Source organism: Clostridium sp. UBA7339 (assembly GCF_002470865.1).
GTDB classification, from domain to species: domain Bacteria; phylum Bacillota; class Clostridia; order Clostridiales; family Clostridiaceae; genus Clostridium_J; species Clostridium_J sulfidigenes.
Genome location: NZ_DKPI01000006.1, coordinates 840,692 through 1,302,064 on the forward strand (window position 1 = coordinate 840,692; position 461,373 = coordinate 1,302,064).

439 protein-coding genes, 1 tRNA gene, 1 other RNA gene, 1 pseudogene and 13 riboswitches (2 of these 455 only partly in view) are annotated in these 461,373 nt (G+C 30.0%); of the genes and pseudogenes, 82 read left to right on the forward strand and 360 right to left on the reverse strand.

Features of this window, described 5'->3' with window-relative positions:
• Positions 1-373: the beginning of a peroxide stress protein YaaA gene (gene yaaA, locus B2S02_RS07415; RefSeq protein ID WP_346847358.1), read on the reverse strand. The gene continues 401 nt to the left of window position 1, outside the view; the window shows 373 of its 774 coding nt (coding positions 1-373); the start codon lies at positions 371-373; the stop codon falls past the left edge of the window.
• Positions 374-438: 65 nt separating this feature from the next.
• Positions 439-1,092: a pentapeptide repeat-containing protein gene (locus B2S02_RS07420; protein WP_346877265.1), complete on the reverse strand. Its 654-nt coding sequence runs from the start codon at positions 1,090-1,092 to the stop codon at positions 439-441.
• A 356-nt stretch (positions 1,093-1,448) separates the two neighbouring features.
• Between B2S02_RS07420 and B2S02_RS07425 the strand changes: the two genes are divergently transcribed.
• Positions 1,449-2,357, forward strand: coding sequence for a patatin-like phospholipase family protein (locus tag B2S02_RS07425; RefSeq protein ID WP_346877264.1), 909 nt, complete (start codon positions 1,449-1,451; stop codon positions 2,355-2,357).
• Between the two features lie 108 nt (positions 2,358-2,465).
• Here B2S02_RS07425 and B2S02_RS07430 read toward each other — a convergent pair whose 3' ends face one another.
• From B2S02_RS07430 to yeiL, 4 genes are all read right to left on the reverse strand, one after another.
• The gene (locus tag B2S02_RS07430; protein ID WP_346877263.1) at positions 2,466-4,559 is read right to left on the reverse strand and encodes a GGDEF domain-containing protein; all 2,094 of its coding nucleotides are present in this window, start codon (positions 4,557-4,559) and stop codon (positions 2,466-2,468) included.
• Between the two features lie 43 nt (positions 4,560-4,602).
• Entirely contained in the window at positions 4,603-5,976 is a 1,374-nt protein-coding gene (locus B2S02_RS07435; protein ID WP_346847354.1) for an MATE family efflux transporter, read from the reverse strand.
• Between the two features lie 213 nt (positions 5,977-6,189).
• On the reverse strand, positions 6,190-7,164 hold the full coding sequence (gene rsgA, locus B2S02_RS07440) for a ribosome small subunit-dependent GTPase A (protein WP_346879486.1): 975 nt from the start codon (positions 7,162-7,164) through the stop codon (positions 6,190-6,192).
• A 496-nt stretch (positions 7,165-7,660) separates the two neighbouring features.
• Complete coding sequence (gene yeiL, locus B2S02_RS07445) at positions 7,661-8,341, reverse strand: transcriptional regulator YeiL (protein WP_346847352.1); 681 nt, start codon at positions 8,339-8,341, stop codon at positions 7,661-7,663.
• Between the two features lie 141 nt (positions 8,342-8,482).
• Here yeiL and B2S02_RS07450 point away from each other — a divergent pair, with 141 nt between their 5' ends.
• Both B2S02_RS07450 and B2S02_RS07455 read left to right on the forward strand, forming a co-directional pair.
• Positions 8,483-8,908 carry a DMT family transporter gene (locus B2S02_RS07450; protein WP_346847351.1) on the forward strand — a complete coding sequence of 142 codons (426 nt, stop codon included), beginning with the start codon at positions 8,483-8,485 and terminating at the stop codon, positions 8,906-8,908.
• 58 nt (positions 8,909-8,966) lie between these two features.
• Positions 8,967-9,434, forward strand: coding sequence for a DMT family transporter (locus tag B2S02_RS07455; protein ID WP_346847350.1), 468 nt, complete (start codon positions 8,967-8,969; stop codon positions 9,432-9,434).
• 107 nt (positions 9,435-9,541) lie between these two features.
• Here the strand turns inward: B2S02_RS07455 and B2S02_RS07460 are convergent, their stop codons facing one another.
• Complete coding sequence (locus B2S02_RS07460) at positions 9,542-10,156, reverse strand: DUF488 domain-containing protein (RefSeq protein ID WP_346847349.1); 615 nt, start codon at positions 10,154-10,156, stop codon at positions 9,542-9,544.
• Positions 10,157-10,303: 147 nt separating this feature from the next.
• Between B2S02_RS07460 and B2S02_RS07465 the strand changes: the two genes are divergently transcribed.
• Together B2S02_RS07465 and B2S02_RS07470 are read left to right on the forward strand one after the other, a co-directional pair.
• On the forward strand, positions 10,304-10,789 hold the full coding sequence (locus tag B2S02_RS07465) for a permease (RefSeq protein WP_346847348.1): 486 nt from the start codon (positions 10,304-10,306) through the stop codon (positions 10,787-10,789).
• A gap of 53 nt (positions 10,790-10,842) precedes the next feature.
• Entirely contained in the window at positions 10,843-11,325 is a 483-nt protein-coding gene (locus B2S02_RS07470; protein WP_414632302.1) for a permease, read from the forward strand.
• 125 nt (positions 11,326-11,450) lie between these two features.
• On the opposite strand, the gene B2S02_RS07475 is transcribed toward B2S02_RS07470, so the two are convergent.
• From B2S02_RS07475 to B2S02_RS07550, 16 genes are all read right to left on the reverse strand, one after another.
• Positions 11,451-12,581: a DUF5808 domain-containing protein gene (locus B2S02_RS07475; RefSeq protein WP_346877261.1), complete on the reverse strand. Its 1,131-nt coding sequence runs from the start codon at positions 12,579-12,581 to the stop codon at positions 11,451-11,453.
• A 1-nt stretch (position 12,582) separates the two neighbouring features.
• Positions 12,583-12,969, reverse strand: a complete 387-nt coding sequence (locus B2S02_RS07480; RefSeq protein WP_346920485.1) for a GntR family transcriptional regulator — start codon at positions 12,967-12,969, stop codon at positions 12,583-12,585.
• A 15-nt stretch (positions 12,970-12,984) separates the two neighbouring features.
• A complete protein-coding gene (locus tag B2S02_RS07485) occupies positions 12,985-14,631 on the reverse strand; it encodes an ABC transporter permease (protein WP_346847344.1) in 1,647 nt (548 codons plus the stop codon).
• Positions 14,624-15,337 (reverse strand): ABC transporter ATP-binding protein, encoded by a 714-nt coding sequence (locus B2S02_RS07490; protein WP_346847343.1) that lies wholly within the window; start codon positions 15,335-15,337, stop codon positions 14,624-14,626. The genes B2S02_RS07485 and B2S02_RS07490 overlap by 8 nt, the downstream gene beginning before the upstream one ends.
• Positions 15,338-15,882: 545 nt before the next feature.
• Complete coding sequence (locus tag B2S02_RS07495; protein WP_346847432.1) at positions 15,883-16,335, reverse strand: L,D-transpeptidase; 453 nt, start codon at positions 16,333-16,335, stop codon at positions 15,883-15,885.
• A 151-nt stretch (positions 16,336-16,486) separates the two neighbouring features.
• A complete protein-coding gene (locus B2S02_RS07500) occupies positions 16,487-17,683 on the reverse strand; it encodes an alanyl-tRNA editing protein (protein ID WP_346847342.1) in 1,197 nt (398 codons plus the stop codon).
• Positions 17,684-17,744: 61 nt separating this feature from the next.
• Complete coding sequence (locus B2S02_RS07505; RefSeq protein ID WP_346847341.1) at positions 17,745-18,722, reverse strand: D-2-hydroxyacid dehydrogenase; 978 nt, start codon at positions 18,720-18,722, stop codon at positions 17,745-17,747.
• Between the two features lie 38 nt (positions 18,723-18,760).
• On the reverse strand, positions 18,761-20,716 hold the full coding sequence (locus tag B2S02_RS07510) for a translation factor GTPase family protein (RefSeq protein WP_346847340.1): 1,956 nt from the start codon (positions 20,714-20,716) through the stop codon (positions 18,761-18,763).
• Between the two features lie 221 nt (positions 20,717-20,937).
• On the reverse strand, positions 20,938-21,576 hold the full coding sequence (locus B2S02_RS07515; RefSeq protein ID WP_346920486.1) for a GNAT family N-acetyltransferase: 639 nt from the start codon (positions 21,574-21,576) through the stop codon (positions 20,938-20,940).
• Positions 21,569-22,807 carry a cation:proton antiporter gene (locus B2S02_RS07520; RefSeq protein ID WP_346877255.1) on the reverse strand — a complete coding sequence of 413 codons (1,239 nt, stop codon included), beginning with the start codon at positions 22,805-22,807 and terminating at the stop codon, positions 21,569-21,571. The genes B2S02_RS07515 and B2S02_RS07520 overlap by 8 nt, the downstream gene beginning before the upstream one ends.
• 5 nt (positions 22,808-22,812) lie before the next feature.
• Positions 22,813-23,433: a TetR/AcrR family transcriptional regulator gene (locus B2S02_RS07525; RefSeq protein ID WP_346847337.1), complete on the reverse strand. Its 621-nt coding sequence runs from the start codon at positions 23,431-23,433 to the stop codon at positions 22,813-22,815.
• A gap of 199 nt (positions 23,434-23,632) precedes the next feature.
• On the reverse strand, positions 23,633-24,979 hold the full coding sequence (locus B2S02_RS07530) for a hypothetical protein (protein WP_346920487.1): 1,347 nt from the start codon (positions 24,977-24,979) through the stop codon (positions 23,633-23,635).
• A 522-nt stretch (positions 24,980-25,501) separates the two neighbouring features.
• Entirely contained in the window at positions 25,502-26,113 is a 612-nt protein-coding gene (locus B2S02_RS07535) for a class I SAM-dependent methyltransferase (protein ID WP_346847335.1), read from the reverse strand.
• Between the two features lie 36 nt (positions 26,114-26,149).
• Positions 26,150-26,338: a hypothetical protein gene (locus B2S02_RS07540; protein ID WP_035130112.1), complete on the reverse strand. Its 189-nt coding sequence runs from the start codon at positions 26,336-26,338 to the stop codon at positions 26,150-26,152.
• Between the two features lie 134 nt (positions 26,339-26,472).
• The gene (locus B2S02_RS07545; RefSeq protein WP_346847431.1) at positions 26,473-27,372 is read right to left on the reverse strand and encodes an SPL family radical SAM protein; all 900 of its coding nucleotides are present in this window, start codon (positions 27,370-27,372) and stop codon (positions 26,473-26,475) included.
• 78 nt (positions 27,373-27,450) lie between these two features.
• Positions 27,451-27,888 (reverse strand): DUF523 domain-containing protein, encoded by a 438-nt coding sequence (locus B2S02_RS07550; protein ID WP_346847334.1) that lies wholly within the window; start codon positions 27,886-27,888, stop codon positions 27,451-27,453.
• A gap of 231 nt (positions 27,889-28,119) precedes the next feature.
• Between B2S02_RS07550 and B2S02_RS07555 the strand changes: the two genes are divergently transcribed.
• Complete coding sequence (locus tag B2S02_RS07555) at positions 28,120-28,968, forward strand: patatin-like phospholipase family protein (protein ID WP_035130106.1); 849 nt, start codon at positions 28,120-28,122, stop codon at positions 28,966-28,968.
• Positions 28,969-29,171: 203 nt separating this feature from the next.
• Here the strand turns inward: B2S02_RS07555 and B2S02_RS07560 are convergent, their stop codons facing one another.
• The 3 genes from B2S02_RS07560 to B2S02_RS07570 all read right to left on the reverse strand — a co-directional run bounded on the left by B2S02_RS07560 (position 29,172) and on the right by B2S02_RS07570 (position 32,530).
• Positions 29,172-30,482: a sodium-dependent transporter gene (locus B2S02_RS07560; RefSeq protein WP_346920488.1), complete on the reverse strand. Its 1,311-nt coding sequence runs from the start codon at positions 30,480-30,482 to the stop codon at positions 29,172-29,174.
• Between the two features lie 402 nt (positions 30,483-30,884).
• Entirely contained in the window at positions 30,885-32,198 is a 1,314-nt protein-coding gene (locus B2S02_RS07565) for an FtsW/RodA/SpoVE family cell cycle protein (RefSeq protein WP_035133939.1), read from the reverse strand.
• Entirely contained in the window at positions 32,186-32,530 is a 345-nt protein-coding gene (locus B2S02_RS07570) for a PadR family transcriptional regulator (RefSeq protein ID WP_035133937.1), read from the reverse strand. The genes B2S02_RS07565 and B2S02_RS07570 overlap by 13 nt, the downstream gene beginning before the upstream one ends.
• Before the next feature lie 274 nt (positions 32,531-32,804).
• Here B2S02_RS07570 and B2S02_RS07575 point away from each other — a divergent pair, with 274 nt between their 5' ends.
• Positions 32,805-33,344 carry a 50S ribosomal protein L25 gene (locus tag B2S02_RS07575; protein WP_035133935.1) on the forward strand — a complete coding sequence of 180 codons (540 nt, stop codon included), beginning with the start codon at positions 32,805-32,807 and terminating at the stop codon, positions 33,342-33,344.
• A gap of 82 nt (positions 33,345-33,426) precedes the next feature.
• Here the strand turns inward: B2S02_RS07575 and B2S02_RS07580 are convergent, their stop codons facing one another.
• The 3 genes from B2S02_RS07580 to B2S02_RS07590 all read right to left on the reverse strand — a co-directional run bounded on the left by B2S02_RS07580 (position 33,427) and on the right by B2S02_RS07590 (position 36,333).
• Positions 33,427-34,314 (reverse strand): YitT family protein, encoded by an 888-nt coding sequence (locus B2S02_RS07580; protein ID WP_346877250.1) that lies wholly within the window; start codon positions 34,312-34,314, stop codon positions 33,427-33,429.
• 217 nt (positions 34,315-34,531) lie between these two features.
• Positions 34,532-34,721: riboswitch (cobalamin riboswitch) on the reverse strand.
• A 76-nt stretch (positions 34,722-34,797) separates the two neighbouring features.
• The gene (locus B2S02_RS07585; protein ID WP_346847330.1) at positions 34,798-35,970 is read right to left on the reverse strand and encodes a cation:proton antiporter; all 1,173 of its coding nucleotides are present in this window, start codon (positions 35,968-35,970) and stop codon (positions 34,798-34,800) included.
• Between the two features lie 18 nt (positions 35,971-35,988).
• Positions 35,989-36,333, reverse strand: coding sequence for a hypothetical protein (locus B2S02_RS07590; RefSeq protein WP_346847329.1), 345 nt, complete (start codon positions 36,331-36,333; stop codon positions 35,989-35,991).
• Positions 36,334-36,521: 188 nt separating this feature from the next.
• On the opposite strand from B2S02_RS07590, the gene B2S02_RS07595 reads away from it, so the two are divergent.
• The gene (locus B2S02_RS07595; RefSeq protein ID WP_346877249.1) at positions 36,522-37,034 is read left to right on the forward strand and encodes a superoxide dismutase family protein; all 513 of its coding nucleotides are present in this window, start codon (positions 36,522-36,524) and stop codon (positions 37,032-37,034) included.
• Between the two features lie 121 nt (positions 37,035-37,155).
• Here B2S02_RS07595 and B2S02_RS07600 read toward each other — a convergent pair whose 3' ends face one another.
• Together B2S02_RS07600 and B2S02_RS07605 are read right to left on the reverse strand one after the other, a co-directional pair.
• Positions 37,156-40,524: an AAA family ATPase gene (locus B2S02_RS07600; RefSeq protein WP_346878499.1), complete on the reverse strand. Its 3,369-nt coding sequence runs from the start codon at positions 40,522-40,524 to the stop codon at positions 37,156-37,158.
• Positions 40,525-40,581: 57 nt separating this feature from the next.
• Positions 40,582-41,253 (reverse strand): Crp/Fnr family transcriptional regulator, encoded by a 672-nt coding sequence (locus B2S02_RS07605; RefSeq protein ID WP_346866995.1) that lies wholly within the window; start codon positions 41,251-41,253, stop codon positions 40,582-40,584.
• 107 nt (positions 41,254-41,360) lie between these two features.
• Here B2S02_RS07605 and B2S02_RS07610 point away from each other — a divergent pair, with 107 nt between their 5' ends.
• Together B2S02_RS07610 and B2S02_RS07615 are read left to right on the forward strand one after the other, a co-directional pair.
• A complete protein-coding gene (locus tag B2S02_RS07610) occupies positions 41,361-41,573 on the forward strand; it encodes a DUF362 domain-containing protein (protein WP_346877247.1) in 213 nt (70 codons plus the stop codon).
• On the forward strand, positions 41,573-42,154 hold the full coding sequence (locus tag B2S02_RS07615) for a 4Fe-4S binding protein (RefSeq protein ID WP_346877246.1): 582 nt from the start codon (positions 41,573-41,575) through the stop codon (positions 42,152-42,154). The genes B2S02_RS07610 and B2S02_RS07615 overlap by 1 nt, the downstream gene beginning before the upstream one ends.
• A gap of 27 nt (positions 42,155-42,181) precedes the next feature.
• Here B2S02_RS07615 and hydG read toward each other — a convergent pair whose 3' ends face one another.
• Positions 42,182-43,600 carry a [FeFe] hydrogenase H-cluster radical SAM maturase HydG gene (hydG, locus tag B2S02_RS07620; RefSeq protein ID WP_346877245.1) on the reverse strand — a complete coding sequence of 473 codons (1,419 nt, stop codon included), beginning with the start codon at positions 43,598-43,600 and terminating at the stop codon, positions 42,182-42,184.
• 82 nt (positions 43,601-43,682) lie between these two features.
• Positions 43,683-43,928, reverse strand: coding sequence for a TM1266 family iron-only hydrogenase system putative regulator (locus tag B2S02_RS07625; RefSeq protein ID WP_150845249.1), 246 nt, complete (start codon positions 43,926-43,928; stop codon positions 43,683-43,685).
• 310 nt (positions 43,929-44,238) lie between these two features.
• Here B2S02_RS07625 and B2S02_RS07630 point away from each other — a divergent pair, with 310 nt between their 5' ends.
• Entirely contained in the window at positions 44,239-45,177 is a 939-nt protein-coding gene (locus B2S02_RS07630) for an AEC family transporter (RefSeq protein WP_346877244.1), read from the forward strand.
• Between the two features lie 169 nt (positions 45,178-45,346).
• Here the strand turns inward: B2S02_RS07630 and B2S02_RS18240 are convergent.
• The 4 genes and pseudogenes from B2S02_RS18240 to B2S02_RS07655 all read right to left on the reverse strand — a co-directional run bounded on the left by B2S02_RS18240 (position 45,347) and on the right by B2S02_RS07655 (position 49,104).
• A pseudogene (locus tag B2S02_RS18240) lies at positions 45,347-46,104 on the reverse strand (metalloregulator ArsR/SmtB family transcription factor).
• Between the two features lie 110 nt (positions 46,105-46,214).
• The gene (locus B2S02_RS07645) at positions 46,215-46,535 is read right to left on the reverse strand and encodes a rhodanese-like domain-containing protein (protein ID WP_346920489.1); all 321 of its coding nucleotides are present in this window, start codon (positions 46,533-46,535) and stop codon (positions 46,215-46,217) included.
• Positions 46,536-46,785: 250 nt separating this feature from the next.
• Positions 46,786-47,349 carry a GNAT family protein gene (locus B2S02_RS07650; protein ID WP_346920490.1) on the reverse strand — a complete coding sequence of 188 codons (564 nt, stop codon included), beginning with the start codon at positions 47,347-47,349 and terminating at the stop codon, positions 46,786-46,788.
• A gap of 249 nt (positions 47,350-47,598) precedes the next feature.
• Positions 47,599-49,104, reverse strand: coding sequence for a carboxypeptidase M32 (locus tag B2S02_RS07655; protein ID WP_346920491.1), 1,506 nt, complete (start codon positions 49,102-49,104; stop codon positions 47,599-47,601).
• Positions 49,105-49,785: 681 nt separating this feature from the next.
• On the opposite strand from B2S02_RS07655, the gene B2S02_RS07660 reads away from it, so the two are divergent.
• Complete coding sequence (locus B2S02_RS07660) at positions 49,786-50,355, forward strand: LemA family protein (RefSeq protein WP_346847318.1); 570 nt, start codon at positions 49,786-49,788, stop codon at positions 50,353-50,355.
• A 2-nt stretch (positions 50,356-50,357) separates the two neighbouring features.
• Positions 50,358-51,164 (forward strand): TPM domain-containing protein, encoded by an 807-nt coding sequence (locus B2S02_RS07665; protein WP_346878496.1) that lies wholly within the window; start codon positions 50,358-50,360, stop codon positions 51,162-51,164.
• 72 nt (positions 51,165-51,236) lie between these two features.
• On the opposite strand, the gene B2S02_RS07670 is transcribed toward B2S02_RS07665, so the two are convergent.
• From B2S02_RS07670 to B2S02_RS07735, 14 genes are all read right to left on the reverse strand, one after another.
• Positions 51,237-52,097 carry an undecaprenyl-diphosphate phosphatase gene (locus tag B2S02_RS07670; RefSeq protein WP_346877242.1) on the reverse strand — a complete coding sequence of 287 codons (861 nt, stop codon included), beginning with the start codon at positions 52,095-52,097 and terminating at the stop codon, positions 51,237-51,239.
• A gap of 184 nt (positions 52,098-52,281) precedes the next feature.
• Entirely contained in the window at positions 52,282-52,686 is a 405-nt protein-coding gene (locus B2S02_RS07675) for a PqqD family peptide modification chaperone (RefSeq protein WP_346847315.1), read from the reverse strand.
• Between the two features lie 165 nt (positions 52,687-52,851).
• Positions 52,852-54,783 carry an OPT family oligopeptide transporter gene (locus tag B2S02_RS07680; RefSeq protein WP_346847314.1) on the reverse strand — a complete coding sequence of 644 codons (1,932 nt, stop codon included), beginning with the start codon at positions 54,781-54,783 and terminating at the stop codon, positions 52,852-52,854.
• Positions 54,784-55,000: 217 nt separating this feature from the next.
• Positions 55,001-56,443, reverse strand: a complete 1,443-nt coding sequence (locus B2S02_RS07685; protein WP_346920492.1) for an aminoacyl-histidine dipeptidase — start codon at positions 56,441-56,443, stop codon at positions 55,001-55,003.
• A gap of 488 nt (positions 56,444-56,931) precedes the next feature.
• Positions 56,932-58,134: a sodium/glutamate symporter gene (gene gltS, locus B2S02_RS07690; RefSeq protein WP_346847312.1), complete on the reverse strand. Its 1,203-nt coding sequence runs from the start codon at positions 58,132-58,134 to the stop codon at positions 56,932-56,934.
• A gap of 59 nt (positions 58,135-58,193) precedes the next feature.
• On the reverse strand, positions 58,194-59,528 hold the full coding sequence (locus tag B2S02_RS07695) for a hypothetical protein (RefSeq protein ID WP_346878495.1): 1,335 nt from the start codon (positions 59,526-59,528) through the stop codon (positions 58,194-58,196).
• Positions 59,529-59,663: 135 nt separating this feature from the next.
• Positions 59,664-60,449, reverse strand: coding sequence for an EFR1 family ferrodoxin (locus B2S02_RS07700; RefSeq protein WP_346847310.1), 786 nt, complete (start codon positions 60,447-60,449; stop codon positions 59,664-59,666).
• A 170-nt stretch (positions 60,450-60,619) separates the two neighbouring features.
• On the reverse strand, positions 60,620-61,507 hold the full coding sequence (locus B2S02_RS07705; protein ID WP_346847309.1) for a tocopherol cyclase family protein: 888 nt from the start codon (positions 61,505-61,507) through the stop codon (positions 60,620-60,622).
• A complete protein-coding gene (locus tag B2S02_RS07710; protein WP_346878494.1) occupies positions 61,500-62,939 on the reverse strand; it encodes an FAD-dependent oxidoreductase in 1,440 nt (479 codons plus the stop codon). The genes B2S02_RS07705 and B2S02_RS07710 overlap by 8 nt, the downstream gene beginning before the upstream one ends.
• 111 nt (positions 62,940-63,050) lie before the next feature.
• Positions 63,051-63,764 carry a phosphatase gene (locus B2S02_RS07715; RefSeq protein WP_346877235.1) on the reverse strand — a complete coding sequence of 238 codons (714 nt, stop codon included), beginning with the start codon at positions 63,762-63,764 and terminating at the stop codon, positions 63,051-63,053.
• Positions 63,765-64,019: 255 nt separating this feature from the next.
• Positions 64,020-65,873: a 5'-nucleotidase C-terminal domain-containing protein gene (locus B2S02_RS07720; RefSeq protein ID WP_346847306.1), complete on the reverse strand. Its 1,854-nt coding sequence runs from the start codon at positions 65,871-65,873 to the stop codon at positions 64,020-64,022.
• Between the two features lie 394 nt (positions 65,874-66,267).
• The gene (locus B2S02_RS07725) at positions 66,268-68,055 is read right to left on the reverse strand and encodes an ABC transporter ATP-binding protein (RefSeq protein WP_346920493.1); all 1,788 of its coding nucleotides are present in this window, start codon (positions 68,053-68,055) and stop codon (positions 66,268-66,270) included.
• Complete coding sequence (locus tag B2S02_RS07730; protein WP_346878491.1) at positions 68,055-69,782, reverse strand: ABC transporter ATP-binding protein; 1,728 nt, start codon at positions 69,780-69,782, stop codon at positions 68,055-68,057. Before B2S02_RS07730 ends, B2S02_RS07725 begins: the two co-directional genes overlap by 1 nt.
• 261 nt (positions 69,783-70,043) lie before the next feature.
• Complete coding sequence (locus B2S02_RS07735) at positions 70,044-70,331, reverse strand: DUF503 domain-containing protein (protein ID WP_035131176.1); 288 nt, start codon at positions 70,329-70,331, stop codon at positions 70,044-70,046.
• Between the two features lie 315 nt (positions 70,332-70,646).
• On the opposite strand from B2S02_RS07735, the gene B2S02_RS07740 reads away from it, so the two are divergent.
• From B2S02_RS07740 to B2S02_RS07750, 3 genes are all read left to right on the forward strand, one after another.
• On the forward strand, positions 70,647-72,029 hold the full coding sequence (locus tag B2S02_RS07740; protein WP_346877231.1) for an MATE family efflux transporter: 1,383 nt from the start codon (positions 70,647-70,649) through the stop codon (positions 72,027-72,029).
• Positions 72,030-72,120: 91 nt separating this feature from the next.
• Positions 72,121-73,236 carry an SLC13 family permease gene (locus B2S02_RS07745; protein ID WP_346920494.1) on the forward strand — a complete coding sequence of 372 codons (1,116 nt, stop codon included), beginning with the start codon at positions 72,121-72,123 and terminating at the stop codon, positions 73,234-73,236.
• Between the two features lie 94 nt (positions 73,237-73,330).
• Positions 73,331-73,840, forward strand: a complete 510-nt coding sequence (locus tag B2S02_RS07750; RefSeq protein ID WP_346847301.1) for a ferritin — start codon at positions 73,331-73,333, stop codon at positions 73,838-73,840.
• A 148-nt stretch (positions 73,841-73,988) separates the two neighbouring features.
• Here B2S02_RS07750 and B2S02_RS07755 read toward each other — a convergent pair whose 3' ends face one another.
• The 12 genes from B2S02_RS07755 to B2S02_RS07810 form a co-directional block, all read right to left on the reverse strand.
• Positions 73,989-77,432 (reverse strand): pyruvate carboxylase, encoded by a 3,444-nt coding sequence (locus tag B2S02_RS07755; RefSeq protein ID WP_346878489.1) that lies wholly within the window; start codon positions 77,430-77,432, stop codon positions 73,989-73,991.
• Between the two features lie 502 nt (positions 77,433-77,934).
• Positions 77,935-78,348 carry a hemerythrin domain-containing protein gene (locus tag B2S02_RS07760; RefSeq protein WP_346847299.1) on the reverse strand — a complete coding sequence of 138 codons (414 nt, stop codon included), beginning with the start codon at positions 78,346-78,348 and terminating at the stop codon, positions 77,935-77,937.
• A gap of 185 nt (positions 78,349-78,533) precedes the next feature.
• Positions 78,534-80,279, reverse strand: coding sequence for a flavin monoamine oxidase family protein (locus tag B2S02_RS07765; RefSeq protein ID WP_414632889.1), 1,746 nt, complete (start codon positions 80,277-80,279; stop codon positions 78,534-78,536).
• An 85-nt stretch (positions 80,280-80,364) separates the two neighbouring features.
• Positions 80,365-81,771: a L,D-transpeptidase family protein gene (locus B2S02_RS07770; protein WP_346920495.1), complete on the reverse strand. Its 1,407-nt coding sequence runs from the start codon at positions 81,769-81,771 to the stop codon at positions 80,365-80,367.
• A gap of 188 nt (positions 81,772-81,959) precedes the next feature.
• The gene (locus tag B2S02_RS07775; RefSeq protein WP_346847297.1) at positions 81,960-82,706 is read right to left on the reverse strand and encodes a biosynthetic peptidoglycan transglycosylase; all 747 of its coding nucleotides are present in this window, start codon (positions 82,704-82,706) and stop codon (positions 81,960-81,962) included.
• Positions 82,707-83,043: 337 nt separating this feature from the next.
• Positions 83,044-84,303, reverse strand: a complete 1,260-nt coding sequence (locus B2S02_RS07780) for a GntP family permease (protein ID WP_346847296.1) — start codon at positions 84,301-84,303, stop codon at positions 83,044-83,046.
• A 24-nt stretch (positions 84,304-84,327) separates the two neighbouring features.
• Positions 84,328-85,470 carry a glycerate kinase gene (locus B2S02_RS07785; RefSeq protein ID WP_346920496.1) on the reverse strand — a complete coding sequence of 381 codons (1,143 nt, stop codon included), beginning with the start codon at positions 85,468-85,470 and terminating at the stop codon, positions 84,328-84,330.
• A 304-nt stretch (positions 85,471-85,774) separates the two neighbouring features.
• A complete protein-coding gene (locus tag B2S02_RS07790) occupies positions 85,775-86,860 on the reverse strand; it encodes a CdaR family transcriptional regulator (protein ID WP_346847294.1) in 1,086 nt (361 codons plus the stop codon).
• A 75-nt stretch (positions 86,861-86,935) separates the two neighbouring features.
• Positions 86,936-88,099, reverse strand: coding sequence for an SAM-dependent methyltransferase (locus B2S02_RS07795; protein ID WP_346920497.1), 1,164 nt, complete (start codon positions 88,097-88,099; stop codon positions 86,936-86,938).
• 255 nt (positions 88,100-88,354) lie between these two features.
• On the reverse strand, positions 88,355-89,896 hold the full coding sequence (locus B2S02_RS07800) for a glycine betaine uptake BCCT transporter (RefSeq protein WP_346920498.1): 1,542 nt from the start codon (positions 89,894-89,896) through the stop codon (positions 88,355-88,357).
• Between the two features lie 88 nt (positions 89,897-89,984).
• Positions 89,985-91,295 (reverse strand): betaine reductase selenoprotein B, encoded by a 1,311-nt coding sequence (grdH, locus tag B2S02_RS07805; RefSeq protein WP_346920499.1) that lies wholly within the window; start codon positions 91,293-91,295, stop codon positions 89,985-89,987.
• Between the two features lie 18 nt (positions 91,296-91,313).
• On the reverse strand, positions 91,314-92,639 hold the full coding sequence (locus tag B2S02_RS07810) for a glycine/sarcosine/betaine reductase component B subunit (RefSeq protein ID WP_346877229.1): 1,326 nt from the start codon (positions 92,637-92,639) through the stop codon (positions 91,314-91,316).
• 222 nt (positions 92,640-92,861) lie between these two features.
• On the opposite strand from B2S02_RS07810, the gene B2S02_RS07815 reads away from it, so the two are divergent.
• Positions 92,862-93,551, forward strand: a complete 690-nt coding sequence (locus tag B2S02_RS07815; RefSeq protein ID WP_346877228.1) for a TetR/AcrR family transcriptional regulator — start codon at positions 92,862-92,864, stop codon at positions 93,549-93,551.
• A 153-nt stretch (positions 93,552-93,704) separates the two neighbouring features.
• Here the strand turns inward: B2S02_RS07815 and B2S02_RS07820 are convergent, their stop codons facing one another.
• The 13 genes from B2S02_RS07820 to B2S02_RS07880 all read right to left on the reverse strand — a co-directional run bounded on the left by B2S02_RS07820 (position 93,705) and on the right by B2S02_RS07880 (position 108,742).
• A complete protein-coding gene (locus B2S02_RS07820) occupies positions 93,705-93,902 on the reverse strand; it encodes a cold-shock protein (protein ID WP_035131204.1) in 198 nt (65 codons plus the stop codon).
• A 180-nt stretch (positions 93,903-94,082) separates the two neighbouring features.
• Complete coding sequence (locus B2S02_RS07825; protein ID WP_346920500.1) at positions 94,083-97,019, reverse strand: insulinase family protein; 2,937 nt, start codon at positions 97,017-97,019, stop codon at positions 94,083-94,085.
• A 420-nt stretch (positions 97,020-97,439) separates the two neighbouring features.
• Entirely contained in the window at positions 97,440-97,868 is a 429-nt protein-coding gene (gene mscL / locus B2S02_RS07830; RefSeq protein WP_346847288.1) for a large conductance mechanosensitive channel protein MscL, read from the reverse strand.
• On the reverse strand, positions 97,852-98,097 hold the full coding sequence (locus B2S02_RS07835) for a hypothetical protein (protein ID WP_346847287.1): 246 nt from the start codon (positions 98,095-98,097) through the stop codon (positions 97,852-97,854). The genes mscL and B2S02_RS07835 overlap by 17 nt, the downstream gene beginning before the upstream one ends.
• Before the next feature lie 45 nt (positions 98,098-98,142).
• Entirely contained in the window at positions 98,143-99,906 is a 1,764-nt protein-coding gene (locus B2S02_RS07840) for a PAS domain-containing protein (RefSeq protein ID WP_346920501.1), read from the reverse strand.
• Positions 99,907-100,197: 291 nt separating this feature from the next.
• Positions 100,198-101,586, reverse strand: coding sequence for an MATE family efflux transporter (locus B2S02_RS07845; RefSeq protein WP_346920502.1), 1,389 nt, complete (start codon positions 101,584-101,586; stop codon positions 100,198-100,200).
• A gap of 475 nt (positions 101,587-102,061) precedes the next feature.
• Positions 102,062-102,568 (reverse strand): GNAT family N-acetyltransferase, encoded by a 507-nt coding sequence (locus B2S02_RS07850; protein WP_035131214.1) that lies wholly within the window; start codon positions 102,566-102,568, stop codon positions 102,062-102,064.
• Between the two features lie 247 nt (positions 102,569-102,815).
• Positions 102,816-103,667 carry a DMT family transporter gene (locus tag B2S02_RS07855; protein WP_346847283.1) on the reverse strand — a complete coding sequence of 284 codons (852 nt, stop codon included), beginning with the start codon at positions 103,665-103,667 and terminating at the stop codon, positions 102,816-102,818.
• The gene (locus B2S02_RS07860) at positions 103,654-104,973 is read right to left on the reverse strand and encodes an opine metallophore biosynthesis dehydrogenase (protein WP_346847282.1); all 1,320 of its coding nucleotides are present in this window, start codon (positions 104,971-104,973) and stop codon (positions 103,654-103,656) included. Before B2S02_RS07860 ends, B2S02_RS07855 begins: the two co-directional genes overlap by 14 nt.
• Positions 104,970-105,749, reverse strand: a complete 780-nt coding sequence (locus B2S02_RS07865; RefSeq protein ID WP_346847281.1) for a nicotianamine synthase family protein — start codon at positions 105,747-105,749, stop codon at positions 104,970-104,972. The genes B2S02_RS07860 and B2S02_RS07865 overlap by 4 nt, the downstream gene beginning before the upstream one ends.
• A 35-nt stretch (positions 105,750-105,784) precedes the next feature.
• Positions 105,785-106,543 (reverse strand): ABC transporter ATP-binding protein, encoded by a 759-nt coding sequence (locus B2S02_RS07870; protein ID WP_346847280.1) that lies wholly within the window; start codon positions 106,541-106,543, stop codon positions 105,785-105,787.
• Positions 106,543-107,604 (reverse strand): iron ABC transporter permease, encoded by a 1,062-nt coding sequence (locus B2S02_RS07875; protein WP_346847279.1) that lies wholly within the window; start codon positions 107,602-107,604, stop codon positions 106,543-106,545. The genes B2S02_RS07870 and B2S02_RS07875 overlap by 1 nt, the downstream gene beginning before the upstream one ends.
• A 4-nt stretch (positions 107,605-107,608) precedes the next feature.
• Positions 107,609-108,742 (reverse strand): ABC transporter substrate-binding protein, encoded by a 1,134-nt coding sequence (locus B2S02_RS07880; RefSeq protein WP_346847278.1) that lies wholly within the window; start codon positions 108,740-108,742, stop codon positions 107,609-107,611.
• 319 nt (positions 108,743-109,061) lie between these two features.
• Positions 109,062-109,247: riboswitch (cobalamin riboswitch) on the reverse strand.
• 467 nt (positions 109,248-109,714) lie between these two features.
• On the opposite strand from B2S02_RS07880, the gene B2S02_RS07885 reads away from it, so the two are divergent.
• Entirely contained in the window at positions 109,715-110,260 is a 546-nt protein-coding gene (locus B2S02_RS07885) for a GNAT family N-acetyltransferase (protein ID WP_346920503.1), read from the forward strand.
• Between the two features lie 219 nt (positions 110,261-110,479).
• Here B2S02_RS07885 and B2S02_RS07890 read toward each other — a convergent pair whose 3' ends face one another.
• Together B2S02_RS07890 and B2S02_RS07895 are read right to left on the reverse strand one after the other, a co-directional pair.
• A complete protein-coding gene (locus B2S02_RS07890; RefSeq protein ID WP_346878481.1) occupies positions 110,480-111,772 on the reverse strand; it encodes a HAMP domain-containing sensor histidine kinase in 1,293 nt (430 codons plus the stop codon).
• A complete protein-coding gene (locus B2S02_RS07895; RefSeq protein ID WP_346847275.1) occupies positions 111,769-112,443 on the reverse strand; it encodes a response regulator transcription factor in 675 nt (224 codons plus the stop codon). Before B2S02_RS07895 ends, B2S02_RS07890 begins: the two co-directional genes overlap by 4 nt.
• Positions 112,444-112,613: 170 nt before the next feature.
• Between B2S02_RS07895 and B2S02_RS07900 the strand changes: the two genes are divergently transcribed.
• Positions 112,614-115,004 carry an ABC transporter ATP-binding protein/permease gene (locus B2S02_RS07900; RefSeq protein ID WP_346920504.1) on the forward strand — a complete coding sequence of 797 codons (2,391 nt, stop codon included), beginning with the start codon at positions 112,614-112,616 and terminating at the stop codon, positions 115,002-115,004.
• Positions 115,005-115,255: 251 nt separating this feature from the next.
• Positions 115,256-115,822, forward strand: coding sequence for a DUF6143 family protein (locus B2S02_RS07905; RefSeq protein WP_346920505.1), 567 nt, complete (start codon positions 115,256-115,258; stop codon positions 115,820-115,822).
• An 87-nt stretch (positions 115,823-115,909) separates the two neighbouring features.
• Here B2S02_RS07905 and B2S02_RS07910 read toward each other — a convergent pair whose 3' ends face one another.
• From B2S02_RS07910 to B2S02_RS07925, 4 genes are read right to left on the reverse strand one after another with little or no spacing between them, the layout of a single operon-like run.
• Positions 115,910-117,301, reverse strand: coding sequence for a HAMP domain-containing sensor histidine kinase (locus B2S02_RS07910; protein WP_346920506.1), 1,392 nt, complete (start codon positions 117,299-117,301; stop codon positions 115,910-115,912).
• Positions 117,283-117,969 carry a response regulator transcription factor gene (locus tag B2S02_RS07915; RefSeq protein ID WP_346920507.1) on the reverse strand — a complete coding sequence of 229 codons (687 nt, stop codon included), beginning with the start codon at positions 117,967-117,969 and terminating at the stop codon, positions 117,283-117,285. Before B2S02_RS07915 ends, B2S02_RS07910 begins: the two co-directional genes overlap by 19 nt.
• Before the next feature lie 33 nt (positions 117,970-118,002).
• Positions 118,003-118,758, reverse strand: a complete 756-nt coding sequence (locus tag B2S02_RS07920) for an ABC transporter ATP-binding protein (protein WP_346893860.1) — start codon at positions 118,756-118,758, stop codon at positions 118,003-118,005.
• 11 nt (positions 118,759-118,769) lie between these two features.
• Positions 118,770-121,097: an ABC transporter permease gene (locus B2S02_RS07925; protein WP_346920508.1), complete on the reverse strand. Its 2,328-nt coding sequence runs from the start codon at positions 121,095-121,097 to the stop codon at positions 118,770-118,772.
• A 195-nt stretch (positions 121,098-121,292) separates the two neighbouring features.
• On the opposite strand from B2S02_RS07925, the gene B2S02_RS07930 reads away from it, so the two are divergent.
• Positions 121,293-121,763, forward strand: a complete 471-nt coding sequence (locus B2S02_RS07930; RefSeq protein WP_346847268.1) for a cupin domain-containing protein — start codon at positions 121,293-121,295, stop codon at positions 121,761-121,763.
• Positions 121,764-122,022: 259 nt separating this feature from the next.
• Here B2S02_RS07930 and B2S02_RS07935 read toward each other — a convergent pair whose 3' ends face one another.
• The 5 genes from B2S02_RS07935 to B2S02_RS07955 form a co-directional block, all read right to left on the reverse strand.
• Complete coding sequence (locus B2S02_RS07935) at positions 122,023-122,442, reverse strand: hypothetical protein (RefSeq protein WP_346920509.1); 420 nt, start codon at positions 122,440-122,442, stop codon at positions 122,023-122,025.
• 255 nt (positions 122,443-122,697) lie between these two features.
• The gene (locus B2S02_RS07940; RefSeq protein WP_346920510.1) at positions 122,698-123,942 is read right to left on the reverse strand and encodes a glutamate-5-semialdehyde dehydrogenase; all 1,245 of its coding nucleotides are present in this window, start codon (positions 123,940-123,942) and stop codon (positions 122,698-122,700) included.
• Between the two features lie 26 nt (positions 123,943-123,968).
• Positions 123,969-124,781 carry a glutamate 5-kinase gene (gene proB / locus B2S02_RS07945; RefSeq protein ID WP_346920511.1) on the reverse strand — a complete coding sequence of 271 codons (813 nt, stop codon included), beginning with the start codon at positions 124,779-124,781 and terminating at the stop codon, positions 123,969-123,971.
• A 256-nt stretch (positions 124,782-125,037) separates the two neighbouring features.
• Positions 125,038-125,937 (reverse strand): hypothetical protein, encoded by a 900-nt coding sequence (locus tag B2S02_RS07950; protein WP_346920512.1) that lies wholly within the window; start codon positions 125,935-125,937, stop codon positions 125,038-125,040.
• A 92-nt stretch (positions 125,938-126,029) separates the two neighbouring features.
• Positions 126,030-126,872 carry a helix-turn-helix domain-containing protein gene (locus B2S02_RS07955; RefSeq protein WP_346878473.1) on the reverse strand — a complete coding sequence of 281 codons (843 nt, stop codon included), beginning with the start codon at positions 126,870-126,872 and terminating at the stop codon, positions 126,030-126,032.
• Positions 126,873-127,203: 331 nt separating this feature from the next.
• On the opposite strand from B2S02_RS07955, the gene B2S02_RS07960 reads away from it, so the two are divergent.
• On the forward strand, positions 127,204-128,535 hold the full coding sequence (locus B2S02_RS07960) for a DUF4910 domain-containing protein (protein ID WP_346920513.1): 1,332 nt from the start codon (positions 127,204-127,206) through the stop codon (positions 128,533-128,535).
• Between the two features lie 167 nt (positions 128,536-128,702).
• On the opposite strand, the gene B2S02_RS07965 is transcribed toward B2S02_RS07960, so the two are convergent.
• From B2S02_RS07965 to B2S02_RS07975, 3 genes are all read right to left on the reverse strand, one after another.
• Entirely contained in the window at positions 128,703-129,566 is an 864-nt protein-coding gene (locus B2S02_RS07965) for a DegV family protein (RefSeq protein ID WP_346878471.1), read from the reverse strand.
• A gap of 223 nt (positions 129,567-129,789) precedes the next feature.
• Entirely contained in the window at positions 129,790-130,251 is a 462-nt protein-coding gene (locus B2S02_RS07970; protein ID WP_346920514.1) for an 8-oxo-dGTP diphosphatase, read from the reverse strand.
• A gap of 38 nt (positions 130,252-130,289) precedes the next feature.
• Positions 130,290-131,378, reverse strand: a complete 1,089-nt coding sequence (locus B2S02_RS07975) for a radical SAM protein (protein ID WP_346920515.1) — start codon at positions 131,376-131,378, stop codon at positions 130,290-130,292.
• Positions 131,379-131,664: 286 nt separating this feature from the next.
• On the opposite strand from B2S02_RS07975, the gene B2S02_RS07980 reads away from it, so the two are divergent.
• The gene (locus B2S02_RS07980; RefSeq protein WP_414632755.1) at positions 131,665-134,574 is read left to right on the forward strand and encodes a DUF3427 domain-containing protein; all 2,910 of its coding nucleotides are present in this window, start codon (positions 131,665-131,667) and stop codon (positions 134,572-134,574) included.
• Between the two features lie 46 nt (positions 134,575-134,620).
• On the opposite strand, the gene B2S02_RS07985 is transcribed toward B2S02_RS07980, so the two are convergent.
• The 14 genes from B2S02_RS07985 to B2S02_RS08050 form a co-directional block, all read right to left on the reverse strand.
• The gene (locus tag B2S02_RS07985; protein ID WP_346847257.1) at positions 134,621-135,004 is read right to left on the reverse strand and encodes a (deoxy)nucleoside triphosphate pyrophosphohydrolase; all 384 of its coding nucleotides are present in this window, start codon (positions 135,002-135,004) and stop codon (positions 134,621-134,623) included.
• 35 nt (positions 135,005-135,039) lie between these two features.
• Positions 135,040-136,089: a MerR family transcriptional regulator gene (locus B2S02_RS07990; RefSeq protein ID WP_346847256.1), complete on the reverse strand. Its 1,050-nt coding sequence runs from the start codon at positions 136,087-136,089 to the stop codon at positions 135,040-135,042.
• A gap of 113 nt (positions 136,090-136,202) precedes the next feature.
• On the reverse strand, positions 136,203-137,678 hold the full coding sequence (locus B2S02_RS07995; RefSeq protein ID WP_346920516.1) for a protein adenylyltransferase SelO: 1,476 nt from the start codon (positions 137,676-137,678) through the stop codon (positions 136,203-136,205).
• 255 nt (positions 137,679-137,933) lie between these two features.
• On the reverse strand, positions 137,934-138,365 hold the full coding sequence (locus tag B2S02_RS08000) for a fasciclin domain-containing protein (RefSeq protein WP_414632084.1): 432 nt from the start codon (positions 138,363-138,365) through the stop codon (positions 137,934-137,936).
• A 318-nt stretch (positions 138,366-138,683) separates the two neighbouring features.
• Positions 138,684-139,751: an ABC transporter permease gene (locus tag B2S02_RS08005; RefSeq protein ID WP_346920517.1), complete on the reverse strand. Its 1,068-nt coding sequence runs from the start codon at positions 139,749-139,751 to the stop codon at positions 138,684-138,686.
• Positions 139,742-140,836 carry an ABC transporter permease gene (locus B2S02_RS08010; protein ID WP_346920518.1) on the reverse strand — a complete coding sequence of 365 codons (1,095 nt, stop codon included), beginning with the start codon at positions 140,834-140,836 and terminating at the stop codon, positions 139,742-139,744. Before B2S02_RS08010 ends, B2S02_RS08005 begins: the two co-directional genes overlap by 10 nt.
• Positions 140,837-140,847: 11 nt before the next feature.
• Entirely contained in the window at positions 140,848-141,783 is a 936-nt protein-coding gene (locus B2S02_RS08015; RefSeq protein WP_346877208.1) for an ABC transporter ATP-binding protein, read from the reverse strand.
• Between the two features lie 85 nt (positions 141,784-141,868).
• Positions 141,869-142,507, reverse strand: coding sequence for a response regulator transcription factor (locus tag B2S02_RS08020; RefSeq protein WP_346847250.1), 639 nt, complete (start codon positions 142,505-142,507; stop codon positions 141,869-141,871).
• Between the two features lie 2 nt (positions 142,508-142,509).
• Positions 142,510-143,661 carry a sensor histidine kinase gene (locus B2S02_RS08025; RefSeq protein WP_346847249.1) on the reverse strand — a complete coding sequence of 384 codons (1,152 nt, stop codon included), beginning with the start codon at positions 143,659-143,661 and terminating at the stop codon, positions 142,510-142,512.
• Between the two features lie 129 nt (positions 143,662-143,790).
• Entirely contained in the window at positions 143,791-145,011 is a 1,221-nt protein-coding gene (locus B2S02_RS08030; RefSeq protein ID WP_346893848.1) for an MFS transporter, read from the reverse strand.
• 1 nt (position 145,012) lies between these two features.
• Positions 145,013-145,801 carry an ABC transporter ATP-binding protein gene (locus B2S02_RS08035; protein ID WP_346920519.1) on the reverse strand — a complete coding sequence of 263 codons (789 nt, stop codon included), beginning with the start codon at positions 145,799-145,801 and terminating at the stop codon, positions 145,013-145,015.
• Positions 145,802-146,809 carry an iron ABC transporter permease gene (locus B2S02_RS08040; protein ID WP_346847246.1) on the reverse strand — a complete coding sequence of 336 codons (1,008 nt, stop codon included), beginning with the start codon at positions 146,807-146,809 and terminating at the stop codon, positions 145,802-145,804. It abuts the gene before it with no gap.
• A gap of 1 nt (position 146,810) precedes the next feature.
• The gene (locus B2S02_RS08045) at positions 146,811-147,803 is read right to left on the reverse strand and encodes an iron ABC transporter permease (RefSeq protein WP_346878463.1); all 993 of its coding nucleotides are present in this window, start codon (positions 147,801-147,803) and stop codon (positions 146,811-146,813) included.
• Positions 147,790-148,734: an ABC transporter substrate-binding protein gene (locus B2S02_RS08050; RefSeq protein WP_346877204.1), complete on the reverse strand. Its 945-nt coding sequence runs from the start codon at positions 148,732-148,734 to the stop codon at positions 147,790-147,792. Before B2S02_RS08050 ends, B2S02_RS08045 begins: the two co-directional genes overlap by 14 nt.
• A gap of 174 nt (positions 148,735-148,908) precedes the next feature.
• Here B2S02_RS08050 and B2S02_RS08055 point away from each other — a divergent pair, with 174 nt between their 5' ends.
• Positions 148,909-149,907: an AraC family transcriptional regulator gene (locus B2S02_RS08055; RefSeq protein ID WP_346877203.1), complete on the forward strand. Its 999-nt coding sequence runs from the start codon at positions 148,909-148,911 to the stop codon at positions 149,905-149,907.
• A 271-nt stretch (positions 149,908-150,178) separates the two neighbouring features.
• Here B2S02_RS08055 and B2S02_RS08060 read toward each other — a convergent pair whose 3' ends face one another.
• The 4 genes from B2S02_RS08060 to B2S02_RS08075 all read right to left on the reverse strand — a co-directional run bounded on the left by B2S02_RS08060 (position 150,179) and on the right by B2S02_RS08075 (position 154,815).
• Positions 150,179-152,248 (reverse strand): ABC transporter permease, encoded by a 2,070-nt coding sequence (locus B2S02_RS08060; RefSeq protein WP_346920520.1) that lies wholly within the window; start codon positions 152,246-152,248, stop codon positions 150,179-150,181.
• Positions 152,235-153,002 (reverse strand): ABC transporter ATP-binding protein, encoded by a 768-nt coding sequence (locus B2S02_RS08065; RefSeq protein ID WP_346920521.1) that lies wholly within the window; start codon positions 153,000-153,002, stop codon positions 152,235-152,237. Before B2S02_RS08065 ends, B2S02_RS08060 begins: the two co-directional genes overlap by 14 nt.
• Positions 153,003-153,142: 140 nt before the next feature.
• A complete protein-coding gene (locus B2S02_RS08070; protein ID WP_346920522.1) occupies positions 153,143-154,159 on the reverse strand; it encodes a sensor histidine kinase in 1,017 nt (338 codons plus the stop codon).
• The gene (locus B2S02_RS08075; RefSeq protein WP_346920523.1) at positions 154,156-154,815 is read right to left on the reverse strand and encodes a response regulator transcription factor; all 660 of its coding nucleotides are present in this window, start codon (positions 154,813-154,815) and stop codon (positions 154,156-154,158) included. Before B2S02_RS08075 ends, B2S02_RS08070 begins: the two co-directional genes overlap by 4 nt.
• A gap of 209 nt (positions 154,816-155,024) precedes the next feature.
• On the opposite strand from B2S02_RS08075, the gene B2S02_RS08080 reads away from it, so the two are divergent.
• Complete coding sequence (locus B2S02_RS08080; RefSeq protein ID WP_346893844.1) at positions 155,025-155,405, forward strand: metal-dependent transcriptional regulator; 381 nt, start codon at positions 155,025-155,027, stop codon at positions 155,403-155,405.
• A gap of 55 nt (positions 155,406-155,460) precedes the next feature.
• On the opposite strand, the gene B2S02_RS08085 is transcribed toward B2S02_RS08080, so the two are convergent.
• The 6 genes from B2S02_RS08085 to B2S02_RS08110 all read right to left on the reverse strand — a co-directional run bounded on the left by B2S02_RS08085 (position 155,461) and on the right by B2S02_RS08110 (position 162,718).
• The gene (locus B2S02_RS08085; protein WP_346893842.1) at positions 155,461-157,185 is read right to left on the reverse strand and encodes an ABC transporter ATP-binding protein; all 1,725 of its coding nucleotides are present in this window, start codon (positions 157,183-157,185) and stop codon (positions 155,461-155,463) included.
• The gene (locus B2S02_RS08090) at positions 157,182-158,012 is read right to left on the reverse strand and encodes an ABC transporter ATP-binding protein (RefSeq protein ID WP_346847240.1); all 831 of its coding nucleotides are present in this window, start codon (positions 158,010-158,012) and stop codon (positions 157,182-157,184) included. Before B2S02_RS08090 ends, B2S02_RS08085 begins: the two co-directional genes overlap by 4 nt.
• A 10-nt stretch (positions 158,013-158,022) precedes the next feature.
• On the reverse strand, positions 158,023-159,036 hold the full coding sequence (locus tag B2S02_RS08095) for an iron ABC transporter permease (RefSeq protein ID WP_346847239.1): 1,014 nt from the start codon (positions 159,034-159,036) through the stop codon (positions 158,023-158,025).
• Entirely contained in the window at positions 159,033-160,061 is a 1,029-nt protein-coding gene (locus tag B2S02_RS08100) for an iron ABC transporter permease (RefSeq protein ID WP_346879450.1), read from the reverse strand. The genes B2S02_RS08095 and B2S02_RS08100 overlap by 4 nt, the downstream gene beginning before the upstream one ends.
• A gap of 25 nt (positions 160,062-160,086) precedes the next feature.
• Positions 160,087-161,016: an ABC transporter substrate-binding protein gene (locus tag B2S02_RS08105; protein WP_346893840.1), complete on the reverse strand. Its 930-nt coding sequence runs from the start codon at positions 161,014-161,016 to the stop codon at positions 160,087-160,089.
• A gap of 811 nt (positions 161,017-161,827) precedes the next feature.
• Positions 161,828-162,718 (reverse strand): ABC transporter substrate-binding protein, encoded by an 891-nt coding sequence (locus B2S02_RS08110; protein ID WP_346920524.1) that lies wholly within the window; start codon positions 162,716-162,718, stop codon positions 161,828-161,830.
• Positions 162,719-163,039: 321 nt separating this feature from the next.
• Between B2S02_RS08110 and B2S02_RS08115 the strand changes: the two genes are divergently transcribed.
• A complete protein-coding gene (locus B2S02_RS08115) occupies positions 163,040-164,008 on the forward strand; it encodes an AraC family transcriptional regulator (protein WP_346920525.1) in 969 nt (322 codons plus the stop codon).
• A 380-nt stretch (positions 164,009-164,388) separates the two neighbouring features.
• On the opposite strand, the gene B2S02_RS08120 is transcribed toward B2S02_RS08115, so the two are convergent.
• Positions 164,389-164,877: a cysteine hydrolase family protein gene (locus B2S02_RS08120; protein ID WP_346920526.1), complete on the reverse strand. Its 489-nt coding sequence runs from the start codon at positions 164,875-164,877 to the stop codon at positions 164,389-164,391.
• Between the two features lie 705 nt (positions 164,878-165,582).
• Between B2S02_RS08120 and B2S02_RS18245 the strand changes: the two genes are divergently transcribed.
• From B2S02_RS18245 to B2S02_RS08130, 3 genes are all read left to right on the forward strand, one after another.
• Positions 165,583-165,873: a LytTR family DNA-binding domain-containing protein gene (locus tag B2S02_RS18245; RefSeq protein WP_414632711.1), complete on the forward strand. Its 291-nt coding sequence runs from the start codon at positions 165,583-165,585 to the stop codon at positions 165,871-165,873.
• Between the two features lie 291 nt (positions 165,874-166,164).
• Positions 166,165-167,058 carry a hypothetical protein gene (locus B2S02_RS08125; RefSeq protein ID WP_346878460.1) on the forward strand — a complete coding sequence of 298 codons (894 nt, stop codon included), beginning with the start codon at positions 166,165-166,167 and terminating at the stop codon, positions 167,056-167,058.
• A gap of 232 nt (positions 167,059-167,290) precedes the next feature.
• Positions 167,291-167,584, forward strand: a complete 294-nt coding sequence (locus B2S02_RS08130) for a hypothetical protein (protein ID WP_346878459.1) — start codon at positions 167,291-167,293, stop codon at positions 167,582-167,584.
• A 129-nt stretch (positions 167,585-167,713) separates the two neighbouring features.
• On the opposite strand, the gene B2S02_RS08135 is transcribed toward B2S02_RS08130, so the two are convergent.
• The 3 genes from B2S02_RS08135 to B2S02_RS08145 form a co-directional block, all read right to left on the reverse strand.
• Positions 167,714-169,063: a B12-binding domain-containing radical SAM protein gene (locus B2S02_RS08135; protein WP_346920527.1), complete on the reverse strand. Its 1,350-nt coding sequence runs from the start codon at positions 169,061-169,063 to the stop codon at positions 167,714-167,716.
• 378 nt (positions 169,064-169,441) lie between these two features.
• A complete protein-coding gene (locus B2S02_RS08140; RefSeq protein ID WP_346920528.1) occupies positions 169,442-172,612 on the reverse strand; it encodes an FtsX-like permease family protein in 3,171 nt (1,056 codons plus the stop codon).
• A 10-nt stretch (positions 172,613-172,622) separates the two neighbouring features.
• A complete protein-coding gene (locus B2S02_RS08145) occupies positions 172,623-173,324 on the reverse strand; it encodes an ABC transporter ATP-binding protein (RefSeq protein WP_346870429.1) in 702 nt (233 codons plus the stop codon).
• Positions 173,325-173,543: 219 nt separating this feature from the next.
• Between B2S02_RS08145 and B2S02_RS08150 the strand changes: the two genes are divergently transcribed.
• The gene (locus B2S02_RS08150; protein ID WP_346878457.1) at positions 173,544-174,095 is read left to right on the forward strand and encodes a TetR/AcrR family transcriptional regulator; all 552 of its coding nucleotides are present in this window, start codon (positions 173,544-173,546) and stop codon (positions 174,093-174,095) included.
• Positions 174,096-174,158: 63 nt separating this feature from the next.
• On the opposite strand, the gene B2S02_RS08155 is transcribed toward B2S02_RS08150, so the two are convergent.
• The 9 genes from B2S02_RS08155 to B2S02_RS08195 form a co-directional block, all read right to left on the reverse strand.
• Complete coding sequence (locus tag B2S02_RS08155; RefSeq protein WP_035131288.1) at positions 174,159-174,452, reverse strand: cysteine-rich small domain-containing protein; 294 nt, start codon at positions 174,450-174,452, stop codon at positions 174,159-174,161.
• A gap of 89 nt (positions 174,453-174,541) precedes the next feature.
• Positions 174,542-175,717, reverse strand: a complete 1,176-nt coding sequence (locus B2S02_RS08160; RefSeq protein WP_346920529.1) for a macrolide family glycosyltransferase — start codon at positions 175,715-175,717, stop codon at positions 174,542-174,544.
• Positions 175,718-175,756: 39 nt separating this feature from the next.
• Entirely contained in the window at positions 175,757-176,197 is a 441-nt protein-coding gene (locus B2S02_RS08165) for a helix-turn-helix domain-containing protein (RefSeq protein WP_414632890.1), read from the reverse strand.
• A gap of 206 nt (positions 176,198-176,403) precedes the next feature.
• The gene (locus B2S02_RS08170) at positions 176,404-177,294 is read right to left on the reverse strand and encodes a YitT family protein (RefSeq protein WP_346878455.1); all 891 of its coding nucleotides are present in this window, start codon (positions 177,292-177,294) and stop codon (positions 176,404-176,406) included.
• A 386-nt stretch (positions 177,295-177,680) separates the two neighbouring features.
• Positions 177,681-180,038, reverse strand: coding sequence for an ABC transporter permease (locus tag B2S02_RS08175; protein WP_346878454.1), 2,358 nt, complete (start codon positions 180,036-180,038; stop codon positions 177,681-177,683).
• On the reverse strand, positions 180,038-180,796 hold the full coding sequence (locus B2S02_RS08180; protein ID WP_346878453.1) for an ABC transporter ATP-binding protein: 759 nt from the start codon (positions 180,794-180,796) through the stop codon (positions 180,038-180,040). The genes B2S02_RS08175 and B2S02_RS08180 overlap by 1 nt, the downstream gene beginning before the upstream one ends.
• A 125-nt stretch (positions 180,797-180,921) precedes the next feature.
• Positions 180,922-182,211, reverse strand: a complete 1,290-nt coding sequence (locus B2S02_RS08185; RefSeq protein WP_346920530.1) for a HAMP domain-containing sensor histidine kinase — start codon at positions 182,209-182,211, stop codon at positions 180,922-180,924.
• Positions 182,177-182,869: a response regulator transcription factor gene (locus B2S02_RS08190; protein WP_346878451.1), complete on the reverse strand. Its 693-nt coding sequence runs from the start codon at positions 182,867-182,869 to the stop codon at positions 182,177-182,179. Before B2S02_RS08190 ends, B2S02_RS08185 begins: the two co-directional genes overlap by 35 nt.
• Positions 182,870-183,180: 311 nt before the next feature.
• On the reverse strand, positions 183,181-183,726 hold the full coding sequence (locus B2S02_RS08195) for a hypothetical protein (RefSeq protein WP_346878450.1): 546 nt from the start codon (positions 183,724-183,726) through the stop codon (positions 183,181-183,183).
• Positions 183,727-184,021: 295 nt separating this feature from the next.
• Here B2S02_RS08195 and B2S02_RS08200 point away from each other — a divergent pair, with 295 nt between their 5' ends.
• The gene (locus B2S02_RS08200) at positions 184,022-184,432 is read left to right on the forward strand and encodes a hypothetical protein (RefSeq protein ID WP_346920531.1); all 411 of its coding nucleotides are present in this window, start codon (positions 184,022-184,024) and stop codon (positions 184,430-184,432) included.
• 80 nt (positions 184,433-184,512) lie between these two features.
• Here B2S02_RS08200 and B2S02_RS08205 read toward each other — a convergent pair whose 3' ends face one another.
• The 6 genes from B2S02_RS08205 to smpB form a co-directional block, all read right to left on the reverse strand.
• Positions 184,513-185,439 carry a radical SAM protein gene (locus B2S02_RS08205; RefSeq protein ID WP_346920532.1) on the reverse strand — a complete coding sequence of 309 codons (927 nt, stop codon included), beginning with the start codon at positions 185,437-185,439 and terminating at the stop codon, positions 184,513-184,515.
• The gene (locus tag B2S02_RS08210) at positions 185,426-185,767 is read right to left on the reverse strand and encodes a MazG nucleotide pyrophosphohydrolase domain-containing protein (protein WP_346920533.1); all 342 of its coding nucleotides are present in this window, start codon (positions 185,765-185,767) and stop codon (positions 185,426-185,428) included. Before B2S02_RS08210 ends, B2S02_RS08205 begins: the two co-directional genes overlap by 14 nt.
• A gap of 2 nt (positions 185,768-185,769) precedes the next feature.
• Positions 185,770-187,494, reverse strand: a complete 1,725-nt coding sequence (locus tag B2S02_RS08215) for a metallophosphoesterase (RefSeq protein ID WP_346920534.1) — start codon at positions 187,492-187,494, stop codon at positions 185,770-185,772.
• A gap of 380 nt (positions 187,495-187,874) precedes the next feature.
• Positions 187,875-188,209, reverse strand: a transfer-messenger RNA (tmRNA) gene (gene ssrA, locus B2S02_RS08220).
• Between the two features lie 237 nt (positions 188,210-188,446).
• Positions 188,447-189,058, reverse strand: a complete 612-nt coding sequence (locus B2S02_RS08225; protein WP_346920535.1) for a histidine phosphatase family protein — start codon at positions 189,056-189,058, stop codon at positions 188,447-188,449.
• 126 nt (positions 189,059-189,184) lie between these two features.
• Positions 189,185-189,652, reverse strand: coding sequence for an SsrA-binding protein SmpB (gene smpB, locus B2S02_RS08230; protein WP_346920536.1), 468 nt, complete (start codon positions 189,650-189,652; stop codon positions 189,185-189,187).
• A 342-nt stretch (positions 189,653-189,994) separates the two neighbouring features.
• On the opposite strand from smpB, the gene B2S02_RS08235 reads away from it, so the two are divergent.
• A complete protein-coding gene (locus tag B2S02_RS08235) occupies positions 189,995-190,219 on the forward strand; it encodes a hypothetical protein (protein ID WP_346920537.1) in 225 nt (74 codons plus the stop codon).
• 572 nt (positions 190,220-190,791) lie between these two features.
• On the opposite strand, the gene B2S02_RS08240 is transcribed toward B2S02_RS08235, so the two are convergent.
• The 43 genes from B2S02_RS08240 to B2S02_RS08450 all read right to left on the reverse strand — a co-directional run bounded on the left by B2S02_RS08240 (position 190,792) and on the right by B2S02_RS08450 (position 240,249).
• On the reverse strand, positions 190,792-191,958 hold the full coding sequence (locus B2S02_RS08240; protein ID WP_035131319.1) for an iron-containing alcohol dehydrogenase: 1,167 nt from the start codon (positions 191,956-191,958) through the stop codon (positions 190,792-190,794).
• A 316-nt stretch (positions 191,959-192,274) separates the two neighbouring features.
• Complete coding sequence (gene rnr / locus B2S02_RS08245; RefSeq protein WP_346920538.1) at positions 192,275-194,452, reverse strand: ribonuclease R; 2,178 nt, start codon at positions 194,450-194,452, stop codon at positions 192,275-192,277.
• A gap of 578 nt (positions 194,453-195,030) precedes the next feature.
• Positions 195,031-195,747, reverse strand: a complete 717-nt coding sequence (locus B2S02_RS08250) for a pseudouridine synthase (protein WP_346920539.1) — start codon at positions 195,745-195,747, stop codon at positions 195,031-195,033.
• 472 nt (positions 195,748-196,219) lie between these two features.
• Positions 196,220-197,062 (reverse strand): lytic transglycosylase domain-containing protein, encoded by an 843-nt coding sequence (locus B2S02_RS08255; protein ID WP_346920540.1) that lies wholly within the window; start codon positions 197,060-197,062, stop codon positions 196,220-196,222.
• Positions 197,063-197,129: 67 nt separating this feature from the next.
• The gene (locus tag B2S02_RS08260) at positions 197,130-199,136 is read right to left on the reverse strand and encodes a triple tyrosine motif-containing protein (RefSeq protein ID WP_346920541.1); all 2,007 of its coding nucleotides are present in this window, start codon (positions 199,134-199,136) and stop codon (positions 197,130-197,132) included.
• Positions 199,137-199,344: 208 nt separating this feature from the next.
• Entirely contained in the window at positions 199,345-199,791 is a 447-nt protein-coding gene (locus B2S02_RS08265) for a YaiI/YqxD family protein (RefSeq protein WP_346920542.1), read from the reverse strand.
• A gap of 2 nt (positions 199,792-199,793) precedes the next feature.
• Positions 199,794-201,149 carry a glucose-6-phosphate isomerase gene (locus B2S02_RS08270; RefSeq protein WP_346920543.1) on the reverse strand — a complete coding sequence of 452 codons (1,356 nt, stop codon included), beginning with the start codon at positions 201,147-201,149 and terminating at the stop codon, positions 199,794-199,796.
• Between the two features lie 190 nt (positions 201,150-201,339).
• On the reverse strand, positions 201,340-202,362 hold the full coding sequence (locus B2S02_RS08275; protein ID WP_346878438.1) for a calcium/sodium antiporter: 1,023 nt from the start codon (positions 202,360-202,362) through the stop codon (positions 201,340-201,342).
• A gap of 132 nt (positions 202,363-202,494) precedes the next feature.
• Positions 202,495-203,187, reverse strand: a complete 693-nt coding sequence (locus B2S02_RS08280; protein WP_346920544.1) for a hypothetical protein — start codon at positions 203,185-203,187, stop codon at positions 202,495-202,497.
• 254 nt (positions 203,188-203,441) lie between these two features.
• Positions 203,442-204,452, reverse strand: coding sequence for a hypothetical protein (locus B2S02_RS08285; protein WP_346877708.1), 1,011 nt, complete (start codon positions 204,450-204,452; stop codon positions 203,442-203,444).
• A 137-nt stretch (positions 204,453-204,589) separates the two neighbouring features.
• Positions 204,590-205,042, reverse strand: a complete 453-nt coding sequence (locus B2S02_RS08290; protein ID WP_150845363.1) for a DUF134 domain-containing protein — start codon at positions 205,040-205,042, stop codon at positions 204,590-204,592.
• Positions 205,012-205,242: a Fur family transcriptional regulator gene (locus B2S02_RS08295; protein WP_346873566.1), complete on the reverse strand. Its 231-nt coding sequence runs from the start codon at positions 205,240-205,242 to the stop codon at positions 205,012-205,014. The genes B2S02_RS08290 and B2S02_RS08295 overlap by 31 nt, the downstream gene beginning before the upstream one ends.
• Before the next feature lie 10 nt (positions 205,243-205,252).
• Complete coding sequence (locus B2S02_RS08300) at positions 205,253-205,609, reverse strand: NifB/NifX family molybdenum-iron cluster-binding protein (protein ID WP_150845361.1); 357 nt, start codon at positions 205,607-205,609, stop codon at positions 205,253-205,255.
• A 47-nt stretch (positions 205,610-205,656) separates the two neighbouring features.
• Entirely contained in the window at positions 205,657-206,508 is an 852-nt protein-coding gene (locus B2S02_RS08305; protein ID WP_346866819.1) for an ATP-binding protein, read from the reverse strand.
• Entirely contained in the window at positions 206,499-207,329 is an 831-nt protein-coding gene (locus B2S02_RS08310) for an ATP-binding protein (protein ID WP_346920545.1), read from the reverse strand. The genes B2S02_RS08305 and B2S02_RS08310 overlap by 10 nt, the downstream gene beginning before the upstream one ends.
• 18 nt (positions 207,330-207,347) lie before the next feature.
• Entirely contained in the window at positions 207,348-207,710 is a 363-nt protein-coding gene (locus tag B2S02_RS08315) for a NifB/NifX family molybdenum-iron cluster-binding protein (RefSeq protein ID WP_346847204.1), read from the reverse strand.
• A 258-nt stretch (positions 207,711-207,968) separates the two neighbouring features.
• Entirely contained in the window at positions 207,969-208,349 is a 381-nt protein-coding gene (locus tag B2S02_RS08320; protein WP_346920546.1) for a hypothetical protein, read from the reverse strand.
• 292 nt (positions 208,350-208,641) lie between these two features.
• Positions 208,642-210,171, reverse strand: a complete 1,530-nt coding sequence (gene guaA, locus B2S02_RS08325; protein ID WP_346877705.1) for a glutamine-hydrolyzing GMP synthase — start codon at positions 210,169-210,171, stop codon at positions 208,642-208,644.
• Positions 210,172-210,193: 22 nt separating this feature from the next.
• Complete coding sequence (gene guaB / locus B2S02_RS08330) at positions 210,194-211,648, reverse strand: IMP dehydrogenase (RefSeq protein ID WP_346847201.1); 1,455 nt, start codon at positions 211,646-211,648, stop codon at positions 210,194-210,196.
• Between the two features lie 246 nt (positions 211,649-211,894).
• Positions 211,895-211,993, reverse strand: a riboswitch (purine riboswitch).
• Between the two features lie 189 nt (positions 211,994-212,182).
• Positions 212,183-214,834 carry a VWA domain-containing protein gene (locus B2S02_RS08335; protein WP_346920547.1) on the reverse strand — a complete coding sequence of 884 codons (2,652 nt, stop codon included), beginning with the start codon at positions 214,832-214,834 and terminating at the stop codon, positions 212,183-212,185.
• A gap of 86 nt (positions 214,835-214,920) precedes the next feature.
• Positions 214,921-215,415 carry a prepilin-type N-terminal cleavage/methylation domain-containing protein gene (locus B2S02_RS08340; RefSeq protein WP_346920548.1) on the reverse strand — a complete coding sequence of 165 codons (495 nt, stop codon included), beginning with the start codon at positions 215,413-215,415 and terminating at the stop codon, positions 214,921-214,923.
• 19 nt (positions 215,416-215,434) lie between these two features.
• On the reverse strand, positions 215,435-217,459 hold the full coding sequence (locus B2S02_RS08345; protein ID WP_346890633.1) for a hypothetical protein: 2,025 nt from the start codon (positions 217,457-217,459) through the stop codon (positions 215,435-215,437).
• 56 nt (positions 217,460-217,515) lie between these two features.
• Positions 217,516-218,376 carry a type II secretion system protein gene (locus B2S02_RS08350; protein ID WP_346920549.1) on the reverse strand — a complete coding sequence of 287 codons (861 nt, stop codon included), beginning with the start codon at positions 218,374-218,376 and terminating at the stop codon, positions 217,516-217,518.
• Positions 218,363-219,610 carry a type 4a pilus biogenesis protein PilO gene (gene pilO / locus B2S02_RS08355; protein ID WP_346920550.1) on the reverse strand — a complete coding sequence of 416 codons (1,248 nt, stop codon included), beginning with the start codon at positions 219,608-219,610 and terminating at the stop codon, positions 218,363-218,365. The genes B2S02_RS08350 and pilO overlap by 14 nt, the downstream gene beginning before the upstream one ends.
• Entirely contained in the window at positions 219,597-220,172 is a 576-nt protein-coding gene (locus B2S02_RS08360) for a PilN domain-containing protein (RefSeq protein ID WP_346920551.1), read from the reverse strand. The genes pilO and B2S02_RS08360 overlap by 14 nt, the downstream gene beginning before the upstream one ends.
• Before the next feature lie 8 nt (positions 220,173-220,180).
• Positions 220,181-221,446, reverse strand: coding sequence for a pilus assembly protein PilM (pilM, locus tag B2S02_RS08365; RefSeq protein WP_346920552.1), 1,266 nt, complete (start codon positions 221,444-221,446; stop codon positions 220,181-220,183).
• Positions 221,447-222,041: 595 nt separating this feature from the next.
• Positions 222,042-222,473, reverse strand: a complete 432-nt coding sequence (locus tag B2S02_RS08370; protein WP_346878427.1) for a type II secretion system protein — start codon at positions 222,471-222,473, stop codon at positions 222,042-222,044.
• A gap of 328 nt (positions 222,474-222,801) precedes the next feature.
• Positions 222,802-224,007: a type II secretion system F family protein gene (locus B2S02_RS08375; RefSeq protein WP_346878426.1), complete on the reverse strand. Its 1,206-nt coding sequence runs from the start codon at positions 224,005-224,007 to the stop codon at positions 222,802-222,804.
• 18 nt (positions 224,008-224,025) lie between these two features.
• Positions 224,026-225,714 carry a GspE/PulE family protein gene (locus B2S02_RS08380; RefSeq protein ID WP_346893769.1) on the reverse strand — a complete coding sequence of 563 codons (1,689 nt, stop codon included), beginning with the start codon at positions 225,712-225,714 and terminating at the stop codon, positions 224,026-224,028.
• Positions 225,715-225,799: 85 nt separating this feature from the next.
• Positions 225,800-226,537, reverse strand: coding sequence for a prepilin peptidase (locus B2S02_RS08385; RefSeq protein WP_346847190.1), 738 nt, complete (start codon positions 226,535-226,537; stop codon positions 225,800-225,802).
• A gap of 97 nt (positions 226,538-226,634) precedes the next feature.
• Positions 226,635-226,719: riboswitch (cyclic di-GMP riboswitch) on the reverse strand.
• Between the two features lie 316 nt (positions 226,720-227,035).
• Complete coding sequence (groL, locus tag B2S02_RS08390) at positions 227,036-228,664, reverse strand: chaperonin GroEL (protein ID WP_346847189.1); 1,629 nt, start codon at positions 228,662-228,664, stop codon at positions 227,036-227,038.
• Positions 228,665-228,745: 81 nt separating this feature from the next.
• Positions 228,746-229,030 (reverse strand): co-chaperone GroES, encoded by a 285-nt coding sequence (gene groES / locus B2S02_RS08395; RefSeq protein WP_035130475.1) that lies wholly within the window; start codon positions 229,028-229,030, stop codon positions 228,746-228,748.
• Between the two features lie 194 nt (positions 229,031-229,224).
• Positions 229,225-229,941, reverse strand: a complete 717-nt coding sequence (locus B2S02_RS08400) for a TVP38/TMEM64 family protein (protein ID WP_346847188.1) — start codon at positions 229,939-229,941, stop codon at positions 229,225-229,227.
• A gap of 57 nt (positions 229,942-229,998) precedes the next feature.
• Entirely contained in the window at positions 229,999-230,880 is an 882-nt protein-coding gene (locus tag B2S02_RS08405; RefSeq protein WP_346847187.1) for a DNA-3-methyladenine glycosylase, read from the reverse strand.
• 94 nt (positions 230,881-230,974) lie between these two features.
• Positions 230,975-231,385: a C-GCAxxG-C-C family (seleno)protein gene (locus B2S02_RS08410; protein WP_346878424.1), complete on the reverse strand. Its 411-nt coding sequence runs from the start codon at positions 231,383-231,385 to the stop codon at positions 230,975-230,977.
• Positions 231,386-231,610: 225 nt separating this feature from the next.
• Positions 231,611-232,993: an NADPH-dependent glutamate synthase gene (gene gltA, locus B2S02_RS08415; protein ID WP_346847185.1), complete on the reverse strand. Its 1,383-nt coding sequence runs from the start codon at positions 232,991-232,993 to the stop codon at positions 231,611-231,613.
• Entirely contained in the window at positions 232,993-233,856 is an 864-nt protein-coding gene (locus tag B2S02_RS08420) for a sulfide/dihydroorotate dehydrogenase-like FAD/NAD-binding protein (RefSeq protein ID WP_035130488.1), read from the reverse strand. Before B2S02_RS08420 ends, gltA begins: the two co-directional genes overlap by 1 nt.
• Positions 233,857-234,455: 599 nt before the next feature.
• Positions 234,456-235,304: a 3-hydroxybutyryl-CoA dehydrogenase gene (locus B2S02_RS08425; RefSeq protein ID WP_346847184.1), complete on the reverse strand. Its 849-nt coding sequence runs from the start codon at positions 235,302-235,304 to the stop codon at positions 234,456-234,458.
• A gap of 263 nt (positions 235,305-235,567) precedes the next feature.
• On the reverse strand, positions 235,568-236,575 hold the full coding sequence (locus B2S02_RS08430; RefSeq protein WP_150845320.1) for an FAD-binding protein: 1,008 nt from the start codon (positions 236,573-236,575) through the stop codon (positions 235,568-235,570).
• Between the two features lie 24 nt (positions 236,576-236,599).
• A complete protein-coding gene (locus tag B2S02_RS08435; protein WP_035130493.1) occupies positions 236,600-237,385 on the reverse strand; it encodes an electron transfer flavoprotein subunit beta/FixA family protein in 786 nt (261 codons plus the stop codon).
• A gap of 13 nt (positions 237,386-237,398) precedes the next feature.
• Complete coding sequence (locus tag B2S02_RS08440; protein ID WP_346847183.1) at positions 237,399-238,538, reverse strand: acyl-CoA dehydrogenase; 1,140 nt, start codon at positions 238,536-238,538, stop codon at positions 237,399-237,401.
• A gap of 36 nt (positions 238,539-238,574) precedes the next feature.
• A complete protein-coding gene (locus B2S02_RS08445) occupies positions 238,575-239,354 on the reverse strand; it encodes a short-chain-enoyl-CoA hydratase (RefSeq protein ID WP_035130499.1) in 780 nt (259 codons plus the stop codon).
• A gap of 244 nt (positions 239,355-239,598) precedes the next feature.
• Positions 239,599-240,249: a redox-sensing transcriptional repressor Rex gene (locus B2S02_RS08450; protein ID WP_035130502.1), complete on the reverse strand. Its 651-nt coding sequence runs from the start codon at positions 240,247-240,249 to the stop codon at positions 239,599-239,601.
• Positions 240,250-240,697: 448 nt separating this feature from the next.
• On the opposite strand from B2S02_RS08450, the gene B2S02_RS08455 reads away from it, so the two are divergent.
• Positions 240,698-242,611, forward strand: a complete 1,914-nt coding sequence (locus tag B2S02_RS08455; protein ID WP_346920553.1) for an ABC-F family ATP-binding cassette domain-containing protein — start codon at positions 240,698-240,700, stop codon at positions 242,609-242,611.
• A 115-nt stretch (positions 242,612-242,726) separates the two neighbouring features.
• Here the strand turns inward: B2S02_RS08455 and pdxT are convergent, their stop codons facing one another.
• The 19 genes from pdxT to B2S02_RS08550 form a co-directional block, all read right to left on the reverse strand.
• Complete coding sequence (gene pdxT / locus B2S02_RS08460) at positions 242,727-243,347, reverse strand: pyridoxal 5'-phosphate synthase glutaminase subunit PdxT (protein ID WP_346847181.1); 621 nt, start codon at positions 243,345-243,347, stop codon at positions 242,727-242,729.
• On the reverse strand, positions 243,316-244,194 hold the full coding sequence (gene pdxS / locus B2S02_RS08465; RefSeq protein WP_346878422.1) for a pyridoxal 5'-phosphate synthase lyase subunit PdxS: 879 nt from the start codon (positions 244,192-244,194) through the stop codon (positions 243,316-243,318). The genes pdxT and pdxS overlap by 32 nt, the downstream gene beginning before the upstream one ends.
• A 597-nt stretch (positions 244,195-244,791) precedes the next feature.
• Positions 244,792-245,580: an OAM dimerization domain-containing protein gene (locus B2S02_RS08470; RefSeq protein ID WP_346847179.1), complete on the reverse strand. Its 789-nt coding sequence runs from the start codon at positions 245,578-245,580 to the stop codon at positions 244,792-244,794.
• Positions 245,580-247,136 (reverse strand): lysine 5,6-aminomutase subunit alpha, encoded by a 1,557-nt coding sequence (locus tag B2S02_RS08475; RefSeq protein WP_346920554.1) that lies wholly within the window; start codon positions 247,134-247,136, stop codon positions 245,580-245,582. The genes B2S02_RS08470 and B2S02_RS08475 overlap by 1 nt, the downstream gene beginning before the upstream one ends.
• A complete protein-coding gene (locus B2S02_RS08480; protein WP_035130514.1) occupies positions 247,126-248,604 on the reverse strand; it encodes a MutS-related protein in 1,479 nt (492 codons plus the stop codon). The genes B2S02_RS08475 and B2S02_RS08480 overlap by 11 nt, the downstream gene beginning before the upstream one ends.
• Before the next feature lies 1 nt (position 248,605).
• Entirely contained in the window at positions 248,606-249,631 is a 1,026-nt protein-coding gene (locus B2S02_RS08485) for a hypothetical protein (RefSeq protein WP_035130517.1), read from the reverse strand.
• Positions 249,632-249,653: 22 nt separating this feature from the next.
• Positions 249,654-250,904, reverse strand: coding sequence for a lysine 2,3-aminomutase (gene ablA, locus B2S02_RS08490; RefSeq protein ID WP_035130520.1), 1,251 nt, complete (start codon positions 250,902-250,904; stop codon positions 249,654-249,656).
• A gap of 71 nt (positions 250,905-250,975) precedes the next feature.
• Positions 250,976-252,013 (reverse strand): L-erythro-3,5-diaminohexanoate dehydrogenase, encoded by a 1,038-nt coding sequence (locus B2S02_RS08495; protein ID WP_035130522.1) that lies wholly within the window; start codon positions 252,011-252,013, stop codon positions 250,976-250,978.
• A 110-nt stretch (positions 252,014-252,123) separates the two neighbouring features.
• Positions 252,124-252,948 carry a 3-keto-5-aminohexanoate cleavage protein gene (locus B2S02_RS08500; protein WP_150845313.1) on the reverse strand — a complete coding sequence of 275 codons (825 nt, stop codon included), beginning with the start codon at positions 252,946-252,948 and terminating at the stop codon, positions 252,124-252,126.
• A 69-nt stretch (positions 252,949-253,017) separates the two neighbouring features.
• The gene (locus B2S02_RS08505) at positions 253,018-253,398 is read right to left on the reverse strand and encodes a hotdog domain-containing protein (RefSeq protein WP_035130526.1); all 381 of its coding nucleotides are present in this window, start codon (positions 253,396-253,398) and stop codon (positions 253,018-253,020) included.
• Positions 253,399-253,663: 265 nt separating this feature from the next.
• Positions 253,664-253,835: riboswitch (Lysine riboswitch) on the reverse strand.
• 155 nt (positions 253,836-253,990) lie between these two features.
• Complete coding sequence (locus B2S02_RS08510; protein ID WP_346920555.1) at positions 253,991-254,560, reverse strand: hypothetical protein; 570 nt, start codon at positions 254,558-254,560, stop codon at positions 253,991-253,993.
• Positions 254,553-255,572: a cell wall-binding repeat-containing protein gene (locus tag B2S02_RS08515; RefSeq protein WP_346847176.1), complete on the reverse strand. Its 1,020-nt coding sequence runs from the start codon at positions 255,570-255,572 to the stop codon at positions 254,553-254,555. The genes B2S02_RS08510 and B2S02_RS08515 overlap by 8 nt, the downstream gene beginning before the upstream one ends.
• 182 nt (positions 255,573-255,754) lie before the next feature.
• Positions 255,755-256,606 carry a formate/nitrite transporter family protein gene (locus tag B2S02_RS08520; protein ID WP_346920556.1) on the reverse strand — a complete coding sequence of 284 codons (852 nt, stop codon included), beginning with the start codon at positions 256,604-256,606 and terminating at the stop codon, positions 255,755-255,757.
• A 304-nt stretch (positions 256,607-256,910) separates the two neighbouring features.
• The gene (locus B2S02_RS08525; protein ID WP_346847174.1) at positions 256,911-257,915 is read right to left on the reverse strand and encodes a hypothetical protein; all 1,005 of its coding nucleotides are present in this window, start codon (positions 257,913-257,915) and stop codon (positions 256,911-256,913) included.
• A gap of 320 nt (positions 257,916-258,235) precedes the next feature.
• Positions 258,236-260,263 (reverse strand): urocanate hydratase, encoded by a 2,028-nt coding sequence (locus tag B2S02_RS08530; protein ID WP_346847173.1) that lies wholly within the window; start codon positions 260,261-260,263, stop codon positions 258,236-258,238.
• Positions 260,264-260,404: 141 nt separating this feature from the next.
• Positions 260,405-262,390 (reverse strand): aminopeptidase, encoded by a 1,986-nt coding sequence (locus tag B2S02_RS08535; RefSeq protein ID WP_346878418.1) that lies wholly within the window; start codon positions 262,388-262,390, stop codon positions 260,405-260,407.
• 150 nt (positions 262,391-262,540) lie between these two features.
• A complete protein-coding gene (locus tag B2S02_RS08540) occupies positions 262,541-262,864 on the reverse strand; it encodes a DUF2325 domain-containing protein (RefSeq protein ID WP_346847171.1) in 324 nt (107 codons plus the stop codon).
• 412 nt (positions 262,865-263,276) lie between these two features.
• Positions 263,277-264,014 (reverse strand): alpha/beta hydrolase, encoded by a 738-nt coding sequence (locus tag B2S02_RS08545; RefSeq protein ID WP_346877688.1) that lies wholly within the window; start codon positions 264,012-264,014, stop codon positions 263,277-263,279.
• Between the two features lie 5 nt (positions 264,015-264,019).
• Positions 264,020-264,823: an AraC family transcriptional regulator gene (locus tag B2S02_RS08550; protein WP_346920557.1), complete on the reverse strand. Its 804-nt coding sequence runs from the start codon at positions 264,821-264,823 to the stop codon at positions 264,020-264,022.
• Between the two features lie 180 nt (positions 264,824-265,003).
• Between B2S02_RS08550 and B2S02_RS08555 the strand changes: the two genes are divergently transcribed.
• The 3 genes from B2S02_RS08555 (at position 265,004) to B2S02_RS08565 (ending at position 267,999) form a co-directional block, all read left to right on the forward strand.
• Positions 265,004-266,098, forward strand: a complete 1,095-nt coding sequence (locus B2S02_RS08555; protein ID WP_414632294.1) for a FecCD family ABC transporter permease — start codon at positions 265,004-265,006, stop codon at positions 266,096-266,098.
• Positions 266,099-266,107: 9 nt separating this feature from the next.
• Positions 266,108-266,881, forward strand: a complete 774-nt coding sequence (locus B2S02_RS08560) for an ABC transporter ATP-binding protein (protein WP_346847429.1) — start codon at positions 266,108-266,110, stop codon at positions 266,879-266,881.
• Positions 266,882-266,955: 74 nt separating this feature from the next.
• Positions 266,956-267,999 (forward strand): ABC transporter substrate-binding protein, encoded by a 1,044-nt coding sequence (locus tag B2S02_RS08565; RefSeq protein ID WP_346877685.1) that lies wholly within the window; start codon positions 266,956-266,958, stop codon positions 267,997-267,999.
• Positions 268,000-268,117: 118 nt separating this feature from the next.
• Here B2S02_RS08565 and B2S02_RS08570 read toward each other — a convergent pair whose 3' ends face one another.
• The 17 genes from B2S02_RS08570 to B2S02_RS08650 all read right to left on the reverse strand — a co-directional run bounded on the left by B2S02_RS08570 (position 268,118) and on the right by B2S02_RS08650 (position 284,887).
• A complete protein-coding gene (locus B2S02_RS08570; protein ID WP_346878415.1) occupies positions 268,118-269,173 on the reverse strand; it encodes a spermidine/putrescine ABC transporter substrate-binding protein in 1,056 nt (351 codons plus the stop codon).
• A gap of 151 nt (positions 269,174-269,324) precedes the next feature.
• A complete protein-coding gene (locus B2S02_RS08575; RefSeq protein WP_346878414.1) occupies positions 269,325-269,858 on the reverse strand; it encodes an NUDIX hydrolase in 534 nt (177 codons plus the stop codon).
• A gap of 374 nt (positions 269,859-270,232) precedes the next feature.
• Complete coding sequence (locus B2S02_RS08580; RefSeq protein WP_346878413.1) at positions 270,233-271,042, reverse strand: MerR family transcriptional regulator; 810 nt, start codon at positions 271,040-271,042, stop codon at positions 270,233-270,235.
• Between the two features lie 76 nt (positions 271,043-271,118).
• Complete coding sequence (locus tag B2S02_RS08585) at positions 271,119-272,777, reverse strand: hypothetical protein (protein ID WP_346877681.1); 1,659 nt, start codon at positions 272,775-272,777, stop codon at positions 271,119-271,121.
• Positions 272,778-272,779: 2 nt separating this feature from the next.
• The gene (locus B2S02_RS08590) at positions 272,780-273,565 is read right to left on the reverse strand and encodes an ABC transporter ATP-binding protein (protein WP_346877680.1); all 786 of its coding nucleotides are present in this window, start codon (positions 273,563-273,565) and stop codon (positions 272,780-272,782) included.
• Between the two features lie 361 nt (positions 273,566-273,926).
• Positions 273,927-274,427, reverse strand: coding sequence for a helix-turn-helix transcriptional regulator (locus B2S02_RS08595; protein WP_312654316.1), 501 nt, complete (start codon positions 274,425-274,427; stop codon positions 273,927-273,929).
• A 481-nt stretch (positions 274,428-274,908) separates the two neighbouring features.
• Positions 274,909-276,882 (reverse strand): ABC transporter permease, encoded by a 1,974-nt coding sequence (locus B2S02_RS08600; RefSeq protein WP_346920558.1) that lies wholly within the window; start codon positions 276,880-276,882, stop codon positions 274,909-274,911.
• The gene (locus tag B2S02_RS08605) at positions 276,875-277,642 is read right to left on the reverse strand and encodes an ABC transporter ATP-binding protein (RefSeq protein WP_346920559.1); all 768 of its coding nucleotides are present in this window, start codon (positions 277,640-277,642) and stop codon (positions 276,875-276,877) included. Before B2S02_RS08605 ends, B2S02_RS08600 begins: the two co-directional genes overlap by 8 nt.
• Positions 277,643-277,856: 214 nt before the next feature.
• Positions 277,857-278,870, reverse strand: a complete 1,014-nt coding sequence (locus B2S02_RS08610) for a sensor histidine kinase (RefSeq protein WP_346920560.1) — start codon at positions 278,868-278,870, stop codon at positions 277,857-277,859.
• Position 278,871: 1 nt separating this feature from the next.
• Positions 278,872-279,543, reverse strand: coding sequence for a response regulator transcription factor (locus tag B2S02_RS08615; RefSeq protein ID WP_346920561.1), 672 nt, complete (start codon positions 279,541-279,543; stop codon positions 278,872-278,874).
• A gap of 33 nt (positions 279,544-279,576) precedes the next feature.
• Entirely contained in the window at positions 279,577-280,050 is a 474-nt protein-coding gene (locus B2S02_RS08620; RefSeq protein ID WP_346920562.1) for a methylated-DNA--[protein]-cysteine S-methyltransferase, read from the reverse strand.
• Between the two features lie 33 nt (positions 280,051-280,083).
• On the reverse strand, positions 280,084-280,680 hold the full coding sequence (locus B2S02_RS08625; RefSeq protein ID WP_346920563.1) for a bifunctional transcriptional activator/DNA repair enzyme AdaA: 597 nt from the start codon (positions 280,678-280,680) through the stop codon (positions 280,084-280,086).
• The gene (locus tag B2S02_RS08630; protein WP_346847146.1) at positions 280,674-280,802 is read right to left on the reverse strand and encodes a CGGC domain-containing protein; all 129 of its coding nucleotides are present in this window, start codon (positions 280,800-280,802) and stop codon (positions 280,674-280,676) included. Before B2S02_RS08630 ends, B2S02_RS08625 begins: the two co-directional genes overlap by 7 nt.
• Before the next feature lie 547 nt (positions 280,803-281,349).
• Complete coding sequence (locus tag B2S02_RS08635) at positions 281,350-282,069, reverse strand: MBL fold metallo-hydrolase (RefSeq protein WP_346877673.1); 720 nt, start codon at positions 282,067-282,069, stop codon at positions 281,350-281,352.
• A 129-nt stretch (positions 282,070-282,198) separates the two neighbouring features.
• Positions 282,199-282,477 (reverse strand): CD3324 family protein, encoded by a 279-nt coding sequence (locus B2S02_RS08640; RefSeq protein ID WP_346847144.1) that lies wholly within the window; start codon positions 282,475-282,477, stop codon positions 282,199-282,201.
• Positions 282,478-282,795: 318 nt separating this feature from the next.
• On the reverse strand, positions 282,796-283,836 hold the full coding sequence (tsaD, locus tag B2S02_RS08645) for a tRNA (adenosine(37)-N6)-threonylcarbamoyltransferase complex transferase subunit TsaD (RefSeq protein ID WP_346870760.1): 1,041 nt from the start codon (positions 283,834-283,836) through the stop codon (positions 282,796-282,798).
• A gap of 184 nt (positions 283,837-284,020) precedes the next feature.
• Positions 284,021-284,887 carry a LysR family transcriptional regulator gene (locus B2S02_RS08650; protein WP_346920564.1) on the reverse strand — a complete coding sequence of 289 codons (867 nt, stop codon included), beginning with the start codon at positions 284,885-284,887 and terminating at the stop codon, positions 284,021-284,023.
• A gap of 129 nt (positions 284,888-285,016) precedes the next feature.
• On the opposite strand from B2S02_RS08650, the gene B2S02_RS08655 reads away from it, so the two are divergent.
• The 3 genes from B2S02_RS08655 (at position 285,017) to B2S02_RS08665 (ending at position 286,951) form a co-directional block, all read left to right on the forward strand.
• Positions 285,017-285,580, forward strand: coding sequence for a chromate transporter (locus B2S02_RS08655; protein WP_346847141.1), 564 nt, complete (start codon positions 285,017-285,019; stop codon positions 285,578-285,580).
• Positions 285,581-285,591: 11 nt separating this feature from the next.
• Positions 285,592-286,158, forward strand: a complete 567-nt coding sequence (locus B2S02_RS08660; protein ID WP_346879399.1) for a chromate transporter — start codon at positions 285,592-285,594, stop codon at positions 286,156-286,158.
• Between the two features lie 124 nt (positions 286,159-286,282).
• Positions 286,283-286,951, forward strand: a complete 669-nt coding sequence (locus B2S02_RS08665) for a RusA family crossover junction endodeoxyribonuclease (protein WP_035130962.1) — start codon at positions 286,283-286,285, stop codon at positions 286,949-286,951.
• A 109-nt stretch (positions 286,952-287,060) separates the two neighbouring features.
• On the opposite strand, the gene B2S02_RS08670 is transcribed toward B2S02_RS08665, so the two are convergent.
• The 4 genes from B2S02_RS08670 to B2S02_RS08685 form a co-directional block, all read right to left on the reverse strand.
• Positions 287,061-287,984: a hypothetical protein gene (locus B2S02_RS08670; protein WP_346847139.1), complete on the reverse strand. Its 924-nt coding sequence runs from the start codon at positions 287,982-287,984 to the stop codon at positions 287,061-287,063.
• A 98-nt stretch (positions 287,985-288,082) separates the two neighbouring features.
• Positions 288,083-288,379 carry a hypothetical protein gene (locus tag B2S02_RS08675; protein WP_346920565.1) on the reverse strand — a complete coding sequence of 99 codons (297 nt, stop codon included), beginning with the start codon at positions 288,377-288,379 and terminating at the stop codon, positions 288,083-288,085.
• 2 nt (positions 288,380-288,381) lie between these two features.
• The gene (locus tag B2S02_RS08680; protein ID WP_346847137.1) at positions 288,382-288,681 is read right to left on the reverse strand and encodes a DUF2089 family protein; all 300 of its coding nucleotides are present in this window, start codon (positions 288,679-288,681) and stop codon (positions 288,382-288,384) included.
• A gap of 325 nt (positions 288,682-289,006) precedes the next feature.
• A complete protein-coding gene (locus tag B2S02_RS08685; protein ID WP_346847136.1) occupies positions 289,007-289,849 on the reverse strand; it encodes a class I SAM-dependent methyltransferase in 843 nt (280 codons plus the stop codon).
• Between the two features lie 281 nt (positions 289,850-290,130).
• Here B2S02_RS08685 and B2S02_RS08690 point away from each other — a divergent pair, with 281 nt between their 5' ends.
• On the forward strand, positions 290,131-290,400 hold the full coding sequence (locus B2S02_RS08690; RefSeq protein ID WP_035130968.1) for a hypothetical protein: 270 nt from the start codon (positions 290,131-290,133) through the stop codon (positions 290,398-290,400).
• A 152-nt stretch (positions 290,401-290,552) separates the two neighbouring features.
• On the opposite strand, the gene B2S02_RS08695 is transcribed toward B2S02_RS08690, so the two are convergent.
• A complete protein-coding gene (locus tag B2S02_RS08695; protein ID WP_346847135.1) occupies positions 290,553-290,768 on the reverse strand; it encodes a heavy metal-associated domain-containing protein in 216 nt (71 codons plus the stop codon).
• A 253-nt stretch (positions 290,769-291,021) separates the two neighbouring features.
• On the opposite strand from B2S02_RS08695, the gene B2S02_RS08700 reads away from it, so the two are divergent.
• From B2S02_RS08700 to B2S02_RS08720, 5 genes are all read left to right on the forward strand, one after another.
• The gene (locus tag B2S02_RS08700) at positions 291,022-292,044 is read left to right on the forward strand and encodes a branched-chain amino acid aminotransferase (RefSeq protein ID WP_346878407.1); all 1,023 of its coding nucleotides are present in this window, start codon (positions 291,022-291,024) and stop codon (positions 292,042-292,044) included.
• A 158-nt stretch (positions 292,045-292,202) separates the two neighbouring features.
• Positions 292,203-292,436, forward strand: coding sequence for a BhlA/UviB family holin-like peptide (locus B2S02_RS08705; protein ID WP_346877667.1), 234 nt, complete (start codon positions 292,203-292,205; stop codon positions 292,434-292,436).
• A 270-nt stretch (positions 292,437-292,706) separates the two neighbouring features.
• A complete protein-coding gene (locus B2S02_RS08710) occupies positions 292,707-293,849 on the forward strand; it encodes an ABC transporter substrate-binding protein (protein ID WP_346877666.1) in 1,143 nt (380 codons plus the stop codon).
• 67 nt (positions 293,850-293,916) lie between these two features.
• On the forward strand, positions 293,917-294,750 hold the full coding sequence (locus B2S02_RS08715) for an ABC transporter permease (RefSeq protein WP_346877665.1): 834 nt from the start codon (positions 293,917-293,919) through the stop codon (positions 294,748-294,750).
• A gap of 10 nt (positions 294,751-294,760) precedes the next feature.
• On the forward strand, positions 294,761-295,513 hold the full coding sequence (locus B2S02_RS08720; protein ID WP_346877664.1) for an ABC transporter ATP-binding protein: 753 nt from the start codon (positions 294,761-294,763) through the stop codon (positions 295,511-295,513).
• A 155-nt stretch (positions 295,514-295,668) separates the two neighbouring features.
• Here the strand turns inward: B2S02_RS08720 and B2S02_RS08725 are convergent, their stop codons facing one another.
• Positions 295,669-295,818: a DUF4351 domain-containing protein gene (locus B2S02_RS08725; protein WP_346920676.1), complete on the reverse strand. Its 150-nt coding sequence runs from the start codon at positions 295,816-295,818 to the stop codon at positions 295,669-295,671.
• 131 nt (positions 295,819-295,949) lie between these two features.
• Here B2S02_RS08725 and B2S02_RS08730 point away from each other — a divergent pair, with 131 nt between their 5' ends.
• Positions 295,950-296,219 carry a hypothetical protein gene (locus B2S02_RS08730; RefSeq protein ID WP_346920566.1) on the forward strand — a complete coding sequence of 90 codons (270 nt, stop codon included), beginning with the start codon at positions 295,950-295,952 and terminating at the stop codon, positions 296,217-296,219.
• A 167-nt stretch (positions 296,220-296,386) separates the two neighbouring features.
• Here the strand turns inward: B2S02_RS08730 and B2S02_RS08735 are convergent, their stop codons facing one another.
• Positions 296,387-297,001: a hypothetical protein gene (locus tag B2S02_RS08735; protein WP_346920567.1), complete on the reverse strand. Its 615-nt coding sequence runs from the start codon at positions 296,999-297,001 to the stop codon at positions 296,387-296,389.
• A gap of 228 nt (positions 297,002-297,229) precedes the next feature.
• Complete coding sequence (locus B2S02_RS08740; protein WP_346920568.1) at positions 297,230-298,864, reverse strand: hypothetical protein; 1,635 nt, start codon at positions 298,862-298,864, stop codon at positions 297,230-297,232.
• A gap of 423 nt (positions 298,865-299,287) precedes the next feature.
• Between B2S02_RS08740 and B2S02_RS08745 the strand changes: the two genes are divergently transcribed.
• Positions 299,288-300,586 (forward strand): IS110 family transposase, encoded by a 1,299-nt coding sequence (locus tag B2S02_RS08745; RefSeq protein ID WP_346920569.1) that lies wholly within the window; start codon positions 299,288-299,290, stop codon positions 300,584-300,586.
• 258 nt (positions 300,587-300,844) lie between these two features.
• A riboswitch (cyclic di-GMP riboswitch) is annotated at positions 300,845-300,931 on the reverse strand.
• A 208-nt stretch (positions 300,932-301,139) separates the two neighbouring features.
• Here B2S02_RS08745 and B2S02_RS08750 read toward each other — a convergent pair.
• The 12 genes from B2S02_RS08750 to B2S02_RS08805 all read right to left on the reverse strand — a co-directional run bounded on the left by B2S02_RS08750 (position 301,140) and on the right by B2S02_RS08805 (position 310,527).
• A complete protein-coding gene (locus B2S02_RS08750; protein ID WP_346920570.1) occupies positions 301,140-301,802 on the reverse strand; it encodes a LemA family protein in 663 nt (220 codons plus the stop codon).
• A 454-nt stretch (positions 301,803-302,256) separates the two neighbouring features.
• On the reverse strand, positions 302,257-303,165 hold the full coding sequence (locus tag B2S02_RS08755; protein ID WP_346920571.1) for a hypothetical protein: 909 nt from the start codon (positions 303,163-303,165) through the stop codon (positions 302,257-302,259).
• Positions 303,166-303,174: 9 nt separating this feature from the next.
• The gene (locus B2S02_RS08760; protein ID WP_346878103.1) at positions 303,175-303,702 is read right to left on the reverse strand and encodes a hypothetical protein; all 528 of its coding nucleotides are present in this window, start codon (positions 303,700-303,702) and stop codon (positions 303,175-303,177) included.
• Complete coding sequence (locus tag B2S02_RS08765; protein ID WP_346878102.1) at positions 303,702-304,367, reverse strand: ATP-binding cassette domain-containing protein; 666 nt, start codon at positions 304,365-304,367, stop codon at positions 303,702-303,704. Before B2S02_RS08765 ends, B2S02_RS08760 begins: the two co-directional genes overlap by 1 nt.
• 15 nt (positions 304,368-304,382) lie before the next feature.
• Positions 304,383-305,177 carry a hypothetical protein gene (locus tag B2S02_RS08770; protein ID WP_346878101.1) on the reverse strand — a complete coding sequence of 265 codons (795 nt, stop codon included), beginning with the start codon at positions 305,175-305,177 and terminating at the stop codon, positions 304,383-304,385.
• Positions 305,178-305,181: 4 nt separating this feature from the next.
• On the reverse strand, positions 305,182-305,979 hold the full coding sequence (locus tag B2S02_RS08775) for a hypothetical protein (RefSeq protein ID WP_346878100.1): 798 nt from the start codon (positions 305,977-305,979) through the stop codon (positions 305,182-305,184).
• A complete protein-coding gene (locus B2S02_RS08780; protein WP_346878099.1) occupies positions 305,966-306,751 on the reverse strand; it encodes a hypothetical protein in 786 nt (261 codons plus the stop codon). The genes B2S02_RS08775 and B2S02_RS08780 overlap by 14 nt, the downstream gene beginning before the upstream one ends.
• Positions 306,752-306,812: 61 nt before the next feature.
• The gene (locus B2S02_RS08785) at positions 306,813-307,262 is read right to left on the reverse strand and encodes a hypothetical protein (RefSeq protein WP_346878098.1); all 450 of its coding nucleotides are present in this window, start codon (positions 307,260-307,262) and stop codon (positions 306,813-306,815) included.
• A 266-nt stretch (positions 307,263-307,528) separates the two neighbouring features.
• Positions 307,529-308,857 carry a replicative DNA helicase gene (gene dnaB / locus B2S02_RS08790; RefSeq protein ID WP_346878097.1) on the reverse strand — a complete coding sequence of 443 codons (1,329 nt, stop codon included), beginning with the start codon at positions 308,855-308,857 and terminating at the stop codon, positions 307,529-307,531.
• A 1-nt stretch (position 308,858) separates the two neighbouring features.
• Positions 308,859-309,761: a conserved phage C-terminal domain-containing protein gene (locus B2S02_RS08795; protein ID WP_346920572.1), complete on the reverse strand. Its 903-nt coding sequence runs from the start codon at positions 309,759-309,761 to the stop codon at positions 308,859-308,861.
• A 157-nt stretch (positions 309,762-309,918) separates the two neighbouring features.
• The gene (locus tag B2S02_RS08800; protein ID WP_346920573.1) at positions 309,919-310,092 is read right to left on the reverse strand and encodes a hypothetical protein; all 174 of its coding nucleotides are present in this window, start codon (positions 310,090-310,092) and stop codon (positions 309,919-309,921) included.
• A 222-nt stretch (positions 310,093-310,314) separates the two neighbouring features.
• Positions 310,315-310,527 (reverse strand): hypothetical protein, encoded by a 213-nt coding sequence (locus B2S02_RS08805; protein ID WP_346920574.1) that lies wholly within the window; start codon positions 310,525-310,527, stop codon positions 310,315-310,317.
• Between the two features lie 307 nt (positions 310,528-310,834).
• Here B2S02_RS08805 and B2S02_RS08810 point away from each other — a divergent pair, with 307 nt between their 5' ends.
• From B2S02_RS08810 to B2S02_RS08820, 3 genes are all read left to right on the forward strand, one after another.
• Positions 310,835-311,260 carry a hypothetical protein gene (locus B2S02_RS08810; protein WP_346920575.1) on the forward strand — a complete coding sequence of 142 codons (426 nt, stop codon included), beginning with the start codon at positions 310,835-310,837 and terminating at the stop codon, positions 311,258-311,260.
• A gap of 80 nt (positions 311,261-311,340) precedes the next feature.
• A complete protein-coding gene (locus B2S02_RS08815) occupies positions 311,341-311,565 on the forward strand; it encodes a DUF1659 domain-containing protein (protein WP_346920576.1) in 225 nt (74 codons plus the stop codon).
• 58 nt (positions 311,566-311,623) lie between these two features.
• Positions 311,624-311,842 (forward strand): DUF2922 domain-containing protein, encoded by a 219-nt coding sequence (locus B2S02_RS08820; protein WP_343824640.1) that lies wholly within the window; start codon positions 311,624-311,626, stop codon positions 311,840-311,842.
• Between the two features lie 64 nt (positions 311,843-311,906).
• Here B2S02_RS08820 and B2S02_RS08825 read toward each other — a convergent pair whose 3' ends face one another.
• On the reverse strand, positions 311,907-312,845 hold the full coding sequence (locus B2S02_RS08825; protein ID WP_346920577.1) for a hypothetical protein: 939 nt from the start codon (positions 312,843-312,845) through the stop codon (positions 311,907-311,909).
• A 78-nt stretch (positions 312,846-312,923) separates the two neighbouring features.
• Positions 312,924-313,553: a hypothetical protein gene (locus B2S02_RS08830; protein WP_346920578.1), complete on the reverse strand. Its 630-nt coding sequence runs from the start codon at positions 313,551-313,553 to the stop codon at positions 312,924-312,926.
• 153 nt (positions 313,554-313,706) lie between these two features.
• On the opposite strand from B2S02_RS08830, the gene B2S02_RS08835 reads away from it, so the two are divergent.
• Positions 313,707-314,318, forward strand: coding sequence for a DUF4230 domain-containing protein (locus B2S02_RS08835; protein WP_346920579.1), 612 nt, complete (start codon positions 313,707-313,709; stop codon positions 314,316-314,318).
• Positions 314,319-314,440: 122 nt separating this feature from the next.
• Here the strand turns inward: B2S02_RS08835 and B2S02_RS08840 are convergent, their stop codons facing one another.
• From B2S02_RS08840 to B2S02_RS08850, 3 genes are all read right to left on the reverse strand, one after another.
• Positions 314,441-315,673, reverse strand: a complete 1,233-nt coding sequence (locus B2S02_RS08840) for a DUF2812 domain-containing protein (protein WP_346920580.1) — start codon at positions 315,671-315,673, stop codon at positions 314,441-314,443.
• The gene (locus B2S02_RS08845) at positions 315,670-315,999 is read right to left on the reverse strand and encodes a PadR family transcriptional regulator (protein ID WP_346877654.1); all 330 of its coding nucleotides are present in this window, start codon (positions 315,997-315,999) and stop codon (positions 315,670-315,672) included. The genes B2S02_RS08840 and B2S02_RS08845 overlap by 4 nt, the downstream gene beginning before the upstream one ends.
• A 184-nt stretch (positions 316,000-316,183) precedes the next feature.
• A complete protein-coding gene (locus B2S02_RS08850) occupies positions 316,184-317,239 on the reverse strand; it encodes a DUF5700 domain-containing putative Zn-dependent protease (protein ID WP_346920581.1) in 1,056 nt (351 codons plus the stop codon).
• A gap of 265 nt (positions 317,240-317,504) precedes the next feature.
• On the opposite strand from B2S02_RS08850, the gene B2S02_RS08855 reads away from it, so the two are divergent.
• The 3 genes from B2S02_RS08855 to B2S02_RS08865 all read left to right on the forward strand — a co-directional run bounded on the left by B2S02_RS08855 (position 317,505) and on the right by B2S02_RS08865 (position 319,736).
• Positions 317,505-318,353 (forward strand): Nif3-like dinuclear metal center hexameric protein, encoded by an 849-nt coding sequence (locus B2S02_RS08855; RefSeq protein ID WP_346920582.1) that lies wholly within the window; start codon positions 317,505-317,507, stop codon positions 318,351-318,353.
• Positions 318,354-318,587: 234 nt separating this feature from the next.
• Positions 318,588-319,166 (forward strand): lytic transglycosylase domain-containing protein, encoded by a 579-nt coding sequence (locus B2S02_RS08860; RefSeq protein WP_346920583.1) that lies wholly within the window; start codon positions 318,588-318,590, stop codon positions 319,164-319,166.
• Between the two features lie 126 nt (positions 319,167-319,292).
• Positions 319,293-319,736 (forward strand): GNAT family N-acetyltransferase, encoded by a 444-nt coding sequence (locus B2S02_RS08865; RefSeq protein ID WP_346920584.1) that lies wholly within the window; start codon positions 319,293-319,295, stop codon positions 319,734-319,736.
• Positions 319,737-319,846: 110 nt separating this feature from the next.
• Here B2S02_RS08865 and B2S02_RS08870 read toward each other — a convergent pair whose 3' ends face one another.
• From B2S02_RS08870 to B2S02_RS08900, 7 genes are all read right to left on the reverse strand, one after another.
• Positions 319,847-320,311: a hypothetical protein gene (locus tag B2S02_RS08870; RefSeq protein ID WP_346920585.1), complete on the reverse strand. Its 465-nt coding sequence runs from the start codon at positions 320,309-320,311 to the stop codon at positions 319,847-319,849.
• 13 nt (positions 320,312-320,324) lie between these two features.
• Positions 320,325-321,008, reverse strand: coding sequence for a DinB family protein (locus tag B2S02_RS08875; RefSeq protein ID WP_346920586.1), 684 nt, complete (start codon positions 321,006-321,008; stop codon positions 320,325-320,327).
• A 63-nt stretch (positions 321,009-321,071) separates the two neighbouring features.
• Positions 321,072-321,272, reverse strand: a complete 201-nt coding sequence (locus tag B2S02_RS08880; protein ID WP_346877652.1) for a hypothetical protein — start codon at positions 321,270-321,272, stop codon at positions 321,072-321,074.
• A 27-nt stretch (positions 321,273-321,299) separates the two neighbouring features.
• Entirely contained in the window at positions 321,300-321,524 is a 225-nt protein-coding gene (locus tag B2S02_RS08885) for a hypothetical protein (RefSeq protein ID WP_346877651.1), read from the reverse strand.
• Between the two features lie 286 nt (positions 321,525-321,810).
• Complete coding sequence (locus B2S02_RS08890) at positions 321,811-322,725, reverse strand: MerR family transcriptional regulator (protein WP_346877650.1); 915 nt, start codon at positions 322,723-322,725, stop codon at positions 321,811-321,813.
• A 120-nt stretch (positions 322,726-322,845) separates the two neighbouring features.
• Complete coding sequence (locus B2S02_RS08895) at positions 322,846-323,715, reverse strand: AraC family transcriptional regulator (protein WP_346920587.1); 870 nt, start codon at positions 323,713-323,715, stop codon at positions 322,846-322,848.
• Between the two features lie 88 nt (positions 323,716-323,803).
• Positions 323,804-324,556, reverse strand: coding sequence for a sugar phosphate isomerase/epimerase family protein (locus B2S02_RS08900; RefSeq protein ID WP_346920588.1), 753 nt, complete (start codon positions 324,554-324,556; stop codon positions 323,804-323,806).
• 152 nt (positions 324,557-324,708) lie between these two features.
• On the opposite strand from B2S02_RS08900, the gene B2S02_RS08905 reads away from it, so the two are divergent.
• The gene (locus tag B2S02_RS08905; RefSeq protein WP_346920589.1) at positions 324,709-325,065 is read left to right on the forward strand and encodes a nucleotide pyrophosphohydrolase; all 357 of its coding nucleotides are present in this window, start codon (positions 324,709-324,711) and stop codon (positions 325,063-325,065) included.
• A 518-nt stretch (positions 325,066-325,583) separates the two neighbouring features.
• Here the strand turns inward: B2S02_RS08905 and B2S02_RS08910 are convergent.
• From B2S02_RS08910 to B2S02_RS08950, 9 genes are all read right to left on the reverse strand, one after another.
• Positions 325,584-326,258, reverse strand: a complete 675-nt coding sequence (locus tag B2S02_RS08910) for a hypothetical protein (protein WP_346847111.1) — start codon at positions 326,256-326,258, stop codon at positions 325,584-325,586.
• A 27-nt stretch (positions 326,259-326,285) separates the two neighbouring features.
• Complete coding sequence (locus tag B2S02_RS08915) at positions 326,286-326,954, reverse strand: DUF4352 domain-containing protein (RefSeq protein WP_346847110.1); 669 nt, start codon at positions 326,952-326,954, stop codon at positions 326,286-326,288.
• Between the two features lie 173 nt (positions 326,955-327,127).
• Positions 327,128-327,577: a DUF2712 domain-containing protein gene (locus B2S02_RS08920; protein ID WP_346847109.1), complete on the reverse strand. Its 450-nt coding sequence runs from the start codon at positions 327,575-327,577 to the stop codon at positions 327,128-327,130.
• Between the two features lie 116 nt (positions 327,578-327,693).
• A complete protein-coding gene (locus tag B2S02_RS08925) occupies positions 327,694-328,161 on the reverse strand; it encodes a DUF2712 domain-containing protein (protein ID WP_346847108.1) in 468 nt (155 codons plus the stop codon).
• Between the two features lie 199 nt (positions 328,162-328,360).
• Positions 328,361-328,915 (reverse strand): hypothetical protein, encoded by a 555-nt coding sequence (locus B2S02_RS08930; RefSeq protein ID WP_346877647.1) that lies wholly within the window; start codon positions 328,913-328,915, stop codon positions 328,361-328,363.
• Complete coding sequence (locus tag B2S02_RS08935) at positions 328,899-329,573, reverse strand: ATP-binding cassette domain-containing protein (RefSeq protein WP_346847106.1); 675 nt, start codon at positions 329,571-329,573, stop codon at positions 328,899-328,901. Before B2S02_RS08935 ends, B2S02_RS08930 begins: the two co-directional genes overlap by 17 nt.
• Positions 329,574-329,604: 31 nt before the next feature.
• Positions 329,605-330,477 (reverse strand): hypothetical protein, encoded by an 873-nt coding sequence (locus B2S02_RS08940; protein ID WP_346920590.1) that lies wholly within the window; start codon positions 330,475-330,477, stop codon positions 329,605-329,607.
• Complete coding sequence (locus B2S02_RS08945; protein ID WP_346920591.1) at positions 330,470-331,234, reverse strand: hypothetical protein; 765 nt, start codon at positions 331,232-331,234, stop codon at positions 330,470-330,472. Before B2S02_RS08945 ends, B2S02_RS08940 begins: the two co-directional genes overlap by 8 nt.
• Complete coding sequence (locus B2S02_RS08950; protein WP_346847103.1) at positions 331,221-332,045, reverse strand: hypothetical protein; 825 nt, start codon at positions 332,043-332,045, stop codon at positions 331,221-331,223. Before B2S02_RS08950 ends, B2S02_RS08945 begins: the two co-directional genes overlap by 14 nt.
• Positions 332,046-332,507: 462 nt before the next feature.
• Between B2S02_RS08950 and B2S02_RS08955 the strand changes: the two genes are divergently transcribed.
• Positions 332,508-333,242, forward strand: a complete 735-nt coding sequence (locus B2S02_RS08955) for a hypothetical protein (RefSeq protein ID WP_346920592.1) — start codon at positions 332,508-332,510, stop codon at positions 333,240-333,242.
• Between the two features lie 167 nt (positions 333,243-333,409).
• Here B2S02_RS08955 and B2S02_RS08960 read toward each other — a convergent pair whose 3' ends face one another.
• A complete protein-coding gene (locus B2S02_RS08960; protein WP_346920593.1) occupies positions 333,410-334,006 on the reverse strand; it encodes a hypothetical protein in 597 nt (198 codons plus the stop codon).
• Positions 334,007-334,570: 564 nt separating this feature from the next.
• Here B2S02_RS08960 and B2S02_RS08965 point away from each other — a divergent pair.
• Positions 334,571-334,711 carry a hypothetical protein gene (locus B2S02_RS08965; RefSeq protein ID WP_346877643.1) on the forward strand — a complete coding sequence of 47 codons (141 nt, stop codon included), beginning with the start codon at positions 334,571-334,573 and terminating at the stop codon, positions 334,709-334,711.
• A gap of 296 nt (positions 334,712-335,007) precedes the next feature.
• On the opposite strand, the gene B2S02_RS08970 is transcribed toward B2S02_RS08965, so the two are convergent.
• The 6 genes from B2S02_RS08970 to B2S02_RS08995 form a co-directional block, all read right to left on the reverse strand.
• Positions 335,008-335,538 (reverse strand): signal peptidase II, encoded by a 531-nt coding sequence (locus B2S02_RS08970; RefSeq protein ID WP_346920594.1) that lies wholly within the window; start codon positions 335,536-335,538, stop codon positions 335,008-335,010.
• Positions 335,539-335,579: 41 nt separating this feature from the next.
• The gene (locus tag B2S02_RS08975) at positions 335,580-336,824 is read right to left on the reverse strand and encodes an MFS transporter (protein ID WP_346891668.1); all 1,245 of its coding nucleotides are present in this window, start codon (positions 336,822-336,824) and stop codon (positions 335,580-335,582) included.
• Positions 336,825-337,183: 359 nt separating this feature from the next.
• Positions 337,184-338,758, reverse strand: a complete 1,575-nt coding sequence (locus B2S02_RS08980) for an amino acid carrier protein (protein WP_346920595.1) — start codon at positions 338,756-338,758, stop codon at positions 337,184-337,186.
• Between the two features lie 70 nt (positions 338,759-338,828).
• Positions 338,829-340,118 carry a diaminopimelate decarboxylase gene (lysA, locus tag B2S02_RS08985; protein ID WP_346878083.1) on the reverse strand — a complete coding sequence of 430 codons (1,290 nt, stop codon included), beginning with the start codon at positions 340,116-340,118 and terminating at the stop codon, positions 338,829-338,831.
• A gap of 261 nt (positions 340,119-340,379) precedes the next feature.
• Positions 340,380-342,233, reverse strand: a complete 1,854-nt coding sequence (locus tag B2S02_RS08990) for a sigma 54-interacting transcriptional regulator (RefSeq protein WP_346920596.1) — start codon at positions 342,231-342,233, stop codon at positions 340,380-340,382.
• Between the two features lie 150 nt (positions 342,234-342,383).
• Positions 342,384-342,761, reverse strand: a complete 378-nt coding sequence (locus B2S02_RS08995) for a CoA-binding protein (protein WP_051823942.1) — start codon at positions 342,759-342,761, stop codon at positions 342,384-342,386.
• 319 nt (positions 342,762-343,080) lie between these two features.
• Here B2S02_RS08995 and B2S02_RS09000 point away from each other — a divergent pair, with 319 nt between their 5' ends.
• Complete coding sequence (locus B2S02_RS09000) at positions 343,081-345,069, forward strand: fructose-1,6-bisphosphatase (protein WP_346920597.1); 1,989 nt, start codon at positions 343,081-343,083, stop codon at positions 345,067-345,069.
• Here B2S02_RS09000 and B2S02_RS09005 read toward each other — a convergent pair.
• The 3 genes from B2S02_RS09005 to B2S02_RS09015 form a co-directional block, all read right to left on the reverse strand.
• Positions 345,028-345,249 carry a hypothetical protein gene (locus B2S02_RS09005; RefSeq protein WP_346878081.1) on the reverse strand — a complete coding sequence of 74 codons (222 nt, stop codon included), beginning with the start codon at positions 345,247-345,249 and terminating at the stop codon, positions 345,028-345,030. The two genes, B2S02_RS09000 and B2S02_RS09005, sit on opposite strands and share 42 nt — an antisense overlap.
• A 25-nt stretch (positions 345,250-345,274) precedes the next feature.
• Entirely contained in the window at positions 345,275-345,679 is a 405-nt protein-coding gene (locus B2S02_RS09010) for a GNAT family N-acetyltransferase (protein WP_346920598.1), read from the reverse strand.
• 66 nt (positions 345,680-345,745) lie between these two features.
• Positions 345,746-345,877 carry a hypothetical protein gene (locus B2S02_RS09015; RefSeq protein WP_346847435.1) on the reverse strand — a complete coding sequence of 44 codons (132 nt, stop codon included), beginning with the start codon at positions 345,875-345,877 and terminating at the stop codon, positions 345,746-345,748.
• A 392-nt stretch (positions 345,878-346,269) separates the two neighbouring features.
• On the opposite strand from B2S02_RS09015, the gene B2S02_RS09020 reads away from it, so the two are divergent.
• Positions 346,270-346,932 carry a hypothetical protein gene (locus tag B2S02_RS09020; RefSeq protein ID WP_346847090.1) on the forward strand — a complete coding sequence of 221 codons (663 nt, stop codon included), beginning with the start codon at positions 346,270-346,272 and terminating at the stop codon, positions 346,930-346,932.
• Between the two features lie 142 nt (positions 346,933-347,074).
• On the opposite strand, the gene B2S02_RS09025 is transcribed toward B2S02_RS09020, so the two are convergent.
• The 4 genes from B2S02_RS09025 to pepT all read right to left on the reverse strand — a co-directional run bounded on the left by B2S02_RS09025 (position 347,075) and on the right by pepT (position 355,960).
• A complete protein-coding gene (locus B2S02_RS09025) occupies positions 347,075-351,784 on the reverse strand; it encodes a SpaA isopeptide-forming pilin-related protein (protein WP_346920599.1) in 4,710 nt (1,569 codons plus the stop codon).
• 73 nt (positions 351,785-351,857) lie between these two features.
• Positions 351,858-351,939: riboswitch (cyclic di-GMP riboswitch) on the reverse strand.
• Between the two features lie 183 nt (positions 351,940-352,122).
• Positions 352,123-352,204, reverse strand: a riboswitch (cyclic di-GMP riboswitch).
• Positions 352,205-352,414: 210 nt separating this feature from the next.
• A riboswitch (cyclic di-GMP riboswitch) is annotated at positions 352,415-352,497 on the reverse strand.
• 269 nt (positions 352,498-352,766) lie between these two features.
• Entirely contained in the window at positions 352,767-354,095 is a 1,329-nt protein-coding gene (locus tag B2S02_RS09030) for a S1C family serine protease (RefSeq protein ID WP_346877633.1), read from the reverse strand.
• 255 nt (positions 354,096-354,350) lie between these two features.
• Complete coding sequence (locus B2S02_RS09035) at positions 354,351-354,656, reverse strand: hypothetical protein (RefSeq protein WP_346847087.1); 306 nt, start codon at positions 354,654-354,656, stop codon at positions 354,351-354,353.
• Positions 354,657-354,742: 86 nt separating this feature from the next.
• Positions 354,743-355,960 (reverse strand): peptidase T, encoded by a 1,218-nt coding sequence (gene pepT, locus B2S02_RS09040; RefSeq protein WP_346920677.1) that lies wholly within the window; start codon positions 355,958-355,960, stop codon positions 354,743-354,745.
• Positions 355,961-356,239: 279 nt separating this feature from the next.
• Between pepT and B2S02_RS09045 the strand changes: the two genes are divergently transcribed.
• Together B2S02_RS09045 and B2S02_RS09050 are read left to right on the forward strand one after the other, a co-directional pair.
• Positions 356,240-356,728, forward strand: a complete 489-nt coding sequence (locus B2S02_RS09045) for a thioredoxin family protein (protein WP_346847085.1) — start codon at positions 356,240-356,242, stop codon at positions 356,726-356,728.
• Between the two features lie 99 nt (positions 356,729-356,827).
• Positions 356,828-357,439 (forward strand): HutD family protein, encoded by a 612-nt coding sequence (locus B2S02_RS09050; protein ID WP_346847084.1) that lies wholly within the window; start codon positions 356,828-356,830, stop codon positions 357,437-357,439.
• 118 nt (positions 357,440-357,557) lie between these two features.
• Here the strand turns inward: B2S02_RS09050 and B2S02_RS09055 are convergent, their stop codons facing one another.
• Both B2S02_RS09055 and nth read right to left on the reverse strand, forming a co-directional pair.
• Positions 357,558-358,730, reverse strand: coding sequence for an NAD(P)-dependent malic enzyme (locus tag B2S02_RS09055; RefSeq protein ID WP_346878077.1), 1,173 nt, complete (start codon positions 358,728-358,730; stop codon positions 357,558-357,560).
• A gap of 26 nt (positions 358,731-358,756) precedes the next feature.
• A complete protein-coding gene (nth, locus tag B2S02_RS09060) occupies positions 358,757-359,398 on the reverse strand; it encodes an endonuclease III (RefSeq protein ID WP_346847082.1) in 642 nt (213 codons plus the stop codon).
• A 185-nt stretch (positions 359,399-359,583) separates the two neighbouring features.
• Here nth and hcp point away from each other — a divergent pair, with 185 nt between their 5' ends.
• Positions 359,584-361,242 carry a hydroxylamine reductase gene (hcp, locus tag B2S02_RS09065; RefSeq protein WP_346847081.1) on the forward strand — a complete coding sequence of 553 codons (1,659 nt, stop codon included), beginning with the start codon at positions 359,584-359,586 and terminating at the stop codon, positions 361,240-361,242.
• A gap of 56 nt (positions 361,243-361,298) precedes the next feature.
• Here hcp and B2S02_RS09070 read toward each other — a convergent pair whose 3' ends face one another.
• Both B2S02_RS09070 and B2S02_RS09075 read right to left on the reverse strand, forming a co-directional pair.
• Complete coding sequence (locus tag B2S02_RS09070; protein ID WP_346847080.1) at positions 361,299-361,691, reverse strand: bacteriohemerythrin; 393 nt, start codon at positions 361,689-361,691, stop codon at positions 361,299-361,301.
• Positions 361,692-361,852: 161 nt separating this feature from the next.
• A complete protein-coding gene (locus tag B2S02_RS09075; RefSeq protein WP_346847079.1) occupies positions 361,853-362,356 on the reverse strand; it encodes a FliG C-terminal domain-containing protein in 504 nt (167 codons plus the stop codon).
• 342 nt (positions 362,357-362,698) lie between these two features.
• On the opposite strand from B2S02_RS09075, the gene B2S02_RS09080 reads away from it, so the two are divergent.
• Entirely contained in the window at positions 362,699-363,358 is a 660-nt protein-coding gene (locus tag B2S02_RS09080) for an NAD(P)/FAD-dependent oxidoreductase (protein WP_414632293.1), read from the forward strand.
• Between the two features lie 114 nt (positions 363,359-363,472).
• Here B2S02_RS09080 and B2S02_RS09085 read toward each other — a convergent pair whose 3' ends face one another.
• Entirely contained in the window at positions 363,473-364,723 is a 1,251-nt protein-coding gene (locus B2S02_RS09085; protein ID WP_346878075.1) for a serpin family protein, read from the reverse strand.
• A gap of 250 nt (positions 364,724-364,973) precedes the next feature.
• On the opposite strand from B2S02_RS09085, the gene B2S02_RS09090 reads away from it, so the two are divergent.
• Positions 364,974-366,302, forward strand: a complete 1,329-nt coding sequence (locus B2S02_RS09090) for an MATE family efflux transporter (protein WP_346878074.1) — start codon at positions 364,974-364,976, stop codon at positions 366,300-366,302.
• A gap of 64 nt (positions 366,303-366,366) precedes the next feature.
• Here B2S02_RS09090 and B2S02_RS09095 read toward each other — a convergent pair whose 3' ends face one another.
• The 7 genes from B2S02_RS09095 to B2S02_RS09125 all read right to left on the reverse strand — a co-directional run bounded on the left by B2S02_RS09095 (position 366,367) and on the right by B2S02_RS09125 (position 373,455).
• On the reverse strand, positions 366,367-367,629 hold the full coding sequence (locus tag B2S02_RS09095; RefSeq protein ID WP_346877624.1) for an MFS transporter: 1,263 nt from the start codon (positions 367,627-367,629) through the stop codon (positions 366,367-366,369).
• Positions 367,630-367,639: 10 nt separating this feature from the next.
• Positions 367,640-368,428 carry a zinc dependent phospholipase C family protein gene (locus B2S02_RS09100; protein WP_346920600.1) on the reverse strand — a complete coding sequence of 263 codons (789 nt, stop codon included), beginning with the start codon at positions 368,426-368,428 and terminating at the stop codon, positions 367,640-367,642.
• A gap of 170 nt (positions 368,429-368,598) precedes the next feature.
• Positions 368,599-369,987 (reverse strand): hypothetical protein, encoded by a 1,389-nt coding sequence (locus B2S02_RS09105; protein WP_346878072.1) that lies wholly within the window; start codon positions 369,985-369,987, stop codon positions 368,599-368,601.
• 2 nt (positions 369,988-369,989) lie between these two features.
• The gene (locus tag B2S02_RS09110; RefSeq protein ID WP_346878071.1) at positions 369,990-370,550 is read right to left on the reverse strand and encodes a sigma-70 family RNA polymerase sigma factor; all 561 of its coding nucleotides are present in this window, start codon (positions 370,548-370,550) and stop codon (positions 369,990-369,992) included.
• A 193-nt stretch (positions 370,551-370,743) separates the two neighbouring features.
• On the reverse strand, positions 370,744-370,899 hold the full coding sequence (locus B2S02_RS09115; RefSeq protein WP_035129613.1) for a rubredoxin: 156 nt from the start codon (positions 370,897-370,899) through the stop codon (positions 370,744-370,746).
• A 234-nt stretch (positions 370,900-371,133) separates the two neighbouring features.
• Positions 371,134-372,057 carry a hypothetical protein gene (locus B2S02_RS09120; RefSeq protein ID WP_346878070.1) on the reverse strand — a complete coding sequence of 308 codons (924 nt, stop codon included), beginning with the start codon at positions 372,055-372,057 and terminating at the stop codon, positions 371,134-371,136.
• An 18-nt stretch (positions 372,058-372,075) separates the two neighbouring features.
• Positions 372,076-373,455 (reverse strand): bifunctional metallophosphatase/5'-nucleotidase, encoded by a 1,380-nt coding sequence (locus tag B2S02_RS09125; RefSeq protein WP_346878069.1) that lies wholly within the window; start codon positions 373,453-373,455, stop codon positions 372,076-372,078.
• A gap of 223 nt (positions 373,456-373,678) precedes the next feature.
• Between B2S02_RS09125 and B2S02_RS09130 the strand changes: the two genes are divergently transcribed.
• The 4 genes from B2S02_RS09130 (at position 373,679) to B2S02_RS09145 (ending at position 375,258) form a co-directional block, all read left to right on the forward strand.
• Positions 373,679-373,849: a spore coat associated protein CotJA gene (locus B2S02_RS09130; RefSeq protein WP_150844121.1), complete on the forward strand. Its 171-nt coding sequence runs from the start codon at positions 373,679-373,681 to the stop codon at positions 373,847-373,849.
• Between the two features lie 14 nt (positions 373,850-373,863).
• Positions 373,864-374,112 (forward strand): spore coat protein CotJB, encoded by a 249-nt coding sequence (locus tag B2S02_RS09135; RefSeq protein WP_035129619.1) that lies wholly within the window; start codon positions 373,864-373,866, stop codon positions 374,110-374,112.
• 17 nt (positions 374,113-374,129) lie between these two features.
• A complete protein-coding gene (locus tag B2S02_RS09140) occupies positions 374,130-374,717 on the forward strand; it encodes a manganese catalase family protein (protein ID WP_346847068.1) in 588 nt (195 codons plus the stop codon).
• A 169-nt stretch (positions 374,718-374,886) separates the two neighbouring features.
• On the forward strand, positions 374,887-375,258 hold the full coding sequence (locus B2S02_RS09145; RefSeq protein WP_346847067.1) for a hypothetical protein: 372 nt from the start codon (positions 374,887-374,889) through the stop codon (positions 375,256-375,258).
• A 153-nt stretch (positions 375,259-375,411) separates the two neighbouring features.
• On the opposite strand, the gene B2S02_RS09150 is transcribed toward B2S02_RS09145, so the two are convergent.
• From B2S02_RS09150 to B2S02_RS09170, 5 genes are all read right to left on the reverse strand, one after another.
• Positions 375,412-375,849: a GNAT family N-acetyltransferase gene (locus B2S02_RS09150; protein WP_346920601.1), complete on the reverse strand. Its 438-nt coding sequence runs from the start codon at positions 375,847-375,849 to the stop codon at positions 375,412-375,414.
• A gap of 19 nt (positions 375,850-375,868) precedes the next feature.
• Entirely contained in the window at positions 375,869-376,315 is a 447-nt protein-coding gene (locus B2S02_RS09155; RefSeq protein WP_346847065.1) for a GNAT family N-acetyltransferase, read from the reverse strand.
• Positions 376,316-376,416: 101 nt separating this feature from the next.
• The gene (locus B2S02_RS09160) at positions 376,417-377,271 is read right to left on the reverse strand and encodes a GNAT family N-acetyltransferase (protein WP_346920602.1); all 855 of its coding nucleotides are present in this window, start codon (positions 377,269-377,271) and stop codon (positions 376,417-376,419) included.
• A 423-nt stretch (positions 377,272-377,694) separates the two neighbouring features.
• Positions 377,695-378,498, reverse strand: coding sequence for a GNAT family N-acetyltransferase (locus B2S02_RS09165; protein WP_346847063.1), 804 nt, complete (start codon positions 378,496-378,498; stop codon positions 377,695-377,697).
• 276 nt (positions 378,499-378,774) lie between these two features.
• On the reverse strand, positions 378,775-379,272 hold the full coding sequence (locus B2S02_RS09170; protein ID WP_346847062.1) for an LURP-one-related/scramblase family protein: 498 nt from the start codon (positions 379,270-379,272) through the stop codon (positions 378,775-378,777).
• Positions 379,273-379,531: 259 nt separating this feature from the next.
• On the opposite strand from B2S02_RS09170, the gene B2S02_RS09175 reads away from it, so the two are divergent.
• The gene (locus B2S02_RS09175) at positions 379,532-380,935 is read left to right on the forward strand and encodes an APC family permease (RefSeq protein ID WP_346847061.1); all 1,404 of its coding nucleotides are present in this window, start codon (positions 379,532-379,534) and stop codon (positions 380,933-380,935) included.
• A gap of 82 nt (positions 380,936-381,017) precedes the next feature.
• On the opposite strand, the gene B2S02_RS09180 is transcribed toward B2S02_RS09175, so the two are convergent.
• From B2S02_RS09180 to yedE, 14 genes are all read right to left on the reverse strand, one after another.
• Complete coding sequence (locus B2S02_RS09180) at positions 381,018-381,971, reverse strand: L-threonine 3-dehydrogenase (protein ID WP_346891640.1); 954 nt, start codon at positions 381,969-381,971, stop codon at positions 381,018-381,020.
• A 106-nt stretch (positions 381,972-382,077) separates the two neighbouring features.
• Complete coding sequence (locus tag B2S02_RS09185) at positions 382,078-383,271, reverse strand: glycine C-acetyltransferase (protein ID WP_346920603.1); 1,194 nt, start codon at positions 383,269-383,271, stop codon at positions 382,078-382,080.
• A gap of 185 nt (positions 383,272-383,456) precedes the next feature.
• Positions 383,457-384,155: a lysophospholipid acyltransferase family protein gene (locus B2S02_RS09190; protein WP_346891638.1), complete on the reverse strand. Its 699-nt coding sequence runs from the start codon at positions 384,153-384,155 to the stop codon at positions 383,457-383,459.
• A gap of 35 nt (positions 384,156-384,190) precedes the next feature.
• Complete coding sequence (gene queG / locus B2S02_RS09195) at positions 384,191-385,180, reverse strand: tRNA epoxyqueuosine(34) reductase QueG (RefSeq protein ID WP_346920604.1); 990 nt, start codon at positions 385,178-385,180, stop codon at positions 384,191-384,193.
• 77 nt (positions 385,181-385,257) lie between these two features.
• Positions 385,258-386,235, reverse strand: a complete 978-nt coding sequence (locus B2S02_RS09200) for an NAD(P)/FAD-dependent oxidoreductase (RefSeq protein WP_346920605.1) — start codon at positions 386,233-386,235, stop codon at positions 385,258-385,260.
• 73 nt (positions 386,236-386,308) lie between these two features.
• Positions 386,309-386,974 (reverse strand): molybdate ABC transporter permease subunit, encoded by a 666-nt coding sequence (modB, locus tag B2S02_RS09205; protein ID WP_346920606.1) that lies wholly within the window; start codon positions 386,972-386,974, stop codon positions 386,309-386,311.
• 130 nt (positions 386,975-387,104) lie between these two features.
• Positions 387,105-387,896: a molybdate ABC transporter substrate-binding protein gene (modA, locus tag B2S02_RS09210; protein ID WP_346920607.1), complete on the reverse strand. Its 792-nt coding sequence runs from the start codon at positions 387,894-387,896 to the stop codon at positions 387,105-387,107.
• A gap of 241 nt (positions 387,897-388,137) precedes the next feature.
• The gene (locus B2S02_RS09215) at positions 388,138-389,037 is read right to left on the reverse strand and encodes a HAMP domain-containing sensor histidine kinase (RefSeq protein WP_346877612.1); all 900 of its coding nucleotides are present in this window, start codon (positions 389,035-389,037) and stop codon (positions 388,138-388,140) included.
• A 202-nt stretch (positions 389,038-389,239) separates the two neighbouring features.
• The gene (locus B2S02_RS09220) at positions 389,240-390,004 is read right to left on the reverse strand and encodes an ABC transporter permease (protein ID WP_346847054.1); all 765 of its coding nucleotides are present in this window, start codon (positions 390,002-390,004) and stop codon (positions 389,240-389,242) included.
• On the reverse strand, positions 389,997-390,920 hold the full coding sequence (locus B2S02_RS09225) for an ABC transporter ATP-binding protein (protein WP_346847053.1): 924 nt from the start codon (positions 390,918-390,920) through the stop codon (positions 389,997-389,999). The genes B2S02_RS09220 and B2S02_RS09225 overlap by 8 nt, the downstream gene beginning before the upstream one ends.
• 88 nt (positions 390,921-391,008) lie before the next feature.
• On the reverse strand, positions 391,009-391,704 hold the full coding sequence (locus B2S02_RS09230; protein ID WP_035129662.1) for a response regulator transcription factor: 696 nt from the start codon (positions 391,702-391,704) through the stop codon (positions 391,009-391,011).
• Positions 391,705-391,955: 251 nt separating this feature from the next.
• The gene (locus B2S02_RS09235) at positions 391,956-392,192 is read right to left on the reverse strand and encodes a putative Se/S carrier-like protein (RefSeq protein ID WP_346920608.1); all 237 of its coding nucleotides are present in this window, start codon (positions 392,190-392,192) and stop codon (positions 391,956-391,958) included.
• Between the two features lies 1 nt (position 392,193).
• Positions 392,194-392,409, reverse strand: a complete 216-nt coding sequence (locus B2S02_RS09240; protein ID WP_341349071.1) for a sulfurtransferase TusA family protein — start codon at positions 392,407-392,409, stop codon at positions 392,194-392,196.
• Complete coding sequence (gene yedE, locus B2S02_RS09245; protein WP_346920609.1) at positions 392,393-393,490, reverse strand: YedE family putative selenium transporter; 1,098 nt, start codon at positions 393,488-393,490, stop codon at positions 392,393-392,395. The genes B2S02_RS09240 and yedE overlap by 17 nt, the downstream gene beginning before the upstream one ends.
• Before the next feature lie 262 nt (positions 393,491-393,752).
• Here yedE and B2S02_RS09250 point away from each other — a divergent pair, with 262 nt between their 5' ends.
• Positions 393,753-394,928 (forward strand): aminotransferase class V-fold PLP-dependent enzyme, encoded by a 1,176-nt coding sequence (locus tag B2S02_RS09250; RefSeq protein WP_346920610.1) that lies wholly within the window; start codon positions 393,753-393,755, stop codon positions 394,926-394,928.
• Positions 394,929-395,160: 232 nt separating this feature from the next.
• Positions 395,161-395,343, reverse strand: a riboswitch (cobalamin riboswitch).
• A 356-nt stretch (positions 395,344-395,699) separates the two neighbouring features.
• On the forward strand, positions 395,700-396,320 hold the full coding sequence (locus B2S02_RS09255; RefSeq protein ID WP_346847050.1) for a DedA family protein: 621 nt from the start codon (positions 395,700-395,702) through the stop codon (positions 396,318-396,320).
• 81 nt (positions 396,321-396,401) lie between these two features.
• Here the strand turns inward: B2S02_RS09255 and B2S02_RS09260 are convergent, their stop codons facing one another.
• The 24 genes from B2S02_RS09260 to B2S02_RS09375 all read right to left on the reverse strand — a co-directional run bounded on the left by B2S02_RS09260 (position 396,402) and on the right by B2S02_RS09375 (position 419,810).
• Positions 396,402-397,220 (reverse strand): DUF4430 domain-containing protein, encoded by an 819-nt coding sequence (locus B2S02_RS09260; protein WP_346847049.1) that lies wholly within the window; start codon positions 397,218-397,220, stop codon positions 396,402-396,404.
• 67 nt (positions 397,221-397,287) lie between these two features.
• Positions 397,288-400,098, reverse strand: coding sequence for a DUF4430 domain-containing protein (locus tag B2S02_RS09265; RefSeq protein WP_346920611.1), 2,811 nt, complete (start codon positions 400,096-400,098; stop codon positions 397,288-397,290).
• A 13-nt stretch (positions 400,099-400,111) separates the two neighbouring features.
• A complete protein-coding gene (locus B2S02_RS09270) occupies positions 400,112-400,801 on the reverse strand; it encodes an ECF transporter S component (protein ID WP_346920612.1) in 690 nt (229 codons plus the stop codon).
• Positions 400,788-402,467, reverse strand: coding sequence for an energy-coupling factor transporter ATPase (locus tag B2S02_RS09275; protein ID WP_346847046.1), 1,680 nt, complete (start codon positions 402,465-402,467; stop codon positions 400,788-400,790). The genes B2S02_RS09270 and B2S02_RS09275 overlap by 14 nt, the downstream gene beginning before the upstream one ends.
• The gene (locus B2S02_RS09280) at positions 402,448-403,332 is read right to left on the reverse strand and encodes an energy-coupling factor transporter transmembrane component T (RefSeq protein WP_346878056.1); all 885 of its coding nucleotides are present in this window, start codon (positions 403,330-403,332) and stop codon (positions 402,448-402,450) included. Before B2S02_RS09280 ends, B2S02_RS09275 begins: the two co-directional genes overlap by 20 nt.
• Positions 403,333-403,556: 224 nt before the next feature.
• Positions 403,557-403,732, reverse strand: a riboswitch (cobalamin riboswitch).
• 96 nt (positions 403,733-403,828) lie between these two features.
• Positions 403,829-404,791, reverse strand: coding sequence for a sulfite reductase subunit C (gene asrC / locus B2S02_RS09285; protein ID WP_346847044.1), 963 nt, complete (start codon positions 404,789-404,791; stop codon positions 403,829-403,831).
• 15 nt (positions 404,792-404,806) lie between these two features.
• Positions 404,807-405,601, reverse strand: coding sequence for an anaerobic sulfite reductase subunit AsrB (gene asrB / locus B2S02_RS09290; RefSeq protein WP_150844103.1), 795 nt, complete (start codon positions 405,599-405,601; stop codon positions 404,807-404,809).
• Positions 405,602-406,609 carry an anaerobic sulfite reductase subunit AsrA gene (gene asrA / locus B2S02_RS09295; protein WP_346920613.1) on the reverse strand — a complete coding sequence of 336 codons (1,008 nt, stop codon included), beginning with the start codon at positions 406,607-406,609 and terminating at the stop codon, positions 405,602-405,604.
• 9 nt (positions 406,610-406,618) lie between these two features.
• Positions 406,619-407,392, reverse strand: a complete 774-nt coding sequence (locus tag B2S02_RS09300; RefSeq protein WP_346893657.1) for a formate/nitrite transporter family protein — start codon at positions 407,390-407,392, stop codon at positions 406,619-406,621.
• Positions 407,393-407,465: 73 nt separating this feature from the next.
• Entirely contained in the window at positions 407,466-408,158 is a 693-nt protein-coding gene (locus B2S02_RS09305; protein WP_035129674.1) for a Crp/Fnr family transcriptional regulator, read from the reverse strand.
• Between the two features lie 440 nt (positions 408,159-408,598).
• Positions 408,599-409,306: a CbiQ family ECF transporter T component gene (locus B2S02_RS09310; protein ID WP_346878052.1), complete on the reverse strand. Its 708-nt coding sequence runs from the start codon at positions 409,304-409,306 to the stop codon at positions 408,599-408,601.
• Complete coding sequence (locus tag B2S02_RS09315; RefSeq protein ID WP_051823852.1) at positions 409,300-409,611, reverse strand: energy-coupling factor ABC transporter substrate-binding protein; 312 nt, start codon at positions 409,609-409,611, stop codon at positions 409,300-409,302. The genes B2S02_RS09310 and B2S02_RS09315 overlap by 7 nt, the downstream gene beginning before the upstream one ends.
• Position 409,612: 1 nt before the next feature.
• Positions 409,613-410,353 (reverse strand): energy-coupling factor ABC transporter permease, encoded by a 741-nt coding sequence (locus B2S02_RS09320; RefSeq protein WP_346879760.1) that lies wholly within the window; start codon positions 410,351-410,353, stop codon positions 409,613-409,615.
• Positions 410,354-410,587: 234 nt separating this feature from the next.
• A complete protein-coding gene (locus B2S02_RS09325) occupies positions 410,588-411,361 on the reverse strand; it encodes a cobalt-precorrin-6A reductase (RefSeq protein ID WP_346847037.1) in 774 nt (257 codons plus the stop codon).
• A 21-nt stretch (positions 411,362-411,382) separates the two neighbouring features.
• Positions 411,383-412,108: a precorrin-3B C(17)-methyltransferase gene (gene cobJ, locus B2S02_RS09330; protein ID WP_035129681.1), complete on the reverse strand. Its 726-nt coding sequence runs from the start codon at positions 412,106-412,108 to the stop codon at positions 411,383-411,385.
• A 16-nt stretch (positions 412,109-412,124) separates the two neighbouring features.
• A complete protein-coding gene (cbiG, locus tag B2S02_RS09335; protein ID WP_346893653.1) occupies positions 412,125-413,120 on the reverse strand; it encodes a cobalt-precorrin 5A hydrolase in 996 nt (331 codons plus the stop codon).
• A gap of 36 nt (positions 413,121-413,156) precedes the next feature.
• Entirely contained in the window at positions 413,157-413,909 is a 753-nt protein-coding gene (gene cobM / locus B2S02_RS09340) for a precorrin-4 C(11)-methyltransferase (RefSeq protein WP_346893651.1), read from the reverse strand.
• 11 nt (positions 413,910-413,920) lie between these two features.
• Positions 413,921-414,586, reverse strand: a complete 666-nt coding sequence (locus B2S02_RS09345; protein WP_346847034.1) for a cobalt-factor II C(20)-methyltransferase — start codon at positions 414,584-414,586, stop codon at positions 413,921-413,923.
• 104 nt (positions 414,587-414,690) lie between these two features.
• Entirely contained in the window at positions 414,691-415,254 is a 564-nt protein-coding gene (gene cbiT, locus B2S02_RS09350) for a precorrin-6Y C5,15-methyltransferase (decarboxylating) subunit CbiT (protein ID WP_346920614.1), read from the reverse strand.
• Entirely contained in the window at positions 415,255-415,860 is a 606-nt protein-coding gene (gene cbiE, locus B2S02_RS09355; protein WP_346847032.1) for a precorrin-6y C5,15-methyltransferase (decarboxylating) subunit CbiE, read from the reverse strand. It lies immediately after the preceding gene.
• Positions 415,861-415,870: 10 nt separating this feature from the next.
• Positions 415,871-416,950, reverse strand: a complete 1,080-nt coding sequence (gene cbiD / locus B2S02_RS09360; protein ID WP_346847031.1) for a cobalt-precorrin-5B (C(1))-methyltransferase CbiD — start codon at positions 416,948-416,950, stop codon at positions 415,871-415,873.
• Between the two features lie 16 nt (positions 416,951-416,966).
• Positions 416,967-417,593 (reverse strand): precorrin-8X methylmutase, encoded by a 627-nt coding sequence (locus tag B2S02_RS09365; RefSeq protein ID WP_035129691.1) that lies wholly within the window; start codon positions 417,591-417,593, stop codon positions 416,967-416,969.
• Positions 417,594-417,651: 58 nt separating this feature from the next.
• A complete protein-coding gene (locus tag B2S02_RS09370) occupies positions 417,652-418,968 on the reverse strand; it encodes a cobyrinate a,c-diamide synthase (protein WP_346847030.1) in 1,317 nt (438 codons plus the stop codon).
• Between the two features lie 11 nt (positions 418,969-418,979).
• The gene (locus B2S02_RS09375; RefSeq protein WP_346847029.1) at positions 418,980-419,810 is read right to left on the reverse strand and encodes a sirohydrochlorin cobaltochelatase; all 831 of its coding nucleotides are present in this window, start codon (positions 419,808-419,810) and stop codon (positions 418,980-418,982) included.
• Between the two features lie 144 nt (positions 419,811-419,954).
• Positions 419,955-420,135: riboswitch (cobalamin riboswitch) on the reverse strand.
• A gap of 204 nt (positions 420,136-420,339) precedes the next feature.
• Between B2S02_RS09375 and B2S02_RS09380 the strand changes: the two genes are divergently transcribed.
• Together B2S02_RS09380 and B2S02_RS09385 are read left to right on the forward strand one after the other, a co-directional pair.
• A complete protein-coding gene (locus B2S02_RS09380) occupies positions 420,340-420,606 on the forward strand; it encodes a GIY-YIG nuclease family protein (protein WP_346920615.1) in 267 nt (88 codons plus the stop codon).
• Positions 420,603-421,238: a hypothetical protein gene (locus B2S02_RS09385; protein WP_346879763.1), complete on the forward strand. Its 636-nt coding sequence runs from the start codon at positions 420,603-420,605 to the stop codon at positions 421,236-421,238. The genes B2S02_RS09380 and B2S02_RS09385 overlap by 4 nt, the downstream gene beginning before the upstream one ends.
• A gap of 97 nt (positions 421,239-421,335) precedes the next feature.
• Here the strand turns inward: B2S02_RS09385 and B2S02_RS09390 are convergent, their stop codons facing one another.
• The 13 genes from B2S02_RS09390 to B2S02_RS09450 all read right to left on the reverse strand — a co-directional run bounded on the left by B2S02_RS09390 (position 421,336) and on the right by B2S02_RS09450 (position 432,346).
• Entirely contained in the window at positions 421,336-422,487 is a 1,152-nt protein-coding gene (locus B2S02_RS09390; protein ID WP_346878049.1) for an MGDG synthase family glycosyltransferase, read from the reverse strand.
• 221 nt (positions 422,488-422,708) lie between these two features.
• The gene (locus tag B2S02_RS09395) at positions 422,709-423,239 is read right to left on the reverse strand and encodes a hypothetical protein (protein ID WP_035129701.1); all 531 of its coding nucleotides are present in this window, start codon (positions 423,237-423,239) and stop codon (positions 422,709-422,711) included.
• A 55-nt stretch (positions 423,240-423,294) separates the two neighbouring features.
• Positions 423,295-423,966: a hydrolase gene (locus tag B2S02_RS09400; RefSeq protein WP_035129704.1), complete on the reverse strand. Its 672-nt coding sequence runs from the start codon at positions 423,964-423,966 to the stop codon at positions 423,295-423,297.
• Positions 423,967-424,559: 593 nt separating this feature from the next.
• Positions 424,560-424,988 carry a protein-export chaperone SecB gene (locus tag B2S02_RS09405; protein ID WP_346920616.1) on the reverse strand — a complete coding sequence of 143 codons (429 nt, stop codon included), beginning with the start codon at positions 424,986-424,988 and terminating at the stop codon, positions 424,560-424,562.
• Positions 424,989-424,991: 3 nt separating this feature from the next.
• Positions 424,992-425,414, reverse strand: a complete 423-nt coding sequence (locus B2S02_RS09410) for a hypothetical protein (protein WP_346920617.1) — start codon at positions 425,412-425,414, stop codon at positions 424,992-424,994.
• Positions 425,415-425,933: a hypothetical protein gene (locus B2S02_RS09415; RefSeq protein WP_346920618.1), complete on the reverse strand. Its 519-nt coding sequence runs from the start codon at positions 425,931-425,933 to the stop codon at positions 425,415-425,417. It abuts the gene before it with no gap.
• Between the two features lie 368 nt (positions 425,934-426,301).
• Entirely contained in the window at positions 426,302-426,964 is a 663-nt protein-coding gene (locus B2S02_RS09420; protein ID WP_346920619.1) for a hypothetical protein, read from the reverse strand.
• A 154-nt stretch (positions 426,965-427,118) separates the two neighbouring features.
• The gene (locus B2S02_RS09425; protein ID WP_346920620.1) at positions 427,119-427,436 is read right to left on the reverse strand and encodes a histidine kinase; all 318 of its coding nucleotides are present in this window, start codon (positions 427,434-427,436) and stop codon (positions 427,119-427,121) included.
• Between the two features lie 68 nt (positions 427,437-427,504).
• Positions 427,505-428,047 carry a sigma factor-like helix-turn-helix DNA-binding protein gene (locus B2S02_RS09430; protein ID WP_346920621.1) on the reverse strand — a complete coding sequence of 181 codons (543 nt, stop codon included), beginning with the start codon at positions 428,045-428,047 and terminating at the stop codon, positions 427,505-427,507.
• Positions 428,048-428,049: 2 nt separating this feature from the next.
• Positions 428,050-428,856: a sigma-70 family RNA polymerase sigma factor gene (locus B2S02_RS09435; protein WP_346920622.1), complete on the reverse strand. Its 807-nt coding sequence runs from the start codon at positions 428,854-428,856 to the stop codon at positions 428,050-428,052.
• Positions 428,857-429,001: 145 nt separating this feature from the next.
• On the reverse strand, positions 429,002-431,647 hold the full coding sequence (locus B2S02_RS09440) for a hypothetical protein (protein ID WP_346920623.1): 2,646 nt from the start codon (positions 431,645-431,647) through the stop codon (positions 429,002-429,004).
• A gap of 25 nt (positions 431,648-431,672) precedes the next feature.
• Positions 431,673-432,002 carry a DUF6673 family protein gene (locus B2S02_RS09445; RefSeq protein WP_346920624.1) on the reverse strand — a complete coding sequence of 110 codons (330 nt, stop codon included), beginning with the start codon at positions 432,000-432,002 and terminating at the stop codon, positions 431,673-431,675.
• A complete protein-coding gene (locus tag B2S02_RS09450) occupies positions 432,002-432,346 on the reverse strand; it encodes a DUF6673 family protein (protein ID WP_346920625.1) in 345 nt (114 codons plus the stop codon). Before B2S02_RS09450 ends, B2S02_RS09445 begins: the two co-directional genes overlap by 1 nt.
• A gap of 97 nt (positions 432,347-432,443) precedes the next feature.
• Here B2S02_RS09450 and B2S02_RS09455 point away from each other — a divergent pair, with 97 nt between their 5' ends.
• Entirely contained in the window at positions 432,444-432,617 is a 174-nt protein-coding gene (locus B2S02_RS09455) for a hypothetical protein (RefSeq protein ID WP_346920626.1), read from the forward strand.
• On the opposite strand, the gene B2S02_RS09460 is transcribed toward B2S02_RS09455, so the two are convergent.
• The 15 genes from B2S02_RS09460 to B2S02_RS09530 form a co-directional block, all read right to left on the reverse strand.
• Positions 432,601-432,771: a hypothetical protein gene (locus B2S02_RS09460; protein WP_346920627.1), complete on the reverse strand. Its 171-nt coding sequence runs from the start codon at positions 432,769-432,771 to the stop codon at positions 432,601-432,603. The genes B2S02_RS09455 and B2S02_RS09460 overlap by 17 nt on opposite strands.
• A gap of 236 nt (positions 432,772-433,007) precedes the next feature.
• Complete coding sequence (locus B2S02_RS09465) at positions 433,008-433,526, reverse strand: helix-turn-helix domain-containing protein (protein ID WP_346920628.1); 519 nt, start codon at positions 433,524-433,526, stop codon at positions 433,008-433,010.
• A 410-nt stretch (positions 433,527-433,936) separates the two neighbouring features.
• Positions 433,937-434,509: a recombinase family protein gene (locus B2S02_RS09470; RefSeq protein WP_346920629.1), complete on the reverse strand. Its 573-nt coding sequence runs from the start codon at positions 434,507-434,509 to the stop codon at positions 433,937-433,939.
• Between the two features lie 1,194 nt (positions 434,510-435,703).
• Positions 435,704-436,513 carry a hypothetical protein gene (locus tag B2S02_RS09475; protein WP_346920630.1) on the reverse strand — a complete coding sequence of 270 codons (810 nt, stop codon included), beginning with the start codon at positions 436,511-436,513 and terminating at the stop codon, positions 435,704-435,706.
• 138 nt (positions 436,514-436,651) lie between these two features.
• Positions 436,652-436,882 (reverse strand): BRO-N domain-containing protein, encoded by a 231-nt coding sequence (locus B2S02_RS09480; protein ID WP_346920631.1) that lies wholly within the window; start codon positions 436,880-436,882, stop codon positions 436,652-436,654.
• Between the two features lie 73 nt (positions 436,883-436,955).
• A complete protein-coding gene (locus tag B2S02_RS09485; protein ID WP_346920632.1) occupies positions 436,956-437,135 on the reverse strand; it encodes a hypothetical protein in 180 nt (59 codons plus the stop codon).
• A gap of 41 nt (positions 437,136-437,176) precedes the next feature.
• Complete coding sequence (locus B2S02_RS09490) at positions 437,177-437,467, reverse strand: transcription factor (RefSeq protein WP_346920633.1); 291 nt, start codon at positions 437,465-437,467, stop codon at positions 437,177-437,179.
• Positions 437,468-437,616: 149 nt separating this feature from the next.
• Positions 437,617-437,760 carry a hypothetical protein gene (locus B2S02_RS09495; RefSeq protein WP_346920634.1) on the reverse strand — a complete coding sequence of 48 codons (144 nt, stop codon included), beginning with the start codon at positions 437,758-437,760 and terminating at the stop codon, positions 437,617-437,619.
• 11 nt (positions 437,761-437,771) lie between these two features.
• Complete coding sequence (locus B2S02_RS09500) at positions 437,772-438,086, reverse strand: hypothetical protein (RefSeq protein WP_346920635.1); 315 nt, start codon at positions 438,084-438,086, stop codon at positions 437,772-437,774.
• Between the two features lie 147 nt (positions 438,087-438,233).
• The gene (locus B2S02_RS09505; protein ID WP_346920636.1) at positions 438,234-438,527 is read right to left on the reverse strand and encodes a hypothetical protein; all 294 of its coding nucleotides are present in this window, start codon (positions 438,525-438,527) and stop codon (positions 438,234-438,236) included.
• Between the two features lie 2 nt (positions 438,528-438,529).
• Positions 438,530-440,404, reverse strand: coding sequence for a DnaB-like helicase C-terminal domain-containing protein (locus B2S02_RS09510; RefSeq protein ID WP_346920637.1), 1,875 nt, complete (start codon positions 440,402-440,404; stop codon positions 438,530-438,532).
• Between the two features lie 9 nt (positions 440,405-440,413).
• Entirely contained in the window at positions 440,414-440,689 is a 276-nt protein-coding gene (locus B2S02_RS09515) for a hypothetical protein (RefSeq protein ID WP_346920638.1), read from the reverse strand.
• Positions 440,689-441,336, reverse strand: coding sequence for a hypothetical protein (locus tag B2S02_RS09520; protein WP_346920639.1), 648 nt, complete (start codon positions 441,334-441,336; stop codon positions 440,689-440,691). The genes B2S02_RS09515 and B2S02_RS09520 overlap by 1 nt, the downstream gene beginning before the upstream one ends.
• 188 nt (positions 441,337-441,524) lie before the next feature.
• Positions 441,525-441,755, reverse strand: a complete 231-nt coding sequence (locus B2S02_RS09525) for a hypothetical protein (RefSeq protein WP_346920640.1) — start codon at positions 441,753-441,755, stop codon at positions 441,525-441,527.
• 206 nt (positions 441,756-441,961) lie between these two features.
• Entirely contained in the window at positions 441,962-442,165 is a 204-nt protein-coding gene (locus B2S02_RS09530; RefSeq protein ID WP_346920641.1) for a helix-turn-helix transcriptional regulator, read from the reverse strand.
• Positions 442,166-442,319: 154 nt separating this feature from the next.
• Between B2S02_RS09530 and B2S02_RS09535 the strand changes: the two genes are divergently transcribed.
• Together B2S02_RS09535 and B2S02_RS09540 are read left to right on the forward strand one after the other, a co-directional pair.
• The gene (locus tag B2S02_RS09535; RefSeq protein WP_346920642.1) at positions 442,320-442,949 is read left to right on the forward strand and encodes a helix-turn-helix transcriptional regulator; all 630 of its coding nucleotides are present in this window, start codon (positions 442,320-442,322) and stop codon (positions 442,947-442,949) included.
• 400 nt (positions 442,950-443,349) lie between these two features.
• Positions 443,350-444,603 carry a site-specific integrase gene (locus B2S02_RS09540; protein ID WP_346920643.1) on the forward strand — a complete coding sequence of 418 codons (1,254 nt, stop codon included), beginning with the start codon at positions 443,350-443,352 and terminating at the stop codon, positions 444,601-444,603.
• Between the two features lie 148 nt (positions 444,604-444,751).
• Here B2S02_RS09540 and B2S02_RS09545 read toward each other — a convergent pair.
• From B2S02_RS09545 to B2S02_RS09555, 3 genes are all read right to left on the reverse strand, one after another.
• A tRNA-Trp gene (locus tag B2S02_RS09545) sits at positions 444,752-444,827 on the reverse strand.
• 83 nt (positions 444,828-444,910) lie between these two features.
• Positions 444,911-445,471 carry a DUF3867 domain-containing protein gene (locus B2S02_RS09550; RefSeq protein ID WP_346847427.1) on the reverse strand — a complete coding sequence of 187 codons (561 nt, stop codon included), beginning with the start codon at positions 445,469-445,471 and terminating at the stop codon, positions 444,911-444,913.
• Between the two features lie 290 nt (positions 445,472-445,761).
• Positions 445,762-446,382: a CBS domain-containing protein gene (locus tag B2S02_RS09555; RefSeq protein WP_035129736.1), complete on the reverse strand. Its 621-nt coding sequence runs from the start codon at positions 446,380-446,382 to the stop codon at positions 445,762-445,764.
• A gap of 270 nt (positions 446,383-446,652) precedes the next feature.
• On the opposite strand from B2S02_RS09555, the gene B2S02_RS09560 reads away from it, so the two are divergent.
• The 4 genes from B2S02_RS09560 (at position 446,653) to rimI (ending at position 449,602) form a co-directional block, all read left to right on the forward strand.
• The gene (locus B2S02_RS09560) at positions 446,653-447,906 is read left to right on the forward strand and encodes an HD-GYP domain-containing protein (RefSeq protein ID WP_346847024.1); all 1,254 of its coding nucleotides are present in this window, start codon (positions 446,653-446,655) and stop codon (positions 447,904-447,906) included.
• Positions 447,907-448,000: 94 nt separating this feature from the next.
• The gene (tsaE, locus tag B2S02_RS09565; protein ID WP_346920644.1) at positions 448,001-448,459 is read left to right on the forward strand and encodes a tRNA (adenosine(37)-N6)-threonylcarbamoyltransferase complex ATPase subunit type 1 TsaE; all 459 of its coding nucleotides are present in this window, start codon (positions 448,001-448,003) and stop codon (positions 448,457-448,459) included.
• Positions 448,456-449,163 carry a tRNA (adenosine(37)-N6)-threonylcarbamoyltransferase complex dimerization subunit type 1 TsaB gene (gene tsaB / locus B2S02_RS09570; RefSeq protein ID WP_346920645.1) on the forward strand — a complete coding sequence of 236 codons (708 nt, stop codon included), beginning with the start codon at positions 448,456-448,458 and terminating at the stop codon, positions 449,161-449,163. Before tsaE ends, tsaB begins: the two co-directional genes overlap by 4 nt.
• A complete protein-coding gene (rimI, locus tag B2S02_RS09575) occupies positions 449,156-449,602 on the forward strand; it encodes a ribosomal protein S18-alanine N-acetyltransferase (RefSeq protein WP_346847021.1) in 447 nt (148 codons plus the stop codon). The genes tsaB and rimI overlap by 8 nt, the downstream gene beginning before the upstream one ends.
• 136 nt (positions 449,603-449,738) lie before the next feature.
• On the opposite strand, the gene B2S02_RS09580 is transcribed toward rimI, so the two are convergent.
• On the reverse strand, positions 449,739-450,368 hold the full coding sequence (locus B2S02_RS09580; protein ID WP_035129749.1) for an ECF transporter S component: 630 nt from the start codon (positions 450,366-450,368) through the stop codon (positions 449,739-449,741).
• A 312-nt stretch (positions 450,369-450,680) separates the two neighbouring features.
• Positions 450,681-450,794: riboswitch (FMN riboswitch) on the reverse strand.
• Between the two features lie 147 nt (positions 450,795-450,941).
• A complete protein-coding gene (locus tag B2S02_RS09585; protein ID WP_346920646.1) occupies positions 450,942-453,116 on the reverse strand; it encodes a Tex family protein in 2,175 nt (724 codons plus the stop codon).
• 124 nt (positions 453,117-453,240) lie between these two features.
• Between B2S02_RS09585 and B2S02_RS09590 the strand changes: the two genes are divergently transcribed.
• Complete coding sequence (locus B2S02_RS09590) at positions 453,241-454,584, forward strand: M28 family metallopeptidase (RefSeq protein ID WP_346877574.1); 1,344 nt, start codon at positions 453,241-453,243, stop codon at positions 454,582-454,584.
• Between the two features lie 6 nt (positions 454,585-454,590).
• Here the strand turns inward: B2S02_RS09590 and prfB are convergent.
• The 3 genes from prfB to hpf all read right to left on the reverse strand — a co-directional run bounded on the left by prfB (position 454,591) and on the right by hpf (position 458,986).
• A protein-coding gene (prfB, locus tag B2S02_RS09595; protein WP_346920647.1) for a peptide chain release factor 2 occupies positions 454,591-455,698 on the reverse strand; the annotation gives its coding sequence in 2 pieces (ribosomal slippage) (positions 454,591-455,619 and positions 455,621-455,698; 1,107 coding nt in all).
• A gap of 2 nt (positions 455,699-455,700) precedes the next feature.
• Positions 455,701-458,202 carry a preprotein translocase subunit SecA gene (secA, locus tag B2S02_RS09600; RefSeq protein WP_346847017.1) on the reverse strand — a complete coding sequence of 834 codons (2,502 nt, stop codon included), beginning with the start codon at positions 458,200-458,202 and terminating at the stop codon, positions 455,701-455,703.
• A gap of 253 nt (positions 458,203-458,455) precedes the next feature.
• Complete coding sequence (gene hpf / locus B2S02_RS09605) at positions 458,456-458,986, reverse strand: ribosome hibernation-promoting factor, HPF/YfiA family (RefSeq protein ID WP_150844074.1); 531 nt, start codon at positions 458,984-458,986, stop codon at positions 458,456-458,458.
• A gap of 544 nt (positions 458,987-459,530) precedes the next feature.
• On the opposite strand from hpf, the gene B2S02_RS09610 reads away from it, so the two are divergent.
• The gene (locus tag B2S02_RS09610) at positions 459,531-460,112 is read left to right on the forward strand and encodes a hypothetical protein (RefSeq protein WP_346847016.1); all 582 of its coding nucleotides are present in this window, start codon (positions 459,531-459,533) and stop codon (positions 460,110-460,112) included.
• 451 nt (positions 460,113-460,563) lie between these two features.
• Here B2S02_RS09610 and B2S02_RS09615 read toward each other — a convergent pair whose 3' ends face one another.
• Both B2S02_RS09615 and B2S02_RS09620 read right to left on the reverse strand, forming a co-directional pair.
• Complete coding sequence (locus B2S02_RS09615; RefSeq protein ID WP_346847015.1) at positions 460,564-461,244, reverse strand: ComF family protein; 681 nt, start codon at positions 461,242-461,244, stop codon at positions 460,564-460,566.
• Positions 461,217-461,373 carry the final stretch of a hypothetical protein gene (locus B2S02_RS09620; protein WP_346847014.1) on the reverse strand. Its footprint extends 866 nt past the window's final position, so only the last 157 of its 1,023 coding nucleotides appear in the window; its start codon lies beyond the right edge, outside the window; it ends in the stop codon at positions 461,217-461,219. The genes B2S02_RS09615 and B2S02_RS09620 overlap by 28 nt, the downstream gene beginning before the upstream one ends.

Consider the following 461,373-nt stretch of genomic DNA (forward strand, 5'->3'; position numbering starts at 1 on the left):
ATTCTTTTATATTATCTAAAGGTCTTAAAACCCCAAATAAACCTGATAAAATCCTAATGTGCTTTTGTGCAAACTCTATGTTTGATCTGTCATATTCAAAAGGATTTATAGCTCTATATACTTCCCCACTAAATCCAAAAATAGCCTGCCTAGTATTTACTTGTTGGTCATAAAAGCATTGAAATCTATTATAATTTACCTTTGATAACTTATTACTAATTTTCATTATCTTAGCTATTTCTTGTAAATTGTAATTTTTAATTATATCTACTAATTCTCTTACTTCATTCATAAATACAGGTTCGGTACTTTCATCTATAAATATTTCTTTTTCAAAATCTAAAGATTTAGCTGATGATATTATTGTTATCATATGTTTTCTCCTAACTTTAAATATCCTAATTAAAATTCATTACTCTGGCAGTCTCTTTAATACATCTATTCCTTAATTACAATCCCTAAAATTCTCGAAAGCGATAGTGCTTGCATTGGAGTAACTACTATTCCATATAAATCTCTTACATCTCCAATAAGTCCTTCTATATCACTATTTCTAAAATCAATTCCTTTCACCATAGCCTTAGATATATCAATTTGCCTCATACTTACATTTTCAAAGTTTACTTTATTAAATTTACTATTTTCAAATATTACATTATTAAATGACGAATCTATAAAATTTACATTTTTAAGAGTAGAGAAAGATATGTTACTATAGTCACCGCTACACTGATTTAATGTGACATTTTGAATATTTGTATCTGCCAAATCTATACCTATAAGCTTACAGTTTTTCATTTCTACCCTATGCAGAATTCCATTATTTAAATTAGAATTTGATAAATCACAGTTTTCAAACTTTACATCTATAAATTCAATATGAGGAAATTTTACATTTCTAAAATCTACATTTTTAAATATAACTTCCGAAAATTCAACATGTGATGCACACTCATTACTTATGTCACAATTAAGCATCATTACATTATTAAAATAATCTTCATCATCTATATTCTTCTCTAAAGAATATACCTCTTCATTTATTGCTGTAATTTTAGGTAATAATACATTTTTTACTTTTCTTTCTTCCATATTTCTTCTAGCTATGTACTATATATACTTAACATAGCTAATCTTCACCCTCCTTCACTGTTTTCATTTAATCTAATTATTATCTATCATATTTAAATATTCCCCAGGTAATCTCAAAAACCTTCATAAACAGAGTTCTTAGCTTCTATGATGCTTAGAAATCGTTATCCAGGGACATAGCAGGTCTTTTACTTCCACTTTGAAAAAGGTGGGAGTATTAGAGCTGGTAGTCATCGGATAAACAGAGTTCTTAGCTTCTTTATAAGTCAAAGATATTTTAAAACAGATAATAATATATTCACATACCTACATAATCATTAATACAATAATCATATAAGCTACAACGGAGGTGTCTAATGTCTACATTCAGAATTATTGTATTTGATGGTGGAGGAATTCGTGGTGCCCTATCCACACGTATATTAAAACGCATTTATAATAAATATCCTGATATCTTAAAGTATACAAACTTATTTGCTGGTACTTCTACAGGTGCTTTAATAGCCTTAGCTCTAGCTTCTGGAAAGGATGGAAATTATGTTGATAACTTGTACAACTATGAGACTGTAAAAAGTATATTTTATCCTTCTCATCTTAACCTTTTCAGACCTAAATTTAATAATAAAAACTTAAGAGAAGTCATATTATCTGTATTTACAGAAGACCTTACCCTTGGGGATCTTGAAAAATATGTATTCATCCCATCCTTTAATGTAAAAGGTTTTTCATCCGATAACTGGCAATCTGTATTTTTTAATAACCTTTCTCGTGGTTCAACATACACATCTAAGGTTGTAGATGTGGCTTTAGCTAGCTCTGCCGCTCCTACTTATTTCCCTTCATACAAGAACTTTATAGATGGAGGTGTAATTGTAAATAATCCTACAGCCGCCTCTATGATTTCCGTAATGAAGCTCCTTAAGCCTAAACATTCACTATCTGATTTTCGTATATTATCTATTGGTACCGGCTCAACACTTAACCAAATAAAATCAGATACATCTTCTTGGGGTGCTCTCCAGTGGATGCTCAGACCAAAATGTAATGTTAAAACACCTTTGGTTTCAATTCTACTAAATGATACACCTCTAGAAGACTTATATTGCAAAGAGCTTATCGGTCCAAACTACTTTAGAATAAATCCTATACTAAAATATAAAATTCCTCTTGATGACTATTCAAAAGTTCCATTACTTAAAGATGCTGTAGACAATCTAGATCTTTCCGATACCTTTAAATTTATAGAAAATAATTTTTTACATTAGTACAGAATTAATTTAATATAAAAAGTTATTCTATAATAATTCCTTTTATCATTATAGAATAACTTTTTTATTTTTATGTACATTTTCTAATTAACTAACTTTATATAACTAAGAATAATTTTCATATTTTACAAGTTTATTTTTCCCTTCAGCTTTAGCTATATATAATGCTTCATCTGCAAAATTAATACATTGATCAATGCTCTTCTCTTTACCTGAATACATAAATACACCTAGGCTAGATGTTACTTTTAATTTAGATTTTTCTCTATAATATATATTAGCTCTTTCAATTGATGTTCTTATATTGTCACAGATTGAATAAATCTTTCTTTCACTTATACCTTGTAAAATCACTAAAAATTCTTCCCCACCATATCTCCCTGCAACTCCATGATTTTTAACATTATTTTTAATTATGCCTCCAACCATTTTTAATACACCGTCTCCATAACTATGTCCATACTTATCATTGATTAATTTAAAATCATCAATATCTATCATTATGACAGCTAATTTCTTTCGTTCTCTTTGACAATCCTTAAATATTTTTTCTCCCTTTTCAAATATTTCCATCCTAGACAGTAATCCCGTTAAAAAATCATGAGAAGAAAAATATTTAGTTCTATTATAAAGACAGGAATTCTCTAAAGCTATAGCAACATAGGATGCTAATATCTTTAATTTGTTTAAATCATTTTCTGTATATGCATTTTTCTTATAACTTTGTACATTTAAAAATCCTCTAACCTTATCCTCTAGAATTAAAGGACAATACATTGCTGATTGAGTATTATTATCACTTACTTTTACCTTAAGGGTTGGTACATACTTTTTATATTCTTTATACAGATCATTAATTAAAATAGTGCTTCTATTTCTAACACAGTAAGCTCCTATGCTTGTTTCATCTTCTATATGAACATTCTTTAAATTCAGCTTATTTCCTCTATCTATAAATAGTGCATAATCTAAAATCCCTTCTGATTCCTTAAGGGTAGAAACACCAACCACTTCTGCATCAATAATCATTGATATTTCTTTATGTATATTTTCTAATATATTATCAAAATTAAGATCTGAAGTTATTTTTTGCCCTATAGTTGATATTACTTTAATGTCATCATATAATGACTTGAATATAGCTGCTTCTTGCTTATTCTTTTCATTTTCTAAATCAGCAAGACTTAATTCACTAGTTATACAGTTCAATTCATTATTTATTTCAACATACTTCTCATAATACACTAATGCTTCCTTATATTTATTAATCTCCTTGTTAGATAAATACAGTCGTTTATATATATTTCTACTAATTAGTACGTATTTATTTTTTTCAGATATTTCTAATGCCTTTACTAGCTTATTAATAGCTTCATCATATTTATTATTAATTAAATCACTCTGAGCCCAAGACTCTAATATGCTAGCTTGAACTTCATAATAATCCCTCTTTGTGGCATGCTCTAATGCAGCTGAATAATCTTCTTCTGCTTCCTTTTGATTGCCAGCCTTAAAATTAATTTTTCCCCTTATCCTTAAAGCTTCACTTCTTATAATTTCATAATTCAGCTTTTCTCCAATTTCAATAGATTCATTAATAAAATTCATGGCATTTTCTAAATTGCCAAGTTCACATTCAATTTCAGCAATAACTTGATACATATTTATTTTCAAATTATCATTATAACCATAAGGTATGTCTTGCAATGAATCTATAATTTTTTTAGCTTCATTATATTTTTCCAGATTTAGATAATTAACACAAATATTATTTAATATTATTAAAAAAAACTTATCATTTTTTATTTCTTTTGCTATTTTCAAAGCAATCTTTCCCCATTTTGTACTCAATTCACATAATCCTAATTGAAAGTAGGCACTCATAAGACCATTTGATACATATAATTTCCCTTTTTCATCACTTATGCTTTGAAATAATGTATTAGCTTTTAATAGCCACTGTACTCCCTTTTCATATGTACCTGAATAATTAAAATACCACCCTATAGTTCCACTACACCAAGCTATTCCTTTGATATTTTCATTTTCAGTACATATTTTTAAACCTTCATCTAATATACTTTTAGCGTTGTCTAGGTTAATTACTAGCTGTTCGTTAATATAATCTATAAATTGGTCTATGTAATCTGAATCTTCCCTAAGTCTATTTAGTACATCTTCTTTTGAATCTTTATACATAGATTTCATAACCCCCTATTTTTATTATGTTATAAGGTATTAATTATTCCTCTTCTTCTATGGCAAAATCTCTAGTAACATCTCTTACCCATTTCCCACTACTTACTCTTACTATACTAACCAAAGATTTTATTATCTCATCACACCTAATTATAAAAAATACAGCTACTATTGGTAACCCTAATATATCTACTGCTATGAATCCTCCTGGAATAGCTACACACCACATAAATATAATATCATTTAATAATACAAATCTTGCGTCTCCTCCACCTCTTAGAACTCCCATCATCATATTACTTCCTAAAGCTTGGAATATAACAATAATAGAGGTTACACTCATGATTTCCATAGCAATTAATTTTGTGCTTTGTGGAACATTGTAGAAGTTTACTATTACGGGCTTAATAACATATATTATTCCGCTGGCAATAAGCCCTGTAATTACACTAAATACACCTATTGTAAAGGCATATTCCATGGCTTTATTCTTTTTACCTTCACCTATGGTATTACCAATAATAACAGCTGCAGCATTAGATAATCCAAATATAAACACTGTTACAAATTGTTGTGCAACTCCATTTATACTATTAGCTGCTACTGTACTTGTTCCCATTTTTGCTACAATAACTGAAATCATAGAGGAGCCTGTAGACCAAAGCAATTCATTAAATAATACTGGTGTACATGTAGATACATAATCCTTTAATATAACCTTATCCACCTTTAATAGATGCTTAGGTCGTAATTTTATCTTCTTCTCAAAATAAATCATAAATATTATAACTATTATAAATTCTGTGATTCTTGCCATAACGGTAGCAATAGCTGCTCCTCTTATGCCTAATGCTGGGAATCCAAATTTTCCAAAAATAAATATCCAGTTAAAAAAAGCATTTACCAACAATGACACACTATATACTAACATTGAAATTTTTACCGTTTTTACAGAACGAAGCATCATTATTGTACAGTTTGTTAAACCATAGAATATGTATCCTATGCAGACTATTCTAAGATAGCTAGCCCCACCTTGTATAACAGCTATATCATTAGAAAATATACTCATGAACTGTGTTGGTAATAGTGCTGCTATGGCTATAAATATAATTATTATAACAGTACAAACTCTATACATAATTGCAAGTATCTTATGAATAGAATTTACATCTTTCTTCCCCCAATATTGAGATATCATAATATTTGATCCACTAGCTAGTCCAAAAAGTAGAATCATCAAAATAAAAAATAAATTATTTGCTAAAGCTACTGATGATAATTGGACTTCGCCTAAAGATCCTACCATTAAGGTATCTATCATACTTACTGCAAAAGTAATTAAGTTCTGTATAGCTATGGGTACTGATATACTAAAAAGTAATCTGTAAAATTTCTTATCTGTAGTTATTTTCATATAAATATTCTCCGTATTAATCCAATTTAATAAAATAATTATACCATATTTCACATATAAAATAACCATACATATTTCTACAAATGTGCATGGTATGTATGGTTATTTTAGAATAATAAATATATTAATGCAAATTTCTTTATTATGAATATATTAATAAAATTATTTATGCTCTTAGAAAATTTCATCAACTTCCAAAATACATATTTTCATCTATCTTCTTATTCTAGCTTTTCTTTCATTTATTCTCTCTTTAGCCTTTCTACGTTTTTCTTCATTAGCTATTTCTTTTTTTATTTTTTCATAACTTATAAATCTCTCCTTAGATAATTCTCCTCTTTCAATGGCTTGTTGAACAGCACATTTAGGTTCACTTTTATGCTTACAATCTGAAAAGTGACACTTCAATGCAAGATCTTCTATATCCTTAAAGGTGGCTTCTACGTCTCCCTGACTTAGCTGAAGTTCTCTCATTCCTGGAGTGTCTATTATAGCTCCCCCTGTTGGCAACACAAACAACTCTCTATGGGTTGTAGTATGCCTTCCTTTGTCATATTCATCAACTTCCTTAGTAATTTGTACTTCTTTTTCTAATAATTTATTTATTATAGTAGATTTTCCAACCCCTGAAGATCCAATAAAAACTACAGTATCATCGCTTTTTATAATATTCCTTACTACCTCTACACCTTCACCAGTTAAAGAACTTACACTTATCTTATCTATACCTAATGCCACCTGATCTAAGGATAATAATTTATCTTCTAAATCCTCACATAAATCTAATTTAGTTAATAAGATAACAGGTGTAGCACCACTATCCCATGCTATATTAATATATCTTTCTAATCTTCTTAGGTTAAAATTATTATTTAAAGACATTGTTATAAAAATCTTATCTATATTTGCAGCTAAAGCCTGTTCTTCACTTTTTACTCCTGCTACCTTTCTACAAATAAGCGTTTTTCTTTCTTGAATCTGATGTATTATTCCTTCTCCATAACCAAGCTCTTCATAATTAACCCAATCCCCTACAACTGGATAGTCCTTTTTATTAATTAATTCATATTGTAACTTCCCCGATAGGGTAGCTGATATTTCTCCCTTTTCAGTTATTATCTTGTATAAATTTCTATGCTGAGCATACACTCTTCCTATTGAATATTCATTTATATTATTTTCTCTCAACTATATAATCCCTCTTTCTAACTTTATACTTTAATTTATTTTCATTTAATAAGACGTTGAACTTATGCCCTTTAGCTTTTTTATAATAACCTTATTGGTTAAAAAACTTTATTTTTGCATACAAAAAAACCTTGGATTAGGCTACTCCAAGGCATAAGTTCAAATTAAATATAGTTATAAAATTAGGATTATAATATTATTATACTTCTAAGGTTTTAAACTGAATATAATTGTTAATATTAATCCACTGAAACTAACATTTAAATCTTAAATTTGGAGCGGCTGTATATACTTCATCTAATATTAATCTTTCTCTGTTCATCATAATACAACAACTCCTTTCAAATTTGATTTATATATTTATAATATCAATACATATATTAAGCATACATCAAATATACATATTTGTAAATAATTAAATGACAAATTTCTATAAATATTTTTCATTTTTAGGATTTTATATAATTTAAAATGCTTATATGTCCATCTTTATTATCTATTTATATAAATCCACGGCTAAACTTCTAAGTATTTCTTCATTAATAATTTCATATCCGTAATTGTCTTTTTTTAATACTTCCCTATTTATTAAATTATTTATAGTCCTTAATAGATGTCTATAGCTAGTTCCTAGCAACTCAGCAATTTCTGTTAATGTTTCATTAAATACAACTCTATTTCCTTCTTCCCTTGTTGCCATTATATAGCTAGCTAATCTGTTTTCCAGTGGATATAGTAAATTAATTGATCCATTCCTAGAAACTGTGTCCATTTTATTGCCTAATGAACTACAAATAAATCTTAGAAATTTAGCATCATTAAGTAGTTTTTCTCTTACCTTTTTAAAAGATAAGCCAATACAATAGGCCTCTTCTATAACTTCCATATTTGTAGTTGCCATTGTAAAATTAACTAGCTCTAAATCCCCTAGTACCATAAGTGGATAATAAAAACATATTAAAAGCGATTTACCATTTTTTAAACTAATATATACTTTAGCCTTCCCTTCTACAAAAAAGAATAAATAATCTATAGGCTCATCTTCTTTACATAAAAATTCATTTCTCTTAAAGTGAAATAATTCCATATATTCTCTCATATCACTGGTAAAGATATCATTAATATTGTATTTATTTATATATGTGTTCATAAGTTCTGAGTTATTTATTTTCTTCATATTTATCTCCTAAATCATATAAATTACTTATTAAAATTATTTCTCATCTTAAATACTTTCTTAATACAACTATGACATATGTCATAATACTTCTCAACTGCTTTATGATAAATTCAATATGTAACTAAAAGGGGGATTGTCATGAATATTTTTATTTCTATATTTATAGGTGCATTAATTTCAGTAATGCTTGTGTTTAATGGAACCTTATCAGGGACTATTGGTAATTATTCTTCCAGTGTACTCATTCACATAGTAGGTTTAATTACTATTATTACTGTATTATTTGCTACTAAGTCAAAATTAAAAATTCAAAAAGGTATTCCTATTTTATGGTACAGTGCTGGAGCCGTTGGAGTATTTACAGTGCTTTTTAGTAATATAAGTTTTATGGCTCTTGGTGCTTCTTTAAGCATTTCTCTAGGATTACTTGGTCAAGCAATTTCTTCTATTATCATTGATAACTATGGATTACTTGGAATGAAAAAGATTAAATTTAACGGTAAGAAGTTCATAGGTTTATCAATTATGATTATAGGTATCGTAATTATGACTATTTTTAAATAATGATAGGAGGTGAACTTTAATAAGATTATTTATTCTATAACCTTATTAAAGATAAATAATGATATATATTATAATTTCTATTTTAGCTGGTGTAACTATTGTTATAGGTAGAACTATAAATTCTAAATTAGCAGAGAAAATCGGTATATTTCAAGGAACCTTTTTTAACTATGTAGTTGGACTGTTTTTCTCAGTAGTATTTCTTTTATTCAGCAAAGAAACCTTTCCTTCAACCTTTAGTAGCTTTAGCACAATACCCTTCTTAGCATATTTAGGAGGACTCCTAGGAGTTATAACCATAGTTATTTCAAATTACATGACTCCGAGAATATCTTCTTTTTATCTAACTCTCTTTATATTTATTGGGCAATTATTTATGGGTATAGTAATTGACTATATCACCTTAGGTAAAGCATCTACAGGAAAAATTATTGGAGGTATTTTAGTTCTTATAGGGTTGGCCTATAATCTTATAGTAGATAAAAATGACACTACTTGTGATGAAAGTGAAATTCTCAAAGCATAGTCAAATGAATACATTCAAATTATTCATCAATAATAATAAGTCCAAGTATAAGTAATTAAAATAAAGATTACTTACGCCTGGACTTGAATTATTTTATAGATATCCTTTTATTTTAAATGCTCAATCCGATATCCGATTTCTTTATTGGCTAATCGATATCCTTCTTCTATTAATTCTTTCTCTGTAGGTGCAGTTCCAAGGATAGTATCTATAGTAACTTGATCTCTATCACTAAAATATTTATCTAATAGATTTCTTTCCATATCTTCCTGAGAAGCTAGAGAATAATCGTCTAATATATGTCCTACAGTGAATCCATGATCTCTTAAAGCTCTTCCCACTAAGATGCTTCTATGACATCTTATAGGATCTTGCATCGCACCTAATAATGCTATTCTATATCCTTTTTCACAGCCATCCTTTAGCCTTTGAATACCTTTTATAAAATCCTCTTCATATACTACCTTCTCGAAATCTGAATACCCTTCATCATAATAGGATATCCTATTTTCTCTCTTAGCAGCTAACTCTTTAGCCATATAGATATAAATAAAGCCTTCCTTCTTCAAAGTTTCCCTTATTGTTTCCTTGTCAAATTGAATATTATACTTTGAATAAGGAGTTCCTCTAATATCTACTACACAGTCAATGTTATAATGTCTTAGCATATGAATTAACTTCTCTACAGTATAATTAGAATGTCCTATTGTAAATATTTGCATAATCTTTTCTTCCTTTATTAGTATAATCTATATTATTCATCACTCCTCTCTTTTCATACCCTTGATAATACTTATTATACTATAATTATGTAACCTCACAAATTTATGAGCATAATATGATTTTATAGAGTTATTGGAAGTGATGTTATGACAGGTGTTATTCTATACACTTTAGCTTTAGTGCTACTTCTTATTTCTTTAATCAAAGATAAGAAGAAAACTATTAAGGCTCTAAAAATTTCCCTTAAATCCTTTGAAAACATAATGCCTCAATTTTTAGGTATCATTATCACTGTAGGAATTCTCCTTGCTATAGTAGATGCAGCTACCATATCAAAATTAATGGGTTCTAATTCTGGATTTTTAGGAGTTATTATTTCTTCTATTACTGGTTCCATAACTATGATGCCAACTTTTGTAGCCTTTTCATTAGGTAATACACTACTTGAAAGTGGAGCGGGTTATCCACAAGTGGGAGCTTTAATTTCTACTCTAACCATGGTTGGTATCATGACATATAGCTTAGAGTCAAAATATATAGGTAAAAAAGCTGCCTTTCTTAGAAATTTTATAGCCTTTGTCTTTTCCTTTGTAGTAGCTTTCTTTATTGGAAAGGTGGTGACTTTATTTTGATTAGACTACTTAACTTTCTAAAAAGGTATTCCTTTTTCCTTTTAAGTTTATTAATACTTATCTTAGTATTCGTCTTTAATTGGGACTTAGGAACTAAAAGCTTTATTAATGCTCAATCTAGCTTTATTCAGATGTTATCTGTACTTCCACCTATTATGATTCTTCTTGGCCTTATTGATGTGTGGGTTCCAAAAGAAGTATTAATGAAATATATGGGGAAGAACTCCGGATTTACTGGTGTTTTAATTGCTATTCTTATTGGCTCTATAGCTGCTGGCCCCATGTATGCTGCATTTCCTTTTACTGCAGTGCTTTTAAAAAAAGGAGTTAAATTTAGTAATATTATTATTTTTATGAATGCTTGGTGTGTTACTAAAATTTCTACATTACTCTTCGAAATTTCCGCTATAGGTTATGCCTTTACCCTATCTAGATTAGTAATTGATATACCTGGAGTCATCATAATGGGTTATTTAGTTGAAGGGCTTATGAAAAAAGAAGATATAGATAATCTATATTTACGTTATGATACTTAAGAAGTATAAAAATTAAGGAGTTACTAAGTCAACTAAGGTTTTAATTTCATTATACTGAAATTAAACTTAGTTCTAACATTTTAGTAACTCCTTTAATTCTGATTTAATTTTTATACACAATACAATCAAGTAAGCAATATAGACATAATTATATTACTTATTATAAATACTATAAGTCCTCCCACAGCTATCCAAGACTTTGGATGAGCAAAGTTTACTGTCCAACCTACACCCAATCTTTTCTCTACCATCCAAGCTGGATCATTTTTATTATAATAAATGCTTCCTAGTATCCATTTATCATCATCATCTTTATATAACTCATCTTTTTCACCTTTTGTTTCGATATTTCTTCCACCTTGACCAATTTTGATAAAAATAATGATAAATATAATCATAGTTATCATGAAAATTACCATAAATACATAGTTAATTATCATAGGATCAAAGTTAAATAATATAGATGCTTGAATTAACGAAAACATAATAAGCATTTGTAGTATCATTACCATCATTAATATTGACCCTATTTTTTTAAACTTCCTCTTTCGAATAATGGCCTTCTCAATACTTCCACTATTTAAATCCACCTTAGAATTAATAATCACTTTGTTTATTCCATATAATAATGCTGTTAAAAAAATTTGAACAATTGGAAATTGATATATTATAAAATGACCTCTTAAAGTCTCCTTTTTAAACACCCCAAAGCTAGTATAAGGAATCTCCATCACCTTAGGTAATGCATCATATCTATACATAGTTACTAAAATACTTACTAAAGGAAAGATAAATAATAATAAAAACCATTTTGAGTCTATAGGTTTTATCTTTTCATCCTTTTTAGGCTTTCTTAGAGTAGTCTCTACCACTACTACATTTCTTTTAGTATAAGTCCAGTCTCTATGCTTTTTTAAGGTTTTAACCTTTTTATAATATGGAATATATACTATAAAGCTTATTATTAAACTACCTATAATAAGTATTGCCATTATAAATCCTAAAGTATTTTCACTATAGTTATCAAGATTAAAGAATAAAATATTTACTCCTAAAAGCATAATAAAAAATATGATTGAAATAATTATTCTATAAGATTTTTCTATATCTTTTAGCTCCTTTTCTTCTTGATATTCCTTAGGAAATCTCACTCCAAAGAAAATGCCACTATTAGATGTTTTGTTCACAAAAAAACTAGTTAAAAATATAAATAATAACATAAAATTCATAAATACTAAGAATAACCATTTATCCATATTAGCTATCCTCCTTCTTAAATCCACTAAAAATAGCGTCAATATAGCTCTTTATATCTTCTTTACTTATGCCTCTATTAAAGCATTCAGCCATATAATACTCTAGTTCATAATTTAAACTTTCTCTAAACTCCTCATTAGAGCTTTTTAAGCTAAGAGATACAAAAGCTCCTTTTCTTCTATCTATTTTAATATAACCTTCATCCTTTAAAAGTGAATATACTTTATTAACTGTATGCATATTCACTCCAATATCATCAGCTAACCCTCTAACGGATGGAAGTTCTTCGCCTTCTTCTAGTTCCCCTCTTGCTATACCTTCAACTACCTGATTCTTTATCTGGACATATATAGGTATATCTGAGTCAAAGTCTATTTTTAAAATCAAAATCTCATCTCCTATTTAACTCCTTAGTTTATTAAACAACTTTTCTCCCTTAGTTTTCAATATTGTACATACTAATAATATCAAAAGTACTAGTAGTAATGCTATAACCCCTAGATATAAATTTATATTTGTAATCGCAAATACCTTGTTAATTCCAATAGTTATAAAAATCACTACAACTACAAGCACTGCTCCCATAAGAATACTTATCATAGAACTTAAACTTTGCTTTACAACCTGTACTTCTGAAGTCCAGTCTAACTTAGGGAAAAACAAGTTAATCAAAAGGCCCCCAACTGATACTAAAATAGCTAATAGTGTAGGAATTAATATAGTCCACATAAAATTTATTAGGGTTAACTTAAAGGCTATGGCAAACATAATTGAATCCACTACTATAGTTGGTATTAGTAAAAGAATATTAACTCCTATCTTACCAATGAATATATCTTTAACTTCTAGTGGAGATGATTTTAAAATCCACAAATTTCTTCCTTCAATTGATATAGATGAACCTGTAGTGCAAGTTAATCCTATACCAAAGGATAATATTATAAGTGGTGCAAATTGCATTACCTGTTTTAATAGTGGTGCTAGTACCTGAAGGTCTGAATCACTAGATTGTGCCATCTGATCTATGAGAAAATCTCCTCCCATAACTAGAGATGATACAGCTGCTACCGTTACTAAAACTATACCTATTATTGTATTTGTAACATATACAGAAGATGAAAAATATCTCTTAAATTCTTTCTTTATTAAGGCTCCCCTTAAAGTATTTGTTTTTAAGGATGTTAATTTATAATTAGATCTTTTAAAAGTTTCTCCTAACCTTAAATTTATTGACTTAAAGCTTCTAGCAAAGATTATTAAAAATATTATGAAAGGAATTATAGACCATAAAATAAATTTTGTCATAGATAATAAGCTTAAATTAGCTAAAGCATCCGTAAAGTAATAAGAAGGTGGATAAATAGTTTTTATCCCTTGGATTATAGATGTACTGTTCTCTATAACTATATTTATAATCTTATCCATTTTAAATGAACCTATCATTACTACAACTACAACTATCAAGGTTCCTATATTTAAAATTAAAGTTTTACGTTTCATTCTTGAAGATACATAGCTAAGAGCAAAGGCTATAATAGCTGCCATAACTATAGGTATAAGCGGAATAAAAATTATTCCTATGAATAAATAAATAAAAAATATAATACTTGTACCTGATTTCATAAAATAAACTATAGCTGGTGGAATTGTTACTAGTGCTACAAATAAATAATTCAATAATAATAATTCAATCATCTTACTAGCTAAGATTATACCTGGTTTTATAGGTAAACTCATTAAGGTTTCAAAATCCCTTGATGAAAAAAGAACACCCTGAGCCTTGTATACAGATGTAAACAATGAAAACATAGTACTAAGAAGCATTGCACTCATCAAAATAAGACTTAAATATCCATACTGACCCAATTGCTCTACTATAGCCAAGGAATACATTACAATTAACATACCTATAGAAAATATGCCTAGTAGTATTGCTAAAAATATGGATATGTTTTTTACTTTTTCACTCTTTGATTCTTCCTTTAGGAATTTATTTATTCCCCAAGTATTCCTAATGTTATTTTTTAATAGAACTTTTAAATTACTCATTGTCAATCAACTCCATAAATATTTCTTCTAGACTACCATCACCTTTAACTTTATTGGTGTCTCCTGAAGCTACTATCTTTCCACCTTTAATGATAGCTATCTTATCACATAATTTTTCAGCAACTTCCAGTACGTGGGTAGAGAAAAATATAGCTCCCCCTTCATTACATAATTCTCTCATGAATCCTTTTAAAATATGTGCTGCTTTAGGATCAAGTCCAACAAAAGGTTCATCTAGAATTAGTAATTTAGGCTTATGAATAAGTGCTGATATAAGGGCTAACTTTTGCTTCATCCCATGAGAATAGGATGAAATTAGATCTCCTAGAGATTTTGTAAGTTCAAAGGCTTCACTATACTTTTTTATAAGTGTCTCCCTTTCTTCCTTTGATACCTTAAAAATATCTCCTATGAAATTCAAATATTGTATACCTGTTAATGAATCATATAAATCCGGGTTATCCGGAATATATGCTATATCCTTCTTACACTCTATTGGACTAGTCTTTATAGAATTACCATTTATTAAAATTTCTCCTTCTTCAAAATCTAAAATTCCTACTGCAGCTTTAATGGTAGTAGTTTTTCCAGCACCATTATGACCAATAAATCCAAATATATCTCCTGGTTTCACTTCAAGAGATATACTATCTACAGCTTTTTTACTACCACTATAAGACTTTGAAAAATTATTTATCTTTAACATTTTACATACCACCTTATTTGTTATATCTGTTATATATAATATATAACATATATAACAAATATTCAAGTGCCTAATAGATCTTTTCATAACTTACTTTTAATAGTTTTTCTAAATAAAAAAGGGCTTTCACAAAATATTGCTAATCTTTATAAAGTGCTTCGCATTTATATAAGATTTAGTTCATTTTGTGAAAATCCCTTTTAATTAAGGTATCTAAAAATAAATAATAAGTCAAAGATGCGCAGTATATTTTGAGTTAGACAAGGAAATAAGTTCCGCATATAGTAGCACTATCTAAGCATTCTGTTGACGCAGTATAAACAGATTTCTTTGCTTCAGAGGGGGTTTTTACTCCCACTGAAGCTTATTAACTGAACTCCTAGTATCAGTATTTTCGATACTTAGAATTCGTTGTCCTTTAGGGGAAATCGTTAGCTAGGGGCATCTCTCACTTTGAAGTAGATGTGAGTATTAGATCGGGTAGTCATCAGATAATATAAAATAGACGATCATTCTGACTTATTTATTTTTTGAAGATGCCTAACCTATTCTATATAAATAGTGCTTCCCTTTGGAACATTATCATATATCCATTTTGCATTTTCCTTTGCAAGCCTTATACATCCATCAGAAATCCTCATTCCTAATCTTCCATCTCTCACTGTTCCATTTAAATTATATATTATAGAATGAAAAAGGTAATTTCCCTTGATTTGTGTATAATAATAGCATTTATAACCATGCTCTACTCCAAAGTATGGTCCTTTTATACCGACCTTAAAGGTACCTTTTATAGTTGGTGTAGATGATTTTCCTATTGAACATATATAAGACTTTACTAAAGACCACTGATTACCCTTCTTTTTAAATACATTAGTCCTAAATTTATTAAGCTCTACATATATTAAATATTCAGTATCACTTTTCAATTCTTTTGAATTTACTAGTTGTGTAGCTGTTGTATTATAGTCACTCCTATATACCCCCTGTATTCTCATTCTTATAGAGTTTACTTTACATTTAACTAAACTTAATGTACCTTTTACATATTTCATAATTACTCCACCATAATACTATATAATCATATATTATGTACTCAATTATAAAATGCCAATGCGAATTAACATTAATTCTAATTTCTATTTTATACTATTTACCTTTTATCTTATTTATAGCATAATCTAAAGCTCCCTCTAAGTTGTTATTATTCTTTCCACCACCTTGAGCTTGATGACTACTTCCTCCACCTTTACCATCAATTAAAGTGATTGCATCTTTTAATAGTTCATTCATAGATATTCCTTTAAAATCCTTTGATGCTGCAAAGATAAGGTTTGCTCTTTCTCCATTTTTAATTGCCATTAATGCTATAGTATTGTTATTTTCAATAATCTTTGAAGTTACCTTATTTACATATTTAATATCTTCATTATCATAAACTTTTTTAACTATAGTTATATTTTCTACTTTCTCCCCTTTTTCAACCATGTCCTTTACTTCATAAGCAGCCACTTCTTCACTTAGCTTTTTATTTTTATCTAGAGCAGCTTTAAGATTTTCGTTCATATTTTTTATGCCATTTATAGCCTCATCTTCACTGGCATTTAAATATCTACATACCCTTGTAGTAAATTTATCTTTTCTAAAGGAATCTTCTATTGCTCTTTTCCCTGCTACATATTCTATTCTCGTTGCTCCTTTATGTTTTTCCCATCTTCTTACCTTAATCATTCTTAGTTCTAAGGTTGACTTTGGATGTACTCCACAACATGCATTAATATCTAAATCTGAAATCTTAACAACTCTTATTTCTTCATTAGTATTAGGTAATGCTCTTCTTAATCCCATCTTCTTTAACTCTTTTTTATCTGGCACTAAAAATTCTACTTGAAGATCATCTCCTATAATTAGATTTGCAGCCTTTTCAGCTTCTCTTATCTTTTCTTCTTCTAATATTCCCTCTATATCTACAGTACATATTTCTCTTCCCATATGAAAACCCACTGTATTTGCATTAAATATTTTATAAAAACACCCTGATAAAACGTGCTGTCCGAGGTGTTGATCCATGCCATCCCTTCTTCTTTCCCAATCTATAGAGCACTTTAATTTATGAAGCTTTATAGGCTTTTTATTAAGAACATGATATATAATTCCTTCTTCTTCGTAAACATCTATTACTGGTTCATTTTCTATAAATCCTAGATCACAAAATTGACCTCCACCTCCTGGGAAAAAAGCTGTTTTATCTAAAACCACATGAAACTTCCCATCTTTCTCTTCTACCTTCTCTAATTCAGCTACAAATTCTTTAATATATTGATCTTTATAATAAAGCTTCTCCATTGTATCTCTCTCCTTTAACCAATGTATAACTAAAGTTCTAACTTTAGCCTTAATTTAAATATTACTTTGTCTTTAAATCTCTATATCCTGTAGATAAGTTAACTACATTCCTGAGTTCCTCTCCCTTTATAAAGCGTTCTAAATTATTAACAGCAATTTTAACTATACGATGGTGGGTTTCCTTTAGATTATAATTTCCAGAAACATGAGGTGTAATTATTGCATTTTTTATTCCCCAAATCCTATGATCCTTTGGCAATGGCTCAGGGTCTGTCACATCTAAAGCTGCTCCTAAAAGTTTCCCACTTTCTAAAGCATCACAAAGTGCTTCAGTATCTATAGCTGTACCTCTACCTACATTTATAAGTACAGAATCCTTTTTCATCTTAGAAATTTTATCTTTAGAGAATAATTTATAGGTTTCCTTAGTTTCTGGTAAACTTAATGCTACCACATCTGCTTTAGGCAATAACTCATCAACCTTATCCATAAGATATAATTCATCTAAATATTCAGGTTTATTAGTATCACTTCTTCTTACTCCTATAGTATATCCACCTAGAGCTTTTATTCTCTTGGCAAAGTCTCCTCCAATATCACCAAGTCCAATAACTAAAGCAGTACATTCACAAATAGATTTAACTTCACCCTCATTCTTCCAAAGACTATTATTTTGATTATCCCTATAAAGGTATAACTTTTTATATATAGAAAGTAGTACACCTATCATATGTTCTGATATAGCGAGTCCATAGGCTCCAGTTGAATTAGTTAGTTTTACTCCCCTTGGAAGCACCCCTTCTTTTACAAATAAATCAGCTCCTGCACTATCAAGTTGTAACCACTTTAAGTTTTTACATCCTTTAACCATATCTAATGGAGGATTACCTATAATTATGTGAGCATCTTGAAGAGTCTCCCTATTTATCTCTTTAGCTGAAGTAAATATAAAATTAGATCCAGGTGCCACTGACATTAAATCAATTTTATGGCTATCGTCCATAGGCATTAACACAACTACATTAATTTCTTTTTCCATAATTAATCACTCCTAATATATTAAATTTCTAATAATATTTATTTAAGACAATGAATATGTTCCTTAACTTCATACCAAGGAACTGCATAACCTACACCCTTAGCACAAAAAATTGAAGATGATGTGTATTCAGGATCTACGTCCTTGTTATAGCTTTTAGCTTCTATAACCTCTTCTGGATTATGACATATATCATACCCATGAAATACTAGACTTAAGCTGCCCTTACCCTTTGTGAATGCTTGAAAGTCCAAAGCATAATTCATAAAGGTAGCTACAGGACCTCTTCCTTCAATTATAACTCTTTCTCCATAACTTTTAGGCTCATTAATGCTACCACTCATTTTTTGAATATCACTGATAACTCTACCCATTAAGTTTATCTCTACATCTATTTTAAATTTGTAATAGGGTTCTAGTAATAGATTTTTAGCACTTTCTAATCCTTGTCTAAGGGCTCTTTTAGTTGCTTCTCTAAAATCTCCACCTTCAGTATGCTTTAAATGTGCTCTTCCATTCATAAGTGTTATTTCTATATCTGTAATTGTACTTCCTGTAAGTATTCCCTTGTGATCTCTTTCAAATATGTGAGTTCTTATAAGATTTTGATTTCCTGTAGTTAAAAAATCACTGTGACATTTATTTTTAAAAGTAATCCCTGATCCTCTAGGCCCTTCTTTTAACTTTAAATAAACCTCTGCATAGTGACGAAGAGGCTCAAAATGTCCAAAGCCGTCCACTTCCCCTTCCATGGTTTCCTTATATAATATTTCTGGGGTTCCAAAATCCACTAATAAGTTAAATCTATCTTTTAATATTTCCTTTAAGACTTCTAGTTGTATTTTTCCCATTATACTAATATGAAGCTCTTGTAACTCCTCGCTCCACACTACATTCAGACTATTTTCTTCACTTTCTAAAATTTTAAAGCATCCTAACACTTCTCTAGGGTTTATACTTTTATCAAACTCTACCTTTGCTCTTAAGGTTGGAATCATAAAAAACTCATTTAAATCTAAAACTCCTATGCCCATACCAGCTCTTAAAGAGCTTATGCCTATAATTCCAAAAATTTCACCTGAAACAATTTTATCTTTACTCTCAAATTTATTTCCATTATAACTTCTAATTTCATTTATTTTTTCTCTTATCTCTTCTCCATTTGTACTATATATAATTTCATCCTTTACCTTTAACTCACCCTGTAATGCTTTTATAAAGGTAATTCTATTACCTTTTTCATCATATTTAATCTTGAATACTCTACCTTTGAAGCATTTATTATCTTTTATCTCTTCATAGTTAGTATAACTAAGACTATTAAAGTTCTCTAAAAACTCTTTTACACCTTCATCTAATAAAGCTGACCCTTTTAAAACTATAAATATTTTTTCTGACTTAATAAGCTCCTTTAATTTATCTACCCATAAGTAGTTGTCATAGCCTTTACCTAGATAGGTTTCCAGTAATTCCTCATTTCTTTCAGCTATAAATTCTATATTTTCATTACTTAAATTATATAAATCTTCTTCAACTAAACAAACTTCACTACTTAAGTTATTTCTTATCTCATGGATAACCTTTTGTAAGTCAGCACCTTCTCTATCTGTTTTATTTATAAATATAAAAGTAGGTATATTATTTTTTCTTAGTAGCTGCCATACTGTCTCTGTGTGACCTTGCACTCCCTCTACTGCACTTATTAAAAGGATAGCATAATCTAGAACCCCCATAGCTCTCTCCATCTCTGGCGAAAAATCTATATGTCCTGGAGTATCTATTAAATAATATTCTGAATCTTCATAATTAAAAATTCCAATATCAGAAAAAACTGTAATACCCCTTTCTCTTTCTATATTATGACTATCTAGAAAAGCTTCTTTGTGGTCAACTCTTCCTCTAGTTTTTATACTCTTTGTATGATAAAGTAATTGCTCAGAAAATGTAGTTTTACCTGCATCAACATGAGCAAAAATTCCTATGGTTTTTTTCACTATAAACTTCCCCTTTATTGTACAATATCATTAGATTTATTTTACCACAATATTCTTTTATGTTTCAGTTATAAATGCAACTTCCCCTAAAACTTTATTTATATAAATAACTTTTTACTAGTAGATATATTATAACAATCTAATATTGTTATAATAATTAAAATCCCTATTACAAAAAACCACTCAATTTGAATTTCTTCATATTAAGTGGCTTAATTTATTTATTCAACTTTGTATCCATATAAAAAAACATTCATTGTAACAAGTTTACTCTCACAGGTTGTTTCAAAACTTTTTTCAGCTAAACGTTCAAACCCTTGACTATCATAAAAACCATAATTACATGTTGAGTCTGTGTATAAATAAATATGTTTTGTGTTGTGATTTCGTAAATAATCACAAAGATTTGAAAGTAGTTTCTTACCTCCACCCAATCCTCTACAGTCTTCTGTAACGGCAAATAGTGTCAATACTCCATCAAACTCCGCCTCTCTACCAGCAAGAAGCTTATGATAAATGTGATGCATATTTCTATAATCACTTATATTACTTTTATATTGTATAGCTTTTAATGTCGTTATTGAATTATACAATACTACTCCTAAAATATTTTTTAAATGAGTCAATATTTTATAATCATTTTTAGACTTTCCTAAAATCACACCAACAATATTTCCGTCTTTTTCTGCAACACAGCTAAAGGTTTTCTCTGCTAAACAGCTTTGTAAGTATAATTTTAAAAGATTTTTTAATACCTTTTCATTATCAATATACCTATAAAGTCCAAAACTCTCATTTATTATAGATTTAACGGTTTCATAATCATCTTTTTTGATTTCTCTATATATTATCTCATTCATTGCTAATTTCCTCTTTTTTATTAAATTCTCCTGCCCACTCAAAAGCCTTTTTAGATGCTATAACTGCGATAACCTCGTTAATAACCGCTGCCGCCGCAATTGTTCCTTGGATGACCTTAGCGTATTCTGGTGCTGGTCCTGATAGAACAGAAACAGCTATACCTGTAAATACGAGAGATACACCTGAATGAGGAAGCAATGTGAGTCCTAAATATTTTTTTACGGTTTCTGGTGAATCTGTTATAACAGCTCCGAATAATGCTCCACCATATTTACCTACAGCTCTTGAGATGATATAAATTGCAGTAAATAGTCCGGCACCTAAAATCAGATGATAGTCAAGCGGTGTTCCCAGATTTAAGATAACTACAATCATAGAAATACCAAGAATAGGATTAAATGAGTTCATAATCCGCTCTAGACGTTCTTCTGAAATCATATTAGAAAACGTTGCTGAGAAAGCCATACCAATAAGCATAAAGTTAAGTACAGGCTTTGGTAAAACTAAATCATTAAATATAAAACCAACACCTGCTGATATTAGTATGGTTGCACTCAGTAGCAATACAGTTACTTTTGTTGAACGTTCTCTTTTCAGTACAACTCCTGCAAGCAATCCTACAACAATCCCAATAATAATTGGTAATAAAACTACAAGTAATATCATATAAGCCGGTAGTTTTTGCTCAGATAGATTGGCAGATATAATAGAAATAGTTGAAAAAAATACAATTACTCCTACCATATCGTCAAGGGCTGCCATAGGAATTAATGTTTTAGTTACAGGTCCGTCTGTTTTAAACTCACGCACAATAGAAAGTGCTGGTGCTGGTGCAGTTGCAAGAGCAATACCTCCAAATATAAATGCAAGATAAATAGGAAATCCTACAAAATAAAATACAACCCCAAATACCAAGCTCACAACAAAAAATGTTCCTAATGATTGGGTTAATGTTGTTATGATAATTTGCTTGCCCGATTTTTTAATTTTCTTCCAAACAAGCTCCGTGCCTATTAAAAGTCCCACTACACATTCTAAAATATGCATAATTGGTTCATACCAATGAGCATTTAAAACTGCATCATTTACAACTCCAAATGCATGTGGTCCAAGTATCATACCTGTAAGTAACCATCCTAGAATAGCAGGCAACTTTATCTTTGAAACAAGCTTACCTACAATAAAAGCAATTGCAATTGCCACTAAAATCCTTAAAATTAATAATATCATTATTTCTACTCCTCCTTTGAAATACCATAAAGCATAATATTTAGTATTTTTGACAGTTTCAGTTCGTGCATTTCTATTAGTGAATTAAAGTCCAGATTTTCATAAGCTTTACTTTGAAAATAACCATTGAACATTTCTTGAAAAACAAAGAAGTATTCCATTGCTTCTTCTTCTGTAATATTATCTCGTAGTGTTACATTACTTAAGGCCATGCGATAGTGACTTATATTAAGTGTGTCAAAATTAGCTCTTAAGTCTTTGATTTGTTCTTTCAAATGTACAGGTGGTTGTAAAATTGCATGAAAGAATATATGACTGTAATAATTATTCTCTTTAAAAAAACGATACCTTAAATCAAAATAATTTTGCATGTACTTCTGAAAATCCAATTGGTCAAATTCTTCTTTACTAAGATAATCTACAAGCTCATCAAAGCAAACCTTAACACATTTTAAAAATAACTCATCTTTATTTTTAAAATAGTGATAGATAAGTCCCTTTGAAATTTTGTTATCGTTGCATATATTATTCAGCGAAGCATTTTCATATGTCTTTGTTCCAAACTCCGCTATGGCAGCATTTAATATTTTATCTTTACTTATCTGACTTTTCTCTTTTTGATTCATAATACCCTCCAAATATAAATATTGACCACAAGGTCTATTATATATTATCAAAAACAAACCATGTGGTCAATAATATGAATTATTAAATTTTTTAAAGACCTTCAATTAAATTTTAAGTTTAAATTTACTGATAATTATTAATAGACATTTATTCTTATCTATTTTTAACCTTAACTGCTCCATCTTCCATAAAAATGTTTTAAATTACATAAATAAACTTATATAATTGAATGGCATCTTTACCATTAAACCTAACTATCTTAGGTGGCCTAGAATACTCTATACTTATTTTTTGAGTTTCCTCTTCTAATAATAACCCTCTAACCTTCATAGCATTGATTAAACTACTCTTTCTGTTATTAGGAAATATTATATAAGCAACACTTTTTCTATCTTGCTTTAACAATTCAACAATATCATTTGCTAAAACATCCAATTTGATATCGAATGGTGGATCACATATAACTCTATCAAATTTTTTTAAATATTTATTCTGTAAAAATTTTGTTAAACCAATATTCAAATCAAATTTTACAAATTTTAGACCACCATTTTCTCTAAATCTGTTATCTCGTTCAAAAAGGACTATGTTTTTATTTATCTTATATGCATACTGTGCTACGGATGGAGTAACTAGACATGCTGTATATCCTTCACACAATTCCGCTAGATTTGCTGTAGTTTCAACGGAAAAGAAATATTGCATATACTCTAAATTCTGATTTAATTTAACATAGGCTTCAGAATTACTATAGGAGAGCTCCACATATGGAAATATTAAATTATTCCTATGAGCATACAGTCTATCAATGTTGTTATCATGCATTAAAGATAGTATATTCCTCTTATGCAATTCCAGATTAAAATTTATATCTCTTTTAATGAACCTTAACCAAATAAATCCATTAGGATGTCTATTACTATCAACGTATAGACTATAGCTATCATATTCTAATTGTAAACCAAGGTCATGAATTAAACTCCATAACTTTAATATCCATCCTGGTTTCGTAAGTACTACTAATCTTCCATCTTTTTTTAACAACTTACTGGACTTTGCTAATAACCTTTCAAACATCTCATATTCTATTCCAGTTTCAAGACTAAACCTGTTTATCTGTACTTCTTCTGAGATATTAATTAAATTAGCAAAACCCAAAATTGCTACGTCAAAAGATTCCTTCTCATATTCTACAAGTCCTATATCAAAATTAGAGCTAATAATTTCTGTATATTTATAACCTGATAAAAGTTCATTGATATTTTTAAATACTCCATTATCAATACCACAACTTATATCTGAAATCTGTGTCACTAACTTTTGTGGTGCATAGATATATGATATTAGTAATGTGGTAATCTCTAAATGTGAGCCTATTGTAATTACATTATCAGTATCATTAATACAAGCAAAATTAATAAATGATAAGGCTTTATTTAACCCAAATATATTTGAAATTAACATATTTCTGATTTCATGTTCATAAACTAACTCCATTGCACAAATTACATCTTCTTCATGTGCAAACTTCAATGTTTTATCCATTGATATAGCCTCCTTAAAATAAGTTTTGAGGCCTAACCATTGATTTATTAAATATAAAACAAAAGGCTACAAAAAAGCACTGCTTTCTTGTAGCCTAAAAATCTGTAATCAATTTTATACTTAAATAAGTTTATCTAATAAGAACTATATATTTAATGCAATAAAAATAAATATATACAATCTCCAATTACTATAGCTCCTGTCCTAATAAACTTAACGTCTATATAAAACATAAATACAATTTTAGTTCTATAAGAGGTATGTCTTTTAATTGCCAATTTAAAAGAAGTACACAAAAAAACCTAATGATTAGGCATTTTATTCTTTCTTTCATCAATTTTCAATTATGAAAATTAATTAGCAATTACACAATTTCATTGTTGTACCTCCTATATTTGATAAAATCACTATAGCAAATATTTGAAATTAAGTCAATAAATAATAATGTAGTTTCAACAGAAAAGAAATATTGCATATACTCTAAAATCTAATCTATAATTGAGAAAACTTCGTAACATATATTTACTTTCTTATACCACACATACTAAATAACTGATATGGTTGCTCCTTACCTTCACTTTTCTTCATTCCTGAATAAAATATTTTTGAACCTATGACTTCAAGCCCAGCTTCTTCTATTAAGCCTTCCATTTCTGTAAGCTTAAATCCATTATGTCCACTAAAATCCTGTACTTCATCATGGAAACCACCATTATCAGGACATAGATCTACAACTATTAATTTGCCCTCTTTATTTAGCAAATCATATAGCTTCTTTATTACCTTTGGTAGATCTTCTATATGGTGAAAAACCATAGATGTATAAATCACATCAAACTTTTTATTATCGTTAAATTGAAATAAATCCCCACACCAAGTTTTCATATTTTTTATTTTGTTTTTTTCTATTTTTAATTTTAACTGTTCTATCATTCCTTCAGATAAATCCATCATCAATATATCAGAAAATCTATGAGTTAAATTTTCTGATATAAGCCCTGTACCACATCCAAATTCTAAGGCTCTTAAATTGTTATCTTTATCCAAATAGTTTTCTATTTCAGTACTAATTTTCTTTGCTCTTTGAACCCTACATTCTGTATCCCATTTTTTTGACTCCTCATCAAAGTGCATATCTTCATCCCCTTAAAATAAATTTTTTCCTTTAGTTTATATTTCTTCTTTGCTTCTATCTTTTATAAATAATTTATTTATAAGGATATAGCCTCCAAGAATTATAACTATTCCTAATGCCCATTTAAAAATCTCTGGAATATCTACATCCCTAAGTAAATATCTAAAGCCATCCGCAAGTAAAAATCCTATTATCCAATAGAATATTGATTTAATATCCTTCATTTTAACTATATAGATTTTGCCTTAACATACATAAGACAAACCATTTCCCCCTTTTAATTAAATACTATATACATTTTATCATATATTGAAACATAGATTAAGTAAGGTAAATCTAATATTTTATCTTAATAGTCTTAAAATAAGCTCAGCTGTTCCTCTTCATAATTCTTTCTATAATCCTTGATTATATCCTTCATTTTGTATATAATTCCATATTTATTACATTCTTCAGTGAAGGTCTTCCAAAGCTTCTTTCCATTAGAAGATTCACATTCATATCTATCACCATAGGTATGAATATATTTTCTAACTAAGTTCTCCCTTTGAAATAGTCTACTTAATTGTTCATAGTAATAGGCCCTTTGATTCCCTCTAAGGGTAAGCCCCATTCCATAAGCAAATATAAATTTAGCTCCTGAATTATGAGCTTCTCTAACTATATTTCTTATATTATCTTCTGAATCATTAATAAAAGGAAGAATTGGCATAAGCAATATTCCTGTATATATCCCACTATCACTAAGCTGTTTTATAGCCTTAAACCTTTGGCTACTAGGTGCCACATTAGGTTCTATCCTTTTACATAAATCATCATCAAAGGTAGTTACAGTTATTTTTATTAACACAGGAGAGCGCCTTGAAATCTCCTTTAATATATCAATATCTCTAGTAATTAAAGGGCTCTTGGTGGCAATGGAAACTCCAAAATTATACCTAGTAATCTCCTTCAAAGCTTCCCTTGTTAGCTCATATTCTTTTTCAAATGGATTGTAAGGATCACTCATAGCGCCTGTTCCTATTACACCTTTTTTCCTTTTCCCTTTAAGTTCTTTTCCTATAGCTTCTACAGCTTTTTCTTTTGCTCTAACTCTATCAAAATCTTCTATTTGATAACATTCACTTCTGGAGTCACAATAAATACATCCATGGCAACATCCTTTATAGATATTCATATTATAATTGATATCAAACCATGAATTATTAGGTATATATTGAGATATTAATTTTTTTGCTTTTATGTATTCTATGCTAATCACCCCCTAACTTAAATATAAACTTTTAAAATAAAGTTTATCTTCATACCTTTCATATCAATAATTAAAATAATAACATTATATTTTATCTAAATCATTTTCTGTATAGACTTCAATCCCATTTTTCATTAATAATTCTGCTACTAATCCATTGCCTTCTATTAGTTTTCCTGAAAATGTTCCATCATATACCATACCGTACCCACATGAAGGACTTCTAGACTGTAGTATTGCCTTCTTTATACCAGCAGCTTTAATAATTCCTAAAGTTTTCTCTGCTCCCTTTAAAAAACTTTCGGTTAAATCTATACCGTCCTTACTAATTACTCTTTTATTAGAATTTTCATCTATAAAAATCTCACAACACGCCCTTGGAGTGGGCAAACCAGCTAATTGTTCTGGACATATCGCTATAGCTTTTCCTGCTTTTACTAATTCGGCTACATATTTATTCTCACTATTACTTCCATTATATCTACAATTGACTCCTGCTAAACATGAACTTACTAAATACATATATAGTCCTCCTTTGTTTTTTATCTATAACTTATACTACAATACCTATTAGTAATTTATAGATATAATTATATCATAGCTTATTTTCAAATTAATATATCTTAACTTTCTATGGAGATATAGGTATAATAAAATATGGAGTTTATTCTAAAGAATCATAATTAAAATAATATCTTAATTCAATTATGTAAGAAAACAATCTAACAAATTTAATTTTAAGGAGTTGACATCATGAGTAGTTTAATTCTTGAAGGTGGAACCTTTAGACCTATTTTTAGCGCTGGTATAATGGATGCCCTTTTAGATAATGATATTATGTTTCCTTATTGCATTGGCGTTTCAGCAGGTATTACCAACGGCTTTTCATATATATCAAAACAAAAGAAAAGAAACTATGATATTCTAATTAACCATAGACATGATAAAAGATATATAGGCTTTAGAAACTTTTTTAAATGTAAAAGCTTATTTGGTTTAGATTTTGCTTTTGATGAGTTACCTAATAAGATTTATCCTTTTGATATGGATACCTTTAAAAGCTATGAAGGTAAAATTTTAGTTGGTGTGACTAATGCTAAAACTGGAGTTACCGAATATTTAAATGGTAAAGATTTAGATGAAAAATGCAATATGTTAAGAGCTAGTTGTGCTATACCTCTTTTCTTTCCTCCAGCTATAATTAATGATAATGAATATTTTGATGGAGGCATCTGTGATCCTATTCCTGTATTAAAAGCCATGGAAGATGGAAATGAAAAGCATCTAATTATTCTAACTAGACCTAAGGGGTATATTAAAGAATTAGGTAAAGGCAATATTTTTGCTGCTAAAGTTTTAAAAAAGAAATATCCTAATTTAGTAAAGCCTCTTCTTACTCGTCATGAGCTTTACAATGATAGAGTTAAGTATTGTGAACAACTTGAAAGAGATGGCAAAGCTATAATTTTAAGACCTACTGCAGAAGATGGTATTGATAGCTTTGAAAAAGATCTTAATAAAATTAAACACGCCTATAACCACGGATATAATATAGCTTTAGAAAGAATTGATGAAATAAAAAAATTCTTTAGCATTTCATAAAAGTATATTAATAAAACTATTTAAATATTTACCTATAAACCTATAAAACTATATAAATATTAATATATAAAACTAGTTAACTATGAAAATAGTTAACTAGTTCTTCTGTTCATGCGGGTTTCAGAGAATTTACTATTTAGAATATATAGTTATTACCCTCTTTAAAATAGGAAAATCCACATCTAAAATTAGTATAAACAGACTTATATCCCACCATAAATTATTCCTAGTATTATTACCAATACTGTTATAAGGGTAAACCCATATTTTGAAAACATAAAAAATTTATTTCCTAACTTTCTCTTAGCACCTCTATTTATTTCTTCTAACACCTGTTCTTTGTTGTACATAAAGTAAAATACTATAAATACTAACAGTGCAGCTAATGGTGATATTACTATAGTAATTACATCTGCAAAGTTGCTAAACAAATTCATATTTAAATTTAAAGGTATTGATAATACAAATGACACTACAGCTATTAAAATAGTAGCTGTTTTTCTGCTTAATTTTGTTTGTGCCATAAAAGATTCTACTGGCCCTTCTAGCATATTTATTGAAGAACTAATTGCTGCAAATAATACACTTAAAAAGAATAGTATCATAAGTATTTGTCCACCAGGGATAGCTTTAAATATAGTTGGTATTGTTATAAATAATAGAGGTGGACCTGCTGCTGGATCTAAGCCAAAGGCAAATACTGCTGGCATAATAACAAAGGATGCTAATAATGCCGCAATAGTATCAAGTACAGCAGTACTCACTGCAGACCTTGGAATGTCTAAATCCTTCTCTATGTAACTACCATATACCACCATTCCGCATCCATTTAAAGATACTGTGAAGAAGGCTTGACCAAGTGCCATTACCCATGTATTTATTTTAAATAGGTATGACCATTGTGGTGTTAATAGGTACTTCACCCCATCTATAGCTCCAGGTAAAGTTAATGATCTAATAGCTAACAATATAAAAATTCCAAAAAGCATAGGCATTATAATTTTATTTATTTTTTCAATTCCCTTAGATATACCCATACATACAATTATCAAGGCTAGTACTATTGCTAGTAAATTCCATGGTATAGTTTGGGTGCTTCCTGCAAAACTTTCAAAGTACTTAGGTATATCAATATTTTTTATATTTCCACTAAGGCTAAGTCCTAAATACTTAATTATCCAACCTACTACCACATTATAAAACATAAACACTCCTGCAAGTCCTATGGCTGGTATAAATCCAAAGAGAGTTCCTCCCTTTAAACCTTTATTCTTAAATCCTTTTTTAATTCCTGTTAAAGCTCCTCCCTTAGCACCTCTTCCAAAGGCAAACTCTGTAATTAACCCTGTTGATCCTAGTATAAGTACAAAAATAAAGTATGGTATTAAAAATACAGCTCCCCCATTTTGACCTAACCTGTAAGGAAACATCCATATATTTCCAAGTCCTACTGCTGCTCCAATACAAGATATCACAAATCCTGCTCTACTTGTAAAGTTCTCTCTGTTTTTCATGTTCTAATCTCCTTCCTAAAATAAATAAAACCACATAGATTGATTCCATGTGGTTTAAATAAGAAGGCATCAAATATAAAAACCACATAGATATATCTATGTGGTCTAATCACTAAACATTTGAGTATAGCAAATCTTCCTAACCATCATAGACACAAACCAAATTTGTTAAATTGGCTTGCATCTATAATTGTTTATAAATACAAACCCTATCTATAATAGCTAAGATAATATGCCATATTAACTTTTGTTGATTTAAAGTTAATTTCTCTACTCATTTTAATTCTCCTAAGTGTTATATTTTATTAAATACTACCATCATTATATATGTATGTCAACAAATTTTCTTAATACTTTTATTATATAATAATAGTAAATCACAATTTTTATTTTATTAAAAACCTAATTAACTTCTGCATCATATGGCGTATTTCTCCACTTGCATACATTAGATACTAAACCTATAGCTAAAATATTAATTAAAAGTTGGCTTCCACCATAACTAATAAATGGCATGCTTACTGAAACTGTAGGTGCTAATGTCAAGCTAACAGAAATACTTAGTAAAAACTGCACTATAAATAATGCACAAAATCCACTTACTAGTAATTTACCATAGGTTTCTTTAGTACTTTTTCCTATTATACCCATTCTTATTATGAATGCTAAAATTAAAGAAATTAGTATTATTCCAGCAATCCATCCAAAAGAATAAACTATATAGGTAAATATAAAGTCTGTATGAATTTCTGGCAACATATTTGGTATAAAATTTGCTCCCTGTCCAAACAATCCCGCCGATTCCCTTAATTTAACTAGTTGATTATAAATCCATCCCATTCCATCTACATCTAATGAAGGATTAAAAAGCACATGAAATCTTTTTATTCTGTAAGGTTCACTAACCATACAAGATAAAAAGATAACCCCCATAGCTCCAAAGGAAGTTATAATATGTTTTAATTTCACACCTGATATAATCATCAAAGTAATAGCTGATATGGCATATATAATAATGCTAACTGAAGCATTTCCAATAATAAAAAATATTATTGGTACAAAAGCAATAAAAATCCCTTTTAATATACTTTTAATCTCATTCCAATTCCACTTATCAAGCATTCCAGCTAAAGCAATGATTAGAAAAAAAGGTGCTATATTAAAAGCATTAAAACTAATTGGCCCAATAACTATCCAGCCCATTTCTCCATTTATATAGCCTGTATTTATAAAGATTTGGGATATTAACAGAATTATTACTCCACTATAAACATATTTAGAGTACTTTTTTAATTTTCTATAATCAATTTTAAGTAAAACTGCTGTTAATATAATTCCTCCTGATGCATAAATTATAGTCTTACCTAAAAAATTAGCATATGAACTGTGTGTCAATGCATTATTCTTCTGAATGAAGCCTAAAGTAAATATGCTAACTAATATAAATATAGCGGTTATACCTAAAAGCATCCAATCAGGAGATGCTTTATGAACCATATTCAAATCCCTTCCTATAACTTCGTATGAACCCATTTGCATAATAGCTTTATCTATAGCTTCCTCCTCCGTTATTCCAACATCTCTGTACTCTTGTATAATCTCTTCTATGTGATCTATAAGTTCCTCTTTTATATTTTTATGAACTCTTTTATTTTTAACTAATCCACATACTTCTTCTATATACTTTTCTACCTTCGGATGGTTTACTGTAGACATAAATCTCCCTCCCCTAATACTTCATTAACTGTAGAACTAAACAATTTCCATTCTGCTTCTTTTTCTTTGAGAATTTTGTTACCATTTTCCGTTATCTTGTAATATTTTCTCTTACGCTTTCCTTCGCCTTCATCCCAGTAAGCTTCTATAAAATTTTCATTTTCTAAACTATGAAGAATAGGATATAGCGTTCCCTCTTTAAAAGAGAAAATACCCTTAGACCTTTCTTCTATCTCCTTAATCATTTCATATCCGTACATATTTTTTCGATTAAGTAGACTTAATATAAGTATTGTCGTGCTTCCTTTCAAAAGTTCTTTATTTATTTTCATAATTCCACCCCTTACCTCGGTTTACTATACATAGTATATCTATGTATAATTATATATGTATATATTTACATTGTAAAGTATTATCTATTCTAATATTTTATGAATTTTGCTTTTTCCTTAATATATGTTATCATGGTATAAGTATATTTAAGGAGGTTGATGCATATGTGGGCTTTGTATAAGCTCTGTGTGTAATTAATAGTGCTTAGATTCATTTATATACTGAGCTTAATAAATCAACAAAAAATTATTAAAAATAAGTGAGGGATTTATTATGAAAAGTACAACATTTAAAGTATATGAAAGAAGCTCAAAGGAGAATTTAAAGAAGCTTAGAAATTTGGGAGAAGTACCTTGCGTAATCTATGGTGAATTTTTAGAAGAACCTATCTCTGCTAAGATGAATAAAACTGAACTGTTAAAAATGTTAAAAGGCAGTTTTAGTGGTTCTATCATACCTATTGATTTAGAGGGAAAAACTCTAAACTGTGTAGTTAAAGATATTCAAAAAAACAATCTACACGAAATTATACATTTTGATTTACAATATGTTAAACCAAATGAAGTAATTAAACTAACTATTCCTATAAATTATATAGGTCAAGAAAATTTGGAATCTAAAAGACTAGTTTTAGAAACCTTTAGACCATATCTTGATTTTCAAGGAAATGTAGAAAAGATTCCAGAATATATTGAAGTTAATGTAGCTAATATGCAATTTAATGATAAACTACTAGCTAAAGATATTAATATTCCAAGTGAAGTAACCCTTCTTACTCCTGAGGACACTATCTTAGCTGTAGTAAATGGCTAATGCAAAATGAAATTTAAATTTAAAAAAGTGCTGATCTTATAAAAGACTAGCACTTTTTTCTTATATTTATTTAAATTACGTCTTAAAAAGATAACTGTTTAAATCCCTTTCCATGAGCTTCATTCACATTCATTATGGATATCACTGCATTAGCATCAATATCTAGTATAGCTTTCTTGGCCTTTTCCACTTGTTTAGAACTCATTATAGAATATATAACTTTCTTTTTCTCTCCTGTAAAAGCACCTTCTCCATGAAGAAAGGTAACACCTCTTCCCAAAAGTTCCAAGATAGAATTTTTTATTTCCTCTGGATTATTACTTATCACTATAATTAATTTTCTCTCATTAGTCATAGTAATAGCCTTATCTAGAATATAGGCTCTTATAAATAGAGATATTAACGTATAGATAGTTATAGTTAGATCATTTAAAATTAACCCTGTAAAAACAATGACTCCATTTAATATAAATGTCATAGAAGCTAAATTAACACCATACTTTTTCTTTAAAGCAATAGCTATTATATCCGTTCCACCTTCTGAAGCCTTATTTAAAAATATTATGGCCATACCAAAACCACATAAAACTCCTCCACTTATGCATGATATTAATAAATCATCTACTTTAATAAATCTAGTTATATCTTCAGTTAATATTAAAAATATGGACATTGATATCATACCAATAAAACTTAAAAACCCAAATTCCTTATTAATTACCTTAATTCCAAAACAAAATATAGGTATATTGATAAACAATGTAAAATACCCTGAAGGAATATCTGTTACATATTGTAAAAGTAATGCTATCCCAGCTACTCCCCCACTTAAAAACTTATGTGGAACTATAAACATATTTACACTTAAAGAATAAATTAAACTTCCTAAAAGAATTAATGATACTTGACCTAGTTTTTCTTTGATATTACTATCAGAGATAAATTGTTTAGTTACATATATACTACTCATTGTAATCTCCTTGTCTTAGCTAATATTATTAATGACCTTAAGATTAATCACTCCCCTGCATTTCATGTATATAAACTTATGTTTTTATACATGAAAAAAGACATCCTATACGGGATGTCTAGTATAACAATTAAAAGATTTACAAAAGTAGTTTCTCTTATGAAAAGCACTAAATACATCTTTCATGTTAGACACCTCCCAGTTTCCCCGTGGGTTTTTTGGTCTATATCCTATGGCAGGTCTCCTGACTTCATATCAACATGTATTCTAACCTTCCCATTAACTAAGTTAACAGTGGCTTATCTAGAATACACTCCTTGTTACAGTGACGGGTTCGTGTTGGATTTTCACCAACTTCCCTTTTAATTTAAAGAATAAACTTTAAAACCATAAAATATATTTAATTTTATACATTCATTATATCATTGTTTATAGTGAATTTAAAGCCAAATCAATGATGTTATACATGAACCATATTTATTATTAAGCTTTATTTGCTTCACCTGCTTTAAATATTGCAATTTTAGTACATAGTGGGCCTATTAACTCATATATAACAGTTCCTGCCAATATTATAGTTCTAATTTGGGTACCATAAGCTGGTAATTCATTTTGAACTATAAGTGCTAGTCCAATAGCTACTCCTGCCTGTGGTACTAAAGTTAATCCTAAGTATTTTTGAACTATAGGTTCTGATTTAGCTATCTTAGCTCCTAAATAAGCTCCTAAAACTTTACCAATAACTCTAGCTATTACATAGCCAGCTCCAATTATACCTACAGTCTTCAAAACTGACATATCTAGTTCTAATCCTGATATGGTAAAGAATGCTATAAATATTGGATTAGTAAATTCATCTAATACAGTAAGTAATTTAGTTTTACCATCGGTAATGTTACTAATGGTTCCACCCATAACCATACAAGTTAATAATCCAGACAAATGTAATTTGTTAGCTAGGCCTATAGCTAATAAAATTACACCTATAGCCATGCTCATAGTTTGCTCTCTACTGTTAGATAACCTATTAATAAATGCTAACACAAATCCTAGTATTATTCCTAAAACAGCAGATCCTATAATCTCTATAAAAGGATTCATTATTGACATCACTGTCAAAGCTCCTGTACCATTTGTTAAAGCTTTTGCAATAGATAAAGCTATTCCAAAGGCTATAACTGCAATGGCATCATCTATAGCAACTACTGGTATAAGAGTATTTACTAAGGGTCCCTTAGCTCTATATTGCTTTAGAACCATAATTGTAGCTGCAGGTGCTGTTGCTGAAGCTATTGCGCCTAAAGATAAACTAAAAGCTAATGGTTGCTTAAATACTGTTATCATAACTAAAGTTACAACTACTACTGCCATAAGTGCTTCAAATAAAGCTATAATTATAATTCCAGAACCAATTTTCTTTAAATCCTTAAAATTAAGAGAACTACCTATACTATAAGCAATAAACCCTAAGGCTGCCTCTGAAATAACTGTTAATCCATGGATAGCTTCAGTAGGTACAATCTTTAAAACAAAAGGTCCTATTATTATCCCTGCTACTAAGTATCCTGTTACCTTTGGTAGTTTAATATAACTTACTAGTAATCCTAAAAATATACCTGCAAGTATTACTATCCCTAGTACATATAACCAATTCATCTTTAACTTCAGTCCCTCCTATTTTTGTTGAAAGCTACCTCCAATTACTCTATTAACCGGAATTGTAAATGCTATTCCATTACCTGGACCATTTAATCCTCCAGTTACTTTGTTAATAATCTCTAGTGCTTGTTCTATTCTTTCTTTCTTTAAAACGGTAAATACTGTTTTATTAGATGACCTTCCTTTGTTTAATAACAATTGAAGTGAAGAAAACATACTTGCATCTTCACAACTAGATAAAATATTAGCCATCCCTACAGTATCAATAATTGTAGACCCACTTATACCTATGTTAGTGAATTCAACCATTATTTCCTCTAAATCTCTTGGGTCATTTAATACAAATATAAGAACTTCCATTTATATCCCTCCTCTTCCTTATATATCTATTATATATTTTCGGTTGATTAAAATCAAATTTACATAAATTTTATTTAATTAAACTAAATTTAACAAAGTGCATAAAATATTTATATTTTGCGTTCACACACCAACTTACTACAACATATTATAAATTATATTGTATCAATAAAATGGAGTGTATTAATATGAGAATGGCTAATGATAAATTTAGTATTAACGATATAATTATGAATCATGGTATGCCTGAACCAACAGCTTATGCAGTAATTGAAGGTGGACCTTTAGCTCCTGAACTACGTGGCAGAGCATTATTTTGCTGTTTAGATGATGGGATAATTCTTAGAGTATATATTACTGGTATTCCAAGATACAACTCTGAAGGAAAACCTTCACTTTTCCATGGATTTCATATTCATGAGTTTGAAAGTTGTAATATAGGTGATCCAAGTGATCCTTTTAAAACTACTGGTGGACATTGGAATCCAACAAATGAACCTCACCCTTATCATTATGGAGATCTTCCACCACTAATGTCATCAAATGGTATTGCTGCAATGGATGTTTATTTAAGCAGATTTTCTATAAAAGATATTGTTGGAAAAGCTATCATAATCCATGAAAATGCTGATGACTTTACTAGTCAACCTGCTGGTAATTCTGGGAAACGATTAGCTTGTGGAATAATAATGCCTACTTAGATACTGTTAATACTTATTAATTGTTAATACAAATTCTATATATCAAGCTTATAAATTTTATACTAAAGTAAAGAACTATATCAAGATATGTTTTGATATAGTTCTTTACTACTTTATTTTACTACTTTACAATATTTCTTTTTAAAAATTCTTTCTTACTGTTTATAATATCATCTAAGGTTATAAAATTTATACTATCTCTACTAAATTCTTCATCACATATTCTAATACTCTGAGTTCTTATAAGATTATCTAAATACTGTTTTATCATTAATCCATTTTTTATTACTAAATTTGGATTACCGTATATGTCTATTATAGTTTTATTAATTTCCTCTTCTGCATCCTTCGATAAAGAATATCCCTTTTTACTTAATATACTTAATGCTATATTACATAGTCCCATATAATCATAATCTTCAAAATCAAACCAAGTTGGAAATCTATAGTTAAAGGCTGGATTAGATAATACTAGTTTTTTCATCCCTTCTTTTTCTCCTGAAAGGATTAATATAACCTTATTATTTTTATCTAAGAATTTAATGAAATCTGATACTATTTTATTATATTGCTGTTCCTCTAGGAGAAGGTCTACCCTATTTAGAAATAGCATTTTCCCTGAAAATTTACTAAATATATCTTCAATTTTTATTCCCTTATTAATCATTGCCATGAATTCATATTTATCCATTTCTACAATGTTTTTAGCTTTAACTATTCCCATACTATAATACATTTCTGAGAGAATATTAGCTACAGTTTTCTTCCCTGTTCCATTTTCCCCTGTAAATATTATATTCATATATCTATTGATATCTGATCCTAATCCTAATTTTTTTCTTCTTTCTCTAACCTTTAAAAGCTTATATTGATTTTTTAAAAATTCCTTTGCATCTTCATTACCAACTAATAGCTCTAATTTACTATCTAGATTAAAGATGTTATCATCGTCAATAACATTTATATTTTCTACATCCTTAGCAGTTATAAGATTCATCTCATAAACGCTGATATCCTCTTCTACAATTCTTATGCTTTGATTTCTAATTAGTTTTTCTACGTAATTTCTAACCATCCTTCCATTTCCTGATTGTGCATCTGAGTTATTGTAGATTTCAACAAAGCTTTTCTTTAAAGCTATATATCCATTCTTAGATAACTTAAATCCCTTTGCTTCAACAAGTTTTACAGCCATTTCAAAAAGTTCATTAGGATTATAATCTGCAAAATTAGTCCATAATGGAAATCTTGACCTTAAACCTATGTTTACATCAAAGAATTCTTCCATTTCTTCTTCATAACCAGCTAATATCACTATTACTTCTTTAGAATAATCTTCAATTAACTTTAACAGAGTTTCTATAGCCTCAATTCCTAATGAGTCATTTGCAAGGGTATATGCTTCATCTATAAATAATACTCCGCCTAAAGCTTCTTTAAACTTCTCTTCTGTTTTCTTTGGGGTTTCCCCTGGAACTTCTGATACAAAACTTGATCTATCTGTTTCTACTAGTTGGCCTACCTTTAATAATCCCATACTATTTAGCATTTCAGCTACTAATCTTGCTATGCTTGTTTTACCTGTACCTGGATTCCCTGTAAATACCATATTTAAGTTTTGCTCTATCTTAGTATTTACTCCAACAGATTTCCTTTTTTCCTGAGCAACTATAAGCTTATATTGACTTCTTAATAGTTTTTTAACGTCATCAAGTCCTATTATTTCATTTAATTTTTCTTCTAAATCAAACTTTGCATTTGCTCTAAAGTTAAAGTTATCTCTATCTAATAAATCAATTTCCTTATCACTATTAGTTAGATATTTTTTAGAAGCATCAATTATTGCATTTTCCACTATATTTCTTACAAACCTAGCATTACCTAAATCATTTTTGCCTATAATTTGGTTTCTTGTAAATAAATCTATTAACCCTGCTTTTACATTTTTGGCTATTCTATACCCCTTTGATTTAGCTATGTTAACTGCTATTTCATACATTTCTACTGGGTTGTAATCTTTAAAGTGTATAGTATTTGAAAATCTAGATTTTAGACCTTGATTTATAGTTAGAAATCTTTCCATATCCTTTTCATAACCAGCTAATATGACTATTAAATTATCTCTATTGTCCTCAATGCCCTTAAGTAATGCATCTACTATTTCCCTACCTACCTTATCTTCTTCACTTTCACATAAGGAATATGCTTCATCTATAAATAGTACTCCTCCTAAGGCAGAATTAATTACATCATTTGTTCTCTTAGATGTATCATTAATGTTCTCTGTAACAAAATCTGCTTTACTCACCTCTACAAATACACCTTTAGTTAATATACCCAAGGCGTTTAAATATTCAAAGGTAACCCTAGCTGCATTAGTCTTTCCTGTACCTGCATTTCCTGTGAATATCATATTCATAGATATCTTTGAAGTTTTTAGTCCAAGTCTTTTTCTTATTTTTTGTACTTTCCAATTATTTTCAACATTTATTATAAAATTTTTCAGTTCTTCTATACCTATTATAGAATCCAATTTATATTTTACTTCTTCAAGGGTAGGTACTAGATAGTTTTCTAACTTGTATATTTCATCATCTGATTTGCAATATATCTCATTCTTATCTACATATATTAAAATCTGACTTTCACTATAAAGTCCTTCCTTTTGTATTAGGTTCATAATTGGTTTATAAATTTTATAGGATATATATTCACTGATTCCAAAATTGCTATCTTCTATGAAGTTTTCTTGTAGAAAACTACAAATTCCAAAGTTATCTTCCTCTTCATCTTTATTTTCTATTCCAAGAACTATATTTCCTTGCATATGCTTTTGTATACCATCTATTGACCTTAACACTTCTCTTCTAATTACTTTATTTTGTTCATCTTCTGTAAGGCTTTCAGTATATAATACCTCTTCCCTATTATCTAAAATTCCATCTTCTATTACATTATCATCACTATTATAAATAAATATGAAAAACTTATTATGACAGATGAATTCTCCTATATTGTCTTTATCCTTACTCTTTGCTTCAATAAGAAACTTATTTTTCATAATATAGTTATCTTTTAACTTTAAACAAGTATTAGGATATATTTCTGATAATACCTTTAAAATATTTTCTGAAGCTTTTTCAGTATTTTTGAACATTATTACCTGTGAACTACTATTTAGTTTTTCATATAAGTCACTTAAAAAAGCATTATATCCTAAATTAAAATTGTAAGAGGCTAAATCTATTTCATCTATATGATAATCTTCAGTTATTCCTTCCTCGTTAAGTTTTTCAAATAATAGCCTTACACTAGCTTTTTTAAAAGTTCCTCGTTTACCGGCTAAAAGTAATATGCCTTTCTTATCTTCTTCAAACTTTTCTTTAAAATAATTGCACAATTTATGAATAAATTCTCCTTGCCCTATTATTTCATTATTCATTTTTTTTACTATATTTAAAAAACCATTACTTAAACTTTTGTCTTTCATATATAAATTCACCCTTTCTTTTGTTTATGTAGTTATCTTTGTATTATAATTTCTTTACTAATTATATAGTTCTTCTAAATCTTTTAGTAATTGAATTTTTCCTCTTGATATTAATAAATACCCTTTTTTCTCTAGTTCCTTAAGCTTTCTGCTTATTACTTCTCTTGAAGAATCTAATTCAAAAGCAAGTTCCCCATGGGTTGTATAAATTATTTTAGTATTCTTACTAAGTAATAATTTAACCAATCTACTTTCTAAAGATTCATGAATTCTAGCTTCTTTGTTTTCTATAACCCCTCTAAATTTTGCATATAAATCTTTATATATAACTTGCATAAATCTAAAATCACTTAATAAATAGGCCTTCACTATATCTGATGGTAAAATAGCAATTAAAGAATCTTGCATGGCTATGCCTTCAATATTTAATGATTGACAATTTACAAAGCAGCTTAATGCTTCATGACATAGCTCACCACGCTCTACATTGTACAAATTAGTTTCATTTCCCTCTTCTGTTACTTTTTGAACCTTTATAATTCCACTTATAACAAATAACATACCTATACAGTTTCCACTATCTGTTTTTAAATACTCCTCACTTAATAGACTTTTAAAAATTACATTTTTTCTTATAATTTCATGGCTATCATCTATTTCTTTTAATACAGGATAAGCATCATACAAAGCTTCAAGTCTTTTATTAAATACATCTAAACTATTTAACATATTATCCTCCTAAAAAATTGCTTGTGTGACTATATCACATATTTTCTTTAATTATACAGTTATAATATGCTTACTACAACATTTATAAAACAGGAGGATATAAATTTATGGAAAAGAAAATTGTTAAAAGGAGGGCTTATGTGGATACTAGCTACTGTGTAGCCTGTGGTGCTTGTGAAAAAGTCTGTCCCCTTGGAGCCATTGCTATTAACAAGGGTATTTTTTCAAAGGTTGATTATGATAAGTGTGTTGGATGTGGAAAATGTGTTAAAGCTTGCCCTGCATCTACTATAGAAATTAAACAACTAGGAGGCAACTAATGAAAAAGAAGAAAAAGCATCTTTATGAATATCTTTGGATATTATCATCCCTATATTTAATTTTAGGGTTATTTAATATACTCTTTGCTTGGCTAGGATTAATTTGCTTTATCGTACCTTTATTAATTTCAATAGTTAAAGGAAATAAAGGCTATTGCAATAAATACTGTGGTAGAGGACAACTATTAGATTTATTAGGAAATAAATTAAAATTATCAAGAAATAAGCCTATGCCTAAATTTTTAAAATCTAAATATTTTAGATACGGATTTTTAATTTTCTTTTTAACTATGTTCATTAGTATGGTATTTAACACATATTTAGTTTTCCAAGGGACAAATACTCTAAAAGAAGTTCTTACTATACTTTGGACCTTTAAATTACCTTGGAACTTCACAGATTTATCCTATGTTTCTCCTTGGATAGTTCAATTTAGTTTTGGCTTCTATAGCTTAATGTTAACTTCAACTTTCCTAGGTATAATTACCATGGCCCTTTATAAACCACGTTCTTGGTGTGTTTATTGTCCAATGGGTACCATGACTCAAGGAATTTGTATAATTAAAGATATGAAAAAATAGAGGGCTAACCCTCTATTTTTATTATATCTAGAATCTAAAATCACGTTTTCCTTCATTAAGTTCTTTTAGGTGTTCCTCTACAATACCCTTAACTTTAGGATTAGGAATTTTCATAGCTTCATTTTTTATGACTTCTTCGCCTTTAGCTTTTGTATCTTCAGATGCATAATCCTCTAGATACTCTTTTAAAGTCATTAGGGCGTTAGGTAAACAACAGTTAGAAATTTGACCTGATTTTACTAACTGCATAAATCTGTCTCCTGTTCTACCTTCACGATAACAAGCAGTACAAAAACTAGGAATATATCCCATGCCAAGTAACCAATTTACAATTTCATCTAGAGTTCTTGTATCACTGATATCAAATTGTGCTGAATTTTCTTCTTCTTTTTCCTTCTGAGCATATCCTCCAACACTTGTACATGAAGCTCCACTAATTTGAGAAACTCCAAGATGAAGCACTCTTTCTCTAGATTTTTGAGATTCCCTTGTAGATACAATAATTCCTGTATAAGGTACTGAAATACGTAAGATTGCAACAATCTTTGCAAATATATCATCAGAAATTCCATTAGTAAAATCTTCTGGATTTACTTCATCAGCAGGACAAATTCTAGGTACACTGATAGTATGTGGTCCTACTCCCATGGATGCTTCTAAATGCTCTGCATGCATAAGTAATCCAACAAAATCATACTTATACATGTTTAATCCAAATAAAACTCCTATACCAACGTCATCTATACCACCCTCCATAGCTCTATCCATAGCTTCAGTGTGATAATTATAATCATGCTTTGGTCCTGTTGGATGTAATTCTTCATATAATTTTTTATTATAAGTTTCTTGGAATAATATATATGTTCCTATTCCAGCCTCTTTTAATTTTCTATAATTCTCAACAGTAGTAGCAGCAATATTTACATTTACTCTTCTTATAGCACCATTTTTATGTTTTATGCTATATATAGTCTTTATACTTTCTAATACATATTCTATAGGAGAATTTATAGGATCTTCACCTGTTTCTAGTGCAAGTCTTTTATGTCCAAGATCCTGTAATGCAATTACTTCCTTTTTAATCTCTTCTTGAGTAAGTTTCTTTCTAGCTATATGTTTGTTTCCATGGTGATACGGACAATATATACATCCATTAACACAGTAATTAGAAAGGTATAATGGAGCAAACATAACTATACGATTACCATAAAATTTATTCTTTATCTCCATAGCTAGCTCTTCTATCTTTTTATTTTCTTCTTCTAAATCACATTCTAATAGCACTGCTGCTTCTTGGTGGTTTAAACCTTTACATTCTCTAGCCTTCTCTATAATACTATTTATTAACTCTTTATTATTTTTATTTTTCTTAGCATATTCAAGGGTTGATAATATTTCTCCATCTTCAATAAATTCAGTTGCTACCTTAGATTTTACATTATACATACATCTACTCTTCTTTCTTAATAAGATTTTAAGTGCTTTATTCTAATATATACCTAATTCGTTCTGATTTTATATATTTACTCTACTTCTTTGAATAGATCGTTTTTACAGTAATACCATCGAGCATACCCAACTTACCAGATAATGAACTAATAATATCATTAGTTGCATCTATAATTACGCTGATAACACACACCTCCTTGTCGCGATATGGTACCCCCATTCTCCCAACAATATATTGTCCATAGTCATGTAAAATATTATTTAATTTTTCTGTAGCTGTAGTATCCTCTACTATAATTCCAATCAATGCGATTCTTGTTTCCAAAGCTTAAGCTCCCCTCAAAAAAATACTCTCTGCGTCCCAATAGAGAGCAGAGATAGTATATCGCTATCCTATGACACCGCCTTATCATTTGGGCTAACCCTCATGTAATTCAGAACGATTTAAATCTATTACTCTTCCTCCTTGGATACTTCCTTAGAGTAAGACTACATTTTTATTTTAACACCTATTACAAATATTATCAATTATTACTTATACATTGAAAAACACTTTAACTTTGTATACAATTAATTGGGACAACCATATAAAATATGAGAAATAGATTAACAAAATACTAGAAAGGATATTAATTATGGGAAATTTGATTTTATCAATTAATGTAGTTTTACCACTGTTTCTTACCATGGCTTTAGGATATGTATTAAAGCGATTGAAAATGTTTGATGACAATACTCTAAAGGTTATGAATAGTATCACCTTTAAGGCTTTTTTGCCTCTATTGTTATTTTATAATATATATAAAACAGATTTAAAAGGAGCTATAAATCCGAAACTTATTTGCTTTGCACTTATAAGTGTTACCCTTACCTTTATAGTACTATGCATTCTCATTCCCCTTATTGAAAAGGATAATAAAAAACGTGGTGTTTTGATACAAGGTATATTTCGTAGCAACTTTATAATATTTGGTCTACCTGTAGCATGTTCCCTATTTAGTGAGGACAAAGTTGGTGTTGTAGCTATACTAATAGCCACTGTTGTTCCTTTTTTTAATATGTTAGCAGTGATATCCTTAGAAATTTTTAGATGCGGAAAGCTAGATATTAAAAATACTCTAAAAGGAATTATTACTAATCCTTTAATTATAACATCAGCAATTGGACTATTATTTCTTATCTTTGGAATAAAACTTCCAACAGCTATTGAAAAATCCATAAGTGATATATCACGAATTGCTACACCTCTTTCCCTTATTTTACTTGGTGGTTCCTTTTCTTTCACCGATGTAAAAGCTCACTTGAAACAAACTATTATAGGTGTAACTGGTAGACTTATTGTAGTTCCTAGTATTCTTATGCCTATAAGTATATGGTTAGGTTTTAGAGATATAGAACTTATAGCGTTAATGCTTATCTTTGCATCCCCTACTGCTATTTCTTCCTTCACTATGGCTCAAAAAATGGATGGTGATAGTGAATTAGCTGCCCAAATAGTAGTATTTACTTCAGCCTTTTGTATACTTACAGTATTCCTGTGGATATTCACATTAAAACAGTTTAGTTTAATTTAGGGGATAGATTAAATATATAGTTGGACTATGTAAAAATAATCCGTCAACATGTTATAGATTGTATATTCTATCACTATAGTTTTCAACAGAACCATTATTAAAAGAACTGTATGAAAATAGAAGCACTTATTTCTATTTTCATACAGTTCTTTCAATTCTTAATTATATTTTAATGATGGTCACATCCATCATGATTACAAGTATGATTCATAGCGAATTCTGATAACTCACCATTTTTAAGCTTCTCTAAGTTTGTATTTATAGTTCCTTCTGCTGCTCTATATACCTTTATTCCTTGGGAGTTTAACTTAACTATAGCCCCTTGACCAATACCACCTACAACCACAGCATCTACTACTTCTCCTGATAATGCTTTCATTGGTTGACACATACCATGCTGATGACCTAAATCACCATTTCCTATAGTCTTAACCTCATTAGTTTCTAAATTACATACTACAAACATTGGAGCTGTTCCAAAGTGTCCATATGGTACACTCTCCATACCTTCATTAGATTTAACTGGAAAACAAACCTTCATTACTCTTCCTCCTTTAATCTCTCTTTACAGCATTTCTTTACCACCTTACAATTTTTTTCACATTGTAAAGCATGAAAGCTCTCTAAACTTACATTAAACTTATCATCTATTGAGCATATGTCATCAGTAATTAATACATTAATAAATTCTATAGCTTTTTCTAAAACTTTCTTATTTAAGTCATAGATTACATGATATCCTCTTTTGTAACCTACAATTAAATCTACTTCCTTAAGAATTTTAATGTGTTGTGATACTGCAGCTTCAGAAATTTGTAAATGCTTAGCTATTGCCTTTGCACAAATATTCTTCTTAGATAATAATATTAGTATTTTTATCCTTGTCTCATCACCAATAGCTTTAAAAACTTTTACACTTTCTATCATATATACTCCTTTTATAATATAATTTAATTAATCATTAACTTAATTAAATTATATTACTCTTAAGTGATTATATCAACTACAAATTAAAATATTCTATACAATAATTAAAGTTATTTTCTTTTAGCCCCTTTATATGCTCCAATACCACCTCTAACATTAATCACATTAAACCCTTCTTTAGTCAATCTCCTACAAGCAAGTGAGCTTCTCGAACCTGTTTGACACATAAGGTAATATTCATCTTCTTCTTTAAGATATCTATCTGGATTGTTTAAAAGATTTCCCATTGGAATATTTCTAGCTGTTTTTAAACTTCCATTTCTATATTCATATATTTCTCTAACATCAATTAAATTAATCTTACCTAACAAACTATCTATACCATTAATACTTATTACTTTTCCATTATCCCTTTTTAAAAAGTTAAACATTGTAATGCCTCCCTATATATGATAACTCAAAATCTGCTTTTTATTATACATATATTTTACCCTTTTTAATATTTTATTTATGTGAGTTAATCACTTATTGTTTATTATTAATGGTCAGATGGATTTTGCAGTCACTAAATTTAGATTTAACTAATTTTCATATAAAATGTAATAAAAAAATAAGAACTATAAAACTGAAAGTTTATAGCTCTTATTTTTTAACAGCCTAATGTTATATATTGTCTTCTTTCTATTTTAGTGCTTCACATATAATTGATTCATGAAAATCAATATTCAATATATCCATGAAGACTTCGTCAAACTCATTATTTCCATATATAATAGAGTTTCTTCTTCTTCCTATCTCTTTAAAGCCAATCTTCTTGCATAAGTTAATGGCCCTTTCATTAAAAGAAAAAGTCTCTATCATTATGTTTCTAAGATTTATCACATTAAAAGCAAAATCCAATATTAGCTTTGTTGCTTCTGTTCCTATACCTTTATTTCTATGATTCGAATCTCCAATAAACATTCCAAGAACAGCATTTCTGTGTATGTGGCTTATTCTCATAAGCCTTATGACCCCTATAGCCTCGTCGTTTTTAGAGTCAACTATATAGAAGGCATATCCTCTCTCATTCATACTATTTAAATACTCTCTTTGAGCATCAACTGTTATCATATCTGATATATCTCCAGTTCTTAAGGAAACCCTCAAGTCATTACTCCATTGAGCTACCTTATCTGCTAGTATATCATCCACTGGAGAAAGATAACATTTATCTCCAACTAATTTCTTTAAAAATTTCATCATATCTCACTTTCTTTTATGCATACTAAATCTATTGTATTTTACGGAAACTCCTTCTCATATATATTCGAATGAGTAAGTTCAACTAACTAAATCATAGATTTAGAGTCTCACTTAAGTTCCACTGACCAAATATAAAATTTGGAGTGATGTTGCTAAAGCAACCTTTCGCTTTGCTCTCGAAGAAACTCCTTCTCACATGCGTTCGAATGAGTAAGTTCCACTGACCAAATATAAAATTTGGAGTGTCACTTATATTTCGTAGATTTCTCCGTATTTTTTATTTAGGTACTCTAAGAAATATTTAGGATTTAACTCTTCTCCTGTTACTTTTACAATAAGCTCCGATGGAGTATAAAGAGATCCAAACTGATGTATGTTTTCTCTTAACCAATCTTTTATCACTGCAAAATTACCATTTTTAACTTCTTCGTCATAGGTAGGTATATCTTGTCTCATTTTATTTAAAAATTGGGCTCCATATACATTACCAAGAGCATAGCTTGGGAAATATCCAATTAAACCTGCACCCCAATGAGTATCTTGAAGAATTCCTTCTGAATCATTTTTAGGCTCTACACCTAAATATTCCTTGTATTTTTTATTCCAAGCAGCTGGCAACTCTTCTACTGTGATTTCATTATTCATGAAAGCTCTTTCTAACTCATATCTAATTATAATATGAATACTGTAAGTTAATTCATCTGCTTCTGTTCTAATTAAAGAAGGTTCTACCTTATTTATAGCTTTATAGAAATCTTCTAAATTAACTCCTTCAAATTGAGGGAATCTCTTTTGAGCCTCTGGATAAAAATAAGCCCAAAATTCCTTACTTCTTCCTAGAATATTTTCATAGTATCTAGATTGTGATTCATGTACACCCATAGAAGTTCCACCTGAAATACCTGTATATTCTAAATCATCTGCTGAGTTTTGCTCATAAATACCATGTCCACCTTCATGAATATTGCTAAATAAAGCACTTCTAAAATCATGTTCATCATAATTAGTTGTTATTCTAACATCTTTATTTCCGAAGTTAGTTGTAAATGGGTGAATAGTAGTATCTAGTCTTCCTGCCTCAAAATCATATCCTAATTTTTCTAAAACAAATTTACCAAATTCATCTTGATCTTTGATAGGAAATTGCTTTTTAAAGAAGGACTCGTCTATACTTACCTTAGAGGCTTTAATCTTCTCTAAAAGCTCCACTATACCATCCCTAAGCTCTTTAAATACTTTATCTACCCTATCTACAGTCAATCCTCTTTCATAATCATCTAAGCACTTATTATATATATTTCCTTCATATCCTATATATTCAGCAAATTCCTTATTAAACTCTATTATCTTTGCTAGATATGGCTTAAAGCCTTCATAATCATTGTTAGCCTTAGCTTGTTTCCAAAATGCTTCTGATGTTGAACATAACATTTGATACTCTTTATTTCTTTCAGGTGGTATCTTTATAAGTTCATCATAGTTTCTTTTTAAATTTTCTATAATCTTTTTATCCCTGAAAGATAATTTGTCCATTTTATCTGAGAAATACTCTATCCATTCCCCTATTCTTGGAGAAGTCATAAGTTTTATACACTCTGAATATAGATATCCCACTACTTCAATTCTTCCATCTATAGCTTTAGATGGTATTCCTGTTTGCATATCCCAATGTATTAAGCTTTCTGCATGAATTAAATAAGTTACGTTTTTAATATGCTCCTTTACTTCATTTAATTTTTCATTAATAATCTCCATTCTCCCCACTCCTTATAACTTGTATTACATAATTTTCGTTGTACTAATTATATCTTTATTTTCAATATAATTCCATAGTTATTTATTAAATTTATATATTATTGCTTTATGCTACTTATTTCATTAAAAAACTTTATTCAATTTATACACCTAATTTTTAATCACATTAATTTCCTTCTAAAATTATTTATAATCTAATCATAATTTTGTCACACAGATGTCACAATATACCCTTATTATAAATATCAACAGGAGATAATAAATATTTCGTAAGTAATTCCCCAAGATTATATAAGAGATAATTAATTTCCTAATATTTAAAGCAAATAAGTTACACCCTGGAATAAGTATCTCCACTTTTAATATTACTTTTTAGTAATATTAAAAGTGGAACCCCTAAGTATTAAGTAAAAAGTACTTCATAAATAATCCCCCGATTATAAATGAAGCTAAAAATTAACCCCTCAAATAAGAAAACCCTGTGTAAATCACAGGATTTTCTTATTTACATTGATTTTGTAAATTTTCTTGATTATAATGAATATAATGTAAAGCAATGGTTTTAATTTATAACTCATTACTTTATGTTTCTAATTAATCTTGTTAATAATAAGATTAATTCATATATAATATGTGAAATTAAAACATATACTAAATCAAAGATTGAAAGGAGAATAAATTATGAAAAAAGGTATGAAGGTTTTCCTTCCTATAATAATTATTGTGATTATTATTGCTGTATTTTTAGTTGGAAATTACAATAATCTTGTAACTCTTAAACAAGGAGTTAGTGCAGCGGAATCAAATATTGATACTCAGCTTCAAAGAAGATCAGATTTAATCCCTAACCTAGTTAATACAGTAAAAGGATATGCAACTCAAGAAAAGGAAATATTTACGGAAATAGCTGATGCTAGGGCTAAACTTGCAGGAGCTACAAATATCTCTGACCAAGCAGCTGCAGATACTGAACTATCTAACGCTCTTTCTAGATTGTTAGTAGTGGTTGAAAATTATCCTGACTTAAAATCTAATCAAAATTTCTTAGATTTATCAGTGCAATTAGAAGGAACAGAAAATAGAATTGCCATTGCTAGACAAGATTATAACAATGTAGTAACAAATTATAATACTAAAATCTTAAGATTTCCTACCAACATAATTGCTTCATTATTTGGATTTGACGAGAAACCATTTTATAAAGCAAGTGCAGGTGCTGCAGAAGTCCCTTCTGTAGACTTTTCTAAATAAAGATGAAGAGTGCAATTAAATTTTTAAAACACTGTCTTTCTTTGCTTATTGTTATACTACTACTCTCTTCTTTTAGTGCATTAGCACAGGATACTTATCCTAGTCCAACTGTATATAAATATCTAAATGACTATGTAGGTATTATAGATAATGAAGATGCCAATAAAATTGTTTCTCTAGGTAAGGAGCTTGAGGATAAAACAGGTGCTCAAGCTGTAGTTGTTGTAATGAACACCCTAAACAATACTCCAATTGAAGATTATAGCAATAGTCTCTTTAGAACCTGGGGAATAGGTGAAAAAGGCAAAGATAATGGTCTTTTAATTCTTGTAGCCATAGATGACAGGGAGTGGAGAGTAGAGGTAGGAAGAGGTCTTGAAGGTGCAATACCTGATGCACTTTCAAGTAGAGTTATGACTTCCATCGCAAAACCAAGTTTTAAAAGTGGAAATTATAGTGAAGGAATTCTAAATAGTTATAGTGTTTTATGTGATTATGCTAGTAAAGAATACGGTGTCACCTTAGATAAGTCTTTGAATGTGACAATGCCTAGTGAAGAAAATTATGAGGATAATGATGGTTTTAATATATTTATATTTATAGCTATCATCATCATTGTATTTATAGATTCCATCTTCAATAGGGGTAGATTACTACGAATGTTGTTTTGGACTAGTAGAGGTGGAAGAGGTCCTAGAGGTGGCGGTGGCTTTGGTGGCTTCGGCGGCGGTGGTTCTTCCGGTGGCGGCGGCTTTGGCGGCTTCGGTGGAGGTTCTTCCGGTGGCGGTGGATCATCTGGTAGTTGGTAGTTATAAAAAAAGAGAACAAGTTCATTTTTTCAATGAATTTGTTCTCTTTTTTTATTAAAGTTATCATTTAATTTAAGCTACTAAGGTAATAACCTTTGTAAATACTAACACAGCAAGTAGTACTCCTACTGCTACTCTGTATATAGCAAATACTCTCATAGGCTTTTTCTTTAAGAAAGTAACAAATTTGTCCATAACTATTATTGATACAACAAAGGCAACAATAAACCCAACTATTAATGCAACCCATAAGGTTGGAGTCATAATAGAATAGTTAAATTCAAATAAATCTTTAGCTGATGATCCTACCATTGCAGGTACTGCTAGGAAAAATGAGAATTCTGCTGCTACTGGAGTGGAGAGCCCTGCAACCCAACCTCCCATTATGGTAGATGCACTTCTTGACATTCCTGGCCATACAGCAAGAACTTGGAATATTCCTACCTTTAATGCCTGCATAGGTGTTATATCATCTATGTTTTTAACAGCTTTACTTTTTCTCTTTCTAAAGAAGTTTTCCACTATAAGTAGTAAAAATCCTCCTACTAATAATCCAACAATTACTGATTGAAGATTAAATAAACTTTTAATTTGCTTATAAAAAATTACTCCTACTATTCCCATTGGAATACATCCAATCAATACATTAATTCCAAATTTAAATCCAGTTTGACCCTTCTTACCAAATGTGAATATGAATTTAAAAAATTCTATTACACTATCCTTAATCTTATTCCAATATAATACCACTACTGCAAGTATGGCCCCTAGTTGAATAACTACCTGAAACATATCAGCAAACTCACCACGGAAGTTAATAGCATTACCAACTAATATCATATGTCCTGTAGATGAAACTGGAATAAACTCTGTTAACCCTTCTACTATTGCAATAATTATTGCCTTTAATATAAATATCAAATCTAAACCCACTAATTTTCACTCCTTGCTACTTGTACCCATTTTTGACATACATATAGTTTACCTTACATGTATAAATAGAACAAGAGGATAACCTTACATATATCTTTCAATGATGTAAGGTTGTCCTCTCTAACACCTATAAACCTTGTATTTACACAGGTCTTGTAATTTTAAATTTTATGTTAATTAAATATTATGTATATTTAATTTCAACTTCTTTATCATATTCTTTAAACTTTATCCATCCTCTTTTAGATATGTATTTTAAATAAGTTACTAATCTATATAGCTCTCCATCTACATTTTCTTTATAAATTTCTGCCATGAGCTTTGCAATATCATAAACAGTTCTATTTCCATCTATATACTTCCATACTGTAGAACATCTCTCATCTAGTTCTAATTTAGTTTCAGGAGTTCTTTTAACCATCCAAGCTAGAAACTTTTTAACTGGATCAGTAACTTTTATATGGATAACAACTTTACCATCTTTTTCTTCCCAATTTTGTTGTTTAATTTCAGGTACATAAAGGGCAAAATTATGCTTTGTATCTTGAGCTTGTTTTTCTATTTCTTCTTGCTTTTTCTTATTTTTCATGCAAAATTCCTCCTAACTTATTTATAACTATTAAATATAAGATATTCTTTAATTCATTTTATTATTCTTTATTATATAAATTAATTTGTTACCAATTATTAAAATCGCTTGTCCACAGATAGACTTTACCTGTGGCAAAGCGATTTTAAGTTGTTTTATGATTTACTATTTAACGGCTTTGTCTTTTTTACAAGAGAACATGTAAATCCATAATCCTAGTAATAAGAACATTACACAAGCAAATAGATTACTTTGAGTTATTCCTGTTAAGAAATTCTTACCGAATGCTATATTTACATTAGCAGCTACTAATCCAGCTACTACTATACCCATCAATGCATCTCCTGCAACTAAACCTGATGCAAGAAGAGTTCCTTTTTCAACAACTTCTCCTCTTCTATCTTGATCCTTAGCAAATTTTCTCTCAACGATTTCTCTGATTATTCCACCAACTAAGATAGCAGCATTTAAAGTTATTGGAAGGTATATACCTAGAGCTACTGGTAATACTGCTATTCCAGCTAATTCACAGAATAATGCAATTGCAGCACCAATTATTATTAGTGTCCATGGCAATTGAGCTGTCATAATACCTTCAACTATCATTTTCATAAGTGTAGCTTGAGGCGCTGCTACATCTGCAGAACCTATTCCATAAGCAGTATTTAACATGTTAATTACAAGTGCTGCAAAAACTCCTGCTACTGAAAGTGCAATAAACATTCCTATTTGAACCTTTTTAGGAGTACCACCTATAATAAATGTAGTTTTTAAACTTTGTGCTGCTCCACCAGCTACTGCTATAGCGACACAAACAACTCCACCTATTAGTACTGCTTTAGTCATATACTCTTGGCTTACTCCACCAGTTAATTTAATTACAGTAGTTACAAATAACATTGTAGCTATAGTCATACCAGAAACTGGGTTGTTTGATGCTCCAATTATACCAACCATTCTAGCTGAAACAACAGCAAAGAAGAAGCTGAATAAAACTGCCATGATTCCACCTACAAATCCACCATTAACCATTGGTAATAACCAAGTTAATGCAAATCCAAAAGCAGCTGCTAGAATAACCCAAGTAAGAGGTGCTTCTAAATCAATTCTACTTACTTTATCATTTTTACCTGCACCTATTCCACCCATAGCTTGTTTAAAACTTGTGATAATAGTAGGAATAGACTTAGCAAGAGAAATAAATCCTCCCATTGCAACAGCTCCAGCACCTATATATTTAATATAGTTAGCCCAGATTTCGTTAGCACTCATTTCAGCTATAATTTTAGTAGCTGGGAATAAAGGCTCTGCTAGTCCAACTCCTAAGAATTTGATTAATGGTATAAGTGCAAACCAAGCTATAACAGAACCACCAAACATAAGTAATGATGCTCTAGTACCAACTATAAATCCAACACCAAGAAGTGATGCTAAAGTGTCAAATCCCATCATTGTACCTTGATAACTTTTAATAACATAAGTAGCTTGCTCTCCCCAAAGTGCAAATCCACCTGAGAAAAGTTTATATCCAGCTCCTACTCCAAGACCAGTCATGACTGTTTTGAATCCTTGTCCACCTTCACTACCAGTTACAAGAACTTCAGCTGCAGCCATACCTTCTGGATAAACTAAATTTCCGTGTTCTTCCACGATTAAGTATCTTCTAAGGGGTGTAATGAAAAATACTCCCATAACTCCACCAATTATTGTAACAATAACAACAGTTAGAATACTTAATTTTAATCCCCATAAAATTAATGCTGGTAAAATAAATATAATTCCCCCGGCAATGGATTCTCCCATAGCAGCTAAAGATGCTACCATGTTTGCTTCTAAAATGTTATTTCTTCTAAACATTCCTTTTAATACTCCAGTTGCAATAATAGCACCTGGAATACCAGCTGATATTGTCATACCAACTTTCAGACCAAGATATGTGTTAGCTGCTGCAAAAACGCATGCTAAAATAATACCTAAAATAATTGAATAACCTGTTGTTTCTGGCATTGCCATTGATGTTGGAATAAAAGGAACATATTCTTCACCTTTGCATCCACCATAAGCACTTTGAGATAATTTTCTTTTCTCTTGGCTCATAAATTTTTTCTCCTCCTTTGTAACTCTTTAACAAGGCACCCTAAAAAAGCCACTAATTACTATGTTTAAAAGTTTAATTTATCTACAAGCTATATCTTTATCTTTAATTAATACTATTGATAAAAATATAAACACATTAACTAGTACTCTTCAGGATGCCTAAATCAAATTGTTTATTTTTATATTAAATATCTAAAGTAAAATTTACCTTAGGCATTTATTTAATATTTTCTAATAGTGCTTTTATAAAATTCCATACTCTTTCAACAGATGATATACTCATATGTTCATTTGGAGTGTGTACATCAAATAAATTTGGTCCAAAGCTAATCATATCTACATCTGGCATTTTTTCTTTTAAAAGTCCACATTCAAGTCCTGCATGGATAGCATCTATTTTTGGTTCTTCACCAGTAACATTTTTATAAGTTTCTATACATAAATCTCTTATTGGTGAGTTTGGTTCATACTGCCATTCTGGATAATCAGAATCATTAATAACCTCAGCACCAACTAATTCTGCTACAACATCTATTCCATCTGTAATGGCATTTTTTAATGTTTTTACAGAGCTTCTCACTGCAGAAACAAAGGTAACTTTTTCTTCACTAAATTCTATAACTCCTAAGTTAATACTACTTTCTACTAACCCTTTAATATCTTCACTCATAGTTTGAATTCCATTTGGAGCTACTACTAAGTAAGAAACTATTTTTTCAGTTACTTCCTTAGTTAATTGTTTGCTAGTTTCTGATTTTTCAACTATTACAGTTACATCTGGATCTTGTATTCTTAACTCAGTTTTAAATATTTCTAATGATTTTGTAGCTATTTGTTTAACTTTTTCTACATCCTTAGCTGCTACTGTAATTGTAGCTTCTGCTTCACGAGGAATTGCATTATTTTTAGCGCCTCCACTTATATGAGAAATATTAAAATCTACCTCTTTTGATATAGCATTTAATAATCTTCCCATAAGTTTATTAGCATTTCCTCTTTGTTTTATTATTTCCATACCAGAGTGTCCACCTTTTAAACCTTTAACTTCTAGTTTTAAAGCTTCATTAGAGGCATCTTCCCATTGAGTATTTATATTTACATAGTTAGTAACTCCACCAGCACAGCTTACAAGGAATATTCCTTCTTCTTCTGAGTCAATGTTTAATAATATTTTTCCATCAAGATTTTTAGGATCTACTGCTATAGCTCCATACATACCTGTCTCTTCACCTGTAGTAACAAATAGTTCTATAGCAGGATGTTTTAACTCTTTTGAATCTAAAATAGCTAATCCATAAGCTACTGCTATTCCATTATCTGCTCCTAGTGTTGTTCCATTAGCATAAAGATAGTCCCCATCGATTCTAAGCTCTAATGGATCCTTTTCAAAATCATGTACCTTATCCTTATTCTTTTCACAAACCATGTCCATATGACCTTGGATTGTTACTACTGGTGCATTTTCATATCCTTGAGTAGCAGTTTTTTTAATGATTACATTTAACTCATCATCTTGTATTACTACAAATCCTCTTTCCTTACCAAAGTTAGCCAAATAATCGCTGATAACCTTTTCATTGCCTGAACCATGAGGTATTTTAGTTAATTCTTCAAAATAGCCTAGAACCTTTTCTGGATTTAATCCTTTTAATATAGACATAAAAATCCCTCCATTTTTTTGTATTTACTTTATAATTAATATGTACTTTATATATATTTCAATATATATTTCAACATTTTATTACGTTCTTCGACTTGCAAATTTATATTAATTTTATACTTATAAATTTATAAAGTCAACATATATAAAATAATTATTTTTGAAATATTACCTATAACCCATTTAATAATTCATTTAAATTTTTTATATTTTATATAATTAAAAAAAGTATTTATAAAAATAGTATTATTTATTATTTCTTAAAATATAATTCTATATAATACCTATGTTAATAGAAAGAATTTATGCTACCTTTTTATAACAACTTTTTCTAATCTCATAATTATTATATCTTTTATGAATTAATTTCATACATTTTAACCTAAGAAAAGCAACATACTCTTTACATTTTAATAGTATATTGCTTTTTCTTTTATATTCTAATATTTTAATATGTCGTTATTCTATAATTACTTTGATCAATGGCTTCAATGAATTATATTTATAAATAGTGTAATAATTGCAGAATTTACGAAATCTATGAATAAGCATCCTACAATTGGTACGACAAAATATGGGGTAGGTGCAAATCCAAATTTATTTGAAAGTGCATCCATATTAGCTACAGCATTAGGTGTAGCTCCCATTCCAAATCCGCAGTTTGCAGATGCAAAAACTGCCGCTTCATAATCTCTCCCCATAATTCTAAAGGTTACAAAATATGTAAATATACCTATGAGAATTGTTTGTGCTATTAACATAACAACCATAGGAATTGCTAAATCTAGAAGTTCCCATAACTTTAATCCCATAAGAGCCATAGATAAAAAGAAGGATAAGCTGATACCTCCAAGATTTTCAATTTCTTTTTCTACTAACTCAATATTTGTGGCATCACAAATATTTCTTATAATTGCAGCCACAAGCATAGCTCCAATATAAGATGGAAAAGTTAAACCAATTCCCTGAATAAAATTAGATATTATAGATCCTATTCCCATTGCTATAAAGATCCAAGATGCACCTGACATTAATCTTTTATGACATAGTATATCTTGATTATCTTCATTAAAATCTCCTAGTGGCATACAGGTATTATCATCATCCTCCTTCATAGGAGTATTAAGCTTATGACGTATAATTAATGTTCTAGCAACCAATCCTCCAATTATACTTCCCATAACCAGTCCAAAAGTCGCAGAAGCAAAGGATACAGTTGTAGCACCTGCAATTCCCATTTCTTCTAGAATAGGTCCAAATGACCCCGCTGTACCATGTCCCCCTATCATAGGAATAGAGCCTGTACAAATTCCTAATAAGGGTTCTAAATTAAACAAGGTTGCTAAAGCAACTCCAACTGTATTTTGTAGAATTACTAAAAGCACTGATAAAATTAAGAATGTTAATACTTTTATACCACCTTTTTTTAATATTCTAATACTAGCCGTAAACCCAACACTAGTGAAAAATGCAGTCATAAAAATATTTTGTAGAGTTGTATCTAAATTAATAGTGATAAATCCTGTCAGCCTAAATATAAGCATAAGTATTGCAAAAATAAGACCTCCTACAACTGGTGCAGGTATGCAATACTTTTCTAATATAGATATTTTTTCTTTTAAATATTTTCCAAAATAAAAAACCATAGAAGCTAATGCCATTGTTTGAAATATGTCTAATGTCAATTCCATAAATTTATCTTTCCTCTCATCATATGTGTATCTTAGCGCGTAAGTATTAAATTTTTAAATCATTGAGTTATCTCCATATTATGCAACACCTTCCTCATATCGTAATGTCCATAATACCAAAAATACTCGTTTATACTGGCACTATCATCCAAATGTAAAATGTTATCAATAATAACTTGTTCCTTCCCCTCCCTATTTCCCTTAATTAAAGAAAATTTATTTTTTTTATCTTTTCTTATAAATACAAATTCACTATCATCATTAATATAGTTAGGATAAAAATCCCATCCTACAGATGAGTTAGTCAATTTAGTAATTTCATTATTTTCTAAGTTTACTTCATATATATGTTGATTGTTGGAATTTTCCCATTGCTGAAGATTTTCACTATAAGTTGAGGCTGAATAAACTATATTTCTACCATCACTAGAATAACTTGGAGTCATAGCTACTTCTCCATCCTTAGTGATCTTTTTAAAACTTTCATCTTCTAAATTTAAGATTCCTAAAGTTTTATCTACATTCATAAACCTATATGCACCATTTATAATAGCCACTAAGTTATCATCTATTGGTGATGCAGACATCATATCCTCATAAGTTAAAACTATAATCTCTTCATTAAGTACTTCTCTACACTTGTTACTTTCATCATTATAAACTCCTATAGGCACCCCATCTGCTGTCATTGATGCAGAATTAGGTCTACACCATACAATTAAATTAACTCCATTAATTGAGATGGTAGCCATCTTTGGATCCAACCCTAAATCATGATTTTGGGAACTTATAGGTATATATGGTATCACTACTTTTTCTGTTTTAGTTGCTAAATCTAACTTAACTATTCCTAGTGGAAAAGGATAATTATCCGAATTACCTTTTTTCATAATATTCTTTGTGGCAAATAAAGAGTTATCTTTTCCTAATAAAATTTGTGTATAAAACTCTTTTCCTCCAGTGAAAATTTCTTTAGTTTTATCTTTAACTCCAAATATATATACTCCACCTGTGGACTTAGAATAAATTAAATTTCCATCTTTATCCCATTGATATGCAGTAATACTATCATCTACATTAGTAGTATTTTCTACTTTTTTATAAAAATCTATTTTTGTTACATACAAGTTATTCTTAATATCCCTATAGGCTACATAACCATTTTCACTTATATTTGGCTCTCTATAAGCCCCTTTGTTAAGCATTATTTTCTCTGAAGGGTTATTTATATTCACTGCCCAAATACCATCATCTTTTATAGCTACTGCTACCTCAATTTTATTATCTTCTTTTCCATGTGCTAAAGCATAACTTCTATCCTTAGCAAAAGCTATATCATATAATATAAAATTGAAAATAAGTAATACAAAAATAACTCTAAGTAAGTTTTTCATGGATGAACTCCCCTTTTAAATTTCGTACTCTTATTATTATTTTTATTATAAAAATATATACATGTTTTAAAAGTAAAGTCACAGTCTTAAAGAGAGTCTTTAAAAGTTCACTGAGCTATATAGAATCATTGCCTGTTATATTATCATTTCACCTACAGGAATTTTAGGGTTTTTATATTTCTTTTTATTAATTGTATATTTTCCATATTGGATGGCTTCCTTAGGACAATAACTTATACATGCTAAACATTGACAGCAGTTATCTCCCCATTTAGGAACTTTATCAACTTTAATGCATTTAGTATTGCATACCTGTTCACAAAGTTTACATCCTATACAATCATCTGTAACATAAAACTTTTTAGTATTTATAGCTAACTTATTGAATATAGGATTAGCTATAGCTGTCATAACCTTAGGCATTGGTCCTGTTTCAACTTTAAATACATCCCTAACTTTATCACCTATAAGATTATTTACTTCTCCAATGGTCTCCAAAGCCTTAGACATCTTACTATTCACAATATCATCTTCATCTGCTCTTCCAAGGATAATATAATTATTAGGCATAACAATTGAAAATCCACTATTTAACTTTAACCCCTTAGCTCCTAGCTTTTTCTCTAGTATTTTCATGTTATTTCCTATGTTCTCGCCACAGGTTACTACTGCTGATAAATAATTGTTCTTATAGTTATTTAATTTTAATTTACTAATGAATTTAACTACTGGTGCTGGTGATGCCCAAGCATAGATAGGATAAACAAATATTATCTTTTCTCCTGGTTTTAAGTCATATTCATAAAAATCTTTATCTTGTTTCATTTCCTTTGAAATTGCAATTAATTCTTCTCCTTGGTTACTGGATAAATTTTTTGCTACGTATAAAGAATTTCCTGTGCCTGAAAAATAAAATATCATGAATAAACCCTCCATATATATTTTTTTGCTATTGTTTTAATATACCATATAGATATATATTTATGAAATAGTCTTTTAAAAAATATTAAACTAGCATCTTTATATTTTTAATGCTAGTTTAATATTAGTTTAGAATTTAGTTTTTATCACGTCTAGAGACATTTAAATTCCTATCTATCCACATATTCAAAACTACAGTTATCACTTTCTATATCAAAGACTAAATTATCCTCTATATAAAACTTATAGTTAGCTGAGCAAGCTGCATTTTCATGAATAGTTCTGCACATATTACCACTTGAGGGTGCTAATAACTTTTGTGGATTTCCATCAGTAACTTTTATCTGTAGTTCATACTTACCTCTTTTTAACATTAGTGACTTGCAATTATATTTAAGAATCTTAACTCCATTATAGGTGGATAATCTATATTCTCTTCCTTTATAATATACAACGCATATACATCCTTTAAAATTTATTCCCATAAAAGGTATATCTGCTATAGCTGCCATTATAGATATCTTTTCATTTTTAAAATCATTACACTGGGTCCATAAATAAGTTTTAGGGAAAGAGTTGCCTCTATCTGTTTCAATATATCCAACTCCATCATTAAAACTTACATCTTCACCATTAATAATTAAATTTCCCCTTAATTTATGATATAAACTAATAATGCCATGGCTACATTCCATGAAAGGTATAAAGCTAAAAGGTCCCATAATGTCATATTTTACAGGAGTCAATAAGTCATATTCTATTTTTCCATCTATAGTTAATCCCTCATCTTTAATGTGGATTTCAATGCCTTTAGATGAAAAAATACTATCTCCAACTTTTATTCTTAACTTATCTTTATAAACTATAAATTTAGAAAAACTATAATTTATATTATATGAATTTCTATTAGTTATCACTTGTATAAAGGCTGATCTATTTCCTTTACTATCTATATTTATGCCAGGTATAAAGGATATAGTATCCTCACCCTTTTGATGTTTAAAATACCAGCCCTCAAAAAAACTCTTTTTCCTTGTATAACATTTAATTTTATTCATGGGATAATCCCCTAATAGCTGGACTTTCTATCCAATTACCCTTGTAATCAAATCTAGAGCCATGACATGGACAATCCCATGATAACTCATCAGGATTCCATTGAAGTTCACAACCTAAATGAGGACATTTTGTAGTTACAGTAAATATATTACCATTATTATCTTTGTATACCCCAACTTTCTCTCCATTATATTCTACAATTCCACCATGACCAGTTTCTACCGTCTCTACCTGCTCACTTGGAATGTGAATTTTTTGTGCTATAAAATTCTTTGTAGTTTCTATTACATCCTGGGTTAGGTTTTTACTTGATGCTGACATATCAAATCTTGTAGGAGAAAATATCTCTGCAAAATCATTTTTATTTCCGGATATCATATCAGATAAAATCATAGCTGCCACCATAGAGGATGTCATTCCCCATTTTTTATAACCCGTTGCCACATATACATTAGGAGTTTCAGTGGAATATTGACCTATGTAAGGTATTTCATCTATAGGAATACAATCTTGAGCAGACCAATGATATTTTTCCTTAGCATTGGGATATAACTCCCTTGCTACCTGTCTTAATTCTTCATACTTACCACCAGCTTCATTCTTACCAGTTCTATGAGAACCTCCACCAAGCAATAATAAGTCCTTATAATTTCTAAAAGAGTATCCCCATTTATCAATACCAATGTACATTCCATTGACATCTTGAGCATTCTCTAAAGCTATAACATAGGATCTTTCTTGATGCATTCTAATGAAATAATACCCAGGTGTATTCATAATTGGATAGTGAGTAGCTACTACTATTACATTAGCAGCAACCATCCCTTTATCTGTAACAACTAGCTCCTCTTTAATTTCTAAAGCTTTAGTATTTTCGTAAATAGTTAAGTCTTCAGTAATAACTTCTAAAAACTTAAGAGGATTAAATTGACCTTGGTTATAAAATTTCAAAGCTGCCTTAACCTTAAAAGGAAGCTCTGTATTTTCTAAAAGTTTAGTTTTTATTCCTAACTTAGTTGCTGCTTCTAATTCTTTTTCTAAAGCTTCAACATTATCCATAGTATATAGATAAGCATCCTTCTCTTCAAAATCACACTTAATTCTCTCATTCTCTATTATTTCTTTATATTTTTTTATAGCTAACTCATTGGCACTTGCATATTGTCTTGCCTTCGCTTCTCCAAATTCCTTAATTAACTTATCATAAATTAAGGAATGCTGAGAAGTTATCTTCGCAGTAGTATTTTTTGTATTTCCACTACAAATCTCTTCAGCCTCAATTATAACTACATCTATTCCTTTTTTCTTTAGCATATAGGCAGTTAATATTCCTGTTATACCGGCTCCTATAACTACTACATCTGCCTCTATATTTCCATTTAAGGATTCCCTCTTTTTAAAATTACAGCTTTCACTCCATACAGATTTCATAAAATCACCTCATAAATAGTATTCCACTTTAGTGATTTTATACACAATTAATTATTAATAAAGGTGATATATCCACACAACTATAACATTTTGTTGATATATCACCTTATATTATCTTTTTCCTAATATATATTCTAAGGAATCCATATTAAAATTTAAAACAAGTTTCTCTGGGAAATCTATCTCCTTAAGTAACTCATAGCAGGATGAAAATTCTCCTACATCATAATAAATATGAGCGTCACTGCCCATGATTATTTTAACTCCATGTTCTTTACATAAGTTTAGAAGAGTTATTTGATTTTCTCTAGCATTTCTTCTAAAGCTCTTTGGAGATATGGATGTATTATTCATTTCAAAAACCATATTTTTTTCTTTAGCCGCTAATACTACTTTTTCATAATCTAAAGGAAATCTACTATCATCAGGATGACCAATGATTTTAACATAAGGATTATCCATAACCTTTATTAAAGCATTAGTATTTTCTTCAATGGTTCCTGGTGCTACACAAGGTGGATGCATACTAGCTATGACATAGTCAAGTTCTAGTGCCAGCTCCTCTTGTACATCTATTCTACCTTCATAATCCATTATGTTAGCCTCTATTCCTTTTAGAATTCTAACTTCCATAATTTCATCCTTAATCACCTTTAAATTATTAAAATAATATTCATGAGCTGTACCTGGCATAGATATAGCATGATCTGAAACTCCAAGGACCTTTAGCCCCTTATCTCTAGCTTCCTCAATATTTTCCTTTAAAGTACTATAAGCATGCCCACTAGAAATAGTATGGGTATGTAAATCCATTAAAGCCTTCATTATATCCCTCCATTACTTTATTTTTCTTTAGTCCTATCACTATCCTCTATATTACCCCAAAACTGCATAATAAAAAAGGGATGATTCTTTCTATGTATTGCTCTATGAGTTATTCACATATTGAAAATCACCTCCAAAATAAAAAGCACATAAGCTTAACAATCGAACTTACGCTGTTAAGCTACGTGCTATATCTATATTATATCAAGTAAAAAATTTTATTTTAAAGCTCGTTAAAAAAATTTTAACAATTTATTATGCTGACTTTTTCTTTTTCTTAGCAATATATCCACCTAATGCAATTACCACAATTCCCATAGTTGCAAATGCATCTGGGGTTAATGGAGCACCAGTTTGAGGTAATTTGCTTGGATTGCTTGGTTTACTTGGATTATTAGTATTTGGAGTTGATGGCTTATTTTCTTCTTCTGGAACATTAGGTTCTGTTGGTTTTTCTTCTGTAGGCTTATCTACAGTTGTATCTTCTCCTGCTACTAATACATTAAAATCTACTTTAGGGACACCATTTTGGTTCCAGTCTTCAGCCATTGCATCTCTCATAACTACATTTGTGTTAACTGCATTTATAGCATTAGAGAAATCATATTTATCTCCACCTGTTAACATAAAGTCATTTATTGCTATCGAATAGTATTTATCCATATCAATTTTAGTTCCATCATTTAATCTTATAGATGAAACTTTGCCATCTTCTGGATTACACCAAACCTTTATACCTGCATATTGACCCCATGCAAATCCCTCTGTATTAATTCCATGTTCTATGATGCCATATAAGTCTGAACCCTTAACATCAAGAGTTACTATAGTGTTATCAAAAGGAAGAATTTCGTACATATCACCAATAGTGACATTTCCTTGTTCTAGACTTCTTCTAATTCCACCACCATTAGTTACAGCTATCTCAGTTCCTACTATTTTTCTCATAGTTTCTGCTACAGTTACACCAAGTGGAGTTACTGCAGTGTTTTTATCATCATGACTTAAACGCTCTTTAAGTGAAGTTACCTTTTGTCCTAATATTTCACTTAAACCTGAATTCATATCATTTACTTCCTTTAATACATTTTCATCTACTGGAAGGGTAGCCTCTTTACCTAAAAACACATCCACACTAGGCTCTACGTCTATAAGTTTGTTGCTATGATCAAAGGTAAATGTAAGCTTAGCTAAGGCTCTACCATTATATCCACCTTCTACTACTGGTACTCCATTTACCTCGCCTGAAACTACAGAATGGTTATGACCTGCAATTACAGCATCTACACCTTCAACTTTTGCTATATCAGCAGCTTCCCCAGTTATTTCTTTTGTATTAATATCTTGATACGCTCCGGCATGCGCTATAACTACTACAGCATCAACCTTTTCTGTTTCCCTAAGTACTTTGTTCCACTTAGCAACAGTATCTACTGGATCTAAGAAATCTACATCTTTTACATTTTCAGCTAAAGTAGAAGTTGCTGTCTCTAGAGTAGAAATTCCTATTAACCCTATTTTTGCTCCATTTCTTTCAACTACTTTATATGGTTGCGCATAGCTTACTCTTTCTTTAGTACCTTTTTTAACTATATTGGCAGCTAAGAAGGAGAATCCACCTTCTTTTGACCAAGCATTTATATTATTAATGCCCCAGTCAAATTCATGATTACCTATAGCAGATGCTTCAAGTCCCATAGCTTTTAGCATAGCTGTTACTGGTTTACCAGTGGTAAGATTAGAAATTGCTGTCCCTTGATATAAATCTCCTGCTGATACTGGTATAACACCATATTCAGTAGTAGCTTTAGCTTTATATTCATTTACAACTCCTACTAATTTTGCAGCTCCAATGTTTTTACCAGACTCTAATACATTGCCATGGAAATCATTAAAACTTATAATGTCAACTACCTTGTTAACCTTACTTAAATTAGTCTCCTCTAGTAATTGTGTCTCTATACTGTTTTCGTCACTAGCTACAGCTTGGCTATTATTTGTTTTATCATTATCTTCTGCATATGCCTCAGTAATATTTATTGGCATTACTAAGGTTGCAAATAAAAATAATGACATTATAAACGCCGTAAGTCTTTTTTTCTCTTTCATACCCTTTCCCCCTAATTATAATTTAATGGAACATAGTTAACTATATTCCTTATACCTTATATTGTATTACCCATTATTTTACTTTTCAATAGTTTTATTCCTTACTTGTAATTTATGTCATTACAGAATAATTAAATTAAAAATAAAATTCAATAGGATTTTAACCATAAACTATTTAAATATGAAGCTATAAAACTATGTTCCTATTTAAATATATACCTATAAACCTATTTAAATATTTACCTAGTTAACTAGTTGTTGTGCTCATGCGGGTTTCATGATATTAGGTTACTTAAACTATAAAATTAAATGTATATTTAATTTTATATTGTGATATATGTATATTAAAAAAATATAAAAACGTCTCTTAAAAAGAGACGTTTTCTAATATTATTTAACTTCTTACTTCTTCATTATTTCTAAATTGACTATTATAAAGTTTCTCGTAAAAACCACTCTTTATCATTAACTCTTCATGAGTTCCTTGCTCTATAATATTACCTTCATCTATAACTAAAATTAAATCCGCACTACGGATAGTTGAAAGTCTGTGGGCAATAACAAAACTTGTTCTTCCCTTCATTATATTCTTCATAGCTTTTTGAAGTAATAGCTCTAGTCTAGTATCTACAGAGCTTGTTGCCTCATCTAATATCAATATGGCAGGATCTGATATTATAGCTCTAGCAATAGTTAACAATTGCTTTTCACCTTGAGATATATTAGATGCTTCTTCATTAAGAAACATGTTATACCCATCAGGGAGAGTCTTTATAAAGTGGTGTACATTAGCTATCTTAGCAGCTTCTATTATTTCCCCTTTCGTAGCATCAAATCTACCATACTTTATATTATCGTAAATTGTACCATTATACAGCCATGTATCTTGAAGAACCATTCCAAATATTGAACGTAGATCTTCCCTCTTCATGTCTCTAATGTCTACTCCATCTATCTTTATAGCTCCCTCTTTGATATCATAAAATCTCATAAGCAAGTTTATAAGAGTAGTTTTACCTGCTCCTGTAGGACCTACAATGGCTACCATTTGCCCACTCTTAACCTGTGCACTTAAGTCTTTTATTAATGGCTTGTCGTCACTATATCCAAACTTAACATGTTCAAAGGTAACATTACCACGTGGATTTTCTAATTTTATTGAATTCTCTTTATCTGGAATTTCCTCTTCTTCATTTAATATCTCAAATACACGATCTACTGCAGCAAAAGCTGATTGTATAGCTGAGGATAATTGAGTTACCTGAGAAAGAGGTTGATTTATCTGCCATATATAACGAATAAATGCTTGTAGATTTCCAACAGTAATGGCACCTGCTATGGCATTAATTGCACCTAATACTCCAATCGCTGCAATTCCTAAATAACTTACTAGAGAAACTAGGGGTGACATTATACTTGATATAAATTGAGCTTTAAATCCAGTACTACAAAGTTCTTGATTTATATCTCCAAATTCTCTTATAACATCATCTTGCTTTCCATATAGTTTTATCTCATTAAAGCCAGTATACATCTCCTGAACCTTACCATTTAGGTTTCCTAAAGCATTTTGTTGATTATAAAACAGTTTCTGTGATCTTCCAACTATAACTCTAGATATCATATAGCTTATAGGTATTATAAGTATAGCTACTAGTGCCATCTTCACATTTATTGTAAACATCATTATCAAGGCAAAAGTTAATGAAAGAACTGCATTAACTACTTGAACAAAACTTTGCTGTAATGCATTAGATATAGTATCTATATCATTGGTAATACGACTTAATACATCTCCATAGCTATTTTTATCAAAGTAACTCACTGGTAATTTTCTAATTTTATCTTGAACTGCATTTCTTAAATCCCTCATGGTATTTTGAATTGCATTAGTTAACATGAAGCTAGCTGCATATGTTGATGCTGTACCTCCTACATATACAAAGGCTAAAACTATTAAAATTTTTATTATATAATTAAAGTTTACTGAGGCTCCTGCTACTCCTTTCGCCATATCAAAGGCATCCTTGGTAAGCTGAGTTATAATTAATCCTTCTGTCATGGGAGCTAGAGCAGTAAAGACCGCTGCTATAATTACAAATATTATGGCCCCTATAAAAGGCCATTTATAAGGTTTTACAAAGGGAGAAATTTTACTTACTGCATTTTTAATCTTCTTCATTATGCCAACTCCTCCTTTGTTAATTGTGATGATGCAATCTCTTTATATATATCGCAATTTTTCAGTAACTCTCTATGAGTTCCTATTCCAACTACTTCACCTTCATTTAATACTATAATTTTATCAGCATCCATAATAGAGCTTATTCTTTGAGCAACTATCAATACTACAGCCTCTTTAGTTTCATTTTTAAGCTTAGCTCTAAGAGTAGCATCTGTTTTGAAATCTAAGGCAGAAAAGCTATCATCAAAAATATATATTGCAGGCCTTCTTATTATAGCTCTAGCAATAGATATTCTTTGCTTTTGACCTCCAGATACATTACCTCCCCCTTCACTTATTAACTCCTCAAACTTCTTAGGTTTTTTAATTATAAAGTCATAGGCTTGGGCCACCTTTGAAGAATATTCAACCTCTTCTACAGTAGCTTTCTTTTTACCAAATCTAATATTTGTATCTATACTTCCTGTAAATAACCTAGTCTTTTGAGGTATAAATCCAATTTTTTTACGTAAAGTCTTTAAATCATATTCTCTAATATCTATCCCATCTATCTTTATACTTCCTTCAGTAACATCATAAAATCTAGGAATTAGGTTTATTAGTGTACTTTTTCCACTACCAGTACTTCCTATAAACGCAATAGTTTCTCCCTTTTTAGCTGTAAAGGAAATATCTTTAAGCACAGGTACTTCTCCATCTGGATAAGTAAAGGTAACTTTATTAAATTCTACATTTCCTTCATTATTACTTTTCTTGATTCCATTCTCAGGATTCTTGATAATAGGTTCAGCATCTAATAGCTCTTGTATTCTATTAGATGAAACTTGTGCTTTGGGATACATAACAAATACAGTTGAAAATAACATAAGTGAAAACATAGCATGGAATAAGTACTCTATAAAAGCAACTAATTGTCCTACTTGAAGAGTTCCCAGATTTATCATGCTACTAGAAATCCAGAATATGGCTATGATTGCTAAATTAAGCACTAAGAAAAAGCTTGGCTGAGATATAGACATAAGCTTGAAAATCTTCTTTGAAATCTCAGTATAGTCCTTATTAGTTTCAGCAAATCTTTCTCTTTCATGATCATCATTACCGAAAGCTCTTATTACCCTTATTCCTGTCAAATTTTCTCTAGATATTCTGTTTAACTTATCTAAATTTTTCTGTTGAATCTCTGACCACGGATGGGAAATTTTAGCTATTATGAATACACCAATAATTATAAATGGTAATGTAACAGCTAATATACTTGATAAGGATGAACTTGTTTTAAGTATCATCACTAAGCTTACTATAAACATTACTGGTGTAATCAACGCTAATCTCAGTAATATATTTATAAATTGCATTACTTGAAATGCATCGTTGGTAGTTCTAGTAATCATTGATGATATACCAAATCTATCATATTCACTATGAGAAAACTCTTGTGATTTCTTAAATATATCATTCCTTATATCTCTAGTTACATTTGTAGATATTTTAGATGAACAATATCCTAACAATATTGTCCCTAAAACCCCTATTATAGATATAACTACAATTATAAGTCCCATTGTTTTTATATATTCTATATCACCATTAGCTATTCCCTTGTCGATAACTTTAGCCATAATAGTTGGTATTCCAAGTTCAACTAAAGCAAAGCCAAATACTGATATTATATTAATCATAAGAAGCATTTTATAATTTTTTAAGTATTTTAAAATTAATTTCATTTTATAATTCCTCCTTTGTAAATATTTTTTAATACTAATAATATAAATTAATAATTTAATTATCTGTTCTATAATTAACTTTAATTATTTACCACTATTAGAACATAATACCCACAGCTTAACTATGAAGTCAATGGAATTTATAACCGTGAATACAATTACATAAAGAATTATTAATATTTATTATTTTATTTCCTCTATGTGTGTTGCAACTTTCCCCTTTTTAATATCTTCTAAAATTTTTCACCATTTAATACCACATCAAAACACATCTTCCTCGTTCTCAATTTTAATTATTTCTGCATCTGTATTTTCTTCTATAAAATTTATTATATTTTCCATGGTAGAATGGACCTGAGCTGATGTTCCACAAACTCCTGCAATACCTATAACTAATGTTTGATGTATATCTTGTTCATCAACTTCGCCAACAGAAATATTAAACTTATTTCTTAGTCTTTGCATTAAACTCTTTATCACCATTCTCTTTTCCTTTAAAGAATGTACCCACGAAGCTCTTAGTGTCACACGCATTATTAATATTTTCATTATATTATCACTCCATTGATTTAATATTTTATATTAATTTCTCCAGTTTCAATAATGTTATGTTCTTACATGGTAAACCCATTGATATTACTGTAATTAAGGCTCCTAGAGCAAATCTAATCAATTACCTCCAATGTACCCTATTATTCTAATTTTATCACAATATTCCTATATATATCCTTCGTTGCTCTTCTTTTACATACATCCTATAATGATAAGGGGATTTTTTTATCTTAAGGTATATATAAACTTAGTTTTAAATTATAAACTTTAGATTAAAATCTATAATTATATCATTTGAGGAGGTAAACTATTATGAACTCTGAAACTATCACTAAAAGGGATAATAAGATTAAAGATAGTTCTATCACTGATATGACCATTGGAAACCCTTTTAAAATTTTATGGACTTTTTCTCTTCCCATGTTACTTAGTTCACTTTTTCAACAACTTTATAATATTGTGGATAGTATTGTAGCAGGAAAATTTATAGGAGTAAATGCTTTAGCTGCTGTAGGTGCTTCTTATCCTATAACTGCACTATTCATCGCCGTAGCTGTAGGCTCTAGTATGGGATGCTCTGTTGTAGTTGCACAAATCTTTGGTTCAAAAAAATATACTACTATGAAATCTGCAATTTCAACAGCTATAATATCTCTAACTAGTCTTAGCATTATTTTAACTATCTTGGGTAGTATTTTTTGTAAGCCTCTTATGAGACTTCTTCATACTCCAGAAAATATATTTTCTGATTCTGCCCTTTATTTACAAATATACATAAGCGGAATTATATTTTTATTTTTATATAATACTGCCACCGCCATATTTAACGGTTTAGGAGATTCCAAAACACCTTTATATCTTTTAATTTTCTCTTCTATATTTAATATTATTTTAGACCTAGTGTTTGTTATAACTTTTAAAATGGGTGTATCTGGAGTTGCTTGGGCTACTTTTATTGCTCAAGGTCTTTCTTCTATACTAGCTATAGTGTGCCTTATTATGAGATTACGTAAAATTGAAGTCACTGAAAAGTATCCTTACTTTAGTAGTTACATTTTAAAACGTATAAGTAGAATTGCCATACCAAGTATAATGCAACAATCCTTTATATCTGTAGGTCAAATTTGTGTACAAGGTCTAGTTAATAGCTACGGAGCCATAGTCGTAGCAGGATATTCTGCTGCCTTTAGAGTTCATACCATTGCTCTTACTTCTATGAGTACTATGTCTAGTGCACTTTCTAGCTTCACTGCACAAAACATTGGTGCAAAGAAAATTTCCCGGGTGAGAGAAGGATATAAAGCTGCAGTAGCTATAACCTTAAGTATATGTGGTGGAATTCTTATTCTATTTTTAATCCTTGCTCCAAAATTAATTGGATTGTTTGTAGATTCTAGTGAGAGCATAGATGTAATTAATGTGGGTACTGAGTTTCTAAGAACCCTAGCACCTTTTTATTTAGTAGTAGGTCTTAAGATGGTATGTGATGGTGTTCTCCGTGGAGCCGGAGCTATGAAAGACTTTATGTTTGCCACCTTTTCTGATTTAATACTAAGAGTAGCCCTTTCCTTCATTTTAGCTTCAATAATAGGATACTCCGGTATCTGGTGGGCCTTCCCTCTTGGTTGGATAATAGGAACTGCGTTATCTGTATACTTTTATTATAAGGGTACTTGGAAACCTTCAATTAATTAAATATATAATTATATTTAGGCTATGTTTTACTTAATAATTAATTTATAATCAAAGTAATACATAGCTTAATTTTTAAAATGGAGATATACAAATGAAAATAGTACAAATTTATAAAAATCAAATTATAAAATTCTTCAAAACCGAGACTATATTAGTAATAGCTATAACTTTAGCTATTCTCTCTTCCTTTATAGCTATACCCAAGATAGAGTATATAGATTTTAAGGTTTTATTTTTATTGCTAAATTTAATGATTATTGTGGCAGCCTTTAAAGATTTAAAGATATTAGACTTCATTGCAGTGTCTATATTAAATAAATGTACAAGCTACACATCATTATGTTTTTCCCTAATATTTATAACCTTTTTCTCCTCAATGTTAGTAACTAATGATGTAGCTCTACTTACCTTTGTACCGTTAACTATAATAATTAGTAAAAAGATTAAGGTTAATCCATTAAAACTAGTAATTTTTCAAACTTTAGCTGCCAACTTAGGTAGTAGTCTAACCCCTATGGGAAATCCACAGAATCTTTTTATTTATTCCTTTTATAATCTAACTCCTGTGGACTTTTTTAGGATAACTCTACCTTTAGTTATAACTGCTATTATATTTTTAACTATATTAATTATAAATAATAAAGAAAATATTAATGTTCCTAGTCTAGATAATATTTCCGGATTCAACACAAAAGGTATTATTATTTTTACTATTTTATTTATTATAGCTATTTTATCTGTATTTAAATTTATAGATTATAGAACTTCCATGGGGGTAACCTTGATATTAACCTTGATAATCAATAAAAATCTATTAAAGGAAGTGGATTACTCCTTACTTATTACTTTTATAGGTTTCTTCATATTTATAGGCAATATTTCCTCTCTAGGTGTTGTAAAAAGCTTTTTATCACAAATACTAAATAGAGCTAATAATACTTACTTTGCATCTATTCTGCTGAGTCAAGGTATAAGTAATGTACCTGCTACAATGCTCATTGCAAACTTCACAAATTATTATAAAGAGCTTTTACTAGGTGTTAATGTTGGAGGAATGGGCACAATAATTGCATCTATGGCAAGTGTTATATTATTTAAGTTATATGTGAAGGAATTTAAATCCTATAGTGGTAAGTTTTTAAAGAAATTTACCTTCTACAATATTTTAGGACTTTTTATATTTATTCCTATTATTAAATTGTTATAGTTGTTATAATTTGAATAACTATGGTAAATCATGTAGAATAGTACTAAATATTTAAAATCCTACAATAAACTAAGGATTATAAGGAGGTATACTAATGTTAAGTGATAATTTATTAAAAAATCTTAATGACCAAGTAAACTTTGAATTTTACTCATCTTACACTTATTTAGCTATGGCAGCCTATGCTGAATCTGTTGATTTAGGTGGAATAGCTAATTTCTTTAGAGTTCAAGCTCAAGAGGAATTATTCCATGCAATGAAACTTTATGACTATATTTTTCAAAAAAATGGTGTTGTTGAATTAGATAAAATTGATAAACCAGAGGGCAAATATGAAAGTATAATAGATGTATTTGAAACTGGTTATAAACATGAACAACTAGTTACAAGTAGAATTTATAAGTTAGCAGATATTGCTTCCGAAGAAAAAGAACATGCAACTATAAGCTTACTTAGATGGTTCATAGATGAGCAGGTTGAAGAAGAAAACACCTTCAACACTCTTCTTAAAAAGATTAAAAGAGCTGAAGATAATCCAGCAGCTTTATATATGTTAGATGAAGAACTTGCTACAAGAGTTTTCACTCCACCAACTACTGCTTAATGTGAAAATCAATTACTCATTATAATATTTAGTGAGTATAATGACAATGCAAAAGACTTACTTAGTGATAAACCATTAAGTAAGTCTTTTATAATATATATAAATTTTTTATAGGCAATTTATTTTGCTACAAATTAAGTAGATGTTATTACTTTAATTTTACTAGTAATTGTCCTGTCTTTACTTGTTGTCCTTCTGATACAAGGATGGAGTCAATAGTACCATCCATAGAAGCTACTATATTAGTTTCCATTTTCATTGCTTCTATTGTCAGTAAGCTTTCTCCCTCTTTAACTTGTTGTCCTTTTTCTACTAAGACTTTAATTATAGTTCCAGGAATACTCGCTCCAATCTCTAGCTTATCCTCAGCATTAGCCATCTTTATAGAGCTATCTTTACCATTACTCTTTAAAGCACTTGCTGTTTTATCTTTAATTTTAATTTCTCTTCTATTTCCATTAATTTCAAAGGCTAGAGTTCTATATCCTTCTGAATCTAATTTACCTATTTCTATAAATTGAACTATAAGGGTCTTGCCTTCTGCAACTTCAACTTCACATGTTTCACCCTCTGCAAGTCCATGGAAGAATACATCACTACCCATACGACTTACATCACCATATTCTGAAACAAATTTTAAGAAATCTTCAAATACTTCAGGATATAAAGCATAACTTATAACATCTTTTTTAGATGGAGTATATTTATATTTATCCTTTAAATATTCTTCAATTTTATTAAAGTCTTCAGGTGGTAATAATTCTCCTGGTCTATCTGTTATAGCCTTTTCACCCTTTAAAACTATCTTTTGTAGTTCCTCTGGGAATCCACCTTCTGGTTGACCCATCATCCCTTTGAAATAAGATACTGCCGAATCTGGAAAAGCCATATTTCTTCCCTTTTCACAGATATTTTCAGAAGTTAATCCATTTTGAACCATGAAAATAGCCATGTCCCCTACCATTTTTGAAGAAGGTGTAACTTTTATTATATCCCCTACCATATTATTTACCTCTTTGTACATAGATTTAACTTCTTCAAATCTATGACCAAGTCCAAAACTTTCTACCTGAGGTTTTAAGTTTGAATATTGTCCCCCTGGAATCTCATATTTATAAATTTCTGCTCTACCTGACTTAAGTCCTGATTCAAACTGTTCATATACTGGTCTTACAGCATCCCAATAATTTGATAACTTTTGAATTTCACTTACATTTATGCCAGTATCTCTGTCTGTATTTTCAAGAGCTGCTACTACAGAGTTTAGAGCTGGTTGGCTAGTTAAACCAGACATACTATTAAAGGTTGTATCTACAATATCTACTCCTGCATCGGCTGCCATAAGCACAGTTGCTACACCATTTCCAGTAGTGTCATGAGTATGTAAATGAATAGGTATTGAAATCTCATTTTTTAATGCCTTAATAAGTTTTTTAGCTGCATAAGGTTTAAGCAATGCAGACATATCCTTTATAGCAAGTATATGAGCTCCCATTTTTTCTATTTCTTTAGCCTTATTTACATAGTATTCAAGACTATATTTATCTCTAGTTACATCTAAAATATCTCCAGTATAGCATAGAGCAACTTCTGCTAATTTCCCACAGTTTAAAACTTCATCAAGCGATGTCTCTATACCCTTTAACCAGTTAAGTGAGTCAAAAATTCTAAATATGTCTATACCACTCTTTGAAGATTCTCTTATAAATTCTCTTATTACGTTATCTGGATAATTTTTATATCCTACTCCATTAGCTCCTCTTATCAGCATCTGGAACATAACATTAGGAATTCTTTTTCTTAATTCCTCAAGTCTTTCCCATGGAGATTCTTTTAAGAATCTGTAAGCCGTATCAAAGGTAGCTCCCCCCCACATCTCAAGAGAAAACAAATCTCTTCCATAGGCTGAGGTCGCCTTTGCAATGTTGAACATATCTCTACTTCTCACTCTTGTAGCCATTAAGGATTGTTGTGCATCCCTCATAGTAGTATCAGTAATTAATAGTTTTTTCTGATTCTTGATCCAATTTACAACACCCTGTGGACCTTGTTCATCTAATATTTTCTTAGTACCTTGTATTCCTTCTAAAGAGTCTATAACTGGAATAACTGGTACGTCAAATTCTCTCTTATTTCCCTTAGTTTCATTTACTATTTTTTCTCCAATGATTTTTAAAACCTTATATTCTTCATCAGTTCTAGGTTTTATATCAAATAATTGAGGATTATCTGCTATGAAATTAGTATCACATTGTCCTCTTCTAAAGGTTTCATTATTTAATACGTTTATTAGAAAATCTATATTGGTCTTAACTCCAGTAATATTCAACTCTTTAATGGAACGTATGGATTTTCTAATTGTATCTTCAAAGGTTCTAGAATAAGCTGTTGTTTTTACAAGTAAACTATCGTAATATGGACTAATTACAGCACCACTAAATCCATTTCCTCCATCTAGTCTTATCCCAAATCCTGAACCTGTTCTATAAACATCTATTTTCCCTGTATCTGGGGCAAAACTATTAGAAGGATCTTCTGTAGTTACCCTACATTGGATTGCAAAACCTCTTGGTTTTACATCTTCTTGTGAACAGATTCCTATTTCCTTAGAATCTAAACTATATCCCTGTGCTATCAAAATTTGACTTTGAACGATATCTATTCCTGTAGTCATTTCGCTAACAGTATGTTCTACTTGTATTCTTGGATTCATCTCAATAAAATAGTGATTGCCATGTATATCTACTAAGAACTCTAAAGTTCCGGCACTTATGTATCCTACAGATTTTGCAATCTTTAAAGCATCTTCACAGATAACTTGTCTTTTTTCTTCACTTAGAGATACTGCTGGGCTAAATTCAATAACCTTTTGATGTCTTCTTTGTATTGAACAATCTCTTTCATAAAGGTGAACTATATTACCATGCTTATCTCCAAGAACTTGAATCTCAATATGTTTAGGTCCTTCTAGATATTTTTCTATAAATATATCATCTATTCCAAAAGCCTTTTTTGCCTCATTTTTAGCACTTTTAAAAGACTCAAGAAGTTCTTCTTCTTTTCTTACTATCCTCATACCTCTTCCACCACCACCGGCAGCAGCCTTTAGCATGATTGGATATCCACATTCTTTTGCAAATTTAATTGCTTCCGTCTCTGAAGTAATTGGTTTTTCTACTCCTGGTATTACAGGTACACCAACTTCTTTTGCTACAATTTTTGATTTTATTTTATCCCCTAATCTATCCATCATTTCTGCTTTAGGTCCTATAAATTCTATTCCTGCCTCTTTACACTTTCTAGCAAACTCAGGATTTTCAGATAGGAATCCATAACCTGGATGGATGGCATCTACACGCTTTTTTAATGCAAGATTAATTATTTCATCAATATTTAAATAAGCGTCAACAGGGCTTTTATTCTTTCCAATCTGATAGGCTTCATGAGCCTTTGTTCTGAAAAGAGAAAGCTTATCCTCCTCAGAATATATAGCAACAGTTCTTATTCCAAGCTCGTGACAAGCTCTAAATATTCTTATTGCAATTTCTCCTCTATTTGCTACTAATACTCTTTTGAATTTTTTCTTAGTCATATAAAAAACACCACCATCTTTTATTATTTTCAACTAAAAACTTTATAAATTTATGCAATATATAATCTTTAGTTTATGCAAAATATATTTTTTTAACAAAAATAATTGGACTCCAATAACATGTTTTTAATTATATCACACACTTTTTATAAAGTATAGCATTTTTATAAAATTATTATGTACAACTGAAATTTAATATTTTTATACTTGCAAATATAATGACTTGAATGAAAAAATGATTTAAAATAATTCTATTCGAACTATTTTAAATCATCTTCAAACCCTTGTATTTAGCTATTTTGCTTATAATCCATTGTATATTATCATACATTTTTAATTATGCAAGATAATATTTTATGAATTTATATTCTTTAAATATTTTATTTGTGTTAAATCAATTTATTGTATTTTTATTTAATATTAACTAATTTATTGTATAAACCACCTATAATATATTAATTAATTCCATTTTTAGTAATAAAATATATAAAAATTTATGATGCTAATTAACATTTATCATTTTATATAATTCATTTTCTTCCTTGGTAATCCTTGTCTCTATAGCTTTTAATATACACTTAGTTTCTTCAACAAATTCCATTAAATTAGCTTCAATTTTATTCTTAGTATTAAATTTATTTTTATAACTAGTGAATACTTGTGAAATTTCACCCATTTCATTCATATATAAATTAGCCATTTTCTTAAGTGATAAATCTTTACCATTAATCAAAGTTGGATATAAAAATTTATCCTCTGATGTTAAGTGAATTTGTAATTTCCCTGCGAGTTTATTTATATGGCTTGCTGCTTCCATTGCATTTAATGCCATAACATTTTTATTTATCATTTCTTTTATTAGCCTTATTTCATCTGATATGTCTCCGTGTTGTCTCATTAAATTATTTAAATTCATGGTAATACCCCCCTACTGATTTACTACCTTTATTATAAACAAAATGTAGCAGAAGTTATGTACCATTTGTTACAACCTTTAGCATATATCCTCTATTTTAATTAATATTAGAAAAGGTCATATCAAAATAATCTATTAATCTTAAATTAATATAAGATTTAATATATTTTGATATAACCTCATTTTTAATTTATACCTATTTTCATATAATTTTTACAATGTTCTGCTACTTCATTTGCAGCAATCATTGCACTTTTTATTGCTCCTTGTATCCATCCATGTTCCTGTGAAATATGTTCACCAGCAAAATATACTCTATTATCATATTCAGGCTGGCTAGAAGCATAGGCAAATAGCCTTTTTTGGCCAGGCATATAATAGCAAACAGCTCCAAAAAATCCTTGTTCATTATCCCATTGTATGGTTTTACTATCTAATACTATATCATCAAGATATCCTTGTTTAAGTCCTTGGACATGCTCTACTTGTATTTTTATCCATTCTAATCTAGTTATTGGTTCTAAATTACCAAGACGCATTGCATCGCTAGATAGATTGTAGGATGCTAAAAGAACCCCAGCCCCTCCATAACTTTTATACTCTCTTCTCACAGAAGGTATTACCTGACTTTCCAAATCGGCAATATTGTACTCAATATTATAAGATGGGTACCATATACTTCCTATTGGTAAGTCTGTATAAGAGGCTCCACCTATTATTGCTTTACTAGGTCCCCCTTCTTCCCAAAATTTCTCCTTACACATAAAGAGAGTTTTTTGTCCTGCTATATAATTAACCTCTTTGATTGCTTGCATTTTTTCTGTGCTAAACATAGGATATATATTTACATTACGAAGGCTAGAAAATGGTATAGTGCATATTACAAAATCAAAGCTCTGGTGGTGACTACTTATTTCTTGTTCACTTTTATATTCTAAAATAACTTTATTATCTTCGTTATTTTTGTATATACCTTCTACTCTATTCCCACTTTTCCAAGTTATATGTCCTAGTTGATCCTGTAAAATGTCATTATACTCTTTAGGGTCAAGTGACATTAATGAATGATACATTGCAATAGGTAACCATACTGTTCCTCCATCAATTTGGTACCTAAAAGCATCATCTACAGCATACTGTTCTTGGAGACTTTCTATATAACTATTATCATAGAGCCATCCAGAAAATGTAACAATAGATGATAACATTTCTATAGCACCTTCACTTAATCCCCGTTCTTCAAGTTCTCTTCTTATGCTTAAGCTGTCAAAGTATTCAATTTCTGGAGAGTACCTTTTTTTATTTTGTAATAACTCTCTTCTTATATCTGGGCTAATTTGAAGTAAGCTAGCTCCTAAGCCATAACTTACAAGCTTTTGCCATGGCTCTTGTCTTTCCCATGGTGCTAAATTAAATTCAGGATATATTTTCTCCATAACACTTATTCCATCTGGATCATTGATAGCTCTTTTATTTCTCACATAAATAAAGGCATTATCATTATTTTGAATAAAAGGTGTTGTTCTTAATTTAAATTGATTTATATACTTCCATGTAGCTTCATGACTTACTGGTATTCTCATAGCACCAAGCTCACCATAAAATCTTTTATTTTCATCAAAATAGTAAGTATAAATTCTTCCTCCTATACGTTCCTTTTGCTGTTCAAATATAGTTATGTCAAAACCCAATTTCCTAAGCTCAAAAGCAGCAGATAAACCTGCAATTCCTCCTCCTATTATACCTATATTAATGCCTTTGCATCCACCCGGTGGTAATATGGTTGTAATGTCCTTTGGCGGGCTAAGTAGTTCAATTAAATTATCATAGTCTTCTATTCGACCTACTTCCTCTAAAGCAAGCCTTAGCATACTATGCCTTTCCTCGTCTGTAGGATTACTTGGCTGCACAACTTTAATTTCCCTAGCCAAATAGTTTCAACTCCTTTTAGTTCTATAGTAATTATAATATTCTACTTTACTAAAAAGAGTTCTATGGTTTAATTATATAATCAAACTAAAAATAACATATTACTGGTGTACCCTGAGTTATATATTCAAATATCTTACTAGCAACATCATATGGAGTATTTATACATCCATGAGAACCATCTGTTATATAAATTTGCCCTCCAAATTTTGAGCGCCAAGTAGCATCATGGATACCAATATCCCCATTGAAAGGCATCCAATAACTAACGGGTGCCGCATAATTTTCTCCTCTTAAAGTTGCATTTTTTTCTTTGTAAGTTAAACTGTAAATACCTGGTGGAGTAGCATGCTTACTATCAGCATTACCACTAACCATAGGCCCTTCCGTAATTAAAACTCCATCATTGTAAAACCATATATGCTGGGTTGTTAAATTAATTTCTACATATGTATTTCCGAAATCATTTGCACCATAAGCTACAGCTGTTTGAGCATATATAGGTTGTCTTTCTTCCTTTTTTCCATCTTTAATAACATTAATTAAAGTTTCAGTTTCTTCACTATAATTAATTAACCATCCATAGTTACCTCCGCTTACATTTACGGTAGTTCCAATGGAGGTTTTAAAATTTCTTGTAGCCCCATAAGTATCGTACTTAATAGACAGTGAATTTACATATTCTCTTGCCTTTTCTTCATTAATAGATACCTTAAAGTTTTTATCAATATCAAGCCAATTATGAATAGAATCTCCATTTAATACTTCTTTATTATCTCCAAATTTATGAGTAATTACTGAGCCTATATACTTATCAAGAGTATTTTTAGCATTTACCACTTCCTTTGAAGCAACAGTATACTTTGGTTTTTCATAGCATTCAATTTCTTCTAAATTTATTTCATCTACTTTATTATTAAGTGCTTCCTTAACTTTTTTATATAATATATCTTTATTTACCTTATTTCCTTGTACTTCATCTTTAATTACGTATTCCTTATTTTCATATTCAATTTTAGCACTCTCAGGTTTAATTACATTATCATTCTTAAAACAATTTAAACTACGAAACTTCTTTTTTAACAATTCATCATTATAAGATACTTTTTTTTCTAACTTATAATCGCTAGTATTAAAAACTCCATAAATCCATCCAAAAGCACTTTGATTATCCTTCAAGTCTCCAATTTTGTTTTCTAAATTATACTTATATTCAATGTCGCTTCCATTTATATTTTCTTCAATATTACCTCTTTGCTTTAACTTTAATATATAAGCTTCACTTTCTGCTAATATATCAGCTTCTATATCTTCCGTGGTTTTTCCAGTAACACTAACTCCATTAATCTTAGTTCCAAAATAAAATCTCTTCATAAAATATAAAGATGTACTTAAATATATAATTAGCAAAATACTAATGGAAATTATAATACCTATAATTATCCTCTTCTTTATATTCACACTTTTTTCTACTTCTTGATCTTTAATCTCCATAATAACCCCCTATATAACTAGCAATTGCAAATAAATTTACCCCGATTATTTACAATTAAATAATATTAATAAATATATTCTCATACTATATATACTAATCATACCACTTTAAAAGTACAAAAATATAGGTTGTACCTATTATTATTAAAGTACAACCTATAAGTTTTAATTTATAGCTTTTTCAACCCTTAATTTATAGTTTCTGAAGCAAGCGTAGCCTTATTGAAAGTTTTATCCATTTTACCGTTACATAGTAACTCTGCTTCCTCTCTTGAAATAACATTATTTCTTATCATAGACATTAATACAACTTCACTTCTTTCCTTTGCTCTTTCATAATTTTTAGATAATGCATAGTTTTCTGGTGATTGTGGTAATCCAGCTAACAACAATGATTGAGATAAAGTTATTTCATTGGGTGATGTATTAAAGTATCCTTTAGAGGCTTGTTTAATTCCAGAATAGCCATCGCCATAATATATTACATTTACATATAGCTCTAATATTTCTTCCTTTGAGTAATTATTTTCTAGTTCTCTAACCACAAAAATTTCCGCAATTTTTCTTTCCAATCTTTGCTCATGGGTAAAAAATAAGTTTTTTGCTAATTGCTGTGTTATTGTACTTCCCCCCATAATTATTTTCCCTGCATCAATATTACTAATAGCTGACCTTCCTATGGCTATTAAATCTATTCCATTATGATTATAAAATCTATGATCTTCTACGGATACAATAGCATCTAGGAAGTCTTTAGAGATTCCATCTATAGTTACATAATCCTTACCATTTCTTATATCATTAATTTTTTCTTGTACCCCTATATCAGAGGTAGCAGCTCTATATAAAGAATATCCATCTTGTAAAACAAAAACTCCAAGTGCTGTCATTAAAACAATAATCCCTAAAGTAAGTTTAACTAATAACTTCTTCATTGCAACTCCTCCTTATAAGTTTATTATACATCTCTTAGTTCACATATGTTATCGAAGTAACTTACACTTATCTTACACTTTTGTAATTTACAATTTTATAGGTTAACATATTAATTATTAATTACTAAAATTAATTAATATTATAGTCAATGACTAGTGATTTAAAGAAGGCTTTAAAATAAAAATACTATCATCAAAGAATTCATAAGTATTCCTTAATGATAGTATTTTCCTATTTAATTAAGAGTCTATGGATTTTAAAACTTGATATTGCTCTATTACTTTTAAAATTTAAATATTGTATTTCTTTTTAACTATTATATCTATACTTACTAAACTAGAATATAATTCCCCACATTATTGTAGAAACTAAAGTCATTGATAATCCTACTAAAGATTCATATGGTATTAATTTCAAACGCTGTCCTATGCTCATCCCTGTTGCTCCTGCTGTTGCATGGAAGAAAGAACCATGTGGTAGATGATCAAGAACTGTAGCTCCAGCATGAACCATCGCCGCTCCTCCTATAGGTGATATACCTACTCCCACTATGGCTTGTGAGAATGTAGCTGATGCTATAGTTGACCCTGAGGTTGTTGAAGCTGTAGCAGCACACATTAATATTCCAGAAATAGGTGCCAATACAAATGCTGGCATATTTAAAGCATTAAGCACTCCTATAGTTGTAGCCTGTAATCCTGATGCCTTTATTATTCCTGCTACAGTACCTGTCCCTATTAAAAGTATTGCTACAGGCATCATTTTAGATAATCCAAAGGTTAGATATTCGTTAATATTTTTACCTTTACCCATAACTAAAACTCCTATAATACCTCCAACTGGCAATGCTATAAGTGGATCTATTGATATTCCTATTAATGGTCTAAGTGATAGTAAAATTATAGTTACAATTGGACCAATTATTGCTGCAAAGAAAGATGGCAATTCCACCTCTTCAACATCTTCTATTTTTGTTTCTTTTGCACCTCTATACTTTTTATTAAGTAAAGAAGTCAATATTACTGTAACTACAAGCCCAACTATGGCAGGAATTATATTAGCTACCATTAAAGATGACAATTCTACTCCAAAATTTTCTGCTGCTGCTATGGTATTAGGGTTTGGCGATACTATATTTCCTGCCTTACCTCCACCAATCATAGCTAAAAGTATAACCATAGGTGAATATCCTAATTTCTTCGCTATTGCAAGGGCTATAGGTGCTACTGTTATTACTGCTACATCTATAAATACTCCAACAGCTGTTAGTATCATGGTTGATAACGCTATGGCAAATAGTGCTCTTTTCTCACCTAAGCTTTTTACAATTTGATCTGCAATTTTAGCTGCTGCTCCTGTCTTAATAAGTACTCCTGCTAAAACTCCAGAGGTCACTATACGAAGGATTGCTGGCATGATATCTTTTGCTCCGCTTATCATTACACTTACGGTTCCTTCAATTCCAGCTCCACCTACTAACCCTCCAACTACTGCACCTAATATTAAACTATATACAGGTTGTACTTTTTTAATGATTAATACTATGGCTACTACAAGCCCAAGTAAAGCTCCTAATGTTGTAATCTGTACTTCCATTATCGTCACCCCTATTTAAGATTTTTATTCTTTCATTGTCTTTATAAGTCTGAAAATTTGCGTCATTGTTGATGTCATATTCTTTATAGCTGTTTCTTTATTAACTGCTTCTTCTATAGTCATAGCTGAATTTATTATAGAAAAATAGGCATCTATTCCTTCTTCATTACACTTAACAGCATCTTCTGTAGTGCATCCTGCCACTGCTATTACCTTAACCTTATGTTTTTTAGCAAGCTTAGCAACTCCTATAGGCGCTTTTCCCATGGCAGTTTGATTATCTAGTCTACCCTCACCAGTAATAACTAAATCTGCATCCTTTAAGGCTTCTTCTAACTTAATTTCTTCTAATATTATCTTAATTCCAGATTCTAGTTTTGAATTTAAGAACCCTAAAAATGCAAATCCAAGTCCACCTGCTGCTCCCACACCTTCTGTCTCAGCTATATCTTTTCCTAAGTCTTTTTTAACCACCTGTGCAAAATTTCTAAGTCCTCTATCTAATTCTTTCACCATATCAAGAGTTGCACCTTTTTGTGGTCCATAAACATAGGCTGCTCCATTTTCTCCATACAAAGGATTGGTCACATCACAAGCTATTTTGAAGGTACACTTATCTAACTCCTTCAATTTATTATGTGTTTTTATAGTTTTTATCTTATTTAATACCTGGCCACCAAAACCAACAGGTTCATTATTTTCATCATAAAACTCATATCCTAAGGCCTGTAGCATTCCTACTCCTGCATCATTAGTAGCACTTCCACCTATTCCAACTATAAAGTTTCTACATCCTTCTTTTATGGCAGCTTTTATTATTTCTCCAACTCCATAGGTAGTAGTTTTTAAAGGATTTCTTAGTTCTTGTGGAACAAGTGCATAACCTGCCCCTTGAGCCATTTCTATTATTGCTGTATTGTTATTTTTTAATATCCCATACTTAGCCTTCACCTTTTCTTCCACTGGACCTGTAACAGATATAATTTTACCTTCACCATTCATGCCTTCTACTAAGGCATCTACAGTTCCCTCTCCCCCATCTGCTAAGGGCATTATTTTTATATCTGAATTATTATCTACATTCAATATTGCTGTTTTTATTGCATTAGCTGCTTCAATTGAGGTTAAACTTCCCTTTAAAGAATCTATAGAAATTACAATTTTCATTGCTACCTCCTCCTTTTATCAAATTATATCAAAGGATTTTTGTCACTTCTATGTTACACACAACAAAATAATACGTTTTCACACCTTAATTTTTGTCATATCTAATATTGAATTTTCAAATTTAAAATCCTTCATAAAAATATTTTTACTTATAAACAAAAATATCTCAAAATTGGTTATAATTAATCCTCATTTTTATTTGATTGATACCTATTATTCCATATAGATACAATTTCAATAAAAATTTTAGATTTAATCAATTTTGAGATAATTCATTATTAAAAATTTCTTTGCATTTTGCCTTTTATGATAGTTTTATAGCTAAATAAAGTATTACGGATTCATTAAATTTCCTTGGATTAAATCCTGATTTTTCATATATTCTTTCTAATCTGTACTGAAGGGTATTTTTATGTACATATAGCTCTTCTGCAGTTTGTTTTAGAGACATATCATTTTTATAATAAACCTCCAATAGATTTATATCCTCTTCATCAAGAGATTTTAATACCTTATCCTTATACTGATTTTTTGTTTCAGTATCTACACTCTCTAAAATAAGCTCTAAATTCAAGCTATCAAGATAAGTTAAAATATCATGGTTTTCAGCGGAGTATTTAAGGGCAATTCTAGCTTCTTCATAGGATTTATACGCTTCATATAAACCCTTTAACCTCCCTACTCCCCCAGTTAAAATTCCATGATACTTACTTAATGTTTCCAAATGAGTGTTTCTTAATTTATTATATCTTTCTTGGTTTACTAACGCTATGAATTCATTAGGATAAATATATAGTTTAAATATATTACCAATATCATCTAATACACCTTTTATATGGTTCTCTATAGTCTCTAGCTCTCTAAGATTATGATACTTATTTATCTTTAAAATAACTATTGCAAACTGCTGATCTAACTCTATTCCAAATTCCTGAAGAATATTTTCAATTTCATTTTTATCTTCAACATTATTATATATCAATGACTTTACAACATAATTTATTCTCTGTTTATCTGCTTCGTATTTATAATTTAGCTGCTGTTCTTTTATAAATATTTCTGTGATTTTAGTGACTAAAAATCCAAATTTACTAACTTCACTAGGCTCTCCAGTTATACCTATAGCACCTACTGCAATATTGTTTATTTTTATGGGATAGTTTATACCTTTTCTACTTCCTTTATATTCCTCATTATCTTCAACAGTTACATTACTCAAAGTTTTTATAGCATTATATCCTGCTTGATGAAAGGTGTTAAGTCTAGATTTATCTGTACTACCTATAATTATCCCATTAATATCTATAAAATTTATATCTTTATCTACAACCTCTTTAACTGCATTTACTATTTCTTGAGCTAAGTTAAAATTGATTTTATTAATTATCATAATTTAAATCATCTCCTTGTGAAGCACTATATACAAACTTAAAGGAGGTTACCTTGTAACAAATATTATATACCACTAAATTAATTCATCCTGCTTTAATAAATTAAACAATGTAGGATTCAAATTAAATTCATTCATTAAAGCATTAACCTCTGAAAGTGCCTTTTCCTTTTTTTCCTTAGCTATACTAGCCTTTGATGCCCTAATTAATATGTTTTTAGGAGAATGAGCTATATCTATAAATTCTAAAAGCTGAGTTTTATATCCTACAGATTCTAAAAGATTTCCTCTTACTGCATCAGTCATGAGAGCTGCTACTCTTTCTTGAACTATGCCGCATCTAGTAAGTATAGATAAGGATTCTGTGTTCATTTGCTTATTAAACTCATGCTGACAACAAGGTACAGAAAAAATCATTTTGCTATTCCATTTAATAGCATTATATAATGCATAATCTGTAGCAGTATCACAAGCATGTAAGGTAATTACCATATCAACCTTATCATTATATTTAAATCCATTTATATCTCCAAGTTCAAAGTGTAAGTTTTCATAATTATATCTTTTAGCTATATCATTACACTTTTCGATTACATCCTTTTTAAGGTCTAGACCTATCATCTTAACATTAATTTTCTTAATCTCTACAAAATAGTAATATAGTACAAAGGTTAAATAAGATTTGCCACATCCAAAATCTAAAATTGTAAGCTCTTTATAATCATTCTTTTTAATTTCATCATCAATGATTTCAACAAATCTATTTATTTGTTTGTACTTATCATACTTAGAATTTACCACTTTGCCTTCTTTAGTGAAGATTCCTAAATCTATAAGGGGCTCAATTATCATTCCTTCTTTAATGATATAATTCTTTTCTTTATTATGTTCTTTATTAATAAGACTTTCATTATTGCTTGTTTTCTTTCCTAAATGAACTTTACCCTTTTTAGATATTCTTAAATCAAAGGTAATATTACTTGCCCAAGCAGAAACTTGTTTATAATTATCCATTGTATACTCTAAGACTTTTTCCTTTAATAAATCTAAAGGAATATTTTCATGAAATACCTGCTTATCAGTATACTTTTCTATTTGATAATACTCCTTCGAGTTGTTTTCCTTTAATATAAATATTATTTTGTTATATTCTATATCTTTATTCATCTTATTACTAATAACTAATTTTATAATATGTTCTTTTATAATTTCATCAATTGCTTTTCTTAATTCTTCCATCTTTACACACCTTACTATTTATATTTGTATCTATTGTATCATATATTAAATTATTGTGTTCTAAAAGAAAAAGTACATCCAAAATATTATATTATCTACATAGGGTATAGATAAATCTTTAATTTTCTATGAAATGATAATATATAGCTTTAACTATTGGTTATAAAAATGAATATTAAAAAGGGAGTCTATGACTCCCTTAAACTTTATAAATTAACTTAATATATATACCTTACAATCTATCTAAATCGCTAATTATATCTTTTCAGTTTTCAGTGCCTTCCACAGTGAAACGCAACATAAAAGCATTACTATAATAAACGGAAATGCAGCAACTACAGATGCTGTTTGTAATGATGCTAATCCACCTGATAACAATAAAGCTGTAGCTAGCAGTGCCTGAAGTATACCCCATATTATTTTCTTTTTATTAGATGGATTTAAATCTCCATTTGAAGATAACATACCTAACACAAAAGTTGCTGAGTTAGCTGAAGTAATGAAGAAAGTACCTAATAATATTATAGTAAATACTGAAATTATACTTCCTAGTGGATATTTAGTTATAACTTGGAAGAATGCAGTTTCTGGTGATGCAGCTAAGTTTTTTAATACATCCATTGTGAGCTCGCCAGTAATACCAAGATTTACTCCAAGAGTTCCAAAGACTGAGAACCAAATTATAGATACAATACTTGGTGCTACAATAACTCCAATTATAAACTCTCTAATAGTTCTTCCTTTGGATATTCTAGCAATAAATACTCCTACAAAAGGTGCCCAAGCAATCCACCACGCCCAGTAAAATATTCTCCAACTATTTACCCATTTATTACTTGCAAAAGGTTCAATATGCAGGCTACTCTCTATAAACTCTGCTAGATAACCACCTGTACCATTTAAAAAAGTATTTATTATCTTTATGGTTGGTCCTATAAATAGAGATAAAATTAAAATCCCAAAAGCAATGACCAAGTTTATATTTGATATTGCACTAATTCCTTTTTCAATCCCACTAACTGCAGTCCAAATAACTATTACTGTTATGACAAATATTATAATTAACTGAACTATAGGCGTTTCTGGAACTCCAAACATATAACTTAATCCACTATTAATTTGTAGTGTTCCAAGTCCTAAAGAAGTTGCAACTCCAGCTACTGTGGCAAATACTGCAAGTATATCAATAGTTTTACCAATTGGTCCATTTACTCTTTCTTCTCCTAATAATGGAATAAATATGCTGCTAATTAGTCCAGGTTTATTTTTTCTAAATTGAAAATATGCTAGAGCAAGACCTATAATACTATAATTTGCCCAAGGGTGGAATCCCCAATGCATAAAAGAAGATTTAAAAGCAAAATTTGCAGCTTCAACGGAACCTGGATCCATACCTTCTATTGGTGCTACAAAGTGAGATATAGGCTCTGCAATTCCCCAAAATACTAGTCCTATTCCCATACCTGCTCCAAATAGCATTGCAAACCAAGCAACGGTGCTATATTCTGGTTTTGAATCATCCGGTCCAAGTTTTATTTTCCCAAATTTACTAAATGCTAATACTACTGCGAATACTACAAATATCATCATAGAAAGCAGGTATGCCCAGCCAAATTTTTCAGTTAAAAAATTAAGAGCACTATTGGATATTTTTTCAAAACCACTTTTATCTAAAATTCCCCAAAATACAATAGCAAAAGTTATAATCAATGAAATAATAAAAACTGAATTTGTCCCTTGCTTTCTTTTAGTCTTTACATTTAGTGTTGTATTTGTATTAGTGTTGCTATTCCCCATAACAATATCCTCCTTAAAATTAGAGTAGATAATTATGCCGTAGGTTTTCTTTAGGGGCTGTAAATTTACTTTCACAGCCCCTTAAATATTAAAACTTAACTTTAAAAACAGTTTGTTCTTTTACATCTGTAGCTAAGGCATCTAATGCAACTCCAACTCTGTGGTAACGAAGTTTCCATTGTTCTTCTTTTGAAGTTCCTGGATCTCCTAGCGGATATGGAATAGATATAGTAGGAATAATCTTGTTTGCTCCTGCTGTTTTTGAAACTGGAATTAAGTTTGCCATTTGTACAATTGGCATACCTGATTTTTCAATTTCCTTAACCATGGTTGCACCGCAACGCGTACAAGTTCCTCACGTAGAAACCATTATAACTCCATCTATACCTTCATCTTTAAGATGAACTAAAATCTCCTGTGCCATTCTCTTTGCCTCAGCTTGAGTAGTTCCAGTACCAACTGTTGAATAGAAATACTCATGTAATTTTTTGAATTTTCCTTCTTTCTCATATACTCTTAATGCATCTATTGGAGCTATTACATTTGGGTCTGCATCTGCTGCTGCAGGATCAAAACCAGCATGGATTGTTTTATAAACTCCACCTTTTAGAGCATCTACGCCATCAATATTGTATCTTCCCCATCTTGTTGCAGACGCTGATTGAATTCTATCTGGATTATCTACAGGGACGATGCCTCCTGTATTTAAAAGTGCTATAGTTGCATTTTTAAGATCTTTAATTGGCTCTGCTATAGGTACTATATCTGTTTTAGGAATTGGAAGTTCAGTGATAAACGGTCTTCCATATAATTTATCTATAAGCATTTCTACTGCTCTATCAGCACCCAACTTACCATCTTTTCTCCAAATTTGATGTCTTATCCCTCTAGGATAATATCCTTCTACTTCAGCACCAAGGGTTTCTTCACCTTTTAAAATCTTATTTCCAAAGGTTGCCATAGCTTTTATATCACTTCTCATTTTAGCTGCACTATGTCCTCCTACAAAAACATACATATCTCTTTTAAACATTTCTACCCCAGGATTTTCTATGTGCATAGAAGTAATTACTGGAACATTAAATTCTTCTTTAACAGCATTACAGATTTCACCACACGCAACACCATATCTTCCTGCTTGAAAAGCTGGGCCTGCAAAGAAAATATCAAATTCTATATTTTTAAGTTCAGATATAATTCTTTTTATAGCTTCTTCTGTATTAGATCCCATAAAGTTATCTCCACAAATTATTGTATGAGTAACTTCTGCATCTAAGTTTTTATTTAGCTCTATAGCCGGTCCTATTGTGCCTTCCTTAATTATAGGCTCAAAATCCGCCTTATCTTCTCCACCTATTTGACCAAAGAATTGGTTTATATATATTACTGCCTTTTTCATTTTATCCCCTCCTAGTTACTAAAACTCTATCATTGTTTTTGGCGACCAACCACAAACTTGATCTCCACAGAACATAGCATTATTCTCCATTATTATTGATCCATCTGATCTTACAGAAGGTCCAAGTATCTCATCATTTTCCCAACCACCAGATACACCGTCTCTACCTAGAGATTCTAATTCTCCTATAACAGTTTCCATTGGTGGAAGAGTTATTAATTCTGACACATTACCACAAGACACTATAGCATCAGCCTTTTCGTCCATAGAAACTAGTGGCTGTGATTGTCCATCTCTTCCAGTACACTCATTAGTAAGTCCTACAACTTTTACTCCCGCATCTTCAAGAGCAACTATACAGGCTGTAAAATCTGCATCAGGGTTACCATATCCTTCCTCTGCAACTATTGCACCATCAGCTCCAATAGACTTTGCAATCTGTGCTACAAATAGCGCTGCACGGTTTTTTTGTTCTAAAGCTACATTCAGATTTGACATTATTATTCCTAAGAAATTTATTGTCTTTCCATGTTCTTTATAAAGTCTTTTTATTGTAGGATTATTTTGAAACTCATAAGTTGACCATTTAGATGAGCAAGGCATGAAACTGCCTGATACCAACGCTCCATCTAAAACTTCATTGGGATGCATAAAGGTTGGTAGCATACGATTCATGTCCCATCCATACAAAAATGTGTTATACCCTAACTCTTCCATTTGAGATTGAGGTTGCATAACAAATACCATACTTGGAAGTTCATTTACCCTTTTTTCACGTTTTATTACTGGCTTTAGTTCATATTCTTCAATTTCTTCTGGTTCTAAATCTTTAACAACACTGCCTATAAATTCTGCAAGTTTATGTCCTGCTTCTCTTAAAGCTTTATTTTTTTTCTGTTGTTCTCTTTTTTCAAATTCTTCATCTGTATCAGCAACTAGTACTATATTTTTAAGTTGAGAATAGTAGGTATATTTTGCACCTTCTCCACTCATATCAATAAGTCCATCTTGAAATCCACCCCAATGTTTTCCCACTACCAGCAGACTACAATCCTTCAGTGCATGAGTTCTACCATTACCTGCTTTAACTAAATCTCCTGTATAACCTGGAAATAATGAATCTCCATTCAATTTTACTCTTGGCTCTATAGCTTCTTTTACTGGCATAAGTCGTACATTGTCACCTGGTTTAACAATAAATAAATCTGCTTCAATTATGTGCTTGTCCTCTAAAACAAAATCTAATGCTTCCTTTTTATTAATAGTTAGTATTCCTTGAGTAAATTCTGTTTTTTCGCCAAAAACTATATCTTCCACATGAAAATTTCCAATTTCTAGTTTCATACTCCCACTCCCTTATTATTTTTTTAATATTCTTAATATTTATAATATTATTTTATTCCTCTAATTGCATTTTGTAAACGCGTTTACGTTTTTTTTGTTATTTAATTAACAAATTCTATGTATTTAAAAATCAAATAGTTAATCTTATATCATTATAAATTTAAATTTTAATGTTATAATAAAGATACATATTAATAATGAGTAAATTAAAGGGGTAATCTTATGACTAAGTCAGCCATAGAAAGAAAAGAAATGATAGTTTCTTTCATAAGTTCAGCTAATAAACTTATAGATGAAGAAGGTATAGAAAATGTTACAGCAAGAAAAATTGCTCATGCTACAGGATATAACGTTGCTACTGCATATAAGTACTTTAAAAATTTAAATCATATTTTGTTTTTTGCTTGCATGAAATATTATAATTTATATATTCAAGATCTTCCTAATTATATTAGTGAAGACAATTCATCTTTAGAGAATTATTTAGGTATTTGGAAGTGTTTCTCTATACACGCTTTTAACAATCCTAAAATCTTTAAATCAATATTTCTAGATCAAGGTCATCTTAGTGTTAAAGATACTATGAAGGAATATTATGAAATTTTTCCTAATGAATTAAAAAGTCTCCCAACATCTTTATCTACTATGCTAGATAAAGATTATATTAATGAACGTGATCTTGCTTTACTTGAAGTATGTATTAAAGATGGGTATATAAATCAAGAAGATGTTAAAGAATTAAGTGAAAATATTATTATTTTTTTTGAAGGTTTATTGATGAAAGTTACAAACCATGTTGATGGATATAGTAAAAAAAGGGCATTAGAAATTATTCTAAAATTTATTTATAACACCTTGCATTATTATAACTTAAAGTCTTCCAATGTTTTATCACCTTTTTTAACTCTATAAAATGCCATTAATGTAGATGTATTTAAAATGAATATTAATTTAATATTTACATATATTGTGTAATCACACTTTTAAATAATTTATAATTTTTAAATATAAAAAACCCCTTAAATAGTATAACTATTTAAGGGGTAAATATTTACTAATTAAAAACTAGATAATAGTAATATTTTCTGCTTGTGGTCCTTTTGGTCCTTTAGCTACGTCAAAAGAAACTTTTTGACCTTCTTCAAGTGATTTATAACCATCAGAATTTATTTGAGAAAAGTGTGCGAAAACATCTGTTCCATCTTCTCCTGTAATAAATCCAAAACCTTTTTCTCCATTAAACCATTTTACTGTACCATTCATAAATGTATACCTCCGAAATTTTATTTTTCTTAAATTCATTGTAATAATTCACTAACAAAATTTCGATATTAACATACTCTATTTATTAAGTACTAATTGAAACATATTGGTTTATATTATTTACTATTAATTTAAGTTCTTATTAAGCATACTACACTTTATTATATAAAGCAAGTTATTTTATAATAATTTACTTGTTTTATTAAAAATAGTTTTATTTTCCTTAATTTTTCCTTCATTACCTACTATACAACAATAATTTTCATTCATTCCTATCTTAATCATTGAAGCATAACTTCTTATATCTTCATTAGTAGTACTTAAAAGTTCATCTCTCCATCTTTGAATGTCTTCTTGAGTTACATTGCAAATATAGTCTGCAACTGCTTTTTCACCTTTTCTATCAGGAGTTAATGGTTTATATAACTGTCCAACAGATCCTATTATAAATTTTTCCATATCCTCCTTGGTAAAATCTACTTCTTCTAAGAATTTATAAGCTTCATTATATACATCTATAGTTCTTGTAAGATTAGGATCACGATAGGAGAAAATTGCTAAATTACCATCCTTATTCATGTCACTATAACATCCATAAGCACCACCTTGAAGACGAACTCTAGGATATAAATATTCATTATCTAATATATTTAAAAGCACTCTCATTTTCCCTGAATATTCATAACCAAGATCTGCAAAATTAAATCCCTTAACTACATATTGCACATTACTAGCAGTTATTATAGCTTCGATATTTTTTTTGCTCTTATGCTCAAGATTATATAATTTAGTAGGTTCAGTTTTAATGTTACAAATAACCTTATTAATATTAGTTACTACTGTTTCAACTTCTTTTTCTTCTCCCACCACTGAGATAATTAAATTATTTTTATTAAATATTGTTTCATAAACCTTAATAAGATTGCTTCTAACTTCCTTACCAGATTTCTCAATACTTTTTTCTAAATTACAGATGAATTCATAATAAGTTGCACCACTAATTTTTTCCCAGTATCCTCTACCACAAGAAGTCTGTGCAAATACTCTGTTCATCCCAACCTCATGTCCTGCATTTATAACTCTCATTTGAAGCTTTGATTTTGTTTCTTGAATAATTTGTTTAAGCCTACTTAAATCATCAAATTTAGTAGTAGTAATTATTTCATTTACTAACTCTAGTAGAGATGAAATGTTTTCTGCAATTACCTTTGATTTAACTATAAATTTAGGATGATATGCCTGACTATTATTTTTCTCAGTGTATACTTGATTTTCAAAAGTTATTCCACCTGTAGTTTTATAGATTTCTGTGATTAATTGAGAATAACCTCTTTTCTCAGTATCAAGCTCCCCTAAAACATCCTTTAAAAGTCCTAAATAAGGAATATACTTTTCTTCAATTACTTTTGCATCAAATAGCAGATTAATATACACTATTTTATTTGTAGGAATATGATGTTTTAAAATGGTTATTCCTTGTTCTTTTACAACCTCTTGAGGAATTTTTTCTACTTTTTTATCTACCTCTTCTATAGGTAGCTTTGGAAGAGTATCTTTTTCTTCTTGGGTATCAACCCTAACTTGAGCTTCTTTTAACTTCCTATTTCGCTCCATAAGCTCTTTTATTTCTTTTTCGGATAAAGAACTTCTATAATTTTCTAGCTTTTTTTCTAATGCTTTATTTCTAGCATCTTCTAATCCCTTTTTAGGTGTCAAAACTACTAAGGAACAATGGGGATTTTTAACCATATTCTTTTCAATAAACTTCTCAAAATATCCATTGTCTAAAGCAGTTTTTATCTTATTAAGGATATCTTCATACTTCAAGTGAACAAGAGGATCTCCATCATATATCCAACTATTTAAAACCCAATCATTATATTCGATTCCCTTATTAGCAGTTCTCCATGGATCAGCTTCACGCAAATCAAATTCAATGGTGTTTATAGCTGCCTTCAATTGATCCTTATCTAATCCCTTGTCTACAAGTTCTTTAAGAGTATTCATAATAACATTTATAAATTCACTCTTCTTTGTAATATCTACATTCTTAGCTACTATTGGGAATAATATTTCCTTAGTTGCATCCATATTCATATCATCCCTTGTTATAATACACTCACCTATACCAGCTTTAAGTAAGGCAGCTTTTATTGGAGATGCTGAGGATTCAATTAACATGTTATAAAGTATTTTTGTAGCTAAATATGCCTCTCCATTACGTGTTTCTTCAAAGGCAAAATTTAGTGCTAAAAATGCCTTATTTTCTTCATCTTCATCCTCCCTAATAGAATAATTAGCAGTTCTTTCTACCATACCTTCAAAATTTTTCACATCATCTATATGAGAAGATATCTCTATTCTGTCAAATTGATAAAGATATTCATCATTTATAAACTTAAGACATGCATCCAAATCCTGATCCCCGTATAGATAGATATAACTATTAGATGGGTGATAAAATTTGCTATGAAACTTTTCAAAATCCTCTTGAGTTAGATTAGGTATATCCTCTGGATCTCCACCTGAAACAAAGGCATAAGTAGTATTTGGAAATATTGATCTATATATATCACTACAAATAACTTCCTCTGGTGATGACATGGCTCCTTGCATTTCACTATAAACTACACCCTTATACGCTAGTTTATTAGTATTTTCATCTAATTCATATCTCCAACCTTCTTGACGTAATATTTCATGATTTTCATATATTCTAGGATGTAAAACTGCATCTAAATATACATCGATTAAATTCATAAAATCTTTACTATTTCTACTTCCTACAGGATACATAGTTTTGTCTGTAAATGTCATAGCATTTAAAAAAGTGTGTAATGAACTCTTGGCCATATCTCCAAAAGGATCCTTAGCCTTAAATTTTCTTGAACCACAAAGTACAGAATGCTCTAATATATGAGCAACTCCAGTACTATCTGTAGGAGTTGTCCTAAAACTTATAGAAAATAACTTATTATCATCTTCATTTTCTAAATGTAAAAGTCTTGCTCCACTTTTCACATGTTCAAATATTCTAGCCATGGATTGTGCCTCTTCTACCTTCTCCTCTTTTAATAATTTAAATCCATAGTAGATTTCGTTAGTTTTAAATTGCATATAAATTCCCCCCACAATCACTCCTAATAGTGGTTTAAAATCATTTTAAACCATTACTATTCATAACTTTATATTAAATAAAAAAGTTATAGATATACCTTAGTTAAACCAAGATATCTACAACTTCTCATTTTACTAAAAAAATAAAAAGTCATAGAGTCCAAACAACCCCATGACTTAAAATATCAAAATAAATATGTTAAAATCTATTCTTAAGGCCGTTATAGGTATTATAAAATTCACTTTTATTCAAATTTTTTATACTTTTCACTTAAAAACGACCTCCTTTCAATATTCTAACTATTCAATCATAACATTTTTTAACATACTTGTAAATACAATTAATATAAGTTATGCTACATACATAAACAAGCTCTTCAATTTTATATACTATAAAAACTTTATTAAAACTTATACATCTTATAAGTCAGAAGTACAATGGGGGCATTTTGATGCTTCAATTGAGATTTCTGAAATACAGTAAGGACATTTTTTAGTTGTTACAGGTTTTGCTTCTTCTTTGCCTTTAAACCTATCAAGTTGCTTTACCACAATAAATACTACAAATGTCATAATTAAAAAGTCTATAAGTCCAGTTAAAAAAGTTCCATAAGCAACTACTGAGGCTCCAGCTTCCTTTGCAGCAGCTAGAGTTACATATTCTTTTCCATCTAAAGCAATAAACAAATTTGAAAAATCAATTCTACCTACAAAAATACTAATAATAGGCATTATTACTGTCTCAACCAAAGATGTTACAAGCTTAGTAAAAGCTGCACCTATAATCATACCAATTGCTAAGTCAATCATATTACCTTTAATCGCAAATTTTTTAAATTCCTTTAACATACTTTTCCTCCTTAAAATAATAAAAAACTCTACTTGCTATACCTAATAGCCTAAAAGATCTATCATCATAATTACCATAGGATATAACTTGTCCATTATAACATAAATGAACATGTCCAACAGACCCTATTCCATCTAATGTTACATATATAAATACTTCAATGTCAACATCTTTATTACTACTATTTTTTTCATCTATGACAACATCTTTTAAAAGAAGTTCCAGCATAATATAAATTCTATTATACTGAAACTTCTTTGATATTCTTAGTTTTTAATTTCTACTATTAATTTCTTCTGTGATTTTACTTATAATCTCTTCAACCTCAAATCCGCCTCTTTCACTAATCATATCTAATGTAGCTATAGATGCCATAGTCTTAAATAATACTGGATTTTTTAGTTTACTAAACTTAGGTGAAAGGTTTAGTAAGAATTCTTTTAGAAATGGATATTTTTTTACTAAGTCACCTATAACAGTTTCCTTTGTTAATCCATATTGATTTTTTATAACCTCACCACTTACCTCATCCTTTTTACTTTCTTGTTTTTCATTAGTCCAAGATAATAATCTCTGACTTCCCTGTAATCCTCTAATCTTTGTTACATCCTGCATCATCTCAAGTACTCCTCTAAAATTCCCTTCTTCATCTCTTACTGCATTATAGATTATATAAATAAACTTACCACCGATTTCTAACCAAAACTCTGCCTGATCTTGTTCACCCGCTCTAAACGCTCTAATAATTTCTTCTACCATATGAACACTTTCTCTTGGATGGCAATTTTGCACCTTTCTTCCTATAACTCCTGCACTTCTTGGAAATACTCGATGTTTTGTATCACTATAAAACTTTACAATCTCATTTTCATCTACATAGGATAAATCTACTTGAAGATGTTTAAAAATTAAGTTTATCTGCTTAAGTGTTAACTTTCCTTGGCTTACATCTAACACTTCATTATCTTCTTTATTGAATATTCCATGTTTTTGTAAAACCTTTGCCAAATCCTTCAGAAGTTCATTATTAGACGCATTTTCATCTTTTTTAATTTCATCTTCTTTGTAATAAGGTGGTTTCTCAATTAGACAATATCCAATTTCATCATCACCTTTTCTCATCTTAATAAAATCTTCATGGTCAAGAAGATCCATTGAAGTTGGATAAAGTATTTCTTCTTCTTTTATCATCATATCCTCAATCATTTCAATTACTTCATTTTGAATATCTAAAAACTTTTCATGTTCATCCCTATCTAAATACTCTTTAGCTTTTTTAATAATATCTTTTATATTATTTTCTAAGGTCCACATTACTTTAGAAGGTTTATCGAAGCCCTTACCTTCGAGAGCAGGATATAGTTGATTTTGCTTTCTTGAAAAATGTATATTAATTTCTTCTAATTTATCATATACCTCAGCCCATTGATTTTTAATAAACTTTTTATTTAACATATTATTAGCTTCAATTAAAACATTTCTTATAGCCTTTCCTTCCTCTAAATAGGTTCTAATTGGATGACCTAATTTAACGTCTATTTTATTACTTGTAAGTATTCCATCAAAAATTTGCAGAATTTCATCCATTCTCTCTGCTAATTCATCATCAGTTATACCATATTGCTGAAGATATTGCTCACATATAGCAAATTCTTGAGCTGTTACACTTTTAACTGATGTTATCAGTTCTTCTTTTGCTAGTTCTATAGATATTTCTCCTCTTAAATACTTAAGTTTTATTTCCATGATCTTTTTAACTTTATCATGGTCGATTTCTAAATTATCCTCCATTTGAATTTTTTCTATTTTCTCTTTAGGAGTGAAGTAAACATGAAATTCTTCATCACTTAACTTCTCTACATATTTATCAAAGCCTTTACCATCCATCATTTTATACATAGGAAAAGGTTCGAAATCTTTAATTACATGTATACCTTCATTTGATTTCAACTCCTTAATTGCTTTAGTAATACAATCTTTAAAAGTCTCATGGTCTCCACGTCCATCAATAGTAATGTAGTTAATTTGCTTTTTCATATATTTTCATTCTCCTCATATTTTATATAAAATTTAAATATATTATTTAAACTTAAAATTTCTATTTAACATCATATTGTTTCTAATTGATAATGTCTTTCATTTACAATGTATCATTATTTTATTTATAAATCTGTGATTACTATCACAATATTTCTTAATATTATTTAGTTATCTTCAGTATAACAACTGCAATATTTTCAATATCTAAAACTGAATAAAAAAAGATGATTATATCAATTGCACTATTGATATAATCGTCTTCTTAAAATCTATTTAATTCATGCACTTTTAATCATGTCCAACAAAACCTTTATTTCTCCACTTACCTCTCTTAAAGAAAACTGTAGTTACAATTGCTCCAAGTGTCCAAGATACAAGTAGTGATATAAATGTAGATTCTGGTCTTCCAGTAGGATAAGCTGCACTACGAGTTAAATATGCAATACCATAAGCAACAGGTACACGTAAAATCACCGTAGTAATTAGAGAAATCCACATAGGTGTCATAGTATCCCCTGCACCTCTCATTACACCTGATAAACTTTGAGTTACTGCCATAGCAATATAACCCACTGCAAGAATACGCATCATATGCATACTTAAGTCAACTAATTCTGCTGTATCAGTGAAAACACCCATAAGATATTTACCAAAAATTAAAATTAAAATTGTTATAACAGTAGAAACTCCAACAGCAATCATAGTACCATCTTTAGTACCCTTATCAACTCTATCCATCTTTTTAGCTCCAATATTTTGTCCAGCATAGGTTGTCATTGCATTACCAAAGGTGAAGTTAGGCATCATAGCAAATCCATCTACACGCATAACAATTACATTACATGCTATAACCATTTCTCCAAAACTATTAGTTAGAGATTGTACAACAATCATTGCAATAGAAAATATGGCTTGAGTAAATCCAGATGGCAATCCAAGTTTTATAAGCTTCATAGAATATTCCTTAGCTGGTACAAGCATCTTAAGATTAAAATCAAAGGTACTATTCATTCTTGCTAACTTAATAATACAAAGAACTGCTGATATACCTTGAGCAATAATAGTTGCCAAAGCAACTCCTGGTACCCCCATTCCAAGTCCTGCAACAAACCAAAGATCAAGGAATACATTTAAAATTGTAGCAATAAGTAAAAATCCAAGAGCAGATATAGAGTCGCCAAGTCCTCTAAGTACTCCTGCTAAAATATTGTAATAAGCAAAGCCTGCTATACCTACATAATAAATAACAAGATAATCTGCACACCAATCTATTATAGATGCTGGAGTGTTAAGAAAAGATAACAATGGACGAGTAACTAGAGGCCCTATAACCATTATGATTAGAGATGCTATAGCAGTAAGAGATATGCATACCCCAATGGTATGAGAAAGCCTTTCTCTATCCTTTGCTCCAAAATATTGAGCAACCATGATTCCTGCTCCTGTTGCAATTCCAACAAAAAGTACAAGTAAAAGATTTAATATTGGAGATGCACTACCTACAGCAGCCAGTGCATTATCACCTACATACTTACCCACAATAATAGAATCCGCTGTGTTATAAAACTGCTGAGCTATATTCCCAATAAGCATTGGTAATGAAAATTCTACAATTCGTTTCCATGGTGTCCCCTCAGTCATGTCTTTAGGAGAAAAAAGTTCTGAAAATTTTACCATACATCTACCTCCTGATTAAATTTAATAAATTAAACTTCAATTTTTCCTTAATTTAGAGCTAACCATAAATGGTTAGCTCTAAATTTCATTCTTTTATAACTTATTTTATTTTTAAAATTTATATAATAAACATAGTTCTTAGTTTCTTTGAATCTTACCAACTGAATTCTTAATATCGGTATTTTGGGTACTTAGAAGTCGTTGTCCTTTAGGATAAATCTTTTAAATGCACTGGTCTTTTGAATATTACTTCGATATTCGAATTAATATTAGTGTATAACAATTCTGAATTCTTGTCAATTTTTGTTTTAAATTTAATGTTGTTGTTAAATGATAAAAATTCATTAGTAAAAGTTTTATCTACTATAACAATAATTTAATTCTCAATAAAAAAACAACCCTCCCAGTTTATTACCTAAGATGGTTGTCTAAAATTTTTTCTTTATTATTTTATTTACTCTCATATAAAAGATTATTATGCTGCTTTCTTCCAGAATATTTCCTTTGTAATATGATATTCTACTTCTTTTTCAAGTTTTTTTATTTCTCTAAATCCAATTCCCTTTACAAGGTTTTGAGACCTTTTATTATCTTTCTTAATTTTTGCAACAACTTTTTCTGTCCTCATTTCAAAAAATGCAGTTTTTAACGCTTCCATAACTGCATTATGGCCTATACCTTTTCCCCACAGTTCCTTTTCTCCCACAGCTATAACAATTTCAATTGTTTCACCTTTTGGGATAAGTCTTAAAAAACCTATAGTTCCATAGGGATTTTTTATAGTAAAAAATCTACAGTTGTTATTAAATAAATGAGTTAAAATTGGCAGATTTATTCTATCTATAACATTAATTAAGTTCTCTCTAGCCTTATTATCTTCATTTAAATACTTTACAATTTCCTCATCACTAAGCCAATCAGCTATCTTTTCTGCATCAGATCTATATACTTCTGGGCTTAGGACTATACTGTTTATTTCCACAAAGTACAACTCCTTAAACCTATTTAATGCTTGCAAACATATGTTAATTTACTAGTAACTATGATTTATAATACTATTAATCTTAATATAAGTAAAAATCTTAATTGCTGATTAACTAAGTTTAACTTGTTTTTATTGTACTTTCCTTTGTTTTCTACAACTTTTCCAATTAGTTTATATTTCCCATTTTTAGCTTTTTAATCCCAGTTAAAGTTATTAAAAGTCTTTTTATTACATTTGATTTCCCCTACTCTAAAGATTTTTGTCTGGATAAAACAATAGATGCTCCAATTATAAGAATTCCTCCTAATATAGAGTATACGGATAAAGATTCTCCAAATAATATCAATCCCCAAGTTGCATTAAATAATATTCCTATATACCTTACTACTTCTACAATTACAGCATTAGTATTTCCAAACGCACCTGTTAAAAATATTTGTGCTAATAAGGAAACAACTCCTAAAATAAACAATAAAACAAATTCTCTAACTGTTGGTACTACAAAATTATTTCTCATTAATATAGCCGCTACTATTGTAGATGCAGCTAAAAAATAAAATACAATTTCATAAGAATGATGTTTCTTAGATTTTGCTAATTTTCTAATAGTTATAGAAGCACTTGCTGATAGGATTGCACTTAACAATCCAAATATAGCATAAAAAGAATATGTGGAATATCTAAATGGATTTATTATAAGGCTTGCCCCAAATAAAATAATTATAATAAATATCCAAGCATTCTTTGGTAGTCTTTCCTTCAAAAACATTGCAGAAAATATCATTACAAAAACACCTGATAAATGTGCTAATATAGAAGCATCTCCTAACTTCATTGTAGAAATTGCAAAGAAGTATGTTACCATGTAAAGTCCTCCTAGAAGCCCTCTCATTAATAAAAGTGGTTTTCCTTCTTTAGAAAACTTTACATTAGTTCCCTTCATTAATATCAATATTAAAATCACACCAATTATGCCTCTAAAAAAAGCTATTTCATTAGAGGGTATTCTATTACTAACTAACTTTACTAAAACATTCATTATACTAAACGTAAATGAAGATAGTATTGCCAATATTACACCTTTATCTACTCTCATTTAATCGCTCCTTAATTATAATTTTTGCATTGTTTATGCTATGATCTTCAAATACACTATTATTTATATTATTCTCACCCTTATCTTCAATAAATTTATTTAAGTAAATATCAAATAAGTCTAATAAATATTTTGCATTTTCCATGTCTATATTTAATTTTTTTCCTATAGCATATAAAAGCTTGATCTTTTTATAATCTTCAAATGGCATTCTTGGTATATTCCATTTTCCCCTATTATCTTTATAAATTTTTGGATAAGGAATCCTTGAAAACTCAAAGTATCTTCCATTTTTATCTGGTATGGAAAACGGATCAATTAATATTGAGGAATATCTAACATAAAGTAAATATTCTTGTTTTATGGTATCATATTCCATATATTTATCTATATTTTCTCTTGATATAGATTCTTCTAAAACTGGATAATTATCATCGTTTAAAAACTTAAGTATATTAATAGGTTTAATCCTGAGTTTCATATACACTTGACATATTTCTTTCCATAAAGAACGCATAATAGATATAGTATTCATTGTTATAGGTCCTTCTGGATATAGCTTGTATACATATTTATTTGTTTTATCATAATCAAATACTTGATTTAAACTAATATCATTAATTAAAAAAGCTGGATGTACAAACATAGTTATGTTTCTGCTTTCAACTTCTAATGGATCATTTAATATTTCTGAAATAACTCCAATATCTTTTAGAAAACTTTTTAGAACTTGTACTTTATAGCTATATTCTAATGATGAACCTATATATATCTTTTTTTTCAAAGCTTTTGTTGTTACTTCTATTAATGATTTTGATGATGAATACTTAGTTGCACCGAAATAATTAGACAAAGAAATTATCTCTAATTCCCTTATCTCTCTATTTAAGTAATTAGAAACTATTATACTAGACCCAAACTCTGGTGATACTAAAATAATCGTTTTTACTCTAGTAAGCCTTAGTAAATCTACTTTTTTTAATATGTCCATATAGCAATCACATGGAACACACAATACCATAGTATCCCAGATATCATCTATATTAGCATGTCCTATATATAATTTTTTTAATTTATAGCTTCCTTCTACTTTAAATAATTCTCTTTTTGATGCGTTCCCCATTATTGTAAAATCATTATTTTTTAATTGTTGTAAAAAAGATATAGTTTTATCACTTTCTCTAGCAACCATACCTATTTCACCCAAAAACCCTTTAGATAAATTAATTGTCATATTCATTGCTACAGGTCCTGAACCTACTATTAATATGTTTCCCAAATTATTATATATATCTTTAATCATCATACAGATTTCTCCAAAACTATACTTTCATAAATATATTTACTGTCTTTTATTATTGTTTTTTGACAATGTTTCAATATCTTTGTATCCAAAGGGTAATTAAATATACTTTTTAACTCATTTCCATACCTTAAAATAACCTTTGTATCTCCATTGATATTTTCTAATAAAAATTTTGCAATATCTAATTTTTCTTCAACTAAAGAAGCTATAATAATATGAGTAAAGTTGTTTAAATCAAATTTACTTACATCTTGGGATGAAAAGAATATATTTTTGATCCCATACTTATCTGATAATCTTTGAGACAAATCAAGTGCTTCTTTATCAATATCTAAACATGTCACTTCACAATCAACTTCATTTTTTATAGTAAAAGCTGTTATAGGCATAGCTCCAGAGCCAATAAATAGAATCCTTGATTTGGTATTTATTTCAAACTCCAGTATTTCATTTTGCACAGCAAGATTTAATTCATCAGAATACTTGAATGAATCCACACTACCGCTTAATATGCTATGAGCTTGAAACTTTTCAACCCATCCTAAGGCATTTGAAGTAGAGTTTCTAAGTTCTCTAACTAGAGAATCATACGTTTCTTCTGATAAATATTTCTTCCATTTTAAATTATTTGAATTATCTAGTATAAAATCACATACGTAATCAAGTTTATCTTTTAAGACTGAAAAACATTCATTATGCTCTTTGCATAAGTTCATAATTTCTTTAATATCTATGTTTAACAACTTTAAATTTAATAAAAATTTATGTTTATTCATACCCTCTCACCTCAAAACTTTATTTTTACTATTATTTAACTACATGTAATAGGGGTAACTGTAAAATAACCTTTCTTCGTGCAGCAAACTTCTACATCTACCTTATAAACCTCTTTCAATAATGATGGTTGTAATACTTCCTCTGGTTTTCCTTCCTTCATCACATATCCTTTGTTAAATAATACTATTTTGTCACTATATCTAGTTGACAAAGCTAAGTCATGAATTACAACTATAGTAATAGCATTATTTTCTGTAGTATACTCTCTTGCTAGATCTAAAACTTGTAGCTGATGTCTTATATCTAATGCGCTGGTTGGTTCATCTAATAGTAGTATTTTGGGCTTTGAAACTAAGGTTTGTGCCATAATCACTAATTGTTTTTCTCCTCCACTTAAACTAGAAAATTTATTATAACTTAGATGACTTAAATTTATTTTTTTCAATATTTTATTTGTTTCTTCTAGTTTATCCTTAGAAATTTTCCACTTTAAATCCTTCATATGTCCAAGCAATACCATTTCAAATACAGTTAAACCAGAACTACTATTACTCATCTGCGGCACATAGCCCACTTTTTCCATGGATATTTTCTCCTTATTATTTTCATTCATATATATATGACCTCCATAGTTAACCATATTAGATATAGCTTTTATAAAGGTTGTCTTTCCTGTACCATTAGGACCAATAATTGAAGTTATTTCACCTTGGTTAAAAGTAGAAGTAATATCTCTTAATACCTCTTTATTTTTATATTTAACTGAAACCTTATCTACTGTAATAAAACTCATTACTCTGCCCCCTTAGATAGTAATAAAAAAAGTAAAAAAGGTACTCCAACAATAGATGTAACAATGCCTATAGGTATTAATGCACCTGGTTTTATTACTTTAGATATTATAGAAGCTACAACCATGATTAATGCTCCAAATATAGCTGAAACGGGAGATAAATATCTTTGATCTTCTCCAACGGATAACCTTGCAAAATGCGGAGAAATTAATCCTATAAATCCAATAGGACCTATAAATGAAACAGCTCCTGTAGTTAACAAAGTTGATATTAAAAATACCCTTAACTTTAATTTGTCTACATTTATTCCAAGACTTCTTGCTCTTTCTTCTCCGGCAGATAGGGCTGTTATTTTCCATACTATAGTTGTAGTTAGTAAGAAACATAAAAGAAAAATACTTGCAGTAATAAATACCCCAATCCAGGTAGATTTTAATAAACTTCCAAACATCCAGAATACAATTTGTTGTGATACTTCTGGTGCTGCCATATACTGAACTAAAGATTGTAGTGCCTGAAATAGAAAATGAATAACAATACCTGTTAACACCATTGTTATAGACTTCATACCCTTACTTTTACCTATAAAATATATACATAAACTAGATATAAATGAAAAAGCAAATGCCATTAAAGGTATAGAAATCCATCCTATGTTTCCAATAGTAATTCCTGTGACAATAGCAAGAGAAGCCCCAAAGCCAGCTGCTGATGAAATACCTAAAGTATATGGACTAGCTAATGGATTACTAAGTATAGTTTGCATATGAGATCCTGCTAATCCCAATGAAGCTCCCACAAATATACATGTTAATGTCATTGGAAGTCTTATAGACCACATAACAGCTGAATTTATATTTTCTTTAGTAGGTCCTTGTATTAAAGTCCGTATTACCTCTGATAAAGACATCCCAGAGGGTCCAACAATTAAATCTAAAATAGAAAATACAAGTAATGCTATAATTGTAATAGCAAATAAAATAAATCTTTTTTTATTTATGTTCTTATATACATCCTCTCCCTCATTTAAATCCTCCAATACTTTTATTTTATTAGTCATTTGACTATTCCCCCTTTATCATAAAAGTACCTGCTGGTTTTACTGGTAAATATTTTTCATAAAATTCATTTAGATTTTTCATTGGATCTACATCTTTAAACTTTTCCGGATGAATTGCCTTTGCAGCATATTGAAGATATACATAATCATAAAGAGTTCTAAGTCCGCTATGATCAAAACCATATACTTCTTTATTTTTTACCGCATTTAGATTGTTCCAACCTGGTCTTTTTAAATACATATTCATTGTTTCTACAGCTCTATCCTCATTTACATTGAATCCCATCTCAAATCTTTGTTTTCCCTTATCTTGAGAATTAGTTTGTCCTGAGAACATTATAATATCAGGATTGCTGGAGATAACGTATTCAGGATTTAGTGGACCATATTCTTCAACTTTCTCTTCAGCAATATTTTTACATTTTGCAGTTTTAAGTATATTTCCCCATAAAGAGTTTCCATAAGAATTTCCATAGGTATCTGGACCTTGACTTGCAAGTTCAAAATAAACAGATTTAAGCTTATCTTCTGGTATATCTTTTACTCTATCTTCAACATTTTTTATATGACTTTTATAATTTTCAACAAGTTCCTTTGCTCTTTCTTCTTTTCCTAATAATTTTCCAAGTATTTCTGTACTTTTTACATGCTTATCTAAAGTAAAAGAATTGTAGTCAACTACTGCTACAGGAATCCCTAGACTTTTTATAGTATTAATCCCATCCCCTATTTTTTTTGCCTGATAAGGTGCAAGAATTACTAAATCTGGTTTTGCCTCAATTAGTTTCTCCATACTGAAACTATCTAAGTAAATAGATCCTGTATCAATACACCCTTCTAAATTAGGAATTATTTCTGCATACTTACTCCACATTGCATTCATTAAATCCTTTGTTTCTCCTTTTGACATAGCAACAATTCTATCTAGTTTAAAATCCCCAGACACTGCAAGATAATTTTCTATATAAAATCCTAAAAATATTTTTTCTGCTGGCCTATTTAAAGTAACTACATCACCATTTATGTCTTCTACTTCTATAACAGTACTTTCTTCTGAGTTTTTTTCCTTTTCCTGTGAGCATCCTGTTAACCCTACTATCATTATTAAAGATACCATTATACTAACTAGTTTTTTCATAAAAAATCACTCCTCTTACTTTCTATAATACAATTTGGTTTTCATATAAGAATGTTTAGCCACCTCCCTCTTTACTTCTATTATGATTTATTAACCTGTTAATGATAATGAATATCAATTTCATAAAAACATAGTATCATATTTGAAATTCATTATCAATACAAAATTGGTAAAAAATATAAAAATATAAATAGTGAAAATAAAAAAAGTCCTATTTCTAGGACTTTAAGCACACATATACACAGAATAAAAAATGTATACTAAAATATACATTTGATATCTATTAATAATCTTTGCCGCTTTAATTTCCCACCGAAATTGCAAACTTTATTTTATGGTAGGTCTCCTGACTTATAGCTTCAAACCTAATTCTCCTTGCCTTCCCATGAATTATTTTCATAGTGACTTTTAAAGAGTTTCGTAGCTATTACAGTAGCGGGGGCTGTTGAGGATTCTAACCTCATTCCCTGTTATTGCGTATGCAACCATAAAACACAATATGTAATTTTATATCTATATAATACATATACTTATATATTTTGTCAAATAATTCGAATTATTTGTTTTCATAATAACTCAAACTTCGCAGCACAAAAAGTATTTCAACCATTGCACTATCAATATCGAAGTAATTTAATAAGCATAATTATTGCAAAATTAAGCTACTTTTTTAACTGCTTATAGCAATTTGATTTTTAATGAGACTACATAACTTTAAATTGCTTCATATAGTTTAAAATGAATTTTATTAAATCATTTTTTTGGGTTATTTTGTGGTAAACTGTTCATAAGATAATTCATCCAAAAATTTAATATATTGTATTTTGGGTATTTACATCATATCATTTTCCAGAGGAATTCTCTGCAAATTTGAGCACAAAACCTTTGATAAATCAATGGGTTAAGCTATATTTACATGTGCGAGGTTTGAGTAATTAATTATAAATAATGAATGAAATGGAGTATAAAAAAATGATTTGTAAAGTTGAAACTGAGAGATTAATAATTCGTAACTTTACTCCTGAGGACTGGAGAGATTTACATGAGTATTTTTCTGATGAGCAAGTATTAAAATTTGAACCCTACAAGCCTTTCTCCGAGGAAGATTGTAAAGAAGAAGCACTATCCAGGTCAAAGGGTGATACATTTTTGGCTGTCTCCTTGAAGAGTACAGGAAAAGTAATTGGCAATTTATATTTTAGTAAAGAGGATTTTATGACTTGGGAACTTGGATATATATTTAACTCCAAATATCATAGAAAAGGGTACGCTACTGAAAGTGTAAAAGCTATTATGAAATATTCCTTTGAGAATCTAGGTACAAGACGTATAATTGCTAATTGTGATCCCCGAAACATATCTTCTTGGAAACTGCTTGAAGCTGTAGATATGAGAAGAGAAGGACACCGTCTCCAAAATATCTATTTCTTTGAGGATGAAAATGGTAATCCTCTCTGGAAAGACACCTATGAATATGGGATGCTTGTAGATGAATGGAAGACCATAAATATGAAGTAAAGTGTCATTACCAACTTTATTTCACAGGTGCAGTAAAGTCTAAAGTAAAGGAGCTGTCACACTAAAAAATTAGTGCGACAGCTCCTTATATCTTTATATAGTTCAATAAAGGTATAAAATTTTTATTGCAACTACAACTCTTTTCTTTCCTCACTTTTCATATCTACTCTTCGCAAAATTTTAAATCTCTAAATGGGAATATCCTATTTATTAAGAATATTATTTTTTAGGTAGTCCTATTGTGAAAGTCGTACCATAATAAAGCTTACTCCTAACCTTTATTTCACCATCACATAATTCAATTATTCGTTTTACAAGTGATAATCCTAATCCATTTCCCTTGCTTAAATGGGATTTATCACCTTGATAGAACTTATCAAAAATATGTCTTTGAGTTTCTTCATTCATTCCAACACCATTATCTGAAACCTTAATAACTATTTTATCCTTCAAATCCATTAATTTGATACCAATAGTTCCACCCTTCTCCGTAAACTTAATAGCATTTCCTATTATATTTAGCCATACCTGCTGCAATAAATCCTCATTTCCTATAATACTGACTTTATCTAGGTCTATATCTAAGTCAATTCCCTTTTCACTCCACTCTGGTTCCATTATAAGAATTGCACACCTAATCTGTTCATCTAATGCAAACTCTGCTTTTCCAGTAATAACCTCTTGATTTTCAAGCTTTGAAAGCTTTAATATATTTGAAGTTAGCTTAGAAAGCCTTGATGACTCACTAATAATAATATCTGTAAATTCACTTCTCTCATCATCATCTAAGTTTTTATCTTGAATTAACTTTGCAAAGCCTTGTATAGATGCAATGGGTGTTTTTATCTCGTGGGAAACGTTACTAACAAAATCATTTCTTAAGGTCTCTATACTACTAAGCTCATGAACCATCTTGTTAAAATTTTTTGCTAATAATGAAAATTCATAATCCTTAGGAATACCTATTTTAACACTAAAGTTTCCCTTTGCTACCTCTTCAGTAGCTTTACTTAAAGTTCTTATTGGCCTTAAGATTCGCTTTGATGCTATACCTGATATTATGGTAGCTATTACAGTAGATATAATTAAGGATGTGATAGTTAGAAAAAATGCACGTATATGCACACTTTTTTCATTAAATGAATTAGATATTTTTATATACCTATCATCTACCTTTAATATAGTATTAATAATAGGAAGTCTTTTGGTTTTAATCTGTAGAAATTCTCTCTCATGAAGCGTATCAGCAGTTCCAGCATACTCATGCAAATCATTGATAAGTATTACTTCATATCTATCATTATTACTTAACTCTATAATTTTATTTAAAGTAAAATCTGTATTATCATATAGTTCTATTATAGTATCTACTACTTTCCTCTGGGCATTTTTTGATTCTTTCTCTATATTTCCACTAAACATTAATGCAGATATTATAAGGGAACAAATTCCTGATACAATCATCATCAATAGAAGAATTACAACAAACTTAACTCTTAGATTTTTTCTCATATCTTCTTAACCGCCTTATATCCAAGACCACGTACTGTAACAATCTCAAATTCTGTACAACTATCATATCTTTCTCTCAATCTTTTTATATGAACATCTACAGTACGCTCATCCACTTCATTATCCATACCCCATATTTCATCTAATAACTGTCTTCGTGTAAATATGACGTTAGGATAAGATAATAATTTAAATAATAAATAAAATTCTTTTTTAGGAAGGGTAGCACTGTCTCCATGTCGACTTACAGATATTGAATCATAATCTAAAATAATATCACCTATAGATAGTCTATGTTCATTAGATATCTTAGCTCTTCTAAGAAGTGCTCCAACTCTTAATATCATTTCATTTATATCAATAGGTTTTACCATATAATCGTCTACGCCAACATTAAATCCTTTTCTCTTATCTTCGAACATTTCCTTAGCTGTAACCATAAGTATTGGCATATTATATCCTGAGTCTCTCAAAGCTTTCACTAAATTGTAACCATCTAACTTAGGCATCATTATATCAGATATTACTAAATCAATATGCTCTTTATCCATAATATCAAGAGCTATTTCTCCATTCTCTGCCATTAATGAGTTATATCCATTTTGTTTTAAGGTTGCAGATATAAGTTTTCTTAAATTCTTATCATCCTCTACAACAAGTATATTAAACAATATTATCACCTCAATTTATTATGTTACTTTATATAATAATTATTTTATGTTAATTAAATATGAACTTTACAAATAAAAAAGAAATAAAAATATACTTTTAGACCATAATTCATATTAGGTTCATATTACGATTCTACAATTAGAAAAGTTAATCGTAAAGGAGGAGCATAATGTTACAATTAAAAAACATATTTAAAAGTTATACTACAGGCGAATTTACTCAAGTTGCATTAGATGGAATAAGCCTAAAATTTAGAAAATCTGAATTTGTTGCAATTCTTGGACCGAGTGGCTCTGGAAAAACAACATGTTTAAATGTTATAGGTGGTCTTGACCAATATGATGAAGGTGATTTAATTATCAATGGTAAATCTACAAAAAATTTTAAAGACTCAGATTGGGATGCCTATAGAAATAATAGTGTTGGATTTATTTTTCAAAGTTACAACCTAATTTCTCACTTAAGTATAGTAGATAATGTAGAAATGGGAATGACCCTTAGTGGAGTTTCAAATACAGAGAAGCACAAGAAAGCTCTTGAGGTGTTAGAAAAGGTTGGCCTAAAGGACCATGTTCACAAAAAACCAAACCAACTATCAGGAGGACAAATGCAAAGAGTTGCTATAGCTCGAGCTCTAGCTAATGACCCTGATATAATTTTAGCAGATGAACCTACTGGGGCTTTGGACACTCATACAAGTATTCAGATTATGGAGCTTATTAAAGAAATTTCAAAGGATAAACTTGTTGTTATGGTAACTCATAATCCAGAGTTAGCTAATGAATATGCTGATAGAATTGTTGAATTTAGAGATGGTGAGATAAAATCTGATAGCAATCCATTTTATGATGACTTAGATACTGCTGATTATAAACTTAAGAAAACAAGTATGAGTTTCTTTACTGCTTTAAAACTATCTGGCAAAAACATATCTACAAAGAAATGGAGAACAGCACTTACTGCTTTTGCCTCAAGTATAGGTATAATTGGTATTGCCTTAATACTTTCATTATCAAATGGATTCGATAAACAAATTGGAGAATTTGAAAATAGTACATTATCTGGTTTTCCAATAATGATTAATCAAAAAACCGCCGAAGTTGATATGGATGCAATGAGAGAGCAACACAAAGAAGCAGTGAGTAATTCCGTAAATGAAAATCAATTTCCAGATGTAGATTACATTTATCCTTATGACCCTAGTAAAAATAGTATTGAACACACAAATGTATTTACTGATGAATACATAGAGTATATTGAAAATATTGATTCATCTCTGCTTTCTGGAATGTCCTATACAAGACTTGTTAATATGAATCTTTTGAAATCTGATGGCAAAACTGCAACTCCAGTAAATACATCCCTAATTAACTTTTCATCATATCCCAATAGTCTAAATTTAGATACTAAAGGATACCTTGAAAGCAATTATGATTTATTAGCTGGGTCATATCCTAAAGAAAAAACGGATCTTGTTCTTATTGTCGATAGCTATAACAGACTTGACAACTCTATGCTAGAAGCTTTAGGTATAGATTCTGAATCAGATACTGTAAGTTTTAATGATATTATAAACAAGGAATTTAAATTAGCTTTAAATGATGATTACTACAAACAGATGGGCAATATATTTACAATAAACGGTACTCCAGACAATCTTATAGATATTTATAATAATGATAATGCTATTACTCTTAAAATTGCTGGTATAGTTCGTTCTAGCAAAAATTCAAAGCTAGAAATTCTTTCACCAGGACTTTCATATTCAGATGAATTATCACAATATTTTATTGATAATGCTAAAAACTCTGAAATTGTTAAAGTACAGCAAGATTCTAACTATAATGTATTAACTGGAAAGCCTTTTGGAGGTGCCACAGCTGGAACTAGTATGCCTACTAATCCAATGGCTGCAATGTCACCAATGGGAGGAACTAGTAGTACTACTCCTAATGTTACTAAAGATGACGTACTTTCTCAATTAGGTGCTACTTCTACACCATTTGCTATTACCCTTTACCCTAAAGATTTTACTACCAAGGATAGGGTACTTAATTACTTAAATTCATGGAATGATGGAAATGCTGTTGAAGACTCTATAATATATACAGATTTAGCAGCTACATTCACAAAATTATCTGGTGGTATTATGGATTCAATAACCCTTGTTTTAATTGCCTTTGCCGCAATATCACTTGTTGTATCCCTTATTATGATTGGGATAATAACATACATTTCTGTATTAGAAAGAACAAAGGAAATTGGTGTATTGAGAGCATTAGGTGCAAGAAAGAAAGATATAACCCGTGTATTCAATGCTGAAACATTCATAATAGGTTCTTGTTCAGGATTACTTGGAATATTAATATCATACTTATTAACATTTCCAATAAATAGTGTTCTTAAGAATTTAACAGACCTTGAAGGTGTAGCAAAACTTAATCCAGTTCATGCTATAATACTTATAATTATAAGTGTTTCTTTAACATTGCTGGGTGGTGCTATTCCAGCAAAAATGGCTGCAAGAAAAAATCCTGTAGAATCATTACGTACAGAATAATATATAAATTTAATGTTACATACTCCTTATTTTAAAGAGTATGTGACATTTTTATTTCCTATAGTTATCTAGAAATTAATAATTAAATTTTATATTAAACACTATCTTAAATTCTCAGATTTACTAAATTTCAACTCCTTGTACACCCCTTATATCCGTACAACATATATTAACAGTATACAGATTTATTCTTATACCTTATGTATGGAGAATATGAAAAATCTATACTTTTAATAGGAGATATTATGAAAATGGAAAACACAAAAAATTGTACTGACTCTATAATCTTACCTAATCCAATAACTCAAGTAGCTAGTATGCCATATCCTCTATATCTTTCACTTCAAGGAAAATATTTTGTAGGCTATGCAGATGAATTAAATTTTGGAAGAGGTAAAAGTGCATGGGCAGGATTAGTAAATCCTTATTATTCAGGAGTTAATCTACACGTATATGTCTGGACTGTCACAAATATTGGAGAATCACCAATAAGAGCGCAAATATGGTTTAATTCAAATCCACCTGGATGTCCAGAGATATCAGAATTAGTTACTCCAGCTAATACAGCTCTTTGCCCATTACCAAAGCCACGAATTAGGTTACTTAAAGCAAGCAATGTTATAGGAGAACCTAAAGGTGGAGTTAAGGCATTTGTTAGAAGAGCCCTTCCAGAGGTTACAATTGCCGACGAAGAAGTAGGCAAATTTATTTTTCCTCCTGGAGGATCATTTATTATTTTCTTATCCAACCCAGAAACTCCAAATGAACTTGCTCAAGGTAGAGTCGCATTTGGATGGTGGGAAGAAAAGATAAAGTAAATCCTACTAATAATTAAATTAAAAGATAAAAAAGGTGCTGCTACACAATAGAAAATAAATTCTGAGGTGTGACAGCACCTTTATTAATTATATTTTAAGTATAGTAAAACTAATAGTAGTTCCAGATTCTAAAGAAGATGAACACTTTATATTTCCTCCATGACTCTCTACTATATACTTAGATATAGAAAGACCAAGCCCTGAACCTGATATATTAGTGTTTCTATACTTTTCACCTCTATAAAACTTATTAAAAACAAATGGTATATCATCAATGCTAATTCCACTACCAAAATCCTTAATATTTACAGTAATTTTATCTATCTCATCATCTACCCATATCTCAATTTTTTCTCCTGATTTAGAGTATTTTATTGAATTTGAAATAATATTATTTATAACTTGATTTATTCTTATTATATCTATAGAAATCAAAGCCCTTGGCAATTGTCCCTTAACATCTAATTTCATATTATGAGTAGCTACATCAATAGATAAGTCACCTAAAACTTCCTTTAGATAATCATCAGAGTATATTTCTTTTCTTTCAATTGACATTTCATTCAACTCTGTTTTCGATTGCTCTAATATATCATCTATTAATTTTGAAAGTTCCTTAGATTTCTTCAATATAATGTTTGAATATCTTTTTATACCATCTTCATCCTTTGTAATTCCATCTCTTATGCCTTCAACATATCCTGAAATTGATGAAAGAGGAGTTTTTAAATCATGTGAAATACAAGCTAATAATTCTTTTTCATTTCTTTTAAGCTTTTCTTCCTTTTCTTTTGAGTCTATTATTTCACCTCTCATAGCTTCAAAATCATGACAAAACTCTCCAACCTCCCCATGATAATCGTAGTTTACTTTACACTTATAGCTTCCATTTAGTATGGTTTTTGCACTACTATGGAGCTCTTTAATTGGTTTTATTATATCTATTTTTACAAACCTATTTATCATAAAAGCTAATATTCCTATTAAAAATAAAAGTATCCACAGGGGTATAAATTTCTCATTTTTGCTTTCCTTTTTTAATATACTCTGTGGTAAATCTATAATTATAATCCCTTCTTGAACATCATTATTAACTAAAGGTATACTGTATCTAATGAATCCATTCTTTCTATTGTCAAAGGCATTATCATAACCTATTTCATTTTCAAGATTTATCTTTTCTCCTTTATTAAAATCATCTATGGAAGAAAAGATAGCCTCCCCTTTTAAATTTATAACTGTATAATCATAAAAATCATTTTCCATGTAATAGCTATTTTCTTTAAACATTTCTTTAATCAATTCTCTTTGATTTGATGTTTCTATTCTTAATAAATTAGACTTATCTTCTTTTTTAATATCTTCCTTTAAAATTAGGAGAGAATATACCACTGATAATATAACAAATAGATATGTTAACCCTGTAAATATACTAATTTTTTTACCAAGGTAATTATCCTTCACTCTATTACTTCCCACTTATATCCTACTCCCCATATTGTCTTTATCGACTTTTCACCGTATTCTCCAAGCTTCTCTCTTAACCTTTTAACGTACACAGCTATAGTATTTTCATCCATATATTCACTGTAACCCCATACACTTTCATATACCTGAGACTTTGAAAACACTTGGGAAGGATTAGATGTGAAAAAATCCAATATTTGAAATTCCTTAGAAGTTAGTGGTATTTCCTTATTATTTAGTAAAGCTTTATATGCCTTAGAGTCTACTATTAAATCACCAAATTGTTTTACATCTGATAGTGTATCACTAGAAAATGAAGTATACCTTCTTATATGAGCTTTCACCCTTGCCACTAATTCCATTGGAGAAAAAGGTTTTGTCATATAGTCATCTGCCCCTACTCCTAATGTTAGTATCTTATCCATCTCTCCACTTTTAGCTGATAACATAAGTATTGGCATTTTCGATATCGTCCTTATTCTTTTACAAACTTCAACACCATCTAAAAGTGGGAGCATAATATCTAAAATAATGAGCTTTATCATAGGATCATTAGCCAGTTCCACACCTTTTAACCCATCATTAGCTATCAATACCTTAAACCCATCTATCTCTAAGTAATCTTTTATTAAGTTTCCTAAATCATTATCATCTTCAATTACCAAGATTTTATCATGCATTCTACTCACCCCCACTTCCATTATATCATTATTTTACCAGCCCCTACTTTTTATAAATTCAAATATCTTTTTTTCTCTACTATCTGAATCTTTTTCATTATATCTTCCAAGAGACAAATCACCATCAATTCTTCCATCCTTTAAATAAATCAATCTACTTGCTCTTGAGGCTGCTTTTAAATCATGGGTTACCATTACTATGGATTGTCCCTCTTCATTTAATTCTGTAAGAATATCCAATACCCTGGCTCCCGTTGAAGAATTAAGTGCTCCTGTTGGCTCATCTCCAAAAATTATCTTAGGATTGTTAATTAATGCTCTAGCAATTGCAACTCTTTGCTGTTGTCCTCCTGATATTTCTGAAGGATATTTATTCTCAATATCTTTCAGCTCTAATCTATTCAATAATTCATCTGTTTTTTTATTTACGCTCTTCTTATCTTTATTGTTTAGATAACCACAATAAGTTATATTTTCTCTTATAGTTAAATCATAAAGTAAATTTATACTTTGAAAAACAAAGGATATATATTTATTTCTAATACTTGTAGCTTCTTTTTCACCTATATTTGTTATATCTTTTCCTAAAAGCTCAACGCTACCTGCACTTGGGCTATCCATAGTACTAATAGAGTATAACAATGTAGATTTTCCAGAACCTGAACTACCCATTATTATAGTAAAATCACTTTCATATATATCTAAATTAATATTTTTTAATACATTGTTTGATGTTTTTCCTAAAATAAATGATTTACATAATCCACTTGCTTTAATAATACTTCCCATCTCTTCTCCCCCTACTCTTCAATAAGTTCCACTGTAGATATTTTTCTTATACTAAACATTGATATTATTGATGAGCCAATGGTTAATATTCCAATAAATACTATTGTGCTTATAACTTCACCATTTGGAATCATCAACCCATCTATTCCCATCATTGCAAGCTTAAATAAATTTTTAGATATAGTAGCATTTAAAATAAATCCAACCAAAGATGAAATACCTATAAGTAGCATAATTCTATATAAAGTTCTCTTTAAAATATAAATATTTGAAAATCCTAGCGATTTTATAATAGCATTATTTCTTCTATTATCGGTATTGTTCATAATTATAAGATTTACTATATTTAATATACTGAATAGTAATATTCCTAAAAGAATAATTGTAGTAACTGGTATAACTATCTCAATAACTGACTTACTTGCTGTTGCAATCAAACTTGGACATGTATCTATAGAACATACTTCATATTTTTGTTTATATTCTTCTTTAAACTCTTCATAATCATTTTTATCTTTTAAAGTAATATTGATGTTTAAGTTATTAAGGTTATTTCTAATTTCCTTAGGCACTACATCTAAAGTCATTCTCATATTGTAGTTATTTGACATCATGCCGATATATTTACCAGTGATGAGCAATGATCTCTCTTCACCTAATATTTTTATATCAATATAATCTCCAATATCTAAACTTGCATCTTTTAGAATTTGTTCTGACAATGCAATTTCATTTTTATTTTTAGGATTTCTTCCCTCTTTAATAGATACATTAAACCCATTGTTATTGTCATAGTTATCATATAAATAAGTAATAACTTGAGCATTTTTTATATTGTATCTTGATACATCTAAATAAGCGACCTTTCCTACATCAAATGAGCACGCTCTTACGCCTAAGACTCTCGGGTCACTCTTAATTTCTTCTAAAGCCTTATCATATGACGCCTCTCCACTTGGAAAATCTAAGGTAACATCTCCCTGAAGTAATCCAAACATATTCCATGCATTATCTTTCATATTAATCATTGAGTAATTTACACTAACTAAAAATACTGAAAGATATATTACAAGGGATAAAACTGTTACTATAATTATATTTTGCTTTTTATATTTAAAAATATCATTTATAGCCATGGACATTGGTGATGAAGCATCTCTAATAATTGACTTCCTAAATTTCTCTTTAGATGAAGTAACTCCTATTCTAAATGCCTCAACAGGCTTTATTTTATTTATTCTTCTAAGTAAAAGATAAATATTAGATATTAAACCAAAACTCATTAATATTATTGTTAAAACTATAAAGCTAAAATTATTTATACCACCTTCATATATTCCAATATATTTAATAGATATCTTTACTAAATAATTTATAAACCAAATACTAAAGAAACTTCCAGCGGTTATTGCAATGACTCCTACTATTCCAAAGCTTTTTAAATATATATTACGTATCTGGTTTGAGGTAAATCCTAATGATTTATATACACCTATAGATTTATACTCCTTTAAAATGTTGTTCCATAGTACAAATCTTATTATTACAATAGATACAATGAATATTAATATAGCTGTACTTAACCCCACTGCACTTGTAATTTGACTTCCAGCATTTGCTGCAAATATTGTAATCCACTTATCATATATAACTCCATCAATTGAATCACCTATATAAGAAATTAATTCAGATGTTGCATCGTTTCCTTCTTTAGATGAATCATAACCAATATATTCAGATTTAATAGGTTCATTAAAGTCATCATAATCATTACTACCTATATATAAATTATTATAGCCCACAACAGAACTCGGAACTACTGAATCGTTTACTAAAGCTGATATAGTTAAATATTTATATTCATCACCATCTTTTATCTTTAACTTATCTCCTATTTTTAAATTCTTAGAATCAGCTAAAAGATTTGAGACCCAAATAGTACCTTTACTTGGAGTCGTTACTTTTTCTCCTTCTGTTATAACTACATCCCATGGATGAGCTTTCATACTCTCATAAATTATTAAATTTGCCATTCCCAAATCAAGGTTTTCATCCCCTAAAAATACTTGTCTATCTACCGTTAACCCCTTTGTTTTTCTAATATCCTTTTCATTAGTTTCTTCTTCCATAATAAAACTTTCAACTTTTGAAATAACATCCTCATTATATGTCTGAACTACAATATCCTTTATATTTTCTCCTTCATAATAATCATTAGTATATTTTGAAACTGTACTTGTAAAGCTCATAGATAGTGCAAATATAGATGAAGATACCATTAAAATAATTGCTATTAAAATTAATTGTAATTTTTTTTGTTTAATTTTCTTTTTCCACATCATCATCCCTCCATACTTTTATATTACTAATTAATTTTTAATATATTTATTTCAAATTCTTAATGAATTCTTACATTTTTCTAAATTGATTATACACTAAGGAATTCTATCAGTAATGCCGTCATTAATTTATATTACTACAACAAATCATTAAGTTTTTGATATAATAGATTTATTATACTTAGGAGGTACAGCATGAAATCAGCACAATATTATATAGAAAAATTAGGCATGACACCACATGTGGAAGGGGGATACTTCAAACAATCAGTATTATCAGAAGATTTCTTTAGAGAAGATAAAAAGTTATTTAGTAGCATATATTTCTTGCTTGAAACAGGAGAGGTGTCTCATTTTCACAGATTAACTTCTGATGAAATGTGGTATTACCACGACGGGCAACCTCTGACTATATATATGATCACACCAGAGGGTGAGCTTATAACTAAGCAATTAGGATTAGATATAGAAAAAGGAGAGGTTCCACAAGTTTTAGTTCCTAAGGGATATATATTTGGTTCTTCTATGAATAATGATGGATTTGCTTTAGTTGGATGTATGGTAGCCCCTGCCTTTACTTTTGATGATTTTGAATTATTTGAGAGAAGAGACCTTTTAAATATGTATCCAAATCTAGAAGATATAATAAAAAAGTTAACTAGATAAACCTTCTTCCTGATATTAGCTAAATATTTATTTAATATATCGTGGATAAAAAATGGGGCTGTCGCTCTAAAAAATTTGTGAGACAGCCCCATTTTAATGGTGGAGATGAAATGTAGTATTTATAATCCACCATATAATCTTTTATGTTATTCAATGCCCTTATTAATATATTTACTCTATGTAGAATTGGCCATTCATTATGTGTATTTTTTATGCACATTTGCATTAATAATATTCTGGTACTTCCTTATATCTGATTTTATTTGTCGGTTTTCAAAAAATAAACTTCTGTGCCTGACCAGATAAATACCCAACACACTATACTTAATATACCTGCGAAATAAGCATATCTGCTTGAAAGGCTCAAGCCTATCAACCCAATAATGATGCCAAATGCGTACAAAATAATAGCCTTCATATTATTTCTACCATAGATATATTCATTTTCTTCCACTCGGTTTGAAAAGGTATTTACTATAGCTGTCTTCAACAACTTATCATCATAATTATTTTCACCTTTAATAAATATATCAACTTCTCTTCTTTTGCAATTCAGTAGCTTTGATAAAATAAACTCTTCCAAATCAGAGCTTAGGTGTAAATCATCCGAGCTAAAATATGGTGCAAATGGAGTATTTGTTTCATCCAAAAAGATATCTATCCTTAAATCATTGTTCATGCTATCACTCCTCTTACTCAAGGTAAGTAAATTTCTATATGTATATCATAAATAAATTTTTTAATAGTATAAAGTTAAGCAATATATGGAATTGCTACCTTCTACACATTTCCTATTCTAAATAACATATTTATATTATTTGAATCTATATATAAATATATTCAGATTATCTTCTGAGTCCTTACTAAACAAAATAAAGATGACAAAAGGAGTTACTCAAAATACCTTTAATCATTTTGAGTAACTCCTTAGTTATTATCTGATTTGACCATTTCCAAATATTATATACTTATTAGTGGTAAGCTCTTTAAGTCCCATGGGACCTCTTGCATGTAGCTTTTGAGTGCTTATACCTATTTCTGCTCCAAATCCGAATTCCTCTCCATCAGTAAATCTAGTAGAAGCATTCACATAAACTGCTGCTGCATCTACTTGTTGATGAAATCTTTGAGCATTCTGATAATCATTTGTTACTATAGCTTCAGAGTGGCCTGAGCCATATTTATTTATATGAGTTATCGCTTCATCTATATCTTTTACTACCTTTATACAAATTATATAATCTAAATATTCTTTATAATAGTCTTCTTCATTTGCTAGTATTATGTCATTTACTATTCCTATAGATTTTTTGTCTCCTCTAACTTCTACTTTTCTTTGTCTTAATTCATCAACTATTACTGGAATAAATTCTTTTGCTATATCTTCATGAACAAGTAATTTTTCCTCTGAGTTGCAAACTGCTGGTCTAGTGGTCTTTGCATTTATAACTATTTGTTTTGCCATTTCTAAGTCACTATTTTTATCAACATAAACATGGCAGTTCCCTGTTCCAGTTTCTATTACTGGGATTGTAGCATTTTCTACTACTGATTTTATTAGTCCAGCGCCTCCTCTTGGTATTAGCACATCTATATATTCATTTAACTTCATCATATTTTTAACAGTTTCTCTACTTGTATCTTCTATTAATTGAATACAATCTACTGGTAACTTAGTTTTTTCTAAGGCTTTTTTTAATATCTGTACTATTTTTTTGTTGGAGTTTATAGCTTCACTTCCACCTCTTAGTATTGTTGCATTACCTGATTTTAAACATAGCCCTACTGCATCACAAGTAACATTTGGTCTTGCCTCGTATATTATTCCTATTACTCCTAGAGGTACCCTTTTTTTCCCTATTTGTAGTCCATTTGGTCTAGTTATTATTGAACTTACTTCACCTACAGGGTCTTCTAGTCCTGCTACTTGTGTTAAACCTCCACTCATCCCTTTGATTCTGTCTTCATTTAAAAGCAATCTATCTACTATTGCTTCTGATGTTCCCTTATTTTTTGCATTTTCTATATCAATTTTATTTGCTGCTATTATTTCACTAGCATTCTCTAATAATGCTTTTGCCATTTCATTTAAAGCTTTATTTTTTTCATTTGTTGAAATATTTGATAATATGTACGCAGCTTCTTTTACTTTTTTCCCTTTTAAAATTAACTCTTCCATCTAAAATTACTCCCTTCATATTTTGATTATCTTTCTTTTCTCAGAAATAAAGTTCCTACATCGTCTCCATTTAATATATCAATAAGTTTACTTGGGTCTTTTCCATTTGCTAATATCATATTTGTACCATTATCAGTTACAATCTTTGCTGCATGTATTTTAGTTTCCATGCCACCTGTGCCTAAATTACTTCCTGCACCTTCTGCAAAATTTAGTACTTCTTCCGTTATATATTTCACTTCTTTTATAAGCTTTGCATCCTTATTTGTTCTTGGATTAGAGTCATAGAAACCATCAATATCTGATAGTATTATTAAAAGATTTGCATCCACAATAGTAGAAACTATTGCTGCTAGATTGTCATTATCTCCAAATCTAGATATATTTTCAATTTCATCTATAGATACACTATCATTTTCATTTACTATTGGAATTATTCCGCTTTCTAGCAAGGTTTCAAAAGTATTTGCAACATTATTTCTACTTCTTTCACATTCTATAATGTCTCTTGTTAAAAGTATTTGACCTACTGAATAGCCATATTCTCCAAATAGTTTGCTATAAATATTCATAAGTGCTACTTGTCCCACAGATGCAGCTGCCTGCTTTTCTCTAATAGTTTTTGGCCTTTCCTTTAAGTTCATTTTACTTACTCCAACACCTATAGATCCAGATGTTACAAGGATTATTTCTTTCCCACTATTTATTAAATCAGATATTGACATGGCTATTTTTTCAATTCTCCTTAAGTTTATGTTTCCATTGTCATAGGTTAAGGTTGAAGTACCAATTTTTATAATTATTCTTCTTGAATTTTTAATATTTTCGCGATATTCCATTTTTATCTCCTCTTAAGTTTCCTTCATTAATTTTATCTTTAATAAGCTTGTAATAATATTATCATAAAAATATAAGTTTATTAACACTACTTTACTCTACAACTTATTAGAAATAACCTCCAATACATAACAAGCCTAAGAATATATCCTGTACATAAAATAACCCACCACAACACATTTCTGTATTGTCGTGGGTTTTATGGTGGAGGCAAAACACCACCATTAATTTAAAACTTATTTACATATTAATTTAAAATTAATATAGATTTATTAGCCCAAAAGCTTTGAAAATCCTGGCTCTTTTCACAGCTATGTAGCAAGTCCAAATTTTAGTAACATTTCTAGCTACTTCACTATCTACTCCCCAAGAAAAATTAGGTTGCCAAAAACCTTCTTCCTTCAATGTATTAATCCAAAAAGAAAAGTTCTTTTCTATAAAGGCTTCAACTAATTTATACCATTGTGACTCAGGTGAAGTTACTAAATCTAAAGGTTGTGATACATATTCCATCCATTTAGCCTCATCTATACAAAGACAGTCTAATATTCTTCTTTCCATAGACCTTATAGTTACATCACTAATCAAATTTGAATTTAGTTCTTTTAAAACTATAAATAGTCTTTGTAAGCAATAGCAATCATGGTCAGAACACTCTTCATTACTATTTAAAAACTCTATACATCTAGCTGCAATTTTATTACCTATCTCCTTTTGAACAGCATTACCAAACTTGATAAAAGCTGAAGCAACAACAGCACAAGGGTTAGGAGTAAATTTTGTATCTGGAGCATATATCCACCATGGTGCATGGGGAAAGTTTTCAACTTCCTCTGGAACCTTCTCCCAGAATGATGGCGTATCTTCAATGGTTTTTTCAAAATAATTTAATAAATTTCCAAACCAAGGCTCCTCACAATTAAGGTCATAATCATATGCAATAAAAATGGCCTCAGTAGATGCTATACTTGTTGATGATGGTAATAGCATATCAGCTTCTAATCCCTTTCCAAAACCACCATCCTCATTTTGATATTTTATTAGTTCTGATACTATATCCTCTTTACTACCCTTATTAAAAGTATAATTCCATTTTACTTTTTCAATATCTCTACCATTACTAAATATATGCTCCTCTATATTTTTAAATTGGCTCATCTTTAACTTCTCCATAGTACACCTCACAAACTTTATTTCATAACTTAATGTTAATACATTAAACACCTTTAGTATTGTAAAAATGCGACATTCTATTTAATTAACTCGTTTATAGCTTTCATAGGAGTGTTTCCATGGTATTTTTTAAAGTCATTTATCATATGAGCTTGATCACAATAACCATAACTATAAGTAATATTACTAAGATTAAAATCTCTCTTAAAAGCTATGTCTTTCCATATATTTTGATATCTAACTAAACTGCAGCACTTCTTAGGAGTTATTCCAATATATTCTCCAAAGATACGCTCCAACTGTCTAGAACTAACAGAAATATAATTACTAATCTCTGATATTGTAGTTACCCCTTTAGATTTCAAAATATAATATACTCCATTTAATAAATTTTTATTTCTAAAATTCTTATTGAATAATCTTCTAAGCAATAACTTTTCTATGTAATATATTCTTTCTTCAATCTTAGGATAATATATAACTATATCTTCAATTTCTTTTCCTAAATCCATAAAATATTGGTCTACAATTGCAAACTCATTACACTTTTTAGGCAATTGATTATCTGTAAATAAATGCACAGCCCAAAAATTAAATCGGATACCAAAGGTAGAAATCAACGCTGAGGTTTTAACCTCTTGTGTATAAAAAGGAGAATCATTTATACTACAAAATAGGTTATTCACTTTATTATTACTATAATCTATATCAAAAATTATATCCATACAACAATCTGGAATCACAATATTGTTTCTATCCCCCTCTTTAGTTATTTCCTTATTTCTATAAGGCACTGGACTTCCCCAAAAGCATCTTATATATGGCTTTAAAGTATCACATGGCTCAACTTCTCTATAAGTATCTGATTTATTTATTATATTATTAGTTATGGGTTTAAATAAGTCTGATAGCTCTTTCATTTGTTCCACCACTTCATAATAATTTATTTTTATTTTTGTTAATAATCGTACTAATATTATAACATTATTTCTAATATTTAGGATAAACTTTATCTATTAAAATCTTTAATAGATAAAGTTCATAAAAAGTGTTAGTGTGCCTAATTTATTACTAGAATTAAATGTAATTAAGTGTTAATATATTCATATAATTTACAAATAACATATGTTCAATTGTACTAACTACATTACAAATACTATTTAGTTATAAATGAAAGGAGTATAAAATTTTATCTATTTTAAGATTAAAACAAAGGTTATACTTACTAATAATTTTGGGGAGGGATTAATTTTGAAAGGCACCAAAAAAATAATATGTATATGTTGCTCTTTAATTGTTATAACATCACTTGTGGGTTGTAATAGTGTTAAAGACAAGTCCTCTAGCTTAAGTGATATAACTAGCATAAAATTCAAAGATTTTTCAAAGGATATTTCTGAAGATAGGATATATAGCACTATAGAGAAACTTTCAGCAAAGGATGATGCTAGAATAACCGGGTTTGATGGAGAAAAGGATGCAGCATCATATATTTGTAAAGAGTTTAAAGACATGGGACTTAGTGTTGATGAACAAGAGTTTCCTGTAACAGCGTTTAAATGTAATGATGTAGAAGTAAAAATAGATATACCTGAAAGTAAAGTTGTTGAATCTAAGGCTTTAACCTTTAGTAAAGAGACTCCAAAGGAAGGCTTAACTTCAGAAGTCGTTAATGGATATATGGGAACACAAACTGATTTGGAAAAAGCTAAAGTAAAAGATAAACTTGTTATTATTCAACGTGGTGGTGATACATTTAAAAATAAAACTGAAAGAGCTACTGCAATGGGTGCTGTAGGTGTTATATTTTTTGATCCTAATAGTGAAGAACCTCTATCCGCTACCCTAGTTGAACCTACAAAAATACCAGCTGTTACAATATCTAAAGCTGATGCAGAATATCTTAATTCAACCATAATAACCTCAAAAAAAGGCCTTAAAGCCACACTAAAGGTTGATAGTCAGTGTATAGATAGTAAATCAAAAAATATTATTGCAACATTAAAATCTAAAAAGAAAGATGCTAAAACCTTAATAGTTGGAGCTCACTATGATGGAGTAGATACCCCAGCTGCAAATGACAATGCTTCAGGTATTTCTACTGTAATGGAATCAGCAAGGATTTTATTCAAGAAAAACCTTGATTGCAATATTAAATTTATTGCATTTGGTGCTGAAGAAATAGGTTTAGTGGGTTCAAATTATTATGTTCAATCTTTAAATAGTGATGATTTACAAAATACTATTGCAATGGTAAATGCCGATATGGTTGGTATCGGTGATAATTTATGTGTTTACACAATGGATAGCTCTAAGGATTCTTTAACTGCAGATTTAGCAGTAAGTTGTATGAATAACTTCCAATACGATAATAGAAGAGATGAAAGTAACAGAAGTGATCATGTAGCTTTTGAAGCAGCTGGTATACCAGTGGCATATTTTGAATATGGCCCATTTGTTGACTACCATACGGATAAAGATACCGCTGATAAGATCAATAAAGAAAACTTATCTAATACATGCAACGTAATCACATCTTTATGTAATGAAATTGGTAATAATCCAGAAAGATTCTCAAAATAATAACTAAAAATAAAATCTTAAATCTTATATAAAAAAGAACTTAAGTAACATAATACTTCTAATGTACTATTATTCCTATGGATAATAATGAACAAGCAAATATAATTGTAGTGGATACCTTTCTCTAATAAAAATAAGGCTCTATAAANNTTTATAGAGCCTTATTTTTATTTAGAACTAACCTTTTCAAATCCTGCTATTCCAATAGCTCCTGGACCACTATGAGATGTAATTACACATCCTGCTTGAATCCATATAATCTTTCTAAATCCCTCTTCTTTAGCAATTCCCTCCATGTTATGTTTTATAGATTCATCAAGACCCAAAGAATAAATAAGATATAATTGTTCTTTATCAAAATTATATCTCTTAATATATTCTTTCATATACTTATCAGCAACACTAACCATTTTCCCACGAAACTTTTGTGTTGAAATTAACTTTCCATCTACAATTTCAATGAGTGGTTTTATTAGTAGTAAAGTTCCTCCCAAGTATGCAGCATTGGATACACGCCCTCCTGCTCTCAGATATGCAAGATCACCAGGGATAAAAGATACTCTGGCTCTTGCCACGTAATCCTGAATTTCTTCAATTAAATTAGTTATCATTATATTTGGATGTTTTTCTATGATTTCAGCTGCTCTTAAAACAATTGCTCCTTGACCACCAGTGACATTTAAAGAATCAACATGATAAATATCTTCCATTCCTTCTGAAGCAATAAGTGCATTTTGGTAAGCACAAGAGGCTTTAGATGTATATCCAATATGAAGAATAATACAACCCGGATTTTCATCTTTTATTTTTTTAAATAAAAGATGAAATTCTTCTGGATTTGTTGCTGAAGTTGATGGTATTTTTTTATTTTTTTTATAATAATCATAGACTTCTGTTACAGGTATTGAACCATCTAAATAAGATGAGTCTCCCATTATCACGTGCATGGGGATAACCTGAATATTATGTAATGTGGCTAAATCCAATGGAATATCTGCTCCGCTCTCTGCTAAAATAATTATTTTTTTCACAAGTTTACCTCCATAAAATTCATAACATTTTTCATTTGTATAATTTACCAAAAAAGCTTTGTTAAATTTCTAAGATAAGGTTCTATTAATAATTTATTCCCATATTCCCAGAAATCCTACTAAGAACTTAGATACTTATATTGCTTATATTTTACACACAATAATCCAGAAACATTCAAAATAAGCTAAACATAAAATCTTAAATTTTATAATTGACTTATCTTTATTTTAGCATATGCTCCCAATGAGATTTTTGTTGATTCTCTGTAATAAAATACTCATTAAGTTTATCCTCTAATACTATTTTAACCATCCTATCAAATCCATGGGCAAGATTTAATAAATTAAGTTTATCTATATCATGCCAAAATACATGACCTTCTTCACCATACTCTATTAAATCTCCCTGGTATGAATCAGTTTTAAAAAGAAAAACCATATACCTTTTATTATCTTCTGCCCTATACCAATCTTTAACACCGCAAATTTCTAAATTATTTACTACTAGGCCAGTTTCCTCATTAACTTCTCTGATGGCTGAATCTACAATAGACTCACCCTTTTCTACATGCCCCCCTGGAAAAGCTATTCCAGTCCAATTTCCTTTAATGCGGTTCTGAACAAGAACTTTATTATTTAATTTATCCATTATCATAACCATATTTGTTAGTTCTACATTCTCCATATATTACACCTCTTAAGTACAATTTATATTTTTTTGTTTTATATCAAAAGCTTTTTTACTTCTTCTTCTTTTTCAAACAATACACATCCACCCTTATGTTCACCAAGAAGCATTTCTGCTGCACTTAATTTTCTAAATAAAGGTGATTGTAATGCATCTAACAAGCTAGAATTTTTTAAATTTGTATCTGAAAAAGGTGAAAATGGACATGGCTCTACTCCTCCACTTGTGTTAATATGAAAGAAACCTCTTCCAGCAGCAAGACATCCTCCTGAATGTTTTTCATCTCCTGGAAAAGAAATAAAAATCATATCTTCATAAATTTCTCTAAGACGAGCTTGTTCACTTTCAAGATAGTTCCTTTCTTTATCAGTTGGTGCTAAATCTTTAGTTGAAGCAACTACTGGTACATATTCTACAAAAATTACTAATTTGCAACCTCTATTATATAATTCTGCTATAAACTCTTTACTAGCCACATTATAGATATTTTCTGTGGTAACAGTTATAGAAGCTCCATATAATATTCCTTTAGATTTAAGTGAATCTATTTTATTTATGAGAAGTTCATAGGTTCCTTTACCACGTCTAGCATCAGTTTTGTTCTCATCACCTTCAATACTAATAACAGGCACAAGATTTCTATTAGCATCGAATAGCTTAATATATTCTTCATCAATGATAGTCCCATTTGTGAATATAGGAAAAATAATTTCTTTAATTTGAGACGCTTTTTCTATAATATCCTTTCTCATTAAAGGTTCTCCACCAGCTAGTAATATAAAAGAAATTCCAAGTTCTTTCCCCTGTTTAAATATATCTTCCCATTGATAACTTGTCATTTGATCTTTATTTGACTTTTCACCACAGGTATTATTGGCTCTTGCATAACACCCTTTACAAAAGAGATTACAGCTACTAGTGATGCTTGAGATTAGGAAAGGTGGAATATGTTGTCCTTTCTCTTCAAAGGTTTTTCTTCTTTTAGCAGCTTTTTTGCTTTCTAAAATATATTTCATAATGAACTTTGCCTCTTTGGGATTTTGAAAAGAAGCCTTCATTGCACCCTTTACAATGCTTTCTACCCCTTCATTTAAATAGTTAACTAAACTAAACTCTGTACCCATTTCAATGCCATCTCCCTATAAATTATTTATTTAATTTACTTTATTTCAATATCAAGTATTCTTTAATATTCACAGTTCACCTTACCTTTAGTATGATAAATTCTATTTAAATACATTATATCATTATATAGTAAAATCCATATCATATAATTATGTTATAATATAAGAATTGATGAAATTATTTACACTTTAACTATGATAATTTAAATGTGAGGTAAATATGAGTACTATAACTAAAACAGATATATTTAATACACCAGTAAGTATTAACTTTAAGACTATTGATATGGATACAAATGATAAAAATATAATTAAAGATGAGATTATTAAAGCTAGTGAAACTGGTTTAGTAAATAGCTTAATCCATTCAAATTTAGCTTTAACACCAAAGTTAATAGTAAATGACTATTTAAAAGGTAGCAAAGTTTTAAATGAAATAATCTCTGAATTAACAAGATGTAAAGAGTTTTTTATATCCGTTGCTTTTATTACAAGTAGTGGCATAACCCCCTTACTAGAAACCTTGAAATACTTAAATAAAAAAGGTGTGAAAGGTAAAATTTTAACTACAGATTATCTGAATTTCAGTGAGCCTAAAGCATTAAGGAAGCTACTTGAATTTTCAAATATTGAAATTAAGTTATATAGCAAAGAAAACTTTCATACTAAAGGATATATATTTAAATATGAAGATCATTATAAATTAATTGTAGGAAGTTCGAATTTGACTCAATCAGCATTAACAAAAAATAAGGAATGGAATTTAAAAATTTCCTCTTTAGAGGCAGGTTCCTTAACTGAAAATGTAATTGATGAATTTCAGGAGCTTTGGAAGGATGCTGATGACTTAACTTTAAATTGGATAGAAACCTATGAAGATATTTATAAAAAGCAAATTGAATACGCAAGAAAAAGTAACATTCCAAGGCTAGCACAATATAAGCTTAAGCCAAATAAAATGCAGGTAGCTGCTATTCAAGGATTAAATAAGCTCAGGGAAAACGGTGCAGATAAGGCTCTCTTAATTTCTGCTACTGGTACTGGAAAAACTTATCTATCTGCTTTTGAGTTAAGAAATTATAATCCTAAAAAAGCTCTATTTATAGTACATAGAGAACAAATAGCCAATCAAGGCCTAAATAGCTTTCAAAATGTATTTGGTGATACTCGAAGCATGGGAATTCTCTCTGGAAGCCGAAAGGAAATTAATAAAGACTTTATCTTTTGTACAGTCCAAACACTATCAAAGGATGAGGTGCTTCAAAGTTTTAGCAAAGATGAATTTGATTATATTATCATCGATGAAGTTCATAAGGCAGGAGCTAATAGTTATCAAAAGATAGTTGAATATTTTAATCCTAAATTCTTACTTGGCATGACAGCCACCCCTGAAAGAAGTGATAACTTTGATATTTTTAAAATATTTAACTACAACATTGCCTATGAAATACGTCTTCAACAGGCCTTAGAAGAAGATTTACTTTGTCCATTCCATTATTTTGGTGTATCTGATATTAGTGTTAATGGTGTGGAGTTAGAGGAAAAATCAGACTTTAGAGCTTTAGTAGCTGAGGAAAGAGTTAATCATATCATCGATAAAATTGATTTTTATGGATATTGTGGTGAAAGAGTAAAGGGGTTAATATTCTGTAGTGATAAAAAAGAAGCCATTCAACTATCAAATATATTTAATACTCGCGGCTATAAAACAGTAGCCTTAACTGGAGAAAATACTCAGGATGAAAGAGAATCAGCAATTCAACGTTTAGAGCAAGAAGAATTAAATAACTCTCTAGATTATATTTTCACAGTTGATATATTTAATGAAGGTGTAGATATACCTGCTGTTAATCAAGTTGTTATGTTAAGGCCAACTAAGTCAGCTATAATTTTCGTTCAACAATTAGGTAGAGGTCTTAGAAAACATAATTTTAAAGAATATGTTGTTATTATAGACTTTATAGGAAACTATAACAGCAATTTTTTAATTCCCATTGCTTTATCTGGAGATAGAACCTTTAATAAAGATTCCATTAGAAAATATGTTATGGAAGGAACAAGAATAATACCTGGTTGTTCCACTATTAATTTTGATGAAATATCTAAAAATAAAATATTTGAGTCCATTGATAAAGCTAATTTTAATGATATTAAGCTAATTAAAGAAAGTTATAATAATCTTAAGCAAAAGATTGGTAGAATACCAAGTTTAACAGATTTTGATACTTATGAATCTATTGACCCATTAAGAATATTTGATAATAAAAGCCTGGGTTCATACTATAAATTCTTAAAAAAATATGAGAAGGACTATGCTATAGAACTTAATAAGTCTGAAGAATTATTTATTGAATTCATCTCTAAAAAGCTAGCTTCCGGTAAAAGAATTCATGAACTGCTTATGCTTAAGCTTGCTATTAACCATGAAACCAATCTAATCCATAGACTGAAAAAAGAGCTAAAAGATGATTATAATATAGATTTTAAAGCTACCACTGAAACTAATGTGGTTAATGTTCTTACAAATGAATTTCCCACTGGCACTGGTAAAAAAACTTATGAAAAATGTGTTTTTTTAGAAGTATCAGATTCTGATTATAAAATTTCTAAATCCTTTAAGAATCATCTTGAAAATAGGGATTTTAAATATATGGTTGAGGAGTTAATCCATTTTGGAATGGAAAGATATACGAAATTCTACAGTAAAAGTTATATGAATACTAGTTTTCAGTTATATCAAAAATATACCTATGAGGATGTTTGTAGATTACTTCAGTGGGAGAAAGGTGAAGTTGCACTTAATATTGGTGGATATAAATTCGATAAAACCACTAAAACATATCCCGTATTTATCAACTATGAGAAATCTGAAGATATTACTGATACTATTAACTATGAAGATAGATTTCTATCTCCATCCCAGTTAATTGCTATATCAAAGTCAGGCAGAACAATAACTTCTGATGATATTGTACAAGCTTATAAAGCTGAAGAAACTGGTGTTGAAATGAGCTTATTTCTGAGGAAAAATAAAGATGATAAAATTTCAAAAGAATTTTACTTCCTTGGAAAAATTAAAGCTGTAGGAACACCTGTCCAATTCATTATGAAAAATACTAATAAAACAGCTGTGGAAATTAAATATCAATTAATTACACCTGTAAGAGAAGATATTTATGAATACATTACTTCATAATGTAAAAGGACTTAGCAAAGTAATTTAATTTGCTAAGTCCCTTTTCTTACATATTATTTAGAGCATCAATAACTAAAATATCCGCTGGAATCCACTTTTCACCATCTAATTCATCAAATGTAATCCACTTAGCATCATTATGGGCATTTAGATTTAATTTCCCACCAGAAATTTGGCAAATAAAACAATGCATAATAAGATGGAAACTAGGATAATCATATTCTACTGTGGTTAAAAAATCTGATATTTTTATATCTAATTCTAATTCTTCCTTTATCTCACGAATAAGTGCTTCTTCCTTTGATTCACCAATTTCTATTTTACCTCCAGGAAATTCCCACATATCAACAAAGTCACCGTATCCTCTACGTGTAATAAATATTCTATCATTATGTTTTATTACTGCTGCTACTACTTCTATTGTCTTCATATGTTCCCCCTCTTTTACTATGCTTTTTTTAAATACTAATCTACTTTTATTATATAATTAAGTTCATCTATTTTTCTATACTCTAGATTTTTATTATATTTTTTAAATTCATTTTCTAAAAAATCAATATGTGAATAATACTCATCTTCTATTTCTTCTACTTGTTCCTTAGATAATTCATTAAAAATACCTTTTTCATCATCCTTACTTTTAAACATTAAATCTCCAATAACTATTATTCCATCATCTTTTAGTACTCTTATCATTTCTTCTATTGCTATGACTTTTTCACTTTCATTTAAATGATGAAATGCATATGTTGAAATAATAATATCAAAGTACTTATTATCGTATGGTATCTTCAAAAATTCACCTAATCTAACTTTTAAATTTGGATATTTTTGTTTTGCTACTAATAGCATTTCCCTAGACTGATCTATTCCAATTATCTCACAATTGTTATTTAAAAACTTACTTGCTAAATTACCTGTACCTACTCCTATTTCAAGTATTATTGGATTTTTTAACTTCACATTATTTACTAAATCATATACACTTTGCAATATTAAATTGTAGTTCTTATATATTTTAAATTGTCCTTTATCTTCAATAACGTCATTATCATATGTTTTTGCCCAATGATTAAAGCCCCATTTATCTTTCCAGTTATTTCTAATACTACTTAATTTATTACTACTATTTATTATATCTAGTACTTCACTATCTATTTCATATCCTGTTGTTTCTCCATAAAGCTTGTCTATCACATCTTCTAAAGATTTTCTTATACTATTAAGCCTATGTATTTCATCATTAACGAATTTCCATTGATTATTAAAATGTGCTAAACAATTTTCTTTTTCATTATTATCTAATATATTTCTAATGTCATTAATAGTTAATCCTATTGACCTATAGAGCAATATAGATTGTAATTTAATTATATCTTGTTCATTAAATTTTCTATACTCATTTTCTTCTTCTCTTATAGGCTTTAATAAACCCTTTTTCTCATAAAATCTAATTTTATTAGTAGTTATATTAAACATTTTACTTACTTCACTTATAGTATATTTACTTCCCATGTGTTCATCCCCTTAATAATACTCTTAATAATACTATTCTAAACTTTCGTCTAGGGTTAAAGTCAATAAAAATAGCTAGTAAAACCAAATTAATTTTACTAGCTATTTTTATATTAAGTTCCACAATAAGTTCGGTATGGACACGTTGATGTCTCTGGCAATGTAGTGTAATAATCTAGTTCTTTAGAGTGATCATATGGTTTTGAGAGAGCATCCAATAGCCTTTCCATGACCCTATAATCTCCTTGATTTACTGCAGCTTCTAGTGCTTCTTCTACCCTATGGTTACGTGGAATTACCGCTGGATTACTTCTTTCCATAAGCTCCCTTGAGGAAATTTTTGATTCTTCTTGTCTCGTTAATCTCTCCTGCCATCGCTTATACCATTTATCAAATTCCTCTTTGCCAAAGAGTACATTATCCTTTATCTTTCCACTAGTTAATACACGGAAGGTGTTGGTATAATCTGCACCATACTTTTTCATAATACTTAAAAGTTCCTCAATTAAAGCTTCATCAGCAACTTCTTCATTAAAAATTCCAAGTTTTTCTCTCATTCCTCTAATCCAATTATTCTTATATAAATCAGCAAAATGTGAAACTTCTTTTTGTGCTAGCCTTAATGCCTCATTCTCATTAGTGTGTAACAATGGTAACAGAGTCTCCGCAAATCTGGCAAGATCCCATGCACCAATATTAGGTTGATTACCATAAGCATATCTACCCTGAATATCAATAGAACTAAATACAGTAGAAGGATCATAGGCATCCATAAAAGCACATGGCCCATAATCAATTGTTTCTCCACTAATTGTTACATTATCAGTATTCATTACACCATGGATAAACCCAACTAACTGCCATTTTGCAATAAGCTGAGCCTGCTTCCTAATTACTTGCTGAAGTAATAAAAGATATGGATTTTCTTTATCCTTTACCTCTTGAAAATGTCTTTGCAAAGTATAATCAGCTAAAGCTCTAAGTTCTTCAACGGTACCCCATTTTGATGCGTATTGAAATGTACCAACACGAATATGACTAGCTGATACACGAGTGAGAATTGCACCAGGTAACTGTGTTTCTCTCATTATTGACTCACCAGTTGTAACCACAGCTAAACTACGAGTAGTAGGAATACCTAGTGCATTCATTGCTTCACTTATGATATATTCCCTCAGCATTGGACCTAGTGATGCTTTTCCATCACCTCCTCGTGAATATGGAGTTCTACCTGAACCCTTAAGCTGAATATCAACTCTCTCACCTAGGGGAGTAATATGCTCACCTATGAGAACAGCTCTCCCATCACCTAACATGGTGAAATGGCCGAATTGATGTCCTGCATATGCCTGAGCAATAGGCATAGCTCCTTCTGGAATCTTATTTCCTGCAAGTATATCTACCCCATCAATGCTTTGTAATCCTTCAGCATTCAATCCTAAAAACTTTATTAGCGGATAATTTAGCATAACTAGTTTAGGTGATGGTACATGACTAGGTCTTTGCATTTCAAAAAATTTTTTCGGTAGTCCAGCATAACTATTTTCCAAGTTGAATCCTGTTTCTATTAATGCTTTTCCTTCTTTCATCATATCTCCTTTTCTTCTTCATTTTATATAAATTATAGATATAAACTTCTATAATAACTACCCTCTTTTTAGTTTATACTTTTAATAATTATTTATTCTAATATGTTATTTATTAAATACTTATGTCTTTGTTTACTATTGAAATATCAAATTAAAGCTATCAATCTTAATATGAAATAAAAAGCAAAAAGATGCTTCATCCTAAGATGATTAGCATCTTTTACCTTAATTTAAACTGTTTGTATAATCCATCTACTAAGGCATCATTACAGTATCAATTACGTGTATAACTCCATTTTTAGCCATAATATCAGTAATTATAACTTTCGCTCCATCAATAAATACTGAATCACCCTTAACCTCTATTTTAGCATTTTTTCCATTTGCCATGGTTATTTCCTTACCATTTAATTTGGCAACATCTGCAGCAGTAGCTTTACCTTTGAAAACATGATAAGTTAAAATATCTGTAAGCACATTTTTATTTTCTGGTCTTAATAGCTCATCAATTTTTCCTGCTGGAAGTTTTGAAAATGCGTCATCTGTAGGTGCAAACACTGTAAATGGACCTTCACTCTTTAGGGTATCCACTAATCCGGCTGCCTCTAAAGCTGCTGTTAAAGTTTTAAATCTGCCATCACTTGTAGCTATATCCACTATGTCCTTTGGTTCTGCCATTTCTTTCATGGTATCACTTTGAATATGTAAAATGCTCTGTGCACTTGCCACTAAAGGCATTTGGATAATAAATACCATCATTGCTAACGCTACAATAATTTTAATTTTTCTTTTCATAATCATTCTCCTTTACTATTTGGGTTAGTGTAAAGTTTTTACACCCTCTTTTAAAATTTGTAACTTTTATTCCATTTAAGTTTGCCCATTAAAAATCTAGATTATTCTAAATAAATATATACGTACTTAATTAATATTTCTCTGAAATAAATTCACATAAAAAAATAGTAGCCCCAACCTAAATTGAAAGCTACTAATATTAAATCCACATTATTCTTTAACAAACTCCCTGAGCTTAAAGCTACCTGCTGTAAATAACATAATAGACATTAAAAATATGATTAAGATAGGAATAATAATTTTTCCTGTATTTATTATTCTGAGTAGCCATGTAAATGGTGATATTACACTGATTCTACTTATTATTTCAGGAACATTATCAAAGCTATCTAACTCTGATCCAAAAATCCCCATACCAAAGGCAGCTATTCCAAAAACAACTGTAGATAGACTTGCTAAGGTTACATTTCTAATCCATCTTGTTACTGCTACAATAATAGATGTTGTAACTAAACTACTTAGAAATATGATTAGTATTCCTTGAGGAATATTGTTGTTAGGAAGCTTTAATACAAGTGTTAAGATTATAAAAGCTGAGCAACTTAAAACTCCTTGAATTATAAAGGATGAAATAAATAAACTACCTAAAATAGTTATATCTGAATTACTAGTTGCTATGGTTCTTTTTAATACCTTTTGCTCTCTAAGTTTAATTATTTCTCCCGCAATAACGGAACCACCTATCATCATAAAATAACATATCAATAATATAGTCATCTTATAATCCTCTTTACTGTCTACTTCTTCATCTACAATAACTGCAGTAGTAGAATTTGTGCTTAATCCCGCACTTACTTCTTCCTCAACAACTCCAGATACATAGTTTGTTATAATATCTTCTGCCATTATTGAGCCACTAGCTGCTTCTGTACTATAACACTGAATTTTAGGAAGCTCTCCATTATCTAATAAATCTTGAAAGTTATCTTCTATAACATAAATTGCACCTAATTTATTTTCTCTAAGCAAATCGAAATTGTCTTCTACCTTTCCATCTAGTGTATTTATTGAATATTCTTCACTCAATTTCTCAATAACCTCAGTAGAGTGATTTGAATTACTTTTATCTATAATTCCTATGCTTCCTGATCCGTGACTTAAACCTCCACCATTTATAACTAAAATCATAACAACAGGAAATATCAAGGTCATTAGTAACATAAATGGACTTTTTAATTGTCTTTTCATATTAATTAATACTAATCTTATTAAGCGCATACCTTTTTCCTCCCCTGAATTACTGCTTTAATTATTGCTGCAGAGTATATAATAATTGACATTGCAAATGTAATTAATATCCATTTCCCACAGCCTTCTAAATTTCCATTTAAATTATATAAATTAAATGCATTATTTAAATAATGTGTTGGTGTTAGCAACGCAATTTTATTACCTTCACCTGAAAATATCTCTCCACTTATTAGGGGTAAGGTAAATATTATAGTCCCAATTATTTTTCCATACTTAGCCCCAAATATAGTAGATATACTTTTAGACATAGATACTACTAGCATAGTTCCCATTAATATTAATAATATTAAATCTAAAATATTTCCTTTAAAACTTAATCCAGCTACTCTAAAGAAAATTACATATCCACTGATTATTATAAACACATATACTATCAAAGCCATAGTCTCGTAAAAAAGATATTGTAATTTTGTAATAGGAGTTGCATTAATTCTTTTATCTAAATTTACACTAATATCTGCATAACCACCATGAATCATTGTATATATAAGAATGGTAATTACAAAGCCAATCATGGATGCTGATATCTTTTCATAGGGATTATTGGTTTTTATAGTATCTATTGTAATATCTTCAACTATAGATGATTCCATAATTCTATTTAAATTCCCCATATCTCCACCAGCTATAGATACATATAAACTTTGATGATATCTATCTAATATTACCTTTAAGGTGTCAGTGGACATTCCCATGCCTTCTACTTTTTTATTAATAATTATATCTCCCTTATTTAAAGATAAAACATTTTTCTCATATCCTTCTTTTATTGTTAGTTCCACATCTGGCTTTTTATCTACTATATTTATAACCTCTTTCAAATCATCACTGCCTAAAAGTTCTACAAGCCTTTTTGAATTTTCAGTGTTGTCTTCATCAACAATTTGAACATTTAATGCCTTAAGCTTTAATGGATTTTCATCATCCAAATTATGAAAAAATGCCATAAAACATGCAAGTAAAATAGGAAATAAGATAAAAGTTGCTATGGTAACTACGCCATTTGCAAACATACCTTTAAGGGTAGTTTTTATATAATATAATGCCTTCATAGCTCTTCCCCCTAATCTCTTAAAGTTTTTCCTGTTAATGATAAAAATACATCTTCAAGCTTTGCCTCTTCATAACTAATCTTCTTTATATTAACAGTTTCTTTTTCTAATAATGAAAGCACACTAGCCAGCTTAAACTTTGAATCAATAGTTAAATTAAGTACATTATCCTTATCTGATACCTTATCGATTCCCTCTAAATCCTTTAACTTCATTATTGTTTCTCCACTTATCTCTTGAGTTTCAATAATCACCTTATTGTTAGAGAAAACTGAAGCCTTAATCTCTTCTCTATCTCCATAGGATACTTCCTTGCCTAAATCAATTATAAATACTCTCTTGCAAAGCTCCTCGATTTCCTCCATATAATGTGAAGTATAAATTACTGTAGTACCCCAATCCTTACATATATTTTTTATGAAAGAAAATATATGATTTCTTGATTGCGGATCTACGCCAACGGTAGGCTCATCCAATATTAAAACTTTTGGATGGTGGAGAATTGATACTGCAATATTTAGTCTTCTTTTCATTCCACCTGAAAACTTCTTAACCTTTTGCTTTTTAGTTTCCTCTAATCCAGTTACTTTAAGAGCCTCTGCTATTCTTTCCTTCAAAAGTTTCCCCTTTAATCCATATAAAGCTCCAAAGAACTCTAAATTATCATAGGCATTAAGGTCCTCCATTAGAGCTAACTCCTGTGGAACATATCCCATACATTCCTTTGCCTTAATCGGCTCCCTTAAAATATCATATCCACATATTTCAATAGTCCCACTATCTGGTGTTAATAAGCTTGTCATAATATTTATTAAAGTTGACTTACCCGCTCCATTAGGTCCAATAAAGCCAAATATCTCCCCTTCTTTTACTTCATAGCTAATATTATCTAAAACTAACTTATCATTAAATCTTTTACTGATGTTTTTTACTTCTATAATACTCATAAAATTACCCCCTAGACTTATCTTACTATTATAATAAGATATTTCCAGGGGGATGGCCATAACTTAAGGTCACTACATAAATGACTTAAGTCACTATTCCATTTTTAAAAGCAAAAATTGCAATCTGCGTCCTATCTCTAAGCTTCAACTTTGATAGTATATTGGTTATATTATTTTTTATTGTTCCTTCTGATAAAAACAACTCTTCTGAAATCTCTTTATTAGTTAATCCTTTAGCTATTGCTTCTATTATCTTAAGCTCTTTCTCCAAAAGTCCATACTTATCTATATCACTTTTAATTACTCCATTACTTCCCATCATTTCTATGGCCACATCAGGATGAACTACCATATTACCTTTATAAGCCATTTTTATACCTTCATAAATTACATCATGGGAGCTATCCTTAAGCATATAACCAAAAGCCCCATACCTCATGGCTTCTCTTATATACTCCTTATCCTTAAAGGTAGTAAGAATTATAACCTTTATCTTTGTAAACTGTTCCTTAATAAGTCTTGTCCCCATAACCCCATCACAAGTTTTCATTCTTATATCCATAAGAACAACATCAACATCAGTGGTTTTGCAAACTTCCAAAGCCTTATAACCATTTTCAGCTATCCCAACAACTTCAATATCCTCATAAACTGAAAGCATTACTTTCAAGCCTTCTCTTATTAATTTCTCATCATCTACAATTAAAAGTTTAATCTTTTCCATTCCTACACCTCCACTTCCCTTGGAACTATAACCTTAACAAAAAAACCATTGTCTTTGCTAGACTTCATATGAACTATACCCTCTATCTCCGCTACTCTTTCCCTTATACTTTTAAGTCCGAGTCCACTTTCCACAATTTTATCTGTTCCCACGCCATTGTCACTAAAGGATATTACAAATTCATCTTCTGTAAAATTCATAATAACCTTAACTATAGTTGCTTTACCATGCTTTAAAGAATTTGATAAAATCTCTTGAATCATTCTATATAAATGATTAATCTGCTTAGTTGATAAATTCCAATCACCCTTTGATATAATGACCTTAACTTCTACTCCAGACATTCTCTCAAAGTTTTTACATACATCTTGAAGTCTTAAAATTCCTTGATAGTTATCATATTCATCGGGCTTTAACTCCCTTACAGCTCTCTTCACATCTTGAAAACTTTCACTAATAAAAGCTCTTAAATTTCCTATCATATCCTTCATAGAACTATTTTCCTTCTCTGCAATGGCTTCCATAGCCGATAACTGAATCATAGCAGTAGATAAAGTATGTCCAACACTATCATGAATTTCCCTTGATATTCTATTTCTTTCCTTTAATAAAGTTAATTCCTCAATAGATTCTACATACCCTTCAAGCTCCTTATTAGCTTCTATAAGTTTTTCATCTGAAACTCTAAGCTTATCATAAAGCTGCTGTGCTTCAACCTTTGTACTAAAAAGTCTAGATATATAACTTAAAAGAATAAAGAAGATTCCAAGTAAAACAAAATTAATAATGCCATCTTCAATAGGCCCACTAAACTTCGGATAAATTCCAATAAATAAAATTATAAGCCCTAATCCATACTTAACTATCTTACTTTTCAACGGGAATAAATCTATGGATACCCCTATTAAGTAAAAAATAATAGTTCCTCCAAAGTTCAGTTGTGCCAATGGTATAAATACTAGCTCTATTATTATTGAAAGGATAGCACTTCTCTCTTTCTCTAAATAAAACATTCTCAAATGATTATTTATAATAAATAATAGAAGAAAAACTAGACTTACTATGCTCTTATTTTCAACTTCTACAAACAACTGAAAGGTTAATATACAAAATGATATATATCTCATTAACAATAATTCTTTACTTTTTACCATACCGCTCTCCTAATATATATTTCTCTATATATTTATTTAAGCCTAAATCACATAAAATTACTAGTGTATTTTTTATATGATTATGTTTTGTTAACCTTATATATAAACACCCTAGGAAGATTCCTTATCTTAAATTTCCCTAACATTCCATTTTATAAACCAAACTACTCCTATACTTAGAATTAAAGTTAATAATAGGATATTGTAAATGCTTAAATTAATATCTATAAGTTGTCCATATATTAACTGACCAGGTGCAACACTTGCTGTTGCAATAGCAGTAGAAAAAGCACTTACCTTTCCTAGCATATCTTCTTTTATTTCTTGTTGAATATAGGTTAAAGATATAATGTTAGATAAAGCTAGTGATAACATTATTCCAAGACCTCCTATAGAATAAAATCCTAAAACAATAAATTTATTTGTTCTAGTTAAATGAGTGGAAATCCCTATAATTACAATAGCTACTACCATAGGATACATAGTTTTGTGTATGTGTTTCATCTTAAACATTTTAGGTCTAAATGTTATTAATAATCCTCCTAGCATCATTCCTATAACAAATATTGCTTCTACAAAACCATATATAACTGAAGGCATATTCAATTTTATTTTAATAAAATAAGGAGATACAACACTTAGAATTGGTACTACAAAAATATTAGTTAAACCATAAGAAACTATAATTCCTAAGACAATTTTCTTTTTTTCTTTTAGATAAATAAAACTCTTTTTCATTTCCTTAAAAGATTGTAAAATAGGTTTTTTTATTTTTTCCTTTAACTGCAAATCTGGAATTTCTAAAAATAGCTCTATAATAGCTGAAATAAAAAAGCTGATAGCATTTATTATTACGATTGTTTTTATCTCAATAAAACTATATAATAAACCTGCGACTATAGGCCCAACTAAATTTACTATAGCACCAACTTGTTGAATTATTCCATTAGCTGTAGCTAGTTTATCCTTTTCAACTATTTGTGGAATACAAGCTGTAACAGAAGGACTATATAAGGTATAAATAGTAGATAGCATGAACATAATGCTTCCTACTATTATGATATTATCTCTTCCACTTATCAATATTATTGAATATATAGCCATTAACCCAGCACTGAAAAAATCAAGGTAAACCATTATCTTTTTTCTATTTACTGTATCAGCTAATAGTCCTGCAATAGGTGCAAATAATATGTATGGAATAGTTGAAATTGCCAATATCCTTGAAAAAATAGCGGCACTTCCTGTTAAATCTAAAATGTATAAGGACATACAAAATCTTTGAATTGCATTTCCAAATAAAGATATTATCTGTCCAGTAACCACTATAGTAAAGTTTTTGTTTTTCATTTTATCCCCCTATAAGTTCATAATCTATGCATATAGGGTAATTTTTATTTTCACTTAATTGCAACTTACCATGAATTCCATAAATCTCTTTTAAGTTTTCTTTAGTTATAGCTTCCATAGGGGTACCTTGGCAAATAACCTTGCCTTTTTTAAGTCCGATAATATTACTTGCAAACCTACAAGCATTATTTAACTCATGTAACACCATGATAATAGTAATGTTTTTTTCTTTATTTAATTTCTCTAACACTTGTAATACTTCAAGCTGATAAGACATATCCAAATAAGTGGTTGGCTCATCTAGCATAATTATATCTGTTTCTTGTGCTAAGGTCATTGCAATCCAAGCCCTTTGTCTTTGTCCTCCAGATAAATTTTCTATTTCTCTATCTGCAAAATCCGTAAGTCCTGTCTCCTCTATTGCCCAATAAATAATTTCTTTATCATGAGCCTTAAGTCCACCTATGAGTTTTTGATGTGGAAATCTTCCAAAAGCAACTAATTCTTTTACAGTAATTCCACTTGGACACACTGGGCCTTGAGGTAGAAAGGCCACTTGTGTTGCTATATACTTCTCTTTTTGTATTTTTATATCTTTTCCATTTATAAAGATATCTCCATTTTTAGGCTTTATTACCCTTGCTATTGTTTTTAGCAGAGTTGATTTTCCGCATCCGTTTGCCCCTATAATAATACTTATCTTACCCTTAGGAATGGAAAGATTCATATCATCTATTATGAGATTATCTTCATAGGCTACTGATAAATTTTTTACACTAATAGCTTCCATCTATTTCTCCTTCATCATTAAATAAATAAAATATGGCACTCCGAATATTGAAATTGTGATTCCTACAGGTATTTCAATTGGAGAAAATAAGTTTCTTGAAACTGCATCAGCAAATAAAACTATTACTATACTTATAATTCCAGATACCCATAAGAAATTTTTATGATAGGGCCCAACTAACTTTCTTGCTATATGAGGAGATATTAATCCAATAAATCCTACATTTCCTGCAAAAGCTGTAGCTCCACCAGCAAGAATAACCGCATAGGATAAAAACTTTTTTCTTTCCCTATTTAAGTTTAAGCCAAGAGAAATTGCATGTTCATCAGATAAATTAAGAGCATCTAACTTTTTATAATCCAATAATACAACCATAAACATTAAAGTAACTAAGGGAATAATTACTTTTGCATAGTTCCATCCTGCTCCCCAAAGGCTTCCAGATGTCCAAATTAATACTCTATTGTAATCACCAACTCCACCTCTAAAAGTAAAGAAGGTAATAAAAGCATTTAATCCCGCATTTAGGCCAAGTCCTATAAGTAGTAATCTCTTTGGTTTAACTCCATTTCTACTTGATAATAAGTAAATTATAGTGGCTGAAATTCCTGCACCTATAATGGCCATAAATGGTAATACATAAACAGATAGAGGGCCAAGTGTACTATAGTAATTTAAAGTTTTTAATGAAACAAATATAACTGCTGCCACTGCTGCTCCAGCATTAATACCAATTATCCCTGAATCTGCTAGATCATTTTTTGTTATAGTCTGCAACAGTGCTCCTGCTGTAGATAAAGCAATACCCACAGAAATTCCAACTAACATTCTAGGGAGTCTAAGATTTAAAATTGCTGCATTTTGAAGTTTTGTTCCTTGACCTAATAAAGTTTTTATACTATCTAAAGGTGATATTTTATAAGTTCCCCAACATAAATACATAATTAAAGATGCAAGTAATAAAATAAATAACATTGAGATTATTATTTTAAATCTTTTTCTTTTCATATCAACCTCGCTCCCTTCTTGCTACAGCTATAAAGAATGGAACACCTATTAAGGCTGTAAAAATTCCAATAGGGGTTTCATAAGGACTATACACCATTCTTGCAGCTATATCGGAATAAGTTAATAGTATTGCACCTAACAAGAAAGAAAAAGGTATATTTTTTCTATAATCTTCTCCAAATATTTTTCTTACTATTTGTGGAACTATAAGTCCAACAAAGGCTATATTTTTACCAACAGCCACAGCCGCTGCACACATTGGTATCATAACAAGGAAAGTTATTAGTCTTATTTTTTCTGGATTTTGCCCAAGGCTAATTGCCACATTATCTCCTAAGCTTAGAATATTTATTTTCTCTGATAGGAAAATAGCTATTATTAAACCTAGGATTCCAACTATTGCAACTAAATTAAAATCTGCCCAGGTTGCATTTCTGAAACCTCCTGAAACCCAAAAAGCAATAAACTGAGATTTATTTGATAAAAGTCCTATTATAGTTGTTAAAGAAATAAAGAAAGTACTCATAGCAGTACCTGCCAAAAGTATTTTTGCTATAGATCTATTATTTGATTTTCTTGATGTAAATCCCATCACTATAATTCCACTAAAGATTGCCCCAATTAATGAAGCTATCATAACATTTGTAGTATTTATAGTAATCCCAACAGCATAAAATATAGCTATAACCATAGTTGCCCCTTGACTTACTCCAAGAAGGGACGGCTCTGCTATTGGATTTCTTGTAACTCCTTGAATCATAGCTCCTGTCACTCCCAAAATCCCCCCTGTGAGTAACACTGTAAGGGCCCTAGGAATACGCATATCTCTGATTAGCATAGGTTCTATAGTTTCACTATAATTAAAAATACTATTCCAAACTTCTGATATTCCAATATTGGTGACTCCTAGACTAATAGCTAGGAATACACCGATTATTAGAATAAAAATACTACAAACTATAAAAGTTATTGTATTTTTATTATTTTGTTTCATTTAACATCTCCATTATTTCGTCTAAAAGCACTTGTCTACCTATTGAACTATAGCCTTGTACAAAGTAAGGTGAAGAATCTAGTTTAACAACTTTACCTTCTTTTACTTGAGGTAAATTATTCCATACCCCATTCTCTTCAAGTACTTTTAAATCTTCATCTGTTGCAATCACAAATATATAATCTGATTTTATTGACGCTAATCCTTCATAGGTTACCACTGGTAAACTTATATCATTTTGTTCTGGCATACCTTCAGGTTTAGCTAATCCTAAATCTTCATATAAAACATTACCAAAACCTGCTCCATCAAATACATAGAATTGACCACCACTAGCTAAGAAAGATAAATAAGTTGTATCTTTACCATAAGTTTCTTTAATCTTATCTCCAACTTCTTTTGACTTTTTATCGTAATTTTCTAACCAAGTATTTGCAGCCTCTTCTTTATTAAATACCTTTGCTAAAGACTTAACATCTTCCTTCCAGTCTAAAGCTTCTAATTTAATCATTACAGTTGGAGCGATTTCACTTAATTGATCATACATTTTTTCTTGCACTGTTGATATGACAATTAAGTCTGGATCTAAGTTCATTATTGCTTCAACATCCATAGTATCTTGCATGCTATAACCTAATATAGTTGCACCTTTTAATGTCTCTTCTAAATATGTAGGGAATTTTGTATAATCGTAAGCATCACTATTAGCAGTTCCGATTACCTTATATCCTAAAATTGATAAAATATCACTATTACCACTTAAGTCAACTATTCTTTCAGGATTCTCTGGAATTTCAACTTCTCCTCTAACGTCTGTTACTGTAACGGTTTTACTTTTTTCTTCTACAGTTGAAGTATTTGAACAACCAACTAAAATCATTGATGTCATACAGGTAGCTAGAATTGCTTTTAATACTGATTTTCTTTTCATCTATATCTTCCTTTCAATAATTAAATTCTTATATTAGCAAAGCTAATTGTATATGATTATCATTATCATAACAATATTTGCACCTAATTTAATTATTTTTACATCTAAATAAAGTATTTTCCCTTGATTAATTACAAATTATATATAATATTATTTATAAGAAGGAGGATTTTTATGATAGTAAAATCTAGTGAAGAATTTAAATCTGTGGTTTTAAATAAATTATGCTTTAGTAAAATTGAAAGTAAAAACTATACTTTATATACAAATAAAAATAAGCCTGAACTTGGCCACTTAATTACTTATTCAAGAGATGGTTATTATAATTTAGGTATTGCAGACTATACAATACCTGAGGATTTTTCCATATACTTTGATAATCCTGAATATTTAATGCGTTTTGGTTTAGTTTATAAAGGAATTACAGAATTTAAAATTGAAAATAATCCTGTTTCATCCTTTACCCCTTCATCCTTCTTTGTCATTGAAAAAAATCTAAAAGGTGAACAGCATTGGAAAAAAGGACAACATTTTCATGGAACTGAAATCACTATATACGAAAATTATTTTAAAGAAATAATAAAACCTAACTTTCCAAAGATAATGGATTTTGATTCTTTTATTAAAAATTATACCTATACTTATCTACCCTTAGGAATTATAGATATTATTAATCAGTTACAAAGTTTAACTTATGAAAATTCCTTAAATAGTATTTATCTAGAAAGTAAAATTTTAGAGTGCATAGCTATATTAATAAATGAGTCCACTAAACCTGAGAATGCTTTTACTAATCAAATTAACTATGGAAATATTAATATTGGTGCTAACAGAATAATAAAACTAACCTCGTCTGATATCCATGCTATTCAAAAAGTCCATGATATTTTAGAAAAAAATTATAATAACCCTCCTAATATTAGTACTTTAAGTAAGATGGTATTTTTGAACGAACAAAAATTAAAAGCAGGATTTTCAAAGCATTATCATATGTCCATTGGGGAATACACCAATCATATTAAAATGAATATTGCTGCAAACCTCTTATCTACCACAGATTTAAGTATTGAAGAAATATCTCAAAAAGTTGGTTATAATTATTCTGCAAACTTTTCTAAAATGTTTAAAAAGACTTATGGAAAAACTCCATTGAAATTCAGAAAAACAAAATAACGAAATCCATGGATATATAACTTAAAAATGATGTATATAGCGAAATTACTGTAGTTTTGTTCTATAAATCTTCTGAGATTAGACTTCTTGGAGTTAACAAGCACTTAATAGCAAAGGCAAAAGCTTCTATCCCTAAAAGAATAGTGCTTTTGCCTCTTAAATTCATAATCTAAAAACTATAACCATTTGACTATTTATATTAAGTGAAAAGTATCCAAATAAAATAATATTTTATCATTAGTTTTATAAGACAGGCTTTATGATATAAAAATCAATCTTCTTTAATTATATTCTTACAGCATAAATAGGTAATGATAAAATATCCTCCGTATATTACTATTAAAAAGCCTGCTGTCATTACTATTGATGGAAGTATATTTGCCTTTCTAAAGGTTTGAAGTATAAGATTGCTCACCTGTATTCCAAATATGGAGTGTATAACTGCTAAAACCAATGGGAATGCAAAGAATACACCAATCTGCCTAAATATTGATTTATTAATCATCCTTTCATCTGCACCTAGTCTTCTAAGAATGCTATATCTCTTTATATTATCTGAGCACTCAGATAGCTCCTTTAAGGCCAAAATGGCAGCGCTAGAAATTAAAAATACTATACCAAGATATATTCCAAGGAATACAGCCATAGCTGACCTGCATATACTCCTATCATTAATTGCTATCTTAGTGTTAATATACAATCCAGAATTTTGTGCATAGCTACTGCTGTCTAAATTTAATATTTTATCCTCGATTTTTTGCTTATCCACCTTGTTAGTAGCATTATAGTTAGCAATTAAAAAACTTCGATTTTTCATAGCCTTGCTAACTGCGTTATCTGGCACAATAATAATTCCCATATTCATCTTCTCTGAAGTCATAGTGATAAATCCATCCTCACAATGGTCAAATTTAGGAGTGTATTTATGATCATCTATAGTAATTGTAGCTTCATTCTTCAAGGCTTCATTTCTAATATCCAGCATACTGTCATAATTACAAAGAACCATATATTCATTATCTCCTAGCTCATACTGTGTCAATCCATAAAGCTTTGCTATCTCATTATAATCACTAATTTTTACTAACTCCTGTAGGTCTGAAAAATATAAGTCTGGAAAGACCTCCTCAATACTAGAGAAAGTACTTCCTAGAGTATCCTTAAGGGTAACCTCCTCTGTTTTGTAGCTGTAAAATTCAAAAACATCCTTTAAATTATCTTTCACATTAAAATTCATTTTTGTTAATGTTTCTTCAATGGAAATTTTAGAATCCTCTATTTTTCCCTCAGTGTATGGATTTCCATCACCATCTACATCTGCTGTTGATAAATCTGCCATCTTTTGAATCTGAATATCTACTGGAACGTTATGTCGTAAATTCTCCTTAGTAGCAGTGTTTACGGATACTGCACTAGAGAATATGCAAATAGTTAAAAATAACATTAAGCATATAACTGTCATGGAAAATACCATTGTATTTATCTTGCTACTAAACTGTCTTATGGTAAAGCTATTAAGCTTTTTATAGTAAGAGTTCTTCATAGACATTACAGCCTTTAAAATAAAGCCTGATAAAGACCAAAAGATTAAAAAGGTTCCCACTACACCATAAATTATCTGCTTTGATACATCTGAAAATTCCACTAAGTTACTTGCTCCTGTTGTAACATTATAATAGGCATATCCAAGAAGCACTGTTGAAAACAAAAACACTATGACACATAGATATGGATTCTTCATTTTAACCTTCTCTGACTTCTTATCTGCTTGAATTAAATCAATAAGCTTACATCTACTTACCTGTATTGTATTAAATATCATAACAATTATGTACATAATACTAAAATAAATAATAGTTTTCACCATAGCTGAAGATGAAAAAGTAAAGGTGAATTTACTCATATCTGCATCAAACATATTAGCTACAACAATAGACATAATCTGTGATAAAGCAATACCTATTCCAAGACCTATGACTAAGGATATTGCTCCAATGGAAAGAGTTTCAAAAAATAAGATTTTAGATATTCTTCCCTTGCTCATTCCTAATGTCATATATATACCAAATTCCCTGTTCCTTCTCTTCATCAAGAAACTACTAGCATAAATTATCAAAAATCCTAGGACGAATGAAACGAAGACACTTACTGATGATAATACCTTATTAATCATGTGAAATGTTTCACTAGTTGATTTAGACATGGTAACCATAATATTCTGACCATCAATGGAGTTAAAAACATAAAATATAGCTACTCCTAAAATAAGAGTAAAGAAGTATATTAGATAATCCTTAAAGCTTTTCTTTATATTTTTCAAGGATAGCTTAAATAACATCATTTGCATCCCCTCCAAGTAACGATACCATATCTATAATTCTATTAAAGAGTTCCTTTCTTGTGTCATTTCCTCTTATAAATTCATTGAATATCTTTCCATCCTTAATAAATATTACACGAGAAGCATAACTAGCTGTAAAAGCATCATGTGTAACCATGAGAATTGTAGCCTTTATATCCGCATTTAAACTTTTAAGTCTTTCTAACAACATCTTAGAGCTTTTAGAATCTAAGGCTCCTGTCGGCTCATCAGCTAAAATCAGCTTTGGATTTGTAATGATAGCTCTAGCACTTGCTATCCTCTGCTTTTGTCCTCCAGACATTTCATAAGGATATTTATTTAACACTTCAGTGATACCTAGCTTTTCCGCTACACTCTTAATCCTCTCTTCAATTTCCTTAAACTTTACATCCTGTATCTGTAGTGCTAAAGCAATATTTTCATAGGCTGTAAGGGTATCAAGAAGATTAAAATCTTGAAAGATAAAGCCCAGCTCCTCTCTCCTAAATCTATTTAAAGCATTTCCTTTAAGCTTTGTAATGTCCTCATTTTCAATAAACATATGACCACTTGTCACCTTATCTATAGTGGAAATTACATTTAGAAGTGTAGTTTTTCCTGAACCACTAGCTCCCATAATGGCAACAAATTCTCCCTTTTCAACCTCTAATGAAATATCATCAATAGCTTTAGTAAGATTAGACTTATTTCCATAATACTTACTAATGCCCTCAATTTTTAATACCTTTGACATTCTGTATCCACCTTTCTTATATTGGGTTCAATACTTTCACTAACCCATAACAATTGTTCCTTACAATATAAATTATATAAAAAGATTAGGTACATAAACATCGAAGTATATTACATTACCTTACGCCGCTGTAACCTATACTAATTTAAAACTTCATAATATTCATTATTGTTAAAGATAATTGATACTCTAGTAAACTGTTCCTTTACTGAGGCTATGTCTATACTATGACCAAGCTTTTTACATAACTTCTGTGCTAGGTATAAGCCCATTCCTGTAGAAGTTGAAACTTGTCTGCCATTTTCCCCCGTAAAGGACTTCTCAAAGACCTTAGAAATATCTTTTTCACTTATTCCAATACCATTATCTTCAATATATAAGGTACTTTGAGTCCCCTCCACTACAACTTTAAAGGATATACTTGGATCTTTGTCACTACAATACTTAATACTGTTACTAAGTATCTGATTTATAATAAATTCAAGCCACTTACTGTCACTTAACACCTGTACCTCTGTATTTTCCATTTGAACTCTTATATTTTTCAAAATAAGAGTATCTTTATTCTTTTTAATCACAGTATTTATTATATCTTTAAGGTTGCATCTCTTTATTAGATAATCTTTCTCTGAATTTTCTCCTCTAGCGAAATATAAAACCTGCTCTACATAATTCTCTATACGTTTAAGCTGTTCTCCCACCTTTTTATTAGCATCAACCTTATTATTGTGTGAAATTAAAACACAGCTAGCAATAGGCAACTTAACTTCATGAATCCAAAGCTCAATATATTCCTTAAAGTCTCTTATGCTTCTTCTGTACTCTTCAATATCCTCATTCATAGACTTATCTATTTCATAAAGGAATTCACAAAGCAGCCTCCCCTCTAAAAAGTTAGGCTTGTTCACCATCTCAGTTATTAAATACTTCTTATCAAGGCCTTCTAGTCTCCTTTGAAACTCATTATAAAAAGATCTTTTACTTAAATAATCATAGACTATCATCATTGCTCCAAAAATAAAAAGCACAATTGCAATAGATGTTATTAATGCCATTGGCACCTTGAACATGATGAGAAAAAATAATATAAGAACCATAAGAAATATATACATTAAAATAATTATAGCTTTATCACCTAAATAATCCTTTAGCTTCATATTAGAATATACCCCTGCTCTCTTCTAGTCTCAATAACACCTTTAAGCTCTATACTTTCTAGCTTCTTTCTTAATCTTGTTATATTAACTGTAAGGGTATTATCATCAATGAATTTATCCTCTCCCCAAAGGTGATTCATAATTTGGTTCCTTGTAACAATTTCTCCCTGATGATTTAATAAGAAGTAAAATATACTCATTTCATTTTTTGAAAGCAATAACTCCTTATCACCATTCTCTAGTGTACTTTTTAGTAGATTCACCTTAACACCTCTATAGCTTTCAGTATTATTAATCTTGTTCATTCTCCTAAATAAAGCTTCAATATGTAGAAGTAATAATGCTGGGTTATATGGCTTTGTAATATAATCGTCAGCACCATAACTCATACTTAAAACCTCATCTAACTCACTATCCTTACTAGTCACCATAATTACTGGTACATCAGATTCCTTTCTAATTTCCTTCAGAAGCTGTTGACCATTAGTATTGGGTATCTTTATATCTAGCAAAACTAAGTCTGGATCAACAGCTAAAATTTTCTCTTTAGCATTATAAAAAGAAGGTAAAATCATAGCTTCATAGCCATTATCATATAATAATAATTTAAGCTCATTCCTTAACTCTATATCATCTTCAACTATTAAAATCTTCATAAAAATCACTCCTCTTAATAATAATTATACTTTAAATTAAAAGTTATTTCTAAAACCTATACAGAAATGTAATATATTTAATACATTTCTGGATCAATATATTATATCTGTATTCTGGGAACTCCATATAAAATATGTTATTATTATTAAAAGACATTTTATTAATGTAGAGTGAATAAAATTAACTTTAAAAATCACAGGAGATTTGTATGAAAAAACTTACTTTTGTAATGGAAAATTATTTAGAAGCTATCTATGAGTTATCAGAAGAAGGTAAAGGAGTTAAAATGACTCGCATAGCAGAAAAGCTTGGAGTAACTAAAGCCAGCACTAATAGCGCTATGGTAACTTTAGCTGAAAAAGGACTTATAACTAATGAAAGATACAAGGAAATATTTTTAACTCCTTTAGGCTTAGAAATAGCTAGATCTACATCTAAAAAGCATCATATTATTAAAGATTTCTTTATAAAAATTCTAAACATCGATAGTTCTATTGCAGATGAAGACGCTTGTGCTATAGAACACGTTATTAGTTCAGATTCTGTTTATGCTATGCAAAAATTTCTTTCAAAACATAATAATAAATAAAAAAATCAACGATTTAAAATTGCTTTTGCAATTTTAAATCGTTATTTTTTTACATTTAAGATACCTGACTTCTATATAGCATAGCATAAGTTCCTCCATAACGAATCAGCTCATCATGGGTTCCCGTTTCTTTAATGCCTGTTCCTTCTAGAACTACAATTTTATCTGCATTACGGATAGTTGATAATCTATGGGCAATTACTATAGTTGTTCTATCTTTTGAAATTTCATCTAATGCAGCTTGGATTTCTTTCTCTGTTTTTGTATCAAGAGCTGATGTAGCTTCATCCAAAATAAGAATAGGTGAATTTCTAAGGATTGCTCTAGCTATGGAAATCCTCTGTTTCTGTCCTCCAGAAAGACGTACTCCACGCTCTCCTATTATGGTATCATAACCATCTTCTAAGTTTTCAACAAAATCATGAGCATTAGCCGCCTTTGAAGCCTTAAGAACCTGCTCCCTAGTAGCTTCTTTCCAGCCATAAACAATGTTTTCATAAATTGTTCCGTTAAATAAAAAGGTGTCCTGTAAAACCATGCTTATATTATCTCTAAGACTCTTTAAAGTTACATTTTTAATATCTATTCCATCAATTAAAATACCTCCATTCTGAGGATCATAAAAGCGGTTTAAAAGACTGGCTATTGTGGTTTTGCCCACTCCAGTTGCCCCAACAAAAGCTACAGTTTCTCCTGGATTTACTTTTAAATTTATATTTTGCAAAATGTTTACTTCATCATTGTAAGAGAAAGAAACTTCCTTAAAGTCAATTTCTCCTTTAACCTTATACATTTTCTTTGCATTAACTTTCTCTTTAACATCTGTAACTTCATCCATAACCTCAAAAACGCGTCTACACCCTGCAAGTGCGGTACCTGACATTTCCATAAGTCTTGAAAAACTCTTTATAGGTCCATAAAACATACCAAGATACATAGAAAATCCTACAATATCTCCAATGTTAATTTCTCCTCTTGAAACCATAAATCCACCAAATATTATAACTATAACAGAACCTAGCGCAGTGAAAAATGCAAGAAGTGGAAAAGTGGTTTCAAAAAAGAAGCTTGCCTTTAAGTATGCTTTACTATGTTTTATAGAAAGGTTCTTAATCCTTTTTTCTTCTCTTTCCTGTTGATTGAATATCTGTATTTCTTTAATTCCAGAAAAATTATCTTGAACAGTACCAGAAAGTTCTCCCCTAACCATAGAATTCTGCTTCCATATAGGAGAAAGATGATTACTCTGCCAAAGAGTAATCATAATAAGAAAAGGAATAGTAACAAGACTTAAAAAAGCCAACTTTACATTAATAGAAAATAATAATACCCCAACACCTACGAAAGTCAATATATTAACAACAAAATCAGGAATTACGTGAGCTAAAAGAATCTCTACCTCCATAACATCATTAATAACTCTGCTAGTTAAATCTCCTGTACGACTTTTATTAAAATACTTAAGCCCCATATGTTGAAGCTTAGAGTAAAGTTCTGTTCTCATATCTGCAACATAATGTAAAGCTGCATGATGGTTTAAATATCCTGAAATAGAACTTCCAGCTGATTGAAGTACAGTTGCAACTAAAAGCATCAATCCTATTCGTAAAGATTGGGCTCCAAAATCAGCGCTTCCTTCTGTTGCTATACTTGTAAGCTCTCTTAGGGCCCATGGATTATAAAATCCTGCTATGGTGGAAATAATAACGGCTATTAATGCTAATATCAAATAAATCCAATATTTTCTGGCTCCCATAAAAATACGTAAGGTAGTTCTCATATGCCCACTGCCTCCTTTTCCTTCAACTCTACATCCTCATTTTCATCTACAATATCATAGGTAATACATACTGGACGATTACTCTTAGGTTCAATAACAACATCAGCATTGATATTGAAGGTTTTTCTAAGGACCTCTGGAGTCATAACTTCCTCAGGAGTTCCATGTTTTATGATAGCGCCTTTTTGAATAGCAATAATATAATCAGAAAATCTTGCAGCAAGATTTAAATCATGAAGTACCATAACAATAGTACACTTTTGATTACGGTTAAGCTCATATAAAAGCTTTAAAACCTCTAATTGGTGAGCAAGATCAAGGTAAGTAGTAGGTTCATCTAATAAAATTAAATCAGTTTGCTGTGCTAGAGCCATAGCAATCCAAACTCTCTGTCTTTGCCCTCCTGATAAAGCATCAACTTCTCTTCTCTCAAACTCACTTAACTTAGTTGCAGTTAAAGCCCATTTAACAATTCTTTTATCTTCTTCTGTGAGATTTCCAAAACCTTTTTGATGAGGGAAACGTCCATATGCAACTAACTCACCTACAGTAAGTCCACTTGGTGCAGTAGGAGTTTGAGGAAGTATTGCCATCTTTTTGGCTATTTCTTTTGTAGGCAATTTACTTATATCTTGTCCACTTAGATGTACTACACCCTTTTTAGGCTTTAATATACGTCCAACTGCTTTTAAAATAGTTGATTTACCGCATCCATTTGCTCCTATAATAGAAGTTATCTTTCCCTCTGGTATCTGCATATTTAATTCCCTTACAATGAGAGTATCATCATAAGCTATATCTAAATTTTTAGTTTCAATACTTTTCATACAAACCTCCTTAATTTGACTTTACTAATAAATATAAGAAGTACGGTGTAGTTAATACAGTAATAATAATTCCTGTAGGAACATCGGTTCCAAGACTTATAGTTCTAGTAATAGTGTCTGATAATAGAATAATTATTGAGCCTACTAGAGATGCGGTAGGAATCAATAATTTATGATTTGAGCCTACAAACTTTCTCGCCATATGTGGAGAAATCATTCCAACAAAAAAGAAGTTTCCACCTAAGGCCACGCTGCCTGACGATAGAGCAACAGCTGCTACAGCTAGACCTATGAATTCTCTCTTTACTGCTACTCCTAATCCTGTTGCAGTTTGATTACCAAGGTTTAAAGTATTCAAAGTACGAGATTTATAAAGTACATATAAAAATAGAATCAATATCCAAGGTGCAAGAATAGAAATATACGTCCAATTGTCTCCCCAAAGACTTCCTGCACTCCATCTTTGAATAAAATCCATCTGTTTCTCATCTAGCTTTAAAGTAAGCATCATAGTAATAGCACTATATCCACTTCCAACAGCTACACCTGTCAAAATTAATCCTGTAGGTGATATGCTTTTTCCTCTTTTATATGAAAGTAAAAATATAAGCACTGCTGCTGTCATTCCACCTATAAAAGCTAAAAGTGGGAGAGCAATAGCTGAAGATACACTATCTACCTTAAAAATAACTATAAACAATAATACAAATAATCCTGAACCCGAACTTATTCCCAAAGTTCCAGGACTAGCCATATCATTGCGAAGTAAACTCTGCATTACACATCCAGCTGTTCCCATACCAATACCTACAAGAATAGTTAATACAATACGAGGAAGACGAAAATCATATACTATAAGATTTTGTTTAGCTGTACCTTTTCCAAGAAGAACATTAAAGACTTCTGAAGGAGATAGATTCATTTTACCTGAGTTCACACTTATTACCGCCACAAATAACAGCACAATGGTAAGTACTAAAATAATAGTTAAGCCACGTGAAACTGAGTAACCCTTTTTCTTCATTGGAATTCCCTCCTTTGCTTCCTTGTAAGATAAAGAAAATACGGAACCCCTATTACAGCAAAAATAATTCCAATGGGAGTCTCATAAGGCTTATTAATAAGCCTTCCAACTAAATCTGCTGCCACAGTAATCAAAGCTCCATATAATCCTGAAGCTGGAATTATGTATCTATAATCTACGCCTATAAGGTAGCGGACAATATGAGGTACTATTAATCCTATAAAACCAACAGGTCCAACAACAATTACAGAAAGCCCTGTAAGTATTAAAACAACTACAGTAGAAATAGCTTTAACCTTCTTAGTATTAAGTCCAAGACCTATAGCTGCATCATCTCCAAGATTTAAAAGAGTAATTGAAGGTGATATAATAAGAGCTGTAATTATGCCCACAATAAAGAATGGGAAAACTATAGCAAGTTCACTCCATTTAGCACCTGCTGTTCCTCCAGCAGTCCAATAAGCTAAAGCATGCCCAAGTCTATATTTAATAGAAAGATATTGGCTAAAAGCACCAAATAGCATTGATATAGAAATACCTGCTAAAACAAGTCTCTGTGGTTTCATGCCTCCTCTGCCAATAGACGCAATAAAATAAGTCATACCTGTAGTAACAGCTGCACCAGTACATGCAAAAATCATCATCTGTCCATAACTTCCACCAGGTAAAAATGTCATACAAAAAGCTATAGCAAAAGAAGCACCACTACTTATACCCATAAGTCCAGAATCAGCAAGAGGATTTCTTGTGGTTCCCTGCATTATAGCACCACATATGGAAAGGCTTGACCCGACAATTATATTAGCTGCTATACGAGGAAGCCGGAGAGTTTGAATAATCTGGTGTTCAGTTAAAGAAGAGTCAAAATTAAAAATGGCTCCCCATGCCGTAGACAAATTCATATCAGCAGCACCAAAAGAAATTGATGCTGCTGACATAATCACCAGCAAAACCACCCCTGTAATCATATAGATTGTAAAATTCAAAGCCCCTAATTGTCGCTTTTTATTATAGGTATTTTGCATATTTATTTTCCTTTCTCAATTAGAATTATTTAGCTAATGAATTTATTGCATTAACCATATAGTCAAGTTGTTCAGTAAGACTTGTAACATCAGAATAAAAGAAAAGTCCTTGATACTTTGCTGGAATTTCTATAACCCTTCCCTCTTTAACTGCAGGGATACTCTTCCAAATATCTGTTTTTGCATAATCAGATTCCTTACCTTCCTGTCTACACCATAGTATATAATCTCCAAAATACTCATTGGCTACTTCATAACTTATATGTCCACGTCCTTCTCCTGATTTTTCTATAAGTTCTTTAAGCTTGTCTGGATATTTAAGTCCAAGATATTCATATACTAAAGTACCACCTCTAGAGCCTGTCTCATAATATATACCGCTCCACTCACCAGTAGCTCCCCAATCTTCCAAAATACTGAAAGTTTTACCTTCAAATGTATCACCTTTAAAAGTTTTCTTCACATCCGCAAGTTTTTCTTCAAAGTTAGAAACCGCCTTCTCTGCTTCAGCCTTACGTCCTGTAGCTTCTCCTATGGTTTTTATACGTTCAAGAGAATCCATATCTCCTTCTGGAATAACAAGAACTGGAGCTATTTTACTGAATTTATCAAAGTCTGCCTCATCATATGTAATAATAAGATCTGGTTCTAAATTCATAACTTCTTCAGGCTCCCACTTTTCAATTTTTGTAGAAGCTTTAAGAGTATCATAAAAAGGCATACTTTCTTGTTCCCAAGCATTATATCCAACTAAATTTAATCCCAAAGTAATAACATCTCCAACATACCAATTAGCAATAACACGCTTAGGATTAGCAGGAACTTCAATATCCCCTTTTACAGTAGATATAGTACGAACAGCTTCTTCTTTAGCAGTATCCTTAGATGAAGAACAACCAGCAAAAATCACAGTAGTCATACATATTGCACAAAATAATGACAATAGTTTTTTCATTTTATACCTCTCCCTTATAAATATTTTATATTAATCTAATAACGCTAACACCTGCGTTATATATAAATGTAAGACTAGTCTAACTTTTTAAATCGTAGCATTTATAAATTCCACTGTCAATCGCTTAAAAAACCCCTTTTCAGAAGTCATTTTCTATTAAAATAAGAGTAACTTATTGTTTTATAAGAGTTAAATGAAAATACTTCTCATCATTATGGATTGTAATTTAAATAAAATGGATTATGTTTTTCAACTCTTATCTGCCAACAATCTAAGTATTCGTAGTATATCTGAACTATACTAATATAAAAATCCAGCAAAATTTGTTGCTGCCTTTAAAGATATCCATAGAATTACTCCTTGTTATTTAGAAAATATTTTAACTTATAAAAAATTAAAGAGCTGTATCAGATTGATTTCATAAATCAATCTTGATACGGCTTCTTTTTTCACTTTCTAAATATTTATAATTTTCTTCACTTTCTTATCCGGCGCCAGCTGTTATCGATTTACATCTCTTTCCTATATTGGATTCTAGTTCGTCTAAAAAAGGAATTAAAGTAAGTTGGTCAGATCTTTCATATGATCTTCTTTCATATTCATGAAAGTTGTGTCTACATCTGTTTTAGACTAATAATCTTTTTCATGTAATTATTATGTGCAAAAAGGTGGATTCAAATTACTGAATCCACCTTTTTTATCGGCTAGGATCAAAATTTATTTTGATACAGCCCCTTGTATTATTAAGCTATAAAATTTATTAGAGAATTCCTATCTCTTTACATGAATATTATAGCTTAATTTATTTTTATTAATTTTCTAGTAATTTATCCATAATATAATTTAACTGTACCCCCGTTGAGTAAATATCAATATCATAAAACAGTGTAAAATCAATAGGTATAACATGTCCTGCCTTAACAGCGGGAATTGATTTCCAAACTGGATTATCCTCTAATTCCCCTATCTCTCCACTAAATATTATATAATCTCCAGCGTAATCCTTAATTGATTCAAGAGAAACCTCTCTATATTGATCTTTTCCTATAATTTCACTCTGTATGACATCTGGTGCTCTAAATCCGAAATGACTGTAAATTAGGTCGCCTCCACGTCCCCATTTATCACCATACACCCAAATACCTCCATTTGGGCTACTCTCAAAAATACTGAATTTCTTATCCATAATTTCTTTAGAAACTAATTGTTCCTTTGCATCATTTATTTTTTCTTTAAAATCAAATAGCACCTTTGATGCCTCTTCATTTTTATTAAGAACCTCCCCTAAAAATGTTATTCTCTCATCCATGCTAAGAGTACTGAAAGGAATATAAATTGTAGGGGCAATTTTAGAAAACTCCTCAATCTTTTCTTCGTTTACAATAAGAATAAGATCTGGATCATATTGCATTATTTCCTCTGGTTCAAAGTTTTCCCATACTGGTAAGTCTTCTACTTCCTTTTCATAAGCACTCCCATTTGCATCATAAGTAGCTACTGGTTTAACTCCTAATGCCAAAATGTCACCCATTCCATAAGTAGCAATAACTCTTTCTGGATTAGCAGGAACCTCAACATCTCCTCTTACAGTACTTACAGTACGAACAGCTTCTTCTTTAGTAGTATCCTTAGATGAAGAACAACCAGCTAAAATTAAAGTAGCCATAAATGCTGTACAGAATAGTGATAAAAATTTCTTCATTTTATATCTCTCCCTTATAAATATCTTATATTAATCTAATACCGCTAGCACCTGCGTTATATATAAATGTAAGACTAGTCTAACTTTTAAAAGCGTAGCATTTATAAATTCCACTGTCAATCGCTTAAAAACCCCCTTTTCAGAAGTGATTTTCTATTAAAATAAGAGTAACTTATTGTTTTATAAGGGCTAAATGAAAATATTTCTCGTTATTATGGATTGTAATTTAAATAAAACGGATTATGTTCTTATTGAAAACGCTTCTCAAATGATGCTATAATATTGTTACTTTAAATCAAAAAAGAGAGGGGTAAAAATTTTATGAATGAATATAATGATTCTTCTTGGAGTGCTTTAGCAGATAAATATAATTTTGTTAAAAGGCCTTATGGTAATGGACATATTTATGATTTTCCTCCTCATTGGTCAAATGGATGGATTGCAGAAATAAATGCTGCTAAGGGATTATTTGTTTCAAGTGCTTGGTTTACTCCAAGTGAACAGATAGTACATACAATAAATTCAAGTAAGCCTTTTATGATTATCTTTTGTGTTGACTGTGGAGAAATAGTCTATTCACATCAAGGGAAAAAGAGGCAAACTCTTCCTCCAATCACTAATTTAATTATTAATCCTCAAAAACCATTTACTTTTACTTTCTCTAAAGACGTACACTATTGTTTTACCAGTGTTTTAATTTTTGATGATTTTATAAAACCCTTTCTTAAAGAACGTACTAATGCACCTAAAATTAGTGTTGGTGATGCGAAGCTCTGGAAAACCCAACATTACAACACTCCTGATATAATGCTTATTTTAGAGCAAATTAGATGGGCTGTAAGAAATACAGACATGCCTTTACTTGCTTTTGAGGGGATGACTTTGCATCTTTTGTCTGCAATCACTAGAAACTTTCCTGATATCCCGAAAAGAAGAAGCAGCCGCCGCCACTACATTACTTGGGAAAATGAGCAGAAGATTTATCAAGTTAAGACTAAGATTGATGAAGATATTTTAAATACTCCAGATACAATTGAACTATGCAGAATAGCTGAAATGAGCGAAAGTAAACTTCGCGAATCTTTTAAAAATCATTATGGAATTCCTCTTTATAAATATATTCGAATAGAAACCATGAAAAGAGCCATGCAGCTCTTATCTGCTGACCATCTAAGTATTCGTGGCATATCTGAACTATGTGGCTACAAAAATCCAGCTAAATTTGCCGCTGCATTTAAAGATATCCATGGAATTACTCCTAGTGATTTTAGAAAATCTTTTAACTTATAAACACAACCTTAACTATGTAATATCAATGGTTACTGCTATAAATATCATTTATTTATGATACTGTTCATTATTATTTATTCTAAAAGATAAATAACCCTCTACAACACATTTCTGTATTGTCGAGGGTTTCATGATGTAGGCCAAGGGTCTTATACATCCATCTGACTATATCTCAATGTATAAGTTCTATACAATAGAAAAAGTGCTCCATACCACAAAGATTAGCACTTTCTCTAAGAATCATAGTTTACAGCATATATCTAATCCAATAGTTCTAAAACAAAATAAGCACGCTGCCAAAGTGACTTACACCAAATCAACGCTTTGGATTATCTACTTTTGTTCTGAGGATTGCTTAGTGCCTAGGAACTAAGCTTTTCTTACTTTAAAAAATATTCCAATGCCTCAAGACTAATTACTGGTCTTAAGAGTTGCATTTTTTTCACTTCTTCATATTCAACTCCTGAAATACCATTTTGAAGTAATGATGTTCCATATCCCATCTCTTTTGCTCCATTATAAGAAAATAATACGCAATACTCTGCTGCAAATCCACTTATAACAACAAATTCAACTCCAAGTTCTTGAAGCTTTGCATGAAGCTCTGTCTTGAAAAATGCATTATTATACTCTTTATGTATAACAATATCATCTGTACTCTCATTAATAGAATCAACAAATTCAAACTTCTCAGAACCAGGACCATCTCCCACTTCAATATCTAATACTTTAACAACAGGCAATCCTTTTTCCCTAAACATACGTGCTGCCTCATTTATATAATCTACTGCATCATCAAATTCTCTTTGACATTTACAAAAGTCATAACATCCTTTTTGCATGTCAATTATTAGAAACGCTGCTTTCATTCTTATACACCCCTTTAAATTTTTATACCTTACCCATGAAAATATATTGAAATTCATATTAGCATTTAACAAATATATACCATTTAATTATAATACATTAAATATTAATAGTCCCAACTTTTTGAAAAATAAAACCACCTAAATTAAATAGTAATTACTTTAATGTTCTTACCAATGCACTTCTACTCTTTGAAAGAAGTTCATTCTTAATTAGAAAATTCCATACTGGCTCAAATTTTTTCTATGCACCTGCATAAGTAAAATGTTTTGTAAGTATTTTTGTGGTTATAATATAGAATAATTTTACATTTATTTTTCACAGTAAGCGTATCTTCTATACCATGTTTATAAGATGATTGAAATAAGCAAATGTAATGTTAAATAATTTCCCCTCATTTTTACTAATATTTTTTAACATATCATAATATAAAACCTTATACTCTACTATAAATTTTACGTATTATGAATCATTATTCATAACAGAATCTAATATTCATAAATTTTTAAAAATAAAAAATTAAAATAAAGGAGAGTAACAAAATATGAATTCTATAATTTATAATTCTAAAACACCTATTGAAAATGAACTAATAGAATTTTTTAAAAAATAAAGGTATCCAAGCAGTCATAAATACTGATAGCGATGTATCATATTTATTACCTTTAAGAAAAATAATTGCTACCAAAGAAAATAAAAAGTTTCTTATTGACTTAAAAAATGTATTATACTTTTATTCTTATAGCAATGAAATAAAAATCATTACAGTTGATAATTGTATATATACTGTGCCGCACTCACTTCAATTCTGGGAAAAAAAACTTCCCTATGGGAACTTTTTTAGATGTCATAAAGGCTATATCGTGAATCTTGAAAAAGTGTTAGAAATTATCCCATCTTATAATTATACCTTTGATTTAAAATTAGAAAAATACACAAAAACATTACCCGTAGGAAGGAAATATATAAAAGATTTTAAAAAAATCGTTTGCTGGTAATTTGCAGTTTGAACCCATATTATGATGTTTAATGCTTATATTTTACTTTCACGGACTAAATAGTATATTGAAAATAAATTGACCTTATAATATTAATGTAAATTACACGTGTAGATACAACAGGGTTGACCTAATAAAAACCTTTCAATTAAACCAATAAGGGATGTAATAGTTTTTTACAAACCTATGTAAAGGGAGTTAACGTAAGTTATACAAATTATATTTTTAGTGAATATTTACCAAACACTCTAAATATACAAAACAAATTTAAAAATAAGGAGAATTTACATTATGGAAAGTATAAATCATCTAGACTTAATTTTAAATCACAACAATCTAAAAGAGGATGAAAGCAAATTTAGCGATTCTGACGGATTAATCTCATTTGTAAATCTAACAAATGAGATTATAGGTAAAAGTACTGAATATAAGCCAGGAAGAGAGTTATGTGATAAAATATGTAATTTTTATTCTTCACTACGTATTCAGGTATATACATACCTAAAAGATCATCCTGAAGCGGTTTTACCTGATGATATACCCCCTACCTCTCAATGGAGCAAATCTGTTACACATCTTATGGAAAATATTTTAGTTGATGCTGGTGGATTAGCTGGTTTTAAGATAAAAACTGAAAATTATAGTAGTAAACAGGCTGTCGCTGAATTTAGTACAGAAGTGTTTAAGATGATTTTTGATGCAGTTGCTTTTCCCGAAGCATTAATAACAGATATTACAAACTTCATAAAAGGAGTTGGTAAGACACTAAGAACATGTTGGGAAAAAAAAGAAAAAAATTTTGAGGTAGCTTTAATGAGTCAATGTCATGAAGGTATTAATACTGGAAAAGATTTAATCTATTTTCCTAAAGTAAAATACTACTATATTTCTGTTAATGCTACTCAAACTGAATTTATAAATGACTGTTCAAAAACACAGTATGTAACTTTTAACTTTAATTTTGAATCTCGTGTTAGTGCATTAAAAGCATCAGTCTTAGATACTAAAACTAGTGATTATACTAAATTTAAAGCAGCTCTAGATAAGGCACAAGGAAAGTTATATACTGATTGCCTTAATACAATAGATAAGATTCTTAATATTGAATCAAAACTTCCTACAGGAGAGTTTTTATTAGGTACTAATATTAATTTAGATAATTATCCACGTATAGCAATATCCTAATTTAGTTGTTTATTAACAATATTATCCTGTAATTAATAGGGTTCTTTTATTTTTTCAATATTCCAAGAATCCTATTAATTATAATGATGATAGAACATTTCCAATTAAAGCATAATCTAAGGAATACAACTCAAAGATTATAGGTGATCTTGTACCAACAATGGGTAATATCCTTGATTAAGTTTTAAATGTTATTGATATTATAAATCATATGTAGGAGGCGAGGAATGAAATGTTTGATATTAATATTTATAATTCTAGTAATAAAAATCAGGCTTGGTCACTTAATAATGATATAAAGTTCTATTTAGAAAGTGGCGGTCGTATAAGAAAAAAATTAAAGGGTGATGATTCAATCATTATAAAAGTTATAGTTGAAACAATGCATCATCATATTGATACTACCGCAACACTAACTTACAATATAAAAGATAAAAAGTGGATATTCAATCCAACAAATCCACAACTATGGCTTTTCTCTGAAGATTCCTTAACATTACACTGTAATCTTGGTAATAATATGTAACTGAAATATTATCATGAAGTCCATAAAAGTTCCAACATTAAAATATTGGAACTTTTTAACTTTTATGCTACATTTTAATATATAATTGCTAATCCATGTTGATATTTACTTATTACATTAAATACTCAATTACTTTAATGTTCTTACTAGTGTACTTCTACTCTTTGAAAGAAGTTCATTCTTAATTAGAAAATTCCATACTGGCTCAAACTTTTTCCATGCCCCTGAATAGGTGAAATGTTTTAATCTCATTTTAAGTTCTTCATGTTCCTTTGATGCCTTATATATATTTCTCCACCTATAAAAATCTTTATAAGCTCTATTATATCCACTTTCCATTTCTTCTTTTGTAATATGAGGGTGATTAAATACTAAATGCCTAGTATCGTATAGTCTCCAATCCTTAGTAATAATTCTCTTATCTTCATCCATTTTACTAAAAATACCCGTACCAGGATACGGAGTAAGAATATGATTAGTTGCTGTAGTTATCCCACTATTAATAGCCCATTCTGTAGTTCTATCAAAAACATCTAAAGTATCACTATCCAGTCCAAAAATAAAACTTCCATTTATCATTATTCCTAATTCATCTAATTTTTTTATTGCTTTACTATAATCTTTTCCTATGTTAGACCCTTTATTAGCTTGAATTAGGTTCTCTTTATTAATACTTTCAAACCCAATAAAAACACTCCTAAATCCAGCCTCATACGCAAGATCTATTGTATCATCTTGAAGAATAGAATCCACAGTTATTGCACCTTGGAAAACTCTATTCATTCCCCTCATTTCCTTGAAAACTTGCCTTGATAACTTTTTATCCGCAAATATATTATCATCAAGAAAATATAAATGCCTCCCTTTCATACTTTCAATTTCTTTTAATATCCTGTCCACTTTATATGCAAAAAAAGATTTTCCACCTTTATAAAATGAACTAACATAACAAAAGGAACATTTATTAGGACACCCTCTTGAAAATACCATGGAATTTGGAACTAAATACTTCTCCTGCTTAAATAAGTCCCTTCTTGGCAGTGGTAGATTATCTAATGAAACTTCCCCCTGCTCATAAAATTCCTTAATATTTCCCTCCTTAAAATTCTTTAAAAACTCTGGGAAACTTCTTTCTCCAAGACCAAGTAATACAGTATCTGCATGATTCTTAGCCTCTATAGGTAATGATGTTGCATGAATTCCACCAATAGCAACCTTTATTCCTCTTTTCCTGTAAAAATCTGCAATTTCATAAGCTCTATTAGCATTAGTTATATAACTCTCAATACAAACTAAATCAGGTTCATCATTTAAATTTATTTCTTCTATATGTTCATCAACTACTTCTATTTCATCTGAGTCATCACACAATGATGCTAAAGTAGCCAAGCCTAAAGGAGGAAACAGCGAATATTTTATAGGCCTCCAATAGGGACTTTTTGCCTCTTCTAATGCTGGTAAAATAAACTTTATTTTCACAATAAATTGTCTCCTTTTCAAAAGCTATCATAGTAACAAATATCTATTACTACTTTCTTTTTACAGAGTAACAAACCAGTAGTGATTTACCAATATTTCACTCTTTATTTATATATGATACCATTGCTTTTATTGTTTTTCAATATATTTTTATTCTTTTAGGTAATATATTTTATCTTACAACTGAGGCCTCTCCATTTACAATTAAGGATATCTATTTAGTTCCATTATAAGATCATAAACAGAGTTCTTTACTCACACTTTGAAAAAGATGAGAGTATTAGGTATGGTAGATATGGGATAAAAAAATACTACTTTTAACCTAACATTTTGGATAAAAAAAAGAGCCGCAATTTGCGACTCCCTTTAATTTAAACTTTACTCTATGGATTTTAATGCATCAATCATATTTATATTTTTTAATTTTATATGCATCATTATCATAACTAATATGGCAAAAAACATTGTAATTACTCCAGAGATTACATAACTGCTCATGTCTACAGTTGGTATCATCATCATATTGTCCATTTCTGCTGTACTCACTAAAAATACATATAATATTTTACCCATAACTGACCCTGCAAGTATTCCTAATATTGTTAGTATTATATTTTCTCTAAATATATACATGGCAACTTCATTATCATAAAATCCTAGTACCTTTATGGTAGATATCTCCCTTATACGTTCAGATACATTTATATTAATTAAATTATATAATACAACAAATGCCAAGCTTCCTGAAGCAACTATTATTACTATCATAACTAAGCCTAAATCAGCAGATTCACTTAAGCTTCTTAGCTTTGAAGCAAGGGTAACATTTACTACTTTATCATTTTCCATAAGGGTAGTAGATATTTTATTATCATCTTCTCTATTAGAATTCAACTTTAATAATTGTGCATTATATTTTGGAGCACTTTTAAATATCTCTTTATAATAGGATGGTGATAGATATATATAATGTCCAGCATAATTTTCTACTATGTTATCTACTTTAACCTTATGAGAATTATTATCCGAATCTGTTAAAGTTACATAATCTAAAGCAGATACCCCTAAAACGTTTGCCAGCTTTTCATTTATAATTACTCCACTATCTGATAGTTTGTACTTAGTTCCACTTTCTCTATGGTTTAACAAAATATATTTATTTAGCTCATCTATATTTTCTGGTACATACATAATAGCACTTTGCTTACTTACACCTTCTTTAATGAAGGTTACTGAATCTTGATGAATATTTAAGCTACTCTCATATCCTTTTAAGTTATTTAAACTACTTTCATATTCCTCATCTTCTTTTTTACTATTATTATCATCAAATACTACCATAGCATCATACTTTAATAATTTCCCAAATTGAATGTCCATAACTGAAGAATTGGATTTTTCAAGAGATATCCCTGCAACAAGCATAGCCATACATCCTGATATACCAAGTATTGTCATTAACATCCTTTGCTTATATCTAAAAAGATTTCTAAAGGTAACCTTTTGATTAAAGTTCAGTCTTTTCCATAAAGGTGTAATTCTTTCTAATAATATCTTTTTACCAACCTTTGGAGCTTTTATTCTCATTAAATCAGAAGGATTTTCTCTTAATTCCTCTTTTAATACAATTAATGATGCTCCTACTGTACAAAGTATTGAAGCTACTAAAGACTGAATTATATAAGATGGATAATAGTTTATTTTTACCTTTGGTAATGCAAATGCAGATGAATAAGCTTTACTAATTATATATGGAAGGATACTGCTTCCAACTACAATTCCAAGAACACTACCAACAATACTAGCTAATGCTGCATAAACTATGAATTTCCTAGCTATTTCTAAATCCTTATAGCCTAATGCCTTTAGAGTTCCTATTTCCACTCTATTTTCTTCCACCATCCTAGTCATTGTAGTTAAGCATATAAGTGCTGCAACTANNTTAGCCTTATCAAGTTCTAACTGTCCTTGCTTCTTACCTTCCTCAAGGTCTTTTTTACCTTTGATAAGTTCCTCTTTCCCTATGAGTAGTTGCTTTTCAGCTGCTTCAAGTTGTATCTTGCCTTCATTAAAACTTTTAACTTTCTCCTCATAGGCAATTATACCTTGTTGATACTGAGTTATTCCAGCTACTAAAGTTTCTACCTTAGACTTATTCTCACTTGCACTTTTACTAGCACCTTCTACTCCTTGTGCCATACTAGTCACTAAAGAAACATTAGTTGGGTCTTTTTCTAAACTACTTACTAAACTACCTAATTCATTTAAACCTAAATCAGGATTAGATAAAGCACCTTTCCAATACTGAATTTTCTCCGTTGAAACTTTTTCACCTTCTTTAGTGTTCTTTGCTGTTTCTCTCATATCACTAGAAAGTGTATTGTATGTCCCAATTAAAACTTCTAAACTATCTATTTGATTTTCATACTCTATCGTGCTTTTAGTTGGATCAATTCCTTGGTTTAAAAATCCTTTCTTAGCATTATAAAGTTGAGTTTTTCCTGCCTCTAGCTGTTTCTCACCCTGTAAAAATTGCTCTTTTTGTTTATCAAGTTCTTTCTGACCTTTATCTAACTCTCTTTCACCTTCAATTAATTTCAGTTCACTAGCTTTAATTTCTTGCTGATACTTTTCTGCAAACTCTTCATATTGATTTTTACCATTAATAAGCTTTGCTCTACCTTCATCTAATTCTTTTTCAGCATCTTCAAGTTTTTTTTCACCATCTTCTATTTCTTTATAAGCCTTACTAAGCTCCTTTTCTGCCTCTAATTTTACTTCTTCAATTCTTTCTATCACTCTATTTGAGTATAGGTTTTTAAGATACTTATTATTTTCCTCCATCTTATCCTTATACTCATCACTATATGCACCAAGGTTAGCTACATTTTTAAATCGTACATATACTTCCGTATACACATCCATGGATATATCTAAACTATTTAATATTGCAAAATAGTCTACACTTCCTTTTCCAACGGTAGTTGTTCCCCTAGATATATTTTCTATATACATAGGACTTTGTACAAATCCAACAATTTTAAAAGTTTTCTTCTTAAAGTATTCATCTAGCTCTTCATCAGATTCTATGGTATAGGTATCACCTATCTTTAAATTTTTATCTTCCTTTAAAGCATTTTCATCTAAAGCTATCTCTCCACTATTTTCAGGCAATCTCCCTTTTGTAACAATAAATTTATTTATATTACTAGAGTCCTTCTTATTATATTCCATAAATTTAACTACATTATTTATATTAGTTAAATTTACGTCTATAGTAGATGTTCCAAAGTAATCTAAAATCTCATCCTTATTCTCAAGTAGCTTTAAATCATTTTCATTAAGACCTATACTAGACACTATCTTGCTATCCATTAGATTTTGCTCTCTAAAAAATTCATTTATGGACTCTTTTAAATCTGGTCCACTGGATTTAATTCCAGAGTAAAAAGCAACTCCTAAAAAAATTATAGCAAGTATTGATATAAACCTTGCTTTAGAAGATAATATTTCCCTTGTTATTGATTTTTTATATGCTCCATTTTTCATCTTCTACCTTCTACCACTCTATGTCTTCAACTGAAACAGGATTTTTATTCACTTCAACACTTGTAACCTTTGCATCCCTAATTTTTATAACTCTATCTGCAATAGGCGCAAGGGCTGAATTATGGGTTATAACAATTACTGTTGTCCCTGTGTTTTTACATGTATCCTGTAATGTCTTTAAAATCTGTTTTCCTGTTTTATAGTCAAGGGCTCCAGTTGGTTCATCACATAATAGCAACTTAGGATTTTTAGCTATAGCCCTTGCTATAGAAACCCTTTGCTGTTCTCCTCCTGATAATTGAGATGGAAAATTGTTTTTTCTATGATCAAGTCCCACTAACTCAAGAGTTTTATCTACATCTAAAGCATCCTTTGAAATTTGTGTAGCCAATTCCACATTTTCCTTTGCAGTTAAATTTTGAACTAAATTATAAAACTGGAATACAAACCCCACATCATGTCTTCTGTACTTAGTGAGCTGTCTCTTGTTAAACTTAGATATATCAACGTTATCAATAATTATTTCACCTTCATCACAAGTATCCATTCCTCCAAGTATATTGAGCACAGTTGTTTTACCTGCACCACTTGGTCCTAGAATAATAGTAAACTCTCCCTTTTCTATAGAAAAATTAATACCATTATTTGCTGCAATGGTAGTTTCCCCAACCTTGTATCTTTTATATTCATCTTTTATCTCTATGTATGACATGTTTCCCTCCCTAATCAATACTACCTTTAAATACTCAATGTCATTAAATAGACACCTTGTTTAGTTAATGCTATAATTCAAGTATAAATAATATATGGATTAGTTACAATAATCACATATTTTTATAGTGTTATTAAATATACATTTTAACGAATTTTGTTTATTTAATAACATATAATTAATAATTACTTTAATAAATACTAAAAAAGGATGAGTTAAATGGCAGGAGTTAAAGGAAATAGAAGAATTTTATATACTAAAAAAATAATAAAAGAAAGCTTAATTGACTTACTTAAACATAAGAAAATTCATGAAGTTACCGTTACTGATATCTGCAAAAAATCAGATATTAATAGGGGAACTTTTTATACCCATTATAAAGATACCTATGACTTACTTAAATCATTAGAGGATGAACTATTTAATCAAATCTTAGAATATATCGAAGAAACCCCAGTTGAAGAATACAAAGATGTTTTATTACTTAAAGCTCTTGAATTAATTGAAGAAAACAAAGAATTATGCCAGATTTTATTCAGTAAACAAATGGAAAACAACATTATGGACCGTATTATTTACGTAGCAAGTAAATCTAAAATTGATAAGCTAGTTAGGGATTCAAAAGTAGATGATAAATTTTTAGATTACTTCATAAAATACTCTGTAGGAGGGGTTGTTTCAGTTGTTCAAACATGGCTAGACAATGATTTAAAGGAATCTCCTAAAGAAATAGTTAACATTATAAATAGTATTATCTCTTTTCGACCTTAATATTATAACTAAATAAATAAGCTAAAAAGCTAGNNCTAGCTTTTTAGCTTATTTATTATCTGACTATTTATCTTTATCTAATTGCTCTTTTACTAGTTTCATAATTTCACTATACTTACTATTTATAAGCCCATAGTTATCTTTAACATGTGGAACCATACATCCACTACAGTCCTTTATTCCGTCTTCAGTAATTTTGAAATTACCACCACATTTATCAGCTAATGCGTAAAGTGGGCAATAACAAAATAGGCAATTAAACTCCTCAGGTTTATTAGTTTTGTGACAAGGGAAATATTCACATTCCTTATTTTGATGAAAAGCATAATGCTTACCTTCCCAATATTTATCTATCATATTTTCTCCCCCTACCCTTTATCCTTAGTGTAAAGTTTTTTACACTATTTATCTTATATATTTTATTATACAGTGTGTGATTATAACCGTCAATTTATAGCATCTATAACCTTTAATATAGAATCAGCTGCTTTCTTTGAACCTCCAGCATTTTTGAAACCTTTTGCTAATTTATTTGCATTTTTCTTATAATCATCATTATCCATAACCTGCAATACTGCATCTTTTAAGGATTTAGGATTATTACCTTTTAAAAAGATCCCAGCTTTCAAATCAGCAACTCGTTTTGCTACCATTCCTTGCTCTTCATGCTGGGGATATAACACCATAGGAACACCATAATACAAGCTTTCATTAACACTATTCATACCACAATGAGTAATAAAAACATCTGTGTTTTGAAGCACTATAATTTGCTCCACACTATTTCTAACCTGAAAATTTTCTGGTATATAACCTAAGTCTTCAATTACAGTATCTTTTCCAACTGACATAACTACATCAAAATCACAAGTTTCAAAGGCTTTTACACAATTTTTATAAAACTTTATATTTTTGTTATTAACCGTTCCCAAGGAAATATATATTTTTTTACGTTTTCTTTCCTCATATTCAGCCTTAACATTAGATATCGAAGGACCTATAAAGGAATATTTATCTGAAAAAGTCTCTACCATTGGTTGAAACTTCTTTGAAGTATATACAATAGTATTTGTATCATTATCATTTTGAATTATAGAAACAAAATTCTTAACATTATATCCATGGTTTCTCAAAAGCTCTATTTTCTTATTAATACGACTCATGCCTAAAATCATAAGTATAGCTTCCTTAAAACCTTTCTTCATCATCTTTGCAGTATACTTATTAAATGCAAAAGTTGTTGTAGAACATACATAGGTAACATTTAATTTTTCTGCAAATAGCTTACCCCAAAAACATAAAGAATCTGATACAATACAATCTGGATTAAATCCTTTAAGTTCATTACATACTTTTTCATCTAAAGCTATAGTAGTATCTGCTATCATCTCAATTAAAGCAGCAAAATCCTTCCCAATTTTTTTCTCCTCTCCAGGCTTTAATTCTGGAAGATACTCATTACAACTAATAAATTTTGCACCTGTTCCTTCAATCTTTTCTTTAAATTCATCAAAGGAATAGTACCATACTTCATGGCCTCTATATGATAATTCACACACTACCTCAATAGTAGGATTCGTATGTCCATGTGCAGGAATGCAAAAAAATACTATCTTACTCATATTATAATCCTCCCCTTTTAACCCCTCTGCTTAAAACTATTACTCCTTAGTTACCACACCAATTTGTCCTACAAAATTTATAAGGTCACGTTGATGTACAATGGCAATTCCCCTATCTTCATCTCCTAATATTAATAAATTATCACCAGACTTAATATTAAATAGCTCCCTAGCTTTTTTAGGAATAACAATCTGACCACGTTCTCCAACCACAACGGATCCAAAGAAATGTTTTCCCTTAGGTGGTACAACAACACCTGAATCTTCTTCTGAATGATTAACTAAATCATCCATAGTAACGTTATACAACTTTGCAAGAGCAATACAACTATTTATATCTGGAGTTGACTCTCCATTTTCCCATTTAGCAACAGCTTGCCTAGAAACATTAATCTTCTCAGCCACATCCTCCTGGGTATATTGATTGATTTTCCTTAATCTTTTCAAATTTATATTAATCATATTTATCATACCTTTCATATTTATTATATTTTTCTTACCCTTCAATGTCTATCAACTAGCATTAACATTCATGTATATATTTATAATGAAATTATAACTTCATTACTCCTATAAGTAGTAGATATACAGAAGAATTACTTTCCAAGAAAAAATTTTATAAGAACTCATTAATTTAAAAATAGCTACATAAGTTTAAACTTACATAGCTATAATTATTAATGATTTTATTTGTTTTCCAATAATACTTTTGGTTTGCTTTTGATTCCCTTTATTCCAAGATTACCATAGATTTCGCTAACTGTTCCTGCGGTAATAAATGCATCAATTTGTTCTTTTTTAATAAATTCCATAAGATAAGAAAATTCATTTCGTGTCATTAAACTTTCAATTTCATACTTGCCCTCAGCTTCTAATCCACCTTTAATTGGATATAGTGTTGCTCCACGCTTCATATCTTCTATTATAAATTTACGAATTAACTGATAATCATTAGAGATAACACAAACCCTTTTTCTAGAATTAAATCCTATCATAAAGTGCTCTAATATTAATCCATTGAGATAAGTTCCAATCAATCCTATGATTACTGTTCTTACATCATACACAAAAATTGCGGTACAACAAATAATTGCTCCTGCAATAGTAACTGATGAACCTAAATCAACGTGAAAATATTTGTTTACAATTTTGGCTATAATGTCTAGACCACCTGTTGATGCATTACGTCTAAATAAAATTGCTTGGGAAAAACTCAAAATTAACACAAAACATATAAGATCTAACCACTGATCCTGCATCAATGATTGGCTCATTGGCCATAACTTTTCTAGTATGGCAAGGAGCGGTGACAAAATCAAAGCTGAATATACAGTTTTAATGCCAAATTCTTTCCCAATAAGAAAGTAAGATAAAATTAATAAAAATGAATTTATAATAAAAATTAATACCGGCAATGGAATGGATGTAAGTAAATTAATTACTATTGATAAGCCAGTAATAGATCCAACAATTAATTTACTTGGAATCAAAAAGAAATGTACAGCTAATGCTCCAATAAACATACCTAATGTTAATATAGGTATTTCCTTAATAAAAGATTTTACCCTTTCCCCCATTTTATCTCTCCTCAACCTTTAAGCTAACCGTTTATTTTCAAATACGATTAGTTTATTATAATATAATTAATAAAATCGTTTACATGATTAATTTTAACATAAATACCTATATTTCGAAATAATAAATTTAACTTTTTTTAAAAATTTCAATTAATATTTTAAAGAATAAAATAATTAATTTTATTTTATAATTGGGAATTTTAATAAAACACTTTTAAAAAGGAGAGTAGATAGATTTGTGAAAACACAAATTTACCTGCTCTCCCTTTTAACTATTTAAATTAAGTTGGTACTTTAATATTTCTCAAAGTACTAAAAATGTATTAATTAAATTAAAACTATTAAAATTCTAAAAAAACCTGAGAACATCACAAATCACTATGATATTATTCACTTACTAGTCCATATGCAGTAATCTTACGTATGCGATAGGTTACAAGCATAGAAATTGCATAGGATACTATTACTATACCAACATCGAACAACATACTCCATAGAGGGGTTACAATAAAATTTACCTTCATTAAGCCCATAGCCTTCATGGGAACTGCCATTATTGCATTGGTTTGAGTCATTCCTAACAAACTTCCTAGGCACACTCCTGTAATAATCGGAGGCAAGAATCCCATGGAAAGCTGGTGCATAAGCTGCAGAGTTGTGAACCCAAGTGCTTTTTGTATGCCAAGGTCATGCTTCTTCCTAATCACTGAAGAATTAATAACAAAATATAAAACAAGCATAACCACAAATATTGTAACTACTAATATGCTAATACCAACCTTGGATATTATACCTGTGTAAAGACCTATCCCCTGTTGAACCTCTTTGTCCAAATCAACTACTTTAAGAAAATCATCTCCATAAAGTTTATCAATTTCCATTTTAAATTCTGAAGATTTAATATCCTTATCAAGATATATTTGCAAGTCCCGCTGCTTAAACTCTTGATTAAGACTTAAAATACCATCGCTCCTAATATAAGCAATATTAAATTTACCCATATAGGACCCTTGGCAATAACCGGTTATAATATACTCACTCTGTTTATCATTGACCTTCAAAATAATACTATCACCTATGTTCTTTTTCACTCTTTCAGCCAAATATCCTGAAATTGCAACTTCATTGCTGTGAAGTGGGTATCTACCCTCATAAATAGTATTGGTTTCTTTCATAGAATAGTCATCCATTACATATGTAGCTACTTCGTAGCTATCTGAGTTCATCATTACTATATCAAGAAACTGAGCCTTTCGTACTCCCTTCATATTTTTGATATTTTCAACCACAGATGTATTATCTACAATAGGATTACAAACTGCAATAACACTAGACAATTCAACACCTGGAATTTCTTTAAAGATTTTTGTGTCTATTACTGAGTTATAAAACATACTTAATGCAAAGGTACCTGCAAAGGAAACAACTAGGAATATCATACCTATCATTAGGCTCTGTTTCATGTTCTGTAACATTAACTTTATAGATAAAACAAAGGGAAGACTTCCCCTTGATTTGTGAAGGGGCATATAGTTCTTTCGGAAACTATGAGTTATTATTCCGCCCCTTAATGCTACAATTGGATTCAGCCTGTTAATACGACTTGAAGATATGAAGGAAACCAATATCACCACCAACAATATAACAAACAAGGAAATACTGCTAATCATACCGTCAAACCCCTGCACCCACATAAGACCCGACTGATGTGCAAAAACCTTTGATATTGCAGGAGTTGCCAGGTAAGACAGTGTTATACCCATCATGCTTCCAACCAAGGCAATTAATGAAAACTGTATAGTGATTGATGATATTATTTGCCTACTGGTGTAACCAACTGCCTTTAATGAACCTATCTTAGTCATATCCTCCTCTATGCTATTCTCAATTCTAAACCTTACAACAATAAGACATACAACAACGATTATTGCAGCAAAGACCATCATCATTACGGAAACAATGTTTGCCATAATTGAACGAGATAATCTCACAACTCCCTTATCTAAACTGAAAAATATGCTTACGTCATCAGTTAGTATATTAAGGTTTTCCTCCTTTATTATCTCCTTTATTCCATTTTCAACATCCATATTATTCTTTCTTAAATCAGCAAAAATAAGTGACGCTTTATATTTTACTCCTAGCTTTTCAACAACCCTATCATAGGTATCACTAGGTAAGTAAACCCCCATAACCACTGTATCTAGTGAACTGAAAAATATATCTTCTGTAAATCCTTTAATGGTAAAAGTCATGTCTACATCCTCAAAACTCACCTTAAGTTTATCATTCACTTTATATCCCCCATCAATATTCATTACATAGGGTAGGTATATGGACATTGAGTCAGGAGATTCATGCTCTCCAACGAATTCCCATTTTGAAAAATCTCTCTTCTGGTCTACATCATTAATGAGAAAATTAAATTCACGGTTATCATTGTTGTAAGGAATGGTTCCTTTTGCCAATAATGAACTTACCTTTTGACTCCTTTTAATATCATCATTGCTTTTGATGTATTCACTCACCCTTTCACTATACAAACTTTCCGGCATTAAATAATATTCATCAGAAGAATTTAGCTCCTCAGTTACCTTTTCAAAGTAGCTTCCGAAATTTACAAACACCAGAAGTCCTAGATTAAGTAGCATCGCTGCAATGATAAACATGAAAAGAATGGATACTGTATGCCCCTTGGTTTTCTTTATATTTGCAAAACTCAGCATTAATATCTTTCTCAACATTACCACCCCATTTCATTGAGAAATCCTTGGAGTTTGTTATGACGCTCCTTGTCCCCACTGACATAGCTTCCTAGGTCACATACTCCCTTAATAGCACCATCACGCATATATAAAATGCGATTTCCACGCCTTGCGGATTTCAAATCGTGAGTAACCATGATTATGCTTTGACCACCTCTATTCACTTCAGTTAAAACATCTAAGGCTGCCTGTCCTGCCGAAGAATTAAGTGCTCCCGTAGGTTCATCTGCGAAGACCACCTTGGGATTATTAATTAATGCCCTTACAATAGCGGCACGCTGAGCCTCGCCTCCAGATAATTGTGATGGAAACTTACTCCATATGATTTCAGTTAGTCCCACTTGTGTAAGAAGATCCTTTGCCCTATCTGCAATTGCCTTTCTATCACTACTTATAAGGAGACCGCTTACAAGGATATTATCCAGTATGCTCATATTATCCATAAGAAACATTTGTTGAAAAACAAAACCGCAGTTTAATCTTCTAAAAATTGCAAGCTTATCATTTGATAGCTTTGAAATTTCATTTCCCCCAAACTTTATAGAACCGAGAGTTGGTTTATCCATTCCTGACAGGGCATAAAGTAGTGTTGACTTTCCTGCACCAGAGGAGCCCATGATTACTGTAAAATCCCCCTGATATATTTCAATATCAAGGTTCTTAAGTACATGCTGTTGCATTCCACCGTTTGAAAATGTCTTGCAGAGCTTATTTGTTGATATAATAACATTCCCCATGATAACATCCCTTTCAATAAAAAAATAAGACTGTTTTACTTACAGTCCTATTATAGTTGAAAATTCCTTAACAGGTCTTTACCCAATCCTTAACTAATCCTTAAATCTTTTAAGTTCTTAAATTTTTAGGCAATTAAAAGTTTTAACAACACAGTGAATCCATCAACTGAGTTTTCACAGTAAATGTCTCCCTCCATTTTTTCCATCATATACTTAGAAATATAAAGTCCTAATCCAGTGCCTCCCTTTTCCTTAGAATTTTTAGCCCTATAGAACTTATTAAATATCAGAGGCAGCTCCTCCTCAGAAACTCCTCTACCATAATCCTTAAATCCTATCTCAAGGTATTTACCCTTAATAACCGAAGAAACATAAATAGATGTCCCTGCGTATTTATATGAATTACTGATTATATTGTCAACAACCTGGGATAACCTTAACCCATCTACTAAAATTATACACTCAGCAATGCCTCCAACATTTGCTTTATAATTATAATCTGCCGCCCTAATCAAATCATACAGAACCTGACTAGATTGCTCAGTAACTATAACCTTTAGCTCCTGCAATTCCTCTAGTGTGGCGCTGAACATATTTGTTATTAATGTATTTATCTGATCAGCCTTTGAATTAATTATATCCAGCTGCCTCCTCTGGTTTTCATCGGAAGTCTTTACATTCATAACTTCAGTAACAGCCTTTATTGACGCCACTGGGGTTTTGATATCATGACTTAGTGAAGCAACAAGTTCTTTTTTACTTTGATTAGCAAGCCTTTCATTTTCCCTTGCCTTATTAAGCTCCTCCCTCATGAGGTCAAAGCTTTCTGTAAATGCACCGAAGAAATTATTTTTGTCCATATCTAGAGGCATATCTAAATTCCCCTCTGCAACATGTCGTGCAAAGCCCTGAAGTTTTCTAAAGGGATATAGAATACACCTGTCAATAAAAACTAAATATAAGCTGCAAAATACTGCAGCAACTATTACTACACAAAGGGTAAAAATAAGAAGTAAATTTCTAAATTTTATCCATTCATTATTTGTATTATTATATATTATTACTTTTCCAAGTACCTTATCCTGAGATTTCACATCAACTATAGTGTCCCTATTACGTATTGCTGAACTTAAATCATTATTTAACCCACTTCTTGTAGCTTTGATAAAACGATTTTCATTGTCCAGTACTACGTAATCTATTTTATAGCTCAAACATGGCAACTCTGCATATTCCAGACTGTCCCATTCCTTTGCAAGAGACTGAGCAATATCATTTACCTTAGGCACTTCAATTTCAATTTTTCCTTTATAGTTAAACGCAAAAAATGTGAGGCTTGTACAAGTTAAAAGAACAATGATACATATAACTACTATTCTTTTAATGTTCATATGAAGCTCCCATCTCAAAGACATATCCAGTGCCCCAAACAGTTTTGATATACTGGGGTTCATTAGGATTTTCCTCAATCTTCTCACGAAGTCTTCTTATATGTACATTCAAGGTTCCTTCCCCTGTAATTGCATCGCCCCATACCTTTTGAAAAAGCTCATCTTTTGAAATGGTTCGGTTTTTGTTTTTAACCAAATATGATAACAATCTATATTCCATTGATTTTAATTTTACTTCCCTACCATCTACCATAAGCTTTTCCATATCTAAATCAATAGAAAATCTACCAAAACTTACGGTACTGGCATAGTTAGACTTATACCTTTTTAAAACAGTTTTAACCTTTGCCATCAGTATATTTAGAGAATATGGCTTTTGAATATAATCATCTCCACCAATGTTTAATGCCAAAAGGACATCATCATCACTTGTTCTAGCACTGATAAATAAAATTGGTGTATCCATCGTCGTTCTCAATTCTTTGCAAATTTCAAAGCCTGAGGATTGTCCTAGATTGATATCCAGCAATATTAAATCAACCTTATTCTTCAATAAAAAATCAAAACATGCTGTTTTATCTGATACCCAAAAGGTTTTTACACCGAACATGTTGAAAAACTCACAGGTACTTTGAGACAGTGCCTCCTCATCATCTACTATTAAGCAATCATATCTTGGCATTTAGCTTTCCTCCATAAATACTATATTTTTTTATGTATTTAAAACAAACTTAACATAAAAATATTCTTATCCACACCTCTTGTAACTTTTCAAAGTAATAATCCACAGTTCTCACTTCAGCTGTTAACATTTTTCCTCCACCACTATAGGTCTAAAAGTAAAAAATACCTTGTAAAAATGTAAGTATATTAGACCTATTAGACTAAAGAAATGCAAATAAAAACCCTACTATCTGTAAAGTTAGATAGCAAGGTATTATACTCTAAACAGCTAGTTTACCTGCCATAGCTTTCATCAGGTGAAGTATTCATTCAATCTTCTTTCTTTAACCTTCTCTCCTTTTTTAACTCTTTAAAAATGTTAAATAATTGAATAACACCAATAATTATCATTCCTATAGATGTTAAGATAAATATTGCTATGGAAAATAACGCAAAATATCTAACATATGAAAGTTCAGATAATAATGTAATAGCAACAAAAATAAAGAATGCTACCAGTGAAACTATTGCTGTTATTTGCATACTATTAAGAATTTTATCCATGTAATCTTTTGAAGGCTTTTCTTTATAGTTTAAGGTCTCCAATTCCTTTGAAATCTCTTGCCAATTCTTTTTAAAATCATTTCTTTCCTTCACATACCAATACCAATTAATAATAGTCCATATGGTTGTTATTACTGTAAGAATTATTGTAACAGTTGGATCTTTAATTTCTCTTTCTATAAAATATCTAAAGATAAGGTTTAATGGTGGTCCAGAACATATAATTGTGTTCCAAATTGGCCAATAAAGGTCCGGTTTTAGAGCTTCCTTTAATTCTCTAACTATTTCTAATTCATCATCATCTTGAATCATTTGCTTTTTAATCTCCTAAATTCATAATTTCTGAAACACATAAGAGCTGTCACAAAACAGATATATTTTGTAATTCTCTTTAAATTATTTCAGCATATTTTACAATAACGACCTGATTCCATTATATAGTATTTGGTTAATTTAGTATATAAATACTATGCACTTCATTGTATAATTTACAGTATATTACTTTAGTTATATTCTTAACGATCTATTACCATAAAGATTATTACCTATTTGATTTATTTCTGATAATATTGAGAAACCAGTAAATACTATCTATAGAGGTGGTTAAATGACAGAAATAGAAAAAGCCTATATAGCTGGAATAATCGATGGAGAAGGAAGTATTATGTTACAGCGGTTTCATACAAATCAATATCCTGCTCCTTGCGTATCAATAGCCTCCACTACTATAGAATTATTAACTTGGCTAAAAGACACCATTGGATATGGAGTAATAATAAAGAAAAAAAATTATAACCCTGAAAAACATAAATTATCTTATTCATTTGTAATTAAGCAGAATAATGCTATTAAATTACTAGAAGATATTTACCCTTACTTAATTATAGAATCTAAAAGAAAACGTGCAGAAATGATAATAACACAATATAAAGCTCTTACCCCTAGGAATGGCAGGTATACAGAAGAACAGCTTGCTAAAAAAGAAAGCTTTTATAAGGAATTTATTAATGTAAAATAGCTACATCATATTTATGTAGCTATTTGTTACTGGTGGAGGTGAAGCATTAGTTTTGATACCCTCGAAACATTTTTATAATTTTATTTTAATGGATTTAAGCATAACTCATTATATTTACTGCAACTTCTCTTATAGTTTTCTATTAAATTTAATTGAGAAATATGTCCAATTCTAAATCTTTCATCACTCTTAGTACATGCACATGGATATACATTTCCATTTAACTCAACATACAATACATTAGTTCCACCTTGACACTTATAAGCCCCCTCAAATGGCCTACATGGAATTTCATTTGGAAATCCTGAAATACTTATTTTAATATTATATTTATCAATATTATTAATAATATTTTTTATTACATTATTTTGATATTTATAGTCAACACCTATTTCATACCAATTATCAATAGCACTTCCACTCTTAACTAATCTAAGTATTCTTATCTCATCTACTCCTACTTTTTCTAAATCTTTTATTATCTTCTGTATTCGTTCTATATTGTATCTATTCAATACTAAATGCACTTTTACAATTATTCCAGCACTAATAAAATTTTTAATAGTATCAAGAGTATATTTTAAAGATTCCTCCATATTAGTTATTTTGGCATGTATTTTTTCATTTAAATCATATATTGATATATAACAAGTTGACAAACCAGCTAATTTATAATAATTGGCTTTTTCCTTTGAAATTGAGTTTATCCTACCGTCATTAGTAATTAATCCACATGTAAAAACCCCTATATTTAGTGATTCCCTATATTTTTTTAATTCTTTAATATATTTAATTGTAGTATCATCAATTAAAGGTTCTCCACCTGTAAAAAATATATGAATAGGGTCATTAATTATATCAACTATACCTTTAATTTCTTTCAATCCATAGCTACAGCAGTCTCCCATCCTAATTCTCTTAGAAGAACAATGTTTACAATTTAACAAACATTTATTCTGAATTTCAAAATGTACCTCATTAAACACTTTTGCTTCACCTCTCTTCATATTTTTTAAATCTTTTATTATTCTTTTTCATCTTATTTAAATAAACGTTTTCCAAATCTATATCTAATTGATATATTAACTTTATAACATATATAAACATATCAATAACTTCTTCTGATAATTCTTCTCTAACTTGATCTAAAGTATGATCACCTCTTATTACTTTTTTAACAAGGTTAGATGCTTCACCAAATTCTCCAACCATACAAAGTAATAGATATTCTAATGTCTCAATATTATTCTGAGTTATTTTTTCATTCCATTTGAACTTGCTCGAATGCTTCTCATCAAATTTTTCTTGATATTTTATAAACTCATCTATGTTCATTATTACTCCTCCATTAATTTTCTAAATTCATTAATAACTATTTGAATTTGTTTCTCTACTTTTTTCTCCTCTTCATCAATTTCTATATAATTAGATGTACTTTCTCTTAATCCCTTAAGTTTAATCATATACTCTTTTAATACCTGTATACTTCTATAAATATTTTTTGAATAAGTTTCACCATCATGTAAGTTATAATTTTTTATACACCTCTCTAATCTTTCTATTCCATCTAAATGCACCACCGTCTCCGATAATTCATGTTTGTTCTGAAGTAAATCTATTATTTTAATTATATCTTTCTTCATTACAATAAACATAAGCGCTGCCTCTTCAATCATATCTATATCTGCTTTTCTAAAACAACTAAATTTTTCTCTATATTGCGCTTTAAAAGAAATTATATTAATGTTTAAAACCGATATTTCTCTAATTTTCTCACTTATTTTTTTACACATTACATAAACTTCAGATAAGTTTATTTTCAAAAAATTATTTACCTCTAGAGCCCTTAAGTACAAAGTAATATATAACTCATCTTTATTATCCTTTTCAAATCCAAATTGTATAATATCTAATGATGGTAAAAAGTTATCTCCACTTCCTACAACATCTTCTATATTTATTAACGGTATTATAGCTCTACTACTTGTTGCTTTATTTTTCAGCTCCTTGATAACATACTCTATTGGATCACTTCCCCCTTTAAACATATATTGACCATGATTATAATATAGTGAATTAGGCGGTATTTTTTCTTGCCACTCTTCCGCTATAGTTATCTGTTCTGAAAATATGCTTTGTATTTGAGAATTAAACTCATCTAATTTAATTCTTATATTCATATTTAAATTCATTATAGCTCCATATGCTTTAGTGCTTTTAACAACTTCGTCATAAACATCTATTAAGCTTTCACCATAAAATATATTCATTCTAGTTCTTGAGAATACCTCTAATACACTATATCCCGCTAAATCAAGGCTATATCTAATATTGTATACTTTATTTACTTTCCCTGACTTAATTTCTATAAGATTAAATTGATTATTTATATCCTCTATCTTTTTAAATAACGGACCTACTCCGATAACCTTACATTCATTCGAAATTGATATATCACTATACCCATGAGTATGTCCATGTAATAATCCACAAACTTTATTCTCATCTAATTCTTTTATAAGCCTATAAGCATCTCTTATAGCTGACTCATCATTTTCATACTCACTAATAAAAGTATGATGCATAATAACAAAATTATTTTCCCTGTTGCTTATTGCATCTTTTAATTGTTGCAAATCTATTTTTCCATACTTATGATCCTTATGATATGAACTATTTAACAGTACTAAGTTTATATCTCCATATTTTCTTACTACAACATTCTTACATTCATATGAATACTTTTCATCAATATACTCAGATATAAATAAATCAAATGCTTTAAAACTTCCCTCACATATATCATGGTTTCCTGGTATAAATTCTAATTTATATTTATATTCATTAAATTTTTCTTTTAAGTAGTTTATCAGAACCCCTGCATTCCTATATCCTTCTTTATTTCCTTTATCAGTTATATCTCCACATATACAAAAAATTAATAGTTCATCACTTTTAATCAGTTTAAAAACTTCTAAGTATATCTTATCAATTTTAGCTTTACATTCATTTAAATTTTGTTCAATTCCTACATGTAAATCAGCTATTTGTATTATATACATTTCCCCACCCCTTTTTTTGTATATTATCTCATAAACATGCAAAAAAATCCACGACATTTCTGTCGTGGATTTCATGGTGGAGGCGAGGGGACATATACTTCCTACATCTCTGCAGGTACTGACTATATTTTCCTCCTCTTCCAATATTCTCTTTTAAAGTTGAATACTGTATAGGACTCTTGGCGTATTATAGAAGCATAGTTTAGTTTGATATCTTCTATCCTAGTATTCCATAGATTACTCCTTAGGAACCTATAAGTCGATACACGGCTGTTGAATTTCTTCACATACCACTCGGTATTGCCGTCAGCATCATCTGTTACGGTTTCACCGATAAAGCCAAGTTTTCACTTAGAAATTACTCTCTAAGGCGACTCTTTTGAATCGAACCCCTGTCCGAAAGCCATTCCACATAAGCATCTCCGAGTGCAGTCTCTATTTTAACATTCCCTCTATAGAACCCCTAGAGACCGGGTTTCTACTTCAGTAGCTTCATAAATTCCGTTCCATGGTCAAAGCTTTCCATGGCTCGGTTCCCCACTAATCGGCGCCCTATCCTAAGCCGTGGGACTCAAAGGTAGGACGAGCAGCTATATTAAGCTGCTAATGCAAAATTGTCTTCTGCGTTTATCTTTAATCCCATAGTTTTTTAAAGCGGGCCCATGAGTTCCCTCTACTCGCTTCCTATATGTCACGTACCCCCGTCGAAACCAGTACGCCCCCATGTTAGGTAGTGGTAATTATTAGTGATTACCACGTATATTCATTATAAACAATATCAATACTTATAGCAAGTAAAGTTTTGTAAAAAGTTTTATAGTGTTTATGGACATATTTCCTTTAGATTCTACATATGGTATTTGGCAAATCTATATATGTAAAAAAAGTACCACTTTTAATGATACTTTCACAACAAATATAAGTTTATTTTATCCTATATAGGTAGCTCAAACTATTTTATATAAGACATGTCGCTTAGTATCTTTATGATGTGTTTTCCATTGTCATCTTCTATAAAATGAGAAACTCCACCTGCAAATCCAAATAAACCACAGTTATTAAGATCATCTGGTTTAAGTCCTAACCACATAGCGTTGAAAATACTTAATGTGTCCCCATGGGAAACAATGATTATATTCTCATCCTCACTGCTCATTATATCATTGTAGAAAGGCTCTAGACGATTCCAAGTTTCTCTTCTAGATTCAGCATCTGGTACACATCTATCATCAATTGTCTTTTCCCATGCTGTTTGATTTTCTCTAAGCCATTGTACACTTTTGCCTACAGCAGAACCAAGGTTACGTTCCCTTAGAGCTTCATTGAAGATGGGTTCTAAGTTTAAATGCTTTGCTACAATTTCAGCAGTCTGTTTTGCTCTTTTTAAGTCTGAAGAATACATAACATAGACACTATCTTTTGAAAGTTCTTCCTTAAGTTTTATCCCAATGTTATTTGCTTGATCTTTTCCTAGGTTAGTTAAATCCCAATCTGTCCATGAACCAATCATTCCATTGGTGTGATGCACTGATTGAGTATGTTGAATGGTAATTATTCTTTTCATCCCTTACCCCTCCCCCTATTTAAACTTCCCATACTTCATAGCAAAATTCTATTGTGCAAAGGAAACTCCTGCTCATATTCATTCCCATGAGTAGGTAACACTTGACCAAATATAAAATTTGGAGTGTTACCTATATTTCTCTTTCATTTGTCTGTCTATGTCTCTCTTAGCTGCTTTTTCTAGCATTACATCTCTCTTATCGTAATCTTTTTTACCTCTACATACTCCAAGGTTAACTTTCACTTTACCGTCTTTAAGATATAAGCTAAGTGGTATTAGAGTGTACCCCTTTTGAGCCGTGAATCCTAAAAGTTTATCTATTTCTCCTTTGTGAAGAAGTAGCTTTCTTACTCTTAGAGGATCTTTGTTAAATATGTTTCCTTGCTCATAAGGGCTTATGTGCATATTTTTTACGAAGACTTCTCCATTGTATACATCTGCATAGCTATCTCTAAGGTTTGCTTTTCCAGCTCTTATAGATTTAACTTCTGTTCCTACAAGTACTATTCCTGCTTCCATAGCTTCTTCTATAAAGTAATCGTGTCTTGCTTTTCTATTTTCTACTAAAATTTTAGTTCCTAATTTCTTTGCCATGTTTTCACCTACTTTTATGATTAATATATAATTTTCTCATTATACATGTGATTTTACTAAATTTAAAATGTATTGTATAGTATAACCTATTTTTATTATAACCTAAATTATAAATATTGTAATTATTAACCTTGAAATATATAAATTTTAACTATCTAAAAAGTTTATATCTTAAGTATAATATACAATTTAAAAATATGGAGTTTCTTCCTAAATTTTCTTTACCCATTGACTTATGTAAAATATAATATAGTTATATTACATTATAATTGTAGGTTAATATTAGTAATCCTTATTACATATTTAATATAGCCATATAATTTTGAAAAGGTGAGGTTATTTATGAATGAAAAAAATTATTTACAACTAGGTACTGTCTTTATTATATCAAGTGGATTAATATACACCATTGAAAGATTAATTTCATATTTACATTGGTATTTGTGGGTTGGCCAAAAAATCATGGACATACCCCTACCTGGAATAAATATATTTATTTATATATTTGCTCTTATAGGAATTTTCTTCTATATATTAGGATTTAGAGAAAAACAAAAAAACAAATAAAATATCACTATATATTTCTGTGATAACTTATAATAATTCAATTTCACTAATTTACATGTTTTTAGCTTTTTATGTTTTTATGTTCTTATGTTCTTCCACAGCTAATACCTTGATATCACTGCATTTAAACCCTCTAGGGAACATCTACATCTTAACTATTTAAAATTTTAAAAAAATATATATATGAAACTTTTTAAATAGATCTATAGTTATATAGTAAACTATTTACCTATATAACTATATAACTAGGTAACTATTTAACTAGTTGTTGGCGCTGTGGGGGTTTCAGGGATTTCCTCATAAGTTTGGAGTAGAACTTAGAAGAGCTGTCTCACGGTAGAATTTTTTAAATTCTACTTTGAGACAGCTCTTCCAAGTTGATTTGATTTGATTTGATTTGATGAATTATATAAGGATATTTTTTAAATCTGCTGTACCTTAGTTCAACAGAATTAATAACATAATATAAGAAACCCCACTTTTCAGTGGAGTTTCTTCCACTAACTAAAATTAATTATTGTCTCTCTCTATTGCAATTAATCCCCTTTTTACCATGTTGCAATGACTAAATCCTACAATTCTACTTTGTTACCATAGTAAGTGCATTCAAATAGTCTTTCCATTGTTTTGTCGTCTATTTCTCTTGGGTTTGAGCCTGTGCATGCATCAAGTACTGCATTGTGAGCTATGAACTCAAGATTTGCTTTGAAGTCTTCTTCGGTAACACCGTATTCCTTCATTGAGTGAGGAATACTTAGTTTTGTATTTAAGTCATTGATCATTTCTATTAATGAATCAGTTAATTCTGAATCTGTATTTCCATTTAATTTTAACATTCTAGCTATGTCCGCATATCTATCTTCACATTTAGTTCTGTTGTACTGAATTACATATGGAAGGAAGATTGCATTTGCACATCCATGAGGAATGTGGAATACTGCTCCTGTTTTATGAGCCATGGAGTGAACTATTCCTAGTAGTGCATTTGAGAATGCCATTCCTGCAAGGCATTGAGCCTCGTGCATTAAGTTTCTTGATTTTTCACATCCATTATAAGAATCTATTAAGTGTTCTTTTACCATTTCAATTGCTTTTAATGCTAATGGATCTGAAAAGTTTGATCTTAGTGATGCTGTGTATGCTTCTATAGCATGAGTTAAAGCATCCATTCCAGTATGAGCAACTAGAGTCTTTGGCATTGTTTGTGCAAGTGCTGGATCTATTATTGCTATATCTGGTGTTATATTGAAATCAGCTAATGGATATTTAATCTTAGCTTTGTAATCAGTAATTACAGAGAATGCTGTAACTTCTGTAGCTGTACCACTAGTTGATGGTATTGCAACGAATTTTGCTTTTTGTCTTAATTCTGGTAGTCCAAATGGAATAACTGCTTGTTCAAAAGTAAATTCTGGGTATTCGTAGAATATCCACATTGCTTTTGCTGCATCTATTGGAGATCCTCCACCTATAGAAACTATCCAATCTGGCTCAAAGCTTCTCATAGCTTCTGCACCTTTCATAACTGTTTCTACTGATGGGTCTGGTTCTACCCCTTCAAATAATTCAACTTCCATACCTGCTTCTTTTAGGTAGTCTTCAACCTTTTGCAAGAATCCGAATCTCTTCATAGATCCGCCACCAACAACTACGAAAGCTCTCTTCCCTTTTAAAGTTTTCAGAGTTTCTAACGCTCCTTCTCCATGATATATATCTCTTGGTAATGTAAAACGTGCCATAATATGAACCTCCCTAATACAAACTTTAAATTTTGTTATTTATTTAACATTTATAATTTTAGTATACCACCTTTTTCTAAAAATGCTAGTACTTTGTTAAAAATTTATCTGATTTGTTTAATTTTTTAACAATCTTTTTTTGATTTTCACGCTCTGCTATGTAAAATTATCCTATATTTTTATTTGTTTCCCTTAATTTATAGCAAATTACATAAAAAAGAAGAGATAAAATCATATTTAATTTAATAAATAAAATTTTATCTCTTCTTATATAATGTTAAATTTTTATCCTTATAGTTTTCTTCTTAACTATATTTTACTCTCCGAAAATTAAATCATCAATGTCTAGGGACATTTCTTCTTCCTCTTCTTCTACTTGTGGTTTAACTATTTCAAAGTAAATGTCGTGGGCATCTATGTCAACCTTAGAGCAAACTACCTTAACTTCATCTCCTAGTCTGTAGATATTCTTAGTTCTCTCACCAACTAAAGCTAGATGCTTTTCATCATAGATATAGTAGTCATCATGAAGCTCACTAATATGAACTAAACCTTCTATGGTGTTAGGAAGTTCAACGAACATACCAAAGCTAGTTACAGAGGATATGATTCCTTCGAATTCTTCTCCAATCTTATCCATCATGTATTCAGCTTTCTTTAAATCATCTACTTCACGTTCTGCATCCACAGCCATTCTTTCTGTGTCAGAGGACTGTTTTGAAGCGTCTATTACAAAGGTTCTTAATCTCTTCTCTCTCTTAGAATTTAATCCTTCGTTTATCATTTCCTTTATAATTCTATGAATTACTAGGTCAGGATATCTTCTTATTGGAGATGTGAAGTGACAATAGTATTTAGCAGCAAGACCAAAGTGTCCTACACATAAATGGGAATATTTTGCCTTCATCATAGATCTTAAAAGTAAGGTACTAACTACTGTTTCTTCCTTCTTGCCTTTAACCTTTTCTAGAATCTTCTGAAGATCCCTTGGATGAATCTCATCTTCTTTAAATCTTACATGATATCCTAAGTTATATACGAATTCGCTGAAGTGTAATAACTTCTCCATATCTGGGTCTTCGTGAACTCTATAAACAAATGGTGCATTAAGCCAGAAGAAGTGCTCTGCTACAGTTTCATTACAGATTAGCATAAATTCTTCTATTATTCTATTGGCAATGGCTCTTTCACGAGGTAGGATATCTATTGGTTTACCAGTGTCATCTAGGATTATTCTACATTCTTCAAAGTCAAAATCTATAGCACCTCTTGATAATCTCTTCTTATTTAAGAGCTCAAATAATCTACCCATGTTCTTAAAGTCTTCATGAAGGTGTTTAAATTTTTCTATAGTTTCAGCATCTTCATCTCTAAGAATCTTAGTTACATCAGTATAGGTCATTCTTTCATTAGTTTTTATTACACTTTCAAAGATATCATGATCTACTACTTTTCCTGTAGAATCAATTTCCATAAAGCAACTAAGAGCAAGTCTATCTACCTTTGGATTTAAGCTACATACTCCATTGGATAGTTTTCTAGGTAGCATTGGAATTACTCTATCAATTAGGTATACAGAGGTACCTCTTTTAAAGGCTTCCTTATCAAGGACATTATTTTCTCTTACATAGTGTGATACGTCTGCAATATGAACTCCTAGCTTGAAGTTTCCATTTTTCAGAACTTCTACTGAAACAGCATCATCTAGGTCCTTTGCATCTTCTCCATCTATGGTAACCATGGTCACATCTCTAAGATCTCTTCTTCTGTCTATTTCACTTTGAGGAACCATATCTTCTATTCTTTCTGCATATTCCTCTACCTGTAATGGGAATTCTTCAGGAAGATTGTGCTTTCTAATTATAGTTAGGATATCTATTCCCTTATCTCCTTTTTCTCCTAGGATTTCAATGATCTTTCCTTCTGGATTTCTTCTTTTCTCTGGCCAGCTAGTGATTTCTACCACTACTATTTGACCTGACTTTGCTCCATTTCTATCATTTTTAGAAATGAATACGTCTTGACCTATCTTTTTATCATCTGGTACAACGAATCCAAAGTTTTTACTATCTTCATAGGTTCCAACTAGTTTTTTATTCTTTCTTTCAACAATTCTGATAATTTCTCCTTCAGATTTCTTACCGTTGTTTTCATCTTTTAATACTTTAACTAATACTACGTCATTGTTCATGGCACTATTTACATTACTTGCAGGGATAAATATATCTGGTCTATCTTCTTCTACAATTACAAAACCAAAACCCTTTTGGTGAGCAGCAAAAACCCCTTTAATTATACCCATTCTCTCTGGAATTCCATATAGCTCTGCTCTATTTTTTATTATTTCTCCATCTTTCTCCATTTCATTTAATAGGTTTAAAAACTCTTTAGACTCTTTTTTACCTATACCAAATATTTTAGACAACTCTTTTAAACTCATCGGTTTATAAGCTTTTTCTTTCATAAAGCTTACAAGTACTTCTCTTATATTCATAATGCACTTCCTTTCATACTTCTCTCATCTTTACGTAATATATCCTCTTAATACATACTATTTTTTATATAATGCCTACCATCTCTAAAACTCTCGCCGAAGCTAAGAACTCTGTTTATAATTAGTATACCTATTTACTATTATTGCTCTATTAAATCAATGTTATGTGTTTTTTACATTAGATATTTACATATTATATAGTTTACAGTATATGCTATATAATTTCTATATTTACCTTCTTAAACATGTGTTTTCCAAAAATAAATTCTATTACAAGAAAAAACCCATCGGGGGTAACCAATGGGTTTTTTCCTTGCAATAATATACAATTATATTCGACATAAAATAACTTGTATAACCCTTGGGGTTAGGTTATACGTATAAATAAAAAGGGGTTATTTATTCTATTTATATATATATTATATATATTATTTTATAAATTTTCAAGTAAATTTATAATAAAAAATATAAACTAATTGTTAATATTTATACCTTATCTATATTTTTTGTATATTTTCTACACAATACACCAAATTACCTTTTAAATTCAATTTAATGTATATACAGTTAATAAATCCCTATAAGTTGTTTAATACTTCAATTTCTTCTTTAGTAAGCTCCCTATATTCGCCTTCTTCTAAGGTTTCATCCAGTTCCATAGGACCAAATTTAACTCTTTTTAGATATACAACAGACTTATCTAAAGCTTCAAACATTCTTTTAACTTGATGGAACTTACCTTCCTGTATTGTAACTAAAACTTCAGAACCATCTTCTGTAGAAGAAATAATTTCTAACTTTCCTGGCATACACTTATAACCATCATCTATTACAATACCTTTTTTAAAACTTTCAGCATCTTTTTCATTTACAGGCTTATCTATTTCTGCATAATAAACCTTATCTACATGGTTTTTAGGAGCGATTAACTTATGATTTAAAGCTCCATCATTAGTAAGCAATAAGAAGCCTACAGTGTCCTTATCTAATCTTCCCACTGGAAATGGCTCAAAAACTTGATATTCTGGATCTAATAAATCTATAACAGTCTCATCATAATTATCAAAGGTTGCACTTACAACTCCTGCTGGCTTATTTAAAAGTAGGTAAACATACTTTCTATACATTACCCTTTCTCCATTTACCTCAATAACTGCAGTCTCTGGATCAACCTTAGTTGAACTGTCCTTTATAACCTCTCCATCAACAACAACCTCTCCATTTTTACAACTAACCTTAACTTCCTTACGACTTCCATAGCCTAAATTTCCTAAAATTTTATCTAAACGTTCCATATCATACCATCCTTTATTAATAGTTTGTTTATATATTAACTCATTATTTAACTTTAATTATTATTAGCCAAAGTCCATTTTAACATTACTTTAAAAATAAATCTAATATTTTAAACTAATTACACTATATAACAAGGCTATTTAATAATTATTCACTTATCTTTATAAAATGTTGAGCCTGTACTTTAATATTATTGTTAGCGAATGCCATTTGAATAAGTAAGAATCTAAATCTTTGATTTAGATATTCGAACTTAGTTCTTCTAATTTATTAGAAGAACCTCCTAAAACATTTCTTTACTTAGGATTTATGAATGGTAAAATCGTTAAGCAACACAACTTGTTTGAGTGCATACGAGTTGTTGTGTTGTAGATTTTACCTTGAATAAATCCTCTAGTAAATCAATGCTTCGAAACGGCTGAGCGTCAATAATATAAGTACAGGCTCAACATTAGCTTAAGATTTAGTTAATTATATTAAATTATTTATCTTCACTAAATAATTTTTTGTTTCTGATGGTAGTTTGTAAAAATCACTGGAATTATTTATTCCTCTAGATGCCATATTTCCTGGTCCAAAGTTATATGCTGCTAGGGCCATGTTTAGGTCATAATTATAGGTTTTAAGATAATCCTTTATGTGTCTTGTACCTGCATCAATATTTTGCTCTATGTTAAAAGGATCATTAACTCCATAGTGCTCTATGTTGCAAGGCATTAACTGCATTAATCCTTTAGCTCCTGCAGGAGATACTGCATTAGGATTAAAGTTTGATTCTGTTTTAATTATAGCTCTTATTAAATTCGCATTTACTCCATATTTAGTTGAAGCATCTGCTATGGCTTTTTCAATTCTTTCAGAGTCAGTACCTGTAGCACTTACCACTGTGGAAGGTGTTACTCCTCCTATAGCTCTTACAATGACATTGCTGATATCATTTATACCATTAGAAGTACTATTATAAGCTCTATTATTTTGATCTATTCCCTGCTGAGTTTGTCTCTCTTTTTCACCCATGGCCTTTAGTAAAGATGCCATGATTAAACTAAATCCACCAGTGCTTGAAGAAGTGTTGCTGTTTGAACCTCCACCAAAGCTTCCTGACATTAAACCTAAGCTCATCAGTCCAGTAAGGGCATCACTGCCAGTACCAGAACTTAAGGTATCGTTGAGAATACCTAGTCCATTAACATATTGATTTTGAGTAATTCCATTGTTTACTGAACCTATACTACTATTAGTATTTCCATTTGTAGCTATGCTGTTTATATAGTTATTTATTCCACCATAAACACTACCCACATCGTAACTCATTACTTCATCTCCTCTGTTTCTTTATACCCTATTAGGCATCTTTCACTTATTTATTTTTTAAGATACCTTATTCTTTACACTGAACTTCATAAATGGAATAGTCATCATAGGCACTCTTAGAGTAACAGCTTTTACATAATGCCAATATCTTATAAAACCCTTTATAGAAAGGCATAAAGGTATAATAATTTTTCTTACTATACTTTTGTATTAGCTTCCATTCTCCCTTTTCCATTAAATAAAATTCATATAAATTATCTTTTCCACCGTCACATTCCACATAGAAGTTAACATCTTCATTGCACTTTATTACTTCTTTATCTAAGGTTATTTTGCAGTTAGTTACTGGAACTCCTTGTAATACATCTAAAATCAATTCCTTTTTACAATCATACTCTTTAGTACTAAATACATTTTTACAATATATTTTTACCGTATATACTCCTGCACATTTTGGAATTAGTTTAAACTTCTTATCATTACTAAATTCCGTAGTTTCAACTTCTCTGCCATTGATTTCAACCTTATATTTAGTTAAAGTATTGCTAGTGTTTTCTGTTATTACCTCCAAGACTATTTCATCACCTATAAGATACATATACTTCTTTTCTGTAAGAATATAATCTATCTTAGCTGGTATATATTCTTTACAATCTATATATATCACTGAATGTACATCGTAGTCTCTCTTAGATTTTAGATGTTTTACCTTAACTTCTATTTCGTATTTTCCTACACTAGTAGGAGTGAACTTAAAATTATCTTCTTCGTTATATTCTATGAACTTGACTTCCTTACCTTCTTTTTTTACAATAAATTCATATAATAAATTTCTTGAGCCAGTGGCTTCTACATTTACCTTAACTGGTTCATTTATAAGAACTTGCTTGTCCTTATTTAGCTTAATTTCTTTTATATATACATTTTGTGTGCAGTCTTCATCTATAACAAAGTCCATAATTGCCTTCTCTTCATAATCGTCCTTATAGGTACTATCCTTTACAAGAACTTCAACTCTATATAAGCCACTTTTTTCTGGAATCCATTTATAACTGTTGTTAGTAGTAAAATTTGAACTACTATGATAATTCCCATCTACTACAAATTTATAGAGCAATTTATCTCCACCAGAGCATATTGCCTTAAACTCTATAGGTGTTTTTTCAAGCTGTGGTGAGCTTAAATCAGAAGTGAAGTTAAGAATTTTTATAGGTTTATATTTATCTACAGTATAGTGTATTATCCCCCTATCATCAAAATTCTCATGGGAATACATGTCCTTCACTAAACATAAAAGCTTATACTTACCTGGTAGTATTTCTGTGAAGCTAACTAGTCTCTTACTTGAAAAGTCTTGCATTACATGCATATTTCCATATTCATCAATCTTCATAAATTTGTATAATACAACCCTATTTTCATCAAAGTGTGCATCAATCTCAAAGGTTAATTCACTACCTACTATCAGCTCTTCTGTTAAGCACTGTATATTGTTAATTCTTATTTGATCCATAGGCAATACCTTAAAAGTTACATTTTTAAAGTCATCAAATTGATGTACTGAGCCTTCTTCTTTACTCTCTATAAGAATCTCGATATCCCCTTCTCGATTTGGGGTAAAACTTAAACTAGTATCCATGGAATAATCTCTTATTAAATTCCATTTACAATCTTCTTTTATCCAATACTTACACAAGATAGGTAATTTGTTAGGTACAACATCAATTTCTATCTTTTCCCCTAACTTTATTTCATTATTACTAATGATAATATCTTTTATTAGTTTTTCTTCTACAGAGCCTATGATAAAGTCCATTCTAGATGTAAATTCAATAGGTTTTTTTCCATTTCTTTTTTTAGATTGTACCATTATCATGTATTTGCCATCTTCCTTAGGAGTCCAATAGGTAAAATCCTCCTCATGGAAATCTCTAATGGTTTCCCAACCCCCATCACAGTTTATTATAAATTTATATAGTAAATCATCTGACATTTTATTTTCTATATATATCTTAATTTCAGTCCCCTTCTCCTGCGGACTTGATAGGCTTGTACCAATAATCATTTCATTCATACATATTCCCCCTAGAATGTACATATACATCCCTAATTGATTAAATTGTTATAATATTCTTACATAAGCATAGCTATATTATACTACACTTACATATTATGTAACAACCTATGGAGGTCTTTATTTGCGATAATTCATTAGACAAAATCCTTGTAAAAAAACACTTGTAAATTATATTTCTACAAGTGTTTTCTTAATTTATGTTTTTCTATTCTTCTCTTAGACTTCTTTCTACAAGCTTTATTAAATTATCTCTAAGGCTTATATTATCGTCTTCATTTCTTTTTTTATGCTTTCCTGTCTTTCCTCCACCACGTCTTACCTTTGCACTTATATGTCTTTCAAAGAGTAATTTTTCTATATTGTTCTCTGAAAATATATATCCCCTTGGACTTATGGCATAGGATTTTTTACCAAGAACCATAGCTGCTACTCCATAATCTTGAGTTACTACTATATCTCCTCTTTTAGCTTCGTTGGCAACCTTCATATCCACTGCTTGAAAGCCACTATCCATAATTATAACTTCACCATATTCTAAATTTATAACATGATGTATATCACAATAGATTTTTAGAGGAACCTTATAGGTCTTAGCTACTTCTTCTATAATACCTCTTCCTGCACATCCATCACCATCAACTATAATAGTCATAATTAAATACCTAACCTCTCTATTAGAGACCTTTGAAGCTTTTCATAACCTGGTTTACCAAGTAGAGCAAACATGTTTTTCTTATAGGCTTCTACCCCTTCTTGATCAAAAGGATTTATTCCTAATAAATATCCTCCAATGGCACAGGATTTTTCAAAGAAGTATATTAGTTCTCCTAGAGCCTTAGGATTTACAGCTTTCATATTTATAACTATATTAGGAACTCCACCTTCTACATGGGCAAGGACTGTTCCCTCCATAGCTCTTTTATTTACAAAATCTATAGTCTTTCCTGCTAAGAAATTAAGTCCATCCACATTTTCTTCATCTTCTTTTATGGATAAATTTATTTGTGGCTCTTCTACATTTATTATAGTTTCAAATATATTTCTCATTCCATCTTGAATATATTGACCCATGGAGTGAAGGTCTGTTGAAAAGTTAACGGATGCAGGGAATATCCCCTTTCCATCCTTACCTTGACTCTCTCCATAAAGTTGCTTAAACCACTCTCCAAAGTATTGTAGACAAGGTTCATAGTTTACAAGAATTTCTGTAGTTTTTCCTCTTTCATATAAAAGATGTCTAGCCGCTGCATATTTATAACAAATATTTATATGTACATCTTCATTACTAAAGTTTTCTCTTCCATTTCTAGCACCTTGTAATAGCTCATCTATATTTATTCCTGCCACTGCAATGGGAAGTAATCCTACTGGTGTTAAAACGGAAAATCTTCCACCGATATCATCAGGAATTATAAAGGTTTCATACCCTTCTGTATCTGCTAATTTCTTAAGAGCTCCCTTTGCCTTATCCGTTGTTATATAAATTCTATTTTCAGCTTCTTCTTTGCCATACTTTTTCTCAAGGATTTCTTTAAATATTCTAAAAGCTATGGCAGGCTCTGTTGTAGTTCCTGATTTTGAAATAACATTTATGGCAAAATCCTTCCCATCTATGAGCTGTATAAGTTGAGACAAATAAGTAGAACTTATATTGTTTCCTGCAAAGTATACTGCTGGAACCTTTCTTTTATCCTCATCCATACTATTAAAGAATGGGCCTGTCATTGCCTCTATGACAGCTCTAGCTCCAAGGTATGAACCCCCAATGCCTATTACTATAAGAACTTTAGAATTTTCCTGTATTCTTTTAGCTGCTACCTTTACTCTTTCAAACTCAGCTTTATCATAATTATTTGGTAGGTCAAGCCACCCTAAAAATTCATTGCCAGCACCACTTCTGTTATGCAGAGTGTTGTGGGCTGCTGTTATCATAGGTTTTAAATTATCTATATGTGATTCATTAACTGCCTCTTGAAGGTTTTTTATATTTAAACTTAAAGAACTAGTCATTTCTAATTGCCTCCTATAAAACGATTTATTAGGTATCTGAAAATAAATAACAAGTCAAAGATGGAAAGTATATTTTGAGTTAGACAAGGAAACAGGTTCTGCAGATAGTAGCACTATCTAAGGGTTCTGTTGACGCAGTATAACACAAAATAGACGANNCATTCTGACTTATTTATTTTTCGAAGATGCCTTATATTATCAAAATCAAAAAACTTATGTATATTATATAAACACTAAGCAGCATTATTCCATTTCTCTTAGAGTATCTTCCATTAGTTGATATAGGTAAGATTATAAGTAGCATCAATACTAAAGCCACTGGAATATCTAAAAGTATAGTCTGATTAAAGCTTATAAAAGATGCGTTAAATATATGAATATTTCTAGAGTTTAGTACTAATCCACCCCTAGCTAAAATACTACTAGCAGCTATAGTCATTGTTATATTTAGTATGTTTGCACCAATAACATTACCAACCGCTACTCCACTTTCCTTCTTATATATAGAAGTTAAAACAGTAGTTAATTCTGGTAACGATGTTCCTAAGGCCATAATGGTTAAACTAATTACTCCTTCTGTTACTCCATAATGCCTGGCAATAATCTGCGCATTTACAACTAATAACCTAGCTCCACATCCTATAAGTATTGCTCCTATTATAAATACAACTATATGTTTTGCAAATTCTCTCTTTTTTACTCTTCTTCTAACACTAATTTCATCTATAGTCATAGCAGTCTCATCAGGAATTTCAAGGGACTTTTTAGCACCCTTTATATTTTTTCTTATATAGTACACAAATAACCCTAAAAGGACTACCCCTTCTATTCTATTAATATTTCCATCTGTAGAAAAAAGTAATAGTAAAACCATAGATACTACCATCATAAAAGCTCTTGGCATAAACCTCTTCTTTTCTACCTCCACAGGCATTGCAATCATTGAAATAGCAAGAACAAGCCCTGTATTACAAATTATTGCTCCTATAGCATTACCTACTGCAATCTCTGGTGATCCCATAATAGTTGCCACTGAAGCTATAAAAAACTCTGGAAGAGTAGTTGCTAAACTTACAATGGTTGCTCCTATAATTATTTTTGGTATTCCTGTTATCTCAGCAATCCACATAGCTGAGTCTACAAATATATCTCCGCCCTTTATTATTACTATAATTCCTATAATAAACATTACTATAGGTAAAAACATCTCCATTATATCCTCCACCCTCTTATGCCAGTATACAATATTATGTAAATTATTTCAAACTACCCTATATACTTATAATAATGGCTAAAACAAATAAACTCAATGAATTTTAACATATTCACCGAGTTTATCTTTATCTTATATTCCTTTTTCTTTGCTGGACCACTTATAAAATATTTTAAGAGAATTATCTAATGCTTCTATAGTTAAAATATCTATCTCATTTTCTTCTATTACATAAAAGAATGATCTATCTTCTCCAATTAATATATTTGTCATTGTATTATTAGTAAAGTTAATATTTATACTTTTTATATTTTCATCATTTATTAATCCTCCAAGAACTTTGTAATTCTCAGTAGCACTTACCTTTATTCCCATTACATTCACTGTAAAAGGGGCATATTTATCTACCTCTTTTATAGAAGTTGCTAAGATGTTATAAGAACTTTCTACTTTACTTAATTGGCATAACCCCTCATAGTTTTTACCATTGTCCTCATATAAAAACATGACTAATTTACCCTTTTGGATATCTGATACATTTAGAATAGATATTCTATCTTCACCTATGTTAAGGTTCTTAGATAGAAGATATGTTATCTTATCTGTTAACTTTACTTCAAAGGGTTCTTCATCTTTTATAGGGAAGTTACCACTTTTTATCTCCATGGTTTCTTTAAATAAATCATTCTTAATTAGAATAGCTGTAATTAATAAGAATAACCCTATAACTGAAATCATAAAAATTCTTCTATTTTTCTTAATTGTTTTTTCATTTTTGATTTTGTACTTCTTCTTGTTTTTATATCTCTTCTTAAGTTTACTCATATAACATTCCTCTTTAATTTTTTCTCCCTTTGCTCGAGAGGACATTCCTTCTCATATTCATCTTTGAAATGAAACTCCTTTTCGCTATGCTCAAATGAGTAAGTTCTCATAATTAAATCATAGATTTAAATGGTCACTTAACTTCGACTAACCAAATATAAAATTTCTTTTTCTCGCTTTGCTCGAGGGGACACTCCTTCTCATATTCATTCGAATGAGTAAGTAATCCTTAACCAAATCATAGATTTGGAGGATTACTTAAATTCAGCTGCGTACCATTTGTAGTGAGCTCCATATTTATCATCTATTTTTTCTACTTCATAAAGTCTAAATATTATATATTGAGTCCAGTTATATCCTGGATTTGCTCCTATGGATAAGATTAAAAAGGAAGCTCCAAAGGAACCTGTCACAGTAAATATGACTTCATTTCTTGCTTCCGCAGGTATTTCTTTACCTTCACTATAGGTTCTAGAGATAGTGGCTCCAGTACTATTTGCAATATTAACTACTCCATAGGAAGATTGCCCACCTCTAGCGTAGTTAATTTTTGATATTTTATCAGTACCTAGTAAAAACTCAGTATATAGATGTATCTTAGAATAGGATAATTCTGATTCAAAACACCACTCTGCTTCTTTAGATTCCACCTTTCCATAGGCATATGAAACTCCCTCTTCCATGAGGATTTCTTCATAACCCTTATTAGACATAACTGGTTTTTTAATATTCTTTTCTCTATTTAAATTTTCTCTTTGAGAGTTTTTTGTGTTATAGGTAATCTTTGAACCATCAGGATAAATTATTTCATAAGCAGATTTATTAGCAAAAGTATTAATTACCTTTTCTGTATATTCTTCTTCACTAAAGATATTTTTTAGAGATTTAAAGGCTTTCTTTAAAGCAACCTTATCTCCTTTTAGTATTTGATTTCTATAGTATTCCTTATTGTTTCTAAAGTCTTTATCAGTTATATCTTCTATGGAATTATCTAATATCACTTCTAAATCACACTGTTCTAACCTTTCTACTATTTCATCAAGTCTTATATAAAACTCGGCATCTTCTTTGTCTAATCCTTCCCTTGTTAGCTTTAATAATTCTTCCTCATCCACAGGAGTAGTTCTCACTTCATCACATATTTCAATTATCCTCTTATCATCATCTTTTCTCTTATTACTTTGTAATGCTAAAACCTCTATAGGTGAGTTAACTATAAAAGAAGTGATAAATATTACTAAAACAATCACCTTAAAATTCTTCACATCAGCACTCTCCATTCCTATGACTTTAAATTTATTATTCCTAGAGAATGGATTTTAAATTCTTAAACTTATATTTTTTCATCTGTAAAATAATATAAATTTAATAGATAAATAAATAAGAGGTGGAAATCCACCTCTTATTTATCCTCTACACTATTTCCTCTACACCATCTTTTACAAAGCTCTGCTTTCTTGCTGCAAACAACTTCCTCTGAACCACAAGTAGGACAATTATCCTTGTCTTGCTCATAATTTATATCATACACATCTCCACAATGAAGGCACTTAAATTTACAAAAAGTAGCTCTGTAGTTACCACCACTTATTCTTATAGCATTTCCTTCTGTTAAAGCAATAGCTATCTTTTTCCTTGCACTATCAATAATATTTTGGAAGGTTTGTCTTGATACTTGCATTCTTTCAGCACATTGTTCTTGATTTAATTCTTCAATATCTTTAAGTCTCATAGCTTCAAGTTCTTCTACCTTTAAAACTGTTTCTTTAATTTCACATTTAGGCTTTCCCCATGGAACAAAATAAGTATCTTCTGGGAAAAACTCTACTCTTCTAAATTTTGTTGGTCTTGGCACTTTAAATCCTCCCTGCATTTACTACATAATCCTATAAACATTATATCAGAATCATATATTTCTACGTTACTTTCTTCTTCTATTCTTTTGTTTAATTTAAGATAGTCAAAATTTAAATTTTGACTATCTATATCAATTATACTATTACATTTATAACATTTAAAATGAATATGCAGGGGTTTGCCACTAAATATTTTCATTTTATAATAATTATTCGTTACAGTGACCTTCATGTTGATGTTCTGTACAAACGCTACCTGTTGATTTTAATTCACCATTTACAAATTTTTGAACTACATCATCACTAAGTCCTTGTGCACCAACTACAACTTCAATTCCATTTTCGTTAAATAAGTCTTGTGCTGTTTCTCCCATACCACCTGCAATAATAACATTTACCTTTAAATCTCTTAAAAATACTGGAAGAAATCCTGGTCTATGTCCTGGATTTGGAGTAAAACTTTTTTCTAAAGACTTACCCTCTTCTACTTCATATATTGTGAATCCTTCACAATGTCCAAAATGTCCACTTACATATTTCTCATCACTTGCAACTGCTATTTTCATTAAAAATTCCTCCTTTTATTTTACCTAAATAATTTTAATTTAATATATTAATTTAATATATACTTAGTCATATTACTCCACATAGCTTCAATAGCTTTTTCAGCTATGCTATCCTTGTAGAAAGTTATAGGTTTTAATTCATTTATAGACTTCATAACCATGTCATCATAAGGAATTTTACCTACTAAAACTATTTGATTTTCATAAATAAAGTTTTCTATTTCCTTTGTAACCTCTTCATTTATATCAAATTTATTTACGCAAACCATAGTAAAAACTCCAAAGTGTTTACACAGCTGTACTACTCTCTTTAAATCTTCAAGGCCTGATTTTGTAGGCTCTGTTACAACTAAAACTGCATTTGAACCTGTTATTGAAGCTATAACAGCACATCCAATACCTGGTGAGCCATCAATTATAGTTAACTTTTCATCCTTATTAAATCTCTTACCATTTTTTCTTAATTCAGTTATTAATTTTCCTGAACCATCACTGCCTATACCCATTTCTGCCCTTGAAATTATGCCTTTATCTAGCTCTGTAATGAAGGTATCTGCTGTCTTTTCATCCTCTAGTTTTATTGCATTTACAGGACACACTAATGTACATGCTCCACAGCCTTCACAAAGAAATGGATTTATAGTAAAGTTTTCTATGGCATTAAATTTACAAACACCTTCACATTTACCACACTTAATACAAATGCTTTCATCTATTGATGCTTTTTTTCCACCTACAAATTCATCTTTTTCAATATCTTTTCCCTTGTAAAAGAGATAAAGATTGGGAGCATCTACATCACAGTCTATTCTTAATACATCTTTTTCAAGTTCAGCTAAAGCTGTTGCAATGGTGGTTTTTCCAGTGCCACCTTTTCCACTTAAAACTACTAATTCCAAGATAGCACCTCCTTTACTCCCTCTGAAAGCTTATCAAATATCTTCTTATGAACTAAATAATCGTAAAGTATTTCACCCTTAGAATAAAGTACTGCTGTAGCCTTATCATAGGGAATTGTCCCTATTAATTCTATATTTTCTTCTTTGCAATACTTTTTCACAATATTATCTTTTCCATCATCCTTATTTATAACTATGCCAAAGGGAATATCATACATCCTCACAAGTTCCACTGCCATCTTTAAGTCATGAAGACCAAATTCAGAAGGCTCTGTAACAAGTATTGCCCCATCAGCATATTTCAAAGAATTTACCACATTACAAGAAGTTCCAGGTGGGCAATCTATTAAATTAGTTCCCTTAGATAATCCATTAAGTAATTCTCTAATAACAGGCACTGCCATTGGCTCGCTTATATTTAAAACACCTCTGCTACAGTTTATATCTCTTACTGATCCTTTTTCAACCTTACCCGTTTCTCTTTCACCATAGGCTATAGCACCATATTTACATGCAATTTCACATGCTCCACAACCATGACATAACTTTTGGAACAGCATAATATCATCTTTAACCTTTGCTAGAGCATTAAATTGACAAGCTTTTACACAAGCTCCACAGTTAGTGCATTTGTTATCATCTATGATTGGATATTCTACCATTACTTTTTCTTTTGTATCTACTGTAGGCTTTAGGAATAAGAAACCATTAGGCTCTTCCACATCACAATCTATATAATTTGCCTTTAGAGCAAGAGCAAGATTAGTAGATACTGTAGTTTTTCCTGTACCGCCTTTTCCACTAAGTACTGCTATATTCACTACCTATTCATCTCCAATCTAGTGAGCTCCGTGATGTGCAGGACCAGACATTTTTATTTCTTCAAGTTCACCTTTTTTATATTTTTCTATAGCCTCAGCTATAACTATACCATCACACTTATATGCCTTAACTCCTGATTTTTCAATGATTTCAAAAGCATTAGGTCCAAGATTTCCTGTGATAATAACATCTATGTTTTCATCAATTAATTGATTAGATGCAGAAATACCTGCTCCACCACTAGCATTTTTGCCTTGGTTTTCTAAAACTTTAATTTCTCCACCTTCAGTATCATGAATTTGAAAATACTCACATCTTCCAAATCTCATATCAAGTAAATTTACAATAGTTTTTCCTTCTGCTGAAACTGCTATTTTCATTTTCCATTCCTCATTTCTTTATTAATTATTCTTTTATGTGATTTTCATTATTGGCATTTGCTAATTATATATTACTGCCATTTTAAGTTATTGTCAAATGCCAATTATGATTTTTTATAAAAAAGTAGCTATGAAATTTCTAATTCATATAGAAACTTCATAACTACTTTGGGGATAATTTTATTCCATCAATACTCTTGAATATTGTCTTTATTTAATTATAAAAAATCAAAACTACTGATGTTTAAGTATTCCTTATTAAAAAGGATAATATGGATTAATATACTGACCTGGATATTGGGTGTAATATGGATATGGAGAAATATAAGGTGGATATGGTACTATTAATAATTTAGCTAAATCTAAAAGTGGGAAGTTTCTGCGTCTATAACGTCTTTGTCTTCTTCTAGGACGTCCATAAGGGTTATATTGTCGTTGCTGATATTGATTTTCATCATCTAGCTCCATTACATCTTCACCCACTAACATGGTAACGCGATCTCCATCTACATTCTCAATTATTCCATCTACTATGCTTCCGTCTCTCATTGTTAAAATAACGTGATAATAAACATGTTCTTTACATTCATCATATAAAGACTGGTCATCTCTGTTATGATCGTGGATTTCTAAAGCCATTTTTAATCATCTCCTTTACAATATTATGGTATTATTGTGTAAGAAAATTTGTGCCATTATAACTTATAAATATTGCTGTAAATTCAATAAATAATTCTACTATTTTATTTTTTAACACTATAAGTTATAAATTAATACTTACATTGTATATTATTTATAAATAAAAAAAGCAGCTATGAAATTTCTATATTATATAGAAACTTATAACTACTTTCTTTGGGTGTGATTTATTTAAACATGATAACATGTATAAATACATTAGGGTTTAAGAAAAGATATTAGAATATTTATATTACTCCCACTCTATAGTTGAAGGTGGTTTTGAAGTTATATCATATACAATTCTATTTACTCCATTAACTTCATTGACAATTCTTCTAGATACCTTATCTAGTACATCATAAGGGATTCTTGCCCAGTCTGATGTCATTCCATCAGAAGATGTAACTCCTCTTAAGGCTACTGTATGGCTATAGGTTCTTTCGTCTCCCATAACTCCTACTGATCTTATATTAGGTAAGCAAGCGAAGTACTGCCAGATTTCACTTTCAAGGCCAGCAATTGCAACCTCTTCTCTAAATATAGCATCTGCTTCTCTTACTATGTGTAGCTTCTCTTCTGTAATTTCACCAAGTACTCTTATTGCAAGTCCTGGTCCTGGGAACGGCTGTCTCCATACTAAGTGGTGTGGAATTCCAATTTCCTCTCCTACAGCTCTTACTTCATCTTTAAATAACTCTCTTAATGGCTCTATTAGTTCAAATTCTATGTCCTCTGGAAGTCCTCCTACGTTGTGGTGACTCTTAATTGTAGCTGATGAATTAGTTCCACTTTCTACAACGTCAGCATAAATAGTTCCTTGAACTAAGAAATCCATTTTACCAAGTTTATTTGACTCTTCTTCAAAAACTCTGATGAATTCTTCTCCAATGATTTTTCTTTTTCTCTCTGGATCAGAAACACCTTTAAGTTTTCCAAGGAATCTCTCTTGAGCATTTACTCTGATAAGGTTCATATCAAAGCCTTCTCTAAAGATTTTCTCAACTTGATCTCCCTCATCTTTTCTAAGTAGACCATGATCTACAAATACGCAAGTTAGGTTTTTACCTATTGCTTTATGAACAAGTACTGCTGCAACAGATGAATCAACTCCACCTGATAGAGCGCAAAGCACTTTTCTATCTCCTACTAATTCTTTAATTTGTGCAATCTTTTCTTCTGCAAAGGCAGACATAGACCAATCTCCCTTAACTTCACATACATTGTATAAGAAGTTTTTAAGCATTTCTGTTCCAAATAAAGTGTGTTGAACTTCTGGGTGGAATTGAACCCCATAAAGTTTTCTTTCTACATTCGCCATTGCAGCTATAGGACACTCATCTGTATGACCTATGATTTCAAAGCCTTGTGGTGCGCTTTCTATAAAGTCAGTGTGACTCATCCAGCATTGTTTTTCTTTTATTCCATTAAATAATTTATTATCTGTGTTTAAGTTAACATCAGTTTTTCCATATTCTCTAACAGTAGCAGTCTTAACAACTCCACCTAAAACATGGGACATAAGCTGAGCACCATAGCAGATTCCTAGGATAGGAATGTTTAAATCAAATAATTCCTTATCTACTCTTGGAGCACCCTCCCCGTAAACACTGTTAGGGCCACCAGTAAATATTATTCCAACAGGATCTAATTCTTTTATTTTTTCAACAGAAGTACTATATGGAATTATCTCACAATATACTCCATGCTCTCTTACTCTTCTTGCTATTAATTGATTATATTGACCACCAAAGTCAACAACTAATACTAATTCTCTATCCATAAATTAAGCTCTCCTTCTTAGATTATTGATTTACACTATAATTTGGAGCTTCCTTAGTAATTACTATATCATGTGGATGACTTTCTCTAAATCCAGCTGAAGTTTGAACTACGAAGTTTGCAGTTTCATATAAATCTTTTAGTGTAGCTGATCCTAAATATCCCATTCCTGAGCGAATACCACCAATTAATTGGTATATAGTATCTACTACGCTACCCTTAAATGGAAGTCTTCCTTCAACACCTTCTGGTACTAATTTCTTGTTATCTTCTTGGAAATATCTATCCTTACTTCCGTTTGCCATAGCTCCTAAAGAACCCATTCCTCTATATACCTTGTAACTTCTACCTTGATATATTTCTATTTCACCTGGTGCTTCGGCGCAACCAGCAAACATTGAACCCATCATACAAACTTTTGCTCCAGCAGCTAGTGCCTTAACGATATCTCCTGAATATTTTATTCCTCCATCAGCTATAACTGGAACTCCTGATTTTTCCGCTTCTTCAACACAGTCCATAACTGCTGTAAGTTGAGGAACTCCAACTCCTGCAACTACTCTTGTAGTACAGATAGATCCAGGTCCTATACCAACTTTAACACAATCTGCTCCAGCTTCTATTAAAGCTCTTGTACCTTCTGCTGTTGCAATATTACCTGCTATAACTTGAAGCTCTGGATATTTTTCTTTAACTTCTCTAACTGCATCTATAACACCTTTAGAGTGTCCATGTGCTGTATCTATAGTAATGACATCTACGTGAGCTTTAACTAAAGCATCAACTCTTATCATCATATCCTTTGTAACTCCTACTGCAGCTCCACAAAGTAATCTTCCTGAAGCATCCTTTGCAGCATTAGGGAATTTCACAGCCTTTTCTATATCCTTTATAGTAATTAATCCTTTAAGATTAAAATCTTTATCTACTAAAGGTAATTTCTCAATTTTATGTTTTGCAAGTATTGTCTTAGCTTCTTCAATACTTGTTCCCTCTTTTGCAGTAACTAGATTCTCACTAGTCATCACTTCACTTACTTTTTTACTATAATCAGTTTCAAACACTATATCTCTATTAGTAATTATACCAACTAATTTTCCATTTTCAGTTACCGGCACTCCAGATATTCTATATCTTGACATTATGTTTAATGCATCTTGTATAACATTATCTTTTCCTATGGAGAATGGATTTACAATTACTCCATTTTCTTGTCTTTTAACTGTATCTACTTCGCTTGCTTGAGCTTCTATAGACATATTCTTATGGATAATTCCAATTCCACCTTCACGGGCCATAGCTATTGCCATCTTACTTTCAGTTACTGTATCCATTCCAGCACTTATTAGTGGTAAATTAAGAGCTATAGTTTTAGTTAAGTTTGTTTTAAAGCTAACATCCTTTGGTAAAACTTCAGATTTATTTGGAACTAATAATACGTCATCAAAAGTGTATCCTTGTTTTAATATCTTTGCCATAATTTAAATCCTCTCCTTCTATATTATTTTCTTTATAATTAACTTTAGTTATACTTATAATCTGAAATCAATTAAAATTATTGTATTAAATTCTCTAACATAGTTTTTGTTTATATTTTAAATTTAATTAAAACATAAACAAAAACATGCTTAATTCACTTTCCACCCATAATATAACTCCTTTAGAGTTCATACTATGTACATACAAGTAAAATTAAGCATGTCCATAAATTCATTGAAATCTATAACATGATTACTTTTACTCATAGTCAGAAATTTATCGGTTTCCGGTAGAAACTCCTTGCCATATTCAAGGGATATATGAGTTATTTATTCATAATTTATTAATTGATTACACCTATTTTATTTAAAATAAGTATGTTTGTCAAGGAAAACTTTTAACCTATTTTCTAAATTTTGTAGAAATTTATCGACTTATATAATAATTATACATTACTAATGAGAATTTTTCCATTATCTCACTATAATTAATTAAAAAATTATAGTGAGATAATGTATATTTATACTAAAATTTTAAAATAAATCTGGTAAAGCTTCCTTCCCAACATTAAATTTAGCTGGAGCTTCAACTCCATCAACAGAAATTATATTTTCATAGGCGCCTTCATCCTTAGGTAAGGTGATTGTATAAAGCACAATAATATTATCATCCTTAACTACATTTCCACCTAAGGTATAGGAATATAATGAATCTGTAGAATTCATAACCATGTCTCCTAATAACTGAAGATTGCCTTCTTCATCTACTTTGTATACCTTAGGAGTGTCTTGAATCTTTGCGTTACTTGGTACCTTAAGTCCGATATTTGCCTTACTACTATAGGTTTCAAAGGTAGCCCCAAAGGTTACTGTTGCTTCTTTTGCTAAAGTTCTTTCCACTGTGTCTATATTATATTTTTCAGTTTTACTGTCATACCCATTATAGATTCCATGAAGTATATCTGTTTGTCCTCTAACAATAATAGTAGGAGTTTCTATATTGAATTTCGCCATTTCCCCTATAAGGTTTGTATAAGTAATAGTGTTACTATCCTTAAACTTAAGTTTCCCATGTTCCATTGTCTTAATTATAAAGGATACCTGCGACCCACTAGCTTTATATATTTTATTAACAACATCATAGGTATATCTAATTTCTGGTATCTCTAATGCATAATTATAGGAACTACTACTTTCTACTGATTTAAGTCCTGAAACTACGTCAAATTCATCACCTATATTAAAATTTAACTTAACATCACCAAATACATATGACTTATATCGTTTTGTTGATAATCGTAATGCAATTTCTTTAACTTTATTATTGAGAGCACCACCATTTTCTCTAACAGCATTAAAGTAATCATCCTCAATTCCCCACAACTCATTATGAATCCACTTTAAGCTTTTGGTATTGTTAATGTCATCACTTCCTGATGTTCCTAATTTCAAGGATATAATGCTATATCCTTTATTTTTCACAGCATTAATTTTATTTATATCATAGCTAACATCTCCTGCAGCTAAAATTATAATATATTTCGTTGCCCATTTATTTCCATTTGTTAAAATACTATCTGCCATTTCAAGAGCATTACCAATGTTTCTTTCTGTAGATGATGAAGATGTTACATTTTCCAATTCATTCTTTATATCCTTAGCATCTGTAAGTTCTGATTCTATTTCAGCTGTATTACTATAAGTTACTAATCCGAATTTGGCCATAGAGTCCTTCTTATTATAATCATTTAATAATCCACTCCATAAATGTTTTGAATCATCAAGATAATTAGCTCCCCCATTTTTTGAAGTATCTAGCAAAAAAACAATTTCCTTTTCATTAGAAGTTGACTCATTTTCACTATCTTGAAATACAAAGTTTTCAGGTTTAATATCATAGGTTACCTTTATTTCCTCTCCTGGATATGCCTCTACTTCACTTGGGCTTGTTAACTTAGCCTTAATATTAGGTAATTCATTTTTATCTATATTAACGCTTATACTAGGTACTGGAGCAGTTATAATCTCATTATCCTTCCAAGGGAAACTCACTGTAGACCCTGCAAAGAGTTCATGCTGTCCCGTTACTCCACTTTTAATTACAAATTCAAAGGGCACAGGATCTGCTGTATAGGTAACCTTGCCATCTTTAACTTTACCATCAGTTTTATATAATACATTATCAATATCTACTTTATTTCCTCCAACCTTTAGAGAAAATCCTGATTTAAGATTCATATCCATTTTTACATTACTAATGGCATAGGAAGCTAAGATTTCTGTAGCTATATTCTGGAATACGCTGTCTATGGCACCATTATCAGATGCAAAGAAATTACCTTCTTTACCTCCCATGGATTCATGGATTTGTTTTAGGGTTTTATTGGCTTCACTATTCCTATTTCCTAAACCATAACCTATAGAAAATACATTGTTTGTAGATTCCTTTATACGCTCCCCTATAATATTTGCATATTCTACTGCATCATCATCAAGTTCATTACCTTTTCCATCAAACTTCGGATTGCTATCATCTATATTTTTATAAAAATACTTATAATAATATGAATAATAGTAAGAATAAAATGTTGGTACTCCATCAGACATTAAAACCACTGTCTTATTTGCATTTTTCTCTTTAGATGTACTAAGTAGGTAGGCAGCTTTTCTTAAGCCTTCCCCAGTATTAGTACCTCCATCAGCCTTTAAATTATCTATAACTGTTTTCAGCTCATTTACCTTGTTGGCATCTATTAATATTTCTTTATCTACTTTTTTAATACTGGCATTACTTGAATATGCTACTATCCCAATCTTTAAATTAGGCACATCCTTCATTTTATCTACAAAGTTCTTTGCTGCTTTTTTTAATTCTGCTATCTTTGTAGAGGATTTACCATTTACATATACATTGTCCGCCATACTCCCAGATACATCTAGTACCAATACTATTTCTTTAGCTGGAACTTCAGCTTCAAAGTCTTTAGGAATTATTTTTCCACTGACAGTAATATCTTCTCCTACCTTAGGGAATTCAGGGGATACTGAATTTATCTTTACCTCAAAGGCTGGCTTTGTTGCTACTTCAGCACTGGCATTTGATGCAGAAGTCATTACTAAGGTAGCTGTCATGCAGAGAATAAGCCCTATGCATAATATTGCTTTGTAACCGATTCTTTTTTTCATTTTATCCACCTCCATCACCATTAGGTAGGTTGTTAACAGACTTCCTTGCCTTAGTGGGAACTTTATTCCCAATGAAACTTAATTCATTACTTCTTATGACTATTTCTAAATAAAAAACTCTCTTTTACTGAATAATCTATATCCTCTACTTTTAATGACAATCTAATTTCTATACTCTTTAAAATGTCATCTGAAGTCTCTATATGATGTAAATGTGAACCAATAAGCCTTTTATCATCCTCTTTTGTAGATAGATAAACATTATTTTCTTCAATGATAAATTCAGCTCCCTCATCAGTTACTGTGCCATCATCTTCAACCTTTGAAAAGGTTATAGTTTTTACAGTACCATCAAGCTCTTTGTCCACTTTACATTTAGTAGCTGCCATGGCATGTTTAGATATACTATCTAAAATAACCTTAGCTTCATATTGAAGGTCTGATCTAGTGTTTATCTCCTCTAGCTTTCTTTCATTAGAAAAGAAAAAGGAGAATATGAATGAAGTAACTATAGCTAAAAGTCCTAATGCTATCACTAATTCTATTAAGGTTACTCCTTTTTTCTTTCTATTTAAAATCATAATCCCACTACCTTATAACTTATTTTTCTAGTGTCCATTTTTCCTTTGTAATCAAATCTGTAGCTAGTATAGTTCTCTCTGTTACTAAGTTTTTACCTTGAGTAAAGATAAAATCTAATACACCCTTATTCTTCTTATCCTTTATTTCGTCTTCTGATAACTTAGCAGTTCCTATTAAACCCTTAGAATTCTTTATATTTATATCTTTTAAGGATATAATGGTACCTTTATAATCCTTAGTTCCATTGTAATTTACATCACCCTTTGTCACCACTATATAACTTATGTCCTTAGATTCTTCCCTATTAAATTCTGTGTTATAGGTTGCCTCCTTATTTTCATGTCTTAAGATAAGCTTATCATCATTAATTTCAATGTTCCTATTTTCATCATCATTTAATAGAATTACCATATTTTCAAGCTGAATAATGTTACCCCTATTAGCAATTAATGAAGATACACCATCCCAGTTTATTTGATTTTCTACAGTATAAATAGCCTTACCCTGTTGAAATTTATTCACATCAAAGTCTTCGTTTTCCATATAATAAACAGCTTGTACAAACCTTTCCCTCATGTGTTTTACTGCATCAAGTTCTTTTTCATTAAGGTTCACTGAATTTCCATGGGCTTTTCCTCCTGAAATATAGGCTCCAGCAGTATAGGTTTTCTGTGGAAGGGATATTCCTTTTGCTCTAATACTTGCATCACTTGAATTACTATAATCTACAAAGTGCTCTGCTTTATCTACCACATTTAAAGGTTGTCCTTCTGCATTTTTAGTTATAAGGACTAAGGGATCTAAATACTCATATTGGCTATTCTTATAATTCCCATTAGAATCCTTGGCATAGGCCTTATAATTCCCCTTTAAGGCTACAGACTCTCCTGTCTGATAGGGCTCTCTATGAGTCTTTATATAAGCAGAACCCATTAGGTAGGCACTGTCACTAACTGTTAAATTACCCTTATCATTAGGCCACTTCATGGAATTAATTATTATAGAACTAGAGCCCCTAACAACCTGTCCATTGTCTGTAGGCAAAGCAATATTTAAATCATTAAAACCATAAAGGTTTTTTATATTAATTTTTGCATCACTAGCTCCTATAACTAAATCGTTAGCTAGATATAGCTCCGCCTTACTGCAATCTACATCTATACCACTATCCACATCACCTTCTGCTAAATTACCTAAGAATATATTCTCAGCATAAACCTTATTATCAACTTCTTTATCCTCTAAAGTTATTGTCTTAAAATTTACCTTACTTTTGTCTACTGTAATATTAGCAGCGGTGTTAACTTGTCCTTTAAATTCTATATCAGTATTGTTTATCTCAATTCCGCCCTTATACTTATCTACCGTTGGAGCTTTAGCCATATCCTCACTTCGTAAACCTTGAATCCAAAGGTTTCCGTCCACTTCTACCTTACCTTCCTTAACATGGGATGAATCAGTAGCAATAGTTAAGTTTCCATCAGCAGCTAGAGTATAGTTTATTAATTTAGATGTGTTTCCATCTGCTTTATCAAGGATTCTATAAGCTTCTGGTGTAACTAAATTATAAGCTACACTCACCACTCTCTCTTTGCCTTTATCATCTTTATAGGTAGAAGTTAACTTAACAATTTTATATTCTAAATCCCCTTTTTTCATTGTTGGAGCTTTTAACTCACACTTAACTTCTGCCTTATTACTATTTACTACATATTCTCCAGATACGTACTCTATAAGATTATCATCTATATAATCCTTATAAACCCCTTTGAAAATTTCATTTTGCTTCTTTATTGTAGTCTCCTTATTACCTGCCGCTATGCCTTCCTCTATAGCTATCTCTACTACTTTAGTGATTCTAGCGTAGGCCTTATCAATTCCCGATTCAGCAGAATAGAGATTTTTAACCCTATTGTTCTCTTCTACTCTTAGCTTATAGTTTGCATAGGTGGCTCCTAGCATAGCCAGTGCTAAGGTAGCTAATATACCAAACACAGCTATTACAAGTAACATAGATGAACCTTTAGTCTTTCTTTTTCTCATCTTCTCCCTCCTCTTAATTTAATAATTCTATTAAAACCCCTTTTTAATTAGTTATTCTACTTAAGTAGTTCTAAATTCATATTTTCTACTACTTCCCCATCTTTATTAGCACTTAATTCTACAAAGTACAACTTTTCATTGATAACATCATCACTATGTTGAACCCCTTCGATTAATTCTATTTGTCCATTAAATTTAGATATTATTACATCTTGCCTTTCAGATACTTTTTCCCCATTAAATAGATATATTTTTAAGTTTTCTGTATGGCTCTTATTTTCTACACTTAAATTTAACTTCTTTTCACTGTCTTCATTTAAGCATATAAGTAATGACTTAGCTTCTGGTTTAGGAATAGCAATGATACTTCCCCCATAAGTAACATTTATCTCCCCTGCTTCTTTCATTTCAATAAAGACTTCCTCTGATGGTGTAGCTAAATTATCTGATAGTTTTTTTATAGCTTCTCCTATAACCTCCTTACCATTTGATATGGATATGGACCCGTGGTGAAAATATATAGTTCTATCGACTTCCATTTCACTAACCTTATTATTAATGACCTGGGTCTGTTCTTTTATAGACCCCTCTATGGAAAATCCATTTATCTCCCCACTTAGGGAATATATTAATTTATTTTCTTCCCATGTAGCTTCACTTAAAGTAATGCCATTATTTAAAGGCTTTGATAAAGCACTTGAAAAATTATCTATAGCTTTAATATTTTCTATGGTTTCCTGAAGTACTGCCTTAGCTTGTTGTTTATTTTCTGTGGATTTATTTATTTTTACAGAAGTTAGTACTAAATTAGCTATAGGAATAAGAATAATTGAAATTAGAGCAAAGCTAATTATTACCTCTAGAAGAGTAAAACCTTTCTTACTTTTTCTAGATTTAGTAACTTTATTTATTAACATACTCCACCTTTCCTTCTGGTGTTATTTGCACCCTTGGACTAGTTTTATCATCATCAATTATAGTAAGTGAAACTTTCTTATCATTAGCATTATTTATTACCTTTATATTTGCTCCTACCTTATCATCAATACCTATACGTTTAGATGAGTATATTGCAATATTTATGTTTTCCTCATCCACATTCCTAAGCTCTATACCATTCTTGCTATAATCTGATGGATAGCTAGCTTTCTCTGTTTTGTACTTAATATAGTACTTACCACCTTCTTTATTTACCTGAATTTCCACATCTACCTTTTTATTTTCATCGTTATATATATAACTTTCTCTAGTTAAGTCATTTTCCTTACCTAAAGTTAAACTTGGTAAATCTGAATTTACACCCTTTAAAGCCATTACTACAGCATAATTATTTCCTTCACTAGTTCTTGATGCCATGGAGCTTTGACTTCCTTCTAAAAAGGGATTTTCCTTTCCATACTCCTCATCAAAAGTCCATTTTAAGTACTTTGAATCTTCATAAGGATTAATTTTTGGTATGGAGTAAAATTCTAAATCTAAGGTTCCAGAGACTTCATCATTTCCAGAGGCTGTTATATTTATATTTGGCATAGCTAAAATTCTTTCATATTCTGATATTAGCTTTACAAACTTAGCCACATTTTTATAGGTACCATTAAAGGATACAGATACCTTCATTTGCTCTACCTTATTTCCAGTTGATTCCCCTTTATCACTTTTAGTAGCTTGATCTTCTCCAAGGTCTTTAGTTTCCTCTAGTTTTTCTTTCACATCTTCCTTGGTCTTTTCTTTACTAGAATCCTCCACTACTTGCTCTAGGGATGCTTGTTCCTTAGGGTCTGATACTTCTGAAAAATAAGCTTCAATTGGAGAAACCGTAACCTCTGAAAAAGTTAAACTTCCCTTAATTCCAGCATTATTTAATAGTTTATTTAGCTCTATTATTATTCTATCTTGATAGATCTTAGGATATAAGAGCATAGATTTTGAACCTATACTGTCCCTTAATATTTTTATATCACTTTTATTCTTTGTAATAGTATTTATATTTGAAAGCATCTCATTATATTTCTTATTCAGCTCTGATTCTTCCTGTTTAATTTCTTGCAATTTAGCATATTGCCTTTCATAAACCAGCTTATAATATGCTGTACATATAATTATGAGGACTAATACTCCTAATAAAAATTTTTCTCTTTTACTTACTTTCATTATAGTAGGCCTCCTTTAGTTTACAGGTCATAGTAAAGGTAAATACTTCTTTTTCACCATCACCTAAGTCTGACACTATTCCACCTATATGAGATTCTTCTATGAATTCAATATTATTCATATTATGTTGAAACTCAGCAATAGCCCCTCTATTTGTAGCTGAAGCATTTATTTCTATAGAACCTGCTGCAAAATTCATAGATTTAAAATACACCTCTTTTGGAAGGGTATAATTTATCTCTTCAATAAAGTCTGGACTTAATTTATTTCTATCAATTATGCCATGGAAAATTTCATTTAACTTACTATTATAAGTAGAAAAGCTTTTTTTCTCTGTAGCTACCTCTAAACTTTCCTTATAACTTTCTAGAAAAGCTTCTTCGTTAATTTTATTATTAAGATCATTTATTGATTTTTCAGCTCTATAAATTCCAAAAGTATTAAATGACAAGGTTACTATAATACCTGCCCCAACTATAGCTGCTGCACTAAAAATTGCTTTTTTTACTCCTGCATCGCTTTCTTTATTTGTATCCACATAGAAAAAATTCAAATCATTCATAATCTCACCTACAATCTTACTAATGCACCTAATGCATTAACATACTCTTCAATGGTTGTTGTATTTATATTTTTACTAAATTCTATATTGTTAGCTGTAATTATTTTTGTAGTATCTATGCCAGTCTTTAAAGCTATATACTCATCTATTCCTCTTAACTTAGAAGTACCACCGTATAAATATATATGACTTATCTTTTTCCCATTACTTTTATTAGTATAGAACTGAATAATTCTATTTAAATCCTCTAGCCAACCCTCTATGACTTCTACTACTCCATCATTAAGCTGATTTTCTTTCCTATGCTTTCCTACTTCAACCTGAGCCTTCTTTATTTCCTCTGCTTCCTCCATAGAAATTCCATTTAAATCCGCTATAAACCTATCTATCTCTATTCCACCAATGGGCATAACCCTTATAAATTCTAAATTATTATTATTAACTATAGATAAATCTACACTTTTATAACCTAAGTCTAAATACAAAATGGATTCCTCTTTATTTATTAAATCTACATTATATATATCTGCAATGCTGCTTAGTTTTCTTATGGAGTTGTTACTTATATCCAAAGCATAGGGATTTAAAAGTAGTTTTTCAGCTAAGTTTCTATAGGATTCAATGAGATTTTTAGGATATATAATAGTAAATATCTTTTCCTTTCTTACCTCATCCACTATAACTTCCTCTAATCTCATAAATTGAATTACATAGTTATTTAAATTTATAGCTAGAAATTGCTCTATTTCATAATTAACTAAGGTTTTTAATTCTTCATTATTCTCCACATAAGGAACTATAATCTCTCTACTTATGATTGTAGATGATGAGGAAACTAACGCTATATTTTTAGTTCTCACCCTTGAGGTTTTCATTTCTTCCTTTAACTTAAGTAAGATAGATTCTTCGTTAAAAAGCTCCCCATCTTGAATAATCTCCTCTGGAGATTTTATTTTCCTCATATTATAAATCTTTAATTTTCCACCCTTAACTTGTCCCTCTACTATTTTTATATCACTAGAGCCTATGTCAAGACTCACAAGTCTTATACTCTTAGGCTTAGCTGGTTTACTATCATCAACTTTTTTTATTCTTTTAAATTTTAGATCCTGTAACTTTATATCTCTGTTCCATATGGATTCCTTCTTTGAATTTTCAGCATCAATGCCTTTATTATAACCTTCCTTATTTAGCAAGGTACCATCATCTATATTTACTTGAATTTCCTTATTCTTTAATTCTTCACTGACCTTAGATTTACTAAACAAACTCAAAATTAGCACTCCCTTCTTCTTCAAATCCTTTATGTTTAATTAACAATATTTATATCTATTTTATATACACTAAGGCTCTAATAACTTAGCACCCTAGATAACTTTCAAATTCATTATTTTTCTTTCATTACTTCTATTAATTTTCATATATCTTCTTTATTCCCCGAGAAATACTATGAATAATATTACTTTTTCATCATTAAATTACATTGTCACAATTGAAATCTTTCTTCATTATTCCTAAATTGAATATTTATCTATATACCTATTAAAATATGAAACTATAAGTCTATTTAAATATATAGCTATTTAAACTTTTCTATATATAACTATATAACTAGTTAACTATTTGTTGTAATATCAATGGTTTGCAGTGTTTTTACTATTTTAGTGGTTATGTATAGGCTCTAGAATTTTCATGTTTTTAGCTTTTTATGTTCTTCCATGGTGAAAGTGTTGATATAAGTAGCGTTTAAGTATGTAGAGGAATACTTTATTTATTTTTAGAAACATAAGCGTAAAGGGTGGCTTTACACTTATGTTTGTGGGTTGTTTTAGTTATTTTCATAAACTATGACATTATTTTTTATTATCCTTATTTTCCTTCTTCTACTTCTTTAACTGGACCTGTTATAGCTTTAACAGAACCTTCAGTATCAATTGTTATAATATATTTAGTCTTATCTTTTTCTTGTGGCTCTTTAACTTCTGCTAATGCCTTCTTTACAGTATCAGCTTCCTTTTCAGCAACATCAGTTAGGGTTAGACTTGCACCTGGGAATGTCATTTCTATTGTTCCTGGCTTAGTAGAATCTTTTAAACTAATTGTTTCATCTGAAACTAACATTAATACTGTTCTTTCAATTGTTGCACAGCTTTGTTTATCTGCTTTAACCTTAGAGTTATTTCTTACCGCTGCGAAGTTTGGTATAGCTATTAATGCTATGATTGCCATTACTGCTAGAACTATGATTAGTTCTATTAGTGTAAAACCTTTTTTCTTTTTGTTGTTTGCTCTTTTTATCATTTAAAATGACCTCCTAATTATTTCTATTTATTTCTAAAGGGTTTCCCCTGGTTAGACCTGTTATTTTGTTTTGACTATGCTTTAAATAATTTTGAATATTTGACTTCAATATTATCTGAGCGAATACCATTTGCAGGGTTCTTGAATTTACTTAGGATATGAGAATGATAAAATCGTTAAGAAATACAACTTGTTTGAGCGCATGCGAGTTGTTGTATTTTAGATTTTCTCATTATCAGGGCCTTTAGTAAATCAAGGTTCCGAAACGATTGAGCGCAGATAATATGAAGTCGTTATTCATATTAGTTAAAAGATAGGCTTGTCCTTTTTACATTACGTTGTACATTTCAAACATTGGAGTTAGGATGGAGATTATTAAAAATCCTACTACTACTCCCATTATCACTAGCATTATTGGGTCTAGGATTGTGGTGAAGGCTTCTATTGCTCTTTCTAGCTCTTCGTCGTAGAAGTCAGCTGTTTTGCTTAGGATGTTGTCTAGTTCTCCAGCTTCTTCTCCAATTTTTATCATGGACCCTAGCATTGGTGGAAATAACTGTGATTCCTTTATGGCATCGGATAGTGTATCTCCAGCTAACATTCTTTCTTTTACTGTTTTTAATTTTACATCTGCATATTTATTTTCTAGTACTGCAGATACTACATCTATGGAGCTGGCTATGGATAGTCCAGCTCCTAAAACTGTAGATAGTCCCCTTGCAAATCTTGATACTACAATCTTTTGATTCAAGTCTTTAAAGAGAGATTTTTTCAATTTGTATTTACTGTACATATAAATTCCAGAGTCAACTCTCTTTGTATAATATTTAAAGCCTACCACTATACCTACAATAATAAGTCCTATTAATATACCGTAATGCCTTATACCATCTCCTAGGGATAGTACTATCTTTGTCATAGCTGGAAGGTCTGACCCTGCTGATTCAAACATATCCATAAACATTGGCATTATATAAGTTAAAATAAATACCACCACAAACACTGTTACTGTGGCTAATATGCCTGGATAGATTAATGCATTTTTTAATTTACCATTCATCTTTGTTTGCTTTTCATAGTAAGTGGCCATCCTATTCATGATGGAATCTAGGGTACCACTTTGTTCACCAACTTGAATCATGCTTATAAGTAAGGTTGGAAATTCATTAGAGTATTTACCCATGGCTACCGATAACTCTTCACCTTTTCTTATATCTTCATCTACTTTTACAAGGACTTCCCTCAGCTTCTTATTAGGTATTTGTTCTGCTAAAAGACTTATGGCATTAGTTATGGAAACACCAGCTTCTATCATGGTAGCTAATTGTCTACAAAATATAGAAATATCCTTGTTATTAACCTTATTTTTCTTTCCTAGAATAATCTCCTTACTGCCTATAGCTTCCTCAATGGATAGAGGTGAATATCCACTAGATACCATAAGGTTAAGTACCTCTTCCCTACTCCTACACTCATGTACTCCTTGAATAACTTCACCCTTAGAGCTAATAGCCTTATATTTATATTTAGACATAATTTAGTTCTCCTTCCTCTACAAGTTATCCATAAATATTATCTTCATCATTTCTTCCATGGTGGTTTCACCTTTAAGAACTAACTCTCTACAACTATCTGATAAAGTCTTCATACCCTTTTTAACCGCTTCATCCTTTAGTTCTTCTGGATTATTAGATTTTATAATCAAATCTTTTATCTCTCTATCTACATTCATTATTTCATAGACTCCAAGTCTGCCACTATAACCAGTATAATTACAGCTAGCACAACCCTTTCCTCTATGAAGAGTTACTTTATCATCACTACTTAAGTTAAGAAGTTTCCTTTCAGCTTCATCCCCCTCATAGGTTTCCTTACAGCTTGGACATATTCTTCTCACCAGTCTTTGAGCTATTACTCCTTTTATGGCAGTGGCAACTAAGAAAGGTTCAACTCCCATATCTATAAGTCTTATTACTGATGATGGTGCATCATTTGTGTGTAGTGTACTAAGAACCAGGTGGCCTGTTATGGCAGCTCTTATACCAATTTCAGCAGTCTCGCTATCTCTCATCTCCCCTACCATTACTACATCAGGGTCTTGTCTTAATATAGACCTTAAGCCTGCAGCAAAGGTAAGTCCTACCTTACTATTTACATTTACTTGATTTATTCCATCCATGGAGTATTCCACAGGGTCTTCTACAGTAACTATGTTCTTATTAATATCATTAAGTTCCCCTAAAATAGTATATAGAGTGGTGGATTTTCCACTTCCTGTAGGTCCTGTTACTAAAATTATTCCATGGGGTGCAGATATGATGTTTTCAAGATTTTTTATATTTTCACTACTCATGCCAAGATTATCTTTTCCAATTTTATAGTTACTTCTATCTAGTATTCTTATTACAACCTTTTCTCCTGTGATAAGAGGTATTATAGACACACGCATGTCTATGTTTTTATTATTGATTACAGTAACTATTCTTCCATCCTGAGGAATTCTTTTTTCAGCTATGTTAAGATTTGCTAGAATTTTTATTCTAGTAACTATGCCTGGAAGTACATCAATATTTAAAGATGATATTTCTTCTAGCTGACCATCTATTCTATATCTAACTCTTATATATTTTTCATAGGGCTCTATATGAATATCTGAAGCTCTTTGTTCCACTGCATTTTTAAGTAGAGAATCCACTAGCTTTACTGTGGGAGCATTTTTAACTTCATCAATCTTTTCTATATCTTCCGTCTTATTATGAAACACTATCCTAGACCTGGTTATCTCTTCTACAGCACTTTCCACATTTCTATCTGAATAATACTTTTCCGTAGCCTTATGGATGTCATCCTTTGTGGATATATAAGGCTCCACCCTTAGTCCCGTAGTTATAGCTACATCATCCATGGCAAATATATTTAAAGGATCTGATACAGCTATCTTTATTACTCCATCAGCAGTATAAAAAGGGAATAATTCATATTTTCTACATAAGCCTTCGTTAACTAACTTAACAGCCTTAGAATCTACATCTATATTACTTAAGGTTACTCTTTCAATACCTAACTGTTCTTGAAGTACCTCTATAATAATATCCTCTGTTACTATTCCTTCATCGATTAATAATTCTCCCAGTTTCTTTCTCTTTACCTTTTGAATCTCTAAGGCTTCTGATAATTGTGACCTGGTAATTTTATTTGCCTTTACTAGCAAGTCACCTAGTCTGACAGTATTCCTTGCCATTTCTCTCCACCTCACCTTTACAATTAATTTATTTGTCCTTATCTAAAAGTTTTATACTTCTTTTTATTTCTTAAAACTCCTTATATTAAATGAAATTTAAAATATATTGTTCTCCAATGATTAAAACTATATATGCTCCCATAGCCAAGCTAGGTCCTAAAGGAATATACTCATCCTTTGATTTCTTTTTTGATACAATTAACATAACTGCAATTGTTCCTCCTATAATGAAGGATATAAGTAAAAAGTATATCTCTAATTTCCATCCTAGAAATAATCCACATAATACTGCTATTTCAATATCTCCAACACCCATGCCACCAGTTAAAACATATATTAAACCAATAACACCTAGGCCTATTAATCCCCCAATAATATAGTTAGTTATACTATGGGAGTATGCTACAGTTTCTATAAAGATAAAGATTATACCCACTGCCATTCCACTATAAACTACACTAGAATACACATCTGTAGTATCATAATCAATAAGGGCTATGACTATTAAAAATAGAGTTAAAAGGGAGTACTTAAAAAAGCTTACCCCTATGCCATATCTTAGATATATTCCTACTAATAAAATCCCTGTAAGCCCTTCTACTAAAGGATATCTCATAGAAATCTTAGAACCACAATATCTACATTTACCCTTAAGCCATAGGTAGCTTACTATTGGTATTAAATCCCTCCATTTTAATCTAGTATCACAATTTCCACAATGGGAAGGTGGACTAATTAATGACTGATTGTTAGGTATTCTATAAATACATACATTTAAAAAACTTCCTATTACTACTCCATATAAAAATACTATAAAACCCATAATTTATTATCCTTTTACATTTATTTCTATTTAGAAATCATTATACTATATTTTTACATATGTGTATATAAAATACACGCAAAAAAACCGACTAAATTTATAATTTAGCCGGTTGTACCATTAACTCAACAACTTTCAAGGTACCCAAATAAAAAAGTTGCATCATTGTATCTAAACTTACTTTCTTTTTATATAAACTTACTTTCTTTTTATACAAATTTATTTTACATTTATATAAATTTGTTTTATTGTTGTATAAATTTATAAATGTTAAACATATTATACTATATTATGTATTATATTTCTATATACTTTCCTTGTTATGTGTTATTTTATTACATCTCTCCTTAAAATCCACTATTTTAAAGGTTTTTATAGACTTTGTAGATAATTAAATTGATAAAATTTGGAGAGAATTTATGTGAACATTAATTATGGATGTAAAAAAGACTTCCATGAAAACTTCATGAAAGTCTTAATTTTATTTAATATTTAATTTTAGTACATTCCGTCCATTCCCATTCCTGGTGCACCTGGCATTGGAACTGGGTTCTTTTCTGGAATATCAACAACAGCAGCTTCTGTTGTTAAGAATGTTGATGCTACAGATGCAGCATTTTGAAGTGCACTTCTTGTAACCTTAGTTGGGTCAACTATTCCAGCTTTAATCATATCTACATATTCAGCATTTAATGCATCATAGCCTATTTCTGTAGCTGAATTTCTAACTCTTTCAACTACTACTGAAGCTTCTGCACCAGCATTTGTAGCTATTTGTCTTAATGGCTCTTCAAGAGCTCTTCTTACAATGTTAATACCTACTTGGATTTCTGAAACCTCTGAAGTTAGTTTAGCAACTGCTTCTATTGCATTGATATAAACAGTTCCACCACCTGCAACGATACCTTCTTCAACTGCAGCTTTTGTAGCAGCAAGAGCATCTTCAATTCTTAATTTCTTTTCTTTTAATTCAGTTTCAGTAGCAGCACCAACTTTTATTACTGCAACTCCACCAGCAAGTTTTGCAAGTCTTTCATTTAATTTTTCTTTATCAAATTCAGAAGTTGTATCTTCCATTTGTTTCTTAATTTGATTTACTCTAGATGCTATATTTTCTTTTGCACCTTTTCCATTTACGATAACAGTGTTTTCTTTAGTAACTTTAACACTATCAGCTCTTCCTAACATTTCAATAGTTGCATCTTTAATGTCGTGTCCTAATTCTTCTGAAATTACTGTACCACCTGTAAGTATTGCTATATCTTCAAGCATTTCTTTTCTTCTATCACCAAAGCCTGGAGCTTTAACAGCAACACATGTAAATGTTCCTCTTAATTTATTAACTACTAAAGTAGCTATTGCTTCACCTTCAACATCTTCAGCAATTATTAAAAGTTTTTTACCTTGTTGTACTATTTGCTCAAGAATTGGAAGTAATTCTTGGATGTTAGATATTTTCTTATCAGTTATTAAAATGTATGGATTATCAAGTACAGATTCCATCTTATCTGTGTCAGTTACCATATATGCACTTAAATATCCTCTATCAAATTGCATACCTTCAACAACATCAAGTTCAGTTCCCATTGTTTTAGACTCTTCTACAGCTATAACACCTTCGTTACCTACTTTATCCATTGCTGTAGCTATTAGAGCTCCAACTTCCTCGTCTGCTGCTGATATAGCTGCAACTCTTGCTATGTCTTCTTTTCCATCTACTTGTCTAGAGTATTTTTTTATTTCTTCAACTGCTGTATCTACAGCCATTCTTATACCATTTCTAAGTAACATTGGGTTTGAACCAGCTGTTACATTCTTAAGTCCTTCTCTTATGATAGCTTGAGCAAGTACTGTAGCAGTTGTAGTTCCATCTCCAGCTACATCGTTTGTTTTGTTTGCAACTTCTTTTACAAGTTGTGCTCCCATATTCTCATATGCATCTTCAAGTTCTATTTCTCTAGCTATTGTAACACCATCATTTGTTATAAGTGGTGAACCAAATTTTTTATCTAATATAACGTTTCTTCCCTTTGGTCCTAAAGTTACCTTAACTGTATCTGCAAGTACATCTACACCTCTTTGCATAGCTCTTCTTGATTCTTCTCCGAATAAAATACTTTTAGCCATATTCATTTACCTCCTATGATATGTGAATTTCTTAGCTTATCATTAAAATTATTTTTCTTTACACTTATTAAGATATATTACTTATTCTAATATTGCTAATATATCTTCTTGCTTTAATATAATATATTCTTGTCCTTGTAATTTAACTTCTGTGCCTGCAAATTTAGAAAATAATATCTTATCTCCTATTTTCACTTCCATCTTAATTTCTCTTCCATGAGAATAAGTTCCTGGACCTACTGCAACGACTTCTGCCTCTTGTGGTTTTTCTTTTGCAGTACCTGCTAGAACTATTCCTCCTTTAGTTATTTCCTCAGATTCTAATCTTTTGATTACAACTCTGTCGCCTAATGGTCTGATATTCATAAAAAACCCTCCTATTGTTAATTATTTATATAATTTTTTTATTTATCTTTATTTATTAGCACTCACGACTATTGAGTGCTAACTACAATATAATAATATATAATTATTATTTTATAAGCAAATCTTTTATTTTAATAGAACCTGGTAAAATAAGCGAATATATTAAAATATCTCACTCATGGTAATATTTTCTCTTATTTTCTCTTATTTTTACCTTTATGCTTTAACGCTCTATGGAAAAAGTCTATAATGCTATGTCCTTTAAGTATTCCGACTAAAAATAAGACTCCTGATATTACTCCTATAATTATCATAGACACATAGTCCCCTCTATGTATACCGTGGCCAAACATGGCAGATGTGATTATCCATGGTAATCTACCAGCAGAAGAATATAATATAAAATCCCTTAGAGTTACATTGGATATACCAGCTACATAAACTAATATATCTTTAGGTATTCCAGGTATAAAGTATATTACAAAGATAACTATATTATTACTTCCAGCATCTAATATCCTCTTTATCTTAGTTAAATTATTTTTTTCAATAAGCTTATTTATATACTTTTTCCCAAATAATTTAGCTATAAAATAAGCAACTATACTTCCAAGAATTATACCTACCGCAGAGGCAATTCCTCCTACTAAAGGTCCGAATATATATCCCCCTGCTACTTGAACTACTTCTCCTGGTATAAAGAATATTATTACTTGTATCATTTGTAGCACTATAAAGGCAATTATACTATAACTACCAAAGGATAGTATTAATTTTTTTAATTCTTCAGGATCTCTGAATACAGTGAATTTCTTGGAAAATTCCCAATATGCTATTAATAATACTACTATAACTATAGTCCATATTACTCCATTTATTACATACTTTTTTATCTTATTTTTATTCTCCATACCTTTCCCACCTTGTATACCCTTAGTTTATGTTCTATATATCAACATATTTCTAACTTAATCTATTTTTATATTGTTTTCTCTTGCATAATAAAATAAGTATTGTTGTGCAAATCCAGATAAACTACCAAACTTCTCTCTTGCAAACTGCCTTATTTTAGGCAATGATACATCTGGTGCCACATAAAAGAATTGCATTGCTCTTTTTACCCATACATCCACTGGAAATGCTGAGTATTTCCCCATAGAAAATAGCATTATGCAATCAGCTACCTTAGGCCCTACTCCATTAAAATTTTTAAGACCCTCATGACATCCATCATCATCACTTTGTTTTATTGCATTTAAATCGTAGGTACCACTACTCAAATCTTCTAGTGCCTTATATATATACTTAGCCCTAAATCCAACCCCTAAAGCTTCTATATCTTCTACTGTAGCTCTTCTAAACTCCTCTAAGGTTGGAAAAGCATAATATGTATTTCCCTTGTACTTTATAGATTTGCCAAATGCTTTACTTATATTCTCTATAGCTCTTTTTATCATAGGAATTCTATTATTTGCAGATATAATAAAAGATATTAGCATTTCAAAGGGGTCTTGCTGTAGTATTCTTATTCCTACACCAAATTCTACTGCTTTTTTTAAAAGTTCATCCTTCTCAAATTCTTCTTTTATAGCTGAATAGTCCCTTTCTAGATCAAAGTAATTTAGCCATATGTCATTAAAATCCTTTAAATCCGTGTTATATATAATTACATCATTATCCCTTTTCTCAATTTCAATAACTCTTCCAAAGGCTACACCTATATAATTATTATTATCTTGTCTGTTCCATCTAAAACATTGTCCACAATCGAAAATATGGGGAAGTTCAAAATTCTTTACATCCTTTAATATAACTTTTCCACTTTCTTCAATAACTTCTTTAAAGTCCATCCATATCAACCTCCTTTAAATAACACTTATGGGATGCTAGTTTAAAAATAGTGCTAAGGATATTCTCAGCACTAAGTTTTAAAATTATTCTCAATTACTGTTTATTTCTCTCTCTTGTTACTATGTTGTCTAATATAACTGCACCTTTTTCTACTATATTAAGACATCTTATTTCATCATTTCTATATAATTCCTTTAATTTATCACAATTTAGTGAATTACATTCTTTATTAAAGTTTTCAATGAATTCTTGAGTAAGGGTTTTTACATAATCACTTTCATGGGCCCTTTCCTTTGTAAATAAAATACCTAAAGCAGAAATTGCTCCTGTGATAACTCCACAAATGGATTCTACACCCATTCCCCCACCGAAAGCAGCCATGGTTTTAAAAGTTTCTTTACTTAAGTTTAAACCATATTCTTCATTAGCAGCATATAGCATAGTCTCTGCACAGTTTAAATCATATTCTTCTCCATAATATTTTTTTACTACATCTAATAACATATTTATACACCCTACTTTCCTATTAATTAGTCCTAATCTTCAGAGAAGCTAAGAACTCTGTTTATTATATTTTTAGTCATAAATCTATGACTCCAAAAATTTCTTTAAATATATTAGAAATCTACTAGTTTTCAGTTTCATTATACTATATTTATCATATAAAAAAGCCATATTTTAAAGAATTTCACATAACTTTAAAATATGGCTTGATTTTTTGAAAATGCCTTATTTACTTAATTGCTCATCAATAGCTTTAGCAGCTTTTTTACCAGCTTCCATAGCAAGTATAACTGTAGCTGCACCTGTTACAGCATCTCCACCAGCATATACTTTTTCTTTTGAAGTAAGTCCTGTTTCTTCCTCTGCAACTATGCATTTATATTTATTAGTTTCTAAGCCTTTAGTTGTAGCTGGAATTAATGGGTTTGGTGAAGTTCCTAGTGACATGATAACAGTGTCACAGTCTAATGTAAACTCAGAACCTTCTATTACTTGTGGTCTTCTTCTTCCAGATGCATCTGGCTCTCCAAGTTCCATTCTTACACATTTCATTCCTTTAACCCAACCATTTTCATCCCCAAGGATTTCTGTAGGATTAACTAATAAATCAAGGATAACTCCTTCTTCTTTAGCGTGATGTACTTCTTCTACTCTAGCTGGAAGTTCAGCTTCACTTCTTCTATAAACTATATGTGTTTCTGAACCTAGTCTTAAAGCTGTTCTAGCAGCGTCCATAGCAACGTTACCGCCACCAACTACTGCAACGCATTTACCAGATTTAATTGGAGTAGCATACTCATCTTTAAATGCTTTCATTAAGTTATTTCTAGTTAAGAATTCATTTGCTGAGAATACTCCATTTAAGTTTTCTCCTGGAATTCCCATAAACTTAGGAAGTCCTGCTCCTGATCCTATAAATACAGCTTCAAATTTCTCATCATTCATTAATTCATCTATTGTAACTGTTCTACCAACAACTACATTTGTTTCTATTTTAACTCCTAATTTTCTTAGGTTGTTTACTTCATGTTTAACAACAGTATCCTTTGGTAATCTAAACTCAGGAATTCCATAAAGTAAAACTCCACCTGGCTCATGTAAAGCTTCAAATACAGTTACATCGTAACCCATTTTAGCAAGCTCCCCAGCGCAAGTTATTCCTGATGGGCCTGAACCAATTACAGCAACTTTTTTATTTTTCTTTTCAATCTCTTTAGTCAAATCCACATTGTTATTTCTTGACCAATCTGCTACAAATCTTTCTAATTTACCTATAGCTACTGCCTCACCTTTTATTCCAAGAACACATTTGCTTTCACATTGTAATTCTTGAGGACAAACTCTTCCACATACTGCTGGAAGTGCTGTATATTTATCTAAAGCCTTTGCAGCTTGTGCAAATTCTTTTTCTTTTACATGATGAATAAACTCTGGTATATCTATTGCAACTGGACATTTAGATACACATGGTTTGTTTTTACAATTTAAACATCTAGAAGCTTCTTGAACTGCTTCTTCTTCAGTGTAACCAAGACAAACTTCTTGAAAGTTAGTTGCTCTTACCTTTGGATCTTGTTCTTGTATTGGAGTTCTTTTCATTCTATCCATTAGTTATTTCCTCCTACTTTGCATCCTTTTTGTATAGAATCCTTTTGTATTTCTTCTGTCTTATACATAGTTGTTCTTTTTAATGCTTCATCGAAGTTTACTTTATGTCCATCAAATTCTGGTCCATCAACACAAGCAAATTTAGTTTCTCCATCAACAGTTATTCTACAAGCACCACACATACCTGTTCCATCAACCATGATTGGGTTCATACTAACTATTGTTTTTATACCTAATTCTTCTGTTAATTTACATACAAATTTCATCATTATCATTGGTCCTATAGCAATTACTGTATCATATTTATTGCCTTCTTCAACCAAAGATTTTAATCTATTAGTAACCATTCCTTTAAATCCATAGCTACCATCATCAGTTGCTACATAAACATTGTCTGCAACATTTTTCATATCTTCTTCTAAAATAACCATTTCTTTATTTTTAAATCCCATGATTACGTCAGCTTTAATTCCGTTTTCATGTAACCATTTTACTTGAGGATATACTGGTGCAGCTCCAACTCCACCTGATATAAACATTATTTTTTCATTTTTTAGCTTATCTTTGTCTTCTTCTAAAAGTTCAGAAGGCATCCCTAAAGGTCCAACAAAGTCAAAGAAAGAATCCCCTTCTTCATATTGTTCCATAGCTTTTGTAGTACATCCAATTGTTTGTACAACTATTGATACTGTTCCATTTTCTACATCTGTGTCACATACTGTTAAAGGTACTCTCTCACCCTTTTCATCCATTCTTATTATAATGAATTGACCTGGACGAGCTGATTTAGCTACTCTTGGAGCTAAAATCTTCATCATAAATATTGAAGGTGCCAAAATTTTCTTTTCAACAATTTTATACATAGTACTTTCCTCCGTATTTTAAACATATTTTGTTTTTATATGAATTTAATATTTCACCATTTTAATTCATATCCTTTGCCAAATATAATATTATACTATTTTCATTGAAATTTATATATGAACATTAGATATTTATTTAACATAGTGGCTACAAACGCAAAAATAAACAGCGCAATAATGATAGGATTCTTTACCACATTACACTTGTCCAATAAACTAACTTAAATCTCCATATATCCTTAAATAATACGACTTAAATCCTTTACATGAATATACATTGTGTCGGTTACACTTATATTTTATAATTTTATTTAATTATAGTCAACCATATAGTAAATTAAATATTATAAATTTTCAAGCAAATAAATCCATTTTTTATAAACATCCTCTTGAATTCCAGTTATTCTTTCAAACTTCTGGTGATTCCATTTAAACTATACTCCTTTTATTTTTAAAAATCTACAATAAATTATAAAATGCATTGTTATAATTTTATCTATCTTTTATTTTTTTAATTATATTTAATTTATTTTCACATAAAGAAAAGAGTAAAGATAAATTATTCTTTACTCTTTTGCTGTAATATTTTTATGATATTATTATTTACTATAATCGAAGAATCCTTTTCCAGTTTTTCTTCCTAATTGTCCAGCTCTAACGAATTTTCTAAGTAGGCTGTGTGCTCTGTATTTTGAATCTCCAGTTTCTTTATATAATACATCCATGATTGCTAAGCAAACATCTAGTCCAATTAAGTCACCTAAAGCAAGAGGTCCCATTGGATGATTTGCTCCAAGCATCATAGCTTTATCTATATCTGCAGCACTTGCAATACCTTCTGCATAGATGCAAACAGCTTCATTTATCATAGGTACTAAAATTCTGTTTACTACAAATCCTGGAGCTTCTTCTACTTGAACTGGCTCCTTAGATATGTTAATAACTAATTCATGCATTACATCATATGTTTCTTGTGATGTTCCCATTCCTTTTATGATTTCTACAAGTTTCATAACTGGAGCTGGATTAAAGAAGTGTAGTCCTATAACTTTATCAACTCTCTTTGTAGCAGTAGCAATTTCAGTTATAGAAAGTGAAGATGTATTTGTAGCCAGGATTGCTTCTGGTTTACAGATTTCATCTAATTCTTTGAATATTTGTTTTTTGATTTCCATATTTTCTACTGCAGCTTCTATTATTAAATCTACATCATCTAATAAGCTTAATTCTGTAGTTCCACTAACTCTTGATAAAATTTCTTCTGCTTGTTCTTCTGTTATTTTACCTTTTGTAGCAAGTTTTTTAATATTTTTTTCTATCATTCCAAGACCTTTTTGTACGAATTCATCCTTTATATCTCTAACTATTACCTCATATCCTTTAGCGGCAAAAGCTTGAGCTATTCCTGATCCCATTGTACCTGCGCCTAAAACACATATCTTTTTCATATTAAACACTCCTAACATAATTTTGTATTATGGATTATAGACTATTACAAATCTATATTACCACATTTTTATATATTTATATTTATATTTATATTTATCAAAAATAACTCAATAAATATAAATATATGTATACAATTTTCAACGAAATTAGACTTTTATTCAATATTTAACAAATGAGGGGTATATACATCTCCGTATATCCCCTCATCTTATGTTAATTAGTGTACTATAAAATTCAATTAATCTAAAGTCTTATAAATTTACTATTTGTTCATCTCTTTATATTGAGCTATCATTTCTGGAATAACTTTAGCAAAGTCTCCTACTAAAGCTACGTCAGCAGCTTTCATAATTGGAGCATCTGAATCTTTGTTAATAGCTATGATGTAGTTAGAATCTTGCATTCCAGCTAAGTGTTGGATTGCTCCAGAGATTCCGCAAGCTATATATATAGTAGGTCTTACAGTTTTTCCTGTTTGTCCTACTTGAACTGCTTTTTCTACCCAGCCATTATCAACAGCTGCTCTTGATCCAGCTAAAGTTCCTCCCATTACGTCTGCAAGTTCTTGAAGTAAAGCGAAGTTTTCTTTACAGCCAACTCCTCTTCCTCCTGAAACTACGATATCAGCTTCAGTAATGTCTACCATTTCTTTTACTGATTTAACAACTTCTATAGTTTCTGTTCTTATATCAGAAGCTGATAATTGAACGTCAAATTTTTCAACTTGGAAAGTTCTGTTTTCATCTTTAGCTAACTTTTCGAAAACTCCAGGTCTTACTGTAGACATTTGTGGTCTATGATCTCCACAAACGATTGTAGCCATTAGGTTTCCACCGAAAGCTGGTCTTGTCATTAATAAGTTGTTAGTTTCTGCATCTACATCTAGAGATGTACAGTCAGCTGTAAGACCTGTTGAAAGTCTTCCTGCAACTCTTGGTCCTAAATCTCTTCCAATGAAGCTAGCTCCAATGAATAGGATTTCTGGTTTTTTAGCATTTACAACTTCGTTTATAACTTTTGTATATCCATCAGTTGAATAGTGAGTTAGTAACTCATTGTCGCATACTAATACTTTATCTGCTCCAAAAGCTCCTAATTCTTTAGTCATTTCTTCTATATTTTTATGTCCAAGTAATAATGCTGTAAGTTCTACTCCTAACTTGTCAGCTATTTCTCTTCCTTTTCCTAATAATTCTAAAGCAACCTTTTGTAATTCTCCGTCTCTTTGCTCTGCAAAGACCCATACACCTTTATAATCTGCTATATTCATGGTAATTTCCTCCTTAACTATATCTTAGATGAAGTGTTTTTCTTTTAGTTTTGAAAGCGCAATTGAAGCTGCTTCTTTTGGTGATACTTCAAATATTTCACCTTGTCCTTTAGCTTCTTTAGTCATTGATTTTTTAACCTTTGTAGGTGATCCTTTAAGACCAAGTAGGTTAACATCAACGTTAATGTCTGCTACAGTCCATACTTTAACTTCTTTTTCTTTAGCCATTGCGAATATGTTTTTAATGTTCATATATCTTGGCACGTTTAAAGTTTCGATTGCAGTTAATAGAACTGGAGTGTTAACTCTGATATTTTCATATCCATCTTCCCAAGCTCTTCTTACGTTTAATACGCCTTCTTTTTCTTGGCTAACTGCTTCAACATAAGTTATTTGAGGCATTCCTAAGTGTTCAGCAATTTCTGGTCCAACTTGTGCAGTATCTCCATCAATCGCTTGTCTTCCAGCGAATATTATATCATAATCTAAGTTTTTAATAGCTGCAGCTAAAGCGTGAGATGTAGCTAATGTATCAGCTCCAGCGAAAGCTCTATCTGTAACTAGTATAGCTTCGTCTGCTCCCATTGCTAATGCTTCTTCTAAAGCTACTTTTGCTTGTGGAGGTCCCATTGTTATAACAGTTACGTGTCCACCATAAGTATCTTTTAATTGTAAAGCTCCTTCTAAAGCGTTTTTGTCATCTGGGTTTATTATTGAAGGAACACCATCTCTTATAAGAGTTCCTGTTTTTGGATCTATTTTAACTTCATTTGTATCTGGTACTTGTTTTACACAAACAACTATTTTCATCTTTCACTACCTCCTATTTCAATATGCTTCCTGCGATAACCATTCTTTGAACTTGAGAAGTTCCTTCGTAGATTTCAGTTATCTTAGCATCTCTCATCATTCTTTCAACTGGATATTCTTTAGTGTATCCATATCCACCAAATAATTGAACAGCCTTAGTTGTAACATCCATAGCTACTTCTGAAGCATATAATTTAGCTCTAGCAGCTTCTACTGAGTATGGCATACCCATATCTTTTTTGTATGCAGCTTTGTATACTAAAAGTCTAGCAGCTTCTATTTGAACATCCATATCAGCAACCATCCATTGAAGTCCTTGGAATGCTGCTATTGATTTTCCGAATTGTTTTCTTTCTTTCATGTAAGCAACAGCTTCATCTAAAGCTCCTTGAGCTAGTCCTAAAGCTTGAGCTGCTATACCAATTCTTCCTCCATCAAGAGTTTGCATTGCAACAGCAAATCCTTTTCCTTCTTTTCCAAGTAAGTTTTCTTTTGGAACTATGCAGTTTTCAAATACTAATTCAGTAGTAGATGATGCTCTTATTCCTAACTTCTCTTCAACTTTTCCTATTGAGAATCCAGGGAAATCCTTTTCAACTATGAAAGCAGATATTCCTCTAGTTCCTTTTGATTTATCAGTCATTGCAAATACTACGAAGATATCAGCAACTCCACCGTTAGTTATGAATATTTTTGAACCGTTTAATACGTAGTGATCTCCTTCAAGTACAGCTGTTGTTTGTTGTCCAGCAGCATCAGTACCTGCGTTTGGCTCAGTAAGACCAAATGCACCTAGTTTTTCACCCTTTGCAAGTGGTGTTAAATATTTTTCTTTTTGCTCTTGAGTACCAAATTGGTATATTGGTGCTCCACATAAAGAAGTGTGTGCAGAAACTATAACTCCTGTAGTTCCGCAAACTTTAGAAAGTTCTTCTACAGTCATAGCATAAGATACGTTGTTTCCACCTGCTCCACCGAATTCAGTTGGGAATGGAATTCCTAACATGTTGTATCTAGCCATTTGCTCTACGTTTTCCATTGGGAATCTTTCTGTAACATCTATTTCAGCTGCTATAGGTTTTACTTCATTAATAGCAAACTCCCTTACCATTTGCTTTACAAGTTCTTGTTCCTTAGTTAATGAAAAATTCATTATAATACCTCCTACTTATACGATTATCTATTTCGATTATCTATTCTTAAAATTCTTGTCTCTCTTTTCAACAAAAGCTGTCATACCTTCTTTTTGGTCTTCAGTAGCAAAACACATTCCAAATGCTTCAGCTTCATATAATACTGCACTATCAATATCCATTTGCAAGCCTCTATTGATAGCCGCTTTACATTGGCTTATAGCTATAGGAGCATTCTTAGCTATTTTATTAGCCATAGCTTTTGCTTCATCTAAAAGTGTCTCTGGTTCTACTACCTTGTTTACTAATCCAATTCTTAAAGCTTCTTCAGCATTGATCATGTCACAAGTGTAAATTAATTCTTTTGCAATTCCTTCACCTACAAGTCTTGATAACCTTTGAGTTCCGCCAAACCCAGGAGTTATTCCAAGCCCTGCTTCTGGTTGTGCAAACTTAGCTTTAACTGATGCAATTCTAATATCGCAAGCCATTGCAAGTTCACATCCACCACCTAATGCAAAACCATTAACTGCAGCTATAACAGGTTTTTCAAGTTTTTCAATTTTTCTAAAAACCCCATTCCCAAGAATACCAAATTCTTTACCTTCTATAGCATTCATTTCTTTCATTTCTGAAATATCAGCTCCAGCAACGAAAGCTTTACCTTCTCCTGTAAGAATAACTGCATAAATTTCTTTATCCCCAGAAATTTCTTGGATAACACAATCAATTTCTTTTAAAGTTTCTGTGTTTAAAGCATTTAATGCTTTAGGTCTGTTTAGTTTAACCAAAGCCACATTTCCTTCTTTTTCCAAGACTATGTTCTTATAATCCATGTTCAAAATCCCCCATGCAATTTTTCAGGTGTTAGCCGCCATAAATCGTTATTAATTTAACAAAAATAGTGATTAAGGTTCTAATACCTTAATCACTATTATAGACTGTTTATAATTCTTTTTCAACCTAATTTATATTTTATTTATGTTTTTTAATGAATCTTTTTACTTAATTCATATAATTAAATTCAAAAAATTCCTGACAATACAAATTTTAAGAAATTCGTATTGTCTTTTTTTAGTATTATAGGAATTCTTCTTCTTTTTCACGCTCATTTAATAAGTAACTTAAAGTCATTAAACTTTCATTAAGATGTACATTCTCTACAATAACATCTTCGCTAACCTTTAGATCTATAGGTGCAAAATTCCATATTCCCTTTACGCCATTCTTTGTTACCACATCTGCTACCCCTTGAGCTCTATTTTTAGGCACACAAATTATGGCTATGTTAATCTTTTCTCTCTGTAAGAAACCATCTAACTCATCCATATCTCTAATTTCAATATCTCTTATTTTAAGTCCAATAAGTTTTACATTTACATCAAAAATACCTTTAAGATTAAATGCCATCTTATCAAAGGTTGTATAATTGGCAATTGCTTGACCTATATTTCCAGCTCCAATTATTACAGTGTTATACTCTTTATTAAGGCCTAATATAACAGAGATTTGATATAATAATTCTTTAACATTATATCCATACCCTTGTTGACCAAAATCTCCAAAACAATTTAAATCCTGTCTTATTTGTGAAGCTGTAAACCCAATTCTTTCACTTAGTTCTTTAGAGGATATTCTATCAACTTCATTTTTATCTAATTCGCGCAAATATCTGTAGTATTTAGGTAGCCTTTTTATTACAGCCATAGAAATGCTTCTTTTCTTCTCCACCTCTTATCAACTCCTTATTTATATTCTTTATATATTTCTTATTTATTCTTTCTGCCTTTTATTTTCATGCTTTTTCATACTATAATTCTCTATTAAATATTATTTAAAATAACTATTCTGATCTCATATTCAACGTAGGTTTTATTCATATAGATATTATACTATATTACCATTGATTTGTTATATATTTTTTAATAAATAAACTATAATGCTATATTGTACATTTAAAATACTTTATTGTATATATAAATTATAAATTTTTTTAACTTTTTATCATAAATAATATATAAGATCTCATAAACTTAATTTTTATGCCAATTTTACTTTTCTTTGTATTATATATAACAATGTTTCCTATTACTCACAATACCCATTCCTCCACTGTACTATACAAATTATTTTAAATTTCTAACTTTCATGTTAAAATGCTAGTAGGACGGTGAAATAAATGGTAGTTTTAAGTTGTAAAAATATAAGTAAATACTTCGGAATAGATATGATTTTAAAAGATATTACCTTCAACATAAATGAAGGTGAAAAAATAGGATTAATAGGTGCTAATGGTGCAGGTAAATCAACCCTATTTAAAATTTTAACCAACCAAATGGAATATGATAGTGGTGAGCTATATATAGATAAATCAAAGGAACTTGGATATCTTTCTCAAAACCTTTCTCTAGATTCAGATAAAACCATATATACTGAACTTCTTTCTGTGTTTAAGTCACTGATAGATATGGAGGAAAGATTACACAATTTAGAAGAGAAGATGAAGGAACCTTATGATGCTGCTAAAGAAGATTATCACAATAAGATTATACGTGATTATACTACTTTAACAGAGGTTTACGAAAATCGTGGTGGATACACTTATAAAGGTGAAATTAGTCGTGTACTTAAAGGCCTAGGCTTTACAGAAGTTGATTTTGATAAATCCATATCTATATTAAGCGGTGGTCAAAAGACTAGAGTTGCTTTATGTAAGCTCCTTCTTAGAAAACCTGAAATTTTGCTTCTAGACGAACCTACAAACCATCTTGACCTTGATGCAATAGAATGGTTAGAGAACTACCTTAAAGAGATTAAAGGCACAATTATAGTAATTTCCCACGATAGATTCTTCTTAGATGCTATCACCAATAAAACTATAGAACTAATAGGTGGAACTGCACAGTGCTATAACGGAAATTATACAGCCTTTATCGACCTTAAAGAGAAAAATAAAGAAGTGATGCAGAAGGCTTACGACCTTCAACAAGCAGAGATTAAAAGACAAGAAGAAATCATAACTAAGTATAAGTCCTTTAATCGTGAGAAAAGTATAAGAGCTGCTGAAAGTCGCCAAAAGGCCTTAGATAAGATAGAAAGAATAGAAGCACCTATCAAAGATGCAAAGGCTTCAAAAATAAAGTTTGAAACACAAATTAAAAGTGGTAATGATGTTCTTTATGTAGAAAATTTAAGTAAAAGTTTTGGTGAAAAACTTCTATTTGAAGGTTTAAATATGGATATTAAACGTGAAGAAAAAATTGCTCTTATAGGTGAAAACGGTCGTGGTAAAACTACTTTATTTAGAATAATCATGGATAAAATACCTTCAGATAATGGGATTAAGGTATTAGGTAAAAACGTATTTGTTGGATATTACGATCAAGAGCAATCTAATTTAAACTTTAATAAAACTATTTTAGATGAGGTATGGGATGATTTTCCTCATATGACTACCACTGAGATACGATCGGCTCTTGCAGCCTTCTTATTTACAGGGGATGACGTATTTAAGTCCATATCTACCCTTAGTGGTGGAGAGAAATGTAGAATTAATTTACTAAAACTAATGCTTTCTAAAGCTAATTTTCTTCTTCTAGATGAACCTACAAACCACTTAGATATTGTCTCTCGCGAGGCCTTAGAAGATGCAATCTTAAACTATGATGGCACAATAATTCTCATATCCCACGATAGATACTTCTTAAATAAAATTATAAACAAAATCTTTGAACTTAATGAAGATGGAGTGAAGGAATACTTAGGCAACTATTCCTATTACGTAGAGAAAAAGAAAAACCCGTTAAGGTTTGAGGATATAGAGGAAGGTTCAGGGATTACTAAGACTCAGTTAAAGCTAGATAAAAAGAAAAAACGTGAAGCTGAAAAAGCTGAAAAAGAAAAAGCTAATATTCTTAAAAACATTGAAAATAAAATAGCAGCTACTGAGGAATCTCTTGAAGGGCTTCAAGGGCAGCTATGCCTTGAAGAAGTCTATTCAAACCCTGAAAAAAGCATAGAAATAAATAAAGAAATACAAAAAACTGAAGAAAAACTTCAAAGCCTATATGATCAATGGGAAGAACTAGCTTAGGAACTTCTTCAAAATAAATTAAACTAAATAAATGCTGAGGATGCACTTATATTATTAAAGCACATCCTCAGCATTTTATATAAGATTAATGATTTATTTTGCAAAAGCTCATTATTTATTTTAATCTATCTTTGCACATGTTGTAAAAATACTTATGCATTGATAAGTCCTTTGTTAACTCTGGATGAAATGATGTTGCTAGCATATTGTTTTCTCTGCATGCTATTATTTTTTCATCTAGTTTACATAGCACCTTTACCCCTTCATGCACTTTTTCAACGTAAGGAGCTCTTATAAATACTAGAGGTATTTTTTCTTCACTGACAACTTCCACTATTTCATCTGTTATAAAGCTGTCTAATTGAGAGCCATAGGCATTTCTTCTTACCTCTATACCCATAACACCTAAATGGTTGTAATCACTTCCTAGGATGGATTTAGCGAGAATTATCATACCTGCACAGGTTCCCCATACTGGCATCCCACTTTCAATTTTGCTTTTTAGTGGAGATAGCATCTGAAAATCCCTTAATAGTTTTCCTATGGTAGTACTTTCTCCTCCTGGAATTATAAGGCCATCTATATCCTCTAGGTCCTTCACATTCTTCACTCTTAAAGCTGTGGCTCCACTTATATTATTAATCTTATCTACATGTTCTTTTACAGCTCCTTGTAAATCTAGTACACCTATAGTTATCATGGTACTACCATCCTCTTGATGCATATAATTTGCCATCTGGTATATCCTTAGTATTTATACTGTCCATAGGTTCTCCTAAATCCTCAGAAACTTGTGATAAGATTTCAGGATTATTATAGTTTGCTACAGCATGAACTATAGCTTTAGCTCTTTTTTCTGGGTCTGCTGATTTAAATATACCAGAACCAACGAAAACTCCATCACTTCCAAGTTGCATCATTAAAGCTGCATCAGCTGGGGTAGCTACTCCACCGGCAGCAAAGTTAACTACTGGTAGTCTTCCATGGTTGTGAACATAAACTATTAAGTCATATGGTGCACCCATTTCTTTAGCTATAGTCATAAGCTCTTCCTTCGGTGTGTTTTGTACTTTTCTTATTTCACTCATCATAGTTCTCATATGTCTTACAGCTTCTACAACATCTCCAGTACCAGCTTCTCCTTTAGTTCTTATCATGGAAGCTCCCTCACCTATTCTTCTTAGTGCTTCTCCTAGGTTTCTAGCTCCACATACAAAAGGTACATTAAATCCTTTTTTATCTATGTGAAATAAATCATCCGCTGGAGTTAATACTTCACTTTCATCTATATAATCAATCTTAAAGGCTTCTAATATTTGTGCCTCTACAAAATGACCTATTCTCACCTTTGCCATTACTGGAATAGATACAGCTTCTTGAATTTCTTTTATCATCTTAGGATCTGACATTCTAGCAACGCCACCTTGCTTTCTAATATCAGAAGGCACACGTTCCAAAGCCATTACAGCAACCGCTCCTGCTTTCTCTGCAATTATAGCTTCCTCAGCATTAACTACATCCATTATTACTCCACCCTTTAGCATTTCTGCTAGGTTTTTGTTTAACTCTGATCTTGTATTCATTTATATTCCCCCTACAGTATAGTACAAAATTGTATGTATATTTTGTATCTATTCATTTAATCTTTACAATACAATTATTCCATAAACGTCATATTAAATCAATACAATTTGATAAATATTAGTATTTTGTATTATTTGTATGGGTATAATATAACTATATATCTATCTATGTATAAAAACATTTAAATAGATTCATAGTTAAATAGTTATTGTATTTATAAGGAAACTCCTTCTCATATTCATTTTCAATTTAGGAACTCCTTTTCACATACGTTCTAAGGAGTAAGTTCGAACTACTAAATCAAAGATTTAGATTCTCACTTATTTTTACTTAGCCAAATCGTAGATTTGGAGTGGTGTCACTAACGTGACTTTTCGCTTTGCTCTCGAGGAAACTCCTTCTCATATTCATTCGAATGAGTATTTTTTACTTAGCCAAATCGTAGATTTGGAGTAAAAAATAAAGTAGAATGAATTTCTTCATTCTACTTATATACCCTATAATTTTATTTCACGTAACCCTTTTAGTTTTTATCCCTATAAACTAAATATATATATAAACATTAAACTAGACTTTTAAACATTAAACTTTTTAAATTAAACTAACTTTCTTTCAACTATTTCAGTTACTGCAAAGCTAGCAACGTCATCTGCATATTTTCCTGGTCCGAATCCTGCATCGTATCCTAATTCTTTAGCAAGTTCGTGAGTTATTCTTGGACCACCACAGATTAATACAACTTTATCTCTTAAACCTTCTGCCTCTAATAACTCTACAAGGTTAGTAAGGTTTTGGATGTGTACATCCTTTTGTGTAACTGTTTGAGATACTAGAAGAACGTCAGCTTTTAGCTCGATAGCTTTCTTAACGAACTCTTCGTTTTCTACTTGGCTTCCTAGGTTGTAAGCTTCGATACCTTTGTATCTTTCAAGACCATAGTGACCAGCGAAACCTTTCATGTTCATTATAGCATCGATTCCAACTGTGTGAGCGTCTGTTCCTGTTGAAGCTCCTATGATAACTACATCTCTTCCGATGTGCTCTTCAATGTATTCTCCAACTTCTGACATAGACATAGTATCTACTTCTACAGTTTGAACATGAATTTCTTCATAGTTAACAGTATGAGTTAATGAACCATATACTACATAGAATGTAAACTCTTTATCTAATGATCCGTGATGAGCAACGTTTGGATCTTTAAGTCCCATTGATTTTGCAAGTTGAATAGCAGCTTCTATTCCTCTTTCATCATCTTTAACTGGTAAAGTAAGACTCACTTGAACCTTTCCATCGTTCATAGTATCTCCGTAAGGTTTAAGTTTAGTTAGATCTAAATTAGTATCGTAATCTCTAACTTCTGTTGAATATAATCCACCACTCATTATCTGTTTCCTCCTAACATTAAATCTATAAATGGGTTGAAGTAATTAGCTTCCTTCTCAACAACTCCATCTAATCCTTTTCCTCCGTTTAGAGGTCTCTTAATACCTGCAAATTTACCTTGCTCTAAAGTACTGAATAAACCTTGTTTTTCTATTACAGATAATAGATCAGCAGCTTTTCCTAGAACTTCATCAACTCTTGTTTCCATTATTCCACCTTTTTTGAAAGTGATTTCAGAACCAAGGTCTTTCATTGTATGGAATATATATTGTGCATTATCAATAGATAGTGCTCTATCACTCATAAATGGAGTGTGTATAGCTTCTGTTAACATTCCTAATAAGTGTAATTTTTGGCTAGTCATTATTGTAACCATGTTAAATAATGCATCTTGTACTTGACCCTTGAATATATCTCCAGTCATGAACTTAGTTGGAGGCATGTATTTTAGTGGTGCTTTAGGGAATATTTCTCTAGCCATTTGTGCTTGAGCAAGCTCATATAGGAATCCATTTTCAACATTTGGATTTATTTCAAATGCGTGTCCTAGACCCATTTGCTCTTCTGGAAGTCCTGCAACTAAAGCAAATTGCTCATTGATGAATTGAGAAGCAAGCACTGTGTGAGCTTCTTCAACAGCATCAGCAGTTGTTAAGTAGTTATCTTCACCAGTGTTGATTATAACTCCTGCAAAACCATTGATTACTCTTGAGAAATATTGGTCAACTATAGTTCTTTGCATGTTGATATCTCTGAAAAGAATTCCGTATAATGCATCGTTAAGCATTACGTCAAGTCTTTCCATAGCTCCCATAGCAGCTATTTCTGGCATACATAATCCTGAACAGTAGTTACATAATCTGATGTATCTTCCTAATTCTTCTCCAACTTCATCTAAAGCTGATCTCATAAGTCTAAAGTTTTCTTGAGTTGCAAAAGTTCCTCCGAATCCTTCAGTTGTTACTCCGTATGGAACGTAGTCAAGTAAGCTTTGTCCTGTTGTTCTAATAACAGCTATAACGTCTGCACCTTGTTTTGCAGCAGCTTTAGCTTGAATTATATCTTCATAGATATTTCCTGTAGCAACGATAACATAAAGGTATGGACCTGTTTTATCGCCGAATTTTTCAAGGTAAGCTTCTCTCTCGCCTCTGTTAGCTTTGATTGTAGCTACCATGTTTTTAGCAACTTTTTCAACTGCCATTTTTATTTCAAACATATCTTTCATAGGTAGTTTAGTTAAATCTAATTCATTTTTAGCTACTTTTTCTGCTATTTCTTGTGGAGTTAATCCAGTGTTAACCATAGCATTACCTACTAATACAGCAACTCCAACAGATAATCCGTTTCCAGCTTTAATGTTTTCTACAACTACGTTTGGTAGTGGTACTCCAAATTCATCTACGCCATCTATACCTAATAATCTACATACAGTTCTTTCTACAGCTACTGTAGTATGTCTGTCTATGAACTTTTGAGTGTCTTGAGCTATATTCTTTGATGATTCTCTAGCTTTAGCAACTAGATTTAAATCTAAATTTAATTTACTTTCCATTGTACTCCTCCTCATAATATGTTTTCGCTATATTCACTATGTCTTTTTCTAATCCTAATAGCATCGCTATATTTAGCGCATCCTTAGGTACTTGATTTGTCTTAGATACTCTTTCAAGTTTATATTCCATATGCTCTTGGATAATTTCAACTGAATGAGTCTTATTAAGATCAATCTTATATTTTAGTTTCTCAAAGTCTATATTTTTTAGTCCTACAACTTGATAATGAACCATAGGTTCTTCTACCACACCATCATAATGGGTAGATATTATGCTAGCAGTGTTAAATTTTTGTAGATAATTTGCAAGAGATTTTACAAGGTAATATCCTTCTTTAGGGTTTGTTCCCCTAGCGAACTCATCAAGAGCTACAAATCCATCTCCACGTTTTACACACTCTACCACTTCTTTTAATTTAATTATCTCAGCTCCAAAAGTACTCAATCCCTTAGATATAGATTGCATATCGTCTGAAACAAAATGAATAAAATCTAATACTGGATAAGTTGCTTTTTTTGCAAATACAAAGAAGCCCAATTGTCCAAGAAATAGGTTTAAAACAATAGTCTTTAATGCTACACTCTTTCCTCCCATATTAGCTCCAGTTATCACCGTAGTTCCTCCATGAAGCTGTATATTAACAGGAGAGAATGCTTTTCCTTTTTTCTTAAGGATCGCTTCAATTTCAGGATTTATTCCATCCTCTATATCAATATTCATCTCTTTAACTATGTTAGGTTTAACACAATTGTATTTAATAGCAATGCTTGCCTTTGCCATTAATAAATCTAAAATACCTACCACTTTTAAATTTTCTGATATATATCTACTAAAGGAGGACAATTTAGAAGTAAGTTCTTTTCTAATATGTAACTCTTCTTCTTCCTCTTGAATAACAATATCTAATCGCTCTTGTTTTAACTTTTCAATAAGACCTTCATCATTGCAAGAAAAAATTGCTTTTTCCTTTTCACCTTTTAGTTTTCTTATCTGAGAAAGTTTTTCACTATATTCTTCATAAATATAGAATGTAGATAAACGTTTTTTACTTGGGTCTAATATATCTATTACTTCTTCTAGGGAATGAAGCTTAATTTTACCTACAGATAAATTAATATTATCTAAGACTAATTTAAGCTCTTCCAAAAGCATAGATACATATTTAACCTCATAAAGTTCAACTTCATCTAATATTTCTACCTTCTCTGCTCTTCTTAATGTATTTCTTATATCTTTAATCTTGTGTAGAAGTCTTACTATATCGTTAAACTCATCATGATATTCATTCATATGACCTATCATCAGCTCAACGTTAGTAAGCTCTTCTACCAATTTATCATACTCATTAATTCTAAAAGGCTTTATCAGCTTCTTTTCCTCAGTACCATAAGGAGTTATTATACCAAGCTCATCCATGATAAAGGAAAACCCTATTTGAGCCCTTTGTTCATTATCTAAAAACTTCATATTATTTCCCCCCTAATACATCAAATACTGGAACATTGACAGCTTCTCTAAGACCTTTTAAGAATTCATCCTTTGGAAATTCATATCCATAAGGTGATTTTGGATTTGAAGTTATGCAAACCACAGTTATCTTATTTAGGACCTTTATGACTCCACCTTGCCTATGGAATCTATAAAGGCTTTCACTACTAATAAATAGCTTAGTACCATCTTCCACAAGAAAAGTTATATCTTTATATAGGTTAGTAGAAGTCATGATATTTTTAATAAGTTTGTCAGAAACTGCACCTTTAATAACTACATGGGATACTTGTTCACTCAAAGCTTCTACAATTTCTTTTGAAGCTTCTAGGGCAGTTAAAACCTCTAGTACTTTATAGGTACCATCCTTATAAATGATGCCTACAATTCCTGAATCACATATTTTTGTTGCGACATTTAAAATAGACCTATCTTGCTCATGGGGTAAACTTAATAGATCCATAGTATGTTTTGTCTCACTTATGACGGTCTTCATACTTCTTGATAGAGCGGCTCCTGTAGATAACACTGTAGCTTCTGTTATGGCGGGTGAAGCAAAGGTCTTTCTACTTAAAGCTCCATCTACTATTACAAGATCACACTGAAGACTTAATAATTGATCTTTTATATTGGTCATATATGAATTCACGGAAGGTCCTCCTAAATCCACATAACCATCACTTAAGGCTTTACAAATAACAACTTCTCCCATAGGAGTATTTATTCCTGTAGTTCTTACAATCTCTCTTGTGAAATCACTATTTAAAAGACATTGTTTGGCTGTAGCAATCACAGTCCCCTTTTCAATATATATCTTAGGTTTCTCTGTAGCCGTAACCCTGTCTAACTCTTCACCATCTCTCCCTATAGAAGTTAGGCCAAGGGACACAGAGCCCCTAGCCTCCTTCAAGATATGGTTTAAAGTTGTAGTTTTTCCCACATTTTTATTCATACCTATAATAGATACACTTTTATATGGTTTCAATAACTTTAAAATTTCATTCATTAAGATCACTTCTAACTATATTCTAGTGAGCGTGTCTTTCGTTTCTTTCTAATCCTGTTGGTTCTAAAGCAAGTTTTTCACCGTTTAATAATCCAGCAACTCCAACTTTATGAACTGATTTCTTACCTGTACAAACATCACAAGTACATCCTGGAGTGTAGTTTGTTGGCTCAGAGTAAGTAGTTATAACTCCTTCAAAGTTTCTAAGTATTACTTTGTCATGGCTTTGAGAAATTACATAGTTTGGCATAACTGGAGTTTTTCCACCGCCGCCTGGAGCGTCAACAACGAATGTTGGTACGCAGTATCCAGAAGTATGTCCTCTTAACCCTTCAATGATTTCGATACCTTTAGAAACTGGAGTTCTGAAGTGCTCTAGTCCTAATGATAAGTCACATTGATAGATGTAGTAAGGTCTAACTCTGATTTTAACTAAATCGTTAACTAATTGTTTCATTGTGTGAACACAGTCATTTACTCCTCTTAGAAGTACTGATTGGTTTCCTAGTGGTATACCAGCATTAGCCATTCTCTCACATGCAGCTTTAGACTCTTCTGTGATTTCGTTTGGATGGTTAAAGTGAGTATTTAACCAGATTGGGTGGTATTTCTTTAACATATTTACAAGGCCATCAGTAATTCTTTGTGGCATAACTACTGGTGTTCTTGAACCAATTCTGATTATTTCTACGTGTGGTATTGCTCTTAATTTGCTGATGATGTACTCAAGTACTGAATCGTCAACTAGTAAAGCATCTCCACCTGATAATAGAACGTCTCTGATTACTGGTGTTTTGCTGATATAATCTATAGCTTTATCTATTCTTTCCATTGGCATGCAGTCATCGCTTTGTCCTGCAAATCTTCTTCTTGTGCAGTGTCTGCAGTACATAGAGCATTGGTCAGTTATAAGAAGTAATACTCTATCTGGATATCTATGAGTTAATCCAGGTACTGGAGAATCTGTATCTTCGTGTAGTGGGTCTTCTAAATCTGCAGCAGATTTATGAGCTTCTAATCCTGTTGGGATAGCTTGTAATCTTACTGGGTCATTAGCATTGTTTGGATCGATTAATGATAAGTAGTAAGGAGTTATAGCCATTCTTAAAGTTTCAAGACATTTTTTAGCTCCTTCTTCTTCTTCTGGAGTTAATGGAATATACTTCTTTAATTCATCTAAAGTTTCTATTCTGTTTTTTGTTTGCCATTTCCAGTCAAACCATTGTTCATCTGTAACGTTTGGAAATAATTCTTTTCTACGAGTTGTATTCATTAATTGTTACCCCCTATAATTTCACATTTATATATATTAATTTTATTAATTAATCAATTATAATCTACGGATTAAACGTATAATTCTTGGAATATAGCTCTTAGAGTTTCGTTTTCTCTTAACTCTTGTAATGTTATTTCAGCATGTCCTTTAGTATATCCGTTTCCTACTATCATAGTTACGTCTTTACCTACACCCTCAGCTCCTAAAGCAGCTTTAGTGAATGCTGTAGCCATTGAGAAGAAGTAAACTATACCGTCATCTTTAACTGGTAATATAGTTGACATTTCTGTGTTTTGAACGTTAACTATGTTGATAGATACATCAACTTCTTCGCCGTTGTTGTTAGCTAAAGCTAAGTTCATTACGTCGATAGCTTTAGTAGCATCTCCGATAACTATTTTCATGTTTAAGTTTAATCTTCTTAATCTTGCAGCTTCTTCTTCGTTTCTAACTAAACCAATAACGTTTCCTGTTGGTCCAACTCTTTTAACTGCTTCGTAGCAACATAACATTCCTGATTTTCCTGCTGCTCCTAATAAAAGAACTGATTGTCCTGGTCTAACTAATTTAGCAACTTGAGCTGGAGCTCCTGCTACGTCTAGTGCAGCTAGTGCTAAAGTTTCTTCCATATCTTCTGGAAGTTTAGCATATAATCCGCTTTCGAATAATATTGCTTGACCTTTAATTTCTACTCTATCGATGTCTGGTTTAATATCGATGATTTCTTCTATTTTAAGTGGAGTTAATGAAAGAGATACTAATGTAGAGATTTTGTCTCCAACTTTAAGATCAGTTTTTCCTTCTAATGCAGCTCCTATTTTAGCTATTTTTCCGATAAGCATTCCGCCTGAACCAGTTACAGGGTTTTGCATTTTTCCTCTTTCTCCAACGATTTCAAGGATTTTTGCTTTTATTTTTTCTACGTCATGTCCAGCTTCTTCTTCTATTTGTGTAAAGCTTGCTGAGTCAACGTTTAAAGCTTGAACGTCGATAAGTATTTCATTATCATATATTTCCATTGTATTGTCTATTTTTAAAGCTGGTTGTGGTAATACTCCTGCTGGTGTTATTACTCTGTGAGTTCCATATTTACATCCTTTTTTCATTAAAAACACTCCTTTTTACTTTAGTCTCAATAAATTTTTTCTACTTAATTATTGTTTATTATATTTTTAATCTTATACGTTAAAAATAGCTTCTTATATTATGCTTCAAATTATAAAGCTTTAAGTCCTAATATTTCTCTTGCTTCTGCTGGAGTTGCAATTTCTCTTCCTAATTCTTTAGCTATTCTTACAGCTTTTTCAACTAGATCAGCATTGCTTTCTGCCATAACACCTTTTGATAGGTATACGTTATCTTCAAATCCAACTCTTACATGTCCACCTTCTATCATAGACATTGCAGCTAATGGGAATTCATTTCTGCCTATTCCTGATACTGTGTAAGTGCTTCCTGCTGGAATACTTTCTTTCATAAATACAAAGTCTCTCATTCCAGCACTTATTCCACCATTAACTCCCATAACGAAGTTGAAGTGCATTGGTGCTTTTATAAATCCTTTTTTATGAAGTCTGATGGCCATGTCAATCATACCTTTATCGAATACTTCGATTTCTGGCTTAACGTTTAACTGGATCATCTTCTCCCCGAATTCTTTGATTGTGTTCTCTGTATTAACAAATATTTCGTCTCCACCAAAGTTACAAGTTCCACAGTCTAATGTTGCCATTTCTGGACTTAAATCAACTGGTTGAAGTCTTTCTTCATTGCTCATTCCTACAGCACCACCAGTAGATGGTTGAATGATAACATCTGGACATCTTCTTCTTATTTCAGCCATACAAGCTTCAAATCTATCTTTGTCTTGAGTTGGAGTACCATCATCTTTTCTAACATGAAGGTGAATTATACTAGCTCCAGCTTTATAACATTTTTCTGCCTCTTGACCAATTTCTTCTACTGTGTAAGGAACATTTGGATTTTGCTCTTTAGTAACCTCTGCACCACAAATAGCTGCAGCAATTATTAACTTTTCCATTTAAAATCCTCCTATATAGTTAATTTTTTAACAATGTTTCTGCAAGAATTCTTGCATATAGTTACTTAATTACTTTCTCTTCTTATCTTTTGGTACTACGCATATTCCAGTTGCTTTACAAACAACTATTGGCTCTTCTAAAACGTCACAAGCTGAATCGTTGATTTCAGGTCTTGGAACTATTACTTTTCTAGCTTCAAAAGTCATTTTTCTTGATGTATTTCCAACGTGTACGATTTCACCTACAGCTTCGATATAATCTCCAGCAAATACAGGTGCCATGAATTCTACGTTTTCATAAGCTTTGAATAGACCTTCGTCTCCATCATTTTGTATTAATAATTCTGTAGCTACATCTCCAAATAATTGTAGCATTCTTGCTCCATCAACAAGATTTCCACCGTAGTGTGCATCATGTGCGCTCATTCTTAATCTGATTACTGATTTCATTTTCTTTTCCCCCTATAAAATAATCGTTTACTTTTTATTTATGTATAACTTTTTAGTATAAACAGATTTCTTAGTTTCTTTGAAACTTAGAAATCGTTATCCAGGGACGTAGCATCTCTTTTACTCTCACTTTGAAAAAGTTCATAGTATTAGAGATGATAGTCATCGGATAAAAATATAGTAAATAAAAAATGGCGTTGAAAATATTCAACACCATTAGATAACTTGGTTAGTTAGAACTATCAATGCAATGAATATTTTTCATTCCATAAATAGCTCTCCATATAACATGGCAGTGATAAAACCTTGTGTCTTATCCCCAAGTAATACAAAATACCTTTGTACCCTTTCGGCCTATAAACAATTCACTGTAACATCAGAGGGTATTCTCTTTAACATTTATCAGTTACCAATTTATAAGCGCCTCTACTTATGATTCAATATTAAATTTTTAAACAATTCAATTTATTATTTATCATGTACCTATTATAAATCTAATATTTTAGAAATGCAATGGTTTTTTTAAAAAATTTTTAAATTAATATAAGTTTTTTGTAGATTTTGAATTTTACTTAACATTTCACCGTTTTTCTTATACTTTTTTCAGTATACTCATAGTAATTTGTCCACCTAATCGTTTCCATAAGTCATCTATACTAGGAAATGAAGATATAAGATTACAAATTGATTCCTTGTAATCTTCATCACTCCATCGATAACCACAGTTTATACAATTAATTATATATCTTCTAAAAAAACTTTTTAAACTATTTCTGAAACAAACAATTTTATATTCGTTATATTTATTACCTAGTATTAAGTATAATTTTCTTTGATGACTTAAATTTATAATTAAACTTAATGTTTTTTCATCATAATAATTAAAGTGAAAAGGATAGTACTTTTCTTTTATATCATCTTTCATTCTTATAATCAAGTGCCCTGAAATTACTTTATTACTTTTTACATAGGCGCTTTTGAAATTAAACTGCATAGAATTAGGCAAATATATAAAATCTTTAAAATCATCTTTAATTATTATACAAGTCAACTTTTTATTATGAACCTTTTGTTCTGTTAAAGCAGATACCCCCAAGGGTAGGTCTTTAAGCATATCTTCTATAGGTCTCACTTTAATTTCACCCACTTTTGAGCTATTCAATACTTAAAACCTTAAATTTCTCCTCATAATTTACTGCCTCTAAAACCTTATTAACTATGTTGTCGCTAACTACTCCAACTCCACCTAAAACCAATACTTGATCGGATTTTATTCCTTTTATTGCTGCTAAAACTTTAGGATAATAAGTTCCTGATTCCTCCATAAGAATTACTGGAGAAGAAGTTAATGCAGCTATTGGTGCTCCTACTAATCCATCTGGAAAATCTATTCCTGATGCTAAATAAATTTTGTTTAAATTAACATTTCCTTTAAAATAATTAAAAACTGCTGTATTAGTTTCATATCTATCAATTCCACTAATTCTTTCAGGACTTTTATAATTAGCCATATTAGAGTTTGATATCACACCATCCCCACCTATAACATAAGTTTTAGGTATGCTATTATTTTGAATGAACTTTTTATTATAACTGTTATATTCATTCACATCTGTTAGCAATATAGGCATTCCTAGTTTTGCCGCCACCGGAGCTATTGATAGAGAATCGGCAAAACTTACCCCTGAAGCCAAAACAACTCCATTAGATGTTCCAATATGCTCAGCTACTTTTACAGCTGTTTCATACCTATTGATACCACCTAATCTTTTAACATCAATGCCCATTCCCTTTAACTGGGATTGTACATTTTTAGATACAACTCCATCTCCACCAACTATGTAAGCTATAGAAGGCTTCAATCTATTTATCTCATTGGACACTACAGTAGATAATGCACTCTGTTCTGTTAGCAATATAGGAGCATTATACTTTTTAGCTAAAGGTGCCGCACTTAGTGCATCAGGATAATCCGTTCCACACACTAGTACTATGGTTTTACTTCCACTAGGCCATCCCTGTTTAGATGTTTCTACAGCAGTTTCATATCTAGTGCTCCCACCTAATCTTATTTTTACTGCATCTGCTTCTACTCTATTATTAATGCTAAAGGCTATTGCCCCCATTATACTTAAAGCTACAATTGAACTGATAACTTTTCCTTTCTTCTTCATATAACCCTCCCCATTAATTAATTTAGTATTTATCTTCATACTATCTATTTTATATTATGTGCTATAAATATAAAATAGATTTTTACAAATCAATAGAAATTTTTACAATTTTCCATAAAATCTTATAAAAAAAATCATGCTAAAACTTAATTCTAACACAATTTTCCATGAATTTATATATACTATGCTGATAATTTCTCTCTTATCTCAATATTCTTTTTATTACATTTTCTATATATGAACCAATAAACTAATCCAATACAAACTGCACCACCAATAATATTTCCTATGGTTACAGGAATTAGATTATTAAAAATTCCAACTATAGTTAAATTATCTAATTTTTCAACAGTTACATGAGATGCTTCAACAAAAGCTGAATTTGTTTTTGCAAGCAATCCTATAGAAAAGTAATACATATTAGCTACGCAGTGTTCAAAACCTGCTATAACAAAAGCAAATATCGGAAAGAAACCCATGAATATTTTTCCTGTTACATCTTTAGCTGCATAGGAACCCCATACACATACACATACTATGACATTACACAATATTCCACTTGAAATTGCAGGTACAAAACCCATACTGGCCTTAGCCGCTGCTACCTTTACAGCATAACCTCCAATGTTTCCCGTTGATAAAAGACCCGATTCAAAAACTAGTATTGCTACAAAAGCAGCTCCAATAAAGTTTCCTATCCAAACAAGTGCCCAATTTTTAAACATTTGACCTGTGGTTATCTTTTTTTCAGCCCAAGCTACACTTAATAATGAATTTCCTGTGAACAATTCTGCTCCACATATTAACACTAAAATTAATCCAACTGGAAATACTATACCTGCCACAAATTTCTGTAATCCAGGATCACTGATTCCATGTGATGCTACTGATGATGCATATGCCCCTAAAGCTATAAATACTCCTGCTAAAATACCTAAAAATAAAGTTTGTACACATTTATTATTAGCCTTTTTTACTCCAACCTGTTCTACATAATTAGTAATTTCATCAGGTGAAAGCATTTTTTTATCCATTAGAAGTTCCTCCAGTATTTCTACATTTTAATTTGTTTTTTTTACTTTCCACGTTAATTATATTGAACCCTACACAAGGTGTCAACAGATTTCCCCTTAATAAAACCTGGAAAAAATCCACCTCGGAAATTTATCTGTATATTTTAAATATTACAATAACTTTCATGAAATTTCATATATTATTACAGCTATATTTATATGCATGTTCACAATTTAGACATAAAAAAAGTGGCATGCGCCGCATTCCTAACGGTAAAACCTATAAAGCGTAAAAATCTATACTTTCCTATACAACAAAAAAATATTACCTAGTAAACCAGGTAATATTAAAAACTCCAATTTCATTCCATGATAAGTTTTCATTTATACTTTCGCTTTCAAAGGTATTTTTAAGCATGTTTTTAAGTTTCATAGAATTTTCATTGAGCTTTTTCTTCATTTCCTCATTTTCTTCTTCTATAAACTCTTCATCTTTTACTAAATAATTTCCTTCTTGGCTATATATAACCAGTTCATCACCCTCATATACTATGTCTCCATTTATTTCATAGGGCTTAACAGTCTTAAAAACATCCTTTATTTTACCATTCTCAATTTTTCCTCTATACAAATATTCACATTGAGTTAATTTTTCCTTATCAAAACTAAAGGTAATAAAAGCTATCTCATCCTTTTTAGGAGATACTTTTCCCTTTAATAAAACTTCTCCACTATCTTCCAAACTAATTATTTGTGCATTATTAAAGTATATATTAGTAACTCCATTACTAGCTCTACCATAAACTAGAGTATTACCTTCATTAAGAACATCTATTAAGATTCCTTCGCAGGAATTCAAAAGTTCTAAAGTGTCTGCATCATAAATTAGATATTTACTTGTGGTAGGATCTATATATAAATGAACTACTAATTTATTATTCATCCATGATATATTAGATATTTGATTTTCACCTATATCATTTATTTGTAATACTTTATATTCCTCATCTTTCATACTATATATATTTATTTTATCTTTCTCATCTAAATATTTAAAAGCTATATTACTCCAGTCATTACTTAAAGCAGAAAGTTCTTTCAGCCTATGCAAATCTCCTACCCCTTCTAAATATTCCTCATGCTCATCAAAAATATATATGTTGTTGTTTTTTTCTATTACAGCACTTGTATAATTGTTTATAATTGGATCTCTTTCTTCTTCAATATCGGATTTACATCCAACTAAAATAAAAAGGGTACTAATTAGTGTTATTGCTACGACAAATATTTTTATTTTATTAACTTTTCTAACTTTTTTTCTATAATTCAACACTACCCCTCCTTATCTACACATCAAATACCCTAACTATTATACTACTTGCAAATACTCTATTCAATATTATCTACTAATGTATATACATTGTTTAATCATTGTTTTTATTTCATTTAAATTTACTACATATATTAAAAAATCATCCCCATAAAAATATACGAAGCAACCTTCAACTTAGAACTTATTTTTTTTATATTTTTATTAATATATTTTATTTACAACTAAATACAAACTAAAAAAATAAAAAATCAGGTATATAGTCTTAATCTTTTAATACTATATACCCAATTAAATTATTCAATTATTTAAATTATGATTTATTTATTTAAAGCTTTTTCAATAACAGATTTTATTAATTCATCCTTCGGTATATATGGAAGAGTTATATGATCTGTTCCTTGGTTCTTCTCATTATATTCCATACTTGTTTCAATAGAATGTGGATTTCTTGCCCAAGCTCTTCTAGCAACTCCGCCCATAACATCCCATGCCATAGATGATTTTATAATATTATCAACTCTTTCGCTACCATCAAGAACTAATCCAAATCCTCCATTGATTGACTTACTTGTTCCAACTCCTCCACCATTGTGAAGAGCAATTAAGCTCATTCCTCTTGCTGCATTTCCTGCAAAGCATTGGATTGCCATTTCAGCCATCATGTTACTTCCATCTTTTATATTAGAAGTTTCTCTAAATGGAGAATCTGTACCACTTACATCATGGTGATCTCTTCCAAGCATGATTGGTCCAACTTCACCATTTCTTACAAGTTCATTAAACTTAAGAGCAATATCCATACGACCTTGTGCATCTTGATATAATATTCTAGCTTCTGTACCAACAACTAATTGGTTCTTTTCAGCATCTCTAATCCAAATGTAGTTATCTCTATCTTGTCCTCTTCTATTTGGATCAATACATTCCATTGCAGCATGGTCTGTTTTTATTAAATCTTCATGTTTATGACTTAAGCATACCCATCTAAATGGTCCATATCCATAGTCAAATAGCATTGGTCCCATGATATCTTCAACATAAGAAGGATAAATGAATCCATCCTTCTCATCTACACCATTTTTAGCTATGTCTTTTCCACCAGCATCATAGATTGCCTTCATAAATGAGTTACCATAATCAAAGAAGTAAACTCCCTTAGCAACTAACTTTTTAATTATGTCGTAGTGTTTTAATAAGGTCATATCTACAAGCTCTTTGAATTTTTCTCTATCTTCTTTTAATAATCTGGTTCTTTCTTCAAAAGAAATTCCTACTGGTGCATACCCACCATCATATGCAGCATGGCAAGAAGTTTGGTCTGATAATAAATCTATATGAATATCATTTTCTAAGATGTATTCAAGCAAATCTACGATATTTCCATGATATGCTATAGAGATAGACTCTTCATTTTTAGCCTTTTCCTTAGCAACTCTTATAACTTCTTCTAAATCACTTGATGCCATGGAAACCCAGCCTTGATCAAGTCTTGTTTTAATTCTTGAATAGTCAACCTCTGCTACAATTCCTACTCCATTAGCTATTTCTATAGCTTTAGGTTGAGCACCACTCATTCCGCCAAGACCAGAAGTTACAAATATCTTACCTCTTAAATCTCCATCATCAGCCACTCCAAGTTTTAATCTTCCTGCATTTACTATAGTGTTGAAGGTACCATGAACTATACCTTGAGGTCCTATATACATCCAACCACCAGCTGTCATCTGTCCATAGTTAGCTACTCCTAGTTGAGTTGCTAAATGGAAGTCTTCTGGATTATCAAACATACCAACCATTAGACCATTAGTAGTTATTACCCTTGGAGCAGTTTTAGAACTTCTAAATAATCCTAATGGATGACCACTCTCTACTACTAAAGTTTGTTCATCTGTCATATTTTCTAGGTATTTTTTAATAAGTCTATATTGCATCCAGTTTTGGCATACTTGTCCTGTTTCACCGTAAGTAACAAGTTCATAAGGATATAATGCCACATCAAAATCTAAGTTGTTATCTATCATTACTTGGAAGGCCTTACCTTCTGCGCAATTTCCTTTATATTCATCTATAGACTTACCACTTAATTTTCCTTCTGGTCTAAATCTATATCCATATATTCTTCCTCTTGTCAAAAGCTCTTCCATAAACTCTGGAGCTAATTTCTCGTGAAGATGTTCTGGAACATATCTTAAAGCATTTTTAAGAGCTAATTCAGTTTGTGCAGGTGTTAAGCTATAACCTCTGTCAGGAGCTCTTCTAATTCCTTCTTGAAACTTAGGCATTTCTGGTAATTCATCATCTAACTTTATTACCATCTTATTTTTAATATCAATGTTATTAATCATAATTTTCCTCCTATTTCTATAAAAAATATATCCGATGACTACCTGCTCTAATATTCCTATCTTTTTTAAAGTAGGAATAAAGAGCAGCTACGTCCCTGGATAACGATTTCTAAGCTTCGAAGAAGCTAAGAACTCTGTTTATTAAGCCTCTCCATTGAAAGGTTCATTTAATTCCTCAGTGCCCTTTAGAATAAATCTACCATTTTTAATTACTTCAATAACTTCCCCATCCTTTGTTATAGCATTTATAAACTCTAAGCTATCGTAAGGTATAGTTATATCTGTATGACATTGAGTATATGCACTCTCTATATCCGTTTTTCTAAGAATAGATTTTTCATTATCCTTAGCAATTATTTCTTTTCCATCAAAAGCATTATAAACTCTTTCATCTTCACTATAAGAATAACAAGTATCACCCACTGCAAAGTGTGGTCCCATCTTTTCTCCAATAAGGATAGGAAGTATAGGTACTATATTATGCTTCTGCGCTATAACATATGCTAAGGTGTTTGTACCTATTGCAAACTCACCAAGAGGTAAAGTTTTATTTGGGAACAACAGATTTTCCTCTACATACTTTTTATTTTTAGATTCTTCATCAAAATTAGAACAGTTATATTCAGCAATATATCCATCCTTAAATAAAAGTTCTAAGTTTATATATTTAAGGCCATCTAGGAAGATTTCTTCTAGATGTAGAAGTCCATTTGTTCCTTTTAACATTGGAGATGTAAATACCTCTCCAACCGGTATATTTACAGTGGCAATACAGTTTTCAAAGTTTGTTTCCTTTTCTGGATTGTTGATCTCCTGCATTTTAACCTTTATATCTGTTCTATTTCCATTGCAGCCCTTAACATGGATAAACTCACCCTTATCTAAAGCCCCAATAATATCATTTTGGATTCTTTCCCACTTGTCTGAATCAAGAGTATTTATCTTCATAGTATCAGCAAAGATTTCCTCAAAATTTTCTCCTATTTCTGGACTAGGGAAAGCTATAATAGTAAAGGTTGTTTCCTTAGATGGCATGTACTTATCTTGAATAGTTCTAAGTCTTACCGTTGCATTTTGGTAAACCTTACTTTGTTCTTCACTTAATTTTAAAGCTGTATTCTTGCTTTCAGGTGCAAACGGAACCTCTCCAAAGCTTTCAATAACTGCAATTCCTGAATACTTTCCTAAACCTTCTTTAAATCTTTCAAAGGTAGCTGTAAATCTTTCTTCTTTAACTTCTGCATAGTTTTTACTGAAGAATAAAGCATTATCAAATCTATGATCATAAGTAAACTGTTTATTTGCTTCAGTAGATTCTACCATTGCAAGGACAGGGGTTAAGTTGTATTTACCAAACTCCTTTATAACCTCTTTAACAATAGCCTCTTGACCAACAAAGTATATTAGTCTAACTGTAGACTTAATAGTGTAATCCTTCTTTTCTCTTATAAAGCTATCCATATATCCTTTAACCATGGTATATGCAATCTTGTTTACATCTTCATAGGTAGACAAAAATTTAGCTGTCTTTATTTCATTATCAGTTATATATTTTCCGTACTTAAATAAGTATCTTAAATCTTCTGCATTTGCTTCATCAACTATAGCTCTGTAATAACCCTTAGTATCTAAAGCTATATTATTAACCTTTTCCTCAGCTTCCATGTCTAAAATGCTAACTTCAAAATCCCTTATAAGCTCCATTAAACCATTAGCATTATCACCATTTTTAACTACGTAAGCATAGGCATCTGTAAATAGCTGTAGTAACTTTTCTATCTTCTCAGTCTTATGAGAAAATACTAAAGATATACATTCATTTAACCTATTATATAAATATGTAGCTATTTGGCCCATTTCTTTTCCTAGCTCTTTCACTGCATAGTCTGGGTTGCCGTAACTTGTTTTATAGTTGTCACCTAGTAGATCATTATAAATTTCATGATTTTCTTTTAAAAGTTCATCAAAGTCTTTCTTTTGAAAATACTCATCATTTAACTTTTCTTCTAAACTACATATTGAATATAGTTTTTCCCCCATTGTCTTAAAGAAAGTTAAATAATTTTTACCCTGAGTATTTATTAAATATATTTCTTTTACTCCATTAAGATTACATATGTTCCTCATTTCATCCCCCACCCTTCTAAAAATATCCATAACAAAAACGTATCATATTCAGAAAATTAATACAATACTTTAGGCAATTTTTGTTATCGGGGTAAAGTGCTAAAAGATTAAACTCTACCCCAAAAATGTTTCCTTAATTTAACTTTATATTTAATTACTATGTTTAGTGCAGTTTTCGCAATCCCCAGAACAATTTAAACAATGAGTTTCTAATATACTCTTTAAAGAGCTAGAGCTACTACTATGAGATTTTGCTATACTGATATTCTTTCTTGCTGCCTCTTGCATAGCTGCATTAACCATTTTATGAGATACTGTGTTAGTAAACATTACTAATAAATCTGGACATCCTATTTGAGATTTAAAGCGACCTGGCATTTGTGTAAACACCTTAGCCTTACAATTATATTTATCGCATATCTTTTTATATTCAGAAACCATCCTATCATGACCACCAATTATTACTATACTCATTTCTTTACCTCCTAAAATTTATATTATTTATATAAGTTCTTATGTATATATAGCTATGTACTTCTAGAATTTTAAAATATTAAGATGTTATAATAAGAAATTTTAAAATGTCTAAGTATTTTAATTTTGCATATTTATGATGTTAACTATTTACATACTTAAATAGTTATATAGTTAGCTTCGGCTTACCTACTACTAAAATAAAATTAGGTAAATACTTAACTACCTTTAAGAAAGTGAGTTAGCCATTGCTTACTTAACTGTAAAAAGATAAGTTAGCATCAACTAACTTATCTTTCAGATTACTACTAAAGCTATGTTGTGTCAATATAACTTTAGTATAAAGTTCTTATCCTAACATTATCAAGTTGCAATGAAATACAAAAATTCCTTCTTGTAATTATCAAACTAATTAATCTTTTCTCATTAAAAATTCCAAAGCAATTTTATTTCTATTTAATATATTTTCGTGGTGGTCATAATCATCCCAAACCATTTCTACATTTTCTTCTCCTATATGTTTCTTAAATATTCCATAGGACATACTAGAAAACTTAGGCATGTCCTTCTGAATTGTAGTCTTGCTATGTCCCTCCTTTCTTCCAGCAATAATAATAAGTCTAAAATCATCATTTACTAAAATTTCTTCCTGAATAAATTTAATCCATCCATCATACCATTGAGATGCACATATACTTGCTACCTTACTATAATTATCATTTTTGAAAACTGAATATAAAGAAATCAAAGCTCCAAGAGAATGTCCCATAATTTTTCTATCATTCTTATTACTGCTTACTCTAAACTCTTTTTCAATATAGGTTTGTAAATCGCTTATTAAAAATTCTAAGTATTCATCCCCCATGCCCTCAAATGGATGAAATCTTTCATGGTTAGATTCTGCTGCCCAAGGGGTATATTCATTTAATCTGTCAAAAGGTGTAATTCCAATTATTATATGTTCCTCTAAAGATTTATTTTCAAATTTATCTTCTATTTCATCAATTATTCCACCTAAAAACTTTCTAAATTTATCACCATCATGAACATAAACTACAGGATATTTTTTATCAGATATATCATACTCCCATGGTAAATACATGAAAATCTCTCTATCAAAAACTGTCCTCGTTAAAATTCTTCCTCGCATATCTTCTACCCTTTCTTTAACTTGCTTGGAGTAACTCCAAAATTTTTTTTAAATAACCTACTAAAATAGAATTCATCATTATAGCCAATCTTTTTTGAAACTTCCTTTACTGCAAAACCTTCATTTAATAACTTGAATGCAGCAGTCATTCTGCATTGGATTAAATAATCTATGGGACGAATATTTAAATACTTATTGAATAAGTATGATATTCTATTAGCTTTCTCTCCATATTTTTCTGAAAGCGTGCCTAATGTAATCTCTTCCATATAGTTTTGTGAAATAAATTCACTTACATCTATGGTAAAATCTTTTTCACTTAATCCCTTTTTGTAGTTATGATCAGTAAAGAGTTCTCTTAAAAATAATGAGGTTTGTATTTGAAGATTTACTTTCGATGTTAATTGTTGTTTTGAAGATATTTCTTTAAGCTCATACAAGGATTTCAATATCTCGTCATAATTTATTACGTCAAATTCGAAGGTTGAATTCATATAAGAATCAGGCTTAATACATTTATCTGCCATATAATAGATATTCATATATTCAAATTCTTCATCTACTAAAACCTTAAAGGATATGTTTTTATTTTTACATCCATGAATCACCTTTCCTCTTTCAGCAATATAGACCTCATTATCAAACTCTATTTGGGCTCTTCCTCTTATAGTAAAAATGAATGCTGAGAGATTAGTTGTATAACCATTTTTCGATGACATAGAATTCTTGATAAACCTTTCTATTCTAAAAACTTCAAAAGTATTTTTTCTAAATTCTTTTAATAAATCACCTTTATTAACATTTTTCAAGTAAATAGGCTCCTTTCAATACATATAACTTTAAATAATTGTCCATGTTTTTATTTTAGTATATTCTATTACGATTTTTTCTATATTATAATAGTTAATGAAATTGATAATTATTATCACTTAATTCTCTAGAATAAGTTTACCTCATTTTTAGTAGGAGTTCAAGAAAGGATGTTAAATGTGAAAGATATTTTAAATGCTTCTTATGAGAAAAACCAAAAGATAAAAAAATCCTTCAATTTATTTATCTTAGGCTTAATTATATTATTATTTATTTCTGTAATTTTATCAGTATCCTTTGGTTCACTTAGAATAAAACCTTCTGTATCCTATAGCATAATCTTAAATGAACTATTTGGATTATCCTTAGGTGATGCTGCCAAAGTAAGTAATATATCTACTTATAATGTTATTTGGTTAATTAGAATGCCTAGAGTTTTACTTGCAATTGTTGTTGGAGCTGGACTTGCTGTATGCGGAACAATAATGCAGGCAACTGTTCAAAACCCTCTAGCTGAGCCATATATTTTAGGAATTTCTTCTGGTGCATCACTAGGTGCAACCTTCTCTATAATGTTAGGATTGGGCTCATTTAGTCTCTTTTCCATAAGCAGTGTATCATTTTGGGCATTTTTAGGTGCTTTAAGTGCCTCTATCCTGGTATTGGTATTATCCTCAATGGGAAATAAAATGTCATCCTCCAAATTAGTCCTTTCGGGAACTGTAGTCAGTGCATTATGTACATCTTTATCTAATTTTATAATTTCTATTGCTAGTAATGCTGAAGGTATGCAAACGGTAAAATTCTGGACAATGGGTTCTTTGGCAACTGCTAAGTGGCAAAATATAGGTTTTGTAATTTTAGCTGTAACTATATGTTGTTTATTTTTCTTAACTCAAGGAAGAACTTTAAACTTAATGTTAATGGGTGATGAAGCCTCAATGACTTTAGGGCTTAATTTAAATTTATACAGAAAAATTTATATGATAATCACATCATTACTAACAGGTATTTTAGTAGCTAATTGCGGGATTATAGGCTTTGTAGGATTAATAATCCCCCATATTTCAAGATCTATAGTTGGGTCTGATCATAAAAGACTAATCCCAACTTCAATACTTTTAGGTTCTATATTCTTAATTTGGGCTGATGTTTTTGCTAGAATAATCATCCCTAATGCCGAATTATCCATTGGTATTATTACTGGTTTAGTTGGAGCACCATTCTTTGTTTACATTTTATTGAGAAAAGGCTTCGGATATGGAGATAAGTAGGTGATTATAATGGATTTGAAAATTAAAGAATTAAAGGTCAATTTATCGAAAAAAGAAATTGTAAAAGGAATTGATTTAGCAGTTACAAGTAATAAGTTCATAGGCTTAATAGGTCCAAATGGGAGTGGGAAATCAACATTATTGAAAGCTGTTTATGGTGTAATAAAGCCAACCTTTGGAGATGTTTTTATATCTGATAAGGATATAAAAAATTACAACAAAAAATCTCTTGCTAAAACTCTTGGAGTGGTTAGTCAATTTAATAACATTAACTTTGATTTTAAAGTTATAGATATAGTTCTAATGGGTAGGGCTCCTTATAAAGGTTTATTAGAGCAAGATAATAAAAATGATTATGATATGGCACTTAAAGCTTTATCTCAAGTTGGAATGATAGATTTTGCTCAAAAAAACTTCAGCCTATTATCTGGAGGTGAAAAGCAAAGGGTTATATTGGCTAGAGCAATAACTCAAAATCCTAAAATATTAATTTTAGATGAGCCCACTAATCATCTAGATATAAAGTATCAACTAGAAGTTATGTCAATAGTTAAAAATTTAAATATATGTGTTTTAGCTGCTTTGCATGATTTAACATTAGCTTCTCAATTTTGTGATGAACTTTATGTTTTGAAAGATGGAGTTATTGTGTATAACGGGATTCCAAATGAAGTTATAACAGAAAAAACAATTAAAGAAGTATATGATGTTGAATCTATTGTTCACATAAATCCAGCTACTAAAAAGCTTTCTATTGAATACTTACCACCATCATTACATTAAACAAAAACTATAACTAATTATTCTATTATATAAAAATTAAAACTTTTAATATGAAAATCGAGAGGAGAATTATCATGAATAAAAAAACTTTACTTTTACTTACATCATTAGCTCTATCTGCTGTAGTCTTTGTAGGCTGCAGTAATAAAACTGAAAATGTAGACTCACCATCAAAGCAAGAGCAAACTAGCACTTCTACAGCTGCATCAACTAATAAAACAACTTATCCAATAACCTTTGATGCTTTTGATTCTGAAGGAAATGTGTACAAACAGACTTTTAATGAAGCTCCAAAGAAAGTTATAACTAATAATCAAACTTCAACTGAACTACTTTTAACTTTAGGGTTAAAGGATTCTATAATTGGAACAGGTGACTTAGATACTCCTATGTTAGAAAATTTAAAAGCAGACTACGAATCTATACCTGCAATTGCTAACAAAGGTGATGTTGCTAAAGAAGTTGTTGTTGGCTCAGGTGCAGATTTAGTAATCGGAAGATCTGCTTCATTTAAAGATGATAGATATGGTTCAATACCAAGTTTAAATGAAGTTGGTATTAATACTTACGTTCAATTGGCAAGTAAAATGAATGCCCATATTTCTTTAGACACAATTATTCAAGATGTTAGGAACGTAGGTACTATGTTCGATGTTCAAGATAAAGGTAATAAATTAGCTGATTCACTTCAGAATTCATTTGATAACATTAAATCAAAAGTTCCAACCACTAGTGAAAGAAAAAAGGTTATGCTAATAGTTAATTATAATGGAGAATCCTTTACTGCTTATGGTGCTAATGCTTCATTACAAAAGGAAATGTTAAATGTGTTAAATTCGGATAACGTTATTGAAAAAGGGGGTTCTATATCATTAGAAAATATAATTTCTTCTAACCCTGACCATATTGTTTATGTAACAGCAAATAAAAATGCTTCAGTAGATGTTGATGCCGTAGATAGGCTATTAGCCGAACCTACACTTCAAAGTGTTGAAGCTATAAAGAATAAAAATATCGTTTCTGTTGAATACACTGAACTTATGGGATATGGCTACAGAACCTTCGATTGCTTAGAAAAATTAGCTAAAGACTTCTATCCCGATATTTTTAAAAACTAAAATGTAAAAATGCTTAGTGTTGACTCACTAAGCATTTTTATTATAGAATAAATAGGTTTGTATAAACACAAATTTATCTATTCTCTTTTTTATTATTATATAATACTATAGATGATTTCTAATTACTTGATTTTATGCGTATCCATGCATCATCATATACCTTTTTCACATCACTAGGAAAATCAACATAGATTTCACATCTATCCATTATTTCTTTAGTCATATATGCATTAGGATTATTTCTAACTTCCTCTGGTTGTTCAAGTCTTGCTTCTTTATTAGGAGTTGTATACCCTATTTCATCAGCTATTCTTAATGCACTTTCCTTATCACTTACAAAGTTTATGAACTTTTCAGCGCCATCAACATTTTTAGCATTATAAGGTATGCATAAACTATCAATCCAGAAGTTTGCCCCTTCCTTAGGTACTACATAAACTAAATTAGTGTATTCAGCTTGAAGATTTAATCCCTCTCCAGACCAAATCATGTTTATATCAGACTCTCCTGCTGGAATCATTACAGTTCCATTATCAATCCCATATATTGGATTAACTAATTTCCTTTGATTTAATAGTAGCTCTTTAGCTTCTTCAATTTCTTTTGGATCAGTTGAATTTAAAGAATATCCAAGTTTCTTTAAAGCCACTCCTATGGTGTCTCTATAGGTATCAAACATAAAAATCTTATCTTTATACTTTTCATCCCATAATATATCGAAGCTATCCACTTCTTCTTTTACTACATCTTTATTATAAATAAGTCCTACTGTTCCAAACATATAAGGAACTGAATATTTATTACCTGGATCTATTTCTAGATTTAAATAGGCTTCATCCATTTGAGATATATTAGGTATATTATCTTTATTTAATTCTTGAACAAACTTACTTTTTATCATTCTAGGCATTAAAACATCAGATACTAATATAACATCATAGTTCACACCGCCCTGACTAATTTTTTGATACATAGTTTCCATATCATCAAAGGTTTCTACATTAACCTTTATGCCATATTCATTCTCAAATTCTTTTACAGTTTCTTCATCTATATTTTCACCATAATTGAAAAAGCTTATTTCTTTAGAAGAATCTTTACTACAACCTGCAAAAACCACCAACATCATTAAAAGACATGTTGATAGGCTCAATAATTTAAATAATTTTTTCATACTACACTTCCTCCCACATGATTTTATATATTATTTAAATCCTAAATATTCTTTCGGATTATAACATTATTTTAAATATATGTCTAATTGTATAGTATTTATTATTTAATTCATCTAATAGCCCTAAGAAAAAATATTGGAATGTGCTAAGTTACAGAGTATACTTATTTTCATTGACAGTACCATATTTTTTTCGAGCATCAAAAAATAGTTGTATCAAACTCTGATAATATGGTATAAATTCACCACTATCTATCATTGAAAATATCTCTTCTTTAGACGCCCACTTCACTTTCTGAACTTCTTCATACTGCAATGATAGTTCATCGATATCAACATCTTGTTCAATTAAATAAATATCATCAAATCCATTGTTAAAGTTCATGGTAATATGAGGTCTAATATTTTTAAAATCTACTCTTAACCCAATTTCCTCAAACAATTCCCTTTCAGCTGCTGATTGGCTTGTATCACCTTTTATAGCACTTCCACCTACTGTTATATCCCACATATTTGACCAACCTTCTTTGAAAGGTTGTCTCTGTTGAATTAGCATCTCACCATCTGAATTAAAAACACATACATGCACAACTAAATGATAATTATTTTTTTCAATAGGTTCACCTCGAACCATAGTTTCATTTGTTTTATTTCGATTAATATCATATACATCCCAAAGTTCCATATTCATACCTCCCATAATATATATTATTATATCTACTGATAAGTTTATTATATCTCATTACTTATGTTACAGTATTTTCACGTATAATAACAGCCCTAGTTAAGTCATATCAATGCCTAAGGCTAGAAATTGTACTTGGTCTTAAAGGAAACTCGACTCACTTCGTTCGCTGAGTAAGTTCGCCTAACTAAATCAAAGATTTGGAGGCTTACTTATGATACGATTCACTGTAATTGGCATAACGTAGACTTTTTAGTCAAAAACAATTTATATCCACAAATTATTAAAGGCTTCTAAATTTTTTCTAATTTAAATAAAGTGGCTGCACATAATGATAACTAAATCATCATGTACAGCCATTTTTTTAAGCTTCTTTATTTTTTTACTGGTATCTGTATTTCACTCAAATAATCCTCTTTATTCCCTTCATTCCAAGGTCCTTTTATAGCAACTTGGCGTGGATTTCCAACTATACTATATCCATTTTCCTCAATCCAATTTCCTAAAAAGTTGTATGCTGGTGCTAAATTAGAATAATCTCCTGGAACTAATATACTAACAGCTTTCTCCACTACTTCAGTTTCCTTGAATATAAACTCATTTTCATTCTCAATAAGCTTGTCAACGCCCATTACTACCTCTACATCAACTTCACCTTCTTTATAGTCCTCATCGTGATAAGTAGCATAAGCAATGTCGTTGCAATGAATGTTTTTTGATACAATGTATTTATCTAACCTTTCCCAAAGCATGCCTTCTGCATTATAAGCTGGTATAGTATCCCTCAAAGAAATAACCTTGTAACTAGGTATTGATTTTAATGTAACATTGTAACTCATATTAACCCTCTCCTTTTTCATATCCTTAATGGCGAAGTTGATTTTTTCAAGTCTTATTTCCTCAGCTCTTATATTATCCTTAATTTCTTCACCTTTCACTTTTAAAATATCTTCTAGCTTTTCCTCAGACTTTTCCTTCATACATACTGCTATATCAGCCACATTAAAACCCATATCTCTCAATGATACTATTAGGTTAATATCTGAAATCTGTTTTGCCGAATAATATCTATAACCTGTGAAGTCATCAATTTTAGAAGGCTTAAAAAGTCCAACTTCATCATAATATCTGAGCATACGGACAGATACCCTGGTCAACTTAGAAAAATCTCCAATCTTGAACATAAAATCAACTCCTATAAATTACTGCCATTCGAATGACATCTTTAGAATAATGCCTAACACCATGTGAGAGTCAATATTATATCCCTATATCTTTCCAACTTATTTTAAAGCTGATTTTCCAAATAATTATATTAATTACAAAAAGAGTTGCTATAAATGCTCCTATAAAGGTAATATTATTTCTAATTATTATGTGTATTGCAGCAAATATCCCAATAAGCACAAATGTAATCGCCCCTGGGCCTATAAGCTTACCACTATCAGTTGAAGCAAATTTCACACTAAAAGGCATCATCTTATTTGATAGTTTAAAATAAACTAATGATGATATTAAAAGGACTAAAAACATTACAATTAAGTCTAAGATTATTGATGGTCCCTTTAATATTAAAAACACTATAGCCGTAAATAAATAAACTGGTATAACTAATTTAAATAAGGTTCCTTTTATTGCTCCTTTTAATATTACTCCTGGATCTTTTATTGGTAATACCTTATATATAAATGCACCTTTATAATTATCACTATTGTTTATATAAGCAGTGCAGAAGCATAGCATTAATACAGTTAAATACATTAATAAATGTACTTTTCCACCATAGCTTGTTTGAATAGTTTCAATAAAGGATTTATCTCTATCTGTAAAAATAAATAAAACTGGCATAAATACAGCCATTGAAAGAGAAGGATATACCTTAAGTTTAAAGTTTCTTTCTGTAGATATCATATTTTTAGTAAATGTAAACATGCTTTTTTCAACTTTATCTTTGCAAATTATTCCCGCTATAAAATCTTTTCTTATTTTATCTCCACCTCTTATAGCTCCCCCATTATCATTTAGTTTTTGAAGGTTCTTTTCAAAATATGGTACTACCTTCTTAACATAAAGGATAATTAGTATTACTGGAGCTAATATTGCCATTACAGATAAAAATATTAAAAAAGGATTTCTATTTCCATCTATTAATATTCCAAAAGGAGCTGCAAACCACATAGATGGAACTAAACTATGCCAAAGCTTAGGTACATAGATAGCCGTAATATCTATAGTAGTAAAAAATCTATTAAATAACTGATACCCAAAAGTAAATAAAAATGCTAATAATATTTGAAAGTAATTTATAATATCCTTTAGCTTTTCTCCATCAAAGAACTTTAAAACTAAAGTATATAAAAATGCTGTTATTACTACAACTAATAAAGCTATTAGTATATTTTCCAAAAAAAATACTGGTAAAAATATCACTCCATATTTTACTGTTCCAAAAATTAAAGGCATTAAATTAAGAGACAAAGATATACCAAGTAGATACATACATATATGAGTAAGCTTTGCCGCATTAAAGGTTCTACTATTTACAGGCTTTGGTAATAGTATGTTTTTTTCCTTTACATCTAATAAAACAGCTGAAAAATCTGATATCATAAGTGATACCATCATAAATAGATTTACACCTATAATAATATTTATATTTTTTAAAGCTGGCATATCAGCTAACATTAACATTCCAATAAAAATGCTTAAAAATCCGTTAAAAAGAAGTAGTTGCTTATAATTATTCTTATCTTTATTTTCGGAAGACTTATTATTATTTGTCAAAACAGTACTTACTCTGCGTCCATCCATAGTTAATTTTATTTGCAAAATCATTCGCATAATATCATAATTAACACCAGCTTTTTTATACAGGGCTTTAAATTTATCTAATAGTCTTAATATGGTAAATTCATTCATAGCTATACCTCTTGAACTAAAGACACAAACTCTTTAGCAATTTGTCCATGTTCATTAAATCCTGTTAATTCATTGAATACTTCTTCTAAAGAGCTTTCCTTTTCACTATTTTTAAGCTCCTCAAAACTTCCATCTGCAGCTATTGTTCCATTATCAATAAGTACAATTCTATCACTTACCTTCTCCACAACATCCATTATGTGTGAAGAATAAAATATAGTTTTTCCTTCCTTTGCAAGACTACTCATAACTTCTTTAAATATCATTACACTATTAGCATCTAGTCCACTTAAAGGCTCATCAAAAAATAATATATCTGGATTATGAATTAAACTACATATTATTAGTAGCTTTTGCTTCATTCCTTTTGAATATGAAGATATTCTTGAGTTTATAGCTCCTTCAATTGTAAATAACTTCATAAGCTTTTTTGCTTTTTTAATAAGGGTATCTTGATCTATGCCATATACTCCACCTAAAAAGCTTATATATTCAAATGCAGTTAAATTTTCATATATATCAGCAAGCTCTGGAACATATCCAATTTTCTTCTTGTACTCTACACTTCCATTACTTATATCTTGTCCTAATATTTTTACCTGTCCTGTATATCCTTCTATTATACCAAGCATTATTTTTATAGTTGTACTCTTACCAGCACCATTAGTTCCTATATATCCTATTATTTGTCCTCTCTGTATCTCTAAATTTATTCCATTTAAGACACGTTTATCTCCAAAGTTCATTTTAAGATCTTTAATTGATATTATACTCTCTAAATTCTCCATAAGCTTTTCCACCTCAAAACACAACATGTGCAAAATTAATATTTTGTTTAGGCATCTGAAAATAAATAATAAGTCAAAGATGGGAAGTATATTTTGAGTTAGACAAGGAAACAGGTTCCGCAGATAGTAGCACTATCTAAGGGTTCTGTTGACGCAGTATAACACAAAATAGACGAACATTCTGACTTATTTATTTTTTGAAGATGACTTGTAACTTATACACTAATATAGTACCAAATAAATGAGTTATTGTAAAATAAAGGTTTATTCATGGAAGATAAGGTAGACTTATTTTAAAGCCTACCTGTCAAAACTTTATTTTCTCAAACCTTTAACTTCTTATATATTATTTTAAATACGATTATCTCTTATCTTTATTTGAATTTCTTATTGAGTACTTTACCCATACATTAAATATAAGAAGTATTCCTATAACAAGACAACCTGCACTGATAGCTTTAATAAATCCAGCAAAAAATTGTTCATAAGCTTTTATACCTGGTTTATATATTCCAGAATAAATTACTGTAATAAATGATATCAATAATGCACATAATCCCCCAACTAATGATTCATTTCTTTTTAGCTTTTGAATTTCACTAAGTAATAAAATTGTATTTTTATTATTTTCCACCTCTTCATTTTCCTGTTCAATAAATTCACCCTTTAGCAATTCATTAACTGAAACCTCCAACACTTTACTTATTTCTTCAAATAATGAACTATCGGGCATACACTTACCACATTCCCACTTTGAAACTGCTTTATCAGTTACATTCAGATATTCTCCAAACTCTGCTTGAGTCATTTTTTTATTTTTTCTAGCTTCTGTTATAAATCGTCCAATTTTTTGTGTATCCATAATAACACCTCCCTTTAATAATATGATAATCCAAAAGCTACTATATTCAAACCCACCAAAGGTAGAGTATATAGAATATAAGTAGAATATAGTAATTTCACTATTTATTACTGTTTGTAATATCATTTTTATATGGTGAATTTGATTACTTAACACATTTTAACTTTACATATCAACTCTTTACTCACTTATTTGTGATACAGTTCTCCGTATCAGTTGCAGATGATAATACTTTTAGTACATCCGTTAGTAGTATTACGAAAAATCGCATAATTCACTTTCTTGAATTACGCGATTTTTAACTTAAAATTATTTAATTGAAGTTTATTTTTTGAGTATCTACTTTAATACTTATAACTTTGGTTCTGTATGCCAAATCCTTCATAGTTATTAATTCTTGACTTTTTTAGCTGCATCTAATATTTCCCCACTTAACTTCCTATTATAATATATCTAATAAGCAAGTTAACTAAAAATCAAATCAGCTGACAATTTTATAATAAACTCGTGAAGTGAGAAAATAAACAATAGCATAGAAAATAGCAAAGACAAAAATTGTTCCTGCTGTGCAGATTGCAAACAATGTAACATTAGTAAGATTTAATACTGCAAGAAGCTTCACGATAACCTTGAAGGCAAAGGCAATATGAATAATTGCTGTTACAACTGGCAGGAAGAACACCATAAGCACTTGGTTACCAATTGATTTTTTAATCTCTTCTTTGCTCATGCCAACCTTCTTCATAATTTCAAAGCGCTCCTTATCATCATAGCCTTCTGAAATCTGCTTGTAGTATATAATAAGCACCGTAGCCATAATAAATAGTGCTCCAAGGAATATCCCCAAGAAGAAAAGTCCTCCGTATAGAGAAAAGAAGGATTCTCTGGATTCTTCCAAGCCTTCACAACGTGCATCAATAGATAATTGCTTTATTTTGCTATTAATTTCATTAGTTAAAGCAATTTCATTTTCCGCATTATCATCAGTATCAAAGGAAAAGTAATAAGATAAATCCTCCATTTTGCCATCATCCTGAGTGCTAGAAGCATATATTTTTTCAATTGTCTTTTCATCAGGTACGATAATAAAGTGACCATTAGTAACTACTGCGGAGGCTATTCCATCCACTGTCATGCTATTTATACGTTCTTTTATTTTAAACTCATTGCCTAAAATATTAATGCTGTCTTCGGCTATTTCTCCTCTATAAGTAAAGAGCAGCACTTCATTTTCCTTTAAAGTAATAGATTTATTTTCCAAGTCATTATATTCACTTAGTGGTACAAACTCTATGAAGCCTAAATTGTTTGCGTCCAAATCACTGCCATTATCTGTGAAATAATTCTTATCTTGTATCATAGCTAGAGATGAAGATCGGTATTTAACTATATTTTTCAAAGTAATATTATCTTTGTCTGATTGCTCTTTTATAATATTATTAATCATTTCTGCCTTTTCTTTTGATATATTTTTTGCGCTTATTGAAATATCTCTTGGATATCTTGTTCTAAGCACATCCTCCATACCAATATACAGCGACACTGTTGTAGATAACATCACTAAAACAGTAGTTGAAAGAATACAAATGTTAGCGAGCCCTACTGCATTCTGTTTCATACGATAAATCATTCCAGACACATTTATAAAATGATTGGTCTTATAATAAAACTTCTTATTTTTTCTAAGGATTTTTAAAAGGGCAATACTTCCTGCAGTAAATAAAGCCCAAGTTCCTATCATAACAAGAATTGCTGCCAGAAAGAACATATTAAGTGCAGCTAGAGGTGATTCTGTAGTTAAGGCAATATAGTAGCCTGCTCCAAGGCTGAGAATTCCAATTAAAGTAAGAATCCACTTTGTTTTTGGCTCCTTTTCACCAACTTGACCACCCTTAAGAAGCTCAACAGGTTTTGCAAGATGAATTTGCCTCATATTATTTATAAGAGTTAAAACAAAAATAAAGCCAAAGAGAATAACTGTTTTAACTATGGAGTTAGTTGATATAACAAATCCCATTGTAACCTTAAAGTTTAAAATCTTAAGAAGTATTAAAAACATAAGCTTGCTTACTGCAATTCCAGATATCAGTCCCAATATCATGCTTATAATTGCCACGAAAAGGGTTTCCCAAAGCAACAATTTAGCAATATGCTTTTTCTCCATACCCAAAATATTATATAAACCCAGCTCTTTTTTACGCCTCTTTATAAGAAAGCTGTTAGTATAAAAAAGAAAAACCACTGAGAAAAAACCAATAACATAAGTACCTAAATTGAGTATTATTTTAAGTTCCCTTCCCCCAGACATACTGTTTAGTCCATCATTTACTGATATAAAATGCATAATATAAAACATAGCAATAGTGCTTATACAAGTTAGTATATATGGAAAATATGTCTTTCCATTCTTTTTAATGTTATTTACAGCCAGCTTTTGATAGAACATCTTACTCATTTTTTACACCGCCTGTAGCAATTATAGTAAGTGTATCGGAAATTTTTTGATACATTTCTTCTTGTGACATGGAAGCTCTATATAGCTGATGAAACACCTCTCCATCCTTTATAAAAAGCACGCGACTTGCATGGCTGGCTGCTTTAGTACTGTGAGTAACCATTATTATGGTTTCTCCTTCTTTATTAATATCATTAAACAGGTGAAGAAGCTCATCACTTGAATGAGAATCCAATGCTCCAGTAGGCTCGTCTGCAAGAATAAGCTGAGGATTAGTAATTAATGCCCTAGCAACGGCAGCTCTCTGCTTTTGACCTCCTGAAACCTCGTAAGGATATTTTTGCAAAATATCATCTATTCCAAGTTTCTTTGCAATAGGTTTTAAACGATTATTCATTTCATTAAAGGACTTACCAGATAAAACAAGGGGCAAAAATATATTATCCTGCAAAGAAAAGGTATCAAGAAGATTAAAGTCTTGAAATACAAAGCCTAAATTATCACGACGAAACTTAGAAATTTCCTTTTCCTTAAGATTCATACTGCTTATACCGCTCAGCACCACCTCGCCGCTTGAGGGCTTATCTAGTGCTGCAATAATATTTAAAAGGGTAGTCTTACCTGACCCAGACTCCCCCATGATAGCTAAGTACTCACCCTTCTCAACTGAAAAGGATACATCAGATAAAGCCTGAACATGGTTTGTACCAAAACGGCTGGTATATATTTTTTTAAGTTTTTTTACTTCTAATATTGACATAATTTTCTCCTTTCACTCGAAACACTGAATAGCCTGCCTTACTCGTTCCCTTTTAGGAACTTGTTAATTTAGGGCACCCATCAAAGTTTATTTAGTACTGTTATATCCTAACTTCTTATCATGTTCAGTATAACAAAAGGAAGAAATGTATGCCTTAACTTTGGCTTACATTTCTTCCTTTAACCTTACACAGTTGTAAGGCTGCATCAAAATCTTATTCTATTTGCACTTCAATTGTTGCCAGATTGATCATTACTTTTGTCCCTTCATCAACCCTGGAGTCTATAGCTATGCTGTGAGATAGCTTACTTAAAATCTGCTTACATAAATATAATCCAAGTCCTGTAGACTTTTTATCCCATCGACCATTATAGCCTGTAAAACCTCTTTCACATATACGATTTATGTCTTCTTCCCTTATGCCAATACCCGTATCTTCTATTACAAGAGTCTTTTCACTGTAATTATCCATGTATATTGAAATAGTTCCCACTTTAGTATACTTCAATGCGTTTGATAGAATCTGCTCAATGACAAATACCAGCCACTTTTCATCCGTTAAAACCTCACAGCTTAATTCTTTAAAATCTAACTTAATTTTCTTTCTTACAAACATCCTTGCATATTTTCGTACTGCCTGCTTTACTATATCATCGAGACTGTATTTTTTTAACACAAGGTCAGAAGACATGCTCTCAAGTCTTAGATACTGCAGCACAAACTCTACATACTGCTCAATCTTAAAAAGCTCCATAGAAAGCTCTGAGTTTAGCTCACTTTCCGACCACTGAAGAATTAGACCCATCGCTGAAATAGGTATCTTAATTTGATGTGCCCATAAAGTATAGTAGTCTATTAAATTACTTCGACTCATATCTGCACTATGAGCAATCTGAATATTATTGCTATAGAGGGTAGTAAGCAGACCCTTATAGTCCTTTTCAATTATATCTTTAGGCTCAGGGAGTTTGTCAAAGCTTAAGGTAATGTTGCTTTTTAAATCTTGAAGCAATTTATGTCTATTATATAACCTTATAAAATCTATTATAAGGAATATAATACCTATGCATGCACATAGTACACTAGCATAAACTACTGGCTCTACAGGAAGATTATATAAAGAAAATACAAGTGCAAAGGTGATACAAAACAAACCTAATAGAATAATTCCTTTAACACGCATTTTAAAATAGGAAATCACAAACTTAAAAACCTCTGTTTTCTTCATATCATTCCACCATATACCCTATACCTTTTTTGGTCGTAATAAAATCAGACAGTCCTACCTCCTGCAGCTTTTTGCGAAGTCTTGTTATATTAACGGTTAAGGTATTGTCATCGATATAGCTGTCAGTTTCCCAAAGCCTTGTCATAATGGTATCCCTGGACACAGCCTTGCCTTTATTTTCGAGAAGAATCTGCAGTATCTTGTTTTCATTCTTTGAAAGCTCAATTTTTCTGTCGTGATAATTTAAGGTAGCATCACTTATATTAAGTATTGAACCTTTATGCTCAAGCAAGTTAGTCTGTCCTGTAAAATCATAGGTTCGACGTAATAAAGCCTGTACCTTTGCAGTCAGCACGTTAAGGTCAAAAGGTTTTGCAATAAAATCGTCTCCCCCCATATTCATGGCCATAACTATGTTCATACTATCTGAGGCTGATGAAATAAAAATAATAGGAACCTTAGAAATCTTTCTAATCTCACTACACCAATGGTAGCCATTAAAAAATGGCAAGGTAATATCTAAAAGAACAAGCTGCGGACTATAGGAAACAAATGCAGCAAGTACATCCTTAAAATCAGTCACACATTCTGCCTCAAATCCCCAAGACCTTATGTGGTTCTTCACTGTTTTAGCAATTATCAAATCATCTTCTACTATTAGAATTTTATACATTTATTGCTCACCTTACTTTTCTTTCTAATATTTCTAAATCGATAGTATATTCTTCTCATGGTTTAAAAGCCATTGCTTTCTATCTATGCCACCAGCATATCCAGTTAAACTTCCATTAGTTCCAATAACCCTATGACAAGGTACTATTATCCATATTTTATTTCTACTATTTGCACTTCCCACTGCCCTAACACTTTTTTCATTTCCTACCCTAATCGCTAAGTTCTTATAGGACAAGGTTTCTCCATAAGAAATCTTCAATAGTTCATTCCATACATTCTTTTGAAAATCAGTCCCATTTAATGAAACCTTTAAATCGAATACTTTTCTACTTCCATTAAAGTATTCATTTAATTGAGCAATAGTATTTTCTAATATTTCATTTCCTTTATTCATCAAGGACTTTTCTTGCTCCACAAACATAACTGATAGTATTGAATCTTCAGAGCAAATTATTTCTAATATTCCAATAGGCGAATTATAATAACCATAATATTTTTTAATCATACAAACACCTCCTAATAAAATTTTTATCATCTGTTATACTTTTATCTCATTTATACTATTTCTTTTTCTATACTCCTTAGGAGCAATACCTGCATTTTGTTTAAAACATTTATAAAAATTAGAAAGACTTTTAAATCCTACATCGTATGCAATCTCTAAAATAGTATCATTACTTTTACTTAGAAGCTGCATCGCTTTATTTATTCTTATTTGTGATACATATTCGTTAGGTGTTAGTCCTGTATATTCTTTAAATAATCTTGTTAAATGACTAATACTAACACCAAATTCCTTTGAAATAAACCTGAATTTAATTGGTTTATTATAATTCTGGATTAACTTTTCCTTTACTTTTTCAATTAATTCTCTATTCGGTTCAAAATTATGTTCCTTTATATCAGGTCTGCATAATTTACATTGTCTGAAACCTGCTTTGATAGCATCATCTACACTATTAAAAAACAGTATATTCTCTTTCAATGGTGTCTTAGCTTTACATGAAGGTCTGCAACAAATACCTGTTGTTTTCACAGCATAGTAAAATAACCCATCATAATACTTATTACAACTTATTACTGCATTCCATTTCTCATCTTCAGATATTACTATGTTTCCTTGTATAACTACCATCTCCTAAAAGCATTTACATAATTCTCAAAAGCTGCTACTCTTTCATTAAAGGCTTTAAAACACCCGCAGCTAGTACATTCCTTACTTTCGTTATAGCAATTAGTAATACCAATTTTACTCATAATTATAATTCCACTCCTCGTAAAAGTTTATTTTATATTTTGATTCTAGCATTACTAAAAGTATAACTCTTCCTGTATTTTGCTATCTAATTTTAAGTGTTTTCACTAAGGTATTTCAGGTACTCGAAAGAGTCTACGTCATTTATGGTACGGCTTCCGTATCACAAGCAAATGTAGTTTTTACATTCTATTCTTGTATATATTCTACATAGCGGAAGCTCACTATTCACATACGTTCATAGGAGTAAGTGATTCACACCAAATCATAGATTACAATTCTTTACTTAGCGTGTGGTATTGGATATGTTCGATACTTTGATAAAGTGTATATCAGTTATTTATGTAATTAGATTATTCTAAAACATAATCTTTTTATACATCATATAAGAATTAAGATTAGATTCCTTGGTCTTTATATAGAAGTTAAAAGCAAAAAAAGTGCTCTATCCTCGCAAGATTAGCACTTTTTTAAGATTCATAGTTTATATATAAATTTTATCCAATATCCCTAAAACAAAATAAACCTTCTAATCTTTATTTTTTAATATTAAATGTTTTTAAGTGTTTTTGTTATCTCATTTTCATATATTCCACCATGATAACATATTATTCTATCAATATCATAATCTAAAAACTTTTTAATAGACCTTTTAGCCTCTTCTATGTCTAAAGTATACTGAGGTAGTGCAATATCTAAATTTCCATTTTCTACAACCAAAGCATCTCCAGTTATTAATGATTTACTTTCTTTGTGATAAATAGATATGTGACCTGGCATATGTCCAGGTGTAGCTATTATTTCAATTCCTCCACAAAACTCTAAATAATCTTTATCTTTTAATGTTACATCTACATTACAACTTTCTACTGTTTCAAGGATTTTATGAAAATAATTAGCTTGCTCTTTTTCCTTTTCTGTTAAAGAATCATATATACTTTCAGCTTGTTGTAGTCTTAACGATTTTTTACTAGCATTAATATATGGTGCATCTTCTTCAGATGCCAATATCTGTATACTAGGATATTGTCTCTTAAATTCTGCTAACGCTCCCATATGGTCAAAATCATGATGAGTTATAATTATTTTAGATAAATTTTTTATATTAACTCCATTATTTATTGCAACATCCTCTATCAATCTGAGAAAATCAGGATATCCACAATCTATTAATACCATCTCATTTTCATCTTCTAACATTACAGGGTAAATAGTATCGTTTTTGTCACCAAATTTGAAAGACACTTCTAATATATTTATCTTACTCATGTTAATCACTCCTAATAATAATCTAGTCACTTAAATAGTATCATGTATTTAAAACATGTAGTTAGTCTATAAATATTTATGTATTATTTATTCCCACATACTAACCATAAGCATACATGCTCTCATGCTTTATTTATAATACATTTTATATTCCCTAATAATTTTCCTAATACTATTTTGAGTAAGATAATATTTATTTGCTAATTCCTTAACTGAACTTCCATTATTAAATGAATTGTAAATTTGTGTATTTCTTTCTATTAGTTCATTTTTAAACCCACTATTCTCTCCCCAACTTTTTCTATTTTCATTTTTTCTAGGTATATATAAATAACTTCCATCAACATACTGTTGAATTATCTTAATAATTTCCTTAGGTAATATCTTTTGTGCATTTTTATACTTCATAATCTTTGCTCCTATTTAATATTTATATTTTTAAAAATATTAAAGCAAAAACTGCACAAAACTATTTTGATTAAATCTCTCTTTTAAAACAGCTCCTAACAAAATATGTTCTGTGTTATTACAGTCTTTGCTTGGAGCTTAATGCAATAACTAGTTTTTGTGTCAAGTTTTTCATCTCTTTTCTCCTAACTATTGATTTATATATTTACTAAATTTTAAACTCTAAATACTAATTATTCATTAGTTTCTATTTAGTAAAAACCTCACTTACTTACGATACGGTTCAACATTTGAAATCCTAAATTTAAATCTTTATGCCTATCTTTGTCCTAACTTCAAATTTGGTACTGCATTTAGTGTTAAATCTGCAATTCTACCAGCTTTATACTCATAATAAGCAGCACTTCCAATCATAGCTGCATTATCTGTACATAAAATTGGAGCTGGGAATAAAACTTTTATCCCTTCCTTTTCTCCTCTTTCCATAAGCTTTGCTCTAAGATAAGAATTAGATGCAACTCCTCCAGATATAGCTATTTTATCTACTTGTTTCTCTTTGCAAGCCTTCATAGCATTATCTACTAATACATCTACCACAGCCTTTTGGAAGGAAGCAGCTACATCAGCTTGATTATAGCTCTCACCCTTCATTTGAAGAGAGTTTAAGTAGTTAAGTACTGCTGATTTAACTCCACTAAAGGAGAAATCTAGTGTCTTATCATGGAAATTTGCCCTTGGAAACTTAATAGCGTCCTCATTTCCCTCTTTAGCAATCTTATCAATTTTAGGTCCACCAGGATATCCAAGTCCAATAGCTCTAGCCACTTTATCATAGGCTTCCCCTGCTGCATCATCTCTAGTTTCTCCTAGAACTTCAAAGCTGCCATAATCCTTCATATGAACAATAAAGGTATGTCCTCCTGATACTACTAAAGTAATAAAAGGTGGTTTTAGATCCTTATGCTCAATAAAATTAGCACTTATATGACCTTCAATATGATTTACTCCTATAAGGGGAATATTTAATCCATAAGCCAAAGCCTTAGCATATTGAAGCCCCACAAGTAAAGCTCCCACAAGCCCTGGCCCATAGGTAACGCCCACGGCATCTATATCTTGAAAAGTCAGATTTGCTTCTCTAAGTGCTTCTTCCACCACAGCACTAATAGCCTCTATATGCATTCTTGAAGCTACCTCTGGCACAACTCCACCAAATTTTTTGTGTATATCAATTTGAGAAGCTATAACATTAGATAAAACTTCTCTTCCATTCACTACTACTGAAGCTGCTGTTTCATCACAACTTGACTCTATAGCAAGTATTTTAAAATTTTCTTTTACTTCATTTGCTTCTTTCATATTTTTCACCTACTTTTAAATAATTTACACACTATGAAAGTTTATATTAAAAGTTTACCCTTAAGGTACTAACTTAAACTTATCCACATGCTAAAATAATATATCCACACATTTATACAATTATATCAACAAATGTGATTACTTCATACATTTTATCATTTTTTAAAGAGTAATTACACATGTTTTACTTAATTCTTATACAACAATCAATGAACCACTGCATTGGTTTGGATAGATACTTGTCTCGATGATAACAAATTGAGTTATAATTGAAAAGCCTAATATCCTTAATTGATAATTTTGCTATATCTCCTTCTTTAACTTGCTGCATAACCAGCAAATCTGGAATAACACTTATTCCAAAATCATACTTTACAGCTTGAATAAGTGCTTGTGAATTTACACTTGTCATCATAGGATCCACATAAATATGCTTAAGTAATAAAGCACTATCAAGGGTATCTCTTATTGCAGATCCCTTTTCCCTAAGTAGTAGTGGTTGTGCAGCAAACTCTTCCGCCGCGATTTCTAACCTTCCACTTTTAGCAAAATCATGATTAGAGGAACATATCACTGACATTTCATAAGAAGAAACCTCATGACTAATCAATTGTTTATTATGAATAGCTCCCTCCATTAGTGCAATATCTATTTCATTACTTAATAATTTTTCTTCAATATTAGTAGCACTATCCACTTGAATCTTTAATGGTGTTCTTCCATACTTTCGCCTCCACTCTTTAATCCATTCCTGAAGCCAGAAATTAGCTATAGTAATACTAGATCCAATTCGAATAGTTACTAATTCCTCTTGATATTTAAAACCATTCTCTAACTCCTCATGAAGTTCAATTATTCGCACCACTTTATGTAGTAGTATTTCACCAGTTCCTGTAAGATGAATTTTTCTCCCAATTCGTTCAAAAAGTTTTCCACCTATCTCCGCTTCTAAATCACTTATAACATGTGAAATCGCTGGTTGAGTCATATATAATTTTTTTGCTGTCTTCGTAAAGCTCAACTCTTCACATACCTCTTTAAAAATATACATCTGCCTCAAGTTCATTATAAATCTCACTCCTTTACATTACTTTTTAGTAATGTATTTCATAAAATATTATCATTTTATTTATCTATGTACAAGTAATATAATTGTATAACTTAGAGAAAGGAGGGTTCCATGAATTATTTAAATAAGAATTCAAAATATAAAACTTGCCTTTGGCTTTTTGGAGTTAACTTCTTCATTAGTGCCTTTACCTTTGGAGGAGGTTATGTAGTAATTCCTATGATTCGTAAATACTTTGTCGAGAAAAAACAATACTTTGGTGAGGAAGAGTTACTAGATATGGCAGCAATAGCTCAGTCTTCTCCTGGAGCCATAGCTGTAAATCTATCAGTATTATCTGGATATCGCATAGCTGGCTTTTTAGGTGCTGTTATCAGCTGTATTTCTGCTGTACTTCCTCCACTTATAATACTATCTTTAATTTCTACCTGCTATAGCTTTTTCCGTGATAATGCCACTATTTCATCTATATTAAAGGGAATGGAAGCGGGAGTTGCCGCTTTGATTGTAGATTTAGTAGTAACCATGATTCAGACTGTTACAAAAGAAAAAAATGCTTTACTCTCTTTAATGATTCCTGTAGTTTTCATAGCTAGTTTTATTTTTAATATAAACGTTATGATTATTCTAGTAAGTTGCATTATCCTTTGTCTCATTTTTAAAAACAAATTTTAGGAGGAAGGTTTATGTATAACTATATTTTTAAACTTTTTCTTAGCTTTTTACAAATAGGCTTCTTTAGTATAGGCGGTGGATATGCAACTATTCCCTTAATCCAAGCGCAAGTAGTAGAGAAACATGCCTGGCTTACTATGCAAGAGTTCACGGATATTATTACTATATCTCAAATGACTCCTGGTCCCTTAGCCATTAATACTTCCACCTTTGTAGGAATTCAAATTAATGGGATTTTTGGTGCCCTTGTAGCTACCTTTGGATGTATTATTTCAGGCTTTTTCATCTCACTTTTTTTGTATAATTTTTTTCAAAATCATACTAAATCAAAAAATATTTCAAATATTTTAAAAGGACTTCGTTCAGCTTCCATAGGACTTATTGCTTCTTCTGCTGGTACTATACTAATGCTTTCCTTCCTAGGAACTTCAACATGGAATTTGGTAGAAATGAGTCTTCAAATAAAATCTATAATTATTTTTGTAGTCTGCCTCTTTCTACTTAGAAAAACTAAAGTAAATCCAATGGAAGCGATGATACTCTCAGGTATTGCAGGAATACTATTTAAAATTATATAAAATAATCTGACCTTTACCTAAAGTATTATTATTTCGTTCAAACATAAGTTCCTGTGTTATAATATACTTACTAAAGTTATTTATTTAAACAATTAATCACACAATCATAGAAAGAGGAATTAAAATGAAAGATATTAACTATGCTAAAGTTGTGGTAAAGGGATCACCAATTTCTAAATCTAACTTTAAACTTTTCAATAGCAGTAACAGAGCTATTTTACCATATAACTCTGGAAAATATCATGATAGATATGCACTATACGAGGAAGAAATAGCCTACGAATGTAGGGTTCAAAATCCAAGTGTAACCTTAACAGAGGCACTTATAGCTGTCCTTAAGGTTTATTATAAAAGTGAAAAACGTCATCCAGACACAAATAACATAACAAAAAGTATTTTAGATGGTGTTGAAAAAAGTGGCCTTATAATAAATGATGCCCAAGTAAGAAGACTTATTATAGAAGAATTTTACGATAAAGAAAATCCAAGATTTGAACTTGAACTCTTTGGGGAAAGTTCCTATGCCATGGATTATAAAATAGTTAAGCTAGAAGAAAAACAGCCCATAATAAATTATGAACCTCCTAGTAACAAAAAAAATAAAACCTTAGATAGCTATAGTGCCTCAGGTTTATGCAAAGAGTTTTCCCCTGGAGATAACAATCTATCTTCCAGTAAAGGCTCTAAACAAATCTGTGAACTTTGTCTAAAGGAAGTTTCCAAAGATAATATCATGTCCTGCAATAAAGGGAAAACTCTAATATGTAAAAGTTGCTTTAAAAAACTATTCTAAAAAACACAAGGAATTTAAAGTAATAAATTTATTTAAACAAAGGTTGAGCATGTCCTTATAATTATTAAGTACATGCTCAACCTTTTATAACTTACAAAAGCCATAAATTTTAAATTGTTCTTCCATTAATGAGAACTACTCGTTTAGAGAACATGCCATGAACAACTTTAGCCTCTTCTCCTCGAGAGATAAAAGGATAATTATAAGTTCTATAGGCAATTTCTCTTTTATTTTTAAAGTCAGTAACATATACAGTCCAATACTGGCTTCCATTTCTGCTCTCCTGTGATTCTGTCACCCCAGTGCATACACCTATTAAAGATGTATATAATCCTAAGATATACTCTATAAGAGAAAAGATTTCTCTAAGAACAATTATAAAAAATATAACCTCAAATATATCCGATATTTTACTTTCTATTAGGGTATATGTAAATATAACCATAACAACAATATTATATAATCCAAGACTCCTTTTATTAAATGGCACCCTTTCAAAAGGCATAAACCAAGGTTTAAATCTCCAAAATATACTACTACCTTCCACGGGATAGTCCGTACCGTTTACTGCTGCTCGCCACTTCATTTGATGGTCATTCAACCCTAAGACTATAATTTTCTCTGTAATAAATATTAGGTTCACATAAATTCCTAGCATTATAAAAGCGGCAACAATAAAATATGACTTCTTTATTATAAGTGCAGAAAAAAGAATATATAAAATGAAGAAAATAGTACCTGATTTCATTAATTTCATTTTAGATCTCATCTCATCCTTAGCCTCTTGAGATAAATCCTTAGCTCTATTTATTGCACTTGCAATAGCAGTAGCCACAAAAGGCAAAGTGAAAAATTCAACATAATTTTTTATATTTATTTCTTCGATTATACTAATTTCATATCCTAAATCTTGAATCATATTAACATCATACCCAAAATGCCGAAGTACAAGTACTATATTAATTACAATGCTTATTAACAACATACATACTGAAAAATTTCTTACGGACTTCAAACCACGTTGATCTAACATTACTTTTACTCCCTTACTATATTTATAACTATCTAAATTATATATTTTTTTCTACAATATGTAAATAACCATAGGGTTATACCCCTGGTTTAATATAATTAATTTATATCTTGAGCTTTCATTTTATCCAGTTCAGCTTCTTTTTCTTTTTTGTATCTCTTACGTCCATATTCCCATTCTGCCAAAAACATATTAGTTAATATGAGAAATGGAAATAAATTTCTAAAGCTAAGTATTAGTTTTGTAAATCTAAACACACATATTGCAAAAATCACTGATATTAAAGGTATAATCCCTCCTAATAAACAGTTCTTTTGTTTACCAAGAAAATATTCAACTCCTAAGAGTGCACCTGCAACTACAAATGCAATAATAATAGTACTTATATCTGACATGGTTATTCTCCTTTCAAACATTTCTTATACTTGTCAATAATTAACTTTGCAGTTTCCAAATCAAGCTTAGAATCCACTGCCAATCCTTTAATAAATATTTGGAATGGCTCTTCTTCTTTCTTATCATTTAGTTCAATTTTTTGAATCAGTTTATCCAATCTCAATCTCACAGTAGGATAAGATACTTCATACATTTTTGCAATATCTTTTAAAGATCCAGATTTCAGCACAAAATTTTTCAAAAAACCTGCATCTTCTTGCTCTAAAGCAAGTATCCATTGTGGTATTTTATCAATATCCATTTTAACCTTCCTTTCATATTATGTTTAATAATATTAATTATAACCTAAATAATATTAAAATCAATAAGCAACATAATATAAATTTAATTAATTTTCTTTACTCAAAAATATATAACAAATAAGAGGTTGAGTGAAAACTCAACCTCTTATAATATTCTATTCCATTTTTCCTGCAAAAGATCTAGTTTCTATCAAAAGCCAACCCAACGCAGCTCCTAATCCTATAGGAAAACCTCTAAGTAAATCTTTCTTCAAAGGCCTAAAAAAATAATCAAGACCATAAAGTACTTATAATAATTTCCTTGGGATCTGACCCCATTACATTTTATTCCATCTTAACACCTCTAGCTAATAAAAACTCTCCGTTATCAGCTAAAGTTCTCTTACAATAAGACTTAAGTTCCATTTCAAGTAAAGTCTCCCAAGCTATCTTATCCTTCTCAATGTCATTTACAGCTTTCCTAAACCCACTAGATATACAAGGACTTCCGCCTAGGGTTATATTCTCTAATCCACAAGTTGATAGCAAAGCCTCTAACTCTTCTGCTTCAAAGAAATGTCTTTCAGGATGAGACACTAACTCATGTTTTGGTAAATTACCAGTTTCCACAACTTCAGGTATATACCAATAATTAGGTTTTCCAAAGAAGGATACATAATCAAAATCTTCCCTACCTAATTGTGTTCTTATCACTCCCCATTTACTATTTACACTAACTAGAACTTGTCCACCTGGTTTCGTAACTCTAACCAGCTCCCTAACAGCCTTTTCCACATTCCCTAAAAGATAATTAAGAGGCGCTCCATAACAAATCACCATATCAAAGGTATTATCTTCAAGCATTGATAAATCCGCTAAATCTCCATTTATAATCCCATCTATATAAGCCATCAAATTATTTTCCTTTAATTTATCTTCGGCAATTCTTAACTGCTCTGTAGATATATCAAATAAAGTAACCCTATTTTTTAGTTTAGCTAATTCTATACTAAATCTCCCTGCTCCACAGCCAGCATCTAAAACCTTTTTGCCTTCTCCTATATAGTCCTTAAGAAAATCCATGTGAAGATAATAATTAATCCTATCATAAGGTGTAAGCTCTAACCTCTGCCATTCTCTCTCACCATAGTTGTTATAAAAACTTTTAATTTCATTTGGATTGTACATTAATATCCCTCCATGTCTTCTTAAAATAATACTGATATATTATTCTTCAATATATACCATAATACCTTTTTATTTACATTGTAATTTTTGTAATGGGGTCAGACCCCCTTACATTTTATTCCTGGGGGTCTGACCCCATAACATTTTATTCCAGAGATTTTACCCACTCTAAAGAATGTTCCCTTGATTAAATTCATTGATAAAGCAAGTCATTATAGGAAATACTAATTACGATTTACAATACAATAGACTTTTTAATAAAATAATGGAGGAAAAAACCTATGGAAAACCTTGAAAGAGCAATTGACAGAATAAAAATACTTGAATGCCCTACTGGAGACTTAGAAAATCGAGTTGCAGATATTCTTGAGGATTATAAGGTTGCGGATAAAAATAAAATAACTATAAATAGAGCCGAACAATTAGATGTAAATGGTGCTGAAGCTTATAGTGCTAAAATTTCAAGCAATTCGCCACAGTCTATCACTATACTAGCAAAGTCAGGTATGGATGATTATGTAGCTAAAGTAATTGATGTGTCTATAGGTTAAGTTGCAGTAATACGTAAAGCCTGTTAAAACTTTCTTTTAAATTAAGATACCTTATATTAACTTATTAAGACTATGCTAAATAAAAAATGCTTTTGCTAAACTTTAAGCAAAAGCATTTTTAAAGGTAAAAGGTATTCCATTACTTTTTTAAGCTAATCCTGCTCTATTTTTTCTACTATATAACCTGCATCTTCAATGGCACACTTCATTTCTTTATCATTAACAGAATCTGTTCCATCAACCACTACTATTTGAGATTTTAGGTGTACATCCACATTATCAATCCCATGAACTCCTTGTAATGCTGTTTTAACATTGGTAACACACTTTCCACAAGTCATACCTTCAACGGTTAATCTTTTTTTCATTTCTAATTTCTCCTTTCATTAATATACATATAGTATTAATATAATCATGAAAAATTATTGATAAAATATTTAAAAGTGTTAGTATAGTATTATAGGCACATAATTCTAAATTTTTTAAACATATAAAAGTATACGATTTCATTTACATAGTTCAATTTGCAAGTATACGATTTCATTGAAAATTAAGGATTATGTTAACTACACATTAAAAAATCAAATAAAAAAGTTAATTTTATTAGGGGGAGATTTGGTAATGGAAAAAGAATTCAATTGGAAAGAATTAGGGTTTGATTACCTAAAGGCAGATTTTAATTTTATTTCTCATTATAAAGATGGACAATGGGATGAAGGAAACTTAGTTGAAGATGATAAAATAACAATTAGCCAAGGTTCAACATGCTTGCATTATGGACAACAATGTTTTGAAGGTTTAAAAGCATATACTCATAAAGATGGAAAAGTATGCTTATTCAGACCTGATCAAAATGCTAAAAGATTAAATGAAAGCTGTAGAAGAGTTTTAATGCCAGAAGTACCAGTAGAATTCTTCTTAGATGCTTGCAGAAGAATTGTTAAAGCAAATAAAAGACTTATCCCACCATATGGAAGTGGAGCAACACTATATCTTAGACCTTACGTAATAGGCGTAGGTGACAATGTAGGTGTTCGTCCAGCTAGGGAATATATATTTGGAATCTTTGTTACACCAGTTGGACCATACTTCAAAGGTGGAATGGCTCCAGTTAACTTCATAACTTCTGACTTTGACAGAGCTGCTCCTATGGGAACTGGTGCTGCTAAAGTTGGTGGTAACTATGCTGGAAGCTTATTACCTCATGCAGAAGCTGTTAAAGCAGGCTTTGCTGATTGTATCTATTTAGATCCAGCAACTCATACAAAAATAGAAGAAGTAGGTGCTGCAAACTTCTTTGGAATAACTAAAGATGGTACCTTTGTTACACCTAAATCTCCATCTATATTACCAAGTATAACTAAGAGATCTCTATTATACTTAGCTGAGCATAACTTAGGTATGAAGGTAGAAGAAAGAGACGTATTAATAGATAACTTAGGTGAATTTGCAGAAGCTGGAGCTTGCGGTACTGCAGCTGTAATCACTCCAATCGGAGCAATCCAACATAAAGAAAACAAACACGTTTTCCATAGCGAAACAGAAGTTGGCCCAGTAACTAGAAAACTTTATGAAACTTTACTAGGAATTCAAGCTGGCGATATAGAAGCACCAGAAGGTTGGATATTCAACGTAGAAATTTAATATAATATTTAAGGCTCATCATAAAAGATTATGGTGAGCCTTTCTTTAGCTGATTGCATTAATAAACACATCTGCATATATAGTAATAAGGGATATTTTAAGCATGAGTAAAAGTTTAATAATATCTTGATTAAAGTTAAGGGGGGATACTAAAGCAAATGGAAGCTGAAATATTAAAAATGGCTCTATCGCAAGGTATATGGGCAGTTCTCAGCATATTTCTATTGTTTTATATATTAAAAGCTCAAGAAAAAAGAGATGAAAAGCAAGAAGAAAGAGAAAAGAACTACCAAGAGATAATATCGAAAATAACCGATAAGTTAATGATAATAGAAGAAGTAAAAAAAGATGTTGAAGATATAAAAAAATATATTATAACCAATAATAAGTAATAAATAAAATGTAAGCCAATGACGTTAATGATGTCATTGGCTTATTTTTTATTGTTCTTACTATTGATTAATTTTATATTTGTTGCTGAATTCATATAAGTAATTAGTAATGTTAATTAAATAATAGTGTTTAAATATACATACTACAGATTCACCTATTATAAAAACAAATACATAAAGATTTTATTATCTAAAAACTTAATTGGACTTAAATGCTATATATTTATATAATTCTACTTGTTTGTAAATATTTATTTTTAGGAGGATATTATGAAAAAATTACTAATTTTATTATTAGCATTATCAATCCTTGTTTTTGCTTTTGGATGTGATTCAAAGAAAGCATCAAAGAACACAAGCTCACCAGCCTCTACTGAAGAAGCTTCTAAATCCGATGAAAAGGTACCAGAGCTTACTATGAGCTGGGGAAACGAATTACATACAGGTATAATGAATGTTGCTACAAAAAAACCTGAGCTATTTAAAGAAACTGGAGTATATTTCAATCCACTTTCTAAGGATAAATTTGAATTATTAGAAAATGGTAAGAAAATAGCTATCTTAAATTTTGTTCCTAGTAAAGGTGGATCTGAAACTGCTAATCTTATGAGTCAAGGGCATGTGGATTATGGATTTGGATCAAATACAGCTTTCCTTACTGCTGTAGACAATGGAGCTAAATTAAAAATTGCAGCACCTTTCCAAAGTGATGGAATTGCCTTAGTATTTCCACCAAACACTAATTTAAAGAATTGGGATGATATAAAAAAACACATATTAGATTTAAAACAACCACTTAAACTTGGCTATCATTCACCAGTAAGTGGACCTAGAATAGTAATTGAATCAGTTTTAAAAGCCCAAGGGTTAAAGGTAACTGAAAATCCAAGTGATACTTCAGCAAATGTTCTTTTAGTTGATCTTAAAGGTTCAAACAATCTATTGCCATCTTTAACTAGCAAGCAAGTTGATGCTTGGGTAGGGCCATCACACCATCCTGAAGCTGCAGAAGAAAAAGGTTTAGGTGAAATAGCATTAAATCTGAAGGACTTCCCAGAAAACGGTCAATGGAATGACTTCCCATGTTGTGTATTTGCTGCTACAGATAAAGCTATCAATGATTATCCTGAGGTAACTAAAGCTTTTACAAAGCTTGTAGCTGCAAACGCAAAATATTGTACTGAACACCATGGAGAAGTGTCAAAGATTATGGCAGAAGTTATTGGTGTATCAGAAGAAACCATTAATAAATGTGAGATAAAATACTTCACAGCTCCATCAGAAAATTGGTATAAGGGTATAGAAATATATGTGGAAAAACTTAATGAGATGGATAAATTTAATGGACAACTAAAGGGATTAGATTTTGAAAAAGTCAAGAAACTAGTTTTTGATTTTAGATTTTTAGAATAGAATTATCATTATGGAAAAGCTTCCTAATTTATGCTAGGAAGCTTTTTTATAGAGGGAGGTTAAAGGTTTGAAACATCTAAAAAAAATATTGTGGAAGTTATTAGTGCCTATTCTATTTATACTATTATGGCATATACTCTCCTTTAGGATTAATAATGCTGTAATTTTGCCAAGAATAGTATCAGTTTTAGATAACTTTGCTCATGCCACAAACGATTTTATCGGCCTTGGATCAATACCTGTAAATGTCTTAGTTAGTTTAACTCGAGTACTTCTTGGATATATTGTAGGTGTATTTATTGCCATTCCATTAGGTCTGTTAATGGGATATAAGGCAAGGGTATATAATTTATTTAATAATTTTATTAATATATTTAGACCTATACCACCACTGGCATGGGTACCCTTAGTTTTGGCGTGGTTTGGTGTAGCAAGTTTTTCAACAGTTTTTAAAATAGAGGGCGGAGAACTCCAAGCCTTTTTAAATAACTTTAAGTTCTCAATGATGTTTATTATCGGCTTAGGTACCTTCTTCCCTGTACTTACAAATACTATATTTGCTGTTAGAACTGTTCCCAAAACGCTAGTAGAATCTGCAAAGGTTCTTGGAGCTTCAGAAAGGGATATATTCTTTAAAATTCTCCTACCAGCCTCTGCCCCAACTATTATAACAGGACTTAGGACAGGCCTCGGAATTGCTTGGTCCTGCCTAGTATCTGCAGAAATGCTTCCAGGTAGCTTATCAGGTGTTGGTTATTTAATAACCCATGCTTATGAACTCGGCAGAACTGACTTGGTTATCACAGGAATGATTTGTATTGGTGCTGTAGGAGCAAGCCTTGATGGAATTTATAGAATCGTAGAAAAGAAATACTTTTCCTGGCAAAGTAAAGTAAGATAGGGGTGATAGTATGGAAAATTATATTGAAATATCAAATCTTAGCAGAACATTTATTACAGGGGGTTCACTAGAGGTACATGCTTTAAAAGATATAAACCTATCAGTCCAAGAAAATGATTTTATATCTATTGTAGGCCCCTCTGGATGTGGAAAGTCAACCCTACTTAGAATTATATCCAGTTTAGAAAAAGCAACAAAGGGAAATGTATTTTTCAAGGGCAAAGAGATTACTAAGCCATCCTTTGAGATTGGTATGGTTTTTCAACATTATTCTCTACTCCAGTGGAAAAACGTTATAAATAATATTGCTCTAGGTGCTGAGTTTAAAAAAGCACCTAAAAAACAGAGACTAGAAGAAGCAAGAAAATATTTGAAGTTAATAAATATGGAAGAATTCGAAAATGCATATCCTTATGAGCTTTCCGGTGGAATGCAGCAAAGAGTTGCAATAGCAAGAGCCTTGGCTAATAATCCTGAAGTTCTTTTAATGGATGAACCTTTCGGAGCACTTGATGCCTATACTCGTATAATATTACAAAGAGAGCTTTTGAATATTTGGGAGAAAAATAAGAAAACAATTCTATTCGTAACCCACTCAGTAGATGAAGCTGTTTATCTATCTGATAAAATTGTAGTAATGGGCAAAAACCCTGGAAATATTAGAAGCATTATTGATGTTAATATGGATAGACCTAGAGATAGAGGAAATGTGGAATATGCTCATATAACTGCAAAAATACTGAAAATGCTTGAGGAAGAGTAAATAAGACATAAAATATCATCAAATTTTCTATGGACCTACAAAAAGCTGTCACGTTAGCATATTTATCTTATGTTAATGGGACAGCCCCTTTTTTTAGACAAAAAACTATTGCAATAATTTTTAGTGCGATAACCTCATTAGCTTTTGATTATTTACTAAAAATACTTCTCTACATCTCTAATGTCTTCTAAGTCAAATATATCGGTAGCTATTACATCTATAGTGTCCTCTGGTAATTTTCTTATTTTTTCTTTATATTCCTCTGATACAGACTTGAACTTTTTAATGAGTATCTTAACTCTAATCCTTTAACTATTTAATATATCCAATAACCAATTATACCTTCCCTTCAAAATTATTACTTATTAGTATATACTTTATATATAATTAGAAATAATCCTAAAAACTTCAAAGAATATAAAACTCAGGAGGCACAATGAAAAAATTTAAGACATTACTAACTACTATATCTTTTATGTCACTTTTTTATTTATTTTACATGGTTTATTATACCCCTAATAAAAATGATATTACCTTTAGGATAGTATCTATATTCTGTTTAATCTCAGCTACTACACTTGGATTTTTAGATGGCTTAGATTATATTTATAAGAAAAATTCTAAAAAGATAGGATATACAATTTGTATACTTACTACTATCATAACCCTTGCCTTTATATTTTTTATATATAAAGTTACTATGTAAACTATAATATATCACTAATCTTATTAAAAATGGTGAGCATGTACTTTAATATAAGTGCATACTCACCATTTATTTAAGTTATTTTACTTTAAGAAAACCCCTATTATTTTTATTTCATCAATAGCTATTCTTTATATATGAATATAACTCCCCTTTAAATTTATAACCTATTCTCCACCCTTACCTAGCGCTGAAGAATCCCCGCTCTCAATGACTTCTCCTGTAGCTTTATCTTTAAAGTTCACTATGGTTTTTGCTGTATCAAAGGATTTTCCATTCATAGCTTGATACATATTTCCAGACATATAAAATCCTACTGCTACAAAAGGTTGAAGTCCACCATAGGATGCTTTATCAACCATAATATCAAATTGTGTCAAATCATCATTATATTTTATCTCTGCAAAAGAAGGATAATTTTCTTTATCAGCTAAAGTCTCCTTAATACTGTCTTCTACTGCCTGTTTCATACTTGCTAATAACTCTTTGTGAGTTTTCTTATCCATAATGTAGGTTACAGAACCGTCTCCATTGACTTTGACTTCATGTACCCCTTTTGCTTTTGCTTCTGTCTCTATAGTAGTCTTATCACTTCCGTCAAAAAATGCTGCAGGCAATGTTACTTCTACATCAAATAAATTTTTTTGTGAAGACATCTCTCCCCCGTTACTTTCTGTTTTCTTTTCTGCCTTATCTCCATGGTCTGAGTCCTTTACACCACAGCCTACCATTGTAATTGCCATTGTAGTTACAAGTAGTAATGCTAAAATTCTCTTCTTCATAGATTTTTACCCCCATATTTAGCTAATTATAGCCTTGTTTTTATGTTCTTTAACATAATTTTTATGATAATTATGTTAAAACATTATAATTTTTATATTATACTTAAAATATTATCATAAATAGCATTAAATATCATCAATTTTGCTTAAAAGGATAAATTCATTGCATGAAAGTAAAAATAAATAATTAAAGCTCTGAGAATTTCATATTCTCAGAGCCTTCACTACTTATTTTTTATTCTTCTTTACCCAAAATCCTACAGAACTAATAATTAATATAACACCTAATGTTATAAAGATTACATTAGTAAAGTTTTTTGTTGAGTCTTTCTTAGTAACTGTTTTATTTTCTTCAACTATAGCATTTTTGCTAGTATTAGTATCAACTGCCTCAGCTTTAGTATCCTCTTTCTTCTCTTCTGTTTTAGTCGTAGGCAAAATCTCTTTTTTATCACTGACAGCTGCAGTTACTTTATCCAAACCTAAAGTCTCTTGTACCCTATTAGTATCACTACTTAAATTAGTATTACTATTGATATAAGAATCAGTACCCTTACTTGCATTATCCCTATTATTTAAATCAACATTATTATCCTTAACTTCATTGGTATTATCACTTACACTAGTATTAGTATTACTTACGCTAGTATTAGCATTATTACTTGAATTAGTATTACCATTTTTATCAGTACTATTACTATTTGTATCAGTATTACTATTGGTATCTGTATTGCTATTATCCCTTGGTTCTTCATTTGAATCTCCTATAGATATTGGTGTATATCCTACCCCTACCATACCATATGCAACAAGATGCTTATCATCATAAACATCAATACCTTTCATATGTTCCTTAACAATATATTTCTTTACTAACTTATCATTCTCTAACTTAGAGATGACACCGTTGTCATTTGTCCATAAATTTCTATTGGAATCGAATGTTACTCCAATAGTCTCATCTTCAAAGCTATACTCACTCTCTAACTCAAGTATATCATTATTTATTTTATATTTCCTAACATTAAATTTTCCTTGTTTATATCCACTTTCTGTTTTTATAAATTCTCTAGTGCCTACAAATAATGTATTATCTACTCCAGGTGTTACAGATTCTATTAAACTATTAGTATCTATTGAATATTCTTTAATATTATTATCTTTTGATATCTTACAAATTTTATTATCTTTACCATATTTGAAGGATTTGCTAAACCACAAACCTTGATCTGGTCCCTTAACAAGTTGTCCATAAGTATCATAGGTTGAATCACTGTCCTGTAACCTTAAGACTTCATGTGAAAATCCTTTATCATTGTATATTATATATTTCGTATTATAATCTATAATTCTTCCTGTTGAACTATATATTGGTATATTGCTTTTTATTGCTTCAAACCAAAATACTCCATTTGAATCTATTGTGTAATCTGTTATGTATGCTTTTCCATCTCCATAAGTTAGAACATCCTTTACAAACTCCATTTTATATGTATTTAGGTCTACCTTATATATAGATTTCTTTTTATCTTGTGTTGAAACTACATAAGCATTCTCATTATATATTCCAATTAACTCTAAATATCTTATAAGATCAAAGTCTTCAGATATTATATGTTTTTTCCCATTTTCTTCAACAAAAAATTTAATATTGTTATCAAAAATAACCGCATTATTAACAATAGTCTTATCTTTATATTGATATGCAAATCCTACAGTCTCTTTTCTTACCTCCATGAATTCTTGTACCGATGAATTATCCTCTTCTACTGCTTTGACTTCCCTTGATAAATTCGCTGCATACATGAATTGAACTAAAAGTAAAACTAAAATAATCTTACTAAATGTTTTTATTTTTTTCATCCATTACTCCCCTCGTATAATATAGCTATAACATTTGATAGAAAACATCATATCTTACTAGCGAACATTTAAACTATATTATTTAAATTTATTCATATTATTAATTCCCCTAGAGCACTTAGAATCTTCTTAATAATGTTTTCTATCTAAATACCTAAAAGGAAACTTAACCTATTTTTAAAATCATTGTATAATATCTCCTGAATAGAAGTTATATGGATCCCCCCTGGGAATCTCGTAGAGATAATACCCGTAAAAAAGCGTATCAATCCATCAGTGAGAATTCTATGGTTTAGCTGGTTGGGTTTCCCGCAGGGACTAATCCTCGGGAATTACCTGTGTCACAAACGAGGTTGTAGACTCACTGATAGAGTGGATATTCTATTCTATCTCTAAATAACTAAAAGTAAGGAGATATTGATTATGTCAAAATATTTTTATAATCCTGTTGTTGGTATTGATGTATCAGCAGATTTTTCAATAGTAGCAATACTAGCACCTAACGGTGATTTACACAGAAAGCCTTTTAAATTTGCACACGATGTGGATGGTTTTAACCACTTATTGAGAGAAATAGAAAAAGTGGAAAAAGATTTTAACATGAAAACCGGCATTTTCATGGAGTCCACTGGCGTGTACCACTTATCTCTTTTCCACTTTCTACAAAACCATAATTTAGAGGAGTACGTTATAAACCCTCTAGTTACTAATTGTAACAAAAATAGTGATATTAGAAAAGTGAAAAATGGTAAGAAAGATGCTATTTCTATTGCTAAAATAGGTAAATTTCAAAATATAAAAGCTTACACCTTTCTTGATATCAACATTTTTGCTTTAAAGTGTTTATGCCGTGATTACTACAAATATGTTGATACAAGATCTATTTATAAGAAAAAGCTGTCTAGTGATCTTAGATTGTTCTTTCATGGATATCAATCGGTTTTTTCCGATACAACTGGAGCGACCTCTATTAATATTCTAAAACAATATACAAGTCCAGAGGCTATTATAAATGCTCCTAAGGAAGATGTTATGACTATTTTAAGAACAATCTCTAAAAAGAACTTAGTCTGGTGTAATAATACCTATGAAAAGTTACTTAAAATGGCTCATAATGCTAAGCAAATCGGTATACCTGCCTTAAGCTTTGAAAGAAAAATTTTAAGTACTATTTCAATCATTGAGAACTTTGATAAGGAAATAAATCTACTAATTAATGATATAAGAATAGAAGTTTCTAGCGAAAGACTATCCTCTTATTTTAAGAAAAATGTAGATTTGCTACTTTCCATACCAGGAATAGGTTTCTTAACAGCTGTAACTCTATTAACTGAAATCGGAGATTTTCAAGGATTTCTGAAACCTAAGCATTTAGTTGCTTTCTTTGGTATAGATCCATCAGTTAACGAATCTGGCAAATTCAAAAGCGATAAGAATAAAATATCTAAGCGTAGTACCCGAATTGGGCGTAGAGCCTTATACGCTGTCGCTTTAGCCTCCATTAGGACAAGCAGCAATGGTAAAGCAATCAATCCAATCTTACTAGAATACTATAAAACTAACCTATCCGGTAAGAAAAAGAAAGTTGCTCTTGTTGCAGTTATGCATAAGCTTATAAACTATATATTTGCAGTTCTACGTAACCAAAAAGAATATGAGCAGCGTTTGCCTAAAGTCCATCAAAAGATGTACCTAGAAAATGCGAATAAAGTAGCAGCCTAACCGGCTGAAAACTGTTTCCAGTTTTTGTATTATTCGGCTTTTGGACAATACTTTTTGTCATACACTTTTTTAAACTAAAAACTTTTTTTAAAGAACTATTGACTATTACTAGCTGGTCTTTTCATTAATAAAAATAGTCAAAAAATATCTATAGACATTAATTTTGAAACTGTACTATACACCTCCAAACATATCCATAGATATAAGTTGCATTTATTAATGTAGTGAGTTTATTTAACAAAAACAAAAATATATACTCTAGGCGACTTTGCTGTCATAGTTTAGTAAAACCTTAGGCCCATAGCTTTGCGTCTCTACCTTTCGATAGATTTACCTTTATCTATGGCATAAAATATTTTTAAAAAATTTTGGTCACTATGTTAAATATTATAAAAATGTTATAATTTTGTCAAGTAATTGTGAACATTTTATTTAGAATTTAGACTCTTTTTTATATAGTTTTAAAGTTGATCACAAAAAATATAGGCAGCATTTGCCACCTATAATATTTAATATGATACTAATATATACATAAAGTTATTTTACTAATCACTTATACATCTATATCATCAATGTCATCATCTACATAAAATTTCAGTGGTTTCAGCTTCCATAATCCAGATAAAATAGTTGACGGAAAGCTTGCAATGCCAACATTATAATAAGATACATATTCATTATAACGTACTTTAGAGTTCATTATAATATTTTGTGATTCTTCTAGCTGGTTTAATATCTTTGAAATATGATTGTCAGATTTTAAATCTGGATAACTTTCTACAGTTACCTTTAAATCCTTCAAGGAAATTACTGACCCATTGTTATCTTTCTCTTCACTATATCCTTCTTGTAGCTTTCCACTTCTTAAAGAAGTTACTGATTTTTGAATATCACTTTCATGTTGAAAAAACTTGAATACAATTTCTTCAGCTTTAGATAATAGTTTTCTTTCCCGTTCTTTATATACACTAATATTACTTTTCAAAGAAGCAGATGTTAACTCTAATTTTTTTAAATAATTAAACTCTGATACCAATTCAAAAATTATCATTGTTAATAATGAACATGCCCAAGCCAATTTTCCCTGAAAATCTGTTAATGGTTCTACTCCTTCTCCACTGGCAAAAATAAATAAAAAGACAAACCATCCGAGTACCAATCCTATAATAAAGGTTGAAAACTTCTTCAAGTATGTTCTTTCTTTAATTTTCTTCATCCTTAATAAATCCCCCTGTCTATATAAAATCATGTATTTTTTCATAATTACTACATTTACAATTATCGTTTATAAACATGTTTTCTTAAGTCTTAAGGATTTTCAAGAATATAGAAACAAAAAATATCTATAGACATTATTTTTGAAACTGTGCTATACACCTTCAAACATATCCATAGATATAAGTTGCATTTATTAATGTAGTGAGTTTATTTAATAAAAACACATAACCTTAATTACCCTTTTAATATTTTCCAAAATGATTTTTGTAACCACCATAGAACAAAATAGCATTAAAACAAGTGGAAGAAGATCAATAAATATTCCGCCAACTAAAGCAGTTACAAGGACTCCAATAAAACATATTATATTATATTAACATAACTTAAAGCAGTAACTACTTTAATTGTGAATTCTTTTTTCATTTTCATACCTCAATTTATATTGTAATTTATCATTTTTTAGTATATTCAGAAACATCTTTATTATATACACTTTCATCTATTGGAATATTTACTTCCAAACTAGTACATTCTAATTTGTGTTTTACATTTCCATTATCATCAAAGGATAGAAATTGAAGTATTATTCCAGTTTCCTTATCCATAATTAAAGAAAACTTACCTTGTTCCATATTAGATAGTGCTGGATCAATTACTCCTTCTAGCTTATACACATCTCTTTGTATAAAAGTTGACTCTGTATAATCCCAATCTTCATAAATAAATAAAGTATGGGGAAGTGAATTCGAAGAAATAATATACTGGCTTACCCCTAAATATCCAAGGTCTGCTCTGCTTAGATCTGGTTTTAAATATAATCTAATTGGTCTTACTATTGTAGGTTTTCTCTTGTTTTGAATTTCTTCAAATTCTCTATAGCTTTTATCATTATCATCAAAAACTTTTCTTTTATCATCATGATAAATTAAAGTTATAGGCTCTTTTCCTTCAGAATTATCTACACTTACAGAAGTTTTATTTTCTGTATCAACTGCAAAGGTGCATTTCATACGAGAGTTTCCACTGGACCTTTCTTCAATAAACTCTCCCTTACATGTCTTAAAATTGTCTACAGCATTAAGCATTTTATAATGTATCTCTTCCTTATCAGAATAATTAAAACTTTTTTTTATTTTTTCACCTATAGGATCTTCCTTTAACATCGCTTCTTCTTCTTGTGATAATTTTACTTCTTTGTTATCATTACTTACTTTCTTTTCCTCTTCCCATGGTATAACTTCTTCTTCCTTATTAAAAATACTAAGATTAACTCTATTTGATTTAATTTCATACACAACAAGGGATGCCGCTATTATTGTTAATACTATTGCTATTATATAACCTTTAGATTTTTTATTCATATTTTCCCCCTAAACCTTTAGTGCCTTTCTATATCTAATGCCTTCATGAAATTTTTCCTTTATTTCATTAGGATATAGCTTTGTTCCTAAATACATATACACACTCTCTTTTCCTTTTTCATATCGTTCCTTTTCAAGAGTATACACCTGTGTAACTAATAGTTTCTCTCCTGGTTGAATATTTTTCAAATCACCTTTATCTAGCTTTACAGGACCTGCATAGGCACTATAACAATCTATTACTATTGCAGATTCTTGAAAAGTATTAGCATCTTTCACCTCAGATGTGGTGTTCACAATTTCTGAATTCACTACAAGTTCTATAAACTCTGTTCCGATTTTATTTGTAGCATCAGTTTTTCTAACTTCTGTTGAAAGTATTTTTACTTCAAGGCCTTCACAATCTGCATAATTTCCATTTTCGTAATATTCCATTGTATATTTTAAAGGAACATTATGATTAACCTTATAATAGCGATATCCAAATATTAACAAGACAATAATTAATAAAAATATTGCTATTTTACTTTTTTTCATTACTGCTCCTCCCTTAATATTTCATGATTAACAATAGAACCATTTTCTATATAAAAAATTTCATCTGATAAAACCTCTAATTCTTCTTTATCATGACTTGCTAATAAAATTAACTTATTATTATTTTTCATGTTGATAAGTAATTCTTTAATCAATAATACTGCATCTGAATCTAATGCATTGGTAGGTTCATCCAATATTATTAGCTCTGGGTTTTCCATTAGCGCCTGTGCTATTCCTAGGCGTTGTTTCATACCTAAAGAGTATTTTTTAAACTTCTTCTTATCCTCAGGATCTAATCCTACAGCTGATATAATTTCTTTAATTTCCTTAGCTCCTACTTTATTATTAATTTCAGAAATAAGCTTAAGATTTTCATAGCCGCTTAAGTTTGGTAAAAAACCAGGATATTCAATAACAACCCCCACACTTTCAGGAAATGAAATATTCTCTCCTAATACTTGTCCATCAATTTCTACTCTTCCCTCTGTGGGCTTTATTAACCCGCACAAAGCTCTAAATAACATAGTTTTTCCTGAACCATTTTTCCCTCTAAATCCGTATATTTTTCCTTTATTAAGGTTTAAATTTATATTATTAAGAATTCTTGCATTCTTTATTTCTTTAGATAGATTTTCTACCTTTAAATAATAATTTTCATTCATAAATACACCTCATTATTATATAAAATCTTTATGTTTTAATAATTTATATCCCAAAATCATCAATATAACACTTATCAATATTGTATAAATAATTGAAAATGTTATTGATAACCCAATTTCAATATTAAAATAATTATGTCTTAAAACCATAGAATGAATTCCTATAAGAAATTTATTTTTAGATACTATAGACATTGTTAAAATTACAGTTGTTATAAAAAAACAATATCTAGAATTTACTACTATTGATAGTGTACATTGCATAAATACCAACGCTATGGTTGTTAATATATATGTTGTAATCATTGACATAAGAATAGTAAAATGGGGTACTTTAATAGCTAATTCATTATCTATTAAGCTACTATTTCCTAAACTAAATCCTAAAGCTGCTCCCCCTAATAAATAGGTTAAACCCATTAGTACTAAATATACAAAAATCACATTTATAACAATCCAAGTACACTTTGATATCCAGTATAAAAAAATTTTTTTGCTTCTAAGTAAAATATAGTTGGAATCTTTTTTAATATTTTCACTAATAAAATCTCCTAAAATGAATACTAAAAAAACATTTATAATTAACCAATTTATAGGAATATCTAGTGATGTTTCATTAAACCATAAATCTTTATATATAGTGAAAAATAAATCCATTAAATTTCCATTATAATTATTTATAGTTCCTATATATCCTATATTCAAAATAAGCATGATAGCTAAAAATAATATGAGTTTTTTCTTATAAAAATTAAATCCATGAATCAAATCTAACTTTAATATATTTTTAAATGATTTTAAATTATCCATTATACTAATATCCTTTACTTATAAAATCTTTATTCTTATAAATCTCTTTACCTATTAAATAAAGAGCTATATGAAGGAAAATTAAATATATAATATTTATTAAAAAATAACTAGGATTAACCCAACTCTCTATGCTCAAAGAAAACTTGTCCATAAACAGTATGCCATTTAAAAATTCAACATCTATAAAGGGAATGACCAATACTGCTATACCTAATACTCCACTGTTATTTATAACACTTCTTAATATTAAAATAAAAAATCCTAGTATAGAAAGTCCCATGAATTTTAATATAAAGGTTTTTAAAATCACCATATATATTGGTATAGAATTTAAAATTTCAAGTACATTTAAATTTCCATACTGTGGCGATGCGTATAAGGGATCATTTTTAGGCCATAGATTTTTAAAACCACTTGCATACACCCCTCCAATACAATATCCTAAGCATATTATGAGCATAGATATAATGATTGAAAGAGCTATTACAAAAATTACATGACTATAAAATATATTCTTACGATTCTTCATCTTTATTATGAAGCTTTCCTTCTCACTACTTTTTATGTGAGAATTAATTCCAAAGAATAAAATAGGTGTATATAAATATATAAAGGCTACAGCTCCTGCCATTCCACCTTGTCCATTTAAGGTTGAAATAATACTTATTACTGCTTTATCTTCTATTGAATACATCATAAAATAAAAAGCTAATGAATAAATTAAAATAAATATTGTAACTAAAATAAAATATTTTTTTTTATTCTTAATTTCTCTTTTTAAATTATTAAATAAGCTCATTTTTCATTCCTCCATTTATAAATATGGAAAAACAAGCTATGATTAGTATAAGTGGAATAGCTATAAATATATGATTATACCCTGTAGGACTAAATAAAAATATCATTGGAGAATATCTATAGTTTAATACCATAGTGATTATAACATCCATTGCTATATAAACTATAAAAGGAATAATTGTAATAACATATTTATTTCTAAAATATATACTACCAGCTAATGCAATACTGCTAAAGGTTCCTGCATATATAAATAACAAGAAAATTCTTAAAAATACATGTAGTAATGGAAAGTTAAAGTATATATAGGGTAAAAAATCTCTTGGTTCTAAAACTGATGAACTAAAAAATACTTTCGGCTCTATACTAGGAATAAAAGATGCATATAACATATAATTTATTATCAATGGAATACTTATAATTAATCCACTGACAACAAAGTTTACCAAAAACCTATTAATTAAATACTTCTTCTTGTCATATCTTGTGATTATATTTTTTATAAAACCACTTTTTACATCTTCTAAATAAGCATCTGCAAAAGCAACAGTAACAATTAATGGAAATACCATTTGAAGCATTCGTACATACTTTCCAATATTATATAGCATTAAATTATTATAAGCTCCATTTGAAAAGTCTATAAAATCCTGTGAACTTAATCTTATATGATTATTACTAAAAACTTCTAAAGAAGCTATTGTTATTCCTACTAAAAGAGCTACATAAAAGGATGTTCTTTTAAATATTCTTTTTATTTCAATCTTTATCATAAACTTCTCCTATCAGAATTATGCTATACCAGTTTTAGCTGGTATAGCATAAACTTTTTTTTTAATTTCCTCCAACTGAATCTGGACTCCATTCTCCACCAGTACTCCAAATTCCTGATGATACTGCTCCTCCATGACCTTCGCCTCTTAATTTAACCTTTACTCCATATCCTCTATCCTCATAAGCATAGTTAGGGATCCACTCTTCTGTTCCATTTGGTACATATTCATTAAAAGATCTACTCCACCAAGTTTTTGAAAAATCATTACTATTTTCATCAACCACTTTTACATGGTATCCGCCTGCACCATCTTGTATCCAACCAAACTTCATATAAGCAGAAGTTGAATCATATTTTGCTCTACGTTCTGTATGTGCAACACTACCCTTCATACTAAAATAAAATTTAAATGGTCTATCACTTATGTCTCCAGCCTCTGCATTTGTTGCAAATCCAGTAATTCCAAGTCCAGCTACTAGTAGTAGACTTAGTAAAATTTTCTTTTTCATGTAATTATTCCCCCTAATATTTTATTAATATATAATAATGTGCGCACATTATTTTTACATAATTGTTTAGCCTAGATTTAATATAACGAATTACATATTACTAACTTGTTACTATTGTATCTTATGTTAAATTTTTCTTAAACCTTTAATACATGAAAGGCTTAATTTTGTACCTAAAATTCTATATTCACCTATTTTTTTACATAGGATACGAAATATATTAGGATTTTAATTGTCTATTCTTATACTTTTTTAAGAGCCTTTATCTACTGAAGCCCCAACACTCTCTGGTACTTTCCAATCCATCCTAGATTTACATTTCTCACTTCCCCATTTCTATTTTTACCTATGATAATTTCCATGATTTCCTTAGGAGCCTCACCCTCTTCCTCTTTATTTTTATCTTTATTTTCAGTGTCATAATAACTTTCTCTGTAAGGAAAGAGCACCATATCTGCATCTTGTTCTATGGATCCAGATTCTCTAAGATCTGATAACATTGGTCTTGGATCATTTCTGCTTTCTGCTGCCCTGGAGAGTTGAGCTAATGCTATGACGGTGATTTTCAAGGATTTTGCCATTGCCTTTAGCTCCCTTGATATCTTTGCAACTTCTTGTTCTCTAGATGAACTTACTCCTACAGATTCTATGAGTTGAAGATAATCTATTATTATCACATCTAAACCTTCCTTTTGCTTTAAAGTCTTTGCCTTTCCTCTTATGGTTGGAAGTGTAGTTGATGTGTCATCTATGAAAATTTTCCTCTTCGAAAGTTCTGAGGCTCCTATGATAAGTTTATTTAGGTGATCTTCTTCTAGATTTCCACTCTGTATATTTTTTAAAGAAATCAAGCATCTAGCAGAAAGCATTCTTTGTACAAGTTGGTTCTTTGGCATTTCTAAGGAGAATAAGCCCACCTTTGCCTCTTTGGAAACATGTTGAGCAAGATTTAAAGCAAAGGCTGTCTTTCCCATGGAGGGTCTTGCAGCTATAATAACTAGTTCTCCAGATTTTAAACCTGAGGTCACTTCATCTAGGTCCTTATACCCCGTGGAAATACCTTCAAGAGCCCTTTTATCCAGGTATCTTTTTTCAATGTGACTTATGGTACTCTCCAGTGTATCCATAATGGGTTCCATATCTTCCATGGCTGCACTGCTATAGGCTTTATGAATATTATCCTCTAACTCTTCTACCACCTGGTCTACAAGGAACTCTCCATGACTCTCATCAATAGCTTTTCTGCAAGCTTTTATAACCCTTCTTCTGCTTGCTTTATCCATGATAATTTCACAATAATTTCTTATATTACTTAGGTACACAGCAGAACTAGAAAGCTTAGAAAGGTATGTTATACCGTTGCATTTCTCTAAAACCTCCCTAGATTTTAGTTCCTCGGAAAGGGTTATTAAATCTATATTAATCTCCCTAGCTCTAAGATTTAAAATCCCCCTATAAATCACCTTATGATTTTCATAATAAAAATCTTCTAAGTTTAAAATATCCTCCACTTCATAAATTTTATCCTTATCGTTAATTAGCACCCCAAGGACTACCTGCTCTGCTTCTAGACTATGTGGCATCACCATATCCATGCTACATGTCCTCCTTCAAAACTATATTCTTTAACTTTTCCTTTAACTCAGCTTTATTTCTTTCATCACTAAGGACCATATTTCCCCTCTTAAATTTCCCGTCACTTTCCTTTTCTGGTTTTCTTTCTTGATTTAGATAGGTCTCAAATTTATTGCCAAAGAGAGTAGTCGGAACTAAATATTTCTGAAACTTGGTGCCTGTCCATTTATATTTCATATTATCAATAACGGTTTTAAAGTCCTCTATGGTAAAGCCTTCACTAAGCCTTGCTTTAATAAGCCTAATAGTTATCTTTGTTGAACTTCTAAAGTTTTTTCCTGTTTTCAAATTCAGATACTCTATTATTTCAAAGGCACTTTTCTCCAAAAGAAGATTTTTATTTATTTTAGTAGATGAATCTTTAGTAGAGGGATTATTTGTTGTAGATTTAAATCCACACCCCTTAGATTCTTCATCCATACCCTTAGATTCTTCACCCATCATACCCTTAGATTTTTCATCAATACCCTTAGCTTCTTCACCCATATCTTTAGCTCCTTCACAGATACCCTTAGAGTTTTCCTCCTCTGCTACTTCTCTAGTTATAAGCTCCTTATAATTTTCACCTATGCCAAAAAAGGAGTATGTTCCCTTTTCCCTCACAACCAGATGAGTAAGCATTCCTGCATCTCTCAATTTAAAAAATCTAGATTGAACTGTACATTTCTTCATTCTAAAAATAGGAAACTCTCTTAGAACTGCATCATAACGAAGCCAATAATAGGTATGTCCCTCTACCTCCCTTGTGTTCATTCCATTGCTTTCTTTAAAATCAATGAAATACCTAAGAATACTTGCATCAATAATATCTAGTCCAAATTTTATTAATTTTTCCTGCCTAAAACCCATAATTGTATGTTTCATAATCTTCTCTCTCCTATCCTTATTTAAATAAGTATCTCTATATACTAAATAAGCAATTTAGACGAAAAGTGGAAAATTATTTTTAAAAATAAAAATAGACAACCTAGGGTCAGACCCCAAGTTGTCCAAAAACTTTTTAATTTAGTTGTATAAATTACTATTTCTTATTCTTCATAATAAAAATAAAAGCAACTAATAAAACTATACATATAGCAATGAAAATAAAAATTGTATTTTCACTAATATTTTTTTGTCCATTTATCATAAACATCATAATCATTAAAATAATTAATATTATGATGTTAAATAAAAATATAACTTTACCTTTCATAGCTCTTCTCCTCTTATGAAACTAGATAGCTAGAAAACTATATACCTATAAAAATATATAAATATGGATATATAAAAATAGTTAAATTGTAATATATAGACCTAGTTAAATAGTAAAATAGTTAACTATTTGTTGTGTTCATGGGGGTTTCAAGACTTTCTCTAATAAGCACTGTATGTTAATTACTAATTATAATACTTTCTTAAACTTTGCTAAAATAACTTACTGAGTTTTACTTTTACAATACCCTATATCTTTCAAAAGTAATGTAATAAAATATATCGCAAGCAATAAATAAGCTAAATTAAAAGCAACTAATAGGTTTCTATTTTCAATAACTTTACTAATAGGTTGATGTAATATAGCTATAACTAAAATGAAAATATTCCTACTTAATTGAATTCCTTTGGATTTCTTTCTCCTTATATCTTTCATACTTAATTCTCCTCAACTCACTAATATCAACTATTTTATTCTTCCCTTTAAAATCAAAATTCAAACCTTCAATATTTTTTAGCACAACCTCTTGGTTTCATATGCCTTAAATTTATTATAATGCATTTAATGTTTTACATTCCATAAAAATACATGAAAGTATGATTTTATTGCATAAGATTACAATTTTATATATTGAAATCCCAGTAAATATTATCCAAAAACTTTTTAAAACCCTTATCTCTAGTGAATTTTCTTAATAAAAGCATATATAGTTAGTGTTAAATAATTTATAAGGAGGTTTCTCATGAAAAAAGAAAATAAAATTAATGATTCCATAGATGAATTTAATTCTGAAGAAAATTTGGAAGAATTTAATGGCATCTGTGAGGCCATCACTGGTATTCCCATATCATCCTTTAATTTTGAAAAAGATACTCCCTCTAGGGAGAATTTATCCACAGCTAACCTAACTTCTCTACCACCTTCTGTTGATAGTTTTACTGATAATCGCAAGGTTAAAACTGAAGCTCCTGGAATAACTCCACCCATAGATGGTGAATTCTTTGATACTCAGAGATGTTATAAAATAAGAAATTCCACTGCTAGAATGCTAAATGAAATTAAAGCTGTTCATCCCAACGTTAATGTTTATATGAATACCATTGTGGATGCAGCAATTAGAAATTACTATGACTTTATTTTCAATAAGGATGGAATTAATACTTTATAATTATTCATCATTTATACTTTCCACTTATTTTTCAATGTGCATATATAATCATTGAAACCACTGATAAGGAGGTGAATTTAATGGCAGTAGATAAAGTTTTAAACACCACTTCTTTTCATATTGAAGTTGAAAACGGAACTGATAAGACTGGAGCTACAATTTATAAGAAAAAAACTTTTTCTGGAGTAAAACCTAGTGTTGATCCACAAAATGTTTTTGATGTAGCTGAAGCTATTAAGGATGTTTTAAGTGCTTCTACTAGATATAGTTACTTAAATGAAACTTCAAAATTAGTTAATGCTTAATAGTATTAACCGCGAGTATTAACTGTGGCTTATCCTAGAGAAAGGAGGAAATTAAACTATGGAATATTCATTATTAATGACTTTTATTAATACCAGTGGAGATAAAGTTAATTTATCAATTTCAGGGGTTAAGCAAGATATCACTGAACCTCAGGTATCAACTCTTATGGATACGATAATTGCTAAGGATGTTTTTCTTAGTAAAGGAGGCTCACTAGCTTCTAAATACGGAGCACAGCTTACCCAAAGACAAACTACTAAGTTCAGTCTTGCCTAAAATAACGAAAATAAAGGGGTCAGACTCTGAGGANNTCCTCAGAGTCTGACCCCTTTACAAGTATTTACACTTCTTCAATAAGGGATTTCATATTCTCTTTTATTGAAGATAATTCATTTTCTACAGTAGTTAGCTTTGCTCTAAGGGATTTTATTATGTCCTCTACATTATAAACAACGTTGCATACACTTTTTAAAGAATCACTGATTTTTGATTGAACAATCCAGTCAGATATTAATCCATCAAAAAAGTAATCTGCAAAGGTTTCAAAAGAACCAATATTTATATCTATATCCATTGCTAAATCCACATCTGCTAATTCATTTTGAAATTTCATCAGTGCAATTTTTGTATTCTGTGCATACTCTTTAGCTTTATCAATTTCAGAGTGTTTGGCTGCTGTAGCTAAAAGGCCTCCCCCTAGTATATCCCAGGTTCCCCATCCATCAGCACTTTCAAGAGAATCTACTACAAATTGAAGTTCATTTCTAGCAGCATCACCAGCAGCTATTGCTTCCTGTAACTCTTTCTTCTGAGCTTCAATAGAAGGAATCTTGTCCATAATTTCAAGTAACTTTTTAGAGTTCTCATTATTTAAACCTAATATAAACGCTTCTTTTTTCTTTAATACTGCTTCATATTCAGCCTCTGCATCAAGTAAATTGTTAAATGACACTTTATAGGATTCAAGATCCTTTTCTAACATAAGAACTGAGTGGCAACATTCATCATACTTTAACTTTGCTGCAAGGAACTCTTGTCTCTCTTTATCAAGCTGCTGCTCCTTACTTCCAAGTATAGAATAAAATATGTTAGCAATACTTAAAGATTCAAGCTTTTTAACATCCTTATCCTCATCTTTAAGAGCTTTTTCAAGTTCTATCTTTCTATTTACTTCTTTTTCAAGAGCTTCTTCCGTATGCCTAATCATACCCTCAAACTTCTCTTTTCTCCACACTTTTTCCTTAGCAGCTATAAGTTCTTCATTAATATACTCAAACATACTAAACTTCCTTTCTATTCTCAGGGAGGTTATATCCCAAATTTTGTCACGGGGTCTGACCCCCTGGATATTTTATACTTATTTTAAAGGATACACTAAATTCAAGTTTAGTTTTTTCATTTCCTTATAATAATAATAGTTATGCTCAGCACCAACTGTACATAAAATTCTTTTATCACTATTTTTCTCTATGACTTTTCTAATACGTTCTACCATTATTTGATTTCTAGCTATCCAATTTACATTATAAACTATAGGGTCTATTGTATTTAACCATTCTTGCTTTTGCATTATTAATGCATCTAATTCAAATGAATTAAGTGGCAATATGCTTTTCTTTCCAACCTCCCATATTTTTTCATATTTTTTATCTAACTCTTTAATAATGGCTTCTTTTTCAGTTTCACTATAGCTTTGTAGATAATCAAAATCAACCAAATCATCTTCAAACCAATCTACTGGCTTAAATTCAATTCCTTCACTCTTACAGTAAGGTATAATCAATCTTCTATATTCACTTGGTCCAAGATACTCTGAATATGTATTATCATCACAATATTTGGACCAATCTTCTGGTCGTACTTCCCCACATATAATATCAGGTTTAAATTCTACTATTGCTTCTTTTATCATTTCTAATGTATATCCCTTTTCCTGTCTGAAATCATCATCTCCATGAATTGTACCTAAAATACCTATAACTCCCATGCCTTTTCCCCCTACTTTGTACTATCCCAAATTTTGTCACGGGCTCTGACCCCCTGGATAATATTTTACTTTATACCATTATATCTCATTACATTCATAATATATACTCCCCTAGCATAAACATTAAAAAGATAATTTTGCGGGGTGATTATTTTGAAAAAATCCAAGATTAAAAAGTTCTTTTCCTTTTTTAAGAAGATTAAGATTATGATTTTTATAATAGCTATAATTGTTGCTTGTTTATTTATAAATTCTTTAACTACTAAAAATAATTTAGAGAAAAAGAGTGATTTTGTATCTGAAAAACTTATATCCATATCCGAGCTAGCTACTTCCCGTTATGATTACTCTAATGTGATTTCTGTGAAGAATAGCTTAAGTTTTAAGGATATTACTATTCCTTTTACTGAAAAATCCTTTGTAATTAAATATAATGGCTATATTACTGCTGGATTAGATTTTAGTGCTGCTACTTTTTCTATAGATAAGAATATACTTACCATAACTATTCCACCTTGTTCTATCCTTACTCATAATGTAAATGAAGATGAGGTTTTTATATTTGATGAAAAGAACTCCATATTTAATAAATTAACTATGGATGATATGTTAAGTGAAATTGTAGAAGAAAAATCTAAGACTGAAGAAAGGGTAATCAAAGACGGCTTCCTTGATAAGGTTACTGTGGACACTATAGACCTTCTTAAAAACATTTTCTTGAATTGCGGCTTTGATGAAGTAAAAGTTAAGATTGCAGCATCTTAATTCATATAATATAAAAATGCTATGTTTTTTTAACATAGCATTTTGTGACCTTATAAAATTATTGGCTTAGACTTAATATGTTCATTGAGATGGAACGCAATGAAGTAATTCACCTTATAATACTAGTATTCCCTCCCTTTAGCCCTAACATAGAATGAAATTATTTTTGAATAAGGGAAACAAAACAAGAATAATATAGACATAAGAAATACTACTATGGAAACCATATATGGTAAAACTTCTATTGTCCTTGAAATATCGCTAATTAAAAAAATAAATACTTTTATAATGCTATAGGAAATAATAGCTATAGTAGGTAGGTAAAATGCTGAATAAGTTAAAGCCATTTTCTTAGCATTAGAAACTTGTTCCTCCCTATTTGAATATATATTAGGTCTTTCGTCTGTGTATTCTTTACTCCATATACTCCATTTAACTGGTAATGTTCCAACAGTATATGCAAGTTCCCATTGATCCAGTTTAAATATTTCATAATATGCAGCTGTAGGGTTATTTTGAAAATCTAATATATATCTGATTTTTCTAGGAGCTCCCTTAGTAAAATAAAATTTCTTATTCCCTTTTTTAACTTTATAAAGATTAAAGCCTTTTGCTTCCATATCTTCTAACCATTTTTCTAATTTATCTGGTTCTAAAAAACTAGGGCCTCTTTTACCTATTATTTTCCTATGCTCTTGTAAGGAATCTTCCTTCTCAGATACATATTCCCCATCAAATTTAACATAATCAGAGCCTAATTCCTCTTTTATCTGCAATTCATTCTTCCTTAATCTATAAAGTGGATATATGAAAAGAGCTATAATACCTAGTGCTTTTATAACATTTAAAATATCTAACAAAGTAAAATAAGAAGTTTCTATATGTTGTATTTTCTCAGGAGATACTTCTTTTATGAAGGTGATGTCTCCAATACCTAAAAAATAAAAAATTATCATTGGAATTAAAATTATTAGGAAAATGCCAATGTTTACAGCAAGATAAATTGGAATTAATGATAAAAGAACTTGAGCTATTTTAAATCTGCTTAGTAAAGGCTCTCGAGATGGCTGGGCTTTTATATCTTCTAGATTCTTTTCATTTGCTAAGAAAAACCATCTACCTTTACTACAAGCTTTGTACCATCCATTTTTTATTAAAGAAGGTTGTAACTCTGTAATCCTCCTTTTCTCATATGAAACTCTATAGTTAATATTACTTTCCTCTCCCTTTTCAAAGATAAATAGTTTTAGAAGAAGATTAACATCTTTTAAAATATAACCCTCTAAAGCTTTTTTACTTAACCAGTTTTCTATATTTTTAATATTTAAGCTCCAAAATGGTTTAAAAATTCTCATGAAAAATCCCCCTCATATTTTATTGCATTATCATGTAATTCTTTAATCCTCTCTATCTCTGCTTTTATTAATCTCTTCCCCAGTTCTGTAATTTCATATATTGTTTTCCTATTTTCATCAGAGTAAATTGATATAATTTGACCTTTTTCCATTTTACCTAATGTTCCATAAACTGTACCAGAACCTAACTTTATTCTTCCATCAGTAATTTTATCTACATGTTGTATTATTCCATAACCATGTCTTGGTTCTGTAAGTGAAAGAAGAATATAGAAAGCTGTTTCTGTCATAGGCATGAATGCTTTTAAAATTTTATCCTCACTCATTAAAATACCTTCTTTCTAGTATTACTATTTTTTTCTATATGTCTATATGTCACGGTATGATATATCATATTAAAACTATATCACGCTGTGACATATAAGTAAACATGCAATATAAAAAATGCTATGTTTTTTCAACATAGCATTGTGACCTTATAAAATTATTAGTTTAGACTTAATATGTTAATTATTTAGCTGTTTTCCAGGCTGACTCCCATAAAGTAATCAGTTCTTGTGAGAATTGAATCTTATTTAACTCTATGGCAGCTTTATTATAATAAGTTAGGAAATATTTTAGATTAACAATACATTGAAAGACTTTTTCTTTTCCGAAAACTTTATCTATTGTTCCTACCATTTCTTCTCCAATTAATTTATCTAGAGAAGGCTTTATTCCTTGCATGAATGTATATGTATGAACTTTGTTTCTTAAAGTATCAATATTCCCTCCTTCCTTAAATAACTGTCTCAAAAATAAATCTAGCTCTGCTATTCTATCTGCTACCTTTAATCTTTCTTCACTATGAATGGATGTGATTTTCTCATACTGCTCCTTACCCATTATTTTACTTCCAACAATTTTCATCACTTCATTGTCTACTTGATTATCAAAAAAATATACTGCACTACCCTCGTCTAATATGGAACCTACTAATATAATTGCTAAACTAATAAAATTATTTCTGTTGATTAATTCCATTCTTTTTTTATCCTTACTTCTCCAATACCTAGAACCTATATGGTGAAATTCATGTGCCATACCATAAATTCCAAAGGAATAAAAATTATCTGGGTATAACATAGTTATGCATTGAGTATAATTACTCATGCCAATAATAGTTCCTCCATTAAATCCATCAACTATGAAATGTAAATTTAATTTCATATCAGTATCCTTAGGAAGATACAATGAAACAAGTTTCTCAATCTTAGAATAGTCAATTTTTTGAACATAATTCAAATTAATATCTAAAGAATTTGTATCCTGAAGTATTAACTTAAATCTCTTATAAATGCTTTCAAGTCTACCATTATATTCGCTTCCATTAATAATGCTATTCCAAACATATAAATATTCTTGCTTAGGTATTAAAGGCTCCAATGCATTTAGCCATATTTTATATGCTTCTGTTGTTTCTATAATAGTATTAATATCTTCAACTTTTACTAATTCTCTATTTGATAATGAAGTAAAAATATTAGTCATTTTTTTTGCCCCGTCATAAGTTACATTTATCTTCATTTCACCACTCCTTTTACCTAGGTTTTAAAATACAATTGATTATGAACTTGTAAATCAATTATATACCAGTAAAGGTAATTTTTAAAATAAAAAAGATTAAATGGTAACTAATTTTTACTTTAGGTATGACCCCCTAGTGACTAAAAATATAGATAAATACCAAATTATTATATGCTTATTAACTTATATAATATATAATTAATCAAATAGACAACCGTATGAGATAGCGAATCAAAGTTTACAATTAATTGTTAGGGGGATCTTTATGAGGGCTATTGATTTATATAAACAATTGGAAAGAGATTTTATTACAAAAGATATGCGAGATGATTGGGCAAGATTCATGGGTGAATTAGGTGAATACCTTTCTCCAAATTTTAAAGAAAGAAGTATGGGATTGGTTTGTGACTTCACAAATGAAATTAATTCAGTTTATTCTGCTGTGTTTCCTACTAAAGAAATTTTGCAGAGTATTATTGATGATGGAGCAACAAATGCAATGTTATTTCTACACCATCCTTCTATTTGGGATATTAGAAGATTAAAACCCTTCTATCAAATGGATAAAGAATTAATAAATAAGTTTAAAGAAAACAAAATATCAATATATAATTTACATGTACCCTTAGATAATTTCAGTGAATATTCAACAAGTAAAACTTTAGCCGATGTTTTAGATATAGAAATTGAAAAACCATTTAAGGAGTATTGCGGAACATTAAGTGGTGTAATTGGTAAAACAAAGTGCAAGAGCGTGGAAGAATTACATGATAGGTTTTCAAAAGCTTTAGGACACAATACAAGCCTCTATTTATATGGAAATAATAATATAAAAGATGGGAGAGTAGCCATTGTAGCAGGTGGAGGCAATAATATAGCTACTGTTTCTGAAATGATTGAAAATAAGGTGGATGTTCTTATTACAGGTATTTCAGTGAATAACAAAAATTATTTAGAAGTTCATGAGCTTGAACAAAAAAATCATATTAATGTTTTGGGTGGAACGCATTATTCTACTGAAAAATTTACATGTCAAAAGATGTGTACTTATTTTGAAAGGTTTGGGCTTGTTTCTACTTTTATTGAAGGAGAACCAGTATACGAGGATATGTAAGTTTTCTAAATTAGTTTAATGATTGTACATAAATATTTATGTATATTTCACACTTTCCTTAAATGTAAATTAAATAATATAAATATATTAAACACTTAAGAAATTTGTAATGAATTCCTTAAGTGTTTTAATCTATAATTAAATTAAATAATCTAGTTATAGATAAGTATTAAAATATAAAAAAGTCTATAACTATTTCGTCTATTGCAAATAAGGCTTTGAGGAGGAACTTTTTTGAAGAAAAAAAGATTTAGTTTTAAAAAACTTTTATTTATTTTAATTATTATTGGTTGGGGTATGTTATTTATTTATTCTTTTAACAGTAAAAATCCTCATGAACAAGAAACCTTTCAGATTGAGTATAAAGATTCTATAAATAAATATTGTAAAGAGTTTGATGTTGATAAATATTTGGTGTATGCAATGATAAAACAGGAAAGCAATTTTAATAACCAGGCTATTTCTTCAGCTAAAGCAAGAGGTTTAATGCAGCTAACAAAAGATACCTTTAACTGGCTAAAACCTCAGTTAGGAGAAAGTTCTACCACCTATGATGATTTGTTTGATGCAGATACTAATATTCGATATGGTGTGTTTTTCATTTCTATCCTTCAGAAAAACTTTTCTGAGCAAAATACTGTAGTTGCAGCCTATAATGCGGGAATGAATATTACCACTGAATGGTTACAGGATAGTAATTATTCAAGTGATGGAGCAACACTAAATAACATCCCTTATAAGGAAACTGCAAATTATGTTGATATAGTGGACTATAATTATAAAAAGTATTTAGAAATATATAAAGATAAGTAACCTATAGAATATGAAATATAAAATACTCATTGATATTTTGTATTATATGTTATAATTTACTTATATTATCTCTAGCATTATACTATGAGCAACAATTATTTATAAAATATTGTGGAGGAATTCTAAATGAACTTAAACATATTTAGATGCGGTATCAATGAAATTTCATATATTAAAGATGCCATTATTAATGTTAAAAGCGAAGAAGATCCATGTTGTTTTAACAAGAAAGCTATAGAAAAATTTTTATCCAATGACGATAATTTGTTTTATGTTGCAGCAATGGATGAAAAAGTTGTTTCATATGCAATTGCTTATGTTCAAAGTCGTCTGGATACCACCCAAAGTATGATCTGCTTATATGAAATAGGTACATTAAAGTCCTGTAGAAAAAATGGTATTGGCAAAAGATTAATTAATAAAATTATTGAAGACGGAAAGTTAAATAATTCAATGAAAATATGGATTCCAACAAATATAAGCAACTCACCAGCATGTAAATTATATAGTAGTATTGGAGCAGAGGAACCAGAAATAAAGGATGACATTATTTATAATTTCAGATATTAATCATAATGCATAGATAAGTAAATTAAGGTGTAATAATCAAAATTAAGTGATTACTTGCAAAATACCCCATTATCCAAAATAGAATAATGGGGTATTTTATTTTTACATAATTATTTATAATTATTTATTTCTAGCTCTGCTTCCACAGGTAATTTTTCTTTTAAAATATTAATAACTTTATAGTAATCACTGGTTTTAAAATGAAAGGTTTGCTCCATAAAACCACCAAATAGTTTAACTTTTACATCCTTTGAATTAGTTACTTGAATTTTCTCAATCTCATTCCACAATATAATCTCTTTATATCTATACATTGATATAAAGCCTTGGGAGCTAATTCCTCCCTTAATCCAGCTGCTTATAAACGTAAAAATACATAACATTCCTATTACATAATGAATCCAAGTATTAGCATAAAAATACATAATGCCTATGAGAATAATAATACCAAACAATACAACAACAATCTCTATAAGCCTTTTTCTTATTGGTATTATTAAGGCTTTTATATATTTTAGTTGCTTTAGTATTATTAAAATAAGAAGCACTGAAATAATAATATCATTAATCTTCATTTATATCCTCCTGTTATAAAGCCTTTGATTTGGACTTCTTTTTTGCACTTAAAGATTCATTTATGTGTATCACTTGATGTCTAGTCATTGGCATTAATATAATTCCCGCTACATTCTTTCTACCCCAAAAATCAATAAGCCAATTTGATGCCTTTACATCCAATACTGCTCTCTCATCTAATATACGTTGCAATCTATGTTTATCAAAGTTTCTTTTCATATCCTGAGTGGAAAGATTCTCTACTATGTCTCTTGTCCTTCTTCCTACTTCAATTCTATAATTTTTTAATTCTTCCATATTTATATTTTTACTAAATTCCATAATATTATCTTCTGACATTGCATTACCAGTATCTGTGATATTGGAGTTGATTTTTTCTTGCCATTTTTCCCTATTAAATATCTGTTTATCGCCTGCAACTAATAAATTCATTGTTATATCCTCTATCCTAGTACAATGCCAAATGCCATAGGCGATAGTACGTCCCTTTTGATTTTGTGAAGTTCTAAATGTATTTTCATCTAACCCTTCCCATAATTCATCTTCAAAAGTTTTTTTATCTACTCCTGACATAATGGATAAATGGACCATTGAATGCAAACTTAAAGTCAAGCTTTTACTTTCTTGAATTTTATCTGGTTTCAATATTATCTTTCTTAATTCCTTAATATCATCGTTCCATGATTTTAAATCCACTTAATATACTCCCCTTTATTTGTTCCCTATGGTTTATAATTAATTATCAACTCTAAAATTAATTTAGTGTTTTACCTTTTTAGTAGCTACATAATCTACTAGCTTCCCCAATGCAAACCCAATAATAAGACCAGAACACACTCCTATCGATCCACGCCAAGAGTATGAAGAAAAGGTTCTATCTATGTAATATCCTATTGACATTCCAAAAAGAGCAAAAATACCTGGAGTGTATATCTTGTTACTTCTTTTATTTTTTATCAAGCACTTCACCTCTATAAATGTTATTGATTATAAAAATAACATATAAATAGCTACTCCCCCTGTAAAAATTACAGCTATAAATAACATAACTGCTTCAATTTTTCTATTATCTTTATAACTTTGTATTCCATTAAAAATATTTATTAAGGCAACTAGTAAAAGCATAATAGGAATATTGTTCCACTTACCTGTAATGTTTAATATAGCTACAATAATAACTAGAATAGTTAATAATATTTTTATTTTCTTCAATTGTGCATACTCCTTTGATATTTTTTCTTAAAGTTAATTATTAACTCTAAAATTAATTATACACTAATAAAAGTAAATTTAAAATAATTTTACCATAGACAACCTTAGTAATTATCCTGATGATTTACACTAGCATTTCTGCATTGACTTATAATCTAAATATTTTTTATCCTCAAATTGCTAAAAAACACTGCATATTCATTTCTGAATGTGCAGTGCTTTAAATTGATTAAACTTTAAACTAAGATATTATAGCTAGTTATATAAATGCTAACGATTCTAAAAGTTATTTTTTAGTTATTGGCTCCAGCAGATTTAAATAAAAATCATTTCCTTCACCACTAGGTATGTGTTCCTCAAGACATAGACGGCTTTCATCAACAGCATATGCATTATTATCTTTCAATAATCTCATTAATGTTTGCCATGAATCGTATACTTCATTAGTGCTATTTAACGATGCATATAGGCCACCTAGCAACCTTTTTTCTTCAAAATATTCTGGAATTACAACCTGTTCTGGTACAGTAATAGAAGCTGCCCATCCATACTCTGTACAACCTGGACTATATGCGGTGGTATTAAAACCAAAAATTCTAGCAGTACCCATTAAATGTTCTGACTCTGCCCAATCCAAAACTTTTTTTAGTGCTTCATCCTCTGGAGAAGTGCTTATCACATTACATACTGCTACCCTCATATCAGGTAAACTAACAATTCGTAATGCTCCTGAAGTAATTGCGTTATTTGCCATAATAATATCCTCCCATTGCTCTATCATATTATTTGTAGAAATGATTTGAAGTGCCAATGTTTCTTCCATATTCACAAGGTATTCTGACTCATTGGATGGAAGCTCCGTGGAGTTTATAATTGAAAGACATTTACTTAACAAGTTTTTTTGCTTAGTAATTACAATATTTTCTTCACTTAGCTTATTAATTTGATTTCTAATAATCTTTGAAGCAACTTTAGGGTCTGCACTGTCAATGATGATTTTTACAAATTTCAAAGGAATATCCAGTTCCCTAAGCAATGTTACAAGACGTATTCTCTGTAGTGCTTCATCATTGTACATACGCCAACCTGATTGTGGATCTCGGGTACTATAGAAAAGCCCCTTGTCTTCCCAGTGACGAAGTGTACGACTGGTTAACCCAAATTGTTCCGATACCTGATGAATTGGTTCAAAATGGCTCATTTAACCACCTCCTTTTTCAATCTATGAGGTCCTCATAAGAAAATAATATCATTTGACGCTACGTCAATTACAAGGGTATTTTAGAAGTTTTTTTAATAAGTTGCAATTATTTAATATTTTTTACTTTTTAATAATAGCAATCCAAACTTCTTGATGATTTTCTTGCATATAGCATTCAATTACAGGAAGATCAGCTAATTCATATCCTGAATTAGGAAGCCATTCACTATAAAATTGCTTATAAACCTTTTGAGTCGCATCTGGCAGTTCTCCATTAGCTTCAAAAATTGCCCATGTTGCAGCAGGGTAAGTAAACTCTTTCATTCCTTCAAGTACTGGAACATGTTTGCAGTTTGGTACATCAACATGATTTGTCACCGCTATGATGTATTCCATTTCTTCCGACTCTCCCCATTGTCCTCCTTGAGCAATTCCTAAAAAACCTGCAGGTCTATAGTCGGGAAAGTTGTCAAGGAACATTTTCATAGTTCCATCCTTCCATGAGTTTTCCCAAATCTGAGGAATTACTTCAAAGGCCTCGGATGTTTTTACTTTATGTGATACTCCCATTACTCTAAATTCAGGCCACTGTTCAATTTGATAATTCATATGATTTTCTCCTTTTATTGAAATTTGAAAGGAGAGCTTAGGACAGGATTTCAACTGTACAGTTTCATTTCTAACACTTGAAGGTAGTACTCCATGAAACTTTTTAAATGCCCTGGTAAATGAATCTTGAGATTCATATCCATACTTTAAAGAAATATCAATTATTCTTTCTGTGCTATTTAATAAATCAAAGGCTGCCATTGTTAATCGTCTGTTTCTTATATATTCCGATAAGGGCTTTTCCGCTATATATGAGAACATTCTTTGAAAATTGTAGACAGAACATCCAGCAATTTTTGAAATAGTTTCATAGGATATTTCATCATGAAGGTTTTCTTCTATATAATTTATAGACTCATTTAAATTTTTTATCCAATCCATTCTTCTCACTCCCAATTTAATAGTATCTTTATAAATATATTTACACTCGATATTTCATGCCCTATTTTGTAGCCTCATTATTATAAATTTACTTAGTTGTATTTCCCTTCTTTGAAGCTTCAATTATATTTTGAATTATTTTTTTAGATTCTAAAATATTCTCATCTGTATCAACAACTTCAAATATGATTTTTCCATCATAGTCCTTTAAGTAATTTTGAAAAATTAACCTAAAGTCAAGTTCACCTTGTCCAATAGGAAAATGTTCATGCTCTACATCAAAATGCTTATCTGCTATATGTATGCATTTAGGAAATTTCACTTTAAGTATTTCTTCCAAATGATTATAGTCATCTATATGAGCAATATCAAGGAGTAATTCAACATCTGGGTTTTTATCAAATACTACTTTTAAGTCACTTGGTGTATAGTTAATCTTGTCCATTACACTATTATTCTCAATATAAAGTTTTATATTGTTCTTTTTTAATAATTGGTTAGTCTTATAAATGTTGTCAGCAAGTAGATTTATAGTTTGAGAATTTATGATAAGACTTTTACATACGGGATGTATAATAACCTCTGTATGATTTAAATATTTTAATATCCTAATCAATTCATTATTATATTTATCATAATCATCAATATCATATACAGCATGAATTATTACTGGGAATTTTGAATTTAATACATATTCTTCTTTAGGAAATAATACCTTATCAAGTACTAATTCCCCTTTACTAAACCAAATTTGCATAAAATCAAATTTGGTTGATTTTGAAAAATCAATTTCATCTTTATAATTATTAAACCATCTTATACTTCTTCCATATTCTATCATAGTTATATATCCCCTTTTTTAATTTTCCGCACATAGCTCTAAAACTAAATATAAATTAATTGTACACCAATAAAAGTAAATACAAAACAACTTTCGTGATATAATATGTCTAATAAGTAAATAATTATAAGTTTACTGTTGGAGGTAGAAAAATGGCAGATTTAAAATTATCAGAAATTATGATCATGCAAAAGGAACTACAGGAAAAATATAAAGAAAAGTGGACTCCTCTTTGTGCAGAGAATGGTCGTAACAGCTTGTTATGGATGATAGAAGAGATGAGAGAAGTAATAGCGATAATTAAAAAACGTGGAGAAAATGATATTATGAATGATGAAACAGTTAGAGCTGCTTTTGTTGAAGAAATGGTTGATGTTATGATGTTCTACAACGATGCATTGATGTGCTTCGGGATTACACCTGAGGAATTTTCAGAAGCTTTCATAAAAAAGCATTGTAAAAATATGAATAGAGATTTTGATCTTGAACATAAAAAATATCTGCTTTAATATTACCTGAATTAATCATAGTAAAATTAAATAGATTTAAAAGTATCAGATTTTTCGGCTCAAAAATAAGCTTACAACCTTAAACTATTACGAACTAAAGTCCAGTGATTTCGAATCACTGCACTTTTAAATTAAATATATTACATACCTATAATATATTATCAACACTATTTTAAAACAGAGTCAAAAATAAAAGTAGAAAAAAATATACTTATTGCAAATAATGCAAATAAGGCAAACATATTTAGAATCAAAAATACTGTATCTAAAATAGTAGCTAATTTTTTTTCTTTTTCTAACATGCTACTCTTTTGTATCAAAGGAAATGCCACTAAGCTACCAACTATATAAAATATGTTAATTACTAAAAGATTTATAGCTACTGGAACTTCAAAAAAAATTTTGTAATAAATTCTATATAAATCACCTCCTGATATAGTTGACTATACAATATTTGATAAATAATTCAACATTGGATTTCTTTTCTTATCTTTCTATTCTAAAGCTTAATAATAAAATTAAAAATTTACTTCTACAAGTCTTTTCTTATCTTCGTCTTCTTTTCTGGTTGTGGCATCTTGCCTTTCAATTACAAGCCGCCCTTTATTAGTTTTTAATGATTGATCTGGAATTATGAATATAAGATCATAAGTATATTCTACTGATGGCTCAAACTCTGTTCTAAAATAATCTTTTCTCTCAAAACCATCTAATTTACTTGAAGAGACGCATTCACTATAATCACATTCATTAGTACTATTATTTTTATATACTACTAATCCCATACTATTTAAGTAGAGCTCCTTAACTTCTTTTGTATTATTCACAATAGTTAAATTAACTACTACATAAGAATTCTCTCCAGTTATGTTTCCACTTTCATCAAATGTATATCGTTCACTCCAATTTGTAGGTGCAGGAAAGTTTCCTTTTTCTTTTGATTCCATTGCTGAATTCACCTTATATGTATAAGGTCCAAAGGTAAACTCTTCTCCTACTTGAAAAATCCTTTTTTCACTTTCTTCTTTTGCTTCTTCTTTTTCAAGATTTCCTTCATCTTCTGCTACTTCTTCATTCTTCCAAACATTTTCTCCTGGAATAGGCATACCTTTAACTATAAGTATATAGATACTGCAAATAAACATTCCTGCTATAATTATTATGCAAATTACTTTACCCATTTTTCCTTTCACTTTTTACCTCCTTATATGAATATTCATTTAATGAAATTTTACTTCTACACATCTCATCTTATCTTCATATTCTTTTTCTGTTGAGGCATCTTGTCTTCTAATTACAAGCTGACCTTCATTGGTTTTTAATGATTCATCTGGAATTATAAATACAAGATCATAGGTATATTCTACTGATGGCTCAAGCTGTGTACTAAAATAATCTTTTCTTCCATAACCTTCTAGTTTACTTGAAGATAAACATTCACTATAATCACATTCATTAGTATTATTATTTTTATATACCGCTAATCCCATGCTGTTTAAGTAGAGTACCTTAACTTCTTTTGTATTATTCACAATAGTTAAATTGACTACTACATAAGAATTATCTCCAGTTATGTTGCCATTTTCATCAAATGTATATCTTTTTGAATAATCTGTAGGTGCAGGAAAGTTTCCTTTTTCTTTTGATTCCATTGCCGAATTAACTTTATATGTATAGGGTCCAAATGTAATCTCTTCTCCTATTTCATATAGCCTTAATTCACTTTCTTCTTTTTCAAGATTTCCTACATCTTCCTCTGCTACTTCTTCATTATTCCAAACATTTTTTCCTGGAATAGGCATACCTTTAACTATAAGTATATAGACACTGCAAATAAACATGGTTGCTATAATAATTTTTAAAATTAATCTCCCCATTTTTTCTTTCATTTTTTAATCTCCCAACACAATACTAATATAAAATTATATTTTTTTATAATATTGAACATGTCAAAATGTATACTAAAAACCTTCAACTTGAACACTTTTAAGATTTTCGTTAAAAAAGATTGTAAAATACAAATATATATCCTACAATCTTCTTTCTTAAATTTATCCTTAAATTATATGCTATCTGGACTCCATTTTCCAGATAAATATACCCTTAATTGATTTCCTGTCATACGAAGTTGTGCAGCATTATAACCTTTTTCATTTACATTATTAAGTAACTTTTTAGCTTGTCCCTTACCTACTAATACATTTCCATTGTAATTGCAGCATTCTTGCTGAGTTGGTCTAACAGAAGCATTACCAGCATCGTCGAAGACAGCATAGCCCCCCCATACATCAACGTAAACACTACAAGGTGAACCTAAATTAAATATATATGCTGATGAGTCATCTGACTTATATCTATATTTTGTTTCCACTATATTGTATCCAGAATAAAACTCTTTAAAATCAGTATCTACATAGTTATTTGCTTCAGCAATAGGTACTTTTACTGTCATTATTGTCATGAGTACCATTCCTAACATAATTCCTTTAAAAATATTATTTTTAATTTTCAATTGTCTTCCCCCTCTAAGAATAGGATGTCCTTTAATCCTATCTTGATAAATTTTTATAAATATAACTCAAACAATTAATCAAATCATAAGTATACTATTTTATTTTCGATATTTTATTATATACTATCTGGACTCCATAACCCTGATAAATTTACCCTTAATTGAGTTCCTGTCATTCTAAGTGATCCAGCATTATAATTTCTTTCATTTACATAGTTAGGTAACTTTTTAGCTTGTCCTTTTCCTACTAATACATTATTCTGACTAACATTACAAGAAGCTTCTTGTCCGTCATATTTATAAAAAACCATTCCTCTGCCATCTCTAGCAATTTCAAACTTACCTCTAGCACCCCATACATCAACATAAACACCACAAGGTGACCCTGAATTATTTATATATGACGAAGAGTCATCTTCCTTAGGTCTGTACTCCGTATTCACAGTATTATATCCTGAGTAAAAACCTCCAAATCCAGTGTCTGTATAGTTATTTGCTTCTGCGATAGTTAATTTAGCTGACATAATGGTCATAAGCGTCATTCCTAACATAATTCCTTTAAAAATATTTTTTTTAATTTTCAATTGTCTTCCCCCTTATTTAATAGGGTACGTTAACCCTATCTTAAACTTTTAAAATATAATTTGATTAATCATTTTAAGTTCTATGCATTTTATTATATCTTGAAAATTTTACCTTATATACGTAAAGTATTTACAAAGATAACTCCCCTAGTTTTTTTGTTATTAACTTTAACAATAACTACTTAGAGCTTATATATTATTAAATCTCAAGTTTAACATACTTTTTTATTGGATATATATCTAATGTTAAACGAAATTTTACTTCCTCAATTCTTTTCCAACTACTTTTATCATATTGAAAATCAAACATTTCATAGGGTAAATCTAATGTGATTTCTTCATTTGGGGCTAAAGTTAAGCTTGGACTTGCCTCTTCTCCATTAATTGTAATAAACATTTCATAATTTAAACCATTATGCCAATCAATAGATTCCGCTTCAAAAAAATCACATTCTATGCTTTGCTCTTTACTACTTGTATTCTTGAAGTTAACTGTTGCTACAATAGCTTTTCTTTCATCATTCTCAAAAAAAGTAGATTCTTCTAGATTCATATTTTTTATTTCATTGTCAGATATAAACTTAGCTTTTTCTACCTTTACTGTAATTCCTCTATATTCAAAGGTATCCCCTAGGTTATAAGCTTCTACAGGTGCCTGAGGATACTTATTGTTTATGTAATTATATCTTAGTCCAATTACTATAACTAAAATAAAAATAATAGCCAGTGATATTACTTTACTTTTCTTCTTCATAACTATCACCTTCCTTTTGGCGTTTATTATATGGTTTTAACCTTCCATTTTCCATAAAGAAAATTTCATCAGATAAAAATTCTAGTTCCTCACTATCATGACATGAAATAATTATTAATGCTCCTGCATCACGATATTTTTGTAATGTTTTTCTTAAAGATATTACACTACTTTCATCAAGGGCATTAGTTGGTTCATCTAGAATAATTATCTCAGGCTCTTCCATTATTGCAGCTGCTATTCCTAGTTTTTGTTTCATACCTAATGAATACTTTTTAAACTTCTTTTTTTCCTTTGGATCAAGTCCAACCATAGTTAATACTTCATTAATTTTATTATCATCTATCTTACCTTGTATTTCTGATAATATTTTAAGATTTTTAAATCCGGAATAATTAGAAATAAAACCTGGACTTTCAATTAAGGCTCCCAAACTGTTTGGAAAAGAAATATCCTTTCCAAGAACTTGTCCATCAATTATAACTTCACCTTCAGTTGGTAAAATAAGACCACAAATAGCTCGCATTAACATAGTTTTCCCTGAACCATTTTTTCCTTTTAATCCATATATTTTACCATTGGTCATTTTTATATTTATATTATCAAGAATTAAATTTCCTGAAATTCTTTTTGTTAAGTTTCTTACTTCTATCTCCATATTCATGCTCCTTATTTTCTCATTTAAATAATTACTTTTCTAAAATATCATACCTTTTAATTTTATTTGCTCCTATAAATATGGTCGCTATTGATAATACTACACATATAACTATTCCATATACTATACTTACTCCACTGTCTCCAATGTTTAAATTACTACGTAATATCATTAAATAATTACCTATAAAAAATGAATTACAATAAAAAGGTGTTAGAGTTAAAACAGTAATGATAAACATGTTACTTATAATTGAATTAGTAAAGAGTGAAATTAATAATTGTATTAATGAAAAAGTAATGGATGTAATAAGTGGAAGTATTATTCCGACTACGAGTATTCCTTTAAAATTAAACTTTGAAATGTCTAGATTTGATAATATCAGATTTAGCTCCTTTGATAGTTCCAGTGATAATCCTCCGTGGAAAAGTGAAAAAACTGTTATGACAATGATAGAAATCGTATAATAGATTAGAACATTATATATGACCCATAGACACTTAGAAAGCCACCATGAAACTCTGCTTTTAGTTCTAATTAATACCTGAATTCCTGATTCACTTAAATCCTTCAATGGAAAATATCCAATGATAATGCTTAAATATATATTTACTAAAAACCATTGAGGCAGCTTATCTTGTAGTTCAACTGCATTTCCATCAAAAACATTCATTCCTCTAAACATAAATAATATAAAATCTGAAAAAGAAATTTCTTTACTAATCTTATTAAATTGTATAATTTTTTCAGCTCTTATTTGAAATACAAAACATAAAAATACAAATATACATAGAGCTATTGCATATCTTTTCCATCCCTCTATAGTACCTTTATAAAAATCATGTTTAATCTGTAAAAAGAAACTTCCTTTTTTCTTTTCATCACCAAATTTTATATTATTCATAATAAAATTCCTTTCTTTTTCCCAGAATAACTCCTAATATTATTGCTATTAATATAAGAACTATGCCATATGAAAACCCAATAATTAATTTATAGATGCTATTAATTGCTGTGTAATCAATATTTATCACTTTACATACAATTGGTACTGAAATTTCTAAAAATCCCAAGGTTACAACAAACAACCAGCTTATAATCTTCTTATTTGTTATCCAATATATTAATAATGAAATAGTTAATATTAGAATAATTCTGATAAAGGAACATAATAAAAACATTGTAATTACATAGTTTAAACTTATAGAGCTACATACAGTTTTATTTATTTTAAAGTAAATACTATTCACATTATTCCAGTTTATAAAGTGTGTAGTCATTAATCCCTCAAAGAAATAAGTGCAAAGGGAAATCCATATTGAAGAAAATATAGATAATAAGCTTATCTTATATACCTGCTTTATCCATAATAAAGTCCTACTTTTTTGTTTTATAATACTATTTATCCTTAGGTCATCTTTAATAATGTTAAAAAGCATAAAATTTGCTAAAATCATAATTTCAATTCCAAAAAACCAATATGCTGATACGTATATAAATGCATCTGCCACACTTTGAACATTATGAGTAAACACTCCACTTCTAATATGAAATAAAATTATAATAGCTAAAATAATCATATATCCTATGATTATTAGATAGTTACATTTTATATTTCTTAAAAACTCTTTTGTCCAATTTTTTAAATTAGTATATATCATCTTTCACTCCCTTGAAGAAAAACATACCAAATGTAATGATTGATAATCCAATAATTTCTCCTAAAACTACATATCCATTACATACTTCAAATCCTGGCTGCAAAAAATAGAAGGGAATATATTTAGCTAAATTAAAAGAACCTAGTACTGTGTAAACAAATATATATACTATAAATGGTGTAATTAACGCCATGAACCTATATTCAATGAAGAAACTCACTGATAACCCAATAGTAGCTATCAATCCACTAAAAATAAAATCTATCATTAAAAATCCAATTAAATATATATAAGGATGTGTAAAAAATAATTTACTCCATAAATGTGTTGGTCCTATTGCAAAGCTTTGAGTTACTTGAGGTACAAATGAGGGTAAAAACATAGCTGCAATAATCAAATTAACAAGTAGTGGTATAGTTATAGCTAATCCACCTGAAATGAAGGTAGCTATATATTTTGCTAAAAAATAATCCTTCTTTTTCGTTCTAATAAGAACATTTTTTATATATCCACTTTTTCTGTCAGTAAAAAAGGTATCTGCAAATGGTATTGCCGCTAACAATGGCAATAAGGCAAAAAATATATAGCTCTGTGGAAGTATATTAATATTACCAATCCACGCCTGAAATACGGTGGTTGGGGACGCCATTGGATAATTATCCACCACAACCCTTTCATTAAAATTGGCTATTGGGATAACATATGTAAAAATTTGTGACACTGTAATTAATAGCCCTAAAAAAAGTACAAGAGCCATAGTTTTACTTTTAATCGCTCTACTCAATTCAATCTTTATAAGTTTATTTTTCAAAATCTCACCTTCAATTCTAATAAATCACTTTAGTATATTTTTTACTATATTATTATATTTTTCATTAAATAACAAATTTAATATATTTATAGCGTTAACTTCTGTCAATTTATACATATTTATTTGTTTGCTTACAGAAAGCAAATATTAAAATGGTTACCTTTAAAGTATATCAAAATAAACTTTTAATTAAATAAAAGATACTTGAAAAGTCTAAATCTTAACTTAAGTTTCTTATTTTAAAATTATTTAGACTTTTAGAAGTAAATTTAAGTGAAACTTACTTTAATAGCTAATTTATAAAATAAACTTAAATTGTAAAATATATAAATTATTTTCAAAATGTAATATTGCCAAATGAACGTAAATGAACTATTGATATAGCTTATTATATAGAAAGAGGAACATTCAATTGAATTCTCTGATAAAATTTTAGAACAATCACCTGAGAATAAAAAAATCATGCAAGAGTATTTAAAAGAAAACTATAGTTCTATAGATTTAGAAGATGAAAGTGAATTTAAAGATTTAGCCATTATGGATTCAGATAAATTTGATGAAACTTCTGCTCAATGTTCAAAGGAATTGCAAGAGGATATAGAAAAGAAGGAAGATATATATAGAAAGTATCTTGGAGAAAAATTCACTAGTTTTAACCTTGTAAATTTTAACGTATTAAATCGAATAGAAGCTTATAAGCATAAGGATAATCATATTGATTGGGATAACACTAGAGATAAAATGATATATGAAAACTTTAAAATTCTTCAAAAGGAATTGCCTAAGGGAAAGTATTATGGACAATTGGGACTTAACCATACATTTCAAAGTAAAGAAAAAGATAAAATGTGGTTTGCTGCCTATCTAAATTCTGATGACTCAATATTTAAAGATAAGCTTTTGACAGTAATATATAACTATGATAATTGTGAGAAAATTAATATATCAGGGAATGGTAGATATTCCCCACATAAGTTCGCAGTTGTTTATCCACAAGTTAAGGAAACTAATGATTTATTAGAAGGCAATTTGAATATTTATAAATTAACAGGTGAGGATTCACCTTTTTCTGAAACACCAATGTATTATACTTATAATGGAGAAGAACTAGAAGCAAACATGTTAGATTTTTTTCAATATATCGTTTGTATAAGAGAATCTAAAGCAGCAGAGCCACTTAATGATGAGTATAATTAACTAAAATAAGATATAACTAGTAAAATATATAATCATATAAAGCTATAACATTCAAATAAATTCAGTTTATACCATTTACTTTTATAAGTAAATTAAGAAGACTTCTATAAAGAAAATAATATAAACACTAAGGAACTCCATAGAATAACTTCTGTGGAGTTCCTTAATTATTCCAATTTTAAATACAGATTGTTATCTATTATTTTATAGTCACATTTATCTGAAAAATTTTCCTTAATATTTTCAAGTTTATGCCTATTTCTTTTAACAATAAATCCACTTATTACCGCAGTATTATCATCTTCCCATGAAATGTCCATTCTTATAACGTGATCATCATTAAACTCGCCCTCTATTTTAGGTGCCTTAATTGTTTTTTTAAAGAAAGAGCCTACTTTTTTATAAAATCTTACATTAGCACTTGGGTACCATGAAGTTTGAATATTTACTATTAATATATTTTCATTATTTGGTGAGGTATATTCTTCTGAAGTACGAAATCTATCATCTAAACCATTACCAATATGTAATGTAAATACATAAATGAACAAAAATATAACTGTTATCAACATGTAAGAAAATTTTTTCATCATAAATACTAAAACCATTGCTAAAATAGAATAGATAGCAATGTATGTATAAATGATTTTGTCATCATTCAATAGTGTAATTCCAAATTGTAAATCAAGAACCAATTTTATTCCTGGTATTAAAATTAATAAAGCAATTATAAAATATTTTATTATTTTAAACCTTTCTTTCATCAAATATCCTCCCCGAATAAAGCAAAAAATATATAGCTGCAGATGAAATACATCTAAAACCTGCACTTTTTAAAAAATAAGATATCAAAATTTAAGGCAAATATCAGCGGAATTTAATCATGCAAAGTTGAAGCAAACGGAACTTAGTTTTGCAAGCTGATTTCCGTAGGCTTATTAAGCTTGCTTATAATCCCTAAAAAATGGTTATCTTATATAAATTATAGCTTGTTTTAGGTCTTTTGACCACAAATTTAGGCTTTAAAACTGACTTTACTCTTGTGGTTGCAATAGCTTGCGCTAAAACGGAAGTTAGTTTTTCATTCAACGTCTCTCTTATTTTGAAGTCAATATTTACTGAAAATCCATTTGATCCAACGTTTGTCTAAAAAGCTTCGCTAATTGGGACTTCGCAAAAAAGCTAATCTAAATAAATATTGAATAAGCACTTATATTATTAATGCTCAACCGTTTCGGAATATTGCTCAAGGGTGGAGATTTAATCAAATTATTGTAATAATATCACTCCATTGGTATAATTGTATATGTAAAGATGGAGGTAATGTTATGAAAAAGAGATTAATAAGTGTTTTTTTATGTGCAATTATAGCTTTAAGCCTTGTAGGTTGCGGATTCATTGATGGATTTAAAGAAGGATTTAATGAAGGACTTAATGAATCAGAACAAGAGAAGAGTGAAAGTAATTAAGTAATTTAGTTATATAAGCTAACAATAATATATATTAATTATGGGGACTTACATAGGGAATTGAATTGCAGTGGAAATATTCGGAAAGAAAAATAAGAATGGTGATAGAAGTGTCAATTTATCAATAGAACGGGTACACCCTACATACATATAAAAATAAGCCACATGTTGAATATTAATTCCACATGCGGCTTTTCTTGTTTCCATTATTTATTTAGAAGTTGGCAAATAATTTTAGAACAATGTTACTTAACTGCAACTTTTAATTCTTGTTCTTTTCATGATGAAATATATGGTTATAATTTTCGTAGAATATATTTAGTAAAATCTTTTACTATATCATCATCAATTTGATTTAAAACTTTGTTTCTAAAGAGCAATGCTAAGATTAGCAACCCCATAAAAATATTAATATATACATCTTTTAAGTCAAAGGTAAAATAACCATTTACTAATATGTAGTCCAAACTACCATTCCAAAAAATCTTGTCAATTAATGAACACATAGCACCAGAAAATATGAAAGCATACATAATATTAATAGTTTTGTTAGGTCCAAATTGTTTATTTAGATATTTATAAAACAGATATATTAGTATACTCATAGTTGCTACTATTGAAATATGAATCCATTTACCGATACCTAATTGCAACATAGAATTAAACCATGAATAGTCCCTATTGAACATAGGCTTAAAGTATAATAAAGGAGGCCATATAGGAAATTTTTTGTCAAGAAAATTGTTATTAATTACTATTTTAATAGCCTGTTCCATTGATATTAAAATAAGCACTGCTATACCTGTTTTTTTGTTTTGAATTTTCATATTTATTCTACACCACCCAATATAGATAATATTATCACAGTTTACAAAACTTTGAAACAATTATTCCCCTTTAAAACTCTTCTGCTCCCAAAGCTTATTATGAAAAGAATCACTGCAAGTACTATAAAAGCTACCCTTAATGAAGTTACTTGTCCTATAACCCCTAATAATGGAAATATCATAATCATAAATATACTGAAGCATATACTTTGAACAGATATTAAGGTTGCTCTTTGAGCTGATGGGATAAGCTTATTTATATAGTCAGAGCTAACAGGATATAGGATATTTATACTTATAGAAAACATAATAAATCCTATGATAGAAATTAAATTCTTACTGCTAATAAGAACTATAAGCCACACTCCTCCTAACATTGGGACTATATAAAGCATAGCTTTTTTTAATTTTCTTTCTACTTTATAGGCGAATTTTGCTCCTATTGCACAGCCTATACTTGATATTACATAGATTATTGCTATGAAACTTCTAGAGTATCCCATTTCACTAAAATACTGTTGAGTATAAAAATGAGTAGTTGTGCCGGTCATAAATATTAATTCAAAAAACATCATTATTAGTATAATTTTTTTATTAGATTTCATTACTTCATAACAGCTTTTAAAATGACCTACTATAGTAACTCTTTCCTTTGCCTCTTCATGAAATTCTGGTTCTTTAAATCCAAAGGAAATTCCTAGTGCACATATACTTACAATGGCTGCTAATCCATAGCTATATGTAAAGGAGTAATCTGATAATATTCCTCCAACTAATACAGCTATTCCTTGGGCTACTTCAATTATAAAATTTAAATTTCCATTTATCTTTAGATATTTTTCCTCTTCTCCTGTAACCTTTAAGGAGTCATAAACTAAGGCTTCTTCTGAGCCTGAGTTTAAATTATAAGATATGGCGGATATTACAAAGGCAATGGCAAACCCTAAAAAACTATTGCAAAACAGCATTAAGATTGCCCCAATTGCGGACATTATCCTTCCAAGTATTATAGTATTCTTTCTTCCAACAATATCAGCAATGGCTCCTGTTGGAACTTCACATATTAAACTGGTTATATGGTGAACTGATTCTAAAAGTCCTATTTCTATAAGAGACATGCCTTTATGAGCTAAATATAATACCCAAATGGCAGAGCTTATATCTATGGAAGATAAAAACTTATACATATAATCAATTTTTATATTTTTCTTTATCCTGGTTAAGTAATCTACGCTCTTCCCTTTATTAATTTTATTTATATTTAAACTTTCTTTTACGTTATTCATTGTAACTCCCCCTAATGATTTCTATAAGTAAAGCTTCATAGAAGCTAAGAACTCTGTTAATTAGCATAATAAAAGACTCTATTATTAAGAATTTAATCTTATAATAAAGTCTTGGAGTTACTTTTGAAGTTGAAGGACTATTATTCCTGCAAAATCATCTTAAAAAAAGATACAGTAACCCCTTGGTTTTCAATATTGCAGTTTTAGTCATAGAACTGCTGCTCATTGGGGTATATCCTTTTTTTATATTAAGATATCTCACAGTCATTTCCTCCATTTTTTCTTATATAATTTATTATATCATATGGGTAATATTTTAGTATACATTATTATCCTATTTTTTTATATAATTTAAATATTTACATAGATACTTCTTTCTCTTCTTTATAATCATCAATTCCATAGTTTCCCCAGCAAGGAGTTTCAATTCCTATATCTAGAGAGTTAAACTTTGCGCCTTTAGTGCTATTATAATTATCTAAAGCTTTAAATACAATTTTACATCCTAATAGTAATATAGGTACATTGGCATATACAACTAGTATGTTTACTAAGTCAGATATATACCATAGGTTCCCTAGTTCTAGTCCTGATAAAACTGTTAAACAACCAAAAGGTACAAATATAAAGGCACCTAAACTTCTTATGGTATTAATACATTTCTTACTTTTTGATATAAAGTTTCCTGATATCTCTGCAAATAGAATCATTCCAAGTAAGGTTGTAAATGCAAATAATCCATAGCATAAAGATATTATTATAGTAGCAATTGAGTCAAAGGCTGTACCTGGAATTAAGTATTGTACAGAGGTTAAATAAACTGTTAGCTTAGAACCTTTTATACTCTCCCAAGCCACTCCTGATTCAGCTGCCCAAAGGCTTGCCATAACTACAACTATTCCTGTCATTGTGGCAATTACCATAGTATCTAAAAATACTCCTAGAGCTTGTACTAATCCTTGTTCTACTGGATGATCAGTATCTGCAGTAGCTGCGGCCATAGTTATAGTACCTTGTCCAGCTTCATTTGACATAAGACCTCTTTTTATTCCTTGAGCAAGTGCTACACCAAAGGCCCCACCAAAGATGGCTTGTGGTTTAAATGCCCCTGCAAATACTGCTGTGAAAAACACAGGTACTTTATCTAAGTTAAATATAATTATTACTAATGTTATTCCTACATAAATTATAGCCATTATAGGCACTAACTTATCTGTAACCTTGGTAACACCATTTATCCCTTTAAATACAGTAACTACAACTGAAGCTATTAATAATATAGTAATTGCATAGTATAGTAATGATTGTCTTTCATAAACTGTTCCTGTAATTGTTTCTACTACTGAACTTAAACTAGTTACAATATTAAAGGTTTGAGCTGGTATACAGAACATTGCATATACAATAAATAAAACAGCTAGTACTATTCCTATTGCTCTTTTATTACCTAAAATCTTCATCCCATAAAAAGGTAGTCCTCCAACAAACTCATCGTCCTTTTTCTCTTTAAAAATTTGAGCTAAAACTGCTTCTACAAAGGCTGTAGCCATTCCAAAGAAGGCAGAAACCCACATCCAAAATATAGCTCCTGGTCCTCCTACACTAATTGCTCCTGTAACTCCTACTATATTCCCAGGTCCTATTCTCATGGCTGAACTTAGTAGAAATGATGCTAAAGGACTAATACCAGCTTCATGAGATTTCTTCTCTGCAAGTATTTTAATCCCTTTTTTAAACTTAGTACATTGAACAAAGCCCATTTTAAATGTGAAATATATACCTGATCCTACTAAAAGTAAGATGGCTAAAGAAAACTTTCCTATTATAGGAATATTAGAATACCATTGAAAATTAGTTGGGAAATCCCATAAAAAGTCTGCCACTGGTACTATAAACTCAAATATTTTATTTATGGAGTTAAAAAATCCTTCCATTGTTATATCCCCCCGAAATTTTATAATGTGTAGTTATTATCTCATATCACCCATATTTAAACTAGAATTATTAAATTACATCCATGGAAATTAAATCCTCGTAGCTTTCACGTCTTACAATAATTCTTTCTTGTCCATCTTTTATCATCACTACAGCAGGCTTCGGAATTTTATTATAATTGCTAGCCATGGAGTAATTATATGCACCTGTACTCATAACTGAAAGAATATCTCCTCTTTTTATAGAATGAGGCACCATTAAATCCCATATTAGTATATCTCCTGATTCGCAGCATTTTCCAGCTATTGTAACTGTTTTATTTCTTTCATTATCCATTTTATTTGCTAAATATGCTTGATACTTTGCTGTATATAATGCGGTTCTTGGATTGTCTGGTAATCCTCCATCTATGGAGACATAGGTTCTTACTCCTGGAATATCCTTAATAGTTCCCACGGTGTAAAGAGTTATACCAGCCTCTCCAACCATCCATCTTCCTGGCTCAATAAAAATCTTAGGCATTTTAAGTCCATTTTCATAGGTTTTTTTCTTAATTGCTTCCATTATTGCATCAATAAAATAGCTTAGAGATTTTGGCTTATCGCTTTCTAAATATTTTATGCCAAAGCCTCCTCCAACATTTAACTCTTCTATTTCTATATCTAAATCATTTTTTAGCTTTTTCATCAATCTAATTGCGTTTTCTATAGCTTTCAGATGGGAGGAGTTATCAAATAATTGTGAACCTACATGGAAATGAATCCCTCTGAAATTTATATTTCTTGATGTTGTTGCTATAGTTATAGCTTCCTTTATAATTTCATCATCTAATGGAATACCAAATTTAGAATCCTTTTGACCAGTACTTATATACTTATGAGTATTGCAATCTATATTTGGAGTTATTCTAAATAAGATATCTACAACTTTATTTGCTTCATTGGCAAGGTCATCAAGCACTTGTAATTCATCTAAACTATCAACCACTATTCTTCCTACACTATACTCTATTGCCATTTTTAATTCTGCTGTTGTCTTGTTATTACCATGAAACATTATGTCCTTTGGGTCAATGCCAGCTCTAATTGCTACAAAAAGTTCCCCTCCTGATACTACATCTATTCCCATGCCTTCTTCCTTCATTATTTTACACATTTCTAAAGTCAAAAAAGCTTTACTTGCATAAAATGCCTTAGTATTAGGATACTTTTCTATGAAACTTTCCTTTAACTCTTTACACTTGTTTCTTATGCAATCCTCAGATATTACATATAAAGGTGTATCGTACTTTTGTGCTAATTCCTGAACATTACATCCATAAAAATATAAGTTTCCTTCTTTAATGCTATTTTGTAACATATCTATTGCCTCCTACTAAATTTCTTACTTTAATAGTAAAGCAATATCTATGCCACATTTTTAAAAGATATTTACTAAATTAATCCCTTTAAAATAGCCATTTTTTATTAGTGTTTAAATATAGTTTATATGTTTTTCCATATTTTCGAACTATTCTAAATATTGTTTTCTAAAACTTTGATTTTGCTCAATATGTAAGAATTTAAAACAGTTCATTTTTACGAACGCCATTCCGTATTAACGGAATATTTATATTTAATTTTATCTATAATCATTTATATTGATATTATATTTTTTTAATTTATCATAAAAGCTGGTTTTTCCAACTTCTAATATGTTTAAACAAGCTTTAATATTTCCTTTATAAGCTCTTAAACAGTTAATTATTATTTTCTTTTCTGCTTCTTCTAAAGCAACTTTTAAACTTTCATTTATTTCTTTTGTTTCATTTTTTGTATTGTATACTAATATATCTTTAGAATAAATTACGTTAGAATCATTTAAACTTATTGTTCTCTCGAGAACATTTTCTAATTCCCTTATATTTCCTAACCAAGATAAGCACATTAATTTGTTCATTGCTTCTCTAGTCATAGTAATGGGTTCTTTTTTTAATTTCTTAGATAAATTTTTAATTAACTTGTCCACCAATATGGGTATATCTTCAATTCTATTTCTAAGAGGCTCAATGTATATAGGTATAATATTGATTCTATAATATAAATCTTCTCTAAATTCCTTTTCCTTTATTAATTGTTCAAGATTTTTATTTGTAGCACATATAATTCTGGTGTCTACCTTAATTTCTTCTATTCCTCCAATTCTATAAAAGGTTTTATTTTGTAAAAAATTAAGTAGTTTACCTTGAATCTTTAATGGCATTTCTCCTATTTCATCTAAAAATACAGTACCATTATTAGCCAATTCAAATAATCCTGGTTTACCTGACTTTCTTGAATTAGTAAATGATCCACCTTCATATCCAAAAAGCTCACTTTCCAAAAGACTTTCTGGTAAAGATGCACAATTTATGTGAAGAAACTTATTATTTTTCCTATTGCTGATATTATGAATTTCTTCTGCTAAAGTACTTTTGCCCGTTCCACTTTCCCCTAGTATTAATACCGTTGAATCTGTTTTTGATGATTTATAAGCTATTTTCTTAATATCATTTATATGGGCGCTTACCCCTTGAAACTTTTTGAAACTTCTTGCTATATTTTCATCTTCTAATAATTTTTCTGTTTTTTTAAGATTCTTTAGTAAAACATTTCTTTCTTCTATTACCTCTTTCAATTCTGTTATGTCTTCAACTCTTAATATAGCCCCAATTTTATTTTCTTCTGAATATAACGGTATAATTGATGATAATGTAGCTATACCATTAATATTCATAAATTCATTTGTTACTATATTATCTTCTTTAGCAGCACACCTATAGAATTTATCCATTTCATTATTTCTTTCATGAACATTAAAAATGAAATCTCCAATAGGATTTATAGCCTGTGCATTCTTACCTTTTTCTCTAAAAACTCTCTCTTCTAATATGTATCTTAAACTTTCATTTCTAGCTGTATAGCCCTTACTTTGATAAAATACTAGTTCATTATTTCTAATTATCACCATATGTCCAACAGCATATCTATAATTCATACTATATATTGTGTCATTTATATTTATTTCTAATATTTTTTTACTATAATCTATACTTAGCTTATACTTTAATTCCCTATATACTCCATCAAGATATACTTCCCCACTTTGATCACTTACTTCTATAATTTTGTAATTCTCATTAACATCATTATTAGAACTTTTATATGTACCAAAGGCTAAAATTGAATCTCCCTTTTTAAGGTTTTTATCATAGATACCGATCTTCTCAAATGACTTATAATCTAGTTCCCCATCGTCCTCACCAACTTTATTATCTACAATAAAAACCAAATCATCTTTTTTAAGTCTATCTGACTTATGACTAATTTTTGTAGATTCAAATATTCCAAATATTTCCTTAGCCTTTTTATTGTAAGTTGTTATTATTCCCTCTGTATCAATAACAATAACTCCTTGTGAAATATTATCTAGTATTTCATTTAAAGCTTCACCCATAAGAACTTCCCCCATGTCTTACCCTATAAATAAACTCCAACCCAAATTTAAAAATGAGATTGGAGTTTATTTATTGTTTATTTCTTAGTTAGATCTTTCTAATCCATAGATTACACATTTGCTTTTAACATTTTCTATATGAAACAAGGACTATAATTTCAATAATTCTACATGCATACAGTCTTCTAGTTCTATGTTAAAACCTAATTTTTTAGCTTCTTCTATAACTTCTTCATTAAAAGAACCTGGTTGGAACCATACATTTTTGATTCCTTTTGCTTTTATTTTAGGAAGAGCTTCTAAAGTAATTTTAGGATTAACTATTACATTTATTCCATCTATTAATTCTGGTAACTCTTCTATAGATTTATATAACTTTATTCCATCTATAGAATCATATTTAGGGTTTATTCCATAAACAGTGTATCCTCTATCCTCTAGTTCTCTAAAAATCTTGTATCCAAATCTTGTAGTATCAGTGGTAGCCCCAAGTAAAGCCCAGCGTTTTAAGTTAAGCATTTTATTCATGTTTATCACTCCTAATCTTATTTTATATATAGTTTGTTTATTTTTCATAGTTACTATTCTTTAATCCTATCATGTAGAATATATCTTTTCAATTCTAATATAGATATGTGATAACCTATTTGTCTATGATATTAGTAAATTATATAAATTTCATGTATAATATCATATATATAATAATTATAATATAGCATATTACATATAACTATATAGATAGTAATTTTTCAAATAACTATATAGATAGCAATTTTTAATAACTATCTATAGATAACTATTTTACCTTTAACTATCTGAATAGTTATTTGCTAAGAAGGAGATAATCATGAGCGGAACTTGTGAAATAAGTGCTGATATAATTGAAAAGGATTTAAAATACCTAGAACTTCTTTCTCATAATTTTCCTACAATATCAGATGCTTGTACTGAAATTATAAACTTGGAGGCAATATTAAATTTACCTAAAGGTACGGAGCACTTTTTAACGGATCTTCATGGTGAACATGAAGCTTTCCAACATGTACTTAAAAATGCTTCAGGTGTGATAAAAAGAAAAGTTAATGATATCTTTGGCAATACCCTTAGAGAATCTGAAAAAAAAGCTTTATGCACTCTTATATATTACCCTGAACAGTATATAGATATTGCCCTTGCTAAAGAAGATGACCCCGATGATTGGTATAAGATTACTCTTAATCAATTGATTCAGGTATGTAGAAATGTATCATCTAAATATACTCGTTCTAAGGTTAGAAAAGCTCTTCCTGCAGACTTTTCCTATATTATAGAGGAGCTACTTCATGAATCTGAAGCGAGACCAAATAAACAAGATTATTTTAATGGAATATTAGATACCATTATTTCCATTGGTAGAGCTAGCGATTTTATAACTGCAATTTGTAATGTTATTCAAAGGTTGACTATAGATTCTCTTCACATAGTAGGTGATATCTATGATAGAGGTCCTGGAGCTCACATAATTATGGATATTCTATGTAATTATCATTCCTATGATATTCAATGGGGAAACCATGATATACTTTGGATGGGTGCAGCAGCTGGAAATCATAGTTGCATATGTAATGTTATTAGAATTTGTACTAGATACGCTAATCTAGAAACCTTAGAGGATGGCTATGGTATAAACATTTTACCTCTAGCTCGTTTTGCTATGGATGTATACTCTAATGATCCATGTAAATCCTTTAAACCAAAGGTTACTAATGATTACTTTAAAGAAAAAGACTTAAAACTTATGGCTCAAATGCATAAGGCAATTTCTATTATACAGTTTAAATTAGAAGGTGAAATTATTAAAAGACACCCTGAATTTAACATGGATGATAGAAGACTTCTTGATAAAATTAATTATGAAAAAGGAACAATTGTTATAGGTGGTAAAGAATATGCATTGAATGATACTAACTTCCCTACTATAGATATTAATAATCCTTATAAACTGACAGATGAAGAAAAAGAATTAATGTCTAAGCTTCATAGTTCTTTCTTAAATAGTGAAAAACTTGAGAAACATGTTAGATGTCTTTACTCTAAGGGTAGCCTTTATTTAAAGAGCAATTCTAATCTTTTATATCATGCCTCCATTCCTTTAAATGAAGATGGCACTTTTAAGAATGTTAAGCTTGGAAACAAGGAATTCTGCGGTAAAGAATATTTAGATAGGGTAGATAGAATTACTAGAGAAGCATATTTTAATGAATGTGATAGCAAAAATGCTCATTATGCTTTAGATTACATGTGGTATTTATGGTGTGGCCCTGATTCACCTCTCTTTGGTAAAGATAAAATGGCTACTTTTGAAAGATATTTTATAAATGATAAGATTACTCATAAGGAAAATAAATGCCCTTACTTCAATCTTAGAGATAATGAAGAGGTTTGTAATAATATATTATTAGAATTTGACCTTTCTCCTAAACATTCTCATATAATTAATGGACACGTACCTGTTAAAACTATTAAAGGTGAAAATCCTATAAAGGCTAATGGGAAACTTTTAGTTATAGATGGGGGATTTTCTAAGGCTTACCAACCTGAGACAGGCATTGCAGGCTATACTTTAATTTATAATTCCTATGGCCTTCAATTAGTTCAGCATGAGCCTTTTGAATCAACTCAAACAGCCATTGATGAGGGGAAAGATATCATATCTACCAACTTCATTTTAGAATTTAACTCTAGAAGGCTAAAGGTTAGAGATACTGATATAGGTACGGAGCTTATAAGTCAAATTCATTACCTTCAAATGCTTTTAAATGCCTATAGAAAAGGTATAATTAAGGAAAGAAAATAAATTAAACCAAGGGAGCTTTTTGAAATAAGCTCCCTTAAATATTTTTATAACCTTATCTTCCCAGAATCCATAACAAATTCTTTCATCATCTAAAACTACTCCTTCCTCAATGGAGTCTTTAATCAACTCAAAAGAGTTATTGAGATAATATGAAATTTCTATATCAACTGTATCTATCATATAATAAAATCTTTTATCCCAGGTATTAAGCATTGAACCTGTAAAACCAATTGTTCTGATTATATGTAAAATCAAATTTTTTATAGAAATTATCCAGTCCATTATTTGCAATCAAACCAATAATAGCACCATCTATACAGTTTTTGTCAATATAGTCCATTATTTTTTCCATAATTAGTGTACCAATCTTCTGTTTTTGATAGGACGGTATAACTATTATATCTTGTATATAAAAAACCATTCCACCATCTCCAACAATTCTTCCAAATCCAATTATCTTGTCTTGGTCTTCTATACAAACACAGTAGATTGAGTTATTCAATCCTTTTTCTATTTTGTCATGTTGTAATACCCTCCAACCAACAGAATTTCTTAAATAAATATATTCTTCAATTGAAGGTTTCCTTTCGCTTACAATAACATTTTCCATATTTAAACCCTACCCCTACATTAAATTTCAAAAATTACTGCTACATATTATACTAATATCACATACCTAACAGCATCCCTTTAATTGTTCCTTTCTTTCTGCTATTAGCTTTTCTATTTCTTCCAAGTCTTCTAGTGTAGCTTTATTTTTTATAAATCCTCTAGCTGTACTTCTGCTCTTTAAGTTATTATCTTTCATTCTAACACCTCTTTATTATAATCTAATTAGATTTATTCTCCAACTATGTGTTATACAAAAGAGAAAGATACTAGTAAGGATTTATTCCCTACTAGCTTTTAATTTTATTCTATTTTATCTTTTAGATATATACTATCTTTTTTAAAGCATCCTGAATTACTTGTGAGAAGTTTACTTTCTTTTCTTAATTTATTAAGCCATGATGATGTAATCAAAGTTTTTTATTTCTCTATTATCATATTCTTTTAATATAATTATATATGTATTTCAAAAAACTTTATTTCAAAAATAATTGATATTTGGTAAATTTTATTATATTATATAATTGCTTTAAATAAGAATTATCTAAATAAAAACAATTTACAGATTTTAAAAACAAAGGGGAATTACATATGAAAAAATTTATAAAACCTAGTATTCTTTGTATCGTTATGTTATTAAGTCTTTCATCAATTTTTTTAGGATGCAGTAAAAAGACTATTCCTATTGAACAAACTGCAAAAGCTTTTTATGACTTAGTTATTTTACAAGATAGCGCCGAATTTGAAAAACTTGGTGTGACAAATGATGAAATTACATCTATGGCAGAAATTCAAAAAAAATCAATGAATGAAGTTACTAAAGCTGGTTTTGTACAAGCTGGTCTACCTATTACTGATGAGCAGTTAGATCAAATATATAATGTTCAAATAGAAGCTTTAAGAAAATTAAAACCTACTATAGAAGTTGTTTCTAGTGATAAAGAAATATCTCAAGTTAAAATATCAACTACATATGTTAATATGGTTGAAGCAAGTACTAAAGCTGGTGATGACACTATTTCTGAAGTACAAAGCAAACAAATTTCTGATATGACTAAAGTATCAGAAATCTTCATCAAAAAAATAATTGAAAATATTAATGCATTAACTCCTTCAACTGATGTTAAATCAACTACTTTTGAATTTGAAAAAGTAAAAATGAACTTTGGTAAGAAAACTGAAGAAGTTTGGGTACCAAAGGATTCCATTTCATTTGGTAATGATTTAGCTAATATGTGTATAGGAAATAATTAATAAATTTAAATAGGCAATTTTTGTTTAAAGTAAAAAGGCTGTTGTATTTTACAATAGCCTTCTTTACATATACATAGAATTTAAAATATATGTCTTACTTTTCATTTTAAATATCTATTTTTATATTTTAATTTTATTACTTTTATTTTTTCCTTTTTGATACTAGACTAACGCCACCTATAATTGCTAATGCTCCAATTATAAGTTTATAATCAAATACCCCACCAGTATTTGGCAAAACATTTATTATTTTATCAACAATCTTTTCTGATTCATTTTTAACAGTGAATTTTTGTATTTCCATAGAATTAACCTTAACTTGTAATTCTTCCTTACTTAAAATATATCCCTTAGGAGCTTTAGTTTCTTTAATAGTATAACTACCATAATCCACATCATTAAAAGCTGCAATACCATCCTTATCAGAAACTACAGTCGTTACTTCTTTGCCCGCTCTGTCATATAATGTAAATTCTGCACCTTGAAGCACTTTTCCATTCATATCAGTTTTAGTAATTACAATACTGCCCTTAATTCTGTTGTTTACCACCTCATAGCTGTATATCTCACCATCTTTGTCCATAAATACCTTTATCGTACCTTCTGAAGCTAAATATCCTTCAGGAACTTTTGTTTCTTTTATTGTATATTCTCCATAAAGAATATCCTTAAACAAAACAGTACCATCTTCTCCTGATACAGAAGTTTCAATTTCTTTACCCTCTGAATCGTATAATGTAAATTCTGCTCCTTTTAAAGGCTTCTTATCTTGATCTAATTTTTTAACTTGAATCGAAGCTCTAATTCTTGTGTTAGACACACTTTCAGGATTTGCTTTTATAGTTTTATCATTTTCAGTTATATTAGCAGTTAGTACTTCCTCTAAAATAACATATCCCTCTGGAGCTTTTGTTTCCTTTATAGTGTACTTGCCATACTCTACATTTTCAAATTGTACTTTTCCATTTTCATCACTTATAGCTGTTGCTATAGGATTTTCAAACTTCGTATCAACTTCTTTATAAATCTTGAATTCTGCTCCTTGTAATGGGTTTTTATCTTCATCTAGCTTAGTAAACTCTATACTTCCTCTAATTTTTGTATTAGATATACTTTCAGGGTTCGCTTTTACTACCTTTCCATCTTCAGTTATGATAGCAGTTAGTATTTCGCTTGAAAGAAGATATCCTTCCGGGGCTTTTGATTCTTTTATAGTGTACTCTCCATACTCTACATTTTCAAATTGTACTTTTCCACTTTCATCACTTATAGCTGTTGCTATAGGATTTTCAAACTTTGTATCTATTTCTTTATAAAGTTTGAATTTCGCTCCTTGTAATGGGTTCTTATCTTCTCCTAGTTTAGTAAACTCTATGCTTCCTCTGATTTTTGTATTCGAAATACTTTCAGGGTTTGCTTTAACTAATTTACCATTTTCGGCTATAATAGCAGTTAGTGCTTCCTCTGAAATAACATACCCTTCTGGAGCTTTTGATTCTTTTATAGTGTACTTACCATACTCTACATTTTCAAATTGTACTTTTCCACTTTCATCACTTATAGCTGTTGCTATAGGATTTTCAAACTTTGTATCCATTTCTTTATAAAGCTTAAACTCTGCTCCTTGTAATGGGTTTTTGTCTTCACCTAATTTATTAAACTCTATATTTCCTCTAATTTTTGTATTAGATATACTTTCAGGGTTTGCTTTTACTATCTTTCCATTTTCAGTGATAATAGCAGTTAGTATTTTCCCTGAAGGTATATATCCTTCTGGAGCTTTTGTTTCTTTTATTGCATACTCTCCATACTCCACATTTTTGAAATTTACTTTTCCATTTTCGTCACTTATAGCTATTGCTATAGGATTTGAATAGGAAGTGTCTGAAATCATATAGAGAGTAAACTCAGCTCCCTCAAGAGGGATATTATTTTCACCAGTTTTAAAGAATTCAATTTCACCTTTAATCTTTTCATCTTTATAATTATATGTTATATTCTTTTCATCTTTAGTATTTTTAAGTTGAAATTTATACAATTCACTACTTGATGTATATCCTGTTGGAGCAACCTTTTCTCTAACGTAATAGTCTATATCAAACTTCAATTTACTAAATACAATCTCTCCAGTTAAGTCTGTTGGTTCTGAAGTTTTTATAACATTTTCATACTTATCAAGAAGTTCAAATACAGCTCCTTCCAGTTTAATGTTTTCGTTATTTTTATCTACTTTTGCAACCTTAATGCTACCAGTTTCGCCAACTCCACCACCGCCAGCACCTTGGAATATAACATCAACATTTCCTGAAGAAGAAGTTCCCTCTATTCCTGTACCTTTACAGGATATAGCGTTAGTAAATGGTGACTTACTTTTGTCCACTACATCAGTTCTAAAGGTTAAAATATATGCTTCTTCAGTTGGAGAAGGTAATATAAAGGTAAACTCTCTTGTTTCAGCATTATATTTTACATTGCTTTGATTTAAAACAACCTCTTCCCCTTTTTCAAGGTTTCCATCAGGTTTTAAAATCTGCTTATACAGTTTTATAGATGTGGTATCAAGTTCAAGTCCCTCTTGAAGGATATCTATTAAAGCTGCATCCTTAATTAATATTTTGTTAGAGTTAATGGTTACATTCCAATCAATATAAGAATTACCTCTTTCATAGATAGCTTTTTTATCTATTAAAGTACTTTTTATAGTACCTTTTCCTGTACTTTCTACACCTCCAGGCACTAAATCAGTTATTAGCTTTGCAGTATTCTCAACCTGCTTTTCTCCATTAGTGTTAAATATAGAGGTATCTGTAATTTTAGTCTTAAAAGTTATTATTTGCTCATCTTTGATTTCACTAGGGAAATTATATCTTAAGGTTTTGGCAGTTTCATCATAAACATAATTTGATGGCTCTGCAAGAATTCCATTAATCAAAACAGAATTAGGGACAAACTCCTGCCCACCCTTAATATTATCTATTATATAAGCATTAGGAAGAATCATTTTATTTTTATTAACTACAATCTTCCAGGTAATTTCTCTTGTTACATAATCATAATCACTACTAGACTTATTTATAACTTCACTTTTTAAATACTGCCAATTAGAAGCATTAGATTCTTTAATATTGTCCCCTGTTAATCTAGCTTCATTGTAATAATTTTGATTATTGTAACTATATCCTTCCATATTTCCTGCATAAACCTTGGGATCTGTTACTTTTGTTCTAAAGGTTATTGTATAAGTTTCGTTAATATTACCATTAAAGGTATAAGTTAATGTTCCAGTTTTATTAGCATCACTCTCTGCTGCTTTCACATAGTTAAAGCTTCCTCCTGGAACCTCTTTATCTATAGTAGCAGAACCCTCTACATACTCTTTTCCTAATCTTATTTCATCAGTAACCACTGGATTTTTTATTGCTATCTTATTACTATTTATAGTAACCTTCCAAGTAATTTCTCCTGTAGCTGGATTATATCCTGCGCCTTGTTTAGAAATAATGCTAGTAGGTACTCCAACACCCTTTTCATCTGAAGCATCGCTTGGTACTCCATCACCAGTTAAAGTTGCTTTATTGTTATAGGTTTTCCCTGTATTGGAATTAAAAGCATCTCCATCAGTTACATCTGTTGAAAATTGGATTATATGTGGCTCATTAATAGCACTTGGGAAAGTATAGGTAAATTTTTGTCCAACTAAAGAGTAATTATCCTCAGTTTGGTTTCCATCCATCTTAACAGTACCATCTACAAAAGTTAACCCTTCTGGTATATCATCAGTAACTACAGCATCGGGAATATTTTGAGCATTCTTATTTATATAAATAGTCCAATTAATTCTCTTTGCCTCTACATCGTACTTTCCATCTTTTCTAATAAAGTCTGTATAAATAGCTACTGATGCCTCATTAGATTCTATAAAAGTTCCATCATGATTAAAGATTGCTTTATTCTTCTCATATACTGTAGCTCCCTCAGATTTAAAAACTTCTGGATTTATTACCTTAGTTTTAAAGGTAATTACTTGCTCTGTTTCTATTACACTTGGGAATTTATAAGTTAATCTATTATTGTTATAATCATAGTTATAATTTGCTGTATCTGCACTAACTCCATTTATAGTAACAGAACCAGGTATAAATTGTTGTCCCACTGAAATGTTGTCCACAATATCAGCATCATTAACCGTGACTCCTTCTGTATTCACAATTACTTTCCAAGTAATCTCATTTTTAGAAGGGTCATAACTTCCGTACTTTATAGCAGAAGCATCAGGAACTTCCGGTTGTTCAAAGTTTACGTTAATTATAACAGAAGAAGAATTTCCTCCAATTTCAAATGTAATAGGTACTGGACTAGGTCCTCCTATTTGGTCAGGATCAAATTGAGTATCAATAAAAAAGAATCCTGAAACATTGGAATTATTCTCTGCAAATTCATTAAACGTAATGGTAACATTACCGTCAGTTTCTATTTTAACATTTGCAATTGTATCACCATTATCAATAGTAATAGGGAAATTTAGTATACTTATTATTTGGATTTCCTTAGGTATTTTCAAAGTATAAGTATCACCATTTTTTACCGTCCCCTGATTTGGTATAGTAAACTTATAGGTTAGTTTTACCTCTTCATTTTTACTTATGGGATTTGATGACTCATTTATAGGATTCCCATCATTACCTGTTAATCTTACTTCAGTAATAAATGGGAAATCTCCTGTAATATCCATAGCACTAGCTTGCATTGTAGGAACAATATTTAAAACTTGACAAACTACAATAACTAAAGCCATAAAAATAGATAATCTCTTCTTTATCTTAGGTGCAGACATAAATTTCTTCTTTTTCATAATTCTCCTCCTTAATAATTTTTTTCAATAAAAAAAGACCGACCCTATACCAATCTTATATAAATATAAGATTGGTTATAAAGGTCGGTTGCACTACTTACTCCATATATACAAAGTGCCCAAATTAGTATATACTTCAATGTTTCCTTAAAACTATTAGTAAATTGTATTTAATATTTTATGGAACAAAATTAAATCAATCTATGCTTAAATATAAAAACAGATAGTTTCTTCTTTAGTTTGGGTATGGATTTAAATTTCTTTTTTAATCTTCCTCCTTAATAATTTTTTGTAATAAAAAAAACGACCCCATACCAATCTTATATAAATATAAGATTGGTTATAAAGGTCGGTTGCACTACTAACTCCGTATATACAAAGTGCCCAAATTAGTATATACTTCAGTGTTTCCTTAAAACTATTAATAAATTGCATTAAATGGTTTGCAAATAGAGCCAATCAACTTAATATTTGTTATTATTTAATATATTTTACCACTTAAGTATAACTCTTTGTTTAGTATTTGTCTATACACTTTTAGGTTTTTATACTAATATTTTCTATATCCAAGTTTTAAACTTATATAACTAAAACCGACCTTTATAAGCAATCTTATATAAATATAAGATTGCTTATAAAGGTCGGTTGCACTACTAACTCCATATATACAAAGTGCCCAAATTAGTATATACTTCAGAATTTCCGTAAAACTTATAATTAATTAATCTACTATTTTATAAGAGGATATTAGCACAAGTATATATAACAGTCAACAATTTAATTACATTAAATACATAATTATCTATAAATATGACTAAAAATAATATATGTATGTTTATTGTTTTAACATACAATTTTATACATTAACAATATTATATTTTTACCTAAAAACAATAGGCATGAAACATTGATAACTCAAGCTTCACACCTATTGAAATTTTATAATATTATAATTAGGGGATAATTATAAGTATTAACTTTATTATTCTACTACTAAAGTAGCTTGCATTGTTTGACCCTTTCTTACGAATTCTATAGGAATACTATCTCCATCACTGTAGGCTTCTTTTTCCTTATTTAATTCTTCAACGGTCTTAACAGTTTTCTTACCTATTTTTGTAATTACATCTCCAGGTTGTAGTCCTCCCTTTTGTGCTATACTAAAATCTTCAATACTTTGAATATATATACCTACAGGTAAATTATATTGTTTTGATAAATCTTCAGTTATATTTCTAACTGCTATACCAAACTTTATTTTTTGTTTTACTAAGGCATCCAATTTTTCAGTGGCATCATTTATTGGAATTGCAAAACCTATTCCCTCTACTCCAGTAGAGCCTATCTTAGCTGTATTTATACCTATAACTTCACCTTGAGAATTTATTAATGGTCCTCCACTATTCCCTGGATTTATAGCAGTATCTGTTTGGATAAGGTTCATTTTCTCTCCACCTTCAGTTAAAGCCACTCCTCTATTAACAGCACTTATAATTCCTGTTGTTACAGAGCCTAGATATTCTTTTCCAAGTGGATTTCCTATGGCTATAACTTGTTCTCCTGCTTGAAGACTATCAGAATCTCCTAGTTCTACTTTACCTGGCATTTCAACATCATCAGTAATCTTAACAACTGCTAAATCTGCATCTTCCTGATAGTTTACAACCTTAGCACTTACTTCTTTACCTGTGCTAAAGATAACTTTAACTTGACTAGCATTTTTAACTACATGATAGTTTGTAAGTACATAACCATCATCTGAAAAAATAAATCCTGAGCCAATGCCTTCTTGTTCACCCATATCAAATCCAAATACATTAGTTGAAACTGAAGTGGTTGATACACCAACTACAGCTGGGGAAACCTTTGCTACTACTTCTGGTATATTCATACTGCTTATAGGATTAATATTTGTTGTTGTTCCACCGTTATTTGTTTTTGATTTAGCTTCCTTAATTGCTGATTGTATAGTGCCTCTCATAGCTCCATAAGTAACACCTGTACCAATTGCTCCTCCTAATATAGAACATATTAGAGCTATAGCTATATATGATTTAGCTGAACCTTTACCTTTATTCTTTTTATCTTTTTTCTTTTTTTCTTCTTCTTCTTGCCATGATGAAGCATTAACTTCATTCAATTTTAAGTCATCATTTGTTGTATATTCTACATCTTGAATCACAGTGTAGTTTATATTGTCACTAGTATTATTGTCATTATTATCTTTATTAATACCGGTGTTTTCATTTAAGTTATTATTGTTATTAATTTCATTATTATTTAATTCATTATTGTTTATATCTTTATCCATATTAAATCTTCCCCCTTATTAAAAGTTAAGTTGTTTACTATTCTTATCTATATATATTATTATCAACACTTATGTGTCAGTTAAGTGACTAAAATATGAATGAATTCTTAATTGTCCTTAAAGGATTAAAATTTAAAAATACCTATATGTAAATATAATATTCTAAAAAACTACTAAAGCCTTATAGCTTCAGTAGTTTCCTATGTGAACCCTAAATTAACTTAGAGGAAGAATAAATTCTTCCTCTAAGAAATATTAATATAATCTTTTCTTAGCATAATCTCCGTAATCATTACCATGATCACTCATGTCTACTTCATCTATAATGGAGTCAAAGTCAATTTCACTTTCGCTTTTTATATCTTCATTTAAATCATCAAAAGCAATTTCTTCACTAGTCTCCATATTGTAACTTCTTCGACTTTTTGTCTTTGCAGCTTCTATCTCAGCTTCTCTTACATTTTCCCAAACTGAATCAGACATAGGGGTTATGCTTCTAAAATCACCAAAATAGTTATGTGTATCTGGTGGATATATTGGTCTTGATTTATCATTACTCATATTATATCGCCCTCCTCAATCACTTTACTATAGTGTGTATTAAGGAGTTAATTTTTATGTATGAGTATTATAAATGTTAGAATTTTTTATTTTTCTGCATAAAGAGTTATTATCTTAACTATAGTTTCTACTGCCTTTTCCATAGAATCTACAGGAATGAACTCAAATTTTCCGTGGAAGTTATGTCCACCTGTAAATATGTTTGGTGTTGGAAGTCCCATGAAGGATAATCTTGCTCCATCAGTACCTCCTCTTATAGGAACTATAATTGGCTCGATAGCAAGAGCTTTCATTGCTTCAACAGCTGTGTCTACTACATGAATTACAGGTTCTACTTTTTCTTTCATGTTGTAGTATTGATCTTTTACTGAAATTTCTATAGTGCCTGCACCATATTTTTTATTAAGAAGTTCTACTATTTCTTTAATTAAAGTTTTCTTTTCTTCAAAGGTATTTCTAAAGAAATCTCTTATGATATAAGACATAGTAGTCTTTTCTACAGTTCCTACCATATCACAAAGCATGAAGAAGCCTTCATATCCTTCTGTGTATTCTGGTCTTGCATTAACAGGTAATAATCCATTTAACTCCATAGCTATTTGCTGAGCATTTACCATTTTATTTTTAGCACTTCCTGGATGAACATTTCTTCCGTTAATAACTATTTCAACACCAGCAGCATTGAAGTTCTCATATTCGATTTCTCCAACAGCTCCCCCATCTACAGTGTAAGCAAAGTCTGCAGCAAATTTTTCTACATCAAAGTGATCTGCACCTTCTCCAATTTCTTCATCTGGAGTAAATCCAACTTTAATTGTACCATGTTTTATATCTGGATTTGCAATTAAATATTCCATAGAAGTAACAATTTCTGATATACCAGCTTTGTCGTCTGCTCCTAATAATGTAGTTCCATCTGTTGTGATAAGAGTTTTACCTATATAGTCGTTTAATTCAGGAAAATCTACTGGAGATAAAACTGTATTTGCATTTAATTTAATATCTCCACCTTCATAATTTACCATTTGAGGCTTTACATCTTTACCTGAATAATCTGGAGCAGTATCCATATGAGATATGAACCCAATAGTTGGTATTTTTTTATCTGTATTAGCAGGCAATGTAGCCATTACGTAATTGTTTTCATCAATAGTAACATCACTCATTCCGATTCTTTTTAATTCTTCAAATAAAACTTCACCTAAAACTCTTTGGCTAGCAGTACTTGGAGTTGTTCCCGTAGAATCACTTGATTGTGTATCATACTTAGCATATCCTAAAAATCTTTCTATAACTTTTGACATAATATCGCCGCCTTTTTTAAATTTTATAAATATTTCATATTGTTTATCATATTTATTTTGTCTCATAACCCTAGTATATAAAACTCTAATTTTTTTTACAAGTTAATAAATTGTATATATCTACTATTTATCAATTTTATTTGTTATAATAATCATGAACAAGTTATATCTATTCGATGCTAACATAATGTATTATATTGAATAATTTTAATTTAATACAATACATTCTAATTTATAAAAGACAAAATTTAGTTATAAGTAATTGGAGGGTAAGATAATATGTTAGATTTTAATAAAGCCTTAAGCTTTGAGGAGTATGTAGAAAAACAACATGCCAAATATGGAAATATCCAAGATAAAACCTATGCAGACACTGAACTTTCTAGTGATACTAAGGAAGAAATAAAAAAACTAGACAAGGTTGTTCATGCTGCAATATTTACAGAAGGTTTTTGCCCTGATTGTATCGTAACTATTCCTTTCGTACAAAAACTTTCAGAAGAAAACCAAAACTTAAAGGTTCATTTATTTCCTAGAACAGGCTACGAAGGTTTTCTTGAAGAAGCAGTAGGCTGCAAAAGTATTCCTGCAGTAATCACTTTTACTGAAGAAATGGATCCTAAGGGTGCCTATGTAGAAATGCCTAAGGAGTTATTTAAAAAACTTCCTGTAATCTCTAATGATGAGAGAAAAGTTCTTGTTGCAGAATATAGATCCGGAAAATACAATGATTTAATAGAAAAAGACCTTTTAGATATAATACTTTAATTTTGTGATACATTTTAAAACTCATTCCTATATTTATTCATATATGGATGAGTTTTTTGTATTAATATTATATATGTTAATTATTAACGGGGTGATATTATGGGTTATAAAACAGAAATAATAACAAAAGATAAAATAAAAACTTCTAATTGGAGTGGGGGAACTACCAATGAAATATATATTTATCCTAAAGACTCTAATTACAAAGATTTAAACTTTAAATGGAGAATTAGTTCTGCCACTGTAGAGTTAGAACACTCCACCTTCACTAATCTTCCAAAAGTTTATAGATATATAACAACTTTGGAGGGTTCCATGGATCTTTGTCACAATAAAGGTCCTCTAATTCACTTAGAACCTTTTGAAGTTCATGGATTTTCTGGAGATGTAAACACAGAAAGCTTTGGAACTGTTACAGACTTTAATTTAATGATAGGACCTGGATGTGATGGGGTAATGAATGCACTAACTTTAAGTGAAGGTTCTTTACTAAAGCTGAATTTAAACAAAAGGAAAAACAGATACTCTTATCATAATTATATATTTTTCTCACCTAATTCAGACCTAACCCTTACAATAGATGGGAACAATATATCTCTACCTAAAAATCACACCTTAATCATAGAAAGTTGTGAAAAGGATAGCCTTTCTTCTATAGAAATTGCCTCCTCACAACCTTGCAATATCATTAGTATAGAAGTAGGCTTTTAAAGTTATTTATTCAAATCTATGGCTCTGTTGAAAATTACAGTGATAAAATATAAATCTAATTTTTATAAAGTATGGAGCATGTACTTTAATATAGGTACATGCTCCATATTTTTAGTCTCTACAGACTTGCTACTCCCATTTCTCTTGCTATTCTCATAACTTCCTCTGCTACTTTGCCTGACACTCTCTTGTCTAAGGCATTTGGGATTATGTTTTCTTCATTTAATTCTTCTTCTGGAATTAGGTTTGCTAAAGCTCTTGCTGCAGCTAACTTCATTTCATCGTTTATTTCTGTTGCTCTAACTGTAAGAGCTCCCTTAAATATACCAGGGAATACTAGAACATTATTAATTTGATTAGCAAAATCTGAACGGCCTGTTGCTATTACTCTAGCTCCCCCTAATTTAGCTTCATCTGGCATTATTTCTGGAGTTGGGTTAGCCATAGCAAAGATGATTGCATCCGAATTCATAGTTTTTACATCTTCTGAATTTATCATATTAGGTCCAGATACTCCTATAAACACATCAGCTCCTACTAAAACTTCTTTTAATGAACCTGATTCTTTATTTTTATTAGTAACCTTTGCTATTTGCTCATGAGACTCAAATAAACAGTTACCACCATCATAAATAGCACCCTTCCTATCACACATGATAATATTTTCTGCTCCCGCCTTTAAAAGCAATTTACAGATAGCAATTCCAGCAGAACCAGCGCCATTTATTATTATTTTAACATCTTTAATATTCTTCTTAGTTAACTTTAATGCATTATATAAACCTGATAATACAACTACTGCAGTTCCATGTTGGTCATCGTGGAATACAGGAATATTTAACTCTCTTTTTAAAGTTTCTTCTATATAAAAACATTCAGGAGCCTTTATATCTTCAAGGTTTATTCCTCCGAATACAGGACATATTAATTTTACAGTTTTTATTACTTCTTCTGGGTCTTCACTGTCAATACATATTGGGAAAGCATCTACTCCAGCAAATTCCTTAAATAATAATGCCTTTCCTTCCATTACTGGAATTGAAGCTTCTGCTCCTATATTTCCAAGTCCTAATACTGCTGTTCCATTTGATACTATAGCTACAGTATTAGATTTTATTGTATAATCATAAACCTTATCTCTATCCTTAGATATTTCAATGCAAGGCTCTGCAACTCCAGGAGTATAAGCTATAGATAAGTCTTCTCTTGTATTAACAGGAATTTTACTTATAACCTCTAGTTTTCCCTTCTTCTCCTTGTGCATTTTTAAAGATTGTTCACCATATGACATAATTAAATCCTCCTAATTAAAATAATCTATTTTTTTGAAGATGCCTTATTTAAGTAATCACAATAAGGTGCTATAGGACATTCATGACACTTTGGCTTTCTAGCATCACATATTTTTCTTCCATGCCAAATAATATAATGATGTGCATCACTCCACATGTTCTTTGGTATGTACTTCATAAGTTTTTCTTCAACAATTTCTACATTATCTCCAGGTGCAAAACCTGTTCTATTAGAAATTCTAAACACATGGGTATCTACAGCTATAGCAGGCACTCCAAAAGCATTAGATAAAACCACATTAGCCGTTTTCCTACCTACTCCTGGAAGGGCTATAAGTTCTTCCATAGTTCTTGGAACTTGACCATTATGTTTTTCTACAATGGATTTACATGCCCCTAATATATTTTTACTTTTATTTTTATAGAATCCACAACTATGAATCTTTTTACCTAATTCTTCTTCACTTAAAGTTAGTATAGCCTGTGGAGTATTATACTCCTTATATAATTCCTTTGTAACTATGTTAACTCGCTCATCTGTACATTGAGCAGAAAGTATAGTTGATACTAAAAGTTCAAAGGGTGTTCTAAAATCTAACCCGCAGGCAGCTCCTCTATAGGTCTCTTCTAATATTTCTAAAATTTTCTTTCGTTTTTCTTTATTCATAAAATCACCTCAATAAATTTCAATGATTGTAGTATTCCTAGTTAGTTCACTTCTATTATATCAGATTTTTATTATTTTACTTAATTAAATAAGAGTTTAATTAGTATGTATTTATTTATAAAAGAATAATATTATTTTATAAACAAATACTATAAAAAACTTAATACAATAAGGAGGATTATTAAATGGATAATGCAATGTTTTGTTATCAATGTGAACAAACTGTAGGGGGAAAGGGATGTACTAAGTTAGGTGTTTGCGGTAAAACCCCTGAAATATCAAATTTACAAGACTTATTAATTTATCAGTTAAAAGGAATTAGTTGTTATGCTAAAGATTTACTTGATAATGAGCAAGTTATAGATAAATCAGTTGTTAGTTTTGTAGAAAATGCTCTATTTACAACTTTAACTAATGTTAACTTTGATGCAGCAAGCCATTTGAATATGCTTAAAGAATCACAAAAAATTAAAGAAAACCTAAGAAGTAAGGCATCTACCGATAAGGCGTATCCTGATCAAGCAACCTATAATTTAAGCAAAACTAAAGAAGAAATGCTTAAGGATGCCGTTAAAGCTGGAATTATGTATGATGGAGATTTAGATGCTGATATACGTTCTTTAAGACAAACTATTGTTTATGGTCTAAAGGGAGTAAGTGCCTATGGACACCAAGCTAGATTCTTAGGTTACTATGATGACCAAGTTGATAACTTCTATTTTCTAGGATTAGAATGTACAACTAATGATAACTTATCTGTTGAAGAGTTAATTAGGATGACTATGAGAACTGGTGATATGAGTGTAGCTGTCATGAAAAAACTTGATGAAGCTAATACTGAAAGTTATAAAAATCCAACGCCTCATCTAGTTAATGTAAAAGTAGAAAAAGGACCTTTTATAATTGTTTCTGGTCACGATTTAAAAGATTTAGAGATGCTATTAAATCAAACTGAAGGTATGGGAATAAATATATATACCCATGGTGAAATGCTTCCTGCTCATGGTTATCCTGAACTTAAAAAATACCCTCATCTAGTAGGAAACTATGGTAGTGCATGGCAAAACCAACAAACGGAATTTGATAACATCCCTGGCTGTATACTTATGACTACTAACTGTCTTATGAGACCTAGAGAAACCTATAAGGATAGAATATTTACAACTAACGTAGTTGGATGGGATGGAGTTAGACATGTCACTCTTAAAGAAGATGGAACAAAGGACTTCTCTGAAATCATAAATAAAGCTTTAGAATTAGGTGGATTTACTGCTTCTGAAGACAGAAAAGAAATTCTTGTAGGTTTCGGTCATAAAGCTACCTTAAGTAATGCTGGTAAAATTGTTGATGCAGTTAAAAAGGGTGAAGTGCGCCACTTCTTCTTAATAGGTGGTTGTGACGGTGCAAGACCTGGAAGAAACTACTATACAGATTTTGCAAAAATGGTTCCTGAGGATTGTATTATCCTTACTTTGGCTTGTGGAAAATATAGATTTAACAAACTTGAATTTGGTGAAGTAGCTGGATTACCAAGACTTCTTGATGTAGGTCAATGTAATGATGCTTATTCTGCAGTAAGAATTGCTACTGCTTTAGCGGATGCCTTTGAAACTGATGTGAATGGATTACCATTATCCATTGTACTATCTTGGTATGAGCAAAAGGCTGTAGCTGATTTACTAGCTTTATTGTCCTTAGGAGTTAAGAATATATTCCTAGGACCTTCTCTTCCTGCATTTATAAGTCCAAATGTACTTCAATACTTAGTGGACACCTTCCAATTAACTCCTATAAGTACACCAGAAGAGGACTTAAAAACTTGTCTTAAACAAAGAGTTAACTAATATATTAAATGGTAGCCCATAGGACTACCATTTATTTTTATATAGTTCACAAAAACTTACCCTTGTGCAATCAGCTTGTCTTTTTCAAGAATGTGACTTACTAACCACTGATTTACGAATTCTAATAAATCAAGAATATATTTATGTTGATTCTCATCAATTTTATTTAAATCTATTTCCTCTAATTTTTTTATAAAGTTATCATGATCTATTTTTTGAGTAAACATTTTTTTATAATTTATACTCTCCATATAGGCTTCTTCATCTCTAAAGTGAAGAGCAGCATACCCTTTTAATTCTTCAATTAAATTTACTATTCTATCATATTTATCAATAATGAACTCATTATTTAATAACTCATAAATTTTATCAGCTATTTCAAAAAGCATTTTATGTTCATTATCAATAATCTCTATTCCTGTTTTAAATTCTTCCTTCATTTCGTACATTTAAATTACCCTCCAACTTCTCTCAATAGTGCTAGTTAAATACGTTCAACATGAATTTTTTGAACTATTTCACTCTAGGACTACATAATACCATATAAGTCAATATTCTTCTATAACTTCAAGTAATAAAATGGTGTATAATCCCTTAACTTAAACTTTTATTACTTATTATTTATTTCCATTATTATCTTATCTTGAGCCTGAAGTATTTCATACAATTGAACACTTCCTAATTTTCTTCTCGCCTCTACAAAATCAATATCTGGAAATATATTTTGAATATAATAAATAACTCTTGGTGAAGCTCCTAATATAGCTTTACATAGAGTATCCATATCTAATTTACACAGAACTGTTTTCACTCTTTCCCTATCTATACTAATAATATCCTCAAAACTAAATAGTTTCATAGATATTTTGTTAAATAAATATATGTCATTTTCTTGTATTGTCATCATTAATCTAGATTTTTCAACATCTTCAAGATTCCTTAGTAATTCTATTATCTGTTCTTCAACACTTAAGAGTTCTTTGTATGTTTTTTCTAGATAGTAGGATATTTCCTTCCAAAGTTCTTCTGTTACTTGTCCATTCCTAATAATTTCTTCATAATATTTGGTCCTTAGTTCTACTGATAGCAATGACACAAAAAAAGTTAAATTCATAATAATTCCCCCATAAACCCCATTGGTATAAATAAATTTATAACTATATACTCGTACCACTTTCCTAAAAATGAAATAATAACCTGTATTTGTTTCAAATAATTAACAATTATTACTGAACTACTTTGTGTGTACAGACAAAAACCTACAATAGGAAATAAATTTAGTTCTCTTTTAAGTATTAAATAAAAATATGGCATAGTAGTTACATGATGACATTCATTCCTTTACAAATTTAAGTACCTTCATTATCATAACTCTTTTGAATTCAGCAAGGTCAAGTAGATTAGTTCTTATTAAATGAGGTATAATATATTTAAAAAATATAGGAGGCAATATGTTTTGGCACATTACGGGAATCTTCAAAAAATAAGGGATGGTAAAAGAAAATATGGTATAACACCTCATATTCCTGGAGGTTTTATAACTCCAGAAAACCTTGAAAAAATAGCTAAGGTAGCTAAGAAGTATAATGGAGTTATAAAAATAACATCTGGACAAAGAATCTTAATAACTAATTTAGAGGAAAATGATCTACCTCAAATATGGGATGAACTACATATGGAACCCGCTGTTAAAACTCAAAATTCCGTTAAAAATGTAGAGATGTGTCCAGCAGGATATTGTAAAAGATCAAAATTTAATACAATTGGTATAGGTATGAAATTATCTAAAAAATATCAATGGATGGATATGCCTTGTAGAACTAAAATAGGTGTAGCTGGATGCAGAAATGCTTGTGGAAGTGTTTATAGTAAAGATGTGGGTGTTATAGCAGATATTAATGGTAAACTCATGGTAACAGCAGGTGGTTCAGCTGGATATAACCCTAGGATTGCAGATATTATAGCTAATGATTTATCAGAAGAGGACACTTTAAATTTAGTAGATGCTATATTTGATTTTTATAAAGAAAATGCTCATGATGGAGAAAAATTAAGTTTTTTTATTGAAAGAATTTCAATAGAAAACTTTAAAAAAGAAGTTCTAAGTAGGTGTTAGAATTTTTTATGATTTTAGTAAATGATGAAGAAAAGATTAACCATGTATTATAAATAAGCTAATTAAAGGCAAATAACAGGAGTTTTTATTAACTCCTGTTATCTTTTCCCTTTATTATTTTTTCACTTCTTCTAGTTTACCCATGAATAGTATAGTTCCACTTTCTTCATCTTCTATAATAAATACAAAAGGTCTATCAGCTATAAACTCTTTAGGGTCATTAATTATTGGCATTGCAGTTTCCCTAACTTCAACTATAGTAACTGCAGCTGCTTCACTTCCCTTTTCATTTACTTCTATTTTCCCTTGATGTAAAACGCTACTAACATATATATTTTCCCTTATTCCACTAAGATTAGCTCTATCACTAAAAATATCCTTCATTCCTAGGGCCACTAGAGATCCTTTTAATTCTTTAGTTCCATATTCCATTTCAAACTTCGGAAAGCTTACATTAACAGCTTCCGGCTCTTTTCCAATGGATTTTTTTATAGAATTCCACTTATTCATATCTAAATTATTTATAAAATTATCTATACTTAAACCTTCCTTTGGTAGTACTGCATACATAGATACTTTTCCACTATCATAAGGCATTTTTATAATTTTAAAATCATCCTTTTCTCCATAAAAGGTTTTATCATCAGCCGCAACCTTCCTCATAAAGTCTATCTCTGTTTTATCTCCCTTTGAATTTGTAAACTCACCTATAGTATTATTGTTTGTATCAAATGGTTCTTGCCATTGCCCCTTGAAATATATAGCATTAATTAAATACATAATAACATCACCATCAATAGGACCTTTTAGCATATCTTTAATCATGTTATTAGTAGATTTTTCAATCCAATTATTAATTTTATCCATAGATGAGGATTTAGAGAAGTCCAAGTTATCCACTTTTGCACCAAAGATATCCTTATTAATGTTTATAAATTCTTTATTTATATTCTGACCTTCTCTTATCCATATAGAGTTACTTAGATTTAGCTTTACATTTTCATCTACATTCTCCAAATAACTATGAAGAATTTTATAACTATTATTTATCTTATCATCATTCATTCCTTCATAGCCTAGTACCTTATTCATCTCTGCCTTTGTATTCTCTTTAGCTCCATTATAGGTCATAGTAAGTGCCATGGAAATGCTCAAAGGAGATATAAACACATTCTTATTATTTTCATCCTTTGAAATTTCTTTGAATATATTGAATGCAAATTTATTATTGCCCTCAACCACTTCTTTATCCACCTCTTTAGCTGAAATCTCTTCCTTATTTTTACTATAAAATTTCTCACATCCAATTAAAGAAGTAGCTATTATAGCTATAAGCATTAAAGAAATTATCTTTTTTAATTTCATAACCTCACCTCTAAATTTAGTTTCACTTTATATACGCTGTTAAAGTGTTATAGTGCTATTTTTTATATTATTATAAATCTAATAATCAATTGATTAAATTATTTTCTATTGTATAATGGACATGTAATGCCTTAATAATTACCTATATCTTGAAAGCATTTTACTAAATTTAAGTATAGGTATTACTAAATTATGATATAAAAAATGTTAATGTAGAATAAAAATATTGAATTAATAAAGTGAGGTTTATATGACTAAGGATTTAACTAAAGGAAATGAAACCAAAGCTATAATAAGCTTTGCCATTCCCCTTATTATAGGAAATATATTTCAGCAATTATACAATATAGCCGACTCCATAATCGTTGGTAAATATATAGGTGCATCTGCTTTAGCGTCAGTTGGATCTTCTTTTACAATTATAGTATTTTTAACATCTATTATTCTGGGACTTTGTATGGGCGCATCCGTTGTATTTTCTCAATGCTTCGGAGCTAAAGATAATGCTAAATTAAAAAGTAGTATTTTTACTGCCTTTATCTTTATCGGCTTAATAACTATCATAATTAATTTATGTGCTATTTTCTTTACTGACAATATCTTAATTTTTATGAATACCCCACAGAGTTTATTTAATGATGCTAAACAGTATATAATTATAATCTTTTACGGTATAAGCTTTACCTTTATCTATAATTATTTTTGCTGTTTACTTCGTTCTGTTGGAAATTCCTTTATACCTCTTGTATTCTTAATAATAGCAGCCATAATTAATATAGTTCTTGATATTGTTTTTATAACTGTGTTTAATCTTGGTATTGCAGGGGCAGCTTATGCTACCATAATAGCTCAAGGCATCTCTGGAATTTTAACAGCCATATATTGTTTTATCAAACTACCTGAAATTAGATTTAAAAAATGCGACCTTAAAATAGATATAAAGATTTTAAAGTTAGTAGCAAATTATAGCCTTCTAACAAGTATCCAACAATCTATAATGAATTTCGGAATTTTATTAATTCAAGGCCTAGTAAACTCCTTTGGAGTATCAATAATGGCAGCCTTTGCAGCAGCTGTTAAAATAGATTCCTTTGCTTATATGCCTGTTCAAGATTTTGGTAATGCTTTTTCCACCTATATTGCCCAAAATAAAGGTGCCGGTGAAGCTTTAAGAATAAAAAAAGGAGTAAAATCTTCATTCAATATTATTACCTTATTTTGCATTATAATATCAGCAATTGTAGTAATATTTTCAAAACAATTAATGACTATATTTATATCTCCATCAGAAGTTGAAATTATAGCTTACGGCTCTCAATATCTATGTATAGTAAGTGTATTTTACTTTCTCATTGGATATCTTTTCATGTTCTATGGTTTTTATAGAGGTATAGGTTCCACTAATATATCTATTTTTCTTACTATTATATCCTTAGGACTTCGTGTCGGAATTTCCTATTGGCTAGCTCCTACCTTTGGTATAACTGCAATTTGGTGGTCTATTCCTATAGGTTGGTTCATTGCAGATATAATTGGCATATCCTTTATAAAAAGGTTTATAAGGAATATAAATAAATAATAAAAACCTCTTACAGATTACTCCTTTAAGTATCTATAAGAGGTTTTTATATAATATTTTAGATTTATAAACTAATAGTAGTTTCTTTTTCTATAGATATATTTACTTTATCTGCTGCTTTAAATATTATAAGTCCAAAAATAAACATTACCACAATTCCTGCTACCCCAGCCTTAGAGCTTCCTGTTATATGGGTTGCTATACTCATAAGCATAGTTCCCATGAAAGCAGCCCCTTTGCCAAATATATCATATAGTCCAAAGTATTCACTAGATTTCTCCTTAGGAATAATTTTTGAGAAATAAGATCTTGATAATGCTTGAATTGCCCCTTGAAATACTGCAACACATACTGCAAGAATCCAGAATTCCCACGCTTTATCTAGCTGTAATGCGAATATGGTTATTGCTATATAACCCATAATTGAAGCTGCTATTAACTTATCACTTTTAAACTTTTTAGATAATCTTCCAAATAAAATAGCACAAGGAAAGGCAACTACTTGAGTTAAAAGTAATGCTAATAGTAAATTACTATCTGTAATTCCAACATCTTTTCCATAGGATGTGGACATGCTTATAATTGTATGAACTCCATCTATATAGAAGAAAAATGCAAGGAGGAATAAAAAAATCTTCTTGTTTTTTCTAATGTTTAAAAGAACCTTACCTAGCCTCTTAAAACTTTCTGCCACTGGCTTATTTCCTTTTTCAACATAATACTTTTGTTTATAGTTCTTTAGTAGGGGCATTGTTATTAGTAACCACCATAGAGCAGTTAATATAAAGGCTGTCCCCGTTGCCATGGCAGTTGTAAGTCCAATTTTATCTGCAAAAAGTACGAGAAGTAAACTTACTGTAAAAGGAATGCAACTTCCGATATACCCCCAAGCATATCCATGAGATGATATCTCATCCATTCTATCATCAGTAGTTATGTCGTTGAGCATGGCATCATAAAAAATAAGGCTTCCTGAAAAACCAACCTTTCCTATGACAAATATAGCTAGGAATACAATCCATGGTACTGGAAGAGCTAAAGCTGCACAACCTAGCACTCCAAACATCATGAATAATGAAAATAGTGGTTTTTTATAACCTTTAGTGTCCGCTACGGTTCCAAGTATAGGTCCAAGTATCGCTACAATAATTGTAGATAAGGATACAGCATAACCCCAGTAAGCTGTTGAATCTGCTGGTGAAATCCCTGATAAACTCGCAACATTTTTAAAGTAAATAGGAATTATAGTAGACACCAACATGGTGAAAGCTGAGTTTCCTACATCATATAGAATCCACTGCTTTTCTAACTTAGTAAATTTACTCATTTTACCCCTCCTATAGAAAATTTCTATTGAAGAATTCCCCTAGGTTGTCATTACTTATTATAGCACTATAGTACTCTTCAACTCTATGTACTGCCTCATCTATAGCCTCTTCATAAAGGTTTAAAAGCTTTTTATTTATTTCTATACACTTTATATTTGGCTCTACATTAATTATCATACGGCTAAAGCCTTCTCCACCTTTAATTAAGCCTAATAAGCCTTTTATAATCTTTCTTTTCAAATTGTTTTCACATAATAGTAGTTTATTATAAAACCTTACAGACTTAAGGCATTTATATATTTCTTTTCCACTAACATTATCATAAATGCTAGCAATATGTGCTGCTATAACCTTATTAGGAATAATATGAGCTCCCGCACTATGCCTTTGTGGACTTAAATTATTTCTCCTCATTAATGCTCCATCTAACTCTGCTTCTATTTCAGCATGAGATATATTACTTTCCTTCATAGCTTCTGCAATAAAAGGATGACAACTACTATCAAGGACAAAGTGGCATACAAATCCTAAAATATAAGAGAGACAAATCTCATCCTTACTTTCTTTAATATACTTTTTCGACCTTTCTAAAAATCCATAGGCCTTTTCATCATGTAATCTATGTCCATACTTAATTATTTCATTCTTAAATAAGGGCTTGTAATAGAAAAGTATATCTGGACCATTAAGCCCTATATAATATGCTTCTTTATTTTGTATTATAATATCTTTTATCCCATGGGGCAGTTTTTCTAAGACAGTATGTCCAAAACTATAGTGAGTATAACTTGCGGGCATATAAATCCACCTTTCAAATTTCATAAATATTCTGACTTCTATTATAATTATATATTTTTTATGTTTTATGTGAGTTATATTAAGGTAAAATTCTTGTAAATCCTTATACTATTAATATTCCTAATTTAATTATAAAAGCACCAACTAATTAAAGCTAGTGCTTTTATAATTTATTCCACTATGAACTGCCAATTACCCTGTTGATGAACTAAAATATTATTTACATCTATATATATCTTTCTTAAAAATCTTTCTGTAATACTTAAATCTTCATTATCTAGGTATACCTCACCTTGCTGATTTTCCATATCACCCATGGCACCACCAGTTCTAAAATTTTCTCTTACCATAAATATTGTTCTACTTTCATCATAATTATTACTAAAATCAAAGTGTATAGTATACTCTCCACCTTTATTTGTGATAGAAGCAGCTTTAATACTATCTTGAAGCCCTTTAAGTTTAAGATCTTCATTTATTTCAGAAGTTTCACCCTTCTTAGGAATTCTTATAGCTAATTTACCTCCTTCTTTTAAAACATAATTTATATCTATATCCTTTATTTTTATATCTAATTTGCCTTTGTAAGGATCTAATATTTTAAAAGCTCTCCCAGTTCCATCATTAGCATTTTCTATAGCTAGTAAAGTACCTTCTTCATCTCTAACTTCAACTTTTCCAATGGCATCTAAACTAATGGTGTAATCTTCACGCTGCTGATAATCTATATTGCTCCATATTTTAAAGTATCTTTCTCCTTCTTCATAATAACTAGTTGCCCCTAAAAGAACTTCTTTATCTATGGCATTTCCACCAATTTCATCATAACCATTTTTAAAATCTACCTTTTTTAAATTAAACTCACCTATATCTTTATCCTTATAATGCAACTTAAAATCTGTTATTAAACCCTCACCCTGCTGAAAAGTAAGTCCTGTATATCCTCCACTTGCAAAGCTAGTTAATCCTACATTATACATATTTCCGTCACTAGTCTTTAATTTTAAGTTGTTTATTATTTCTCTATGATCCCCTATGCCTTCAGCTTCTGCATCCTGGTTAAACCACATTTCAACATATATATTCTCACCATCATTTGTAATACTTTTTACTAATGCAGAACTATCATCAATATTAATTCTTACTGGTTCTTCTAGCATATATAGCTCTTTATCTGCTTGTTGCTTTATAATGCCTTGGGAAGGAGTAAATATTAGTTTTTCAGCTATCTGTGCAATGACTTCCTTGCCTAAATGGGACATGCCTATTAATAGGGCTAATATAGCAACCACTGCAGCCACTTTATACTTCTTCATAGATCTTTGCATTTTCCCGTTTTTCTCTTGATTAAACTGTATTTTTTCTTCCTTACTTTTTTCTTTATTTACTTCTGTTAAATCAATACTATCATGACTTTCATAATTATCTATATCTGCTAATTTCTCCTTCAAGGATTTCTTCAATCTCTGTTTTTCAACTTCATCCATAGGAATTTCTTCAAACTCACTTATATCAAAATCAATCTCATTAAATTTATCATATATATCCTTATTATCCATAACTATACCCCCTCCCTAGCTTCCTTATAATACTCTCTTCTTATCTTTTCTCTGCCTCTACTAATTCTAGTATTTATATTACTTACAGAAAGCTTTAATGCTTCACTAATGCTTTTACTCTTCTCTCCAAGTAAAAATTTCATTATAAAAATAGTTTTATCTGGTTCCTCCATACTTTCTATAATACTTACTAACCTACTATTTTCTATATCATCAAGATAATGATCTTCTGCACTTTTACCATCAGTGATAGCTTCATCCATAAGCTGGTTATTTTCTTTTTTACCATACTTTCTGAAGTAATCAATTGCTTTAAATTTTGTTATAGCCCCTATCCAACTTTTAAACTTAGAACTATCCCCAGTAAACTTATACCCATTAACCCAAATTGCCATAAATACATCTGACATACATTCCTCAATTAAACCTTTATCCTCTACAGAACATAAGGTTTTAGATATAATTCCTTTTACTAAGGGCCCATATATATCAATGATATAATCAAGAGCTTTAGGATTTTTTCTTTTTAATTCTGCAATAAAATTGTCTTTATCCACCCTCATTAAATCTCCTCCAAATTTCCTTCTTCACCCTATATATCGAAAGCAATATAGCTTTTCTTACAAAATTATAAAATTAAATATAAAAAGTGTCTTAAAATATACTATACTTTAGTTTTTACTAAAATATAATCCAATATTTTAAGACACTCTTAAATTAAACATTATTTAATTATTTACTTCTCTAATTACTTATCTAATCTACAGAATCTGTTTCCTCTAATGGTTTAAAGAAGCTTTTATCCCTTTTACAAACAGGACATCTCCAGTCTTCTTTTAATTCTGCAAAAGGTACCTCTTCTTGGCTTTCATCATACAAGTAGCCACATACACTACATTTATAAATTTTCATATCAATTCCTCCTCAATATAAAATTATATTAATAAACTCCTTATGTTAGTTAAATTACCAACTCAGGATTATTAATCTCTTACCCTTTGATGTAGCTTTAGTCATCCTATTTAAATTGTAAATCTCCTGAAAGTCCCATGAACAAAACAACTATTTAACTAGTTATATATATTCCTAGTTGTAAAGTTTTATATTTTTATATTTACATAGTTATATACTTGCCTTTTCAAGATTCTATGGCTCTACCTGTATAAAAGTATTTCCCCCAGAGGACTCCAACTTATTGAGTGTACCATTATTGTTAATTGACGTCATAGGGTAATATTTATATTTAAATCCATAGGTATCTTGAACCTCGACTAAAACATCTAACATATCTCCATTTTTTAATTTATATTTCTCTTTGATAGTTCCAGTATAATTACTAACTTCACTTGAAGGTTCATTACTTTTTTCTAATTTAATTTCATCTATAACTTCCTCATTTATTCTTATCTTACATGAAGCTTCTTCTACAGAATTTCCTTTTATAGAACTTGGATAAATGACACTTTCAATCCGTCCATCAATTATAACTTCATCACCCTTTGTTTCATATTTCCCTTTAAAAGGTTGAGGCATAATTTGAAGTTGATACTCCATTTGATCTATATATTCATCTTCCCATGTTTCTTTTTTCACTTCTTCTCCATAGTCTAAAGTAAATCCAAATTTAACAGTACTCCTTATGGGAACTGCTATCTTTGCACTATAGTTTAAAGCTTTATCTAATTTACCTTCAACACTCTTACTATCTCCATCGCTACAGTCATAGTTAAAATAAAACTTTAATCCTTCTTTATATACCTTAGGAGTTCCTTTAAGATTAATACTAATGGTTTTGTTTTCTGCATCTAGCCCTTCTACTGAGTAACTAAAGTCACTTAAAATACTCCCTTGCTTTTTTAGGGTTTCTTCTACGGTGGTATTAATGCTACTTAAGGATGTCCTCATATCATTATACTGATTATAAATATCACCTCGTAAGCTATCTAGGTCTTGTCTAAGAGAATTAACTTTTAACAAACCCCACAGATTAAGCAATATCAGAACTATAAATCCTATAATAACTCTTCTTTTTACCTTTTTATTTTTCTCTAATAATTTATTATCTTCCACTTCAATCCCCTTTCATAACTATATTCTTATCCATCTATCTTCTAATGCTTTATTAACCATATCTTCATCACATAAATATTCTCTTAATATATCTCTTATGTATCTATCATCATATTTATGATTAGAATTATTCTTTAAATCTTTATATCCAGAACCTCTATGAAGATAATCAGAGCTACTTACCCTGTAAACTTTATCTTCCTTAAGGGGTTGTCCATTTATAATAACTTCTAGTACTTCTCTTTCCCTATATTTAATCTTTACATTTCTAGAAAAATGAAGTCTTCCTACATATTTTCCTCTAAAACCTGGTCCCCTACCATCAGCTAAAACTATGTCCCCATCTAAACTTTCCTTAATAGCTTCTAATATATATTTACCTTCAATTTCAAAGTATGTAGGATTTAATGGAGATGGCTCTATTTGTAATAGCTTAAGATTAGTTACTGCACCTTTTTTTATTCCTCCATTTAATACTCCACTATTTATGAAAGCAAAATCACAATTATAAACTTTATATAGTCCATCTGCTAATAAGTTAGTAATAGGATTTTCTTCTATTACATCATGCCATAAATTTTCTTTAACTTCATATAGTGGTATAGAAAGATTATTTAAAGCTATCTCTTTATTCTTCTTTAATACTTTAATTATACCTTTATCCATATCTAAGCCTTCTATATTTATATTTTCGCCTTTTACTAAACTTACTTTATTATCTTTTATAGATAGTTTCAATACTCCCAAGTGTTCTCCAAACTGTCCTGAGGTATGGATTATGGTATTATTTATGATCTTAGGTTCATCCATAAGGATATGAAAATGTCCTCCTATTATTACATCTACCTCTGAAATTTTTGTTGCAATCTCTTCATCCTTATCCATACCTAAATGGGATAGAACTATACATATATCATATTTACCCTTATTATTATTTATCTCCTTATTTATTCCCTGAAGATAATCTAAAATATCTAATCCACAGCTTGTACTAAACTCATTTAAATTTGGAGAAGCACCTATAATTAATATCCTTAATCCAGCTTTATTAATTATTATACTTTTGCTTAGCCCTTCTATTTCCTCACCATTGAGTTTTCTTATATGACAACTCAAAAAAGGTATCCTTCCATCAGAGGTTAATCCTTCTAAAGTATGAATTCCATCAAAGGTCTCATTATTTCCAATAGAAATAGCATCATATTCAGCTTCTTGAAGTAAGTCTATTGCAACCTTCCCCTTAGTCCCATTAACTTCTACTCTTTTAAAATCTGCTAGATCTCCTGCATCTAATACAATTGTATCATCATTTTTTAACTCATTAATTTTTGTAGTTATTCTTGCTAAATTTTCAAAATTGCTATGTATATCGTTAGTATGTAATATTTGTAATTCCATAATACATCTCCTTTGTATATGCTAATAAATCATTATAAAATTTACATAAAAATATCTTTAGCTAAATCAACGAACATTATATATATCCATATATATAAATATTTTACAACATACCATGGAATATTTATATAAAAACTTCGTTGAAATTGAAATTTATTTTCACAAATATTACATATATAACATAACATACTATTAGGTAGAAATTAATTCAAGGAGAAAACAAATGAGCAATTATAGTAATTACTCACATAGAAAAATGGAATACGCTTGTGCTTTTGTATTACCTCAAGCATATGAAAATTTATTTTTAGTTAAAGATGCTCTATCAAAGGGCACAATATTTAAGGATTTATATAAACCTTACAACGAGAAGAAAAACTCAAGATGGGAATAGAGGGGTGAGATATTATGTATGATCAAGAATTATTAAATAATATAAGAAAACTTCAATTTTATTGCATAGATTTAAATCTATATCTAGATAACTTCCCTGATAACGAGGAAGCTACTAAGGATCTACAAGCCGTATCTCATAAGCTCGGAATATTAGTACGTCAATATGAAGAAAAATATGGCCCACTTACTAATTTCGGCTCAGCCTCTGTTGAAAGTCCAATGTGTTGGACTTCATTACCATGGCCTTGGGAAAATTATTAACACAGGAGGATTATAATATGTGGTATTATACAAAAATGTTAGAATATCCAATAAATCTTAAATCTAAAGATCTTAGAATGGCAAAATTTCTAGTAGCTCAATATGGTGGCCCAGATGGAGAATTAAGTGCAGCACTTAGATATTTGAATCAACGTTACACTATGCCTACTGGAAAATCTAAAGCACTACTTACTGATATAGGTACAGAGGAGATGGCTCACGTTGAAATGATAGCTACTATGATTTATCAACTTATGAGCAATGCTACTCTAGAAGAGCTTGAAGAAGTAGGACTTGGTGGTCACTATACTAATCATGGAAGAGCTTTATTCTACACAGACCCTAATGGAGTACCTTGGACAGCAGCTTATATACAAGCTAAAGATGATGTAGTTGCAGATCTTCATGAAGATTTAGCTGCAGAAGAAAAAGCAAGAGCAACCTATGAGTGGTTAATAAATCAAAGTGATGATTATCAAATTAAAGAAATTTTGAAATTCTTAAGGGAAAGAGAAGTTGTTCACTTCCAAAGATTTGGTGAAGCTCTAGATGACGTGCAAGACTGTTTTAAAAGAAAACCATTACTAGATCCATTGAATAGATAAATTAAAAATTTATATTCTAAGTGAATATACTTATATAAATAAGGGGCTTGCAAAATAAACTAATTTTATATTTTGTTAAGATCCCTTATTTTAATTTTACTAGATAACATTGTTATGATTACTATAAAATTTCATATAATATAATAATCAATAAAAAAGGAGATTAATCATGGATAAGAGTCAAATTAAATCCTTAATTAAATGTGTTGTTTGGGGAATAATCTGGTCTATTATCTTAGTGTTAATTGGATTAGGTATTGTTCATTTTACTGCCCATAACTTAAAGGATGTTTTATTTATTGAAGGTATAATATTAGTTATTTTAGGAATTTCTTCTTTCCTAGGAGGAAATCCAACGGGATTATCTCTTCAAGGACTTTGTCAAGCCAATGCTCAGTATATAGCAAATGCCAATCTTGAAGTAACCAAAATGGAAAAAGAAAAAACTAGTACTATTAAAAAGAATTTTAAGGCTAGCATAAATACTATTTCACTAGTTATGGGTGGTGTAATATGTATAATAATCAACTTCATCATTTAGATTTTAAAAATATTATAGGGGATATCAATAAATAAACTTCTAATCTTTCACTATGTTGAGCTTGTACTTATATTGGATGACAAGCTCAACATTAATTTAAGATTTAGCTTATTTTGAGATATCCCCTTTCTTAAATCAGAAGTTTTAACTATATTATAGTTGTATCTCCATTACTACTTCTCCCCACATTATCTTTCCAGTTTTTCTAAAACCTACAGCTTCATATAATTTTTCAGCAACACTATTTTCTGGTTCAAAGCTTGTATAAACTTTTATATTTCCATGTTCTTCTTTTAATAGTTTTAAAAGTTTTAATATAGCAGCCCTACCATAACCCTTACCTTGATATTTCTTGTCCATCATAAGTCTACACATCCACCAGCTATTATCATCACTATCAAAGCTGTACATTAAAAATCCTACTATAACTTCTCCATCATATATTGCTAACGGATAGTTTCCCTCTTCAAACTTAGACTCTAATATAGAGTATGAGTTTGATGCTACGAAACACTTCTGGTTTTCTTCTACAGAGAGCTCAATACATTCTCTCCAATTGTCATTGTCTATTGCTTTAAAAATAAGATTCATAAATATTTCCCCCCTAATATTATATTTCTTTCTTATAAAAAATCTCATCCTCAGCTTCAAAGCCAGTTATAAACTGTTTAAAGCCAAAACTAGAGTACAGATTTTTTGTTACTATATTCTTCGGATGAAAGCTTAAATATATAGTTTTATATTTAGATTTTTTCTTGATATCTTCTAATACTAATGCTAATGCTTTTCTACCATAACCATTTCCTTGATATTTTTCATCTATCATAAATCTTCTTAATTCGGCCATTTTATCCTCATCTTCTTCTCCATGCATAGCAAATCCAATAATTTTATCATCCTTATATATTCCTAACAGTGTATAATTAGGATAAAATCTAGATTCTGCAATAGACTTCAAATTAGAATGAGGTAAGTACCTCTCTTGCTCTCTTGATACTTTTAATTTAGTACATTCTTCCCAATTTTCTATATCTATATCTTTAATGCTAATATTCATTTATTTATTCACCTACCTATCGCTATAATTTTGAAAGCACAACTCTATCCTCATATTTATCAGTTGATTTGTAATTAACTTATTATTCTTATTTCATACTTCTAAATTATATATCTATAATAATCTAATTGTGTTTTAATCTTAAATCCATTATTAATATAAAGGTTATATGCTATATGATTCTTACTATCTACCTCAAGATATATGTATTTAACATCCAAAGTCAACGCCTTCTCTATTCCTTTGCTTAATATCTCTTTTCCATAGCCAAGTCCTCGATACTTAGTTGAAATTCCTAACCCACAAATGAACGCATTGCAACCTTCTAAGCTAATACTACATATACCAACAATTTCATTATCCATTTTAGCCATATAGGATATCCTATCTTTAGATTCTATTGCTCTATTAACAATTGCCTTTCCTTCTTCCAAAGTTTTATTAAAAATGTCTATGTGTAGCTTTGCTATTTCATCTACATCTTGATTAATTATTTGATATAATTTTAGCTTGTTCTGTGCTTTAGTAAATTTATCCTTTTTATATACTAATAGATACTCAGAAAAATCATATTTAACATTAAATTTCCTTAAAGTTAACCTACCATCATTGCTTGAAGGCTCATGCACAAAAAGTATTTCTCTAACATCATACTTTCTTAGCTCATTAATAGCACTTTCTAAAAGTATTTTAAAGAAACCTTTCTTTCTCTTCTCTGGCAATGTATATGTAGAAATCTCTGCCTGCTGTGATGTTGGTATAAACATAGCTAGAAAGCTTACAAGTATTTCTTCTTCATATAATAGGAAAAAACAATTTATTTCCTTATTAAAGTTAATTTCGTTTGATAGAAATGCGCCTCCTTTAGTTTTATCGTAGTTTTTGCAAGCCTCTTCTAAGTTTTCAATATCTTCAATCTGCTTCTTATCTAGTTCTCTTAACTCTAAAATTTGCATTAATTCTAACCCCCTACATAAAAATGGCCATATCCTTCACCGCAGATGATAGGATATGGCTAACTAGCACATATTTGCTTTAAACATAGTCTTAAACTTAAATATTATTTTTAAGTTCACTATGCTATTTAAAATATTTAGATATAAAAAGCCCTAGGAATACCCCTAGGACTTAATTACAAATTAATACTTTAAATTCAACTTTAAAAACCTATAATTTCAGGTAGGGCGTTATTATATATTCTATTTAATTTTATATTATTTTTATAAAAATCTCTGTTCATAAACAACGTATTCCCACCTTTCTCATTACTTATATTTACATTATAAGTTTTATTTGTATCACTTGTCAATATATTTATTCTCAATCCCAAATAAACCATGCTGCTTCTAATTTATTCCCCTCAAAATCTTTGAAATAGATTAATTCCCTCCCTTGTTATCTTTAAATTCCACTCTTAAAAGTCTGGTCTTACTTACGAATCCGCTACTTTCTAAAGTTTTTTTAGAATTTGTATTATAGTACCAACATCCGCAAATTGGAATTTCTCCTTGCTTATAGCAAAGTTTCTTTAGCTCTGCTATAATAGTTCTTCCAATACCCTTTTGTCTATATTCTTCTCTAGTAAACATTCCTATACTAGTATATCCTTTTAGTACTTCTCCTTTTTCTTGTATACCAAAACCTAACACGTTAGTACCCTCTTCAAAAATATATAATTCTCCATCTTTAACCTGTTTGTATACGTCTTCAAAGAAGTCACCACTGAATTCCTTTATCACATCAATATCTTTATCCTCTGCTTTTCTTAGATTACCATTGTTATAATACCTTATTTTCTCTGGGTTACCTTTATGATCCTGGAAAAAATAAGCTTGATTTTTTACTTCTTTATTTTCTATATCACATATACAACTTAAATATAACTCGTCTCCTGTAAATACATAGGCTGATTTTGGTTTAAACTTTTTTAATATAGCATTAAAATACTTTTGAGCGTATTTTATATATTTACACTTGATATAAAATAGTGTTAATAATTCATCATCATATATAGCAAAATATCCTATATACTTTGAATTCATAACTATTCTATAAAACTTAGATTTAATTATATGGTCCTCTAAATATGAATCGAAGGGTGAAGACAGGGTTTTTATATAATCTTTTAAAAACTTACTTATATCATCACAATTAGTTAATTCGAAGCTTATACTTGTTTTCATATGTTTCCCATAATCTCCAATAAATTAAACCCCTGTGCCCTTATTAAAATACCTTCTTTCATGCTACTGCTTATATGTCGCATAAATAATCTTTCTTTAATAATTTTACTCATTTTTATCTAGTAAGTACCTGTTAATAGTACCACTAAATTCCCCCCTTTTTTATTTTATTTACCCCAGTTATTTTATTTACTTAGTAGCTTGTCTTTCTTTTATTGCAATAATAGTTCCCCCTAGTAATTTTTTAGGTTGCTAATTTACTATCTAATTTTAAACTTAGTTACCCCTATTATTAGCAGTACACATTTCACAGTCTATAGCTAAAACTATAGCTAAGCATAATATTTCATCAACCTGATCAGATATATTTAGTACATAGCTATCTCCCCAAGTAAACCATTCCTTGCTCACCGTCATAACAGCATATTCACCTTGATATAATGTATAATCATGGGCCCAAAAATCACCTGTTAACCTTAAGTCAGTTCCATCTAGATAATAATTTTGATTAATAAAAGTAAATTTTTTTATCAAATCTCCAATTACCATGCCATTTATGATAATTTCAAACTTAGGCATAAAGGTAAAGAGTTTCTGCCTTATATAGCCCACTTCCTTATGACTTATATCATAAATATGAAGTTTATGCCCCATGGAAAACATTTCACCTTCAACGAAATATTTATCTTCCTCTTTTTCATCTTTAACTATAAATCTATCAGTAAATGAAAATACTTTTTGCTTAATATATAATTTCATAGCTTCCTCCGTCATATATACTCATTATTAATATTATCTCATAAATTTTAGAACATTAATACAAATTTATGTAATTATGTATCCAATAATTTTAATATGTTATTACTAATAAAATTATTCAGATTATATTTATAGATAAATGTTCAATAATATTTAATAATTTCTATAATATTTTAAAAATAATTCGATTAATATGAAAATATTTTATTTTAAATGTAAAAAGAATGTTTCCCATGATATAATAATATCGTAATTTAATATAGGAGGGAAATTTATGTCTGAAAAAAAGGATAAACAAATTCTTTGGTACACCTTAGCTTTTATGGCATTCTCAACAGTATGGGGTTTTGGTAATGTTATTAACGGCTTCTCTGAGTACAATGGACTTAAAGCAATTGTATCTTGGGTATTAATTTTTACTATTTATTTTGTACCTTATGCACTAATGGTAGGTGAATTAGGATCTGCATTTAAAAACTCTGGTGGTGGAGTTAGTTCTTGGATTCATGAAACCATAGGACCAAGAATTGCATACTATGCTGGATGGACATACTGGGTAGTTCATATGCCTTATATTTCACAAAAACCATCTGGTTTTATGATTTCAGCTAGCTGGGCAATTTTCCAAGATAAGCGAATCAGTAGTATGAATACAACTCTATTACAATTATCTTGCTTAGTAGTATTTTTAATTGCATTATATATTGCATCAAAGGGATTAAATCCATTAAAAAAGATAGCTACCTTTGCAGGAACATCTATGTTCGTAATGTCTATTCTATTTATCATCTTAATGTTAGCAGCTCCAGCAATTACAGATGCTAATCTAAATGCTATAGATTGGTCATTTAAAACTTTTATGCCTACATTTGATGTTAAATTCTTTACCAGCTTATCAATCTTAGTCTTTGCTGTTGGTGGATGTGAGAAAATATCACCTTATGTTAACCAAGTTAAAGACCCTGAAACTGGTTTTTCAAAAGGTATGATTGCATTAGCAATTATGGTTGCAGTATGTGCAATTTTAGGAACTATATCATTAGGTATGATGTTTGATTCAAATAATGTTCCTAAAGACTTAATGACTAATGGAGCATATTATGCTTTCCAGAAGTTAGGTGAATACTATCACATAGGAAATACTTTCGTAATTATTTATGCTATTACAAATCTTATTGGACAATTTGCAGTACTTATAATATCAATTGATGCACCTTTACGTATGTTACTTAATAGTGCTGATAGAGAGTTCATACCTGAAAAATTGTTTGTACAAAACAAATATGGTGCTTATACAAACGGACATAAACTTATATTAGTTATTGTTTCAATTTTAATAATTCTACCTGCTTTTGGTATAGGAAGTGTAGATGAATTAGTAAAATGGTTAGTAAAACTAAATGCTATATGTATGCCTCTACGTTATTTATGGGTATTTGTTGCATATATAGCTTTAAAGAAGGCAGGAGAAAAATTCAATCCTGAATACAAATTTGTGAAAAATAAAACACTAGGTATTATTATCGGAGCATGGTGTTTTGCATTTACCGCTTTCGCATGTATTGGTGGTATATACTCTACAGATCCATTCCAATTAGTACTTAATATTGCCACACCATTCTTCTTAATAGGTTTAGGATTAATTCTTCCTTATATTGCGAAGAAAACTAATCATTAATTTTATAGTTATATAGTACAAGCATATAAAAATAGGACTGAATAAAGATATTTTATCTTCATTCAGTCCTTTATTTTTATCTCTATTTTATGCCTTTAGCTTTTAATTTTTCAAGCATATCTGTTGTCATCTTAGCTAAATCATATTCAGCTTTAAAGCCCCACTCTTCTTTAGCAGCAGATGGGTCTATTGAATCTGGCCAAGTGTTTGCAATTCCTTGTCTTACTGGGTCTACATCATAAGACATTTCAAATTCTGGAATATGCTTTCTAATTTCTGCAGCTATTTGCTCTGGTTCAAAGCTCATTGCAGTTATATTAAATGCATTTCTGTGCTTTAATTTACTTGGATCAGCTTCCATTAAAGTGATTATTGCATTTATAGCATCTGGCATATACATCATATCCATGTAAGTTCCTTTACCTATGAAAGAAGTATACTTACCAGCTTTTAATGCTTCATAATAAATATCAACTGCATAATCTGTAGTTCCACCGCCTGGTAATGCTACGTAAGAAATAAGTCCTGGGAATCTTACTCCTCTTGTATCTACACCATACTTAGAGTGGTAGTAATCACATAATAACTCTCCAGAAACCTTAGTTACACCATACATAGTGTTTGGTCTTTGAATAGTATCTTGTGGAGTATTTACCTTAGGTGTAGATGGTCCAAATGCACCTATTGAACTTGGAGTAAAGAATTTACAATTTAATTCTCTAGCAACTTCTAAAGCGTTTACAAGACCACCCATGTTAATAGTCCATGCAAGTTGTGGTTTTGCTTCTGCAACTGCTGATAAAAGTGCTGCAAGATGAATAATAGTATCTACTTCATGTTTTTTAGCTATTGATAAGAATTCGTCATAGTTTGTTACGTCTAAAGTTTCAAAAATTCCACCTTCAACAATTGGATTTCCTTCTGGTTTTCTTACATCTGTAGCTACTACATTATCTACTCCGTAAACTTCTCTTAATTTCGTTACTAATTCCGTACCAATTTGACCTAAGCATCCGCTAACTAATATTCTTTTCATATTGATTCTCCCTATCTAATGTTATTTAAATTTTATTTAAATGTTTTTTAGTTAAAATCTATAACCTCTAGAGGAGGATATTCCTCCTCTACTTTTAATACAAATATTATTTTATTAAGCCCATTTCTCTTCCTACTTTTGCATATTTAGCAATAGCTTCATCTAACAATTCTTTTGTGTGAGCAGCTGATGGCATGTTTCTTACTCTAGCTGTTCCCAGTGGTACTGTTGGGAATACTATTGATTTAGCATATACACCCTCTTCATATAATTTTCTACTGAATTCTTGAGCCTCAGCAGCCTCTCCAATTATGCATGGAGTTATAGGTGTTTCACTATGTCCAATATCAAATCCTAATTCTTTTAAGCCCTTTTTAAGGTAATTTCCATTTTCCCATAATCTATCATGAAGTTCCGTACTTTCAGTTAATATATTTACAGCCTCTATACAAGCTCCTGCTGCTGCTGGAGTTAATGATGTAGAGAATAGGAATGGTCTACCTCTAACTTTTAACCAGTCGATAAGGTCTTTAGATCCTGCTACATATCCTCCAACTACACCGATTGCTTTAGAAAGTGTTCCTATTTGGAAATCTATTTTGTCTGATAATCCAAAGTGGTGAACTGTTCCAGCACCTTTTCCTAGTACCCCAGAACCGTGAGCATCATCAACGTAAGTGATTAAATCAAACTCTTCTGCAATCTCAACAATTTCAGGAAGTTTTGCAACATCTCCATCCATTGAGAATACACCATCAGTGATTACCATTATTTTTTCATATAATCCTGATTCTTTTGCTTCTTTAGCCTTTGCTCTTAAATCATCCATATCAGAGTGTTCAACTCTTATGATTTTAGCTCCTGATAATCTACATCCATCTATAATTGACGCATGATTTAGTGCATCTGAAAGTATTGCATCTTTTTTGTTCATTACAGCAGATATTGCTGCCATATTACAGTTAAATCCTGATTGGAAAGCTATTGCAGCTTCAGTATGCTTAAATGCTGCTAACTTCTTCTCTAATTCTATATGTATGTCTAATGTTCCATTTATTGTTCTAACAGCACCAGCACCTACACCGTACTTTTCTGTAGCTTTGATTGAAGCATCAATCATTCTCTTGTTAGTGGCAAGTCCTAGATAGTTGTTTGAAGATAGGTTTATTAGCTTCTTTCCTTCTATTTCTATCACAGGTCCATTTTGTCCTGTAATAACATTAATTTCATTATAAAGCCCTTTACTTTTAAGGTCCTCTAAATTAGTTTTAAGGAAATTGTTTAAAGATTTGCTTCCCATTTGATTACCTCCATTTAAATTATATTAAATAAAATTTACTATACATGCTAATATATTAATAACATATATAAGTATATTTATACTCCATAATAATATTTTTTAACACTTACCTTTATAAATCAGCTACTTATACTTTCCCTTTACATAATTAGAATATCATCTACTATAAGTTTTTCAATGAATCCTTATTTATATACACCTCTATATTTTTCTGGTAAAAGAGCAGCTATAGATTTCATAACTTCCAACATAGCTCTTTCATTATATTCATTCTTATCTTCTTCTTTAAGTTTTTCAGGTAAATATATAGGTTCTCCAAACTTTACAGTAACTTGAGCTGTTTGGAAGTTTTCTTCCCCCATATCACCATCATTTATAGGTAAAAATTCTTCTGTGCCTGCTAACCCAATTGGAATTATCTTAGCCTTAGATAGCTTAGCCATTAGAAGAAATCCCTTCTTACCTTCTATCATTGAACCACTTCTACTTCTTGTTCCCTCTGGAAATATCATAATATTTTCTCCAGCTCTAAGTTTCTTTACAATTTTACTAATGGCATCCTTATCTGCAGAATTAGGTTTAATTGCTATGGTCTTTATAAACTTAAATCCATTCTTAGTAAAATCGTTATTGGAAAGCTTTACTCCCGCAATGAATGTGGGGTCAAAGTCTTTTAATAATTCGTTAAGTATTAATCCATCAGCATTACTTAAGTGGTTACATATAAATATTATTGGGCCCTTTATACCTTTAATTTTTTCGTAGCCTTCAACTTTCATATTAGCATACTTTTTTATTGATGTCTTTACATAACTTCTTGCTAGTTTTCCAGAAAGACTCTCTGGTAATTTATTTAAAATTTTTGTTAATATATCTCTTTTCATAGAAATCTCCTTTATACCTAAGACTTACCTCCATACTACTTCTTGAATAATCTGTTATAATACTCCTTTATGTATGGTGAGTTAATACTCTCTTCTATATTATCTATATCTTCATTATACCTCAAATAATAATTGATAAGCCCATTTCTTATTAATAAATTCTTTCCACGCCATCCACAAGAATGCATGATATACTTTTCTTTAAAGTTTTTATTATCAAGATTTATAAGCTCTAATAAATCAACCTTTTCCATATACTCCTTAGGTAGAAATTCTTTAATAGGTGAAACTTCCGCATTTAAATTATGTGGACATACTTTTTGACAATTGTCACACCCAAAAATCTTGCCTTTAACCATATTTAATTCTTCATTATTTAAGTGCTTTTTTTGAGTTAAATAAGAAACACATTGTGAAGAATTAAACTTTTTAACATCTTCTATTATAACATTTGTTGGGCATTTTTCCACACATAAATTGCACCCTTTACAGCCATATTTTTTTGATTTATCCCCTTGTAGCTTAAGATTTGTTATTATTTCTCCTAAAAATACATAGGAGCCATACTTTTCCGTAATAAGAGTATTATTCTTCCCTATAAATCCAACTCCACTTATAGCTGCGATATATCTCTCTGGTAATGGGTTACTATCTACAAACCATTTAGACTCTCCTCCTAAGGATTCTATATAATCACATATTTCCTTTAAATATTTTTCTACTACTCTGTGATAATCTAGCCCCCTTGTATATAGAGAAAATTTATCTCCTTCTCCTTTATCACCATGATAATAAGGAAAAGCTATTGATATAATAGTTTCTCCATTTTCCATTAAAAGCTTTGGATTAATCTTTTTTTCTATATCTTCCTCTTCAAACTCATTAAAAAGATTATTTTCTTTTCTATCTATGAAAAATTCTTCTAGTTCATTAAATCTTCTACACTCTGTAAACCCAATAGTATCTAAAGAAAGTTTCTTTGCATAGTTTATTATTTTCTGTTTTTTATCTATATATTCTCCCATTGATTTATATATTTCCTACTTTCTCTTTTACATATATCCTATCCATATCCTGAGCTCATTATTAGTTTACCCTTGCTCTATTGTACTCCACACAAATACTCTGCTGCATACTTAGCTGCTAATTTTCCTTGATTCATAACCTTCTCCACATTAGTATACCCATCAACCACTGCACCACAAGCAAATATTCCTTTCATTGAGGTCTCCATTTTATCCGAAATAAATATACCACCCTTTTCTTTCTCTATATCTATTCCCATTTTTTCTGCTATTGCAGTATCTGATTTTAAGTTCATACATAGCACTAAAGTATCACAATCCACATATTTACTAGTTCCTTCAATAACATTATATTCTTCATCTAGATGTACGATATCTACACCAGTAACTCTATGGGTACCATATATCTTTACTACTCTATGGTTAAAGAGTACAGGAATATTAAAGTCTTCAACATATTCCTTAGCTTTATTACTTACAGCTCTAATAGCTCCACTGGTTTCTATCATACTTATTACATTGGCTCCCTCTAAAACTAAAGTTCTCGCTGCAAGTATTCCTATATCATCTGAGCCTAATACAATGCATCTTTTTCCTGGTAATACACCTTTTCTATTAATATACTTTAGCGTTGAGCAAGCTGTGGTAATTCCGGCCAACCCATAACCCAATATGTTTTTATAACCAAAGGGTCTCTCCCTTGAGCCCATGGCAAAAATGATAGACTTAGCTTTTATAGTCTTTATTCCTTCCTTACTATTTACCATAACAACTTCTTTATTCTTTTTTATTTCCAAAACTGTAGTATCGCACTTAATAATTACGCCTAAATTTAAGGCATCCTTTACTAATCCTGATATTAATTCAGGGGCAGCTAAATTTTCTTTTATACTCTTATAGTAAAAACCTGCCTGAACACATGAAAGCATAGCTCCACCAGGTTCTATATCCCTATCTATTACAATAACTCTATTTACTCCTCTAGATTTGGCCTCTACCGCAGCCATAACTCCACTTACTCCTGCACCCATAACTATTAGGTCAAAAGCTTCCATGAAATCCCCTCCTATTCCCAAAACGCTATAAAATCTACCTAGATTATTATACTATTATTCTTAGTATTTATCATTATTTTCTAAATTTCTTCCATCTATTCAACCAAAATACCATAATAAAACTAAATACAACTACAATTGCTACCAGCACATTTCCCTGAGTTCTATTTCCACTTTCCATAGCAAAATATATTGCTATTGGTATAGTTTGAGTTTTTCCTGGTATATTACCGGCAACCATAAGACTAGCTCCAAATTCACCTAAAGCTCTAGTAAATGCTAAAATTACTCCACTGATAATACTATCAAAAGCCATAGGTAATACTATATGAAAAAATATATAACTATCACTGGCACCAAATATTCTAGCTGCCTCTATACATGTAATATCTACGTTTAAAAAACCAGCCTTAGCACTTTCATACATTAATGGCAATGCCACAATTGCAGCTCCAATGGCAGCACCTTGCCACGTAAATACTAAAGTACCTCCAAATACAGCTTCAGTAAGCTTTCCTAAAGGACCATTTCTACCCATGACTATTAGCATTCCATACCCTACTACTGTAGGAGGAAGACACATAGGCAATAGTATTATTGTTTCTAATACTGACTTCCCCTTAAAACTATATCTACAAAATATCCATGCTAATGCTATACCAAAAATAATAACTATCCCTGTGGCAACAAAAGCTACTTTAAGCGAAATCATCACTGGTGTTAATATGGATTCCATCATATATTTATCATCCTCATCTTATATTGTTTATATATACTATAGGAATGCTGTTTTGTATAACATGTATAATTTATAAGCTTCATAAGGCAATTGTTTCCTATGAAACTTATAAATTATCCTTGTTTAATAACTAATTAATCTTAAAACCATACCTTTCCAGTATTTTTTTACTTTCACTAGTAGCTAAGAACTCTAAAAAACTTTTAGCCTCAGCTTTAACTTCAGAAGTCTTTATTACCCCTCCTGGGTATATGATCTTTTTATGACTTGATGTATCAAAAGTAGTGACCACAACAGAATTTTTTATACTAACTGTATCAGATTTATAAACAATACCACAAGCTGCTTCACCATTTTCTAAATAACTAACAACTTGTTTAACATCCTTTGCAAAAACAATGTTATTCTCTATGATATCCCACTTATTATAGTGATTTAAAGCTTCCTCAGCATATTGTCCTGCGGGTACAGAGCCTATTTCGCCTAAAGCTATATGTCCATCTAGGTTATCCAAATCATCTAGCTCCTTTATTTTATCTTTATATTCATTATTAACAATTAAAACAAGTTCATTTTCTACTATGTCTTTCTTACTTCCACTTTCTATAAGTTCCTTATCCTCTAGAGCTTTAAATTGCTTTTCTCCTGCAGACATAAATATATCTACCGGTGCCCCTTCCTCAATTTGTTTTTGAAGCGCTCCTGATGCCCCAAAGTTAAAAGTTAAAGTTATATTATTTTTTTCTTCATAGATCTTTTTAATTTCCTCCATAGATTCTTTAAGACTTGCCGCTGCTGAGATTATTATTTCTTTTTTTTCTCCACTATTATTAGTTTCTTCTTTATTAGCTTGTCCATTTGAACATCCAACAAAGGCTATAGCTAAAACTGTAATTACTATTATACTTCTTAACTTTTTCAAAGCACTTCCACCTTTTTCCACAATTATGTATTAATTATACATCTTATTGTGTAGATTTAAAATACATTTTAACCATTTTATTGCTATTGTTAAAAATGTTCTTTTTATCCTCATATAGAATATGCTGATTTTTTAAGATTGAGTTTAAAGTCATATATTATACATAAAAAAGAACAATCATAAACTGTCTTCTCAGCCTTGAATGTTCTTTTCTTATTTAAAACTTATATATTTTATACTACTATTTTAATTTGAATCTAATCTGAATTGTAAAGACTTCATCCTCTAAACTAGCAGAAACCTCATGTCCCATACTTTCTGTAAGTTTCTTTACAATAGTTAATCCAAGACCTGTATTTTGTCCTGTCCTCATTCTGTCTGTAGTAAAAAATCTATCAAAAACATGTTCTAAGTCTTCCTGTGTAAAGTTTTCTACCCTATTACTAAAAGTAGAAATAATTACTCCATCTACTTGCCTTTGACATATAGACATAGTTTTACTACCATGCTTTAAGGCATTTTGAAATATATTTGTAAAAATTCTAATTACAGCATTTTCATCAGCAATTATAGCTGGTAATTTTTCTTGTAGATCAACTTCTACTTCAAAGTCTTTATCAACAAAATCATTATAAAAAGCTGCTACAATTTCACGCAATAAACTTTCAACATTAACCTTTTTAAATTCTAGGTCATATTCATTGGCTTCTAATCTAGATAAATCATAAAAGCTAGTAATAAGATTTTGCAACACCTTAGAGCGTTTTTCTATAATATCTAAGTACTCCTGTTTTTCTTCTTCACTAGTAGACTCATCCCTAATTAGCTGTACATAGCCTAGAATAGATGTAAGAGGAGTTCTTAAATCATGAGATATATTAGCAATTTGCTTTCTTAATTCACTTTCACTCTTTTCATGAGCTATTCTATCATTTTGACTTTTTTCTAATATAAAATTAATTTCACCTATCATCTCTTCAATATTTTTATTAGGGGCTGCTAATTTTAATTGTTCATTGGTTTTTATATTTTTAAGCTTCTTCAATTCCTTATTTATATTGTTTATATTATAGCGATTTAGTAGAAAGAGCACTATAAATAATGCTGCTATACCACCAAATAAAATAGTTATATATATCATTTAATGCTCCTCCCAAGACTTACGCCCTAAATATATTTCTTCAAATAACGAAACCCTCTTAACCCCCATAAACAGAACAAATAGTTAACTATTTTAATATTTAACTATATTCCTATTTTACTATTTAACTAGGTTTATATTTATATAGTTTCATATTTAAATAAGTATGAATTTATATATGTGTGAATTTAAATAATTAATTCTATTTTATCTCTCTTCTTCTAAAGGAAATAATTCCTATAACCGTTATTAAAGTAATGTATACTATACCTAGTACATAAAATTTTGTAATATCCTCAGAAAGAACCCTGTCTTGACCTACTATAAATTTAATGTTGTAAGAAACTAAATATAATTGTATTTTTGCAAATATAGGTTTATAGTAACCTAGGAGCTTAATTATTCCTGGAAATATAGCTACTACCCCTAGATAAGCAAAGGCAAATATATTATTATTCTTAATATTAAAAGCAAGTAAGTTTGCAATAGCAATTCCTGTTAACCAAAGTGGGAATACAGCAATGAGTTTATTCCCAAAATTACCAAGTGTTTCTGCCATAGTTGCTCCACCTAAACCAAGACATATATAAGAACTTAATATTAACACAGTGGCAACTATAATTAAAGATACTGTGGCTACAATCACTTCTACAATAAATTTCCCTAAATATATTTTTGTTCTATTAATCCCAAAGGATACTGTATTTTTTAAAGTTTGATGCTTATGTTCATCTGAAAATACAATATCTACAATCATAATTACAGAATAATAAATCAATGTAAAAAGACCTGTTGAAATCATTAGCATATCTGGCATTGTTATTCTGTTAATTGCTTCTTGGTCTTTCATAAACCATAATGCTAATACATTAACTAGAATACATATCAATGAAGAAGTTCCAACTAAAACATAAGGATATTTACGATGAGTAGTTCTATATAATTCACTTTTTATATAATTAAGCATTGATAACACCTCCAACTAATGAAACAAAGTATTCTTCTAAATTGGTTCCCTTTATATTCATAGAATTTAACTCTACCCCATTTTTAACAATTGTACTGCTTACCATGGAAGGTGTATCTTTAAATTTATAAATTCGAATTATGTTATTAGGTAATACCTCATATTCATGACAATTTAGTTTATCCTCTAACAGTACTGCTGCCTTCTCAGCATTATCTACTGATATCTCTAAACATTCCTTACACTTCTCCTTAAGTTCTTCTGCAGAAATCTGTTCTACCATCTGTCCTCTCTCAATAAAGCCATATTCCGTTGCTATACTAGCTAATTCACTTAGTATATGACTAGAAATTATTATGGTAATATTCTTCTCTTCATTTAGTTTTAAAAGAAGATTACGAATTTCAACAATCCCCATTGGATCAAGTCCATTTATTGGTTCATCTAAAACTAAAAAGTCCGGATTATTCATCATTGCAAGAGCTAACCCTAATCTCTGTTTCATACCTAAAGAAAAACTCTTAAATTTTTTCTTTTTAGTATCTTCAAGTCCTACATCTTTAAGTAATTGTTTTATGCATTCTGAACCAGCTATTCCTCTTTGAACTCTATAATACTCAAGATTTTCCTCCGCCGTTAAATATGGAAAAAAACTTGGAGTTTCAATCATTGCGCCTATTCTTTTTCTTGAAATCTCTAAACCTTTTTCTGTAGTTTCTGAGAATAATTGTATCTCACCACTAGTTATCATAGTTTGGCCTGCAATCATCCTTAATAAAGTAGTTTTACCAGCACCATTTTTTCCTACCAATCCATATATTGAGCCTTTTTTTATATTTATATTAGTATCCTTTACTGCCTCAAATTTTCCGTAGGATTTACTTAAATTTCGCGTAATTAATATACTTTCTTCCATAAATCTCACCCTTCCCTTTTCTTATTGTCTTTATTATAAAATTCAAAACTCAATAAACACTTAAGAAAAGTTAAAGAAATCATAAAGTTTATTCAGCCATAGTAAACCCTATACCCCAAATAGTTTTTATATACTCTGTATCCTTATCTAATTTTGATATCTTAGATCTAATATTACTAATATGCACATTTACAGTATTATCTTCTCCATAGAACTCTTCATTCCATATATTCTTATACAAGTTTTCTCTAGTAAATACTTTTTTAGGATGAGTTAGTAAAAGCTCTAGTATAGAAAACTCTCTTACCGTTAGTGTAAGGTCATTTCCATTCACTGTGACCTTCATAGCTTCCTTATCCAGCTCTAAATTCTTATAAGCTAAGACCTGCCCCTTATCCTCTGAAGTACTAAATCTTTTATATCTTCTCAGTTGGGCTTCTACTCTTGCAGCAACTTCACTTATCTCAAAGGGTTTAGTAATATAGTCATCTGCACCTAATTTCAGCAGCTTTACCTTATCTGAAATCTCAGTTTTCGCAGAGATAATAATAATTGGCATAGTTTTTGATTTTCTGATTTCTCCTATCAACTCTTCTCCAGTTAATCCTGGTAACATTAAATCTAAAAGAATCAAATCATAATTATACATGTTAATACACATTCTAGCTTCACTACCTGAATACGCACTACTCACTTCATAATTTTGCTTTTTAAGAATTTTGCATAGTAATCCATTTATATCTACATCATCTTCTACTACTAAAATAGATATTCTTTCTTCCATATATAACACCCCTCTTTATTAGTATCGTAATGGAACTTACATATATATTCTCTATATACTTTATATCACATAATTAACTATATATAAACAGAGTTCTTAGTGTCAATTTATTTGATACTTAGAAATCGTTATCCAGGGATGTACCAGCTCTAATACTCCCACTTCGAAGAAGATAGGAGTATTAGAGCTGGTAGTCATCGGATAAACAGAGTAAAAAAGAACCTATCCTGTTACAGATAGATTCTTTCTATTTATTCACATTCATATACAAGAATGCTTTCATTACCCTGAATTTTAAATATTTTTTCAATATCTTCAGTTATCATATTATTTATATCTCTGTCTGTAATAAATTTAACCCCAATTCCACAGTTAGAGCTAAGTCTTCTTGGAACTGGCATAGTTTCATTAGCAATTTCAATACTATCTAAATATCTGTGATATTTTATAGCCCCTGAATGGGTGAAAAAAACTCCAATATACTGCATTTTATTTAACTGCCTTTATTAGAAAATCTTCTTCTACTTCTGTAACTACAGCATTTAAACCTGCATTTTTAATAAACCTTGAAACATTTTCCTTAGCCACATTATTATCAACTAATATTTCAAATCCATCTTTGTTTGCACTTAATGCTTTTTTAGCCATTAAAACTGGTTGAGGACAGCTCATTCCCCTTGCATCTACCTTAACCAATAGAAACACCACCTTTGCTATCAGCCTTACTCTTACTTATGTTAAATGATTTATTCATACAGAAATAAGAAATCCCTAATAATATTGCTATTCCTATAAATATTGCAATCTTTCCATTGCCAGTAGGACCTTCTCCTGAAGATGCTAATTTGAAGTTATGTGCAAAAGCTGCTCCAACAATCATCCCCATTACTGTGATTGCAGAATCTGCATTTCCTTCCCCAGCAAGTATTAATTGTCTTAATGGGCATCCTCCTAAAAGTACTGAACCCCAACCTGCAACTAACATACCCATAAAGTTCCATAGTGCATCATTATGAGCTATAGGTTGTTCAACAAAGCCTAGTTTGAAATCTCCTAGAACTAAGTTTCCTATTAATGTTACTACAAATATTGATATAAATCCCCACATTAAATAACTATCTTTAAACATGATTAAATCCCTAATTCCACCTACCATGCAAAGTCTTGTTCTTTGTGCTACAATTCCTATAATAAGTCCTGCTGCTAAAGCAAACCATATAGGTGCATGCATAGAACCTGGACCCTTTGCACTAAAGAATATAAATGCTGGAGCAGACATTAATAATACTAATAACATTATTGCTATTACTGGCATTGCATATCCTTCAGCTGTAGTTAAATTATAATTTCTCTTTAAAGTAAAGCCTCTGTTTAAAAATTGAATTCCAACAAATATCCCTGCTGCAAATCCAAGTAAGCCTACTACAGCATTTAAGTCTCCACCAGCAATTCTAAGAACCATTCTAAGTGGACATCCTAAGAATACTAGAGCACCAATCATCACTATAGCACCAAGAATAAATCTTAAGAATGGTGAAGAACCACCCTTTACTTTGAATTCCTTTGTAAATAGTGCAATTATAAATGCCCCTAAAACTATACCAATTACTTCTGGTCTTATATACTGTACAACTTCAGCTCTATGTAGTCCTACCGCACCTGCTATGTCTCTTAAGAAACATGCTATACAAGCACCCATGTTTTTAGGATTTCCTAAATACACCAAAGCTACAGATAATAGACCAATGATTCCACCAGCAAAAATTATGCCTCTTTTTTCTTTCATGGTTTACTCCCCCCATATATTTGATAAATATAATAAATTTTGATAATAACTCATCCAAAGTAAATTTTAACATATATTTATATTTTTATTAAATTTTTATTACGAATAGACGAAGAACAATCTATTTGTTTTTTTAATACTTATGTAACCCTAATATATAAAACCTTTATATTTAATTCTCTATGATATAATAATGTAGGAAAAAATGTTTATTTTTAAAGCTTTAATTAGATATAGGATATATAGATTTCAGGAGGTAATTATGAGAAAAGTATATTTAGATAATGGTGCTACATCCTTTCCTAAGCCTAATTCTGTAGCTGAAGCTATGACAAATTATATTGTTAATGTAGGTGGAAATGTAAATAGGGGTAGTTATGATAGTTCCTTTAATGCAGAAAACATAGTCTATGAAACTAGAGAACTACTCTGTGAACTATTTAATTTTTCAAAACCTGAAAATGTAATTTTTACTAGCAATATAACTCATAGTCTTAATGTTATTTTAAAAGGATTTTTAAAGGCTGGTGACCATGTGATTACTTCTTCTATGGAACATAATGCAGTACTTCGCCCTTTAAACACCTTACAAAGCAAAGGTATAGAGCACTCTGTAGTACCTTGTAATTCCCTAGGACAGTTAAATCCATCTGATTTACATAAATACCTTAAGCCTAATACTAAAGCTGTAGTAATGACTCATAGCTCTAATGTATGTGGAACTATTATGCCCTTTGAAGAAATAGGACAGTTCTGCAAGGCAAACAATATTTGCTTCATTGCAGACACAGCACAAACAGCTGGATCAATTCCAATAGATATGGAGAAAATGAATATAGATGTTTTATGTTTTACTGGTCATAAGGGACTTCTTGGACCTCAAGGTATAGGTGGGTTTTTGATAAAAGATGAATTAGCTAAAATAACTACTCCTCTTATAGAAGGTGGTACTGGTAGCTTCTCTGAATATGAAATTCAACCTGATTACATGCCTGATAAATTTGAAGGTGGTACTCCAAATATACCTGGAATATTTGGCTTAAATGCAGCCTTAAAATATCTAAAGGAAAAAGGACTTAGTAGTATAAAAGATCATGAAATGAAATTAACTAAACTATTTTTAGATAACATTAAGGATATAAAAGAAATTAAAGTTCTGGGACTACCTTCTGCTGAAAATAGGACTTCTGTAGTATCCATTGATTTTCCTAAGGGTGATAATGGTCAAATATCACATATGCTATCCAAAAACCACGGCATATCTGTGAGATGTGGGCTTCATTGTGCACCATCAGCTCATAAGACCTTAGGCTCTTTCCCTAACGGAACAGTAAGATTCGCCTTTGGCTCCTTTAACACTGAAGATGATGTATTATATGCTGTTAATGCTATTAAAGAAGTAATTGCTTCATCAGATAATAACACTCTATGTTTTTAACAAAAAAAATTAAAGGCTCAAAGATGCAATATCTTCAAACCTTTAATTATTATATATAAATTTTTTATAGGGCAATAATTATTAGGGATTTAAAGTTATATATTTACTTAACAACAAAACCCCTTAACTCTTCAGTTAAGGGGTATAAAAATCACAGAAAATTACATTAAAGTATATGCTATGCTTTAATATATCCATTCTTTTATAACACCCCTCCATCTACCGTAGAGTATCTAGTGTATTAATATAGGCAGGTCTTCTGACTTTGGTTCACAGTTGCTTCAGCCTTCCCAACATTCGTCAGTGGCGCTTTAAGAAGCTTCTCCCCATTACAGCGGCGGGACCGTATAAGATTTTCACTTACTTCCCTTTTAAACAAAGTATTAAACTTTGTACCTCTATTATTTTTATATTAAATTTTCTCTTTATTAATCAGCTTATGTAAGCTAATGCTATATATTGTTTTTTAATATAATATAGTGTATCAACTACAACAATATTATTATACTACTTTTACCTATGTAAATCAAGGATTTTCCTTGATTTTCATTTAGTATCTTATACAATACACTTATTATTCTTATTAATTTCCTTCAATATAAAAGTATAAGTAATCTATACATAAAAGTTATATCCTTAAGCCTTTAATAATATATTACAATATATTGTATTTAACATAAACTTAACTTAATTAAACTTTAAGTTTATACACTTTAAGTTTATAATACACTTGTTTAAATATATCTTAAAATATAAATTTGAGGTGCTTATATGAATTTTGTAAATGATTTTTTAAATACAATAATAACTACTATACAAGGATTTGGATATCCTGGTGTATTCTTAGCGGTATTTTTAGAATATTCCTGTTTTCCATTGCCTAGTGAAGTACTGTTACCTTTTATAGGTCTTTTAGCTTCTTATGGTAACTTTAGCTTTATTGGAGTTATTCTTCTTAGTACTGGAGCAGGATTAATTGGTTCAACTCTTTGCTATACCATTGGATACTTTGGAGGTTCTCCTATAATAAATTGGCTTTGTAGTAAATCATCTGGTGCAAAAAAGAGTTTCAATAAGTTAGATTTATTTCTTGATAAGTATGGAAAACCTGCTGTGTTTCTAAGTAGATTATTCCCTTTAACTAGAACTTACATATCACTAGCTGTAGGGGCTGTAAAAATGAGTTATTCTCAATTTATATTATACTCCCTTGGGGGTATAACTATTTGGAACATAATTCTTATATCTTTAGGATATTTTTTAGGTGAAAATACTGACCTAATTCAAAGGATTTTGAAAGATTATTCTATTGTAGCTATAGCTATTCTAGTAATTTGTTTTGGATTCATAGCTTATAAATTCATGAAAAAAAGAAAGAATTCCTTGGAGTAATTAAAAAATAAGAAAGTACCTTCAGTGATAATAGGTACTTTCTTATTTTATATATTTAACTAATGTTGGCATTGATAAAAATTAATTATTAACTCCATCCTCCCAATATTTCCATATCACAGTATCACCTTTATTATAAATCCAACTTCCGGTTCCCACATTAGGTTTAACAAATCCATTACTCCCACTTTTCTTTACATAGTAGCACCATCCACTTAAAGGACCAGCAGCTTTCTCTCTAAGCCCTGCAATAGATGCAAAGTATGTTGTATCGTTAAAGCCTGTAGTTCTATATTTTATCCCTAACTCATCTAAAACCTTGAATGTTAATTGAGCAACAGTAATATTATCATAATCTACATATTTAGAAGCTAGTGTTTTATTACTTATTGTATCAATTACTATAAAGTTTGGAGTTTCATCTTTTACCGCTGGAGTTGGCTCCTCCTTTTTAGGTTCTACAGTTGCTTTAGAACTATTGGATGAATTTGATGATTCTTCCTTTTTACTTGCAGTTTTTTTCTTTTCAGTAGATGAATTTTTCGAATTATAGCTATTAGCATTAGATTTCTTTTCAGTGTTAGAATCAGAATTATCTTTAACTTTAGATAAATCATTAACTACAACATTTTCTTTATCATCAGTCTCTTTATTGCTTTCATTAACCTTACTATCTTCTTTATTATCAGTCTTATCCGTACTAGTTTCCTTATCACTTACTTCCTTATTAATTTTATCATTTTTGCTGTCTTCTTTATTTTCTTGCTCAGCTGTGATTGTAGCTTTTTCAGCAATTGTATTATTGAATGACTTTTGAAGTTTTTGTGCAAAAACAAACATTCCCGCAAAAATAATAAGAGCGGAAATTATAAGTAATATCTTATTTTTCCCCTTCAACATAGCACCTTCTCTCTAAATTCTAATAAATACACAAGGAAGCCTACAGCTTCCTTATGTATTTACTATTTTAGTTATTACTAATTCTTTTTCTTTTTATTAAAACAATCCCTGATACTATACAAATCAATGATCCAACTACTAATAAATTCAAATTCATAGGTTTTCCTGTTTTAGGAAGATCGTCTGCTTTATTACCATTAACGGTATTGGACTCACTCTTACCACCATTGTTTGTTTTGTTATTTGTATCATTATTTGTTTTATTATTTGTATCATTATTTGTATCATTATTTATTTCATTATCTGTTTTATTATTTGATTCCTCATCTGTTTTATCACTATTATCCTTAGATTCATCATCTTTAACCATCAAGCTATAAATACTAAAATGTGTAGTTTCAAAGGTAAATGTTAAATTATTATTATCAAATTTACCACCATCTATTTTTTCCCACTTAGTACCATTGTAATAATATGCTGCTAATTTTGAAACATCTATTCCCTTTATATCATCTTTTGATAATTTTATTACGACCTTTACTTTATTGCTACCAAAATCTTTTATTTCAGTTATCTTTCCTTTATTATCTTTTACTGACATAGTATAATCAAAAACCTTACCTATGATCTTAGTTCCATTTTCTATATTTAATATATTAGAATTTTTATCTAAAACTTCTCTTTTTAAGATAACCTGATAATCTTCTAAAATTCCTGTATATGAATCAAAAATCTTAGATGGTATATTCAAAGATGTATCATTCCAATTTACTACTACTTCATTTGACTCTGGACTCTTAATTATACCTATAGGTATTTTGATATCATCTGTATCTTCTGGAACATTAACTACAGGAGTATTATTACCTTCAACATATACAGGTAATAATTTTGCATCAATATTACTCTTATAATAATTGTATTTACCATTTCCTCTAAATTGCTCTAAGGCAATTAAAGCTCTTAATGCCTGCTCACTTGACATGTAATTATTATTAGTATCTGTTGTATGCTTAAATTGACCATCAGTGCCCTTAAATGTAAGCAGGGCAGAAACTAAATTATTTAGGTCTTCTCCATTTGATTTAGTGAATAACTCACCAGCTGGGTCAACACCTATTGATGTAAGTCCTAAAATTGTAAAACTAATACTTTCACTAGCTTCACTTCCCCAAGCTTCATAACATCCATTTTCTTTTTGCATTAATGCTAATGTTTTAACTGCTTTATCAATAGTATCTTTAATTTCTTTATTATTATCATAATAGCTTGATAACGCATTTATTGCAGCAGCAGTTGTATCAACATCTACATCAGAACCCCATATATTCCATCCACAATATTCATCTCCATCTACATCATAAACTACTTTACTATTAGCTAACTCCTTAGCTAGTATATCTTTTGTAATTTTATATTCTCCACTTACATTACAGTAATCGTAAACCATCAGTCCAAATATCTGTGCATATCTATTAAATTCTTTTACATCTCTGTTAAATAACTCCTTAACCAAGTCATGACCTAAGAAATTATAAGGATTATAACCTTGGCTAGTAACATACATTATCATTTTTTCAAGATCTGTATCTTTATAAAAATACTCAGATAACCCATCTTCCTCTACTCCACTCTTAAATTGCTTAACTATATTGTTAAAGCTTTCTTTATTACCTTTGATTCCAAATTTACTTAAACTTAAAGCTGCCCACTCATCACCATTATTAGCAATCATATAGTTTTTAGTTTTTTCTAATTCACTCTTAACATCATATGAATCAATAGATGATAATTCTTTATAGTTAACTACTATAGTCTTCTTTCCTTCATTTCCAGCCTTATCTACTGCTTTAACAGATATTCTATTTTCGCCCTTAGAAAGATTAACAACATATTGTCCATCTTCATTAGGTTCAATAACATTTTCCCCTAATTTAACTTCACTATTAACCTTACCATCAACATCATCAATGGCAGATACTATAAATGTAAACTCACTTTTTGTCACTGTTGTTTTACTTATATTTGTTGTTATTTGTGGAGCAACTTTATCCTTTTGTTCAACAACAATTTTACAGTATGGTCTTGCTAGCATTCTATTGTCAAGAACTTTATCTTTAAAGGGCCTGCCAGTTTTACTGTAGTCAAAGGGATCACAATCCTTTACCCTTTTATCTGCAGTAACAATGTAGGTTCCTGGTTTATCGAAGTTTAGTTTTACTTGTCCATTTTCATCAGTAATATATTGGGTTTCTTTATCATTAATAATTATTTTTGCCTTATCTACTAAAGCCACATCATTTGGTATTCCACCCGGGAAAAAATATTTACCAGTTAAATCTAGTGAAATATCTTCCCCAGTTTTTGCGTTAACTGCTTTCTTATTAAAGTAACCATAACGTGCGTACACATAATTTTCCATGTGGAATAGTACTATACTGTCCCCATCTACTAAATCATGACCACCAACTAACTTATCTGTATAATTATCATTAACATAATATCCCCAACCATCAAATGACCCAAATGATCCCTGAGATACTCCATCAATATTGGATATATAGCTTCCACGTCCAAAGTTAAATTTGCTTTGATCTTTTGGATTAAGACCATTGGCTTCTAAAGCTTTGATTATAGCATGTATTGCCTTAGGCTCACCGCTAACTTCATTACAGTTATAAGGTTCTAACTCAAAATTTGTTACATCCACTTCTGTTTCTGGAACGATAGTATGGTCACTAGCTTCAATCCTAACCTTCACCTTTACAGATTTATCAGCAGCTTCAACTTTTTGTGTAAAAATTGTAGAAAACTGAGTAAATCCAATTAGTAATGCAACTAATAAACATAATAGATTCTTTTTAAATGTCTTCTTCATAAAATCCCCTCCATTAATTTTTTATATAAGTTATATCAAGCCTTCTTTTGTATCTTAAAAGTACATCAATAAAGCTATCATAGAATATAATTGAAAAAATAAAGCTACCTCCTCCATGTAAAATATCAAATGTTAATCCTGACAGATAAGCCATGATAACACTTTGTATTGTAATTGGTTTTACAAAACCCAAAACATACCAAAAATTCATGATCCAATCAAATATAAATCCATAGATAAAACATATAATTGAAAATTTTAGAGCCCTTACTCTTTTTCCCTTTCTACCCCAAATACCAGATATAATTCCCACAAGTCCCCAGGAAAACATCTGCCACGGTGTCCATGGTCCCTGACCAAAAAATATATTAGATAAAAATGCTGATGTACTCCCAATAAGAAATCCTTCATAGGGCCCAAATACAAAACCTGATAATGCCACAAGGAATGTTACAGGCTTCACATTTGGTATAGGAGCAAAGGCAATTCTCGATAGTGCAGTAAATGCACTTAAAGTTGCAATTACTGCAATCTCCTTTGTACCCAGCATACTTTTCTCAAAGTAAAAATAACTTAAAAACAGTATTCCCAAAACCCCCAATGTAGAAAGTAGGGCAAAACTATTTTGGATATCCTTTTGCAGTGTAAGTATCATAAGAACTAAAATAATAAGGGAGGTTATTATTAAACTAATTTTTTTCATTTGCTTGTCCCTCTTTTAGTAAATATTTTTTTCCTTCATCAAGTGTAAAAATCTTCTCATTTACATTCTTAAAAAGTTTATTTATGGAAGTTGTATAGTAAATTCCATGGCTTAGTACCTCATCTCTACTTCCCTTTGATACTATTTCTCCATTAAACATAAGAGCAAAACTTTTGCAAAAATCACAGGCAAAATCCACATCATGGGTGACCATAACTATTGTAGTTCCATTATTATTTAAATTTTTAAGAACCCTACCTAATTTATTTTTAACTTCAAGGTCAAGGCCTCTTGTTGGCTCATCAATGAGAAGTATTTTAGGCTTCATCACTAATATAGAACCTATGGCTACCCTCTGTTTTTGACCTCCACTTAAATCCCTTGGATTTTTATCCTTAAGTTCATAAATATCTAAATCTTTTAAAACCTTTTCTAATTCTTCCTTATCAAAGGAATTATAATTATCCATTGTAAACTTTAGTTCTTCATACACCGTTGATTTTGATATGTAATCATTCGGATTCTGTGATACATATCCAATGATACTTGCCATCTTATTAACAGTTAGTTTTTTCACTTCATTACCAAATACCTTAATACTACCCTTATACTCTTTAAGCCCAATAAGAGAATTTAAAAGTGTACTCTTACCAGCCCCATTTGCTCCCATAATACCTATGAAATCTCCATTTTCAATATTTAATGAAAGATCTTTTATGGCATGAATTGAATTGAAGTAACAATTTAATTTCTCTGTTTTTATTGCATTACTACCATATTCGCAAACTTGTTTCTTAACATGATTTTTATCTATTTTAAAATCTAAACAATCTATGCTAATATCAGAATATTTATCATCAATTCTACATCTAGTTTCTTTGAAATTATTAGGCATATTACCCCATGAAAGGTTTTTGCTAAGCTTCAAATAATCAGGTAAAAAATTAATAACTTCTTCTTTAGATTCTTTATAAAAATCATACCTACTATTATAAAAATTAACTTTACCCTCATTCATAAAGGCAATTTTATCAGCTATATCAAACCATTTATTTACTCGCTGCTCTATAATGATTATTGTTATTCCTAATTCTTCATTTATTTTTCTAATTAGATTCACAATGCTTTCTGCCGCAGAAACATCAAGCTGAGAGGAAGGTTCATCAAAAATAATACATTTTGGCAAATATGCCACTGCAGAGGCTATTGCAACTTTTTGCTTTTGACCACCTGATAAAGTTGTTATATCTCTTTCTGCCAGGTCAGTTATTCCTATAAACTCCATGACCTCCCATACACGTCTCTTAATAGTTGATTCACTTACCCCTATATTTTCAAGTCCAAAAGCAATCTCTCTATGAACCTTATTCATCATTAATTGTTTCTCTGGATCCTGAAAAACCATTGTAACTGTCTTTGCCCTTTCGCTATGGTTCATCCCTTCTAACGGTACTCCATCAATGATAATTCCTCCTGATATTGTGCCCCCATAAAAATGAGGAACAGCCCCAGTAATTGATTTAGCTAAAGTTGATTTCCCTGAACCCGATTTCCCAACTACTAATAAAACCTCTCCTCTACCTAATCCTAAATTTATGTTATTTAAAGATTTCTTTCCTTCTAGAGGGTATGAATAACTTAAATTTTCAATCTCTATATATTCCATAGTCTTTCTCCCTACTATATTTTAAAATTAATAATGTAATAGCTAGAATAATCACAAATATTGATGTTGTTCCATAGTTAAATATATTTACTAGACTTACCCCATCATATATTTTGAAATCAACAGCTCCTTTATATTGAGCAAATATATATACTATTAATAAAACTCCGCTTAAAACCATAATAGAAATATCTTTTTTTCTAAACTTCTGTCTGTCATAGGTACTTCTTTCATTACTTAAAAATCCTCTAACAAAAGCTGCTTCCCCTATATCAAAAGAACTTTCCATAGAATTTTCAAGTAATATTGACAATACTGGAACATAGCTTTTAGTCTTTTCTCTTGAACTCTTTTTATTAAAATCAACTCCTCTAATTGTATAAATTTCTTTAAGTTTATTTAATCTATCTCTAAGACCAGGAACTAACTTAAAAGCAATAACCAGAGTTAAAGTTGATTTTGGCATCTTGCTTGAAAAATATGAAATTGCCCTATCTGAATCAATAATAAATTCAAAGGATATAAAGAGACTGGCCACTGCAAATAACTTAAGTGCCATTGTTAATGCATATATTAAAGCCTCCAAGGTAAATCTTTTACTTCCAATTTTAAATAAAATCATACTACCTTGTGTAACAAATATCATATTTAGAAGAATTATAAATATGGCAAAGGGTATAAAATAGACTAAAACTTTTTTTAATTTATATGTGTTTCCGCTATATATGAATAATGAAAATATATAAAAATATAGAGAGAAAACCACTGCCGGATTATCATTAGAAAAAATTATTATTATTAATGATAAAAATAGAATAATATATGTTAGAACATGAAAATCAAACTTTCTTTTGTTAAAACTCAATTTTTCGCCCCCTTTTAAAAATATTAATTTATTACTTATTTCAAATAAATTTAAACGTAAAAAAAGTCCATTTAACTCTAAGTTAAATGGACTTAAATAACATCATATTTACCAACCATATACATCATAAAAATATATAAATACAAAAAATATATTAAAAATGTATTTATGTATACATATGTATATAAATATCTTGTGTTACACCACTCCATTCTCCGCAGAGTTTACGTGTTAAAACACAGGCAGGTCTTCTGACTCAGGTTTCATGGTTTTTGTACACCTTCCCAGTTTCCCAGTGGTATAAGTACAAAACTCCACCTTTACAGCGGCGGGACCGTGTAGGATTTACACCTACTTCCCTTTTAATTGATAAAATCAAACCTATATTTCATTATTTAGTTTTATTTATTTTTTCAAATTTTACAAATATGATTATACTACAACAAATATTTACATTCAAGGGTAAAAAGTCAATTGTGACTAAAATATATTATTTTTAATACTTAATCCCATCCCAATACATGGTTTCTTGAACAACAGTTTTATCAGAAAGCTTAACTCCCTCCATGGCCCACTTTTTAAATTCTGGGAAGCCTGTTCTATCTACAATATATCCTATATGCTCCTTACCACCTGGTGCATCCTTATCTATATATTCCTTAACATAGCTGTAGGTGTTACAGATTATTTTTATTATACTTTCTTCGTCTACCCAAGCTATAAAATCCTTAGCTAAACGTGGATTTTTCTTTCCTGTTCTACCTAAAAGAACAAGCTTGTAATATTTTTCTCTGCTTCTAGTCCATGCATCTGTTGGACATGCTATTACACACTCTCCACACCCTATACACTTCTTATGATCACGTTGAATTTTATAGTTATTCATAGTTAATGCTCCAGTGGACTTCTTTGTACATGCTCTTACACAAGCTCCACAGGATACACATTTATTCATATCATATTGAGGTTCTGTCATCCCTATTATTCCAAAATCATTTAGTCTAACTTTTCCACAGTCATTAGAACATCCTGTTAAAGCTACTTTGAAGTGTAAATCATTGGGGAAGATGGCCTTTTCTATCTTCTTTGCAAATTCCGTTGTATTGTAATTAGCATATGGACAGATATTGTTTCCTACACAGGCAGATATATTTCTAGTTCCAGCTGCAGAGTAACCCTTTCCTTCATCTGTTTGATTAATTTCTAATCCTTCAATGATTGGTTGCAATAATTCATTTACTTTATCCATATGTTCAAAGCTAATACCTGGTACTTCAAAGCCTTGCCTCATAGTAATGTTTACAGTTCCATCACCGTATTTTTCTGCAATCTCTTGAATCATGGCTAAATATTTAGCATCCATCTTTCCCCCTGGAACACGAATTCTTGATGCTGTATATCCTCTTCTTTTTGTAACCCTAAATGCATTCTTTTTTAGGTTTTTAGTGTTTATATCCATGTAATTCACCTCCAATTAATCTATTAACTCTTTGCCCTTTGTATAGTTAAACACAGGTCCATCTAGGCATATATACGTATCATCTATCTTGCAATGTCCACATTTTCCAATACCACAGCACATTTTTCTCTCTTGAGAAATCCAAATATTTTTTTCTGGAATTCCTCTTTTTAAGAATTCAGCCACAGTAAACTTCATCATAATTGGTGGTCCTACTACAACTACTTGTACATCATTAATATCATCTATCTTCATATCTGGAATGTACTTAGTCACCATTCCAACATTTCCTCCATAGCTCTCCTCTGCCTTATCTACAGTAAGAATTAATTCCATGGTGTTATTCCATCTCTTAATATCTTCTTTAAATAAAACATCTTCAGGAGATTTAAATCCACAAATTAGAGAAAACTTTTTAGCATCCTGTGGATTATTACCAAAATAATCCACAATCCCCCTTACTGGAGAAAGTCCTGTACCTCCAGCTACTACTATAACTTCATGATCTTTATAATTATCTATATCGAAACCATTTCCATAGGGTCCTCTTAAAAATAATTTGTCACCTACATAGTTACTAAATATTTCATCAGTAACCTTTCCTACCTTACGTATTGTTAAATCAACAGTTCCTTCTCCAATACCACTTACTGATATAGGTGCTTCTCCATATTTAGGTATTGATACTTCAAAGAACTGTCCTGGTTTCACATCGCCAATATAGCTCATTCTAAAGGTATACTCAATTTCTGTATGCTTTATTACTTCCTTTATTTCTGAAATAAAAGGTATATATTCATTCTTATTCATCTATTTCACCTCATCACATGCTGATTGCAATTTATTAATACAGTTACTAAATGAAATGTATTCCGGGCATATATCATCACATCTACCACAGCCTACACACATATGGTAACCACATTTTTTCTTGTAATCATATACTTTGTGTAGCACCTTAAAACGCATTCTTTGACCCTTATTTTGTCTAAAACTATGTCCTCCAGCCATATCAGTAAATCCATCCACTTGACAGGAAGACCATACTCTTCTACGCTCTCCTACATTTTTATTATCTTGATAGAAAATATCTTGCATAGTGAAGCAAGTACATGTAGGACAGACAAAATTACAACGACCACAAGCAATGCATCTTTGATTATATTCCTCCCACATGGTAGATTTCATAACATCTAGACTAAGTTCTTCTGGAATGTTAACGGTAACATTGTTTTCAGAAATAAATTTAGGTTCTACCTCTATAGTATCAACCTCTTTTTTCTCTAATAAAATGTCAAAAGTTTCACATTTACTATCAAAGTAAACTTCATGATTTTCTACCCTAATGTATCCATCATAATTATTTGATTTATTAGTTCCCATATCTACACAGAAACAATTTTCAAAGGTTCTTTCACACCCCATCAATATGAATTTTGTATTCTCTCTAAGTCTTTTGTAATAGTAATCTTCAAAGCCATTTCTTAAGTATATATCATCCATTCTTTTTACAGCATGTAAGTCGCAACTTCTTAAAAATACTATTGACCCTTTAGATTTAGGAGCTGCTTCCTTTACTTCATCTTCAGTAAAATAAAGTAGAGTTTCAGATTGTGGTAATAACACTTCCTTAAAGGAAAAATGAGATTTTTCATCAAATACTATATCTTCAACCTTTGATATTTGCCCATATCTAACCCTGTCTGTATCGGAAAAGTTTGCACCACCTTTAATTAATATAGGAGCATATATTATATACTCTGATGAAAGCTCTTTTAAAATTTCATTGAATTTTTCTAAATATAATTTGTAACCCATAATTCACCTCTAATTTACTTTTTTTCTTGATATAATGTAGTATGGAAGAGCTACGAAGAAAATACCTCCAACCATATTACCAAGTGTTACAACTAAAATATTATATATATATCCACCTATGGTGACATAAGCATCAAAAGGTGATAATAAACCTATTGTTAATACTGTCATATTAGCGATACTGTGCTCAAATCCTACTGTAATAAAAATAAATAAGCACCAAAATATCATAATTAATTTTGCTACTTCTTCTTTGCATTTAAATCCACACCAAACTGCTAAACACACTAATATATTGCAAAATACTCCACGGAAAAATAATGGTATAAGTGGTATTGTCATTTTTATTTCTGATGCCTTTGCAATGTATTCACCGACACTACCTGTAGCTAAACCTGATAATTTAAACATTACTCCTGCTATAATTGAACCTAGTAGATTTCCTAAAAAACATACTAACCATAACTTCATAGTACCTTCCCATGGTACATCCTTATTTAGGGATGCTGATGCTAGTACAAAGTTATTTCCTGTAAATAATTCCCCCCCTGCCATTATAACTAGACTCAATGCTCCACCAAAAGCTAATCCCATAACAATCTTTACAGCACCTGAACCTGCTGATGTCAGTTGACCTCCTATGGTAAAGATAAGAATAGAACCTAATCCTATAAATAATCCCGCCAACATAGAAGAAATAAAATATCCTATAGGGTTTTCATTTAACAATTGCATCTTTGTTTTACCAGCTGCACATACTTTGTTAAAATCTCCACAAACCATAATAAATCCCTTCCCTCTTTTATAATTATAGCTTCATTATAGGCTTATAAAATTTAAAGCACCGTGATAAAAATCACGGTGCTTTAAAATATTCTAAAAGTTTTTCTTTATTTTTTATTATAAATTTTTTATTATTGTATTCAATTAATCCCAATTCACTAAGTTCTTTACATGCCCTTGATATGGTCTCCCTTTGTGCTCCAAATAAGTCTGCTAGATAGGTTATACTAATCTCCATATCTATTAATATACCATTGTCATCAGCTACCCCATAATCCCTACCTAGTTTCCAAAGCTTTGATGCAACTCTCTTTCCCATATTTAAAACTCCAGTAGTATTTTTAAATTGTCTATACATTCTTCTTACTTTTAAAGATAAAGATGACAGTACCATTTTTGTAAACTCAAAGTCTGATTCCATGACTTGTAAAAGCTCCATAGTGTTACAATACATTATTTGAGAGTCCTCTATGGTTTCACAATTTATAGATGCAGTAGAACTTTGTAATATAACTTCATTTATAAGATCACCTAGCCCCAATATAAATATAACCTTTTTTTGACCCTTTTCATTGAACTTATATAGTGATACTTTTCCCTTTAATACTATATAGATATTATCTACAATATCCTTATCTCTAAATAGTACCTTCCCCTTTTCATACCTAGTGACTCTAGTAATATTAGATAACTTTCTTAAAGTATTTTCATCTATGTTATTAAAACCTGGGAGCTCTTTCAATTCTTCTAAATTAACATATCTCATTTTCTAAATTACCCCAATCATTTTTTAATTAATTTATTATCCATATCCCACATGTTTTTCAAGATTTATTTATGTAAATGTATTACAAGTCTCCACTTAATTATATATTAACAAATATGTTTACTAAATACATTAACTTTTAATTGAAAATTATTTTCAATTATATTGACATATGTAAAATATTATAGTAATATAAATTTATTGATAATAGTTATCAATTATTATTAAATCCTTAATCTTTTATATTTATCTTATATAGGAAATTTCCTTCTATTTACTTCAGGAGGATTTTCCCTATTTTTTGTCCTTTTAAGTTCTATACTTTAATTTATATTTTTAACAGTCTGTATTATATAGTATATATCTTTAACCATATACACTACAAAATTCTATATTAAATTAAGAGAGTTATCTAAAAAAATAAAAAGTATACCCAGCTTCTAAAACCACTTAGGTATACTCACCAAAATAATAAGAAATGTAATATATCCTACTATTATAGCTACTCTTTTATATGACAAATGGAACTCTTCAAAGCCATAATAAATATTTCCTCTATAGCCTCTACTATTAATTCCATCCTTAATTTCTTTCCAACGTTTTAAAGTATTAATAAAAAGTAAAGCAGCAAGACTTCCTGAATCCTTAACTTTATTCTTAAAACCACCAAAGGCACCTCTACATAACATACTCTTTCGTAATGTTTGAAATTCATCATCTATAAGTATTAAAAATCTCTCCATAGATTTTCCTATATCACAAATATCTCTAAGCCAACTTATCTTAGAGAATATATAAAATACATGATCTGTAGGTGTAGTTAAAGTTAAAAAACTAACGGATATCCCCCCAGACACCGCCTTTAATATAAGTATTAAAGTACTATACCATCCATAATCAAATACAAAGGTTATAGAAGAAACTAAAGCAAATAAAAAAGTTGCCTCTATAAAGTGTTTTACTATATGCATAGGGTTCTTATAAACAATATGAAGTACAAGAAAAAAAATTATATTTATAACCAAAGGATAGCACCTAGTACTAAAACTAAGTGCTATTATTGGTAATATACATAAAATTATTTTCTCTATAGGATGAATATTTGCTAATTTACTTAGCTTTGAATATGAAAGTACTGTCCTTAACATTCTTTCACTTTTCCACCTACATTAGTCTTAGCTCCTTTGTTCTTTGAAGCTCCTTTTTTAACACCAATGTAGTATCCTATGAATCCAGCCCCAATTGCTGCTTGTAAACAGAAAAGGAAGCTTTCAATTTCTCCTGATGGTGGCTCCCACATAGGAGCTGCCCAAGGTTCATAATCTCCATTTAATTCTTGGATTTTAACTTCAATTTCTCCATCGGCACCATTAAATTCACCATTTCTACCTAAGAATAAAGATCCTACCACAATTGCTATACATAATAAAATTAATCCTATATTTTTTTTCATATTATCTTACACCTCCAACTTCTAATAACTCCTCAGAGGCATGTTTTTCTATAAAGTCAAATATCATAACAGTTATTATTCCTTCTACTACAGCAAGTGGAACTTGAGTTATAGCAAATATTGATACAAACTTTATAAATGCCGCTGCAAATCCACCTGTAGTAGCTGGGAATGCAAGTCCAAGTTGAATGGATGTAACTAGGTATGTTGCTAAGTCCCCTAAAGTTGCACCAAGGAATATTGCTAATTTTTTATTTTTATTTTTAAATACCTTATAAATTGCAAAGGCTACTATTGGTCCTGCAATACCCATTGATAAAACGTTAGCTCCTAAAGTTGTTAATCCTCCATGAGCTAAGAAAAGTGCTTGGAATAAAAGAACTACTATAGAAACCACAGACATAGCAAATGGTCCAAATATCATTGCTCCAAGACCTGTACCTGTTGGATGTGATGAACTTCCTGTAACAGATGGTAGTTTCATTGCTGATAATACAAAAGCAAAAGCTCCAATCAATGCTAAAAGCATTTTTAAATCCTTGCTACTCATAGTTTTTTTTCTTATATCTCTAATTCCTAATGCTACAAATGGAATGCATGCTACAAAATAAAACGCACACCAAGCCATTGGTAAAAACCCTTCTGCAATATGCATACCATAAGCTAATTTAGGCACTGTAAAGAATAGTGCTAATGCCCATATAAATACAAATGATTTTTTAGTAATACTTGATTTATTCATAATTTTTCCCCCTTATATTTAGTAAAAATGATTTAATTTAAATATAATACGCTAGCAATGCTTATATTTAAATTCCTATATACTTAACTGTAGCTAAATAATGTGATTATAAAGAATATACTTAACGTGCACTTTAAATATATTAGTATATAATCTATAACATAACTTTTTGTTTTGTATAATAAAAGTTACTCCCACCGTCACCCGAGTCTTTTATTACACTTTGAAATGTTACTAATAGTTTTCTTGGTTGCTACAGATATAGTGACTTAATTTTTCTTCATCATTAAAGACAATGCCGTAATCCATGGTCTTTCTTTCTACTACAAAAACTTTAATTCCCATGTCTATGGCAGCCTTTATTTTTTCATAAGTTCCACCTTGTGGACCACTATCCTTTGTTATTAAAGCCTTGCCATCATATTCTTTTATAAAGGCTTTATTTAGTTCATAGCCTATAGGTCCTTTTATGAATATCAAATCCTCTACTCTAACACCTAACGCAAATACTTCCTCCATAACTTTTAAAGAAGGTAGAACTCTATGAACTATTCTATTTTCAAGTTTTAAATCTAATATCTTATCTATATTTCTACTTCCTGTAGTATTTAAAATACATCCATCTATATCTTTTAGGGCTTCTCCTAATTCTTCATAGGTCGGCACCTCTATTATCAAATCATTTTTAGGTAACGTATCTAAAGTACTTTGTCTTTCATACCTTACATACTCAATTCCCATATCCTTTGCTATCTTCATAGCTGTTCCACTTATTAGAACTGCATAGGGATGAGATGCATCTACAATTACCCTTACACCACTTTTCATAAATAATGCTTTTAACTCTTCATAAACTAAAGGTTTATCATTTAATATTTTATATTTATAATCCACTAAAAGCTCTCCACCATAGGTTGTAGCTGTGGATACTAAAATGTTATCTGTATATTTATTTAGATGGGAAAGAATTACCTTTCCCTCTGATGTACCTACTATTAAAGCTATCATTGTAATTCTCCCCCTTAATGTCTACTTGTTTTCTAATTTATATCCTCTTGGAGTTATAAATAATCCATCTTTTATATAACTCTTAGTGTTTCCTATAATAACCATAGTCATCATATCTACTATAGAATCATCAAAAGTTCCTATAGTGCAAACTGTAGCTTCTTGACCTTCTCTTAAAGCATGCTTAACAATAGCAACTGGTGTATCTTCATTTCTATATTCCTTTATTATATCTATAGCTTCTCTTAAGTAGTGAGGTCTTCCCTTACTCTTTGGATTATAAAGAGATATTATAAAATCCCCTTCAGCTGCGAGCTTAACTCTCTTCTTTATATCTTCATATGGAGTCATTAAATCACTTAAGCTTATGTTGCAGTTATCATGCATAAGTGGAGCTCCAACTATTGATCCTGCTGAAGATGATGCTGTAACCCCTGGGATTACCTCTACTTCTTCATCCTTTTTCATTTCAAGAATTAACCCAGCCATACCATAGATTCCAGCATCTCCTGTACTTACTACAGCTACCGTTCCTTCACTAGTTAATCTTAAAGCTTCCTGGCATCTTGCCTCTTCACCCATCATTCCTGTAGAATAAACTTTCTTACCATCTAAAAGTGGCTTTATCATTTCTATATACTTTGTGTATCCTACTACTATATCGCTTTCTTCTATAGCCTTTACAGCTTTAATTGTCATGTAATCAAGTCCTCCTGGACCGATTCCTACTACATATAATTTTCCCATTATTTTTCCTCCATTATCAGTAGACTAATTTTCCAATACAAAGGGTTATACCTTCAAAACTAATTTTATCTGTAAGTAACTCTCCCCCTGCTAATTCAACACAAGGCTCACATACCGCTCTCACACCTATAGATTTCTTAACAAAATCACTGCCCTTGTATTTATGTTCTATGCTTTCTATTTCTTTTAAAGAATGAATTTCCATGGGACAGTTTAAAAATTCACTTAAAGCAATTAATGCTCCTTCATTCTTTTTAACTTCCACTGTAGAAATAGTTTTTATGGCTCTTAAATCTATATTATATTTCTTTAAATTATCCACAACAAAGTTTTTAACTTTGTCCTTATCCACATCTTTTCTACATCCCATACCTAATATGATGTTTCGCCTTATGAGCTTAAGGTGAATCAAGCCTTCAACAGGTGGCAAGTTATCCACATCTATTTTATTAGATACTGTAACCATACCCTTAATATCTCCTTCAGGAATTACATATCCCTTTGGCATTTTTATTTGGCCTTCATCATCTAAAAAACCAACCTTAGCTTTATCAACTAATTTGGCAGCTATATCTTTAGCTATTTTCATATCATCTATAATCAGGTTATTATTCTTAGCAATCATATCTGGAGCATCTATTCCCATGGTATCTGTGGCTGTAGTTATAACTGGTGTAGCCTTAAGAATTTCTGACACTTTTAAAGCAAGTTCATTAGCTCCTCCAAGATGTCCTCCTGCAAGACTTATGGCGAATCTACTTTCACAGTCTACTACTACCACTGCCGGGTCCTTATCCTTTCCCTTTAGAAAAGGTGCTATTCCTCTTACTGCAATGCCTGTAGATGAGATAAAAATTATTCCATCTACAGTATTCATAAGCTCTTCACATACAGATTTTAGTTTGAAGTTTTTGTTATTATAACTAGAGTAAAGCTTAAGCTCTAAAGCTTCACTTAGTTTTTTTGCAATATTATCTCCTTGTCTTGTTACAGACACCGCTGCTAACTTCATAACTCTCCTACTTTCTAGAATTGTACATTCTAAGAATTATTTTTGTCCTTCTCTAAACATATGAGTAAAGGATTTATCATATAGAAGACTCTTATCATAATCGCAATTTATAAAGTCCCCTACTAATATTTGAGCACATTTAGTGATTCCTGCTTCTTTAACCTTTTCTGCTATATCATCTAAAGTTCCAATTATAGCTCTTTCATCTTCCCAAGTAGCTCTTTCAATTACAGCTATATTAACATTCCTTCCATAACCTTTTCTTAGCTTTGCAACTACCTTATCTATCATGCTAATAGAAAGGAATATAGCCATAGATGCACCAATTGATGCAAGTTTTTCTAAGCTTTCAGTTTCTGGTACTGGAGTTCTTCCCTCAACTCTAGTTAATATTACAGTTTGAGTTACTGATGGAAGTGTAAATTCCTTTTTTATTACAGATGCTGCTGCTGTAAATGAACTAACTCCTGGAATTACCTTGTACTGAATATTTAATTTATCTAGTTCATCCATTTGTTCTTTGATAGCTCCATAGATAGCTGGATCACCTGTATGAAGTCTTACTACCATTTTATTTTCTTTTTCAGCCTTATCCATAACTTCTATAACTTGTTCTAAAGTCATAGATGCTGAATTATGTATTTCACATCCAGCCTTACAATAATTCATATGCTCCTTGCTTACAAGAGAGCCTGCATATATAACTACATCTGCTTTTGTCAGTGTATCTCTTCCCTTTACTGTGATTAACTCTGCATCTCCTGGACCTGCTCCTATAAAATAAACCATTCTTCTTCCTCCTAATCTCTATTTGCTATTATAAGTGACATGTATTCTTTATTATCTAAAATATCTTCTCTCTTATGTAAAATCTCTTGCCCTTCTCTTCCAGCTTTTTTTATATATACATAGTTAAAGCCTTTTTCATCAAGAACGTCTAATACTTCTTCTTCTCTTTTATAGACCTTCATTATAACTACATACTTTTCATCCTTTATATCCGAAACTCTGCTAGCTGGGGTAATAAGTAATGGTTCATCACCTATAACTAATGGTTTTTGCGCAAGACTAGCACTAGCACAGAAGGAAGTTATCCCTGGAATTGTTTCAACTTCAAAGCCATGCTCTTCTATATACTTTAGTAAATATATATATGTACTATAAACAAAAGGATCTCCTAAAGTTAAGAAGGCTACATTCTTTCCTTCCTTAAGCTTCTCTTCTATAGCTTTAAAGGCTTCATAGATTTTTTCTTCTTGGTCTTCTCCACCCATTGGAAATTGCTTTATCATAATTTCTTTATCCTCTGATATAAAGTCCTCTGCAATGCCTAAAGCTATACTTTTCCCACCTTTCATAGCACTTGGTGAAACAATTACTTCACACATTTCTATAGTTTTAACCGCCTTTAAGGTTAATAGCTCTTTATCTCCTGGTCCTACTCCAACTCCATATAACTTTGCCATCTATTTCACTCCTCTATTTCTACTATAAAACAATATTTTCAATTCTTAACTATTTTCTATTGCTGTATTTCCTTGTACTACAAACCTACTACATTACAATATTTCTAATTCTTATAAGCCTCTACAATAAAAATTGGATTATATCCAAATAACATATAACTTTGGCCTCTTGTTTTACTTACGCCAACTTGAGTACAGCTAATTTTCATGTTTAATTCTTTTAAAGTACTCATTGCTTTATATACATTATCAATGGTTATAAAATTTAAAACCATTACTCCATCATCTTCAAGAAGGTTATGGCATTTCTCAATTATTTTTTCAAGATTTCCACCACTACCTCCAATAAAGATACTATTAAACTTTTCCTTAATAGAGTCTAAAGCTTCTAAAGCTTCACCTTCTATAATCTCTAAATTATCACAATTAAACTTATCTTTATTTTTATAGATTACCTCTAAGGCTTCTTCATCTCTCTCTATTGCAACAACACTACCAGAAGTGCAAATCTTACTTCCTTGAATTGATATGGAACCAGTTCCAGCTCCTACATCTAGAAGTTTAGAATTTTCCTCTAAATTAAGTTTTGCTACACTTAGAATTCTAACTTCTTCCTTTGTTATAGGACAGTTTCCTCTTATAAACTCTTCATCTTTTATATATTTCATTTAAACTTCCTCCACTACAAAGACACTTAATGAAGAAAATTCCTTCTCCATTATCTCTTCTGGTGTACCTACTGTTATTTTCTCATCTTCATAGGATAAATTTTCTCCTACCCATATATTACAACTTATATTTTCTATAAACAGTTTATTTGCTAAAACCTTAGGTGAATTTTTACTATCTGTTAAGAATATACACATGCTATTTTCTTTAACAACAGTTAAAAAATCTTCTTCTCTTCCATGGACACTGCCTAAAAATTTTCCATTCCAACTCTTCCCTATCTTGCTCATTAGATATTGAAAAGAGCTAAGTCCTGGTATTATCTCTATAGGCTCCTCTTTTATATTTCTCTTTATATAATCAGTAACTCCATAAAAACATGGGTCTCCCGATGCAATTATAGATATTTTCTTGCTCTTATTATCTTCTACTATCTTCAAAATATCTGATAAAGACTTAACTGCCACTCTTTCAGTATTTATAAAATTTACACTTTCCAAAGCTCTAGAAAATCCTACTAACATATCACTATTTTCTAAAGTTTCAACAGCCTTAGGAAGTATATACTCCTTACTTCCTGGACCAAGTCCTACTACATAAATCATCTTTCCACCTCTATAATGTTGTAGCTAATATCTTAGGATTAGTTGCACCCCAATACATAACTACATCACATTTAAGTTCACCATAGCTATAAAGCTCCATTCTTTTCTTCACTTTATCTACAATAGTTTTATATATCTCACTATATTCACCCTTTAAAGCTTTTATAGCACCCTCTGTAGTCTTTTCATTATATATACTTCTAACTAAGTCATGTGGAGCTCCTGCTAATGCTAATTCTAATGCTATTACTTCTAGTCTTACATCACATACTCTACTGTGAGTGTTAAAGCTACCAGCAGATATCTTACATATCTTACCTATATGACCTATTATAATTATCTCTTTAACTCCACAGCTAACACAACATTCTATAGCAAATCCAACAAAGTTTGATATTATAGCCACTTGATCTATAGAATATCCCATAGATTCTGCAACCTTTTCTCCCATGTTTCCAAAGGCTAATATAAGAACCTTATTTTTTAAAGCCTTTTGAGTTATCTCAATTTTTATTGATTCTTTAATTGATTCTTCAGACATAGGATAAACAATTCCTGTAGTTCCTAATATGGATATTCCTCCTACTATATTAAGTCTAGGATTAAAGGTTTTCTTTGCTACTTCTTCTCCCCTTGGTACAAATATAGTAATAGTAACTCCTTCATCCTCTGGAAGCACACTACTTACCTCTTGCTCTATCATAAGTCTAGGTACTGGATTAATAGCAGCTTCACCCTTTTCAATATAGAGGCCTTCACCATTAACTACTCCTACACCTTTTCCACCTTTTAAAATATATCTTTCTTCACCCTTTTCAGCTCTCGCCCATATAGGTAATCCGTGGGTAGCATCTATGTCATCTCCACCATCTTTTATAATGGAACATTCCACATAGTCATCACCAAAAACAACTTCATCTATTACTAAGTTTAAAATTATTCCCTTTGGTGTATTAATCTCTATCTCTTTAATTTTTTTACCAGTAAAAAGCATGTAAGTAGCTGCCTTAGCAGCAGCTGCTGCACAGGACCCTGTAGTATAACCACATCTTAACTTTTTACCATTACTGTTAACATATAAGTCTAACATTCTAATACCTTCTTTATTATCTCTCTACTAACATATACATAAGAGCATTGACTATAGCTGCTGCTACTGCACTTCCGCCCTTTCTTCCTCTAACTGTCATCATATCTATATCTTTTAATTTTTCTATTTCTTCTTTTGATTCAGCTGCTCCTACGAATCCTATTGGAGCTCCTATAATAAATTTACAATTAGACTTTCCTGATTCAATAAACTCTTTAAGTTTGAATAAAGCCGTTGGAGCATTTCCAAATACAAAGAACTCTACTCCATCTCCTACTGCCTTTTCTACTGCAGCCATAGAACGAGTTATGCCTCTTTCCTTTGCAATCTCTGCAACTTCTGGTTCTGATACATAACATACAACCCTGCAATTTAACTTTTCTAAGGCTCTTTTATTTATTCCTGAAAGTGCCATATTAGTATCTGTATATATAGTTGTTCCCTTTTTTAGAATCTCTAGGGCTGTATCTATAGCATCATCTGTCATATAAACTAAATCCTTATATTCAAAATCTGCTGTAGTATGAATAACTCTCTTAATTATAGAAAGCTCTCTATCATCGAAATTATGAGGTCCCATTTCTTCTCCTATAATTTCAAAACTTCTCTTTTCTATGTCCATTGGTATTTTTATATAATCCATTTCTCCTCCTACTTAAGGAAATAACTTTCCTTAATAAATCTCTATTTTAAAATTACATCTACTTAATTAAGCTATTAAAAAAATCAATATTAGAAAAGAAATGTATATGTCCATAAGCTGCTAAAACATTATTTTTTACATACCCACACTTCCACTTCTTTGTGGTTCCATCGTAGGCTTTCTTTTCTAATTCATATATTTCTTCTTCTTTTAAATCTACCAGTGATTTATGGAATTCATGACAATTAATCATCATATCCTTTGGCACTATAGAATTTTTCTCTGATATCTTTATAGTTGCGTATCCAAAATTATTAAGTTTTCCAGTCATATAAGATGTTCCATTAAAGAAACCTACTGTTTCAACTCCATCTATGCTCTCTGTAAGATACATGAGTCCACCACATTCTGCATAGCATTTTACTCCACTGTTTAAGGCTTTTCTAACACTATTTAACATAGATTTATTAGAAGATAACTCTTCCTTGAATACTTCTGGGTATCCTCCACCTATATATATAAAATCTACATCCTTTGGCACTTCTCTATCTTTTAGGGGGCTAAAATACTGAACTGTTCCAACCTCTTCCAAAAGCTCTATATTCTCTTTATAATAAAAACTAAAGGCTTTATCATAGGCTACTGCAATCTTTATATCTTTGTTTTCAGCGTGGAAATCTTCACTGTTAGTAGATTGAATATCTGAAGCTTTAAATTCTTCTATAAGGCTATCTACATCTACATACTCTTCCATAAGGCTACTGCATAACTCTATCTTCTTTGATAAATCTTCAACCTCGCTACTCTGCACAAGGCCTAAATGCCTACTTTTTAAAGCTAACCTCTCATCCTTAGGTATGTATCCGAAAACTCTAATCCCGCTGCAATTTACTTCAATAGCTTTTTTCAAAAGTTTATAGTAACTTTCACTAATATTATTAAGTATTATCCCTACTATGTTCACATTTTCATAATTTCGAAGTCCTTCTATTTCAGCACATAAAGTTGCTGATTGAGCTTTAGGAGATAATACTAATACCACAGGCAAATCTAAAGTTCTAGATACATGAGCTGTAGAAAAATTAGTATCTATACCTTTTCCATCATAAAGTCCCATAACTCCTTCAATGATTCCTAGATCACCCTGACCTCTTAGATAACTCTCCTTAACCCCTGGTTCTCCCATTAGAAATAAATCTAAGTTTCTTGTAGCTACTCCTGTTATTTCTCTATGAAAGGCTGGATCTATATAGTCAGGTCCAACTTTATATCCTTGAACCTTATATCCTCTATCTATAAGAGTTTTCATAAGTGCTAATGTAACAGTGGTCTTTCCACCGCCACTACTATTTGAAGAAACTATTATACTTTTCATAATTTACTCCTTTATGGTGTTTTCTTCGTATCTCCCAAATGAAGATATTTATTATCTATTACATCTTGTACATGATTCACATATATATGTCTAAACTTCTCAATCTCACCCAAACCATGAAGATATATGTCTACTTTAATTCCAGCTTCTTCTAAAATAGTCTTCCATGAATCTTCTTCATCAGAAGCCATATCATTAGTTGCATGGTCTCCAGCTACTAGCATAAGTGGTGCTAACTTAACGTGATCAATACCTTCTCTTTTAAGAATTTCTACTATCATATCTACGGTAGGATATCCTTCTACTGTTCCAACGTATACATTATTATAATTTAAGTAAGTAAATACGCTTTGAAGTGCTACAAAGGCTGAGTTAGCTGGATGATTACTTCCATGTCCCATAAATACCATGGTCTTATCTTTTGGTATAATTTCTTTTATAGCATCTATAAACACCTCATAATCATTAGGTGTTTCTTCCCCTCCTTGAAAGTGAAGGGCTGGTCTACCTACTTTTATTGATTTAAATTTATTACTCTCTCTAAACTTATCAACTACTAACCTAACATATTGGAACTCTTCACCTGGTATTATATGAAGCGGCTGAACTATAACTTCTTCATAGCCTTCTTTATATAGTTGCTCTAAAGCTTCCTCCGGAGTAGGTACAATTATTCCATCTCTATTTTTTATTTTCTTAATTATCATATGGGCTGTAAAAGCTCTCATAACATGATACTCTTTAAATCTTTCTCTTATTTCATCCTCAATTTTTTCTATAGTTAATTTTAATGTATCCTTATAAGTAGTTCCAAAACTTACTACTAATATAGCCTTTTTCATTTTAGTTCCTCCAAATTTAATAAATTAGTGCAAAATAAAACCTCTACCCAAAAGGTAGAGGTTAAAATTCAATTTAACTCATAACAGAATTATAATTTGTAATAAATATACAAACTAAACTATTAACTCCCTTCCCTCCGAAGTGTCATATCTATGCTTTAGGCAGGTCTCCTGACTCACGTATCATCCTCCATCTCACCTTCCCAGAAATACACTCCAGTGGTTTTTCTATGAGATTTTGTCTTCGTACACAGTAGCGGGGGCTGTAGTGGACTTTAACCACTTTCCCTATTAAACATAATGTACCTAAAACTATACTTTATTCAATTTAAATCAACATAATATTTGCTATTTCTTTTTAATCCAATTTAATTATACCCTATGATTTAATTTAATTCAATATGAATATACTAGTATTTATAAAATAGTATAATATATTCATGCTAAAATAATGATATACTATTTAAATAGTATTATACAACAGTAATAATTATTCTAATTTTTAATATATTTTATATGAGGTAAAGATATGTTTTTTGTTTATATATTAAGATGTAATGACAATACTTTATATACAGGATGGACAACTGATTTAAACAAAAGGCTTAAATGCCATAATAGTGGTAAAGGAGCTAAGTACACCAGATGCAGATTACCTGTAGAAATTGTTCACTATGAAAATTTACCTGACAAATCTTCAGCTTTAAAAAGAGAATGTGAAATAAAAAAACTTTCTAGAGCAGAAAAACTTATTCTTATAGAAAACGCCATAAATAGCTCGGAGGGAAATCAATGAAAAATACAAAGTCTTCTTTTGCTTTATTTTTCAAATGGATATTTAGATCAATTTTATTAATACTATTTGTTTATTATTCATTTGTAAAAACTGATAATAATTCAAATTACATTAGCAACATTCTATTAATTCTTATCACGTCCTTTATACCAGATATAATTTTATATATATTTAAAGTTAAATTATCTAGTTTATCTGACTTTTTATTGCAATTTTTTATATTCTTAGCGCTACTATTAGGCCGGATGTATAATATGTACTCAATACTACCTTGGTGGGATATATTTCTTCATTTTGCTTCAGGGGCTCTTTTAGGGTTTTTATCTTTAATAATTTTAAAACCTCTTATAGGTGAAAATAATATCAAAACCCTTCCACCATTATTCATAGGGATGTATATATTACTCTTTACTGTTTCTGGAGCTGCACTGTGGGAGTTCTGGGAATTTGCAGGAGATCAACTATTGGGGTTTGATTCTCAACTTAATAGTCTTACGGATACTATGACAGATATGATAAGTGGTTCTTTAAGTGGTGTTATATTATCTATAATGGGATTTTTACACATTAAAAATGGTTCATTTAAGTTTTTAGATAAATTTATTAATGCCATTAAAAAATCTCATAAATAAACCTAAAGACTCGTATTATAAAGTCAAATTCTAAATATTCCCATCATAAGATTAAAAGACCAAGGTCTTAAAAACCTTGGTCTTAATTATTTAAGTTTTATGCAATTTCTGAATTACATTCAGCTTCATTTTCTTTCATTAATCTTCTTATAAGTTCTAGTAACTCATTTGTTGAATTTGATTTATCAAAAGTCATACAGTTTTCTTTAATCTCTCTTAATTTGTTTTTGTCCTTAATCAAAGCCTCTATAGCTTCAGTACAATTATCACCTCTGCCTATAGATATGGACATGCCATGATCTAATAGAAACTTTGCATTTGCTTCTTCTTGTCCAGGTATTGCATCAAAGGTAATTAAAGGAAGATTTGCTGCTAATGCTTCTGATACTGTAAGCCCTCCTGGTTTAGTAATTAAGACGTCTGCTAAGTTCATATATCTATGAACTTCATTGGTAAACTTAATAAGCTTTGTCTGTTTTTTACTAAACTTAATCTGTTCCTTAATTTTATTATATAGTCTTTTATTATTACCCGTTAGAATTACAATTTGAAAATCCATAGGAATATTATTTATATTCTTATAGATTTTTTCTATATTATATACTCCGAAGCTTCCAGCCATGACTAACACGGTCATTTTACTTTCGCTTAATCCCAGCTCATCTAACAGTATTTTTTTATCATCTTCATCTTGATGAAAAAAACCATCATATACAGGGATTCCATAAGGATGAACTTTTTCTGGAGGAACTCCTCTATCTATCATACCTTCTACCATGTCTTCACATGCTACACAATATTCATCTACATTAGGTTTTATCCATGTTTTATGTGGTGCATAATCAGTCATTATACATATTGATGGCACCTTTATACTTCTATTTCCCTTTAATATAGAAATCATTTCTGTAGGAAAGGGATGAGTAGTTATGATTACATCTGGAGCAAATCCTTCTATTAAGGGTATTAATTTTTTCGAAAATAAATAAATTAACTTTGTTACTAAACATGTTAAAACCCCAGACTTGTCCGTTAAACTATATATATTTTTATATAAGGAATTTAAATACTTTGCCAGTACTATATATCCCTTAGTTACGATTTTATTTATAAATGGATTAACATACTCTAAGGTATCCACTACTTTTACTTTAGCACCTAACTCATTTTCTAAAATATATGATTCTAAAGCCTTTGATGCTTTTAAATGTCCTCCACCAGTAGATGCAGATAAAATAAGAATATTCATATTTACAATCCTCTCTCTATTTACTTCACATGGTCTTATGTAGTAAATTTAACTATTCTATTTTACCACACCTATTATGCTTTAGTCCAATTAATTAAATCTAACATAATCCATTTAAAATCATAAACATTTCATATACTTTTATTATCAAATACAAATTTGATAATACATTCATGGTAAGACTGTCTTAGAATAAAATATATTCACTATAAATATTTATATTACTTATACTTCTCTATAGATAGTTCTAACACTACAGATAAAATGTTCTTTTCTATTGTATTTAAAACTTCTATCAACGTATCTACACAGGTTTCTACTTTTTCAGAAGTAGTACCGTAGTTTTCTCTATCTTTTAATTCTACTACTATAATTTGTGATAACTTAAGTACATTTTGTGCATATTCATTTATCTTTTTGTCATTAATATAACCATTTACAAATTTATAATTATTTATAATCTCTTCAAATTCTATTATAAATTCGTCTCTATAATAGCTTTCTACGTTTATCCAATTAGGTATTGTGTTATTTTTAATTTTATCTCCAAAGACTTTAATTTTTTTATTTAGTTCAAATAGCTCCTTATAACTTTTTATTTTATCGTTATTAATATCTATAGCACGTTCTTTCTTAGATTTTTTTCTCTCTTCCATAATTAGTTTTCTCATAATTAATAGAGATATACCTCCACCAAATGCTGCAGATATTAATGGAACTATTATTCCTAACATCCAAGTTGCCTTGTCCATAAATAAATCACCTCAAATATAATATTCGTTGCAAATATTACATTTCTGAATGAAATTAGTCTTCATATCTTTTTCTATGTTTAATCATTATTTCATTTAATATATCACTAGTACTTTGTGGTGTATATGTTATAGCATTAGCCCCAGCAATTATAGTTTCACGTATGCTCTCATCTGTAGGACCTCCTGTTGCTATAATAGGTACATCTGGGTACTTACTTCTTATATGTCTAACAATATTCGCAGTTTCTTTAGCTCCTGATACATTAAGTATAGTTGCTCCTGCTGCTATTCTTCCATCTATATCGTCTTTTTCTGAAACAACGGTAACTAATATTGGTAAATCTATAGTTTCTCTCATCCCTGCAATAACATCATTGCCTATAGATGAATTAACTACAACCCCCATAGCTCCCTTAAATTCAGCATCCAATGCTAGATTTATTACCCTTTTACCTGTAGTAATAGATCCACCTACCCCACAAAATACTGGGATATCTGATGCTAGTAATAGTGCTTCAGTTATTCTGGGTTGAGGCGTAAATGGATATACTGCAATAACAGCATCTGCATTAGTATTTCTTATAACTGCTACATCAGTTGAAAACACTAAAGATTTAATTCTTTTCCCAAATATAACAATTCCAGTAGCGTCCCTAATAACCTTAGGTAACTCAATCATATGACTTCTTAGTAAACCTTTAAATTCTGGCACACGTTTTTCCATAAAATTTCTCCCTTCACCATATAAAGCTATGTCCTTTCTAAAAACATAGCTTAAATCACGCCTCACATAGATAACTTTAACTTACATATATAAACTTAAAATGTGATTAATAACTTATTTTATTTTCTTAACTTACAGATTATATCACAGGTTTATTACTTCCTCAATAAATTTATTTAATTATTTTTATGGAATTATACGGTACATTTTTACTCTCTTTATCTATGTAAAAATAAGATAAAAGAAAACAATAAAAAAACCTAGCGATTACTAAAATCACTAGGTTTCTATGGCAGGGGCACGAGGACTTGAACCCGGAACCAACGGTTTTGGAGTGCGTTAGATAGTCTTTTTTATATTCTTTCAAATCTTCGCAACCCCTTGTATATCAGCACTTTTCAATTTTAAATTATTCTATCATCATTCATTTTAATGCGATTTCTTATGTCCTTAGTACCCAAATAGTACCCAATATATTGAAACTTAAAACAAAAAGATATATACGAATATATATCTTTTACAAGGTCATATGTTATAAATAAAATTGTCAAAACTTATAAAATAAATAACTTGCTTTATCTTGAGTAAAGTACTTAACCTATATTACCAGATTGTTTTCTTTTGTTCTTTAGATAATTTACAACATTTATTGGTGGTAATACCAATGTTCCAATATTAGCATTAGCACTATATACTGATACTAATGCTCTTAAATATGGAAATAAAATTGCAATTGAATTCTTCTCAATAAAATTTTCTCTCGTTTTTTCATCTATCTGCGAATCAATTTCAAACAATCCAATAATTTTTACTTCCATTGTAAATGGATAATTATTCTTCTCAGCTTCTGGAAAAATAACTACTTCTAAACTGAGCATAAAATCATTTTCTTCAATCGAATAATCGCTATCTAAATCAAATTCTATTTCTTTTTGCTCTCCATCAAATTTAAAATTTGTATTAAAATTAATGCTTTCTACAACATAGTTTTTGAACCTAAGTGAACTATTAATCTTACTCATAAATTACGCCGCCTTTGAAAAATCCTCATTATCCTCATAATATTTGTCATCACCAATTTTATTTTTTGATACTAGTGATTCATTTTCTAAAATACCTGACTTATTTTTAAAAAATTGATATACATAATCATTCTTTTTGATCTTTAATACACTAGAATAACGATTTATATAATTTATTGATATCCAATTATTATATAACATTTTATTATCTGTGTTTGAATCAATATAATTATATACTAAACATTCTTTTTTTCTTAATTGATTTTTATTATTGGGAAGTTCTATATTGAAAGTATAATCGACATATTTACTTTCATCATAAATTTTGTCATTTAACCCTCTGTTTGATTTAATTAAATCAAACTCTTCTTGTGTCATATTCTTCATTTTTTCAATACAACTATTAAGCATTTCTGAAACCTTCATTTAATCAACTCCTATCACATCTCGATTAATTGCTATATCAGGCTGTCTTACACAGTATATTACTTTTAATCCTCCTCTTATTTGAGGCCCTTTGTAATTATTGCTAAGTCTAAGAGAATCGCTTTTATTTTGATTTATATTATAATCTCCAATTCCCTTAATAACATTTAAATCATCCCATTCTTCAAGAAAATCAAATAACTTATCAAGTTTAATTCCTAATGGTTGACTTTGTTTTTCTTTATTAAGTTTACAGTACATATCCCAAATTTCTTCTATTTTTTCTACTGTAGATTCATCTGTCAAATCCAATAAAATATCTTCATATATAAATATATTTGCCCTTACACCAATATATTCCTTATCAGGATTTTGATTACGTTTGATATGCATCCAGTACTTTGCATTGCTCCTATTATCCCAAAAATACATCCCAAATCCTAACCAATATGTATCTTCACTAACAATTAAATATTCTTTTTTTTGTGTAAACTCTAAACATCTTTCTTTATCATTCACATGAAACCCATTTATATTTGCTCTTGTATTAGTATACATATCTATTCGAACCTATCCTTAAGTATTTCATTTTTTTTTTAATTTATACATGTAAAAGAACAATATATAATAATACTTGTCCATTTTGCTCATATGTAATACCAAATATTACATAGTATTACTTAATTATATATTATGCTAATTCCATAATTCTGTATACCAAATTATTACCCAAATTATCACGATAGCGTGATAATATCTTATATTTTCTTTTGTTTTCTCACTATAACGTGATAATTCAATTCAATTCAACTTAATTAAATCGAATTGAATTGAATTGAATCAATATGCAATTTACTCATATTTATCTATTAATAAATTTCCTTACTCTAGTTAGAATAACCTTTTATCCTAAATTTATCTGGTTTACTTATAAAATAATCTCTAATTTTATGCATAAGAGTCTCAAGACTATCATATAAACATTCCATGTGAAATTCTGTAATTTCTATGAATTCCAATGGTTTTAATTCATCACAAAGATCTACAACATTTTCAATTTTATCCTTATTTCTATCCCATGTAGCTTCATCCACAATTGAATTATTATGTATAATATGATTTCTAACAACTCTAATGTCATCAATATGCTCTATCATTTCTTCTATCTCTGCATTCATTATTTCCTTTAATAAGGCATCTTTGTATTGAGAAAATTTACAAAAATGTTTGTATTGTTTTTCATCATGCTGCTTAAGATATGCAACTAACTCTTTTATAAAATACTCATACTCAGAATATATTTTTGAATATAGAGCTTCATATAGGTATCCATTGATAATATCAATACCTACAAAGTACAATTTAGAAAAATACATTTTTCTATTTTCATCATTATACCAATACACTTCATCAACAAATTCCCTAACATCAATCTGATTAAAAATATCTAATTTATTCAATGCTAGAAATATTAGCTTTGATGACATAATTTTTTCATAAAAATCATCAAAAATCTTATTTAAATCTCCATTCATATAATTAAACCACATACTTCCTCCTATATCTAAAACATGTATTAACACTGCTTTTATTCCATATAATATTTTATACCTCTTATAATTCCCATCACGTAAAAAAAATACACCTATATTTCTACAGGTGTATAATATATTTGTATTATTTCCTTTAAACCTCAAATTCTTCTCACTCTATCATTATCTTTTGCAATAAATTCATACTTTCAGTTCCTAGCATTGCTACTTTTCTAAGTTGTTCATTTTGTAATTTCACTATAGTTTCTAAATCCTCAATTCTTCTTTGCATCCTTCTTCTTTCCAGTGGTGAGAATTTATCCAGTTCAACACCTTCTAGTTTTGCAATATATGAAGGGTGAAACATCATCCCTGGCACATTTTTACAAGGTGTAATGGTTTTTTCTGCTATATATCTTCTTATAGTTCCTTCATCCTTTTGCCACCTAGCTGCTAAATCTTTAACCGTCAATAAAGTAACCTTGTCCATATATTAAACACCCCTTTACTTTACATAGTTATCACTTAATTTAATCAGTAGTTTAAAACATAAAAGATTTAAATACTCCATTTATGAATATTATATATATCAAATAGAATTCCCTCAATACTTTCTATAGTTTTAATTATTCTATTTCTAACAGTACCAGGAGAACATTCTATGTATTTTCCTATATTAACATACGTCATACCTTCAAAATATCTATAAGCTATTACTCTTTGCTCTTCTTCACTTAATGTCTTCAATACTCCAGCTATTGCAGTTAAATAATATTTTAACTCTTTAGCTCTTTCTTCATCACATGATTTTAGTTCTTCTTTAAACTTATTAACACTTTTTAATGCTACTATAGTATTACTTCTTATCAATTTAATACATTTCTTATATTCCTCATATGCTTTATTAAATAATCTTATAACCTCTTCTTTAGGTACTGTACAATTTTTAGGATTAACTGCATTTAAATATTTAAGCATAATCTTTTTATTATCAATATCTCTCATATCACATATATAATAAAGATATATCTGAAAGTTTTCGCATGGATCATCTGAGAAATCATAATCTGTTTTAGATTGCCACGTTTTAAATCCTATCATATCTATACCCCCATTAAATCATCAAAATATTTATTTATAAAATTATGGCCTTCAATAGTTTCAATGCTATAATCATCTTTTTCAACTTCCTTATAGGAGAGTGTTCTACCCGACTTCTTTGTATATATAAGTCCTTTAATCTCATGAGCATAGAATTTGCCTTTTGTCATCCACCATGAAGTATGTCTTATTTTTCTAAGTGCATTATTTCTCAATTGCCTTACTCTTTCTCTTGTAATATTTAATATTTCACTTACTTCTTGCATATTCATAACATCACATTCCCAACCATAGAGAAATTTAATTGCTTCTCTCTCATTTAACGTTAAATATTCACTCATAACTTGATCTAACTCATTTCTAACATGCTTATGAAATTCGTTCTCTATAAGATTTTCAAAGCCATAATCCTTACATTCTATAAAGTTTCCTATTTCTTCTTCACTTTCCCCATCATTACTAATTGGGGTATTAAGACTTTTACAACTGTTATAAAATTTTGTATTAGCAATATCTTTCTCACTTCTTCCATTTACACATCTACATATCCATCTATTAATATAATGAGCTGCATAAGTTATAAACTTAGCTTTATTCTCTAAATCAAATTTGTACATTTTAGCTGCACTCATTAGTCCAATAACTCCACTTTGAAATAAATCATCAAATTCTATCCCCCTGGAGCATACTTTACTATATTTACCCGCTATCTTCCTTATAATTCCTGTATTCTGTTCTATTAGTTTTTCAAGTGCCTGTTTGCTACCTTCTTGATATTCTCTAACTAATTCTTCATTATTTAACTCCAACAATTATCACCCCAATATTAAACTAATAGCTCAATGAGAGAATAGCCTCAATTAAGATGCTATATTCATCTTCTATAAAATAAGATAAGCTCAATTTTGAGCCTATCTCTTCTTTTATATTTTCAATACTATATTCTTCTTATCTCTAATATCCAAACCCTAAATCTCTTCCAACTTTTTTTAACGCTCTTGCATTTTCGCTTGGTGTCCTCTCCGGATTAACTATAGTAACGTGTTGAGTTACTCCATTATCGTTGGTTATTACATTATTAGTAGTAGCATTATTTGCTCTTGAATTAATAGCTGCTGACATTCTAGCTTGTTCACCATATACCGCCGCAGTAAGTTTAGCACTGACTTCATCAATATCGATATTAGATACTATATCAGATAAGTTTTTCCTTATATCTTTTTCCACCCTAGAAGCTTCATCCTCGAACCCTACTCCGACACCTTGTGCCATGTATTTTCCTACTTCATCACGGTATAATCGAGAAGGTGATTTTATTTCATTGGCATCCTGTGCGCCTTTTAACATTCCATCAAAGAATCCAGTAACTTTTTGGTTCAACCACGAACCAACTGACTTAATACCTTCCCAAATCCCTTTAACAATATTAACCCCAATATCCCAAAACTTAGACGGAAGGTCTTTAACTGCGCCTATAATGTTTTCGACCATTTCGCCACCGGCTTCACGTGATTTTGCCCCTAAATCTTTACCGAATTGAATAACTTTCTTAATTGTATTTAGTAGCCATTCCCATATTCGCCCTGGTAATTTAGCAAACCACTCTATAACTGCATTTATAGCATTGCTAACTGTATTAACCATATTGTTATAAGTTTGTGTTCCCCAGTTAACTACATTGTTATACGCCTTTACTAAGAACTCCCATATACGACCTGGTAACTTTTTAAACCATTCACTAACAATGTAATAAACGTTACTACATACTAATATAAAGTTATTTAATGTATTTTCACCCCATTGAACTATTTTATTGTAAGCATTAGTTATAAACTCCCATATTCTACCCGGTAATTGGGAGAACCACTCAGTTACTGTGTTATAAATATTTGTACAAGTTTCCGTGAAACTATTCCATGCATTTATTCCCCAATTAACTATTGTAGTAAATGCAAACCCCAGAGCATAGCCTATCTTATTAGGTAATTCCATAAACCAGTTAAACATTTGCTCCAGCCATAATGGAATAGTTACTGTGAAGAAGGATACAACCGCATTCCACCCATCTGCAAAGGCTTGTTTCACACCTTCCCACCATGCCGGTATGCTCTCGGTGAAGAAAGTCACAATTGCGTTCCATCCATCTACAAACCATTGTTTGATATTAGTCCATAAAGTTCCGAACCATTCGCCTAGAGAACCGAACCAAGTTTTCATACTTTCTATCCAACTAGGTATTGTTTCAGTAAAAAATCCCATTATAGCATTCCATGTGTCTATAAAGAATGTCTTTATACTTTCCCACATGTTTATGAAAAAATTTCTAAAGCCTTCACTAGTGTTCCATAAGTATATGAATCCAGCTACCAAACCCACTACCGCTGCTGCTATTAATACATAAGGATTCATGCCTAATACAATATTAAAAGCTTTCATTATTGGAGTACCTGTTGCTATTTCCATAAATAAATCTTTGAATATGCCACCGATTTTACTTACAGTATTAACAACTTTCAATGTCAATAATGCTACACCTATGCCCACTATTCCTGCTGCTATAAATTCTGAATTGTCCAATAGCCATGCAAACACTTCTGTTATTTTAGGAAGCCATTCCATAGCAACATCAACAGCATTTTTTACTGCATCAGCTATACCTTCAAATATTCTTTTAACATCTTCTTGCATTGATTCTGGAAATAAAGATGCCATCATTTCTGGAATTTCATCTAGGACTTTAGGTAGTAATGTTCTAAATAATTCTCCAATACCTTTTATTGCAGTTTTTATTCTTGGCAATAAATTTTTACCTAGAGAGCCTAAACTGTTAACTAAATTTTGTACTAACACATCAAAATTGGCATTATCATCAGCCATACCAGTTAGTAAGTTCGTCCATGCAGATTTAGTCATGTTAAAACTACCTTCAATTGTAGATGATGCCTCTTTAGCTGTTGTTCCCGTGATTCCCATTTCAGTTTGAACTGCGTGGATGGCCTCTATTACATCACTGAAATTGTTTATATCATATTTAATTCCAGTAAGTTTTCGTGCATCTGCAAGAAGTCTTTCCATTTCGGTTTTAGTACCACCATACCCAAGTTTCAAGTTATCTAGCATAGTATAATTTTGCTTTGCAAACCCTTGATAGGCATTTTGTATATCTCCAATAGCCGTACCCATTTTATTAGCATTATCAGACATATCAGTAACAGCCTTATTCCCTATTTCAGCGGCTTTTTTAGTATCTCCACCAAGGCCTTGCAATAATGAAGCTGAAAAACCTGTTATAGTTTTCATATACTCATTTGCTGACATACCCGCAGTTTTATAAGCATCATTAGCATATCCAATTACTTCATCACTACTGCTTTTAAATAAAGTTTCAACACCACCGACTAATTGTTCGTATTCAGCGTATTGGTCAATCGATAATTTAGTCAACCCAGTAACCGCAACACCAGCCGCCGCTACCGCTCCAGTAAATAGTTTTAGACCAGTTTTAGCAGCACCTCCTAATGTAGAACCTAATTTATTAACACCTTTTTCTGCCCCTTTACTGTCAATCTGAGTATCAATTATAATCCGTCCATCTGCCATTTTTTCACCTCCTTCCATGATCTAACTATCTTTTACTTGGAAATTTTATTATTAATCCTCTCATATCTTTCTTTTGATTAATAACTTCATTTTGAAGTTGCTTTAAGGCATTGAAACATCTATAATAATACGGCTTGTCTCCAAATAACTTCTCACGGGTACCATTACCAAACAATTCATCAAAGAAACTACATATTACCATTGCATAAAATGCTTCTTTACACTTATTAGATATAGCCTTTGTATCCTTTATCTCATCAAATCCTTCACATAAACCATTTAAGCATTGTCTATATCTATTTAAATCATCCTCGTTTGAAATATCTAATTTCAATAAAACTCCATTAATATTCATTATTTTTTACTTCTTCTTTGCACTCTATTAGAAGAATATTTACTTGCTATTTTCTCAACCTCAGAGTTTTTAGCACTCATTTGTGTTACTAATTCTTCAAAGGCCTTTAAACAAGTTAGTAAATTAACTTTACCACCAAACACTTTCTTATCTGTACCCTCTCCGAATAAGGTATTAAATACATCAAATATAGCATTACACTGTGTTCTAATACTTTCAGATATTTTCATACCTTCAATAGATTTTGCGACTCCCTCGACACGTTCTAGGGCATCTTCCCACTTTTCAGCTACTTCAAGGTCTAATATGTCTATATCCTTCAATTCTATATTGTTAATTTTCATTTTACTCTCTCCTTTTTACCTCTTATTTTACTTTTATACTTTATTTTGTTTTATACCCCAATAAATGCTAAAATATTGTTGAAAGGGGGTGCGTGATATGGATAACAAACCTTATGATGTTTCTTTAGAACAATTAGCTCATGATTTCACAATGTTAAAAGTTCAAAGACAAATTGATAACGGAAAAATTACTACATATGGCGATATGTATGATTTATACGTTGATGAACTTGACACTGTAAAAACATTTTTGTCTAGAGGAACCAATTAAACTTACTATCTAAACTTTCATTAATTGGCATATTTCTAAGAAGTTGATTTTGGCAGCGAGTTAATAAACACATTGTTTCTCTTGCTGTCAAATCTTCTTTCTTTATTAATTCATCAATCCTTTGTACTAATAAATCTGCTTTTTTATCTTTCATCCTTATTCCTCCTTAAATTCTTTACACTCACGTTGGAGCTGCTTGAATAATTTAGTAATATTTCTTTGGTTCTACACATAGAATATAATGTGTAGTGTTTGTCCATTTTTCAAAGATAGTTTTTTATAAAAGGCTGTTAAGCCTCCTTGTTTTGCCCTCCTTAGAGCTGCTTAGTTGTCCATCTTTGTTTATGAGTGTTAATTCATTCATTAACTTGTCTTCTTAAGATCATTCTGTTAACTAATAATTTTAACTAATGAATTGGCTATGTTTTTAAAAGATTCATTTTGCAAAGTTAGATACTCAATTTTAGATTCTAACTCTTTGATGTATTGATCCTTTTCATCTACTTTGTTTGATATGCCCAAAATAGAATTAACTTCATCTTTTAAAATTCTCCATTCTCTACCAATCTTAGTACCTGTAATTTCTTTAGTAGCTAATTTATCTCTAACAGTTTGTTTGCTAACCCCCAATAATTTAGATACTTCTTCTACCGAATACCACGCTTTATCCATTTGTTTTAACTCCTTTATTTTTCTTTTCTCTAATCTTCTTCTCTCCAAAGGAGATAGTGGGTTAACCTCTCCTAATGATTCTATTTTTATTATTTCCTCCATATAGTAGCGCGGTGCTTCAAAATTAGGGTTTCTTGTTAATACCCCATCCTGTTCATATTTCAAAATACTTTCTGTATTAAAATCCCATCTTTCTGCAAGACTCTTACGACTTATCAATACTTTTTCTAATTCCATAATTATTCCTCCTACCATTTAAATTCATAATACTTATGTTTTATATCACTTAAATTTCTTATTCTGAATTTACACGATAAGCCCTTTTGTTTTGAAAAAATATTTTTGATAACCGTGAAATATGAAACCTCTTGGAATTTAGAATGCTACCCCCTATCCGAGTTTTAAAAAATGGTGAGAAATTTTATGTCGACTATCGACAGGACACGCAAAAATTGGAATTTAGAAGGTAGGGGGTCTTTATAAATAAAAAAAGCTACAGAAAACAAAGAGTATTTAACTCTAAATATTCCCGTAGCCTTATAGCTTTACATTATAAAAATGTGGTACTTATTTATTAACTTTTATAAATCTATTATACCATATAAACGTAGTTATATCAATGGTTACCGACACTTATATATAAAAATTTACCTTCTTTTCTTAACTTCTCTTACTAATGTACTTTTGCTTATTCCAGTAATGTCTGCCACTTCTGTGTAACTACCATCTTTTAACATTTCAATAGCATTATCTAACTGCTTTTTAGTATACTTCTTAGGTCTACCCTCTGCGAATCCTTCCTTAGTTTTAGCTATAGCCTTACCATTTTGAGTACGTTCTATAATTGTATTACGCTCCATCTCTGCAACTGCTAATAAAGTTGTTAAAAAGAACTTACCCATTGTGGTATTCTCTAATAACCCTACATTCAATACATGTACTGCTATACCTCTATCAAATAATCCTTGGACTATTTCTATTCCCTCAACTGTATTACGTGCTAATCTATCAAGCTTACATACAACTAACGTATCTCCAGCACTTAAACCATTAATAATCTTATCAAATATAGGTCTATGTGTTGTAGTACCTGTATACTGTTCTTTATATATAATTGCATTATCATATCTATTTAATATCTCTTGTTGTTGCTGCTCCAATGAATTATTATCTAACTGACTTCTACTTGACACCCTGGTATATCCTATTATTTCACTCATAATTTTACCCCTCTTTTCAGCCTGCTTATGACCATAAGTTTTGACACCGCTCTATACATTGATTTTACGTCATAATTTTACCGTAGTCAATACTGTTAAGTTATGAACATGATTTATTTTTATTCCACTGCATCTTTAATAAATAATTCTTCAAAGTATAATCATATATAAGTATAACATACCTTTATTTTCTTCATATCTACCTTTTAAATGCGTTTTAATTATAGTTTAGAGTAAATACTCGTTTTATTGTAAAAACTTCTTAAAAACGATTTTAGAGCCATTTAAAATCATATTGTTATTTTAATTATGTGCTAAATACATTAAATTCATATTTTGAGACTTTAAAAGGCTACCCATGATTAGTGAGTAACCTTGAAATATCGTTATAACATCTACACGGTGCCATTATTTATTCATTCTCTCTTTATCGAGTCCACATAAGTTATTTTTTATCGTGTCAATATATTTTTTTACCGTGTTACAAAACCCCACTTATCCGGTATACTGCTTTCATCCAACTGAAAACTCTTTTTATCGAGTTTATCAAGTGTACTTTTATCGAGTCCACATAGAGTACTTTCACCTTTGTTGCATTACTCTTTTTATCGTGTCAACATATTCTACTTTCACGAGTCTATACATCCTTTTATTTTGGTAATCAACTCAGCTATTACAGCCATTACCTCACTAAGCCAGTTCACAGTCGATAATTAGAGTTTTTTTAAAATGTACGTATTTGTCCACACGTTAGCCTACACCCACACATTGATTTTACTTAATTCTTAATTCACTTTACCACTTTACAACTGTACAGTATTACAGTAATAACTTTACACTTTTTAGACACTTTTCTAGACACTAGGATTATTTTTTTAATAGCCATACTCTGATTAATTGCTCTTTAAGCCCTAAATATTTATTCAAATCACTATGTTATTTACTCCATACTAAAATACCAATCCAGTAAAAGCATAAAATCAACTCTAAAAACAGTACATTTACGAGATGATCTATATATTTTATTTTCTTTTTATTTTTCTTTTCTTTTTGACCCCCATTTTTCGGGGGTAGTGTACCTCCGTTTTTCGGGGGTAGTATACTCCTAATTTTTGGAGTACCTCCGTTTTTTGTAGTACCTCCATTTATTGGGGGTAGTTAATATTTAATATATGACTATAAGTTTTGACTATGCTATATACCCCATTTTTCCTTAAGATTATTTAAGAATTTCATACCCTCTCCACTATCTTTAGCAGTATCCGGATGAAGTTTCATAGCTGCAGCTTTATATATTTTCTTTAAATATGATTTTTCTTCCTCTGTGTAGGTACTAACTTTATCTTCATGGTAACTACTTTTGAAATAATCATTGTAGTTACTTTTATAATTTTCATAGTAACTACGCTCATATTCTTTCTGTTGCTTGTACTTCTCTTTTATTTCTTCAAGCTTTACCTTGTTCCTAAGTTCTCCAAACACATCATAACAATAATCATATGTGTCTTTACCATATTTCTCTTCAAATTCAAGCTTATGTGCTATATACAATGTAGTTATTTTATCATGTTTTTGTTTTACTTTATACTCTTCTGTTCCTTGAAATTCACTTTGTATATTCTCTATTAAGGGATCTAGTTTTTTATATACCAAATCACATAATTCATCTTCTGATACTCCTATGGATTTAAGCTTTTTTTTCCAATTTGAAGATGTAAAGTAATCTCCTATATATGTAGTACCTTGAGCTATATCGTAATACTCCATTGTGCATATTACCCATTGTTTCTTTTTAACTTTCCCTTCTTCTCTGTAACTGTGATGTATGCTTATTTTATAAGCTTTCTTCATAGGTCTTTTAAATCTTTCATCTGAATAAGTATAACCATACTTTACATGTTCTTCATTATACATTGTAAATCTACTTTCATATGATTTAAGTTCTTTATATTCTCCATATTGATTTTCTTTCTTTAATTCTACCTCTTGAATTACGCAATACATATAATCCCCCCTTTGTAGTTACTTCATATATTCACTTAGTAACCACATGATTATTAAAAATAAAGGGGAATTATCACATTCCCCTATGTTTTATAAAGTTTGTCTAGTTGGTATCGGTAGTAACGACCCCATCTTTATTTAATCCGCTTTCGTAATAGTTGCTATTTCTCCAGCCATATTATTTGTATCGACTATTTCGGTCGGTTCAATTTTGGCAGTTTCATCATCATCTAATCTTCTAAGCATTACTGATATTTCTGAGTATTCCAGTTTTTCTGATATATCCTTAGCTAAAAACCAAGGTTCATTATCTTTTGTTATAACTCTTACTTCTCCAAAATCTTCACTCTTGAAAACCTCAATATTCATTGCCCATCCTCTTTTATTTTTTTCCTCTGTAGAGCGCTTGAATAATTTACCCACCTAGGCGTAGTTTTAATAATTAATCTTCTTCCAATGAAGCTAAGTAAGTATCTAAATATAATTGGTTTAAGTACATTACTGTCTTTTCAGATGGTTGATTCATAACTATAAATTTGCTATTACCAACATACCCATCTGTTACAAATGGTTTACCATTCTTAGTTATCATCTTAGGTGTTGGTTTCATATCTGTATCCATATCCATTCCCTTCCCTTTGCTATATATAATTTTATCGTATATTAACCTACTAAAACTTTTATGTTAGTTAGCCTATCTTTTAAGTTCATGTTTTCCTTTTCCAACTCTTCGATTTTTCTTTCTAATCTTCTTCTCTCGAGTGGAGATAGTGGATTGATTTCTTTTAATGTTTCGATTTTAAGTACTTCCTCCATGTAGTAACGTGGTGCTTCAAAATTAGGATTTCTTGTTAATATTCCTCGTTTTTCATAATTCTGTATGCTTTCAGTACTATCAAAATCCCATCTTTCTGCAAGAGTTCTCCTATTTACTAAAGTTTTTCTGTATTCCATAGTTACCTCCTAACTTGTCTATTTGCTTTCTCTAAGATTTTAAGAAGGTATTTTTCAGCTTCATTCATTTTCTTATCACCTCACTTTATTATTCTTTTGTAAACAATACAATTACTAAATATTAAAATTGCTTATTCTGTACCCTCTCCTTATTCTAATTCAATATACACCCTGTAAAAGCCTCCAGTTTTATTAGGTTCACTAATCTTCCTTATGTTATTATCTTTTGATAATTGTTTAAGTATTTTCAACATATCTTCTTGTTTTTCATAACTTAACTTAATCTTAACCATAAACATTCTCCTTAAATATAATTTGTCATTCCAGTATCTTTTAAGAAATCTAGGTTTGTAAGTCCAGCTATTACCCCAGCTCTGAAATAAAATTTGCATAAGTTTATCCATTCTTGTGTGGTTGCGGCATAATATTCATCTAGTGACTTTTGACACTCTTCAGGCATATCTTCACATAATTGCTTGAATAGTTTTTCGGCTATTTGGGTAAGTTCTATCTGCTCTTTATCCGTATCAGCAAAATCTCTTTCGTCACACTCTTGCACGTGATTAAACTCATTATCTATAACATTGTTAATTAATTTTGTAATTTCTTCATATTTCATAAAATAAAATCTCCTTTTTTACTTGATTTTTAGGAGCTTTTGAGATACCATTAATTTGTGTGTGAGGTGTCTCTCGCTCCTTGGTGATGAATATTGGTAGTGTTCAGCACCTTTTTTATTTAATTTAATCATTTTATAATACATCTGCTACATTTCCATTAAGATAAATAGCATTGTCTTTAGTTCATTATTTCTTTGCTTATCTAGTAACTCTTCATCTTTATAACGATTTTTCATCACTTCAAAATTGAAAATCCTTATTGCAACGCAATCTAGGAACCATTGAAAATCTATTTCTTTGCCTACTGAATACTCTTCAAAGTACTTATTACAAAATTGTATAAGCATAGCTCCTTTCTTTTCAGTTTCTTTCGCATTAAGTTGCGAATTACACATTATTCTTGCTATATACCTATAAACTTTTATTAAATTACTATTCACTTTTATACCCCCCAATTTTCAAGTATGCTTTCTTGTTTCTTATTTATCGTAATAACCTCTTGAATGTCTTTTGGAATAATTTCACGTTTCCAATTAAGGTTATAAGCTAAAATATTCCCCTGTTCGTCAATCTCTAACAATAAGCCTGTATCATCATCAAAATAAGTTTCAACCTTCGGAAGTTCTCCGTAGTACCTATTTTTAAGCACTTGCAAGTATCCATTTATACCTTCTTCTATTTTTTCACTCTCATATTCCCTTATTACTGCGATTATATTGTCAGCCTTATTGTAAATATCCGAACTACCGCTTATTTGTTCAAAATCCATATCAGAACCTTTACTGTAGGTTTTATTAGGGTGTAATACTAGGATTATGTGAGTATTGTAATTCTTAGCTAAATCACATAACCTCTGAACAAAATCAGCTTGTTGCTCGTACTTTTCTGCCGCTTTCACACTTAGAATAGACATTAGGTTATCAATTACAATTAAATCGTACTGATTAAACTTGATTTCAACTTCTATCATGGCTAGTAGTTCATCTATGGTCTTTAGTTTGCTTTCACCTTTATTGAATAGATAGAATTTATTTTTGTGCCATTCTTGCAACTTTCTCAAAACTTCTTTTTTAGGCTCTTTCCTCTTACGTTTATTAATCTTTATCCAGTTATAGCAATTTTCATCTTTGCCTATAACAAGCTGATAAATCTCATTTATAAGCATTTCTGCATCATTTTCACCATTCATGAGATATACCTTATTGCTTTTATCAATGGCGTTGGCTATAACTTGTTTTACAAAGGTTGTCTTACCTCCGTTACTTCTTCCAGTAATAAGAGTTACACATTTAGGTGCTAGGTCATTCAAAGCGAAATCTATGCTCTTTATACCTGTAGGCACATAATTGCCTTTACATTGCATTAATCCCTTGTATGGCTCTTTATCTAAATCCCTTCTACCTTCGATTTTAAATCTTGCACTATCTATTAATTCAGCTATTTTACTGCTACCACCCTTGTAATATTCCTCATTAACATCATTCACAGTGTATAGCCTTTTATCTATCAGCTTTACTTTATCACCTAGTAATTCAACCATTTTCCTGTCCATTTCTTCTCCAGCTTTATCATTATCAGAAACTATTATGATGCTTTCAAAATTCTCTAGGAATTCTTTAGCTTGTTCTATTAATGCAGCTAAACTATTTGCACCGGCACCTACGCTTACCACATTGGTAAATCCACATTGATAAATAATCATGCAGTCAAATTCACCTTCGCAGATAATTAACTCTTTATTATCCAGGTTAATATTTTGTGCATTGAACAAGTATGGTTTACTACCTGTTATATTTAACATTTTAGGCTTTCCTGGGTCTTTTAATGGCTTTCTAGTCTTATACCCTACCACAGTATCAAACTTGCAATATGGAAAGGCTATGGAGTTTTTATAACTACCTAGATTAAATTGCTTTATGGTTTCTTTTGTAATTCCTCTAGAATTTATATACTTTATACACTCTTCTGTAATGTCAGTTACCTTTTTAGACTCATTGTAAAATGTATCTCTGCTTTTCTGCATTGAAGTATCTTTATAGCTACCTACCCCCAAAAGTTCTCTTACTACTTCATCATGGGTATAATTAAGATGGTCTTTGTAATAGCCATAGATATCTATTTTCATTCCACATGCAAAACAGTAAAATTGAAATCTTTTAGAGTCCCAACTCATACTTGGGTCTTTATCTCCATGCTTATGTGCAAATGTATTAGGGCAATGATATTTTTTACCTTTCTTAACCATACCTAATCCACTTGAAATTATTTCTTCTGCTTCTTGTCCATATTTCTGCTTAATTTCTTGTATCTGTTCCATATCTCACCTCTATAAATCTCTATACACAAAATTCAACTTTGGTTTTTTCTTCTCATATAGTCCATTTTTCTTCTTACAATCAATTAAACTTGCAATTGTAGGAGGTAAGTATTCACTTGTCATATAAGCCTTTACCACTTTAGGAAAGTTATCATCATTAAATCCATTTTCAGTTAATGACTCATACCACACCTTCATAGTAGTAGGATCAGTTTCTTTTATCCTCCAATTCGGATATGCTATAAGTAATATATCCATTTGTTTTTTAAAAACTTCTTTATTCATTAAAAATCAGCGACCTTTCTTACTGATGTATTTTGATTATTGCATTTATTTTCGCTATAGTTTTTATCAAGAAAATCAACATAACCACTGTTGAAAAATGTACTCCCATGCTGTATATATCTTTCCTCTGTATTTTTACATTCCTTAATGTATCTTTCTATACACCTCTTAAACTCGTCATTCAACTTATATAATGCTTTCTTTTTAGTTGCTGAAATCTTTCCTTTGCCTATTTTTCTAGGGTATAAACTCCAACATTCTTCAAAGAACTCGTTATGTGCATTATTATTTTTTTCTATCTTTTGTTTTTTCTCCTCCACCGGAATAACTTCCTCACTAGGAACTACCTTAGTATTGGTTGTAATTTCTCCACCTACTTTTATGAAATACTTACTTCTTCCACCTTTCCCACTTTCTCTGATTAAAACGCCTTTATCGATTAGAGAATTGAATATCTTATCTAAAGTTTCATCTTTTTTTATTCCCGTTAGTTTCTTAATTAATGTCCTGCTTGGGTCTGCATATCCCTTTTCATAATTTACATATCTAAACATAACTAACAATAACCCTTTTTCCTTTAAGTCAAGTTCTGTATTGTCTATAATAGTGTTGTATTGCAACCATCTATAATTCCCATAGTCTACCATTTACATGGTCACCACCTTCTTTACTACCTCTGCACTTATATATAGTCGGCATTATTACCTCTCCTAACTTTTAAGGGCTCTTTTAAAATATCTTAATCCCTCTAGTGAAGGTTCTTTATTAAACTCAACACAAAGTTCAATATATTTATTTAAAATTTTTATACTCATAATCATCCTCCTTCAATAAATTAATCAATTCCAACCCTTCTTAGTACACCATACTGTTTAAGTGGTTCTGATTGCTTAGTATTCTCCAACGCTTGTTTTCTAAGAAATTCCTCACACAATTCAATATCAAAGATATACTTTACTCCAGATTTTAAAAAAGGTACTTTCCCCTCTTTAGCCATTCTTCTTAGTTGATATTCTGTAAGGTCTAATTCCTCTGCTGCTTGTTTTATATAAGCCTTTCTACCCATAACTTAATCCCCCTTATTTAATAATGTTTTTCTATGATTTGCTAATGTCTAATCTGTTTATACCTATTCATTGTTATAAGTCTCAGATACTTCTTTTATGTCTTTACTATGCAATGTCATTATTGATGTGAATTTCTTGCTTATATGTGACTAAAAATGATTTAAAATGTTTTTAGGTGTATTGATTTCCTTTGCTTAAATCGTGTTTATTCTTCATCTAGTAGCAATTCTGTTATTTCTGTATTTAAAGCTCTTGCAATTAATCCAGCACTTTTTACAGATGGAGTATTTACTCCATTTAGTATTTTTGATATAGTGGATCTTCCCAATCCAGTTCTCTCGACTAATTCATTTGTAGATATACAAGCCTTCGCTTGAGCTATCCTTAATTTCTTAATATTAATATTCATTTCCGCTCCCCCTATATTCATTATTGAATACTTATTATATTATTATATTACTATTCATTATTGAATATGTCAATATTGTTCCAATCCTTTTAAAACATTTATTTGCAATTTTGAATATTTATCATTATTATATTAGTTAAAGGAGTGTGATTAGATGGGTCTTAATGAATTAATTAAAATTGGTGATACTATAAAAAAAATCCGAAAATCAAAAGGAATAACTCAAAAGGAAATGTCAAAACTAGTAGACATCCCATATTCTACTTATTCTAATTATGAAAATAACAATAGAACACCACCTACTGATATACTAAACAAAATTGCTAAATATCTTGATGTTAGTGTTTATCAACTTTTAGGAGCTGAAATTACTCCAGTGGATTTAGCCCGTATAAATAATCATGATTTCATAAATAAAAATACTATTCTTGATTATCCTATTGATAAAGAGAAGTTCTTATCAATTTTAAAAGAGAATAATTTAACAATAGAAGACGTATCTGAGCTTGCTCAAGTTAGTTTAAGAAGAGTTAAAGCTATTATAGATGATGATATGCCAACGTTATTATCACATCATATTACTAGAATTGCTAAAGCTTTAAATATTAATGAACATGATTTAATATTTAACTCAAATGGTATGGATATTAATGATATGAACTTTAAATATTATTTGGAAAACTATTTGATTGACAAAGGACTTGATGGGAAAATTGCTGTTGAAAAAGCTAATGAAATTACAGCTATTGTGAATACTATAATCGATCATTCTTTAAATAAATAATTGCCATAATATAAAACTAGGCAAACAACTCTAGCACTATCTAGTGATTCACCTATATATAGTAACTTCAACCAACTTAAAAATGAGCCCGTTAAAATTAGCAAATTGCAATCTATTCTAAAACAACAAACTTGTGGTTTCAAACACACTATTAAAACTCTAACAGTGAATTGAAGCTACTCACCACAATTTTGCGTTGAGTAAACTATTCAGAAAACGTAAAATTGCATTATCAAAATATTATTTATGAGGTTACTACTATTAAGGGCATTGGTGTATCACCTACCCCATAGGCTCCGGAATATAAATCCTATAACCCTCGTCATTATGACGAACCTCGACATCTAGTCGAACCCCTCCATTTTGGTGGATATGAATTTAATAGAAATAAGGTGAATATATGGCGGCTATAGAAAAACGAGGAGAGAACTCCTACAGGCTCACAGTATCATGTGGATATGATAGGAATGGTAAGAAGATAGTTAAACGTAAGACAGTAGATTTATCTCATGTTAAACACGATAAGCAGATGGAAGAAGCTAATAAACAGTGGATACTACTTAAAAATGAAATAGAAAAAGGTTTATTTTTAGATACTGATAAGGTAACCTTTGAGGATTTTATCGAGAAGTGGTTAAAAGATTATGCGGAACATGAATTAGCACCCAAAACATTATATAGATATAAAGAACTATTGAATACACGTATCATTCCAGGTTTAGGACATCTAAAGCTTAATAAACTTCAACCTACTCATTTAACAGAGTTCTATAATAACCTACGTGAAGATGGTATTCGTACGGATAAAAAGCCTGGAGGGTTATCAGAGAGGACTATTCTACATCACCATAGATTAATATCAAGTATTCTTACTTGTGCGGTACAATGGCAATTCCTATTAAATAACCCAGCTTCAAGAGTAAAACCCCCAAAGGTAGAAAAGAAAGAAGCTAAACATTTCAATATAGAGCAAACGGAATATATTCTTGAACTTATGGAGAAGGAACCAATTAAATATAGAACTATGATAACATTAGCCATTTATGGTGGAATGAGAATGGGTGAATTAACCGCTTTAGAATGGCAAGATGTAGACTTTGACACTGGTCTTTTAAGAATAAATAAATCATTGCAGCATTTAAAGGGTAAAGGCACTTTTGTTAAATCCACTAAAAATGAAACTAGCAATAGAATTATTTCACTTCCTGGATCTGCTATAACTCTTTTAAAGGAATATAAGTTTTGGCAGAATTGTGAAAAGGCTAATTTAGGTGACTTATGGAATGATGAATATACAAATATATTCACCACACTTGACGGTAAGCCTATGTTTCCAAGTACCATAAGTAAATGGTTCAATAAGTTCATTAAAAGGCATAATGAAGCTATTATGAGTAATGACACCATATCTAAAGAAGATAAGAAGAAATATATATTAGATAATGTTAATTTTCATGGATTAAGACATACAAGTGCTACCTTACTAATTAACCAGGGTGTAGATGTAACTACAGTTAGTAAAAGGTTAGGTCATGCTAGAACTTCAACTACTACAGATATATATTCACACAGCTTAAAAAAGGCGGATACTGAAGCAGCTGATAAGCTTGAAAATCTTTTTAATAAAAATATCGAAAATAAAAAGCAAGGCTAAAATACCTTGCTTTCTTGTTGTAATTTATAGTATCTAATATTAACTTTTTAATCTAGTAGTACCCAAATAGTACCCATTTCTTAGTTAGTACCCAATTTTACTGAAAAATAAAAAACCAGCAAATCGTTGAATTTACTGGCTTTCCTTATGGCAGGGGCACGAGGACTTGAACCCGGAACCAACGGTTTTGGAGACCGCTACTCTACCAATTGAGCTATACCCCTTCGTTACTCGTTTATTATATTATATAATAAACATAAATGCAAGAGGTTTTATATAAATTATTCAACATATTCTTAAGTCAATACTAGTATAAATAAGTGGAAGTATTCTCACATATTGAAATATTTAGCATCTTATTATTCATTACCTTTTTATAGGAACATAAAAATTCATTTAACTCATTATCAGTTAAATCTATTTTCCCAAAACTTTTTAATATAACATTCTCATCTTGAAGCATTATCTCTAAATCATTCTTGTCATTCTTAATGCTATATGAAGTTACACTTTTTACTTTAAGCTTCCCTTTATACTTTTCTTGAAACCCAACCATTTTTCTTGCATCTTCATACTCAATACCTAATCCACTTAGAGGATTTTCTACACCCATAGACTTCATTTGGCTTTCTACATCTTCAGTAGAAATTCCATACCTCTCCATGACCTTATTCTGGATATTCATAAATTTCTCTTGAGATATATTATTTTCCTTCATATACTTAAATATTTCTCTGCTCATTTCCGCCATAGATAGCTTCCCTTGAGCCATTGAATAATACATAGAATATATGTAATCCTCAAATTTGTCTACATCTTTATCTGTAGCCTTATTTTTCAGTTCATTAAAATCTATTACATCACTAATTTTAACCAGCTCCTTGAATACAATATTTCTTCTATCACATTATTTATTTTATCCCATTAATTTGTATTTTAGTATCTTATTATTTATTAAATCTAATTTATAATCACTTTTATTCCCCATAATCATAGAATATAGGAAATAAATTTAAGAAATATGTTTGTAAATTAGTATATTATAAAAGTATTCAAATTACTACTGTATTAATTATGTATTTAAAATATATTAATCTTTTCTTAATATATAGTTATGTACTGTTGAGTATGTAGTTCACCTACATACTCAACGATATGCTACTGTATCTTGAATCCAGCTTCTTTCACCTTCTCAAGAATTTCATCCATATTGTCTGTGCTTAATCTTATTACTATCTCTTTAACTTCTGTTATGCTCTTAGGATCAACAACTACAAAGCTTATAATTTGCCCTTTGTTTTCAGTAATTATTTTTGATAGTTTAGATATTTGTCCAGGTATGTCATAAGCAATTACAGCTAATCGTTTACCTTTATTTAATCCAAACAATTCTGTAAATTGATGAAAAATACCGTGATGTGTTACTATTCCTTGCATTTCTCCATTTTTATTTATTACTGGTACAAAGGAAACACTTTTAGTTTCTAGGAAATGTGCAGCCTCTTCAATTTCATTAAAAGGAGTTATTGATGGTACATCAGTTCTCATTACATTTTCAACTAGAAAATCTGATAGTAAACACTGTCTCTCTATAGATTTTTCATAGTAGTATGTGTATATTTGCTCTTTTGAAATTACTCCACAGAATTTATCTCCTTCTACTACTGGTATGGATAAAAACTTATTTTCTTCCATTACCTTAAGAGCTTCTCCTATGGTTACCTTTGGTGTTACAGTTATTAACTTTTCTCTAGATAACATCAAATTATTTACAAACATAATTTATCCTCCTCTACTTATTTGTTATTCTATATTATACCTTATTTTAGTATACTATGTTAGTATTTTAATATATTTCATTATTAATATATTAAATATATTTTGATTATTGCATCAATTATTACTATTTTACGTATCCAAAATATAATACGTAAAATATATAGATTTGTTTACTTAAATATAAATTTACTTTTACAATATTTAGTACCATTCCACTGCCAAATATGCTAAAATTTTTATATAGATAAATGGTATGCTTTGGAGGACAAAATGAATATTAGTATAAAGAATATAGTTTCTGCTCTATCATTATCCTTGGATCTTACAGACAATGATTGGGGTAAATTTGAGGATGTTATAAACCCAACACATGCTAAAGATATTTCAAATAAGCAATTTTCTAATCATTCTAGATGCACCTCATATATAGCCTTAGAAATTGCTCAAACTATGAAACTAGATGAAAATTCTTACTACAATTTATATATTGCTTGTATGATTCATGATATTGGAACTCAAAATATATTTGATGAGTCTCACACCTCAAAATGGTATATAAAAAAGCATTGCATTGCTGGCTCTGAAATGATTCAACGTATTCCATCCTTAATACAAGTATATGATATAATACGTTATCATCATGAAAATTATGATGGTAGTGGATGCTTAAAATTAAAAAGTTCACTAATTCCTATAGAAGCTCAAATTCTCAGAATAGCTGATTTAATTGAAATCCAGGTAGATTATTCTAAACCTTACCACATCCAAAAGGATATTCTTATTGATTGGGTAAAACTACACAATGAAACTTTATTTTCACCACAGGTTGTAAAAGCTTTTCTCATGGTAGCTGACAAAGAAGAGTTTTGGTTAAACCTTATAAATTTACCTAATATGAATTTCATACTTGATAATATAATACCGGAGAAAGATATTTTTATCTCTCTATCGGAATTTGAAGCAATTGCTGATGTATTTGCAAGTATTATTGATAATAAGAGTTCTTTTACTGCAGAACATTCTAAAGAAATTGCTACTTTAGCTTATAATGTTTCTAAGCATTTAGGCTACACTGAAGAAAAGTGTCTTAAAATGAAAATTGCAGGATTACTTCACGATATTGGAAAATTAGCTATTCCCATCAGTATATTGGACAAAGATGGTCCTTTAACAGAAGAAGAATATTCTATTATCAAATCTCATACCTACTATACTAAATTAATTCTAGATAAAATAGACCACATATCTGATATTAGTTTATGGGCTTCTAGTCATCATGAAAAATTAAATGGTAAAGGCTATCCACGAAGACTTAAGGCTGAGGACCTTAGTGAAGAATGCCGCATTATTGGAGTATGTGATATATATCAATCTTTAACTGCTGATAGGCCCTATAGAAAAGGTATGTATATGTACGAAGCATTTAATATATTAGATGATATGGTAAATAGGAACTTAATTTGTGGTAATGCAGTAAGACATTTTAAAAATACTTTAGTATCTCGGGTAGAAAAGAAACCTTAATTTAATTATTATACAGTTATTTAATGAAAAGTAATTTTACTATTTGCTTTTCATTTTTTTTCTTTTAGGCTAAAATATTAATGAGGTGAATCATATGGAATTTATAGTTAGTAATGTTGATGAATTAGATTCCCTAGGTATACAGCTAGGAAAAATGTGTAAAGAAAATGATGTTTTATGCCTTATAGGTGATCTTGGTACTGGTAAGACTCATCTTACCAAAGGAATTGCAAAAGGTCTTGGCATAGATGAATGTATAACTAGTCCTACCTTTACAATTATTAATGAATATGAAGGTAGATTAAAATTGTATCATTTTGATGTGTATAGAGTAAATGATCCCGATGAGATTGCTGCCATCGGCTTTGATGAATATATATTTGGAAATGGAGTTAGCGTCATTGAATGGGCTAACTATATCGAAGATTTAATACCAGAAGAAAGTTTAACTATAAACATAGCTAAACTTCCAGACTTAGGTGAAACCTATAGAAAGATTACTCTTTCCTATACTAATGATAGATATAATTATATAAAGGAGTTGAAGCTATGAAGATTTTATCCTTAGATTCTGCAACTGAATGTGCAACTGCGGCTATTATTGATAGCGATAAGATATTAGGGGAAACTATTATAAATTATAAAAAGCAACACTCTGTAATTATGATGCCTATGATAGATAACCTTTTAAAAAATTGTGGTTTATCCATATCAGATATAGAAGGCTTTGTAGTTTCTAGCGGCCCTGGTTCTTTTACTGGTCTTAGAATCGGTATGTCCACTATAAAAGGTCTTGTGCAAGCAACTAATAAACCCTTTGTGTCTATAAATTCTTTAGATGGACTTGCAAATAATCTCTTTAATATCCAAGGTATTATTTGTCCTATAATTGATGCGTTGAGGGGTAATGTATATACTAATTTCTATAAATTTGAAAATAATAATTTAGTAGTCTTAGGTGAGCCTGAATTATTATCAATGGAAGATGTAATAAATAAATGCTCAGGATTTAATGAGCCTATTACTTTTATAGGTGATGGTACATCAAAATTTAAGGATGCCATATTAACTTCTCTACCTAATGCTTCCATAGCACCTAGTCATATCAATGTGACAAAGGCATCTTCTATAGGCTACTTAGGCTATCTTAGATTAATAAACAATGAAGGTGATAATGTACTTAGTAGTTCACCTGTATATCTTAGACTTTGCCAAGCCGAGCGTGAATATGAAGAAAAGGTAAAAAATCATGACTGATGTAACCGTTGAAAGAATGAGTTCCCTTAATATATTAGGAGTTAAAGAAATTTCAGACCTAAGCTTCTCAAGCCCTTGGTCTCTCCTATCTATGGAAAAAGAACTAATTAATAAAAACGCTGTCTATATAGTTGTAAAGTTAGGTAATAAAGTTGTAGCCTTCGGTGGAATGTGGGTTGTCTTTGATGAAGGTCATATAACCAATATAGCAGTTCATCCCGACTATAGAAGAAATAATTTTGGAGATGTGGTAGTAGAAAACCTCATTACAATTGCTAAGGATATAAATATTGTTTCTATGACTCTAGAGGTTAGAGCCTCTAATATAGCTGCAATAAATCTTTATAAAAAACACCATTTTTCTGTAGAAGGTATAAGGAAAAACTATTATCAACATCCAAAAGAAGATGGATACATTATGTGGAACCACAACATATAGGTGGTATATATTAAAATTTTAAAGACGATAAAAGAATTTTTCTTTTATCGTCTTTTTGTAAATTATCTTTATATATTTTAATTTTAACTTCAACTTATTTTTTAAATTGTTAAAGATATGATTTAGTACATTTTTATTAGGCACCCTTTTTCATAGCTTGTTCAGCTAAAACATTCTCTCTATTTAGTAGTGGTGATATTCTCTTATAAGATACGAAGGTTATAAGAGATACTATGGCCCCTTTTATAATATTAAAAGGAGTTATTCCTAGAACAATTATTCCTGTTAAGCTAGAAATATTAGAGTTTCCTGCTGCTGATGCTCCTATAACATTAGCCATGCCACCCATTATTGTAGCATATAATGGAATTAGTATAAAGTAATTAAATACTGCTCCTACTATAGTCATTATTATAGTTCCTAAAATTAATCCTATAATTGCACTCTTTTTAGTTTTATTTTTATGATAAACATATGATGCTACAAACACAAAAGACCCACCAATTAAAAAGTTAGCAAATTCTCCAACTCCACCGGTGTAAGTGCCATGAAAAACTAGATTTAATATTACTTTTCCACCTTCTATAATTACTCCTGCCACTGGTCCCAATGCAAATCCACCTATAAGTGCTGGTAAATCACTAAGATCAAGTTTTAAAAATGGTGGAAATCCTGGTATTGGAAATTCAAATAACATTAATATAAATGCTATTGCTACTAATAAAGAGATTTTTACTAACCTGTTTACATTTTTAGATGTGTTCATTATTAATACCCCCTAAGTTTACTGCATACTTCATAGGGTGAATTTATCCGATGACTATCCACTTTAATATTCTCATCTTCTTCGAAGTGGGTATTAAGAGTGTCTACGTCTCTGGATAACGATTCCTAACCTTCAAAGAAGCTAAGAATTCTGTTTATAGTACCCTAATGCCTTCAGATTTGTTATTTCTCTAATGACTGTCTCATTAATACTGTTCATTAGAACTTGATTGTTAAATATAATACTTATAACAAATCTAAAAAAGCCCTGATTAAAAATCAGGGCTAAAACAAGCATCACTAAAATACTATATACCTACTTCTTTCATCCAGACTATACTGTCGGCTTCGGAGTTTCACCGAATCAGCCTTTCGGCTCGCGGGCTTTACCGCCGGTGGGGAATTACGCCCCGCCCTGAAGTGCATTATTAACTTTTATTACACTTTAATCTTACCATTAAAATCATTACACTTCAATATATTTTTTAAAATTCATAGATAAAATAGATATTTTTTTAACGATATTTTTAAACTTATATCTTACTTTTTAAGTGTTATTCCACATAAACAGAGTTTATTTTAACTCTACATCTTTTTTCATTGATAAAGATATCCTATTTCTCTTCTCATCAATATCTATTACTGTAACCTCTACTACATCTCCTAGCTTAACCACATCTAGTGGATGCTTAACAAATCTATCACTTAATTGACTTTTATGAACAAGACCATCTTGGTGTACTCCAATATCTACAAAGGCACCAAAATCCGATACATTTCTAACGGTTCCTAATAATTTCATTCCTTTTTTAAGCTGAGATAATTCCATAACCCCAGTTTTAAATATTGGTTTTGGCATTTCTTCTCTAGGATCTCTTCCTGGTTTTTTAAGTTCTTTTATGATATCTAAAAGAGTTGGTTCTCCTATACCTACTTCTTTAGCTAAATTAAATACTCCTACCTCTTTAACCTTTTCATCTATACCCTCTATATTTTTACTACTTAAATCTTTACCATCATATCCTAGGATAGTCATAAGTTTTTTGCAAGCCTCATAGCTTTCCGGATGGACAGATGTACCGTCTAAAGGTTCCTTGCTACTATCAACTCTCAAGAATCCTGCACATTGCTCATAGGCCTTAGCTCCTAACCTCTTTACCTTTAAAAGCTCTTTTCTTGATTTAAACTTGCCTGTTTCATCCCTATAGGCAACTATATTCTGAGCTATACCAGAATTTATTCCAGAAATATAAGATAAAAGTGCTGGTGTTGCTGTATTTAAATCTACTCCTACATTGTTAACACAATCTTCAACTATATTTTTTAGAGATTCATCTAATCTTTTTACAGTAACATCATGCTGATATTGACCTACTCCTATAGATTTAGGATCTATCTTTACTAACTCAGCAAGAGGATCTTGAAGCCTTCTTCCTATGGATATAGCTCCTCTTACCGTAACATCTAAATTTGGATATTCTTTTGTTGCAAGCTCTGATGCAGAATAAACTGAGGCCCCTGCTTCAGATACTATTACATAATATATATCTTTACCTGTTTCTTTCTTTATCTGTGCTATAACTTCCCCTAATATCTCTTCTGACTCTCTACAGGCAGTACCATTTCCAAGAGAAACTACATCTACATTGTGTTTTATCATCATCTTCTTTAATAATTCTTTAGCCTCTTTAACCTTAGCTTCACTTGCAGCTGTAGCATGAACTGTAACATACTCTAAAAACTTACCTGTATCATCAAGAATTGCTACTTTACATCCAGTTCTAAAACCTGGATCAAAGCCCATTACAGTTTTTCCCTTTATAGGTGGAGACATAAGAAGCGCCTTAAGGTTTTCTTTAAATATTTTTATAGCCCCATCTTCTCCTTTTTCTGTAAGCATATTACGTACTTCTCTTTCAATAGATGGATATATTAATCTCTTTATAGAGTCATCAATACTGGTATTAATACACTCATTGCACTTCATATTATCAGTGACCATAAATTTGCTTATATAGCTTTTTATTTTTTCTACATCACAGGTAATCTTGACTGAAAGAACTTTTTCATTTTCTCCTCTATTTATAGCAAGAATTCTATGAGAAGGTATGAATTTTACCTTTTCACTATACTCATAATACATTTCATATTGAGTTCTCTCTTCACTGCTTCCTTTAGTTTCTATAACTCCATTGTTTACCACATAATCTCTTATCCACTTTCTAAACTTAGCATTATCACTAATCTTTTCACTGATAATATCCATAGCTCCTTGTAATGCTTCATCTATAGAAGTTACGCCTTTATCTTCATCTATAAACTCTGCAGCATACTCCTCAGGAGATTTTTCTCCCCCTCCAGATAAGATATACTCACTTAATGGTACTAATCCCTTCTCTGTAGCTATTATAGCTCTTGTTCTCTTTTTAGGCTTAAATGGTCTATAAATATCTTCTACTTCTGTTAAAGTTTCAGCTTTATCTAAAGAAATTTTAATTTCATCTGTTAGTTTTTCTTGCTCATCAATTAATCTAATAACATCTTCCTTTCTATTTTGAAGATTTCTTAGATATGTAAGTCTTTCTGAAAATTTTCTTAAGATTACATCATCAAGACCACCGGTTTTTTCTTTTCTATATCTGGCTATAAAAGGCACTGTATTACCCTCATCTAATAATTCTATTACATCCTCCACTTGAGACTTGCTCATAGGAAACTCTTTAATTAACTTCTCGTTTATAATTGACATCTTTACTCCTCCTGATTGTTCTAAGCATAGTATTCTTTAATTTTATCACATTATTAGCAAATTTATCATAATCAAAATAACTTTTTCATACATATACTAATATAGTAATGTTTAAGGTGATGCCATGAAAAAATTTATAGTTTCTTCTCTTTTAACCTTTTCCCTAATCCTTTCTTCCATCAGTTATAATAGCCTAATGCTAACTAAAAACTTCGATGCTAAGGAAGTAAAAGAAACTATCCATTATCTATCTTCTGATGAGTTTAAAGGTCGATTAAGTGGAACCTTAGAAAATGCTTTAGTTGGCGCCTATATAAAGGATGAGTTTGAACACATAGGATTAGAACCCCTAAGTAATGGCTATTACCAAAGCTTTCAAGTAAATTACCCTAAGAGTTTGTCAGATGAACCTATGATTGCAGTTATTGATAAAGATAAGAAAATACATAAGATTTTAGAATACGGTGTTAATTACAAAGAAGATTTGCTTAACTTTAGGAATACAGAGATAGAGTTTGATAACTTAGATGTCTCTTCTAGAAACAATGATGCAATAGCAGTTTCTAATGACATGGGAACTGCAATATTTTATACTTCTTCTAATAATACTCTTGGGTTTAGAAGTTCTTTTTACGAAGAGAGTAACAAAGGGCTGTTTATTACAGTGACAAAGGAAACTCTTACCGAAATAGAAAGTTATTTAAATGAAGGTTTTTCAATCTACACCTATATCCCTTATTCTATAGAAGAAGCAAGTATCAATAATATAGTAGGTGTAATTAAAGGTAAAGATTCATCTCTTCCACCTTTAATCCTAGGTGCCCACTTCGATCATATAGGTACTGATCTAGGTGGAACTGTTTATAATGGAGCTTTGGATAATGCTTCTGGAGTATCATTTCTCTTAGAGCTTGCTAAGTACATTAAAACCTTAGGCATTCCTGATAGAGATATAATCTTTGTTTCCTTTAATGCTGAAGAATTTGGACTTAAAGGCTCTAAAGCCTTTGTAGAAGAATATAGGGACTTAATATCTGGAAGTAGGGTTTATAACTTTGATATGATTGGAAGCTATGACGGTACCCCTCTTTGCATTATGGCTGGTAAAACTAATACGGCTAAAACTCCTATAGTAGAAGAATTAACTAAGGCATTCCAAGATAAAAAAATATATTTTAATTACATCTTTGAGAATTCTAGTGACCATGGTTCCTTTGTAGATGCAGGGATTGAGGCTGTAACCCTTTGTGACTATGATTTATCTAGAATTCATACCCCAAATGATAAAATAGAATATATTAGTGAAGAAGCAATTGATAGATGCTTTAGTGTTATGAAAACTCAAATATTTAAAGATAGTTATTCTAGTAATATATTATATAATCATTTAGAATTAATTCTATTTCTATCCTTAGGTGCTTCTCTAATTCTAAGTGCTATCTATTACAATACAAAAAAGAGTAGTTAATTGAAACTACTCTTTTATTTGTTTTAGATATTCATTTATAAACATATCTATATTTCCATCCATTACTGAACCTACATTAGAAGTTTCAGCTCCAGTTCTATGATCCTTAACTAAATTATAAGGGTGGAATACATAGGATCTTATCTGACTTCCCCATGCATTATCCTTTATTTCCCCTGTTATATCCTCAATTTTATCCTTATGCTCACGAATTTTAATGTCTATAAGCTTAGCTTTCAGCATCTTTAAAGCATACTCCTTATTAGTGTGCTGACTTCTTTCATTTTGACATTGCACTATGATATTAGTAGGTATATGGGTTATTCTTACTGCAGAATCTGTAGTATTTACATGCTGTCCACCTGACCCACTAGATCTATAGGTATCTATTTTTAAATCCTCTGACCTAATTTCTATATCTTGATTTTCAGTAAGCTCTGGTAAAACTTCACATCCAGCAAAGGATGTCTGTCTTTTTCCACTAGAGTTATAGGGTGATATCCTAACCAACCTATGAACACCCTTTTCTGATTTTAAATATCCATAGGCAAAATCTCCAGTAACCTTAATAGTAACTGCTTTAATTCCAGCTTCATCATCTGCCACATAGTTTAAAACTGTAATCTTAAAACTATGGGCCTCGCACCATCTAGTATACATTCTGTATAGCATATTAGTCCAGTCCTGGGCATCGTTACCTCCAGCACCTGTATGAAGCTCCAGTATAGCATTGTTTCTATCATATTCTCCACTTAAAAGAGTTTCTATATTAAGATTTTCTATCTCTTCTCCTATGGACTTTAATTCACTTTTTATATCCTTGTAAGAGGAGGAATCCTCCTCCTCCAAACTCATCTCTATCAAAATTTGAACATCCTCTGTTCTAATATCCAAATTATTAAAATTATCTAACTTATCCTTTATCGATTTAGCATTCTGAGTAATTTCTTGTGCCTTATTTATATCACTCCAAAAATCCACTTCCTGCATTTTAAACTCAAGTTCAGATAATTTCTTTTCTTCTGCTGCTATGTCAAAGAGACACCTTCAATTCTTGTAATTTTCCACTGATGACATTTACTTCATTTAAGCATTCTTCTAATTGTAATATCACTTTTATTCTCCTCTTCCACAACAGTTCTTATATTTATATCCTGATCCACATGGACATGGGTCATTCCTATTTGGTTTAGCTTGTTTTTTTACTGGCTCTTTCTTTAAAGAATTATCCTCATTAGTTGAAGTTATTTCAGCTACTCTTTCTCTTTCTGGAGCCTTCTCAACTTTAACATGGAATAGATACTTAACTGTTTCATGCTTAATATTTTCTATCATTTCCGCAAACATTTCGCTACCTTCCATTTGATATGCTTGAGCTGGATCTTGTTGCTTATATGCTCTAAGTCCTATACCTTGTTTTAAGTGATCCATACTATCAATATGATCCATCCACTTAGAATCAACTATCTTAAGTAGGATAACTCTTTCAATTTCTCTCATTTGCTCTTCGCCAAATTCTACTTCTTTTTCAGCATATAATTCTATTGCTTTATCTAGTAATAATTCTACAATCTCATTATTAGATAACTTAGCAATTTCATCTACTGTAACAGTATCTTTAGGTAGATATATATCTTCCATGTATTTTACTAATTTATTTAATTCATCTTCAAAAGTATCATCTACACCACTAATATGAGTATTAACTGAACTTTCTATAACATCCTGTATCATTGTTTGTATTTGATCTTTTATATTAGCTCCCATAAGAACTTCTTGTCTTTGTTTATAAATAATTTCTCTTTGTTTATTCATTACGTCGTCATATTTAACAACATTCTTTCTAACATCAAAGTTATTTCCTTCAACTTTTCTTTGTGCACTTTCTATAGCCCCACTAACCATTTTACTCTCAATGGCATCTTCTTCTTGAAGCCCTAATTTATCAATCATACCTCCAAGTCTCTCAGAACCAAATATTCTCATTAAATCATCTTCAAGACAAATATAGAATCTAGATTCACCTGGGTCACCTTGACGACCAGAACGTCCTCTTAATTGGTTATCTATACGTCTTGATTCATGTCTTTCTGTACCTAATATCTTTAAGCCTCCAAGTTCTACTACTCCTTCTCCAAGCTTAATATCAGTACCTCTACCAGCCATGTTAGTAGCAATAGTTACAGCACCCTTTTGTCCAGCTAATGCTACAATTTCTGCTTCTCTTTCATGGTACTTGGCATTTAATACTTGGTGTGGTATTCCTTTTTTCTTAAGCATAGCAGAAATTACTTCAGACTTATCTATACTTACTGTACCAACTAAAACTGGCTGACCTTTTTTATGAGTTTCAGTTATCTCATCTACTAAACACTTATATTTTCCTTTAATAGTCTTATAAACAACATCTGGATGGTCTACTCTTGCTATCGGCATATGAGTTGGTATTACTATTACATCAAGACCATAAATATCTCTAAATTCAGCTTCTTCAGTCTCAGCAGTACCAGTCATACCTGCAAGCTTAGTATACATTCTAAAGTAGTTTTGGAACGTTATAGTTGCAAGAGTTTTAGACTCTTTTTCAACCTTAACCCCCTCTTTTGCTTCAATAGCTTGATGTAATCCATCACTATATCTTCTACCTTCCATAAGTCTTCCTGTAAAGTCATCAACAATAACTACTTCTCCATCTTTTACTATATAGTCCTTTTCATTCTTCATTATGTGATTTGCCTTTAACGCTTGAACTAAATGGTGTTGAATATCCATATTTTCAGGATCTGCATAATTTTCTAAGTGGAAGTACTTTTCTGCCTTTGCTATACCTTCATCAGTAAGAATAACGGAATTTCTCTTTTCATCTATTAAATAATCTTCTTCTAATAATCCCTTAACGAAGAAGTCTGCAATTCTATAAAAATCAGTAGACTTATCTCCTTGACCTGATATTATAAGTGGAGTTCTAGCCTCATCTATAAGTATTGAGTCAACCTCATCCACAATAACATAGTTTAATTCTCTTTGAACTTTTTCTTCTTTATAAACTACCATGTTATCCCTTAGGTAGTCGAATCCAAATTCATTATTAGTACCATAAGTGATATCACAATTATACATTTGTTGTTTTTCTATCTGAGTTTGACCATGAACTATAACTCCTACTGTAAGACCTAGAAATTCATGAACTCTTCCCATTTCATCTCTATCTCTCTTAGCAAGATAGTCATTAACTGTGATTATGTGCACACCCTTACCAGCTAAGGCATTTAAATAAGATGGTAGAGTGGCAACTAAAGTTTTACCTTCTCCTGTTCTCATCTCTGAAACTCTACCTTGGTGTAAGACAACTCCACCTATAATCTGAACATCATAATGTCTAAGACCAAGAACTCTTTTAGATGCTTCTCTAACTACCGCAAAAGCTTCTGGAAGAATATCATCTAAAGTCTCACCCTTTTTTAATCTACCTTTAAATTCTTCTGTTTTTTGTTTCAATTCTTCATCACTTAATTTTTCTATAATCTCCTCAAGAGAATTAACCTTTTTAACTATTGGCATAATTCTTTTAATTTCTCTTTCACTGTAGGTACCAAATATCTTATTAAATATTTTCATCTAAAATCATCCTCACTCTTTCTATCTAAGGTTTGTTAGCTATAATCATCACATAAATACTAATTAAGATTATATCAGTTATTCTTTCTCACTTCAACTTTATACCTATAATTTTCATCCAAAATAAGTAAATTAAAGCTCTATTTTAACATAGAATTAATAATTTCTGTTACTATAAAAAACTCTATAGCTAATGCCATAGAGTTTTTATTAATATAATAAGTATATTTTTAACTTTTCTTTAAAATTAAATTTAGAAATCTTGTTCAATTAAACCATAATTTCCATCTTTTCTTTTATAAACAACATTTACTTCCTCTGTATCGCCATTCATAAATACGTAGAAATCATGTCCTAAAAGTTCCATTTGTAACACTGCTTCTTCTTGGCTCATAGGTTTTATGGCAAATCTTTTAGTCTTTACTATCCTTGGCTCTTTTTCTTCATCATAGTCAGCATAGCGTTCTATATTATTAAATCTTAAAGAATTGTCATAATTTCTTCTTTCAAGCTTAGTTTTTTGTTTTCTTATTTGACCTTCAAGCTTGTCAATTACAGTATCTATTGCATTATACATATCTCCATTTCTTACTTCTGCTCTTAATAATGCACTGTTAAACGGAATTATTACTTCAATTTTGTGTATATTCTTCTCCACACTTAGTGTAGCTGTAGCATTCTCATTATTTACAAAGAATTTATCCAATTTTGATAACTTCTTTTCTACTGCAGCTCTAAGCCCTTCAGTAACCTCGATATTTCTTCCTATAACTCTAACTTTCATAATTCCAGCTCCCCTCATATTAAAAAGGATTATTGTGGTTCCTTTTAATATTTCTATTTTGTAATTATATTTTAAGCTTTACTATAAATACTTGCAAGAAGACTTTACTTAATATTCTGAAAAGTTTTCTTTCTAGCCTTTTCTAGCTTACTTTTCCTTCACTCTACGACTTATATCGCCTTTACATAGTATATGATTTTTTTCATATTTTATGTTATAATAAAATTACATGTGCTGGATATAACATATCAAATAACTAATTGTTACATAATTTATTAATAACATCTAGAATCACATCTTATAATTAACCATAAATAAATTTTCAATTTTAAATAAATAAAAGGCAGTCCAAAAGATTGCTCATTAGTATCACAAAATATAAAGTAATATTCAAAAATAACTTTTTACCACAAAAACTAGAATTTAATTTCCCGTATTTTATAATGATAATTTTATTCTAACCTTTTCTATTTCTACTTATATACTTAAATGTTTAAAATTATATATTATAATAAAATATTTATTATATGTAATGGAGGCTAATATGAAAAAGATTAATGAAATAATAAAAAATATATCTCTTACTCTTTTGTTTGTTATGCCAATTATAATTATAGTTATAAAAAGTAATGGAATTACACTTATGAATAACTTATATATATATGCATATCTAACAGTCTATATATGTATAGCAACTATATATGTAAAAATAAAAAGAGATAAAAATGTATTAAGATTTACGCTTATACTAGTAACTATTTATTCAATATCTGTTCTTCATAATTATATCGGCACATATGAAATAAATAGATTACAAAATAAGAATACAATAATAGTTAATCGTTTTTATGATAGCTTTCTTAGTGGCGATCCTGATGAAATAAGTTCTAAATTTTATAAAAGAGTATATTTTTTCTTTAAAAAGGATTTAAATGCACCTACATTCCATGGTAATTACTCTATATATCAAGAAGATGAATATATAATAATAGCAGGTAATGCTGCTAAAAATTTTATTGAATCATATAAAACTTCTAAAGAAAACAGTTATTTTAAAAATACATTTAAAAATAGCAATTTTGAAATTCTTCCAAATAACCTTATAAAAATAAATTTAATTTATTGATGGTGTTCTAGAACCTATTATTATATATTATATAAGATATAGTTGGTCATAAAAAAGGTTCTGAGATTACTCATAAGATTTACACCCATATAAATAAAGAAAACACTAAGAAAGATCTTCAAAATTATAGGATAAGTGTACCTAAATAGAGGTGATTTATGATTTCTAGGTCGGGAATTTTTAAAAAATATAAAAAAAGTGCAGGTCCGTAAACCTGCAAACCCTTAAGAATAGGGCACTTTATGTCGTTTGACCTGGTCTTTGACCCCACACTCGCCTACTGGAGCTTTTGCTACCCAGAATTACCCTCTCACTACTAACCCTCTCGCATTATAATACGGTAGGACTTACTTCTAAGCCGCACCATGCTCATTAAACATTTTATTTAACTTACGTGGATCGTTTCGCCTGCGACTGGCATCGACTTTCAACCACAAACCCGACTCTTATATTATACTCTACTTTTTGCCACTGTCAATATAAAAACTTCATTGGCCTTTATTTCCTTAATAGCTTTTGCCGCATAAAAGGCTGTAGCTCCAGATGTGATTACATCATCGATAATGAGTACTCTCTTTCCTTCTATTTCTTTTTTATTTTTAACTATAAAAGAACCCTTTATATTTTCCCATCTTTTTATATTGTCTAATCCAATTTGATCTGCACTATCACTTGCTTTATAAATCAATTCCTTGTAAGGAATTTCACAATTTTTACTTATATATTTACAAAGTACTTCACATTGATTAAACCCTCTACTTTTTAAAGCAGATTTACTACTTGGAATAAAGGTTAATATATCTATCTTATCCTTTAAATTTTCTAATATAAAATCACTCATATAACCTGCTAATATTTTTCCTGCTAAAAAACTCTTATTGTATTTAAGTTTTAAAATCAATTTCTTTAATTCATAGCCGTAGAATCCTAAAGAATAGCTTATAAATTCCTCATCTTGGTGAGTTATTGAGGACTCTAGATTAATTATATTAATGCTCTTTTTACATTTTTCACAAATATAATCCTTATCTTCATATTCATCACATATTATACATTTATCATCTATCCCATATATAGTGGACAATATATTATCTACTATCTGTTTTATAATTTCAAAACTCCCTCTTCCCAAGCTCTTTTATTTAACTCCCTTAAAATATTTTTACATCTATCCATATCCTCAGTTTCACTATTGCAAAGAAAAATAACCTCTTCTCGCTCTGTCATAGATCTTCTATTTATCTTACTAGATATATAAACC

What these genes read in the sequence shown, in the direction of transcription:
- B2S02_RS09215 (WP_346877612.1), bottom strand. Translation starts at nt 389,037, where the DNA reads ATGATATATATAACTATTTTATTTGGTGGTATAGCAGCATTATTTATA.
- B2S02_RS08580 (WP_346878413.1), bottom strand. Translation starts at nt 271,042, where the DNA reads ATGTTCAAGATTGGAGATTTTTCTAAGTTGACCAGGGTATCTGTCCGT.
- B2S02_RS09310 (WP_346878052.1), bottom strand. Translation starts at nt 409,306, where the DNA reads ATGTTAAGGACAGTACTTTCATATTCAAAGCTAAGTAAATTAGCAAAT.
- B2S02_RS08530 (WP_346847173.1), bottom strand. Translation starts at nt 260,263, where the DNA reads ATGATTAATAACATTGATATTAAAAATAAGATGGTAATAAAGTTAGAT.
- B2S02_RS07485 (WP_346847344.1), bottom strand. Translation starts at nt 14,631, where the DNA reads ATGAGTAATTTAAAAGTTCTATTAAAAAATAACATTAGGAATACTTGG.
- B2S02_RS07495 (WP_346847432.1), bottom strand. Translation starts at nt 16,335, where the DNA reads ATGAGAATACAGGGGGTATATAGGAGTGACTATAATACAACAGCTACA.
- B2S02_RS08275 (WP_346878438.1), bottom strand. Translation starts at nt 202,362, where the DNA reads ATGGAGATGTTTTTACCTATAGTAATGTTTATTATAGGAATTATAGTA.
- B2S02_RS07655 (WP_346920491.1), bottom strand. Translation starts at nt 49,104, where the DNA reads ATGGAGATTATTAATGAAAAATTAAATGAAGTAAAGGAGCATATTAAA.
- B2S02_RS09325 (WP_346847037.1), bottom strand. Translation starts at nt 411,361, where the DNA reads ATGATAGCTTTAATAGTAGGTACATCAGAGGGAAAGGTAATTCTTTCC.
- B2S02_RS07425 (WP_346877264.1), top strand. Translation starts at nt 1,449, where the DNA reads ATGTCTACATTCAGAATTATTGTATTTGATGGTGGAGGAATTCGTGGT.
- B2S02_RS07575 (WP_035133935.1), top strand. Translation starts at nt 32,805, where the DNA reads ATGAAAAGTACAACATTTAAAGTATATGAAAGAAGCTCAAAGGAGAAT.
- B2S02_RS07840 (WP_346920501.1), bottom strand. Translation starts at nt 99,906, where the DNA reads ATGAAAAAGCAAATTAACTACATTACTATTGATGGACGTGGAGACCAT.
- pdxT (WP_346847181.1), bottom strand. Translation starts at nt 243,347, where the DNA reads ATGGCAAATTATATGCATCAAGAGGATGGTAGTACCATGATAACTATA.
- B2S02_RS09030 (WP_346877633.1), bottom strand. Translation starts at nt 354,095, where the DNA reads ATGGATAAAGATATAAACAATAATGAATTAAATAATAATGAAATTAAT.
- B2S02_RS09465 (WP_346920628.1), bottom strand. Translation starts at nt 433,526, where the DNA reads ATGGAATTAGAAAAAGTATTGATAAGTCGTAAGAGTCTTGCAGAAAGA.
- B2S02_RS09045 (WP_346847085.1), top strand. Translation starts at nt 356,240, where the DNA reads ATGTTAGATTTTAATAAAGCCTTAAGCTTTGAGGAGTATGTAGAAAAA.
- B2S02_RS08810 (WP_346920575.1), top strand. Translation starts at nt 310,835, where the DNA reads ATGAAAAAAGAAAATAAAATTAATGATTCCATAGATGAATTTAATTCT.
- B2S02_RS08455 (WP_346920553.1), top strand. Translation starts at nt 240,698, where the DNA reads ATGGTAGTTTTAAGTTGTAAAAATATAAGTAAATACTTCGGAATAGAT.
- B2S02_RS09410 (WP_346920617.1), bottom strand. Translation starts at nt 425,414, where the DNA reads ATGAAGGTTTCAGAAATGCTTAATAGTTGTATTGAAAAAATGAAGAAT.
- B2S02_RS08240 (WP_035131319.1), bottom strand. Translation starts at nt 191,958, where the DNA reads ATGGCACGTTTTACATTACCAAGAGATATATATCATGGAGAAGGAGCG.
- B2S02_RS07730 (WP_346878491.1), bottom strand. Translation starts at nt 69,782, where the DNA reads ATGAAATTAATTTTAAAATACTTAAAAAATTATAAAATGCTTCTTATG.
- B2S02_RS07785 (WP_346920496.1), bottom strand. Translation starts at nt 85,470, where the DNA reads ATGAAAATTGTAATTTCTATAGATTCTTTAAAGGGAAGTTTAACCTCA.
- B2S02_RS09255 (WP_346847050.1), top strand. Translation starts at nt 395,700, where the DNA reads ATGAATTTTGTAAATGATTTTTTAAATACAATAATAACTACTATACAA.
- B2S02_RS07935 (WP_346920509.1), bottom strand. Translation starts at nt 122,442, where the DNA reads ATGAACAATGATTTAAGGATAGATATCTTTTTGGATGAAACAAATACT.
- B2S02_RS08105 (WP_346893840.1), bottom strand. Translation starts at nt 161,016, where the DNA reads ATGAAAAAACTATTGTCATTATTTTGTGCAATATGTATGACTACTGTG.
- B2S02_RS08050 (WP_346877204.1), bottom strand. Translation starts at nt 148,734, where the DNA reads ATGAAAAGAAAATCAGTATTAAAAGCAATTCTAGCTACCTGTATGACA.
- B2S02_RS08675 (WP_346920565.1), bottom strand. Translation starts at nt 288,379, where the DNA reads ATGTCAGATATAAGTACTATTATTATTGCATTTGTAGTTGCAGGTGCA.
- B2S02_RS08070 (WP_346920522.1), bottom strand. Translation starts at nt 154,159, where the DNA reads ATGAAGCTAAAGGATTATTTAGGTGATAAAGCTATAATTATTTTAATG.
- B2S02_RS07950 (WP_346920512.1), bottom strand. Translation starts at nt 125,937, where the DNA reads ATGAGCCAATTTAAAAATATAGAGGAGCATATATTTAGTAATGGTAGA.
- B2S02_RS08165 (WP_414632890.1), bottom strand. Translation starts at nt 176,197, where the DNA reads ATGAAAGGTATGATAAATATGATTAATATAAATTTGAAAAGATTAAGG.
- B2S02_RS09560 (WP_346847024.1), top strand. Translation starts at nt 446,653, where the DNA reads ATGAATATTAGTATAAAGAATATAGTTTCTGCTCTATCATTATCCTTG.
- B2S02_RS09260 (WP_346847049.1), bottom strand. Translation starts at nt 397,220, where the DNA reads ATGTTGAAGGGGAAAAATAAGATATTACTTATAATTTCCGCTCTTATT.
- B2S02_RS08150 (WP_346878457.1), top strand. Translation starts at nt 173,544, where the DNA reads ATGGCAGGAGTTAAAGGAAATAGAAGAATTTTATATACTAAAAAAATA.
- B2S02_RS07995 (WP_346920516.1), bottom strand. Translation starts at nt 137,678, where the DNA reads ATGAAAGAAGGAAAAGCATTAATAGAAACAGGATTCAACTTGGAAAAT.
- B2S02_RS07570 (WP_035133937.1), bottom strand. Translation starts at nt 32,530, where the DNA reads ATGAAAATAAATAAAGAACTTTTGAAAGGAAGCACGACAATACTTATA.
- B2S02_RS09485 (WP_346920632.1), bottom strand. Translation starts at nt 437,135, where the DNA reads ATGGATACAGATATGAAACCAACACCTAAGATGATAACTAAGAATGGT.
- B2S02_RS09390 (WP_346878049.1), bottom strand. Translation starts at nt 422,487, where the DNA reads ATGAATATTCTTATTTTATCTGCATCTACTGGTGGAGGACATTTAAAA.
- B2S02_RS07925 (WP_346920508.1), bottom strand. Translation starts at nt 121,097, where the DNA reads ATGTGGAAAAAGAAAATTAAACAAAAAAAATTACAATTAATTTTAATA.
- B2S02_RS07985 (WP_346847257.1), bottom strand. Translation starts at nt 135,004, where the DNA reads ATGAAGACAATAGAAGTAGTAGCAGCAGTAATAAAACATAATGATAGA.
- B2S02_RS09090 (WP_346878074.1), top strand. Translation starts at nt 364,974, where the DNA reads ATGACTAAGGATTTAACTAAAGGAAATGAAACCAAAGCTATAATAAGC.
- B2S02_RS08735 (WP_346920567.1), bottom strand. Translation starts at nt 297,001, where the DNA reads ATGAAGAAGAGAATTTTAGCATTACTACTTGTAACTACAATGGCAATT.
- B2S02_RS07905 (WP_346920505.1), top strand. Translation starts at nt 115,256, where the DNA reads ATGGAAAACACAAAAAATTGTACTGACTCTATAATCTTACCTAATCCA.
- B2S02_RS08270 (WP_346920543.1), bottom strand. Translation starts at nt 201,149, where the DNA reads ATGACTAGTTCTTTAAGTTTAAATATAAAAAACCTTCAAGAGGCAGTT.
- B2S02_RS08545 (WP_346877688.1), bottom strand. Translation starts at nt 264,014, where the DNA reads ATGCGAGGAAGAATTTTAACGAGGACAGTTTTTGATAGAGAGATTTTC.
- B2S02_RS08400 (WP_346847188.1), bottom strand. Translation starts at nt 229,941, where the DNA reads ATGGAGAATAAAAATAAGATAAAAAAGTATGTAATAAATGGAGTAATA.
- B2S02_RS09015 (WP_346847435.1), bottom strand. Translation starts at nt 345,877, where the DNA reads ATGAAAGATAATAACTTAAAGAGCAGAAGTACAGCTAGAGGATTTATA.
- B2S02_RS07530 (WP_346920487.1), bottom strand. Translation starts at nt 24,979, where the DNA reads ATGGATAAAACATTGAAGTTTGCACATGAAGAAGATGTAATTTGTGCA.
- B2S02_RS07500 (WP_346847342.1), bottom strand. Translation starts at nt 17,683, where the DNA reads ATGGAGAAGCTTTATTATAAAGATCAATATATTAAAGAATTTGTAGCT.
- cobM (WP_346893651.1), bottom strand. Translation starts at nt 413,909, where the DNA reads ATGGTTTATTTTATAGGAGCAGGTCCAGGAGATGCAGAGTTAATCACA.
- B2S02_RS09480 (WP_346920631.1), bottom strand. Translation starts at nt 436,882, where the DNA reads ATGAATATTGAGGTTTTCAAGAGTGAAGATTTTGGAGAAGTAAGAGTT.
- B2S02_RS08215 (WP_346920534.1), bottom strand. Translation starts at nt 187,494, where the DNA reads ATGTATATAATACAAATAGCTGATTTACATGTAGGAATTGAACAAAAT.
- B2S02_RS07720 (WP_346847306.1), bottom strand. Translation starts at nt 65,873, where the DNA reads ATGAAAGAGAAAAAAAGACTTACGGCGTTTATAATGTCATTATTTTTA.
- B2S02_RS08805 (WP_346920574.1), bottom strand. Translation starts at nt 310,527, where the DNA reads ATGAAAGATATAAGGAGAAAGAAATCCAAAGGAATTCAATTAAGTAGG.
- B2S02_RS08730 (WP_346920566.1), top strand. Translation starts at nt 295,950, where the DNA reads ATGAAAAAATTTAAGACATTACTAACTACTATATCTTTTATGTCACTT.
- B2S02_RS09460 (WP_346920627.1), bottom strand. Translation starts at nt 432,771, where the DNA reads ATGAAAGATAAAAAAGCAGATTTATTAGTACAAAGGATTGATGAATTA.
- B2S02_RS07780 (WP_346847296.1), bottom strand. Translation starts at nt 84,303, where the DNA reads ATGGAAGTACAGATTACAACATTAGGAGCTTTACTTGGGCTTGTAGTA.
- B2S02_RS09085 (WP_346878075.1), bottom strand. Translation starts at nt 364,723, where the DNA reads ATGAAATTAAAAAAGATAATTTCTTTAATGCTTATAGCTATAATAGCT.
- hcp (WP_346847081.1), top strand. Translation starts at nt 359,584, where the DNA reads ATGGATAATGCAATGTTTTGTTATCAATGTGAACAAACTGTAGGGGGA.
- B2S02_RS09155 (WP_346847065.1), bottom strand. Translation starts at nt 376,315, where the DNA reads ATGAATATTAGCATTAAAGATATAGATATAGAAAATTGGGAAGAATGT.
- B2S02_RS08620 (WP_346920562.1), bottom strand. Translation starts at nt 280,050, where the DNA reads ATGATTAAAAAATATTATGGTTATTATAATTCGCCTATTGGAATATTA.
- B2S02_RS08235 (WP_346920537.1), top strand. Translation starts at nt 189,995, where the DNA reads ATGAATGAAAAAAATTATTTACAACTAGGTACTGTCTTTATTATATCA.
- B2S02_RS08570 (WP_346878415.1), bottom strand. Translation starts at nt 269,173, where the DNA reads ATGAAAAAATTATTTAAATTATTGAGCCTATCAACATGTCTTTTAATG.
- B2S02_RS08085 (WP_346893842.1), bottom strand. Translation starts at nt 157,185, where the DNA reads ATGAGAACTACCTTACGTATTTTTATGGGAGCCAGAAAATATTGGATT.
- B2S02_RS09275 (WP_346847046.1), bottom strand. Translation starts at nt 402,467, where the DNA reads ATGGAATATATAGAGATTGAAAATTTAAGTTATTCATACCCTCTAGAA.
- B2S02_RS08120 (WP_346920526.1), bottom strand. Translation starts at nt 164,877, where the DNA reads ATGAAAGCAGCGTTTCTAATAATTGACATGCAAAAAGGATGTTATGAC.
- B2S02_RS08695 (WP_346847135.1), bottom strand. Translation starts at nt 290,768, where the DNA reads ATGAAAAAAAGATTAACCGTTGAAGGTATGACTTGTGGAAAGTGTGTT.
- pdxS (WP_346878422.1), bottom strand. Translation starts at nt 244,194, where the DNA reads ATGAATACAAGATCAGAGTTAAACAAAAACCTAGCAGAAATGCTAAAG.
- B2S02_RS07800 (WP_346920498.1), bottom strand. Translation starts at nt 89,896, where the DNA reads ATGGGGAATAGCAACACTAATACAAATACAACACTAAATGTAAAGACT.
- B2S02_RS08970 (WP_346920594.1), bottom strand. Translation starts at nt 335,538, where the DNA reads ATGAAAATTCAAAACAAAAAAACAGGTATAGCAGTGCTTATTTTAATA.
- tsaE (WP_346920644.1), top strand. Translation starts at nt 448,001, where the DNA reads ATGGAATTTATAGTTAGTAATGTTGATGAATTAGATTCCCTAGGTATA.
- B2S02_RS08115 (WP_346920525.1), top strand. Translation starts at nt 163,040, where the DNA reads ATGAATGAATATAATGATTCTTCTTGGAGTGCTTTAGCAGATAAATAT.
- B2S02_RS09025 (WP_346920599.1), bottom strand. Translation starts at nt 351,784, where the DNA reads ATGAAAAAGAAGAAATTTATGTCTGCACCTAAGATAAAGAAGAGATTA.
- secA (WP_346847017.1), bottom strand. Translation starts at nt 458,202, where the DNA reads ATGAAAATATTTAATAAGATATTTGGTACCTACAGTGAAAGAGAAATT.
- B2S02_RS08745 (WP_346920569.1), top strand. Translation starts at nt 299,288, where the DNA reads ATGTCAAAATATTTTTATAATCCTGTTGTTGGTATTGATGTATCAGCA.
- B2S02_RS08705 (WP_346877667.1), top strand. Translation starts at nt 292,203, where the DNA reads ATGGAAGCTGAAATATTAAAAATGGCTCTATCGCAAGGTATATGGGCA.
- B2S02_RS07515 (WP_346920486.1), bottom strand. Translation starts at nt 21,576, where the DNA reads ATGAATGAGATAATATATAGAGAAATCAAAAAAGATGATTATGAAACC.
- B2S02_RS09490 (WP_346920633.1), bottom strand. Translation starts at nt 437,467, where the DNA reads ATGGAATACAGAAAAACTTTAGTAAATAGGAGAACTCTTGCAGAAAGA.
- B2S02_RS09525 (WP_346920640.1), bottom strand. Translation starts at nt 441,755, where the DNA reads ATGGGTAGAAAGGCTTATATAAAACAAGCAGCAGAGGAATTAGACCTT.
- B2S02_RS07600 (WP_346878499.1), bottom strand. Translation starts at nt 40,524, where the DNA reads ATGAAAGACAAAAGTTTAAGTAATGGTTTTTTAAATATAGTAAAAAAA.
- B2S02_RS08025 (WP_346847249.1), bottom strand. Translation starts at nt 143,661, where the DNA reads ATGGTAAAAAGTAAAGAATTATTGTTAATGAGATATATATCATTTTGT.
- B2S02_RS07650 (WP_346920490.1), bottom strand. Translation starts at nt 47,349, where the DNA reads ATGATGAAATTTTTAAAGAAATTAGTTGGAGATAAATGTTATCTTTCT.
- B2S02_RS07420 (WP_346877265.1), bottom strand. Translation starts at nt 1,092, where the DNA reads ATGGAAGAAAGAAAAGTAAAAAATGTATTATTACCTAAAATTACAGCA.
- B2S02_RS09115 (WP_035129613.1), bottom strand. Translation starts at nt 370,899, where the DNA reads ATGAAAATTTATAAATGTAGTGTATGTGGCTACTTGTATGATGAAAGC.
- B2S02_RS08385 (WP_346847190.1), bottom strand. Translation starts at nt 226,537, where the DNA reads ATGGGTTTTATAGTATTTTTATATGGAGTAGTAATAGGAAGTTTTTTA.
- B2S02_RS08130 (WP_346878459.1), top strand. Translation starts at nt 167,291, where the DNA reads ATGTTTGATATTAATATTTATAATTCTAGTAATAAAAATCAGGCTTGG.
- B2S02_RS09185 (WP_346920603.1), bottom strand. Translation starts at nt 383,271, where the DNA reads ATGGGAAGCAAATCTTTAAACAATTTCCTTAAAACTAATTTAGAGGAC.
- B2S02_RS08295 (WP_346873566.1), bottom strand. Translation starts at nt 205,242, where the DNA reads ATGAAAATATTTAGTGGCAAACCCCTGCATATTCATTTTAAATGTTAT.
- B2S02_RS09125 (WP_346878069.1), bottom strand. Translation starts at nt 373,455, where the DNA reads ATGGAATTACAAATATTACATACTAACGATATACATAGCAATTTTGAA.
- B2S02_RS08565 (WP_346877685.1), top strand. Translation starts at nt 266,956, where the DNA reads ATGAATAAAAAAACTTTACTTTTACTTACATCATTAGCTCTATCTGCT.
- B2S02_RS08595 (WP_312654316.1), bottom strand. Translation starts at nt 274,427, where the DNA reads ATGGATACACAAAAAATTGGACGATTTATAACAGAAGCTAGAAAAAAT.
- B2S02_RS09585 (WP_346920646.1), bottom strand. Translation starts at nt 453,116, where the DNA reads ATGTCAATTATAAACGAGAAGTTAATTAAAGAGTTTCCTATGAGCAAG.
- B2S02_RS07725 (WP_346920493.1), bottom strand. Translation starts at nt 68,055, where the DNA reads ATGAAGAAGATTAAAAATGCAGTAAGTAAAATTTCTCCCTTTGTAAAA.
- B2S02_RS07535 (WP_346847335.1), bottom strand. Translation starts at nt 26,113, where the DNA reads ATGCACTTTGATGAGGAGTCAAAAAAATGGGATACAGAATGTAGGGTT.
- B2S02_RS09610 (WP_346847016.1), top strand. Translation starts at nt 459,531, where the DNA reads ATGAAAAAGATTAATGAAATAATAAAAAATATATCTCTTACTCTTTTG.
- B2S02_RS08815 (WP_346920576.1), top strand. Translation starts at nt 311,341, where the DNA reads ATGGCAGTAGATAAAGTTTTAAACACCACTTCTTTTCATATTGAAGTT.
- B2S02_RS08315 (WP_346847204.1), bottom strand. Translation starts at nt 207,710, where the DNA reads ATGAAAATAGCAGTTTCAGCAGAAGGAAAAACTATTGTAAATTTACTT.
- B2S02_RS08430 (WP_150845320.1), bottom strand. Translation starts at nt 236,575, where the DNA reads ATGAATATAGCAGATTATAAAGGTGTATGGGTCTTTGCAGAGCAAAGA.
- B2S02_RS09190 (WP_346891638.1), bottom strand. Translation starts at nt 384,155, where the DNA reads ATGAAAAGAGATATATTAACAAAAATTTTAAATAAATTACCAGAGAGT.
- B2S02_RS07875 (WP_346847279.1), bottom strand. Translation starts at nt 107,604, where the DNA reads ATGACTAATAAAATAAAAGTATTGGAGGATTTAAATGAGGGAGAGGAT.
- B2S02_RS08660 (WP_346879399.1), top strand. Translation starts at nt 285,592, where the DNA reads ATGTATAACTATATTTTTAAACTTTTTCTTAGCTTTTTACAAATAGGC.
- B2S02_RS08830 (WP_346920578.1), bottom strand. Translation starts at nt 313,553, where the DNA reads ATGGGAGTTATAGGTATTTTAGGTACAATTCATGGAGATGATGATTTC.
- B2S02_RS09200 (WP_346920605.1), bottom strand. Translation starts at nt 386,235, where the DNA reads ATGGAAGCTTTTGACCTAATAGTTATGGGTGCAGGAGTAAGTGGAGTT.
- B2S02_RS08855 (WP_346920582.1), top strand. Translation starts at nt 317,505, where the DNA reads ATGAGGGCTATTGATTTATATAAACAATTGGAAAGAGATTTTATTACA.
- B2S02_RS07695 (WP_346878495.1), bottom strand. Translation starts at nt 59,528, where the DNA reads ATGAAAAACTTACTTAGAGTTATTTTTGTATTACTTATTTTCAATTTT.
- B2S02_RS08020 (WP_346847250.1), bottom strand. Translation starts at nt 142,507, where the DNA reads ATGGAAAAGATTAAACTTTTAATTGTAGATGATGAGAAATTAATAAGA.
- B2S02_RS09305 (WP_035129674.1), bottom strand. Translation starts at nt 408,158, where the DNA reads ATGAGATATGTTAATTTAGAAGAATTGAAAGAGCTCCCAGGTTTTAAT.
- B2S02_RS09380 (WP_346920615.1), top strand. Translation starts at nt 420,340, where the DNA reads ATGTTTTTTGTTTATATATTAAGATGTAATGACAATACTTTATATACA.
- B2S02_RS09235 (WP_346920608.1), bottom strand. Translation starts at nt 392,192, where the DNA reads ATGCAGTATATTGGAGTTTTTTTCACCCATTCAGGGGCTATAAAATAT.
- B2S02_RS08895 (WP_346920587.1), bottom strand. Translation starts at nt 323,715, where the DNA reads ATGGATTGGATAAAAAATTTAAATGAGTCTATAAATTATATAGAAGAA.
- B2S02_RS08990 (WP_346920596.1), bottom strand. Translation starts at nt 342,233, where the DNA reads ATGGGTGAAGCTTTAAATGAAATACTAGATAATATTTCACAAGGAGTT.
- B2S02_RS09265 (WP_346920611.1), bottom strand. Translation starts at nt 400,098, where the DNA reads ATGAAGAAGACATTTAAAAAGAATCTATTATGTTTATTAGTTGCATTA.
- B2S02_RS08770 (WP_346878101.1), bottom strand. Translation starts at nt 305,177, where the DNA reads ATGGATAATTTAAAATCATTTAAAAATATATTAAAGTTAGATTTGATT.
- asrB (WP_150844103.1), bottom strand. Translation starts at nt 405,601, where the DNA reads ATGAATAAGAATGAATATATACCTTTTATTTCAGAAATAAAGGAAGTA.
- B2S02_RS07750 (WP_346847301.1), top strand. Translation starts at nt 73,331, where the DNA reads ATGTTAAGTGATAATTTATTAAAAAATCTTAATGACCAAGTAAACTTT.
- B2S02_RS09475 (WP_346920630.1), bottom strand. Translation starts at nt 436,513, where the DNA reads ATGTATTGCGTAATTCAAGAGGTAGAATTAAAGAAAGAAAATCAATAT.
- yedE (WP_346920609.1), bottom strand. Translation starts at nt 393,490, where the DNA reads ATGAAAGAAAAAAGAGGCATAATTTTTGCTGGTGGAATCATTGGTCTA.
- B2S02_RS07675 (WP_346847315.1), bottom strand. Translation starts at nt 52,686, where the DNA reads ATGAAAAATAAGAAAAAGCAAGAAGAAATAGAAAAACAAGCTCAAGAT.
- B2S02_RS07435 (WP_346847354.1), bottom strand. Translation starts at nt 5,976, where the DNA reads ATGAAAATAACTACAGATAAGAAATTTTACAGATTACTTTTTAGTATA.
- B2S02_RS07490 (WP_346847343.1), bottom strand. Translation starts at nt 15,337, where the DNA reads ATGTTAAAGATAAATAATTTTTCAAAGTCTTATAGTGGTAGTAAAAAA.
- B2S02_RS09540 (WP_346920643.1), top strand. Translation starts at nt 443,350, where the DNA reads ATGGCGGCTATAGAAAAACGAGGAGAGAACTCCTACAGGCTCACAGTA.
- B2S02_RS09110 (WP_346878071.1), bottom strand. Translation starts at nt 370,550, where the DNA reads ATGAGGGTGGATAAAGACAATTTTATTGCAGAATTAAAAAGAAAAAAT.
- B2S02_RS07455 (WP_346847350.1), top strand. Translation starts at nt 8,967, where the DNA reads ATGATATATATTATAATTTCTATTTTAGCTGGTGTAACTATTGTTATA.
- B2S02_RS07605 (WP_346866995.1), bottom strand. Translation starts at nt 41,253, where the DNA reads ATGTTAAATAGTTTAGATGTATTTAATAAAAGACTTGAAGCTTTGTAT.
- B2S02_RS08190 (WP_346878451.1), bottom strand. Translation starts at nt 182,869, where the DNA reads ATGCCAAGATATGATTGCTTAATAGTAGATGATGAGGAGGCACTGTCT.
- B2S02_RS07450 (WP_346847351.1), top strand. Translation starts at nt 8,483, where the DNA reads ATGAATATTTTTATTTCTATATTTATAGGTGCATTAATTTCAGTAATG.
- B2S02_RS07835 (WP_346847287.1), bottom strand. Translation starts at nt 98,097, where the DNA reads ATGCTGGAACTTCTTTTAAAAGATGTTGTCATAGATGAAAAAAATAGT.
- B2S02_RS09075 (WP_346847079.1), bottom strand. Translation starts at nt 362,356, where the DNA reads ATGAATTTAACTTTTTTTGTGTCATTGCTATCAGTAGAACTAAGGACC.
- B2S02_RS08900 (WP_346920588.1), bottom strand. Translation starts at nt 324,556, where the DNA reads ATGATAGAATATGGAAGAAGTATAAGATGGTTTAATAATTATAAAGAT.
- B2S02_RS09145 (WP_346847067.1), top strand. Translation starts at nt 374,887, where the DNA reads ATGGATAAGAGTCAAATTAAATCCTTAATTAAATGTGTTGTTTGGGGA.
- B2S02_RS08015 (WP_346877208.1), bottom strand. Translation starts at nt 141,783, where the DNA reads ATGAGTATTATAGAAGTAAAAAACATCAGTAAAAGATTTAATGATAAG.
- B2S02_RS09375 (WP_346847029.1), bottom strand. Translation starts at nt 419,810, where the DNA reads ATGAAAAAGGCTATATTAGTAGTAAGTTTTGGAACTACTTATAAGGAT.
- B2S02_RS08195 (WP_346878450.1), bottom strand. Translation starts at nt 183,726, where the DNA reads ATGATTCAAGATGATGATGAATTAGAAATAGTTAGAGAATTAAAGGAA.
- B2S02_RS09180 (WP_346891640.1), bottom strand. Translation starts at nt 381,971, where the DNA reads ATGAAAAGAATATTAGTTAGCGGATGCTTAGGTCAAATTGGTACGGAA.
- B2S02_RS08075 (WP_346920523.1), bottom strand. Translation starts at nt 154,815, where the DNA reads ATGAAGATTTTAATAGTTGAAGATGATATAGAGTTAAGGAATGAGCTT.
- B2S02_RS07555 (WP_035130106.1), top strand. Translation starts at nt 28,120, where the DNA reads ATGAGTAGTTTAATTCTTGAAGGTGGAACCTTTAGACCTATTTTTAGC.
- B2S02_RS07705 (WP_346847309.1), bottom strand. Translation starts at nt 61,507, where the DNA reads ATGAATAAAATTAAATGTTATACAAGGAAAAAGAGTTTTTTTGAGGGC.
- B2S02_RS07685 (WP_346920492.1), bottom strand. Translation starts at nt 56,443, where the DNA reads ATGTCTATATTAAAAGGATTAAATCCAGAAAAGGTTCTAGGCTATTTT.
- B2S02_RS09450 (WP_346920625.1), bottom strand. Translation starts at nt 432,346, where the DNA reads ATGAAAATTAACAATATAGAATTGAAGGATATAGACATATTAGACCTT.
- B2S02_RS07885 (WP_346920503.1), top strand. Translation starts at nt 109,715, where the DNA reads ATGATTTGTAAAGTTGAAACTGAGAGATTAATAATTCGTAACTTTACT.
- cobJ (WP_035129681.1), bottom strand. Translation starts at nt 412,108, where the DNA reads ATGGGAAAATTATATGTAGTAGGAATCGGTCCAGGAGGACTTGATTAC.
- B2S02_RS07900 (WP_346920504.1), top strand. Translation starts at nt 112,614, where the DNA reads ATGTTACAATTAAAAAACATATTTAAAAGTTATACTACAGGCGAATTT.
- B2S02_RS09385 (WP_346879763.1), top strand. Translation starts at nt 420,603, where the DNA reads ATGAAAAATACAAAGTCTTCTTTTGCTTTATTTTTCAAATGGATATTT.
- B2S02_RS09500 (WP_346920635.1), bottom strand. Translation starts at nt 438,086, where the DNA reads ATGAAATATGAAGAAATTACAAAATTAATTAACAATGTTATAGATAAT.
- B2S02_RS09395 (WP_035129701.1), bottom strand. Translation starts at nt 423,239, where the DNA reads ATGGACAAGGCAACTTGGATGTTAGGAATAATAGTTCCATTAATATCT.
- B2S02_RS08935 (WP_346847106.1), bottom strand. Translation starts at nt 329,573, where the DNA reads ATGGAGATAGAAGTAAGAAACTTAACAAAAAGAATTTCAGGAAATTTA.
- B2S02_RS08945 (WP_346920591.1), bottom strand. Translation starts at nt 331,234, where the DNA reads ATGATATATACTAATTTAAAAAATTGGACAAAAGAGTTTTTAAGAAAT.
- B2S02_RS08540 (WP_346847171.1), bottom strand. Translation starts at nt 262,864, where the DNA reads ATGAGTATAGTAATAATTGGTGGTCATGATAGGATGGTTTCTGAATAT.
- B2S02_RS08775 (WP_346878100.1), bottom strand. Translation starts at nt 305,979, where the DNA reads ATGAGCTTATTTAATAATTTAAAAAGAGAAATTAAGAATAAAAAAAAA.
- B2S02_RS08040 (WP_346847246.1), bottom strand. Translation starts at nt 146,809, where the DNA reads ATGAAAAGAAAAAGATTTAAAATAATAATCTCAATGTTATTTATTTTA.
- B2S02_RS08375 (WP_346878426.1), bottom strand. Translation starts at nt 224,007, where the DNA reads ATGTCTAAATATAAATATAAGGCTATTAGCTCTAAGGGTGAAGTTATT.
- B2S02_RS08480 (WP_035130514.1), bottom strand. Translation starts at nt 248,604, where the DNA reads ATGAAGTTTTTAGATAATGAACAAAGGGCTCAAATAGGGTTTTCCTTT.
- B2S02_RS09100 (WP_346920600.1), bottom strand. Translation starts at nt 368,428, where the DNA reads ATGCCCGCAAGTTATACTCACTATAGTTTTGGACATACTGTCTTAGAA.
- B2S02_RS09405 (WP_346920616.1), bottom strand. Translation starts at nt 424,988, where the DNA reads ATGAGTAAGATTAATAGTTCACTTAGGTTCAAAAACTATGTTGTAGAA.
- B2S02_RS08155 (WP_035131288.1), bottom strand. Translation starts at nt 174,452, where the DNA reads ATGATAGATAAATATTGGGAAGGTAAGCATTATGCTTTTCATCAAAAT.
- B2S02_RS09070 (WP_346847080.1), bottom strand. Translation starts at nt 361,691, where the DNA reads ATGTACGAAATGAAGGAAGAATTTAAAACAGGAATAGAGATTATTGAT.
- B2S02_RS08635 (WP_346877673.1), bottom strand. Translation starts at nt 282,069, where the DNA reads ATGAGTAAGATAAATATATTAGAAGTGTCTTTCAAATTTGGTGACAAA.
- pepT (WP_346920677.1), bottom strand. Translation starts at nt 355,960, where the DNA reads ATGTCAAAAGTTATAGAAAGATTTTTAGGATATGCTAAGTATGATACA.
- B2S02_RS08440 (WP_346847183.1), bottom strand. Translation starts at nt 238,538, where the DNA reads ATGAATTTTTCATTAACTAAGGAACAAGAACTTGTAAAGCAAATGGTA.
- B2S02_RS08965 (WP_346877643.1), top strand. Translation starts at nt 334,571, where the DNA reads ATGAAAAAGAGATTAATAAGTGTTTTTTTATGTGCAATTATAGCTTTA.
- B2S02_RS08640 (WP_346847144.1), bottom strand. Translation starts at nt 282,477, where the DNA reads ATGAAGTATAAAAATGCACAAAAGATATTACCTAAGGAAATTATTAAG.
- B2S02_RS08690 (WP_035130968.1), top strand. Translation starts at nt 290,131, where the DNA reads ATGGAAAACCTTGAAAGAGCAATTGACAGAATAAAAATACTTGAATGC.
- rnr (WP_346920538.1), bottom strand. Translation starts at nt 194,452, where the DNA reads ATGAATATAAGAGAAGTACTTGTAAGCTTTATGAAAGAAAAAGCTTAT.
- B2S02_RS09400 (WP_035129704.1), bottom strand. Translation starts at nt 423,966, where the DNA reads ATGGAAAAACGTGTGCCAGAATTTAAAGGTTTACTAAGAAGTCATATG.
- B2S02_RS08255 (WP_346920540.1), bottom strand. Translation starts at nt 197,062, where the DNA reads ATGAGTTACGATGTGGGTAGTGTTTATGGTGGAATAAATAACTATATA.
- B2S02_RS07825 (WP_346920500.1), bottom strand. Translation starts at nt 97,019, where the DNA reads ATGCAATTTAAAACTAACGAAATCTACTATGGATTTAAATTATTAAAA.
- B2S02_RS08615 (WP_346920561.1), bottom strand. Translation starts at nt 279,543, where the DNA reads ATGTATAAAATTCTAATAGTAGAAGATGATTTGATAATTGCTAAAACA.
- B2S02_RS09000 (WP_346920597.1), top strand. Translation starts at nt 343,081, where the DNA reads ATGAGCGGAACTTGTGAAATAAGTGCTGATATAATTGAAAAGGATTTA.
- cbiG (WP_346893653.1), bottom strand. Translation starts at nt 413,120, where the DNA reads ATGAAGTTAGCAGCGGTGTCTGTAACAAGACAAGGAGATAATATTGCA.
- B2S02_RS08200 (WP_346920531.1), top strand. Translation starts at nt 184,022, where the DNA reads ATGACAGAAATAGAAAAAGCCTATATAGCTGGAATAATCGATGGAGAA.
- B2S02_RS08720 (WP_346877664.1), top strand. Translation starts at nt 294,761, where the DNA reads ATGGAAAATTATATTGAAATATCAAATCTTAGCAGAACATTTATTACA.
- B2S02_RS09230 (WP_035129662.1), bottom strand. Translation starts at nt 391,704, where the DNA reads ATGGAAGAAAGAATATCTATTTTAGTAGTAGAAGATGATGTAGATATA.
- B2S02_RS08420 (WP_035130488.1), bottom strand. Translation starts at nt 233,856, where the DNA reads ATGTATAAAATTGTTGAAAAGAAAATTTTGGCACCTTCAATATTTATG.
- B2S02_RS07430 (WP_346877263.1), bottom strand. Translation starts at nt 4,559, where the DNA reads ATGTATAAAGATTCAAAAGAAGATGTACTAAATAGACTTAGGGAAGAT.
- gltA (WP_346847185.1), bottom strand. Translation starts at nt 232,993, where the DNA reads ATGGATAGAATGAAAAGAACTCCAATACAAGAACAAGATCCAAAGGTA.
- B2S02_RS08225 (WP_346920535.1), bottom strand. Translation starts at nt 189,058, where the DNA reads ATGAAAAGAATAATTACCATTCAACATACTCAATCAGTGCATCACACC.
- B2S02_RS07740 (WP_346877231.1), top strand. Translation starts at nt 70,647, where the DNA reads ATGAACTCTGAAACTATCACTAAAAGGGATAATAAGATTAAAGATAGT.
- cbiT (WP_346920614.1), bottom strand. Translation starts at nt 415,254, where the DNA reads ATGAAATATATAAAAGATGAAGAGTTTATAAGAGGAAACTGTCCTATA.
- B2S02_RS07930 (WP_346847268.1), top strand. Translation starts at nt 121,293, where the DNA reads ATGAAATCAGCACAATATTATATAGAAAAATTAGGCATGACACCACAT.
- B2S02_RS08710 (WP_346877666.1), top strand. Translation starts at nt 292,707, where the DNA reads ATGAAAAAATTACTAATTTTATTATTAGCATTATCAATCCTTGTTTTT.
- modB (WP_346920606.1), bottom strand. Translation starts at nt 386,974, where the DNA reads ATGATGGAATCCATATTAACACCAGTGATGATTTCGCTTAAAGTAGCT.
- guaB (WP_346847201.1), bottom strand. Translation starts at nt 211,648, where the DNA reads ATGGCAAAGATATTAAAACAAGGATACACTTTTGATGACGTATTATTA.
- hydG (WP_346877245.1), bottom strand. Translation starts at nt 43,600, where the DNA reads ATGTATAATGTAAAATCTAAGGTAGCAACTGAATTTATTGAAGATGGA.
- B2S02_RS09055 (WP_346878077.1), bottom strand. Translation starts at nt 358,730, where the DNA reads ATGTCATATGGTGAACAATCTTTAAAAATGCACAAGGAGAAGAAGGGA.
- B2S02_RS08095 (WP_346847239.1), bottom strand. Translation starts at nt 159,036, where the DNA reads ATGAAGAAAAAGGGTTACTCAGTTTCACGTGGCTTAACTATTATTTTA.
- B2S02_RS07590 (WP_346847329.1), bottom strand. Translation starts at nt 36,333, where the DNA reads ATGGAAGTTCTTATATTTGTATTAAATGACCCAAGAGATTTAGAGGAA.
- B2S02_RS09555 (WP_035129736.1), bottom strand. Translation starts at nt 446,382, where the DNA reads ATGTTTGTAAATAATTTGATGTTATCTAGAGAAAAGTTAATAACTGTA.
- B2S02_RS07520 (WP_346877255.1), bottom strand. Translation starts at nt 22,807, where the DNA reads ATGATATTATTAATTTTAAGGATTTTAGTGGCAATTGCAATTGCTTTT.
- B2S02_RS09425 (WP_346920620.1), bottom strand. Translation starts at nt 427,436, where the DNA reads ATGGACAAGGTTACTTTATTGACGGTTAAAGATTTAGCAGCTAGGTGG.
- B2S02_RS07865 (WP_346847281.1), bottom strand. Translation starts at nt 105,749, where the DNA reads ATGAATAAACATAAATTTTTATTAAATTTAAAGTTGTTAAACATAGAT.
- B2S02_RS08520 (WP_346920556.1), bottom strand. Translation starts at nt 256,606, where the DNA reads ATGGATAAAAAAATGCTTTCACCTGATGAAATTACTAATTATGTAGAA.
- B2S02_RS09150 (WP_346920601.1), bottom strand. Translation starts at nt 375,849, where the DNA reads ATGAATCTTATTTTTAAAGCAATAGACAATGACAATTGGAGAGAATGT.
- B2S02_RS08915 (WP_346847110.1), bottom strand. Translation starts at nt 326,954, where the DNA reads ATGAAAGAAAAAATGGGGAGATTAATTTTAAAAATTATTATAGCAACC.
- B2S02_RS08300 (WP_150845361.1), bottom strand. Translation starts at nt 205,609, where the DNA reads ATGAAAATAGCAGTTGCAAGTGATGAGAAATATGTAAGTGGACATTTT.
- B2S02_RS08445 (WP_035130499.1), bottom strand. Translation starts at nt 239,354, where the DNA reads ATGGATTATAAGAACATAGTCTTGGAAAAAGAAGGAAATGTGGCTTTG.
- B2S02_RS07890 (WP_346878481.1), bottom strand. Translation starts at nt 111,772, where the DNA reads ATGAGAAAAAATCTAAGAGTTAAGTTTGTTGTAATTCTTCTATTGATG.
- B2S02_RS08030 (WP_346893848.1), bottom strand. Translation starts at nt 145,011, where the DNA reads ATGAAAAACAAAAACTTTACTATAGTGGTTACTGGACAGATAATATCT.
- lysA (WP_346878083.1), bottom strand. Translation starts at nt 340,118, where the DNA reads ATGTTACAAAATAGCATTAAAGAAGGAAACTTATATTTTTATGGATGT.
- B2S02_RS07595 (WP_346877249.1), top strand. Translation starts at nt 36,522, where the DNA reads ATGAGAATGGCTAATGATAAATTTAGTATTAACGATATAATTATGAAT.
- B2S02_RS07870 (WP_346847280.1), bottom strand. Translation starts at nt 106,543, where the DNA reads ATGAGTTTTATTACAGTAGATAAGGTTTCAGTTAAATATAAAAATAAA.
- B2S02_RS09580 (WP_035129749.1), bottom strand. Translation starts at nt 450,368, where the DNA reads ATGAACACATCTAAAAATGTAAACAGGTTAGTAAAAATCTCTTTATTA.
- B2S02_RS08090 (WP_346847240.1), bottom strand. Translation starts at nt 158,012, where the DNA reads ATGAAAAGTATTGAAACTAAAAATTTAGATATAGCTTATGATGATACT.
- proB (WP_346920511.1), bottom strand. Translation starts at nt 124,781, where the DNA reads ATGGAATATCGCGAAAATATTAAAAATTCAAGAAGAATAATTATAAAA.
- B2S02_RS09470 (WP_346920629.1), bottom strand. Translation starts at nt 434,509, where the DNA reads ATGAGTGAAATAATAGGATATACCAGGGTGTCAAGTAGAAGTCAGTTA.
- B2S02_RS08650 (WP_346920564.1), bottom strand. Translation starts at nt 284,887, where the DNA reads ATGTATATTTTTAAAGAGGTATGTGAAGAGTTGAGCTTTACGAAGACA.
- B2S02_RS07580 (WP_346877250.1), bottom strand. Translation starts at nt 34,314, where the DNA reads ATGAGTAGTATATATGTAACTAAACAATTTATCTCTGATAGTAATATC.
- B2S02_RS09010 (WP_346920598.1), bottom strand. Translation starts at nt 345,679, where the DNA reads ATGGAAAATGTTATTGTAAGCGAAAGGAAACCTTCAATTGAAGAATAT.
- mscL (WP_346847288.1), bottom strand. Translation starts at nt 97,868, where the DNA reads ATGTTAAAGGAATTTAAAAAATTTGCGATTAAAGGTAATATGATTGAC.
- B2S02_RS08975 (WP_346891668.1), bottom strand. Translation starts at nt 336,824, where the DNA reads ATGAATAACGTAAAAGAAAGTTTAAATATAAATAAAATTAATAAAGGG.
- B2S02_RS09535 (WP_346920642.1), top strand. Translation starts at nt 442,320, where the DNA reads ATGGGTCTTAATGAATTAATTAAAATTGGTGATACTATAAAAAAAATC.
- B2S02_RS07975 (WP_346920515.1), bottom strand. Translation starts at nt 131,378, where the DNA reads ATGGGTACAGAGTTTAGTTTAGTTAACTATTTAAATGAAGGGGTAGAA.
- B2S02_RS07815 (WP_346877228.1), top strand. Translation starts at nt 92,862, where the DNA reads ATGACTAAGTCAGCCATAGAAAGAAAAGAAATGATAGTTTCTTTCATA.
- B2S02_RS07550 (WP_346847334.1), bottom strand. Translation starts at nt 27,888, where the DNA reads ATGTATTTAGTAAGTTCATGTTTAGCAGGAGTCAATTGTAGATATAAT.
- B2S02_RS09520 (WP_346920639.1), bottom strand. Translation starts at nt 441,336, where the DNA reads ATGGTAGACTATGGGAATTATAGATGGTTGCAATACAACACTATTATA.
- B2S02_RS07735 (WP_035131176.1), bottom strand. Translation starts at nt 70,331, where the DNA reads ATGAAAATATTAATAATGCGTGTGACACTAAGAGCTTCGTGGGTACAT.
- B2S02_RS07970 (WP_346920514.1), bottom strand. Translation starts at nt 130,251, where the DNA reads ATGGAGAATGTAGAACTAACAAATATGGTTATGATAATGGATAAATTA.
- B2S02_RS09420 (WP_346920619.1), bottom strand. Translation starts at nt 426,964, where the DNA reads ATGTGGTTTAATTATATGAATGGAGATTTAAATAAGATTTTTGATGAT.
- B2S02_RS07855 (WP_346847283.1), bottom strand. Translation starts at nt 103,667, where the DNA reads ATGAGAGTAGATAAAGGTGTAATATTGGCAATACTATCTTCATTTACG.
- B2S02_RS08110 (WP_346920524.1), bottom strand. Translation starts at nt 162,718, where the DNA reads ATGAAGAAATTTTTATCACTATTCTGTACAGCATTTATGGCTACTTTA.
- B2S02_RS08535 (WP_346878418.1), bottom strand. Translation starts at nt 262,390, where the DNA reads ATGAGGAACATATGTAATCTTAATGGAGTAAAAGAAATATATTTAATA.
- B2S02_RS08610 (WP_346920560.1), bottom strand. Translation starts at nt 278,870, where the DNA reads ATGAAGAAAACAGAGGTTTTTAAGTTTGTGATTTCCTATTTTAAAATG.
- B2S02_RS08800 (WP_346920573.1), bottom strand. Translation starts at nt 310,092, where the DNA reads ATGAAAGGTAAAGTTATATTTTTATTTAACATCATAATATTAATTATT.
- B2S02_RS07745 (WP_346920494.1), top strand. Translation starts at nt 72,121, where the DNA reads ATGAAAATAGTACAAATTTATAAAAATCAAATTATAAAATTCTTCAAA.
- B2S02_RS09590 (WP_346877574.1), top strand. Translation starts at nt 453,241, where the DNA reads ATGAAAAAATTTATAGTTTCTTCTCTTTTAACCTTTTCCCTAATCCTT.
- B2S02_RS08100 (WP_346879450.1), bottom strand. Translation starts at nt 160,061, where the DNA reads ATGCAAAATACCTATAATAAAAAGCGACAATTAGGGGCTTTGAATTTT.
- B2S02_RS07940 (WP_346920510.1), bottom strand. Translation starts at nt 123,942, where the DNA reads ATGGAAGAGTTAATTTTAAAAGGGAAAAAAGTAAAAGAAGCTGCGTAC.
- B2S02_RS08425 (WP_346847184.1), bottom strand. Translation starts at nt 235,304, where the DNA reads ATGAAAAAGATATGTGTTTTAGGCGCAGGTACAATGGGATCAGGAATA.
- B2S02_RS08700 (WP_346878407.1), top strand. Translation starts at nt 291,022, where the DNA reads ATGGAAAAAGAATTCAATTGGAAAGAATTAGGGTTTGATTACCTAAAG.
- B2S02_RS09165 (WP_346847063.1), bottom strand. Translation starts at nt 378,498, where the DNA reads ATGAAAACAAGTATAAGCTTCGAATTAACTAATTGTGATGATATAAGT.
- B2S02_RS08035 (WP_346920519.1), bottom strand. Translation starts at nt 145,801, where the DNA reads ATGGAAGCTATTAGTGTAAAAAATTTATCAGTAGCCTATGAAGATAAT.
- B2S02_RS08125 (WP_346878460.1), top strand. Translation starts at nt 166,165, where the DNA reads ATGGAAAGTATAAATCATCTAGACTTAATTTTAAATCACAACAATCTA.
- nth (WP_346847082.1), bottom strand. Translation starts at nt 359,398, where the DNA reads ATGAATAAAGAAAAACGAAAGAAAATTTTAGAAATATTAGAAGAGACC.
- smpB (WP_346920536.1), bottom strand. Translation starts at nt 189,652, where the DNA reads ATGGCAAAGAAATTAGGAACTAAAATTTTAGTAGAAAATAGAAAAGCA.
- B2S02_RS08865 (WP_346920584.1), top strand. Translation starts at nt 319,293, where the DNA reads ATGAACTTAAACATATTTAGATGCGGTATCAATGAAATTTCATATATT.
- B2S02_RS08750 (WP_346920570.1), bottom strand. Translation starts at nt 301,802, where the DNA reads ATGAAGAAAATTAAAGAAAGAACATACTTGAAGAAGTTTTCAACCTTT.
- B2S02_RS07820 (WP_035131204.1), bottom strand. Translation starts at nt 93,902, where the DNA reads ATGAATGGTACAGTAAAATGGTTTAATGGAGAAAAAGGTTTTGGATTT.
- B2S02_RS09440 (WP_346920623.1), bottom strand. Translation starts at nt 431,647, where the DNA reads ATGGCAGATGGACGGATTATAATTGATACTCAGATTGACAGTAAAGGG.
- B2S02_RS08780 (WP_346878099.1), bottom strand. Translation starts at nt 306,751, where the DNA reads ATGATAAAGATTGAAATAAAAAGAATATTTAAAAGAACATCCTTTTAT.
- tsaB (WP_346920645.1), top strand. Translation starts at nt 448,456, where the DNA reads ATGAAGATTTTATCCTTAGATTCTGCAACTGAATGTGCAACTGCGGCT.
- B2S02_RS09050 (WP_346847084.1), top strand. Translation starts at nt 356,828, where the DNA reads ATGGGTTATAAAACAGAAATAATAACAAAAGATAAAATAAAAACTTCT.
- B2S02_RS08955 (WP_346920592.1), top strand. Translation starts at nt 332,508, where the DNA reads ATGCAAGAGTATTTAAAAGAAAACTATAGTTCTATAGATTTAGAAGAT.
- B2S02_RS07680 (WP_346847314.1), bottom strand. Translation starts at nt 54,783, where the DNA reads ATGAGCCAAGAGAAAAGAAAATTATCTCAAAGTGCTTATGGTGGATGC.
- tsaD (WP_346870760.1), bottom strand. Translation starts at nt 283,836, where the DNA reads ATGAAAGAAGCAAATGAAGTAAAAGAAAATTTTAAAATACTTGCTATA.
- B2S02_RS07505 (WP_346847341.1), bottom strand. Translation starts at nt 18,722, where the DNA reads ATGGAAAAAGAAATTAATGTAGTTGTGTTAATGCCTATGGACGATAGC.
- B2S02_RS08145 (WP_346870429.1), bottom strand. Translation starts at nt 173,324, where the DNA reads ATGTCATACATAGAGATAAAAGATGAATATAAAAGATACAAGGTTGGG.
- B2S02_RS09135 (WP_035129619.1), top strand. Translation starts at nt 373,864, where the DNA reads ATGTATGATCAAGAATTATTAAATAATATAAGAAAACTTCAATTTTAT.
- B2S02_RS09430 (WP_346920621.1), bottom strand. Translation starts at nt 428,047, where the DNA reads ATGATAGGATTTAAAACGTGGCAATCTAAAACAGATTATGATTTCTCA.
- B2S02_RS09220 (WP_346847054.1), bottom strand. Translation starts at nt 390,004, where the DNA reads ATGCTTAATTATATAAAAAGTGAATTATATAGAACTACTCATCGTAAA.
- B2S02_RS09510 (WP_346920637.1), bottom strand. Translation starts at nt 440,404, where the DNA reads ATGGAACAGATACAAGAAATTAAGCAGAAATATGGACAAGAAGCAGAA.
- yeiL (WP_346847352.1), bottom strand. Translation starts at nt 8,341, where the DNA reads ATGAAGAAAATAAATAACTCAGAACTTATGAACACATATATAAATAAA.
- B2S02_RS08320 (WP_346920546.1), bottom strand. Translation starts at nt 208,349, where the DNA reads ATGGCTTTAGAAATCCACGATCATAACAGAGATGACCAGTCTTTATAT.
- B2S02_RS08485 (WP_035130517.1), bottom strand. Translation starts at nt 249,631, where the DNA reads ATGAATGAAATTTTAAAGTTATTGAAACCATATAAAAGTGTATCTATT.
- B2S02_RS08760 (WP_346878103.1), bottom strand. Translation starts at nt 303,702, where the DNA reads ATGAAAAAAAGTAAAATAGCAATATTTTTATTAATTATTGTCTTGTTA.
- B2S02_RS08405 (WP_346847187.1), bottom strand. Translation starts at nt 230,880, where the DNA reads ATGGACTTTAAAGAAGTTATTGAAGAAAGTGGAAAAGTTATATTAAAG.
- B2S02_RS08505 (WP_035130526.1), bottom strand. Translation starts at nt 253,398, where the DNA reads ATGAAATCAGTAATCAGATTAAGAATGAGCGCACATGATGCACACTAC.
- B2S02_RS07525 (WP_346847337.1), bottom strand. Translation starts at nt 23,433, where the DNA reads ATGAATCAAAAAGAGAAAAGTCAGATAAGTAAAGATAAAATATTAAAT.
- B2S02_RS08785 (WP_346878098.1), bottom strand. Translation starts at nt 307,262, where the DNA reads ATGAAAAAGAAAATTTTACTAAGTCTACTACTAGTAGCTGGACTTGGA.
- B2S02_RS08495 (WP_035130522.1), bottom strand. Translation starts at nt 252,013, where the DNA reads ATGAAAAAAGGATGTAAATATGGAACTCACAGAGTAATAACACCAGCA.
- B2S02_RS08065 (WP_346920521.1), bottom strand. Translation starts at nt 153,002, where the DNA reads ATGTCAAAGGTATTAAAAATTGAGGGCATTAGTAAGTATTATGGAAAT.
- B2S02_RS09130 (WP_150844121.1), top strand. Translation starts at nt 373,679, where the DNA reads ATGAGCAATTATAGTAATTACTCACATAGAAAAATGGAATACGCTTGT.
- B2S02_RS09095 (WP_346877624.1), bottom strand. Translation starts at nt 367,629, where the DNA reads ATGAGTAAATTTACTAAGTTAGAAAAGCAGTGGATTCTATATGATGTA.
- B2S02_RS09365 (WP_035129691.1), bottom strand. Translation starts at nt 417,593, where the DNA reads ATGGATTATATAAAAATACCAATGGACATAGAAAAGAGAAGTTTTGAA.
- B2S02_RS07700 (WP_346847310.1), bottom strand. Translation starts at nt 60,449, where the DNA reads ATGATATTTTATTTTTCAGGCACAGGAAATTCTTTATACGTAGCAAAA.
- B2S02_RS08160 (WP_346920529.1), bottom strand. Translation starts at nt 175,717, where the DNA reads ATGAGTAAGATAGTATTTTTTTGCATTCCTGCACATGGACATACGAAT.
- B2S02_RS08905 (WP_346920589.1), top strand. Translation starts at nt 324,709, where the DNA reads ATGGCAGATTTAAAATTATCAGAAATTATGATCATGCAAAAGGAACTA.
- cbiD (WP_346847031.1), bottom strand. Translation starts at nt 416,950, where the DNA reads ATGTTAGACTTATATGTTAACAGTAATGGTAAAAAGTTAAGATGTGGT.
- B2S02_RS08000 (WP_414632084.1), bottom strand. Translation starts at nt 138,365, where the DNA reads ATGAAAGAAATGGCAGAACCAAAGGACATAGTGGATATAGCTACAAGT.
- gltS (WP_346847312.1), bottom strand. Translation starts at nt 58,134, where the DNA reads ATGGAATTGACATTAGACATATTTCAAACAATGGCATTAGCTTCTATG.
- B2S02_RS08600 (WP_346920558.1), bottom strand. Translation starts at nt 276,882, where the DNA reads ATGAGTAAGATGTTCTATCAAAAGCTGGCTGTAAATAACATTAAAAAG.
- B2S02_RS07880 (WP_346847278.1), bottom strand. Translation starts at nt 108,742, where the DNA reads ATGAAAAAACTAGTTAGTATAATGGTATCTTTAATAATGATAGTAGGG.
- cbiE (WP_346847032.1), bottom strand. Translation starts at nt 415,860, where the DNA reads ATGATTTATGTAGTAGGACTTGGTCCAGGAAGTAAGGAGTATATACTT.
- B2S02_RS07990 (WP_346847256.1), bottom strand. Translation starts at nt 136,089, where the DNA reads ATGGGAAGTAAATATACTATAAGTGAAGTAAGTAAAATGTTTAATATA.
- B2S02_RS07795 (WP_346920497.1), bottom strand. Translation starts at nt 88,099, where the DNA reads ATGGAAGAATTAAGAAAAGCAATTGATGAAATTATAAAAGAACATATT.
- B2S02_RS09035 (WP_346847087.1), bottom strand. Translation starts at nt 354,656, where the DNA reads ATGAGTAATGATAAATCAAGACCAATATATCCACCAGATACACATAAC.
- B2S02_RS08740 (WP_346920568.1), bottom strand. Translation starts at nt 298,864, where the DNA reads ATGAAAAAAATAAAAACATTTAGTAAGATTATTTTAGTTTTACTTTTA.
- B2S02_RS08380 (WP_346893769.1), bottom strand. Translation starts at nt 225,714, where the DNA reads ATGGCAAGGAATACTGTCAGACTAGGTGACTTGCTAGTAAAGGCAAAT.
- rimI (WP_346847021.1), top strand. Translation starts at nt 449,156, where the DNA reads ATGACTGATGTAACCGTTGAAAGAATGAGTTCCCTTAATATATTAGGA.
- B2S02_RS09105 (WP_346878072.1), bottom strand. Translation starts at nt 369,987, where the DNA reads ATGGATAATAAGGATATATATGATAAATTTAATGAGATTGATTTTGAT.
- B2S02_RS07775 (WP_346847297.1), bottom strand. Translation starts at nt 82,706, where the DNA reads ATGAAGAAGTTATTAGTTAAACTTACTTTAGGGATTATTGTTTTAATG.
- B2S02_RS08940 (WP_346920590.1), bottom strand. Translation starts at nt 330,477, where the DNA reads ATGAATAATATAAAATTTGGTGATGAAAAGAAAAAAGGAAGTTTCTTT.
- B2S02_RS08500 (WP_150845313.1), bottom strand. Translation starts at nt 252,948, where the DNA reads ATGGAAAAGTTAATAATTGCTGCAGCTATTTGTGGTGCAGAGGTTACT.
- B2S02_RS08265 (WP_346920542.1), bottom strand. Translation starts at nt 199,791, where the DNA reads ATGACTATTATAGTTGATGGTGATGGATGTGCAGGAAGAGGTATTATA.
- B2S02_RS08655 (WP_346847141.1), top strand. Translation starts at nt 285,017, where the DNA reads ATGAATTATTTAAATAAGAATTCAAAATATAAAACTTGCCTTTGGCTT.
- B2S02_RS09270 (WP_346920612.1), bottom strand. Translation starts at nt 400,801, where the DNA reads ATGAAAAAAATTAGTTTAATAATAACCTCCCTTATTATTTTAGTTCTT.
- B2S02_RS08665 (WP_035130962.1), top strand. Translation starts at nt 286,283, where the DNA reads ATGAAAGATATTAACTATGCTAAAGTTGTGGTAAAGGGATCACCAATT.
- B2S02_RS08410 (WP_346878424.1), bottom strand. Translation starts at nt 231,385, where the DNA reads ATGTTATTAGATGTAGTAAAAAAATATTATGGAGAAGAATATGATTTA.
- B2S02_RS09515 (WP_346920638.1), bottom strand. Translation starts at nt 440,689, where the DNA reads ATGAATAAAGAAGTTTTTAAAAAACAAATGGATATATTACTTATAGCA.
- B2S02_RS08060 (WP_346920520.1), bottom strand. Translation starts at nt 152,248, where the DNA reads ATGATGTTATTTAAGCTATCCTTGAAAAATATAAAGAAAAGCTTTAAG.
- B2S02_RS08890 (WP_346877650.1), bottom strand. Translation starts at nt 322,725, where the DNA reads ATGAGCCATTTTGAACCAATTCATCAGGTATCGGAACAATTTGGGTTA.
- B2S02_RS09455 (WP_346920626.1), top strand. Translation starts at nt 432,444, where the DNA reads ATGGATAACAAACCTTATGATGTTTCTTTAGAACAATTAGCTCATGAT.
- queG (WP_346920604.1), bottom strand. Translation starts at nt 385,180, where the DNA reads ATGGGAGAATATATAGATAAAAAACAGAAAATAATAAACTATGCAAAG.
- B2S02_RS07715 (WP_346877235.1), bottom strand. Translation starts at nt 63,764, where the DNA reads ATGAAGGCTTTAATGGATTTACATACCCATACTATTTCTAGTGGGCAT.
- B2S02_RS08840 (WP_346920580.1), bottom strand. Translation starts at nt 315,673, where the DNA reads ATGAGAATTTTTAAACCATTTTGGAGCTTAAATATTAAAAATATAGAA.
- B2S02_RS07755 (WP_346878489.1), bottom strand. Translation starts at nt 77,432, where the DNA reads ATGACTAAGAAAAAATTCAAAAGAGTATTAGTAGCAAATAGAGGAGAA.
- B2S02_RS09345 (WP_346847034.1), bottom strand. Translation starts at nt 414,586, where the DNA reads ATGGCAAAGTTATATGGAGTTGGAGTAGGACCAGGAGATAAAGAGCTA.
- B2S02_RS09370 (WP_346847030.1), bottom strand. Translation starts at nt 418,968, where the DNA reads ATGAAAAGTATAATAGTTTCTTCAAATAGTAGTGGCGGTGGAAAGACC.
- B2S02_RS08685 (WP_346847136.1), bottom strand. Translation starts at nt 289,849, where the DNA reads ATGTACAATCCAAATGAAATTAAAAGTTTTTATAACAACTATGGTGAG.
- B2S02_RS09140 (WP_346847068.1), top strand. Translation starts at nt 374,130, where the DNA reads ATGTGGTATTATACAAAAATGTTAGAATATCCAATAAATCTTAAATCT.
- B2S02_RS08680 (WP_346847137.1), bottom strand. Translation starts at nt 288,681, where the DNA reads ATGGATATTGATAAAATACCACAATGGATACTTGCTTTAGAGCAAGAA.
- B2S02_RS08765 (WP_346878102.1), bottom strand. Translation starts at nt 304,367, where the DNA reads ATGAATGAAAATTATTATTTAAAGGTAGAAAATCTATCTAAAGAAATA.
- B2S02_RS07460 (WP_346847349.1), bottom strand. Translation starts at nt 10,156, where the DNA reads ATGCAAATATTTACAATAGGACATTCTAATTATACTGTAGAGAAGTTA.
- B2S02_RS09445 (WP_346920624.1), bottom strand. Translation starts at nt 432,002, where the DNA reads ATGAATATTAATGGAGTTTTATTGAAATTAGATATTTCAAACGAGGAT.
- B2S02_RS08360 (WP_346920551.1), bottom strand. Translation starts at nt 220,172, where the DNA reads ATGAATGATTTGAATTTTTTCTATGTGGATACAAATAAAGAAAGCGAT.
- asrA (WP_346920613.1), bottom strand. Translation starts at nt 406,609, where the DNA reads ATGGGTTACAAATTATATTTAGAAAAATTCAATGAAATTTTAAAAGAG.
- B2S02_RS08795 (WP_346920572.1), bottom strand. Translation starts at nt 309,761, where the DNA reads ATGAAACATACAATTATGGGTTTTAGGCAGGAAAAATTAATAAAATTT.
- B2S02_RS09160 (WP_346920602.1), bottom strand. Translation starts at nt 377,271, where the DNA reads ATGCAAATTTTAGAGTTAAGAGAACTAGATAAGAAGCAGATTGAAGAT.
- B2S02_RS07615 (WP_346877246.1), top strand. Translation starts at nt 41,573, where the DNA reads ATGAAAAAGAAGAAAAAGCATCTTTATGAATATCTTTGGATATTATCA.
- B2S02_RS08055 (WP_346877203.1), top strand. Translation starts at nt 148,909, where the DNA reads ATGATAGTAAAATCTAGTGAAGAATTTAAATCTGTGGTTTTAAATAAA.
- groL (WP_346847189.1), bottom strand. Translation starts at nt 228,664, where the DNA reads ATGGCTAAAAGTATTTTATTCGGAGAAGAATCAAGAAGAGCTATGCAA.
- B2S02_RS08210 (WP_346920533.1), bottom strand. Translation starts at nt 185,767, where the DNA reads ATGAACATAGATGAGTTTATAAAATATCAAGAAAAATTTGATGAGAAG.
- B2S02_RS09020 (WP_346847090.1), top strand. Translation starts at nt 346,270, where the DNA reads ATGAAAAAATTTATAAAACCTAGTATTCTTTGTATCGTTATGTTATTA.
- B2S02_RS07915 (WP_346920507.1), bottom strand. Translation starts at nt 117,969, where the DNA reads ATGCATGATAAAATCTTGGTAATTGAAGATGATAATGATTTAGGAAAC.
- B2S02_RS08370 (WP_346878427.1), bottom strand. Translation starts at nt 222,473, where the DNA reads ATGATAAAAAGAGCAAACAACAAAAAGAAAAAAGGTTTTACACTAATA.
- B2S02_RS07980 (WP_414632755.1), top strand. Translation starts at nt 131,665, where the DNA reads ATGGATACAAATGATAAAAATATAATTAAAGATGAGATTATTAAAGCT.
- B2S02_RS08995 (WP_051823942.1), bottom strand. Translation starts at nt 342,761, where the DNA reads ATGAATAAAATGCTTAACTTAAAACGCTGGGCTTTACTTGGGGCTACC.
- B2S02_RS08575 (WP_346878414.1), bottom strand. Translation starts at nt 269,858, where the DNA reads ATGGAACTTTGGGATGTATATGATATTAATCGAAATAAAACAAATGAA.
- B2S02_RS07810 (WP_346877229.1), bottom strand. Translation starts at nt 92,639, where the DNA reads ATGAAACTAGAAATTGGAAATTTTCATGTGGAAGATATAGTTTTTGGC.
- B2S02_RS08670 (WP_346847139.1), bottom strand. Translation starts at nt 287,984, where the DNA reads ATGTTAGATCAACGTGGTTTGAAGTCCGTAAGAAATTTTTCAGTATGT.
- B2S02_RS07760 (WP_346847299.1), bottom strand. Translation starts at nt 78,348, where the DNA reads ATGAATTTAAATAATTTAATGAGACAACACGGAGACATATCAGATGAA.
- B2S02_RS09300 (WP_346893657.1), bottom strand. Translation starts at nt 407,392, where the DNA reads ATGGTTTGTGGAGATTTTAACAAAGTATGTGCAGCTGGTAAAACAAAG.
- B2S02_RS07540 (WP_035130112.1), bottom strand. Translation starts at nt 26,338, where the DNA reads ATGAAGGATATTAAATCAATATTCTATTGGATAATAGGATTTTTACTT.
- B2S02_RS08080 (WP_346893844.1), top strand. Translation starts at nt 155,025, where the DNA reads ATGAAAAAACTTACTTTTGTAATGGAAAATTATTTAGAAGCTATCTAT.
- B2S02_RS08560 (WP_346847429.1), top strand. Translation starts at nt 266,108, where the DNA reads ATGGATTTGAAAATTAAAGAATTAAAGGTCAATTTATCGAAAAAAGAA.
- dnaB (WP_346878097.1), bottom strand. Translation starts at nt 308,857, where the DNA reads ATGGATATGGTGATGCCACATAGTCTAGAAGCAGAGCAGGTAGTCCTT.
- B2S02_RS08850 (WP_346920581.1), bottom strand. Translation starts at nt 317,239, where the DNA reads ATGAAGATAAATGTAACTTATGACGGGGCAAAAAAAATGACTAATATT.
- B2S02_RS08340 (WP_346920548.1), bottom strand. Translation starts at nt 215,415, where the DNA reads ATGATTTTAAATAGAAAGAAAAAAGGAGTAACCTTAATAGAATTAGTG.
- B2S02_RS09320 (WP_346879760.1), bottom strand. Translation starts at nt 410,353, where the DNA reads ATGAATAAATCAAGTATTACTAAAAAATCATTTGTATTTATATGGGCA.
- B2S02_RS08045 (WP_346878463.1), bottom strand. Translation starts at nt 147,803, where the DNA reads ATGAAACAAAATAATAAAAATACAATAACTTTTATAGTTTGTAGTATT.
- B2S02_RS08205 (WP_346920532.1), bottom strand. Translation starts at nt 185,439, where the DNA reads ATGAAGAGAGGTGAAGCAAAAGTGTTTAATGAGGTACATTTTGAAATT.
- B2S02_RS07610 (WP_346877247.1), top strand. Translation starts at nt 41,361, where the DNA reads ATGGAAAAGAAAATTGTTAAAAGGAGGGCTTATGTGGATACTAGCTAC.
- B2S02_RS07665 (WP_346878496.1), top strand. Translation starts at nt 50,358, where the DNA reads ATGAAGAGTGCAATTAAATTTTTAAAACACTGTCTTTCTTTGCTTATT.
- B2S02_RS08590 (WP_346877680.1), bottom strand. Translation starts at nt 273,565, where the DNA reads ATGGAGAATTTAGAGAGTATAATATCAATTAAAGATCTTAAAATGAAC.
- B2S02_RS08625 (WP_346920563.1), bottom strand. Translation starts at nt 280,680, where the DNA reads ATGGTAGTTATACAAGGAAACATAGTAATATCTGAAGATGAGAAATGG.
- B2S02_RS08010 (WP_346920518.1), bottom strand. Translation starts at nt 140,836, where the DNA reads ATGAAGGCATTATATTATATAAAAACTACCCTTAAAGGTATGTTTGCA.
- B2S02_RS08755 (WP_346920571.1), bottom strand. Translation starts at nt 303,165, where the DNA reads ATGAATAAAAAATCTAAAGGTTATATAATAGCAATAGTATTAACAATA.
- B2S02_RS08470 (WP_346847179.1), bottom strand. Translation starts at nt 245,580, where the DNA reads ATGAGTGGTGGATTATATTCAACAGAAGTTAGAGATTACGATACTAAT.
- B2S02_RS09175 (WP_346847061.1), top strand. Translation starts at nt 379,532, where the DNA reads ATGTCTGAAAAAAAGGATAAACAAATTCTTTGGTACACCTTAGCTTTT.
- B2S02_RS07560 (WP_346920488.1), bottom strand. Translation starts at nt 30,482, where the DNA reads ATGAAAAACAGAGAGAACTTTACAAGTAGAGCAGGATTTGTGATATCT.
- B2S02_RS07845 (WP_346920502.1), bottom strand. Translation starts at nt 101,586, where the DNA reads ATGGTAAAATTTTCAGAACTTTTTTCTCCTAAAGACATGACTGAGGGG.
- B2S02_RS08605 (WP_346920559.1), bottom strand. Translation starts at nt 277,642, where the DNA reads ATGTCAATATTAGAAGTAAAAAAACTTAAAAAAATATATACCAGCCGT.
- B2S02_RS08250 (WP_346920539.1), bottom strand. Translation starts at nt 195,747, where the DNA reads ATGGAACGTTTAGATAAAATTTTAGGAAATTTAGGCTATGGAAGTCGT.
- B2S02_RS07770 (WP_346920495.1), bottom strand. Translation starts at nt 81,771, where the DNA reads ATGGAGATTAAAGATCAAGAAGTAGAAAAAAGTGTGAATATAAAGAAG.
- B2S02_RS08845 (WP_346877654.1), bottom strand. Translation starts at nt 315,999, where the DNA reads ATGAGTGAGGATAAAATTTTAAAAGCATTCATGCCTATGACAGAAACA.
- ablA (WP_035130520.1), bottom strand. Translation starts at nt 250,904, where the DNA reads ATGAATACAACTCGTAGAAAAGAATTATTTCCAAACGTTACAGATGAA.
- B2S02_RS07645 (WP_346920489.1), bottom strand. Translation starts at nt 46,535, where the DNA reads ATGTTTAACTTTTTAAAAAGGGATAATGGAAAAGTAATAAGTATTAAT.
- B2S02_RS08260 (WP_346920541.1), bottom strand. Translation starts at nt 199,136, where the DNA reads ATGAATGAAATGATTATTGGTACAAGCCTATCAAGTCCGCAGGAGAAG.
- groES (WP_035130475.1), bottom strand. Translation starts at nt 229,030, where the DNA reads ATGAATATCAGACCATTAGGCGACAGAGTTGTAATCAAAAGATTAGAA.
- B2S02_RS08825 (WP_346920577.1), bottom strand. Translation starts at nt 312,845, where the DNA reads ATGTTTGAGTATATTAATGAAGAACTTATAGCTGCTAAGGAAAAAGTG.
- B2S02_RS08585 (WP_346877681.1), bottom strand. Translation starts at nt 272,777, where the DNA reads ATGAATGAATTTACCATATTAAGACTATTAGATAAATTTAAAGCCCTG.
- B2S02_RS08475 (WP_346920554.1), bottom strand. Translation starts at nt 247,136, where the DNA reads ATGGAAAGTAAATTAAATTTAGATTTAAATCTAGTTGCTAAAGCTAGA.
- B2S02_RS07920 (WP_346893860.1), bottom strand. Translation starts at nt 118,758, where the DNA reads ATGGGAAGTATTATTAAAGCAAGTGGATTATGTAAATCATTTATTTTA.
- B2S02_RS08345 (WP_346890633.1), bottom strand. Translation starts at nt 217,459, where the DNA reads ATGAGAAAAAGAAAGACTAAAGGTTCATCTATGTTACTTGTAATAGCT.
- B2S02_RS09250 (WP_346920610.1), top strand. Translation starts at nt 393,753, where the DNA reads ATGAGAAAAGTATATTTAGATAATGGTGCTACATCCTTTCCTAAGCCT.
- asrC (WP_346847044.1), bottom strand. Translation starts at nt 404,791, where the DNA reads ATGGATATAAACACTAAAAACCTAAAAAAGAATGCATTTAGGGTTACA.
- B2S02_RS07955 (WP_346878473.1), bottom strand. Translation starts at nt 126,872, where the DNA reads ATGAAAGAGCTATCAGACTTATTTAAACCCATAACTAATAATATAATA.
- B2S02_RS07790 (WP_346847294.1), bottom strand. Translation starts at nt 86,860, where the DNA reads ATGATAATTAATAAAATCAATTTTAACTTAGCTCAAGAAATAGTAAAT.
- B2S02_RS07465 (WP_346847348.1), top strand. Translation starts at nt 10,304, where the DNA reads ATGACAGGTGTTATTCTATACACTTTAGCTTTAGTGCTACTTCTTATT.
- B2S02_RS08820 (WP_343824640.1), top strand. Translation starts at nt 311,624, where the DNA reads ATGGAATATTCATTATTAATGACTTTTATTAATACCAGTGGAGATAAA.
- B2S02_RS08630 (WP_346847146.1), bottom strand. Translation starts at nt 280,802, where the DNA reads ATGAGTAAAATTGGTATTACTAATTGCTATAACGAAAGTAAGGAATGT.
- B2S02_RS07710 (WP_346878494.1), bottom strand. Translation starts at nt 62,939, where the DNA reads ATGAAATCTGTATGGAGTGAAAGCTGTAATTTTAAAAAGAGGGAATCC.
- B2S02_RS07585 (WP_346847330.1), bottom strand. Translation starts at nt 35,970, where the DNA reads ATGAATTGGTTATATGTACTAGGGATAGTAATACTTGCAGGTATATTT.
- B2S02_RS09170 (WP_346847062.1), bottom strand. Translation starts at nt 379,272, where the DNA reads ATGACGGAGGAAGCTATGAAATTATATATTAAGCAAAAAGTATTTTCA.
- B2S02_RS07565 (WP_035133939.1), bottom strand. Translation starts at nt 32,198, where the DNA reads ATGTCTACAGTAAACCATCCGAAGGTAGAAAAGTATATAGAAGAAGTA.
- B2S02_RS08435 (WP_035130493.1), bottom strand. Translation starts at nt 237,385, where the DNA reads ATGAAAATAGTTGTTTGTGTAAAACAAGTACCAGATACAAATGAAGTT.
- B2S02_RS07475 (WP_346877261.1), bottom strand. Translation starts at nt 12,581, where the DNA reads ATGGATAAATGGTTATTCTTAGTATTTATGAATTTTATGTTATTATTT.
- B2S02_RS09495 (WP_346920634.1), bottom strand. Translation starts at nt 437,760, where the DNA reads ATGGTTAAGATTAAGTTAAGTTATGAAAAACAAGAAGATATGTTGAAA.
- B2S02_RS08350 (WP_346920549.1), bottom strand. Translation starts at nt 218,376, where the DNA reads ATGTTAATAAATAAAGTTACTAAATCTAGAAAAAGTAAGAAAGGTTTT.
- B2S02_RS09530 (WP_346920641.1), bottom strand. Translation starts at nt 442,165, where the DNA reads ATGAATATTAATATTAAGAAATTAAGGATAGCTCAAGCGAAGGCTTGT.
- guaA (WP_346877705.1), bottom strand. Translation starts at nt 210,171, where the DNA reads ATGGATAGAGAATTAGTATTAGTTGTTGACTTTGGTGGTCAATATAAT.
- pilO (WP_346920550.1), bottom strand. Translation starts at nt 219,610, where the DNA reads ATGAAAGTAAGTAAAAGAGAAAAATTTTTATTAGGAGTATTAGTCCTC.
- B2S02_RS08515 (WP_346847176.1), bottom strand. Translation starts at nt 255,572, where the DNA reads ATGAAGAAGAAAGGAAAAGTTATCAGTTCAATTGTAGCTTTAAGTATA.
- B2S02_RS07860 (WP_346847282.1), bottom strand. Translation starts at nt 104,973, where the DNA reads ATGATGATTAAAGATATATATAATAATTTGGGAAACATATTAATAGTA.
- B2S02_RS07660 (WP_346847318.1), top strand. Translation starts at nt 49,786, where the DNA reads ATGAAAAAAGGTATGAAGGTTTTCCTTCCTATAATAATTATTGTGATT.
- B2S02_RS09225 (WP_346847053.1), bottom strand. Translation starts at nt 390,920, where the DNA reads ATGGAAGAAAGTATATTAATTACGCGAAATTTAAGTAAATCCTACGGA.
- B2S02_RS08005 (WP_346920517.1), bottom strand. Translation starts at nt 139,751, where the DNA reads ATGCGCTTAATAAGATTAGTATTAATTAATATGAAAAGACAATTAAAA.
- B2S02_RS08980 (WP_346920595.1), bottom strand. Translation starts at nt 338,758, where the DNA reads ATGGAAGGATTTTTTAACTCCATAAATAAAATATTTGAGTTTATAGTA.
- B2S02_RS08960 (WP_346920593.1), bottom strand. Translation starts at nt 334,006, where the DNA reads ATGAAAGAAAGGTTTAAAATAATAAAATATTTTATAATTGCTTTATTA.
- B2S02_RS08175 (WP_346878454.1), bottom strand. Translation starts at nt 180,038, where the DNA reads ATGTTGAGAAAGATATTAATGCTGAGTTTTGCAAATATAAAGAAAACC.
- hpf (WP_150844074.1), bottom strand. Translation starts at nt 458,986, where the DNA reads ATGAAAGTTAGAGTTATAGGAAGAAATATCGAGGTTACTGAAGGGCTT.
- B2S02_RS08180 (WP_346878453.1), bottom strand. Translation starts at nt 180,796, where the DNA reads ATGGGGAATGTTATTATATCAACAAATAAGCTCTGCAAGACATTTTCA.
- B2S02_RS08930 (WP_346877647.1), bottom strand. Translation starts at nt 328,915, where the DNA reads ATGAAGAAGAAAAGTAAAGTAATATCACTGGCTATTATTTTTATTTTA.
- B2S02_RS08185 (WP_346920530.1), bottom strand. Translation starts at nt 182,211, where the DNA reads ATGTCTTTGAGATGGGAGCTTCATATGAACATTAAAAGAATAGTAGTT.
- B2S02_RS09315 (WP_051823852.1), bottom strand. Translation starts at nt 409,611, where the DNA reads ATGAAAAAAAATATAGGATTAATTTTATTATGTATAGCAATTGTGGTA.
- B2S02_RS08170 (WP_346878455.1), bottom strand. Translation starts at nt 177,294, where the DNA reads ATGGGGGAAAGGGTAAAATCTTTTATTAAGGAAATACCTATATTAACA.
- B2S02_RS08280 (WP_346920544.1), bottom strand. Translation starts at nt 203,187, where the DNA reads ATGAGTAAACTTAAGAAGAGATATAAAAACAAGAAGAAGTACAAAATC.
- B2S02_RS09005 (WP_346878081.1), bottom strand. Translation starts at nt 345,249, where the DNA reads ATGATAGATACAGTTGATATAGAAATTTCATATTATCTCAATAACTCT.
- B2S02_RS08335 (WP_346920547.1), bottom strand. Translation starts at nt 214,834, where the DNA reads ATGAAAAAAAGAATCGGTTACAAAGCAATATTATGCATAGGGCTTATT.
- B2S02_RS07630 (WP_346877244.1), top strand. Translation starts at nt 44,239, where the DNA reads ATGGGAAATTTGATTTTATCAATTAATGTAGTTTTACCACTGTTTCTT.
- B2S02_RS08870 (WP_346920585.1), bottom strand. Translation starts at nt 320,311, where the DNA reads ATGAAGATTAATGATATTATTATTTCAGTGCTTCTTATTTTAATAATA.